This window comes from Chitinophaga sp. XS-30, from assembly GCF_008086345.1.
Lineage (GTDB): Bacteria > Bacteroidota > Bacteroidia > Chitinophagales > Chitinophagaceae > Chitinophaga.
Map to the genome: position 1 here is coordinate 3690974 of NZ_CP043006.1, position 461373 is coordinate 4152346.

366 protein-coding genes, 2 tRNA genes and 1 pseudogene (2 of these 369 only partly in view) are annotated in these 461373 nt (G+C 51.1%); 185 read left to right on the plus strand and 184 right to left on the minus strand.

The features are described from left to right. A protein-coding gene (locus tag FW415_RS15100) for a DUF6660 family protein (RefSeq protein WP_148386522.1) crosses the window boundary here: on the minus strand, positions 1–51 show its beginning. 255 nt of this gene lie to the left of the window's left edge; the window shows 51 of its 306 coding nt (coding positions 1–51); the start codon lies at positions 49–51; the stop codon falls past the left edge of the window. 313 nt (positions 52–364) lie between these two features. On the opposite strand from FW415_RS15100, the gene FW415_RS15105 reads away from it, so the two are divergent. Further along, positions 365–925 carry a hypothetical protein gene (locus FW415_RS15105; protein WP_148386525.1) on the plus strand — a complete coding sequence of 187 codons (561 nt, stop codon included), beginning with the start codon at positions 365–367 and terminating at the stop codon, positions 923–925. A 241-nt stretch (positions 926–1166) separates the two neighbouring features. Next, positions 1167–2299 (plus strand): annotated as a pseudogene (locus FW415_RS25780) (ATP-binding protein). Here FW415_RS25780 and FW415_RS15115 read toward each other — a convergent pair. Further along, positions 2248–3555 (minus strand): DEAD/DEAH box helicase, encoded by a 1308-nt coding sequence (locus tag FW415_RS15115; protein WP_148386527.1) that lies wholly within the window; start codon positions 3553–3555, stop codon positions 2248–2250. The pseudogene FW415_RS25780 and the gene FW415_RS15115 sit on opposite strands and share 52 nt — an antisense overlap. Before the next feature lie 232 nt (positions 3556–3787). On the opposite strand from FW415_RS15115, the gene FW415_RS15120 reads away from it, so the two are divergent. From FW415_RS15120 to FW415_RS15130, 3 genes are all read left to right on the plus strand, one after another. Continuing rightward, the gene (locus FW415_RS15120; RefSeq protein ID WP_148386530.1) at positions 3788–4537 is read left to right on the plus strand and encodes an acyl-CoA desaturase; all 750 of its coding nucleotides are present in this window, start codon (positions 3788–3790) and stop codon (positions 4535–4537) included. Between the two features lie 25 nt (positions 4538–4562). Then, positions 4563–4838, plus strand: a complete 276-nt coding sequence (locus tag FW415_RS15125; RefSeq protein ID WP_148386532.1) for an RNA-binding protein — start codon at positions 4563–4565, stop codon at positions 4836–4838. 173 nt (positions 4839–5011) lie between these two features. After that, complete coding sequence (locus FW415_RS15130) at positions 5012–5197, plus strand: hypothetical protein (RefSeq protein WP_148386535.1); 186 nt, start codon at positions 5012–5014, stop codon at positions 5195–5197. 8 nt (positions 5198–5205) lie between these two features. On the opposite strand, the gene FW415_RS15135 is transcribed toward FW415_RS15130, so the two are convergent. After that, complete coding sequence (locus FW415_RS15135; protein ID WP_371416987.1) at positions 5206–5550, minus strand: ArsR/SmtB family transcription factor; 345 nt, start codon at positions 5548–5550, stop codon at positions 5206–5208. Between the two features lie 134 nt (positions 5551–5684). Between FW415_RS15135 and FW415_RS15140 the strand changes: the two genes are divergently transcribed. Beyond that, positions 5685–8018, plus strand: coding sequence for a family 10 glycosylhydrolase (locus FW415_RS15140; protein ID WP_148386537.1), 2334 nt, complete (start codon positions 5685–5687; stop codon positions 8016–8018). Between the two features lie 13 nt (positions 8019–8031). Then, complete coding sequence (locus FW415_RS15145; protein WP_246858754.1) at positions 8032–9381, plus strand: DUF5690 family protein; 1350 nt, start codon at positions 8032–8034, stop codon at positions 9379–9381. On the opposite strand, the gene FW415_RS15150 is transcribed toward FW415_RS15145, so the two are convergent. The 9 genes from FW415_RS15150 to FW415_RS15190 all read right to left on the minus strand — a co-directional run bounded on the left by FW415_RS15150 (position 9353) and on the right by FW415_RS15190 (position 21612). Continuing rightward, the gene (locus tag FW415_RS15150) at positions 9353–9715 is read right to left on the minus strand and encodes a DUF1304 domain-containing protein (protein WP_148386539.1); all 363 of its coding nucleotides are present in this window, start codon (positions 9713–9715) and stop codon (positions 9353–9355) included. The two genes, FW415_RS15145 and FW415_RS15150, sit on opposite strands and share 29 nt — an antisense overlap. 83 nt (positions 9716–9798) lie before the next feature. After that, positions 9799–10740: a glycerophosphodiester phosphodiesterase family protein gene (locus tag FW415_RS15155; protein ID WP_148386541.1), complete on the minus strand. Its 942-nt coding sequence runs from the start codon at positions 10738–10740 to the stop codon at positions 9799–9801. Positions 10741–10742: 2 nt separating this feature from the next. Beyond that, complete coding sequence (locus tag FW415_RS15160) at positions 10743–11345, minus strand: histidine phosphatase family protein (RefSeq protein ID WP_148386544.1); 603 nt, start codon at positions 11343–11345, stop codon at positions 10743–10745. Beyond that, the gene (locus tag FW415_RS15165) at positions 11332–12753 is read right to left on the minus strand and encodes an FGGY-family carbohydrate kinase (protein ID WP_148386546.1); all 1422 of its coding nucleotides are present in this window, start codon (positions 12751–12753) and stop codon (positions 11332–11334) included. The genes FW415_RS15160 and FW415_RS15165 overlap by 14 nt, the downstream gene beginning before the upstream one ends. A gap of 68 nt (positions 12754–12821) precedes the next feature. Next, positions 12822–14261, minus strand: coding sequence for an FGGY-family carbohydrate kinase (locus tag FW415_RS15170; protein ID WP_246858755.1), 1440 nt, complete (start codon positions 14259–14261; stop codon positions 12822–12824). Between the two features lie 2 nt (positions 14262–14263). Beyond that, positions 14264–15268 carry an NAD(P)-dependent oxidoreductase gene (locus FW415_RS15175; RefSeq protein WP_148386550.1) on the minus strand — a complete coding sequence of 335 codons (1005 nt, stop codon included), beginning with the start codon at positions 15266–15268 and terminating at the stop codon, positions 14264–14266. 14 nt (positions 15269–15282) lie between these two features. Further along, complete coding sequence (locus FW415_RS15180) at positions 15283–16554, minus strand: MFS transporter (protein ID WP_148386552.1); 1272 nt, start codon at positions 16552–16554, stop codon at positions 15283–15285. Positions 16555–16588: 34 nt separating this feature from the next. After that, positions 16589–18328, minus strand: coding sequence for a RagB/SusD family nutrient uptake outer membrane protein (locus FW415_RS15185; RefSeq protein WP_148386555.1), 1740 nt, complete (start codon positions 18326–18328; stop codon positions 16589–16591). A 53-nt stretch (positions 18329–18381) separates the two neighbouring features. Continuing rightward, on the minus strand, positions 18382–21612 hold the full coding sequence (locus tag FW415_RS15190; protein ID WP_210420703.1) for a TonB-dependent receptor: 3231 nt from the start codon (positions 21610–21612) through the stop codon (positions 18382–18384). Between the two features lie 347 nt (positions 21613–21959). On the opposite strand from FW415_RS15190, the gene FW415_RS15195 reads away from it, so the two are divergent. The 6 genes from FW415_RS15195 (at position 21960) to FW415_RS15220 (ending at position 31035) form a co-directional block, all read left to right on the plus strand. Continuing rightward, complete coding sequence (locus FW415_RS15195) at positions 21960–22724, plus strand: DeoR/GlpR family DNA-binding transcription regulator (RefSeq protein ID WP_148386560.1); 765 nt, start codon at positions 21960–21962, stop codon at positions 22722–22724. A gap of 117 nt (positions 22725–22841) precedes the next feature. Continuing rightward, positions 22842–23402 (plus strand): RNA polymerase sigma-70 factor, encoded by a 561-nt coding sequence (locus FW415_RS15200; RefSeq protein ID WP_246858756.1) that lies wholly within the window; start codon positions 22842–22844, stop codon positions 23400–23402. A gap of 78 nt (positions 23403–23480) precedes the next feature. Beyond that, positions 23481–24593 (plus strand): FecR family protein, encoded by a 1113-nt coding sequence (locus tag FW415_RS15205; RefSeq protein ID WP_148386565.1) that lies wholly within the window; start codon positions 23481–23483, stop codon positions 24591–24593. Positions 24594–24853: 260 nt separating this feature from the next. Continuing rightward, complete coding sequence (locus FW415_RS15210; RefSeq protein ID WP_210420704.1) at positions 24854–28087, plus strand: TonB-dependent receptor; 3234 nt, start codon at positions 24854–24856, stop codon at positions 28085–28087. Between the two features lie 12 nt (positions 28088–28099). Then, on the plus strand, positions 28100–29608 hold the full coding sequence (locus FW415_RS15215; RefSeq protein WP_148386568.1) for a RagB/SusD family nutrient uptake outer membrane protein: 1509 nt from the start codon (positions 28100–28102) through the stop codon (positions 29606–29608). 68 nt (positions 29609–29676) lie between these two features. Continuing rightward, the gene (locus FW415_RS15220) at positions 29677–31035 is read left to right on the plus strand and encodes a glucoamylase family protein (protein WP_246858757.1); all 1359 of its coding nucleotides are present in this window, start codon (positions 29677–29679) and stop codon (positions 31033–31035) included. A gap of 77 nt (positions 31036–31112) precedes the next feature. Here the strand turns inward: FW415_RS15220 and FW415_RS15225 are convergent, their stop codons facing one another. After that, positions 31113–31535: a hypothetical protein gene (locus FW415_RS15225; RefSeq protein WP_148386573.1), complete on the minus strand. Its 423-nt coding sequence runs from the start codon at positions 31533–31535 to the stop codon at positions 31113–31115. 100 nt (positions 31536–31635) lie between these two features. Here FW415_RS15225 and FW415_RS15230 point away from each other — a divergent pair, with 100 nt between their 5' ends. The 4 genes from FW415_RS15230 to FW415_RS15245 all read left to right on the plus strand — a co-directional run bounded on the left by FW415_RS15230 (position 31636) and on the right by FW415_RS15245 (position 34717). Continuing rightward, on the plus strand, positions 31636–33471 hold the full coding sequence (locus tag FW415_RS15230; protein WP_148386575.1) for an ABC transporter ATP-binding protein: 1836 nt from the start codon (positions 31636–31638) through the stop codon (positions 33469–33471). A 187-nt stretch (positions 33472–33658) separates the two neighbouring features. Continuing rightward, positions 33659–33955 carry a hypothetical protein gene (locus tag FW415_RS15235; RefSeq protein WP_148386577.1) on the plus strand — a complete coding sequence of 99 codons (297 nt, stop codon included), beginning with the start codon at positions 33659–33661 and terminating at the stop codon, positions 33953–33955. Between the two features lie 54 nt (positions 33956–34009). After that, positions 34010–34348, plus strand: a complete 339-nt coding sequence (locus FW415_RS15240; protein WP_148386580.1) for a hypothetical protein — start codon at positions 34010–34012, stop codon at positions 34346–34348. 69 nt (positions 34349–34417) lie between these two features. Beyond that, complete coding sequence (locus FW415_RS15245) at positions 34418–34717, plus strand: DUF3817 domain-containing protein (protein ID WP_148386583.1); 300 nt, start codon at positions 34418–34420, stop codon at positions 34715–34717. A gap of 74 nt (positions 34718–34791) precedes the next feature. Here the strand turns inward: FW415_RS15245 and FW415_RS15250 are convergent, their stop codons facing one another. Further along, a complete protein-coding gene (locus tag FW415_RS15250) occupies positions 34792–35283 on the minus strand; it encodes a DinB family protein (RefSeq protein ID WP_148386585.1) in 492 nt (163 codons plus the stop codon). Positions 35284–35407: 124 nt separating this feature from the next. Here FW415_RS15250 and FW415_RS15255 point away from each other — a divergent pair, with 124 nt between their 5' ends. From FW415_RS15255 to FW415_RS15265, 3 genes are read left to right on the plus strand one after another with little or no spacing between them, the layout of a single operon-like run. After that, positions 35408–35872, plus strand: a complete 465-nt coding sequence (locus FW415_RS15255; protein ID WP_148386588.1) for a hypothetical protein — start codon at positions 35408–35410, stop codon at positions 35870–35872. 1 nt (position 35873) lies between these two features. Beyond that, positions 35874–36725 (plus strand): helix-turn-helix domain-containing protein, encoded by an 852-nt coding sequence (locus FW415_RS15260; protein ID WP_148386591.1) that lies wholly within the window; start codon positions 35874–35876, stop codon positions 36723–36725. A 50-nt stretch (positions 36726–36775) separates the two neighbouring features. Then, a complete protein-coding gene (locus tag FW415_RS15265) occupies positions 36776–37183 on the plus strand; it encodes a DinB family protein (RefSeq protein ID WP_148386593.1) in 408 nt (135 codons plus the stop codon). 5 nt (positions 37184–37188) lie between these two features. Here the strand turns inward: FW415_RS15265 and dusB are convergent, their stop codons facing one another. The 12 genes from dusB to FW415_RS15325 form a co-directional block, all read right to left on the minus strand. Further along, positions 37189–38226, minus strand: coding sequence for a tRNA dihydrouridine synthase DusB (gene dusB / locus FW415_RS15270; protein ID WP_148386595.1), 1038 nt, complete (start codon positions 38224–38226; stop codon positions 37189–37191). Between the two features lie 175 nt (positions 38227–38401). Continuing rightward, positions 38402–39988, minus strand: a complete 1587-nt coding sequence (locus FW415_RS15275; RefSeq protein WP_148386598.1) for a family 43 glycosylhydrolase — start codon at positions 39986–39988, stop codon at positions 38402–38404. A 41-nt stretch (positions 39989–40029) separates the two neighbouring features. Further along, positions 40030–41037: an alkaline phosphatase D family protein gene (locus FW415_RS15280; protein ID WP_148386600.1), complete on the minus strand. Its 1008-nt coding sequence runs from the start codon at positions 41035–41037 to the stop codon at positions 40030–40032. Positions 41038–41043: 6 nt separating this feature from the next. Then, entirely contained in the window at positions 41044–42462 is a 1419-nt protein-coding gene (locus tag FW415_RS15285) for a metallophosphoesterase (protein ID WP_148386602.1), read from the minus strand. A gap of 31 nt (positions 42463–42493) precedes the next feature. Continuing rightward, on the minus strand, positions 42494–44176 hold the full coding sequence (locus FW415_RS15290; protein ID WP_148386604.1) for a RagB/SusD family nutrient uptake outer membrane protein: 1683 nt from the start codon (positions 44174–44176) through the stop codon (positions 42494–42496). Positions 44177–44206: 30 nt separating this feature from the next. Next, on the minus strand, positions 44207–47008 hold the full coding sequence (locus FW415_RS15295; RefSeq protein ID WP_148386607.1) for a SusC/RagA family TonB-linked outer membrane protein: 2802 nt from the start codon (positions 47006–47008) through the stop codon (positions 44207–44209). Positions 47009–47027: 19 nt separating this feature from the next. Beyond that, positions 47028–48743 (minus strand): RagB/SusD family nutrient uptake outer membrane protein, encoded by a 1716-nt coding sequence (locus FW415_RS15300; protein WP_148386610.1) that lies wholly within the window; start codon positions 48741–48743, stop codon positions 47028–47030. Between the two features lie 6 nt (positions 48744–48749). Further along, on the minus strand, positions 48750–52190 hold the full coding sequence (locus FW415_RS15305) for a TonB-dependent receptor (protein ID WP_210420705.1): 3441 nt from the start codon (positions 52188–52190) through the stop codon (positions 48750–48752). A 125-nt stretch (positions 52191–52315) separates the two neighbouring features. Beyond that, complete coding sequence (locus FW415_RS15310; RefSeq protein ID WP_148386612.1) at positions 52316–53491, minus strand: FecR family protein; 1176 nt, start codon at positions 53489–53491, stop codon at positions 52316–52318. Positions 53492–53564: 73 nt separating this feature from the next. Continuing rightward, complete coding sequence (locus FW415_RS15315) at positions 53565–54137, minus strand: RNA polymerase sigma factor (RefSeq protein ID WP_148386614.1); 573 nt, start codon at positions 54135–54137, stop codon at positions 53565–53567. A gap of 273 nt (positions 54138–54410) precedes the next feature. Continuing rightward, entirely contained in the window at positions 54411–56189 is a 1779-nt protein-coding gene (locus FW415_RS15320) for a peptidoglycan DD-metalloendopeptidase family protein (protein ID WP_148386617.1), read from the minus strand. A 147-nt stretch (positions 56190–56336) separates the two neighbouring features. Then, positions 56337–57071 carry a metallophosphoesterase family protein gene (locus FW415_RS15325; RefSeq protein ID WP_148386619.1) on the minus strand — a complete coding sequence of 245 codons (735 nt, stop codon included), beginning with the start codon at positions 57069–57071 and terminating at the stop codon, positions 56337–56339. Positions 57072–57211: 140 nt separating this feature from the next. On the opposite strand from FW415_RS15325, the gene FW415_RS15330 reads away from it, so the two are divergent. The 6 genes from FW415_RS15330 to FW415_RS15355 all read left to right on the plus strand — a co-directional run bounded on the left by FW415_RS15330 (position 57212) and on the right by FW415_RS15355 (position 67972). Next, complete coding sequence (locus tag FW415_RS15330) at positions 57212–58849, plus strand: FAD-dependent oxidoreductase (RefSeq protein WP_148386621.1); 1638 nt, start codon at positions 57212–57214, stop codon at positions 58847–58849. Between the two features lie 131 nt (positions 58850–58980). Next, a complete protein-coding gene (locus FW415_RS15335; protein ID WP_148386623.1) occupies positions 58981–61659 on the plus strand; it encodes a sugar-binding domain-containing protein in 2679 nt (892 codons plus the stop codon). 177 nt (positions 61660–61836) lie between these two features. Further along, positions 61837–62193 carry a hypothetical protein gene (locus FW415_RS15340; protein WP_148386625.1) on the plus strand — a complete coding sequence of 119 codons (357 nt, stop codon included), beginning with the start codon at positions 61837–61839 and terminating at the stop codon, positions 62191–62193. 92 nt (positions 62194–62285) lie between these two features. Beyond that, the gene (locus FW415_RS15345; protein WP_148386628.1) at positions 62286–63404 is read left to right on the plus strand and encodes an efflux RND transporter periplasmic adaptor subunit; all 1119 of its coding nucleotides are present in this window, start codon (positions 62286–62288) and stop codon (positions 63402–63404) included. 31 nt (positions 63405–63435) lie between these two features. Further along, a complete protein-coding gene (locus tag FW415_RS15350; RefSeq protein WP_148386631.1) occupies positions 63436–66573 on the plus strand; it encodes an efflux RND transporter permease subunit in 3138 nt (1045 codons plus the stop codon). Further along, positions 66566–67972, plus strand: coding sequence for an efflux transporter outer membrane subunit (locus FW415_RS15355; RefSeq protein ID WP_148386634.1), 1407 nt, complete (start codon positions 66566–66568; stop codon positions 67970–67972). Before FW415_RS15350 ends, FW415_RS15355 begins: the two co-directional genes overlap by 8 nt. A gap of 108 nt (positions 67973–68080) precedes the next feature. On the opposite strand, the gene FW415_RS15360 is transcribed toward FW415_RS15355, so the two are convergent. Beyond that, positions 68081–68794 carry a Crp/Fnr family transcriptional regulator gene (locus FW415_RS15360; RefSeq protein ID WP_148386639.1) on the minus strand — a complete coding sequence of 238 codons (714 nt, stop codon included), beginning with the start codon at positions 68792–68794 and terminating at the stop codon, positions 68081–68083. Between the two features lie 67 nt (positions 68795–68861). Between FW415_RS15360 and FW415_RS15365 the strand changes: the two genes are divergently transcribed. Further along, the gene (locus tag FW415_RS15365; RefSeq protein WP_148386643.1) at positions 68862–69269 is read left to right on the plus strand and encodes a hypothetical protein; all 408 of its coding nucleotides are present in this window, start codon (positions 68862–68864) and stop codon (positions 69267–69269) included. Next, the gene (locus tag FW415_RS15370) at positions 69262–69849 is read left to right on the plus strand and encodes a methyltransferase domain-containing protein (RefSeq protein WP_148386646.1); all 588 of its coding nucleotides are present in this window, start codon (positions 69262–69264) and stop codon (positions 69847–69849) included. The genes FW415_RS15365 and FW415_RS15370 overlap by 8 nt, the downstream gene beginning before the upstream one ends. A gap of 5 nt (positions 69850–69854) precedes the next feature. On the opposite strand, the gene FW415_RS15375 is transcribed toward FW415_RS15370, so the two are convergent. Further along, a complete protein-coding gene (locus tag FW415_RS15375; protein ID WP_148386649.1) occupies positions 69855–71198 on the minus strand; it encodes a sensor histidine kinase KdpD in 1344 nt (447 codons plus the stop codon). A 174-nt stretch (positions 71199–71372) separates the two neighbouring features. Between FW415_RS15375 and FW415_RS15380 the strand changes: the two genes are divergently transcribed. Together FW415_RS15380 and FW415_RS15385 are read left to right on the plus strand one after the other, a co-directional pair. Next, on the plus strand, positions 71373–72950 hold the full coding sequence (locus FW415_RS15380; protein WP_148386653.1) for a calcineurin-like phosphoesterase family protein: 1578 nt from the start codon (positions 71373–71375) through the stop codon (positions 72948–72950). Between the two features lie 300 nt (positions 72951–73250). Next, positions 73251–75890 (plus strand): alpha-L-rhamnosidase, encoded by a 2640-nt coding sequence (locus tag FW415_RS15385; RefSeq protein ID WP_148386656.1) that lies wholly within the window; start codon positions 73251–73253, stop codon positions 75888–75890. Here the strand turns inward: FW415_RS15385 and FW415_RS15390 are convergent. Next, complete coding sequence (locus tag FW415_RS15390) at positions 75883–77430, minus strand: hypothetical protein (RefSeq protein ID WP_148386659.1); 1548 nt, start codon at positions 77428–77430, stop codon at positions 75883–75885. The genes FW415_RS15385 and FW415_RS15390 overlap by 8 nt on opposite strands. A 553-nt stretch (positions 77431–77983) precedes the next feature. Between FW415_RS15390 and FW415_RS15395 the strand changes: the two genes are divergently transcribed. Genes FW415_RS15395 through rbsK form a run of 11 tightly spaced genes read left to right on the plus strand, consistent with a single transcriptional unit; the run spans position 77984 to position 96270 of the window. After that, entirely contained in the window at positions 77984–80911 is a 2928-nt protein-coding gene (locus tag FW415_RS15395; RefSeq protein WP_148386663.1) for a SusC/RagA family TonB-linked outer membrane protein, read from the plus strand. 1 nt (position 80912) lies between these two features. Continuing rightward, positions 80913–82427, plus strand: coding sequence for a RagB/SusD family nutrient uptake outer membrane protein (locus FW415_RS15400; RefSeq protein WP_148386668.1), 1515 nt, complete (start codon positions 80913–80915; stop codon positions 82425–82427). 17 nt (positions 82428–82444) lie between these two features. Next, positions 82445–84034: a carbohydrate-binding protein gene (locus FW415_RS15405; protein ID WP_168208834.1), complete on the plus strand. Its 1590-nt coding sequence runs from the start codon at positions 82445–82447 to the stop codon at positions 84032–84034. Positions 84035–84056: 22 nt separating this feature from the next. Further along, positions 84057–85100, plus strand: coding sequence for a DUF5007 domain-containing protein (locus tag FW415_RS15410; protein WP_148386674.1), 1044 nt, complete (start codon positions 84057–84059; stop codon positions 85098–85100). Positions 85101–85132: 32 nt separating this feature from the next. After that, entirely contained in the window at positions 85133–88267 is a 3135-nt protein-coding gene (locus tag FW415_RS15415; RefSeq protein WP_246858758.1) for a SusC/RagA family TonB-linked outer membrane protein, read from the plus strand. A 17-nt stretch (positions 88268–88284) separates the two neighbouring features. Continuing rightward, positions 88285–89814 (plus strand): RagB/SusD family nutrient uptake outer membrane protein, encoded by a 1530-nt coding sequence (locus FW415_RS15420; RefSeq protein WP_148386680.1) that lies wholly within the window; start codon positions 88285–88287, stop codon positions 89812–89814. 10 nt (positions 89815–89824) lie between these two features. Next, the gene (locus FW415_RS15425) at positions 89825–90541 is read left to right on the plus strand and encodes a hypothetical protein (RefSeq protein WP_148386683.1); all 717 of its coding nucleotides are present in this window, start codon (positions 89825–89827) and stop codon (positions 90539–90541) included. A gap of 17 nt (positions 90542–90558) precedes the next feature. Then, positions 90559–92145, plus strand: coding sequence for a DUF5008 domain-containing protein (locus FW415_RS15430; protein ID WP_148386687.1), 1587 nt, complete (start codon positions 90559–90561; stop codon positions 92143–92145). An 11-nt stretch (positions 92146–92156) separates the two neighbouring features. Continuing rightward, a complete protein-coding gene (locus FW415_RS15435) occupies positions 92157–93887 on the plus strand; it encodes an alkaline phosphatase family protein (protein ID WP_148386690.1) in 1731 nt (576 codons plus the stop codon). Between the two features lie 13 nt (positions 93888–93900). Beyond that, the gene (locus FW415_RS15440) at positions 93901–95292 is read left to right on the plus strand and encodes a DUF1735 domain-containing protein (RefSeq protein ID WP_168208835.1); all 1392 of its coding nucleotides are present in this window, start codon (positions 93901–93903) and stop codon (positions 95290–95292) included. A gap of 9 nt (positions 95293–95301) precedes the next feature. After that, on the plus strand, positions 95302–96270 hold the full coding sequence (gene rbsK, locus FW415_RS15445) for a ribokinase (RefSeq protein ID WP_148386696.1): 969 nt from the start codon (positions 95302–95304) through the stop codon (positions 96268–96270). A 98-nt stretch (positions 96271–96368) separates the two neighbouring features. Here the strand turns inward: rbsK and FW415_RS15450 are convergent, their stop codons facing one another. Beyond that, positions 96369–97448 carry a Gfo/Idh/MocA family protein gene (locus tag FW415_RS15450; RefSeq protein ID WP_148386700.1) on the minus strand — a complete coding sequence of 360 codons (1080 nt, stop codon included), beginning with the start codon at positions 97446–97448 and terminating at the stop codon, positions 96369–96371. 35 nt (positions 97449–97483) lie between these two features. Here FW415_RS15450 and FW415_RS15455 point away from each other — a divergent pair, with 35 nt between their 5' ends. Then, positions 97484–98137: a class I SAM-dependent methyltransferase gene (locus tag FW415_RS15455; RefSeq protein ID WP_168208836.1), complete on the plus strand. Its 654-nt coding sequence runs from the start codon at positions 97484–97486 to the stop codon at positions 98135–98137. Positions 98138–98141: 4 nt separating this feature from the next. Here FW415_RS15455 and FW415_RS15460 read toward each other — a convergent pair whose 3' ends face one another. Beyond that, positions 98142–98534 carry a VOC family protein gene (locus tag FW415_RS15460; protein WP_148386707.1) on the minus strand — a complete coding sequence of 131 codons (393 nt, stop codon included), beginning with the start codon at positions 98532–98534 and terminating at the stop codon, positions 98142–98144. Positions 98535–98590: 56 nt separating this feature from the next. Further along, positions 98591–99436 carry an AraC family transcriptional regulator gene (locus FW415_RS15465; RefSeq protein ID WP_148386710.1) on the minus strand — a complete coding sequence of 282 codons (846 nt, stop codon included), beginning with the start codon at positions 99434–99436 and terminating at the stop codon, positions 98591–98593. 101 nt (positions 99437–99537) lie between these two features. Between FW415_RS15465 and FW415_RS15470 the strand changes: the two genes are divergently transcribed. Continuing rightward, the gene (locus tag FW415_RS15470) at positions 99538–100698 is read left to right on the plus strand and encodes an MFS transporter (RefSeq protein ID WP_148386712.1); all 1161 of its coding nucleotides are present in this window, start codon (positions 99538–99540) and stop codon (positions 100696–100698) included. Continuing rightward, positions 100682–101893, plus strand: a complete 1212-nt coding sequence (locus tag FW415_RS15475) for an MFS transporter (RefSeq protein ID WP_246858759.1) — start codon at positions 100682–100684, stop codon at positions 101891–101893. Before FW415_RS15470 ends, FW415_RS15475 begins: the two co-directional genes overlap by 17 nt. Here FW415_RS15475 and FW415_RS15480 read toward each other — a convergent pair. Next, entirely contained in the window at positions 101835–102662 is an 828-nt protein-coding gene (locus FW415_RS15480; RefSeq protein WP_148386721.1) for a hypothetical protein, read from the minus strand. The genes FW415_RS15475 and FW415_RS15480 overlap by 59 nt on opposite strands. Before the next feature lie 195 nt (positions 102663–102857). Between FW415_RS15480 and FW415_RS15485 the strand changes: the two genes are divergently transcribed. The 3 genes from FW415_RS15485 to FW415_RS15495 all read left to right on the plus strand — a co-directional run bounded on the left by FW415_RS15485 (position 102858) and on the right by FW415_RS15495 (position 106479). Next, the gene (locus FW415_RS15485) at positions 102858–103871 is read left to right on the plus strand and encodes an AraC family transcriptional regulator (protein WP_148386725.1); all 1014 of its coding nucleotides are present in this window, start codon (positions 102858–102860) and stop codon (positions 103869–103871) included. 176 nt (positions 103872–104047) lie between these two features. After that, complete coding sequence (locus tag FW415_RS15490; protein WP_148386729.1) at positions 104048–104329, plus strand: HTH domain-containing protein; 282 nt, start codon at positions 104048–104050, stop codon at positions 104327–104329. Positions 104330–104340: 11 nt separating this feature from the next. Beyond that, complete coding sequence (locus FW415_RS15495; protein ID WP_148386733.1) at positions 104341–106479, plus strand: lanthionine synthetase LanC family protein; 2139 nt, start codon at positions 104341–104343, stop codon at positions 106477–106479. On the opposite strand, the gene FW415_RS15500 is transcribed toward FW415_RS15495, so the two are convergent. The 7 genes from FW415_RS15500 to FW415_RS15530 all read right to left on the minus strand — a co-directional run bounded on the left by FW415_RS15500 (position 106474) and on the right by FW415_RS15530 (position 116941). Next, a complete protein-coding gene (locus FW415_RS15500) occupies positions 106474–107313 on the minus strand; it encodes a hypothetical protein (RefSeq protein WP_148386738.1) in 840 nt (279 codons plus the stop codon). The two genes, FW415_RS15495 and FW415_RS15500, sit on opposite strands and share 6 nt — an antisense overlap. Before the next feature lie 13 nt (positions 107314–107326). Then, a complete protein-coding gene (locus FW415_RS15505) occupies positions 107327–107863 on the minus strand; it encodes a hypothetical protein (protein ID WP_148386740.1) in 537 nt (178 codons plus the stop codon). Positions 107864–107865: 2 nt separating this feature from the next. After that, positions 107866–109074 carry a DUF4221 family protein gene (locus FW415_RS15510; RefSeq protein ID WP_148386744.1) on the minus strand — a complete coding sequence of 403 codons (1209 nt, stop codon included), beginning with the start codon at positions 109072–109074 and terminating at the stop codon, positions 107866–107868. A 71-nt stretch (positions 109075–109145) separates the two neighbouring features. Beyond that, positions 109146–109466 (minus strand): hypothetical protein, encoded by a 321-nt coding sequence (locus FW415_RS15515; RefSeq protein WP_148386747.1) that lies wholly within the window; start codon positions 109464–109466, stop codon positions 109146–109148. A gap of 197 nt (positions 109467–109663) precedes the next feature. Next, the gene (locus FW415_RS15520; protein WP_168208838.1) at positions 109664–112042 is read right to left on the minus strand and encodes a metallophosphoesterase; all 2379 of its coding nucleotides are present in this window, start codon (positions 112040–112042) and stop codon (positions 109664–109666) included. 93 nt (positions 112043–112135) lie between these two features. Further along, a complete protein-coding gene (locus tag FW415_RS15525; RefSeq protein WP_148386755.1) occupies positions 112136–113554 on the minus strand; it encodes a RagB/SusD family nutrient uptake outer membrane protein in 1419 nt (472 codons plus the stop codon). 27 nt (positions 113555–113581) lie between these two features. Then, entirely contained in the window at positions 113582–116941 is a 3360-nt protein-coding gene (locus FW415_RS15530) for a TonB-dependent receptor (RefSeq protein WP_148386759.1), read from the minus strand. 309 nt (positions 116942–117250) lie between these two features. Between FW415_RS15530 and FW415_RS15535 the strand changes: the two genes are divergently transcribed. From FW415_RS15535 to FW415_RS15555, 4 genes are all read left to right on the plus strand, one after another. Then, on the plus strand, positions 117251–117805 hold the full coding sequence (locus FW415_RS15535) for an RNA polymerase sigma-70 factor (protein ID WP_148386763.1): 555 nt from the start codon (positions 117251–117253) through the stop codon (positions 117803–117805). Positions 117806–117838: 33 nt separating this feature from the next. Next, complete coding sequence (locus tag FW415_RS15540) at positions 117839–118927, plus strand: FecR family protein (RefSeq protein WP_148386767.1); 1089 nt, start codon at positions 117839–117841, stop codon at positions 118925–118927. A 546-nt stretch (positions 118928–119473) separates the two neighbouring features. Continuing rightward, positions 119474–121306: a family 16 glycoside hydrolase gene (locus tag FW415_RS25415; RefSeq protein WP_246858760.1), complete on the plus strand. Its 1833-nt coding sequence runs from the start codon at positions 119474–119476 to the stop codon at positions 121304–121306. Between the two features lie 75 nt (positions 121307–121381). Then, positions 121382–123313 (plus strand): hypothetical protein, encoded by a 1932-nt coding sequence (locus FW415_RS15555; RefSeq protein ID WP_246858761.1) that lies wholly within the window; start codon positions 121382–121384, stop codon positions 123311–123313. Positions 123314–123451: 138 nt separating this feature from the next. On the opposite strand, the gene FW415_RS15560 is transcribed toward FW415_RS15555, so the two are convergent. Together FW415_RS15560 and FW415_RS15565 are read right to left on the minus strand one after the other, a co-directional pair. Then, on the minus strand, positions 123452–124465 hold the full coding sequence (locus tag FW415_RS15560) for an LLM class flavin-dependent oxidoreductase (protein ID WP_148386774.1): 1014 nt from the start codon (positions 124463–124465) through the stop codon (positions 123452–123454). Between the two features lie 137 nt (positions 124466–124602). Then, complete coding sequence (locus FW415_RS15565) at positions 124603–125268, minus strand: MCP four helix bundle domain-containing protein (protein ID WP_148386778.1); 666 nt, start codon at positions 125266–125268, stop codon at positions 124603–124605. 152 nt (positions 125269–125420) lie between these two features. Here FW415_RS15565 and FW415_RS15570 point away from each other — a divergent pair, with 152 nt between their 5' ends. The 8 genes from FW415_RS15570 to FW415_RS15605 all read left to right on the plus strand — a co-directional run bounded on the left by FW415_RS15570 (position 125421) and on the right by FW415_RS15605 (position 136728). Beyond that, the gene (locus FW415_RS15570; RefSeq protein ID WP_168208839.1) at positions 125421–126011 is read left to right on the plus strand and encodes an RNA polymerase sigma factor; all 591 of its coding nucleotides are present in this window, start codon (positions 125421–125423) and stop codon (positions 126009–126011) included. 95 nt (positions 126012–126106) lie between these two features. Beyond that, positions 126107–127276 (plus strand): FecR family protein, encoded by a 1170-nt coding sequence (locus tag FW415_RS15575; RefSeq protein ID WP_148386785.1) that lies wholly within the window; start codon positions 126107–126109, stop codon positions 127274–127276. A gap of 302 nt (positions 127277–127578) precedes the next feature. Next, positions 127579–130935 carry a TonB-dependent receptor gene (locus FW415_RS15580; RefSeq protein WP_148386789.1) on the plus strand — a complete coding sequence of 1119 codons (3357 nt, stop codon included), beginning with the start codon at positions 127579–127581 and terminating at the stop codon, positions 130933–130935. A 20-nt stretch (positions 130936–130955) separates the two neighbouring features. Continuing rightward, entirely contained in the window at positions 130956–132509 is a 1554-nt protein-coding gene (locus tag FW415_RS15585) for a RagB/SusD family nutrient uptake outer membrane protein (protein ID WP_148386794.1), read from the plus strand. Positions 132510–132536: 27 nt separating this feature from the next. Next, on the plus strand, positions 132537–133370 hold the full coding sequence (locus FW415_RS15590; protein ID WP_148386799.1) for a PKD domain-containing protein: 834 nt from the start codon (positions 132537–132539) through the stop codon (positions 133368–133370). 95 nt (positions 133371–133465) lie between these two features. Further along, positions 133466–134323, plus strand: coding sequence for a family 16 glycosylhydrolase (locus tag FW415_RS15595; RefSeq protein WP_148386803.1), 858 nt, complete (start codon positions 133466–133468; stop codon positions 134321–134323). Further along, complete coding sequence (locus FW415_RS15600; protein ID WP_148386807.1) at positions 134320–135771, plus strand: glycoside hydrolase family 30 beta sandwich domain-containing protein; 1452 nt, start codon at positions 134320–134322, stop codon at positions 135769–135771. Before FW415_RS15595 ends, FW415_RS15600 begins: the two co-directional genes overlap by 4 nt. Before the next feature lie 276 nt (positions 135772–136047). Then, complete coding sequence (locus tag FW415_RS15605; protein ID WP_148386811.1) at positions 136048–136728, plus strand: DUF1080 domain-containing protein; 681 nt, start codon at positions 136048–136050, stop codon at positions 136726–136728. A gap of 107 nt (positions 136729–136835) precedes the next feature. Here FW415_RS15605 and FW415_RS15610 read toward each other — a convergent pair whose 3' ends face one another. The 4 genes from FW415_RS15610 to FW415_RS15625 form a co-directional block, all read right to left on the minus strand. Then, a complete protein-coding gene (locus FW415_RS15610; RefSeq protein ID WP_148386815.1) occupies positions 136836–137774 on the minus strand; it encodes an AraC family transcriptional regulator in 939 nt (312 codons plus the stop codon). 172 nt (positions 137775–137946) lie between these two features. After that, positions 137947–139800: a PQQ-binding-like beta-propeller repeat protein gene (locus FW415_RS15615; RefSeq protein WP_148386819.1), complete on the minus strand. Its 1854-nt coding sequence runs from the start codon at positions 139798–139800 to the stop codon at positions 137947–137949. A gap of 54 nt (positions 139801–139854) precedes the next feature. Then, positions 139855–140175: a cupin domain-containing protein gene (locus tag FW415_RS15620; protein WP_148386822.1), complete on the minus strand. Its 321-nt coding sequence runs from the start codon at positions 140173–140175 to the stop codon at positions 139855–139857. Positions 140176–140383: 208 nt separating this feature from the next. Continuing rightward, the gene (locus FW415_RS15625) at positions 140384–141562 is read right to left on the minus strand and encodes a glycoside hydrolase family 130 protein (RefSeq protein ID WP_148386825.1); all 1179 of its coding nucleotides are present in this window, start codon (positions 141560–141562) and stop codon (positions 140384–140386) included. A 151-nt stretch (positions 141563–141713) separates the two neighbouring features. Between FW415_RS15625 and FW415_RS15630 the strand changes: the two genes are divergently transcribed. Continuing rightward, on the plus strand, positions 141714–142409 hold the full coding sequence (locus tag FW415_RS15630; RefSeq protein WP_148386828.1) for an SDR family NAD(P)-dependent oxidoreductase: 696 nt from the start codon (positions 141714–141716) through the stop codon (positions 142407–142409). A 9-nt stretch (positions 142410–142418) separates the two neighbouring features. On the opposite strand, the gene FW415_RS15635 is transcribed toward FW415_RS15630, so the two are convergent. Beyond that, positions 142419–143567, minus strand: a complete 1149-nt coding sequence (locus FW415_RS15635) for a putative sensor domain DACNV-containing protein (protein WP_210420707.1) — start codon at positions 143565–143567, stop codon at positions 142419–142421. A 280-nt stretch (positions 143568–143847) separates the two neighbouring features. Beyond that, positions 143848–145212, minus strand: coding sequence for a Gfo/Idh/MocA family protein (locus tag FW415_RS15640; protein WP_148386832.1), 1365 nt, complete (start codon positions 145210–145212; stop codon positions 143848–143850). Positions 145213–145266: 54 nt separating this feature from the next. Between FW415_RS15640 and FW415_RS15645 the strand changes: the two genes are divergently transcribed. The 3 genes from FW415_RS15645 to FW415_RS25010 all read left to right on the plus strand — a co-directional run bounded on the left by FW415_RS15645 (position 145267) and on the right by FW415_RS25010 (position 149088). Further along, entirely contained in the window at positions 145267–145656 is a 390-nt protein-coding gene (locus tag FW415_RS15645) for a VOC family protein (protein WP_148386836.1), read from the plus strand. Positions 145657–145891: 235 nt separating this feature from the next. Continuing rightward, positions 145892–146611, plus strand: a complete 720-nt coding sequence (locus tag FW415_RS15650) for a rhamnogalacturonan acetylesterase (RefSeq protein WP_148389960.1) — start codon at positions 145892–145894, stop codon at positions 146609–146611. A 152-nt stretch (positions 146612–146763) separates the two neighbouring features. Further along, positions 146764–149088, plus strand: a complete 2325-nt coding sequence (locus FW415_RS25010) for a glycosyl hydrolase family 28 protein (protein WP_210420709.1) — start codon at positions 146764–146766, stop codon at positions 149086–149088. Positions 149089–149283: 195 nt separating this feature from the next. Here the strand turns inward: FW415_RS25010 and FW415_RS15660 are convergent, their stop codons facing one another. Further along, the gene (locus FW415_RS15660) at positions 149284–150057 is read right to left on the minus strand and encodes an MBL fold metallo-hydrolase (protein ID WP_148386838.1); all 774 of its coding nucleotides are present in this window, start codon (positions 150055–150057) and stop codon (positions 149284–149286) included. A gap of 54 nt (positions 150058–150111) precedes the next feature. On the opposite strand from FW415_RS15660, the gene FW415_RS25545 reads away from it, so the two are divergent. The 5 genes from FW415_RS25545 to FW415_RS15680 all read left to right on the plus strand — a co-directional run bounded on the left by FW415_RS25545 (position 150112) and on the right by FW415_RS15680 (position 158276). Next, positions 150112–151236 (plus strand): DNA topoisomerase, encoded by a 1125-nt coding sequence (locus FW415_RS25545; protein WP_256378869.1) that lies wholly within the window; start codon positions 150112–150114, stop codon positions 151234–151236. Beyond that, positions 151163–152218: a type IA DNA topoisomerase gene (locus FW415_RS25550; protein ID WP_256378870.1), complete on the plus strand. Its 1056-nt coding sequence runs from the start codon at positions 151163–151165 to the stop codon at positions 152216–152218. Before FW415_RS25545 ends, FW415_RS25550 begins: the two co-directional genes overlap by 74 nt. A 340-nt stretch (positions 152219–152558) precedes the next feature. Then, complete coding sequence (locus FW415_RS15670) at positions 152559–155537, plus strand: TonB-dependent receptor (protein WP_148386841.1); 2979 nt, start codon at positions 152559–152561, stop codon at positions 155535–155537. Positions 155538–155554: 17 nt separating this feature from the next. Further along, a complete protein-coding gene (locus FW415_RS15675) occupies positions 155555–157135 on the plus strand; it encodes a RagB/SusD family nutrient uptake outer membrane protein (protein WP_148386845.1) in 1581 nt (526 codons plus the stop codon). A gap of 157 nt (positions 157136–157292) precedes the next feature. Beyond that, entirely contained in the window at positions 157293–158276 is a 984-nt protein-coding gene (locus tag FW415_RS15680) for a hypothetical protein (RefSeq protein WP_148386848.1), read from the plus strand. Positions 158277–158324: 48 nt separating this feature from the next. Here the strand turns inward: FW415_RS15680 and FW415_RS15685 are convergent, their stop codons facing one another. Further along, positions 158325–159395, minus strand: a complete 1071-nt coding sequence (locus FW415_RS15685; protein WP_148386851.1) for a hypothetical protein — start codon at positions 159393–159395, stop codon at positions 158325–158327. A gap of 277 nt (positions 159396–159672) precedes the next feature. Here FW415_RS15685 and FW415_RS15690 point away from each other — a divergent pair, with 277 nt between their 5' ends. From FW415_RS15690 to FW415_RS15715, 6 genes are all read left to right on the plus strand, one after another. Then, a complete protein-coding gene (locus FW415_RS15690) occupies positions 159673–160686 on the plus strand; it encodes a hypothetical protein (RefSeq protein ID WP_148386855.1) in 1014 nt (337 codons plus the stop codon). Between the two features lie 101 nt (positions 160687–160787). Then, the gene (locus FW415_RS15695; protein WP_148386858.1) at positions 160788–161591 is read left to right on the plus strand and encodes an SDR family oxidoreductase; all 804 of its coding nucleotides are present in this window, start codon (positions 160788–160790) and stop codon (positions 161589–161591) included. Further along, positions 161584–162570: an NAD-dependent epimerase/dehydratase family protein gene (locus FW415_RS15700; RefSeq protein WP_148386861.1), complete on the plus strand. Its 987-nt coding sequence runs from the start codon at positions 161584–161586 to the stop codon at positions 162568–162570. The genes FW415_RS15695 and FW415_RS15700 overlap by 8 nt, the downstream gene beginning before the upstream one ends. Further along, the gene (locus tag FW415_RS15705) at positions 162543–163670 is read left to right on the plus strand and encodes a sensor histidine kinase (RefSeq protein ID WP_210420710.1); all 1128 of its coding nucleotides are present in this window, start codon (positions 162543–162545) and stop codon (positions 163668–163670) included. The genes FW415_RS15700 and FW415_RS15705 overlap by 28 nt, the downstream gene beginning before the upstream one ends. Next, complete coding sequence (locus tag FW415_RS15710; protein WP_148386864.1) at positions 163667–164425, plus strand: LytTR family DNA-binding domain-containing protein; 759 nt, start codon at positions 163667–163669, stop codon at positions 164423–164425. Before FW415_RS15705 ends, FW415_RS15710 begins: the two co-directional genes overlap by 4 nt. A 127-nt stretch (positions 164426–164552) precedes the next feature. Then, positions 164553–167891: a ThuA domain-containing protein gene (locus FW415_RS15715; RefSeq protein WP_148386867.1), complete on the plus strand. Its 3339-nt coding sequence runs from the start codon at positions 164553–164555 to the stop codon at positions 167889–167891. A 146-nt stretch (positions 167892–168037) separates the two neighbouring features. Here the strand turns inward: FW415_RS15715 and FW415_RS15720 are convergent, their stop codons facing one another. Beyond that, on the minus strand, positions 168038–168997 hold the full coding sequence (locus FW415_RS15720; protein ID WP_148386871.1) for a phosphatidylinositol-specific phospholipase C: 960 nt from the start codon (positions 168995–168997) through the stop codon (positions 168038–168040). A gap of 125 nt (positions 168998–169122) precedes the next feature. On the opposite strand from FW415_RS15720, the gene FW415_RS15725 reads away from it, so the two are divergent. Next, on the plus strand, positions 169123–169590 hold the full coding sequence (locus tag FW415_RS15725) for a YhcH/YjgK/YiaL family protein (protein ID WP_148386875.1): 468 nt from the start codon (positions 169123–169125) through the stop codon (positions 169588–169590). Here the strand turns inward: FW415_RS15725 and FW415_RS15730 are convergent. Continuing rightward, on the minus strand, positions 169581–170150 hold the full coding sequence (locus tag FW415_RS15730) for a hypothetical protein (RefSeq protein WP_148386879.1): 570 nt from the start codon (positions 170148–170150) through the stop codon (positions 169581–169583). The two genes, FW415_RS15725 and FW415_RS15730, sit on opposite strands and share 10 nt — an antisense overlap. A gap of 55 nt (positions 170151–170205) precedes the next feature. On the opposite strand from FW415_RS15730, the gene FW415_RS15735 reads away from it, so the two are divergent. The 4 genes from FW415_RS15735 (at position 170206) to FW415_RS15750 (ending at position 179004) form a co-directional block, all read left to right on the plus strand. Further along, positions 170206–170700 carry a hypothetical protein gene (locus FW415_RS15735; RefSeq protein WP_148386883.1) on the plus strand — a complete coding sequence of 165 codons (495 nt, stop codon included), beginning with the start codon at positions 170206–170208 and terminating at the stop codon, positions 170698–170700. A gap of 480 nt (positions 170701–171180) precedes the next feature. Beyond that, positions 171181–174159: a hypothetical protein gene (locus FW415_RS15740; RefSeq protein ID WP_148386887.1), complete on the plus strand. Its 2979-nt coding sequence runs from the start codon at positions 171181–171183 to the stop codon at positions 174157–174159. Between the two features lie 35 nt (positions 174160–174194). After that, positions 174195–178754, plus strand: a complete 4560-nt coding sequence (locus FW415_RS25165) for a DUF6443 domain-containing protein (RefSeq protein ID WP_210420711.1) — start codon at positions 174195–174197, stop codon at positions 178752–178754. 1 nt (position 178755) lies between these two features. Continuing rightward, positions 178756–179004: a hypothetical protein gene (locus FW415_RS15750; protein WP_148386891.1), complete on the plus strand. Its 249-nt coding sequence runs from the start codon at positions 178756–178758 to the stop codon at positions 179002–179004. 76 nt (positions 179005–179080) lie between these two features. Here FW415_RS15750 and FW415_RS15755 read toward each other — a convergent pair whose 3' ends face one another. Continuing rightward, on the minus strand, positions 179081–179605 hold the full coding sequence (locus FW415_RS15755) for an N-acetyltransferase (protein ID WP_148386894.1): 525 nt from the start codon (positions 179603–179605) through the stop codon (positions 179081–179083). Between the two features lie 268 nt (positions 179606–179873). Between FW415_RS15755 and FW415_RS15760 the strand changes: the two genes are divergently transcribed. Then, the gene (locus FW415_RS15760; protein WP_148386898.1) at positions 179874–180176 is read left to right on the plus strand and encodes a hypothetical protein; all 303 of its coding nucleotides are present in this window, start codon (positions 179874–179876) and stop codon (positions 180174–180176) included. A gap of 3 nt (positions 180177–180179) precedes the next feature. Here the strand turns inward: FW415_RS15760 and FW415_RS15765 are convergent, their stop codons facing one another. From FW415_RS15765 to FW415_RS15780, 4 genes are all read right to left on the minus strand, one after another. Next, complete coding sequence (locus FW415_RS15765) at positions 180180–180944, minus strand: hypothetical protein (protein WP_148386901.1); 765 nt, start codon at positions 180942–180944, stop codon at positions 180180–180182. A gap of 25 nt (positions 180945–180969) precedes the next feature. Beyond that, positions 180970–181773 carry a DUF4249 domain-containing protein gene (locus tag FW415_RS15770; RefSeq protein WP_148386904.1) on the minus strand — a complete coding sequence of 268 codons (804 nt, stop codon included), beginning with the start codon at positions 181771–181773 and terminating at the stop codon, positions 180970–180972. A gap of 6 nt (positions 181774–181779) precedes the next feature. Beyond that, on the minus strand, positions 181780–183864 hold the full coding sequence (locus tag FW415_RS15775) for a TonB-dependent siderophore receptor (RefSeq protein WP_148386908.1): 2085 nt from the start codon (positions 183862–183864) through the stop codon (positions 181780–181782). Positions 183865–183930: 66 nt separating this feature from the next. Further along, entirely contained in the window at positions 183931–185868 is a 1938-nt protein-coding gene (locus tag FW415_RS15780) for an ABC-F family ATP-binding cassette domain-containing protein (protein ID WP_148386911.1), read from the minus strand. A gap of 70 nt (positions 185869–185938) precedes the next feature. Between FW415_RS15780 and FW415_RS15785 the strand changes: the two genes are divergently transcribed. Further along, complete coding sequence (locus FW415_RS15785; RefSeq protein ID WP_148386915.1) at positions 185939–186526, plus strand: DUF3347 domain-containing protein; 588 nt, start codon at positions 185939–185941, stop codon at positions 186524–186526. A gap of 113 nt (positions 186527–186639) precedes the next feature. Here FW415_RS15785 and FW415_RS15790 read toward each other — a convergent pair whose 3' ends face one another. Then, a complete protein-coding gene (locus FW415_RS15790) occupies positions 186640–187413 on the minus strand; it encodes a uracil-DNA glycosylase family protein (protein WP_246858762.1) in 774 nt (257 codons plus the stop codon). Positions 187414–187526: 113 nt separating this feature from the next. Between FW415_RS15790 and thrS the strand changes: the two genes are divergently transcribed. Further along, on the plus strand, positions 187527–189470 hold the full coding sequence (gene thrS, locus FW415_RS15795; protein ID WP_148386920.1) for a threonine--tRNA ligase: 1944 nt from the start codon (positions 187527–187529) through the stop codon (positions 189468–189470). A gap of 105 nt (positions 189471–189575) precedes the next feature. Beyond that, a complete protein-coding gene (infC, locus tag FW415_RS15800) occupies positions 189576–190376 on the plus strand; it encodes a translation initiation factor IF-3 (protein WP_148386924.1) in 801 nt (266 codons plus the stop codon). Between the two features lie 194 nt (positions 190377–190570). On the opposite strand, the gene FW415_RS15805 is transcribed toward infC, so the two are convergent. Continuing rightward, positions 190571–191098: a hypothetical protein gene (locus FW415_RS15805; protein ID WP_148386928.1), complete on the minus strand. Its 528-nt coding sequence runs from the start codon at positions 191096–191098 to the stop codon at positions 190571–190573. Between the two features lie 93 nt (positions 191099–191191). On the opposite strand from FW415_RS15805, the gene FW415_RS15810 reads away from it, so the two are divergent. The 3 genes from FW415_RS15810 to FW415_RS15820 are packed head-to-tail and all read left to right on the plus strand — an operon-like array spanning position 191192 to position 194250. Continuing rightward, positions 191192–192172, plus strand: a complete 981-nt coding sequence (locus FW415_RS15810; RefSeq protein WP_148386931.1) for a cation diffusion facilitator family transporter — start codon at positions 191192–191194, stop codon at positions 192170–192172. Positions 192173–192196: 24 nt separating this feature from the next. Further along, the gene (locus tag FW415_RS15815) at positions 192197–192883 is read left to right on the plus strand and encodes a response regulator transcription factor (protein WP_246858764.1); all 687 of its coding nucleotides are present in this window, start codon (positions 192197–192199) and stop codon (positions 192881–192883) included. Further along, the gene (locus FW415_RS15820) at positions 192880–194250 is read left to right on the plus strand and encodes a HAMP domain-containing sensor histidine kinase (RefSeq protein ID WP_148386935.1); all 1371 of its coding nucleotides are present in this window, start codon (positions 192880–192882) and stop codon (positions 194248–194250) included. The genes FW415_RS15815 and FW415_RS15820 overlap by 4 nt, the downstream gene beginning before the upstream one ends. Before the next feature lie 14 nt (positions 194251–194264). Here the strand turns inward: FW415_RS15820 and FW415_RS15825 are convergent, their stop codons facing one another. Next, positions 194265–196667, minus strand: coding sequence for an ABC transporter permease (locus FW415_RS15825; protein ID WP_148386939.1), 2403 nt, complete (start codon positions 196665–196667; stop codon positions 194265–194267). Between the two features lie 221 nt (positions 196668–196888). Further along, complete coding sequence (locus FW415_RS15830) at positions 196889–197962, minus strand: serine hydrolase (RefSeq protein ID WP_246858765.1); 1074 nt, start codon at positions 197960–197962, stop codon at positions 196889–196891. 383 nt (positions 197963–198345) lie between these two features. Between FW415_RS15830 and serA the strand changes: the two genes are divergently transcribed. Together serA and FW415_RS15840 are read left to right on the plus strand one after the other, a co-directional pair. After that, positions 198346–199584 carry a phosphoglycerate dehydrogenase gene (gene serA, locus FW415_RS15835; protein ID WP_148386946.1) on the plus strand — a complete coding sequence of 413 codons (1239 nt, stop codon included), beginning with the start codon at positions 198346–198348 and terminating at the stop codon, positions 199582–199584. A gap of 91 nt (positions 199585–199675) precedes the next feature. After that, entirely contained in the window at positions 199676–200032 is a 357-nt protein-coding gene (locus FW415_RS15840; protein ID WP_148386949.1) for a DUF4260 domain-containing protein, read from the plus strand. 292 nt (positions 200033–200324) lie between these two features. Here FW415_RS15840 and FW415_RS15845 read toward each other — a convergent pair whose 3' ends face one another. Both FW415_RS15845 and FW415_RS15850 read right to left on the minus strand, forming a co-directional pair. Continuing rightward, entirely contained in the window at positions 200325–214586 is a 14262-nt protein-coding gene (locus tag FW415_RS15845; protein ID WP_148386951.1) for a gliding motility-associated C-terminal domain-containing protein, read from the minus strand. Between the two features lie 14 nt (positions 214587–214600). After that, positions 214601–215359 carry a hypothetical protein gene (locus tag FW415_RS15850; protein ID WP_148386954.1) on the minus strand — a complete coding sequence of 253 codons (759 nt, stop codon included), beginning with the start codon at positions 215357–215359 and terminating at the stop codon, positions 214601–214603. A gap of 441 nt (positions 215360–215800) precedes the next feature. On the opposite strand from FW415_RS15850, the gene rpmI reads away from it, so the two are divergent. Both rpmI and rplT read left to right on the plus strand, forming a co-directional pair. After that, complete coding sequence (gene rpmI, locus FW415_RS15855) at positions 215801–215998, plus strand: 50S ribosomal protein L35 (RefSeq protein ID WP_109700507.1); 198 nt, start codon at positions 215801–215803, stop codon at positions 215996–215998. A gap of 39 nt (positions 215999–216037) precedes the next feature. Further along, the gene (gene rplT / locus FW415_RS15860; RefSeq protein WP_146867376.1) at positions 216038–216382 is read left to right on the plus strand and encodes a 50S ribosomal protein L20; all 345 of its coding nucleotides are present in this window, start codon (positions 216038–216040) and stop codon (positions 216380–216382) included. 81 nt (positions 216383–216463) lie between these two features. Here rplT and ispE read toward each other — a convergent pair whose 3' ends face one another. The 4 genes from ispE to FW415_RS15880 all read right to left on the minus strand — a co-directional run bounded on the left by ispE (position 216464) and on the right by FW415_RS15880 (position 219933). Continuing rightward, positions 216464–217273, minus strand: coding sequence for a 4-(cytidine 5'-diphospho)-2-C-methyl-D-erythritol kinase (gene ispE / locus FW415_RS15865; protein ID WP_148386956.1), 810 nt, complete (start codon positions 217271–217273; stop codon positions 216464–216466). 5 nt (positions 217274–217278) lie between these two features. Continuing rightward, positions 217279–217881, minus strand: a complete 603-nt coding sequence (locus tag FW415_RS15870; RefSeq protein ID WP_148386958.1) for a bifunctional nuclease family protein — start codon at positions 217879–217881, stop codon at positions 217279–217281. A 192-nt stretch (positions 217882–218073) separates the two neighbouring features. Further along, on the minus strand, positions 218074–219048 hold the full coding sequence (locus tag FW415_RS15875) for an electron transfer flavoprotein subunit alpha/FixB family protein (protein WP_148386960.1): 975 nt from the start codon (positions 219046–219048) through the stop codon (positions 218074–218076). Between the two features lie 141 nt (positions 219049–219189). Further along, on the minus strand, positions 219190–219933 hold the full coding sequence (locus FW415_RS15880) for an electron transfer flavoprotein subunit beta/FixA family protein (RefSeq protein ID WP_148386963.1): 744 nt from the start codon (positions 219931–219933) through the stop codon (positions 219190–219192). Positions 219934–220038: 105 nt separating this feature from the next. Here FW415_RS15880 and FW415_RS15885 point away from each other — a divergent pair, with 105 nt between their 5' ends. Together FW415_RS15885 and tilS are read left to right on the plus strand one after the other, a co-directional pair. Next, on the plus strand, positions 220039–220353 hold the full coding sequence (locus FW415_RS15885; RefSeq protein WP_148386965.1) for a hypothetical protein: 315 nt from the start codon (positions 220039–220041) through the stop codon (positions 220351–220353). 28 nt (positions 220354–220381) lie between these two features. Further along, positions 220382–221707 carry a tRNA lysidine(34) synthetase TilS gene (gene tilS / locus FW415_RS15890; protein WP_148386967.1) on the plus strand — a complete coding sequence of 442 codons (1326 nt, stop codon included), beginning with the start codon at positions 220382–220384 and terminating at the stop codon, positions 221705–221707. Here tilS and FW415_RS15895 read toward each other — a convergent pair. After that, positions 221693–222298, minus strand: a complete 606-nt coding sequence (locus FW415_RS15895; RefSeq protein ID WP_148386970.1) for a rhomboid family intramembrane serine protease — start codon at positions 222296–222298, stop codon at positions 221693–221695. The two genes, tilS and FW415_RS15895, sit on opposite strands and share 15 nt — an antisense overlap. Before the next feature lie 29 nt (positions 222299–222327). Then, entirely contained in the window at positions 222328–222801 is a 474-nt protein-coding gene (locus tag FW415_RS15900; protein ID WP_148386972.1) for a 23S rRNA (pseudouridine(1915)-N(3))-methyltransferase RlmH, read from the minus strand. Between the two features lie 127 nt (positions 222802–222928). On the opposite strand from FW415_RS15900, the gene FW415_RS15905 reads away from it, so the two are divergent. Then, positions 222929–223002 (plus strand) — tRNA-Arg (locus FW415_RS15905). 225 nt (positions 223003–223227) lie between these two features. Here the strand turns inward: FW415_RS15905 and FW415_RS15910 are convergent. Further along, a complete protein-coding gene (locus tag FW415_RS15910) occupies positions 223228–224304 on the minus strand; it encodes a hypothetical protein (RefSeq protein WP_148386975.1) in 1077 nt (358 codons plus the stop codon). Between the two features lie 64 nt (positions 224305–224368). Next, the gene (locus FW415_RS15915; protein ID WP_148386977.1) at positions 224369–225214 is read right to left on the minus strand and encodes a universal stress protein; all 846 of its coding nucleotides are present in this window, start codon (positions 225212–225214) and stop codon (positions 224369–224371) included. Between the two features lie 247 nt (positions 225215–225461). Between FW415_RS15915 and FW415_RS15920 the strand changes: the two genes are divergently transcribed. Further along, a complete protein-coding gene (locus FW415_RS15920) occupies positions 225462–226370 on the plus strand; it encodes a DNA-3-methyladenine glycosylase (protein ID WP_148386979.1) in 909 nt (302 codons plus the stop codon). Here FW415_RS15920 and FW415_RS15925 read toward each other — a convergent pair. The 5 genes from FW415_RS15925 to FW415_RS15945 form a co-directional block, all read right to left on the minus strand. Then, positions 226328–226588: an Ada metal-binding domain-containing protein gene (locus FW415_RS15925; RefSeq protein WP_148386981.1), complete on the minus strand. Its 261-nt coding sequence runs from the start codon at positions 226586–226588 to the stop codon at positions 226328–226330. The two genes, FW415_RS15920 and FW415_RS15925, sit on opposite strands and share 43 nt — an antisense overlap. After that, positions 226585–227430, minus strand: a complete 846-nt coding sequence (locus tag FW415_RS15930) for a methylated-DNA--[protein]-cysteine S-methyltransferase (protein ID WP_148386983.1) — start codon at positions 227428–227430, stop codon at positions 226585–226587. The genes FW415_RS15925 and FW415_RS15930 overlap by 4 nt, the downstream gene beginning before the upstream one ends. A 54-nt stretch (positions 227431–227484) precedes the next feature. Beyond that, complete coding sequence (locus FW415_RS15935; RefSeq protein ID WP_148386986.1) at positions 227485–228207, minus strand: 2OG-Fe(II) oxygenase; 723 nt, start codon at positions 228205–228207, stop codon at positions 227485–227487. A 68-nt stretch (positions 228208–228275) separates the two neighbouring features. Beyond that, complete coding sequence (locus tag FW415_RS15940) at positions 228276–230036, minus strand: hypothetical protein (protein ID WP_148386989.1); 1761 nt, start codon at positions 230034–230036, stop codon at positions 228276–228278. Between the two features lie 12 nt (positions 230037–230048). Continuing rightward, the gene (locus FW415_RS15945; RefSeq protein ID WP_148386990.1) at positions 230049–230534 is read right to left on the minus strand and encodes a hemerythrin domain-containing protein; all 486 of its coding nucleotides are present in this window, start codon (positions 230532–230534) and stop codon (positions 230049–230051) included. A 96-nt stretch (positions 230535–230630) separates the two neighbouring features. On the opposite strand from FW415_RS15945, the gene FW415_RS15950 reads away from it, so the two are divergent. Further along, complete coding sequence (locus tag FW415_RS15950; RefSeq protein ID WP_168208840.1) at positions 230631–231047, plus strand: 6-carboxytetrahydropterin synthase; 417 nt, start codon at positions 230631–230633, stop codon at positions 231045–231047. A gap of 28 nt (positions 231048–231075) precedes the next feature. Then, a complete protein-coding gene (locus FW415_RS15955; RefSeq protein WP_148386994.1) occupies positions 231076–231528 on the plus strand; it encodes an Rrf2 family transcriptional regulator in 453 nt (150 codons plus the stop codon). Positions 231529–231531: 3 nt separating this feature from the next. On the opposite strand, the gene FW415_RS15960 is transcribed toward FW415_RS15955, so the two are convergent. From FW415_RS15960 to FW415_RS16000, 9 genes are all read right to left on the minus strand, one after another. Further along, positions 231532–232299, minus strand: coding sequence for an ABC transporter permease subunit (locus tag FW415_RS15960; protein WP_148386996.1), 768 nt, complete (start codon positions 232297–232299; stop codon positions 231532–231534). After that, positions 232293–233012, minus strand: a complete 720-nt coding sequence (locus FW415_RS15965; RefSeq protein ID WP_148386999.1) for an ABC transporter ATP-binding protein — start codon at positions 233010–233012, stop codon at positions 232293–232295. Before FW415_RS15965 ends, FW415_RS15960 begins: the two co-directional genes overlap by 7 nt. Further along, entirely contained in the window at positions 233009–234232 is a 1224-nt protein-coding gene (locus FW415_RS15970) for a nitrous oxide reductase family maturation protein NosD (RefSeq protein ID WP_148387001.1), read from the minus strand. The genes FW415_RS15965 and FW415_RS15970 overlap by 4 nt, the downstream gene beginning before the upstream one ends. Continuing rightward, entirely contained in the window at positions 234232–234645 is a 414-nt protein-coding gene (locus tag FW415_RS15975) for a nitrous oxide reductase accessory protein NosL (RefSeq protein ID WP_168208841.1), read from the minus strand. Before FW415_RS15975 ends, FW415_RS15970 begins: the two co-directional genes overlap by 1 nt. Beyond that, positions 234578–235228 carry a hypothetical protein gene (locus FW415_RS15980; RefSeq protein WP_148387005.1) on the minus strand — a complete coding sequence of 217 codons (651 nt, stop codon included), beginning with the start codon at positions 235226–235228 and terminating at the stop codon, positions 234578–234580. The genes FW415_RS15975 and FW415_RS15980 overlap by 68 nt, the downstream gene beginning before the upstream one ends. Before the next feature lie 54 nt (positions 235229–235282). Continuing rightward, a complete protein-coding gene (nosZ, locus tag FW415_RS15985) occupies positions 235283–237202 on the minus strand; it encodes a Sec-dependent nitrous-oxide reductase (protein ID WP_246858766.1) in 1920 nt (639 codons plus the stop codon). 90 nt (positions 237203–237292) lie between these two features. After that, entirely contained in the window at positions 237293–237787 is a 495-nt protein-coding gene (locus FW415_RS15990; RefSeq protein ID WP_148387009.1) for a cytochrome c, read from the minus strand. A 93-nt stretch (positions 237788–237880) separates the two neighbouring features. Next, positions 237881–238633, minus strand: coding sequence for an iron-sulfur cluster repair di-iron protein (gene ric, locus FW415_RS15995; RefSeq protein ID WP_148387011.1), 753 nt, complete (start codon positions 238631–238633; stop codon positions 237881–237883). Positions 238634–238768: 135 nt separating this feature from the next. After that, entirely contained in the window at positions 238769–239497 is a 729-nt protein-coding gene (locus FW415_RS16000) for a TIGR00730 family Rossman fold protein (RefSeq protein WP_148387013.1), read from the minus strand. Between the two features lie 129 nt (positions 239498–239626). On the opposite strand from FW415_RS16000, the gene FW415_RS16005 reads away from it, so the two are divergent. Continuing rightward, complete coding sequence (locus tag FW415_RS16005; protein ID WP_148387016.1) at positions 239627–240001, plus strand: hypothetical protein; 375 nt, start codon at positions 239627–239629, stop codon at positions 239999–240001. A gap of 81 nt (positions 240002–240082) precedes the next feature. Further along, a complete protein-coding gene (locus tag FW415_RS16010; RefSeq protein WP_148387018.1) occupies positions 240083–241819 on the plus strand; it encodes an alpha-L-rhamnosidase C-terminal domain-containing protein in 1737 nt (578 codons plus the stop codon). Here the strand turns inward: FW415_RS16010 and FW415_RS16015 are convergent. Then, complete coding sequence (locus FW415_RS16015) at positions 241803–242927, minus strand: cellulase family glycosylhydrolase (protein WP_148387020.1); 1125 nt, start codon at positions 242925–242927, stop codon at positions 241803–241805. The two genes, FW415_RS16010 and FW415_RS16015, sit on opposite strands and share 17 nt — an antisense overlap. A gap of 295 nt (positions 242928–243222) precedes the next feature. Here FW415_RS16015 and FW415_RS16020 point away from each other — a divergent pair, with 295 nt between their 5' ends. From FW415_RS16020 to FW415_RS16075, 12 genes are all read left to right on the plus strand, one after another. Further along, complete coding sequence (locus FW415_RS16020; RefSeq protein WP_148387023.1) at positions 243223–244629, plus strand: alkaline phosphatase; 1407 nt, start codon at positions 243223–243225, stop codon at positions 244627–244629. A 182-nt stretch (positions 244630–244811) separates the two neighbouring features. Continuing rightward, a complete protein-coding gene (locus FW415_RS16025; protein WP_148387025.1) occupies positions 244812–246092 on the plus strand; it encodes an acetyl-CoA hydrolase/transferase family protein in 1281 nt (426 codons plus the stop codon). Between the two features lie 221 nt (positions 246093–246313). After that, complete coding sequence (locus tag FW415_RS16030; protein WP_148387027.1) at positions 246314–246856, plus strand: RNA polymerase sigma factor; 543 nt, start codon at positions 246314–246316, stop codon at positions 246854–246856. 75 nt (positions 246857–246931) lie between these two features. Then, entirely contained in the window at positions 246932–248050 is a 1119-nt protein-coding gene (locus FW415_RS16035) for a FecR family protein (RefSeq protein ID WP_148387030.1), read from the plus strand. Between the two features lie 160 nt (positions 248051–248210). Beyond that, the gene (locus tag FW415_RS16040; RefSeq protein WP_148387032.1) at positions 248211–251639 is read left to right on the plus strand and encodes a SusC/RagA family TonB-linked outer membrane protein; all 3429 of its coding nucleotides are present in this window, start codon (positions 248211–248213) and stop codon (positions 251637–251639) included. 45 nt (positions 251640–251684) lie between these two features. Beyond that, complete coding sequence (locus FW415_RS16045) at positions 251685–253139, plus strand: RagB/SusD family nutrient uptake outer membrane protein (RefSeq protein ID WP_168208842.1); 1455 nt, start codon at positions 251685–251687, stop codon at positions 253137–253139. 13 nt (positions 253140–253152) lie between these two features. Beyond that, entirely contained in the window at positions 253153–253875 is a 723-nt protein-coding gene (locus FW415_RS16050) for a DUF4843 domain-containing protein (protein ID WP_168208843.1), read from the plus strand. 66 nt (positions 253876–253941) lie between these two features. Continuing rightward, positions 253942–255438, plus strand: a complete 1497-nt coding sequence (locus FW415_RS16055) for a PKD-like family lipoprotein (protein ID WP_148387040.1) — start codon at positions 253942–253944, stop codon at positions 255436–255438. An 18-nt stretch (positions 255439–255456) separates the two neighbouring features. Further along, complete coding sequence (locus FW415_RS16060; protein ID WP_148387043.1) at positions 255457–256545, plus strand: TlpA disulfide reductase family protein; 1089 nt, start codon at positions 255457–255459, stop codon at positions 256543–256545. Between the two features lie 165 nt (positions 256546–256710). After that, on the plus strand, positions 256711–257616 hold the full coding sequence (locus FW415_RS16065) for a mechanosensitive ion channel family protein (protein WP_148387046.1): 906 nt from the start codon (positions 256711–256713) through the stop codon (positions 257614–257616). Positions 257617–257640: 24 nt separating this feature from the next. After that, positions 257641–258186 (plus strand): hypothetical protein, encoded by a 546-nt coding sequence (locus FW415_RS16070; protein ID WP_148387048.1) that lies wholly within the window; start codon positions 257641–257643, stop codon positions 258184–258186. 56 nt (positions 258187–258242) lie between these two features. After that, entirely contained in the window at positions 258243–258983 is a 741-nt protein-coding gene (locus tag FW415_RS16075; protein WP_148387050.1) for a Bax inhibitor-1/YccA family protein, read from the plus strand. Positions 258984–259034: 51 nt separating this feature from the next. On the opposite strand, the gene FW415_RS16080 is transcribed toward FW415_RS16075, so the two are convergent. The 4 genes from FW415_RS16080 to FW415_RS16090 all read right to left on the minus strand — a co-directional run bounded on the left by FW415_RS16080 (position 259035) and on the right by FW415_RS16090 (position 260701). Continuing rightward, a complete protein-coding gene (locus FW415_RS16080; RefSeq protein WP_148387052.1) occupies positions 259035–259589 on the minus strand; it encodes a hypothetical protein in 555 nt (184 codons plus the stop codon). A gap of 28 nt (positions 259590–259617) precedes the next feature. Then, complete coding sequence (locus FW415_RS25020; RefSeq protein ID WP_168208844.1) at positions 259618–259791, minus strand: hypothetical protein; 174 nt, start codon at positions 259789–259791, stop codon at positions 259618–259620. Between the two features lie 54 nt (positions 259792–259845). Next, entirely contained in the window at positions 259846–260343 is a 498-nt protein-coding gene (locus FW415_RS16085) for a hypothetical protein (protein ID WP_148387055.1), read from the minus strand. 103 nt (positions 260344–260446) lie between these two features. Further along, positions 260447–260701, minus strand: a complete 255-nt coding sequence (locus FW415_RS16090) for a hypothetical protein (protein WP_148387057.1) — start codon at positions 260699–260701, stop codon at positions 260447–260449. Positions 260702–260997: 296 nt separating this feature from the next. Here FW415_RS16090 and FW415_RS16095 point away from each other — a divergent pair, with 296 nt between their 5' ends. The 4 genes from FW415_RS16095 to FW415_RS16110 all read left to right on the plus strand — a co-directional run bounded on the left by FW415_RS16095 (position 260998) and on the right by FW415_RS16110 (position 265922). Beyond that, a complete protein-coding gene (locus FW415_RS16095) occupies positions 260998–263139 on the plus strand; it encodes a S9 family peptidase (RefSeq protein WP_246858767.1) in 2142 nt (713 codons plus the stop codon). A gap of 95 nt (positions 263140–263234) precedes the next feature. Then, positions 263235–263909: a metalloregulator ArsR/SmtB family transcription factor gene (locus FW415_RS16100; protein ID WP_148387062.1), complete on the plus strand. Its 675-nt coding sequence runs from the start codon at positions 263235–263237 to the stop codon at positions 263907–263909. Positions 263910–264146: 237 nt separating this feature from the next. Next, positions 264147–265397: an MFS transporter gene (locus FW415_RS16105; protein WP_148387065.1), complete on the plus strand. Its 1251-nt coding sequence runs from the start codon at positions 264147–264149 to the stop codon at positions 265395–265397. 126 nt (positions 265398–265523) lie between these two features. Then, positions 265524–265922: a hypothetical protein gene (locus tag FW415_RS16110; protein WP_148387067.1), complete on the plus strand. Its 399-nt coding sequence runs from the start codon at positions 265524–265526 to the stop codon at positions 265920–265922. 471 nt (positions 265923–266393) lie between these two features. Here the strand turns inward: FW415_RS16110 and FW415_RS16115 are convergent, their stop codons facing one another. Genes FW415_RS16115 through FW415_RS16125 form a run of 3 tightly spaced genes read right to left on the minus strand, consistent with a single transcriptional unit; the run spans position 266394 to position 268547 of the window. Further along, positions 266394–267029, minus strand: coding sequence for a VIT1/CCC1 transporter family protein (locus tag FW415_RS16115; protein ID WP_148387070.1), 636 nt, complete (start codon positions 267027–267029; stop codon positions 266394–266396). Then, complete coding sequence (gene rocD / locus FW415_RS16120) at positions 267016–268263, minus strand: ornithine--oxo-acid transaminase (RefSeq protein WP_305764221.1); 1248 nt, start codon at positions 268261–268263, stop codon at positions 267016–267018. Before rocD ends, FW415_RS16115 begins: the two co-directional genes overlap by 14 nt. Before the next feature lie 26 nt (positions 268264–268289). Beyond that, complete coding sequence (locus tag FW415_RS16125) at positions 268290–268547, minus strand: acyl-CoA-binding protein (protein ID WP_148387072.1); 258 nt, start codon at positions 268545–268547, stop codon at positions 268290–268292. Positions 268548–268775: 228 nt separating this feature from the next. Between FW415_RS16125 and lepA the strand changes: the two genes are divergently transcribed. Together lepA and FW415_RS16135 are read left to right on the plus strand one after the other, a co-directional pair. After that, positions 268776–270572, plus strand: coding sequence for a translation elongation factor 4 (lepA, locus tag FW415_RS16130; protein WP_148387074.1), 1797 nt, complete (start codon positions 268776–268778; stop codon positions 270570–270572). Continuing rightward, positions 270565–271218 (plus strand): diphthine--ammonia ligase, encoded by a 654-nt coding sequence (locus FW415_RS16135; RefSeq protein ID WP_148387076.1) that lies wholly within the window; start codon positions 270565–270567, stop codon positions 271216–271218. Before lepA ends, FW415_RS16135 begins: the two co-directional genes overlap by 8 nt. Positions 271219–271279: 61 nt before the next feature. On the opposite strand, the gene FW415_RS16140 is transcribed toward FW415_RS16135, so the two are convergent. Further along, entirely contained in the window at positions 271280–271873 is a 594-nt protein-coding gene (locus FW415_RS16140; RefSeq protein WP_148387078.1) for a DUF6580 family putative transport protein, read from the minus strand. 37 nt (positions 271874–271910) lie between these two features. Then, positions 271911–273107 carry a mannose-6-phosphate isomerase, class I gene (gene manA / locus FW415_RS16145; RefSeq protein ID WP_148387080.1) on the minus strand — a complete coding sequence of 399 codons (1197 nt, stop codon included), beginning with the start codon at positions 273105–273107 and terminating at the stop codon, positions 271911–271913. Positions 273108–273143: 36 nt separating this feature from the next. Here manA and FW415_RS16150 point away from each other — a divergent pair, with 36 nt between their 5' ends. Together FW415_RS16150 and FW415_RS16155 are read left to right on the plus strand one after the other, a co-directional pair. Beyond that, positions 273144–273500, plus strand: coding sequence for a YraN family protein (locus FW415_RS16150; protein ID WP_148387083.1), 357 nt, complete (start codon positions 273144–273146; stop codon positions 273498–273500). A gap of 125 nt (positions 273501–273625) precedes the next feature. Then, complete coding sequence (locus tag FW415_RS16155) at positions 273626–273907, plus strand: hypothetical protein (protein WP_148387085.1); 282 nt, start codon at positions 273626–273628, stop codon at positions 273905–273907. Between the two features lie 86 nt (positions 273908–273993). Here FW415_RS16155 and FW415_RS16160 read toward each other — a convergent pair whose 3' ends face one another. Together FW415_RS16160 and folP are read right to left on the minus strand one after the other, a co-directional pair. After that, positions 273994–274803: a diadenylate cyclase gene (locus tag FW415_RS16160; protein WP_148387088.1), complete on the minus strand. Its 810-nt coding sequence runs from the start codon at positions 274801–274803 to the stop codon at positions 273994–273996. Between the two features lie 27 nt (positions 274804–274830). Beyond that, positions 274831–275691, minus strand: a complete 861-nt coding sequence (gene folP / locus FW415_RS16165) for a dihydropteroate synthase (protein ID WP_148387091.1) — start codon at positions 275689–275691, stop codon at positions 274831–274833. Between the two features lie 42 nt (positions 275692–275733). Here folP and FW415_RS16170 point away from each other — a divergent pair, with 42 nt between their 5' ends. From FW415_RS16170 to FW415_RS16200, 7 genes are all read left to right on the plus strand, one after another. Continuing rightward, on the plus strand, positions 275734–276285 hold the full coding sequence (locus tag FW415_RS16170) for a DUF1599 domain-containing protein (RefSeq protein WP_148387093.1): 552 nt from the start codon (positions 275734–275736) through the stop codon (positions 276283–276285). 129 nt (positions 276286–276414) lie between these two features. After that, a complete protein-coding gene (locus tag FW415_RS16175; protein ID WP_246858768.1) occupies positions 276415–277497 on the plus strand; it encodes a BT_3928 family protein in 1083 nt (360 codons plus the stop codon). 9 nt (positions 277498–277506) lie between these two features. Further along, positions 277507–278565, plus strand: a complete 1059-nt coding sequence (locus tag FW415_RS16180; protein ID WP_148387097.1) for an ABC transporter permease — start codon at positions 277507–277509, stop codon at positions 278563–278565. 144 nt (positions 278566–278709) lie between these two features. Further along, on the plus strand, positions 278710–279198 hold the full coding sequence (locus FW415_RS16185) for an RNA polymerase sigma factor (protein WP_246858769.1): 489 nt from the start codon (positions 278710–278712) through the stop codon (positions 279196–279198). Continuing rightward, a complete protein-coding gene (locus tag FW415_RS16190; RefSeq protein WP_148387102.1) occupies positions 279185–279685 on the plus strand; it encodes a hypothetical protein in 501 nt (166 codons plus the stop codon). The genes FW415_RS16185 and FW415_RS16190 overlap by 14 nt, the downstream gene beginning before the upstream one ends. A gap of 54 nt (positions 279686–279739) precedes the next feature. Next, a complete protein-coding gene (locus FW415_RS16195; RefSeq protein WP_148387104.1) occupies positions 279740–280261 on the plus strand; it encodes a DUF4252 domain-containing protein in 522 nt (173 codons plus the stop codon). 73 nt (positions 280262–280334) lie between these two features. Beyond that, a complete protein-coding gene (locus FW415_RS16200) occupies positions 280335–280904 on the plus strand; it encodes a DUF4252 domain-containing protein (protein WP_148387107.1) in 570 nt (189 codons plus the stop codon). Here the strand turns inward: FW415_RS16200 and FW415_RS16205 are convergent. Together FW415_RS16205 and FW415_RS16210 are read right to left on the minus strand one after the other, a co-directional pair. After that, a complete protein-coding gene (locus FW415_RS16205; RefSeq protein ID WP_148387109.1) occupies positions 280843–281130 on the minus strand; it encodes a DUF721 domain-containing protein in 288 nt (95 codons plus the stop codon). The genes FW415_RS16200 and FW415_RS16205 overlap by 62 nt on opposite strands. 30 nt (positions 281131–281160) lie before the next feature. Continuing rightward, the gene (locus tag FW415_RS16210; protein ID WP_148387111.1) at positions 281161–282771 is read right to left on the minus strand and encodes a M1 family metallopeptidase; all 1611 of its coding nucleotides are present in this window, start codon (positions 282769–282771) and stop codon (positions 281161–281163) included. Positions 282772–282860: 89 nt separating this feature from the next. Here FW415_RS16210 and FW415_RS16215 point away from each other — a divergent pair, with 89 nt between their 5' ends. Then, positions 282861–284471: an ABC transporter substrate-binding protein gene (locus tag FW415_RS16215; protein WP_148387113.1), complete on the plus strand. Its 1611-nt coding sequence runs from the start codon at positions 282861–282863 to the stop codon at positions 284469–284471. Positions 284472–284587: 116 nt separating this feature from the next. Continuing rightward, complete coding sequence (locus tag FW415_RS16220; protein ID WP_148387116.1) at positions 284588–285367, plus strand: acyl-CoA desaturase; 780 nt, start codon at positions 284588–284590, stop codon at positions 285365–285367. 603 nt (positions 285368–285970) lie between these two features. On the opposite strand, the gene FW415_RS16225 is transcribed toward FW415_RS16220, so the two are convergent. Together FW415_RS16225 and FW415_RS16230 are read right to left on the minus strand one after the other, a co-directional pair. Next, positions 285971–287512: a glycoside hydrolase 43 family protein gene (locus FW415_RS16225; protein WP_148387119.1), complete on the minus strand. Its 1542-nt coding sequence runs from the start codon at positions 287510–287512 to the stop codon at positions 285971–285973. Positions 287513–287523: 11 nt separating this feature from the next. Then, positions 287524–288420, minus strand: coding sequence for an esterase family protein (locus FW415_RS16230; RefSeq protein WP_148387121.1), 897 nt, complete (start codon positions 288418–288420; stop codon positions 287524–287526). A gap of 350 nt (positions 288421–288770) precedes the next feature. Here FW415_RS16230 and FW415_RS16235 point away from each other — a divergent pair, with 350 nt between their 5' ends. After that, positions 288771–292937 carry a two-component regulator propeller domain-containing protein gene (locus FW415_RS16235; protein ID WP_168208845.1) on the plus strand — a complete coding sequence of 1389 codons (4167 nt, stop codon included), beginning with the start codon at positions 288771–288773 and terminating at the stop codon, positions 292935–292937. 64 nt (positions 292938–293001) lie between these two features. Here the strand turns inward: FW415_RS16235 and FW415_RS16240 are convergent, their stop codons facing one another. The 11 genes from FW415_RS16240 to FW415_RS16285 form a co-directional block, all read right to left on the minus strand. After that, on the minus strand, positions 293002–294690 hold the full coding sequence (locus FW415_RS16240) for a glycoside hydrolase family 43 protein (RefSeq protein ID WP_210420712.1): 1689 nt from the start codon (positions 294688–294690) through the stop codon (positions 293002–293004). A gap of 119 nt (positions 294691–294809) precedes the next feature. Further along, entirely contained in the window at positions 294810–295175 is a 366-nt protein-coding gene (locus FW415_RS16245) for a hypothetical protein (RefSeq protein ID WP_148387125.1), read from the minus strand. 59 nt (positions 295176–295234) lie between these two features. Next, positions 295235–296818, minus strand: a complete 1584-nt coding sequence (locus FW415_RS16250; protein ID WP_148387128.1) for a peptidylprolyl isomerase — start codon at positions 296816–296818, stop codon at positions 295235–295237. A gap of 3 nt (positions 296819–296821) precedes the next feature. Then, positions 296822–298981, minus strand: coding sequence for an endo-1,4-beta-xylanase (locus FW415_RS16255; RefSeq protein ID WP_148387130.1), 2160 nt, complete (start codon positions 298979–298981; stop codon positions 296822–296824). Positions 298982–299012: 31 nt separating this feature from the next. Further along, positions 299013–299966 (minus strand): DUF5627 domain-containing protein, encoded by a 954-nt coding sequence (locus FW415_RS16260; protein WP_148387133.1) that lies wholly within the window; start codon positions 299964–299966, stop codon positions 299013–299015. Positions 299967–299989: 23 nt separating this feature from the next. Beyond that, a complete protein-coding gene (locus tag FW415_RS16265) occupies positions 299990–301756 on the minus strand; it encodes a RagB/SusD family nutrient uptake outer membrane protein (protein ID WP_148387135.1) in 1767 nt (588 codons plus the stop codon). A gap of 165 nt (positions 301757–301921) precedes the next feature. Further along, positions 301922–303046 (minus strand): hypothetical protein, encoded by a 1125-nt coding sequence (locus FW415_RS25170; RefSeq protein ID WP_210420714.1) that lies wholly within the window; start codon positions 303044–303046, stop codon positions 301922–301924. 28 nt (positions 303047–303074) lie between these two features. Then, on the minus strand, positions 303075–304736 hold the full coding sequence (locus FW415_RS25175) for a hypothetical protein (protein WP_210420715.1): 1662 nt from the start codon (positions 304734–304736) through the stop codon (positions 303075–303077). A gap of 46 nt (positions 304737–304782) precedes the next feature. Continuing rightward, positions 304783–306663, minus strand: coding sequence for a RagB/SusD family nutrient uptake outer membrane protein (locus tag FW415_RS16275; protein WP_148387137.1), 1881 nt, complete (start codon positions 306661–306663; stop codon positions 304783–304785). Between the two features lie 11 nt (positions 306664–306674). Beyond that, positions 306675–309809 carry a TonB-dependent receptor gene (locus tag FW415_RS16280; RefSeq protein ID WP_148387139.1) on the minus strand — a complete coding sequence of 1045 codons (3135 nt, stop codon included), beginning with the start codon at positions 309807–309809 and terminating at the stop codon, positions 306675–306677. A 639-nt stretch (positions 309810–310448) separates the two neighbouring features. Continuing rightward, positions 310449–311894, minus strand: coding sequence for a carbon starvation protein A (locus tag FW415_RS16285; protein WP_148387141.1), 1446 nt, complete (start codon positions 311892–311894; stop codon positions 310449–310451). A 75-nt stretch (positions 311895–311969) separates the two neighbouring features. On the opposite strand from FW415_RS16285, the gene FW415_RS16290 reads away from it, so the two are divergent. After that, entirely contained in the window at positions 311970–312317 is a 348-nt protein-coding gene (locus FW415_RS16290; protein ID WP_148387143.1) for an MmcQ/YjbR family DNA-binding protein, read from the plus strand. Here the strand turns inward: FW415_RS16290 and FW415_RS16295 are convergent. The 4 genes from FW415_RS16295 to gyrA all read right to left on the minus strand — a co-directional run bounded on the left by FW415_RS16295 (position 312309) and on the right by gyrA (position 317997). Further along, complete coding sequence (locus FW415_RS16295) at positions 312309–313268, minus strand: NADP-dependent oxidoreductase (protein ID WP_148387146.1); 960 nt, start codon at positions 313266–313268, stop codon at positions 312309–312311. The two genes, FW415_RS16290 and FW415_RS16295, sit on opposite strands and share 9 nt — an antisense overlap. A 155-nt stretch (positions 313269–313423) precedes the next feature. Continuing rightward, positions 313424–313804 (minus strand): KGG domain-containing protein, encoded by a 381-nt coding sequence (locus tag FW415_RS25180; protein ID WP_210420716.1) that lies wholly within the window; start codon positions 313802–313804, stop codon positions 313424–313426. 303 nt (positions 313805–314107) lie between these two features. After that, positions 314108–315355, minus strand: a complete 1248-nt coding sequence (locus FW415_RS16305; RefSeq protein WP_148387148.1) for a hypothetical protein — start codon at positions 315353–315355, stop codon at positions 314108–314110. Between the two features lie 50 nt (positions 315356–315405). Beyond that, positions 315406–317997, minus strand: a complete 2592-nt coding sequence (gene gyrA / locus FW415_RS16310) for a DNA gyrase subunit A (protein ID WP_148387150.1) — start codon at positions 317995–317997, stop codon at positions 315406–315408. Positions 317998–318368: 371 nt separating this feature from the next. On the opposite strand from gyrA, the gene FW415_RS16315 reads away from it, so the two are divergent. Then, a complete protein-coding gene (locus tag FW415_RS16315) occupies positions 318369–319694 on the plus strand; it encodes a saccharopine dehydrogenase C-terminal domain-containing protein (RefSeq protein ID WP_148387153.1) in 1326 nt (441 codons plus the stop codon). 124 nt (positions 319695–319818) lie between these two features. Here FW415_RS16315 and FW415_RS16320 read toward each other — a convergent pair whose 3' ends face one another. The 6 genes from FW415_RS16320 to pdhA all read right to left on the minus strand — a co-directional run bounded on the left by FW415_RS16320 (position 319819) and on the right by pdhA (position 324107). Next, positions 319819–320496, minus strand: a complete 678-nt coding sequence (locus FW415_RS16320) for a Sir2 family NAD-dependent protein deacetylase (protein ID WP_148387155.1) — start codon at positions 320494–320496, stop codon at positions 319819–319821. 171 nt (positions 320497–320667) lie between these two features. Then, positions 320668–321075 carry an EVE domain-containing protein gene (locus tag FW415_RS16325; protein WP_148387157.1) on the minus strand — a complete coding sequence of 136 codons (408 nt, stop codon included), beginning with the start codon at positions 321073–321075 and terminating at the stop codon, positions 320668–320670. 31 nt (positions 321076–321106) lie between these two features. Beyond that, positions 321107–321826 (minus strand): (Fe-S)-binding protein, encoded by a 720-nt coding sequence (locus FW415_RS16330; protein WP_148387159.1) that lies wholly within the window; start codon positions 321824–321826, stop codon positions 321107–321109. A 47-nt stretch (positions 321827–321873) separates the two neighbouring features. Then, a complete protein-coding gene (gene ribH, locus FW415_RS16335) occupies positions 321874–322368 on the minus strand; it encodes a 6,7-dimethyl-8-ribityllumazine synthase (RefSeq protein WP_148387161.1) in 495 nt (164 codons plus the stop codon). A 9-nt stretch (positions 322369–322377) separates the two neighbouring features. Then, a complete protein-coding gene (locus tag FW415_RS16340; RefSeq protein ID WP_148387164.1) occupies positions 322378–323070 on the minus strand; it encodes a tol-pal system YbgF family protein in 693 nt (230 codons plus the stop codon). 44 nt (positions 323071–323114) lie between these two features. Beyond that, positions 323115–324107 carry a pyruvate dehydrogenase (acetyl-transferring) E1 component subunit alpha gene (gene pdhA, locus FW415_RS16345; RefSeq protein ID WP_148389968.1) on the minus strand — a complete coding sequence of 331 codons (993 nt, stop codon included), beginning with the start codon at positions 324105–324107 and terminating at the stop codon, positions 323115–323117. A gap of 170 nt (positions 324108–324277) precedes the next feature. Here pdhA and FW415_RS16350 point away from each other — a divergent pair, with 170 nt between their 5' ends. Further along, positions 324278–325354, plus strand: a complete 1077-nt coding sequence (locus FW415_RS16350) for a DNA replication/repair protein RecF (RefSeq protein ID WP_148387166.1) — start codon at positions 324278–324280, stop codon at positions 325352–325354. Between the two features lie 46 nt (positions 325355–325400). Here FW415_RS16350 and FW415_RS16355 read toward each other — a convergent pair whose 3' ends face one another. From FW415_RS16355 to FW415_RS16365, 3 genes are all read right to left on the minus strand, one after another. Beyond that, positions 325401–325562 carry a DUF1328 domain-containing protein gene (locus FW415_RS16355; RefSeq protein WP_148387169.1) on the minus strand — a complete coding sequence of 54 codons (162 nt, stop codon included), beginning with the start codon at positions 325560–325562 and terminating at the stop codon, positions 325401–325403. A gap of 74 nt (positions 325563–325636) precedes the next feature. Then, positions 325637–326293: an NADPH-dependent F420 reductase gene (locus tag FW415_RS16360; RefSeq protein WP_148387171.1), complete on the minus strand. Its 657-nt coding sequence runs from the start codon at positions 326291–326293 to the stop codon at positions 325637–325639. A gap of 50 nt (positions 326294–326343) precedes the next feature. Continuing rightward, a complete protein-coding gene (locus FW415_RS16365) occupies positions 326344–327081 on the minus strand; it encodes a menaquinone biosynthetic enzyme MqnA/MqnD family protein (RefSeq protein WP_148387173.1) in 738 nt (245 codons plus the stop codon). A 104-nt stretch (positions 327082–327185) separates the two neighbouring features. Here FW415_RS16365 and purB point away from each other — a divergent pair, with 104 nt between their 5' ends. Then, on the plus strand, positions 327186–328526 hold the full coding sequence (gene purB / locus FW415_RS16370; protein ID WP_246858771.1) for an adenylosuccinate lyase: 1341 nt from the start codon (positions 327186–327188) through the stop codon (positions 328524–328526). Between the two features lie 77 nt (positions 328527–328603). Here the strand turns inward: purB and FW415_RS16375 are convergent, their stop codons facing one another. From FW415_RS16375 to FW415_RS16385, 4 genes are all read right to left on the minus strand, one after another. Then, positions 328604–330964, minus strand: a complete 2361-nt coding sequence (locus tag FW415_RS16375) for a TonB-dependent siderophore receptor (protein ID WP_148387175.1) — start codon at positions 330962–330964, stop codon at positions 328604–328606. A 213-nt stretch (positions 330965–331177) separates the two neighbouring features. Continuing rightward, positions 331178–332026, minus strand: a complete 849-nt coding sequence (locus FW415_RS16380; RefSeq protein WP_148387178.1) for an FKBP-type peptidyl-prolyl cis-trans isomerase — start codon at positions 332024–332026, stop codon at positions 331178–331180. 171 nt (positions 332027–332197) lie between these two features. Continuing rightward, complete coding sequence (locus FW415_RS25420) at positions 332198–332335, minus strand: hypothetical protein (protein ID WP_246858772.1); 138 nt, start codon at positions 332333–332335, stop codon at positions 332198–332200. Beyond that, on the minus strand, positions 332332–333204 hold the full coding sequence (locus FW415_RS16385; protein ID WP_246858773.1) for a bifunctional oligoribonuclease/PAP phosphatase NrnA: 873 nt from the start codon (positions 333202–333204) through the stop codon (positions 332332–332334). The genes FW415_RS25420 and FW415_RS16385 overlap by 4 nt, the downstream gene beginning before the upstream one ends. A 199-nt stretch (positions 333205–333403) precedes the next feature. Here FW415_RS16385 and FW415_RS16390 point away from each other — a divergent pair, with 199 nt between their 5' ends. Then, a complete protein-coding gene (locus FW415_RS16390) occupies positions 333404–333820 on the plus strand; it encodes a nucleoside-diphosphate kinase (RefSeq protein WP_148387180.1) in 417 nt (138 codons plus the stop codon). Positions 333821–333997: 177 nt separating this feature from the next. Here FW415_RS16390 and FW415_RS16395 read toward each other — a convergent pair whose 3' ends face one another. Further along, positions 333998–337450 (minus strand): pyruvate carboxylase, encoded by a 3453-nt coding sequence (locus FW415_RS16395; protein WP_148387183.1) that lies wholly within the window; start codon positions 337448–337450, stop codon positions 333998–334000. Between the two features lie 274 nt (positions 337451–337724). Between FW415_RS16395 and FW415_RS16400 the strand changes: the two genes are divergently transcribed. Together FW415_RS16400 and FW415_RS16405 are read left to right on the plus strand one after the other, a co-directional pair. Further along, positions 337725–338351 (plus strand): hypothetical protein, encoded by a 627-nt coding sequence (locus tag FW415_RS16400; RefSeq protein ID WP_148387185.1) that lies wholly within the window; start codon positions 337725–337727, stop codon positions 338349–338351. Between the two features lie 118 nt (positions 338352–338469). Further along, positions 338470–339531: a helix-turn-helix transcriptional regulator gene (locus FW415_RS16405; RefSeq protein ID WP_148387187.1), complete on the plus strand. Its 1062-nt coding sequence runs from the start codon at positions 338470–338472 to the stop codon at positions 339529–339531. A gap of 155 nt (positions 339532–339686) precedes the next feature. Here FW415_RS16405 and FW415_RS16410 read toward each other — a convergent pair whose 3' ends face one another. Continuing rightward, positions 339687–340358: a tyrosine-protein phosphatase gene (locus FW415_RS16410; RefSeq protein ID WP_148387190.1), complete on the minus strand. Its 672-nt coding sequence runs from the start codon at positions 340356–340358 to the stop codon at positions 339687–339689. A gap of 70 nt (positions 340359–340428) precedes the next feature. On the opposite strand from FW415_RS16410, the gene xerD reads away from it, so the two are divergent. Continuing rightward, positions 340429–341325: a site-specific tyrosine recombinase XerD gene (xerD, locus tag FW415_RS16415; protein WP_148387192.1), complete on the plus strand. Its 897-nt coding sequence runs from the start codon at positions 340429–340431 to the stop codon at positions 341323–341325. A gap of 143 nt (positions 341326–341468) precedes the next feature. On the opposite strand, the gene FW415_RS16420 is transcribed toward xerD, so the two are convergent. Continuing rightward, positions 341469–342350 (minus strand): hypothetical protein, encoded by an 882-nt coding sequence (locus FW415_RS16420; protein ID WP_148387194.1) that lies wholly within the window; start codon positions 342348–342350, stop codon positions 341469–341471. Between the two features lie 451 nt (positions 342351–342801). Here FW415_RS16420 and FW415_RS16425 point away from each other — a divergent pair, with 451 nt between their 5' ends. The 5 genes from FW415_RS16425 (at position 342802) to FW415_RS16445 (ending at position 346227) form a co-directional block, all read left to right on the plus strand. After that, entirely contained in the window at positions 342802–343191 is a 390-nt protein-coding gene (locus FW415_RS16425; protein WP_148387196.1) for a hypothetical protein, read from the plus strand. 115 nt (positions 343192–343306) lie between these two features. Then, entirely contained in the window at positions 343307–343882 is a 576-nt protein-coding gene (locus FW415_RS16430) for a hypothetical protein (protein WP_148387199.1), read from the plus strand. Then, a complete protein-coding gene (locus tag FW415_RS16435) occupies positions 343879–344673 on the plus strand; it encodes a sensor histidine kinase (RefSeq protein ID WP_148387202.1) in 795 nt (264 codons plus the stop codon). The genes FW415_RS16430 and FW415_RS16435 overlap by 4 nt, the downstream gene beginning before the upstream one ends. Before the next feature lie 17 nt (positions 344674–344690). Further along, a complete protein-coding gene (locus tag FW415_RS16440; protein ID WP_148387204.1) occupies positions 344691–345350 on the plus strand; it encodes a response regulator transcription factor in 660 nt (219 codons plus the stop codon). Between the two features lie 34 nt (positions 345351–345384). Beyond that, complete coding sequence (locus tag FW415_RS16445) at positions 345385–346227, plus strand: DUF2911 domain-containing protein (RefSeq protein WP_148387207.1); 843 nt, start codon at positions 345385–345387, stop codon at positions 346225–346227. Between the two features lie 106 nt (positions 346228–346333). On the opposite strand, the gene FW415_RS16450 is transcribed toward FW415_RS16445, so the two are convergent. The 5 genes from FW415_RS16450 to FW415_RS16460 all read right to left on the minus strand — a co-directional run bounded on the left by FW415_RS16450 (position 346334) and on the right by FW415_RS16460 (position 351265). Then, entirely contained in the window at positions 346334–347995 is a 1662-nt protein-coding gene (locus FW415_RS16450) for a sodium:solute symporter (protein ID WP_246858774.1), read from the minus strand. Between the two features lie 51 nt (positions 347996–348046). Continuing rightward, positions 348047–348169, minus strand: coding sequence for a hypothetical protein (locus FW415_RS25555; RefSeq protein WP_256378877.1), 123 nt, complete (start codon positions 348167–348169; stop codon positions 348047–348049). Between the two features lie 34 nt (positions 348170–348203). Continuing rightward, complete coding sequence (locus FW415_RS25025) at positions 348204–348365, minus strand: hypothetical protein (protein ID WP_168208846.1); 162 nt, start codon at positions 348363–348365, stop codon at positions 348204–348206. A gap of 1 nt (position 348366) precedes the next feature. After that, entirely contained in the window at positions 348367–350841 is a 2475-nt protein-coding gene (locus tag FW415_RS16455) for a PIG-L family deacetylase (RefSeq protein WP_148387209.1), read from the minus strand. A gap of 94 nt (positions 350842–350935) precedes the next feature. Further along, positions 350936–351265, minus strand: a complete 330-nt coding sequence (locus FW415_RS16460) for a DMT family protein (protein WP_148387211.1) — start codon at positions 351263–351265, stop codon at positions 350936–350938. A 158-nt stretch (positions 351266–351423) separates the two neighbouring features. Here FW415_RS16460 and FW415_RS16465 point away from each other — a divergent pair, with 158 nt between their 5' ends. Continuing rightward, positions 351424–353784 (plus strand): ABC transporter permease, encoded by a 2361-nt coding sequence (locus tag FW415_RS16465; protein ID WP_148387213.1) that lies wholly within the window; start codon positions 351424–351426, stop codon positions 353782–353784. A 58-nt stretch (positions 353785–353842) separates the two neighbouring features. Here the strand turns inward: FW415_RS16465 and FW415_RS16470 are convergent, their stop codons facing one another. Together FW415_RS16470 and pyrR are read right to left on the minus strand one after the other, a co-directional pair. Next, a complete protein-coding gene (locus tag FW415_RS16470) occupies positions 353843–354769 on the minus strand; it encodes an aspartate carbamoyltransferase catalytic subunit (protein WP_148387215.1) in 927 nt (308 codons plus the stop codon). A gap of 23 nt (positions 354770–354792) precedes the next feature. Further along, complete coding sequence (gene pyrR / locus FW415_RS16475) at positions 354793–355323, minus strand: bifunctional pyr operon transcriptional regulator/uracil phosphoribosyltransferase PyrR (RefSeq protein WP_148387217.1); 531 nt, start codon at positions 355321–355323, stop codon at positions 354793–354795. Between the two features lie 180 nt (positions 355324–355503). Here pyrR and FW415_RS16480 point away from each other — a divergent pair, with 180 nt between their 5' ends. Further along, positions 355504–355998, plus strand: coding sequence for a peroxiredoxin (locus tag FW415_RS16480; protein ID WP_148387220.1), 495 nt, complete (start codon positions 355504–355506; stop codon positions 355996–355998). 80 nt (positions 355999–356078) lie between these two features. Here FW415_RS16480 and FW415_RS16485 read toward each other — a convergent pair whose 3' ends face one another. The 7 genes from FW415_RS16485 to prfB all read right to left on the minus strand — a co-directional run bounded on the left by FW415_RS16485 (position 356079) and on the right by prfB (position 369071). Beyond that, complete coding sequence (locus FW415_RS16485) at positions 356079–357710, minus strand: SusD/RagB family nutrient-binding outer membrane lipoprotein (RefSeq protein ID WP_148387222.1); 1632 nt, start codon at positions 357708–357710, stop codon at positions 356079–356081. A gap of 33 nt (positions 357711–357743) precedes the next feature. After that, the gene (locus FW415_RS16490; protein ID WP_148387224.1) at positions 357744–360860 is read right to left on the minus strand and encodes a SusC/RagA family TonB-linked outer membrane protein; all 3117 of its coding nucleotides are present in this window, start codon (positions 360858–360860) and stop codon (positions 357744–357746) included. A 128-nt stretch (positions 360861–360988) separates the two neighbouring features. Further along, positions 360989–364360 carry a SusC/RagA family TonB-linked outer membrane protein gene (locus FW415_RS16495; protein WP_148387226.1) on the minus strand — a complete coding sequence of 1124 codons (3372 nt, stop codon included), beginning with the start codon at positions 364358–364360 and terminating at the stop codon, positions 360989–360991. A gap of 77 nt (positions 364361–364437) precedes the next feature. After that, complete coding sequence (locus FW415_RS16500; RefSeq protein ID WP_148387228.1) at positions 364438–365667, minus strand: FecR family protein; 1230 nt, start codon at positions 365665–365667, stop codon at positions 364438–364440. 43 nt (positions 365668–365710) lie between these two features. Continuing rightward, a complete protein-coding gene (locus FW415_RS16505) occupies positions 365711–366298 on the minus strand; it encodes an RNA polymerase sigma factor (RefSeq protein ID WP_148387231.1) in 588 nt (195 codons plus the stop codon). Positions 366299–366321: 23 nt separating this feature from the next. Further along, on the minus strand, positions 366322–367953 hold the full coding sequence (gene pruA / locus FW415_RS16510) for an L-glutamate gamma-semialdehyde dehydrogenase (RefSeq protein WP_148387233.1): 1632 nt from the start codon (positions 367951–367953) through the stop codon (positions 366322–366324). A 19-nt stretch (positions 367954–367972) separates the two neighbouring features. After that, positions 367973–369071, minus strand: a protein-coding gene (gene prfB, locus FW415_RS16515) for a peptide chain release factor 2 (protein ID WP_148387235.1) whose coding sequence is annotated in 2 segments (ribosomal slippage) — positions 367973–369010 and positions 369012–369071 — 1098 coding nt in all. Because the reading frame shifts where the segments join, the coding sequence is not laid out codon by codon here. 114 nt (positions 369072–369185) lie between these two features. Here prfB and FW415_RS16520 point away from each other — a divergent pair. Continuing rightward, positions 369186–369995: a tryptophan-rich sensory protein gene (locus tag FW415_RS16520; protein ID WP_148387237.1), complete on the plus strand. Its 810-nt coding sequence runs from the start codon at positions 369186–369188 to the stop codon at positions 369993–369995. Between the two features lie 90 nt (positions 369996–370085). After that, on the plus strand, positions 370086–371711 hold the full coding sequence (pgi, locus tag FW415_RS16525; RefSeq protein ID WP_148387239.1) for a glucose-6-phosphate isomerase: 1626 nt from the start codon (positions 370086–370088) through the stop codon (positions 371709–371711). Between the two features lie 282 nt (positions 371712–371993). Here pgi and FW415_RS16530 read toward each other — a convergent pair whose 3' ends face one another. From FW415_RS16530 to FW415_RS16540, 3 genes are all read right to left on the minus strand, one after another. Next, entirely contained in the window at positions 371994–372446 is a 453-nt protein-coding gene (locus FW415_RS16530; protein WP_246858775.1) for a DUF3276 family protein, read from the minus strand. 164 nt (positions 372447–372610) lie between these two features. Next, positions 372611–374407: an ABC transporter ATP-binding protein gene (locus tag FW415_RS16535; RefSeq protein WP_148387242.1), complete on the minus strand. Its 1797-nt coding sequence runs from the start codon at positions 374405–374407 to the stop codon at positions 372611–372613. A 201-nt stretch (positions 374408–374608) separates the two neighbouring features. Further along, the gene (locus tag FW415_RS16540; RefSeq protein ID WP_148387244.1) at positions 374609–375541 is read right to left on the minus strand and encodes a phosphoribosylaminoimidazolesuccinocarboxamide synthase; all 933 of its coding nucleotides are present in this window, start codon (positions 375539–375541) and stop codon (positions 374609–374611) included. Positions 375542–375628: 87 nt separating this feature from the next. Between FW415_RS16540 and FW415_RS16545 the strand changes: the two genes are divergently transcribed. Continuing rightward, the gene (locus FW415_RS16545; protein ID WP_246858776.1) at positions 375629–375877 is read left to right on the plus strand and encodes a hypothetical protein; all 249 of its coding nucleotides are present in this window, start codon (positions 375629–375631) and stop codon (positions 375875–375877) included. Positions 375878–375904: 27 nt separating this feature from the next. Beyond that, entirely contained in the window at positions 375905–376579 is a 675-nt protein-coding gene (locus FW415_RS16550; protein ID WP_148387249.1) for an MgtC/SapB family protein, read from the plus strand. A 97-nt stretch (positions 376580–376676) separates the two neighbouring features. Here the strand turns inward: FW415_RS16550 and FW415_RS16555 are convergent, their stop codons facing one another. Together FW415_RS16555 and FW415_RS16560 are read right to left on the minus strand one after the other, a co-directional pair. Further along, the gene (locus tag FW415_RS16555) at positions 376677–377576 is read right to left on the minus strand and encodes an EamA family transporter (protein WP_148387251.1); all 900 of its coding nucleotides are present in this window, start codon (positions 377574–377576) and stop codon (positions 376677–376679) included. A gap of 192 nt (positions 377577–377768) precedes the next feature. Next, positions 377769–379388, minus strand: a complete 1620-nt coding sequence (locus tag FW415_RS16560; protein ID WP_148387253.1) for a hypothetical protein — start codon at positions 379386–379388, stop codon at positions 377769–377771. Between the two features lie 105 nt (positions 379389–379493). Here FW415_RS16560 and FW415_RS16565 point away from each other — a divergent pair, with 105 nt between their 5' ends. From FW415_RS16565 to FW415_RS16605, 9 genes are all read left to right on the plus strand, one after another. Then, a complete protein-coding gene (locus FW415_RS16565) occupies positions 379494–380396 on the plus strand; it encodes a decaprenyl-phosphate phosphoribosyltransferase (RefSeq protein ID WP_148387255.1) in 903 nt (300 codons plus the stop codon). A gap of 1 nt (position 380397) precedes the next feature. Further along, positions 380398–381729, plus strand: coding sequence for an FAD-binding oxidoreductase (locus FW415_RS16570; protein ID WP_148387258.1), 1332 nt, complete (start codon positions 380398–380400; stop codon positions 381727–381729). A 6-nt stretch (positions 381730–381735) separates the two neighbouring features. Then, positions 381736–382470, plus strand: a complete 735-nt coding sequence (locus tag FW415_RS16575; protein ID WP_148387260.1) for an SDR family oxidoreductase — start codon at positions 381736–381738, stop codon at positions 382468–382470. Positions 382471–382534: 64 nt separating this feature from the next. Continuing rightward, positions 382535–383128, plus strand: coding sequence for an HAD-IB family hydrolase (locus FW415_RS16580; protein WP_210420717.1), 594 nt, complete (start codon positions 382535–382537; stop codon positions 383126–383128). A gap of 99 nt (positions 383129–383227) precedes the next feature. Beyond that, the gene (locus FW415_RS16585; protein WP_148387263.1) at positions 383228–385003 is read left to right on the plus strand and encodes an ABC transporter ATP-binding protein; all 1776 of its coding nucleotides are present in this window, start codon (positions 383228–383230) and stop codon (positions 385001–385003) included. Positions 385004–385212: 209 nt separating this feature from the next. Further along, positions 385213–385653: a MarR family winged helix-turn-helix transcriptional regulator gene (locus FW415_RS16590; RefSeq protein WP_148387265.1), complete on the plus strand. Its 441-nt coding sequence runs from the start codon at positions 385213–385215 to the stop codon at positions 385651–385653. After that, positions 385650–386153 carry a GNAT family N-acetyltransferase gene (locus tag FW415_RS16595; RefSeq protein ID WP_148387267.1) on the plus strand — a complete coding sequence of 168 codons (504 nt, stop codon included), beginning with the start codon at positions 385650–385652 and terminating at the stop codon, positions 386151–386153. The genes FW415_RS16590 and FW415_RS16595 overlap by 4 nt, the downstream gene beginning before the upstream one ends. 4 nt (positions 386154–386157) lie before the next feature. Then, positions 386158–386457, plus strand: a complete 300-nt coding sequence (locus tag FW415_RS16600) for a hypothetical protein (protein WP_148387270.1) — start codon at positions 386158–386160, stop codon at positions 386455–386457. Between the two features lie 259 nt (positions 386458–386716). Continuing rightward, positions 386717–391891 carry an AAA domain-containing protein gene (locus tag FW415_RS16605; protein ID WP_148387273.1) on the plus strand — a complete coding sequence of 1725 codons (5175 nt, stop codon included), beginning with the start codon at positions 386717–386719 and terminating at the stop codon, positions 391889–391891. On the opposite strand, the gene FW415_RS16610 is transcribed toward FW415_RS16605, so the two are convergent. The 4 genes from FW415_RS16610 to FW415_RS16625 all read right to left on the minus strand — a co-directional run bounded on the left by FW415_RS16610 (position 391871) and on the right by FW415_RS16625 (position 397086). Next, positions 391871–393238, minus strand: a complete 1368-nt coding sequence (locus FW415_RS16610; protein ID WP_148387275.1) for an exonuclease domain-containing protein — start codon at positions 393236–393238, stop codon at positions 391871–391873. The two genes, FW415_RS16605 and FW415_RS16610, sit on opposite strands and share 21 nt — an antisense overlap. 100 nt (positions 393239–393338) lie before the next feature. Continuing rightward, on the minus strand, positions 393339–395228 hold the full coding sequence (locus FW415_RS16615; RefSeq protein ID WP_148387277.1) for a heme ABC transporter ATP-binding protein: 1890 nt from the start codon (positions 395226–395228) through the stop codon (positions 393339–393341). Further along, on the minus strand, positions 395228–396259 hold the full coding sequence (locus FW415_RS16620; RefSeq protein WP_148387279.1) for an iron ABC transporter permease: 1032 nt from the start codon (positions 396257–396259) through the stop codon (positions 395228–395230). Before FW415_RS16620 ends, FW415_RS16615 begins: the two co-directional genes overlap by 1 nt. Further along, the gene (locus tag FW415_RS16625) at positions 396259–397086 is read right to left on the minus strand and encodes a hemin ABC transporter substrate-binding protein (RefSeq protein ID WP_148387282.1); all 828 of its coding nucleotides are present in this window, start codon (positions 397084–397086) and stop codon (positions 396259–396261) included. Before FW415_RS16625 ends, FW415_RS16620 begins: the two co-directional genes overlap by 1 nt. A gap of 134 nt (positions 397087–397220) precedes the next feature. On the opposite strand from FW415_RS16625, the gene FW415_RS25030 reads away from it, so the two are divergent. From FW415_RS25030 to FW415_RS16635, 3 genes are all read left to right on the plus strand, one after another. Next, the gene (locus tag FW415_RS25030) at positions 397221–397370 is read left to right on the plus strand and encodes a hypothetical protein (RefSeq protein WP_168208600.1); all 150 of its coding nucleotides are present in this window, start codon (positions 397221–397223) and stop codon (positions 397368–397370) included. Positions 397371–397392: 22 nt separating this feature from the next. Next, complete coding sequence (locus FW415_RS16630; RefSeq protein ID WP_246858777.1) at positions 397393–398193, plus strand: mechanosensitive ion channel family protein; 801 nt, start codon at positions 397393–397395, stop codon at positions 398191–398193. A 170-nt stretch (positions 398194–398363) separates the two neighbouring features. Beyond that, entirely contained in the window at positions 398364–398624 is a 261-nt protein-coding gene (locus FW415_RS16635; RefSeq protein WP_148387286.1) for a hypothetical protein, read from the plus strand. 88 nt (positions 398625–398712) lie between these two features. On the opposite strand, the gene FW415_RS16640 is transcribed toward FW415_RS16635, so the two are convergent. From FW415_RS16640 to FW415_RS16650, 3 genes are all read right to left on the minus strand, one after another. Then, positions 398713–399426, minus strand: coding sequence for an SRPBCC family protein (locus tag FW415_RS16640; protein ID WP_148387289.1), 714 nt, complete (start codon positions 399424–399426; stop codon positions 398713–398715). A 167-nt stretch (positions 399427–399593) separates the two neighbouring features. After that, the gene (locus FW415_RS16645; RefSeq protein WP_148387292.1) at positions 399594–400184 is read right to left on the minus strand and encodes a type 1 glutamine amidotransferase domain-containing protein; all 591 of its coding nucleotides are present in this window, start codon (positions 400182–400184) and stop codon (positions 399594–399596) included. A 128-nt stretch (positions 400185–400312) separates the two neighbouring features. Then, positions 400313–402730: an AsmA-like C-terminal region-containing protein gene (locus tag FW415_RS16650; protein ID WP_148387294.1), complete on the minus strand. Its 2418-nt coding sequence runs from the start codon at positions 402728–402730 to the stop codon at positions 400313–400315. Between the two features lie 62 nt (positions 402731–402792). On the opposite strand from FW415_RS16650, the gene FW415_RS16655 reads away from it, so the two are divergent. Next, positions 402793–403599 carry a zinc-dependent peptidase gene (locus FW415_RS16655; RefSeq protein WP_148387295.1) on the plus strand — a complete coding sequence of 269 codons (807 nt, stop codon included), beginning with the start codon at positions 402793–402795 and terminating at the stop codon, positions 403597–403599. 116 nt (positions 403600–403715) lie between these two features. On the opposite strand, the gene xrtN is transcribed toward FW415_RS16655, so the two are convergent. The 3 genes from xrtN to FW415_RS16675 all read right to left on the minus strand — a co-directional run bounded on the left by xrtN (position 403716) and on the right by FW415_RS16675 (position 408146). Further along, positions 403716–404888, minus strand: a complete 1173-nt coding sequence (gene xrtN / locus FW415_RS16665) for an exosortase N (RefSeq protein WP_168208847.1) — start codon at positions 404886–404888, stop codon at positions 403716–403718. After that, positions 404867–407353: an XrtN system VIT domain-containing protein gene (locus FW415_RS16670; RefSeq protein ID WP_148387302.1), complete on the minus strand. Its 2487-nt coding sequence runs from the start codon at positions 407351–407353 to the stop codon at positions 404867–404869. Before FW415_RS16670 ends, xrtN begins: the two co-directional genes overlap by 22 nt. A 268-nt stretch (positions 407354–407621) precedes the next feature. Next, positions 407622–408146, minus strand: a complete 525-nt coding sequence (locus FW415_RS16675) for a GNAT family N-acetyltransferase (protein WP_148387305.1) — start codon at positions 408144–408146, stop codon at positions 407622–407624. A 64-nt stretch (positions 408147–408210) separates the two neighbouring features. Here FW415_RS16675 and FW415_RS16680 point away from each other — a divergent pair, with 64 nt between their 5' ends. Both FW415_RS16680 and FW415_RS16685 read left to right on the plus strand, forming a co-directional pair. Continuing rightward, complete coding sequence (locus FW415_RS16680; protein ID WP_168208848.1) at positions 408211–409242, plus strand: alpha/beta hydrolase; 1032 nt, start codon at positions 408211–408213, stop codon at positions 409240–409242. A 108-nt stretch (positions 409243–409350) separates the two neighbouring features. Further along, positions 409351–409423: transfer RNA gene (locus FW415_RS16685), tRNA-Lys, on the plus strand. A gap of 73 nt (positions 409424–409496) precedes the next feature. Here FW415_RS16685 and FW415_RS16690 read toward each other — a convergent pair. From FW415_RS16690 to FW415_RS16735, 10 genes are all read right to left on the minus strand, one after another. Further along, positions 409497–410411, minus strand: coding sequence for an AraC family transcriptional regulator (locus FW415_RS16690; RefSeq protein WP_148387309.1), 915 nt, complete (start codon positions 410409–410411; stop codon positions 409497–409499). Between the two features lie 34 nt (positions 410412–410445). After that, on the minus strand, positions 410446–411222 hold the full coding sequence (locus FW415_RS16695; protein ID WP_148387312.1) for an alpha/beta fold hydrolase: 777 nt from the start codon (positions 411220–411222) through the stop codon (positions 410446–410448). A gap of 48 nt (positions 411223–411270) precedes the next feature. After that, the gene (locus FW415_RS16700) at positions 411271–412077 is read right to left on the minus strand and encodes an SDR family oxidoreductase (protein ID WP_148387314.1); all 807 of its coding nucleotides are present in this window, start codon (positions 412075–412077) and stop codon (positions 411271–411273) included. Positions 412078–412099: 22 nt separating this feature from the next. Then, a complete protein-coding gene (locus FW415_RS16705) occupies positions 412100–412936 on the minus strand; it encodes an SDR family oxidoreductase (RefSeq protein ID WP_148387316.1) in 837 nt (278 codons plus the stop codon). A gap of 128 nt (positions 412937–413064) precedes the next feature. Continuing rightward, entirely contained in the window at positions 413065–413787 is a 723-nt protein-coding gene (locus tag FW415_RS16710) for an SDR family oxidoreductase (protein WP_246858778.1), read from the minus strand. A 36-nt stretch (positions 413788–413823) separates the two neighbouring features. Next, positions 413824–414246, minus strand: a complete 423-nt coding sequence (locus FW415_RS16715) for a nuclear transport factor 2 family protein (protein WP_210420718.1) — start codon at positions 414244–414246, stop codon at positions 413824–413826. Positions 414247–414253: 7 nt separating this feature from the next. Continuing rightward, positions 414254–415006, minus strand: a complete 753-nt coding sequence (locus FW415_RS16720; RefSeq protein ID WP_148387320.1) for an SDR family oxidoreductase — start codon at positions 415004–415006, stop codon at positions 414254–414256. 43 nt (positions 415007–415049) lie between these two features. Further along, on the minus strand, positions 415050–415790 hold the full coding sequence (locus FW415_RS16725) for an SDR family oxidoreductase (RefSeq protein ID WP_148387322.1): 741 nt from the start codon (positions 415788–415790) through the stop codon (positions 415050–415052). A gap of 124 nt (positions 415791–415914) precedes the next feature. Beyond that, positions 415915–416688 carry an SDR family NAD(P)-dependent oxidoreductase gene (locus tag FW415_RS16730; RefSeq protein WP_148387325.1) on the minus strand — a complete coding sequence of 258 codons (774 nt, stop codon included), beginning with the start codon at positions 416686–416688 and terminating at the stop codon, positions 415915–415917. 98 nt (positions 416689–416786) lie between these two features. Continuing rightward, positions 416787–417713 carry an AraC family transcriptional regulator gene (locus tag FW415_RS16735; RefSeq protein WP_148387327.1) on the minus strand — a complete coding sequence of 309 codons (927 nt, stop codon included), beginning with the start codon at positions 417711–417713 and terminating at the stop codon, positions 416787–416789. Between the two features lie 601 nt (positions 417714–418314). Here FW415_RS16735 and FW415_RS16740 point away from each other — a divergent pair. The 5 genes from FW415_RS16740 (at position 418315) to FW415_RS16760 (ending at position 422300) form a co-directional block, all read left to right on the plus strand. Further along, on the plus strand, positions 418315–419166 hold the full coding sequence (locus tag FW415_RS16740) for a hypothetical protein (RefSeq protein ID WP_148387330.1): 852 nt from the start codon (positions 418315–418317) through the stop codon (positions 419164–419166). Positions 419167–419486: 320 nt separating this feature from the next. Further along, positions 419487–420380, plus strand: a complete 894-nt coding sequence (locus FW415_RS16745; RefSeq protein ID WP_148387332.1) for an SDR family NAD(P)-dependent oxidoreductase — start codon at positions 419487–419489, stop codon at positions 420378–420380. Between the two features lie 17 nt (positions 420381–420397). After that, positions 420398–421234: an AraC family transcriptional regulator gene (locus tag FW415_RS16750; RefSeq protein WP_148387334.1), complete on the plus strand. Its 837-nt coding sequence runs from the start codon at positions 420398–420400 to the stop codon at positions 421232–421234. A gap of 248 nt (positions 421235–421482) precedes the next feature. Next, positions 421483–421803: a helix-turn-helix transcriptional regulator gene (locus FW415_RS16755; protein WP_148387336.1), complete on the plus strand. Its 321-nt coding sequence runs from the start codon at positions 421483–421485 to the stop codon at positions 421801–421803. Beyond that, positions 421800–422300 carry an SRPBCC domain-containing protein gene (locus FW415_RS16760; RefSeq protein ID WP_148387338.1) on the plus strand — a complete coding sequence of 167 codons (501 nt, stop codon included), beginning with the start codon at positions 421800–421802 and terminating at the stop codon, positions 422298–422300. Before FW415_RS16755 ends, FW415_RS16760 begins: the two co-directional genes overlap by 4 nt. Positions 422301–422388: 88 nt before the next feature. Here the strand turns inward: FW415_RS16760 and FW415_RS16765 are convergent, their stop codons facing one another. Next, a complete protein-coding gene (locus FW415_RS16765) occupies positions 422389–422823 on the minus strand; it encodes a hypothetical protein (protein ID WP_168208849.1) in 435 nt (144 codons plus the stop codon). 218 nt (positions 422824–423041) lie between these two features. Between FW415_RS16765 and FW415_RS16770 the strand changes: the two genes are divergently transcribed. The 4 genes from FW415_RS16770 (at position 423042) to FW415_RS16785 (ending at position 426603) form a co-directional block, all read left to right on the plus strand. Then, positions 423042–423374, plus strand: a complete 333-nt coding sequence (locus FW415_RS16770) for a hypothetical protein (RefSeq protein WP_148387343.1) — start codon at positions 423042–423044, stop codon at positions 423372–423374. A gap of 26 nt (positions 423375–423400) precedes the next feature. After that, positions 423401–423832: a hypothetical protein gene (locus tag FW415_RS16775; protein WP_148387345.1), complete on the plus strand. Its 432-nt coding sequence runs from the start codon at positions 423401–423403 to the stop codon at positions 423830–423832. Positions 423833–424269: 437 nt separating this feature from the next. Beyond that, positions 424270–425352, plus strand: coding sequence for a serine hydrolase (locus FW415_RS16780; RefSeq protein ID WP_148387347.1), 1083 nt, complete (start codon positions 424270–424272; stop codon positions 425350–425352). Between the two features lie 483 nt (positions 425353–425835). Next, positions 425836–426603 (plus strand): DNA-binding response regulator, encoded by a 768-nt coding sequence (locus tag FW415_RS16785; RefSeq protein WP_148387349.1) that lies wholly within the window; start codon positions 425836–425838, stop codon positions 426601–426603. A gap of 103 nt (positions 426604–426706) precedes the next feature. On the opposite strand, the gene FW415_RS16790 is transcribed toward FW415_RS16785, so the two are convergent. Continuing rightward, a complete protein-coding gene (locus tag FW415_RS16790) occupies positions 426707–429895 on the minus strand; it encodes a two-component regulator propeller domain-containing protein (RefSeq protein ID WP_148387352.1) in 3189 nt (1062 codons plus the stop codon). A 283-nt stretch (positions 429896–430178) separates the two neighbouring features. Here FW415_RS16790 and FW415_RS16795 point away from each other — a divergent pair, with 283 nt between their 5' ends. The 8 genes from FW415_RS16795 (at position 430179) to FW415_RS16830 (ending at position 442273) form a co-directional block, all read left to right on the plus strand. Then, on the plus strand, positions 430179–431399 hold the full coding sequence (locus tag FW415_RS16795; RefSeq protein ID WP_148387354.1) for a glycoside hydrolase family 105 protein: 1221 nt from the start codon (positions 430179–430181) through the stop codon (positions 431397–431399). A gap of 65 nt (positions 431400–431464) precedes the next feature. Further along, positions 431465–434662: a TonB-dependent receptor gene (locus FW415_RS16800; RefSeq protein WP_210420719.1), complete on the plus strand. Its 3198-nt coding sequence runs from the start codon at positions 431465–431467 to the stop codon at positions 434660–434662. A gap of 24 nt (positions 434663–434686) precedes the next feature. Continuing rightward, positions 434687–436522 (plus strand): RagB/SusD family nutrient uptake outer membrane protein, encoded by a 1836-nt coding sequence (locus FW415_RS16805; protein ID WP_148387356.1) that lies wholly within the window; start codon positions 434687–434689, stop codon positions 436520–436522. Between the two features lie 46 nt (positions 436523–436568). Continuing rightward, positions 436569–437723: an Ig-like domain-containing protein gene (locus FW415_RS16810; RefSeq protein WP_168208850.1), complete on the plus strand. Its 1155-nt coding sequence runs from the start codon at positions 436569–436571 to the stop codon at positions 437721–437723. A 68-nt stretch (positions 437724–437791) separates the two neighbouring features. Further along, a complete protein-coding gene (locus FW415_RS16815; RefSeq protein WP_148387361.1) occupies positions 437792–439327 on the plus strand; it encodes a family 43 glycosylhydrolase in 1536 nt (511 codons plus the stop codon). Positions 439328–439368: 41 nt separating this feature from the next. Then, positions 439369–440472 carry a glycoside hydrolase family 105 protein gene (locus tag FW415_RS16820; protein WP_148387363.1) on the plus strand — a complete coding sequence of 368 codons (1104 nt, stop codon included), beginning with the start codon at positions 439369–439371 and terminating at the stop codon, positions 440470–440472. A gap of 8 nt (positions 440473–440480) precedes the next feature. Beyond that, positions 440481–441698, plus strand: coding sequence for a glycoside hydrolase family 105 protein (locus tag FW415_RS16825; RefSeq protein ID WP_246858779.1), 1218 nt, complete (start codon positions 440481–440483; stop codon positions 441696–441698). 32 nt (positions 441699–441730) lie between these two features. Further along, positions 441731–442273, plus strand: a complete 543-nt coding sequence (locus FW415_RS16830) for a GNAT family N-acetyltransferase (protein WP_148387365.1) — start codon at positions 441731–441733, stop codon at positions 442271–442273. Between the two features lie 29 nt (positions 442274–442302). On the opposite strand, the gene FW415_RS16835 is transcribed toward FW415_RS16830, so the two are convergent. The 11 genes from FW415_RS16835 to FW415_RS16885 all read right to left on the minus strand — a co-directional run bounded on the left by FW415_RS16835 (position 442303) and on the right by FW415_RS16885 (position 452197). Then, on the minus strand, positions 442303–445476 hold the full coding sequence (locus tag FW415_RS16835; protein ID WP_148387368.1) for a M1 family aminopeptidase: 3174 nt from the start codon (positions 445474–445476) through the stop codon (positions 442303–442305). Continuing rightward, entirely contained in the window at positions 445473–446351 is an 879-nt protein-coding gene (locus tag FW415_RS16840; RefSeq protein ID WP_148387370.1) for an ABC transporter ATP-binding protein, read from the minus strand. The genes FW415_RS16835 and FW415_RS16840 overlap by 4 nt, the downstream gene beginning before the upstream one ends. Next, positions 446348–446560 carry a helix-turn-helix transcriptional regulator gene (locus FW415_RS16845; RefSeq protein WP_148387372.1) on the minus strand — a complete coding sequence of 71 codons (213 nt, stop codon included), beginning with the start codon at positions 446558–446560 and terminating at the stop codon, positions 446348–446350. The genes FW415_RS16840 and FW415_RS16845 overlap by 4 nt, the downstream gene beginning before the upstream one ends. A 2-nt stretch (positions 446561–446562) precedes the next feature. Then, positions 446563–447075 (minus strand): DUF2975 domain-containing protein, encoded by a 513-nt coding sequence (locus FW415_RS16850; RefSeq protein ID WP_148387375.1) that lies wholly within the window; start codon positions 447073–447075, stop codon positions 446563–446565. A gap of 112 nt (positions 447076–447187) precedes the next feature. Continuing rightward, the gene (locus tag FW415_RS16855; protein WP_148387377.1) at positions 447188–448207 is read right to left on the minus strand and encodes a terpene synthase; all 1020 of its coding nucleotides are present in this window, start codon (positions 448205–448207) and stop codon (positions 447188–447190) included. A gap of 538 nt (positions 448208–448745) precedes the next feature. Then, entirely contained in the window at positions 448746–449063 is a 318-nt protein-coding gene (locus FW415_RS16860; RefSeq protein WP_148387379.1) for a MazG-like protein, read from the minus strand. A gap of 2 nt (positions 449064–449065) precedes the next feature. Beyond that, complete coding sequence (locus tag FW415_RS16865) at positions 449066–449413, minus strand: nuclear transport factor 2 family protein (RefSeq protein WP_148387381.1); 348 nt, start codon at positions 449411–449413, stop codon at positions 449066–449068. A gap of 124 nt (positions 449414–449537) precedes the next feature. Continuing rightward, positions 449538–450449 (minus strand): AraC family transcriptional regulator, encoded by a 912-nt coding sequence (locus tag FW415_RS16870; protein ID WP_148387384.1) that lies wholly within the window; start codon positions 450447–450449, stop codon positions 449538–449540. Between the two features lie 76 nt (positions 450450–450525). After that, a complete protein-coding gene (locus FW415_RS16875; protein WP_148387386.1) occupies positions 450526–451332 on the minus strand; it encodes an SDR family oxidoreductase in 807 nt (268 codons plus the stop codon). A gap of 97 nt (positions 451333–451429) precedes the next feature. Continuing rightward, positions 451430–451642 (minus strand): helix-turn-helix transcriptional regulator, encoded by a 213-nt coding sequence (locus FW415_RS16880; protein ID WP_148387388.1) that lies wholly within the window; start codon positions 451640–451642, stop codon positions 451430–451432. A gap of 3 nt (positions 451643–451645) precedes the next feature. Next, positions 451646–452197, minus strand: a complete 552-nt coding sequence (locus tag FW415_RS16885) for a DUF2975 domain-containing protein (protein ID WP_148387390.1) — start codon at positions 452195–452197, stop codon at positions 451646–451648. Between the two features lie 313 nt (positions 452198–452510). Between FW415_RS16885 and FW415_RS16890 the strand changes: the two genes are divergently transcribed. The 6 genes from FW415_RS16890 to FW415_RS16915 all read left to right on the plus strand — a co-directional run. Next, a complete protein-coding gene (locus tag FW415_RS16890) occupies positions 452511–453050 on the plus strand; it encodes an RNA polymerase sigma factor (RefSeq protein ID WP_148387392.1) in 540 nt (179 codons plus the stop codon). A gap of 136 nt (positions 453051–453186) precedes the next feature. Next, complete coding sequence (locus FW415_RS16895; protein WP_148387394.1) at positions 453187–454353, plus strand: FecR domain-containing protein; 1167 nt, start codon at positions 453187–453189, stop codon at positions 454351–454353. Between the two features lie 252 nt (positions 454354–454605). Continuing rightward, positions 454606–458013 carry a SusC/RagA family TonB-linked outer membrane protein gene (locus FW415_RS16900; protein WP_168208851.1) on the plus strand — a complete coding sequence of 1136 codons (3408 nt, stop codon included), beginning with the start codon at positions 454606–454608 and terminating at the stop codon, positions 458011–458013. Positions 458014–458023: 10 nt separating this feature from the next. Continuing rightward, positions 458024–459442: a RagB/SusD family nutrient uptake outer membrane protein gene (locus tag FW415_RS16905; protein ID WP_168208852.1), complete on the plus strand. Its 1419-nt coding sequence runs from the start codon at positions 458024–458026 to the stop codon at positions 459440–459442. A 10-nt stretch (positions 459443–459452) separates the two neighbouring features. Next, the gene (locus tag FW415_RS16910; RefSeq protein WP_148387400.1) at positions 459453–460157 is read left to right on the plus strand and encodes a DUF4843 domain-containing protein; all 705 of its coding nucleotides are present in this window, start codon (positions 459453–459455) and stop codon (positions 460155–460157) included. Positions 460158–460173: 16 nt separating this feature from the next. Then, positions 460174–461373 carry the 5' portion of a PKD-like family lipoprotein gene (locus tag FW415_RS16915; RefSeq protein ID WP_148387402.1) on the plus strand. The gene runs 207 nt beyond the window's last position, so only the first 1200 of its 1407 coding nucleotides appear in the window; the start codon lies at positions 460174–460176; the stop codon falls past the right edge of the window.

Below are 461373 nucleotides of genomic sequence, written 5' to 3' on the forward strand. Positions count from 1 at the left end.
ACCTGAACAGAACAGTATCCAGATACTTAAAAAGAGGCTGAGGACCTTCATCTTTCAAAGCTATTGAATTGCCGGCAAGCGGCATAAATTTTTTTTACAAGGTCGTTGCAAAATGAAGGTGATGGGAGTGACAGGATCTTACCCTCTTTCTCCCTGGGTGTTTGTTGTGTTCTCCTTGTGTTGAGGTTGAGGCAGAGCGTTTTGCGAATTTAGTATCACTGCCCTGAAAATTGTCCTCTGCGGTATATTTTTTCTCCGCTGCGATATATCCTTTCGGAGATGGCTGTACGAATTTTGTAACTGTTAACGAAAAGTACTTGACGTTGATCAAACAAATATTTTTAAACCTTAAAATCCTGAAAAAATGAAACAGATCCGTAACAGTATCATGCGTGGCGCCAGCGGCGCCTTGGGCGATGAGCTCGTATTCCGGCAGCGTGCCGGCAAAACGGTGATCAGCCTGCCGGCGGTAACAAAGGAATATACGCCTACAACGGACCAGCTGGAAGTCCGGAATAATTTCCTGGAAGCCAGCCGGTATGCCAAAACCGTGCTTGCCGATCCCGCTCTGAAGGAAGCGTATGCGGCAAAATCCCCACTCGGTACGTCAGCGTTCAACACCGCGCTCGCCGATTTCTTCAAAGCCCCGGTGATCCTTTCGGTGGATACCGGTAATTATAACGGCTCCGCAGGCGGTACAATTGCCGTACTGGCGACAGACGACTTCAAAGTGCAATCCGTCCGTATATCGATCATCGATGCGGATGGCGCCATACTGGAAGAATGGCTTGCCGTTGCCGGAGTGCCCGGCTCCGATCTGTGGACGTACACGACGCTCAACAGTGCAGACATTGCAGGGGCAAAATTGAGCGTACAGGCGTACGACCTGCCGGGCAATGCCACCATTCAGGAAACGGCTTTGTAGGCCCGGACCGGGCGACAATTTAAGTCTAAACTCCACGAATATTTGTTAATTATCTGCTATGCGATGGGTGTGGTGTCAAGAAAAGGGGAGTAGACATTCCCCTTAAAATAATGTTCGATTGCGGCCTCCCGAACACTCAGGAGAATTAACCGCATTTCTAAAGTAGAGCATATGCTACTGGATAGGTGTTAAAAATTTGTTATGCTGTGGGTGGTTTTGCAAGTTAACGGGCTTCGTTAATTTGCACAGTTCCGATCAGGCAAAGCTCAACGAACCAGAAGCCTATTTTGATCTGCATAAAGGCAAACTCATCATCCTGGACGAAATTCAACGCGTACCTGGACTATTCCAAATATTGCGAGGTGTTATCGACCGCCAGCGCAGGCAAGGCCATCGAACAGGCCAGTTCCTTATTTTAGGTTCAGCCTCCCTCTATCTTCTAAAACAATCGTCCGAATCATTAGCAGGACGTATTGCCTATAAAGAGTTGCCCGGGCTTACCGTTTTTGAAATGATAGCGGCTCAATATTCAGGCGTCGAACAGCTGTGGTTACACGGCAGCTTCCCCGACAGCTTTCTGGCAAAGACGGATGCAGCCAGCTTACGCTGGCGCATGAACTTCATCAGCACATATCTTGAAAGAGATGTACCTCAGTTCGGTTCCCGTATTCCTGCTACCAGTCTACGTCTTTTGTGGACGATGTTGGCACATAGCCAGGGCGGCCAACTCAATACTGCACAAATCGATACAAACCTCGGTGTTGCAACGTCCACTGCGAGGCGCTATATCGAATTACCGGAAGATCTTCTGCTTATACGAACACTGCGTCCCCGGGTTGGTAATATCGGTAAACGGCTGGTGAAAGCCCCGAAAGTATATATACGTGATAGTGGATTAACACCCTGCTAAACCTGCAAACACAGGATGATCTCCTTGGGCATCCAGTAGTTGGAGCTAGCTGGGAAGGGTTTGTGATTGAAAATCTTCTTTCCTGTTTGCCTGTTGGTGTTACCCCTTGGTTTTACCGCACTTCTGCTGGGGCGGAAATAGATCTTGTGATTGAGCATAGCCCAAAGAAGAAATATGCTATAGAAATAAAACGCTCCTTAGTTCCCACATTATCAAAAGGCTTTCATTCAGGATGCGAAGACGTTGGAGCCACAGAGCGTTTTATTGTTTATCCCGGCAATGATTCTTTCCCTGCTGCACATAATGTAACAGTTTTGCCGATATCAGATATGATGAAGAAATTGAAGAATAGCGTAGACTTTACCAGTCTGACAGCTGATAATGATCGATACATGCCCTGCTGTGGAAAATATCAGGGATTCTGCGGTTTGCTGTCTCTTTCGCCTTTGTTTTTTGCATGCTGATGGCCCGGGCGTTTGCCGCCATGAGGCTTGCCGCCTTTACGGTAACCACCTTTTCCCTGCCGGTTGCCGCCTCCGCCACCACCGCCGCCGGATTTGCGGCTTTTCGGCTGGTACACCGGTGCGGGGCCAAAGGCTTCGGGTACGGGGTTTTTTACGACCTCATGCCCCAGCAGTTGTTCGATGCGGGAGAAACGGCCTTGTTCCCTGGGTGTGATAAAAGTATAGGCGGTGCCGTCTGTCGCGGCCCTGGCGGTACGGCCGATGCGGTGGATGTAATCTTCCCCGTCGTTCGGCACATCATAATTGATCACGAGATCAATATCCTCGATATCGATACCGCGGCTCAGAATGTCCGTCGCCACGAGTATGTTGAGCTTTTTGTTCTTGAAGTCCAGCAGCGCCTGTTCCCTTTTATCCTGCTCCAGGTCCGAGTGGATCTCTTCCACCGAGAACCTGGCCTTTTTGAGGAGCTGGGACAGCTGTTTCACATTCTGTTTCCTGGAGCAGAAGATGATCACGCTTTCTTTGGGCCGGCCTTCCAGCACATGTTTGATCAGCGGGGCTTTTTGGTCCTCATGCACAACAAAAGCCTCCTGCACGATCTTTTCCGGCGGTTTGGAGATCGCTATGTTCACCTGTTCTGGATCTTTAAGGATCTTCAGGGCCAGTTTGCGCATCTTGTCCGGCATGGTAGCGGAGAAAAGCAGGGTTTGCCGGTCTTTCGGCAGATAGGAGATGATCTTTTCGATATCATCATGAAAACCCATATCCAGCATGCGGTCGGCTTCATCCAGCACCAGGTATTTCAGTCCCTGCAGCTTCACATAGCCCATATTGAGGTGGGCGATCATGCGGCCGGGGGTGCAGATCACGATATCCGCACCGGAAGACAGCGCTTTCTTCTCCAGCGCAAAGGAATTACCGTCACCACCGCCATATACGGCAATGGAACTGATATTCGTGAAATAAGACATTCCCTCCAGCGCCTGCGCGATCTGTACCGCCAGTTCCCTGGTGGGCACAATGATCATGGAATTGATCTGATTCGCATCGTGCGTATGGGTAAGGAGGTTCTGAATTACGGGAAGGAGGAAGGCGGCCGTTTTACCTGTGCCGGTCTGAGCCGAAGCGATCAGGTCTTTACCGGATAGAATGATGGGGATCACTTGTTCCTGAACCGGTGTGGCGGTGGTATATCCCATCGCATCTATGCCATCCAATAGATCATCGTCGAAGTCAAAATCGTAAAAATGCAAGGTAATTATACTTTTTATTTAATATATAGGTACGTAAAGATACACGAATATCGGCTATTTGAGGCATTGTGATTTGTTTAACATTATTTTAGCTACCTTTAGATAGTAATAAAAGCTACAACTACTTATTTCTGCTGCAAATCTGCGATAGCTCACACCTTTCCAGCTTACGTTCCTGGTTTCTCCTCCGGAGATTTTATTACCCGCGATTTTTCATCAATTTTTCGTTTTCATGTTTATCATTATTTTTTTTATTGCCATCTGGTATTTATCACTGTTTTCCCAGACTTTTCTGCAACACCGTTATGCTTCGCATGGTGCCTTTCAGATGAACAAGTTCTGGGAACGGGTCTTTTATATATTTGCTTATATCACCCAGGGCTCTTCCTATATGAGCCCCAGAGCTTACGCGATCATGCACCGCATGCACCATGCGTACACAGACACGGAGCTGGACCCGCATTCGCCAAGTTATTCGAAGAACGTATTTTCCATGATGTGGCGTACCAGCCGCATATACCGTCAGATCTTCCACGGAAAGATGAAGATAGAGGAACGTTTTACGAAGAACCTGCCTGACTGGCGGAAGTTCGACAAGTTTGCCAGTTCCGGCTGGAGCCGGTTGTTATGGGTGGCGGCCTATGTGTTGCTGTTCGTTTTCTTCGCCTCTTCTCCCTGGCTCTTCCTGTTGTTGCCGGTGATCATTGCCATGGGTGCTGTTCACGGAGCTATTATCAACTGGTTTGCCCATAAATTCGGGTACAAGAACTATACGCTGAAAAATACTTCTTCCAATCTGCTGCGCATGGATGTGCTGATGCTGGGAGAATCCTATCACAACAATCACCACAAACATCCGTCGTCTATCAATTTCGGTATCCGGAAATATGAACTCGACCCCGTGTACTATATCATTCTGCTGCTGAAATGGATGCGTATAGTGAAAGTACCGGTATTGGCAAGGCTGCGGGCCGATTTTTAAAAAGCACACATTTAAACACAATTATATGAACATTTACGTATCCAATCTTTTGTCTTATTTCAAGGATGAAGATTTACACAGCCTGTTTGCCCCCTTTGGGAATATCGTTTCCAGCAAGGTGATCATGGACAGGTACACCGGCACCTCCAGGGGGTTCGGATTTGTTGAAATGTCCACTGCGCCGGAAGGCCAGGAGGCGATCAAACAACTTGATGGCAAAGTGATTGACGGGAGGGCAATTGGTGTTTCCGTTGCAAAGGAGCGCTCTGAAAAGTCCGGTTCCGGCAGGAGTTTCCGCTAATATTGCCTCGCATATACAAAAACAATCTGCCGCTCCGGGTTCCGGGGCGGTTTTTTTATGGTAAGCTGGCGGCGAAACAGTCCGGTCAGTGGCGGCCCTTTAGACTTGCCTGGGCGAAAGCCCGGCCCGTTTTTCTATTGGGTTAATTCCGCAAAAAAGCGTAAAATTGAAAGATGAAATGGTGGATACTTTTATTGATCAATGTCGCCGTATTCTTTGCATTCGCCGTTTTGGGCGATCTTTGGTGGTTGGAAAAGCCCTATAGCCATAAACTTCTGCTCAACTGGGCCGTCAAAGCGCTGCTGATCGGCGGTATTTTCACGTTTTTGTTCCGGCAGCGCAAAGAACGGTCTATCTGACCGTCCGGCTATCCCTTCGTATTTTTCTTCTTCGCCGTTTTTTGCCCTTTTGCCAGGAAGCTCTCCAGGGCATCCAGTTTTCCCGTCCAGAAGGTGCGGTATTGTTCCGCCCAGGAGGCCACGGCCTTAAGCTGTTGAAGCCGGGCTTCGCAATATCGTTCCCGGCCCTGCTGCCGGATGGTGATCAGCCCGCATTCGGTGAGGATGCGGATATGCCGGGAAATAGCGGGCCTGCTGATGTCAAAATTGTCTGCTACCGCGTTCAGGTTCAGGGGTTGCCTCGCCAGCAGGTCGATGATCTTCCGTCTGGTGGGGTCCGCGATGGCCTGGAATACGTCTCTTCTCATTTCCATATAAAAACATTAATTACGAAACCTTCTGGTTACAAACCTACGGAAATTTATTTTGGGTGGCGATAACGGCGAACGTTCGTGAGTTGATCTTAGTAAGGGAAAGCTCTTATTGTTTCAACCAAAATCCCCGTTTAATGCCTGAATTTCTACGTATCCTGATCTTATGCGCTTTGTTTCCCCTTTTTACGATCGCGCAGACAGCGCCCAAGCGGGAACTGCGGGGCGCCTGGGTGGCCACTTATTTTGGCATCGACTGGCCCAACAGAACGCAGACCCCGGCCCAGCAACGCGCTGCCTTCATCACCATTGCGGACCATCACAAGGCTACCGGCCTGAATGCCTTGTACGTACAGGTGCGCAGCCAGTGCGATGCGATGTACAACAGCGCCATAGAGCCCTGGTCGTCCGACCTTACCGGTACCCAGGGCTTAGCGCCGGACCCTTTGTGGGACCCGATGGAATTTGCCATCGAAGAATGCCATAAACGCGGCATCGAGTTCCATGCCTGGGTCAATCCGTACCGCGCCGTGGGAAATTCGAACAACCTGCCAGTGTTCGCGGAAAGCCATGTGGCCAAACAACATCCGGAATGGCTGCTCAGCCAGGGTACCTTGCGGGTGCTGGACCCCGGCCTCCCGCAGGTGAGGGATTATATCACCAGTGTGATCGATGATATTGTTACCCGTTACGATGTGGATGGCATCCACTTCGATGATTACTTCTATCCCGGTTCCCCGTCTACTTTCAATGATGATGCTACTTACGCCGCGGACCCCCGCGGGTTTACAGACCGGGGCGACTGGCGCAGGGATAATATCAGCCTGCTGATCAAACGCCTCTACGACACCATTAAAGCGGTAAAGCCCTGGGTGAAATTCGGCATTTCGCCTTCCGGTATTTATCGTAACAGTACCGACCCCGCCATCGGTTCACCCACTTCCGGCCTGCAACACTATGCTACGCTGTATGCGGATACCCGCAAATGGCTGGAAGAAGGCTGGGTGGATTATATCATGCCGCAGGTGTACTGGTATATCGGCCAGCCCGGCGCCAACTACGCCGCTTTGATCCCCTGGTGGAACAGTCATGCGTATGGCCGCCACATTTACATCGGCATGGCCGGTTATAAGGTGAATGATGCCGCGCAGGCCGCGCCCTGGAAGGAGCCCACACAGATACCGGACCAGATGCGCATGAACCGGGACAGTGCTTACCCTCATATTTACGGCCAGTCGATCTACAATACCGGCAGCCTGCGGTCCACTACCCGTTTGGGCTTCCGCGACTCCCTGCGCCTGCATTTCTACAACAGGCCGGCCCTGCAACCCACCATGCCCTGGCGGGACGCGGTGTCGCCGGACGCACCTATTGCGCTGAATGCCTTCCCGCATGCGGGCGATTCCGTGACGCTCAATTGGGTGAACATGGCCAGCACCACAGATGAGATGAACCGGGCCAGACAGTTCGTGATCTACCGCTCTACGTTACCGCAGATCGATACCGCTGCCTCCGGCGATCTGCTGGCGATCACGCTGCAGGACGAAACCTCATTCACCGATACGGCCATCGAGCCGAACACAACATATTACTATGCGGTAACGGCGGTGGACCGGTTCCACAATGAAAGCAGCCCCTCCAATCTCACCGCCAGCCTGGCGCCGCAGATCATTTGTCCGGATACGACCCTGCTGATCAATGCCGATGCGGCCTGCTCCATCACGATACCGGATTACCGTTCCCTGGCGCAGGTCAGCGATCCAGCCGGTGTGAGCTATACGCAGCTGCCAACACCGGGCAGCATCGTGCAGGGGCATCAGCTGATCCGGCTGATCGCCACCAATGCCGGCGGGAAGTCGGATACCTGCGGTATCACCATGCTGGCAGGGGACAGCATCGCACCGGTGATCTCCGGCGTCAGCACAGACCCGTCTATCATCACCATAGCCAACAACCAGATGAAACCTGTAACGGTGAACTACAACGTTTCGGATTGCAGTCCGGTTTCGACTACCCTGACCGTCACCAGCAACGAGCCGATCACTGCGGCTGACTGGGAAGTGGTGAATGATCACCAGGTAAGGCTGCGCGCTATGCGTGCTATCTTTGGGAACGGGCGTATCTATACGATCACCATCACGGCAACGGATAGTGCAGGTAATGTGAGCACAGCGAATGCGGAAGTGCTTGTACCGGGCAACAAACCATGGACCTCCGGTGGCGGCCTGGCGGTTGTGGCGGTGCCGAACCCGACCCTGCATCAGTTCGTATTGCTCATGATCAGCAAAGATCCGCAACCGATCAGCATCCGTGTACTGAATAACAGCGGCCAGTTCGTTGAAAGCCGCGATAATATCGCACCGAACAGCACGCTCCGTATCGGCGCCAGCTACCCGGCCGGTATCTACTACGTAGAGATCCTGCAAGGCACGAAACGCCAGATACTGAAACTCATCAAAATAGGAAACTAAAGTCTAGCATATATTGATTCACCCCGCAGGGCTGTTCACTACGGTGGACGGCCCTTTTTTTACCTTTTATGCTTTTAACACCGTATCTTCCATGTATATGTTCACCAAACGCCAGATCTGGACCGCGATCTTTGCGGCCATCACCAGTTTCTCTGCCTACACTGCTATCTTCACGTTTCGCAAAGCCTTCAATGTGGCGGCTTACGAAGGGCACACCCTTTTCGGGATGGACTACAAGATCGTGCTGGTGATCACACAGGTATTGGGATACATGGCCGCCAAATTTTACGGCATCCGTTTTATTTCGGAAATGAAGCGGGTACGCAGGCATATGCTGATCTTTTCGCTGGTCGGCATGTCATGGCTGGCATGGCTGATGTTTGCGCTGATGCCGCCGCCGTACAATTTCTGGTGCCTGTTCCTCAATGGTTTTCCGCTGGGCATGTTATGGGGCGTGGTGTTCTCCTATGTGGAAGGGCGGCGTACGACAGACCTGATCAGCGCGGCGCTGGCCGTGAGTTTCATTTTTGCATCAGGACTGGCCAAAACAACGGCGCAATGGGTGATGGATGCCTGGACGGTCAGTGAATACTGGATGCCTTTTGTGGTAGGCTGCATCTTTATGCCGGTGCTGTTTGTATTCGTTATTCTGCTGGAAAAAATTCCGCCGCCGGACGAGGCGGACATTCAACAGCGGATGGACCGCAAACCGATGGCCAAAGCGGAGCGCAGTGCGCTGCTCCGGAGTTTTCTGCCCGGTATCTTTGCGCTGGTGGTCATTTATATACTGGTTACCATTCTCCGGGAGATACGGGACAGCTTTATGGCGGATATGTGGCGGGAATCAGGCGTGGCACTGGAAGCCGGTGTTTTTGCGAAGACGGAAACCACCATTTCCCTCATCATCCTTGTACTGATCGCCGCCATGATCTGGATGCGCAATAATTTCCGGGCGTTCATGCTGGCGCAGGGGATGATGCTGGCGGGTTTCATTATCGCCCTGGGCGCCACCATCCTTTATCAGCGTTTGCAGCTGCAGATGTATGGCTGGATGCTGATGGTGGGGCTTGGGTTGTATATGGTCTACATTCCTTTCAACAGTATTTTGTTCGACCGGTTCATTGCTACTTTCCGTTTTGCCGGGAATGTAGGGTTCCTGATATACATTGCCGATTCTTTCGGATACCTGGGAAGCGTGGGCGTGCTGCTGTCGAAAACCGTATTCAACCTGCAGGCCAACTGGCTGCAGTTCTACATGCAGCTGGTGATGGTCACCGGGCTGGCCGGTATCACCGGTACACTGGTGTCTATGCTGTATTTTTCCCGCAAATACTTTAAAGCACGAAGATCAGGAGAATTGTGACCAGTGCGGGGAGCGCCTGTATGAAGAATATCTTCCGGGAGGCGGACAAGGCGCCATAAATACCCGCCACGGCTACGCAGGATAAAAAGAAGACCGCTACATGCTGCTGCCATGCCACGTCATCGATGAACAGGCTCCATATCAATCCCGCCGCGAGGAACCCGTTATATAAACCCTGATTGGCTGCCAGTACTTTTGTGGGTTCGAAGAGTTCTTTGGGGATCTGCCGGAAGACCTTCGGGCCGCGGGTTGTCCATGCGAACATTTCGAGGTAAAGGAAATACAGGTGCAGGAAGGCGATGATGCAGATGAGGACGAGGGTGATGATGGCCATGGGGATGTGGTTTTGAATGATAAATATACAGGAAAAAGCCCTCTCTTGCGAAAGGGCTTACGTTAGCATATTTATCTGATGACTCAAATTACTTTCTTCCCAAAAAACTTCTCCTTCCTGCTCTTCCCCGGCAGCAAGGTCTTAATTGCTTCCGCAGCCTCAATTGAACGGTCTGCTTCGATCAGGCTGGCGCCGTCGCGGATGATAGCGCGGTAGGCGTTGGCACGCTCTTCCGCGGAAGTCAGCTTGTCGTACGTAGGCGCGGTGGAGATCATGCACATGACGCCGCGTTTGTTCAGGTTGGCGTAAAGGGGCTTCAGCTCCGGTTTGTTATCCGGACCAACATACGCCATGATGTGCGTCCAGGGGATGCCGAGGGCTTCGTATTCTTCGAGGGCCTTTTGTGTTTTTACGAAAGCTTCAAAAACGATCTCCTTGTTGCGGTCGTGATACCACTTTGCTTCTTTTGCGTTGTGTACGGTGACCATAACGTGAGCTTCCGCTTTATGTTTGGCGATGATGGCCGCCGTCATGTCGAAAGGCACATCTTTTTTATCCAGTATCAGCACGGTTTTTCCCTTGCTCCAGATAATCGCTTCCTCCAGGGTGGGGATGCGGAAGCTGGTGACATTGCCTTCCACATCTTTGAGGAACAGTTGTTTCAGTTCCGCCAGCGTATAGTCGCCTACTTTCCCTTTACCGGTGGTGGTGCGGTTCAGTGTGGCATCATGCATCAATACGATCACGCTGTCTTTTGTGAGGCGCGGGTCGATCTCGAAAGTGGCGGGAGTATGGCGCAGGGTGTTCTCGAATGCTTCGATGCTGTTTTCCGGGAAGCCCGCATTTACGCCGCCGCGGTGGCCGCTGATGAAGGGAATGTCTTTACCGGTGTATTTGAAGAATGCCCGCAGGTCTTTGGCTGTTTTGATGTTCAGCACATTGATCGTATGATCCTGTGCAAATGCAGCGCTGCTCAGGGCTATCGCCACACCACAGGCCGCGAGTTTTTTATACCATGCTATCATGATCAGAATTTTGAATTAAGGTGTTCTAATGTAAAGGAGCCGTCGGCAGACAGTTTGAACATGGTGATGGAGGCATTGTCCTGCACCAGCATGCGGTAATTCTTCAGCGGCATGCCCAGCTTGTAGGCGAGGTACAGCCGGTTCACGCCGTTATGCGCGGCTACGAGGATATTGCCGGATGTATGTTTCTGCACCAGTTCGGAAAAGAAGTCGTCCACGCGGGTAACGATCTCCAGGCCGGTTTCGCCGGTGCCGCCTGCGCGGTGAGTGCCGGGGTCATTCATCCAGTTGGTCCACAGCGAAGGGTTTTCGGCAATGAACTCTTCTTTGGTCTTTCGCTCCCAGTCCCCGAAATCCGCTTCAATCAGCCGCTGGTCTTTTTGTACATCCACGCCGGATGCAATAACCGCAGTCATGAAAGCGCGTTCTAACGGCGAGGAGTAAACGCCGTCGAAGGTGATGCCTTTCAGCTGGTCGCGCACCAGCTCCGCCTGTTGTATGCCTCTGGCGGTCAGTGAAATGTCCGATCTGCCGCAGTAGCGGTTATTGTCTGCATTCCAGGCGGTTTGTCCGTGCCGTAATAGAAAAATATCAAGCGTATTCATAACCTGAAATGTATCCTTTTTCTTTGAGTGCCTGTATGAATTTTATGTAATTATTTTCGTACACCGCCATGATGGCAGGAGCGGGTTTTACTTCCTTTTCGATCTGCGTCATGGCCGCAGCGGCTTCCATGATGGACGAGAAATGTGTTTTGGACGCGGCGAGGATGGCGGCGCCTGTAGCGCCCGTTACATGTTTCATCTTGTATAACGGAAGGTTCAGCACATTGCTCCTGATCGTCAGCCATACGGCGCTGTTGCTGGCGCCTCCGGCGGTGAATACGGCTTTTACTTTCTCGCCGGACAGCTGTTCGATGACTTCGTAGGCATATCTTTCGATATAGGCAACGCCCTCCATGCCTGCGGCAAAGCGTTCGGCGGCGGACAGTCCATCCGGCTCAAATCCCCTTGCCTGCGGTGCGATGAACGGGAAGCGTTCGCCCTGCTGCATCAGCGGCCAGGAGAGATGTGATGTGGGCATGATGGCTGCGGCGGCTTCGTTCAATGCGGACAGGTCGTCATTAAAATGCTTTGTTACCCAATCCGCGCCGGTATTGCTGGCGCCGCCGGGCATCCAGTAACCTTCCGGGTGGCGGTGGCAGTAGAGCCGGCCTTCGGGATCCTTGATCTGGCGGGTGGTCACGCCTTTCACTACCAGGGTAGTGCCGATGGTAGTGTTCCAGTCGCCGGGGTTCACCGCGCCGGAGGCGATCTGCGAAGCGCAGCCATCCGTCATCCCGGCTACAACAATTACCTCATTGCCCAGGCCCGGGATGTTGCGGACCTTGCCGGCCGGTGTGCCCGAGGGCACCACTTCCTGCAGCCATTCCTGCTTCAGCGGCAGTTGTCCGGTGATATAAGCCGGCCAGCACTGCTGTTCCACATCGTAGCCGGATTTCAGCGCATTGGTGTAATCCGTGATGTCAAACCGGCCGCACAGTTTGCCGATAATAAAATCGGCTGCATGGATGAATTTATACAGCTGCGGCACCTTCTCCGGAAAGTTGTTGAGGAACCACAGCATTTTGGGCAGTCCGCTGCTGGTATTGAACGCCGTGTAGCCCTGATCGTGATACTTCAGCGCTGCGGCTTTGCAGGTGTTGCCTTCTTCCACCTGCCGGCCATCGCTGTACATGATGGCGTTATGCAGCGGCTGAAGGTCTTTTCCCATAGGGATGATGGTGCCGGAGGTGGAGGTGACGGACACTGCTTTTACGGCGGAGAGGTCACTGTCAGCCGCCAGTTGTTGCAGGCAGCGCAGGCAGGCATCCCACCAGGTATCGGGGGACTGTTCTTCCCGGGAAAGGGAGAACTGTTCTTCCCGGCTGCCCAGCAGGTCCCCGGTATCGTTCATCAGCACTACGCGCGCGCCCTGGGTGCCTACATCGATCCCTATAAATTGATTGAGCATAAGTTTTGCTTGTTCTGAATTAAAAGCGGTCGTCGGAAATGTAGCGGGAGGGCCTCATTTCCTGACGATCAGCACATGTTCCTGAAATATCCCCTTGTTTTTTCCCATTCCGCATACAGTGCGGCGTAATGTTCCTGCTCCTGCGGGTACACTACTTCAATGCTGTCATCCATGGGAACGTTCAGCTGCAAGGCCTGGTTGCAGATCAATGCTCCACCGATGGCGGAGGATTGTTGGAAGGCCTGGCGTATCTGTACTTTTTTACCGGTGAGATTGGCGATCAGCTGGCGCAGCACTTTGCTTTGCAACCCGCCGCCACAGGCCCAGATGTAATCCGGGCGATGGCCGTCCACTTCCGCGAGAATGTGGTAGTTCCTGGAAATGGAACAGGCGATGTCGAAAATGGTGGCCCATACAAAGGAGCCGCGGGTAAGCAGATGAGAAACCGGCGCCGGGAAGATGAAGCCGCCGCGGGTAAGCGGCACCTCTTCGTCCGCCAGCAGAGAGCCGAGGGAAGCCATGCAGAACGTATGTTTGTTCTCCGTTAATTCCTTTTCTATAATATCGTATCCTTCATTCGGGTAGAAAATCTCTTTCAGGCGCTGGTAATTCAGTCCCGTTACGCCTGCGTTCGCTTCGAACACAAAGCGGCCGGGTTCAATATCCCTGCTGGTCCACGTACGTTCTTCCGCATCCAGTTTATACGTGCCGGTGAGTTTTACGATCGGTGTTGTAGTGCCGGATACGATCACCATATCATCCACAGCAGGCCGGGTGCTTTTAATAGCGAGCTGCGTATCCCCGCCGCCAATAACGATGCCAACGCTGTTGTTCAGTCCAAGTTGCGCGGCTACCTCCGGCAGTATGTTGCCCGGCATGGTGGCGGAATCCGCGATTTCCGGCAGCAGCGCCATGTTTAGCCCGAAAACGCCGCACAGTTCCTGCGACCATTGTTTGCGGGCCACGTCGTACAGCAGTGTTTCCGAGGCCTGGGAATGCTCGTATCGGATCAGGCCGCTCATTTTATATTCTATCCAGTTGCTGATGCTGAGGAAAGTCTGGCAGGCCTCCCATATGGCAGGTTTGCGTTCCCGGATACCCACCAGCTTCATTGCGGAAAAAAGGGAAGTGGGGTAGCGGCCGGTCAGATGGTACACGCGGCTTTTGTCTTTCATGATGGATTCCCATTCCCTTCCCCGATGGTCGATATTGGGGAGGCCGATGAGGGACGCGCCGTCCTTGCCGATCAGCACGATGCCTTCGCGCTGGCTGGTGGCGGTGATGGCTTTTACCGAAGCGGCGGGAACGGATGCCAGCACTGTTTTTGCGAGGCGCAGCACCTGTTGCCACAATTGCTCCGGCTCAAAGTACAGCGCATCCGGGTAATCATTATCCTTGATGTAAACGATATCCTCTCTGGCAACACCCAGCACCTGACCGTTCTGTGCGGCCGCAGCCACGCGTACGTTTCCCGTGCCGATGTCTACAATTATATATGAATCCTGCATCGTCATTGCATATGTGCTTTTAGTATGGCCTTGTTCGATAGTTCCGCGATCTGCCGGTTGCCCCTGGCAAACCACTGGTACAACGCCGTGTTCATGATCTCTACGTGATGGTCTTCCACTTCAAACGTGGCGCCGGCGATATGTGGTGTGGCGATCACGTTCGGATGGTCGATGATGCGGTAATCCGTTTCATCAGGCGGCTCATTGTCGAACACGTCGAGCACAGCGCCACGGATCGCCTGTTTTTCCAGCACATCCAGCAGATCCTCCCGTTTCACCACTACCGCGCGGGCGGTATTGACAAAAATGGCATCTTTTTTCATCTTATTCAACAGGCTGGCGTTGATCATGCCTTTTGTCTCCGCGGTAACGGGCAGGTGAATGGACACGATGTCGCTCGTTGCAAAGACTTCTTCAATCCCGAGTTTACGGTATGACTTATCGTATTCCGTTACATAGGGGTCGAAGAACTGGATGTTGCAGGGGTAGTTGCGCACCAGTTTGGCGATCAGTTGCCCGATGGCGCCAAAACCTATCATACCGATGGTTCTCCCGGCAAGTTCATTGCCTTTGAAGTGGAGGTACGAATCATGTGCGCCGGCCTGCCAGTTGCGGCCCTTCAGCCAGTCGATCCCCGGAATGGTCTTGCGCAGCAACATGATAACGTTGGAGATGAACATTTCCGCCACCGCCTGCGCGTTCCGTGCAGGGGTGAAGAATACGGGAATGCCCAGTTCCGATGCCTCGCTTACGGCCACGTTGGAAGGCGTGCCACGGCAAACGCCGATGAACTGCAAATGGGGATTGGCTTTGATAACGGCAGCGGTCACCAGGTCGTGCTCCGTGATCAGCGCTTCCGCTTTGGTGGAAGCCAGCAGTTCCAGCAGTTCTGTTTCGTTATATGCTCTTCCGTTGGGTTTCCAGGATCTGTAGATAATTTCGCCGAATTGCTGTTCAAGTACTTTCAATCCCTTCTCATGATAGGGAGCTGTAATCAATATTCTCATGCTGTAATAATTTGTCAGGTTGTTTGCAGTGCTGCCTTGCTGTTATGATGATGCAGGGTCTTTGCATTATCGGGCAGTGTAATGAAACGTGTCAGCACTGCACTGATCACGTAGAGCGCGGCGAGTATCCAGATCACGCCTTCTTCTCCAAGGCTGCCGATGAATATGCCCACGATAGCTGGTCCCACGAATACGGGGAGACCGGCGCCGAGGTTCAGTATGGCCATGGCAGCGCCTTTGTCTTTTTTTACCAGCGAGGGCACGAGTGCGGACAGCGGCACATATCCGGCCAGTAACGCGCCCCAGAGCACACCGGCGGCCATTACCATCCAGAAGTTGCCACCCCAGATCTGCGGCGCATAGAAGAATAATAATGTACTGATTGCGCAGCCGACGCCGCCGAACCACATGACGGTATTGCGCCATCCCACCCGGTCGCCCACGAACCCGAAGATCAGGTTGAAAATGATGTTGGCGGTGAAGATGGTGCCCCAGATCTGCAGCCATTGCGTGGTATCAAAACCATGCCTGGCCATGTACATCGGCAGGAATACCGGAAAGGCGAACTGCGCGGTGGTGTTGATGATGCGTACGATACCGCCCAGCAAAACCTTGGGTTCTTCCTTAACGATCGTCAGCCCCTTCATCAGTTCTTTGGCCTGCGAGCCGGAGGCGGCGGTCTTTTTGGCCTGCGGCTTGTTGAGCACCAATGCGAACAATGCGCCCAGCAATGCCCAGAAGAGCGAGGTCCATAAGGTGTTCAGATGCCCGAACTTCAGGATGGCCCAGCTGGAATAGTAGGCGCCGAGCACGTTCAGCCCGCCGGTGAATACGAACCAGAACCAGCCGACAGCCCGGCCAAGCTGGTTTTGCGGGCTTACATACGCGATCCACACCAGGAAAGAATAGGCAAAGAGCGGGTAACCGAAGCCCCGTAATGCATACGTCAGCAGCATTACGGGGTAATTCAGTTCCGGCATGCCATATCCCACAAAGCCGACCGTACCGAGGATGTACAGCACAAGCCCCATGAACATGGTGCGTTTGACGCCGTATCCTTCCGCGAGCACGCCGGAAAACCAGGCAGAAATGGCAATGGTGATCCCGTACACGGTGAACAGGGTGGCGGATTGCTGTACCGTCATTCCGTGATCGACCAGGTAAGGGCTCAGCCATCCCTGTTCGATTCCATCGCCCATCATGAAGATCATGATGCCGATATAGCCCCAGAGCAACTGCTTTGGTATGCCGGCTTTGTCAAATAATGTTTCGTTGTTGGTTGACATGCTTGTATCAGTTTTTGTTATTTCAAACGCGGGATCAGTTTGGCCAGCCCGGGTTCGGCCCCAGGTTGCTATTCAGGATGATCTCGTTATACGGGATCGGGTAAAAGTATTTATAGTCTTCGAATTTACGCTCCAGGTTATCGAACAGGATGAGGTTGCCGCTGGTGCCTCCCGAGAGTTTGAACTGTACGTTGTCGATCAGGAAGTAGTACACACCGGGCACTTTGTCTGCCGGAATGGTGGTGACGAAGCAGACATCCATTTTGCCGTCTTCGTTCAGGTCCATCAGGGTATTGAGGGCGGGCACATACATGCCGTCATACTGTTTTTCCAGCAGTGTTGCCGTTCTCCAGCGCAGGAGGTCATCATACCGGAAGCCTTCCAGTGCCAGCTCAATGCCGCGTTCCCGGCGGATCTCCAGCAGGGCGGCGTCGGTGATCTGCGGAAAGTAGTTTTGCTGCAGGTAGGTGTCGGCCACTGCGGGGAAGGGCGCTGCGGTAATGCCGGCACGCTGGCGCAGGAGAGCGATGGTGGCGTTCCAGTCTGCCTGGCTGAAGGTGCCGAGTTCTGCTTTGGCTTCCGCGTAGTTCAGCAGCACTTCGGCATAGCGGATGATGGGAAGAGAATTGAAGTTCTCCGCCACACCATCCGTAGCCTTGGAGTCCACAGCCACTTTGATAGGCATATAGCCTGTATAGGTATAGGTGAAATCAGGGGGTGCTGCCGCTCCGTCCCGGGTATAATCGCCGAGGCGGATGGATTGTTTGAGGCGCAGGTCACGGTCCTTTACCTCGGTGACGAAGGGGATGCTGTTATAGCCGGCCTGCGCGGTGAACGGTGTACCGTCGGTTTTCAGATAGGTATTGATGAAGGTTTTGGTAAAGCTGTACCTGCCGCCGTAGGTGGCGCTGGTCCAATACCAGTTGGCGTCATTGAATACGCGAAGGCTTTTGCTGTTCACGGCGGCGAGCATGATCTCGGTATTGTTCGGCGTTTCGTTGATGAACAGGTTCCGGTAATTCTTGTCCGCTGCCCCGCTGGTGAGCAGTCGATATTGATTGCCTGTCATCACCAGGTTTGCGGCGTCAACGGCTTCGGTCAGCCAGGCATCTGCCGTGGCGGAAAGGTTGAGCTGGGGGTGGTATTTGCGGAAGGTGCCTTCAAACAGGCATATCCTGGATTTCAGCGCCAGCGCAACCCAGCGTGTTACCTGGGAGGCGGTATTGTCTTTCGTGTTCCGGATGTTGGTGCAGGCAAAGTCGATATCGGCCAGTACGCTGTCCATGACCAGTGTACGCGGATCGCGGCCTTTGTAGAGGTCCGGATCATCTACGCCAAGTGTCTTGTTATAGTAAGGCACATCACCGAATTTCTTCACCATTTCAAAATAGAACCATGCGCGGAAGAAACGGGCGAGACCGATGTAATGGTTCCGGGCTTCATCTGTGATCTTCGCCTGCCCTACATGTTCGAGGAAGTAGTTTACCTTGCGGAGGTTTGCCCAGCTCCAGCCGGAGGCCTGCGTGGAGCTGAAAGTGCCGTAGATATAGTTGGAAATGGTACGGCCAACAAGGTAGTCGCTCAATGCATCGCTTCTGGAAATATCCGTACCGGTGGGCAGGATGAGATAAAAGGAGTTCGCGTAGAGCTGGAGATCTTTTTCCGTGTTGAATGCGTTGGCGGGAGACAGTTTGTCGAATGGCTTCAGGTCCAGGTCCTGCTTGCAGGCTGTGAGCGCCGCCATAGCTATGAGTATATGAAAAATGCGTTTCATCTCTTCGTTTTTTTAGTGAATGCCTTTCAGATCGTTAGTCTGATTGGTAAGGACTATTTGAATGTCACGTTGACGCCTACGGTGTAGGTTTTCATCATCGGGTAGGCCATCCCGTTGCCGGCGCCGCTGGCCAGCTCCGGGTCTGCCCCTTCGATCACTTCCGGATCAAGCGTTTTCACGTTCCGGTACATGGGGCTCCAGGTCCAGAGGTTTTGCCCGGTCACATAAATACGGGCATTGGCGATGCCTGCTTTTTCCACCCAGGAGCCGGGAAGGGTGTAACCGAGACTGAGGTTTTTCAGCCGGATGTATGCAACGTTCTGCAGGTATTTGCTTTGCGGCACTCTCAGCTGCGCACGGGAGTTGAGCGCCGTATAGCCGCGCAGGCGGGGGAAGTAGGTGTCCGGGTTCTCTTCCGACCAGATGTTGTTGACCACATCTTCAGGATGCCAGCTATATGGACGGTTAAAGGCGCCCCAGAAGAGCGAGTTGTCGGTTCCCGGCCAGAAATCACGCTTGCCTACACCCTGTACGAAGAGCGAGAAGAAAATGCCTTTCCATTCCATGTTGGAGGTGAAACCGTAAGTGTAGCGCGGTTGCGTATTGCCGATGATCGCCCTGTCTCCCGGATCGGAGAGCGAGCCGGCGCCTTCGTTGATCTTTTTGTCGCCGTTCAGGTCCTTGAACTTGATATCGCCGGGCAAGGGCCTGTTGGCGGCGGATACACGGATAAAGCTCTGGTCGATGCCGCGGTTATTCACCTCGTCCATATCCCGGTAATAGCCATCATTCACAAAACCCCAGACATCGCCTACCGTCATGCCTTCATAATAGGTATTGATGAGGCCGAGCGGATTGTTGAAGCGGGTGATGGTGCTTTTGTTGTCAGACAGTACGAAACGTACATCGTAGGAGAAAGGTTGTGTTCCTTTGGTACGGTCTTTCCAGCCGATGGAAAGCTCCCAGCCTTTGGTTTCCAGGTCTGCATAGTTGCCCTTAGGCTCACTCGCGCCGAATACGGAAGGGAGGGGCAAGCCGGTGGTGAACATGTCGGTCGTCTTGCGGGTGTACCAGTCGAATGTAGCATTCAGGCGATTGTTCAGGAAAGCGATATCTGTACCAAAGTTCAGTGTGGTGGCTTTTTCCCAGGTCAGCCCATCGGGTACAACGCCCGGTTGCTGCGTATAATCCGGCCGGATGCCGTTCAGCACACGCGCCAGCTGGGCTACGGACATGGTTTCAAGGAACTGGTAGGGAGAGATGTTGCCGTTCCCGAGGGTACCGTAAGAAGCGCGCAGTTTGAAATCGCTGATGGTATTCACCGGCAGCGTCCAGAATTTTTCACGGGACACGCGCCAGCCTGCTGAAGCGGAAGGGAAGAAGCCCCATTGCTGGTTTTGCGGGAACTTGGAAGTTCCGTCATACCGGCCGTTCACTTCGAACAGGTAACGTTCATCAAAGATATAGTTCAGGCGGAAGAAGCCGCCGATCGTTCTCCACTCACTGCCGCCGCCGCGCAGGATGAAGTTCATGCCGTTCATCAGCGAGAAATCCGGCAGGGCATTATTGAGCAGGCCATCTCTTTGCATATACCGGCTTTTCAATAAGGAATGCTCATAGTTGTAGCCGATCATGCCTTTGAAATAGTGCCTGTTAAAGGTCTTTTCGTAGTCGGCATAGATATTCGCAGCGATATAGCTGGTCTTGCCATCGTCTTCGTTCATTTTGCTTTCCCCGCGTTCCAGCATGACGTCCGGTCTTTTGCTGTAGGGAACCGGGGTGTACAGGCGGGTTTCCACGTTGTTCTGGCGGGATAGGGTAAGGTCGCCATTCACATGCATCTTGTTCTCGAAGAAGCTGGCGGTAAACCGGGAAGTGTTCCGGATCAGTTGCCTGGATTCTTCGGAGTAGTTGTTGCCGGAAATGAAGCTGCCGAAAACGATCGCCGCATTTTCTGTGAGGGTGCCGTCAGGATTGCGGAGCATGGCAACGGGAAATGCTTCGTCCGAAATCCTTCTCCAGACGGGCGTGTTGCCCGGGTGGTTGAGGATGGGGAAGAAGTAGTCCATTTGAGAAAAGAAGAGATCGTTCTCCACCTTCAGCCAGGGGAATGCCTGTACGGAGCCGCGGGCCCTCAGGTTGTAGGTGGAAAAGTTATCGGGATTGTAGCGGAAAACGCCTTTCTGGGCCATGTAGCGGCCGGAGAGATAATAGTTGACGTTCTTGCTGCTGCCGGATATGCTCAGGTTGTGCTCGGTAGAAGGATTGGCATCTGCATACAGCTCCTTCATCCAGTCGGTATTACCATAATATACATAGTCCCCGGTAGCCGGATTGATGTCAACCTTCGGCAGGGAAGGGTCTTCGTCCCGGCGTTTCAGTTCATCCAGGTAATCCAGTGAGAAGGGGAATACAGAATTGGCTTTCTGCGGATGGGAAGCGTAGTCGTTCCAGGAGGAGAAAGCTTCATCAAAGTGTTTGGCCCATTGGTAGCCATTGGTGACCAGTTTGGGTTTGATGGTGCGTTCGTTGAGAGATACGCTGCCGGAATAATTTACGGTGGTTTTGTCTTTTACGGGATTTTTGGTGGTGATGAGTACCACGCCGAAAGTGCCCCGGGAGCCGTAGATGGCCGCTGCTGCGGCATCTTTCAGCACGGTCACGCTTTCAATGTCGTTAGGATTGATGAGATTGGGATCTCCCGGCACGCCATCTATCAATATCAATGCGCTGCCGCCGGCGCCGATGGAAGTGGTGCCGCGAACGTTGTAGGTGGCGCCGCGAATGGGTTTGCCATCGGTCATGCGGATGTTGAGGTTAGGGATCACGCCCTGCAGGCCGCGGGTAACATTGGTCAGCGGCCTGTTCTCAAACACTTCGCTGCCCACCTGGTCTACCGCGCCGGTGAGATTGATCTTCTTCTGGGTCCCGTAACCTACTACAACCAGTCCTTCCAGGTCCTTGGCGGCAGGGGTGAGTTGCACATTAATGGTGTTGCGGTTTCCGGCAACAATTTCCTGTTCGGCAAAGCCGATGAAAGAAAATACCAGCACAGATTGTTCCCCGGGGATGGTCAGCTGATAACGGCCGTTTTCGCCGGTGGTGATGCCGGTATTACTGCCTTTGATCCGCACATTGACGCCGATAAGGACTTCGCCCTTGTCATTCGTCACCGTTCCGCGTACTGTTCGTTGCGTCTGTCCGTTCATAACTCCGGGCAGTACCAGCAGCAAAAGGCCCAGCATGTACCTGCGGCACATGGTAGTGAAGCTTTGATTGCTCATGTTTGATAGTGTTTTTTTTGGTTTTACATTCATCAGTTTGAATAAATAAGTGGTGCGATAACTGATGGTTCATATCAGTCGTGGAATCTGAGCTGCTGTGGAATCTTTAAATACTTTCTTCAATAAAAGTAGAAATTAAACTTAATTAAACAAAATTAAATTAAAGTTAAGCAATTGTTAAACCAATATTAAGCGAATGAAAAGAATCGAAAACACTTGAAAATAAAAGAAAGACAGCTGGTTAGCGGAAATTTAATATTGCGCCCAGGCTTTATTGCATGATATGTTTATATTATTTATTAAATTTGATGAAAGCTATTTTAAGTTAAATAAGATCGGTAGTTCAAATGAATATTACAGACAGACATCAGCTGATCTTGCAGAAACTGCAGGAAAACGGGCGGGTAGACATCCAGGAATTGAGTGATTCGCTGCAGGTTTCCGGGGTAACCATCAGAAAGGACCTGAAGTTGCTGGAGGAGAAAAAGCTGCTGTACCGTACCAAAGGCGGCGGCTCCACCCAGAACCCTTACACTATTGAGCGGCCTATCAACGAGAAAGAGTTTATTAAAACGGAGGAGAAAAAGAAGATTGCGAAAGCGGCCGAAACCCTGATCGGGCAGAACGATTCCATCATTATCGGGTCAGGGACCACGGTTTTTGAGCTGACGCGGTTTATTCATCCCGCCAAGCATCTCACCGTCATTACCCCGGCGTTGAAGGTGGCGATAGAGTTATGCAACCGCCCATTTGTGGATGTATTGCAGATCGGCGGCCTTATTCACCAAAGCTCTTCTTCCGCTGCGGGTTCTTTTGCCGAGCGGCTGCTGGACGACATTTCCTGTGGGGTGCTGTTTGTGGGTGTGGACGGGATAGACCCTGAATTCGGGTTGTCGATCACGAACCTGGCGGAAGCCAGCCTGAATATGAAAATGATCAGCCTGGCGCAGACGGTGGTGGTGATGGCGGACAGTTCGAAGTTTGACCGGCGGGGGATCGGACGGATCTGCAGCCTGGAACAGGTGGATTATATCATTACGGATAACCTGGTAGCCGCGGATACGGTGCGGATGTTGACCGAACGGGGGGTAAAGGTGATCGTTGCGGAGTAAGATATGCCAATGTTCATTCGGTAGTAACATCATATATTAAGTCTGTTTTAACAACATCACAACAAGTATTTTTTTACCTACCTTGTGGGGGTTCGAACAGATTATATGTCTTCGTTAATGAACGTCCAGGAACTGCAGCGCCGCATCGCGTTATATGATGATGAGCCGGCTTACCGGGAGTTGTTCGGGAAATTCTACAGACCGCTGACACAGTTTGCGTGTGCTTTTACCCGTTCTCCCGAGATGGCTGAAGAGATCGTATCTGATGTATTCATCAACATCTGGGAGCGTCGCCGCCACCTGGAAGAAATCAGCAACCTGAAGGTTTATCTCTATGTCTGCACCCGGAATACTGCCCTGAAATACCTCCTCAAACAACAAAAAAAGGTAGCCATTGCCATAGACGAGCTCAATGTGGAGCTGGAAAGTCAATATAACAACCCCGAGCAAAGCATGATAACGGCGGAACTGCAGGCCCGCCTGCAGGAGGCGATCCAGTCTTTGCCACCTCGCTGCAAACTGGTATTCAAACTGATCCGGGAAGACGGGCTTCGCTATAAGGAAGTGGCCGCTATCCTGAATATTTCTGTAAAAACCATCGATAACCAGCTGGCTATTGCCCTACAGAAAATCGGCAAGGCAGTGAATGTTGACCTGAAAAAAACGGTCCGGCCCTAAGTTTCCCAAATTTTTTTCTGCCGCTTGGTAGATTCTCCCGCAAATCATCTCCTTATAAGTATCAACTACGTACACGTTATGGCATCTGCAGCACGTATATGGGAACTAATAGCCAGAAAACTCGCCGGTGAGGCCTCTTCAGAAGAACTGAAGGAGCTGGAGCAGCTTCTGCGCGCCCATCCTGAACTTCATTTTCCTATCCAGGCACTTGATGAGTTGTGGCAGGGCGAACTGCCGGAAACAGACCCGGAGCAGATAGAGAACAGTTACAAGAAGCATATCAGGCGCATGCAGGAGCGGGGAATGCCCGAAGCGGGCTTGCCGGCTGCCGCTGTGCCGGAGGAGGAGGATTATCTGTTGAAAGGCTCCCGGAAAAGCGTTGCCCGCCGCTATATAACCTGGGCTGTAGCCGCAGGGGTGTTGCTCGTTTCTGTTACCTGGTTCTTTTTTGAGCGGCCTCAGGGTGACCGCAAAGCTGTTTTTAGTGAAGTCGCAACACAATATGGCTCAAAAACATACGTGCAGTTGCCGGACGGGACCAGTGTATGGCTGAACGCCGGCAGCAAGCTCACGTACAACAAGGAGTTTGATCTAGAGAAGCGGGAGGTAACGCTTACCGGAGAGGGTTTTTTTGATGTGGTGCGGGATGCCGAGCGGCCTTTCATTATCCATACCGCCAAAATGGACGTTAAGGTATTAGGCACGCGGTTCAACCTGAAGGCGTACCTGGATGACAGAACTTCGGAAGCCGCGCTGATACAGGGAAGTATTGAAGTGTCGCTGAAAGACCGGCCGGAAGAGCGGATCCGCCTCAAGCCAAACGAAAAGATCGTGGTAGTGCATGACCATTCTCCGTCATCAACCAATCTGCATAACAACACACAACCAACCGGCGGCGATCTGGAGCCGCTGGTTTCCATCCGCAATCTCACCTTGCAGGACAGCGCTATTCTCGAAACTTCCTGGATGAACGACGTCCTCGTTTTCCAGGACGAATCTTTTCGGGAACTGGCCTCGAAGCTGGAAAGATGGTATAACGTACGCGTCCGGTTTACTGACAGCTCCATAGCGGAATTGCGCTTTACCGGCGTCTTCCGGGGAGAGCCCATTGAACAGGTGATGCGCGCGCTCAACATCACGGCATCCTTTCAATACAGGTTTGAGGAAAGCACGATTATTATTTCACGTTAATGGTTAATTGATCTAAATCGAAATCATATGTCTCCCGTCAATAGCTCGTAGGCAAAAAATAGCGCCTTCAAAATAGTAAAAACAGGAACGGAGTCCCGTTACAGCGGGACCCCGTATGCTGAAAAAGTCTGCGGTATGCGACAACCCTTGCAAAGTTGCTCTACCAATTATTAAACCTTTTCAACGCTTAAAGTATGAAAAAAAGCAGGATTTTTTCCGGTTCCCCCGGAAAACCTTATCTATTAAAGCTAGTGCTCGTTATGAAATTGACTGGTATCCTTCTTTTGGCCGGCCTTTTACATGTTACGGCGGCAGTGCATTCCCAGTCCCGGGTAACCATGCATATAAAATCGGCAGACATCAAAAAGGTGCTGGCCGCCATTGAAAAGAAAAGCAGTTACCGCTTCCTGTACAATCAAAGCTTGCTGGAATCTTCCCCTAAAGTCAGCGTCTCGGCGGTGGATGAGGAAGTGTTGACCGTGCTGAACAGGTTGTTGGAGAATACCTCTCTTGCTTACGAAGTGGTAGAGAACAACCTGGTGGTGTTGAAACAGGCGAACAGCATTTTTCAGGACAAAAGGGTGAAAGGCCGCGTTACGGATGAATCCGGTGTACCTGTTCCCGGTGTAGCCATACGTATAAAAGGTACAACAAACGGCACCGTTACGGATGGTGATGGCAATTTTGACCTGATCGTACCGGAAGACGCGGTGCTCATGCTTTCTTCCCTGGGCTTTGCTTCGCGGGAGATCGCGGTAGGGGAGCAAACGACGATCCATGTAACGCTGACGGCTTCCAATACCCAGCTGGAGCAGGTGGTCGTAGTCGGTTACGGAACCCTGCGCAGAAGCCAGGTTGTGGGCTCCGTAGCAAAGATCGACGGGAAAGAGCTGGCCCGGCAGCCGGTATTGACGGCTGCGCAAGGTTTGCAGGGCAAGGCGTCCGGCATCCAGGTAATATCATCCGGCGCCCCGGGCAGCCAGCCCCAGGTGAGGATAAGAGGCACCAATACCGTTTCCGGTGATGCCAACCCGGTGTACGTAGTGGATGGCGTGATAACAGACAATATCACAGGGATCAATAATGCAGACATCGAGTCTATCGAAGTATTGAAAGATGCTGCGTCACAAGCCATCTATGGATCGAGAGCGGCCAACGGCGTTGTGCTGATCACCACTAAAAAGGGCCGGTTGGGTAAAATGAAAATCGATTTTAATTCTTATGTTGGATTGAAGTCAATGACCTCGAAAGTAAAGATGGCTGATGCGCAGACCTATGCGCAATATACTAATGAAGCAAGAGGATATGACAACCAGCCCCCGATGTTCGGTCTGGATACATTGCAGTATAACACCGATTGGTTTGACGAGGCCACCCGTAACGGGATGATCCAGAATTACAGTCTTTCGTTGAGCGGCGGTACGGAGAAGACCAGCTACTATTTCAGTACGGGATATTTTAACGATGAGGGGATCGTAAGGAACGAGAACTTTGAAAGAGTAAATTTCCGCCTGAACAATAGTTATAAAATAGCGCCTTTTCTTGAATTTGGCCATAATATCAATTTCAGCATTACCCGGTCTAATGACAAGCCCAACCCGTTCAATGATGCCTACCGGAATGCTCCGACCACGCCGGTGAGATTTCCGGATGGCGATTATGGGTTGCTGGTAGGCCTGAGTGTGGGAAACCCCGTCAAGGCAAATGAACTGGTTGACAATACCAACAAAGGCACCAGACTGCAGGGGGACGTGTACACGATCATCAGGCCGGTTGAGCACCTTTCCCTGAGAAGCAGCTTCAGCTTCAACAGGAATAATTACGATATACTCAATTACAGCTATGCCTATACGCCCGTCCATACAAATGATGACAGATTGTCTTCCCTGTCCGTAGAAAACGGGAACTCATTTTACTACAACCTGGATAATAATGCCACTTACAATCGCACATTCAGCAACATCCATGAAGTGATCGCCACGGCCGGATATTCTGCCGAGCGTACCAAAGGGTTTCAATTGAGAGCAACCGGTGATAATGTGCCAGCAGCTTCTAACCTCTGGTACCTGGCTTATGCTGATCCCGGCTCGCTGGAAATTCCGGTCAATCGGGGATCATTGGTAAACCGGGCCAGCTTGTACGGAAGGCTGACCTATACGTTTGACAAACGCTACAACTTCAGCGGGGTGTTGCGGCGCGATGGTTCCAGCAATTTTCCGGCGAATAACAAATGGGGGACTTTTTATTCAGCAGGCGCTTCATGGGTAATTTCGCAGGAGCGGTTCATGGCAGATCAGCGCATATTTGATGAGCTCCGGCTGAGGGTTGGTTATGGGAAACTGGGTAACGACAGGGTGCCGGGTGGTTCTCTTTCCAACGTCAATCCCGTATCGCAGGCCGGCAATTACTGGTTTGGCGGCGGCGGTTACGATATCGTTCCGGGTATTACCATCAACCAGTTGAGGGATGCCCAGGTGTCCTGGGAGGAAACAAAAGGAGTGGATGCAGGGCTGGAATTCAGCGTGCTGCGGCGAAGACTGTCAGTAGAAGCCACCTATTACAACAAGGTATCGAATGTGTACATCCCGGTGACCCTCGTGGCGCTGGCAGGTGATAATGACAACTCGGTATATTCCAGGGCTGCGGATGTAAGCAACAAGGGCGTTGAACTAAATCTGAACTGGAAGGACAAGGTGAATGGGCACTTTAGCTATTTTGCCGGTTTCAATATTACTTTCAACAGGAACAATGTGGAAAATGTAAAAGGGGCTTTGCAGTTGAGAGGAGGGAGCCTTAGCAATGGAGAAATTGTGACCTATACCGTACCCGGCCGCGAAATAGGCAGCTTCTGGGTGTATGAAGTGGCGGGCATCTTTAAAACGCAGGAGGAAGTAGACGCAACCGCAGCCAAAATAACCGGCAGTAAACCGGGCGATTTCATTTACACTGATGTAAACAAGGATGGTATGATCACTGACCTCGACCGGGTATTTGTGGGGTCTTACCAGCCGAAAACCTATTTCGGGTTGAATGCAGGCTTCACCTGGAAGAACCTGGATCTCAGCATCGATTGCTATGGTAATTACGGCAACAAAATATACAACGGCAAAAAAGCGGTCCGCATCGGTAATGACAACATAGAACTTGCCCGGGCAGAGGGGAGATGGACGCCTGATAACATCAATGCCACTGTGCCCCGTGCATCCAATACTATTCCCAAACCATCCACTTATTATGTGGAATCAGGAGATTTCTTCCGGATCAACAATATCACGACAGGGTACAATATTCCGTCCCGCAACTGGAATATCGGGATCACCTCGCTGAGGATATTCGCCTCAACACAAAACCCGGTGATATTTAAACAGTTCAGCGGGTTTACTCCCGAGCTGCCGGGCCTTTCCGGGAGCAATAACGGTATCCACTCAGGTATAGAATTGGGTATCTACCCGGTTTCCACTACGTACATGTTTGGTATCAATGCTTCATTCTAAAAACGGAACTTTATGAAAAACGGGATCAATATATCCACTATCATTATAGGCATCGCTGCTGCGCTAACGATCAGCGCATGCAGCAAAAGCTGGCTCAATCCGGCTGTACCGGGCGAGTTTACGGCAACAGACAGCACGTTCATCGATCCGGCGAACGCCGTCAAGTTCGTTAACGCCTGTTATACCCAATTGCTGACCTGGGACCAGTCTGGTTTTGCCTGGGTGGGTGTTACCAGCATCACTTCGGATGATGCGGACAAAGGCAGTGCCCCCGGCGATCTGGGAACCGATAAAGATCAGCTTGATAATCTTACCTACTCGTCCACTACACCATCTTTCCGCTCTTTATGGCGCAGTAATTCGCAGGGCATTTCCCGCTGCAACCAGGCATTGGCCAATGTGCCGAAATTCCAGATCACGGATGCCCTGAAAAGCAGGTTGAGAGGGGAGGCCTTGTTCCTGCGCGCTTTTTATTATTTCAATATGGTCCGGTCGTTCGGTGACGTGCCGATCGTAGATACGGTTGTAAATGCTGAAAACCCGGCTGACCTGGAGAAGATCAACAGCCGTCGGCCTGTGGCGGATGTGTATGCATTTATCGAGTCCGATCTTAACCTGGCATTGAGCCTGCTGCCTGGTAAAGAAGCGTATGACGCTGCGGACCTCGGGCGCGCCACAAAAGGGGCTGCCGCTGCATTATTGGCCAAGGTCAGCATGTACCAGCAGAAATGGGACCAGGTGTTGCTGCTCACGGATGATATCATCGATGGTACTTACGGCGCGTATGCGCTGGTTCCTGATTATGCGACCATATGGCGGGAGGTAGGCGAGAACAACGCCGAGTCACTATTTGAGATACAAAGCAAGGGTACTGCACCTTTTGCTGCCGTGCAGCAATATTCCCAGGTGCAGGGCATCCGGGGCGGGACTTTTAATGCAGGGGCGCAGGTGTTCACCGGCTGGGGCTTCAATTCTGTCAGTGAAGACCTCTACAACGCCTATGAAAATGGCGATGTGCGGCGAAAAGCCACCATCATGAGCATCGGGGATACCCTGTTCGATGGCGTAATCATCATCAACGCCGCCAATCCCCGTTACAACTACAAGGCATATGTCAGCAGAACGCAGGAAACCTATGGCAATACCACCAGCACCGCCAACAAGAATGTGCGGATACTGCGCATGGGCGAAGTGTACCTGATGAATGCGGAGGCTGCCAATGAACTCGGGCAGGCTTCAAAAGCACAGTTTTCTTTAAACGCAGTGCGGAACCGCGCCGGATTGGCCAATACACCGGCGGCTTCACAAACAGATCTGCGCAGCGCTATCTGGAAAGAACGCCGTGTGGAACTGGCGATGGAGCATGACCGCTTCTATGACCTCGTTCGCCAGGGACGCGCCGGAGAAGTCATGAGAGCGCATGGCAAGGCTTTTGTGGACGGCAAGCATGAGGTATTCCCGGTGCCCCAGGATGAAATTTATGCCAGCGATTACAAGCTGATGCAAAACAGCGGATATTGAAAGTATAACATCCGCAGGACCGGATGGCCCTTTGATGGCGCCCCGGTCCTGCTTAATATGAAATGATCGTGAAAAAAATATGGATAATCCTATGTGCAGGGATTGCTTTTCAAACAGGTTGTGCCAGCGCCTCGCAGCAATCCCCCGCACTCTCCCCGCCGCCGCCCGGGCAGGTCATACCTGCAGATTCACTGGACAAATTTCCGCGTATCAGCGATGAGGCATTATTGACGAAAGTGCAGCAACAGACCTTCCGTTACTTCTGGGATTTTGGACACCCCGTCAGTGGCCTGGCGCGGGAGCGGAATACATCGGGTGATGTGGTGACTTCCGGTGGTTCCGGCTTTGGCATCATGGCTATCATCACCGGCATACACCGCAATTTCATCACGCGGGCAGAAGGTCTTTCCCGCTTGCAGCGGATCACCAGCTTCCTCAGGAATGAGGCGCAGACATTCCACGGTGCTTTCCCTCATTGGCTGAACGGAGCCACTGGCGCTGCCGTTGCCTTCAGCGCAAAAGACAATGGTGCTGATCTCGTGGAAACATCATACCTGCTGCAAGGCCTGTTGTGTGCGCGCCAGTACTTCAATGGCGCGGATGAAGGGGAAACCACGCTGCGGAAAGATATTGACGCATTATGGAATGCCGTGGAATGGAGCTGGTTCCGAAAGAACGCTGAAGAAGTGCTTTACTGGCACTGGAGCCCGGATTATGGATGGGAAATGAACCATCCTGTCCGCGGCTGGAATGAATGCCTGATCACCTACGTGCTGGCCGCGTCTTCCAACACTTATCCCATACCGGCAGGCGTGTATCACAATGGCTGGGCCCGTAACGGAGCCATGCGGAACAATAACACCTATCACGGCATCCAGCTACCGCTGGGCCCTGCATACGGTGGCCCACTGTTCTTTGCGCACTACTCTTTCCTGGGCATTGATCCGAATGGTTTGAAGGATGCTTATGCTGACTACTTCAGCCAGCAAAAGAATCACGCGCTCATCAACTACCAGTATTGCAGGGCTAACCCCAAAAACAATGGCTACAGCGAGCGGTGCTGGGGGCTGACAGCGAGTGATATACCGAATGGCTACACAGCCAGTTCGCCCACGAATGATCGCGGCGTAATCGCGCCCACGGCGGCCTTGTCATCCTTCCCCTATACACCAGCCGAATCCATGCAGGCATTGCATTACTTTTATTATAAGCGGGGAGACAAACTTTGGAAGGAATACGGCTTTGTGGATGCCTTTTCACCAAAGGAGGGATGGTATGCCGGTTCTTTCCTTGCCATCGATCAGGGGCCCATCATTGTAATGATAGAGAACTATCGCAGCGGATTGTTTTGGGAACTGTTCATGAAGTGCCCGGAAGTGCAGCGGGGGTTAAAGAGCCTGGGGTTTAGCAGTCCGGGTATTCCATAAACCTTGTAGCCGTGGATGTTGACCGAATGGGGGGGCGTTGCGGGGCAAGACGCCGCAACGATCCCTTCCCCGTGGAATTAATGTTGGGCTTTTTCCATGTTGCCCAGCTTCGTCTCCATCAATTCCAGCCGCTTTTCCAGTTTCATGTATTTATCATCTTGTTCCATGATGTACAGGGTAAGCTCTTCGATCTTTTTTACCTGCTCTTTATTGACTTCCCCAAGGTCGATGCCATTTCTGCTTACTTCGTCCGCCGAAGGTATGCCCGGCAGGTGTTTGTTTTTCCGGATGAAGGCAGCCAGGTCCTTCAGGGCAGGGAGCTTGTAATCTTCATGAAATACATAATCGGGCCAGCCTGACTGGGTAACTTTGACCTTTTTTTGGCAAAGATATCGCCATTGACGGCGAGTTTGGCCTGGGGCGTGGTGGTGCCGATGCCAACGTTCCCGCCATTGAGGAAGGAGACGCCGGTGCTGGCCAGTTGCACTTCCGTCAAACATACATATAATTTGTATGATTTCGGAGGTGGGAAAAGCCTTGGCCGGAAGACGGCTTACAAATCCTTTCCCGCAATCCCGAAATTTGATTATCTTTTTAATCATGAGAAGACCTAACAGGAAACCGGGAGAACCGGATGTGAGCTTTAAAGAAAGAATGGCGGCGCTACGGAATCTGCCGGCCTTTTTCCGCCTGGTCTGGCAGACCAGTCCCTGGCTTACGGCCGGGAACGCTTTGCTTCGCGCTATCCAGTCCGCCATGCCGCTGGCGATGTTATATACCGGTAAACTGATCCTCGATGAAGTGGTGCGCATGACCCAGTTGTCCGGTGACCAGAGTTACCGGTATCTATGGGAGCTAGTCGGGCTGGAATTCGGACTGGTGGTTATCACCAGCGCACTGAGCCGTATGATCACGCTGGCTGACGGGTTGTTGGGAGAGCAGGTGGCCAACTATACTTCTGTGCGTATCATGCAGCATGCGGCGATGCTGGACCTCGACCAGTTTGAGGATTCCACTTTTTACGACAAGCTTGAACGCGCCCGCCAGCAGACCCAGGGGCGTACGGTATTATTGTCGCAAGTGCTTGGCCAGGTGCAGGACCTGATCACGATGGGTTTTCTTGCCGCGGGGTTGCTTGCTTTCAGTCCCTGGCTGATACTGCTGCTGCTGGTATCTGTTTTGCCGGCATTTTTTTCGGAGACCTGGTTTAATGACAAGTTCTACGCGCTGGCATGGGGGCAGACCTCCGACCGCCGGGAGCTGGACTACATCCGCTATATCGGCGCCAGCGATGAAACCGTGAAGGAGGTGAAGATATTCAACCTGTCGGATTACCTGGTGGGGCGGTTCAGGAAGTTGTCCGACAAATTTTACCACGACAAGAAACGTTTGTCCGTACGATACCATTCCTGGGCGGTATTTTTTGCCGTCATCGGAGGAGTAGGGTATTACACTGCCTATGTTTTTATCATTCTTGATACGGTGCGCGGGAACCTGAGCATAGGGGACCTTGCTTTCCTGGGCGGGTCTTTCCGGCAGTTGAGAGGCGTGCTGGAAGGCGTGCTGATCCGTTTCACCAGTGTAACACAGGGGGCGATCTACTTGCGGGACCTGTTCGAGTTCTTCGAGATACAACCGCGCATTGTACAGCCGGAGCAGGCAAGGCCTTTCCCACGACCAATCCGCGAAGGATTTGTATTTGAGAATGTAGGGTTTAAATATCTGAATGCAGAACGATGGGCGAACCGTCATCTGAATTTCACATTGCATGCCGGTGAAAAACTGGCGCTGGTGGGAGAGAACGGCGCCGGTAAAACGACATTGGTAAAACTGCTGGCCCGCCTGTACGATCCTGTGGAGGGCCGCATTTTACTGGACGGGCATGATCTGCGGGAATATGATCTTGCAGAACTTCGCACGCAGGTAGGCGTGATCTTCCAGGATTTTCAGCGTTACCAGATGACGGTATCGCAAAATATCGCCGTCGGCAATATCGGTGAGTTGGATAATGAAGCCATGATCGCCGGCGCTGCGCGTAAAAGCATGGCCGATGAACTGGCGCAGCGGTTGCCCGGGAAATATGGGCAGATGCTTGGCCGCCGTTTCCATCAGGGCGTGGAACTGTCCGGCGGTGAATGGCAGAAGATCGCACTGGCGAGGGCCTATATGAAAAATGCACAGTTGCTGATACTGGATGAACCTACTGCAGCGCTGGATGCGCGGGCGGAGTATGAAGTTTTCCTGCGTTTTGCCGACCTTACAAAAGGGAAATCCGCGGTGTTGATATCGCATCGTTTTTCTACGGTGAGAATGGCTGATCGTATTCTTGTGCTGGAGCAGGGCGAACTGAAAGAGATCGGCAGCCATGATGAGTTGTTGGCGCTTGGAGGCCGTTATGCTGAATTATTTCAGTTGCAGGCGCAGGGCTATCGATGATGAGAACGGGGTATGGTAGGCCGGGAGAAACCAGGCACCTTTTTGTTACATGGTGAGATCAGCTGAAAAAATTAATTGCGGCTGCGGAATGTTCGAAATAACGAGATATTTCCCGTCAAAAGCGATGTGTAAAATTTTTTGAACCAGAAAGATAGCTGTAGTTTCGATGTAAATAAATCTGTGTTGTATGTCAGATATTTCAATCGTTCAAAATGCTTCCGCAGTAAAAGTAAGGTCCGGCAAAGCAACCGGCAGCCGCGGAAAAACAGAAGAGTACAAGACCTTCTCCGTGATGTCTCTGGCTTTCTCCGCCGGCGCCGGTGCAGCCTCATTGACCGGTGGGTTCGTATTGCCGCTGATTGCAAATATGATAAGCGGTCCCATACTGGTAAAAGTTGTTGGAGAGGCTTTATGTATTGTTGCCTTTGCAGCTGGCGCATACCTCGGATATGCTACCGGAAAGGAGAAGTTTGCCGGGCGTTAACCGTATTGCAGTAATTATTTTATTCTTTTTACTAATCATCCATTTTTTGTTAACATGTATGACCTGAACAAAATTTCCGCGGTATCCGCTTTTTTCTTCACTTTGCTTTTTTTTCTGATCATCGTATTCCGGCAAAAACGATGTGATCGATCGGATCTCGGTTCGTTTGCTACAGTCTTCCTGGCTGGTTCAAATATCCCTGCGGGAATTTTTCTTTGCTGGTATGTTTTTGATCCCGATCCTGCAGCGATCATTTCCCAAACGAGACTGGCCGGCTTTGAACGGTATTTTTCCTTTGCAGGGTCTGCCTTGCTGTTTTTGAGTATTGCAGGTATCTGGACGTCCATTAAAACAGCCTTTAAAGGAGAAAATACGGCTCCTCCCGGCAAATGACAGGATTTTCTGTGTCATCTCCTGATCTGGATCATATTCCATCATCTGAATCTGCTGTAGTATTGCAAAATGGAAAAGAAAACACCGGCTGCTGTAAAACGCCTTAAATTCATAGCCTTGCTGGAAGGTATTTCCTTCCTGGTATTACTTTTTATCGCCATGCCGCTGAAATACTTCGCGGAAGAGCCCTGGTTGAACAAACAGGTGGGTATGGCTCATGGGGTGTTGTTCGTACTATATGTGATACTGGTCATCGAAGTGAAGATCGCGCTGGACTGGTCTGTGAAAAAGATGCTGATCGCCCTGGGGGCCTCCATCGTGCCGTTCGGTACATTTTATATCAACGAAAAATGGATGAACCGCAGATAGCGCACCGTGGGTTATCGCCACTATGCACCATCTACGGTCAGAATCTGCATGCATTAACCTGTCTTGACGGGGTTTTACTGTTCGTCTGCGCTCGGCCCGTAACTACCGGGGATCGGGATATCCAGCAGGCGCAGGTACACCCCCAGCTGTGCCCGGTGATGCACGATCTGGCAATAGGTGGTCCTGATCATCTCCGATTTCGGCGTAGCGGAATATATTTCGTTGCCTGAGCGAAGCGTCCAGGTGTCGCCGAATTTTGCTTCATCAGCCGTAGCCAAGCCATTAAGGCCGTCTTCCAGTGATTTTTCGAAGTATGCCAGTAACTCGCTGGAATTGTTGATCCGTACAGGCTGATATGGACTGGTTGCGAAGTCCAGCTCATCTGTATTGACCACCATCGGTACCCAGGTGGGGAGTTCCGCAACGTGCGTGGCCAGTGTACGGAGATCCATACTCCTGGGGTGCGGGCGCCAGTCGTACTTGTCTTCAGGAACGCGGGACAGCATTTTACGGGTTGTTTGTGCTTCTTGCTCCATTTCTTTCAGGAGTGCAGGAATAGTTGCCATTATCGTAATTTTTTTTGTTGATACAAAGGAACAACCGGGGTTTGACAACCTTATGTCAGTAGTGCGATCGTCCCTTGAAACTTTTTTTTGCGTAGTTTTATACATCATGTTAAAACATCGATATATGAAAAATGCAATCGCCACGATCCTGACCTTTTCCGTTATTGCGGCCGCCTGTAACGGAGGCTCCGGCAAAAAAGAGGCTGTGAATGATTCCCTGCCGGCAGAAGCGGCCCTGGCCTCAGGCACGGCCTGCTACCTCAAAGCGGTGGGGCGGGATACCTTCCGGTTGCAGCTGGTGATCAATGACGAACAGGTGGCTGGCCAGCTGGATTATGACTTTCATGAAAAGGATAAAAGCAGCGGTACCCTTACCGGTGTGCTGCAGGACAATATTCTCCGGGCCAGTTACAGCTACCAGAGCGAAGGCATGAACAGTGTGAGACCGGTGATATTCAAACTGATGGGAGATCAGGTATATGAGGCGCAGGCGGATAATTTCGATGACAAGGGCGTGCCGGTTTACCCCGAAGCAAATGAGCAGCTGAGATTCGAGCCATCTCCCTATAACCGGAAAGATTGCGAATAGTATGGACGCGGATATTCATACGCTGTACGTTTCCGACCTTTACCGCATACTGGATTTCAGGTGCCGCTGTGTGGACTGCCGCACATCCAGGCCGGAATACAGCGAAGCCTTTTCGATCAGTTTTGTGCGGAAGGGCAATTTTGTGTTCAACGTTTTCCGGAATGCGCTGGATTCCTATACCGGCTGCATTCTTATCACCAAACCGGAATATGAGCGCACGGTAACGCATGTACACGAAGTGCCTGATGAATGCACCATCTTTGAATTTTCTGACGAAATGTTGCAACAGGTCAGGGAACAGTATGGCAAAACCAGGTTTTTTTCCAGTAACGACCTGCATTCCACGCTTATCCGCACGAACGCGGAAACTGAATTCCTGCATTTTTATATCCTGGAGCTGGTGGCTTCCCGCACCGGTAGCCGTTTGCAGATCGATCAGCTGGTGCTGGATATGGTCTCCAGGGTATTGCTGGACATTACAGATTACCAGCCGGACGCCAGGATACACGCCCGGCTGAAACGGAATCACCTTGTCACCATGGAGAGGGCCAAAGCATATATGATGCAGCATTTTTCCGCTGATATTTCTCTGAAGGCCATAGCCGCGCACAGTCTTGTAAGCCCTTTTCATTTCAGCCGCATCTTCAAGACCTTTACCGGCAGCAGTCCGCATCAGTTCCTGTTATCCCTGCGGCTGCAGCACGCCGCCATGTTGCTGCAAAGCACCGCATTGCCTTTGTCGGACATTGCCTATTCCTCCGGATTCAACAGTATGGAATACTTCCATGCAGCCTTCCGCCGCCGGTATAAAATGCCGCCATTGCAGTACATCAAAATGAGCAAGATTTCTTAATCCCCTGTGCCGCCGGCAGAATAGCTTTGTTTCATAAAAATTACAGATTTATGAAACAGCAATTCATGGAACGACTGGAGCAGTCGGAACAGTACACGCTTTCCGTAGCGGAAGCAATGCCCGAAAAAGAATATGGATTCAGGCCGGCAGCCGGTGTATGGAACTTCGGTGAACTGATGCATCACATCGCTTACGGTATCGGATGGTGGGAAGCCAATTATATGCTGATGAAAGAGACGGCCTGGGCGCCGCAGCCATCTCCTGAAGACAAAAAAACGTTGACAAAGGAACTACGGAAAGCTTATGCCGCCCTTCGCCTGACGCTTGAAGGGCTGAAGATGGAAGAAAATGAAATAGCCGGGTTTTACGCCACGCTGGACCATATCACGCATCATCGCGGACAGGCTACGATGCACCTGCGTTTGAAGGGCATTGTGCCGCCGGAGTATGTGTATTGATGTGATTACAGGGGGCAGTTCTCGTGGTAATTGACCAGGTGGATAGGAGTGTGCTCCATCTCGAAACCTTCGTAGGTACGCAGCACCTCGTCCAGTACAGCTTCTATTTCCTCCGGAGTGTTGAGTGTTACCAGGCGGTTGCGGAATTCCCTGATGCCCGGGAGGCCTTTCAGGTAGGTCAGGTAATGACGGCGCATGGCGTAGATACCGGCTACCGGGCCTTTCCATTGCAGTGATTTCCGCAGCTGCCTTTTGCAGACCGTTACTCTTTCTGCTACTGTTGGCGCTGCCAGCTGTTCCCCGGTGTTGAGGAAATGGCGTATCTCGCGGAAGATCCAGGGATAACCGATGGCAGCCCGGCCGATCATGATGCCGTCCACTCCATAACGGTTCCTGTATTCGAGCGCTTTTTGCGGGCTGTCAATATCGCCGTTCCCGAAAACGGGGATGCGGATGCGGGGATTGTTCTTCACTTTAGCGATGAGGGACCAGTCCGCTTCGCCTTTGTACATCTGGCAGCGGGTGCGGCCATGGATGGTGAGGGCTTTCACGCCAACGTCCTGCAGCCGTTCGGCCACCTCTTCAATATTTTTGGTGTCATCGTCCCAACCCAGCCGGGTTTTAACGGTAACGGGAAGGGAAGTGGACCTCACACAGGCTTCCGTGAGGCGGACCATCAGCGGGATATTTTTCAATACGCCGGAACCGGCGCCTTTGGCTACGATCCCTTTAACGGGGCAGCCGAAATTGATGTCCAGCAGCTCCGGATTGGTCACATCCACGATCTTCGCGGCCATGCCCATACGTTCCTCATCACCGCCAAAGATCTGTATGCCCACCGGCCGCTCTTCATCGAAGATGTCCAGTTTCCTCCGGCATTTGATCGCATCGCGGATCAGGCCTTCGCTGGAAATGAACTCGGTGTACATAAGATCGGCACCGTTCTCTTTGCATACCACACGGAACGGCGGATCGCTGACATCCTCCATGGGCGCCAGCAACAGCGGAAAATCCGGTAGTGATATATTGTCGATCTTCACCATAAACGGATGCAAAAATACGGTAAATGAACGTATTACCGGTAATAACGGAGGAATTGCACAAAAGCGGGCCACCTCTCTTTGTCAGACCACCTGAGCAGGAATCAGGTGCCATTACTTTTGAGGGTGGCCCGCTTTACTGGAAATGTCAATCTGTTTCTCAATGGATTTCCGGCCGTTATTGTTTCACCAGCTCGAAGTCATCGAACTGCGTCCAGGCGCTTGCACCGGCGGTCAATGCAATGCCGATCTTCACGTCGGCGCCTGCGGGTACCGTTATGTTGCTGATCGAATACTGCGTCCAGTTTGTGCTGGCGGATAAGGTGGTGTCTCTTGTCAATACATTGTTGATATACACCTGCAGTTCCCGCTGGCTGAATGCTCCGCTGCCCCTGGACCATACGCTGGCAGTATAGTTGCCGGCTGCGCAATTGGTAGCCGAGGCATTCTGCAGGCTTGTTGTATAGGCGGACGCGCTCCATGATTTGACGGCCTTTGTGCCGGAGTGCACTTCTGCCGTTGCGGTGGCAATGCTGGCATTGCCGCTATAGGTCCAGTTGGAAAAATCACTTTCAAAACCAGGATTCAGCAGAAGGTTCGCGGAGGGTACGCTCCATTCTCCCGTTTCCAGGTTCAATACCCAGTCGCCGCCGTTGGCAGACAAGGATGGAGCATTGATCGTGGGCACGCCTGATCCGTCGAAGGTCAGCGGATACCAACCGTATCTTCCTGTGCCGGAGCCGGTATAGTTGCTCCAGCGGTCGCCGCAATAAATGAATGTAGTGCCTGCGGTGCCGGTAACGGGCAGGATGAAATCATGCTGTGTGTTGAAAGAATTGGAAGAAGACGGGCTGGTAGGCACGATGGCATTGGCCGTCCAGGGGCCTAGCATGCTGCTGGCAGTCCTGTAACGGGTGGCGCTGGAGTTCCAGCCATTGCAGAGAGAAGTGAAATAGTAATAAGTGCTGCCGCGCTTGAATATTGCCGCTGCTTCCTGCACGCCGGCCTGCCATCCCTGACCGGTGAATTCCGTATAGGCGCCGGTTACGGAATGGGAGAGCGGGGTCATGAAATCATCATCCAGTTTTATGACAGCCTGCGAATAGTTGGCCTGCGGTTTGTCGAAAGTGTACATGATCCAGGCATCATTTCCCTCGCTGTAAACGCCCATATCGCCAAGCGAATACAGCGTACCGTTGATATCCGCCATTTTCTGTATGCGCTTGTCAGCGTGGTAGGTCCATGGTCCGTTGATGGAGGTGGCGGTGAAGAAAATATACTGGTTGCGGACGCCGGCCACACCGCTGCTTCCCCATTCCAGCCCCATCACATAGTTGTTGTGGTTCGGGTTTTTCAGCACCCAGGGGCGGCCAACCCAGCTGTTGGCGTTCATCGGCACACCAGACATGCCGGGTGCAATGGCGGGGGACTGCTTTGTCCAGTTTTGCAGGTCATCGGATGTGTAGTGATTGATGGCGTAGAACTTGTAATCGCCTGAATTACCGAACTGCGGCCCAAACCAATGATAGGTACCGTCTTCTTCCAGTATCCAGCCGCCTTGTGCTTTTATCTCATTGCCATCCACGTCCATCCAGACGGCATCGTTGTCAATAAAAGACAGGGAATTGAGCGCGGTGTTCGTCACCAGCGTTGTTTCCGGGGTCAACAGCGCTTCCGCTTTCGGGTTTTCTGCTTTTTTGGCGCAGGAAGCGAGTGTTGCGATAATGGCAAGCATTACGCTGAAGGGGGTGATCATTTTTTTCATTTTTGATGATTTGATTTTCAGTTAAAGGATAGATTAACATTTCAATTTCTTAAGCGTATTATTTCAGTTGTGAATGTTTCGCCCTGCTCTCCCTTCAGACTGGCTTCCACTTCTAGGGTTTTTCCACGGTCACGGAACCTGAACAGGCCGTAGTGTTTTTTGGTGACAAGATTGCCGATACGACGGCTGTTGACGTTGAGCGTATCATTGACGGAGGCGTGCGTCATACCGCTGGCGGTGAATTCATATAAAGGATATTGCATGCCGGGTATTTCTTTTTTGGTAAACTCGCCAATGTGGCGGTCACCGGAGATCAGCATCACCCCTTTTGCACTGGTAGACACCAGCAGGTCATAAAATCGCTGAAGCGAAGCGGGGAAATTGGCCCACATTTCCGTCCGGTGCTCATTGGGGATGAATTGCAGGCCTGATCCGATGATATGGGCATCAGCTTTGCTGTTTTTCAACTGCGCTTCCAGCCATGCCCATTGTTGCGCGCCGAGGATATCCGCCGTGGGGTGGGGGATGTATCCTTTGCGTTCCCGCGTTATCGGGTCCTGATGATAACGCACATCCAGCAGGATCACTTTCAGCAGCTTTTTGCCGATCTTGTATTCATAGGCGGCGTAGATACCTTCCTGTTTGCGGCGCGGGCTGTGCTGCGGTTCTCCCAGGAAGTCCAGCGCCAGTTGCTGGCTTTCTTTTTTGATGGCAAAAGTCTTGTTGCCATCATTTTTACCATAATCGTGATCGTCCCATGTGCCGATGACCGGTACTTTTGATACCAGCGCTTTGTATCCTTCCTGCGTGAGTTGCGCGTTGTATTTGGCCCTCAAAACGGCGGTGTCATCCGAGTCGCCATAGATATTGTCGCCCAGCCATATCCAGAGGTCCGGTTCGTCTCCGATGATCCTTGGCCATAGCGGTTGCGGCAGCGTGGTTTTATTGCAGGAGCCGAAAGCGATCGTAAATGTGGCCTTTTTGTCCTGATACGGGCTGGCGGCAAGGAGTGCGCCGGTCAGCAAAACGATGGTGATATATTTATTCATCTGTTACTATTTGGGTTGAACGCTAACGGTTGTCCCGCTGCTGTTTTTGATATTTACTTTCACCAGCACGGCGGTATTCCTGCCGTTATTGTAATCGTATTGCGAGAGGATGGTGCCGCCGTTGACCGCGTATTCCCCGTGTTTCAGCAGGAACCTGATCCTGCCATCGTAGAAGTCGTGCGGAAGCGCATTGTTGATATTGACCGTATTGGCGGTATGCCCGCCGTTATTCGGGTTCGCGTAGCTGGCGGAAACTTTGGGCGCACCGTTATCGCCTACCAGGTGATGGGCATTGATGCCATCCGCATGTGTTTTCACCTGCGGGCAGGTCCATCCTCCGGCGTTGCGCTGAAAATTGTAGAATGCGGCCCGCTGGTGGTCCTGGGCGGTGCCAACGGACAGCACGTAATAGGGGCTTGTCTGCAAAGTTCTGGTTCGATGATTATGGCCTACAAGCACCAGGTCGTTGCTGTCGCCCACCGGTGTTACGGTTGGGGAAGCGTTTGGGCCGTCGTAGAAATGGGTCATTTGCAGGCGGAATTTAATGGCGGGATCTGATTTTGCTTTTGCATAGTCCGCTTTCGCCCAGTCCAGCCAGGTTTCCGGCACTGTCCATTCCGTATTGAGCACATAGAACGACCCCATTTTGAAGGAAAAAGCGCGCTGCCCCACCAGTTCCGAGGTGTACAGCTTACGCCATTCATCCACGAGGATGTAATTATGCCAGCCGATATCGTGGTTGCCGGTGCTGATCACCAGGGGAACGGTGAGGCCGGATAGCCCCTCGAAGAATCGTTGCACTCTGCGTTTGGCGGTATCCATCCCGCACCAGTAATCGAACTCGAAATACAGGTGCATGTTATCTCCTGTTTCCATGATAAATCTTGGGTTGATGAGATTCACCACCGGGGTCATCCATTGCAAGGCTTCCCTGCTGCCAACGCCCCATCGTTTGCTGGACTTTCCTCCCGGCTCTACTGCGTGGTCTTCCGCAATATGCTGGTCTGACTGGTGGAGGATATAAAAATCCTGCTCAAAATCCGGTACGATGTGTACGGATCTTGCTGATACGGTTTTTTTGCCGGCGCTATGGCTGATTTCCAGTGTCATTAATTCCGGCGGAATACCGGCGGGCAGGGTTACCGTCAGCAGCCAGCCGTCTTCGGTCCCGTGATGGATGCGGCCGGGTGCGGCCTTTTTTATCCTGCAGTCCCAGGTCTTTAGATCGTTCTTTACACTGGCTTTCCATCCTTTGGCGGAGAGGCCTGCCGTACCTTTCAGCTCTACGATGAATTCACCGCCCGGTTCTGCAAAAGCGGGATTATGCACCCTGGGCGTCCATATCTCCAGGTCCTGCAAAGGCAGCGAGGCCTGTGCGAACAGGGAGATCAATAAACTGATGACGAGCAATATGTTTCTTTTCATGGATCAGATTTGGTTTTCAGACCGATACTGGTTACCAGCCGGCATTTTGCTGCCAGCCGTTTGATTTGAGCAATTCCTGCCGTGGAATGGGGAAGAGGTTCATCCTGGGCGAGTACACCCTGTTTTCAACGACAACCGGGGTGTAAGTGAATGTGCCGGCATCCGTGCGGGTGATCTGCAGGCCGCGCAGGGGTGCGGCAAAGTAAGTCATGCCATCCTTCCAGCGGCGGACGTCCCAGAAGCGGTGGTCCTCGAAAGCCAGCTCAATGCGCCTTTCATTGTGGATCCTGCGGCGTATCTCGTCCTGCCCCGGCCCGGCATCGATGGGCGGCTGGCCGGACCTTTCCCGCACTTTGTTCAGATAGAGGAGAATATCGGTATGGCCGGGCTGTGATTCGTTCAGTGCTTCCGCATAGTTGAGGTATATCTCGGCGAGGCGGAATAACGGCCAGGCATGCACTTTTGTGGTATTGGTAACGAGGTTTACATCTTCCGCTACATGTTTGCGCAGGTAATGCCCGGTTTTTGTAGCGTTCTCCACACCGCGCCCGTCCCGTCCGCCTGCCCAGGCTTCAACGGGACGCCCTTTCCAGCTGGCGTTATTCAGGAGGATGGTTTGCGCCAGCCGGTTATCGCGGTTGGTAAAGGGTGCGGCGGCATGGGCGGGATTGTCCCAGTTAAATGCCGTGCCGTCTTTCATCTCGTAGGCGTCTACCAGGTTCTGGGAAGGTGTTGTGCCGCTTTGTCCCTGGTCGTATCCCACGGGATAGTTCGCCCGTTCGAAGTCATTGGCGGCGGCGTATCGCCGGGCCAGTATCAGTTCCGTGTTGGCGATGCTGTTATAAAGACTGGTATAGCTGCCCACAAGGGAATAGTAGGGTTCCAGGTCGATCACTGCTTTTGCCGCGTCCGCTGCTGCGTTCCATTTGTTTTCATCTGTTGGTTTGTTGCCGGTGAGGTCATCCGGCTGGAGGTACAGCGGGCTTGCTGCATAGAGGAGCGCACGGCTTTTCAGGGCCATTGCGGCGCCCCTGGTAGCCCTGCCGGATGCATTGGCATCGTTGGCCACCCGTCCGGGGAAAAGGTTCAGTGTTGCCGCCGCCTGGTCGCATTCCGTGGAGATGAACTGCATGCATTCGTCCAGCGTATTCCTCGGGATATCGGCCAGGTTGTCGTCCAGCGAAAGCACGCGGGTGATCAAAGGCACGCCGCCGTATCTTTTCACCAGTTCAAAGTAACAGTATGCTCTGATGAAAGCGGCTTCGGCTTTCCATCGTACGATATCGTTCAGCCTGTTCTGATATTCGGTCTGATTGGCGGGGTCCAGTCTCAGGGCATCGAGGTTCACCCGGTCGGCATTCGCTATGAAGAGATTCGCTCTGCGGATACCTTCGTAACAAAAGGCCCATTGGTCATCCGGGTTGGTAGAGGGATTCCAGCCGCCATTGTTGAAACGCTGAATGTCGGCATTCTCGGCCGTGTGTTCCGCATCGTCCGTGGCAGCATCGGGCATGGCGCCGCCTATCCGGTTGAAGCCTCCCGGCAGCCAGGCATAGCAACCGTTGATGAACCTTTCCGTGTTGGGATAGGAGGTGAACACCTGCTCTTCGGACAGCAATGTTCCCAATTGCCTGTCCAGGAATGACTTTTTACATCCATTCTGTGTGAGCAGCATGCCGGTCAGGATCAGTATTGTGGATAAATGATATTTCATCTTTCAAGTTTAAAATTCAAACATCTGTTATCAGAAACCTACCCTGATGCCTGTGCTGATGGTGCGCAGGGAGGGATAGCCGGTCAGTGCTTCCGGGTCCATATCCGGCAGGTCGTCCAGTGAAAAAAGGTTGTTGCCGGAAACGAATACCGCGGCATGCTCCAGTTTGATGCGGCTGATCAGTGAAGCCGGCAGGGTGTATTTGATCTCCAGTGCGCGGAGTTTCAAAAAGCCGCCATTGCGCTGCCAGAAATCCGACAGCCGGTAGTTATTATCATTCGCGCTGGTGGTCAGCCGGGGATAGGTGGCAGTAGCGGCGGTTTCCGGTGTCCATCTGCCGAGGGCCAGGGGCATTATGCCTGCGTTTTGCTGAAAAGCCCATACGGCGGGACCGTTCAGGTAAACGCTCCGGTTGGCTACGCCCTGGAAAAATGCTTCCAGGTCGAACTGGCGCCAGGACAAACGGGCTTTGAAACTGTAGGTCCATTCCGGCATTACAGGTTTGCCGATGGGTTTGTGATCGAACTCATCGATCATATCATCGTTGTTCTGATCTTTATACCGGATATCTCCCGGGCGTACCTGCCCGAATTGCGGGAAGGGGATGCCGGCTTTGAGCTGCCCGTTCGCATCAAAATCACCGGGCAGATAAAATCCATCTGCCTCCAGGCCGAAGGGCTGTCCCGCCGCATGGCCGGTTTGCCGCAGGTATTCATATGGCCTGGCGGCTTCGGACATTTCCAGTATTCTGTTGCGGGAGAACATCACCATTCCCTCGAAGAAATACCGGAACGTTTTGGATGGATCACTTTGATATCCCAGTACCGCATCAAATCCTGTATTCCTCACTTCGCCAATGTTCAGCAAAGGCAGGGCTGCGCCCAGAAAGGCCGGCACTGTACCATCGGGTGTAACGGGAATGCCGTACCGGTTTTCGGTGAACACATCCAGCGAAAAATTCCATTTGTTGCGGAACAGGGCATCCAGCCCGATATTGGCCGTGCGTTTCCGTTCCCAGGTGATGCCGGGATTGGCCAGGCTGCCTTCTACCATGCCACCGGCGCTGTTGTTGGCATTGCCGAAGTTGTATCCGCCCTGCATGAAGTAATACTGGTCATATATGAAGCGCTGCCCGCCTGCCTGATCGTTCCCGCTTTTCCCGTAGGATGCCCGCAGCTTCAGGAATCCGTCCCGGAAAAATGTATGCAGGAATGGCTCTTCCGAAAGTATCCATCCGAGGGACAGTGCGGGAAACAGGCCGAAGCGCTCACCCACGGGAAAATTATCGGTGCCCATGACGCTGGCGGCCAACTCCGCCGTATATTTTTTACGGTAGGTATAAGTTGCTCTGCCCGCATAGTTGAGATAGGCGAAAGGAACATTATTCCCGCCAATGACATATTTATCCTGCAGGTACATGAGCAATGCACTGATCTCATGCGGACCGGAGGAGCGGTCGTAGTTCAGGCTGAATCTCACATTGGAGCGCCTCCACTGGTCTCCGTACCCTTCCGCCGGCGTCAGCGGCGTATGCTGGCCGATGGTGGTGTACACGGTATCTCCATTGGCGTCCCTGGACATGCTTTGCATGGCATAGGTTCGGTTCTGTATGGATGTACCGGCAAAGAAGTTGCTGAATGCCACAGCGCCTTCCGCGCGCAAGCCGGGCAGCAGGAAATCCAGTTCATGACGCAGGGAGAAGATGCCCTGGAAATTGCGGTTGTTATTATTGTACATGCCGGTGCTCAGCACGGTGGCAACGGGATTCTTGTACAGTGAGGAGCCGCCGTATTCCATCTGCGGCGTGTACACCGGGAATGCGTTGGGTGGCGTTTGCATCAGCATGTCGAATAATTCCGCCGCGGTAGTGCCGTTCAGGGAGGAGCGGTCTTCGATCCTTCCGCCCATGTATAAAGCGGCGGTCAGCCTTTTGGTCACGGCAATATCCACGTTCGTGCGGAAATTATACCGGAGGAAACGGGCATTGGTATTCTCCTTCCGTTTGGGGTCCGTGTTCCTGTACATGCCGTCGTTGGTCAGTGCGTTGAGCAGTACAAAGAAACGGATGCCTTTGCCGCCGCCCCTGAAATTCAGGTTGAAGTTGCGGATGGGTGTGGTATTGCGCAGCACTTCCTTGTTCCAGTTCACATCCGGGTGAAAATAAGGATCGTTGCCGAGGCGGTATGCTTCCAGGTCGGCATCGGTATAACGCAGCGGTTTGTTGTCGTTGGCCAGCGCCTCGTTGTACAGGCGTGCGTAATCATATGCGCCAAGTGGTTGCTGCAGATCGGTGAATTGCTGCCAGCCCGTCTGTGCGCTGAAATTGATCTGTGTTTTGCCTTCGTAGCCTTTTTTGGTCGTTACCAGCAAAACGCCGTTCGCGCCACGCATGCCGTATAGTGCCACGGCAGCAGCATCTTTCAGCAGGGAGATGGATTCCACTTCTTCCGGTGCGAGTTGATCGAATGGTGATTCGAAACCATCTACAATGGTGATCAGGCTGCCATCGCGAAAGGAGCTGACGCCTCTGGCATAGAGCGATGGTGCATCGTATCCCGGTTCGCTGCTGCCCTGCATCACGATGAGGCCGGGAATTCTTCCGTACAGCGTGTTGCTTAATGATGGAGCGAACGTTTTTGAAAGCTCGTTGCCCGTAGTGGTGGCGATGGCCGCCGTTACTTTTTCCCGGGGCTGCATGCCGTATGCAACGGGAATGGAGTCGGCCGCGGCGGTTGCCTGAGAATGGCCGGCCGCCGGAAAGGCGCTCATGCTGCATATCGCGAGGACTGCGGCATTCCGTCTTATATTCATAGCGTATTTTTTGCGCTTCATGTTGTACAAGTTTTAGTGATTACCAGCCGGGATTTTGTACCAGGTAGCCTTTGAATATCTCGCCGGGTGTGAACGGGTGGAGATAAGCTTTGTCATTCCATACCCGGTTTTCGAATACTACCGGCAGATAAGCTGCTTCAGCGGGATTATCTGCTGCCGGGGTGATCTTCAGCCCGTAGAAGGACCCTTTCATCACGCCTTCATTTCCGGCAATCAGCCAGCGGCGGATATCCCAGAAGCGGTGTTCTTCAAAAGCCAGCTCCACGGCCCGTTCATTCCGTACCCTTTCCCGGAAGGCCTCTTTTGATAATCCGCGGGGCAGCGGCGGCATATCCACCCTTCGCCTGATCTCGTCCACTGCGTCATATGCTTCGGCAGGCGGTGTGTTTTCCGCTTCGTTCAGGGCTTCCGCATAGTTCAGGTATATTTCCCCGAGACGGAATACCATCCAGTTGATGACAAAGGAACTGCTGCCCGTGGGAAGGATGTCTCTCGGAATGGATTTGATCATCCAGTGGCCGCCTCTGCAATGGTTGCTATGCGGAGGGCCGGAGAGGGATATTTTGCCGACGGCGTTGTTCCAGGTATCGCCGTGGGATACGATGGTTTGCCGGAAGCGTGGGTCCAGCTCACTGTATTTCTGCAACAGATCGTTGCCGCCCGCCATGTTCCATTGTTGGGGAGTGCCATCTTTTTTCTCGTAGTGCTGCACGAAGTTGAAGGGAACGGACACGCCGCCATCCTGCCAGCTGGAACCGGCCCAGTTGGGCATGATCACCGCCATGGGTCGGCCGCCGCGGCCCCATGCGCCGTACGCCTTGCTGGCGAGTATGATCTCCCGGTTATCGGGTTGCGTCCACATCATTTCATAATTCCTGTCCGCCCCATATTCTTCCACGAGGGCGCAGCCATTGGCCATGGCCCAATCCAGCGTCGCCTTTGCGGCGTCCGCAGCTTTTTTCCACCGGTTCTGATCGTAGTTGCCATAACAGATCAACGGATTATTCGCGCCGAAGTCGATATAAGGCGTGGCCGTATTGAACAACGGGCTTGCGGCATACAGCAGGGTGCGGGATTTGAGGGCGAGCGCCGCGCCGGTGGTGGCACGGCCCTGCATTGCTGAAGGTTGTGCGGGCGGAAGCAGGCCAATGGCCGCATCGCAATCGCTGATGATAAAATCGATGCAGGTTTCCAGCGGGCTCCTGGGAATCAGTATCTCGTCTTCCGCATTAAGCCGCTTATCTACGATCGGTACGCCCCCGTACCGTTTTACGGTTTCGAAATAAAGGAGCGCACGGAGGAAATAAGCTTCCCCTTTCACCTGTTTTTTGAATGCATCCGTGGCATTGGGTATGCCATCCACCCGTTCCAGCAGGATATTGCATTTACGGATGGCCTGCCAGCGCGAGTTCACGCGTTCATCCTCATCCCACAGGATATTGTTATTGGGTATGATGCCGGAATTCCAGCCCTGGGCATTCGACCAGGTATTGGCCATTTCCCCCTCATCACAGGCTGCGGCCAGGATGCCGCCATTCAGCCGGCGTTCCAACGCGCCGCTCATCGGATATCCGTTAGGAATGGAAGACTGGTATGTGGCGGCCACAAATGTTTCCGTTTGCGTCATATCAGAAAAGATGACATCTTCCGTAATATCTACACCGGGTGGTTTTTCCAGAAAATCCCTGTTGCATGAAAAGAAGACAACAGTCAATAAAAGAACAGTCCGTTTCATCGTTGATTAAAATTTTATGTTAACACCCATGTTGAAAACCTTTTGTAACGGGTAAGCCGTGATCTCCGTATTGCCTCCGGCGGAGGGGGATTCCGGATCAAATTCCCTGGCATCGCTCCAGGTGAACAGGTTGGCGCCGTTGGCATACAGCCGTACGCCGTTGAGGCCCCATTTGCGCGTTACCGCGCCATTGATGGTGTAACCGATCTCCGCATTCTTTAACCGCACGTAACTGGCATCCCTGGTCCAGAAATCCGATTCCTGGAAGTTGTGGTCCGTATTCCGGTTGGGGTTCATGGAGAGGCGTGGGAAAGTGATGGGCAACCCCTGTTCATATCTTTCGGGCGTCCAGCGTTCGAGGATGTTGGCCTTTGCGCTTTCCTGGCCGTTGATGAAAGGCCAGAGGGCGCGACCGAAATACTGGATGGACACATTGTCCGCCCCCTGCAGCAACACGGAAAAATCGAAGCCTTTGATATTGCCGCCGAAGGAGATGCCGAAGATCTTTTCGGGGATATTGGAATAGCCGATCGGCATCCGGTCATCCACATCGATCTTTCCATCGCCGTTCACATCCACATAGCGGATATCCCCCGGCTGTATCTTGTTGTTGTTCCATTGGCTGACCGGTCTTTTAGGGTCGTTCACTTCTTCCCAGGTATTGTAGAAACCGTCGGAGAGGAGGCCCATGAACTGGCCGGCGCGGTTGCCGGTAACATTCTGGTAGGGATAGGTCTTGGGCGCTTCATCCATGAAAAGGATCTTGTTGCGCGCGAAGGTATAGTTGGCTTTCACCCAGTAGTTGAATGCCTGTACTTTCCCTTTATAGCCGATCTCCGCTTCAAACCCGCTGTTCCTCATCCGGCCAAGGTTGTATGCGGGCAGGTTGGCGCCAACGATGTTGGGAATGGTGCCGCGGTTGGCGAGAATGTTGTTGCGGTTCTCCCGGAAAACATCGCCGACGAAGGTTAGCCGGTCATTGAAGAGGTTGAGCTCCAGCCCGAGGTTGCTTTTTTGCGCACGCTCCCAGGTCAGCAGCGGGTTGCCGATCTTGTTCTCCACAGAACCCTGGTAGGACTGGTAGTTCTGCCCCACTGTACCGAAATAGTAGCTGCCGCTGTAGCCGTAGGAGGAGGGCAGGTAAAGGAACCTTTCACCGCCGATCTTGTCATTGCCCGTTTCGCCGTAGGAGCCGCGTATTTTCAGGTAACTGATGGCGCCGCCTTTGGGGAAAAATGATTCCTGCGAGGCTACCCATCCCAGCGAGAACGCGGGAAACAGGCCGAAGCGCCGTCCTTCAGCGAAATTTTCCGTGCCGTTGTATCCCATGTTCAGTTCGGCGAGATAACGGTTGTCGTAATTATAGGTAACCCTGCCCACCAGGCCCTGGTAGGCGTTTGGCACGAGCAGTACGAGATCAGGCGAAAAGTATTTGCTCTGGTTGTACAGCAGCAGGCCGGTAACGTTATGCCTGCCAAAGCTGCGGGCATAGTTGATGCCTGTTTCCGCATATATCCGCCGGTTCTTTCCCATGGTTTCCGCAAAGCCCAGCGGGCCTTCTTCTCCCTGGGGAATAAAGCGAATGCTGTCCGCAGCGCCGGGGTCCTTCATCGCAATATAGTAGGGTATTTCCTTGGAGCGGGTGATGGCCTGGCTGTAGAAGATATCGTAGGCTACCGTACCGTAAATGGACAGGCCCCTGGTGATAAAATCCAGTTCATGGTTCAGGCGCACGGAACTGTTCAGATTGTTCCTGAACTGCTGGTAATAACCGGCGCTGAGCAGGGTCCAGAAGGGATTGACAACGGATGTCTGCCCCTGCAGCCGGATCACTTTGCCATCGATCAGGCCGGGAGAGCCGAGCGGATTGGTCCAGGAAATATCGCGCCAGATAGTAGCAGCAGAGTTGCCCGGGTAATTGCGGTCTTCGATCTGCGCCGCCATCTGTACGTTGGCGGAAAAACGTTTGGTGATCGTGAAATCCAGGTTCGAACGGAAGTTATACCGGGTATTCTTTGCATTGGTGCTGAACTCCGGGTTCAGTTCCGAATAACGGTAGATACCCTGTTGCTGAAAGTATCCTGCGGAAATAAAATACCGCACCCGGTCGCCGCCACCGCTGATATTGAGATTATGTTGCGTTTGCATGGAATAGTCGCGCAGGAAGATCTCCATCCAGTCCGTATTGGGATGAAAGATCGGATCGGAGCCGGTGCGGTAGGCTTCGATATCCGCTTCGCTGAATTTCGGTGTGTAGGGAGAACCGGTGATGTAGGTGTCGTTCATCAATGCCTCATTGTACAGTCTTGCATAGTCATAACTGTTGAGATAATCGGGCAGCAATGTCGGCATCTGGAAAGCCACGTTGCCGGAATAGCTCATGGAGGGCGCCTGTCCCGCTTTTCCTCTTTTAGTGGTGATCAGTATTACGCCGTTGGCGCCCCGTACACCGTAGATGGCCGTAGCGGAGGCATCTTTCAGGATGTTCACCGATTCTATTTCATTCGGATCGATGTTATTGTATTCCGGTCTTTCTATACCATCGATCATGATCAGCGGATCTGCGTTGCCGTTGAAGGTGCCGGTGCCCCTGATCCTGATCGTGGATTGATCGCTGCCCGGCTCTCCGCTTCGTTGCACGGCGATCACGCCCGGCAGCATACCCACCAGCATATTGCTCACATTGGCCTGTGGCCTTTGCAGCAGTTCTTTTGTACCGATGGAGGAAATAGCGGCTGTTACGCTGATCTTCTTCTGTTGTCCGAAACCTACGACTACCACTTCGTTCATGGGATCTGCCGATATCTGCAACTGTATGTTGAAGTTTTTCCGGCTGCCGGTATTGATCTCCTGTGCGAGGTAACCTACATAGGAAACGATCAGTACGGATGAAGGAGGAACGGACAGGCTGAACACGCCTTTTTCATTCGTAACCGTTCCCGTAGTACCGTTCTTCAGCCGCACATTCACACCCGGAAGCGGTTCGCCGGTATCGGAAGTAACGGTGCCGGAAATCAGCGTATCGGCTGGCAGGGGTGGGGGAGATGTGACCGGAGCAGTTTCGGCGCGCGGTTTCGGCTTGATGACGATAGCATCGTCTACGATCGCGTATGTCAGCGGTTGTCCGTTTAAACAAGCGTCCATGGCCTGTTTTAACGTTACGTCGCGCAGGTTCAGGTTGACTGTTTTGGCCGTTTGCAGTGTTTCATCCGTGTACACGAAAAGAAATCCCGTTTGCCGCCGGATGTCCTTGAATACCTTTTCCAGCGGCGCATTCCTGAAAACCAGCGTTATCTTTTCCTGTGCGAAACCCAGCGCTGATGCCTGCAGGCAGAGCGTGAACAACAGAAAAGAGGTCAGCTTCACTTTTGTAAAAAAACGGGAGACCAACCGTCCGGTTATGGGCATAGGGAGGCCCGAAACTTTGTAGAAAGTTTTCAATTTCATCTGGCTTATTTGAAAAGTTTATAATTTTTTGCAGGCGGCATTGGCCTGTTGCGCATACTTCCCCCGCCAGGAGTATGCCCTTATATCAGTTTGTATATGCGATTACGTGTTCTTGATATTATCTGCTATTGCTGTACGATGATCTTCCGGCCTTCTATCCTGAAATGCGCACCGCCGGTCATTTCCAGCGTTTTCAGCACTCCTTTTACGTCTGCTTTCCGGGATATTGTTCCCGAGAAATGGACGGAAGGCATGCTTTCGTACACCACATCAACATTGTACCATCTTTCCAGTTGTTTCATGACGGCGGAGATCTGTTCGCTCCTGAAATCGAACCGGCCGTTTTTCCAGGCCACCTGTTCCTCCACATCTACTGCTTTCACGCTGATCTGCTGATCGCCGGTAACGGCAGCCTGTTGCCCGGGACGGAGTATGACCGCCTGGTCCGATGCAGCATGCCTGCTCACTTTCACGGCCCCTTCCAGCAACGTGGTGCGGATGGTGGCTTCATTCTGATAAGCTTTGATGTTGAAGTGTGTGCCCAGTACGGTAACTTCCATGCCGTTCACCGAGGCGATAAAGGGCATCGGTTGATGGCCGCCGGCTTTGGCGACTTCGAAATAGGCTTCGCCGGTGAGCTCCACGCGCCGTTCGTTCCCTTTGAACTGTGTAGGGAACCGGATGGAAGACTCCGCATTCAGCCATACAGCGCTTCCATCCGGTAACACGACCTTATACTCGCCTCCGCGCGGGGTGGAGATGGTATTAAAATATACTTTATCATCACCATTCAGGCCTTCATATCTTAACTGTCCTTCTTCTTCCTTCACGATAAGGGTCTGGCCCTGGGAGGTCAGCCTTCCCTTTGCGGCATCGTCCAGCGCAATGCGGCGGCCGTCAGCCAGGGTGAGGTAAGCTTTTTTACCGCCGGGCAGGATGCTTCCCGCTGGCGCGCCAAGGTCTGCCAGGGATTTGTGCTGCTGTTTGCGGGGAGACCATAGCAGGTACATACAGGCAGCGCTGCCCAATAGCACCAGTATGGATGCCGCCCTGAACCAGGTACGCCGAAAAAGCGGTACCGTCACAGTGGCCGGAGTGATACCGGCCTGCCGCAGGATGTGTTGTTTCATACTTTGCGCCAGGAGGTCTTTCTCCTCCCGGCTCCGGCCGTCAAGGATGTTCTCCCTATGCCCGAAAGCATCATAATACTCTTCCAGAAAGCGTTTTTCTACCCCGGTGCTTTTACCGGACAGGTACTTGCGGAGGAGTATCTTCCACGATTTTCTATGACTGGACTTCATCTTGCGGCGAAATGATTCATTAGATGTACCCGAAAAGGGTAAAACTCCCAAAAAAGAAATAAAATTTTTTGTGTCAGATACCGGAGGAGACGATAAAGAGCAGGTGGACCGCGATATGTGCCTGGAGGCTTTGCATGGCGGTTCCCAATTGATTCTGAACGGTTTTCTGGGAGATGTTCAGCTGGGCGGCGATCTCTTTTGTAGTGCGCTCCTGCTCGAAATAAAGCAGGAATATTTCACGGCGTTTACGGGGCAGTTCTTCCATCCAGGCGGTTATGATGCGGGACAGTTCCTTTTCCCGCACTTTGCCATCCGCATTCATATAGGAGATCAATACTGTTTCAAAAGGATCGAAATAGGTATTCCTGGTGCTGTGACGGTTAACGAGTTTCAATACCTGGAAGCGGACGGCGGTATGGAGATAGGCGCCAAGGTTGTCGATCTCCAGTTCCTTTCTCCTGGTCCACAGATCGGCGAATACATCCTGCACTGCATCCTTGCAATGTTCCTCATGCTGCAACCGTTTATAGGCGGTATTATAAAGCGATTCCCAGTATATGTCATAAAGGATCTCAAATGCGGTAGAATCGTTTTGAGAAAGCATTTGCAGCAGTTCCTGCTCGTTATATGTTGATGTGGCTGCCAAGGCAATTATTCAGGAAAGGTAATGGTCTGTGAAAGCTTATACCTGTAAAAGTAGTGGTAAAAACCAAAGCTGTTTTTGGATTTGCGTTTATTAACGTGGATTTAATATTCTTTCTGACGTGGCCGGAGAAGTACTTTTTGGCTGATAAATAATTGATATTTTCTCTTCCAGACGAATAAAGATAGAAAAAATAACTTACGCCGGAAAAACTTTTACAGAAAAAGGGGCGGCCATCAAGGCCACCCCTTCAGATGTGCAGGAGTAATCGGAACGCTATTTGCTCCAGACGGCGCTGAACCGTCCGTTGTTGTCATAATTCTGTACTTTGATCAGGCGCAGCCCTTCTGCGGCGAACTGGTTGAACCTGGTCTGATAACCGGCGGAGGTCATGCCGTAGTAAGCTGCGTAGTTGCTCTTTTTAGGCCGCCATACACCGCCTACGGTGTTGCCGTTGACATTGATGCTTTTCAGTTCCCATTTGCCGTACAATTCCTTGAACTTCTTGTCGAAATCCGCGCCGCTCAGGCCGTAATAGAGATAGAAACCGTTATCGTTCGGTTTATTCACGAATACGGCGGCATGATACCGTTTGCCGTTCACCATATAGGCAACATGTTCCTGTACATGCCATTTTTTGTTGGTCACATATTCCTTCCAGACATTCCCGAAATTGGCATCATCGCGGTTATGCACGGAGTGGGCGGACTGGCCGGCGGGTTTCTTTTCCCAGATGGCGGTGAAGCGGGGATTGCCGCTGCCGTCTTTCGTAACGGAAAGCTGCCGGGGCCGGAATCCCTGCTGACCGTAAGTATTGAAATAATTCTGATAAGTGGCTCCGGTCATATAAAAGCGGGTGTACCATGCCCCGGGCAGGCCCCACTGGAAAGATCCGGCGGCATAGAGGTTGCTGCCGTTCCGGTCCACACTCACGGTCTGCAGCGCCATGCCCATACCGGTGTAGTACCCCCAGAATTTGTTCACCAGGTCCAGCGGCACATTGTGGAAGTTGGGATAGAAAGGAGCGAAGAGGCGGGCAAATGGTGTGCTGGCATCCAGGTCGTAACAGTCCACACCGCCATGATTGTAAGCGCCATACGGATCTACAAGCACCCAGTCGCCACTGTGACCGCTGCGGGTGTCCTGTACGCGTACTTCAAAATGCAGATGTACATTGAATGACCGCGTATCCGCATTTTTGAGCGTACCGTCATCATTCAGGATCACGCCGATACCGCCGGAACCGGTATTGCCGGCATAAGCAATGAACTGGCCGCCTTTCACGATATCATTCACCTTCACGGCGATCTTCTGGCTGTTGGTACCCCAGCACAATTTGCTGCTGGTGCCGTTGTCTGCAAAGGATTTATATTTACCGGAAGTGGCCTGGGCCTTCGCCCGGTCATTGTCGAACCCGTTGCGGAGGTGCAGGTATTTGCTGCGGTATTTGTAGCCATTGGGCGCGGTATGCTCGATCTCCACGATATTTCCGCCGCCGTTGGACCATTTTACGTCGATCACTTTGCCTGGAGCGATGGCATATACGCCGAAGGTAGGGTCCTCATTTTCGGCTACCGAGGTTTTGCCGTAATCGATCGCACGATGCGCATCATTAGCGCCGTCGTCATTATTGTCCCAGCTGTAATAGAATCCCTGCCAGATGCCGGTTTTGCTGTTCTTGTACGGCAAATAGAGGGGCATGTGCGCTTTTACGGCGCTGTACACGGGTTCCAGGTCTTCTTCCACCACAGGGGCTGCACAAACCACTGAACTGCGCATGGCCATTGTCATGCCCGGGGCATCAGCTTCGGTGATGATGAATTGCTGGGCAGGACGGGCAACGGCGCGGCGGACAGCGGTGATCTTTTTCATTTTCCCCCGGATGGGAGCGGTGGATTCCCCGTCTCCGTCAACCCCTTGCGGGATGAACATGGTGGGCTTCTTTACTTTCATATAAAGAATAGCGGAGGCGTTTTCTTCTTCCTGCGGGATCTGCTGCGCATAAAGTTGACAAACAACAAGCAGGGCTGCTGCTGTGGAACATAGAAATTTCATGATTTTCAGTTTGGGGTGTTAACAATTTTTTATGGGCCGCAAACTAATGACATTCAACAGGGCCGCGAAACGCTATTGCGTATCTGGTATGATCGGGACAATAGCTGGTGCATTTTATGGGGTAAAAGGTCTATTTGTTGTCGCTTATCAGCGGTTCCTTCCCGCCTCACCGGGGTAAAGGTGCATGACCACATCACTTTGCCAAAAGTCTTTGGTATCAGCATCCAAGGCTGATATCCGGCCTCTGAAAGCCGCACCGGTATCCACATTCCAGACGTTGCAGGCCTGCATCGGGATATTGACGCCGTAATTGGTGGTAGGCGTATGGCCGATGTAGATCTCGTTGAACAGCAACAATCGTTTTGGATAGATGCTGGCGTCTTTGGGAATGCGCGGGTCCATCACGAGGGCCATTTCCCACAGCGTCCGGTCCCAGGAGAAATTGGTCGTATAGGGTTCGCGGGAGGGGCCGTGCATGGAGGAAAATCCTGCATGGATGAACAGGCGGTTATGCTCATCTACATAATAATTCACCAGGCGGTCAAAGAACCGCAGATGCTCCTTTCTTTTGGAGGCGCTGAGCTGCTCATAACTGTCCACGGTAGCCCGGCCACCATGGAATAGCCATACTTCGTCCTCCAGGCCGCCACGCAACCAGGCCTCGCACCAGGCATCATGATTGCCCCGGATGAAGATACAGTTGTGACGCCGGTCCAGTTCCATCAGGTAAGCAACTACCCCGGCGGATTGCGACCATCCATCCACATAATCTCCCAGAAAGATCAACCGGTCCGCCGCGGTTGGCCTGATGATACCGACAAGTTGTTCCAGCGCCCTGAGTGCACCGTGAATATCTCCAATTACAAATGTCCTGGCTGTCATTTTACACCTGCGCTTTTAAATACGGCTGCATGTTATGAAAATATATCAAAACCTGCAATACATCGCCGGAACGTTATGCGTTCTCTTTCTAAGAAAACTTTTTATATATTTATTCCCTTTTGGAACAACTATTCCACGCTATGAAGAAATTACTCTTTCCTCTATGTTTTCTGATTGCTACGCAAGTACTGGCGCAGCAAAAAATTGATGCCGATGTTGTGATCTATGGTGGTACCTCTGCGGCGGTAACCGCCGCGGTGCAGGCCAAGCAGATGGGCAAGTCTGTTGTGATCGTATCTCCTGACACCCATCTCGGCGGCTTATCCTCCGGAGGCCTCGGTTTTACCGATACAGGCGATAAATCGGTGATCGGCGGACTGGCCCGCGAATTTTACCACCGTGTGTATATGCATTACCAGCAACCCGATGCCTGGCAATGGCAAAAAAAGGAAGAATACGGCAACAAAGGGCAGGGCACTCCGGCTATGGACGGCACGGAACGTACGATGTGGATCTTCGAGCCGCATGTTGCAGAAAAGGTTTTTGAAGACTTTGTAAAGGAGCATAATATCAAAGTGTACCGGGATGAGTGGCTGGACCGGGAGAAGGGTGTTGTCAAGAAAAGAGGGAACATCGTTTCCATCAAAACGCTCAGCAACAAGATCTTTTCCGGAAAGATGTTCATCGATGCCACCTATGAAGGCGATCTGATGGCTGCAGCAGGTGTGAAATACCATGTGGGCCGCGAGGCGAACAGTGTGTACGGAGAGGAATGGAATGGTGCACAGACGGGCATTTTGCATCACGGACATCATTTTAAAACAAACATCAGCCCTTACAAGGTCCCCGGTGATCCCAAAAGCGGACTGCTGCCCAAGGTGTCTGATAAAGACCCGGGCAAACGGGGAGAAGGGGATGACAAGATACAGGCCTATTGCTTCCGCATGTGCCTCACCCGGCATCCGGATAACAGGGTGCCTTTCCCCAAACCCGAAGGGTATGATCCGGCACAGTACGAACTGCTGCTCCGGGTATTCAATTCCGGCTGGCGCGAAACCTTCAACAAGTTCGACCCCATCCCGAACAGAAAGACAGATACCAATAACCACGGCCCTTTCAGTACCGACAATATCGGCATGAACTACGATTATCCCGATGCCTCTTATGTAAGGCGGAAAGAGATCATTGCCGAGCATGAACAATACCAGAAAGGCTGGTTCTACTTCATTGCCAACGATCCCCGCGTACCCGCTGATGTGCAGAACGAGATGAAAAAATGGGGGCTGGCCAAAGATGAGTTCCGGGACAACGGCAACTGGCCTCACCAGCTGTACATCCGCGAAGCCCGTCGCATGATCGGCACGCACGTGATGACCGAGCATGAGACCCTCAGCAAACGCGAAGTACCGCAGTCCGTGGGAATGGGCTCCTACACCCTCGATTCCCACAACGCGCAACGCTACGTAAAACCCGATGGTTTTGTGCAGAATGAAGGAGACATCGGGGTAGACACCAAACAGCCTTACCGTATTTCCTACGGCTCCATCATCCCTAAAAAAGCGGAATGCAGGAACCTGCTGGTACCGGTTTGCGTATCCAGCTCCCATATCGCTTTCGGTTCCATACGGATGGAACCGGTATTCATGATCCTCGGGCAAAGCGCCGCAACCGCCGCTGCATTGGCTATTGATGGTAAAAAAGCCGTGCAGGACCTGGATTACGACATCCTGAAAGCACAACTGCTGAAGGATAAACAAAGACTGGTATCCAATAAATAATATGATGACGACACAGGCCGCCCTCGCGGCGGTCTGTGTCGTTTTATAACAACGCTGCCGAGACTTCGGCTTTTTTAAACCGTTGTATTGCAATCGATTTAAATTTGAAATCAAATTCCGCTGATATCTACATGAAACGTCTACTGGTATTATCTTTTATCGCTTTCAGCGCAGCTTCTTCCGCACAGGTCAAAACCCTGTCGCATCCTTCCGCGCCGGACGCTGTATTCCTGCATTCCTCCCTTGGTCATACCTGGCAAATGCAGCGTTTTGACAAAGTGCCGGAGAACGGCAGCAAGGTATCCACATCCGCATACGCGGCCGGGGACTGGCTCAGGGCCATCGTACCCGGAACGGTACTGAATTCCCTCGTGGCCAATAACGTGTATCCGGACCCCTACATTGGCGATATTAACCGCCGCGAGCGCAAGGTGATCCCCGATATCGCCGATGCGGGACGGGAGTTTTATCACTACTGGTTCCGCACCTCGTTCAGGATACCGGCTACGGTAAAGGGTAAACGCATCTGGCTGAAACTGCACGGCATCAACTACCGCAGCGATATCTGGCTGAACGGAAAGCAGTTGGGCAGCATGGCGGGCATGTTCAACGCCGGGGCTTTTGACATCACCAACATCGCCAAAAGAAACGGGGAGAACATCCTGGCCGTTAATGTTACACCGGTGGATACGCCCGGCCAGAGCGACTATAAGAACAAGCAACGCACCGGCGCCATCGGGGAGAACCGCAACGGCGGGGACGGCCTCATCGGCAGAAACGTGACCATGCTGATGAGTGTGGGCTGGGATTTTACCTTCCCGGACGGTGTGCGCGACAGAAATACCGGCATCTGGCGCGATGTGGAGATCTATTCTACGGACGATGTTGTGCTGGAGCATCCTTTTGTCTACTCCAAACTGCCGTTGCCGGATACCACATCCTCCACCCAGACCATTTCGGTAGAGGTCAGGAATGTATCGGACCAGCCACAGCAGGGTATTGTGAAAGGGGCCATCAAGGGCACAGCGGTATCCTTCCGGCAGCCGGTAAACCTGTCTGCCCATGAAACAAAGACGATTACATTCGAAAATATCGTCATCAAAAACCCGAAACTCTGGTGGCCGCTGAATAAAGGAGAACAACATCTATATACGATGGACCTTTCTTTCGAGCGGCAGGCAAAGGCCATTCACAGCGTTTCCACGAGATTCGGCGTGCGGGAGATCACATCCGACCAGCAGACGCCGGACAAGTCGAGGCGTTTCCTGGTGAACGGCCACCCTGTTTTCATCCGCGGCACCAACTGGATACCGGATGCCATGCTGCGCAATTCGGTAAAGCGCACCCATGCGGAACTGGAATATACCAGACAAGCGGGTCTGAACCTGATCCGTTTCTGGGGCGGTGGCATAGCCGAATCGGATTATTTCTTCGACCGTTGCGATGAACTGGGTTTCCTGGTCTGGAACGAATACTGGATGACCGGGGATACCCGTTATCCGGCGGATAAGGAGTTATACCTGGCCAATATGGCGGCCACGGTGAAGCGCATACGAAACCATGCCTCCCTGGCTTATCACGTATCCTCCAACGAATCCACTGAAATGCCCGGAGCGCCGGAGCTGATACGGTCGCTGGACCCCAGCCGCGGCTACCAGATGCAGTCGGAATGCTGCGGCGTGCACGACGGCAGTCCATATAAATATGAAAACCCCATGCAGTACTTCGAGAACACGGCTTCGCCAAGGGGCAGCCGTGTGGACGGTTTCAATCCGGAATACGGTACGCCCTGCCTGCCGACGGTGGAATCGCTCCGCGAGATGATGCCTGCTAAAGACCTCTGGCCCATCGTGGACAGCGTGTGGAATTATATGGATGGCGGCGGCTTTCACCAGATCACCACAAAATACCGACAGGCGGTGAACGAATTCGGGGAATCATCGTCCATAGAAGAGTTTGCGAAGAAAGCGCAATTCGTGGGCGCAATGAATTACCGCGCCATCTGGGAAGTGTGGAACTATAACAAGTTCGGGTATGGGGACCGTTGGGCATCCGGTTTCCTGTTCTGGTACCATAACAGTCCCGTGAGGCAGACAGGCGGACGGATGTATGACTGGAGCCTGGAGCCCACAGCGGCATTATATTACTCGCAAAACGCGCTCGAGCCGCTGCACGCGCAGTTCGATTATCTGAAGAACACCGTATCTGTGTATAACGATTTCCGGAAAGCCTTCCCGCAATACCGGCTTACCGCTACGGTTTATAATCTGCATGCGGAGATCATATCTTCGAAAGAAGTGAAAGTGGATATCCCGGCGGATGGCACCGTAAAAGATGCCATTACCCTTGATTTTCCGGATAACATTACGCCCGTGCATTTTATTTCGCTGGAACTGAGCGATGCCGGCGGCAAACCTGTAGCCCGGTCTTTCTATTGGCGCTCGAAAGACGCCTATGAAGGCAAATGGACGATGACGGGGCCTGCTACAGCGGGTTTTCAGCAGATCAACGATCTTCCGGCCATACAATTGAAAACTACCGTAAAAGTGGTGAAGGAAGGCGAACTGGAAGTAACGCTCCGCAATCCCACGAAAGTCATGGCTTTTTTCACCCGGCTGAAACTGCAGGATCAGCATGGCAAAAGCATCCGCCCGGCATTTTACACCGATAATTTCTTTTCGCTGACACCCGGGGAAACGAGGACGGTGAAGATCCGGTTCTCGAAAGAAGATGTGCCGGGCAAGGCGTACCGGCTGATAACGGAGGGGTGGAATGTGCAGCCGGAGGTCAGGGAGTTCAAACTGAAGTAGCTGTTTTACAGAACGGGGCTGTAACAGCTTTGGCTACGGTCCCGTTTTTCAGCTTTTGCATAACACTAACATGTCATTCTGTTTCAATTCATTTTGACTTCTACACGCGAAATTTTAATTTTGCGTTTCATGCGTATAAACCGGCAAATATTAAAAAGGTGGGCAATTTGTTCCATTATGCTGACAATTCAGTTGGTCAGCTTTTCCTTGCCGGTACTTTCTGCTCACCGCCAGATGGCTGCAGAGAACGGCCTGTTGTTACCCGGGCAAGAGCAACGCCATGCGGGACATCCTGAAGCGGATGAGAAAGCGGGGCATGAAATACATAAAACCTTCAAGAACCGCCGCAAACAACGGCTGTATATCCCTGCCAATGTACGGCAGTACAGTTTTGAGAACCACGCGGTTTTCCAGTTCTCACAGAATCCCGCGCTAAGCATCTTCATCGCGGAGAACAAGACCGGTGAATACCGCTTCCAGTACGCTTTTTTACCGGCCTATTACTATTTCCTGTTCAGGCTCACACCGTTCTGAGCAAAATTCCCCTTTTTATATGTGACTAGTGTCGGCCGTAAACTACGGCCGCGGAAATTGTTTTGTTGTATTTAAAGACAAATAATATTGTTATGCGCCTGATCAAGTGGATGTATATGACGCTGCCGGCCTTTGTTGTTGCCGGATGTGCTGTTAAAGGAGAGAAGAAGAACGAGAATGAAATCAAGGTCCTGCCGGTTACCCGGCTGATCGAAAAAGATACAATGTTGTACCGGTCGTATGTAGCCAATATACAGGCGGTGCAGAATGTGGAGATCCGGGCGAGAGTGACCGGCTTCCTCGAAAAAATATATGTGGATGAAGGGCAGGAAGTCAGGAAAGGGCAGTTGCTTTTCACGATCAGCGATGCCGAATACAATGCTGAACTGGCGAAGGCCCGGGCCGTGCTGAGCAATGTGATCGCAGAGGCGAAGGCCGCAGAGCTGGAAACCGAACGGGTGAAGTTACTGGTAGACAAAAAAGTGGTGGCGGACTCCGAACTGGATGTAGCAAAGGCAAGGCTGCTGGCGGCACAGGCCAGGATAGACGAAGCCCGCTCTGCGGAAACGAACGCTGCCATGCGTTTGAGCTATACAAAGGTCCGCGCCCCCTTTGACGGGTTTATTGACCGCATACCGCTAAAAAAAGGCAGCCTGATCAATGAAGGCTCGCTCTTCACTACGGTATCGGATACACGCGAGGTATATGCCTATTTCAACGTTTCTGAAACCGAATACCTGCGGTACACCAAATCTCTTGCAAAAGGAGCTGATCATTACAAAAAGGTATTGCTGGAACTGGCGGATGGCACCCGGTACCTTCACACCGGGGAAATAGAGACCATCGAAGGAGAGTTCGAATCCAATACCGGCTCCATTGCCTTCCGGGCCCGTTTCCCCAATCCCGGGAAGCTGCTCAAGCATGGCGCCAGCGGTAAGGTGAAGCTGGCCAGCGAGCTGGATGGCGTAGTCATCATCCCGCAAAAAGCCGTATTTGAAATGCAGGACAAGAATTATGTATTCGTAGTGGATGAGGACAATGCGGTGAAGATGAGGAGCTTCTCCCCGCAAACGCGTTTTGCGCACTTCTACATTGTGGCCTCCGGCCTTAAGCCCGGCGAGCGGGTAGTCTGCGAGGGCGTCCGCAATATCCGCGACGGCATGAAAATAGAACCGCGCGCCATTTCCATGGATAGTTTATTGCGTAACTGATCAAAGGGCTTTACCGGAAAATCACAAGAACATGTTTGACACTTTTATAAAAAGGCCGGTGTTATCACTGGTCATATCTCTTATTATTGTATTGATAGGGCTCCTGGCATTGTTTACCCTGCCGGTGACCCAGTTCCCGGACATTGTGCCGCCATCGGTTACTGTAACGGCACGTTATACCGGCGCCAATGCGGAAGTATGCGCCAAAGCGGTAGCTACGCCACTGGAGCGGGCGATCAACGGCGTGCCGGGCATGACCTATATGTCCTCTGTATCCAGCAATGACGGTATCACCGTTATAACGGTCAATTTCAATGTGGAAACCGATCCTGATCAGGCTGCAGTCAACGTGCAGAACCGGGTGGCTACCATTATCGATGAGTTGCCCGAAGAGGTGATCAAAAGCGGGGTGACTACCGAGAAAGAAGTGAACAGCATGCTCCTTTACCTGAATATCATGAGCGAAGACACTTCGCTGGACGAGCAGTTCATTTACAATTTTGCCGATATCACGGTGTTGCAGGAATTGAAGCGGATTGACGGGGTCGGCCGTGCCGAGATCATGGGCGCCAAGGAATATGCCATGCGCATTTGGTTGAAGCCGGACCGGATGCTGGCCTACAATGTTTCCGCGGATGAGGTCATTGAAGCGATCCGCCGCCAGAACATCGAGGCCGCGCCGGGAAAGACGGGCGAAAGCTCCGGCAAGAACCCGCTGATGCTGCAGTATGTGCTGCGGTATACCGGGAAATTCTTTGAGCCGGAGCAATACCGGCAGATCGTGCTGCGTGCGGGGAACGATGGCGCTGTGCTGCATCTTCGGGATGTGGCCGATGTGGAATTCGGTTCCCTGACCTACAGCATGGTATCCAAAACGGATGGCAAACCATCAGCGTCCATCATGCTGAAACAGCGCCCTGGTTCCAATGCCCGGGATGTGATCAATGCTGTAAAAGCGAAGATGGAGGAGATGAAGGAGGTTTCCTTCCCGCCCGGCATGACCTACAATTTCAATTACGATGTATCACGTTTCCTGGATGCATCCATATCGGAAGTGATCCATACGCTTATTGAAGCCTTTCTGCTGGTGTTCATCGTGGTGTTCATCTTCCTGCAGGATTTCCGGTCCACACTGATCCCCGCGCTGGCCGTTCCGGTAGCACTGATCGGAACACTGGCATTTATGCAGGTGATGGGCTTCTCTATCAATCTGCTTACGCTCTTTGCCCTGGTACTGGCTATCGGCATTGTGGTGGATAACGCCATTGTGGTGGTGGAAGCTGTGCATGTGAAGATGACCGAGGAGCATATGCCTCCGATGCAGGCCACCCTGGCAGCGATGCGGGAGATCAGCGGCGCATTGGTGGCCATTACGCTGGTAATGTCCGCTGTGTTTGTTCCTGTTGCATTTCTATCCGGCCCTGCAGGGGTATTCTACCGTCAGTTCTCCCTCACGCTGGCTGTCGCTATTGTGATATCCGGGATCAATGCGGTTACGCTTACGCCCGCGCTTTGCGCTATCATGCTGAAACACGATGGCGGCAAAAGAAAACGCGGATTGTTACAGCGTTTCTTTAACGGCTTCAACCGCGGCTATAATGCCACGGAAAGAGGGTATGCGAAATTTGTCGGCTTGATCGCCGGCCGGCGGCTGATCACCTTAACGTGTCTCCTTTTCTTTTTCGCCGCTACCTGGGGCATCAGCGCTGTCCTGCCATCCGGTTTTATCCCGACGGAGGATCAGGGCATGATCTACGTAAACGTTACCACACCGCCGGGCGCTACACTGGAACGTACGGAGGACGTGCTGGACCAGGTGGAGGAGATCGCTTCGCAGTTCGGGGAAGTGGAATCTATTTCCACGCTTGCCGGTTACAGCCTGGTAAACGAAGTGGCCGGAGCATCATATGGTATGGCCATGGTAAATCTCAAATCCTGGGACGAACGCGAGGCGGATGTAAATACGATGATCGCCAGGCTGCAAAAGGAAACGCGGGAGATATCAGATGCTTCGATCGAGTTCTTTCCGCCGCCAACGGTACCGGGTTTCGGCAATTCCAGCGGCTTTGAGCTGCGGTTGCTGGACCGGAGCGGCAGCGGAGACCTTGTACAGACGGCCCGCATCACCAACCAGTTCATTGAAGCATTGAACGACCGCCCGGAGGTCAGCGGCGCTTTCACCAGTTTCGATGCGGAGTTCCCGCAATACCTGATCCATGTGGACCAGGCGATGGCGGCCAAGAAGGGGGTAAGCATAGAAAATGCCATGCGTAACCTGCAGACCCTGCTGGGCAGCTATTACGCTTCCAATTTTATCCGCTTCGGGCAGATGTATAAAGTCATGGTACAGGCCCTGCCGCAATACCGTACGAAACCGGAGGACTTGCTGCTGCTGCATGTGAAGAATGATCAGGGAGAGATGGTGTCTTATGCCGACTTCATCCAGCTGGAGCGGGTGTATGGTCCCGAGCAGCTCACCCGTTACAATATGTACACAGCGGCCATGATCAATGGCGATGCTTCGCCGGGCTACAGCAGCGGGGATGCGATCCGCGCGGTAGAAGAGGTGGCGGAAAAAGAGCTGCCCCGCGGCTTTTCCTATGAGTGGAGCGGGATGACGCGGGAGCAGATCGCATCAGGGAATCAGGCCATTTTCATCTTCGGTATCTGCCTGTTATTTGTTTACCTGTTGCTGGCGGCGCAGTATGAAAGCCTGCTGTTGCCCTTGCCGGTGATCCTGTCGTTGCCGGCCGGGATCTTCGGGGCTTTCCTGTCTTTGAAGCTGCTGGGACTTGAAAACAACATCTATGCGCAGGTGGCGCTGGTTATGCTGATCGGTTTGCTTGGCAAAAATGCCATCCTGATCGTGGAATTTGCGATCCTCCGGAATACGCAGGGGGCATCGGTGCTGAAGGCTGCAAGGGAAGGGGCGGTGTCCAGATTACGGCCGATCCTCATGACCTCATTTGCCTTTATTGCCGGTTTGATCCCTCTTTGCCTGGCCAGTGGAGCGGGTGCGCTGGGGAATCGTTCCATCGGTACCGCCGCCGCGGGAGGCATGTTCATCGGCACGCTTTTCGGCGTACTGGTGATCCCGGGGCTGTATGTGCTGTTTGCATCGATGACGAGGAAGAAGAATGTTGAATTTAAAGCCTACACGAATGAATAATATACGTACAGGGATATTGACCCTGATGATCGCCGGACTCAGCGCGTGCAGCCTGCCCCGGCCGCTGACACTGCCGGACACAACAGCTTTGCCGCAGCCGGAAGGAGACACATTATCGCTTTCAGGCTTTGAGCAGATATTCAGCGATCCGCACCTTCGGGCATTGATAGATACCGCTTTGCGGCGCAATAATGACCTGCTGTCGGCCGCTCAACGTATAGCCGCGGCGGAGGCGAACCTGCTGGGGGCCAAAAGCGCCTGGCAGCCTTCGGTAGATCTGGCGGTTTCAGCAGGTGTGGAGCGATATGGTGATTATACGATGAATGGGGTAGGTAATTTTGATACCAACCTTTCTCCGAATATTGACAAGGACCAGCGTATCCCGGACAAGGTGCCTGATTATTTCATCGGCCTCAGAAGCTCCTGGGAGATCGATCTGTGGGGCAAGCTGAAAAGCCGGAAAAAGGCCGCGTACAGCCGCTTTCTTGCCTCCCGTGAAGGGCAGCGCCTGCTGAGAACGCAGGTTGTGGCCGGCATTGCGGGAATGTATTACGAGCTGGTAGCGTTGGACCAGGAACTGGCCATTATCCGGCGTAACATCACGCTCCAGGAAAGTGCGGTAGCCACGGTGAATATCCAGAAAGCGGGGGGAAGGGCTACCGAGCTGGCGGTGCAGCAGTTCACCGCCCAATTGCTGAGCACACAGGGGCTGGCCTTTCATGTAAAGCAGGAGATCGCCCGGCTGGAAAACCAGCTGAATGCACTGATCGGCCGTTTGCCGGTGCCCATCACCCGCCGCGTTACAGCTGTATTGCCCGATATCGTGAACAAAGGGATACCGGCAGGCCTGCTGTTACAGCGGCCGGATGTGCTGCAGGCGGAGCTGGAGCTCCGTGCGGGGCAGGCGGATATAGACGCGGCAAGGGCTGCTTTTCTGCCCTCCCTTACGTTGACGCCATATGCTGGTTTCAACGCCTTCAAAGCAGGCCTGCTGTTCAGGACGCCGGCCTCTATGGCATGGGGCGTTGCGGGCGGCCTTACTGCTCCCGTCTTCAACAAAAGGCAACTGAAGGCACAGTTCAATATCTCTTCAGCGGCCACCATGTCCGCTTTCTATGCTTACCGGCAGGCCATTGTGAATGGGTACCAGGAGATCGCAACGGCGCTGGCAGGTGTTGAGAACCAGCAGCAGGCTTACCGGCTGAAAAGCAAGGAAGTAGCGGTTTTGCAAGGCGCTGTGTCTACCGCCAATACACTATTCTCTACCGGGTATGCATCCTATCTGGAAGTGATCACGGCGCAGAAAAGCGTGCTGGAGGCCGAGCTGGCGCTGATCACCTCCAGGAGAGAGGTGTACCAGGGGTTGGTGTCGCTGTACCGTGCACTAGGGGGAAGCTGATTCCCGAACGCAAAGGCGATTGTAACATCCGGGGCATGTGGTGGCGTGGCGCTGGTCAGCGGGCGCCGTGGCCCATCAGGCGGCTGTTGACCAGTTATCCGGCAGTTTTCACCGGTTGCCGTAATTGGAGATGCTGATCAGCTGTTTTACATCCCGGATGAAGATCTGCCGGCCGGAGGTATAGAGGATGCCGGCCAGTTTGAACTCTTTCAGGAACCGTACTACATTTTCCTTGGCGGTGCCTACAATGTTCGCCAGATCGTCCCGGGAGATATTGATGCTGGTTTCTTCCGCCGGAACGCCGGGTTCCTTGTACTTTTCCCGCAGCACGATCAGGGCAATGGCGAGGCGCTCCCTGACGGAACGGTGTGCAAATACGGAAATGCTGTTGGACAGCACGGCAAATTCATGGCTGAGGGTCTGTAACAGCCGTCTGGAAAGGAGAGCGGATTGCTGCAGGGTTAACAGGAAGTCCGCTTTAGGGATAAAAGCGATCAGGCTGTCTTCCAGCGCCACCGCAGAGTCCGGGTACCGTTCTTCGGCCAGAATGGCATGATAGCCCAGCAATTCCCCGGCATTGGCCACATAAATGATCTGTTCCCGGCCTTCGCGGTCTGCCTTGAATTTTTTGACTTTGCCTTCCCGGACAAAGTAAATGCCCTCAGGTACAGCACCCTCGCGGAAAAGCACACTGCCTTTCGTATATGGTTGTTCTGTCATGTGTTTCCGCAACTGCGCGGATTCTGCTTCCGGCAGGTTGGTGAAAATGGATTGTGATTTGAAGTTCCACTTGTCGATCGGGAACAGTCCGGCAAGGCTCATGGGCGATAGTAATGGGAAATTGATATTTTTCAATGCTTGTTAAGCAGCATAAAGTTACCTTTGCGTCATGAATATATCAACAAATATAAGACCACGCATACATTTTACGAAAGATCATGAGTGGGTAGACTTTAATGGTACCGTTGGTTTTGTTGGGGTTTCCGCTTTCAAATTATCAGGCGTACGGAAGATCGACCGGATTACCTGGGCCCGTCATAAAGGCACTTTTGAGCGTGGCGCCCTTGTGGCCAGCATCATTTCCGGCGACCGGGAGATACTGGTGCATGCTCCGGTAACCTGCAAACTCCTTGGCCCGAACGCCAAACTGCAGGAGAACCCCGACCTTGTTATCAAGAGCCCGGAAGATCAGGGATGGATATTCTTCATCACGCCGCTGAAATTCCAGGATAAAAGCATGGAAGAGCTGTTGCAGCCCGATGATTACAAAAAGATAATCCGGAAGAAAAATGTATAATCCGCGTATCAAGAGCCTGACGGATACACTATTTGACCTTTATTACCCTGAACACATCCAGCGCCTGTCCCGCCGCCACTGGTCCCCGGTGGTGATCGCGGAAAAAGCAGCCGCCTTCCTTGCGGATGGGCAGGGGAACAGGATACTGGATATCGGCAGCGGCGTCGGGAAGTTCTGCATCGCCGGGGCACAGTTGTTCCCCGAAGTGCAGTTCCACGGCGTGGAACAAAGAGAAAGCCTCTACAACTATGCCGTGAATGCGAAAAAGAGCATCGGCCTGCCAAACGTACATTTCATTCACGATAATTTTACGCATATCGATCTGGATGCGTACGATAATTTCTATTTCTACAATTCCTTTTTCGAGAACATCGATCAGCAGGATCGTATCGATCATGAGATCGCCTATTCCGCTTCACTCTATACCTATTATTCCCGGTATCTCTATATGGCGCTGGATAAAAGGCCGCGCGGCACAAGGCTGGTGACTTTTCACAGCCTGGAAGATGAGGTGCCGCCTTCTTACCGGATGGTGCATCGTTCAGATGACCTTGTACTGAAAATGTGGATCAAACAATAAACGTATTACGGGATCTGGCCCTTGTCCGGTTGCGCCGCAGGCAAGGCTATATAAAAGGTGGTGCCTGCGCCGGCAATACTGTCGAACCAGATGCGGCCCTGTTGTAATTCGATGCATTGTTTGCAGAGGAACAGCCCTACACCTGTGCCTTTTTCGTTGGCGGTACCATACCGCGCATGCTGGCTCAGGGCCTGAAACTGCCCGGCATGCAGGGATTCCGGTATCCCTATACCATTATCTCTTACCAGGATGCACCCCTCTTCATTGTTCCTGTAGGCCTTTACTTCCACCAGCCCGCCTGGCTGCGTGAATTTTATAGCATTGCCTACCAGGTTGCGCATGACCAGCTGCAACAGGTTGGTATCGGCCATTACGTATAACTCCGGGTCGATATGCTGCTCCAGCCGGATCGATTTCCTGTCCGCAATGACCATTTGTTGCATTATTTCCTTTTCCACGATCCCGCGTACCTGCACCGGGCCAAGCCGCGTCTGTTCTCCTTCCATCTGCGCTCTTGACCAGGAGAGCAGATTGGTCAGCAGGTCGCTTGTATGCCGGGAGAGGGTTAGCAGCCTTTCTTCCAGCACCCGCCTTTCCTGCTCGCCAAAACTGTATTGTTCCATCATCTGCATATAACTGATAATGGAATCCAGCGGTTTCTTCAGGTCATGCGAGATGATGGAGAATATCCTGTCCTTTTCCCGGTGCATCTCTTCCAGTTCCCTGTTCTTGATGATCAGGGCATCCGTAATACGGTTAGCCTTCGCTTTTTCCCGCTGGTAGATGTTCTGCAGGTATTTTGTGAGCAGCAGTACCAGTAAAAGACAGATAATGTATGTGGAGACGATATCCATGAACCGGTGCCGTGGCGATGTATAAGGATCATAGACAATGCCCGGGTGGAAATATTCAATATACAGCATTGCTGCGCCTGTCAAGGCATGCAGCGCCAGCCATAAAAGATGCTGCCGTTTAGGCGTAAACGTGACCAGGAGCATCAGGGTCAGAAAGAACAGGTACAATGCAGGCCCGTTGCTGCCGGAGTTGAAGAAATATGTGAAGATCAGGGTGAGGTAACTGATGGCGGCGTAGATATTCATGCCTATTGCCATCCGGCCACGGAAGCGGGAGAGATAGTACAATATAACCTGGAAGATGATCAGCAGGGTTATCAGCAGGGCCATATGATACAGGCGGAGAAAAAGATTGAACGGCAGCAGGGCTGTCAGTACGATCAGCGTAAATACACTGATGGCGTTGAATGCCCGGTGCTCTTCATCCGGAAAATCCTTTTCATTGCCGATGAGTTTGAGCCATACTGGATGTTGAAACAGTTTTTGAAAGATCATTGACAGGTATCTCTCCTTGATTTAGGTATAACGATTAATTATAAATTGTTGCAAATTTAAGCATTACGGCTTAATCTTTCCTGTAACGGTGTTTTAAACTTAATATTTTATTAATTCCATTGCTGGCCTGAACCTGCTAATTTTGGGCATCGAACTTTAAAAATTATCCGGTAAATGAAAAGACTCTCGCTGCTCGCATGCCTGCTCATCATTACGATGGCTGCTATGTCGCAAGGCATGGTAAAAGGTTATGTGTATGAAGACAGGAATGCCAATGGCAAAAAGGACAGGAAGGAAAAAGGTATCCAGGGCGTATCGGTATCCAATGGAACGGATGTGGCACAGACGGACAGCAAGGGGCAATACACCCTGCCTTTGGGGAATGACAACATCCTGTTCGTGATAAAACCCTCCGGCTACAAAACGCCGGTTGACCAGAACAATCTCCCCGCATTCTATTACATTCATAAGCCGCAAGGCTCCCCGGCGCTGGAATTCAAGGGCTCGGCCGCAACCGGTCCGCTGCCGGCTTCAGTAGATTTCGGACTGACGCCCTATCAGGAGGAAGAGAACTTCACTGCCCTGATCTTCGGTGATCCCCAGGCCTACAACCTTGCTGAAATGGATTATTTCTACCGAGGTGTGGTGAAAGAAGTAGAAGGCAAGCAGGGCGTAAGCTTCGGGCTCAGCCTGGGAGATCTCGTAGGGAATGACCTCTCACTGTTCAATCCCTATATTGACGCATTGAAAAAGATCGGTATTCCCTGGTATAACCTGATGGGCAATCATGATATGAACTTCGACGCCAAAACGGATTCCCTCTCCGATGAAACCTACGAAGCGCATTTCGGCCCCGCCAACTACGCATTCAACCAGGGCCAGGTCCATTTTATCGTGCTGGATGATATCCTTTATCCGGACCCCCGCGATGAAAAGGGTTATTGGGGTGGCCTTCGCCCGGATCAGCTGGCATTCGTAGCCAACGACCTGAAATTTGTGCCGAAAGACAAACTCATTGTACTGGCATTTCATATCCCCATCTGGGAAGAAGGCGACTCCTTCCGTGATGAGGACCGCCAGCAGTTATTTGATCTCCTGAAAGATTATCCCTATACCTTGAACCTCTCTGCCCACACGCACATCCAGAACCAGCGTTTCTTTACCGATGCGCAGGGCTGGAAAGGAGCGAAGCCGCATCATGAATACAATGCCGGCACCACCTCCGGTGACTGGTATTCCGGTGAGCTGAATGAACAGGGCGTTCCTGTTTCCACGATGCGGGACGGTACGCCGAAAGGTTACGCCTACCTCCGTTTTACCGGCAACCAGTACGTGATCGATTACAAAGTGGCCGGTAAACCGGCGGATTACCAGATAGAGATCTATGTACCGAAAGTAGTGCCCGCGCAGAAGCGCACATCCGCACTTATCTACGCCAATTTCTTCATGGGCAGTCACCATGACACACTGGAATATCGCATAGATAATGGTAAATGGAAGATGATGAATTTCCAGGAAGCTTTCGATCCTGCCTACCTGAACCTGCTGAACAAGTGGGATCAGGCGGAAGAGCTGATGCCGGGCCGCCGCCCCGGTAATCCTTCCGAAAGTACGCACCTGTGGACAGGGAATATCCCTGCCAATCTGAAAGCGGGAGAACATGTGATTGAAGTGCGTGTGAAGGATCGTTATGGCAGAACGTTTTCACAAAAGAAAACGATCCGTGCAGCAATATCTCAACAAGCCAGATAAACTTCAGAGATTTCAAGACAGCTGACGGGGCCGGTTCTTTAACCGGCCTTTTTTATGGCCCGAGGGCCGCCTGATCTGCTCCATTCCATCCAGGTAAAGGTGAAGGCGTTTTATTTTATTGCGCATCACTTATGCTTGTTTCAGATAAACGCCGCGTTCTCCTGACCCCTGATCCTCTCATCAGCTTATATCCGCTTTCATCCACATTCACCATCCTGCACCGTCCTGCCCGGCGGTGATTTTTTGCATTTCGTGTTTTTAGATTCCCTATTTTACAAGCCATAACTCAATCGATTTAGCATGAAGTTGATCAGCGCATTCCTGGTGATGTACGTATGGATATCTCTGCCTTCGGCCATCGCCGCAACACCCGGCGCTCCCGCCGGCCTGAAATGTGAATACCTCGAAAGGCCGCTGGGCATCGATGCCAGGCATCCGCGTTTTACCTGGTATATCGCGGATGATCGTCCGGGTGCAAAGCAAACCGCTTACCAGTTATTCGTTTCCGTGGATTCATCTGCGCTGGACAAGGGCTGGAAATCTCCCAGGTCCGCATCCCAAAATAACATCGCCGTGTACCAGGGACCTGCGCTCCAGCCGTTCACCAGGTATTACTGGCGGGTGGATGTATGGGACAAGGATGGAAAAAAACATTCCGCTGCGTCCAGCTTCGAGACCGGCATGATGGAAATAGACAACTGGAAAGGAGCGTGGGTAAGCGATCTGAATGATGTGCATGCGAAGCCTGCCGGGCTTTTTCGCAAAGTGTTCCGCGCCGGAAAAAAGATCAGCAGCGCGCGGGCATACATTGCCGTTGGCGGGCTGTATGAGTTGTATATCAATGGCGACAGGATAGGTAATCACCGGCTGGACCCGATGTACACCCGCTTCGATCGCCGTACGCTGTACGTGACCTATGATGTGACCAGCCAGCTCAAACAGGGCGCTAACGCCATTGGCGTGATGCTCGGCAACGGATGGTACAATCACCAGTCTACCGCCGTATGGTATTTCGATAAAGCGCCCTGGCGCGCAAGGCCCACCTTCTGCCTCGATCTCCGCGTCACTTATGCAGATGGCTCCGTGGAAACCATCACCACCGGAAAGGATTGGAAAACAGCTCTCGGGCCAGTGATCTTCAACAGCATATACACCGCGGAACATTATGATGCCCGCCTGGAGCAACCGGGATGGAACACCGTAAGGTTCGATGACGGCAAATGGAAGAATGTGCTGCTGCGCGCCGCGCCTTCCACCAACATCGTAGCGCAGGCCATGCATCCCGTGGAGAACGTGGAAGCCATCCGCGTGAAGACGGTCAATAAATTCAGCGATTCATTGTATGTATTCGACCTGGGCCGGAACATCTCCGGGGTGAGCAAACTCACCGTGCGCGGAGATTCCGGCACCGTGATCCGTCTCGTACATGCGGAACAGTTACACAAGAACGGCCGTGCCGATCTTTCCAATATCGATGTGCATTACCGCCCCACGGATGATAAAGATCCTTTTCAGACGGATATTTTCATCCTCAGCGGAAATGGTGAGGAAACGTTCATGCCCCGGTTCAACTACAAGGGCTTTCAGTATGTGGAAGTGGTCAGCAGCAAGCCTGTGCAGCTGAAGAAAGAAAGCCTGACCGGGTATTTCATGCATAGCGCGGTACCGCCGGTGGGCAGGATCAGTTCTTCCAATCCGGTGATCGACAAGATATGGACCGCCACCAATAATGCATACCTCTCTAACCTCTTCGGCTATCCGACGGATTGCCCCCAACGCGAAAAGAACGGTTGGACCGGGGATGGGCAGATTGCCGTGGAGACCGGGCTTTACAGTTTCGATGGTATTACCGTGTACGAAAAATGGCTGGCGGACCATCGTGACGAGCAACAGCCCAATGGCGTACTGCCCTCTATCATTCCCACCGGTGGCTGGGGCTACGAATGGGGCAACGGGCCGGACTGGACCAGTACCATCGCCATCATCCCCTGGAATATCTATCTTTTTTACGGAGACACCAGCCTGCTGGCTGCCTGTTATGATAACATCAAAAGGTATGTGGACCATATCGATGATCTGTATCCCTCCGGCCTCACCAGCTGGGGGCTGGGAGACTGGGTGCCGGTGAAATCCAAATCCCCTGTGGAGTTCACGTCAACCGCGTACTATTATACAGACGCCACTATCCTGGCAAAAACAGCGAAGCTGCTGGGTAAAACTGACGACTATACGAAGTATAACGCATTGGCGCAAAAGATCCGCAAGGCGTTTAACGACAAATACCTCGATCCGCAAACAGGCATCTACAGCAAGGGGCTGCAGACGGAGCTGAGCGTAGCGCTTTTCTGGGGGCTGGTGCCGGAAAACATGAAAGCCACGGTAGCCGCAAACCTGGCAAAAAGGGTAGAGCAGGACAATTTTCACCTGGATGTAGGCCTGCTGGGCACAAAGGCGATCCTGAACGCACTCAGCGAGAACGGTTATGCCGATGTAGCTTACAGGGTAGCCAGCCAGGAAGATTTCCCATCCTGGGGCTGGTGGATCGTCAACGGGGCTACAACGCTGTATGAGAACTGGGACATTACCGCTACCCGCGATATGTCCCGCAATCACATCATGTTCGGGGAGATCGGCGCCTGGCTCTACAAAGGCCTGGGTGGTATTCACCCTGACGAAGCGCAACCCGGTTTCCGCAATGTGATCCTGGAGCCGCATTTTGTTGCGGGGCTGGACCACTTTGAAGCGGAGCACACCGGTCCGAACGGCAAGATCATTACCTCCTGGAAGAAGCGGGGTAACGCTATAGACTACACGATAACGATTCCGGCCAACTCAACTGCCACCGTACGCTTCGATGTGCCGAACGCTTACCTCAAAGGAAAGCTGGCAGGGAAGGAAGTGAAAGTAGCGGCAGGGACGCATGTTTTCGAGATCAGGTAGCACCACCGCCATGGGCTTGCTGGTACTTCTCCTGGAGTATCTCCCGCAGCGGCAGTTTTTTCAGCTTCGCCTCGATCCATGCAGAGAAATCGAACAGCTTCATCAGCTGCATTTCGTAGCGTGATTCCCGGATCTTGTCGAACTCCTGGCTGATCTTTTTCCACATTGCCATACGGTTGGCCATCACGGTAGACAGCTCTCCCTGCCGCAGAAAACGGATCACCGTTTTTTCCAGCAGGTGGGAGCGTTTGCTGTCTGCCTGCAGATGCCGGCGAAAGGCCCTGGTCTCGTACCGGATGTATTCGAAGTTGCTCATTTCGTAGTGAAGCAACAGGTGAATGAGTTTGAACGTACGGAAAATGGGCAGATGGCTGTAAGTGCCGGTATGCTGCAGCACCTGCTCCAGGGCCGCATAGGCGCTGTTGGAATCTTCATTGCCCAGATGCACAAGCGCCAGGTAAAGATGTATCTCCGCCTGTTTGCCGCTGTCCAGCAAATGCATATTACCGAATAACACCTGACCGTAATCCGGCTGCAACGCCAGCGCATGCCCGAAATCCCCTCGATCGATATAACTGGCCGTTTCGTAAATGAACAACAGGCGGTGGACCATTACTTCTATGTAAAGCGCCTCGCTTTTGAAGTGGCGGATCTTATCCAGGAAAAGATGCAGTTCCTCATACCGTCCTGTGGATCGCAAGCTATCCAGTATCCCTTCTATGACATACAGATGCTCTGCCGGTGTATCGGCCCATATCTCTTCATGGGTTTCCAGCAGATGGTTCAATTCATGAAATGTTTTTAACGCCTCATGGTAGTTGCCGGTGATCAGGAAATAGTTGGCCTGGAACAGCAGGTGCGTCTTGATGCTTTCCTGTGTTTCCGGCGGCATTTTGGCGACCAGGTCCAGCTCATGCAGCAGCAGATCATTCAGCGCCTCTTTTTGCTCTGCCGTGCGTACCGTGCCTTTGTGCAGCAGGCGGTACCGGAGCAGTTCGTAGAGATTGTGATGCTGGTGATTATGCCGGATGGAACCGATCACTGCGTTGATCGCCGATTGTTTTGCCAGCAGGTCCTTTTCGCTGATCTCTGCGAAATCCAGCATGTGCAGCGCCTGCATCTCCAGTTGCATGGCGGACAGCAGGAGCAGGTGTTTTTCACTGCGCGAAGCTGCCTGACGGATGCGTTGCAGTTCATGTTGCGCTTTTTCATGCAGCGATCGTTCAAAAAGTATCTCCGTTTTGATCAGGCTTCCTGCCAGGTTTGCATGCCTGTTGCTTTGCAGGCGAAGATGAAGCAGGCAATCCATGATCACCTTGTAAAGATATTTGCTGCAGACCTCGTAGTTCGCTGCCGGATGAGCGCGGGAAAATGCCTCCCGCGCTGCCGAAGCATGAGGGAAAATATTGCTCTCCAGCAGATCGAATAATTTGACATAATCTTTGCCGCCCTGCTGCAGCGATGAAAACAGTCTGAAATATCGTTTCTCAGCTTTGCTAAGGGTGTGTACAAGCCTGATAAGCGTATCAGCTTTCGCCATAAGGGTAATCGGATGTAATTGATCAATAAAGCGTCAAATAAACGAATTATATGGCCGGTGAACGCTCGTTCCTGTTATCTGCATTTTTCTGGGATTATCCGTTTTGTCTCGATTTGCATGCATCATGATACTTGTTTTAGCGCTATTTAGGTGTTGATCTCGGTGTTGGGTTTATCTATTTACTGGTAAAAATGGTAAAAATATTACCGCCAGTCTCTCTATATTTGGTTTAATAAATGTACAAAATACGTTCAACCAAAGATCAGAAACCCAGAGTAAATGTAAAGCCGCACGCATGTAACACGTTATGTTTCTGAAATCACTTGACAAAATGATGGACTGATAAAATTCCCAAATTCTTAAAAACGATAGTATGCGAAACACTATGAAAGATCCCGCTAAACTGTAAGCTAATTGCTAAATCGATTTAGGCCTAACTAGATAGCTGAAGGTTAACGGATACTTTTCACATTATTTTATTTTTTCCACGGACTTGACAGTGTAACCATCGCTGCAGGGCAGTGTATTTCCTGCCTCTAAAAAATATATACTTATGTGTTCATTTGTACGGATCAACATCACGTGCCTGCTGATGTATTGCCTATCCCATGCCCACTCCGCCGGGGCCACCGGGCTGCATATCCTGCAGGATTCCGTTCCGCCATTGAAAGCGGAAACGGTTTTCAGAAAAGCGGATACGCTGATACTGGAAAGGGAAAACATTTATCCATACACATCATTACAGCAACTGGTGAAAGGCAACGCCGCCGGTGTATATGTACAGGAGCCGAGCGGCGAACCCGGCAGTAATATGAGCATGTTCATCAGGGGCACCGCCATCCCGATGATCAGCAGCCGGGATATCTATGAAGCGCAGCCCACAGTAATACTCGATGGCATCCCGATGATCATGGATCACCCCTTTGCATTTGATATCCAGCTGTATGATTACAACAGGATCGGGCCGGCTACCAATATTCTTTCATCGATCGATCCGGACAATATCTCGTCCATCGAAGTGGTAAAGGATTTCGGCAGGGCCGCGCTGTATGGTCCACGTGCTGCGAACGGCGGTGTGATACTCATTACCACCAAAGCTCCGGTCATGGGCAAGCGGAGAATCACTTTCAATACGTATTTCGGCATGGTGCAAAGGCCGTCTACGTTTACAACCAACGCAAAATTCGAGAACGATTTCCGCCAGCCGTTCTACGATAAATATGCGAATACGGACCAGTTGCAGAATTACCCTTTGTACCTGCGCGACTCTACGAACAACGCGTATTACGGGCCCTCCAACTGGTCTGATCTTTATTTCCGGAACAGACCGGTGTACGGCGTGAATGCCAGCCTCTCCAGTGGTACGGAACGTGCGAATTTCATGTTTGCCGCCGGTAACCGCAAAACCAACAACTCCGCTGACGGCGCCCGCCTGGACCGCTATAACGCCCTGTTCAAGATCAATATGGTGCCTGTCCGCGGACTTACCATATCGGCCCTGATCAACGGCACCCGCCTGGAGCGAACACGCAATACCTCGCTGCGGGACCGTTTCGCGGAAATGCAGTATATGCCTGATCTGAGCAATCCGCTGCCGCCAAACAAAGAGTATTACGGCCGTTTCCTGAACGAATACACGAAATCGTTCGACGAGAACAAGCTCAATGAAGTGAACGGATACTTCAAGATGGATGTCCGTTTTTCTGACAAGTTCCGCTTCAACTCCGCTTTCGGCTTTGATTATAACGAAGGGCTGCGCGATCTGTTCTACCCCAGCACCCTGCTGGAAACGGTGAATTATGTGTCCAATTATTTCGGTTACAATCAGCGGGTATTCTTCGACAATACCCTCACCTTCCGTCACCAGTGGAAAAAAGCGCATGACCTGACCGTTGAAGCAGGGCAGGTGTTCCAGTCGGATTACAACCGCTACAGCTACGCTTATGCTTACAAGGGGCCGAATGACCTGATCCGTGTGAACCTGTTGCATTCCGCGAACGATGACAATAAATACCGCCCGAAATCTTTCCGGCATGAATTGACCTATATGTTCATGGACCAGCATCGTCACCGCCTGTTGTCCTTCTACGGGCGAGGTGTTTATAAATATAGGGACCTGCTGGACTTTTCCCTGTTATTGAGGGCTGACGGATCTTCCAGCGCACAGCCGGACAACTGGTGGATGTTTGCGCCGACCTTTGCCGCCGGCCTGAATGCGAAACAGCTTTGGCTGGAAGATCATCCGGGCATCAGTCATCTCCGGCTCGGCGCCAGCTGGGGAAGAGTAGGGAGGCTGCTGCCGGACGACCGTTTCGGAGAAGGCCCGCAATATACTTCGGACCTTTCCTTCAGCAATAACCCTGTCCGTTTTTCCTACAACGGCTTCCCGGGCATGAGCCGGGCATATACCTCGGGCTATATTGGCTATGGTATCAAATGGCCTTATACAGATCAGCTTGAAATCGGCGCTGATGCAGGTTTCCTGCAGAACAGGCTCAGCATTTCCCTTGCTGCTTATGACCGGGTGGACAAGAATATGCTGCTGGGCATTCCCTTCTCAGCGGAATATGGCTACAGCCTGCAATACAAGAACGGCATGAAAGTGCGCAACAGGGGCATTGACCTCTCCGCACAGCTGTCCGTTTTGCCGGATAATTACAAGGTACGGTGGGTGGCAGGTGTGAACGCGAATTACAATCGCAACACCCTGCTTGCCTTGCCGGATGGATTGCAGGAACTGGCTGTCGCCAACGGCACCAGGCTGCTGAAAGTGGGCTATTCCATCGATCAGTACTGGCTATTGCAGAACAACGGCATTTATAACCGCGATGCGGATGTGCCGGTGGACCCGGTTACACAAAAGCCCCTGAACTATAAAGGTATCCCGGTGATCGCCGGAGATCCGAAGTGGGAAGACCTGAATGGCGATTACATGATCGACGACCAGGATAAGCGGCTCATGGGGCATGCATTGCCGGTTTTCGCAGGCGGCTTTAACAGCGACGTGAGCTGGCGCGGCTTCACCCTCGGATTTGCTTTTTATTATACACTCGGCCGCAAGATCATGAATCATGAAATGGCCAACCGGCTGGATTTCGTGAACAGGGAAGGGATGATAGACATGAATGCGGTAAAGGAGATCACGTTCTGGACAAAAGCGGGCAATTACGACCAATACCCCCTGTATAATCCCTGGAGCACCGTAGTGCCGTACCGTACGGACCAGGACCTGTTCCTGGAGAACGGCTCCTTTCTCAAACTGCGCAACCTTTCCCTGCAGTATGATATGACACAGGCAAAATGGTGGAAGAAGAACGGCACCCTGAACCGCCTCACCCTTTACGGCACCGCCAGCAACCTGTTCACCCTCACGCCTTATACCGGCGGTGATCCGGAACTGGTGGATTACAACGGTTTTGACAATGGTTATGGCCTGCCCATTCCCAAGACATATACCATCGGTTTAAAAATGGAACTCTGACATGAAGCAACTATTCATATATACGATCCTGTTAGGCTGTCTGCTCCAGACAAGCTGCGAAAAATTGCTGGATATTGATTCCAGTCATGCCGTATCCGAAAAGAATTTCTGGAACTCGCATGAAGATACCCGTACGGCGCTGATCAGCGTGTACGGCCTGATGCGGGCTGCCCTGGCAGATAACAATGCTTTCTGGATGTACGGGGAACTGCGGCAGGGCGACTTTACCGCCATTCAGCGGCAGGACCTGAAGGCCATCATCCGCGGGGATCTCAGGGCACAATACCCCCTGCTGCAATCACTCTCCAACTGGCGCCGTTTTTATGCGGTGATCAATGCCGCGAATATGTTCCTCGAACATGTTGGCGAGGTGAAAGCGCGTGATCCCAAATATACCGATCAGAATATGCGGGTGGACATCGCGCAGATGCGGTTCATGCGCGCTTATACCTATTTCTGCCTGGTGACGGTTTGGGGAGATGTTCCCCTGATCACCGCTTCGCATGACGGGGTATTCACGAACAAACCGCGGGAAAAGCAGGAAACGGTACTGGCATTCATCGAAAAAGAAATGCTCCAGTCCGCCGAAGACCTACCTTACCGCTACAGTGCAGATGATCCTCAGCAGCTGGGCAACTACTACAATGAAAGCAATGCCCGCTGGATGGGAACACTGGCCCGCAAACTCACGGCATATGCCATGCTGGCCCACGTAGCGGCCTGGCAGGGCAAATATGTGGATGCCTCCGTGTACGGGCGTTTTGTGCTGGACAATTACGGCAAGGCCGGCAGCTTTTATCTCAGCACGGAGGACCTGACGCGCAGAGGCGGATATTTTCACTGGAAACAGCATAATCACATCCTCGGGTTCAATTTCGACTGGGGACATGTGGATGCCTCTTTCTCCGGGCACCTCGAAGAACTGAGCCTTGCCCGCCCCGTGATCAACAAAGCGTTACCGGACATTTACATCCCCAAGGACACCATCCTCTCCGTATTTGACCAGCCGCTGGACGAGCGTTTCAGTCTGGATACCCTCACCGGCGCGCCCACATCCCAGCGGTATTTCACCAGCTTTTCCAGCCAGGTGCCCATTTTCAGCAAGGTCAAGGAGATACAGGACGGCGGCACCACTGATCCATCCTTCCGCATCTATTCCAGTTCCATCCTCGTTACCCGTCTGGAGAATATCACGCTCCTGCAGGCAGAAGCGCTGGCGGTGATCGGCCAGCGGCAGGGGGCTATTGACCTCCTGAACACGATCCGGGACCTCCGCAGGATCAAAAAGTATGATGCGGCCACAGAGGGCGACCTGATCGACGCTATTTTCCGTGAACGCCGCAAAGAGCTGATGGGAGAGGGCTGGCGCTGGTTCGACCTGATCAGGCTGCAGAAGATCAAGCAGGACGACCCTGCATTCCTGGAGCTGATCCGCAATGGCGGCATCTACTGGCCGGTTGCCAATGAAGTGCTGACGCAGAATCCTCTCATCAAACAGAATCCCTACTGGCAATGATAAAAACTGATAAAGTTATGCGCAACATAAAAATGCTCACCGGCCTGTTCATTACCTGTTCTTTAACGGGACTGTTGTACACCGGATGCAAAAAAGACAAGGGTTTTTATGCGTATGAAAACCAGTTGAAAACCTTTGACGGCAATATTTATGAATTCCTCGAATCCCAGCACCAGTACGATTCCTTCCTGCTGGCGGTAAACCGGGTAGCACTGGATGACAGCCTGCGTACCGGCGCCTATACGGTATTTGCACCGGCGGATGTGAGTTTCAACCAGGCGATAGAAAGCATGAATACGCTTCGCAACATGCAGGACCGCCCGCAAATGCACATTGGTACCGTGCCGCTGGAGCAGCTGGATTCGCTGGTTTGCCGGTACATCGTCAGAGGCGTGGTCCGGGCGGACAGTATGCTGTTCCAGGACGGGCTGACATTGCCGGCGGTACGGTATGCCTACCCCATGCATGGCAAGCTCACCTATACGGATGCTGAAGGCCATGTAAAGGGCGGTCCCGGCGTCATCCGCTTCAGCGATACCAAAGGGGTGATCTATACCAACCGCTGGAGCACCGCTACGACCATGGCCATAGATATCAGTACCACTAACGGCATAGTGAACATCCTCGAAAAGGATCACATGTTCGGCTTCGATGAATTCATCCGCAGGATGAACCCCACCAACTCCAGCCCATGGGGTGAATATCCGTTCTTTATCCCCGGTGTCATCGGCTTTGAACAGTTCGACCGCGGCGGTGCGAGAGTGGCGTACCACGACTTTTCGCTGGACAACAAAGGCGGTCAATTCCGCCCCGCGGAGTATGTAGACATTACGAACTCCGAGGAAGGCGGCATGAAAGTAGGCTGGACGGAAACGGATGAATGGATGAAATACACCGTTCAGGTAACGGAAACCGGTGCTTACACCTTTATTCTCCGGTACGGCAGTCCAAATAACGACGGCCGCATTCACCTTGAGCTGGATGACAAACTGGTGATCGGCAGTCATATTATGATGACCTCATCCGGTGGGTACAACCAGTTCAAAGACATCTCCACAACCGTTAACCTGACCGAAGGAAGGCATGTGCTGAAGATATATTACGACTTCGCCAATTTCGATCTCCGCTTTATGAAATTCCTTCCGGTGGGCCGTCCGCTGCCCATTCCCGGGCTGATCACGCTGGAAGACTTCATGCCCGGCGGTGAAGGCGTGGGATACCATGACAATAATTCCGGCAATAACGGGAATCATTACAGAAGGGATGAAGGCGTGGATATTGACGTCACGAAAAATGACGGCGGCGGTTATCACATTGGCTGGACGGAAGGGGGAGAATGGATGAAATACAGTGTGGATGTGAAAACAACCGGTTTCTACAATATCTATACCCTTGCAGGCACGCCTAACAACAACCGGAGGTTCCGCATAGAATTCAACGGCGAGAATGTGACCGGTACAGTGGTGGTGCCCAATACAGGGGATTACAACAGACGGGTCAACATTGTTAACACGGTGCACCTGGAAAAAGGCCCGCAGGAAATGCTTTTTTATATAGAAGACGGAGGCTTTGATGTGAAGCATATCACCATCCGGCCATTGAATTAACAGCCCATCTTAAAATACGATCATGCAAAGGAAAACAGTAACGGTATTAATAGTGGTATTGGCATTGGCCGCCTGCAGGAAGTGGGCGCCGGATGACCTAGACTACCTGAGCCCCCGTGCGGTGTACAACCAGAAAGTGTTCAGTCCGGTTATGGGCCGTACAACGTTGTACGCGCAGATCTTCAATACAGATAATTCCAGCACACCCATTCAGTTCAAAATGACGAATGTGCGGTACAAGACAACCGGCGAGCCAACGACAGACCTTGCAACGCCGGTAGAGGTCCTGGTCTGGAAGCAGGCTTATAACGGGGAAGAAAAATCCATTGCGGAGATAGATGCGAAAAGGGTAGTGGAAACGCATCCCGCCTGGGAGATCCGCCCCAATTCCGGCGAGTTCATCCTTTGGGCGGCAGCGGACAATTCCGTGCTGCGGGAGCAGCCGGATTCCGGTTACCTGTTCGATGTGGAAGCATCCAATTCAGGCGGGAAGAATGTTTATACAGATCTGGCGGTGATGCCTTACCGGGAGCAGCCGTATTCTCCCTATGAATACGATCCCGTCACCGGGCTTCAGCGCGCGAATTACCCTAACCCTTCCGACTCTTCCGTGTACAAACTGATCTACAACAACCCGGGCGTGCAGAACGTCACCGACGACGAAACGAACCTGGCCCTGCGTAATGACAGCATCCGTGTCTTATTCCGCAGGAAAGGCGATGGCAGCTCGCTCACCTTCAAGTTCATGGACAAGGATTCCATGGCCATCGATCCGGCCAAATTCAACAGGACGGCCTGGGATACGCTGGTGCACGGCTTCAACCGGGTGACCACCAAAACGGAAGTACGTTACGATGTGGCTTACCCCATCCCGTTGGTCCGTTACCGGACGCGGTACACGAACGGGGACGGATCACAGGCATATGTGAAGTTCATCTGGGACCGCATCGGTTTCGGGAATATCCGGGAAACCTGTTCCATCGATCTCAACTTTTCCATTTTCCGGAAAGGCGACTGGGAGGTCATATTCTTTTTCCAGCATAACCCGAGGTTCCGCGACGAATAAATACAATCACTGTAATGATAAACTCTACACTCATGAAATTTCCAGGTATTGCCGGCTTGATGCTATGTATGCTGTTTTGCACCATGTTGCAGGCCCAGACGCCGGCCAGGATCCAGGTAAAAGGTGTGATCAGGGATGCCGAAACCAACGAGCCGCTCGTGGGCGTGAGCATCCAGGAAGGAACGCCGCCCAAACCGGTTGGCGTAACGAACGAGAACGGCGTTTTCTCTGTGACGGTACCTGCGAACGGTATTCTGCTGTTCCGCTACATCGGCTTTTCCGACTATAAGGTCAAGGTCAACAATAAAAGAGAGATCAACATCCGGCTGACCGTGAATGAGAACAAGCTCAGTGAAACGGTGATCATCGGTTATCAGCGCAAAACGCGCGAGACCACTACCGGCTCTGCCGTGAAGATCAGCGGGAAGGACCTGCAGGATATCCCCGTTTCCAATGTGGAGCAGCTGCTGCAGGGCCGTGTGCCGGGCCTCAACATCCAGAATAATACGGGTACTCCCGGCGGGCGCGGAATGATACAGATCCGCGGCCTGTCCAATATCGATGTAAAAGGGAATGGTAATGATGCATTTTTATCGCCTACTTCTCCTTTGTACGTGATAGATGGTGTGCCGATAGAAGCGGATGCCAATTTTGAATACGGCTATCAGTCGGTAGGCCCCGGTGTAAGCCCGCTGTCGCTCATTCCGCAGGAAGACATCGAAAGCATGGAGATATTGAAAGATGCCCAGGCTACGGCGCTGTACGGCTCCAGGGCCGCCTACGGCGTGATCCTCATCACTACCCGCCGCGGCAGCTCACAGGTGCCCCGTGTGCGCTATACCGGCAACTTCTTCGTGAACACACCGCCAAAGCTCCGCGAAACCATCGGCGGTGTGGAGGAAAGACGCCTGCGGATCAACCAGATCTACAACAGCAAGAATATGGATGATATCTACCGCATCTCTACCACCCCTTTTCTTGCTGACAGCCTGAACCCTTATTACAACAACTCCACCAACTGGCAGGATATTTTTTACCAGACCACCTTCAACCAGTCCCACAACGCGAATATCAGCGGCGGTGATCCCAAATTCAATTACAAGGTAGACCTTGGTTATTATCATGAAGAAGGCGTGATCCGCAACACGGGTTTCGACCGGTATTCCATCAACACCAATATGCTGTACCAGCCTACGCCGAAGCTCCGGGTGCTGACCACGCTTTCCACCCAGGTGGGCAAACGGAACAAGGGGGATGGCAACGGGCTTATACAGAACGGCGTGTCCAGCAATGCCAATGCGTCCTCGCTGCTGCCTGGCCCTTCGTTTTACCAAAGCACATCTTCCGTTTTGTCCGCGTTAGGCACCGAGAATGACAATAAAACGGCGAATTTACGGACGAGCATAGACATCAACTACCAGTTCGTTCCCGGTTTGAATGCCGCTACTTTCCTGAGTTACGACTATTCCTCCAATACGGAAGACCGGTTTACGCCTGCCGCGGCGCGTAACGATTTTTCCCAGGTGTATGCGTATAACGACCGGAAATTCACGCTCAGCAACCGTAACATGCTGTCTTATTTTCATTCGCTGAAAGAGAAGCACAACTTTTATGTGGCGGTATTCAACGAGATACAGAACCGTGGCTTCCAGGGGCAGCTGATACAGCAGGAGAAAACACCGAACGATCAGTACCGTGGCCCGCTGGGGTTTGACGGTTGGGCATCACGCGGCGGCGGGTTGCTGGATAATTACAGCAAAGGGCATATTGCTTCATTTGCCGGTACTTTCAGCTACAACTACAAGCAGAAATATGTGCTGGATGCCAGCTACCGGCTGGATGGCTCTTCCGGCAGCGGTTTCGAAGACCCCTATTCCAAAAATCCCTCCATCGGCCTGCGCTGGAATTACAACAAGGAAAAACTCTTTGAGAACAGCTCCTGGCTTACCTATGGCTCTATCCGCGGCAGCTGGGGGCAGAACATCGTGCCCTCCGGCGATATCTTCGCCATCTATGGTACGTACGACCCGCGGGGAACGTACAACGCTAATCCCCGCCTGGGCATCAACTTCGGGCAGCTGCCCAATACCTATCTGAAACCTACCACCACCACGCAGTATAACTTCGGGCTGGAAACCGGTTTGTTCAACAGCCGCATCGAGGTACTGTTCGATGCTTACTACAAGACCGTAAAGAACCTGCTTCGCAATAAATCCGTATCCAATATGACCGGTTTTGATTTCATCACTACGAATGAAACATCGCTGATCAATTACGGGTATGAGCTGATGCTGACCTTTCGTCCCCTGCCGCCTACTGCTGCCGTGAACTGGACGGTCTCTGTCAATGGCGCCATCAACAAGGACATCCTCACCAGCCTGCCTGACGGTGCAAGACAGCTGGTACAGTTTGATAATAACAATTCCCAGCACATCCTGTACCGCGTGGGCCGTAATTCGCTCACCAATTACCTCTTCAAAACGAATGGCGTGTACGGATCGGACAAGGATGTTCCGGTAGATCCGGCAACCGGCCTGCCTTACCGGAATGGCGGCGGCACCAACTACTTCCGCGCGGGAGATCCCATCTGGCTGGATGTGGATGGCGATTATATCCTTACTAATAACGACTATATCGCGGCGGGCAATTCCCAGCCGGTGATCACCGGCGGGTTGCAGTCCAACCTCAACTGGAAGAGTTTTTCCTTCAATCTCAGCGCTTCCTACACGGCCATCAGGGATATCCTGAACAATGCGCTGGCCGAAAGGATGCAGTTCCTCGGTGATCCCTACAATCCCAGGGCTGTAGTGGATTTCAGCACCGTGGATTACTGGAAAGGGGCAGGCAGCAATGCCGCATATCCCAATCCCTTTGACTATGTGCGCTATTCCCAGATCAGGCCTTACCGTTATGATCAGACGCTGATACAGGAAGACGGTTCCTATTTCAAGATCAATACCATTTCAGTGGCTTACCTGGTGGACAGGACATTCACGCAACGTTATGGCCTGAACTCGGTGCGTCTCTATCTGTCCAGCAACAACGTGGCGACCTTTTCCAGCTACAGCGGTCCCAATCCGGAGAATGTTTCCGCGCTGGGGCGCGACCAGTCCGGCGGATACCCGATACCGCGTTCCTATAACATTGGCCTGAACGTAGAATTTTAATCATTAAAGCATTGCATATGTTTCGCAGGATACTATATATCACGGCATTACTCACGCTCCCGGCATTGCACGGGTGCAAGAAATTCCTGGATGTAAAACCGCTGGACCGTTTGTCCGGCAACGCATTCTTTCAGACGCCGGAGGATGTGGAGCAGAACGCCTGGGATATCTACGGCCTGTTCCGCGATGCTACCGGCTCCTGCCCGTTGTTTGCCGCTGCCGGTGAGCTGAGGGCCGGTATGCTCGGAGAGTCCCCGCAGAAGAATGACGGGAACGACCGTACGTTCATCGGTGTGATTGCCCAGAACGATCTGATGAATGTGGTGTACACGCCATCCGGGAAAGGATTCTGGGATATTTTCAGATTCAACCGGATGATGGACTGGAAGCCTTATTACCGCATCATCCAGGCCAGCAATATCCTGCACTATGAATTGACCCGCCGTGAAATACCGGGCCTTTCGCCCGATGATGTGCGCAAATACCAGGCGGAGGCAGTGTTCATGCGTTGCCTGACCTACTTCATCATGGTAAGGATCTGGGGCGATGTGCCGTACTTCACCACGGCCTATCATGAAACGCCGCTGCCGCGTGAAAAGATGACGGTGGTAGTGAATAAATGCATCGAAGAGCTGAACGCTGTGAAAGACGATCTGCCCTGGACCTTTACGGACCCGGCTTTCCGCGGCGCCCGTGCCAGCAGGGGAGCGGCGCTGGCGCTTATCATGGAGCTGAGTATGTGGAACGCGGGATTCGACAAGGCGAACGCCCGGAAATATTATGAAGGCACCGCCGCCGCCGGAAAAGAACTGGAGGAAAGCGATGCCTACCGGTTGCTGCCCATTGAGGAATCCTTCACCATCTTTAAAGGCCGCTCCGAAGAAAGCCTTTTCGATATCGTGATCAATTCCAACTACGGGGAAACCCTGGGCGAGAAATGGAATGATCTCTCCGAGTTCGTTACGCACTGGCCTTATAAACGCCCTGCTGCCACACACCAGTACAGCTTCGCTTTCATCCGCGCAGAGCATTTGCGCCGCCTGTATCCCGCAGGCGTGCCGGATGCCCGCACGGAAATGTGGTTCGATGCGCAGATGTACGCCAACGATGGCACATTCCTTTTCCTCAAGTACAGCAGTGTGCACGAACAGGGTAATGCCGATGTGAATGTGGACAATGATCTGATCATCCTGCGGTACGCCGGAGCTATCCTCATCTATGCCGAGGCATTGGCGGAGATCGGGGAGGACGATGAAGCGATCCGCCTGCTGAACCTCATCCGCGCACGCGCACGTACAGCGCTCTACCAGGGCGGTGGAGGGCCGCAGCTCAAGGAAGCCGTTTTTGCCGAAAGAGTGAAAGAGCTGATGATGGAAGGGCATTATTACTTCGATCTGGTGCGCACCGGCAGGGTAATGAGCTCACAGTGGTGTTTCTATCCGCTTACGCAGGCGCAATTCGAGAACGGTGGATGGACCTGGCCGCTAAGCCCCGCCGCACTCGATAATAATCCTTATATGCAATTGAATAATTATTGGTTACGATAAAACATATTTTATGCAGCAGATCAACAGGCTACATGTGTTAACGGTTTTACTGGGCATCCTCGTCTGGATGAGCGCCTGTAAGAAAGATGAGTATTACCGGGACTCGGGTGTGCATGATCCGAATTTCAAAGGCACCACCATGGATTATCTCGATGCCGTTCCTTTTCATTTTGACAGTGTGGCGGCAATCGCCAGGCTTGCCGGAATGGAAGACGTTTTCGGCAATGATACGCTCACCTTCTTTTCCCCGACCGACCGTTGTATCGGCCGGCTGGTGAAGCGGATGAATATCGATCTGTATGCATTGGGATACGATACGGTAGTGAACCTGGAGGATGTGCCATCCGCTATCTGGAGCCAGTACCTGCAGCGCTATATGTTCCATGGCGCCAATCAGCTGAAGGACTATCCGCAGATCGATTATAACCTGCGCTCCATATATCCCGGCCAGGGTTACCTCTCCTGGAACAAAACAGCGATGAACATCGGGGTGATCTATAATGATGACAATGGTGTGAAGTACGTAGGCTACCGCCAGCTATCCATCGCCTATATTCCCAATCCGGCGCGGCCGCTGGATAACTGGAACCGTACGGACGTAGCGTCCAGCAATATCCTCACCTACAACGGTGCGGTGCATGTGCTGCGGGATGACCATAACTATTTCGGATGGGACTACGGCAAGTTTCTGGCCGATATGAAAGCAGCCCTGGATACTGAAGACTGATAAAACTGAAAATACGCATGAAAGCAATACAATATACCGGTATGGCCTGGATCGTCCTCTGGATGTGCATGGCCTGCAAGAAAGAGAATAAATCATTTCCCGATCCATATGCGGGCGGGCGGCAGCCACTTGGGGTAAGCCTCAGCACCGATCCGCCGACACCCGGGGATGGCGCGCCGGGCACCGTGATCCGCTTCAAAGCCAGCGGCCTCATTCCGCATCAGGATTCCATCAGCTTCAACTTTAACAGCGAAGCGGGAGAGATCGTATCCGTAGATTCCACCGGCATACAGGTGAGGGTACCGGAAACAGCCAGCACCGGCGTTTCTTCCATCACCATCGGAGACCAGATATTTTTCGGCCCCGTATTCTCCGTTAAGGGGAAACTGGAAGTTGATCCTAATTTTAAAGTCGTTACCGGCTCTAACAACCGGATCACTGATGTGTACCAGTATGCTGACGGGCGCCTGCTGTTCACCGGCCATTTCTCTGATTTCGACCGTAAAGGCGTGGTAAAGCCGCTGAACCGCATCGTGCTTACCTCGCGGGACGGGGAAGTGGACCGTACACTCTTGTCCGGCAGGGGTGCGGATGGCGGGATCTCCGCCATCACCGTGCTGCCGAATGGCAAACTGGTGATCGCTGGCGGTTTTTCCTCTTACGATATCCACCAGGCGGAAATGCGGAACATTACCGTGCTCAACAACAACGGCTCGCTGGATAGCGCTATCGTCAATACCTTTTCGAAGAAAGATACGGTACCGGCCTTCAATGGCGGAACGGACGGCGGCATCAACAAAGTGTTCGTGCACAATAACATGATCACGGCTATCGGCAATTTCAATTACTATCTGCAATATATCTATGACCAGTCGGACTACCTGATGGAGCGGGATTCGCTGATCACGGACAGTACGATGGTGCGCCAGCTGATCCGTTTTTATCCTGATGGCGCGCTGGATTCCACATTCAATTATGATCTCACCCGGCACCGCAGTTTTGACGGCGCCAATGGTCCCATCTCGGACGCCATCATGCAGGAAGACGGCAAGCTGATCATTGTGGGGCGTTTTACGCGGTACAATGGGGAGGATGCTCCTTTCATCGCGCGGATCAATACCGATGGCAGCCTGGACCCCGGCTTTGGTGGCGAAGGCGCGGATAACGGGATCAGCAGCATCCGGTACAACGCGGTTACGCAGAAATATATGCTGGCCGGCTCTTTCCGCAAGTTTGGCGGGCAGCCTTACAGCGGCCTGGTGATGCTGAACAGGGATGGTACGCCGGACCCTTCGTTCCAGCCGTTGCCGATGGGGAACAACGATAATTATTATCACGCCCAGCAACTGGATAACGGTCTTATCGTCGTCAACGGGTCTTTCCGGAACTATGGCGCTGTACACCGTACCGGGCTGATGATATTGCGGCCGGACGGTTCCCTGGCTACAGGTTATAATAACGCAGGTGACTTCGACGGGCACCTGTCCAAAGTATTTGAAACAAAGAATTCTTCCGGTCAGACGCAGGCATTGCTGCTCGGTTCCTTTTCCAGGTTCAACGAAAAAGATGCAGGCAATATCATCCGGTTGTTATTAAAAGAATAAATATCATACTTATGAACAGCAGCAAGTTATGGATAGCGCTGATACTGGCAGTTTTTACGGTCATCGCCTGCAACAAGGGCTTTGACAGGCTGATCGAAGCAAGGGAATACGAAGATACCACGGGCATTGTCACCAGAACACCGAAAGTGTTGCTGCTGGTGGTAGATGGCGCACGAGGCGAGTCGGTACGCGATGCCAGGGCGCCGAATCTGCAGGTTATGCAGGAACATGCCATCTATTCCTGGCACAGCATCAGCGATACCCTGAGCATCCGTCCTACAGCCTGGGCCGACCTGCTGACGGGCGTTCGTAAAGAAAAACATCGTGTGCTGGACAAAGCATTCTCGGATAATCATCTGCAGGAATTCCCGGTATTTTTCAACTATATACGGCAGCGCAACCCTTCATTCCGTATTGCGGCGTATAGTGCTGCGGATTCGCTCGGTTCCATGCTGATCACCGGTGCGGATGTCAACCGCACATTCGGGAATGATGATGAAGCGATGGTGAACGGTTTGCTGGATGAGCTGAAGATCGATACCGCAGGATTGGTGTTCGGCCAGTTCAGCGGCGTAGCCGAAGCCGGCGACACTTATGGGTATGACATCAATTTTCCGGAATACAAGGCGGCTATCCTGAAAGCCGATGAGCAGATCGGCAGGATCATGGCCGCGCTGCAGCAGCGGGAAACCTGGTCGCAGGAGGACTGGCTGGTGGTGATCACCTCAGGTAACGGAGGCCCTTTCTCCATAGATCCCGGAGACGATGACGGCACGATCCTGGCCAATCCGAAAGTGAATACCTTCACCTTCTTTTATTCCCCGCGTTATGCGCCGAACTTTATCGACAGGCCGTACACCGGTAACCGTTATTCCGGCAAAGCCGTGCGCCTGTACGGTGATGATCCTTCCAATGCGGTGTTCGCCACGATTGAGGACGGCCGTGCAGACTATAACCTGAGCGATACCAATGAAGTGACCATATCGCTGAAGATCAAAAAGAACCGCACGCCGTACGGAGATTATTCCTACACTTATCCCTCCGTGATCGGCAATAATATGTCCCTCGACTGGTGGAACAATACCGGGTGGAACATTTCCCTGGAAGGCAATGGATGGGGTGTGCATTTCGGGCAGAACGGACGAGGGTTCAACATGGCTACCGCCACCAATATTGCCGACGGCCGCTGGCATGACCTGACCGCCGTATTCCTGAACCGTGACGATAAACGTTTTCTTCGCCTGTACACGGATGGCGGCTTTAACCGCGAAATGGACATCACCCAGTACGGCAGTTTCGATACCGATGCGCCGCTCACACTGGGTTATATGCCCGGAAATGTGACGGACAACCAGCGATGGCTGAACGCCTACATCACGGAAGTCAAATTCTGGGGCGCAGCCTTGCCGGACAGTGTGGTGGCCAACTACGTATGCAGCCCGGAGTTGCCTTCCTCGCATCCGTATAAAGATTACCTGATCGGCTACTGGAGCTGCAAGGATGGGTTCGGCGGCGTTTTCAAAGATCAGAGCGATCTGCATAACGATTTCGAGATCAAAGGCGCTTATGTCTGGGACGATTTCAGCGATCTGATGTGCCCCACTTCCGCTACCAACCTGGCGCAGCTGGTGCCGCAACCCGCGGATGTTGCCCGGCAGGTGCTCAACTGGCTGCAGATACCCGCAGACACAAAATGGGGATTGGATGGAAGAGTGTGGGTGACCTCCTATACCGGAATATAAAAAAATGATTGCGATGACCTACAAACAATTCCATATGAAAATGAGGCTGATGCTGCTGCTGGCCGCCAGTTTCCTTGCCTGTAAGAAAGACGGTAAATTCCAGGATGAAGACATGGGCCCGGTAACGGTGTCCATCGCCAGTACAGCCGGTACCATCAACATTCCTGACGGGAATAACTACATCCTGAATACAGATCAGCTCAGCATTCCACTGAATATTGTGATGTCCGCCTCGGCGCCCAAATATTTCACCCTGGGCATCCGCCCGGACGAGGATACGGCCCGGAAGCTGATCGAAGCGCAGGTACTGCCGGACGCCGTATTGCTGGATGAATCGTACTATGAGCTGCCCAAGTCAGCGGACATCCGTTTCGGGCTGGATTCCATACCGGTAATGCTGGAAGTGAACATGCAGGCGGTGGAAAAACACTACGGCAAAAACCTGGTGCTGGCCGTGCGGCTGGAGAATCCCGGCAAGCAGAATGCCCTGTCGCCTTCCGGCAGCATGGCCATTGTCGTGATCAATACAGCGGGGCTGATCCGGGAAGATGAGCTGCATTACCTGTCTTTCACCAATGCCGGTACGCTGCTGTCCATGCCTTCATCCGATGATCATACCCTGGGTGAAACCGAAGTAATATTACCGGTAAGCCTTACCCTCGGCGGCGCCGCGGGCGGTGCTTTTACGCTGTCCGTGAATGAAGTGACAGATACGGCACAGGCATTGATCGATGACGGCACGATCACAGACGGCGTATTATTCAGAAAGGATGATGATTACATTTTGCCGCTGAATGCCTCGTTCGATGCTTTTACGAACACGGCCAAATTCGATCTGCGCGTCAAAACAGCTTCGCTGAAGAACAATGCGAACCGTAAACCCGTACTGGCGCTGACCATCAGCGACCCCACAAAGCACCTGATCGATGAAACAAAAAAGACGCTGGTAATGGTGCTGGACCCTGCCAGGCTGATAGAGACCGATATCACGGGTACGAATATACGGTACACCACGCAGTATGAGAACACCAGCAATGCCAATGAAACATCCGGCAAACTGATCGATAATAATATCAATACCAAGTTTCTGCTGTTCAACTTCACTTCCGCCTGGATGAAGCTGGAGTTTGATACGCCGCAAACTTCCGGCGCTTACACCCTGACTTCCGCGAATGACGCTCCGGACCGGGACCCGAAGAACTGGACGCTGGAGGGATCGAATAACGATGTGGATTGGGTAGTGCTGGACCAGCGGACGGACCAGAGCTTCGGATCGCGTTTCCAGACGGTCAAATATACTTTCCCCGACAGGACGCCATACAAGTACTACCGGCTGAACATCACGTCCGTCAGAGGCGGCACGTTGTTCCAGATGGCGGAATGGCGCCTGATCAAAAGACCTTAAAATCTGTTTATGAAGAGCACTATCATCCAGACAACCCAAAACCCCAGGCCCCGGATCGTTGTTGCGGGGAGTTCTGCCACCAACATGGTCATCCGGGCGCACAACCATCCTGTGCCAGGCGAAATGGTCATGGGAGAGCAATTTTTCACAACACCGGGCGGCAAGGGCGCGAACCAGGCAGTGACCGCTGCCCGTTTAGGCGCTGCCGTTACCTTCCTGTCAAAGATCGGCAACGATCTTTTCGGTCGGCAGGCCATTCAGCAACTGATGGAGGAAGGCATCAATACCAATCACATCCTGTCCGATCAGCGCCTTCCGTCCGGTGTGGCATTCATTACCGTTGATGCGGACGCCCGGAGCAGTATGACCATCGCTCCGGGTGCCAACAGCGCTTTTCTTGCCCATGAATTGCCGGCCGCCACGGAAGCGGTCCGGCAGGCGGATTACCTGTTGCTGCAGCTGGACATCCCGGAGGAGACCGTATTACAGGCAGCCCGTATGGCCGTTGCTGCCGGCGTGCCCGTAATGCTGGACCCTTCACCGGCCTACGCCTGCAGTGATGAACTGTTGCAGCAGGTCACCATCCTGACCCCCAACCGCATCGGCGCCTCCCGGCTGTCCGGCATCCAGGTAACGGGAATGGACTCGGCAGTTGAAGCCGCAGGCATCCTTTACCGGAAAGGCGTCAAGGCTGTTGTAATGACATTGGGGGCGGAGGGAGCGCTGGTGTTGCAGGGAGATCAGTTGTCCGTCATTCCCGCAGTTGCCGTGAGCGCAGTGGACACTACCGCTGCCGGGGATGTATTCAACGGGGCCCTGGCCGTAGCGCTGGCCGAGCACCGAAGCCTGCAGGAAGCCGCCACATTTGCCTGCCGCGCCGCTGCCATCGCCATCACCCGTTGGGGCGCGCAAACGGCAGCACCTTACAGAAGAGAAATGGAAAAGAAAATTTTCCATACATCAAGCGCATCCGTTTAAACTGGCACCGGATGTCGTCTGCAGTATAGTCAAGTCCAGTTGTCTAGTCTATCATCATATCATGCGGCCGGATGTTTCTCACATCCGGCGCTTGTATGTCAGAGCTTTACCTGTTTGCCTGTTCGCACGGATTCCCTGGCGGCTTCAAGGATTTTTACCACCAGGAGGTTATTGGCCAGGGCATACAGTCCGTATGCTTCCGGCCGTATTTTGCCGTTCACCACATCGGCCAGGTAGAGGAACGGGTCCTCATAAACCGGTATATCCGTTGCCGTTACCTTCCCGGCTACGGTGCCGAATGCGTTGCGTTGCACCAGGTTGTACCGGTCCGGCGCCATGATATACCCTTTGTCGCCGTATATCTCCATATCTTTCCGGTTAAAAGGCCAGTTCCACGAAGCCTGGATGATGCATTGCGCATCAGCATAATCCACAATGATGGTGGCATCATCGTCAACTTTCGGATATACAGCAGGTTTGAAATGCCTGGTTACCGCTGTTACGGCCAGCGGTTTTTCTCCTTTCATGAGAAAGGTCATCAGGTTGGCGCCATAACAGCCGAAATCCGTCAGCGCCCCGCCGCCATTCAGCACCGGATCTGTCAGCCAGGCCAGGAATTCGGGACTGCAGCCGATCTCTTTCGGACCCTGGTGGCCATCGTGGATCACCACTTTCCGTACCTGCCCCACGTAATTGCTATCCTGCACCAATTGGAAAGATTTTGCCACGGAAGGATACCAGCTTGTTTCGTAGTTGGTGAGCAGGTGAATGCTGTGTTTCTTCGCCAGCGCCTCCATTTTTTGTGCGTGCTCCTGGCTCACGGCCAGCGGTTTTTCCACCATCACATGAATACCGCGCGGGGCACAGGCTTCAACCACGGAAAGATGACTGTAAACGGAGCCGAATGCCAGCACAGCCTGCGGCTTTACCGCATCCAGCATTTTGCCCAGATCGGCATAAATAAGGTCTTCGGAAAAACCGTAACGTTTGGCATATCGTTTTGCCAGGCCGGTATCGGCCGAATAAACGCCAGCCAGCTGAATGTCTGTTTTGTCCTTACGGCCGAGTATCCAGCCCACATGACCGTGGTCTATGCCGGCAACGGCTACACGAAGCTGTTGTGCGGCCGTATCTGAAAATGTCTGCAATATCAGCAGGATGATGAGTAATGTACGCATACATAAATATACTCGTTTTGTGTACCTTTAGTATCATGGAAAATAAAGATCAGCGATATATTGCGGCGCAGCTGAAATGCCCTTCCGGCGAGGATGGCATCAAAGCCGCCGAAAAGATGAACGATAACAATGCCGGCGTGATCGGAAAAACGATGGCACTGGCAGCGCCGGCGGATGGAGCGTATATCCTGGAGCTTGGTCCGGGTAACGCCTATCATGTCAGGGAGCTGTTGTCTATGGCAAGGGGGCTTCGTTATGCGGGCGTGGATATTTCCGATACGATGCTGGCCGAAGCCGGTCTGATGAACCGGGAGCAGGTGGCCGCCGGAACCGCATCGTTCCGCAAGGGCGATGGCCGCAGTTTGCCTTTTCCGGACAATACTTTCGACAAATTCCTGACGGTGAATACGCTGTATTTCTGGGAGGATGCGCCGGGTATGCTGAAGGAGATCCGGCGGGTGCTGAAGCCCGGTGGCAGCATGGTATTGTCCTTCGGCAGCCAGCGCTTCATGCAGCATCTGCCTTTCGTGCAGTACGCATTCCGGCTGTACAATGAGCCGGAAGTGACTGCTATGCTGGAAGCAGAGGGCTTCAGGGTGCGCGGCACCGATTTTTATTTTGAGGACGCGAAAGGGATGAACGGCGAAACGCTCACGAAAGAATTTATCCTGATCAGCGCGGAGAAATAAGCCATTATTTAGCGGCCGGTGCGATCAGGTCCCACAAATTGCCGTACAGATCGGCAAACACCAGTACTTTGCCCCATGTTTCCACTACAGGCTCCCGTACGATGTGGATGCCCTGTTCAATCAGGTTCCGGTGGTCCCGGTCAAAATCATCCGTATGGAGGAAGAGAAAAACCCGCCCGCCCGTCTGGTTACCTACCCGGCTGCTTTGCTCCTCATTGGCCGCTTTGGCCAGCAATAACCCGCATTCGGATCCCGGCGGCGCTACGCGCACCCATCGCTTGGTTTCACTCAATACCGTATCTTCCAGCAGTTGAAAACGCAGTTTTTCCGTATAGAATGCGATAGCTTCATCATAATCACTTACTACAATAGCGATATGGGCCAGTTGTTGCTTCATGGGCGTTGATGTAATGTCTTTTGATCCTGATCACTGCAATTTGCTGCAGGCGGGCGCTAATGTAAATATCGTTTTTTGAAATCCCGCGGGTTTTCCCCGTTGATCTTCCGGAATACTTTATTGAAATAGGAGAGTTGCTCAAAGCCCGTGGCAAAACAGGTTTCGGTCACCGATCTGTCCTGCAGCAGCAGGTTTTTTGCCTGGTTGATGCGGCAATGGTTCACAAAATCCGTGAACGTCATACCGGTCTGTTTCTTGAAATAGCGGCAGAAAGCGGCCGTGGTCATATGCACCTGTTGTGCAATATGGTTCACATCCGGCCGGAGGTGGTAACTGGCATCCACATAACGGTAGATCGCGGACATGCGTTCCTTGTCTTTCTGCAGCTGATTGTGGCTGTTGGTCTGATCGTTCAGCTGCACGACTTCTTTGCTGGTGGCCATGATCTGGAAGACCTCCAGCAGGCTGATGAGCTGCCGGAAATGATCCAGTGAAGGCATCTGCTTCAGTTTTTCCGCCAGCTGCAATTTGGTTTCGCCGGTGAAGGAAAGGCCGTATTTCGCTTTTTCAAACAGCACTTTGATCGCGGAAAGCTCCGGCGCCTGGAGGAAACGCTCTCCCAGAAAATCTTCTTTCAGCTGTACCACGATCTGGTTGATCTCCGTTTTCAGGCCGTAGTCGAAATTCAGGTGCGGTACATCCGGGCCGATGAAGATCAGGTCACTGTCGGTATAACTGGAAAGGTGCTGCCCTACATGGCGGGTGCCGGAGCCGCCCTCTACGTAAACGATCTCATATTCCGGGTGGAAATGCCAGTAGAAGGACTTTTTGAAGCAATCCGTCTTCAGGCGGAAGGACTTTCCCGCGTCCGGCCTGATCTCTTCCAGTTCGATCTTCTTCATGATAAGGCAAAATTAACACTTAAATCAATATCAATACAGTACAAATAATGGTCATTATAGGAGAAAACAGGTACAGGGGGTTGCAATAATTTTGCATCATCATGCAATTGGCTTATTCGATATCATTACGCGCGCCCAGGGCATACCGGCTGGCGCTTTCTGTATTTTTCTTCATCCAGGGCCTGGTTTTCGCCAGTTGGGCGAGCCGGATACCGGATATCAAGGAGAGTTTGCGTTTGAGTGATGCCGCGTTGGGCGGCCTTTTGCTGGCATTGCCTGCGGGGCAGATGGCGGGGATGGGGCTTTCGGGTTACCTCGTGTCCCGTTTCGGCAGCCGACTGATCATGCTGATTGCGGCGTTTCTGTATCCCGGAGCGCTGCTGTTGCTGGGAGCGGCCAATAACCTGGTATTGCTGGCCGGTTCGCTGGTATTGTTCGGTCTTTGCGGCAACATGATCAACATTGCGGCCAACACGCAGGCCGTGGGAGTGGAAGCCCTCTACCGCCGCAGCATCCTGGCGAGCTTTCACGGGTTGTGGAGCCTGGCCGGCTTTACAGGTGGTTTGCTTGGTGCGCTGATGGTAGCGCAGCACCAGACGCCGCTGGTGCATTATGCTATTGTTTTTGTGCTGACGATGCTGCTGATCGCCACTTCTGCCGCCTACGTGCTGCCGAGGGACGCGCCGAAGAAAAGCGGCAGCAATTCCATTTTTGTGAAACCCGACAGGAACATTATGCTGCTCGGCCTGATTACCTTTGCCTGCATGATCTGCGAAGGCACGATGTTCGACTGGAGCGGCGTTTATTTCGACCAGGTGGTGCATGCTCCGGTGGAATGGAGCAGGCTCGGTTTTATAGGGTTCATGAGCGCCATGGCAGGCGGTCGCTTTGCGGCGGACCATTTTATTACCCGCTTCGGCGCCAAGGCCATGCTGCAATTCAGCGGGTTGACGATACTCAGCGGGTTGCTCTTGTCTGTCGTGCTGCCCACGATCGTTCCGGCCACTATCGGGTTTCTGCTGGTGGGGCTAGGTGTGGCTTCCGTGGTGCCGCTGTCTTACAGCATAGCCGGGCGGTCGAAAACAATAGCTCCCGGTGTGGCGCTGGCCATGGTATCGTCCATCGGTTTTCTGGGTTTCCTGCTCGGACCTCCGCTGATCGGTTTTGTAGCAGAAGGATTTGGTCTCCGCTGGTCTTTTGCCCTGATCGCCGTTTTGGGATTGGGAACAACGCTGCTGGCCGGCAGTGTCAAAACAAAGTAACAGGATGATGGATGACAGGAGAAGGGCGAGGATAGCGATAGCACTATTCTTTTTTATATCAGGTTTCGGGTTTTCCACATGGGCATCGCGGATACCTGATCTGCAGCAAAGGCTTCAGCTGAATGAAGCGCAACTGGGCAGCGTATTATTTGCGCTGCCTTTCGGCCTTATGCTCACGATGCCGGTAACGGGTGCGCTGTTGCAGCGTTTCAGCAGCAATACCATTATGTTCGCGGGTGCGCTGGCCTTCAACGCGATGCTCAGTGTGCTGGGCTTTGTAACGGAAGTCTGGCAGCTGGTGATTGCGCTGTTCTGTTTCGGCGCTTCGCGCAACCTCCTCAATATTTCCATGAATGCGCAGTCCGTTGGCGTACAATCATTATACGAAAAATCCATCATCACCACATTTCACGGCATCTGGAGCGTGGCGGGTTTCAGCGGCGCTGCACTGGGCGGGCTGATGGTGTTCTGGCAGATATCGCCGGGCATCCATTTCATGATCGTGGGCATACTGATGGTGATCATGGGATTTTTTGCCTACCCCGGCAGCCTCCATCAGCCGCCGTCTCCGGTGGGCAGAAGGAGGTTTTCGTGGCCGGATAAAAGCCTGTTGAAATACGGGCTGATATCTTTTGCCGTGATGTCCTGCGAAGGTACGATGTACGACTGGAGCGGCATTTATTTCCAGAAGGCCGTGCAGGCGTCGCGGGAGGTGGTGACCGCGGGGTTTGTGGTGTATATGGTGGCCATGGCCGTTGGCCGTTTCAGCGGGGACAGGATCGTGAACCGTTTGGGTGTGGTAACGATGATCAAGTGGAGCGGCATCCTGATGTTTTGTGGGCTGTTGCTTTCCGCGCTTCTACCGCAGCCGCTTACGGCCGGTTTCGGCTTCATGCTGATCGGCCTTGGTGTGTCCTGCGTTGTTCCGCTGGTGTTCAGCATGGCGGGGAAATCCACTACCATGGCCAATGGTCCGGCTATTGCGGCAGTCTCCACAGTAGGTTACCTGGGTTTTCTGCTGGTGCCGCCGGTGATCGGATTCATTGCGGAGGCGCTCAGCCTGCGCTGGGCCTTCGGGTTAATGTCCGGCTTCGGCATTGTGGTGACCGCACTGATCCTTATCCTGCACCGGCGCACTATTGCTCCCGCACGATCCTCGTCAGTTGCGCAGGCTCGCCCTGCGGGTCATACGTGATCCTTTCAATGATCAGGTCATGCTGGTCGTACACCAGCGTGGTATTGTGCATGGAACTGTCTGTCATGTCCATATATCCCTGTCTGGTGACATATCTCTTTTCGTTGATGGTATTGAAAAATTTGTGCGTCAACTCATTCCTGCCGTTATAAACATCGTAGTGAAGCGAAGTGTCTGTGTCATTGACCAGTTCTGATTTCATCACCAGCTTGCCGTCTTTGTCAAATTCACTGGTGAGGGCTTCATCCCCATGTTCATTATAAGTATAGTGGAAGGCATAGATCACTTTGCCGGCCGCATCCCGGGATGTCAGTTCCTTTACCTGTTCATTTTTATCATAGGCATAGATGATCTTCCTGTCCAGCTGCCCTTCGGAATTATAGAATAATCGCGCAGTATTGCGGTGGTTATCATCATATTCGTTTCTCACCACTGCGGTAATATTGCCTTCGTGGTCTTTAGACACGGTGGCAGAGTCGTTTCCGTGAATATCATAATAGTATTCTTCGCGGGTATTCAGCGTAGAGTCGTTCCGGTGATAGATGTTGCTGTAGATGGCGTTGCCGGAAGCATCATATTCCGTCAGTTGAAAAAGGAAGCCGTTGGCGGTGTCCGGCTGGCCGAAACGGTATTCATATTGGTAAACCTTTTCCAGCCGGATCTTGTTGGCGGCGATCTTTTCTTTCAGGATGTCTTTTTTGCTTTTTCGATCCGCCTGGCAGGAGAGGAGGAAGAGCGGGAGGATAAGGTATGTCAGCGTACGGTTCATAGGTTAATATTAATTAATTGTCAACAAATTAGTTAAAAAAAATGCATGAATGAGGAAGTATTTGCTTCCATTGACAGGGAAATTAATGAAATGATAATATCGCCGTATGCACTTATTAGCTTACTTGCAGTTCATGAAGGTCGCTTTTATCCGTTAATCCTTATAAGACACCAATTAGCTTAAGTTGTCCACTCTATGCATCACAGTTCCCCTGTTTTCCCGAAACTCCGTATGCGGTTTATCGCCCGGCAGCATTCCGTTTTGCGTCATGACATCCCATATCAGTACCGTTCCCGTCTTCATCCTTTTGCCGGGGCCATACTGGAGGAATCCGCAACTGTTGATATCGTGCACCAGGTGGTACAGATCAAGGGGTTTACGATCTGCAACCATGTTTTCTTTGCGAAGGAGGATGCAGAGATCGCTCCATATGCAGAAGAGCCTGTTTCTTCTTTGCATTGCATGATAAAGGGGAGTTTACGGTGCGAACTGGCTGGTGTGGGGCAACTGTGGCTCCGGGCAGGTCAGTTCGGTTTCTTTCAACTGGGCAATGAACTGAACCGGGCGTGGCTGAAGAAGGGAGAGATATACGAATCTTTTCATATCGACTTTACAAGGGAACAGTTATTGATGCTGGCGCCCTATTCAGATATCGTCCGGGAGCTGCTCAGCAAAGCGGAAGATAATATGCAGGCATATGCCATACCCGGGGCGGGCATTATGTCGCCCCGCTTTTACGAGTTGATCGGTGAGATACGGGATAAGCATCCTGATCATAAAATGAAAGAGATAGCAGTGCCGGCCAATATTTCGCTTTTGCTGGCAATAGCATTGATGGATGCGGAAACGGCCAGTGATGCAGGAGATACGGAGGAAGTGCTGTTTGCCACGATACAGGCATATATTCTGAATAATCTTTCCGGGGAGTTGGGGAACAGGGAGATCGCCAGGGAATACAGCATGAGCGTATCCCGGCTGAAGTACGGTTACAAGCGGATATACCAGGAGCCGGTGCAGGCGTTCGTGAGACGGGTAAGGCTGGAGAGGGCGAGGGACCTCATTTCGTCAACAAACTATCCGCTGAGGCAGATTGCGGAGATGGTGGGGTATATGGATTATGGGAGTTTCAGCAGGATATACCGGAGGTTTTACGGGCACCCGCCGAGTGATGTGAGGCGTCCGGCGGGAAATGTCCAAAATGACAAATGATATGTCCGATCTGCTATTTTATTTTTGTGTTAAATATGTCAATTTTATAGAAAGACACAGTAGGAATTAACCCGATAATCCGCATGAAGTATTGGTTACAGTGATATTTAACAGTTGGTTAGATACGAGTTCCTATTACCTGAACCGTTGACTTAAACCTAAAAGCGTATTCTCCAATGACAACAGACACTTTACAGCGTTTGCAACGCATTGATCACCTTATTCAGACAAAAGCGACAGGGACCCCATCCAATCTTGCCGATAAGATCGGTATTTCAGAACGATGTGTGTACAAATACCTCAACCTTATGAAAGATTTTGGTGCGCCGATCAAGTTTTCGAATGCCCGGCAGAGTTATTATTATGATGAAGAAGGATACTTCAAGATTTCTTTCCGGTTCAAACGGCGGATCATGGAGATGATGATTGCCGGGATGGGATATTTTCTGGGCGTTTAAAAATATTTGAGATGAGTATTGTTGCAAAAACGATTATCGATCAGGTAGATGAAGAGCCTGTAAAATATCAGAAATCCGAAAAGAAGAGCGGCAACCGGATAGGGTACAATTATATCATCCTGAAAAGCCTGAAAGAAAGTAAGAAGAATGATGTGGTGAAATGCCTTTACATCAAAAGTCTTACGCGGTTCGGGTTCTGCGTGATCAAGGAGGGGACCTCGGGAGATTCGAAGGATAAACACGGCAGGGATATCCGGGACCGTCTGATGTGGCAGGAGCAACTGCATGCGATGTTGCAGGACAAGATCAGGATGCCGAGGTTGCTCGGAAGCTTTGAGGAAAACGGGAATTATTACCTGGTAATTGAGAGGATCAGGGGAAAATCACTGCATACGGTTTTTAAGGAGGGAGGCAACGCCGTGCAGGAGGGCTTGCTGAGTGGAAACAAGACTGGCATGAAATTCCTGGACTACCTGGTCCGGATCGTGGAAATACTGGAGGTGATGCATCAGCACCAGGTAGTACACAGGGATGTGACATTGAATAATTTCATGATCATGCCGGGAGGGAAGGTGGCAATTATTGATATGGAGCTAAGTTATTCACTGGCTGCAGGCTATCCGAGCCCCCCGTTTCAATTGGGGACGATCGGGTATATGTCTCCGGAGCAGGAGCTGATTGCCGTGCCCACAGTGAAGGAGGATATATTTTCCATTGGCGCGATCATGCTGCAGTTGTGGACGGGGATATCGCCGTATAAGTTGACGACGGTGTCACGGGAGGAGCTGCAGCGCAAGGTGGAGTTCCTGATGCCCGACAAGCTGCTTGCTGACCTTGTGGCGCGTTGTATGGATCCGGAGCCGGAACGGCGGCCGCTGGCGGGGGAGATCAAGAATTTTCTCTTGCAGTATGAACGGGATAAGATAGGAAGATCACCTAGAGCGACTGTCCCCAGGATATTATTCTCGCAAAATGAGATACTCGATACTATTCAAAAGGGAATATTTGCCTTGAGCACTTCATTGATGGCAGATAGCGAAAAGGGATGGTTTTCGGAGGATATGAAAAATATGTCGGAAGAAAAGAGTAAGATCAATAAAGCCTGGTATGCGAGCTTTAATCGCGGCGCCAGCGGAATTATTTATTTTTTAGCGAACGCAAAGAGGATGGGATTTGATGTATCACTAGCACAAAGTCAGATCAAAATGGGAATCGAACTGATTAAGAATAAGTATATCGACAGGGCTGATCGTCATACTCCTGGACTGCACTTTGGATCAGACGGCATAGCAGTAGCATTAGTTGCAGCTATGAATAGCGGGTTGATCGAGAATAAGGAAGAGTATCGCAATTGGATAAATCAACTATTAACTGATTCGTCGGACCATGAAGATGTTGTACGGGGGATGGCGGGGCAGGGAATCGCTAATTTGCTTTGCGCTGCTTTTCTGAAGCAAGAAACATTGGATGAAAGACTAATTCAATATGCTACGCTTCTTGTTGCAAAACAAGACGCCGAGGGCTATTGGATGAGGAGCTTCAACGAATCCGGAAGAAGAAGGATCATACCGGGTTTCGGATCCGGCATGTCCGGCATTATATATTATTTACTGCTGTTTGGACAGAAGTTTAATCATGGTGACTCTTTAGAAGCAGCGGAAAGAGGACTTTCCTGGCTAATCAGAAAAGCAGTCCGGGGAAACGGAACAATGGATTGGAAATCCTCCTCCGGTAAGCAGCTGTCTTTTTCTCTTCTGGAAGGAAGCCCGGGTATTTCACTGTCTTTTTTAAAGGCGTTCGACTTTTTTCAAAAAGAATCTTATCGTAATACTGTTGGCCAAATACTTGTTACTCCCAACCCGGGTTTATCTTTCAATAATTTGAGTCAGAGCTTTGGTTTAAGTGGAGTAGCAAGTGTTTACCTTCAGGCAGCGAATGTTCTGGACGATAAATACTATGTGGAGCAAGCTGGGAGTATAGTCCAATTCCTTTGCCATGTTAAAAAAATAAAGGAGGAGAAATTTGTTCACTGGTTTGTTGAGCATGAGCGGCAACCGGTAGCTAATTTTATGATGGGGAATACCGGTATCTTGCATGCTCTCCTGCAGTATTGTTTTCGTGACAAAATATCCATACCATTCTTACTATAATGTCAGTTCGACTTTTTCTTTGTCGCTAAACACCCGGTAAAAGCTTTCGTTCTGAATGAGAAGTGCCTCTTTCTTGCTGGCTGGTACGTCTATTATTGTTCCGTTAGAGTATGAAACTGTTTCAGCTATATGATAATTTCCTGTTACAATTGTTTGTACATCATATTTTTCGACAATGTTTTGTATTGAGCAAAGATCCAGAGAAAATGCAAGCCCCTTATAGCGATCTTCGAAACTACTTTTGTTGATCTCGGTAATAGGAAGTCCGGACATCAGTATTTCAGCAGCGATTTCTTTGTTCAGGAAAAGGGATGATCCGATTTTTTCTACGATATTTTTAGTGCGAAGCCATCTCAACAGTTCATTATTCCCATCATAAAGTATGGAGTATGACTGACCGGAAGAGCGTTTTCTGCTAAATGCATAGTCGGGATGCTGATCTATCCATTTTTTTTCATTAAGCAACATTAGTTCATCCATTCCCAGAATAAAATGGACATGTCCCCCACGTCTAAAGGCCCGCTCTTCCAGACCATAAATGTACCACAAACATTCGGCTTTTTTCGTTTGCTTCGAGAGGTAGTTGCCATTGAGTATGATATGCCCATCCTCATATATCCATTGGTGCTTTCGGTCTATTACCTGAAATTTAAGTAGGGTTTCCAGGAAATCTTGAAAGTCTCCAGCAATCGAAGGAATAACTAAAGCTTTGCTGGGTGGTCTGAAAACAGATCTTTCCTTCCCAACGAAGGTCTTCAGGCGGAGGGTAAAGTATCTGCCTTTCTTTCCTTCATTTCCAGGTTCATAAATAGCCAGTTTAACATGATTGGACATAGACAACATCATTTTATTTACTCCGAAACCCGGAAAAGAATTCCTGCAAATCCTGCTTTATTGATTCGGGGAGTGCATAGACTGACTTATATACTTTTCCTCCTGCAGTATAGAACATGGACGGGTTGGATGCGTATAGATCGAACTTATATGCGAGGTCCATACTGTCCAGAAATACTCTACCCGGTGCGGAAGGTATTTTCCTGTCATTCTTAGTAAATGTAGCTCGCATGTTTTTAATGCCATCATTAGCAGAAATGATTATATAATGTTTGCTCTTTAATGATGAAATGTGTCTGGAAATGCTATCAATTGTTTTGTCACGGCAGGAAGGGCAACTGTTGTTTAAAGGAAGGATAAGGAACGCCAATGAATCGTTTTGCTTTTCCGATGGAATTTTACTATTCGTCAAGATCATAAGCTGCTTAAAGAGCGAATCATTTTCTACTTTGTTCATAACAGGTTGTTTCTTATCTCCTTTTTCGCCCATGGATGTGCAGCCAGAGGTAAATATTGCAGCGACGATAAATAACTTAGCTAAATGATACATCGTTAATACTTTTTTGTTAAATGAGTGGTGTTTCGTACACTTTCTTCACTGTATTCTAGCCTGACAAAATTCACAGCATACTCATCTTGCCTATTTACTCTGGCATATATTTCCCCGTTCATTGTTATAACAATGCTGCTAAGAGAAACATTTTGATCTATTGCGGACTCGCCGATAATAGTTAGATACTCATCCAGTATGATAAGCCGTTGCTTTTTTGACCTGATTTTCTCACTATATTCAGACTCGGTCAGACCGGATTTTGCTACCCGCAGATATCTTTTTTTTATGGGATCAAAGTAGATTTCCCCGTATGAGTCTCTTACAAGGTAGCTTTTGAGGCGCACTTCCATGTTGGTTAGTAACTCTTTTTTGGGAACCGGAGGGATGGGCGATGTTTGGTATCGGCTCTGGCCGTAGAATGCCACATGATATTTCTTCAGATCGGTTTCATAGATGTTGGTATCTGCCGGAAAACTTAGGACGAATCGTTTTTTGTCATTGTAACAGAAGCTATAGTCAAGAAAGTTGTAACCGAACAAGTTATTCAGGTAGGTATCAGGAAGACTGTAGAACTCCTCCATTTTACCGGTTTTAAGATCAAAGGAATAAATCATTTTCCACATTTGCAGGGTTCCCAGGTACGCACCGAGGCTTCTGGCATGTCTTCCGGTAATTATTTTACTCCCCTGGAATGCTGGCAACAGACTATTCTCAAAAAGGATCATTGCATGAGCGTCCAATTCTTGCAACGTGAAAGAATGTTTTATGTTGCAAGACGTGTCAATTATGTATATATTATTGTTGTTTACAATAAAGATACTATCCATCGTTTTCGTGAATACGGAGGTCTTACTAAACTTTTTTTCGGGAATAGTGCTTTTAATATGGATTTGCTTCGTCAAGCGGCCGGAATCAAAGTGATAGATATTTATCGTCTCGGAAGTACCCTCATAGAACGAGATATACCTTTTATCATTCTGAGAGAAGATATTGAACGATTCGATCGTATTGAATATATCTTCACCCAATGGAAATCTCAAAGTATCCGCTGTACATTCAATATTCAAACGATATGAAGCATCCTTATGATAATAACGCGCGGGTATATTCGAGGACTTATTATGATTGCAACACTGAATAAACGGAATGATCAACAATACGGTTAACTGGACTTTTGTTGCCATATCAAGATTGTTTTTGTGAATCATGAAGCGAATAACTGTTTACCCAATTAACGGGTAAACAGTTATTTTCGCTGTTTTGTCGATACAAAATTTTTCTATTCGATGGGGTCCACGCCAAGTGTTGTGTTGTTAGTCGTGTTTGTGAGAACGCCATTCCTGAGGGTTGTTATCGTGGTTACATTCAATTCAGGAATAGTAGTAGTTCCTGAATTGGCGGTGATGTTACATTCTACTACGCCGCCTACATCAGTACAGGTGTCCACACCACCCCCACTGGTAGATGGCAGTAGTTGACCACCGGATCTGGTATTAGCCTCCTTTTGTTCTTTAGATGGGATAAACGCTGCTGTTACTGCGGAAGCTCCCATCAGGATCAAGCCAATTATAGACAACTTTCTAAATGATTGCTTTTTCATGATTTGCTTTTTTAAGGATTTAAGAATATGTATATGGCGGCCGCTTTATATACAGCACTAAGTTAGACATCCGTACTGTATCTTTTGTTCAGTAGAAGAATGGTTTGTGGGCAAAAAAGGGCTTTATCATCAAAGCTGCCCTTGATGATAAAGCCCTTTAGGGTGTATTGTGGAGGAGAAAAACCTGGTATTGGCAGTTATAGTGGATATTGTTTGCCGGTTGTATCTATTCTGTACAGCTTATAATTCTTTATTAATAGTGCTTCAGATTTCCCTTTGGAATGGCGCGTGTCTGTATTAATTACTTTTCCGTCATAGTGTTGTGTAATATGGTCGGCAACGATAGTGTGACCTGTAACGATCTTTTTGACATCAAATTTATGAAGGGTGTTATGGATGATTACATCCATGTTTTTTTCCTTTTCGCGGTAGTATTTCCTGAACCAAAACGGAGAGGTGCTATAATTGAAAATGGTCTTCAGATTTCGATCTGAAGATGCTATTGCAGTTGAGTCTTCTGAATAATATTTTCTGGCAAGGTTATTTATTTCGTGGATGGGAAGGTCGACAGTGTTCATTTCTGGACTGATACCTCCATGGACAAAGAGATAGTTCCCGATCTTTTCCATGATGTTTTTTGTCCGGAGCCATTTTCCGATTTCAGTTCGTTCACTATACAATTCTGCGTAAGGTATTTTGATAAGTGAAGCGTTTCGTATATATTTTGAATTGGCATAAATATTCCTTTTGTTTAAGTTCAGAATTTCATGATTTCCGAGAATGAAATGTACATGCCCTCCGGATTTTTTTGCCTTTTGCTCCAATGCATATATCAACCATAAGCATTCTGTCACCTGATTTCCCCGGTCAACTATATCCCCGTTCAATATCAGATGATTCTTGCCAAAAGTCCAGTTCATATTTTTATCTATTATGCGATTCGCTTCCAACAACTTTCTGAGTGCCGAGAAATTTCCTTCAATATCCGAGAGTACAACTAGTTCCTCAGGCATTTCGAAGACGGAAGGAGGGGGCTGGTGTTTGTATTCGAGGTGTATATCGAACAGCTCCTCATATTTATCAGTTCTGGCCTTAAAGGATACTTTTTCGCCGAAGGCGTATTTTTGGCTGGTTGCCTTTTTGGTGTCAATGGAGATTACTTCGATTGAGTCCTTTCGTAGCAAAATATATGGACCGTCATGAAGAATGGGGGTCAATTCCGCACCGACATTGTGTTTAATAGTGTAGAGGTACGATGAGTCTTCTCCAGAAGGATAAACAGTGGAGTTAGTTTTGCCATTTTGATTGATAATATGGACAGCCGGCACAGATGTGATATTAAATATTCTTTTTATCGTCTCATAGTTTTCTCCAGCAAATAGTATTTCTGTACTGTCCTGGTCTGTTGTTGGAAAGTCAAGGATGCTCCATATTTTTACTAGATCGTTTTGCTTGAATTGCTCTTTTATTTTATTAATGTAGGCCGTATTTTCTTTGCCCTCACTACCGGGAAACATCATAATCGTGATCTTTCCCAGCAGATTGACTTTTGATACTTTCATGCCCCAGGCATCGGTTAGTTCAAAGTTAGGGGAACTATTTCCTTTAATTAATGAGGTCGAGATCAGATCATTTTCCGCTTTTCTAACGTATTTAACGTATTTCATGCTTGTATTCCCGTTCCCACTATAGAAATCTTTTAACAGCTTTATATTCGAAGAAGTATATCCTTCCTCTTTCAATACTTCTTTTGGAATTAAGAATGCATAATATTGATCGAGTAACTCACCTTGATAGACCTTTTTTGCCAGTTCATAATAGGAGAGTTTTCTTTTGGGGCTTATCTTGACTTCTTTGTCGCTTGTAAAGCCATGTTGCCGATTGTACAAAGTTCTTACATACTGATAGTAGTATACATCGAAATTTACCTGTTCCCGGATTGATCGAAGCCATGTGGCAACTTCGTTGTTAAGGGTCGAATCGAAAATATTGCACAGACTACTTCCTTTAATGCCAAAAACTTCAGCCTTTTCACGTAGGTGATCGAATTTAAATATACGCCTGTGTTCAATTTTTGCCAATAGTATCTGTTTAAGAAACTGATAGCTATCAACTGTGAGGTTTGGTTTTGCTTCATCCAGAAGAGATGTCGTAATGTTGCTTTCGATGTTTAAATAGCTATTCCATTCGAGATAGTCTTGTAAAGATTTTGTGGTATAGTAATTCGGATTAGAGGGTTTTTGGAGTTTTGTCAGCTTGTCTGATATTTTCTGTATCAGCGTCAGCTTCTCGGATCCACGTCCGGTATACTTGGTTGTCCCGTTTTTGTTTTCAACATGAATGCTGTCTCCTGGTTCCAGGTATATATTATGAGAGATACTCTCAAATAACAGTTCTGATGAAACCAAAATCGGTTCTTTTGAGGCTATTTCCCATCGTGCTAACCCATTATGACTTGTTTGATAAATAGTGTCTTCATATCGCTGGCCAGATATATAGTATACAGGAGAGGCGTTGATAGTAACAGTTTGCCCACTCAGGTTAGCGGTGTCTGTTTCTATTAGTATCGTGTTCATTCTTCCTGGGTTATCAGTTTTTACAGAATGCCAGAATGTATTTATCCAAAAGAGAACAGTCAGAATAGTCATCGAGTACATATTATTCCAATTTTAGTATCCAGGATTTTGTTTCAGCCCACTGATCAACACATCTCGTTGAGGAATAGGTGAAATCATTTTGTCGCTTGGGTAAGAAAGATGAGAAGCTGAACTGGCTGGCGCATCACTTCTTTTAATATCCTGTTTCCATCTCATGATATCGAAAAGCCTTGTTCCTTCAAATGCTAGTTCTTTTCTTCGCTCTTTATATATGGAATCAAGCAGTGCCTCTCCTGATGTTTGTATGAGTTCCTTTTCCGGGTTAGACCTCAGGCGAATTGCATTTATAAAGAATCTGGCACTATCGTTCATGTTGAGTCTTGCATATGCCTCTGCAGCAATCAGATAGACTTCAGAAACCCTTAGCAGAGAGGGGTAGTAGGATCCGCCAGGAGTAGGATGCGTACTGATTTGCCCCGAAGGGAATTTATTTATAAGCCAGTTTTCGTCACTTTTGACGACCCAGTTTTTTCTACAGTCAATGCTGTCTTCCTGTACCAATTCAGCTACGTCGTTTGTAGCAATGAATGATAGAGACTGACCTTTCGGACTTGGGGAAAAGTATGCTCCCGGATAGGTTGTCCTGTATGTATTGATTTCGGGAGGCAGCAGAAAGAATGACTCTGAATCCTCCAGTGTAAAGAGGTTATCAGGATAGTCGGGCATTGTCATTAGTGGGGTTGCACGGCAAATTGCGCCGGCTATCCTTTTGGCATTCTCAAAATCTTCTGCAAAAAGATAGACTTTTGAAAGCAGTCCTTTTGCCATATTTTTGTTCATATACAAGGAATTCATCTCCTTCTCCTCAAGGAAAGCCGCTGCGCTTTCCAGATCTTCAATGAGATATTTGTAAATCTCTATAACACTTGCTCTATGGTTATCAAGACTCCAATCGGGAGATACGGTATAAGGAACGCCTGCGTGACCCGCCTGTAAACTATAATTATATGATTGTGCGTAAGTGTTCACCAACTCAAAATACAGCATAGCCCTAATGCCCAATGCTTGTCCGATCAATAGATCCGACTTCTGCTGATTTTCAGACTTGAACTCATTGGCCTTTTGAACAACTAGATTGCACGAACGTATTATAGAATAATAAGATCTGTAAAATGAATTGGTGTTGTACGTGGCATTGTAATCGTCATCTGCTTGCTGTTCCCATAGATAGTGATGTAACAGACCGCTTGAACCAGATACCGGTTTAATATTATCTGCAGCCACCTCGGGATATACCATTTTATATCCCGAGTTCAGATTGGCCAGGGTTGTATAAATGCCATTGAGGTATTGTGCAGTGGCATCCAGATCGCGAATGTAGTTCTCACTCTCAATAATTGTTTTATTCTCCGTATTCAGGAAGTCTTTTCCGCAGGAAGAAAAGGCAACTATTGAAAATATTGATACTAAAATCAGTATGACATTTTTCATAAATGTTCTATTTGGGTGGTCTTGAATTCAGAAGCTGGCATTAAGGCCGAAAGCATAAGATTTTTGATTTGGATAGCTGAAGCCAACTGTACCCCCGACACTTGCATTGTCAGGGTCAACTCCGGGGAACTTGGACCATAAGGCCAGATTATTTCCCTGAATGAATACTTTAAGACTGTTCAGGCTTATTTTTTCCAGTACCCGTTTGGGAAAGTTATACGAAATGACAATATTTTTTAACCTGATATAATCTCCGTCAAACAAATATCTGGTAGATGCTCTTGTTCCTCCGTCAGTGTTATTCAGTTTTCTAACCGGGTTTGCTGCTTTGTCGCCTGGTTTTTGCCAGCGGTCAAGAGATTCTCTTACCTGATGAATGTATGGGTATTCTCCGTCATTCAAGTAGGTCTGGGAAAATGCCCAGTCATATAATTTAAATCCGTATTGATAATAGAGATGTGCGGAGATGGAAAAGCCCATGTATGAAATCGTATTTATAACGGAACCGAATGCATCCGGAGAAGGCTTTCCAACAAATGAGCTTATGGCCTGATTATAGTTTCCGGTGGTTTTTCCAGTGGAGTCAATCCATTGCGGTTTTCCGTCTTCCGAATTGACGCCGGCCCATTCTTTTAAATAGAATGAGTTAAAACTGCGACCTTCTTCGTTGCTTAGAAGCCCTCCTGTTAAAGTCGTTAGCGGCACATCCGCTTTTATCAGTTTATTTTGATTTGAACTCCAGTCTGCACGTAGGTTCCATGTCAGATGTTTCCGTCTGATCAGGTCGGCGGATATAGCTATCTCGGTACCACTGTTGCGAAGATCTCCTATGTTGTTTAATAATGAAAGATTGCCGGTAGTTAGCGGCAGGTTCATTTTGTATATCAGATTGGATGTTTTTTTGTTATAGATATCAAAGGTTAAGTTGATCCTCCCGCTGAATAGCTTTGCTTCTAATCCTGCGTCCCATGTGAATGTTTTTTCCCACTTGATATTTGGATTTCCACCGGAGAGCTGGCTCCCGAATGAAACAGGGGTGAGCGCAACCTGACCTTGATAGCTCCTTAGTTCAAGCAAGTCATATCTTGTAGAATTGCCGATAGGAGCGGAACTGCCTGCTACACCAATACTTCCTCTAAGCTTCAGGGAGCTGATAATTTTGTCATGCTGTTTGAGAAAGTTTTCTTCCGACAAAATCCACCCGGAACCCACTGACCAATAGGTGCCCCATCTTTCTTTGCTGCCAAAAACGGAGGAGGCATCCCGTCTGAGGCTGGCGGATAGCATGTATTTGCCTGCATAGGCGTAGTTGACCTGGCCGAACTGAGAGAGCAATGTCTGCCGTGTCGTAAGCCCTGTTGCGCTATTGGTAGGGTATCCAGGGCTGCTTATTTCATCGTAGTAGGGAAGCGTTGCTGCATTGCCTTGAGCAGAACCTCCCAGTTTTTTTTGTTCCAGGATTTGAGCTTCGTGGCCAAAGAATGCATTTACACTATGTACGTTCTTAAACGTTCTATTATACCGCAATGTATTGGTATTGATAACAGTTGTCCTTCTGATGTCGGCCTCCTGAATTGATCCTCCCAGTGCCCGGCGGGTGGACAGAAAGCGGGGGTCAATTTTCTCCTTGGTTTCGGCAAGCATGAAATCAAACCCGATGCTGCTTGCAAGCGTGAAATACTTCAGGAAATTAATATCTCCATAGAACTTGGTGAGACCCCGAAAGGATACATTGCGATTTATATTGTGTTCTGCCGCTGCCACAGGATTTGCTGAAAAGATAGACGAAGAACGTGGCAGTCCCCATTGATAATTGAATATATAGGTCCCGTCATCAAGCCGTATAGGGTTAAGAGGAGACATTATATCACTGAGCGAAGCCGAAACGAAGCTTTCTAACGGATTGGCATAGTCCTGTTTGGTATGGGACAAGGAAGTGTTCAAGCCGATTTTAAGAAAATCAACGGGATTGCTTTCGAAATTAATCCGTATCGATTTTCTGTCAAACCCGGTTTTTTTGACTATCCCGTTCTGCTTGGTGTATTCAGCGTTTACATAGAATTTGGTTTTGTCAGTTCCGCCACTCATCGAGATGTCGTTGGAGGTCGTAATGGCATTTGATACATATAATTCCTCTAACCAGTTGGGTGAGGGGTAGAAGCTTGTGTCATTTCCAGATATCCGGTATGGGAATTTAGAAAGGAGATCTTTTTTGATGGCGGCATCGGTCCACAATGTTGGATTCGTATTCCGGTAGGCTTCATAAAGCAATTCCAGATACTCGTCCGTGCTGACCATTTCAGCATTGTTTTTGAGTTTTGAGGAGATGTCTGTTTGATGCCTGAAGCTGAACATTGTCTTTCCCTTTTGACCTGTTTTGGTGGTAATCAGAATTACGCCGTTGCTTGCTTTTGACCCGTACAGTGCGATGGCTGCTGCATCTTTTAAAACTGTAATTGATTCAATGTCGGTTGGGTTTAACTGCGAAAGGGGATTGCTGATAGGTGTTACCAATGCGCTTATGGCAAGCTGAAAGTGGTCCTGCGTCACAGGGATCCCGTCTATCACTATCAGCGGATTCCTTACTGTTGATCCGAAGAATGCATCCGTCCCCGTCGTAATCCCCCGCAGCACAAAATTACTCACACCGCCCCCCGGCTGCCCCGTTCCATTGGTCACCAGCAATCCCGGCACAAGTCCCTGCAGACTTTTGTCGAATGACCGGTTCGGCAGTGATTGTATCTGCTCCCCACGTACCACAGTGATTGCACCGGTGTTTGAGCGCTGTGTAGTTGTGCCGTACGCAACCACCACTGTTTCATCCAGCCCGTTCACACTCGCCTTCAGTTTTACCGCGAATGCGCGTTGGCCGCTCACTTTTATTTCTGTGGTTTCATATCCCGTGTATCGTATCAGCAGTGTCGCACCGTCTGAAACATTGCGTATCTGGAAGTTGCCGTTGGCATCTGTTACCGTTCCCGACTTTGAGCCTTTGACAAGTACGGAAGCGCCGGGCAAAGCAACGCCCTCTTCATTTGTAACAATGCCGGTCAATAATGATATATGATCGCCTGCCGCATCATTTTTTTTATCCGCCGTCCGTAGCACGATCGCTTTGTCCTTTAACTCCCACTTCATGCCCCGCGCATCCAGTAAAGTATGCAAAACCTCTTCCAGCTTCGCTTCCGTCACATGAATACTTACCTTTTCCGTTCCCTTGAACTGCGATGTGCTGTACATGAAGTACAAACCCGTTTGTTTCTCTATGTCAGCAAGAACCTGTTTAAGCGGCACCTGTTCTGCTTTCAGTGTTACCTTGTAATCCGGTAATGAAAAACCGTCCGTAGACAGCAGCATGAGGAATAGAATAGATAAAAATGATCGCATAATCTGATGGTGTTAAAAATTGGTTAAGGAAGAATGATTCTCTGAACAGTCACGTTTATATCGATATATCAGTATGACAGCATTTATATTTTCACGGGGTAAGCTGCATGTGTAAACTTTGTGTTAAGGCGCTTGCGGATTTGATCAGAATAATATTATCTTAGCGTTGCATATTGTTCGATCCAAAACAATATCATCATTCCTCCATTTAGCTGTTCTAATCCGTACATTAATTTATTCTTACTTTTTCTACCGGCGCATACACCGGTTTGAGTGATTCGCATATTTTCGCCGCTGAAACGCATCTTAATGCCTTTTTTTAACAACGATAGTGAATTGCTGAAATGCTTGAAAGCAGGGGAGGAAACTGCTTTTGACCATATTTATACTACATACAGGAAATGGTTGTGGATTGCTGCCCTGGGAATACTGCAGAACGAAGCGGAAGCCGAAGATATCGTGCAGGAGTTTTTTATTGACTTCTGGCAGATATACTCCTCCAAAGATTTTACGGATATCAACCATCTGAAAAAATATCTGTTCGTCAGCATCCGCAATCGCTGCATTAACAAACTGGAGTCGAACAAAGTAAACCGGAAACGGTACGATGCTATCTCGTTGCCGCATGACTTCGTTCTGCCGAACAACCGCCTGGAACGGGATGATCTCCAGCGTCAACTGAATAATGCGATGGACAAACTTCCACCGGTACGGATGAAAGTCTTTAAAAGGGGATATCTCCTGCAACAATCCCGCAAAGAGATCGCCGCTGCATTGAATATCAGCGAGGAGAGCGTAAAAAAGCACATGACGCTTGCATTGAAAGACCTGCGCCTTTCCCTGAAAAATCAAAACAATCATTAACCCGTGCACCGGGAAAAACTGTTTATATCTAAAATGGTCACGAACGAGGAATATATTGAGCAACTGATGAGCGAGAAGGTCGCAGGCATCATCAGCAGGGAGGATGAGGATTACCTCGACCGGCTCATGGAAGAATATCCACAGATCGCGGAAGGATGGGAGATATACCTGGCACGGTTCTCCGGAGTGGAGATCGGGAAGGCGGATAATATTCGCTGGAAACCGATAAAGAAGACTTCTGTCCTGAAAAAATACATTTATTATATCGCCGCCGCTGTTATCGCAGGCATTTGCATGATACTCTCCACCCTGTTTACCGCCGATACCCCTCATTATACAATAACGGCAGACAACAATATCAAACTCCGGCTTGCCACGGGCGAAACGGTGAACCTTTCAAATACTGACAGCGCTATCCAGGTTCCCGCCGTAAAGCTTACCAACCAGCATAAGGGGCTCACATACACTGCTGATGCCAGCGCTCCCGAAGGCCTTAACGTGCTGACCGTGCCGGTGGGCCTGGATTACAAAATTACGCTGGGCGATGGTACCATCGTCTGGATGAATGCCGCTACCAAACTGGAGTTTCCGTTCCGGTTCAAAGGAGGTACAAGGGAAATCCGTCTGGAAGGTGAGGCATACCTGGATGTGGCAAAAGATGCGTCCCGTCCTTTTTTGGTACATACGCCGCAGGGTACCGTGAAAGTGCTGGGTACCGCATTTAACGTGAACAGCTACGATAGCGGCCGTGTGGTGGTTTCCCTGGTAGAAGGCGCGGTAGTGATGTTGTCGGGAGAAAATGCAGTGCCGCTGAAACCGGGCAGGCAACTGATCTGCACCAGCCGCGCCCGACCGGAAATGCGGGCTTTCGATGAAGAAAGGGAACTGAGCTGGAGGCGGGGCATCTTTTATTTTGATGATGCCGACCTGCAATACATCTGCACCGTTTTGCCAAGATGGTATGGCATAAAGGTCAGGATGGACAGCAAACTGGTTGCCCGGGAACGCTTTACCGGTAGGATTGACAGGAACCTGCCGGTCGAAACCTTTTTAGAACAACTGAAACTCACCACCGCCGTAGATTACTATTTTGATAAAGACGGCATACTCCACTTGAAATAAAATAACGCGGCTTCATCGCATCCCCCAATATGAAGCCGGTAAATCTCTGCCCAAACAGCCCGGTACTGCTGAAAAGAGGAACACCGGAAATGGTGAAGCTTGTCCATTTCTTCGTCCATCGTTCGTCCGGCCAATCAATTTTACTATCCCGGTATAGCCGATCATGTTACCGGCCTTTCCCGTAAACGTGAACAAAGATGTTTGTGTTACCATCGTAGTTGTATTTTGGTGATGGATAAATATATAACACAATCCCGGCAGGAAGGTTTGGCCGGGATTCGTCGTTATCTAAAGCTGGTAAACCCGGCATTGGAAAATATTCAAAATAGGTCATCATCCCCGCAACCATAGAATTTGAAAGCATCAAATAGCAAACGTTTGAAATGGGCTTTTATGAGAGAAAATACAACCTGTAATCCGCTGCATTTCGTTTTTATTTAAAATCCGTTCACAATCCGTTTACAATTCGTGGAATTTCATCCGACTTTTTGTCCATTCTTCAATTAAATATTCCATCCGTAAGAAACTATTCATATTTTAGCAACCATGGTACTAAGATCAACAAACAGTCTTTTAAGCCGGTCGGGGATCGGCTTTTTAATTATGTGCAGTGCCGGCCTGGCATTGAATCAGAAGGCCGTCGGCCAGTCTTCGCAAATATCCCTGCAGGACCTCTCTGCATTTAAGGATCCCGGCAGCAGCTGGCAGATCGCCGGGGATGTGAATGCCAACCTGGAAAAACAGAACGTACTGCGTACCGGAAAAGGTACCGGTATCCTGGTCAATCTCCCTGGTAAAAGAAATCACGGGCAGGACCTGTTTTCAGGTTTTGAACATGGTGATATTGACCTGGAGCTGGATTACATGATGGCCGCGGGTGCCAACTCCGGCATCTACCTGCAGGGCCGCTATGAACTGCAGTTGCTGGACAGCTGGGGCGTTAAAACACCGCGCCCGGGTGACAACGGCGGTATTTACGAACGCTGGGACGACAGCCGTGGAAAAGGTAACGAAGGGTTTGAAGGGTATGCTCCCCGCCAGAACGTGAGCAAAGCCCCCGGTCTCTGGCAGCACCTGAAGGTAGCTTTCCAGGCCCCGCGTTTCGATGCTTCCGGCAAAAAAACCGCAAACGCGAGGATACTGCGTGTGGAACTGAATGGTGTGATGATCCACGAGAACATCGAGCTGAACGGGCCTACCCGCGGCGCGATAGGCGGGGGGGATGAAAAAGCCGCCGGCCCGTTGCGCATCCAGGGAGATCATGGCGCCGTTGCATTCAGGAACATCAGCATCAGACAATACAATACGCCTCTGCCTGAACTGACCGGCCTTCAATATATCGCTTATGCCGGTCCGGTGGCCCGGGATGCGGATTTCAGCAAACTGAAGGAACTGGCAAAAGGAAACGCCGATGCGCTTACCGCCAACTCTCCTGTACTGGCCAACGAATATGCATTGGTTTATAAAGGAACATTGCATGTGAAAGAAGCGGGCGAATACAATTTTTCGCTGAATACTTCCGGCGGCGGTGGCATGATCAGGGTAAATAATAAAGATGGCAGAGGCAACCGTGCAAAGGAAAACCTTCCCGCAGGCAATGTACCGGTAGAGATCTGGTACGCAAGGTCCAATCAATGGGACTCCCCATCACTGGGCCTGAGCGTATCCGGACCGGGCCTCAGGGAAGTGTACTTCGGTGATGCCATTACACCGGACCAGACAGATCCCATTCTGCTGGACGCTCCTTCCAATACCATCCTGCGCAGCTTCATGGATGTGCCGGACCAGCCGAAGGTAGTGCATGCCGTTTCCGTGGGCAGCCCGGAAAAAGTGCATTATACTTATGATATGGACAGGGGGATGATCGTTCAGGTATGGAGAGGTGATTTCCTCGAAACAACGCCGATGTGGCATGAACGCGGTAATGGTACTTCCCGCCCGCAAGGCGCTGTACAACGCTTTGGTATCCCTTACTTCACGCTCGGCCGCCTAGCCGGTCAGCAGGATGCCTGGATAGCGGACACCACCGGCAGCGGATACCGCCCGAAAGGATATGTACTGGATGAAGAGGACCGCCCTACATTCCGTTACCAGATCTTCGGTTCTGCCGTAACGGACCAGATCCGCGTATCGGCAGACGGACATGGCATTCAGCGTGAGCTGACCGTGGCCTCACCCGCTGCTGATCTGTATGCGAAACTCGCAGAAGGCGCACAGATCGAAGTGCTGGACAAAGACATGTATGTGGTCGATGGCCGTTCCTATTACCTGCAGCTGCAGGACGCCGGCGGGGCAAAACCCTTCGTGCGCGACGCCAACGGCCGCAAAGAGCTGATCATTCCCGTACGCGGCAGGTTAAGCTATTCCATCCTTTTCTAAAAACTTTGACTGTAGTTAGTAATGAAAAATATTTCACAGAAGCTTTTTAAGAAAGCAGCATTATACTTACTGCCCTTGTCCGCAGCCGTTACGCAGTTAACGCCGGTACATGCGCAGGAGACGCCGAAGGAAGAAGATTATTTCCGGATCATGAAGATGAGTGCACCCGAAGGCACCTTGCTGGAAGTTGGGGGTTTAACGGTATTGCCGAATGGCGATCTTGGCGTAGCTACCCGCCGCGGCGATATTTTTATCGTGGAAAATCCCACCAGCAGGCGTCCGTTCTTCCGCAAGTTCGCTTCCGGTCTCCATGAAGTATTGGGCCTGGCCTATAAGGACGGAGCACTGTACTGCGCGCAGCGTGGTGAGCTGACCAAACTGACCGATACCAATATGGACGGTAAAGCAGATGTATATGAAACCGTATATGCATGGCCGATATCCGGTCACTATCATGAATACAGCTTCGGTCCTAAGCTGGCGCCTGACGGATCCTTTTTCGTATCCGGCAACGTAGCCTTCGGCAACGAGGAATGGTGGCGTGGTGAAAGCCGTGTTCCCTGGCGCGGATGGATGATGCATATCAGCGCCGATGGCAGCACCCTGGAGCCCTGGGCTACAGGTATGCGCTCTCCATGCGGACTGGGCATGATCAACGGTGAACTGTTCTACACAGAGAACCAGGGCGACTGGATGGGGTCCGGTGGTGTGTGGCATGTAAGGAAAGGCGATTTCGTGGGCCATCCCGCAGGTCTTCGCTGGACCGATCAGCCGAATTCCCCGCTGAAACTCAAAGCGGAACAGATCTATGCACAGGTGGATGAACGCCGGATCAAGAATGAGCAGGGCCGTTATATCAAGCCGGAGAACAGGGTGAATGAGGAATTCAAGACCATGTTCGATGTGAAAAAAGCGATCCCTGAGTTGCGCCTGCCTGCCGTATGGCTGCCGCACGGCGTGCTGGGTATCTCCAATTCCGAAATGCTGGCCATCCCCGATAACTATTTCGGGCCATTCGGAGGCCAGGTGCTTGTTGGCGATCAGGGGCAGAGCAAGATCATGCGCGTAGTGCTGGAAAAAGTAAAAGGTGAGTACCAGGGCGTAGCTTTTGATTTCCGCAGTAATTTCCAGTCCGGCGTACTGCGCATGGCCTGGGCAAAAGACGGTTCCCTGTTCGTGGGTGAGACCAACCGCGGTTGGGGCTCCGCCGGTGATGCCAACGAAGGCCTGCAACGCCTGGTGTGGAACAACCGCGTGCCTTTTGAAATGCGTACCGTAAAAGCGATGCCTGATGGCTTTGAAATAGAATTCACCTTGCCGGTAGACAAGAAATCCGCGGCAGACCTTGCGTCCTATTCCGTGGAAAGCTTCATCTACAAATACCATTCAGTGTACGGCAGTCCCGTTGTAAACAACGAAACCTGCGAAGTAAAAGGTGTAAAAGTATCCGATGACGGCTATAAAGTGCGCATCATCGTTGATAACATGCGCCAGTACTACATCCATAATATTACGCTGAACGGTGTGCGGGAACGCGATAACTTCTATTCACTGGTGCATCCCACCGGTTATTATACGCTGAATAACTTCCCGGATGGCGCAAAGTTATCCATGAGCGGGGTAAGCACTTATAATTCCGAAAAGGAAGCTAAAGCAAAAGCTGAGGCGGAGGCCAAAGCAGCAGCGGCAAAAACAAAGGTAGCTGCAAAGCCGAAAGCCCCTGCCGCTCCGGTAAAAACCGTAGCTAAAGTGCCTACTTACGAGGAAGTAAAACCGCTCCTGGCAAAATTCACCTGCAGCGCCTGCCATAATGCCGACAAAAAGCAGGTAGGCCCCGCATTCCGGGATATTGCCAAACGTAACTATTCCAACGAAATGATGGTGAAGCTGATCTACAATCCGAACCCGGAGAACTGGCCCGGCTACGCCACAGAAATGCCGCCCATGCCGCAGGTCCCCAGAGCAGACGCTTTGAAGATCGCCGGCTGGATCAATTCTTTGAAGTGATCCGATCTTTGAAATAATCCGATCGCGGAAATAAACAGGAGCCTGTATCAGATTGGTGATACAGGCTCTTTTTATTGGGTCGCAGGCGTGGCCGCAGCCTTGAAACCGTGCATTTTACTCCCCGTATAGCCCGGCACGTCAGGCCTCTCTCAAGGCAAACGCTTTCGCCAGCAACCGGAAAGATTCCGTCTTCGCCGCAGCATTTTCGGAGATCGTACAAAGCACCACCTCATCCACACCATACTGCGCGCATAACATTTCTATCTGCCGGCGCATGCTTTCGGGGTTGCCACAGATCATCCGGCCGCGGTTGTAGTTGATGCGGAGCTGTTCTTCCGGCATATATTCTATCTGCTCGATCTCTTCATACGGTGGGATAGGGGTGTCCCTTCCTCTTTCGATATGGAGGAGGCGATAGTCGAATTCCGTTTGCCACCGCTCCACGGCCCTTTCATCTTCCGAACAGAACGCAAAAATAGAAAAGTTGGCTTCCGGCGCTTTCAGTTCAGCGGAAGGCTTGAATTTTGCGCGGTACTGCGCTACCGCTTCCGGCCCGCCGTTGGGGTTGATGAACTGGGCAAAGGAAAGTGCGGCGCCGAAATAAGCGGCCAACTGGCTGCTTCCGCCGCTGGAAGTCAGCAGCCAGAGGGGCGGAACGGTTTCTGCCTGGGGCATGGCCTTTACTTTCTCGTGTACGGAACCTGGTTCGGCGTGATCCGAAATGAAATTTTTTAGATCGATGATCTGCTGCACGAACTCGTTTTCGGAGAAAGTGTTCTGCGGGTTGAGCAGGCGGGCCGTTAACCGGTCGCCCCCCGGCGCCCGGCCGATACCGAGGTCTATGCGCCCTGGAAACAGGGCTTCCAGCATGCGGAAGTTTTCCGCAACTTTCAACGCACTGTGGTTAGGGAGCATGATGCCGGCAGCGCCTAAGCGGATCCGCCTGGTTTGCCCCGCCAGGTATGCGATCAATACCTCCGGTGTGGAGCCCGCAATGTTGGGAATATTATGATGTTCTGAAACCCAGAATCTTTCAAAGCCCAGGCTGTCCGCCAACTCTGCCAGTGCCTTCGTTTCCTGCAGGGCTTCCCGTGTTGTACTGCCCTGCCGTACATGCGACTGGTCCAGAATACTTAATCTGATCTTTGTCATCCGCTGCTATGCTGTCTTTAATGAGATATAAAATTAAGGGGTCCTGTCCGGGTCAGCAAGTATGCACTTTTTGGTAACCAGGTCACCAAAAGGATACTAATACAGAAAATCAACTTCTTATGATTGTGTCCGGTACGCTAATTCAACCCGGCTTTCTGGTCTGTGTTCAGCACATGTTTATCGGACATGCTGAGCAGAATGAGCGCCATCAATCCTAAAATGATCAGCAGTACCATTTCCAGGTGGGAACCAAGCACTGATCCGCTGGCGATATCATGGGAGCCGGTCTGCAGGTTCTTGCCTTCCCCGGCCTGTATAACGGCAAGATTGTTCAGCAACGCCACGCTCTGCCGGAAATGCTCGTCCAGGGAACCTTCACGGGTGGCTGAAAGATGCATGGAGTCGGACATCTCGGTGAAGCCGGCATTCTCCATTTCCGTATAGCGTTTCAACTGTTGTTTGAACCGGGTCCACTGTTCCTTTTCTTCTTTCGTCAGATAAGTGTTGTCATAGATCTTCACGAGACTGTCTATCTCCTTGTCCTTTTCCTCCTTCCATGAAGCCCAGCCTGCCTGCAGGCCGCTTTTTTCCTCCAGCATCAGCCGTTTCTGATACAGCCGGTTGGATATCTCATAGAGATAAGTGGCCGGCAGCAGACGGTCCTGGTAAATGGAAGAAACAGATTTGTCCAGCCTGGAAATATGCTTCCTCGACCGGAGGTTGTTCAATAGCACCAGTACGATGATCACAATCAAAACACAACAAATCTTGAATTTATTCCTGACCTGGAAGAATCTCTTCATAACGCAGCGTTTAAATTTAAATATAAGCAATAATATGGCAGTCTGCTGAGGAGGTGTATGTTAAACGCTTCCGGCTTGCCGGTGGGATGATGATGATAATGATTTTTTTCTTTAGATTTACGCAAAGGCAACATACCAAATTACGGAACGTTATGGATCGGATGTTATCCGGAAAAGACTGGCTGGTAAGGATGAAAGAAGGTGATGAGTCTGCATTCACCAGCATTTACCGCCATTATCATCCTCCGCTGTATTATTATATTCTGCGTTTCTGCAAGATACCTTCGCTTGCGGAGGACCTGGTGCATGACGTATTTATGAAAGTATGGGAGATCCGGGAGCGCATCGATCCGGAATTGCCGTTCTCCGGATATATCTACCGCATCGCCCGCAATCATGTATTCAAAACGCTGCAAAAGATCGCCACAGACCGGTCATTAAGGGAGCAGCTGTTGCAGCAGCTGGAGGAAAGGGGAGTTGCCCGGCCGGAAGAAGTGGCACAGTCCCGGGAGTACGACCGCCTGTTCCATGAGGCGCTGGACAGGATGCCGCGTCAGCGGCTGAATGTTTTCAGGTTATGCCGGCAGGAAGGCCGCAGTTATGATGAGGCCGCCGCTATCCTGGGTATTTCCCGTAATGCCGTGAAGAAACATATGGTGCTGGGCATGCGTTTCATCCATGACTATGTTTTCCGCTACGGCGATGTTTTCTGCGCTTTATATATCAGTTTGAGGATAATGTAGCCCTTCTCCTGAATTTTTTTGTAACCCGGGGTACCCTCATTCCTCAAAAACGGATATTCATATCAGGTACCCGTCAAAAAGGGCCGCCTGATCATATGGCTCCACACGAAGAACTGTTACAGAAATACCTGGATGGCCAATGCACCCGTGAAGAAGCGGAAGCGCTCATGCAATGGCTGCAAACCACAGGTTCCCACCGTACCCTGCTTGCCAGCATGCAGGAGGAGTTTGAACGTTCCATGGATACGCAGGTGGAAATTCCCGCAGCGATCAGCGACCGGATAGAGAACCGTCTCCTGCAGGAGATCAGCGCCTCCGGGAAAGTGGTGGACATGCGGCCCCGCAACCGGCGCTACTGGTTTGCGGCCGCGGCCGTGGCGTTGCTCCTGGCCGCAGGCATCTATCGCTATAATACGGACCGGCCGGCCCCCATGCCGCTGGCCCGGGCTGAGCAAACGACGGAAGACATTGCCCCCGGCAGTGACAAGGCTGTGCTTACGCTCGCCAATGGTACTACCGTAACCCTGGATAGCGCGGGCAACCAGGTGATCCGCCAGGGTGGCACCACCGTACTGCAGCAAAAAGGACAATTACAATACGAAAGTGAACCCGATGAAGGGACTGTAGGTTACAACACACTCACGGTGCCGCGGGGTGGGCAGTTTCACGTAGTGTTGCCGGACGGGAGCAAAGTTTGGCTCAATTCCGCATCCAGCCTGAAATACCCCACCGCGTTCACCGGAAACGAAAGACTGGTGGAGCTGCAGGGGCAAGGGTATTTTGAGGTATCGCGCAATGCGCAACAGCCGTTCCTGGTGAAAGTGGGACATATGGAAGTGCAGGTGCTGGGCACCAGCTTTGATGTAATGGCCTACAGCGATGAAAGCAGCGTGAACACCACATTGCTCGAAGGAGCCGTAAAAGTGAAACAGGGAAGCACCGGGCAGGTACTGAAACCCGGTCAGCAGGCACGGTATGACCGGCAAACCTGCAAGGTTACGGTACATCCCGCCGATGTACAGCAGGTGGTCGCCTGGAAAACGGGATTCTTCGAGTTCGATAACGCAAAACTGTCCGATATCATGCGCCAGGTAGCCCGCTGGTACGATATAGACATCACGTATATGAATGAACAGACATCCGCCGTATATGGAGGCCGCATCAGCAGAAGCCTGCCATTGTCTGAAATACTGCATATGCTGGAACCCAACGGAGCGAGGTTTACCCTCGACGGCAGAAAACTGAAGGTATCATCAACCGAATAAAAGAATCAATACCCTCGCCTGTAGCTGTTTTTCCACGTGCAGCCAGGCTGGACTCATGAACACTAAACAAACTTTAAATTGACCGTTATGAAAACGACTGAAACAAGTTAATGGTAGCGGTATGCCCAAAAAAAACCGGAAGCGCTTGCAACACTTCCGGATAATAGCCTGGGTATCCTGCCAATAGTCCCTCTCAGAACTATTATTTCGTAATTCCCAAACATCACAAAAGTATGAAATTAAACTTTAGTGGCGGAGCTTTCCAAACGCGAAGGCACTCATCAACCAAATTGTTCCAAGTTATGAAACTGACCACCGTTTTGCTGTTCGCTGCCTGCATGCAGATCAGCGCAAAAGGAGTTTCGCAGCAAATCTCCATTTCGGAACGGAACGCCCCGTTAAAAAAGGTCTTGAAGGAAGTTGCCCGTCAGGCGGGTATTTCCATGGTATATGATGAAACACTGTTATCCCGTCTGAAGCCGGTAACTATCGAGCTGAAGAACGTCTCGGTACAGGAAGCCATGCGCTCCCTGCTCAAAGGGCAGCCGGTGGCTTACACCATTGAGGGAAAGCGCATCATTATCAGGCAACCGGAACCGGAAGAGCTGCAGGCGCTGGATACGGCCATCACGGTATCCGGGCGTATCTCCAACGATGCCGGTGAAGCCATTCCAGGCGCCACTGTACGCGTGGCAGGCACTTCTACCGGCACTGCTTCAGATGCCAACGGACGTTATACCATTCGTGTGCCGGATGCCAATGCCTCCCTGATCTTCAGTGTGCTCGGGTACAATACCCGTACCCTGAAAGTCAGCGGCAGCAGCATGGATATCAAATTACAGCTGTCGGAGACAGCTTTGACGGAAACCGTAGTGGTAGGTTATGGCGTGCAGAAGAAAAGTGTGGTTACCGGCGCCATTTCCAGCGTAAGGGCCAAAGACCTGGAGGATATGCCCATTACCCGGCTGGAACAGGCATTGCAGGGCCGTACCTCCGGCGTTACCATTGCCCAAAGTTCCGGTCAGCCCGGCTCCGGCGCTGCGGTGAGGGTAAGAGGTATTACCACCTTCGGCAACAATGATCCGCTGTGGGTGGTAGATGGCGTGGTGGTGGACAACGGCGGCATCGGTTATCTGAACCAGTATGATATTGAATCCATTGAAGTATTGAAAGATGCGGCTTCCCAGGCCATATACGGCGCGCGTGCCGCGGCAGGCGTGATCCTGGTCACCACAAAGAAAGGGAAGGCCGGCAAGCTTACGGTCAATTATAACGGTTATTACGGCATTTCCGCACCTGCACGTAAACTGAAGCTGCTGAATGCAACAGAATATGCCACGCTGCGCAACGAAGCTTCCGTAGCCAACGGCAATGGTATCGTATATGCCGATCCGGAATCCCTGGGCAAGGGAACCGATTGGCAATCGCATATCTTCAACAGCAGCGCACAAAGACAGAATCACGAGATCAGCGTAAGCGGCGGCAGCGACCGTTCCACTTTCTATACTTCCTTCGGTTACCTGCAGCAGGAGGGTATCGTGGCATCCGATATCTCAAAGTACCAGCGTTTTAACGTGCGGCTGAATTCCATCCACAAGCTCACACCCTGGCTGACCTTCGGTGAGAATGTGGGATATGCGTATGACAAGAATGTTGGTCTGGGCAATACCAACAGCGAATTCGGCGGGCCCCTCAGTTCCGCCATCAATCTTGACCCCATCACTCCCGTGGTGATCACCGATCCGGCCATTGCCGGCGCGGCCCCCTATACGAATGTGGGCATCCGGAGGGACGCACTGGGCCGTCCATATGGTATTTCGAGCGCCGTTGGCCAGGAAATGACCAATCCGCTGGCCTATATCTCTACCCGCATCGGCAATTACGGCTGGTCCCATAATGTTGTTGGCAATACCTACCTGGAGGCCGAACCGCTCAAAGGCCTGAAACTCCGCTCCACACTGGGCGCGAAGATCGCCTTCTGGGGCTCGGAATCCTTTACGCCCTTATCCTGGCTTAATTCCTCCAATATCTCTTCCCGCACCTCCTTTAACCGCTCTTCGAATAGCGGGTATAACTGGAACGTGGAGAACACCATTGCTTACTCCCGCTCTATTGGCGACCACAACTTTACGGTGCTGGCTGGCCAGGGGGCGTATATGGATAACCGTACCCGCAGCATTAACGTTACTTTCAACGACGTGCCGGCGGATAATTTTAACGATGCCTCCCTCAATTTCAAGGTGCCGGCGGACAAACGTTTATCTGACGGCAGCGAGGGGGCTGACCACCGCATTGCATCCCTGTTTGCCAGGGTGAACTACAACTACGATGAAAAATACCTGCTGGAAGCCATCATCCGCAGAGACGGCTCCTCCCGCTTCGGCTCCAATAACAAATACGGCGTGTTCCCGTCCTTTTCCCTAGGCTGGGTAGCATCGCGTGAAAGCTTCTGGCCGGAAAACCAGGTGATAAGTTTCCTGAAGCTGCGCGGCGGCTACGGTGTGGTAGGTAACGATAATATCGGGAACTTCGCTTTCCTGTCCACCATCGGCAGCGGCAGAAACTATGCGATCGGCAATTCCGGCAGCTACCTCATCGGTTACAGCCCCAATGCGCCATCCAACCCCGATCTGAAATGGGAGGAAACCAGCCAGGCCAATATCGGTTTTGAAGCGACCCTGTTCAGGAATGTTACCCTGGCATTCGACTGGTTCAAAAAAGCCACGAAAGACATCCTGCAGAATCCCCGTATCCCGTCCTACGTTGGCGCTATTTCCAATCCTGCCGCCAATGTTGCGGATATGGAGAACACCGGCGTGGAACTGGAACTGGGGTATCGCCAAACGATCGGTGAATTCGACTTCTCGCTCAACGGCAATGTTTCCTATCTCAAAAACAAGGTGACCGACCTGGGCACCGGGATAGCATATCTTTCCGGCGGGCAAAGCTTCCAGACGATGGGCACCATCACCCGTACCGCTATAGGCCAGCCGATCAACTCTTTCTTCGGTTACCGGACGCTGGGCATCTTCCAGACGCAGGACGAAGTAAATGCGTATGTCGGTAAAGATGGCGCTATGATCCAGCCCAACGCGAAGCCCGGCGATTTCCGCTGGTGGGACAAAAATGGCGATGGCATGATCACCGAGGATGACCGCGATTTCATCGGTAATCCTACGCCTGCATGGACTTACGGCTTCACCGCCAACGCCGCCTGGAAGGGCTTCGATATCGTATTGTTCGGCCAGGGTGCCGGAGGCAACAAGATCTTCCAGGGGCTTCGCCGGCTGGACATTGCCAACGCCAACTGGCAAACGAAAGCGCTGGACCGCTGGACCGGCCCCGGTACTTCCAATGAGCATCCCAGGTTGATCACCGGCGATCCGAACAAGAACTTCACCAATTCCTCCGAGTTCTACCTGGAAGACGGCAGCTACCTGCGGATCAAAACCCTGCAGCTGGGATATACACTGCCCAATTCACTGACCGGCAGGATCGGCTTGCAACGGTTGAGAGTGCATGTGATGAGCGAAAACCTCGTTACGTTCACGAAATACACCGGTTATGATCCGGAGATCGGCGGCGGGGTGTTCAGCATAGACCGTGGTATCTATCCGCAGGCCCGCTCTTTCATGTTCGGATTGAACGCTACTTTCTAATCACCTAAAGCAGATCAAAAATGAAGAAGAAATATATTCCATTCGTCGTGATGCTGGCAGCAGGGCTGCAATTGATCAGTGCATGCAGCACCGGCTTCCTGGATGTGAAACCAAGAGGCCTGGACCTTGAATCGAACTATTACCGTAATGAAGAAGAAGCCTTTAAGGGGCTGATCGCCGCATATGATGTGGTGGGATGGCAGGGAGGCGGCTATGTGACCCGTGTGGGCGCATTCAATGCCGCATCGGACGATCATGTTGCCGGGGGAGGCAATTCAACGGACATCAACTCCTTCCAGGTATTTTCCAACTATACCCTTACCTCGGAAGTTGGTCCCCATAACGAATTATGGCGGAAAGGCTTTTCCGGTGTATTCCGCTCCAATGTGATCCTTGCCAAATTGCCGGATGTGCCGATGGATGAGAACCGCAAGAAACGCTTCATCGCAGAAGCCCGGTTCCTGCGCGCCTATTTTTATTTCGACCTGGTGCGGATGTTCAAAAATGTGCCGTTATTCTCCCTGCCGGTATCCACCAGTGAAATGTACGACGTATTGCAGGCCCCGCCCGCGGATGTGTACAAACAGATAGAAGATGACCTGAAAGCGGCCATCGAAGAGCCGAACCTGCCGGACCAGGTGCCCATCGCTTCAGAAGGCGGCAGGGCTACAAAAGGCGCTGTGCATGCATTGCTCGGCAAGGTGTACCTCTACCAGGAGAAATGGGCGCTTGCTGCAGCCGAGTTCGCGGAAGTGAACGGCGCTACGCCGGGACAGGTGAACGCCAAATATGGCTACCGCCTGCTGGCGGATTTCGGGGATCTCTGGAAATCGGATAACGCCAGCAAATTCAACAGCGAATCCATTTTCGAGATCGCATTTACCTCTACATCGGCGGGCACCTGGGATTGCGTGGCCTGCACGGAAGGGAATGTGCTCAACATTATGGTAGGGCCGCGCGGTTACAAAGCCCTGACCGCCGATGCGCCGGATTATGTGTCCGGCTGGAGCTTCCTGCCTGTGACCCAGAGCCTCTTCGACGCTATTCATTTCGACCCGCGCTACCGGTACACTGTGGCGAACCTCGACAGCCTGGAAGAGAACGGTATTGCCGAATACGAAAAAGGATATATGAACACCGGTTATTTCCTCGAAAAACTTGCCGGCCGCGTATCCAACAGGACCACCGGCGGCGGTTCCCAGGAGCTGAATTATCCGCAGAACCTTTACGAGATCCGCCTGGCCGATACCTATCTGATGGAGGCCGAAGCGCTGGTGCGCAACGGTGAGAGCGGCGGCACCGGCACCCGTTCCTACAACCTGCTGAATGCCGTGCGGGCGCGTGTGGGGCTTACCCCTGTTCCAGCTACGATAGACAATATTTTCAGGGAAAGAAGACTGGAACTGGCCGGTGAAGGCCATCGCTGGTTCGACCTGGTGCGCTCCGGTCAGGCTGCCGCCATTCTGGGCCCCCGCGGATTCGTACCCGGCAGGCACGAGATACTGCCTATTCCGCTGCTGGAACTGGAAAATACAAAGCTCGAACAGAGCAAGGAATGGGGAGGAACGAAATAAACAGGCTATCACCATCAAACTAACATCATGCGAGCATTATATATCACCGGATGCATGCTGCTGCTGGCGGCCTGCACGCCGGAATCATCAACAATATCATTGCAACCTTTGCCCACAGCGGCTTTTACAGCAACGCCGCTCTCCGGTAATCCGAATAAGGTAGCCGTGCAAAGCACGACGCCTGGTGGATTCATCTGGCTGTGGAACTACGGAACGAACGGCATTTCCCGTAAGGCATCCGACACGCTCAGCTTTTCGAAGAAAGGAGAATATACCATTCAGCTGACGGTTTTCACCCACGGCGGCTATGCCACCACCGCGCAGAAAGTGAACATTGCCAATGATCTCCCGGCGGTAGATATCCTGAAAGGCGGGGATATGTCCCCGGGCAGCGAAGCCTTCTGGACGGTGCTGAATACCGGTGGTACACAAACGGCTATCGCCATTGCCAATGGCATGATGACGTTTTCCAATACCGGCAATTCCAACGGCGCCATCTATCAGGCAGTAACGGTGAAAAAAGACCGGGAATATACCTTTTCGGCCCATATCAAAGGCGGCGGGGCCGCGGATACCTGGTTTGAGGTGGTCTTCGGTACCGCCGCGCCGGAACAGGGGAAGGACTATTCCGGCACCAAATTCATTGCCATGAACACCTGGTCCGGATGCGGGAATGCACCGTTCGACGGCGAGTTTGCCGTGATCGCCTGTGATGGCGATGGCAAAGGGAAGGACGGCAAGATAAAGTTCGATAAGGACGGTACCGTGTATATGGTCATCAAAGGGGGCAGCACGAACAACGGCACCCTTGGTCCGGATGGCATTACGCTGGACAATATCAGGTTCCTCGAAGAACAGTAACTTTACATTGCGGCCGGCGGTGGGGTTTCCATGCAGCCATGATTTGATCTTAAGCGTGGGAATGTTCCGCTGCCGGCCGCAATAAAACATATGTTATGAAAACAGTACAATATGGATTGATCCTGTTGATCGGGTTGCATGCGATGGCATGCTCCGGCCAGGAAAAAGACGGCCCCGGCCCGGTTACTCCGCCGTCACAGGGACCGCAGGATAAAGGCTGGACCTTTGAGACCACGCCCGTCTGGCAGGATGAATTTGACTACAACGGTCTGCCCGATGCTGCCAAATGGGGATACGACATCGGCGGCCACGGATGGGGCAATAACGAGCTGCAATACTATACCAACAGGATTGAGAATGCTTTCGTCGGGAATGGCGTGCTCACCATCTCCGCGAAAAAGGAAGCCATGAGCGGCCGCAATTATACCTCCACCCGCCTGATCTCGAAAGGCAAAGGGGATTTCCTGTACGGCCGCTTCGAGATCAAAGCGAAACTGCCGGCAGGTAAAGGCACATGGCCGGCTATCTGGATGCTGCCGACCGACTGGGCGTATGGCGACTGGCCCAAGTCCGGCGAGATCGACATCATGGAGCATGTCGGCTACGATCCCAACAAGATCCACATCAGCGTACATACCGAAGCCTACTATTTCAAGATCGGCACCCATAAGACCAGCACAAAGGTGATCGAGAATGCCATGACGGAATTTCATCTTTACCGTGTGGACTGGACGCCTTACGCTATCCGCGGATATATCGATGATGTACTGATCTACCAGTTCATCAACGAAGGCAAGGGTTATACGGTATGGCCGTTCGACAAACGTTTCCACCTGTTGCTGAACATCGCTGTGGGCGGCGACTGGGGAGGACAGCAGGGTGTGGATGACAATATCTTTCCCACCAACATGGAAATAGATTATGTAAGAGTGTATAAAATGATCGATAAATGAGTAAAAAGTTATGGCTGGCGATTGCGCCGCTGCTCTTGTCGGTCAGCCTATCCTCCGCCGGTTGCAAAAGCGGAGGTGGTACCCCTGATCCTATAGACCCGCCCGGTCCCGGCCCTGTAACCTCGGATGTGGCCATGTGGCTCACGAAGCCGGACCGGTCTGTGCTGTTTGCCCCGCAGCAGGTGAGTCTGGTATTCCGGGATACATTCAACGTTTATCCCACCATTACCGTGGATGAATCGCAGACCTTCCAGGAGATCGACGGTTTCGGTTATACGCTTACCGGCGGCAGCGCCAGCCTGATCAATGCATTGCCGGCCACCGCGCAGGAGGCTTTGCTGAAGGAACTGTTTCATTGGGACAGTACATTCATCGGCGTCAGTTACCTGCGGGTGAGCATCGGCGCTTCCGATCTCAGCGCGCATACATTCACCTACAATGATCTTCCGGAGGGGCAAACCGATGAGAACATGGCGCATTTCTCCATCGCTGAAGAGCAGAAAGACCTGATCCCCGTGTTGAAAAAGATCGTAGCGCTGTTCCCGCAGATAAAGATACTGGGCTCTCCGTGGACGGCGCCGGTATGGATGAAGACGAATAAAGCATTTGTCGGCGGCAGCCTCAAACCAGAGTATTATGCCGCATACGCCGGATATTTTGTTAGATACATCCAGGCGATGGAGTCGGAAGGCATTACCATCGATGCTATCACACCGCAGAATGAGCCGCTGCATGGCGGCAACAATCCAAGTATGGTGATGCAGGCGGCGGAGCAGGCAGACTTTATCAAGCATCACTTAGGCCCTGCGTTTCAGGCTGCCGGTATAACCACAAAGATCATCGTTTACGATCATAATGCAGACCGGCCGGATTACCCGGTGGATATTCTGAAAGACCCGCAGGCCAGTGCATTTGTGGATGGTTCGGCCTTTCATCTTTATGGCGGCCAGATCTCCGCGTTATCCCAGGTGCATGATGCGTACCCGGAGAAACACATCTATTTCACGGAACAATGGGTGGGCGGTCCCGGTAATTTCGCGGGCGACCTGCAATGGCATGTGAGCAACCTGATCATCGGGGCTACCCGTAACTGGAGCCGGAATGTGCTGGAATGGAACCTGGCGGCCGATCCTGCCTATGATCCGCATACACCCGGAGGATGCAGTACTTGTCTTGGTGCGCTGACGATATCCGGGGCGAATGTATCCCGGAATGTGGCGTATTACATCATTGCGCATGCATCCAAATTTGTTCGGCCCGGATCTGTGCGGATCGCTTCGGATGTTGCGGGTTCGCTGGAGAACGTAGCGTTCAAAACGCCGGAGGGGAAGAAGGTGTTGATCGTGTTGAATAGTGGCAGTATTCCTCAGCGGTTCAATATCAGGTATAATGGTAAACTAGTCACGAGTGAACTAGTCAACGGAGGAGTTGCAACGTATGTTTGGTAATCGTTAGGTTGATGAATGGATAGGGCTTCCGGTTCTCCGGAGGCCTTTGTATGAGGATTTCTTCTTTCTCATTAATTATTCATATATAACATGAGGACAAGTGGTTTGCTTCATTATTGCCTCAATCGAGCGAATTGGTAAAAGCCAATAAATCTTGTCGTAATTGGTTAGGTAATCCGCCTGTTCACGCTATAAATGATGGTTTGTCTTCATTACCCTGAATTGAAAATCCCTATATTGCGTGAGTTTCAAACACCCTTAACCACGTTGTACCACATGCAAAACTTCCTCGTTATCATCGCCAGCTTTCTTACCATCACCGCTTCGGCCCAAACCCGCAGCCTCTTTAACGGAAAAGATCATCAAGGCTGGCATATCGATGTGCCTGCCATGGACAAAGACGCGCAGGCGCCTAGCCCTTTTATCATCCGTGACGGCATGATGGTCAGTCTTGCCAATCCGCAGGGGCATATCATTACCGATTCCAGCTACAAAAATTACCGTCTGCAGGTGGAATACCGTTTCCCCGGAAAGCCGGGCAACTGCGGGGTGCTGGTGCATGCCTCTACGCCCAGGGTGTTGTACGGGATGTTCCCGAAATCTGTGGAAGTGCAGCTGATGCATCGCAATGCCGGTGATTTCTGGTGCATCGGGGAGGATATTGCCGTGCCGGAGATGGAAAAACGCCGTGGCCCGAAAGAGAACTGGGGCGCAGTGGACGGCAAGGAGCGCCGCATCATCAATTTAACCGATAATTCCGAACGTCCGCTGGGAGAGTGGAATACCATGATCGTAGAATGCCTTGGCCGTGAGGTGAAAGTGTGGGTGAATGGCGATCTGGTAAACCATGGCCACGATTGTACCGTCAGCGAAGGGCAGATCGCCTTGCAGGCGGAAGGGTCTGAAGTAGAGTTCCGCAAGGTAATGCTGACGCCTATACGTAAATTGACAAAATAGGCGGATATTGCAATTGCATCTGTTTACGCCTGTCTGTACGCGAATGACTGACGTTTCCCAGTACGCGGGTCTTCATCTTTAGTATCATGCAATTAGCGGGTAGCCCGCTAATCGCGGAGAAAGACCTTTTGCCGGTATTGTTCCGGGCTGCTTCCCGTATGCCTGCGGAAGAACCTGCAGAAGTAGGAGGTGTCCGAGAAGGAGAGGTTCAGTGATATCTGGCTAACGGTCTGCTCCGTTTGTACCAGCTGTGCTTTGGCTTCGAGTATTACCTGTTCCTGTATGTAGTAGCTGGCGGGTTTGCCGGTTTGCTCCCTGATGGTATCGTTCAGATAACCGGGGGAGACGTATAACATTCCCGCGTAGTCCGATACCTGGCGTTTTTCTGTATAATATTCCGATATCAGTTTTTTGAACTGTGCAACCAGCAATTGCTGCTTGGGCAGCGCGGTTTCCTTTACCTGCTGTTGACGGAGATAAAGTCGTTCCAGTTCTATCAGCAGCACATTCAGGTAGAGACGTACGAGCAGGTCATCGTTCAGGGTTTTCCTGCGGCAATGCTCCATGTTCAGCTTGCTGAAAAGTTCCGTTACCGGTTTGGCTGAGGAGGGAGAAAGTTTGAGGAAGGGTTGTTTCTCCGGCTGAAAGAAAGGATATAGCTGCAACTTCACCTGGTTGCGCAGGCAAAGCAGGAAATAGTCGGTATCAAAAATGCAATGAAATCCTTTGATGTCCGCGCTCCAGTGTTCTGTGGAATGCAGCACATTCTCGGGAATAAAATAGATCGTGCCCGCATCGAACGACCAGGTCCGGTGCCCGATGGTTTCCCTTGCGGAGCCGGCCGTGATCACGACCATCGTATAAAAGTTCCGGCGGGTAGCCGCTGTGCCGGTTTTCATCGAGGGACGCAGCTTTTCCAGCGGGACTACCTCCATAAAAGCAGGCCCGGTGTTGGTCTGGCCTGCCTCGCACCAGGAGGACGGCGGATCAAGCAGGTAATGCGTTTTGAATTCCTGCGGGTTCTTTATGTTGATGGGTTTTTGCATTTTCGTATTATCCTGCGAAGATACTTAAATGCATCAATGTTGCAAAATATGAATCCAACATCGTTTCCTGCCGGATATTTCTACCGCTTCAGTGCTGTTTTTCAGTGCATTTGCATCACGTAATTTCGGAATCTCCCGGGCTGTTTTTTCCCGCCAATATTTTGCATGGGGGCTACTCCGTAATCTCCAGGCAAAGCAGTTTCCCGTCCATAGAAGACGTAATGAGCTTGTTGCCGTCCACCGGCTGAGCCGTGTTCACCAGGCAGTTCGAGAACTTGTGTTTCCAGCGCAGCGAGCCATCAGCGGCGGAGAGGGCATACACTACGCCTGAACCGGTGGGAACGTACAATATACCATTGCTTTCATTGAGCGGGGAGGGGCATATCTCGTAGCCCATTTCCACCGGTGATTTCCATAGCATTTCCCTTTCCTGGCTGCGGGCGTTGAAGGCCAATACATGGCCCTGCATGGTCTTGGCATACACCCGGTTGCTGTCCCGCGAAATGCCCATGGATTCCCGCACCCAGTTAGCGGTGTCGCGGAAGCGCCAGATTTCTTTACCGGTATCGGTATCCAGTACGGTCATATACCGGTCCGGCGAAACGAGCCAGGCTTTGTTGGCGACGGCCACCGGCCAGCAGGCGGCGGGGGAGAACATGCGGTTGTTGGCGCCATTGGTCCAATCCCACAGCGGGCTTCCGGTAGCGGCATCCAGCGCATAGAAATGATTGCCCCAGGAACCGAACAGCACTTTGTCTTTATAAATAAATGGTTTTGTCTCCACGAAACCTTTCACGCCATCATAGTTCCAGCGCAGTTTGCCCGTAGCGATCTCCCAGGCCCGGCAATGCCCGTCTGAACCGGCAATGATAGCTAGACCGTCATACGCGGCGGCAGAGGATACGATGGCCTTGCCGGTTGACTTTTTCCAGGCCGGTTTACCATTTTTTAGTTGCAGGCAATACACGAAACCATCTGTGCAGGGAACGATCACCATGCCGTTCTCTACTAACGGTGTTGCATATATTTTACCGCCTGTCCTGAATTTCCAGCGTTGTTTGCCGGTTTCGAGGTCCAGGGCTTTGATCTCGCCGTTGGTGTTGGTGTACACTACTTTGTCTTCCGTGATGGCCACGGCGCTTCCCATATCGCCGGCTTCCTGTACCTGCCATTTTACTTTCACCTGCGGGTAGGCGTTATTCATGGCATAGGAGGGGCGTGGAGGGTCAGGGACCCAGGCGGGTTTACCGGTGGTGGGGACCTTGTGCCATGCTTTCAAAGTGGTGATGCCGGGCGTCCGCTCGTTAAACACCAGCTCCCCGGAGGTTACGGCAACGATGTTGTATCCGCCGAAAGGTTTTTTTGCGCGAAGGTTGGACCGGCACATGATGCCCGGCACGCCTTCCCAGTCATAGGCCTTGTTCGCATGCCCATGACCGCAGATCATGGCTTTTACGTTACGACCGCGAAGCCGGTCCAGCACATCGTACCAGTTGTTCAGGCCACTGTCCTGCGGGTAATGGTTGATATAGATCAGGGGGACGTTTTTGTCCTTTTGCTTTTTCAGCTGCCGGTCGAGCCAGACGATATTTTCCCGCGGCACCTGGCCCGGCCCCATGCGCATATTGGGCCCGCAATTGGTGCCGATGAACCAGTAGCCTTTATGCTCAAAGCTGAAGGTTTCGTTACCGAATACCGTCCTGAAGGAATTGCAGCCGCTTTCGGACCATTTGGTGTCGTGGTTGCCGGGAATGACATGCCAGGGTTTGTTCAGCCCGCTGATGATCGTTTTGGACAGGCGCAGTTCTTCATCCGAACCGAACTCGGTGATATCGCCGGAGAAGATCACGAAATCGATCTGTGGTTGCCGGTTGATATCCGCGATGGTACGTTCCAGGTCTTCCTGCCCGGTTTCAGTACCCACATGGGTGTCCGTAACAAGCGCAAAACGGAAAAGGGTATCCTGCGATGCCGCAGTGAGCGCTGCACAGCACAGCGCGAGGCAAATGAAGAGTAGCTTTCTCATGATGTGAGAAAAGTACAAATTTCTGCCAATATTTAATAGATGACAGCGGACGTTCTATTTATAATCTTCCCGTACCGGGCTGAAGGAGTCGATCAGCCTGCAATCGGTGATCACCTTTCCGCCATGCGGGGTATGCGGTGGTATCAGCAGTACGTCATGCGCGTTGAGGACATGTTTTACGCCATCCAGCTCCATTTCCAGCGTGCCGGAGAGGATGTAGGTCATTTGTTCATGCATATGCTGATGCACCGGCAGCAGGGTACCGGCCTTTCCTTCCCAGTAAGCCAGGGAATGATGTTCTCCATGCAGGAAGCGGCCGGTCATGCCGGGTAATGTTTCCCGGGAGGGTTTATTCTGGAACGATTCAGGATTCATGCCGCAAAATTAGGTATTCCGGCCGTAATCCGGGTATGCCGATTACGGAAGCAGCGCAAGCATGCGATAAGACCGGAAACCGGGATTAACCGGGCTTCACCACTGTCCCTGCACAAAACGGTGGCAGGAGCATGCGAACCGGTTATTGTTTCGCTTCGTCAATGGGAAGCGCTTCACGGCGGAGCAACCTGCAACGTATGGGAACCGGTTATTGTTTCGCTTCGTCCCCGGCAGTTCCTGCACGGGCGGGGATCTCGTCACCAGGCCGGGTTTTGCGGGGATTATAAACGGCTACGGCTACACGGGAATCGGCGCAGCCGTAATACAGGTACCATTTCTTCCGGTGGTACACCAGCCCTTCGATGAATACGGTGCCGTCTTTATACTGACCGCTTTTTTCAAACGGCTCCATGGGACGGAGGAACGGCACATCCAGCCGGGCGATGGGGCGGCTCGGGTCCTGCAGGTCGAACAGCACCTGGCCGGCGCAATAGGCGTTGGCGTTGAAGCGCTGATCGCCACTGGCGCCGCTTCTATTCTTGCCGTTGTATAACAGCAGGATGCCTTTTTCGGTGATCACCGCCGGAGGCCCGCACTCGGTCAGGCCACTGTCGAAATACCCCTTCCGTGGCCGGATGAAGGCTTTCAGACTGTCCTTTTCGTCCAGCACGGGAGACCAGTTGAGCAGATCGTCGGAAGTGGCGCCAAATACGGCTTCTTCGCCCCAGTACATGAAATATTTCCCGTTCACTTTTGTGATCAGCTGCCTGCCATCGGTCACCTTGGTGACAAGGGAAGCGGATTTGCTCCATTTGTCCCGGAACCTTCCGTTATAGGCCTTTTCAAATGCGGGGCCATGTTTCTGCCAATGTACAAGATCGCGGGAGGTGGCCACGCCCAGCCTGGCCGTCTGGCGGTTCCATTGGGTATAGAGCATGACGTACAACCCGTCGGCCGTTACGGCTACCCGCGGGTCTTCGCAGCCGCCCGGATGCTCATTCCCCCGCTGGCTGTCTTCTGCCGGATACAGCACAGGCGTGGGCAGGCGTTTGAAGGAGCGGCCGTTGCGGCTTTCCGCGTAACCGATGCGGGAGGTCCTTTTACCAATGCCTTCGCCGGACTTGTCTTCCGCGCGGTACAGCACCACGATCTTCTTCTTTTTCAATGCTGCGGCTGGATTGAATGTATCATTGGATTCCCAGGCCACCATCTCTTTTTTCATCGGGCAGCTGAAATAGGTATTTTCCCGCGGGGAGATGACGGGGTTGGCATCCACAGGGCGCACAAATCCACCGAAAGCCCAGTCAGGCAGCACGTTTTTTTCCTGCGCAAGGAGTGCGGAAACGAGGAACAGGGAGGTGGTCAGCGAAAGGAACAGCTTTTTCATAACAAAGGGCTTTTATCACCGTAAATATAACCGCATTGTGGTCAAATAACATTCCATTTCTTCGTGATGTTGCTTTTTTTTGACGCATAGCAGGTGAAACAAGCGCATGAAGGCGCTGGAAAATTCAGGCTGCCGCGCTTATCTTTACGTCATGCAGAAAGTTGTACTGGTGCTTGGCGCCAATTCGGACGTGGCAAAGGCGGCTATCGGGTTGTATGTGGATAAAGGTTACAAGGTGATCGCAGCCTCCCGGAGCCTGGACGATCTCCGGGCTTTGCCGGTTGAAACCCTTTATTTCGATGCTGCGGATTTTGACAGCCACCGGTCTTTCTACGAAAGCCTGCCGCAGAAACCGCATATCGTGCTGTATGCCGCTGGTTATCTGAAGCACAATGAAGAAGCGTTGCTGGACTGGGAAGGCAGCTTCAGGATGATGAAAGTGCATTATTGCGGAGCCGTGTCCATCCTCAATATCATTGCGACGGACACTGCGAATCCCCACCTGGAAAGGATCATCGGGTTATCATCGCTTTCCGGCGTACGGGGACGGAAGAGCAACTTCATTTACGGCAGTACGAAATCCGCCTTTACCCAATACCTCGCCGGCCTGCGGCAATATCTTTTCCCCCGGGGTGTGACGGTGAACGTTATCGTGGCGGGATATATCCGCAGCAAGATGACGGCCGGGCTGGACCTGCCGGAATCCCTCATGCTGGAACCCGCTTTTATCGCTAAAGCCATAACGGGCGCCGGTAAAGGATTCACCATTGTACCGGGCCTGAAATGGAAATTCATCTACCAGGTGCTGCGGCTGATGCCGGAGCGGCTGGTGGCGAAGCTGCCGTAAGTTGCTGTTTTATATCAGCAGTATGTCTATCCGGTGCGCCTGCACCATTTGTGTGGCCTCGGACCAGGAGAATACCGTGAAATACCCGTCCTGCGAGGCTACCAGCGCCAGCGAATCGCGCTGGTCATGTATGAACTGGGCCGCGGAAAGATGCCGGGTGCCGCCGATCTTCGAAGGATGTATCTGCAAGGGAATGCCGCCAACGATGGGTTCAGAAAACAATACTTCGTCTACGGGAGTGGACCAGCTGGCACGGGCGATCTTTACGCCGAAGGCCAGCAGCTCATGCTGGTCGTTCACCACGGTAGCGCCATCCACGGCGGTCAGTCCCGTTACATTTTCCACTTCCCGGCGCAGGGCGGTTTGCCAGTAGATCTCGCTCACTTTATCGCTATCCTGCCGGATAAGATCGGCCACGCCGCAGAAAGCCGGTGATACCGGGTATTGCATCGGATGTACGATCGATTCTTTCCATCCCTCGTGATTGGAGGGCGTAACGAGCAGTATGCCGCCACGCCGGTGCGCGCGCATCGATACGGCAATTTGTATCAGCACATTTACCGGGTTATTCCAGACGGCCGAGGTATCGATGCCCAGGAGGGAATTGAGTATCGGCGGGCTGTCAGGCAGCAGGCCGCTGTCTTCGTTCACGATCTTGATCTGGTCTCCCCGCAGCACAGCCACATTGGTGAATTTACCCAGACCGGTGATGCGGCGGTGTTTAACGACCAGCAGGCCCGGCTCTGATACATCCACCACGAAACAGTAATTCGGCAGCTGGATGGTAGTGCCCCAGATATATAATTCGCCACCCTCATGCCATACGCCTACGTGCACACCGGCCCTTTCCACACCGGGCGCAAGTTTGGTGAGCATTTTCACGCCGAAAGGAAGCCGGTGCCCGAAAAGCAGCGGTTTCCCCACTTCATCGGGATTCATGAAAGCGATGGATATACGGGTAGTGATGCCTTCTTCTTTGCGCAGGCTTGCCCAGAAAGCCACGTCGATGATCTTTTGCACGATCATCTCGGATGGGGCGCTGGCAAGGTCTTCCTCGCCGTTCTTTTCCGCACAGGCAAGGTGTTTCGCGAAATGTTCAGCTATTGGTGCGGCTACTTTGGAAGCAGCCTGATATGTTGATCCGCTCGTCAATTCCATAAAATGATCTCGTTTACGGCTCAAATTTAGCCCTTTTCCGCATGCTTTAAACAGTCCCGTTACCCGGTGTTTGAATTATGCAGGATATGGTATGATGGATGTAATTCCCCGGCCGGTACAGCCGCCGCGCCGGCCGCGGAAATTTTCCCGGCTAGCTGCGCATTTTGGAAGGGATGTGTTTTTCACAGGATACCCGGAAAAGAAGAGCCTGTATCCTTCTTTAGCATACAGGCTCGTTTTAACGTGGTTTATCAAGGCATGGGTTAGTAATGTCATCGTTTTACAGCATCGCCGCCGGGTGCTCCCAGGGGTTGCGGTAGGGCCGCTGCAGCAGGGCTGTCGCTTCCCGGTCACCGGTGATGATGCGTTTTTCCGGATCATATACCAGCGGCCGCCCGGTGTGCATGGAAAGGTTGGCGAGTATGCAGCTGGCCGTGGAAATATGTCCTTCTTCTATATCCGCAACAGGACGGCTGCCGGTTTCAATCGCTTTCAGGAAGTCGAGCATATGCAAACGTGTAGCAGGTGCTGCATTCAGCTCAATGCCAGGTTCGGTCACATCTTCAGGATATTTTTCCTTTTCGTACACCACATCCTTGTGGATAGGCTCGCCTTTGCCCTGCGGGATAAAATCGTACGCCATCGTACTGGCTTTCAGTGTGCCTTTCTCGCCATAGAGCGTAAATGCCCAGGGGTACTTCGGGTCAGCCGGTGTGCCCCAGGTCCGGTGTTGCCATACGCAATTCAGGTTGTCGTATTCAAAAACGGCTGTTTGCGTATCCGCGATGTTGGATTTTCCTGTTTTTTGCACGTAAATGCCGCCGGTGGCGGTGATGCGTTTGGGCCAGCCGAGCTGCAACATCCAGCGGACGGTATCGAACATATGCACGCACATGTCTCCGGTGATGCCATTGCCATATTCCATGAATGCGCGCCACCAGCGCTGATGGGGCATGCCGTCGAACGGCCGCAGGGGGGCGGGGCCCGTCCACATATCATAATCAAAGAAATCAGGAACTTCCTGCACCGGTGGATTGCCGTTGTTGCGCATGTGGTAGTAGCAGCACATTTCCACATGAGAGATCCTGCCGAGCAGCCCGGCATCCACAATATTCTTTTTGGCTTCGATAAGGTGCGGTGTGCTTTTCCGCTGGGTACCTACCTGCACCACACGATTGTATTTCCGGGCTGTGGCCACCATGGCTTCCCCTTCCAGCACGTCCACACTGATGGGCTTTTGCACGTACACATGCGCGCCGGATTTTATGGCATCAATGGCATTGAGCGCATGCCAGTGGTCAGGCGTACCGATCAGCACAATATCCAGCTTGTGATCTTCCAGCATTTTCCGGTAATCCGTGTACAACTTCGGTCTGGCGCCGGATTTTTGCCTTTGGGCGACCATCTCCGCCGCACCTGCCAGCATGTTCTTATCCACATCGCAAAGCGCCACTACGTTTACCGGTGATACCTGTATCAGCCTGAACAGATCGCTTTTGCCGTACCAGCCGGTACCGATCAGGCCTACACGATATGATTTTGCGGGATCGATGAAATCAAGCGCCTGCGCTCCGAGTGAGGACAGCAGGAGGGAAGCGGTAGCTCCTTTCAAAAAGTGGCGTCTGTTGAGATGAAAGGTGTGCATAAGTGGAATTTTCGTTAAACGCTCTTTAAGATACAATATTATTAGATTTGTGCCATGCTGAAATTGAATAAAGTACATCACATCGCCATGATCTGTTCAGATTATGAGCGCTCCAAAAGATTTTACACGGAGGTGCTGGGCTTTGAGATCGAGCGGGAGACCTACCGTGCAGCGCGTGGTTCCTGGAAACTGGACCTGTCGCTGCAGGGAAATTATATCATTGAACTGTTTTCTTTCCCCGATCCTCCGCCACGGCCATCCCGGCCCGAGGCGCAGGGCTTGCGGCACCTGGCTTTTGAAGTGGATGATGTGGATGCTGCTGTAAATGCCCTGCAGGCAAAGCAGGTGAACACCGAACCGGTGAGAGTGGATGAGTTGACCGGCAAGCGATTTACCTTTTTCTCCGACCCTGACGGATTGCCGCTGGAGATCTACGAACGCTGAGCCGGTCTGCTGATGAGGCATGCCATCGTTGCCGGGAACGATTGCGTAGAAAAAGAGCCCCGGACGCTTCATTTAACAGAAAGTTCTGTATAAAATTGCTGATCGTTATCCGCCGGTTGCGGGGTTCAGCCGGACCGTTGCATCCACGGTTGAATTGAATGCCATCGTTTCACGTTAAATTTTGCGTTATGATCCTTTCCCATTTGAATCTGTCACTTCAAAAAGGCGGGCAGTGATGAAAAGCCTTGCCGTATGCCTGCTGTTATCCCTGCTGCTGCCGGCAAAAGAACGAATGACGATCTGGATGATCGGTGATTCCACCATGTCCGTCAAGAAACCGGCGTTTTACCCGGAAACGGGCTGGGGAATGGCATTGGGCGCTTTCTTCCGGGATGATGTGCGGATAGAGAACAGGGCAATGAACGGCCGGAGCACATTGTCCTTCATCCGTGAAGGACGCTGGCAGGCTGTTGTGGAAGGCTTGCAGGAAGGGGACTACGTATTGATACAATTCGGCCATAACGATGAAAAGACCGATAAACCCGGCACCGGTACTTCCCATGAAGCGTATAAAGCCAATCTTGCCCGTTTCGTACGGGAAGCCAGCGCGAAAAAGGCAGTGCCGGTACTGCTGACTTCCATTGCCCGGCGGCATTTTGAACATGGCGTACTGCTGGATACCCACAAAGGTTACCCCGGCGCCATGCGGGAACTGGCGGACAGCCTGCAGGTGCCGCTGATAGACCTGGAGCAGGAGACCTCGCGGTTGTTGCGGGAATTGGGGGAGGATGGTTCCATCCGCCTGTTTTTACATGTTCCCGCAGGGCATATGAACTACCCCTCCGGGAAACAGGATAACACACATCTCAGTCCCGATGGCGCCAAAGCTGTTGCAGCGCTGGCGGTGGAAGGAATGAAAGCGCGCGGGCTGGACCTGGAACAATATCTCCGCTGACGGCTAAACGAACTATGAGGATTGTCTGATAGCAGGCACGACCGATTCATTTTTGAGCCGGCTATAGCCCTGTTCCACTGCTGCTGGATCAGGAGCCTGTCCGATTCCATGAGATATCTGGCGGCTGGATCCCCGGGCAAAAAAAACTGACAATGATGAATAAACGAAAAACAGGTAAAATATTTCTCCTGCTGGCCGCTGCAATGAGCATGGCGGCAAGCGGTTTCTCCCAGTACAGCTGGGAGCGGCTACCGGAGATCAGGCAACCGGTTTTCAGGAAGGATACATTCAACATCAAGGCATTCGGTGCAGTGGGAGATGGCATTGCCCTGAATTCCGCAGCGATTAACAATGCGATTAAAGAATGCAGCCGGAAAGGTGGCGGCGTTGTACTGGTGCCGGAGGGGATTTGGCTCACAGGCCCGGTGGAGATGAAAAGCAATGTGAATCTGCATCTGAAAAGCGCTGCTACGTTGTTGTTCACAGCCGACAAAGCACAGTATCCCCTGGTGGAAGGCGTTTATGAAGGACGTTCCGCTGCCAGGAACCAGTCGCCCATCTGGGGGAAAGACCAGGAAAATGTGGCCATCACCGGAAAAGGGGTGATCGACGGGAATGGTGATGTATGGCGGGCTGTGGGAAAGGGAGAGCTGACGGAAAGCGAATGGAAAAAGAAAGTGGCTTCCGGAGGTGTTGTTCGCAAAGACGGTAAAGAATGGTATCCCAGCGAGCAATACCGGGCCGCGAAGGAAGGAAACCGGAGCATGCTGCTGGCGCCGGAAAAAACGTTGGCCGATTATGCGGATATGAAGGATTTCCTCCGCCCTAATCTTGTTGTACTGAATAATTGCCGGAAAGTATTGCTGGAGGGCATCACCTTTCAGAATTCGGCTGCCTGGTGCCTGCATCCTTTGTTATGCGAAGACCTGACATTGCGTGATCTGACCGTAAAGAACCCGGCCTATGCGCAGAATGGCGATGGCGCAGATATCGAGTCCTGCCGCAATTTCCTGATAGAAGGCTGCACATTTGATGTGGGTGATGATGCCATCTGCATCAAATCCGGTAAGGACGAAGAAGGGCGGAAACGCGGAAAGCCCACGGAGAACGGTATTATCAGGAATAATCTTGTTTACAAAGGGCATGGCGGTTTTGTAGTGGGCAGTGAAATGAGCGGCGGCGCGAGGAACATTTTTGTGGAGAACTGTACCTTCATGGGTACCGACAAGGGGCTGCGCTTCAAGTCCACCCGCGGCCGCGGCGGTGTGGTGGAGAAGATCTATGCCAGGAACATTTTCATGAAAGATATTGTGCATGAAGCGGTATTCTTTGATCTGTACTACTTCGTGAAATTCGCGACGGACAGTGAGCGGGACGAAAGGCCCATAGTGAATGAGGGAACACCGGTGTTCCGGGATATGGTGTTCGAGCGCATCGTCTGCCGCGGAGCGAAAAGAGCGGTCTTTATCCGCGGGCTTCCCGAAATGCCCGTCAGGAACATCAGCATCAGGAACAGTGTTTTTCAGGCGGAAACAGGGAAGGAACTGATCGATGCCGACAACATTCTGCTGGAGAACGTGCGGATGGATATTCCGGTGCCACGGGACACTTCTTTTGCCGTCAACAGCACATTTGAAAAGGAACGGAAGAAATATCCTTTTATCCGGATAGCGGCGCCCGGGCCTGCGAAAAATATGCTGCATGCTGCGGATGTGCCTTACCGGGAAGCCGGTGGCCGCAGCCTGTTGCTGGATGTTTATTACCAGGATGACAAAAAGCCCCGGCCGGCAGTGCTGCTCATTTTCGGCGGGGGCTGGCGTTCCGGGGACAAATCGCATAATCATGCCATGGCGGTAGAGCTGGTGAAACGGGGATTCGTTGCGGTTTCCGCGGAATACCGTCTGTCACCGGAAGCGCGGTACCCGGCGGCGGTGCAGGACCTGAAGGCCGCGGTGAAATGGATGCGCGCCAATGCGGCTGCTTATGGTATTGATACCGCAAAGATCGCTGCAATGGGTTGCTCGGCAGGCGGGCAACTGGCGGCGTTGCTTGGCGCGACAAATGGTGTGGCGGAATATGACACGGGAAATGGTTATGCTGATGCCGCCGCTTATTCCTCCTATATACAGGCGGCTATAGATATTGACGGCATCCTGGCTTTCCGGCACCCGGAATCTGCGGAAGGTGCAGCGGCTGCGCAATGGCTTGGCGGCACTTGGGAGGAAAGGCCGGAGCAATGGCAGGCGGCCTCCGCGTTAACGCATGTAAGCAAAAATACCGTGCCAATGCTTTTTATCAACAGCGCGTTGCCCCGCTTCCATGCCGGCAGGGATGATATGATGCGCGCAATGAAAGCCCTGAATATTTACAGCGAAGCGCATGAGCTGCCCGATACGCCCCATCCGTTCTGGTTCTTCGATCCCTGGTTTGCAAAAACAATGGACCTTGCAACAACCTTCCTGCAAAAAGTGCTTTGATAAGGCAATTATGGGCGAGATATGAAAATTACAGCATAAGTCGATAGCGAACCCACCGTACAAGTGTGCGACGCAACGGCTGCCGAACAGATGGACCGGCAGCTGGCTTCCCCCAAATAATTTTATCAGGTTTGTAAGCCCGCTGCATGCCGCGAATGGGTGAGCACAGGACAGTATTTGCAGCGACCGGCTGTTTTATTTCAGCGTAGAGACCTTGTACACGGGTGTTTCCGCAAAGCGCGATGCTACCACGATCTCCGTACCGTTTGCATGCTGAGCGAACATTTCATGCACCAGCTCGGGCGAATTATTGTCTTTCGACAAATGGGAGAGCAGCAGATGGCTCATGAACGGCGGTCGGTGGGCTTTGAAAAGCTCCAGCGCCTGGGTATTGGAAAGATGTCCCTTGCCGCCGCGGATGCGGTTCTTCAGAAAATAAGGGTAGCGGCCCTGTTCCAGCATCGTTTCGTCATAATTGGTTTCGAGGAATGCGGCATGGCATTGCCGGAAATGGCTGGTGAGCTGATCGCAGGGAATGCCGATATCGGTGAACACGCCTATCCGCGTATCGGTGTGATTGCAGGTGACCAGGAAGCTATGCGGGTCCGAGGCATCATGATGTTTCGGGAAAGCGGTGATCTTCAGCTGCCCGATAACCACCGGCTCAAATGCCCGGAAAGCCAGGGTTTGCTGCAGCTGCATCCGGCTGTAGCTGAGCGTGCCATCGGTAATGTACACCGGCAGGCGGTATTTCTTTGATAAAACGGGAATGCCGCGGATGTGATCAATATGTTCGTGTGAAACGAATATCGCTTTTACTTTTTGCATCGTCAGCCCCAGCCTCGCCATACGCCGTTCCGTTTCCCGGCAGGAAATGCCGGCATCCACCAGAATGGCTTCTTCCTGGTTGCCGATATAATAACAGTTTCCGTTACTGCCCGAATTGAGAGAGGTAATGAATAGCGACATCGATCTGCAAAGTAAAGGGATTTCACGCAAATTATCCGACATTTGCTATCCGGTATGAAAGTCTGTATAGCTGAAAAACCCAGTGTGGCAAAGGATATTGCTGAAGTGATCGGCGCGCGGCAGCGCAAGGATGGCTATTGGGAAGGGAATGGTTACCAGGTAACCTGGACCTTCGGGCATTTCTGTACCCTCAAAGAACCGCATGACTATACGGAGCAGTGGCGTTTCTGGCGCCTGGAAGACCTGCCCATGATCCCGCCCAGCTTCGGCATCAAGCTGATTGAGAATAACGGGGTGCAAAAGCAGTTCGCCATTATCGAAAACCTGGTACAGCAAAGCGAGGAAGTGATCAACTGCGGGGATGCCGGGCAGGAGGGGGAGCTGATCCAGCGTTGGGTGCTGCTGAAAGCGAAATGCGCCGCGCCGGTGAAAAGGCTCTGGATATCCTCGCTGACGGAACAGGCCATCCGCGAAGGATTCGAAAAACTGAAAGATGCCGCACAATACGATAATCTCTACGCCGCTGGCAGCGCCCGGGCTATCGGGGACTGGCTCCTGGGTATGAATGCCACCCGGCTCTTTACAAAGAAATTCGCGCAGGGAAAGACCGTTTTGTCCATCGGCCGCGTGCAGACGCCCACATTGGCCATGATCGTACAGCGGCAGAAGGAGATCAATGCCTTTGTGATGGAAGAATACTGGGAGCTGAAAACGATCTACCGCGAGGTGGAATTTACGGCGGCGATAGACCGCATCAAAGTATTGGACCGCGCCACCAAAGGCCTGGCCTATCTGAAAGAACATCCGTTCGAGATCACATCCTTCGAAAGAAAAGAAGGCAAAGAAGGCAATCCCCGCCTGTTCGACCTTACGGCCCTGCAGGTAGAAGCGAACAAAAAATATGCATACACCGCTGATGAAACGCTGCGGCACATTCAGAACCTTTACGAGAAAAAACTGGTCACTTACCCGAGAGTAGATACCACTTACCTGTCGGAAGACCTGCACCCGAAAGTAGCCGGCATCCTGCGGGACCTTACGCCTTATGCGGCATTGACCGCGCCTGTGCTGGAAAAGCCCATTCCTAAACTGAAGTCCGTGTTTGATGACAAGAAAGGTAACGGATCACCATGCCATCATACCCACCGGTATGTATCCGGAAAACCTGCACCTCGATGAAAAACGGATATACGACCTGGTAGCCCGCCGCTTCATTGCCGCTTTCTATCCCGAATGCCGCGTCGCCAATACCACCGTGCTGGGCAAAGTGGGCCAGGTACCATTTAAAGCAACGGGCAAGCAGATACTGGAACCAGGCTGGAAACTGGTCTATGTGAACGACAGCAGCGCAAAGAAAGAAGGGGAGGAAGAAGAAAAAATACTGCCGGTATTTGAAGAAGGAGAGACTGGTCCGCATGAACCGCGGGTGCATCAGGGCAAAACCACACCCCCGAAACCTTTTACGGAAGCTACTTTGCTGAGGGCGATGGAAACCGCGGGCAAACAGGTGGAAGATGAAGAGATGCGGGAACTGCTCAAAGATAATGGCATCGGCCGGCCTTCCACCCGGGCCAATATTATTGAAACCCTCTTCCGAAGGAAATACATCGAAAAAAAGAAAAAGAACATTTTTGCTACGCAGACGGGTATGGACCTGATCGATACCATACAATCGGAATTGCTGAAAAGTCCCGAACTCACCGGGCAATGGGAACGCAAGCTGCGTTTGATAGAGAAAGGCGAGTATGCCATGGAAACCTTCAAGCAGGAACTGGTGCAGATGGTGGTGGACCTCACCCGCGAAGTAAAGACGGCTGTCTATAAAACGATCGCCATCGCTCCCGAAACACCGCCTCCCGCCGCAACCGGCAAAAAAACAGACAGTGAAAAGAAAGAGAAAGCCCCCAAACCGCCCGCCAGCCCCGAATCCCTCACCTGCCCCAAATGCAAGGCCCATCCGCTGAAGAAAGGTAACACCGCCTGGGGATGCGCCAACTTCAATGCCTGCGGCTTTAAAATACCCTTTGAAGCAGCCGGAAAGAAACTGACGGACAAACAATGCGCAGATCTGGTGAATAAAGGGAAAACCGCTAAGATAAAAGGACTGCAGACCGGTACTATGCTGGTATTGACTGACGCATTCCAGGTAATTGCGGAATGACCAGGCCCACTGCAAACCAAATGCGGATAGGGCTAAAATACGATCAATAACCGTTAAAATCCGTTGCTACACAGGCAATCATCCTGCTAAAATCCGATCAATATTCATCAAAAACGGCAACTACATCCCTGTGATATCCGAGTAATTTTAAGTGTTAATTTGATAGTTATTATAGTATGTGAACAATGACGAAAGGGTCGATGCAGGAGATTATTGCCTGAAGTCGCGATCCGGTGTAACCATTGGCCATTGGGCCAATGCAGGAGATTATTGTCTGGACGTAATACTTAGTCTTTAAACCGCGGATATCCCATTTTATAACCAAAAAAACTACTCGCTTATGAAACCTTTCATAAGGCAGATGGGCATACTATGCCTGTTATTGATTTCCACATGCATTTATGGCGGCATCCCCGCCATCCCCGTTTCCGGCACTGTCACCGATAAAGAAAGCGGTGACCCTATACCTGGCGTATCCGTTCGTATAAAAGGCGGATCTGCGGGAACGGTAACTGATAACAAAGGTCGTTTTTCGCTGGAAGTCCCGGACAGCGAAAGCATACTGGTGATCACCTTTACCGGTTATGCCACAAGAGAGCTGGCGGTGGGCAATCAGACCAGTTTGCTGATCACCCTGGAAGCCGAAACCAAGGGGCTGGACGAAGTGGTGGTAATAGGCTACGGCAAGCAGCGCAAAGGCGATGTGACCAGCGCTGTGGCCAGCGTAAAACAGGAGGATTTTGTAAAAGGCTTCGCGCGTGATGCGGGGCAGCTGATACAGGGCAAAGTGGCGGGGCTGGCAGTGGTCACCAGCAGTGGCGATCCCAATAGCCAGACGCAGATCTCCCTGCGGGGAAACAGCACGCTGCTGTCTTCCACACAACCGCTTGTATTGATAGATGGTATCCCGGGCGCACTGAATACTGTGGCGCCGGAAGATATTGAGTCGATAGACGTGCTGAAAGACGGCTCCGCTGCCGCGATCTACGGCACAAGAGGCACGAACGGCGTTGTGCTCATCACTACGAAGAAGAAGGGCGCACAGGCGGCGACCATTACCTATGATGGCTATGTGAGCGTACAAAGTATTGCCCGTAAAATGGAGTTCCTGGATGCGGATGACTACCGCCGCCTGATCCAGGAAGGATTTTTTGTACCAACAGCCAGCGAGAAATATGACTACGGTACCTCCACGGACTGGCTGAAAGAGATCACCCGCACACCCGTCAGCCATACGCATAACCTTTCCCTGCAGGGTGGTAACGGGCAGACCAACTATGTGGCCACGATCAATTACCGGGAATGGGAAGGCCTCTTCAAACGTTCCAATAACGAACAGCTCACCGGCCGGGCAGACATCAATCATACCATGCTCGATGGCAGGCTGAAGTTCAATCTCGGCGTGATCGGCCGCAACCGAAAATATTTTGCGGCTCCGAACTATGCGTACATCTACCGGCAGGCGATCATCCGCAATCCGACGGACAGCGTGTACACTTTCGATGGCAAATGGCGGGAAGATCTCAATGCCTATAATTACGACAACCCCGTGCGCCCGATCGAGGAAGTGGAAGGAGAGGACCGTGTGACGGAAATGCGCTATAATGCCAATGTGATCTTTTCCCCCATCCGTGATTTCAATATCAAATTACTATTGTCCAGCGTGAAGACCTCCTCGGTTTCAGGGTATTTTGAATCCTTCGATCACAAGGCTTCCGAACTGAGCCGGCGCAGGGGCTATGCTTCCCGCGGTACATGGCTTTTCCGCGACAACCTGCTGGAATTGACGGGCGATTATTCCAGAACGATACAACGGCACAAGTTCACCGTGCTCGGCGGTTACAGCTGGCAGGACGTGACGAATGAGGGCTTTTCGATGTACAATTCCGACTTTCCTACGGAACTGTACACCTACAACCGGCTGCAATCCGGTGACCAGCTGAGATTGCAGACGGCCGGCGCACAGGGATCGGGCATGTCCAGCTACAAGAACAATCACAAGCTGATCGGCTTTTTCGGCCGGTTGAATTATTCCTGGGATGACCGTTACCTGCTGATGCTTACCATGCGTCATGAAGGCTCTTCCAAGTTCGGGCGTAACTATAAATGGGGCACTTTCCCCGCTATCTCCGCAGGCTGGCGCATCAGCAAGGAATCTTTCCTGGCCGGCAGCAGCTTTGTGGATGATCTGAAGGTCCGGGCCGGCTTCGGTGTTACCGGTACAGTACCGGGTGATCCCTATCTGTCGCTCATCAGCCTGAACTACGACGGTGCCAGCCGTTTCCTGTACAACGGCAACTGGATACAGCCGCTGGTGCCCGTGCGGAACCCCAATCCGGACCTGCGCTGGGAGAAAAAGGAAGAATACAATTTCGGGCTGGACTTTGCGGTGTGGCGCCGGATAAACGGCAGCATCGATCTCTATCAGCGCGATACCAGGGACATGCTGTACAACTTCCCCGTGCCGGTTCCGCCCAACCTTTTCGGGTCCACCATCGCCAACGCAGGCAGAATGAGGAACCGGGGGATAGAGATATTGCTGAATTATGATATCATCCGGACGAAGGACTTCAACCTGAGCAGCAACATTACCTGGGCCTACAACAAGAACACCCTGTTGTCCATTTCCAATGATCTGTACAAGACCACCAATAATTTCTTCTTTACCGGCCATACCGGTGAACCCATCCAGGTGACCACCCACAAAGTGGAAGTAGGGCAACCGGTCGGTGATTTTTACGGTTACAAATCCATCGATATCGATGATGACGGCAAATGGATCATTGAAGGGGAAGACGGCAAGCCGAAACCGATAGATGACGCGCAACCGGATGACCGGAAGGTGCTGGGCAACGGTATTCCCAAACATACCGCAGGCTGGAACCTGGCGGTACGGTATAAGAAACTGGACCTGTCCATCAACATGCGCGGGCAGTTCGGCTACCAGATACTGAATTATCAGCGGATGTATTACGAAAACCCCACCATCAAGCAATACAATATGCTGAAATCCGCGTTCGACAATGTGTATGGCAAACGGCAGCTGAATAACCCGCTGGCTTATGTTTCCTACTACATCGAGGACGGTGATCACTGGAAAGTAGATAATGTGACTTTGGGGTATAACCTGAATGTGGGCGGCTCGAAATACTTCCGGCAGGCCAGAGTGTATGCGTCGGCGTTAAACCTGCTGGTACTGACCGGTTACAAAGGCATCGATCCGGAAGTAAGCCGGCTGGGCCTCGAACCCGGCAACGATTCCCGGGATAAATACCCCACCACGCGTACGTTCACATTAGGTGTCAATTTTACTCTTTAACCTGAAAAGCTATTATTATGAGGATAACATATTTTATGACAGCGCTGTTGCTGGTGTTCGGCAGCTGCACCAATCTGGATGAGGAAGTGTACGATCAGGTGCTGGAGACATCCTTCAATCCATCTGAAAGCGACCTGCCCGCGATCCTGGCGCCTGCATATACAGTTATGCGCGGTATGTATGCGGGGTGGCAGGGGAACTTTGACCTGCAGGAAGAACCGGCAGATGTGATCGTAACACCTAATCGTCCGAATGGCTGGTACGATGCCGGTACATATCACCGCATGCACAAACACGAATGGCCGGCGAACCAGTGGCAGCCGCAGAACGTGTGGAATCACTGTTTCTCGGGCATCAACAATGCCAACCGGATCATTTACCAGATAGAGTCCGGCTCCATTCCTATCGCCAACGGCAAGGAAAATGTGATTGCCGAGCTGAAAGCGGTGCGGGCGTTCTATTATTCGATATTGGTGGATACGCATGGCAATGTGCCTATCGTTACGGATTTCACCAATGTGGAACTGCCCTCGCAAAGCACCCGTCAGCAGGTATTCGATTTTGTGGAACAGGAGCTGCTGGATAATATGGACCTGTTGAGCACAGATGTAAGCAAAGCTACCTACGGGCGCCTGAACAGGTGGGTGGCCAAAGCGATCCTGGCGCGGCATTACCTCAACGCGGAGGTTTATACCGGCACACCGCAGTGGGACAAATGCATCGCGCAATGCGATGATATTGCCGCCAGCGGGAAATACATCCTGGAACCAGCCTATAAAACGAGTTTCCTGACCAATAACGAAAACTCGAAGGAGCTCATTTTTGCGGTGCCGTATGATGAGATCTTCGCTACGCAGAATATTATTCACTGCAAGACCCTGGCTACCGCGCACGTTAATGTGCTGAACCTCGCCGCAGCCATGTGGGGCGGTAACTGTGCCGTACCGCAGTTCATCGATACCTACGATCCCGATGATACCCGTCTGAAAGATACCTGGATCATGGGGCCGCAATATAGCGTGACTACCGGCGCATTGATACTGACCTATACGAAGAATGTACCGAGTATTGAAGGAACAGATTATTTTGATGGCTACCGTATCGGTAAATTCGAGATCAAACCTGGCGCGAGGGGAGGCCTCAGTACAGATTACCCGATCTTCCGCTTTGCGGATATAAAGATGATGAAAGCGGAATGCCTGCTGCGCAAAGGTCTTGCTAATGATGCCGCGCTGCTGGTGTCTGAAGTAAGGCAGCGCGCGTTTGCTGCTACCGAGCCCGACAAGGCCACCGTTACCGGCGCGCAGCTGTTGCAGGGGAGTGTTTATCAATACGGTTACTGGCAGCCCAATGGTACGGTGGCGAGTCCGGAAGGTGGTGCGGACATCCAGTACGGCCGCTTTTATGATGAGCTGGGATGGGAGTTTGCCGCGGAAGGGCATCGCCGGATGGATATGATCCGGTTCGGGGTATTTTCCCGGAAGACCTGGTACAATCACCGGCCGAAGAACGATGGTAAAACCCGGACGCTGTTCCCTATCCCGCAGGCGGAACTGGATAAGAACCCGAACCTTGATCAGAACGATGATTATAAATAGTTGAGCGTGTAGCTGTACCGAAGTTAATTGGCTTCAGTACAGCTACATATTTCAATCTGTATTAAATTATTTTTGATCGTTATAATATAGAAAATTTTAACTATATCTTTTTCGGGTTTTGCTATCTTGCGGCAGAATTAATCAAACCCGTTGCCTGATGAGATCAACATTGCTGCTGCTGACCCTTTCCTTCACGTTAGCTATTTCATGTAATAAAAAGGATAAAGAAACCCCTGATCCTCTGGAGCCGCCGGCTTCCGGAGAAACGGTGCGTACGCGGTTGCGGTTGACGGGGGATATTCTGGCAACAGAATCGCCATTGCCGAATGGGCGGTTGGTGAATGATGTGGAAGGGTATGCGAGAGAGTTGAGGGATAGTACGTTGTATAGCGTGTTATTGCAAGAGCATACGTCATGGGGATACTGGCAGACAACCTCCTGTGGCTTATTCAATAACCGGGATTCGCTTGCTATAGATCTCCCGGTTGAAGGTGAATTCAGGATCATTGTTCAGGTTTATAAACGGGGGACAGGTCCGGGCTTATATTATACCTGGAAGAACGGAGCGCAGTATTTTGATGAACCTATAAACAATACGCTTGACAACCGGATGAATAATGGCAATAAGACGAGGGATACCATGTGGGGTTTCCGCTTGTTTGATCCCCTTGATTCAGCCAATTATCTGGGTCTCGTAGGCTACGGTGAGGCGGATGGTTATCGGGGAGAAACAACAGTGACCGCCACCGGTACACCTTCGATCATTTCGCTGGATATGAAAAGAATGTCGTTCGGGGTTCAGTTCAGCGCCGCTAATTTCACTTCCGGTAAGCTGCATGCGAGTTCCGGGAATGGCGGAATACATCCTAAAAGTGTAACACCGGAGAATATTGATGATCAGCATTTCATTTTTTTGGCAAATGAGTTCGCAACGCAGGATTCTACTTACGGGCCGCTTAATGTAAAAATAACTTGGGAAAAGCCGGACGGCAGCATGGTGCCTATAGGCGAGAAATCGATCACATTCAAAAGGAACGTCCTCACAAAGATACAGGTGACGATCCCCAATACCGGCAGATCAATCATTGATCCCGTGATCACGGAAACGGAATGGTCCGGTACGGAGACGGTGGAATTTTAGTTTGAGGGAATACAGGATGCCGTTTAGTTCCGACATCCTGTACGGATGCTATTTGATCTGATTTTCAAGATCCTGTATTTTTTGTTTCATCAGTTTCATGTCTTCATTCATCTTGATGATGTAGAGTGTCTGCTCTTCTATTTTTTGCAGCAATTTCCTGTTCATTTCTCCGAGGTCTATACCCTCTTCGTTTACTTCTGCAGCAGAAGGCATATCCGGCAGATGCTTATGAAGTTTGATGAAAGTATTCACCTCGTCCAGCGACGGTAGTTGAAAACCGTCTTCAAATACATAGTCCGGCCAGGCGCCAAATGTTTTTACTTTTACTTTGGTGAATATACCGCTGCCGTTGACTGCCAATTTATAACCCTTTGTATCCGTTGTGCCGATACCAACGGAGCCATTGCCCTTCACCATCAGATAATTCTGTCCATACGAATTGATGGCAAGCAGGTTGTTATTGACCAGTTTTGCACCGGCTTTATTTCTTCCATCAATGATCACTGCTGCCACAGCAGTATCAGCCGTAATGGGCACAATATCCTCAGCCTCTCCGATCAGGTAGAGACCAAAGGGCCTTCCTGGCGCATGAGAACGGGAAATTAACCCTGGTATAAAAAGACCCGTTGAAGCCGTGATGTTCCGGATGTCTACATACCCGTTTGCAGGGAGAACATTGGATTGTGTAAACCTGGCTATAGGGATTCCCTGCGGAGCATTCACATGAAATTTTGCTTCAGGTGCGGCAGTGCCAATGCCAAGGTATCCGTTGGAACGTTGGATCGTCAGCGCTGTATAAAGATAACTCCCTGTATCCCCATACCCCCAGATGGAAAAGTTCGAACCGGCATTACCGGAACTTTCAACGCCGGAAAGGCCAATATTCCATCGCCTTGCTGTAATCTCAAAATCAGTTGTGTGCAGACTGATGTGACCCACACCGGAAGCATGTGTACCGGCAGCAGTAAAAAACCGTGAGGCGCGTCCGTCCCCGGATATCGTGAAATTGGCGCTTCCCTGTACCGGGGTCAGTTGGTTATTGATGTAGGATTGCGCATTCACGGTATTCATATTCAGCAGGAATGTGGCAGTAAGCGGGAAAAGGGATAAGATCTTCATGTTTGTGATTTGTTAGACTAGTGTCTGGGTTAGATATTCTCTGTTTTGGGCATTCTTCAAAATACATATTTGTTGATAAACCATATCATTTCTTTCAAATATTTAAAACGTTTTGCCCTCTGTTGAAAATGCTGAACCATAAGGTTTAGACTAACAGCATTGCTACATATCCTAATGAATTTTAAATTGTTTTTTATTGATATAATATAGATTTTTTCTGCCATATCTTTTTTTTGTTTTGCTATCTTGCGGCGGAATTAATCAAACCCGTTGCCTGATGAGATCAACATTGCTGCTGCTGACCCTTTCCTTCACGTTAGCTATTTCATGTAATAAAAAGGATAAAGAGACCCCTGATCCTGTGGAGCCGCCGGCTTCCGGAGAAACGGTGCGTACGCGGTTACGGTTGACGGGGGATATTCTGGCAACAGAATCGCCGTTGCCGAATGGGCGGTTGGTGAATGATGTGGAGGGGTATGCGAGAGAGTTGAGGGATAGTACGTTGTATGGGGTGATATTGAAAGGGCATGTCAATACCGAATATGGTGTGCGAATGGTTACGATTTCCAGAGGGCTGTTTAATAACGCAGATTCTCTGGTTATAGATTTGCCAGTTGAAGGGGACTTTACAATTATTACGTATGTCTATAAGCGGGGTACAGGTACGGGGCTTTATTATACCTGGCAAAATGGTGAGCAATATTTTGACTGGCCGATCTATACAACGCTCCGCAACCGTATGGATAGCAGTGGGCCGATCATAGAACACTACAATACGATCATGGATACGTTATCCCATTTCTACCTGTTTGACCCGCTTGATTCTACCAAGCAACTGGCATACCAGGATTGTAGTGAAATAGATGCTTATCGCGGGCAGACTACTATTTCGGCTACAGGGGCTCCTGCTATCATCTCGCTGAATATGAAAAGAATGTCCTTCGGCCTTCAGTTCAGCGCATCTAACTTTACTTCGGGTAAGCTGCATGCTGAGTTTCCGGCCGGTGTCATGTACCCGGAAAGTGTAACGCCAGCGGATATTAATAATCAATACTTCATTTATACAACGGAAGAATTCAAAACGCGGGACTCAATCTATTGGCCGCTTAATGTAAAAATGACCTGGGAAAAGCCGGACGGCAGCATGGTGCCTATAGGCGAGAAATCCATCACATTCAAAAGGAACGTTCTCACAAAAATACACGTAACGATCCCCAATACAGGCAGATCAATCATTGATCCGGTGATCACGGAAACGGAATGGTCCGGTACGGAGACGGTGGAGTTTTAGGCAACTACTGCCGGTAATTATCCCAACAACTCAACCCCCAAATCCGCCAATTCACCAGAAATTCGGCGGTAATCCCGGCCATATGTAGCAATATTGCAGGTATGAAACCGGGAACCAAAAATACCTGCACGCTCATCACCGGCGCCAGCTCCGGCCTTGGAAGGGAATTTGCCATCCAGTGTGCCAGACTGGGCCACAATCTGCTGCTCATCGCCCTGCCGGGCGGGAATGCAACCTCCATCGCCCGTCATCTGGCTTCGGCCTTCGGCATCAGGGCGGAAGTGTTCGAGTTCGATCTGACGGATAATGCGGCGCTGCAATCGCATATCGATCATATCACCGCACATTTTGAAGTAGATTTCCTGATCAATAACGCGGGCATGGGCGGCACTTCCGCCATGATGAGCACCACCGTGGAGAAGATCGACCAGATCATTCAGCTGAATGTAAGAAGCACAGCATTGATCACCCGCCTGCTGATCCCGCATCTGCTGCGGAACCCGCGGAGTTATATCATGAACATTTCCAGCATGGCGGCTTTTACGCCCATTGCCTATAAAACGGTATATCCTGCCTCCAAAGCATTCATTTCCTCTTTTTCCCTCGGCCTGCGGGAAGAGTTTGCCGGCACCGGGCTGTCCGTCAGTGTAGTGTATCCCGGTCCCATTATGACCAATTCCAATGCTACAAGGCGCATCATCAGCCAGGGGTTGAAAGGAAAGATGGGCCTGCTGTCCACCCCAGCGATTGCGGAAATTGCGTTGCGCAGAACATTGCAAGGGCAGCCGGTGATCATTCCGGGGTGGATGAACCGGATCAGCCACTTCTGCATGCATCTGCTGCCAATGGAAATGAAACTGAGGATCGTATCCCGCGAAGTAAAAAAGGAGATACGGTATGCATAAGGTACTGGTGACAGGCGGCAACGGCTTTCTAGGCTCCAATCTCACCCGCGAGCTTTACCGTCTGGGTTACGACGTGCGGGTACTGGTACGTCCGAATGCGGACCTGAAGGGGATAGCGGATATCCCCTGCGAGATCTTCCGCGGGCATATCGACTGCGAAGCGGATGTGTTTCAGGCCGTGGAGGGGTGTGACCTGGTGATCCATGCTGCCTCTGTAACGGAACAATGGTCGGTGGCCTACGGGGAATATGAAAGGATCAATTTCACCGGTACGCAACACATTGTACACGCCTGCCTGGCCTGCAAGGTTACCCGGCTGGTGCATGTGAGTACGGCCAACACTATCGGTCCGGGCACTAAATTAAACCCCGGTACGGAACTGAACGGGTTCACGCTGTTCCATGCCAATTCCGGTTACATCAATACCAAATACCTTGCACAGCAATATGTGCTGGAGCAGGTGGAGCGGAGAGGGCTGCCCGCGGTGGTGGTCAATCCCACATTCATGATCGGTCCCAATGACGTGAAACCCAGCTCAGGCAAGCTGCTGTTGCATGGGCTGAAGAGAAAAATTGTCTTTTACCCACCCGGCGGAAAAAATTTCGTTTATATTCATGATGTTTGCCAGGGGATCATCAATGCCCTGCATAAAGGGGAGACTGGTAATTGTTACCTGCTGGCAGGCCAGAACCTCAGTTATCGCGAATTTTTTGCACTGGTCAACCGGCTGGAGAACCGTTCCGCATGGCTGATCGGGGTCCCGGGTTTCGTGCTGAGCGCGGCTGGCCTGGCCGGCGCACTCGGAAAACTCCTGACGGGGAAAGGCGGAAAACTGAATCCATCCACTGCCTATATGCTGTGCCTGGACAATTACTACTCCGGCAGGAAAGCAGCGGCTGAACTGTCCCTCCAATATACGCCGGTGGAGGAGGCCGTCCGTAAAGCATTGTCATGGTTCAAAGAACACAACTATTACTGATGAACGAAGAACAGTCTGACAACCCACGCAACGAATTCCTGATAAGGTTGCCCGAGAGCCGCTGGTTCCGCTACCTGTCCAGGATCGTTATTCTGTATATATTCAGTTTGATCTTCAAATCCTTCGACCTTACGTTCATCAACAGGGTAGGGGAATCTGCATTTCGTTCGCATGTATTCAGCCTTTATTATGTGTTGCTGGGCCTGCTGGTATGGGAAGGAGCTGCCTGGCTGACCCGTACGGTGGAGAAAAAGGCTGCAAAAAGCACGATATTCATTCGCCTGCTGTTCATCTGCTCCTCGCTGGTCGTGTATGGTCTGATGGCATCTTTCCTTTTCGGTTTCGTATATGCGGTAACGGATATCTGGTTGTATAAGGAGTACGATGCCTGGATAAGTTTCACCTCCCTGAGTTATGATCTGATCTTCGGCACCTTCCTGTTCTATGTGATCGCCGTTTGTTTTAACGGCATTATATTGTATTACAAGCGATGGAAGGAATACCAGGTGCAGACGGAAAGGCTCATGCGGGAGAACATCCAGGCGAAGTACGATGCCCTGCGCAACCAGATAGAGCCGCATTTTTTCTTCAATTCGCTCAGTGTGCTCACCAACCTTGTTTATAAAAGCGCGGACCTTTCGGCGGAATATATTACCCAGCTTGCCAAGATCTACCGCTACATTCTGGACAAGAAATTCGAGAACCTGGTGAGTATCAGAACAGAGCTGGATTTCCTGGAATCCTACCTGTTCCTGATCAGCATCCGGCATCAGCAAAGTATCGTATTCTCGGAGGAGATCAGCCCGCAGGTGAAGGAGAAGGGGATGATCCCGCCCGCCACCCTGCAAATGCTGGTGGAGAACGCCATCAAGCATAACCGTTTTTCTTCCAACGATCCTTTACACATCACCCTGAAAAGCGAAGGCGATTTTCTGCTCATCAGCAATCCGCTGAGAAGGAAAACCGTCAGGGAAGTATCTCCGGGCATAGGGTTGGACAATATCCGCAAACGTTATGAGCTGGCCAGCAGCCGCTCCATAGCGGTCGAAGAATCGCCGGATCATTTTATTGTAAAGATCCCAATCATTCCTGCATCATGAGAATAGCAATATTTGAAGACGAGGTACACAACAGCGAAAGGCTGATCCGTTTACTGAAGCAATGTGATGTAGCGGTTGACGTGACCGCTGTTATCAGTTCCGTGGCCGAAGGTGTAAAATGGCTGGAGGAACGGCATCCGGTGGACCTGATCCTCATGGATATCCAGCTGTCGGATGGCAATTGTTTCGAGTTGTTCGACCAGGCGGAGGTCAAAATACCGGTGATCTTTACCACCGCCTATGACAACTTTGCCCTGCAGGCATTCAAGGTCAACAGCATCGACTATCTGCTGAAGCCCATAGAGCTGAAAGAGCTGCGCCGGGCGCTCAGCAAATACGAAACGTTCCGGCCGTCCACCGCGCCGGGCATCGATATTGCAAAGATCGCGGATGAATTCCTGCGCCGGAACAGCACCCGTTTTATCGGCAAGATCAACAACCAGCTGGTATATGTTAAAGCGCAGGATATTGCCTACCTGCAGTTCGTAAAAGGTATCACCTATGCCACTACTACTGCCGGTCAGCGTATCCCCCTGGATTACTCGCTGGACCAGATAGAGCGGTTGCTGGACAAAAACCTGTTCTTCCGCATCAACCGCCAGTTCATCATCCAGCTGGATACTATCCGCAAGATCACTACTTATTACAACAGCCGCCTCATCCTGCAGCTTCAGCCCGCTGTAGAGATGGACGTGATCATCAGCCGGGAAAGGGTGGCGGACTTCAAAAGCTGGCTGGAAGGGAAGGGGCTTTGATGATGGTATATTCACTAAGATGATGGAATATTCACGGGTAGTAAAAAAAAATGATGAAATAGGCTATAAAAACCCCCGGTTATTCTATTATTTTTGATGCCTTCAATCAAAAATACCAGTGGACCTTATGCTCAAGCGCTTCAAGTTTCTCACCGTACTGGCCGTATTGTCAGTTTTCATTTTGCAGGCCTGCTCAGACAGCACACCCCGCATCCTTGTTTTTACCAAAACCAAAGGCTGGCATCACAGCTCTATCCGGGCCGGCGCAGCAGCCCTCTCCGAACTGGGGAAAGCCAACGGCTTCCGGGTAGATACCACAGATGATGCATCTGTATTTACCGAAAGCAAACTCAAAAGATACCGGGCCGTAGTATTCCTGAACACCACCGGCAATGTGCTTAACGGCGACCAGCAGGTGGCCTTTGAACGGTACATCCAGGCCGGCGGCGGTTTTGTGGGCATTCACGCCGCAGCGGACACGGAGTATGGCTGGCCCTGGTACAATAAACTGGTCGGCGCCTATTTCAAAAGCCATCCGCAGGACCCGAATGTGCGCAAGGCCACCATCATGGTAAAAGACACTTCATTTATCGCCATGAAAGGCCTGCCGGAGCGCTGGGAACGTACCGATGAATGGTATAATTACCGCAGTATTCACGGCGGCATCAAGGTACTGGCTACGCTGGATGAAAATACCTATGATGGCGGGGATAACGGTGATAACCACCCGATTGCCTGGTATCACGAATACGATGGCGGAAGGGCTTTTTATACCGGCGGTGGCCACACCGATGAGAGTTATGCCGAACCGCTTTTCCTGCAGCATATTCTCGGCGGCATCCAATATGCCATGGGAGACGGCCAGCCGCTGGACTACACAAAGGCATACGCGGTGAAAACACCGGAGGATAACCGTTTTACCAAAACGATCCTCTCCAACGACCTGAACGAACCGATGGAACTGGCCGTGGCGCCGGACGGGAGCGTGTATTTTATTGAGCGCAGCGGCAAATTCTTCCGGTACGATCCGGCAAGCGGCGAGACTAAAGTCGTATATACGTTCCCGGTAATGCCGGATACGAAAGAAGGGTTCGGTAACGGCCTGCTGGGTCTCACTATCGATCCGCAGTTCGAAAAGAACAACTACGTCTATGTCTTTTATACACCGGCGAAACAGCCGGCGGAGCAGTACGTGTCCCGCTTCAGACTGGCGGGGAAAGACTCTCTTGACCTCAGCTCCGAAAAGGTGCTGATCAAAATCCCCATCGAGCTGGAAGTCAGCGCCCACACCGGCGGTTCGCTGGAATGGGATGCGAACGGCAACCTGTTCATTTCTACCGGGGATAATACAGTGCCCTTTGCCTCCAACGGTTATGCGCCCATCGATACGATTCCCGGCCGCATTACTTTCGATGGGCAAAGGTCCGCCGGCAACACGAACGACCTTCGCGGCAAAGTGCTGCGCATTCACCCGGAGGCAGACGGCAGCTATACCATTCCGGCCGGCAACCTCTTCCCGGAAGGTACCACCGGCACCCGCCCGGAGATCTATGCCATGGGCTGCCGCAATCCTTATCGCATTTCGGTGGACCAGGCTACGGGTATCCTGTACTGGGGGGAGATTGGTCCGGATGCCGGAGAGGATGGAGACCAGGGGCCGCGTGGGTATGACGAGATCAACCAGGCGCGCAAACCCGGCAATTATGGCTGGCCTTACCTCGTTGGGGACAACAAGGCGTACCATGCATATGATTTTGCCACCAAAAAGCTGGGACCGCTTTTCGATCCGGCCGCATTGAAAAACCCTTCGCCCTATAATACCGGCCTGAAGGATCTGCCCCCGGCGCAAAAAGCGATGATCTGGTACCCTTACGACCTGTCCGCCGAGTTTCCCGAAATAGGCGCGGGCGGCCGCTCTGCCATGGCCGGGCCTGTTTATCATTTCAACAAGTCCCTGCAATCTGACACCAAATTGCCGGAATACTACGACAATGCCCTGTTCATCTACGACTGGATGCGCAACTGGGTGTTTGCCGTGCGGCTGGATGAACAGTACAACTACCGCCGGATGGAGCCCTTCATGTCTTCCAACGGTGATTTCCGCCGGCCGATAGACATGGCCATCGGTCCGGATGGCGATATGTATATGCTGGAATACGGCTCCGTTTACGGTATTGATAATGTGGATGCCCGCCTGGTGAAGATCACCTATAACGGCGGCAACCGCGTGCCGGTAGCAAAGATCACCAGCAGCGATACCGTTGGCACCGCTCCGCTGAAGGTCAGCCTGAGCAGCAGCGCCAGTTATGATTTTGATGAAGACGATCAATTGACATACGAATGGTATTTTGAGGGTGATAAAGTTTCATCCCGCGAAGCCAGTCCTGTTCATACTTTCTCCGCCAACGGTCTGCATAAGGTGGTGCTGAAAGTAACCGATCCTGCAGGAGCTTCCGATATGGATACCATCACCATCAATGTTGGCAATACGCTTCCGCAGGTGAAGATCAGCACGCCGGGCAACAGCACTTTCTTCTCCGACCGGTCTCCGCTGCAGTACAGCGTTGCGGTGACAGACAAGGAAGACGGGGAGATCAGCAAAGACCGCCTGATGGTTGCCTTGCAATACGTGCCGGAAGTAAAAGGCCAGTCGCAGTTGGGGCATCAGCAGGTCACCGTAGTGCCGCAAAGCGCAGGCAAACTGATGATGGAAGCCAGCGATTGCAAGGCTTGTCATCAGCTGGACAAACCCTCCGTAGGCCCTGCTTTCGTGGAAGTGGCCAAACGGTATAAAGGTGATAAGAATGCCGTGGCTTACCTGGCGGACAAGATCATCAAAGGTGGCGGCGGCGTATGGGGAGAGCATTCCATGGCCGCCCATCCGCAAATGCCGAAGGAAGATGCCGCGGAAATAGCCAGATATATCCTCTCCACCGGTGAACAGCAGGCCTCTGCAAGCCTGCCGCAGGAGGGAAGCCTTACGCTGAAAGATCATCTGTCCAAAGGCGCCAACGGCCGCTATGTGCTTTCCGCAACATACACCGATGGCGGCGGCAGCACTGTTCCGCTCAGCGCTGGCGATGTGCTGGTATTACGTGCTCAGCGCGTACAGGCAGAAGATGCGGATTCCATCCGTAACATCGGGCGCGCATCGCAACACCTCGGCTCCATTCACAACAAATCATTCTTCATGTTCCGGCAGATAGACCTGAAAGGCATCAGCAGCATTACCTACCGGTATTCTTCCCTGAACCGGGATGCGGTGCTGGAAGTGCATGCGGACCGTAAAGACGGCCCGGTGATCAGTACCCTGGAATACAAGGCTACAGGGGACTGGAACAGCTGGAAGGAAGTGACTGTCCCGGTGAAAGACCCCGGTGGCAAGCACGATCTTTACTTTGTGTTCCGGAAAGACCAGCAGCCTGATCAGCATATTTTTACGCTGGACTGGCTGGAGTTCAAATAAATAACGCAGATCATCCCGATAGGCAAAGAGCCTGTATCGCCTTGTTGATACAGGCTCTTTGTGTGAGGGTGCAATCCGTCTCCGGTCTGGCTATGTTCAGGCAGTGCATTCCTCTTTATCCGGCCGGAACGTTTGCGCGCCGGGCCCTAAAAATTCGTATCCACGATCAGCTGTGCCTTCCCGGCATCCGCAAAATCCATGGGAATAATGCCGTAGTGGCCGGAAGTATTGCTGGTAAAGTAAGTGGTAATACGCGGGTTGATGTTATTGGACACCGTTGTAATGCTCGGAATACCGAAGATCAGCGAACGGTAACCGCTGGTGAAATTGATATACAATGTGTTGCTGGAGCTGCCGTTGGCTTCGGTGAAAAGGTCGGTGATGCGGTTCCACTTCGCGTTATTGTCCGGCACAACATACTGGTCCTGCACGCGGAGGTTGGCATCCGGAGTGTTGATGCTGAACGTGGTATTGTCCGCCCAGCTGGTGGCAGCAATACCTTTGGGAGTGGAAGAAGCACCGAACCTTCTGAGGAGCACGATCTTGCCCCGTGCATCGCCGAGGGTTGGCACGGAAGCGGCGAGGCGCCATCTGCCCGGGTTCTGCTGCACATAACTGTCGAACGTCTGTTCAAAAGTTCTGCTGACATTTTCCGGATTGTGCTCTTCCTTTACGCACATCACGATGGTTTCGCCCGGGTGGGCGTTGAGGAAAGCAGTGCAGGCATTCAGCACATCCTGGAAGTTGAGGTTCTGGTAAATGGCGCCGTGATGGATGGTAAAGGCATTGTCGATGTGGCGGCAGCGGACATCCAGGAAGCGGATGCCGGCATCCAGTTGCTGGGCGATGGTAAGGTTCTGGCATTTGGCAGTGCCGGATATCGGCTCAAAACGCGCGCCTGCATCGTGGGTACCCGGAATAGAAAGCTGCGCGAGGCTAACGTTGTCCGGCAGGTCCGTCATCCAGCTGTTCAGCGCGGCGCTGGCCATCATTTCCGGGGCGGATTGTTTTTCATCGATTAAAACCGGTGCATTTTCCTGCACATTCTTGCGGCATGCAGCCAATAATGCGATGGCCGCAAAACAAAGAAGGGTTGTTCTTTTCATAGTGTTTTATTTGTTTAGAGATGTGGAAAACGGGTTCGGATATACGGGTTAAATTGTGTTCATGAAAATAAGACAGAATTTCGTGCTAATTCGATTTTCTCATTATCTTGTTGTTAAATTCATGTATGATCATCGATACACTTGCTAACGCGAACCGCTACCATTGCCTGGGACCCGCATTCATCAAAGCCTTCGGCTATCTACGCCAAACCGATTTCTCCGCACTGGAAAAAGGAAAGTATGCAATTGACGGGACAGATATTTTTGCTATTGTGAATGAATACGATACGGTGGACCCTTCCGGCGAACAGATGGAATCGCACAAAAAATACATCGACGTGCAATATATCGTAAAAGGGAAAGAACAGATGGGGCATGCCATCCTGAACGGCCAAACGCCATCCAGACCATATGACGAAGCCGCCGATTATATGCTCTTCGGTGAAAGGCCGTCGTTCTTCACAGCTTTTGAGGAAGGGATGTTTGCGATCTTTTTTCCTTCAGACCTGCATATGCCCAATCTCCATCCCGTCGCGCCGGACCGGGTCAGGAAGGTGGTGATCAAGATAGGGGTGCACCTGGCTCACCAGTAAAAATATATCCTCCCGATATCGATCAGTTTGAACAGGATGAACCAGATGATGAGGAACCCGTGAAAGGCCCGGCTGCTGCTGCGCATGCCTGCAATGCACAAGGCAATGTCTATCCCGTTTACAGCCAGATAATAAGGATAGCTTAAGGAATAGAAATACTCCAGTCCTTTCAGCAGGGTGTCCGCCACGTCCAGTAAATTGGTGATGGCCAGCAGCCCGAAGAACCATTTGCGGCGGGAGAAGAAATAGTCTTCATAACCCTTGTAATCCTTGATATCATCCGGGAAGAGCAGGGAGGCGAGGCCGTAGAAGGTGAGGATATAGCAGACGGTGAAGAAATATGCCGGAAAGGTCCAGTGCAGAATGCCCGCAAGTTTCCGTTCCCACCACCAGAAGAGCAGCAGTTCCAGGAAGATGAAGAAAGCGTACAGGAGATGTATCCAGTATGGTTTTACACGATGCGGATGCTGTATGAATTTTACAGCGGCTTTCAACAGGGTGGCAAGACTGAGGCTGAGGATCATGCCGAGGATGATCCGTATATGCGGAAATGCTTCCATAGCGATTTGGACTGGTTCCTATAAAGTTATCAGTTTTTTGTATTTTTTCACTTCAATGAGCACAACAACGTCACGGCACAGCGAATTGCTGTACGCCATAGAATTTCTCCGGCAAAACAGTGCCAATGCCAATATAAAACTGGATTACAGTCCAGCCAGCGTCAGGCAGCTGGACCGGATGTTTGATGAAGCGTTTGCGGAAGGGAAGCTCCGCAATCCGGAAAGCAGTTTTGCGAAGCAGCAGGGATTGATCCTGACAGGTGTAGCGGGATATCTGGCGGAGGTGGTGCTGCGGGCCACGGAGGCATCGGAATTGGTGATAGATCCGGAAGGCCGGGACTGGTATATGCGTTTCCGGGTGGTGGCCCGCAACGGTTGGCAGCTGCAGCCCGGGATGCGGGTGATCCGGCGGGTGCAGGAAGGGCGGGAGAAGGATCTTTATCATTATATCCTGACAGCGATCGACTATGCGCGGCGGCCGGAAGGAGGCCCCGGAGAGATAGAATCGCTGACATTGCGCGGGAACCGGTCCTGGTGGAAATTCTGGTAAATTGGCTTGCAATCAGTTTATTATCAATATCTTGTATATAAAATCGGAAATAACTATAAAAAAGGGATAATCGTGCTACTTTTATAGGCAAAGGGAAGTTATTTTTGCGCGACATCTGAACCCACGGCGTTATGAGAATACCGCTTCACTATCTCCAGTTAGCATCATAGAAACAAAAACTTACTGCGTTGAATATATTTCCCGGCGGCGCGCTGTCGAACCTGCCAAAGGGAAAGAATATCAGCGCATCATGTGTCACCGGCGACACGCGGGAGAGCGTTGTGGGGATTGGCAGGAGCTGCGCGGGCTATGGCAGCACTGGATGGAGGACGTGGGAGGCCCTTCATCCTTCCGGTTTCAGCCCAATGAAAAATAGAAGCCGTCCGGTTGGACGGCTTCTTTGCTTGGGGGGATTTGGAACGAAATTTCCTTGCCCCCTTGACTTTTTATTTTATATTGCGAACTGTTTAAAGTTAGCCTATGTACATTAATGCTCTCTATGCCTATAGTTCCTCAAACTCTACAAAGGAATTAATCATTTTTAGCACCTTGAAGCGATGCTCAGGAATTTTGCTGCTGGTAATTTTGGCTTTTACGCCGGTGTTTGGACAGCATGAAGATAAAGTAATGGTGTCGTTGCCATCACCAAATAATCTGGCCAATGCCCTTAATCAAAATGTCAATGTTGATTTTTATAAAGGCCAGCCGCAGGTTAATCTCCCACTCTATACGCTGGAATCTGCGGGTTTGTCTGTTCCTGTCAGCTTATCTTACAAAGCCTCGGGAATAAAGCTGCATGACTACGCATCTTTTGTTGGCATGAATTGGAGCTTACAGGCGGGTGGGTCCATTATCAGGATTGTAAGAGGTATACCAGATGAATTTGCCAATGGATATATCGGGAAAAACAATACTGGCGCAGAGATCAATTCGGAAGCCCATACACCCGCAACAAGAGCAACAAAGATCGCAAACGGAGAGTGGGACGGAGAACCAGACCTTTTCATACTTACCACTCCATACGAATCTGCTTCATTTGTTTTCGATGAAAATAAGATACCTGTATTCACGCAACCAACAAAGATGACCGTAACGATGCTGCGACCAAATGGGCCTGATGATTTTGTGAATATACATTGGCAGGTCGTAGATGAAAGAGGAACTACGTTCATATTTGGAAATAGCACCGGTTCCAGAGAGACCGTGGATGGAGCTACTCCCTATATCTCTGCTTGGTATCTTAACTCTATGCAAAGCTTCAATAAGACTGACGAGATAACTTTCCTTTATATCGCTGGTTCGGATATTACGACTTACAGGTACGCAAAAGTCAAGATTAACTATACAAACTCCTGTGGATCTGCGCCACCTCCTACGATTGTGGAAAATAGTAATCCGGTTACTTACAAGGCCCCTAAATATCTGTATCAGGTCATTGGCAAACAAGGTAAAATTATCTTTAATTACACTGCTGACAGGCTCGACCTAACCAGTGCTTACAGATTGGTAAGTATGGATCTCTATGGAGGAAATTCGCTTTTGAAGCGAATTCTACTAAGACATGACTATATACGAACACCCAGTTCAAATAGTGATCTTAACAGGTTGTCGTTGAAAGATATATATATAATAGGGTATGATTTGAGTGCATCAATGAAATTGTATGGATTCAAGTACTACAATAACCCGCTTATCACGTTTCCTGCAAGAAACAGCGGGTCTTTTGATCACTGGGGGTATCATAACAATAATACTGCCGCCACGCCATATCCACCAGAAGCTAACAAAGAGCCTGACTTGGAAAAGACCAAACAATTTTCCCTGTCAGAAATAGAGTATGGTATTGGAGGGAAGACTTTATTTGAATATGAATTAAACATGTACTTTGACGATGCCCTTCAGATGAATCGTTACGCTGGCGGACTGAGAGTGAAGTCTATCAGCGAGATCGATAATGAAGGAAAGGCTTTTCTTAAACAATTTCAATATACAACGGAGGACGGAAAGTCTTCCGGGCAGCATTTCCTGAGGAACTTCAAATATAGCAAGGTAACGACAAATTTTATATTCCCCAGTAATTGCACGGTTTCAGGAGAAGGTGTTTACAACACTGTTTTATTTAATCAGTTTGACCTTACCGGTGTTGCTTTGGGGTATTCAAGGGTTAAAGTTATCAATCCCGATGGAGGCTCGGAAATCTATCGTTATCACAATTTTTCAGATTACCCTGATGATTTTTCTATAAGTAATGCTTCTTTGGGAACTACTTATTCAATTGATAATTTCAGGCAGTTTGGTTATCCAACATCCTATGCGTATAAAAGAGGATTATTGTATAATAAGTCTCTTGTTAATGCAGCAGGAAATACGGTGCAGGAAACAATTTACGAATACCAGTCGTTAGCTGCGGAACAACGCAAGGCCCGTGGCGTAAGTATAACCTTGGAGTTTACCTGGGTTGGCGGTCAACGCTGGTATCAGACAGTTTATTATCACGTTAGGGATATCTTCAGGATGGTTAAAGAAACCGAACGGACGTATAGTATGGAGAATCCATCAGCCTTTTTGACTGCAGAAAAGAGTTATTCATACAGCCCTGATGGGACACTTTTAAGAGAAGTTATCCATAATACATCAAAGGGCTTGAATTATTCACAGAAATATTACTATCCGGCAAACAGAGATGAAATTAACGAACTTGCTTCCGGAGAATATGCTGCTTGTGGAAACATGTTAAATCAGGTCATCCCGATAAGAGAGGAGAAAATCTCATATGGTGGAAACAAAGAAATCCATCACTATAGCTATGGAATTATAACAGGGGTACAGCAGGAACCCAAAACGCTTCTTACCGGAAAACAATTCTCCCTGAATGGTTCACCATTCCGACAGGAAATGCTGTATGCCTATGATTTATCTACCGGTTTTGTAGAGTCTGAGCGATCAAATGATGGGGTGGTGAAAACCTATATCTACGGTCCATATAGCTTATTGAAAGCAGAGATTACGAATGCCGTAAAATCTGAAGTATTTTATGAGAACTTTGAAAGCCATCATCAAAGTGCAGGTGCCGGGGGAGCTCATACAGGAGCCTTTTATTATCCCGTACTTTCCTACCAGATTAATTTTGTGCGCCCCAATCAACGCAGCTATAAGCTATCCTACAACCGTCGGGTAAATAATAAATGGGAATACATTGAGACAAATTATACGACCGATAACTTGGTGCTAACAGAGTCATATCCAATTGATGATGTTCGGGTTTTTCCTGCAGATGCAGCTATGACTACTTATACGCACTATCCCTTGGTGGGGTTATCTTCAAAATGTGGCCCCAATAACGAATTAATGTATTACGACTACGATGTGTTCAGACGGTTGAAAGTTGTAAGAGACAGGTACAGGAATGTATTGACCCGATATGATTATAAGGATGCCTGCAATTGTCCCCTTCCATAATAAAAGCTTTACTGAACTGGTAAAAAACATTATATATGTCCAGATTTCTTGCATTCTTGTTTTCTCTTGTGATCGGAAATGTTGTTCATGCGCAAATCAAGCCATACAATATAAACGTTGTTCCTCAACCAACACGAACACTGGAGCCTACTCCCGGAGCCTATACGAACATTAATCTTAACTATGTTAGAACCTGGAGTCCGCTGGTGCCTTTTACAGACACTAGCGAAGCATCCATGGAAGCTAAGACGAATGCTCAGATCAGGCAGGAGACATCCTATTATGATAGAATGGGTAGAGAGGTTCAGCTTGTCAAAAGAGGAATTACTCCAGGGGGGAATGATATTGTACATGCAAAGAAGTTTGAAACGGATGGAAAGGAGCATTATATGTATCTTCCTTATCCCTCAACCCAATATACTGGAGCTTTCAGAACTGCACCATTTACTGAGCAGTATGCCTTTTATAATACACCTTCTTTGAACGACAACCGGTTTACGGGAGAAAAAGTCTATTATGCCGAGAATGTTTATGAACAGTCTCCGTTGAACAGAGCTATAAAGGAGATGCCCGTTGGTAATAGCTGGACAGGCAGCAATAGAGGGACTTCGACAACGTATACACTGAATACAGCCGAGGAAGATATCGTAAAATGGGGTATGAATGACAATGGCGAGGTCGGTGTGCCAAATGCGGGAGGGTTTTATCCCGCAAATACTCTAACGAAAACATATGCAACGGATGCACATGGGAAGAAAAGTGTCGTGTACAGGGATTTGGAAGGGAAACTCATACTCGAAAAGGAAGAGTTGACTACCGGCGGAGTTGATTACAATGGTTGGTTGTCTACTTATTATGTGTACGATGATTTCGGACTTTTACGTTTTATATTCCCGCCCCAAGCTGTTTCCATTTTGGGAGTTGTTCCTCAATTTTGGAATAAGGCCATATTGGCCAACCCTGATGTGCTGTACAATCTATGCTTTAACTTTAAGTATGACAAACTGGGGAGGCGGATTTGGGAGAAAGCGCCAGGAACGCAGGCGGTAGAAATGGTATATGATAACCGTGACCGGATTGTATTTAAGCGTAACGGGAGAGATAAGGTTGCTGGTCGCTGGAGAGTGACCAATTACGACCAGTTGAACCGGGTTGTAATGGAAGGTTTGTATAACTCAATAAAGACGAGAGAGCAGTTGCAGAACGAAATAGATTTGCTGCCCGCTGCGGGTCAGATGACTTTTAATTATGGGCCTCCATTACCGGTCGACCTTGTTTTACCTCTCCGGAATGCAAGTATTCCATTGTATAAAGCCACGGGAAGTATCGTTTTCGAAGATGGGTTTACCTCTGTGGATGGGGACGAGTTTGAAGCAATTGTGGATCCCGGCGCGGTAGGTACTGTTCAGACAACAATTTATAACCCTGTACCTACTTTACCATCAGCAGATGTTACTCCATTGACGTATTACTACTACGATCACTATTCATGGGGAGGAAATAAGCCTTATCAGGCTGGTGATATTTCAAAACCCCAACAAGGGGATAATATTCATAAAGATGATATTGTCAAGACGAGCGCGGTTTCCGGGTATTTGACCGGAACAGGTGTAAGGGTGTTGGGAACCAACCAATGGTTATATACAACTAACTACTATGATGAAAAAGGGAGGATCATTCAGGCAGTTAGTGATAACGCAGCAGGGGGAGTTGAAACAGTGACAAATCTCTATGATTTTAATAATAAGTTGATAAGTTCTTACCAGCGTCATACGAAACCAGGTAACGCTGCAACCCCGGAGACAAGGGTTTTAAATATCTATAACTATGATCATGCGGGCCGGTTGATGACTTCTATTATGAAGTTGAATGACGATAATGCTCTTGAGCGCATTCTTGCTAGCAACACATATTATGAGACCGGTGAGTTGAAGACTAAAAATTTGGGAGGCTTAAGGGATATGACTTATGATTATAGTATTGGTGGTCAGTTAAAGAGCATTAACAAGGATTACATATACGGAGCAGGCACGGGATCATTTGGGGAAGAGTTATTTTATGATTATGGCTACACGGAGAACCAGTTTACCGGTGAAATTGCCGGAGTTATTTGGAGAGGAGATGGCCCAGCCAGATCTTACGGATATGAATATGACCCAACGGGCCGCTTGACCAAAGCGGATTTTACACAAAAGGATGGGGGTAGTAACTGGCTTCAAACAACAATGAACTATTCAGTTTTGGGCCCAGTCAGTAACAATGGAAGAATTAAGTATAATCTGAATGGCAACTTGTTGGAGATCGTTCGTAAAGGGATGAAGGGGGGAGTTTCAACCGATATTGATGTATTGTCATACCGGTATTATACCAATTCTAATCAATTGCTGTATGTTACCGATGCCAGCAATGATCCGAATTCAACCTTGGGAGATTTCAAAGAGACTACGACTGGTCAGCCTGTAGACTATATTTACGATGAAAACGGGAACCTTAAGATTGATGAGAATAAGGGGATCACATCAATAGTATATAATGAACTGGACTTACCCATATCAATTTCTGTTGCAGGAAAGGGGATGATCTACTATAAATATGATGCAGCCGGCACTAAAATAGAGAAACGGGTTATTGATAGTACTGGCACGGCTCCGGTGGAGCGAAAGTTTGACTACATAGGAGGATTGGTTTACGAAGATAATGTGCTGAAGTATATATCACATAGCGAAGGACGGATAAGGGTTATTCAGAAGCCTGCGTTGCCGATTGCCTACTATTATGACTACTTCATCAAAGACCACCTGGGCAATGTCAGGATCGTTTATTCGGAGCAGACCGACATCAGTACCTACAACGCATCCATGGAGCCTCCTTCAGCTGAACTCGAGAATAGATTGTTCCGCAATATTGAGGCTTCGAGGGTTGTCCGGCCTTCTGGCTACCCTGCTCTAGATTCCAGTAATCAACATGTAGCCAGATTGAATGCCAAATATCCGGATAAACGGATTGGCCCTTCCCTGGTGCTGAAAGTAATGTGTGGAGACACTGTTAGTGTAAAGGTGAACGCTTTTTTCAAATCGGAAGAGCCGGTTCGGAAGCGAACTCCGGATCCGGCAGTGGATATGTTAAGCCCATTGTTGCAGGCTTTTGGAAGGATCGAATCCGGTGGTGCAAAGATAGGCGGTGCAAGGGTCAGCACACCATTTAATCAAAGTTTCACCTCTGGTTCCTATCAGCGTTTGAAGGAGGATCGATCTGATAACGGTCTTTCTGACAAGCCCAAGGCTTATCTGAATTATATTCTGTTTGATGAGCAGATGAATCTGGTGGAAGAAAACAGTGGTGTGAAGCAAATACAATCTGCTCCTGACGAATTGCAATACCTTGTTAAGAATAAAATGCCAGTTACGCGCAACGGCTATTTGTATGTTTATACAAGCAATGAAAGTCAGCAAGATGTTTATTTTGACGACTTGACTGTTGTCATGAGCACAGGGGGGGTAAATGAAGAGACGCATTATTATCCGTTCGGGCTAACAATGAAGGAAATCAGTTCGAAGGCCATTACAGCTCCTACATATCCCGAGAATAATATAAAGTACAATGGGAAGGAATTACAGGCTAGAGAGTTTATGGACGGTTCGGGCTTGGAGTGGTATGATTATGGAGCAAGAATGTATGACCCGCAAGTCGCCCGCTGGCATGTTGTAGACGCAAAGAACGGAAATTATCCAAATTTATCTCCCTATTTATACTGTGGTAATAATCCAGTTGCAAATGTAGATGTGGACGGAAACACACACTATCCGGCGTTAAATGTATTGAAAGTAACCATGCAAGGTTGGGGGCAACGAGCGGAATTCAGGCAATGGCAGCTAAGTACACCCGCGGGATTATCTTATATGTTGAGTCGGCAACGGGAAGATGCGATGAGGAAAGATGTGATGACGGGAATTGCACCTTATATTTCAGATAAAACAAGTGGGAACTCCGTTGCCAAGGCAATGGCAGAAAAAGGAGTGGGGACGAAGCTCTTTCTCGGGATGTCTGAAATGATGATCGGGATGACACCGGTATTGGGCTCAACAGTAAGAGCCTTGGCGGCAACGAAGTATGGAGACAAGAAAGGAGCGGTGTTAAATGCTACATTTGCATTTATTGAAGGGGCTGCGATATTTGGAGGGCTTTCTACGGTGTCCAATATGGGGGGGGGAGCAGGTGCTTACGATGGTGTGCGGGCTGCCTCTAATTACCTTCAAGCACAAGGAGTGCCAAGAGCTTATCGGAAACAAATTCTGGAAAGTTTTGAAGTAGGTACAATCTCTTTACGTACTGCTGATAATGCAACGTTTGGATTGAGGTTTTATGGTGGCGCTGCAAATCAAAGTGGAAGGTATCTATTTCCTACTTTTACAAACTATACCAATAGAGCAGGCTTAGCACTTCCGCCAAGTTGGAATAGTATGTCTGGAATATCTCAATTTCAGATTGCACCAGGGAGTACTTACATCTTTGGTCGAGCGGCTTCTCAAGGAGGAATATATGGTGGAGGGAGCTACCAGATGTACATTAATAATTTGAATAACCTAATTAAGTAAAATGAATAGAGAAATATTTGATGAAAGAAAAGCTGATTTAATAAATCTAATAAAAGTTAGTTTAGCGACAACATACACTTCTGAACAAGATAGAACATCTTTAATGAGACTTTTAGAGTTGCTCAATCAGTATTCATTTGAAAATAGATTGTATCAAAAAGGATTACTGTCTCATACGATTATTGACAGTTTGGAGTTAGATTATTCAATAGGAGAAAAATTTATAAAATTTGACAATGATATAAAATAAAATTGCCACCATATAATTGTTAGTTATTGTTAGAGCGTTATCCTCTTTGGTGAAGCTCGTAATGGCTGCCGGAGATTCACTTTTCAATCCGCTTCCAGTAAATGATCGTCCCGGTAAGCCCGCCCCGTGGCTTCAGCGCGAAATCCGGGATAACCCCGGCCTTCTGAAATCCCAATTCTTCATACAGCCCGGCAGCCCCATCTTCCTCCGCGGTATCAAGCGTCAGGAGTGTACGGCAGCAGTCAATCGCTAGGCGCTCGGCTGCCTGCATCAAGGCTCGGCCAACGCCTTGTCTTCTATGACTGGTACGCGTCATCAGCTTGGCGATCTCGGCGCGGTGCGGCTGATTGGGAGGGCTGTCCAGCAGCAGGGTAACTGTTCCGATCAGCAGGTTCTCATCAAACACACCCAATATGACACGTTTGCCGCAATCGGCCGCCGCTAATGAGGACTCCCAGAAAGCGGTCGCCATTTCAACGCTGAGCGGATGCATGAAACTCACGGAGCCGCCATTTGCCACTGTTTCGATCAGGAGATCTGCCAGGGACGTAACGATCCGGGGTTCAGTCGTCAATCTGGCCATACTGAATTTTGAATTCATAAACTTTTAAATTAGCTTACAAATATGGTGTTCATACTGTGAAAATAAAGCTTATTTCGTTGCTGATCGCGTTGGGGATATTGGTGTTGTTTCTGAGCTTGGTGTTGTTCCATCCTGTTATTTTCAACCTGATCCCGTATTCCCTACATCGGGTACTTACTCCTGACGGGGCGGGAGAAAGGGTGTTTATAGTGCTGTTTGATCTGGTTGCAGGGGTATTATTTTGTTATGTATTGTATAAAATAGTACTGAAATTATTAAGTAAGGTATGAATTATATGCGCCCGGCGTTGCTAGGGCTGTTTAACGTCATTCTTTTTATTGCAATACAGTATTTTTCCCTTTTGTCTGCTTTTTTATTTGGCATGGGGGCTGCCGATTATTATCGTTATGAGCGCTTGGTTTATATTCCCGGAATACTACTGCACCTGATTGTTCTCATAGTCCTTTTCATAAAGCATAATCGGAAAACGGAATGGAGTTTAGGATATCTGATCAGTATGTTGATTGTCCTGATACTTGTTATCATGACGAGAACCGGCATTATTCCCTACCATCTGATCCCTTCCTGATATTTATTTCAACAGGATTTTATCTTTATTACCAGAAATATATGCCATCGCCTTCCTGAAATCCGACCTGATATTCGGCACCAGATAATCCGCCCACTCCGGTTTCTCTCCTTCATTCCGGAAGTAGGCGAACAGCGCCAGCGCATATCCCCATTCCTGCTGGCTGAGATAGCCCTGCTTGCTGTATCCCCAGCTATCGTGGCCGGCATAAAAGTTAAAAGAAGAATTGGCATTGAATATTCCCAATCCAAAGATTACCGGAACAAGATCTGTAAGATGTTCATCGTTTTCTTTTATCCTGTCTTCCCCTAACAGTTTGATATGCGCAATTTCATGCGCCAGCGTGGCGACAAGGTTTTCTGCCGATTTTAACTGCGCGGCTTCTATCGATATCAGGTATTTTCCATTTTTTTTACCTGCCTGGAAAGTTCCTGCTGAATATTGTTCTCCGGGTGTTTGCTGCGAAAACATCCTGCCGTTGCCTGTGGGAAACTCTACCAGCGTTTGATCATAGAAACCAAGACTGATGCCGCCCGGTTCCGTTTCCATTTGCGCGGCAATCACCGGCAGCAGGGCATAGGCGTCTTTTTCAGATTGATCGAACTGCATAGGGAAATCCTCCGGCACCGGGCGCAAAACTTTCCTGCTCCTGATCTTTTCTGCACCGAACTCCGCTAGCAGCCAGACAAAAGCTTCTTCCACCCACAGCCTGTTCTCTTCGGGGATAGGACATTTGACGGCTCCTGATTTACGGAAGAATCGAAACATTGAGTTATGATTTGGTTTGTATAAATCACTCCACCCTCATCCCCAGATACTGCACCGCATGCGCGCTGAAATACCCCAGCGCCCCTCCCGCAATGTTGCTCACCGGGTTCGATGGGGTGGCCAGCACATCGGAGCCGCTGGCGCCCGCATTCAGACTGTACCAGAACTTGTACACATTAGCATCGACGCATTGCATCTCCACCCGCAGGCTGTCTCCCGGCCTGATGTCGCCTTCTTCCTGTAATTCGGTGGGGGAGTACAACGCGAAGTTCACATCGCGGCCATTGGACAGATTGTCGCTGTTCACATAGATATCCGGCCTTTGCGCACCATTGATATACTGCACGAAATTATAGTAGTTGCCGACGGATGAAGGGTCTTTATAACCTGCATTGGCCACAATCCGGTTTCGGCCGGCCAAGTTAATGCGACTGACGAACAGGGTATCGAAATTCACGGGCGAAGGCATGGTACTTGTAGCGGTGAATACGGCTCCTGCTACCGTCACTTTCAGCTGGTAGGTATGGCCGGGGACGCCGTTCACCAGCAGGCTTTCGTACACGCCAGGCCTTGTTTCCGGAATGGTGATGGACCCACTGCCGTTATCGGATATTTGCACCAGCGCACCGCTTACACCACGAAAACTGTTGTCGTCCGTAAAATTGCTAGTCATGGACAGCAGTATCCTGCAGGTATCTTCATTCGTCACAATGCCTTCGATCACATATTTCTTCTCCGCCGGATGCAATCCTGCATTGATCACTTTCTCACAGCTGGCAGCCAGTCCTGCCGCGGCGATGATGCATATGAGTTGAAAGGTCTTTTTCATAAGCCGTTAAAAATTGAAATTGTAGGTGACCGATGGCACGAAACGGAACAAGGTAAGCTGCACCGCTTCCGTGTAATCCGGATTTTCGCGGGATTCGCGGAAATAAATGGAATAGGCGTTCTCGCGGCCGTAGGCGTTATATACCCCGAAGTGGAGGGCGGAGCGGTTCAACTGCACGGTAGCGGCCACGTCCAGGCGGTGGTAGGCAGGCATGCGGTAGCCATTGCGTTCCGTATAGTAATACACCAGCCGGTCATCCATCACAATATACTTGCCTGCCGGGAAGGTTACGGCATTGCCGGTATGATACACCCAGTTGGCGGAAAGTACCCAGTTCTTCGAGAGCTGCAGCGAGGTTACCACGGAGAACTCATGTGTTCTGTCCTGTTTTGCATTATACCATTCATTATTGTTGATGCCTTCGATCTTCCGTTCGGAGCGCGACAAGGTATAGCCGATCCAGCCGGTCAGCCTGCCGGTCTTCTTTTTCAGCAGCCATTCCATGCCATAAGCCCTGCCTTTGCCGAACAGGAGCATGGTCTCTGTCGGCTCGGTGGAGAACACCTCCGCGCCGTTCCGGTAATCGATCTGGTTCCGCAGGGCCTTGTAATAGGTTTCCACACTCAGTTCAAAAACATCGTTCGCAATGCTTTCCGAATAACCGGCGCTCACCTGGTCGGCTATTTCCGGTTTGATGAGGTTGGAGCTGGCCACCCATTTGTCGGTAGGATTGGCGGACGTGGCATTGGATACCAGGTGCAGATGCTGCACGTTCCGGGTGAAAGCGAAGCTGAGCGATCCGGTTTTATGCAGCGTATATTGCGCGGCGATGCGGGGCTCCAGATTAAAATAGGTCTTTACGATCTGTCCGGCACTACTGCGCAGTGTATCCGTGATCTTGCCATCGCTGTCGATATCATAAAAATCGCCGTTCCCTAATACAAGAAATGCCGTGGCGCGGAGGCCGTAAGAGAGTTTCAGATTTTCGGTGGCTTTCCAGGTATTGTTGATGTACAATGTATTGTCCAGCGAGTATCTTTTGGATAGCTGCTGCTGGTTGATCCCGGAACCTTCACCGCCTTCCAGCAGAAGGGGGAACATAATATGATATGTGCTTTGCCATCCGATGCGGGTTTCCCTCCGCGCATCAGGTGTGTATAGTAACTCGGCTTTCGCGCTGTAGTCCCTTATCCGGGAGTGGAGCGAGGCCGTTTGGTCGGACAGAAGGGCGGAAGTGGTGTTTTCATAGCTGCTGTAATGCAGGGATGCGTATGATATCAGCTTGTTGCTGAAGATATGCCGCCAGCGAAGGGATGCCACGCTGTTGCCCCATTCCAGCCCGAAAGTATTGCTGATGCGCATTATATCATGCCCGGTGTAGGCGGAAAGATCAAGCTCGTCCCGCTCGTTCACCCTGAAATTGACTTTGAGATTCAGATCGTAAAAATTCAGGTTGCTGTTCCGGATCGCGGAATCGTTTGATAGTTGTGTAAACAGGTCTGCATACGTTCTGCGGCCGGAAAGCAGGAAGGACGATTTATTTTTGACGATCGGTCCTTCCACGTTCAAACGGGCTGCGATCAGTCCCGCGCCGCCGCTGACATGGTATTCCTGGTCATCACCGTTATTGGTGCTGGCGTCTACAACGGCGGACAAGCGGCCGCCGTACTGTGCGGGCATAGCATTTTTATAAAAAGCCAGGTCTTTGATGGCATCGCCGTTGAATGTGGAGAAGAACCCCATGAGGTGAGAGGCGTTGTACACCGGTGTGCCGTCCAGCAAAATGAGGTTCTGGTCTGCGCTGCCACCCCTCACGTAAAAGCCGCTGTTGCCGTCCCCGGCGGATTTGATGCCGGGGAGCAGCTGTATCGTTTTCAGAATGTCCCGCTCGCCCATGAATACGGGAATATGCTCCATTTCCTTGAGGGAAAAATGTTCCATCCCCAGGGTCCGGGGTACTTTATGGGTAATGGTAATTCCTTTCAGGGTATCATTGGCGATGATGACGCTGGCAGTATCATTCGGCTGCTTTTCCTGCCCGTACAGGGCTGTAAAAAAAAGACAGGCCAATGTAACCAAAAGTGTTTTCATACAGGAGGGTTGCTGTAAAATGCCTTCAAAGCCGGGTTTTGCGGCGTGCGCTGTTGTTTCCGGGGGTTATCCCTGTACTTTTGCTTCCAGCTCCATCACTTTCTCGAACACTGCTTCATATTCCTCGTTCGCTTTTGCCAATGTGGCACCGGCCTGCTGATAGGCTTCCTCGGCGGTACGGAACCGGTCCCGGTCGCCATAGATCTCCGGATTGCCCAGTTGTGCCTCCAGTTGCTGCACATCTGTTTTCAGCTTCGCGATCTTCTCTTCCAGTTGCTGGAATTGCCTTTGCTGCTTTTGCAGTTCCTTTTTCAGGTCTTTATCTATCGGGTTGTTGTTTTTAACGGGCGCCGGCCGGGCTGCTGCTGCGCTTTTTTTTTCCGCTTTCGGGGGTTGCGACTGGGCGGCCATGCGTTTTTTCCATTCTTCCCATTCTGTGTAGGTGCCTTTGAACTCCTTGATCTCGCCGTCTACGATCTCCCATATCTTGTTAGCGGTGCGGCTCACGAAGTAACGGTCGTGGGACACCAGCACCAGGCTGCCTTCGTATTTACCCAGCGCATCGATGAGCATTTCCACGGAGTTCATATCCAGGTGGTTCGTCGGTTCGTCCAGCAGCAGGAAGTTAGCCTGGCTGATGATCACTTTCGCCAGGGCTACACGGGCTTTCTCCCCACCGGAGAGTATCCTGATCTTTTTGAACACGTCATCGCCCTGAAAGAGGAAACACCCGAGCAGGGAACGCAGTTCCATCTCGGTTTTACCGCTGCCGCAGCTTTTCAGCTCTTCCAGTATCTCATTATCCATATGCAGCGCTTCCAGCTGGTGCTGGGCGTAAAAGCTCATGACCACATTATGGCCGGGGACCCGGTTGCCTTCAACTGGCTCGGTGCCGGCAATGACACGCAGGAGCGTGGATTTCCCCTTGCCGTTCGCGCCGATCAGCGCTATTTTGTCACCACGGTTGATCTCCGCGCTGGCGTTTTTAAGAATATGAAGATTGCCGAAAGATTTGCTGACGCCTTCCAGGGCGCTGAGTATCTTGCCGGGCATCCGGTCTACCGAGAAGTTCATGCGGATCTTAGAAGGGCCGCCATCTACCTGCTCCACGCGCTCCAGCTTGTCCAGCCGCTTGGCGATACTCTGCGCCTGCGCGGCCTTGGAGGCTTTCGCCTTGAAACGTTCAATGAACTTTTCCTGCTGGCGGATATAATCCTGCTGGTTCTCGTAAGCGCGTTGCTGCAACTCGCGGCGTTGCACTTTTTCTTCTTCGAAATCAGAGTAGTTGCCGGCATAGTGGTGCAGCTGCTGCTGATAGAGCTCCACTACCTTGTTGACCATCCTGTCCAGGAAAAAACGGTCATGCGATACGATGATCACGGCGCCGTTGTAGTTGGACAGGTATTTTTCCAGCCATTCGATGGATGGGAGGTCGAGGTGGTTCGTCGGTTCGTCAAGCATCAGCACATCCGGTTGCTGCAGGATGATCCTGGCCAGCAATACGCGCATGCGCCATCCCCCGGAGAACTGGTTGTACGGCCGGTCCAGGTCTGCTGTGCTGAAGCCGAGGCCTTCCAGGACGGTTGCGGTCTTGTGACGGATGTTATAGCCGTCCAGCGTATCGAATTCGTGCAATTTATCGCTGTACTCATGCAGCAGGGCTTCGTCCTGGGAATGTTCGAGTTTTTCGGTGAGGATCTCCAGTTCTTTTTCCACTTTGAGCGCCTGTTCAAATGCCGTCATCCCCACGTTCAGAATGGAATCATCTGTCTCGAAACTCAGGAGGTCCTGGTTGAAGAAGCCGATACTGAGGTTCCGGATCTTGTTCAGGCTGCCTTTGGAAATAGAATATTCGCCATTGATGATACGGAGCAGGGTGGACTTCCCGGTGCCGTTCAGGCCAACCAGGCCTACGCGGTCGCCGGGTACGATGTGCCAGGACGAATCTTCCACGATCGTCCTTGCGCCAAATTCAAATGTGATGTCCTGCAGTGCGATGAGCATACTAAAATTGCTGTTAAACGCGCAAAGATAGTATATTTTTTGGTGGTATATTTGCCCAAAAACCAATCGTATGCGTTTGAAACAATGTTTATGGATACTGGCAGCCGGCGCCGTTTTCAGCGCTTGTCAGCAGCAGGGTAACAAGACCGCGACAGCAGAAGGGGAACAGGGAGCGTCTGTTTTACAGGCAGATCTTTCCGGTGAATTCTATGATTCCCTCCGGCAGGCGATGAACGCATATTATCAATTATCCGGCGCTTTGGTGAAAGCGGACACACTGGCGGCGGATATGGCCGCTGCGGCGCTGAAATATCATCTGGACAGCCTGCCGGTAGCCGGGCTGGAGGTGGATTCCACCCGCCAGGGCATTATTCGGGGAAGCGCGGGTGATATTGCCGCCGAACTGGATGGTATGCTGATGGAAAAAGGTGGTCTCGAAGCCAGGCGCGCCTCTTTCCAGATGGTGTCTGATCAGTTGTATGACCTCCTGCACAATACCGGTCTGAAAGGCAGCACCGTGTACCGCCAGCACTGCCCGATGGCTTTCGGGGACCGGGGCGCATACTGGCTGAGCGATAAAACCGAAGTGCTGAATCCTTATTTCGGGGACGAAATGCTGCATTGCGGGAGCGTAACAGATACTTTGCATTATCAATAACCCCTCCGGGGAAGCGGGTACTGATCCGGTCGCGGTTATCATTGCGGGAGCGTAACAGATGCCTTGCATTATCAATACCCCCCCTGGGAAAGCAAGGTACTGACTGTTCGCGGTTACCGTTCAACCGGGTGGTCGCTGAATGCTGTCAGGTATTTATCGATATATTCCTGCTTTCTTTTATTGCGGTACTGCATGATAAAACGCGGGTGTTCCAGCGGCACGACCCTGTCAAAGAATTTTTCCTTTTCATTCAGCCGGATAAGAAAATCCGCGTTTTTACCGGTGCCGAGGCAATACCCCACACTCCGGTCGATCCCGAACTGCAATTGCTTGCGCAGGCTGGATACCATGAAATCATAGACGGCTTCGGTCAGCGCTTTGCTGTCGTAATAGTTGTAGTTGACCTCTTTGCCGCCGGGTTTGAGCGCGGTAAAACCGAGGGGAGACATGGCTGCGATGTAAAAATCCCCGTAAAATCGTTCCGGCCCGCCATACGCAGCAATAACATCGTAAACATATACAGAAGAAGGCTCATAGGTCCGGATACCGGGGATCACAATGCCGCAGGGGTCTGCCAGCCGCTGGGAGTCCGTGAACGGGATGCCGGTGACGCCGCCGCCGAACCTGCCGGGGTTGATGCCCACGATCATCTGCCGGCGGCGCTGATCGCTGTAGAATTTGCGGTAGAACTGTTGCATGATGGCCGATACGCCGTCCTGTTCCCGGAAAGGGTTCATGATGCGGATCCCGGGAGGGAGTTGGCCGGTAAATTCTAGGTGGTCATTGAAATGAATGATCTTGTCTGCCGTTGTTTGCATGGCGCAAAAATAATGGATGCAGGCGAAACCGGCAGCTTTTTGCCCCACTGCGGCGGGATTACAATCCATTAATTATTAATTTGTAAAGTTCCTGAGGATTATTTTTTAATGCAGGCAGGGAATGCTGGCATTTACTGATTGATTTCGTAATTTCGCATGCTATTTATTTGAGAAAAGGATTTATGATCAATATTACATTCCCGGATGGCGCAGTCAGGCAGTATGAACAAGGCGTATCAGCACTCGACATTGCAAAATCCATCAGCGAAGGATTAGCCCGCAAGGTTTTGGCGGCAAAAGTAAACGGACAGGTGGTAGATGCTTCCCGCCCCATTACAACGGACGGAACGTTGCAGCTATTGACGTGGACGGATGCTGACGGCAAGGCTACCATGTGGCACTCTTCGGCGCACCTGATGGCAGAAGCGCTCGAAGCACTGTACCCGGGAGTGAAATTCGGCTACGGCCCCTCGCTGGAGAACGGCGGGTTTTTCTATGATGTGGACCTGGACGGCCGCCAGATCTCCGACGAGGAGCTGCGGAAGCTGGAAGTGAAGATGGCCGAACTTGCCAAACAGAACAATGCATACCTTCGCCGGGAGATATCCAAGGCGGATGCCATTCAATATTTCACGGACAAGAAGGACCCGTATAAGCTGGACCTCCTGCAAAAACTGGAGGACGGCAGCATTACCTTCTACACCCAGGGCAATTTCACCGATCTCTGCCGCGGCCCGCATATTCCCAGCACAGGGTTCATTAAGGCAATCAGGCTGACCAATATTGCCGGGGCTTACTGGCTGGGGAACGAGAACAACAAGATGCTGACCCGCATCTACGGTATCACTTTCCCCTCGCAGAAGGAACTGGACGAATACCTGACCCTGATCGAGGAAGCGAAAAAACGTGATCACCGTAAACTGGGCAAGGAACTGGAACTTTTCGCCTTTTCCGAGAAAGTGGGGCTGGGCCTTCCGCTCTGGCTGCCCAAAGGCGCCATGCTGCGGGAACGCCTCCAGGCTTTTCTGCAGAAAGCACAGCTCGAAAGTGGCTATCTGCCCGTGATCACCCCGCACATCGGGAACAAGAACCTGTATATCACCTCAGGCCACTACGAGAAATACGGGAAAGACAGCTTTCAGCCGATCCATACGCCGGAGGAAGGAGAGGAGTTCATGCTCAAGCCCATGAACTGCCCCCATCACTGCGAGATCTATAAAACATCGCCCAAATCGTATAAAGACCTGCCGGTGCGTTTCGCGGAATTCGGCACCGTGTACCGCTATGAGCAACACGGAGAGCTGCACGGCCTGACCCGTGTGCGCGGCTTTACGCAGGACGATGCACACCTTTTCTGCCGGCCTGACCAGGTGAAGGAAGAATTCTGTAAAGTGATAGACCTGGTGCTGTATGTATTCAACAGTCTCAGCTTTACGGATTTTACGGCACAGATTTCGCTGCGGGATCAGGAAGACCGCACGAAATATATCGGATCGGACGAGAACTGGAACCTGGCGGAACAGGCCATTATTGAATCAGCAGCGGAAAAAGGCCTGCGTACGGTCATCGAATATGGCGAAGCCGCCTTCTATGGCCCGAAACTTGACTTCATGGTGAAAGACGCGCTGGGCCGGAAGTGGCAACTGGGCACCATCCAGGTGGACTATAACCTGCCGGAGCGTTTCGAGCTGGAATATATCGGGGCCGATAACAAACCGCACCGCCCGGTAATGATCCACCGTGCGCCATTCGGCTCTTTGGAAAGATTCATTGCCGTATTGATAGAGCATTGTGCAGGGAAATTCCCGTTGTGGCTGACCCCCACACAGGTAAAAATCCTGCCAATCAGTGACAAGTTCCTGCCATATTCAGAAAAAGTGGCAGAATTGCTAAAAAAAGCGGAAATTCGCGCTGAAATTGATGACAGAAGCGAAAAGATCGGAAAAAAGATCCGCGAGGCGGAAATGGCAAAAGTGCCTTATATGCTCGTAGTCGGAGAAAAAGAGGAAGCAGACGGTAAAGTAGCCGTACGCAGGCAAGCGAAGGGAGACCTTGGCGCCATGAGTACGGACGAATTCATGAAACTGGTACAGGACGAAGTGGTCAACCGAAAACCTTTTGAGTGATCCGTTTGTTTCTATAAAGAATTTTAACCAGCAAGATGAAATTGCCGGAATAAAACACAGATCAGCGGCAAAGTCATCAAATTATTTTAACAATTTATCATTTTAATGCAACAAGGACCAAGACCAAACTTTAACCGGGGTAGAAACCCTAATTTCAGAAGAGAACAGCAACAGGAGCATCGCACAAACAGAATGATCCGCGTGCCGGAAGTCAGACTGGTTGGCGATAATGTGGAGCCAGGAGTGTACCGGACGGAGGAGGCTTTGCGCATGGCGGAAGATCTGGCTCTGGACCTGGTGGAAATATCCCCGAATGCAGCCCCCCCCGTATGCCGTATCATCGATTATAATAAATTCCTTTACGAAAAGAAGAAGAAAGAGAAGGAGATGAAAGCCAACGCTCACAAGAGCGAGGTAAAGGAGATCCGTTTTACACCGAATACGGATGATCACGATTTTGATTTCAAAGCCAAGCATGCCGAGAAATTCCTGAAGGAAGGCAACAAGGTAAAAACATATGTGCAGTTCAAGGGCCGTGCTATCATGTTCAAGGAACGTGGTGAGCTGATACTCCTGAAATTTGCGGAACGCCTCTCTGAAGTAGGCGCCCTGGAAGGGATGCCCACCATGGAAGGCAAACGGATGATCGCCATTTTTGCGCCGAAATCGGCCAAGAAGAAACCCGCGAAAGAGCCTAAAGAGCCAAGAGATCCTGCCGCAGCAGGAGCAGCTGACCAGGCGCCGCGTGAACCGCGTGAGCCACGTGAACCACGTCCGCAGCCACCTGCAGGCGCACCGCCTGTACGCCGGCCCATTGAGATCAAATATGCCAACAGGCCCCCGGCCGCTCCCGCAACGCAGGATAAACCGGCAGACAAACCCGCTGATAATAATAGCGGCAACTAAGCGTAGTATAATTTTACGGATACAAGCCCGGGGTGAATGCTCCGGGCTTTTTGATGCAGGTATGCTGCATTGGAGACACGCCGCGTCACCTGCTGCTTTCGGGATTAACGCCCCTCAATATCTTATCCGGCACCGACGTAGTCAACGCCGTTCAGCATCTCATCGTGCCAAGCTCCCGCCTCCTCCGGTAATTATCACCCCTTGATCTTCCCCAACTCCTTCAGCGTTCTTTTCCCACGGCTGATAAACCCCGCCGTTGCACCTTCCCGCAGCTGATCCTCGATCAGCAGTACGATCTCCTGTTTAATATCCGGATATTGCTTCGCCAGCCGGGCCAGCACGGTCATGGAGAAAGCCCGCACGGCCACCGTTTCCGCCGGGTCTTCCAGGAAACGGAAACAGTAGTTCATCACCGGTCCCTGAAGGTCCTCCGGAATATCCATATGCTGCAGCACGCGCACAACATTTCGTTTAACCGCCACCGGTATATTGTCATCGCCCATACGGTCAACCATAGCCGGCAAATGCGGTTTCAACAATAAAGGATGCGCTTCCGCCACAAGGCTCATGATCCACGCGGCACGCTGCACCACCCGGTATTCATCAAAAAGAAAAAGCTGCACCAGCTGATCAAGCCGCGCGGGATTATTGCCTATCCAGCGGGCAATGGACAGGGAGTGGGCTTTGGAATGTTCTTTCAGTATTTCTTCTCGCAGTTGCATAGCAGTGATTCCTAAATTACAGCATTGACCGGTTATAAAAAAATCACCGTTTTTCTGTGACTTTCCTTTTTCTTTGTCTAAAATCACGCGCTTTTGGTTAGAAAGGAATTCCGGATCATCCTGCTTTCACTTGGTATCAGCCTTTTGCTTACCGCCGCCAAGTTCACCGCTTACTTTGTAACGAACTCCGTAGCCATACTTTCAGATGCACTGGAGTCCATCATCAACGTAGTGGCGGGAGGGTTTGCGTGCTACAGCATCTACCTTTCCGGTAAACCCAAAGATGCCAACCACCCTTACGGCCACGGCAAAGTGGAATTCTTTTCCATCGGTTTTGAAGGGGCCATGATATTCATTGCCGGTTGCCTCATCCTGTTCAAGGCGGTACAGTATTTTATTCACCAGCCCGCGCTGGAGGAAGTGGATCAGGGCATCTGGATAACCGTTGCCACGTCCGCGGCCAATTTCCTGCTCGGGCTCTACCTCGTCCGTTCCGGAAAGAAACTGCCGTCCATTACCATCACCGGCAACGGCCAGCATATTCTGACGGATGCCTATACGTCGGTCGGCCTGATCGTGGCGCTGGTGCTGATCCGGCTGACGGGGAAAACCTGGATAGATCCGGCCGCGTCCGTGATCATGGGAATATTGATATTGCGGAAAGGCTATCAGCTGATGCGGCAATCCATTTCCGGTCTTATGGATGAAACGGACATGCAGGTGATGGACCGGGTGATAGGGATACTGAACGAGCACCGCCATCCCGCCTGGATCGATGTGCATAACATGCGGGTACAGCAGTATGGGATCGACTATCATATCGATTGCCATGTGACCATGCCTTATTACCTGGAACTCAGCCGGGCGCATGAAGAAATGAAGGAACTGGAGCAACTGGTAGACCGCGAGCTGAAGGGGCATGAAGTGGAATTTTTCATTCATATAGACCCCTGCATTCCCGAAAGCTGCCAGCACTGCCAGTTATCAGCATGTCCGGTGAGAAGTTATCCATTCCGGCAGCGCATCAGCTGGTCAAGAGAAAATGTGCTGCCCAACCGGAAACATACCGATTAGGGATCAAATACTAAATCTACATCCGTGCAAAGGATATTGATCGTTGAAGACGAAATGAAAGTGGCCAATGCCGTTAAAATGGGACTGGAAGAGAACGGCTTTTCCGTAGCGCTGGCGTATGACGGGCGCAGGGGAAAGGAACTGGCCGCTTCCGGGGACTACGACCTCGTGATACTTGATCTTAACCTCCCCGGCCACACCGGGTACGAGATATGTGAAGTGATCCGGCAAAGGAATGCACGGGTGCCGGTGATCATGCTTACCGCCCGGGTGGGTATGGACGACAAAATGCGGGCCTTCGAACTGGGAGCAGACGATTACCTCGTTAAACCTTTCGATTTCCGGGAACTGCTGGCCCGCATCCGGGTGTTCCTCAAGCGCGCCGGAGCGGAAACCATCCCTGACAACCGTTACAGGATCATGATTGCGGACCTGGAGATCAACCGGGAGCGAAAGGAAGTGCTGCGCAGCGGAAAAAAGATACCCCTTACGGCCAAAGAATATCAACTGCTGGAACTGCTCGCCCTGCACAGCGGCAAGGTGATCTCCAAGGCGGTTATCGCGGAGAAAGTATGGAATATCGATTTCGATACCGGTACCAATGTGATCGAAGTGTACATGAATTTCCTCCGTAAAAAGATCGACAAGGATTTTGACCATAAGCTGCTGCATACCAAAACCGGTATGGGATATTACCTGTCTGGGGAATGAAGATCAAATATAAAATAGCGCTCTATTATACTTTGTCCGCCGCTTTCCTGCTCGTGGCCTTTGCGGTGCTGGCCTACTATTTCTCCGGCCGGACGCGGCATGAGGAATATCTCGGCCGGCTGGAATACCGAGCCATGTCCATCGGCGCCGTGATCATTGAAAATGATGAGGTGCAGATAGGGCTGCTGCGGAAACTGGACAAGACCACCTTTCAGGACCTGTATGAAGAAACCATACAGGTGTATGACGACCATTACAACCTTTTGTATTCCAATATGAAGGATGCCGCGCTCCATGCCCCGCGGGCGCTGCTGGAACGCATCAAAACCAGCAAACGTTATGTGCGCCGGGATGATAGCGGGGAAACGGCGGGTGTGTATTACACGGAGGATAATATGTCCGTGCTGGTGATCGTATCATCTTTTGATAAATACGGCTTCCAGAATCTCCGCAATCTGCAGCGTATTCTTGTTATAGAGTTGCTGGTGGCGGTAGTGCTGCTGGTGGTCATCGGTTATTTTTTCGCCAGAAAGATGGTGGAGCCGGTGGAGCGCCTCGTGGAGCAGGCGGACAAGATCAATGCGAGCAATCTGCAGGATGAGCGGGTAGCCATAAAAGGGAAAGATGAGATCGCGCAGTTGGGCGCAAACTTCAATACGATGCTGCAGCGCCTCAGCCATTCTTTCGATCAGCAGAAGAGCTTCGTCGGCAATGCGTCCCATGAGCTGCGAACGCCTCTGGCGGCTATTATCAGCCAGCTGCAGGTAACGCTGGCCAAACGCAGGAGCGGAGAGGAGTACGAAGCAGTACTGCAATCCGTACTGGAAGATGCCGAAGGGCTGTCTGAATTAACGAACGGCCTGCTGCAACTGGCGCAACCGGATATGAACAGCCGTGAGCTTACCTTCTCCCCGATACGGGTGGATGAAATGCTGCTGGAGGCCGGCGACTTCATCCGGCTGAAACGCAAGACCGGCAGTAAAGTGGATATTCAGTTCGTCAGGGAACCTGAGCAGGATACCAGCATTATCTGTCAAGGTAATGAAAGCCTGCTGAAAGTATTATTCATCAACCTGGTGGACAATGCCTGCAAATTTTCCGAAGACAACGCCGCGCAGGTGAGCATCGATTTCGACAGCCGGCATATACTGGTACATATTCGCAATAACGGCCCAGCCATTCCGGAAGATGAACTGAACAGGATATTCGAGCCATTTTACCGGGGCCGGAACAGTCGACACCAGCGCGGGCATGGCCTGGGTCTGTCGATCTGCAGAAAGATCGTGCAATGGCATGGCGGGGAGTTGCGGGTACAGGCTACCGGGGTGGCCGGAACCATTTTCACGGTGCAACTGCCGCATGTTTGAGCCGGTACCGGAAATTAATCCGCTTTCAGGCTTTTTACGGGATTTGTCATGGCCGCTTTTACCGCCTGAAAGCTGACCGTGACCAGCGCAACCGCCATTGATGCGATGCCCCCGGCCAGGAAAACACCCCAGCCAATGTCGATCCGGTACACGTAATGTTGCAGCCATTGCCGCATGAAATACCATACCAGGGGAGTAGCCAGCACGAAAGCGATGCCGATGAGCACCATGAACTCCTTTGAAAAGAGCAGCACGATATTGGATGCGGTGGCGCCAAGCACTTTTCGTACACCCACTTCCCGCAAACGCTGTACGGCCATGAAAGATGCCAGCCCGTACAGGCCCAGGCAGCTAAGGAAAATGGCTATACCTGCAAATATCTTGTAGAGTTGCGCCAGCTGCTGTTCTTCCTTGTAAAAGCTGCTGATCTTATCGTCCAGGAACTGGTATTCGAATATCTGCTCCGGAAAATTTTCTGTCCATAATTTCTCTATCGCCTTTATGGAAGCCTGCAGGTCGCTGCCGGAGAGCCTTACGCCTGCCGAGTTCAGCCGCTGCCTGACATTGCACATGAACACCGGCCCGATGGCATCTTTCAGCGGTCCGGTATGGAAATCCCTTACCACACCCACCACCGGCCCCTTGGCAAAACCATTCCAGACATCGATCTCTTTATAAAGGATGTCCTCCGGCCTGGCGAGACCGAGTTTCTTCACGAGCGTTTCGTTGACAATGAATTCCCGGACGGAATCCGTCCGGGTAAGGCTTCTGCCCGCCAGCAGCTGCAGCCCGTAGGTATCTACGAAATCCGCATCTACCCATTTGGAGATGGCGGCGAAATCGGTATGTTTTTCCGCATGGTCGAAATTGAACGGGGTCCACCAGCTACCCGCTTCGGAGGGGGTGGAATTGGAGAAGCTCACCTGTTCCACCCCTTTGATCATCTTCAGCTGGTCGCGCAGGTAGCCTATCTTGCTGTTGCCGGCGCTGTCGTTGCGGAACGGGACGTTCACCATGGCATTGGGAGAAAAGCCCAGGGGTTGGTTCCTGAAGTAATTGAGCTGTTGAAGAATGATGAGTGTGCCGATGATGAGCGCCTGCGCAATGATGAACTGGAACACCACCAATCCGCGGCGCAGGGAAATACCTGCCTTGCTGCGGGATGCCGCTACCTTGCTTTTTAATGCGTTGACCGGATTGAAACCGGCTAATACCATGGAAGGATAGCCTCCCGCCAGAAAAGTGACCATCACCAAAATGGCTGCCAGTAAAAGGAACACCGGGATATTCAGCAGCATTTGGGGGTGCAGCGGAAGTTCCATGACAAGGCCGATGAACCGGAGGATGAATGAGGCGATGGTTACCGCAAGCAACAGCGATGTAAATACGAGTATGCATGTTTCCGTCAGGAACTGCAGTTGCAATTGCCACCGCCTGCTGCCCAGTACCTTGCGTACGCCGATCTCCCTTGCCCTGTTCACCGCCTGTGCGGTGGACAGGTTGATGAAATTCATACAGGCAATGAGCAGAATGAATACCGCGATCAGCCACAGCGCCCGGATGCGCTCAACGGATACTACCCGCCCCATAAAATTGCTGGTGGCGGTATCTGTATGCACCCGGGCAAGCGGTTGCAGCTTGTGCGTACTTTCATTGTCGGCCGCTTTGTATTTCTTCGAGAAGGATACGAGCCGCCGGTCGATCTGTGCCGCGGTCTGGCCGGGACGAAGCAGCACATAACAATGATGGATATCGTCCAGGCTCACCCAATCCTTTGACTGTCCGAACTTTGGATGGCTGTAAGGTACGACCACCTGCAGCTGGAACTCCGAATTCGATGGCGGATCATCCAGCACGCCGGTGACCGTAAGGGAAAACAACTGGTCCAGCCGCAGGGTTTTCCCCATGGCCTTTCTCCAGTCCCCGAAATACTTTTCGGCTACCGAACGGCTGAGCACTATGGAATTGGGGTCATTCAGGGCTGTGGATTTATCGCCTGCAAGCCAGGTAAAATCAAATATCCGGAAGAAAGATGGCTCCAGGAAGAATATACGCGGCTTGAATTTTTTGTAAGTATTCCCCTTGCTGTCAGCTACCGAAACAAGCCTTTCCCCGAAAGATGCTACTCCTGATATCTCTTCCATATCCGGAAAATCATTGTGGAGCGCAGTTGGCAGGGGGAAAGGCACTGCTTCTGTATAGGAGTAGTCTCCGCCAGGCTTGTTGCTGACGGTTAGCACCCGGAAAATGCGGTCCTTCTTTGCGTGAAAACCATCAAAGCTTTTTTCGTACCGGATGATCACGAAGATCACGAGGCAAACGGCGATACCCAGCGTAAGGCCGGTAATATTGATGATGGAATAACGTTTGTTGCGCCAGAGGCTTCGGGATGCGGTTTTCAGATAATTGCTGAACATAGCGGAACTGATTTTGACGGCATGCCGCAAAAACAATACAGGAAAATCAATCCATTCATTTTTAATGCATTGTAAAAATGAAGTAACGGAAAATTGTCCGATTTTGGTAATTACCATGTCCGGAACCGGACATGACGGCGGTGGTCATGTAAATAGCCGGGCGTTCAGGCCCGGCTATTTGTGTTGGATGGATCTATCTATGGGTTTCAAGGCTTTCAGCGTTATTCCTCTCCGGCTTCTTCGCTGTCCCCATGCCCGAGGATGGCGCGGAGCGGCCGCACGGCCTGGTAGATGCCGCGGTTATAGCGGTTGCCGAGGATGATGAGGGTAGTGGAGTCCTCCACAAAGCGGTAAAAGACGGTATTGTTGCCGTGCCACCATCCGTTATGGTACACAATGTTCTTCGTGCTGTCCGGGTAAGCCATGAGGCGCCAGCCGAAACCGTAGTTGCGGATACCCGGTTTTTCATGGCTGTATGGGGTGAATGCGGCTTTGAGGGTTTCCGGCTTGAAGAGGTTGCCGGAATAAATGGCCTGGTCCCACTTCAGCATATCCCGCGCGGTGCTGTAAATGCCCTTGTCTCCTGTCACGCCGTCAAATGCATTGTCAGGCTCCGCTTTCCAGCTGAACAGATGGCTGATGGTCTGATGCGGGCGGGGCGCCTGGGCAGGGTCCATCACAAAAGTGCCGGTCATTTCAAGCGGTGTAAAGAATGTTTGCTGCAGATAGTCCGCGTATTTTTGCCCGCTGGCCTTTTCTATAATGGTAGCCAGCAGGAGATAATTGGTATTGCAGTAATTGAAATGCCTGTCCGGCTGATACTGTGCCGGTGGTTTATGTTCCGTCATCAGGCGGATGACTTCTTCATTCGTCAGGAAGATGGACCTGTCTTTGATGAGGCTGTCGCAAAAGTAGAGGTAGTTGGGCAATCCGCTGCGGTGGTTGAGGAGCATGCTGACCGTGATGCCGAGATACGGAAAATCAGGAAAGAATTTTTGCAGGGGATCATCCAGGCCCAGTTTGCCCTTTTCCACGAGGGAAAGCACCGCCATGCCCGTAAAGGTCTTGGAAATGGAAGCCAGCTGAAAGGAGGAACTGTCCGTCACCGGAGTTTTGGTAGCGTGATTTTCCTCGCCCTGGTATTTTTCATACAGTATCACGCCTTTTTTCGCAATGAGGAGGGCGCCGCTGAAAGTCCGCGGGGACAAGCGGTGGCGCATCATCTCCGCTACTTCCTGCCGGACGCGTTCAGCATAAGCGCTGCCGGAAATAGCTTTCTCTTCCTCTTCGCTCAATCCCAATGTATATGGAGATACTGGCTTTGGTGCCTTTTTTTCAGTGTTCCGGTGGGCGGAACTGCTGTTGCATCCGGTATGAACAACGGCACTTGCAGAGATAATAAACGCGGTACAGACAACTGCCTTCAGACGATTCATTCGGTGTTCGTGATAATAGATTAAAAATCACGATATTCAGCAATATTCATGCCCATTGATGGGATTCCACTAGAAAATATTCAAAAAAAGTTAACATGCAGGCGGCTTTTTTAAGCAATCTCTAATATGTAGCCCCGGCTGTTTGATTATTGCTGAAACTCTGGTAGGTTTGTGCCACTTTTTGGTGACAAAAGCATGGGTGCTATTGTCACTTTTATGTCACAGAAGAACTAATGATCATCATGAGCCAGAAGAAATTAACCAGTTATCCGAAAGAGAAGATCAACATCCTTTTATTGGAAAACATCAGTGATGCCGCTGTTGCAGAGTTCAAAGATGCCGGTTATGCCAACACACGTAAAGTTACCGGGGCGCTCAGCGAGCAGGATCTTATTAAAGAAGTGAAGGACGCGCATCTGCTGGGCATCCGCTCGAAAACACAGATCACCCCGGCCGTACTGGCTGCGGCGAAGAAATTGCAGGCCATTGGTTGTTTTTGTATCGGCACCAACCAGGTAGACCTGAAAACGGCCACCGAACTGGGGGTAGCGGTATTCAATGCACCATATTCCAATACCCGCTCAGTTGCCGAACTGGTGATCGGGTTATCGATCATGCTGATCCGCCGTATTCCGGACAAAAATACTGCCGCCCACAAGGGTGTATGGATGAAAGAGGCCACCGGCAGCTATGAATTGCGCGGCAAAACACTGGCAATCGTCGGTTATGGTAATATCGGCAGCCAGGTGAGCGTGCTGGCAGAGGCGATGGGAATGAACGTGATCTACTACGATGTGGAGACCAAGCTGCCCCTCGGCAATGCCACCCAGATCCGCACAATAAAGGACCTTTTTTCACAGGCAGATATCATTTCGCTTCATGTGCCGTCCAACAAGAGCACGGTGAACATGATCAACAAGGAAACGCTCAAACATGTGAAAGAAGGTGCTATTTTCATCAACTACGCCAGGGGCGAAGTGGTGGAGCTGGACGACCTGAAGGAAGCGCTGCAAAGCGGCAGGCTCTCCGGTGCGGCAATAGACGTATTTCCGGTAGAACCCGAAAAGAACGGGGCCGCTTTCTCCACGCCTTTGCAGAACCTCCCCAATGTTATCCTGACCCCGCATATCGGGGGCAGCACAGAGGAAGCGCAGCATAACATCGGGCTGGATGTGAGCGAGAAAATGCTGAATTACCTGGAGAAAGGCGCCAGCTTCGGTTCCCATACGATCCCCGCGCTCAGTTTGCCGGCAGTGGAGAATACGCATCGCATCCTGCATATTCACAGGAATGTGCCGGGGGTGCTGTCCGAGATCAACAGCACTTTATCTTCCAAGAACATCAACATCCTGGGCCAGTACCTGAAAACCAACGACCAGATTGGCTACGTGGTGCTGGATGTGGACTCAAAGCTTTCCCAGGAAGCATTTGCCCTACTGAAGGAAGTCAATCATACGATCAAGACACGAATGTTATACTGATACGCATCAAAATCCCGGTCATTTGCACCGGGATTTTTTTTATGCCGGATTTTAATCTGACATTTGTAGCTTCCCAAATCCTCTGCTGCTTATGTCTAAATTGCTAAAACTGGAAGAACTGGCGATGTTCCTGCTGGCTGTGCTGATGTTCCAGCAACAGTGCACCTTGTCATTCTGGTGGTTCTTTGGTTGCCTTTTGTTGCCCGATGTGAGCATGATCGGGTATGTTGCCGGCCCGAAAACGGGGGCGTATATCTATAATTTCTTTCACCACAAGGCTATGGCCCTGCTGGTCTATTTTGCAGGAACCTGGTTCGCCAGCGAGATCGTGACGTTCGCCGGCATCATTCTTTTTGCGCATTCGTGCATGGACCGGTTGTTCGGATATGGCCTGAAATTCATAACAGATTTCAAGGATACGCATCTGGGCAGAATAGGGAAGGAGTGAGTTGCTACAACGCATCAATTTCATTGCAAACTTTCGTCACATGGCCTACACCGTATAACAAGGCCGGTACGTCAATGCCCATCCAGTACAGTAGCTGGAGGATGTTTGCATATTATTGCCGGATGCCGGAGGTGTCTCTCACCGGCTGCCTGTCCAGAAAACATATTGGCTCATGATGTGCAATACGGTTCCTGATCTTTGCTGGTTGCCATCAACATACTACGAACACAAAAAGGCCAGGCCTCCCGTTACAGGAGGCCTGGCCTTTTTTAGCGTTATGTAATATTGTTTGTTATCTGATCACGGTCACATCTCCTTTGATGATGAAGGCCGGTCCATTGGCCACTTTCTTATAGGTCAGCCACCATACGAAGGTGCCGATATCTACAGGGCGGCCTTTGTACCATCCGTCCCAGCCTTTTTCCATATCCCTGCTGAGGAATACCAGTTCGCCCCAGCGGTTGAAGATGCGTAATTCATAATCATACATCGGGCCTCTGATCACGGGGCGGAACACATCGTTGTTGCCGTCTCCGTTCGGAGAGAAGGCATTTGGGAAGTCCGGACGGCTGTCGCAATCCTTCACATCGATGGTGATCTCGTCCGTAGTGCTGCCGCAATCGTTGAAGGCGGTCACGCTGTAGGTGCCAGGCTCGGTGATCTCAATGGAACTGGTGGTCTGACCGTTGCTCCAGAGATAAGAGGTGGCATTCACGGCGTTTGACCTCAGCATGAAGCGGCGGCCGCGGCAGATAACTGTGTCGTTACCCAGGTTCACTACAGGCGGTCCGGCTACGATAACGTTGAAGCTGTCTTCCGAGTACCTGTCGCAATACCTGTCCAGCACGCCGAGGATATACCTGCCCCCCTGGGAGATGGACTTCACAGGGTTGAGGTCCCCGTCATTCCAGCGGTAGGTCGCTGCATCCGGATGACGGGCATCCACCAGTATGCTGCCGCCTGGACAAATGATCCTGTCCGGCCCCAGATCGAATTCCATATCCGGGCGCTGGCTTACGCGCACTGTTTCGCGGACCACGCAATTATCTCTGTACACGGATACGGAGTAGTTGCCGGCCCTGCTTACGAGGATAGCGTTGCCGACCTCTCCGGTACCCCACTGGATCCGGCCTGCGTTGGTGTTTACCGTCAGCATTACGGTCTGGCCCGGGCAGATGGTGGTATCCCTGCTGAGGCTGATATCCGGTGGCGGGTTTACGGTTACATTAATGGTATCGATGGTGATACATCCGTTCTTCGCCACGCGTACCCAGAATTGTTCCTGTGTGCTCACGTTGATCGAAGGCGTGGTAGCCCCGGTGCTCCAGAGGTAGGAGGCACCCGGAACGGACGCGTCGAGGATGACGTTCTGGCCGCGGCAGATGGTCGTATCCGGCAGATCAACGAGCGGCATTGGAATAACGCCTACATTGATCGCATCAGTGGCCGTACACATGCCATTGCTCACGGTTACCCGGTAGGTACCTGGTTGCGTTACCCTGATGCGCTGGGTGGTTTCGCCGGTAGACCATTGGATCTGGTATCCGAAGTTGGCAGCGCCAGCGTCCAGTACCATACCGTTACCGCCGCAAAGGCTGGTATCGTTGCCCAGGTTGACCACCGGCATTTGCAGATAGGAGATGTTATAGGTCACGGTATCGGAAGCGCAGCCGGTGATGCCGTCCCTTACGATGAAGGAGGCCGTAGTGGCGCCGTTCACATTGAAGCGGGGGTTGGATGAGGTTGCCGGAACCCTTACTGCATTGGCAGGTGTGACGCCGGTCAGCGTGTACACCGGCCTGTTCACATTGCCCCTTGTTCTCAGTGTGATGAAAGGATCGGTAGAGCAATTCACCACAACATCTGCTTCCAGTTCGGGTTTCGGACAGGGCAGCACATTGATGCGCTGTGTCACTTCCTGCGCAGCGTTGCCGCACTCGTCCGCAACGCTCCATCTGCGGGTGATCGTGTAGCCGTTACAGATATCCCTCACATACGGATCTACGGTATAGCTGACCAGTTTCGGGAAGGACGGATCGCAGTTGTCCGTCGCCATCAGCGTAATGTTCGCTGTTGGTACCGGCGCACCGCATGGTACGGTGAGATCGGCTGGCGGAGCTGCGATAACCGGCGCTACGGTATCTACTACGGTGATCACCTGGCGGAGTACGGAAGTGTTGCCGCATTCGTCTCTGGCCGTCCAGATATTGATCAGGCGATAGTTGCCGCTGCAGGATCCGGGATCGGTTTCTTTCCGCTGCTCGTGCGTGATTCTCACGCCGCCCGGGCGGGTGCAGTTGTCAGATGCGGTGACGGTCACCGGTGCGGGGATCGCATCGCAGGTTACCGTCATATCTGTCGGCGCCGGAGCATTGAACACCGGTGCGATGGTATCGATCACTGTCACTATCTGCGTGGCTACTGCACTGTTGCCGCATTCGTCGGTTGCCGTCCAGGTGCGTGTCAACCTGTAGTTATTGATACAGGTTGCGGAGAGCAGCTGTTTCCTGAAGGTGTACACTACGGTGACGTTGTTGCCGGAACAGTTGTCTGTTGCCGTCAATACCGGAGCAGCAGGCACCTCGTGGCAATTTACCGTCATATTGGCCGGCGGCAGTATGGTGAATACCGGCGCTGTTCTGTCCACCACGGTCACTACCTGTCTTACCGTAGTGCTGTTGTTGCACTCATCGGTGGCCGTCCATGTGCGGATGAGGCGGTAGTTGTTCATGCAGGCCCCGGGGATATTCTCCCTGGTCTCGTTCCTCACGATGGTGATGTTGTTGCTGAAGCTGCAGTTGTCGGCAGCGGTCAGGTCCGGTTGTACCGGGATGGCATCGCATTCTACGGTTACATCTGCCGGTGTTGGCATGGTGAATACCGGTGCGGTTCTGTCCACCACTGTCAGCACCTGTGTAACAGTTGCGGCATTACCGCATTCGTCCGTCGCTGTCCATGTGCGGATGAGGCGATAGTTGTTCGCGCAGGCGCCGGGGATATCTTCGCGGCGTTCGTTTCGCACGATGCTGATAGGGCTGGTGGTGCAATTGTCTCTTGCGGCCAGGTCGATCATTGCCGGGATGGCACTGCATTCCACAGTGGCGTTCGCCGGTGTGGCTACGGTGAATGCAGGCGGCGTGTTATCTACCACGGTGAGTATCTGTTGTACCGTTCTGCTGTTGCCGCATTCGTCAGTGGCCGTCCATGTGCGGATGAGGCGGTAGTTGTTCACGCAGGCGCCGGGGATGTCTTCGCGGCGTTCGTTCCTCACTACCGTTACCTGGTTGGACGGTGTGCAGTTGTCTGTCACCTGCAGGTTTGGCATAACCGGGATGGCGCTGCATTCTACAGTGGCATCTGCCGGAACGGACTGGGTGAACGTCGGAGCAGTAATGTCCTGTACGGTGATCACCTGTTGTACCGTGTTCTCATTACCGCAGAGGTCGGTGGCCGTCCATGTGCGGATGAGGCGGTAGTTGTTCACGCAGGCGCCGGGGATGTTCTCACGGCGTTCGTTCCTGACGATCGTGATATTGTTGGAAGGCGTACAGTTATCGGTGGCCGTCAGCATCGGTTGCGCAGGGATGGCGTTACATTCCACTGTGACGTCCGCCGGCGTTGACATGGTGAAGGTCGGTGCCGTGGTGTCTACAACGGTGATGATCTGTGTTACAGTGGTGGCGTTGCCACACTGATCAGTAGCCGTCCATGTGCGGATGAGGCGGTAGTTGCTGGTGCACACGGCGCCAGGGATCTGTTCCATTCTTTCTGCGCGTGTTACCGTTACGGCAGTTCCTGTGCTGCAATTATCGGCGGCGGTCAGCACCGGCTGTGCAGGGATGGCATTACATTCCACGGTCACATTGGCCGGTGTTGGCATCGTGAATACAGGGGCGGTAGTATCCTGTACAGTGATCACCTGACGAAGTACAGTGGTGTTGTTGCACTCATCTGTAGCCGTCCATGTGCGGATGAGGCGGTAGTTATTGACGCAGGCGCCGGGGATGTTCTCCCTGGTTTCTGCCCTGGTCACCTGGATATCGGCGTTTACGGAGCAGTTATCCATCACCTCGATGACCGGCTGAACAGGGATCGCATCACAATTCACTGTGGTGTCCGCCGGAGCGGCAGCCACGAATTGCGGCCTGGTGGTGTCTCTTACATCTATCACCTGGATGACGGTGGTGGCGTTGCCGCATTCGTCCGTAGCCCTCCATCTGCGCAGCAGTCTGTAGTTGTTGGCGCATGCACCGGTGATGTCGATATGTTCTTCCGTGAACTGCACATTGACGTTCAGGGTATCGGTACAGTTATCGCTGGCCATCATTACCGGCGGTACCGGTATGGCGTCGCAATTAACGGTGGTATCGCGCGGAGTGGGGGTGAAGAATACCGGTCTGATACGGTCTTCCACATGTACCGTTTGCGTCCATTGGGTGCTGTTGCCGCATTCATCGGTAGCCGTCCATGTGCGGACCAGCTGATAGCTGTTGGCGCAGCTGCCGTTCACGCGGGTTTCTGCCGGTGTGATCACGATGTTGGCGGAAACGGAGCAGTTGTCCGTTGCCATGAGCAACTGTTGTGCCGGCACTGCATCGCAGGCAACTGTGGTATCGGCCGCGGGAAGCGTTGTAAATACCGGCGCTACGCGGTCTTCCACATTCACTGTCTGGGTGAGGGTAGTGGTATTGCCGCATTCGTCCGTAGCGGTCCATGTACGGATCAGCTGGTAGCTGTTCGCGCAGGCGCCATCTACACGGGTCTGTGACCTGGTGACGGTAACCCCGTTGCCGGCAGAACAGTTGTCTGTTGCGCTGATATCAGGCTGGGCCGGTACGGCATCGCAGGCCACAGTGATGTTCGCCGGCGGTATCATGGCGAATACCGGAGCTGTGGTATCGATCACCGTAATGGTCTGTGTATGGGTGATGGTGTTGTTGCAGTCATCAATCGCCGTCCATGTACGGATAAGGAGGTAATTATTGACGCAACGGCCGGGTATCGGCTGGCGGATCTCGTTTTTCACAACGGTGACATTGGCAGAGCAATTGTCGGTTGCTGTGAGATCCGGTTGCGGCGTGATGTTGTCACATTCCACCGTCATGTTAGCAGGCAGCGGCAGAACGAACACAGGGTTGCTGGTATCCACCACGTTGATCCGTTGAATGACGATGGTGTCATTGCCGCATTCATCGCTGATGGTCCATTGTCTTACCAGCTGATAAGTATTGGTGCAGCTGCCATTGATGCGGGTCTGGTTGTACACGATGTCGATGTCCGGTACGGCGGAGCAGTTGTCGGTAGCCTGCAGTACTGCCGGTACAGGTATGGCGTCACAGGAGACTGTGGTATCTGCCGGGAGGGGGCTGGTAACCCTTGGCCTGGTGGTATCTACCACATTGATGATCTGGCGGATGAGGGTATCATTGCCGCATTCGTCTTCTATCCTCCATTCCCTGATGAGCTGGTAGGTATTGGCACATGCACCGCTTACGCGCGTTTCCGTAAATGTAGTATCGATATTGGCACTGGAAGTACAGTTGTCACCCACCAGGAATGTGGCAGGGAGGGGTACTGCGTCGCAGGACACCGTAGTGTCACCAGGAGCGATGCCTACCACGTATGGGTTGGTGGTGTCGATGACGTTGATGATCTGGCGGATGAGGGTGTCATTGCCGCATTCGTCTTCGATCCTCCATTCCCTGATGAGTTGGTAGGTATTGGCACAGTTACCGTTTACCCGCGTTTCTGTGAACGTAGTATCGATGTTGGCACTGGAAGTACAGTTGTCACCTACCTGGAATGTAGCCGGGAGCGGTACCGCGTCACAGGATACGGTGGTGTCACCTGGCGCGATGCCTACCACGTACGGGTTGGTGGTATCGATGACGTTGATGATCTGGCGGATGAGGGTATCATTGCCGCATTCATCTTCGATGGTCCATTCCCTGATGAGTTGGTAAGTATTGGTACAGCTGCCGTTTACGCGTGTTTCTGTGAAGGTAGTATCGATGTTGGCACTGGAAGTACAGTTGTCACCTACCTGGAATGTAGCGGGGAGGGGCACAGCGTCGCAGGACACCGTAGTGTCACCCGGAGCGATGCCTACCACGTACGGATTGGTGGTATCGATGACGTTGATGGTCTGGCGGATGAGGGTATCATTGCCGCATTCATCTTCGATCCTCCATTCCCTGATGAGTTGGTAAGTATTAGTACAGCTACCGTTTATGCGGGTTTCTGTGAAGGTAGTATCGATATTGGCACTGGAAGTACAGTTGTCACCTACCTGGAATGTAGCAGGCAGCGGCACGGCGTCGCAGGATACTGTGGTATCGCCCGGAGCGATGCCTACCACGTACGGATTGGTGGTGTCGATGACATTGATGATCTGGCGGATGAGGGTATCATTGCCGCATTCGTCCTCGATCCTCCATTCCCTGATGAGTTGGTAGGTATTGGCACAACCGCCGTCGATGCGAGTTTCGGTAAATGTAGTATCTACGTCCGCACTGGCCGAGCAATTGTCTCCCACTTGGAATGTCGCTGGTAGCGGTACTGCGTCACAGGATACGGTAGTATCACCAGGAGCGATACCTACTACGTACGGATTGGTGGTGTCGATAACGTTGATGGTCTGGCGGATAATGGTGTCATTTCCGCATTCATCTTCCAGCAACCATTCTCTTACAAGTTGGTAAGTATTGGCACAGCCGCCATCGATGCGCGTTTCTGTGAATGTAGTGTCCACGTCTGCACTAGCCGAGCAGTTATCACCCACCTGGAATGTAGCCGGCAGCGGCACCGCGTCGCAGGATACGGTGGTATCACCCGGAGCCAGGCCTACCACGTATGGATTGGTGGTGTCGATGACGTTGATGATCTGACGGATAATGGTGTCATTATCGCATTCATCGGTAAGCGTCCACTCCCTGATGAGCTGGTAGGAGTTGGCACATGTACCGTTTACACGGGTTTCGGCAAATGTTGTGTCTACGTTTGCACTGGCCGAGCAGTTATCACCTACCTGGAATGTAGCCGGCAGCGGTACTGCGTCACAGGATACGGTGGTGTCGCCCGGAGCGATGCCTACCACGTATGGATTGGTGGTGTCGATGACGTTGATGATCTGGCGGATGAGGGTATCATTGCCACATTCGTCTTCTAAAGTCCATTCCCTGATGAGCTGGTAGGTATTGGCACAGCTACCGTTTACCCGCGTTTCTGTGAAGGTGGTGTCGATGTTGGCGCTTGATGTACAATTGTCACCTACCTGGAATGTCGCTGGTAGCGGCACAGCGTCACAGGACACTGTAGTGTCACCCGGAGCGATGCCTACCACGTATGGATTGGTGGTGTCGATGACGTTGATGATCTGACGGATGAGGGTATCATTGCCGCATTCGTCTTCGATAGTCCATTCCCTGATGAGTTGGTAAGTATTGGCACATGCACCATTTATGCGTGTTTCTGTGAATGTAGTATCGATGTTGGCGCTTGATGTACAATTGTCACCTACCTGGAACGTAGCCGGGAGTGGTACCGCGTCACAGGATACGGTGGTGTCGCCCGGAGCGATGCCTACTACGTAAGGGTTGGTGGTGTCGATAACATTGATGGTCTGGCGGATGACGGTGTCGTTTCCGCATTCATCTTCCAGTAACCATTCTCTTACAAGCTGGTAAGTATTTGCACAGCCGCCATCGATGCGTGTTTCGGTAAACGTAGTATCGATGTTGGCGCTTGATGTACAGTTATCAGCCACCTGGAACGTAGCGGGGAGTGGCACAGCGTCGCAGGATACGGTGGTGTCGCCCGGTGCGATGCCTACCACGTATGGGTTGGTGGTGTCGATAACATTGATGGTCTGGCGGATGAGGGTGTCGTTTCCGCATTCATCTTCCAGTAACCATTCTCTTACAAGCTGGTAAGTATTTGCACAGCCGCCATCGATGCGTGTTTCGGTAAACGTAGTATCGATGTTGGCGCTGGCAGAGCAGTTATCACCTACCTGGAACGTAGCCGGGAGCGGCACAGCGTCACAGGATACGGTGGTGTCGCCCGGAGCGATGCCTACTACGTATGGGTTGGTAGTGTCGATGACGTTGATGATCTGGCGGATGAGGGTATCATTGCCGCATTCATCTTCTATCCTCCACTCCCTGATGAGTTGGTAGGTATTTGCACAGCCGCCATCGATGCGTGTTTCGGTAAACGTAGTATCGATGTTGGCGCTTGATGTACAGTTATCAGCCACCTGGAACGTAGCGGGGAGTGGCACAGCGTCGCAGGACACCGTAGTGTCACCCGGAGCGATGCCTACCACGTATGGATTGGTGGTGTCGATGACGTTGATCGTCTGGCGGATAATAGTGTCATTTCCGCATTCGTCTTCTAAAGTCCATTCCCGGATGAGTTGATAAGTATTGGCACAGCCGCCATCGATGCGTGTTTCCGTAAATGTAGTATCTACGTCTGCACTGGCAGAACAGTTGTCACCTACCTGGAATGTAGCCGGAAGTGGCACAGCGTCACAGGACACCGTAGTGTCACCCGGAGCGATGCCTACCACGTATGGATTGGTGGTATCGATGACGTTGATGATCTGGCGGATGAGAGTGTCATTTCCGCATTCATCTTCCAGCGTCCACTCCCTGATAAGCTGGTAGGAGTTGACGCAGCTGCCGTTTATACGGGTTTCGGTAAATGTGGTATCTACGTCCGCACTGGCCGAGCAGTTGTCACCCACCTGGAACGTAGCCGGGAGCGGTACAGCGTCACAGGACACCGTAGTGTCACCCGGAGCGATGCCTACCACAAACGGATTGGTGGTGTCGATAACATTGATGATCTGGCGGATGAGGGTATCATTGCCGCATTCATCTTCCAGCGTCCACTCCCTGATGAGTTGGTAGGAGTTGGCACAGCTGCCGTTTATACGGGTTTCGGTAAATGTGGTATCTACGTCCGCACTGGCCGAGCAGTTGTCACCCACCTGGAACGTAGCTGGGAGCGGTACAGCGTCGCAGGACACCGTAGTGTCACCTGGAGCAATGCCTACCACAAACGGATTGGTGGTGTCGATAACATTGATGATCTGGCGGATGAGGGTATCATTGCCGCATTCATCTTCCAGCGTCCACTCCCTGATGAGTTGGTAGGAGTTGGCACAGCTGCCGTTTATACGGGTTTCGGTAAATGTAGTATCTACGTCCGCACTAGCCGAGCAGTTGTCACCCACCTGGAATGTAGCAGGCAGTGGCACAGCGTCACAGGATACGGTGGTGTCGCCCGGAGCCAGGCCTACTACGTATGGATTGGTGGTGTCGATGACGTTGATAGTCTGGCGGATGAGGGTGTCGTTACCGCATTCATCTTCCAGTAACCATTCTCTTACAAGCTGGTAAGTATTAGCACAACCGCCATCGATACGGGTTTCAGTAAATGTCGTATCTACATCTGCACTGGCCGAGCAATTATCACCTACCTGGAATGTAGCGGGCAGTGGTACAGCGTCACAGGATACGGTGGTATCACCCGGCGCCAGGCCTACTACGTATGGCTTGGTGGTGTCGATGACGTTGATGGTCTGGCGGATGAGGGTATCATTTCCGCATTCGTCCTCGATCCTCCATTCCCTGATGAGTTGGTAGGTATTGGCACAACCGCCATCGATGCGAGTTTCCGTAAATGTGGTATCTACGTCTGCACTAGCCGAGCAGTTATCACCCACCTGGAATGTTGCAGGCAGCGGTACCGCGTCGCAGGATACGGTAGTGTCACCCGGAGCGATGCCTACTACGTACGGATTGGTGGTGTCAATGACGTTGATGATCTGGCGGATGAGGGTATCATTGCCGCATTCGTCTTCGATGGTCCATTCCCTGATGAGTTGGTAAGTATTGGCACATGCACCGTTTACACGTGTTTCGGTAAATGTCGTGTCCACGTCCGCACTGGCCGAGCAATTGTCTCCCACCTGGAATGTCGCCGGGAGGGGTACCGCATCACACGAAACAGTGGTGTCACCCGGAGCGATGCCTACCACGTATGGATTGGTGGTGTCGATAACGTTGATGATCTGGCGGATGAGGGTATCATTGCCACATTCGTCTTCGATGGTCCATTCCCTGATAAGCTGGTAGGAGTTGACGCAGCTGCCGTTTACACGGGTTTCTGTGAAGGTAGTATCAATATTGGCACTGGAAGTACAGTTGTCGCCCACCTGGAATGTAGCCGGGAGCGGTACTGCGTCGCAGGACACGGTGGTGTCGCCCGGTGCGATACCTACAACGTACGGGTTTGTAGTGTCGATGACGTTGATGGTCTGGCGGATAATGGTGTCATTTCCGCATTCGTCTTCTAAAGTCCACTCCCTGATGAGTTGGTAGGTATTGGCACAGCCGCCATCGATACGTGTTTCGGTAAAGGTGGTATCTACGTCCGCACTGGCCGAGCAGTTGTCACCCACCTGGAACGTAGCCGGGAGTGGCACAGCGTCACAGGATACGGTGGTGTCACCCGGAGCGATGCCTACTACGTATGGATTGGTGGTGTCAATGACGTTGATCGTCTGACGGATGAGGGTATCATTGCCGCATTCATCTTCTAAAGTCCATTCCCTGATGAGTTGGTAAGTATTGGCACAACCGCCATCGATGCGGGTTTCGGTAAATGTCGTATCCACGTCTGCGCTGGCAGAGCAGTTGTCACCTACCTGGAATGTCGCAGGCAGCGGCACAGCGTCACAGGATACGGTAGTGTCGCCCGGAGCGATGCCTACCACGTATGGATTGGTGGTGTCGATGACGTTGATAGTCTGGCGGATGAGGGTGTCGTTACCGCATTCATCTTCCAGCAACCATTCTCTCACAAGTTGGTAAGTATTTGCACAACCGCCGTCGATGCGAGTTTCGGTAAATGTAGTATCTACGTCCGCACTGGCCGAGCAATTGTCTCCCACCTGGAATGTCGCTGGTAGCGGCACAGCGTCACAGGACACTGTAGTGTCACCCGGAGCGATGCCTACCACGTATGGGTTGGTGGTGTCGATGACGTTGATAGTCTGGCGGATGAGGGTATCATTGCCGCATTCATCTTCTATCCTCCATTCCCTGATGAGCTGATAGGTATTGGCACAGCCGCCATCGATACGTGTTTCGGTAAATGTAGTATCTACGTCCGCGCTGGCCGAGCAGTTATCACCCACCTGGAATGTAGCCGGCAGCGGCACCGCGTCGCAGGACACGGTGGTATCCCCGGGAGCGAGACCTATTAAATACGGTTTGGTAGTGTCAATAACATTGATAACCTGGCGGATAATGGTATCATTACCGCAGTCATCAGTAAGCGTCCACTCTCTGATGAGCTCATAAGTATTGGGACAACCACCATCAACGCGCGTTTCAGCAAATGTGGTATCAATATCGGCATCATTGGTACATTCATCAGTTACAAGGAAAGTAACCGGCAACGGTACCGCATCGCAGGATACCGTGGTATCTGCCGGTGCATCTCCCACCAGTCTCGGTGGAATCGTATCGATCACTGTAATGCTCTGCGAAGCTGTCGTTACCTTATTGCAAATGTCCGTCGCAGTCCAGGTGCGCGTAATAATCTCGCCACAGGCTGCAGGCGTAGTAACATCAGCTGATGTCACGGTGAATGACAGGCCTTCAGGATGGCTGAATACCGGGATGCCAAAATAAGTGGTGTAATCGGTCCCTTTCACACATTGTACAGATACGGAAGGCGGTACGAAGTCTGCATCAGGCGGCAGTGTTGAAACGGTTATTTCCACCACATTGCTATTGGCAATACATGCGCCGCTTGTAACTACCCTCCGGTACCATACTGTCTGGGTTTGCGCCGGTGGCTGATAATTCACATCCGTGGCGCCGCTGATATCCGTAAAGCCTGCTGAGGCACTGGTTGTGCTTTGCTGCCACTGGTAGGTGTAGGTACCGTTGCCGCCGGTGGGGGTGCCGACCGTGGTGATTTCCTCCGGTGTTTCGCCGGAACAGATCAGCTGATCTTCTTCTATCACATTATTCGTGACAGGGGCAAGGTTGGTAAGCACCACTTCATCCGGACCAACAGTACATTGACCAAGCGTCACGCTCCACTGGAGGGTAACAGATTGGCCGGCTGGTACCAGTACGGTGGATTTCGGGTTATTGAGACCACCGGAAATGATGATCACTCCCGGAGGCAGTGTCCAGGAGCCTGTTCCGACATTCGGGGTCAGGGCATCCAGTACAAATAACGGGTTGTTACACTGTTCCTGGTCCACTCCGGCATCCGGAACGGCAGGCCTTTGGTTGACAGTCACCGAAACGGAAGCGCAGTTTGTGCTTGCGCAAGGTGCACCACCTTCTGCTCTTACATAATAAGTTGTGGATGATGTGGGTGACACGGAGATGGACTGGCCAGTACCTATCGGGGAACCGACACCGCATCCTCCTTCGTACCATACCCAGGTTGCATTGGAACCAAGCGTGCCGTTCACCGTCAGGGTGGCGGAGTTGCCGATACAGATCGTTTGTGAGCTGCTGCTTGCCGAGCTGATCGTTGACGGTGTTTCTATCCTTACAGAGAAGAATACTTCGGTTTCACAAACGGCAGGTGTTGTTCTCCTGGCTACCATGCGGAACGTGTAGGTGCCGGCCGGTGTAGCGGCCGGGTAGTTGATCCGCAACGGTGTCACGAAGGATGCGTTGGTGATATTGCTGAACCCTGGCAGCGGATTGGGCGCAACGGCCTGCAGGCTGTAGGTGTTCGCATTGGTTTGCGTGTAAGGTATTTCAAACCGGTTCACGCCACCTGCGCCGCGGCAGCTGGCAATATCCGTGCTGTTGATCGTGAGGGTAGGTGGTTCCACATAACGGATGGTCATGCTTCTGCTCTCAGGGGGACAGGCGGAGGGGCTGTTCAGCTTGGCCATCGTCCATACCAGTGTAAGTGTACCCGGACCGCTGGTGATCGTAGCGGTAGTAGCAGGATCATGGATATCGCCGAAAGTCACCGTACCGCCGCCGGATACGCTCCAGGTACCTTCCATGGTGGCATTTGCAGGAGCATTTGCCGCCAGTGTGAACACATTGGTGCATAACACCTGGTTCGGGCCGGGTGTGGACACAGGCCTGGATTCCCTGATAACATCCTGCTCCGCAAAATCGGAACAATCGGCCGCAGTAGAGGTTACCGTCCACCTTACGGTGACGGGCTGATCAAACGGCATGTTCTGCAGCAGAGCGCCGGATGCAGAGGTCGGATTATCGATGGTTGCACCATAATCGTTGCCAACAATGCTCCATTCGCCGGAATAACCCGGATCCGGGTCTACCGCAACAAGCGGAATGATGGCGGTATTACAGAAGGAGGTTCCGCTGAGGATAGTGGCTACCGGATAGGGGACGGCAGTGATCATCACCGTGTCCCTTACGGTACATTCACCGTTGGTCACGGCTACACGATAGGATTGTGCGGAAGCAACGGCCGGTGCATTGACAGTAATGGTCTGGGTGGTCTGGCTGGTTGGCTGCCACAGTATCGGGTACACCGCATTATCATCCCCGGCATCCAGCGTTACCGCTTCATTGACGCATACGGTCTGGTCCGGACCAAGATTCACCACCGGAGGCTGATCTACTTCAATCGTAATACTGGCTTCTTTATGGCAGACGCGAGGCTGGCCATTGCCATATTGCCCATACTGGATGCTGCCCTTTACTTCGTAAGTACTGTTTGCCACGGGCGCTACCATTACCTTGTCCTTCGGGGCGGGAAGGGTAGGCCATGCGAGGATATTCGGGCCTACGAATTCAAATGTCTCATACCCGGTAATGCCAGGCCCTTCGAGTGGGCTGGCTGTCAGCGTGGTGGTATCTCCCCGGCATATCCGCGGCCGGGATGCGAGGATCGTTGGCAATCTTGGTACGCTCAGCGTTACCATGTTGCCAGGTGTGTAACACCCTCGTGTATTGACGTTATTTCGTTCAAAAACGTAAAGGCGGTATTGTATATAATCATCTTCCTCAAGCACGCCGGGGCCAATAATCAAAACGGAGGTGTCTCCGTTTTCATAAGTATATCCCGGTTCGTTCACAGGTCCCCATCCGCCACCGTTCTTATTCATTTCCCATACATACACCGGATCAATAAAGTAATCGCTCGGCTCGATCACGGACGTAATGGTCATTTCAGCGCCCGGGCAAACCATGTCGTTATCTACACCCAGACCATCTATATATGAGTAGATCCTCGGTGCGCAGAATACGAATTCGATATCATCCACCGCAATGTCGTTACCGCAACCGCCGGGGTTGTTGTTCATGATCTCCACGATCACGTTCTCTTCACCCGGCGCCAGGGTAACCGTGCCGCCAAATCTCTGCCAGCCGGTTAAACGCTGATCTCCCGGTAAATTGCGGGAGAGGTCCATTGATACATCGTAGGTATTAAATTGTTTGATGATACTGTTATCCGAGGCATTCCTCACAATGAACGTCACCCCTGCATAGCGGTAATCTTCCTGCTGGCAGGTGCTGTTCAATACCTGTAGCGAGTTCAGGTTGATGACCAGGCAGAGAAGTTATATTTCGCGCCCGGGCACAGGTTGTTCACGGGTCTTCTGTAGAAGAGTTTCGGTTCATCGGAGGAGTTGGCGATCAACATACCGCCGTTCCCGTTATCCGTGTGGTCTCCCACGTTATCCCATTCAGGGCGTCCGCCAAGGCGGGAGTTATAATAAATGCTGTAGTCGTTGTCCGCCAGGTTGCCGGAGGAAAGGAAATTATACTCCACAGTTGCCGGCGCTGCCACCTGTCTTCTTGGCCCGCCGGCCACGAAAGTGCCGAATGTTTCCTTGAAGTTGGTGGAAGGGGTAAAGGTACCTTCACATTCATCCATGGAACAATCGTATGCCGTGAATTGCTTTGTTCGGGAATTACTGGTGCGCAGCGTACCGCTCTGCATGTATTCAATGGTCACAGTCACGGTATATTGGCCTTCCTGCAGAACCTCAAAGGTTACCGACTGGCCGTGCGTGGGGCTCATATACCTGAAATCCGGATGGTGCCCACCCGGATAACCCGCCTCCTGGTCATAACGGTGATTGATAATGGTCCCGTCTGGTCTCACAATAGTCCAGTTGACCATTACTTCTCCGGGGGGAGCAGGGTTTGTTTCCTCAAGGAAAGCATGCATGCTGGCGTAGCCGTTCACGCAAACGTCTTTAGGAGCGGTCAGCCTGGCATTTCGTTGCGCCTGTACCGTGGAAATGAGTACAGTGCATAATATGGTTAATAGGAGTAGAAATCTTCTCATTGTCGCAAACATTAGGTGAAACATAGGCAGGGTAACGCGGGGCGTTACACACCTGATGCCTGTGGCATTGTGTAACACATATATATAGGTGTTTGTGAAGATGAGAAGCCTTTCTTATGGCTTGTCAGATTGCAGGTGTAGAGAAACGTTTTCATAGGCTTCGGTTAATTCGGTTCGGTAGATATGGAATAAATCTTCAATAAATCTAAATTAAAATTAATGATAATATGGTTAATCGCAAAAATAGAAAATTTCCCTAAATAGATAAATTGAGCTAATTTGATGTTTATAAAGTATGGGCAATTTGACATTCAAGGAATTAACCGGGTGGAAAAAATGTTAACTTTTTTTTGTTGAGGTTGAAAACAGGGAGATTTTTTTGATACACTTGTGTTATTTATAAAATAATTACCTACCTTTGCAGACCAAATTTGATGTAAGATGCCTAAAGTAAAGACTCATAGCCGTGCGAAGAAGACGTTTACGGTGACCGGAAGCGGAGCCATTAAGCGCCCGAAGGCTTATAAAAGTCACCTGTTGACGAAGAAGTCTAACAAAAGAAAGCGTTCACTGAGAGGAAGTAGCCTGGTAGCTGATGCGAATCTGAACCTGGTGAAGCGTATGCTCGTACTGCGCTGATTATAATCAATTTATTAAACAAGTTTTAAAAAGCATAACATGCCTCGTTCAGTAAACGCAGTTGCGTCAAGAGCCAGAAGAAAAAAGATCTTAAAACAAGCGAAAGGCTTCTACGGTAAACGTAAGAACGTTTATACCGTAGCCAAAAACGTTCTGGAGAAAGGCTTAACCTATAGCTATGTAGGTCGCAAACTGAAGAAAAGGAATTACCGTCAGTTGTGGATCGCCCGTATCAATGCTGCGGCCAGAGCGGAAGGTTTAACTTACTCCGAGTTCATTCACAAGCTGTCAGAAAAGCAGGTTGGCCTTAACAGGAAAGTACTGGCTGATCTGGCCATGAATGAACCTGAAACTTTCAAGAGCCTTGTTGCTTCCGTGAAATAAGAGATGTTCATTTTTAGATAAGTATTAGCCGGTTTCTGTAAGAGGCCGGCTAATTTTTTTTGGTAAAGCAGCTAACCCCGTTCAGGGGATCCGGAAAGCCAGATGCCCTTCACTCCAGGGGATATCAGGGATCTCGTTCTTCGGGTAAATTCCCACCACTGCAGAACCGCTCCCGCTCATGGTGGCATAAACCGCCCCGGCAACATACATTTTTTCCTTTATTTCACTGATGATAGGGTATGCCGCCAGCACCACTTCCTCAAAGTCATTTGTAAGCAGGTCCCGCCAGGAAGCAACATCCTGCCAGTTGATGCTCCGCAGCGGAATATCGGGCCTGCCCGGTGTCAGCTGTCCGAAAGCCCAACCGGTATTGACGTGTATGCCCGGATGCACCAGGAGGAACGAGTATCCTCCCAGGTCCAGCTCCAGCGGTTCCATGATCTCCCCGCGACCGCTGGCGAAGCAGGGCACGTTACGGATAAAGAAGGGGCAATCGCTGCCCAGCCGGGCGGCGTATCGTTCCAGCTGTTCTTCCGTAAGCTGCAGATTGTATTTGCTGTTGAGGAGTTTCAGGGTAAAGGCGCCATCGGCGGAACCACCGCCAAGCCCCGCGCCCGCAGGTATCTGTTTGTGCAGGTGCATGTGGATGGCCGGAATATGAGGGAAATCGGCCTTCAGCAACTGATAGGCTTTTGTACAAAGGTTATCGCCGGCATCGCCGGGTATCTCCATACCGCTTTGGCTGAAGATCATTTCATCGGCGGTGACTACTTCGACCGCATCCTGAAGGGGCAGGGGGTAGAATACCGTTTCCAGGTCATGAAAACCATCCTCCCGCTTGCGCAGAATATGTAAACCGAGGTTGATCTTGCAATTGGGGAAGAGGATCACAAGCGTTATTTACTTTTACGGCTATTGATCTCATCGCGTATGGCGATGGCCCGGATGTAGTCTTCCTGCTCCAGGACTTCCTGCAGCAGCGTGTTCAGCTCATCCAGGTTGAGCGCTTTCAGGTCGTCTTCCACACCCTTTTCATGCTCGGATATGGATGGCGTGCCTGCAGGCTTGCCGACCTTTTTTCCGGCCGGATCGTCCAGCAGAATACCGGCACTGTTCAGAATGTTCTCATAAGTGTAAATAGGGCATCCAAAACGTACAGCCAGCGCCAAGGCGTCTGATGTACGGGAATCTATTTCGATGGTATCTTCGCTGTTTGAACAGATCAGCTTGGAGTAAAAAATCCCTTCCTGTAAATTGCTGATTACGACTTCATGTAAATCAATGCTAAATGCATTCATGAAATTTTTCATGAGATCGTGGGTGAGAGGTCTGCTGGGTTGCATCTTTTCCAGTGCTACTGCTATGGCCTGTGCTTCAAACCCGCCGATTACTATGGGCAAACGCCTTAATCCGTTCACTTCTCCCAACACCACGGCATATGAGTGGGTCTGCGTAATACTGTGCGACAAAGCAACTATTTCCAATTCTATTTTTCTCATACTGTCAATACGCGTTAGCGCTCACGTTTTAATCGGTATAAGATGTGAAGTTAGAAAAATATCCGATATCTAAAAAGCGCTAACAATAGTGAATTACGAATTATTAATTACGAATTACGGATATATTTTTTGCGTATGTATAAATGCTATCCGTAATTCGTAATTACCTGCATGCACTGGCCATTTGTGCGGTCAGGAGATTCCTTTATATTTCTTCACGGCTTCGGTCAGCTTCGGCACTACTTCAAATGCATCGCCAACGATCCCGTAATCCGCTGCCTTGAAAAATGGTGCTTCGGGGTCTTTGTTGATCACTACGATCACCTTGCTGCCGTTTACACCGGCCAGGTGCTGTATGGCTCCCGAGATGCCGATGGCTACGTAGAGATTCGGGCGAACGGTAAAGCCGGTCTGCCCCACATGCTCATGATGCGGCCGCCAGTCGGCATCCGCAACGGGACGGCTGCAGGCGGTTGCCGCTCCGAGGGCATGCGCCAGGTCTTCCACCATGCCCCAGTTCTCCGGGCCTTTCAGGCCACGTCCTCCACTCACCACGATCTCCGCTTCGGTTAACGGTACTTCCCCGCTGACGGTTTCAATTTTGACGGGCTTCACTTTGAAATCGCTGTCGCTGATACTCGCGGAAAAGGCTTCTACCGTAGCGGTACCGCCGGTGTTTTCAAGACTGAAGGTATTGGGAAGAACAGATACGATCTTCTTCGGTGAGGTGATATTCACATTCGCAAAGGCCTTGCCGGAAAAGACGTTCTTTTTCACTACAAAGCCGTTGGCGGTATCCGGCAGCGCGATGGCGCCGGCAACGAGACCGGCTTTCAGCTGTGCGGACAGTTGAGGGGCGATGGCTTTGCCGGAAAAGTTGTGGGAGAAGATGATCACATCAGCATTCTCCGCGGCAGCGGCTTCCGCCACGATCTTCGCGGCAACGCCGGCTTCCAGCTCATTCAGACGGGGATCGGCGGTATGCAGCACTTTCGTTGCGCCATATTGACTAGGGGAGGCCAGCTCATCGGCCGGCACTTCTCCCAGTACCAGCGCGGTGGCGGTGGTGCCCAGTTGTTGCGCTACTTTTGCACCGTATTGTACGGCTTCCAATGCGGATTTCTTTATTTTTCCCTGGAACTGATCGGCAAATATTAAAACAGACATTTTTTTAATTTTTTGAGTTGAGATAAAGGAACCTCAGTTGTTTTGGTTTTAAAGAGCAGGCTCCGTTTTCCGTAAAAGTGACCGGTTTCGATAACCTGGCTGTGGATGATCGCAAAGCATCAGCGCCTGCATCATACCGGCTCAGATCACTTTTGCTTCTTCATGCAGCAGCTTCACCAGCTCTTCCATGTTATCGGCGGGGATCATTTTCACGCCGGCCTTCGCTGGCGGCAGTTCAAAAGAAACAATGCTGGTCAGTGTTTCCGTTTGCACCGGCTCTGTGACTTTCAGGGGTTTTGTACGGGCGGCCATGATGCCGCGCATGTTGGGTATCCGCGCCTCGGCCATTCCTTTCTGGCAGGAGATCACCACCGGCAGGTTAACCTCGCATATCTCCTCGCCGCCTTCGATCTCGCGTTTCAGCGTGGCAGCGCTGCCATTCAGCTCCAGGCTGGAGGCAATGGAAACATAGGGCAGCTCAAGCAATCCCGCTACCATGCCGCCGATGGACGATCCGTTGTAGTCAATTGTTTCTTTACCGGTAAAAATGATATCATAATTTTCCTGCCTGGCATGTGCCGCGATCTGCGATGCAATGAAAAAGCTGTCCTGGCTGTCTGCATTCACCCGAAAAGCTTCATCACCGCCAAGGGCAAGGGCTTTCCTGATCACAGGCTCGGTATCCGCACCGCCTACGGTGATAAGGTGAACAGCCGTGGCACTGCCGCTTTCTTTCAGTTCCAGGGCCTTAACCAGTGCATACCATTCGTCATACGGGTTAATGATAAACTGTACGCCCGCTTCACTGAATTTCGTGTTGTTGTCTGTGAAAGCTATTTTTGCAGTTGTGTCGGGCGTTTTACTGATACATACTAAGATCTTCATATCCGTTAACTGGTTTAATTGAATAATGCAGTATTGGCAAATATATGGGATTTAGCTTTTGCAGCCTCAACCACCGGGCAGGCTTTTAAATTAGAAATAAGTATTATGGATAGAATTGCGCAAATTAAAGCGTTCCTGGAAAACAGTCCGAATGACAGCTTCCTGAAACACGCGCTGGCATTGGAATACATCAAGCAAAAGAATGATATGGCCGCAAAAGAGGTGTTCGAGGACCTGCTCGCTGCAGAGCCGGGATATGTAGGGTCTTACTACCATCTCGGCAAACTGCTGGAACGCAGCGGCGCTACGGCGGAGGCAGTGGCTATCTACGAGAAGGGCATGCTGGTGGCCAGGGAGGCGAAGGACATGCATGCACACAGCGAATTGCAGGCCGCTTTCGAAGACCTGGTTGATGAATAATGGCCGGACAACCAAAACAACAGCTTTAATGATGCATAATCAGCTTCAGTCATATATCAGGCGTGAACAGCTTTTCGACCCTTCCCGGCGTTTATTGCTGGCGGTCAGCGGTGGCCGCGATTCCGTGGTGCTCGCGCATCTCTGTGTTCACGCCGGCCTCAGCATCGGCATTGCGCATTGCAATTTCAGGCTGCGGGGCGTGGAATCCGAAAGGGATGAACAATTTGTGCGGCAGCTCGCCGCCAAATATGACGTGCCGTTCTATACCATGCAATTCGATACTGCTGCGCATGCTGAAACACACCGGCAATCCATCCAGGTAGCTGCGCGTGAACTGCGTTATATGTGGCTGGAGAAGGTGCGGCAGGAGGAGGGATATGATCTCATCGCTACCGCGCATCATATGCAGGACAATGTGGAAACGCTCTGGATGAATATCAGCAAAGGCACCGGGATGGCCGGTCTGCATGGCATATTGCCCAAACAGGGCATGCTGGTGAGACCGCTCCTGTTCGCCACCCGGGAAGATATATCGGCCTATGCGGAGGAACATCGGCTGGAACATGTGGAAGACAGCTCCAATGCAACGGACAAGTACACACGCAATTTTTTTCGGCATCGTGTATTGCCGGTATTGGAAGAGGCCTATCCGCAGGTGGTTAAAAATACCGGCGCATCGATACAGCGCTTCCGCGAAGCGGAGATGCTCTACCGCCAGGCCCTTTCCTTTCACCGGCGCAACCTGCTGGAACAACGGAAGCAGGAATATTTCATTCCGGTGAACAAGCTGAAGAAGGTACAGCCATTACATACGATCGTTTATGAATTGCTGAAACCCTTTCACTGCAGCCCCGCCCAGGCGGCCCAGGTTGTGGAGCTGCTGGACAGTGAGCCGGGCAAATGGGTGGCTACACCGGCCTACCGCATTGTGCGGGACAGGAAATGGCTGATCATCACACCGCTCGAAGCCACAGCATCCACCTTCTTTGTAATCGAAGAAGGGCAGGAGACGGTACAGCTGCCCGGCAAGCAACTGCACATCAAAACCACGACCGGCATTCAGATATCCGATGACTCCTGCATGGCGTATATCGATAAACAGCAGCTGCACTTTCCGCTAATATTGCGCAGATGGAAACAGGGTGATTATTTCTATCCGCTGGGCATGACCAAAAAGAAGAAGCTCAGCCGCTTTTTCATCGACCAGAAATTGTCCCTGCCGGAAAAAGAGAAGGTCTGGGTGCTGGAATCGCAGAAAAAGATCGTCTGGATAGCGGGAATGCGCATAGACAACCGTTTCAGGATCACGCCCGGAACAAAAGAAGTGTTGAAGATCGAATTAAAAGATGCTTAAAAGCTGATTCAGGAACAGTTTACCGAGTTCCGGCTTGAATATCAGCGGATACACCAGTCCAAGTACAGCTCCCCAGAAATGCGCATCGTGATTGATGCCGTCTCCACCGCGCCTGGACATGTACACGGAGTAGGCCAGGAAAAGCACGCCGTAGATGATAGCGGGCAACGGTATGAAAAATACCAGCAAAGTAGACCATGGAGAGAGCAGAATAGCCGAGAATAGTATGGCAGAAACCGCTCCGGAGGCGCCAATGGCCCGGTAGCCGTAAGTGTCTTTATATTTAAAATAGGTGGATATGTCCGGTAGTATCAACCCGAGCAGATATAACAGCACAAAATGCAATTTCCCGCCGAAAATGATGACGAAAGCGGATTCTATCGTTCTGCCAAAGAACCAGAGCGTGAGCATATTAAAAAACAGGTGCATGTAATCCGCATGCACAAACCCCGAGGTCACGAAACGGTAATATTGCTTGCGTTCCCTCACGTAATAAGGCCAGAAGCTCAGTTTGTCGATCTGCTCAGGGCGGTTGAAGGAAGTAACGGATATAAGGCTGGTGATGATGATGATGGCTAAGGTAATGGTCATGCGTTGGTGCTGTTAGTTTGTAAAAATAGTCATTGATGATGATATTTCTCATTGTTCAGTATGGTGTACGCCCGGTACACCTGTTCTGTGACGATGAGCCGCACGAGTTGATGCGGGAAGGTGAGGGCGGAGAGGGACAATTGCAGCTGTGCCCGTTGCAGCACGGCGGCATCGATGCCGAACGCACCGCCGATCAGTATGATCAGCTGGCGTGTGCCGGCATTGGTGCGCTGTTGCAGAAAATCGGCCAGTTGCGGTGTGGTCATCGTTTTCCCTCTTTCGTCGAGCGCCAGCAGATAGTCCTGCGGCTGCAGCATATCCAGTACGATCTTCCCTTCCTGCTTTTTCAGTTCCGGAATGGAAAGACTGGCCGCCTGCTTTACGGTGGGGATCAGCTTTATATTAAAATCGGTGTAGTGCTGTAATCGTTTCTGAAAAATTTGAATACCTTCGTTGATGTAGGCATCATTCTCCTTTCCAATGCTCCAAAGCTGTATTTTCACGGGTCCCGACGGGTTTGATGATCCTTCAAATGTAAATGGAAAAATAAATTTGAGGAAAAAAAAGGGGAAAGATTTGTAGAAATAAAAATTCTCCCTACATTTGCATCCCGTTCAACACAATACCAACGGCTCTGTAGCTCAACTGAATAGAGCATCTGACTACGGATCAGAAGGTTTCAGGTTTGAATCCTGACAGAGTCACAAAAAAACAAAAAGGTCTGGCATCCGCCGGACCTTTTTGTTTTAAAGGAATTCATTCGCATGCGGACAGCTTCGGTGCCGCAAATTTTGTGATGGTGTGCCAGGCAGAACACTATTGCTGACAGAATTTTGGGATCAAGTTAAATCGGGATGCCATACAAATAATTTCCAGCCTATCCCCGCAACTTTTCACCTTGATCCGTTTTTCGACGGACCGCCGGCCGTCTAATATCTCGTCTTCAATACAATATCCCCCAACTCCTTTATTTCCTCCTGGTCCGTGAACACAACCCTTCCGTTACGGGAAGTCACTTCCCAGGCCACATCACTGGCGATATCGTCAACAGCACTTTCTGCAGACGGGTCGCTGATGATATCGAAGGTACGTTCGCCGGTCATTTTTACCGGCTGGGAAAATTCATTGCGGACGATCAGCAGGTCTCCCCGGCCATCTTTTGCGGCACGGTATATTTCCTGCAGATCGGTCAGCACCAGGCCGCCGGATACGGCTTCTTTCATTTCGCTGATCGCAGCTGCCCTTTGTTCTTTCTGTCGGGTCCTGACGATCTCCCAGGCCTGTGATACAATATGGTGAGGGGTGGTATTGTTATAGTTAATGTTCGCATGGCCCTCATAAATACCAGGTTTGTCCGCCACCATCATCAGGTGGCTGTAGTTATTGCCGGTACATATCACAATGCATTTCAGCTGCGTTTCGTGGTGCACTTTTACTACAGCCTTGTCTACCTTGTTGAAATACTGGCGGACGGCATTGTCCACCTGCCTGGCATCGCTTTGTTCATCGTGATGAGTGAGGTAGTACGGACTTGAAGGGAAGGGGAAGTCGTCATTCCTGATCTCTCCGGTAATGGCATCATTCATCGCTTCGTAGAGTGATACGCCGGACTGGGAAAGCAGCAGCACGAGATATTCCGCTACACGGTTAGCCGCTTTTATCAGCGGCCTGACCGCAAATCCCTGCCCGATGTGAACAGCATCTTCATTTACCGGCCATGGGGACCTGATGATCTCCCTGGTGCTTTCTGAAATAAACACATGCAGACTGTCCAGATTGTAATTCACATCTATTTCCGATGGAATGGTTTCGAGCGCCTCCCTGATCTTTTTGATGTCCCGTTTGCCGTATTCCTTCAACAACCTGTTATCCGCTTCCCGGCATAACTGCTGTATCCTGATGGCATCCTGCAAACTGTCGGGATGCGTTCTGTGCGTATTCAGCGAAATGGTGACGCAGGGGTCGCCCTGTATTTGTCCTAATTGCAGTAATTGTTCCCTTATCATGTCCGGTTCGTGATTTTGTATATTTAATTAACAAATATTGAAGCGAATGGTTGCTTTGCGGTATCTATTTCGCGGGAATGGCCAAGAGAGGCACTTTGGTCTGATAGCTCATCCTTTTGGTCTTGCTGGGATGAAATATCCTGTCCCAGAAACTACGCTGGTAGGTGATCATCACCAGCATATCAATTCCATTTTCATCGATATACCGCTGTATCCCTTCCTCAAACTCGGGGCCATAAAGGTTAACAGCAGTGATCTGCTGCGCTTCATATGTCTCGCTCAGCATACTGCCGTAATGTTCCATGTTAAAGCGATGTTCCAGGAATGTGCCGGCTTTGTCATCGTCCTCATCTGTAAATACGGCCACGCGTACACCGGCTTTGTACTGATCCGCCAGTTCAAAAAGAAAATCGAGGACCGCCGGTTCCCTTTCAAACCTGGTGGTGGCCATCATGATGTTTTCCGGTTTTTTCCATTCGTAGCCAAACGGGACCACCATTACGGGTATCTTGCTTTTACCGATGATCGCAGCGGTTTTGCTGCCCCATAGTTTGTCCCCGAAACTGCTGGTGCCGTATGTGCCCATTATAGTGATATCGGCATCAATATCAGCTGCTGTCTTAAGAATGGCTTCATGTACAGAACCTCTGAACAAGGTTGTTTTAACAGCAATACCTTCTGTTTCCAGGATGGCTTTTTTAACCTGTGACAGATGCTCGCCGGCTTCTTCCATGAGCGATTCGCTGAATTCCCGGTTTACGCCCATGTAATCGGTGTATAACCCGCCATCAGCATCGATGGCATGCAACAGAACGATCTCTGCCGGGAAATATTTGGCGGACTGTACGGCAAAATTGGTGGCATTGTTTGCGCAGGTAGAAAAGTCGGTGGGTACTAAAATCGTTTTCATCAGGTTAGATTTTTATGTGATCTTTTGCCCTGACAGCAGGGTGATGTAAAACTGCATTTTTGTGCGCCCGGAAGCGATGACGGTGATCATGACGGCGGATGATTGGCATTCTGCCTGCCACAAAGGTACGATACAACAGGAAAATAGCAGGATCGTCATTCGTACCGGTTCGGGAAAATATGCATTCAGCGCTCCATTTCCGCAATAACCGGGTTGTGCAGTACTATTCAGGCCCTACATTTGCAGGATGAATGCTGTTTTTGATATCCCCGTACAAGCGCCTTTCAGCTTTGCGGAATGCCACTGGTTCCTCAACCGGAATTTTGATGAATGCCTGCACCGTCTTGGCCCGGATCATGTTGTCAAGGCAATTAAGATAGACGGCACTCCTGTGCTGATGGAGGTTTCCGGGGGTGTGGATTGTTTGCGGGTGAAAGTCCTGCAGCCGGCGTGCACACCGGAAATAAAGGAAGCTATTACCAGTTACCTCTGCGTGTGGTTTGACCTGGACAGGGATATCCGGCCTTTTTACGGGCAGTTGAAAAAATATCCGGCGCTGGCTTATATGACAGCAGATTTCAGAGGATTGCGGCTCGTGGGCATACCCGATCTGTTTGAAGCCATCGCCTGGAGCATTATCGGGCAGCAGATCAACCTTAAATTCGCCTACCGGCTTAAACGGCGGATCGTGGAGGCTTACGGGGAGACCGTTGAGCACGATGGCGTCCCGCATTACATCTTTCCTGAAGCGTCCCGCCTCGCGGCTGTACAGCCCGATGATCTCCGGGCGATGCAGTTTTCCGCCAGCAAAGCGCAGTATCTGGTTACCGCGGCCAGGGCTTTTGCCGATGGGCTGGTGAGTAAGGAAATACTATTGCTGCTGCCGGACCATGCCTCCCGGCAGAAAGCGCTCACGGCCATCAAGGGCATTGGTATATGGACGGCCAACTATGCGTTGATGAAAAGCCTCGGTGAACAAAGCAGCATCCCTTTCGGAGATGCCGGCCTGCTGAACGCGCTCCTGCGGCATAACGTGATCGATGATAAAACGGATCAGGCAAAAATGGCGGCATTCTTTCAGCAGTTCCCGGGATGGGAAAGCTACGTGGTATTCTACTGCTGGCGGAGCCTGTCGCGCTCCGATTTCCAGCGTTGATACTGTTCCGGCAGGCAACGGCCGCAGGGGCGGTACCCGGCGTGTATGGCCGCTGCCTCGCTTTCAAAGAACACCCTGTTCTCCTTTTTCATTTTTTTACCGGAGGCACAACGGAGCGTACCATAGATCTTTCCGGGCCGGTGGCCGCCGAAGCGTACTTTTCCGGTGCGGATAAGGTGATGAAGATGATGGGAGGATAGATCATGATGACGGATCATGGCCTTTGTATTCTGCTGGCTTCCCAGCCAATGATCGCCGCTTTGCGGGTTTCTCCCCAATGGTACCCGCCCAGTTCGCCGGATGCCCTGATCACGCGATGGCAGGGGATCAGAAATGCCACCGGGTTGTGGCCCACTGCGGTGCCTACGGCGCGGGAGGCGGCGGGACTGTTGATCTCTCCGGCGATGCCTGCGTACGTGGAAAGACTGCCGGGAGGAATGGCCAGCAGGGTTTCCCAGACCTTCAGCTGAAAGGGAGTGCCTTTCAGATGGAGTTTGATCTCGTGCAGGCGGTCCCAGTCCTGCGTAAAAATGAACAGCGCGTTTTGCTGTATCGTATCCAGCAACTGGGTGTATTGCGCATGGGGAAAACTGGCCTGCAGTTCCCGGAATGCCGCTTCCGGCCCATCATCGGCAAAGGCCATATGGCAGATGCCCTTATATGTGGAGGCAACGATCACGGTGCCGAACGGGCTTTCCGCAAAGCTGTAATTGATGTGCAGCTGCTCGCCGCCGTTCTTGTATTCTCCGGGTGTCATCCCTTCCATCCTGATAAAAAGGTCGTGCAGGCGGCCGGTGCCGGACAGGCCGGTTTCGTGGGCGGTATCAAACAGCGTGGCGGAGGATTTCAGCATTCCCTTTGCATGTTCGAGGCTCAGATATTGCAGGAACTGCTTTGGCGTAACGCCTGCCCATTCCCTGAACATCCGCTGAAAATGAAAGACGCTCAGGTGCACATGTTCGGCCGCTTCCTCCAGGCTTGGCTGAAGTTTGAAATGCGCCCGGTAATAGGCAATTGCGTCTGCTATGCGTTTATAGTTGATGGCTTGTTGTGTTTCCATGATGGTTAAAGTTAAGAAGGTTCTGTTTGCCGGAAAACCCGGTTCTTGCTGTCATTATCCGGCGTCGTGGAAGATCACGCCCAGGGTATAGCGATTGCCGCTATGCAAGGGGCTTACACCGTGTTTCATGTTCACCCTGTAGTATCCTCTGCTGCCTTTTACCGGCCGGAAACTGGTGGTGAACAGCAGCATGCTCCCGCGCGGGGGCTGCAGCACATTGGCTTTGGATTGTGCCCGCGGGATGTTCTCCGTCAGCACGAACTCCCCGCCGGTATAATCTTCTCCCGGCTGGTTCAGGAACAGCACCAGCTGCAGCGGAAAGAAAATATCGCCGTACAGGTCCTGATGCAGGGTATTGAAACCACCCTCGCCATATTGCAGGATCAGTACCGTTGGTTTCGTTTGCCCGTTGGCGTGGCACAGGGCCTTCAGCTCCGCGTGCGTGGCCGGGAAGTGTTTGCCGGTATTTAATACTTCCATCCATTTGTTGGCAACGGGAGCGAGGTGCGGGTACACGGTTTCGCGGATGGCGGTAATCATATCCGGCAGCGGGTACTGAAAGTATTTGTATTCCCCCAGGCCGAAACGGTACCGTTCCATCACAATGGTTTTCCGGTAGGTATCGTCTGCCTGGTAGGCTGCGATCAGCGATGCACATTCATCGGGACTGAGTACATCTGTTACGGTCGCATAACCTCTGGCATGCAGATCTTCCGATACGGCTGACCAGTTTTTGCTATTCAGCCGGTCTGTAATGCCTGTTAGTAGTGTTGTCATGATCAGATCATTTTACAACACAAAACTAACAGGCTGTGTGACGTTAGAAAACCCGGTTCTTGCGCTTTTCAGCACATGGCCCTGATCTGTGCTTCCGCTTCATCCAGCATATCCGGGAAACGCTTGTCCGGGATGATGCCTTCCTGGTGCAAACCGCGGTAGTAGGATATGCCTTCCAGCAGATTTGTGCAGAAGGCGGTATGGGATTTTTGTGTTTGAGCAGTGGGAACGGCTGCCTGTCGCTGTTCATTCAGGTATTGAATATATAACCGCAGCTCTGCAATGAACATATGCGGCCGCTGCGTATCTGTAATGACGCTGGCCCTGCCGTATATGTGGTCGGTCATCTGTTGCAGGGATACGGCTTTGTTGAAATACGCAATGTTGGGCCCCGGGCAAATGGTGACTGCCCGCTGGTTTTTCACCATTGTTGTGTTGTACGCTATTGCGGCGGAATTGCTGAGCCCGGTGCAGAGGCATTCCTTATCCAGGACAGTATTCATCTGCTTCCGGTATTCCGGTTCCGGCAGGTTGCTGCTTTTGAGTTGCGCGATCTTCAGGCGCTGATATTGTATGGATGCGGTGCAGATGGGTTGCGCTGTGAATTCGGTGTTGAACGACAGGTGTTTTTCCGTGCAGGGGCTGCCGGGTTTCCCGCTCCGGATGCGCTGCAGGCGCTCCGCTTCTCCGCTAAGCCCTTTCAGGTAATGGAACCTTACGCCCATAGGAGATTGGTGGCTGAGCACAACATCATCCTTTTGCGCGGCGCAGAGATGTTGCAGTGTTTCCGCATCCACAGTGGTGGCTTCCGGTACCAGCAGGAACGGTGTGCCCCAGCCGGTGCTGTCCAGCTCATAATAGGTATGCAGTAAGCGATCTTCCGCCGCCGTGCCGATCCCGCCTTGAGCGGAAATTTTCAATGGGGGAGGCGTTGCGGGAACGGTAGCGCCCCTTTTGGCGAGAGCGCCGCTGTAAAGTTCAAACAGGGTGTTGATCAGTTCCTGTTTCATGATCCTGAATTCCTCCAGTATCGGCCCCATCAGGTAACCATCAGTGGCAAATGCATGCCCGCCGCAATTCAATCCGGATTCTACACGGAATTCACTCACCCAGATGCCTTTCTTCGCCAGGTATTTGCCTTGTATGAGCGCGGAGCGGTAATCGCTTACTTTGATAACGATCTTTTTGTTGAACTGTCCCTGTTCATCTGCATCGAACTGCCGGCATTTTTCCAGGTAGTTGTAGAGGCGCGGGTTCATTCCGGCAGAGAAAATGATGGACGAACCGGTGAGATCGCTGTTGGCATATCCCCGCAAAGCCGCTACGGCATCCGAGCCATCTTCCAGTACGGCGCCATCCTTTCCGTAATGCTGCCTGTCCGTCTTGGTCATAATATTCACGTCAATGCTACCGGCTTGTATGCTTTCGCGCAATTTCTTTTCGATGGAAGCCCGGTTGGTGTTATCCTCCGATCCCACCAGCTGCAGATACAGTTGTTTTGCCAGGTTGTCCTCCGGCAGCATCTCGAAATATTTTACGATCTCCGAACCTGCTTCAAATGCCGCATGCCGCAGCTTTTCCATTTGCTCCTGTACGATCCTGTTCACCAGGTTCAGGTAATCTGTGATCCTTTTTGCGCGGTAATCGTCCTCTTTGGACGAAATGGGTAAATAAGGTTCATTGCGCTGGCGGTAATAATGACTTCGCATCATCTCTATCAACCGGTCCTCGATAATTGAAATAACAGATGAAATGCCGAAACGCGCCACCTTGATGGGGCTGTCGATCGTGTAAGCCAGTCCCATGACCGGGATATGAAATGTGTGCATCGTATAAAACGTTTATTTCTTTTTCCAGAAAACATCCTCCCACTGCCCATCCAGTTCCGGCCCGCGGTTCCGCGCCCTGGCGGCTGCCAGTTCCAGGTCTGAAGCGGACAGGGTTTGCTGGAGGTGATGGAACAAGGTCCTTTCCTCGAACCGGATATGCTCCCGCAGCGTATCCGCGAACGCCTTGAGCATAGCAGTATCATCCGGGTGTTTCCGGATGCCCGCAGCCAGCTCCCGGAGCGTATGATGATCGGCTTCGGCTGATTTCCGCAGCGCATCGTCCGCCGGAAGTTTGCCAAAAAGCAGTTCTTCCTCTTCCCGGAAATGCGGCTCCAGGTCCCGTTCAAAAAAGAAAAGCACATACCTGCTGATACGCCCGGGGGCAACGTTGTACCGCAGGCCTTCACCGATCTTCCAGACCAGTAAAAGACCGAAGTGATGGTCTCCGGAAATGGCCTGTAGAGAAGGATGCCGTTTGATGGGTGTATGTTGTTCCATGACAAGTGAGTGTTAAAGATGTAAAATTAGGATAAAAGGATGTATTTATCTTTATTTATATTAGCTTTGTTATAAATCGCAAATAGAATGCTTCAGGTGACAAAGATCTTTCGCTTTGAAACGGCGCACGCCCTTTATGGATATGCAGGCAGCTGTCGTTTTATACACGGTCATTCCTATGTATTGCACGTCACGGTCAGGTCCACGCAGCAGGAGGATGTTTACCTTCCTGCCCCGGGCATACTGCTGGATTTCAAGGAGCTCAAAAAGCTGGTGCAGGAAACGGTGATCACGCATCTGGACCATCAGCTTGTGCTTTCCAGCGCTTATGTGGATGCAAATCCGGGCATGGCGCAGGAAGATAATCTGCTGGTGATGGAAGCGGAGCCATCCGCCGAAAATCTCCTCCTCTTTATCCGGAACGCCATCCGCGGAAAGCTGCCTGCGGGTACTGAACTGGCCGGATTGAAGCTGTTCGAGACACAGGACTCCTTTGCGGAATGGGTTTTATGATTATTTTGCAGGCAAATCAACGATACATATGCTTTCGAAATCTGCGGAATATGCGCTTCGGGCCACCATTTACATTGCATTGAAAGGCTCGGTGGACAACAAGCTGGGAATTGACGAGATCTCCTCGGCCATTGACTCACCGCAGTACTTCACCGCCAAGATCATGCAATTGCTCACGAAGAACAACCGTGTGGTAAGCTCCGTACGCGGCCCCAACGGCGGCTTTTACCTGACGGATGCTGCCCGTAAACTGCCGGTGCGCGTTGTGCTGGAAGCTGTGGGAGAAGACGGCATCATCACCAAATGCGTGCTCGGCCTGAAGGAGTGCTCTGAAAGCAGACCCTGCCCCATGCATGAACAGTATCGCTCCATCAAGGTACAGCTGCGGCAGATGTTTGACAAAACAACCATACAGGACCTGGCGAATGAAACCGGCAAAGGCAAGCTGGTGATCAATAACCAGCTCGTCAAAAAGAAATGACTGTCAAAGATCTTTTCTCCTGAAAATCCGGACGGACAGCAACAAAGGCACCGCCACCCAGCTGATCATGCAGATGATGGCATAAATGCTGCCGCTGGCAGATCCGAGGAATTGCTTGAACAAAGCCCCTGAATACCCCATCAATACCGCCACATCAAGCTGCAACAGCATCAACACCCGCCCGAGATCTACCGGGTTGAAGCTCATGATGCCTACCAGCGCCTTGTCTATCGGATATTCACTGAAAGCATAGATGAAGGTCATCATCAGGCCATCAAATAACAGCGTGAAAAACAGCGAAACAATGATGGCTGCGCCGATGCCTCTCGTCTTGTCTTTGGACAGCACAAATATCAGCAAGGCTATCGCTGTAAAAATGAAGGTGAGCAATACGCCCGTCAGTATCAGCATCAGGGAGGCTGCGCCCGGCACCATGATCAGCAAAGGCATGCCAACACCTCCGGCAAACGCAGCGGCAAGCGAAAGCGCCATGCCGGCGTATTCCGAGAGGAGGATGCTGGCCCGCTTCACCGGTTGGGACAACAGGAGCTCAATGAACTCCAGCGAATTGAAAAAATAGATCGTGGCAAAGAGGGTAGTGATGATCGGCACAAACAGCAATGTGATATTCAACAGGCTCAGCAGCCCTTTTGTACTGTTGCCGTCAAGGCTCAGGAGGCTGAACGACAGGATGGCCAGCACCACCGAGTATATCAAAACAGACCTGTTTTTCAGCAGGTCAAGCAGCACGTATTTACTTAAGGTCAGCATATCACGGGTTTTTGTTCCTGCAGGATGTTGGCAATTACTTTGTTCAGTTTTCTTTCCCCGGTCCATTCCTGCAGGCGTTCCACAGATTCATGGAAAAGCAGCCTGCCATCCTGCAGGTAAATGATATGGCTGATCAGCCCGTCGAGGTCGCTCAGCACATGGGAGGTGATCAGCACCAGTTTCCCGTTGGCACATTCGGCAGCGATCTTGTCTTTCAGCAGCTCATTGGCCACAGGGTCAAGCCCGGCGGTGGGTTCGTCCAGTATGTAGATATCCGGTGAGAACAGGAAGGCCAGGCAGGCGCTGACCTTTTGCCGGGTGCCGCCGGAGAGGGTACGCATTTTCTTGTGTTTGATCCGGTTGAGCCCGAAACTGAAATACAGTTCTTCATCGCAGGCGGCTGGCGCTTTACGGATATCGCGGATCATGTGGATCACCTGTTCGATGGTCATATTGTCCGGATACCGGCCTATTTGCGGCATATACCCGATATTGGCGCGATAATGCTCGTCCTCCCGGATGATCTGCCCGTTGATGGCGATGCTGCCTTTTTCCGGCACAACCAGGCCAAGGATGGATTTGATCAGCGTTGTTTTCCCGGAGCCGTTGGGGCCCAGCAACGATACGGCCTGCCCCTTTTCCAGGCGGAGATCGATATTGTCCAGCGCCTTGAACCGGCCGAATGACTTGGTAAGTTTTTCTATACGGATCATAAGTTCCATTTTCTTGTTCTTGGACGATCATCCCTGAGCTGGTCCGGGATGATGGTAGGCATCATTTTTTCCGCCTGGTCCATAATATTGGTCAGAAAGCTCCGGTACAGGATCATGGCCGCCGGTACCCGCTCGGAGAGGACGGAATAGAGGCTGACCGGGTAATAGGGCACATCGCCTGTTCCGTCCCGGTCCAGATCATATCCATCGTATTTGTCCCAGTAGTTTCCTTTGTAAGTGTTCAGCATCATGGTGCCATTGGTAGCCACATCAAACGAGTTGTCAAGAAAATTGTTCCCTTCGATCACATTGGCTTCGCAGCTGGCTTGTACGCGCATGGCCCATCCGTTCGACGAAAATTCGTTTCCGCTGATGTGTATCCGGTTGCTGCCTTCCATGAAGATCCCGATAGTGTTTTTGACAAAGCGGTTGGAATCGATACGGCTGTCCGATATCTCTTTCAGGAGAATGCCGTAGGAGGCATCTCCCCAGTTATGATAAAAGGTATTCCTGTGCATGGTCACGCCTTTGGTGTACATCACGGCAACGCCCGCACCGTTGTTGCGAAAGGTATTATAGCTGTAGGTATCGTTATGGGAAAACATGAAATGGAGGCCGTACCGGATATTGTTATGAGAGATGTTCCGGAGGATGGAGGAGCCGGTAACGAACTCGAAATAGATGCCATCCCGGTGGCCGGAGATCGTATTGCCGGCGATCAGGAGGCTGTCGCATTTCCAGGCATGGACGCCGTTGCCGGATTGCAGTTCATCGGTTGTCACGGCTTTGATGTAGTTGCCGGTGATGATGCAGTGCCTGCTGTTCTCCAGGTACACGGCGTAGGTGGTGTACAGGAACCGGCAATCGCGGATGACGGACCCGCGGCTGTTCTGCAGCCTGATCCCCGCCATGTCCACCATACTGCTGCGCCCGGTGTGCTGCACGGTGATGCCCTGTATGCGGACGTTTGAAGCGGTGATGATGAATACCTGGTGGCGTTTTTCCCCGTCGAATACCGGGTATTGAAGCCCGATGATGGTGAGGGGTTTGCGGACGATGATGTCATGCTGCCGGTAAAGCCCCGGCGCGAGCAGGATGGTATCACCGGGCCGTGCGCTGTCAAGGACGCCTTGCAGCGGTCTTGATGGCCCCGTTGTTACAACGGTAGCGCCGGCAGCTGCGGGGAGCAATAAACTTAGCAGGATGGCTCTGAACAGCATTACGGTAAAGTTTCCCAGGTGAGCAATTCGAGTTGCAGGCTGTCCTGCAGTCCCTTCGCATCGTCTTTCCCGGCGAAAGCGGTGATATTTCCGCTCATCGGGCTTTTAAAGGAAGGATGATGAAGATACACGGCCGTGGCGGCGTTGAGCGGTTGCTCCCCTTTCTCCCGGTAGGCATTGACGAATATCATACTGCCGGGTATTTCCGCGGTGAATGCACGGAGGCAGCTGATATCATCGAATTTGAACACCTTGCCCTTCGGGTTGACGATCTCGGCGGCGAACCGTTTGTCTATGATGGTCATCTTGCAATGTGCGCAGGCATCTTTGCCATAAACGATCGGCTCAAACGCCCTGTTGCATGCGCTTGTCATGCCGGCGAGAAGCAGGAGACTGCCCAAAAGGATTTTCATGAAGCTGTTTTTTTGCGCGCCTCCATTCATAAATGGATACGCTGGTGAGTAATATGGCTGCGGTGATAAAAAGCCAGCCGCCGATATCCGGCTGGGAGAGGGCCTCAAAATTCAGCATCTTCTTGTAACCGATGAACGGCGGCTGATAGGCCATGCCCGGCACCTTGATCGGTGCGGTGGGATCGAGGTTATGCCCGTAATCATACTCCCATTTCCAGAAGTCGTACATGGACAGGGTGGCGATGGCCAGCAAAGCACCCGTCCAGATATAGTATGCCCGGCGGCGCCCTTTGATGAGCACAACGAGGCCAAAGATGCAGAATGCAGCCAGAACGATGGGCAGGTACACGAATTCCCGGAAGTCCTCTTTGTGAATGGTCTTCATACCGATGTAGTGGTTCAGGCCATTGATGACATCCACATCGCCCTTTACGTCATTTATCCATATTTGCATGAAGATGCCTTCCGGGTATTGCGGAGCTGCCAGGTCTATCCGCCACATGGGCACGAACCAGAGGGCGGCAATGCAGCCTATGGCAATGAAAACGCTGATCCTGGCAAACTTGCTTAATTTGTTATTCATGACAGATGCAAAAAATGAGGCAGTACATCGCGGAGGTACTGCCCCGGTGTAAAATCATCTTGCTGCTACGGGAGCTGCCGCTTCCTCTTCGCCCGTGCCCCATTTCAGGGGAACGTTGCTGCCTTTGGGAGATACTCTCAGGTAACCCTGCATCTCCTGGTGAAGCGCGGAACAGAAGTCCGTGCAGTAGAAGGGATATATTCCCGGTTTTACCGGAACGAACTTCAGGGTATTTGTTTCCCCGGGCATGATCAGCAACTCCGCATTCGGCGCATGTTTGATGGCGAACCCGTGCGGTATGTCCCAGTCCTGCTCCAGGTTGGTCACATGGAAGTACACTTCGTCACCCACCTGGATGCCTTCTATATTATCCGGTGTAAGGTGTGATCTGATGGCTGTCATATACACATGCACAACATTTCCTTCGCGTACTACCTTTGTGGCTTTTTCTCCAAGTGAAACGTAAGGATGTTTGTTCTTGTTGATGTCGAAGAACTTGACGCTTTGCTCCCTGATCTTTTCCGCCGGAATGGCCTGGGCGTAGTGTGGTTCGCCGATGGTGGGGAAATCCAGCAGTAGTTGCATCTTGTCCCCGTCGATGGAATAGAGCTGCGCGCTTTGTGCCAGTTCCGGTCCTGTTGGCAGATAGCGGTCTTTGGTGATCTTGTTGTAAGCCACTACATATTTTCCGTAGGGCTTTTTTGTGTCGCCGCCCGGCACCATGAGGTGGCCGATAGAGTAGTAGGTGGGAACGCGATCCAGCACTTTCAGGTCTTTCACGCTCCATTTCACGATCTCGGACGATACGAAGAAGGAGGTGTAGGCGTTGCCCTTTCCGTCAAATTCCGTATGCAAAGGCCCAAGCCCCGGCTTCTGGACTTCACCATGCAGCGCTGCTTCGTATTTGACAACGGGGATGCCGTTGTATTCGCCTTCGAACGCTTTATCGTCAATGGCTTTGATCAGTTTCTGGTAAGAGAACACGGGGATCAGGGCGGCCAGTTTCCCGCTGCCTACGATGAACTCGCCGGAGGGATCTACGTCACAGCCGTGGGGAGATTTCGGGCAGGGGATGAGGTACACCATGTCTTTCAGCTCTTCGGGGTCCAGCGTCAGCACTTCTTTGATGATACGGGAAGTGGCGCTGTGCGTTTCTTCATCATATACATTGTGGTAATATTCCACAGGCATTTTTTTGCCTTTTCCGGCCTTGATGTATTCCTCCGCTTTTTTCCAGTTAACGGCAACGATGAAGTCTTTGTCCTTTTGGGAGGCATTCACTTCCAGCAGCGTGCTGGCCTGTTCCGTATTATAGGTGGAGAAGAAGAACCAGCCGTGGGAAGGCCCTTTTCCCGCGCGGCTCAGATCGAGGTCCATGCCCGGCAGGATGATCTGGAAGCTGACGCTCATATGCCCGGTATTTTTATCCACGCTGATGAACGAAGCGGTACTTTTGAAGTTCTTTTTAAAGGAGGCATTGTCCAGCGGTGATTCCTGGTTGCCTACCGGTATGGCGAAGCGTGTGCCGGCGATCACATATTCCGTGTTCTCCGTAATAAAAGGGGAGGAGTGGTTGCCGCCGCTGTTGGGCAGCTCTATGATCTCCGCGGTTTTGAATGTTTTCAGGTCGATGCGGCCAACGCGGGGCGTATTGTTGGCATTGGCGAAGAGCCAGCGGCCGTCATGCTCGCCATTGGTCTGCGAGAGGGCGAGGTGGTGCTGATCGTCCCAGGGCACAAAACCGTAGGAGGTCTGCAACATCGGTTTGGTCTCTTCGTTGAAACCATACCCGTTTTCAGGATGCACGGAGAATACCGGGATGAGTTTCAGAAGCCGCCCGGACGGAAGGCCATATACGGATACCTGTCCGTTAAAGCCGCCGGAAACAAAGTTGTACAGTTCGTCATACTTGCCCGGGGCAACGTACGTCTTCGCTGCGGCGTCTCCGCTGACAGCAGATTCCGTACTTTTCATTTTGCAGCTTTGTATGGCAAGAGCACTGGTTACTGCCAGTAAAAGGATCGAGATTTTCATTTGAGTGAAGATTAAGAGAGATAAATATGATTAGTTCTTTCCATCATTTTTGCGCATAAATTCCAGTACGGCCCTTGCTTCCTCATCGGTCAGGTTCTGGTTAGGCATCCTTACCATACATAGCTCCAGCATGGCTTGCGCTTCGGAGTCCTTTTCCAGCATCTCGTCCACATTGGTGATAAAATTCATGATCCATTCCGGTGTTCTCCGGTCTGTTACGCCCTTCCAGCCCGGGCCAACCAGTTTCTGGTCTGTCAGCTTGTGGCAGGACATACATTTGACATCGGAGATCTCACGGCCTTTGACGACCATGGCTTCATCCAGCGGATGGGTAAGCGGAACGTCCCTGAACTTGCCGATGCCTTTGGGATCAGCATTGTCGGTTTTGCCGGCAACAAGACTGTTGTCTGCCGGGGCCTCTGCCGAGGATGTTTCCTGGCCCGATCCTTCCTGGTTGCCGCCGCAGCCTGCCAGTGCCAGCAGCGCTGCAAGGGAAAAAATGAGGAGATATCTGAGATTCATCATAAAAGATTTGACAAGTGAATTATTGGTTCAAAGTTCGCCGGTGTGTTACAGCATTGCAATGACCGGCATCAGCGCAGGCATTGATCTGTAACGCTACCGCTGAATGCTGCAACTGTTTCCCGTCATGCTCATGCTTTCTTCCATACGGCCGGCCTTCGGGAAAAGAATGTTATTCTCCAGGTGAATGTGCAGGTGCAGATCGTCCTGGAACTCTTTCAGGAGCGCATAGGTCACCCGATAGGTATTGCAGCCGTCCGGTGGTACGGAAAAATCATTGCTCAGCTCCTGTATTTTCCGGAAGCGTTCTCCTTCCTGATCATGTTCCTGCATCATCATGGCAATGGGATTGGAGACACTGCCGAAAGCAGGAGGGGGAAGGGGCGCCTGCTCTGATACCGATTGAACCATTCTTTCGATATAGGGAAACAGCATCAATTCCTCCTTTTTCATATGCATGATCAATTCTCCGGCGCTGGCGCGGAAAAGATCGAATATCAGCGCAAGCTCAGGATGATCGTTGCCGTGCACACTGCATAGCTTATGCAGATAGGCCTCCAGCACCGGTATCTGCTCTTCCACATACCGGTGGTGTTTCTGCCGGATATGCCCGGTAAGGGCGTCGAGCGGCCAGCTGTTGTAATCCGCTGCGCTGTCCTGCTGCTGCGTGAGTACCGCCGCCAGCTGGGCCGTTACCGTTGCGGGATCGATGTTCTTTTGCCGGCAGGCGTCGGCAATGCTGCGGTTGCCATTGCAGCAGAAGTCAATGTTGAATTTCCTGAAGATGGCGGCTGTACGGTAGTTTTCAGCAACAAGCTGTCCGATAATAGCCTGATCGAGATCTTGCATGATGGGATGTTTTTAAGCGTTAATGATCATGGTATATAATTAAACACCTTTTTGTCCTTAATATAAGATGTTCAAACGGCTCAAAGTTACGGCATATTCTGATAATAAAGGATAAAAATGTATTTAATTATAAGGTTACTCCGCAAACATTTTCCATCGCCTGAATTTTCCTTTCCGCTGGATGTTATATTTCTCCGTTGCATAGCGGTTGATATGTTCCATGGCTTCGTCAACGGAATCGGTGAAGAGGAGATATTTCAGATCGTGTATGCCGATGGTGCCGGCTTCTATCATGCTGTGAAAGAGGGGCATGACCGGTTCCCAGTAGGTTTTTCCGATCAGTACGATGGGGAAATCGATGATCTTGCGGGTCTGGATCAGGGTGAGCGCTTCGAAAAACTCGTCCAGCGTGCCGATGCCCCCGGGCATGATCACGAAGGCGCAGGAGTATTTAAACATCAGTACTTTCCGCACGAAGAAGAACTTGCAGCTGACGGTTTTGTCCATATACGGATTAGGGGTCTGTTCCCTCGGCAGGATGATATTGCAACCGACGGAAGGGCCACCTGCTTCTTTAGCGCCCCGGTTGGCGGCCTCCATGATGCCCGGGCCGCCGCCGGTCATTACCGTAAAACCTGCTTTGGCGATACCGGCGCCCATTTGCCGGGCTTGTTCATAATGATCTTCGCCTTCCCGGATGCGTGCGGAACCGAATACAGCCACACAAGGCCCTACGAAGTGCAGTACCCGGAAACCTTTAATGAATTCCAGCAATACCTGGAACGCAAAGGACAGCTCCAGCAGGCGGGACCGCGGCCCTTCAAGGAAATATCTTTCTTCCAGTTTGACGCGTTGATCGCTCATTTCTTTTTTTAAACAATATTCCGGCTTTCCCGCTTCCAAAGCAGTGACGGATATCAATGCGGGGATTAACAGCCGTCATCGCCCGGCTCTCCCGCGAGAAGTAGATTTGTAATATAAAAACTGGCTATCATGGAAATATTTATCACAGAAGAATCCATTATCCGGTCCATTCAGCAGGATTTCAGGAAAGCCTGGCCCAACCTGAAGATCGAATTCTACAAGAACCCTCATGCAAGCTTTGAAGCAAGCCCTCTTGCAGACCAGCTGCCTCCGGATACGCCGATCGAAGAGGTGCGTAATATTCATACATCCGCCTGGATCGATGTCAGCGGGGATGTAACGGTAAAGGCGCTGGAGGAACAATTCTTCAGGTTACTTGGCCTCAACGTGCAGGTGTTCCGCAAATCAGGGAAGATATGGCTGGCCACTACAACTACGGACCAGTGGACGCTGGCAGAGCAGGAGAACGCGGCGAGGAGCAGGGCGCATAATTTGAAAAGTTAAGCTGTTTAACGTACCCCCTTTTTTTGCCGCGCCGGGTAGGTGCAGGATACCAATCCGCGTTTTTCATCCTATTTTGACGGCATGAAACAATCGCTTCTTTTCCCTTTGCTGCTTATTGCCACTGGCTTGTCCGCACAAAAGCTGCCGCCTGTTTTCAGCGCCGGAACCCAGGCTTACACCCCGGAGTTGACGCGTACCTGGCTCAGCCCGGTAAGGATCGTTATGGAAAGCGGCATGGCCAACGCCCGCAACCTGCTGGTAAAACGGAATGGTCAGGCGGACCTTTCCAATCGTGATATCTGCACCCTGGAAAAAGCCGGTGCATACATTATGCTCGACTTTGGCCGGGAGATCCACGGCGGTATCCAGATCGTTACAGGCGTTTATAAAGGCAACAAACCCGCGAAGGTAAGGGTGCGTTTCGGCGAATCTGTCAGTGAAGCGATGAGCGATATCGGCGGGGAGAAGAACGCTACAAACGATCATGCCATGCGGGATATGATCGTTGAAGTGCCCTGGCTCGGCAGCCTGGAGCTTGGCAATACCGGGTTCCGTTTTGTCCGGATCGACTTGGTGGAAGAGAATATGGCGCTTCAGCTGAAGGAAATTAATGCCGTATTGATATACCGTGACCTGCCCTACAAAGGGTCTTTCCGCTGCAGTGATACTTTGCTGAACACAATATGGCTTACCGGGGCATACACCGTACAGCTCAATATGCAGGATTATCTGTGGGATGGCATCAAGCGCGACCGTCTGGTGTGGGTGGGAGACCTTCACCCCGAAGTGTCCACCATCTGCGCGGTGTTCGGGGAGCAGAACGTTGTGCCGAAAAGCCTGGACCTCGCCCGCGACATTACCCCCTTGCCTCAATATATGAACGGTATCGGTGCATACTCCATGTGGTGGGTATTGCTGCATCGCGACTGGTACCTGCACACCGGCAACATCCAGTATCTCCGCGAACAATCATCCTACCTGAAAGGCCTGCTGAATATGCTGATCACAAAGATCGGCCCGGATAACCGGGAAAAGCTGGACGGCGGAATGCGGTTCCTGGACTGGCCTTCCAGCGGCAATGAACCCGCCATTCACGCGGGGTTGCAGGCTATGATGGTGATGACGCTCCATGCAGGCGCGGAACTGAGCAAAGTATTGGGAGATGCCGAAACGGCAACACAATGTACCGAAGCAGCGACCCGTCTTCAGCAGCATGTCCCTGACCCCAACGGCTCCAAACAGGCTGCGGCGATGCTGGCGTTATCCGGCCTCGCATCCGCGGAAAAAATGAATAACGAAGTGATCGGGAAAGACAGTACGAAACACTATTCCACCTTCTTCGGTTATTATATGCTGCAGGCAAAGGCCAAAGCTGGTGATTATGCCGGTGCATTAAGGGATATCCGGCAATACTGGGGCGCTATGCTGGCCCTGGGCGCTACGACCTTCTGGGAAGATTTCAATATGGACTGGATACCCGATGCTTCGCGCATTGATGAAGTGGTGCCGGAGGGGATGAAAGATATTCACGGGGACTATGGTGCGCATTGCTATATCGGGTTGCGGCACAGCCTCTGCCATGGATGGGCATCGGGACCTACGGCCTGGCTGACGGAGCATGTGCTGGGCATCAAAGTAACGGCGCCGGGTTGCAGGACCATTGAAATAGAACCGCACCTGGGCGACCTTGATTTTGCTGAAGGGACCTTCCCCACACCATATGGCATTGTTTCTGTAAAACATACCAGGATGGCGAACGGGAAGGTCCGGTCAACTGTTAAAGGCCCGAAGGAGGTAAAGATTATTCTTTCGAAGTGAGCTGTTTGATGAAGTCCACTTCCTCCTGGATATAAGGGGTACCGTCTTTCCGGAAAATGTCATGGAACCAAAGCTCCGGCTCGGCGGTATATGTTTTCTTCCAGCTGTCCCAGGGATAATTCGTTTGCGATTTCCCTTCCGCAAAACCCCAGTTATAGGCTGCTATCTTGTGCTTCCGGAATATCGGCAGAATGCTCTGGAAAGTGCTTTGCCGCGGCCGGGCCATATATTCCGTACAAAGCAAAGGCCGCTGATAACGCTGCAACTGCTGTACTTTTTGTTCCACGGACAGGCTGTCGTCATAAGTATGGAAAGAGATCACATCAGACTCTTCGATCATCAGCCTGGCGATGGGGCTGAGCGTGGAGTCGCTCGTCCAGTCCCCGGTCCAGATCCCGGTGGTCAGCGGTTGCTCCGGTTGTACGGCCCTGGCCCATTCGAAAGTCTTTCGCAGCAACGGCAACACATAATCGCTTTTGTTTTCCAGTTCCACATGCCCGTAAGCGCTGACATTGGGATTGTCCGGCTCGTTCCAGACGTCCCAGCAGATGATCCGGTCGTCCTGCGCAAAACGTTTCACGGTGTTTTTTACATAGGCTTCCAGGCGGGGATACTGTGTGGAATCCGTCAGCACCTTGATGCCGGGGCTTTGCACCCATCCTGAATTATGTACATGCGGCTTCGGATCGCGCTGTTTTCCGAGGGCAGGGAAGGGATCCCATACGGAGTCGAACAGCACGAACATAATGCTGATGTTATGCCGTGAGGCGATCTGCAGGAAAGTTTCCATCCGGTTGAAGAGGCCCGCAGAATCCTGCTCATAAAGCAGGTCGTGCAGGAAAACGCGCATGGTGTTCATGCCAATAGAGGCTGCATGCCCAAGCTCGGTATTGATGGCAGCGGTGTCGAAGGTTTCCGCCTGCCACATTTCCAGCTGGTTGATGGCGGAACTGGTAATGTAGTTTGCGCCCACCGGCCAGTCCTGCCGCGCATACCACTCATTGGCTTTTTCCGCGCTCCATTTTTCCGGAGCGGTGGTTTTCTGTTCTGTTGTGCCGCAGCTGCCCAAAGCGGCCGCAAGCAGGATCAGTAACAATGATCTTTGCATAATCTGTATCAGTTTAAGCGGATAAAATACAAAAAACTTCCATTTTGATGCGAACAAAAATGTAATCTGTTCGGCATTAATTCTGTGTTAATTAGTGGCATCGCATTGGATGCATATCGGTTTCGGCCCATCTTTGTACATTCCATTCAGGGCCGGGAAAGCATACCTGTGCGCTGCTCAAAAGACAAAACATACAGATGCAGCCGGCATGTATAAAGCAATGTTTAATCCCGCAGGGGATTGATGATTTATATATCGAAGGCTCATCCCGCCCGAAAAAAGTAAAAACGAACGGATGAAAAGAAGAGATTTTTTCCGCAATACCTCACTGGCCGTATTCGGCAGTGCAATTGCAGCACCGGTTAGCGCCCTGGCATCTTCCGCCGCTACCGGAAGGAAAGGCGACCACGCCAGGAACATCATTTTTCTGGTGAGCGACGGCATGAGCGTTGGAACGCTCGGCATGGCCGATTTGCTGTTACAGCGGAAGGAAGGCCGGAGCAGCGAGTGGATGCGCCTGTACACGGAAGGGCTGGTGAAACGTGCGCTGATGGATACCGCTTCCGCCAGCTCGCTGGTAACTGATTCCGCCGCGGCCAGTTCTTCCTGGGGCGGTGGCATGCGGGTAAATAACGGCTCCCTGAACGTTGGTCCCAACGGAGAGGAATACAAGCCCATTCTGCAGAAATTCAAATCGGCCGGCAAGTCCGTAGGATGTGTGACCACTGTGCCGATAACCCACGCCACACCCGCGGGATTTTGCGTGAACAGCAAAAGCCGTGGCGATCAGGCGGACATCGCCCTGCAATACCTCGATCTTCAGTTCGATATCATGATGGGCGGCGGTGCGGAGTTCTTCAGCAAAGACAAAAGAAAGGACAAGGCCGATGTATTCGGTCAGTTCAAACAGAAAGGATATCATGTGCTGCAGAACAGGGAAGCTATGCTGACTTTGCAGCGCGGTACAGGAAAACCGGTACTTGGCGTATTTCATGAAGACGGATTGCCCTACACGCTCGATGCCATGCAGGATGCGGCGATCACAAAGGCAATACCTACGCTGGCAGAAATGACGAAAACAGCGATCGATCATATGAACACCAACAGTAAGGGTTTTGTACTGCAGGTGGAAGGCGGTAAAGTGGACTGGGCAGCGCATGCCAATGATGCAGCAGGTTTGCTGTATGACCAGATCGCTTTCGATGATGCCATAAAAGTAGCTGTGGATTTTGCGATGAAAGACAAGCATACCCTCGTCATCATCACTACCGATCACGGCAATGCCAACCCCGGTCTGTTCTCCGGCTCAAAAGCCAATGCAAACTTCGACAGGATACAAAAATACCGGCATACGAATGACTGGATACTGCACGGCATTCGCAAGGATTTTTCAGCGGCGCAGGTGATAGAGCGTATCGAAGCCGCACAGGGGTATGCCATCAAAAAAGAAGAAGCTGCGCAGTTGCTTTCTCACTACGCCAAAATGGATGGTGACGGCCTTTATAATCCCTATAAACTGCCTTTTAAAGAGCTGGCGGTCATGCAACGGCAGTACAATTCCATCGGCTGGGGCGCAATGGACCATTCCGGCGATTATGTTGAACTGGCAATGATGGGCCCTGGTAGCGAAAACCTCAAACAATTCGTCAAAAATACAGACCTGCACTACCTGATGCTGGAAGCGGCGGGAGTAACGGAATAAGAGGGCCGGCTATGGTCCGCATGGATGGGGTTGTACGGGTAACGGAATGCCGTATCCTCCCATTGGAAAAGTCCCGGCAGGCTGAAAAATGGCTGCCGGGATTTTTATGAAGAATACCCGTCATCCGTCCCAATGATGCTTGTCATTCCCTATATGGCCGGAATATCGCACTTTTGTATCCTATGAAAGGTAATTATATTGATGCGGCTACCGCCGTTCAGGCCATACAGTCAGGACACCGTGTATTCATTCACGGTAGCGCCGCTAGTCCTGTTCATATTATCAAAGCCATGCAGGCCCGGCATGCGGAACTGAAGAACGTAGAACTGGTCAGCATCACCACATTGGGCGACCTGGATTTTGACCAGCCTTCATTCCGGGAAAGCTTCTTCTTCAATTCACTTTTTGTTTCGGCAGCCACCCGCAAAGTCGTGAACAGTGCTTCCGGCGATTACGTGCCTATTTTCCTCAGTGAGATACCGCAATTGTTCTATCGTGGTATCCTTCCGCTGGATGTAGCCATTATACAGGTGTCCCCACCGGATGTACATGGATACTGCTCTCTCGGCACTTCTGTTGATATTGCGCGTGCCGCTGTAGATACTGCGAAACATGTGATCGCCCAGGTAAATCCCCGCATGCCGCGTACGCATGGGGACGGTTTCATTCATATGGACAAGATCAATGCTATGGTTATTCACGAGGCGGAACTTCCTGTTGTGGACTATTCCAGCGCGGTTTCCCCGGCTATAGAGCAGATCGGGAAGAATATAGCGGCGCTTGTGGAAGATGGCGCCACCTTGCAGTTGGGCATCGGGAGCATTCCGGACCAGGTATTGAAGAACCTGGTTCATCATAAAGACCTTGGTCTGCATACAGAAATGATGTCCGACGGTGTGATACCGCTGATCAAAAGCGGTGTGATCAATAACCGGTGCAAGAAGCTGAATCCCGGCCGTTCCGTTACCTCCTTTATGACCGGCACGCAAAAGTTGTATGATTTTGTACATGACAATCCCGCTATCCGGGTGATGGATATCAGTTATGTGAACGATACCAGTGTCATCCGCCAGAACCCTAAAGCCGCCGCTATCAACAGCGCCATTGAGATTGACCTCACCGGCCAGGTATGCGCGGATTCCATCGGTACCTGGCAATATTCCGGGATCGGCGGTCAGATGGATTTCATCCGCGGCGCATCGCTTTCGCCGGGGGGCAAACCCATCATTGCGTTACCATCCGTTACGAATAAAGGCATTTCCCGCATCACGCCGTTCCTGAAAGAAGGGGCAGGTGTGGTGACCACGCGCGGGCATATTCATTGGGTGGTTACGGAATATGGCGTTACCGACCTGTTTGGCAAAAATCTGAAACAACGGGCCAAAGCGCTTACGGCTATTGCGCATCCTGATCATCGGGAGACACTGGAGAGGGCGTTTCGGGAGCGGTTTGGAGGAGGTTGAGCGGGGGGAAGGGGGCTGCCCACACCGAAGACGGCGGTGCCGCGGTACGCAATTGCATTCTTCAGGTTAAAACATTAGCAATGTTTGTCATTATACAAGCATGACGTCTATTTTAGATTTTTTTCCGACAATATCCCCATTATTATGTATTTTGTGCAACAAACCAACCAATTTCATTGATAAGATCAATTTAGAACTGTGCTGTATTAGTATTATTGTATATGCATCTTTTGGAGGACACTGCATTATTGGACATGATCAGGGAGGATGACCGGAAAGCGTTCACAACAATTTATGACCGCTACTGGGATCGCTTATACGCCTCCGCATTTTACCATCTGAAAAGTACCGCCGCCGCTGAAGAAATTGTACAGGATGTCTTTGTCACGCTCTGGCAGAAAAGGCACGAGCTGCAGATCGGGGAACTGTCCAAATATCTTTCCGCCATGGTGCGTTATGCCGTTTACCGTTACATGGCCAGGGAAAATCAGCGCAGGGAGCTGCATCTTTCAGCCGGAACGCCTGTTATTGCACCTGCCAGCACCCTTGAGCACAAGCTCATGCTGGAGATCGTGGACAGGCTCAGTTGCGAATTGCCCGAAAAATGCCGTATCGTATTCCGGGCCACCAAATTATATGACCAGTCCATCAGAGAGGTTGCCCAAAATCTCAATATCTCCCATAAAACAGCGGAAGCCCATCTCACAAAGGCTTTACGCATTATCCGAATGAACCTCGGCAAAGCCTTTCACTTCTTTTTCTAGATTTTTTTTCAAAACACTAAGGGTAACCTTCCCCGGGAAGACTCTATACTTGTAAACGCCCTTCCAATACCAACCATGGACCAAGATCATTTACATAAACTGGCACAGAAGTTCCTGGAGGGGACGGCTACCGACGTTGAAAAAGCACAACTGCACGAATGGTACGATCAAAACGGAACATTCCCGGAAATACCTGAAGATGCTGACATATTGCGGCTGCGGATGTTGCAGGCGATCGACCGGCGGACTGCCGGCAGAAGCAGGTGGTATCGCCGGATGGCGGCCGCTGCTGCAGTATTGTTGCTGATCACCGCAGGCGGATATTTCTTTTTTGCGGATCAACCGGCACAAACGGCTGAAAACACGGGTCATTACAAACACGATGTGGCGCCGGGTGGCAACAAGGCAACACTTACACTTGGCGATGGCAGCATTATCGAGCTGGATAGCGCACAGAACGGAGCACTGGGCAGCCAGGGCAATACGCAGGTCATCAAGCTTGCCGGTGCGCAACTGGCCTACGACAACGGAAATGCCGGGAACCAGGCTGTATTCTATTACAATACGGTCAACACCCCACGGGGAGGCCAGTACCAGATCATTTTACCGGATGGCAGCAAGGTATGGCTGAATGCGGTTTCGTCCCTGCGCTTCCCGACGGCGTTTTCCGGAAAGGAGAGAAAAGTGGAACTGACGGGTGAGGCATTTTTTGATATTGCGCATAATGAAAATCAACCCTTCATCGTAGCAGTGGATAAAATGGAAGTGGAGGTGTTAGGTACCCAGTTCAACATCATGGCCTACGCTAATGAATCTTCCATGAAAACTTCCCTGCTGCGTGGCGCGGTAAAGGTAAGGAGCGAAGGGGCCAGCAGTTTGCTCAAACCGGGGCAACAGGCCCGGCTGCATAAGAACGGAGATCTGAAAGTAATAGATCTGCCTTATGCAGAAGAAACGGCAGCCTGGAAAGATGGCTTGTTCCTGTTCAATAACGAGGACCTGGATGCCATCATGCGCCGTATCAGCCGCTGGTACAATGTAGATGTCGCATTTACAACTGAAAATATAAAAACACAGACATTCACCGGGCAGATTTCCAGGCAGGAGAAGCTTTCCGAAGTGCTCAAAATGCTTGAGCTGACGGAAGCAGTACATTTCGGTATCGAGAACAGAACGGTTACGGTAAAACCCTGACCGGCAAAATACAAGTGAACAAAACAGCGAATAAAGATCAACCATTATTATAATAGAGGGGAAAAATTTCAACATTCAGAATCAAACGAGTACTGCGTAATTATCCCGCGCATGAAGCGCCGTTGTTGCATTTAATGATTAATTAAAAAGGACTGCTAGTATGAAACTAACTGACTATCTGAAGTCACCTCCCGGGGTGACCTGGCATCGCTATGCGATAAAGATGAGATTATTCGCACTGTTCACTGTACTGTTTTTCCTGCAGGCGTTTTCATATGCGCAGGCGCAGGAGGTGACAATGAACGTCAAAAATGCACCATTGAGCACGGTTTTCCGTGAGATCAGGCAACAGACAGGTTATGCTTTCCTGTACAATAACGCATCGCTGAACGGCACAAAAAATGTGACGATCAATGTAACAAAAGCGCCATTGGCAGAGGTCTTACAAATGGCGCTGGCCGATCAGCCCATCACGTTTACCATTTCCAACAAAACGATTATCCTGAAACCGGCAGCCACTTATCCGAAAGATCCGGAGCCTGCTCCCGGAGAACTGCTGGAGGTGCATTCAAGAGTGATCGACGCCAGAACGAAGGAACCGATCCCGGGCGCTTCCGTAGCCGTGCTGGGTACAAAATCCGGCGTGATCTCCGGTCCGGATGGCCGCTACGTTATCCGTGTACCCAAAGGAACGAAGCTGCAGATCAGTTTCATGGGATATGAAACCCTGGTGGTGACTATCCAGCAATCGGGTGAACATGTGCATTCGCTGTCTGTTTCACAGCAATCGATCAAGGATGTGGTGGTAACAGGCGTATTCAGCCGTCCCAAACAGAACTTTACCGGTGCGGCAACTTCCTTCACACAGGAAGACCTCAGCCGGGTGACCAATAACAATGTGTTGTCCGCTTTAAAGGCGCTGGACCCCTCTTTCCAGATGCCGGAGAACATCAACCTGGGTTCCAACCCCAATGCCCTGCCGGAAGTGGTGTTGCGCGGCGGCAATAGCCTGGTGGATATCAGCCAGACAAACAATGATGCCATATTCAACTACAACAATTCTCCCAACGTTCCGCTCTTTATCCTGGATGGCTTTGAAACCTCGCTGCAAAGGATCAATGATCTGGACATGAACCGCATCGCCAAAGTGGACATCCTCAAGGATGCGGCCGCTACGGCCATTTACGGTTCCCGCGCCGCCAATGGTGTGATCGTGATCGAAACCATCCGCCCCCAGAGCGGCAAACTCAGGGTAACCTACAATGCCAGCATGTTCGTGGAAGCGCCGGACCTCACCGGCTACGATCTGCTGGATGCAAAAGAAAAGCTGGACCTGGAATATAAGGCCGGCGTGTACAATAATTCCTGGAACTCAACAAACGAACAACTGCAATATTTCTACAATCACAGGCTCTCTGAAATACAACGCGGCGTGAATACGGACTGGATGGCCCAGCCCCTGCGCACCGGCATCGGCCAGAAACACAATATCTATGTGGAAGGCGGCGCCGATGATGCGCTTTATGGTGTAAGCCTTACCTATGACAATCAGCAGGGTGTCATGAAAGGCTCCGACCGCCGAAATATGATGGGTAATACCTACCTGAGCTACCGGATCAAAAACTTCCAGTTCCGGAACGACCTGACCATCAGCGCCAACCGGGGCAATGAATCGCCATACGGCAGTTTCCGGGAATATACCAGACTGAATCCTTACTGGACGCCGTATGATGAAGACGGGAACATGAAGGTGTACCTGGAAGAAGTGCGTACCATAGACGGTACTTACCTGCGGAACTTCGATAATTATGACAACCTGGATAGCCGTGGGCCCGGCAGGGCGGTGAATCCGCTGTACAACGCCACGCTGAATACAGTGCATCGCAGTACTTACCTGAACCTGACCAATAACTTTTCCGCACAATGGCAGGCAACGCCCTGGCTGCGCTTGTCCTCCCGCCTGGCCATAACCCAGCAGAAAGATGAGCTGGATGTGTTCAGGCCCGCACAGCATACCTCTTTTGTGGCCACGCCAACCTTTGAGAAAGGCACCTACCAGAAAGGATATGGCAGAAGGAACACTTCGGAAGGGATGCTGATGGCCGATGCGAACAAACGGTTCGGGGACCACATGTTCTTCGGGACCATTGGCTGGAACTTCCAGGATATAGCGCATAGCGGGGAACATTTTACTGTTCAGGGATTCCCGAATCCCAGCATGGACCAGCTGACCCTGGGCAACCAGTTCCCTGTGGGCAGCAAGCCCTTCGGCTCCGAGTACCGTTCCCGCCTGCTGGGCTACCTCAGCAACCTGAGCTACGCCTATGACAACCGTTATCTGCTGGACCTGTCTTACCGCCTGGACGGATCTTCCCAGTTCGGATCGGAAAAACGGTTCGCTCCCTTCTGGTCCGTTGGCGCCGGATGGAACCTGCATAACGAGAAGATGTTGAGGGATCTGTCCTTCATCAATCGTTTCAAACTGCGTTACTCCCTTGGGTACACCGGTTCGCAGAATTTCCCCAGCTACCTGGGCCTGAATACGAGCAATTACTACACCGGGATGGAATACCGCGGCATTATCGGAACACAGCTCATCGGTTTCGGCAATCCCGCCCTCGCCTGGCAGCAAACGCTAAAAAGCAATTTTGGCGCGGACATTACACTTTTCAACCGGCTGGATGTTGTGGCCAACTATTTCGTGGAAACAACACAAGGCAGCATCGCCAACATCTCCTTACCGCCATCATCAGGATTCGGGACCTATGCTGAAAACATGGGCGATGTGCTGAGCAAAGGCTGGGAAGTGAATGCCCGTGTCAACCTGATCAATAACCCGGGTTCCCGCAACAACCTGTCCGTTTTCGTGAATGCCTTCCATGTGAAGAGCACGATCGAAAAGGTTTCCAACACGCTGAAACAGATGAACAAACGGGCGGATACAACCTACTCGTCCACGCCGCTCATCCGGTATGCTGAAGGCCAGTCCACCACCGCCATCTGGGCCGTGGAATCCCTGGGCATAGATCCCTCCACCGGGAACGAGATCTTCCGCACCCGGGACGGGAAGCTTACCAATACCTATAGCCCGCTGGACCAGATCATTGTGGGAGACAGCCGCCCCAAAGTGGAAGGGACCTTCGGCACCAACCTGGAGATCAACGGCATCGGTATGAACCTGTTCTTCCGTTTCCGCTATGGCGGCCAGGCATATAACCAGACGCTGATAGACCGGGTGGAGAACGTGGCGTATGCTTATTATAATGTGGACAGAAGGGTAGCAGAGGATCGCTGGATGAAACCCGGCGACCAGACCTTTTTCAAGGCGCTGGTGCCGGCGGACGGTGTAACAGGTTCCATTACCAGGGCTTCCTCCCGTTTTGTGCAGGACAATAATGAGCTGATCTGCGAAAGCCTTTCTGCCTACTACCGCTTTTCAGATGAACTGAACAAGCAGCTGCGCCTGCAGAACACAAGGATCACCTTCTTTACGGGCGACCTGTTCCGGTTCACCAGCATCAAGCGCGAACGCGGTCTGGCATATCCGTTCAGCCGTACATTCACGCTTCAGTTACAAACCTCATTCTAGTCCTTTAAATAGATGAATATGAAATTCAGCAGAAAATATCGGATCATGCTTGTTTTGGGAACTGCCATTTCACTCTCGTCATGTTCCAAATGGCTGGATGTGTCTCCTAAAACGCAAACCCGGGAGGAAGAACAGTTTTCCAGCAAACAGGGATTCATTGATGCCCTGTTCGGCGTGTATCAGCAGGCAGCAGGGGACTCGCTTTATGGCAGGAACCTCAGCTTCGGTTTGCTCGATGTGCTGGCCGGAAGGTATGAGAACAAGACCACGGGCAGCTACTACGGCTATATCGCCCGGTACACTTACACCAACACAGCCGCAAACTACCTCCTGGATGTGGAGCAGCTGCTCGCCGGCTTATGGGGAGGTGCATATGCCGCCATCGCCCAGTGCAACTATATCCTGAAGAACATCGAAAGCCGGAAGGGCATGCTCGGCAATACCGATTACAACATCATAAAAGGGGAGGCCCTGGCCATGCGCGCCTTTCTGCACTTTGAACTGCTGAAACTTTATGCGCCTGCGTATCTGGACGGCGCCAATGCAGCCCTGCCGGCCATTCCGTACCTGGAACAGTTTACCGTTGTGCCGCAGGAAAAAGGCACGGTGGGCGCTATTGTTGATAAATGCGAGGCGGAATTGCTGGCCGCGGAGGAACTGCTGTCCGTTCACACGGATATCGACCAGATTGCGGGCAATCAGGGTTCGGTATCACTCGACCTCTTCCTGATGTATCGCCAGAACCACCTGAACTATTGGGCGGTAAAAGGCGCACTGGCCCGCCTGTACCTTTACAAAGGCAACAAGCCCAAGGCGCTGCAGTACGCGAAGGAAGTGATAGAGAGCGGCAAATTCAGTTTCATGACCGCTTTGCGGCTGAATGTGGACGTCTCCACCACCGCTTCGGATGTCACCTTCAGTCCGGAACACATCTTCTCCGTATATGTTTCCGGCCTCAGAAGGAATGCCGAAAACCTTTTCAAACCCGCTGCGGATCCCAGGGATGATAACCGCGACCTCTGGTCCACCCTCACGAAAGTGAACAATATGTTCGAAGTATCCCAGCCAGGATATGGTACGGACATGCGGATACCGGCGGCATCAAAATCCATCTGGTCCGCCACCACCGCAGGAGGTAACGTGTACACAAAAAAGTACTATGTGGAAAATACCGCCAATGTAAAACAGCGGCTTGTTCCCGTCATGCGCCTGCCGGAAATGTACTACATCGCCGCGGAAGCTTCCGCTACGCCGACGGATGGACTGGCTTTCCTCAATGAGGTAAGAGAAGTGCGCGGCCTGCCTTTGCTGACCGATGCCGCTACGCTGGATGCCGAGATACAAAAGGAGTACCGCAAGGAATTTTACGGCGAAGGCCAGTTCTGGTACTACCTGAAACGCAGGAATATCGCCACCATCCCTGACGGCGTTGGCAACCCTATGACGGAAGCCAAGTACACCTTCCCGCTGCCGCAGGCCGAAATTGAATTTGGTAAATAATAAATGGATGAACATGAACAAAATCGTCATATACGCCGCCCTGTTCCTCTCAACGCTCTTTGTAGCCTGCACGAAGGATGAAAGGCTGATGTACCAGGAAGATCCGAGGGTCTATTTTACAAAGTTCGTTACCAATGCGGACAGCATTGTGTATTCCTTCGCAACGGGACCGGAAGACCTGACCGTGGATACCGCCTGGCTGAATTTCCGGATCATGGGCACCGCCGCTGACCGCGACAGGGAGATCAATCTGAAAACAGTGGATACCTCCACCGCCATAGCCGGATATCATTATGCCGTGCAACCGCTGATCATACCAGCCGGGGAATACACGGCCAGGATACCGGTACTGCTTTACCGCAGACCGGGATTGAAGGACAGTGTTGTGGACGTAGTGTTCGAGGTGGCTGAATCCGCGGATTTCAAGCCGGGATATGAGGACCGGACAAGCACTATCTCGCAAAGGTACGACCGGCTGCACTACAAGATCAGCATCAACGATCAGCTGCTGAAGCCGGCCAACTGGGATAACAGCCTGGTTTGGAGCTTCGGGGCCTATTCAACCACCAAATTCAAATTCATGATAGATGTCACCGGCCGTACGATATGGACAGGCGCCATTTACCCGGGCGACCAGTATTTCTACATCCAGGCGCTGAAGCTCGCGCTCTACAATTATGAACAGGCCAACGGGCCGATGCTGGACGAGAACGGAGAGCGCGTTGTGTTTCCTTAACTGTTAAAAAGTATGATGATGAAACCGAGGTTCCATCTGACCCGTAAAAAAATAAAATATTAACGGATGAAATTCAATCTGACGATATCAAGTTTACTATGCACCATACTGGTAGCCGGTTGTTATAAGGATAAAGGCAATTACGATTATGTCGCCATCAATCAGCTTTCCATATCCGATGACAGCACGCCGGCCAGCCTTTCCATTACGTTGGGCGACTCCCTGAAGATCACACCGGTGATTCAGCAAACACTGGCGGGGAACGAGGACAGTCTCGCTTATGAATGGATGGTGTTCGACAATTCACCGGCCAGCGATTATACTTTGCCGAGGACGGTGATCTCCACTGAACGTAACCTGGCCGTGAAGATCGCTGCCCCGGTTTTTACCCTTGGCCAGAACTACCGCCTGACCTACAGGGTTACGGACAAGAACACCGGGATAAGCACCGCGATCTTTTACAATATGATCATCACCAACAAGTATGCTTCCGGCTGGCTGATACTGGAAGAAAAAGGGACGGGCGGCGATCTGTCCATGATCCTGCCGGATGGTACGCTGGAATTGGGCGTGTACAGCAGTCTTAATGCGGACCATCCCATGGGAAAACCGGTAAAGCTTGAAACAACGCCTTACCAGGTGACCGACGGCTTTTCCAACGTTTCCCGCAAGATCTATCTGCTGACCGAGAATAACGGTATGGAACTGAGCTATCAGACGATGCTGCGGCAATGGGATTATGCTTACCTGTTCTACGCTGCGCCGGCAGTATCCAAACCTACGCGGCTGATGTGGATGATGAATAATACTTACAACAGCCCATCCCAGGGGGTGATCATCAACAACGGCAAAGTGCATTCCAACCTGGTAGGCGGTTTCCCCGGCACCAAGAAATGGGGGGAAGCGCTGGCCACACCGGCCGGGAACTACAGTTATGACATGGCGCCGTACATTGCCGGAGGCACCACGTACACCACCGTGGCGTTTGACAAGCTGGCGAAGCGTTTTTATGTGGTGGGCCTGCAGGGGCTTTCTGATTTTCCCGCGGCGGCAAGCACACTGTTCGATCTGAATGATGTAGGCATGGATATCCTCTACATGGATACCGCGAATGTAACGCGCGAGTATAACGCTGTGATGAAAGACGCTTCCAATGCGCCCTGGCTGCTCCGCTTCAAACTGGCGGTGGCTAATAACGATCCTCCGAACCTTACCCTGCAGAAAACGCAGATGGATGCACCGGGATTGCTGAATATGACGGCCATAGCATCTTCCACGCTCACGCCGCATATCTATTATGCCACGGGCAATGTGATGTACCGTTACGAGACCACTTCCAATACTACCGTACAGCAATATGCTTTCCCGGCAGGGGAGAGCATCGTGAAAATGCAGTTCCAGCGCGATCCGGGCGGCGCCTCACGGCTGGTTGCCGCAACCTGGGACGGAACGCAGGGAAAGCTGTATTTCTTCGAAGTATCATCTGTCGGCCATTTTACCACGTACGAAACAATGTATGAAGGCTTCGGCAGGATCGTGGATATCGGGTTCAAAGTACCATAACCTTTAAAATAAAGTTGAATGAAAAGATTGTTAGCCTTTGTGCTGTTATGTTCTTCCGCTGCCTATGCGCAGGAGAAGGCCGCATTTACCCTGAACGGGAACATCAGGGACCGCTCCGAAGGGAAAGTGTACCTCGGCCACTCGGAAGACGGGAAGCAGGTGCTGGACTCCGTTATGCTGAAAGAGGGAAAATTCTCCTTTCGCGGGAAAACCAGCAGCGGGGAATTTTACTTTCTGCGGATCGACGGATTGCGGAACGGCTTCGGTTTCTTTGCCAATAAAGGAACGATGAACGTTACCGCGGACAGCACCTTCAGCGAAGTGAGCATTACGGGCGCCGAACACCAGCCGGCATACGATGAATGGAAGAATATCTGGGGCGCCACGCATACAAGAGCGGGCTCACTATATCAAAAGCTCGACGCTGCTGAAAAAGCAAAAGACACCATAGCCCGTGCAGCGGTCAGGAAAGGTTTTGATGAGCTTGGTAGGGACCTGGACAGCGGAGTGTTCCGTTTTGTGCGCAAATATCCGGCGTCCCCGGTAACGCCGTGGGTCATCATCGACCGGTATATCAATTATCCCGCGCCGGCGAAAGTAGCTCAACTGATGCCATTGCTGAAGCCGGCCGCGCTCAATTCTGTCTATGGCCGTGAGCTGAAAACAACGCTGGACATTGCTGCCAAAACCGATATAGGCGCCAAACCGGATTTTGCCCTGGCGGATACCTCCGGCAACATCGTGAAACTCTCCAGCTACAAAGGCAAATATGTGCTGGTGGATTTCTGGGCCAGCTGGTGCGGGCCGTGCCGCAAGGAGAACCCCAACGTGGTGGCCGCCTATAACAAATACCACGCAAAAGGCTTCGAAGTGCTCGGCGTAACGCTGGACACCAAACGCGATGCATGGATCGCCGCTATTGAAAAAGACGGTCTCACCTGGGCGCATGTGGGCGATCTGAAAGGATGGAAAAGCGATATCGTGGAAGAATACGGCATCCGTGCGGTGCCCACCAACTTCCTGCTGGACCCCGGAGGAAAGGTGATCGCCAAAGACCTGCGGGAAGAAGCGCTGCAGGAAAAACTCGCGGAGCTGTTCGCTGAATAGACCATAGAAAACCGGTACCATATGAAGGGTTGTCTCGCCAGAGGCAGCCCTTTTTTGAAGTCCCCCGCGCGGCAGCCCCACATCCGCGAATAATTCATTCATTCCGCAAGAGCAAAACGGCAGGCGGCATTTTTGTTGCCGGCCTTTTTTGTAATTTTGCTGGCAATGTTAACAGACCAGGCTACATATAACCGCAAGAAATTCAGGAACCAGATACTCATTTTCATCATCAAGCTGCTCGTGTACCTTGGCCTGATGTATTTCAACTTCACCCAGCAGGCGCTTTTTGCAAAATATGCCTGGCTGGGCCGGATGGCTGATGCTTTGTCCCTTTTCCTCGGCGCCAACCTGCTGATCTCCGTCGGCTGGATCGTGATGATCTTCTGGTACCTCCAGAAGCACCGGCTGCAAAAGCTGACCCGGGACAACTTTGTGCTGGGCATCAACCGCATTTCCTCCGTGCTGAATACCGTTTTTTTCCTCGTGGCGCTGCTCATGTTCTTCGGTTCGGACCTGTCGCAGCTGTTCTTCAGCCTCAGCATCGCCGCTGCCGCATTCGCGCTGCTGTCGAAAGACTATGTGACGAATATGATCAATGGCCTGATCATCATGTTCTCTGACCAGTTGTCCCTCGGTGACCAGATCAGGGTGAACGAATACCGGGGAAAGGTGCTGGATATCACGCTGATCAACGTAGTGCTGCAGAATGATGATGATGATATTGTGCTGATCCCCAACTCGGTGATCTTTTCCTCCATGGTGCTGAACCAGAGCAAGCAGAACATTAAGAAGCTGACCATAGAATTTGAGCTGGACCTGAAGCATCATGCCTCGCCGGATGTGGTGGAAAAGGAGTTGAAGAGCGTACTGCGCCCGTTTTCCAATAATATCACCGATAACAGCTTTTCCCTGAAGATACTGGAGATCAAAAAAGACGCAGTGCATTACAAAGTGCAGTTCCTGATCCCCCGGCCGGATAAAGAAACCGAACGCCGGATGCGCCGCCTGCTCAACAGTACCATCCTTTCCTTTTCCGGCCGCGAGGTGAACACGCAGGAAACATCCGGGTAATTGTTATATTGCCAAAAAAACAGCATGGAAGAACTCACAGCAGGCATCGGCTCGCGTGTACAGCACGCACGATTTGGGCCGGGTGTGATCATTGGCGTGAAATACGCCCAGTTCGTGGTCACCTTCATCAATCATGGCATAGAAGAGATCGACAAAACAGATCCCCTGTTCGAGGTCCTGTATATGGAGAACCAGACGGTGGAAGTGGAAACCGTTTCACAGGTGGAAACCTCCCTATTGAAAATACTGCGCCTCTGGGGCGGGTTTTCAGAGATCGTGCCGCTTGGGGACAGGTGGGTTGGCGGAACAATGCTGCTGCAGCCGAAAGACCCAGCCCTGAAGCCCAAGGAAGTGCCCATTGAGGCGTTTTTTCACAAGATCGTTATGGTGCGGGACAGGTTGCGGGTGCTGGAACAGCAGATCAACAGCCATAAACTGCTCAGTGATGAGGACAAAGTGAACATGCAGCAGTACATCACCCGCATTTATGGCTCCCTGACCACTTTTAATGTGCTGTTCCGTGACAAGGAGCATTGGTTTACAGGGGAAAAAGGAGGGAAGGAGGACTAAGCTGCCAACTCCTGAAAACATTGTATATTTACCATTATCAAAAATATTTACTGAACATGGCATTATTTGAATCCAACAACCCTGTACTGAAGGAAAAAACATTCGAGCAGGCATCCCGCCTGGAGTACTCCGAGTCGATGACGCTCGGTGGTACGATCGGTAAAATGGCGTTCCTGCTGGCCATGGTGCTGGCCGCCGCTGTTTATTCCTGGGGTGCGTTCTCCAAGGGTGAGAACATTATGCCGCTGGTATTGGGCGGTGTTATCGGAGGCCTTGTGCTGGCGATCATTATCATTGTGAAGAAGGAGTGGAGCCCTTACCTGGCGCCGGCATACGCGCTGGCCAAAGGTCTGGCGCTCGGCGCAATATCCGCAATGTACAGCAGCCTGTACGATGGTATTGTATTGCAGGCCGTGGGGCTGACCATCGCCACTTTTATCTCCATGCTGGTATTGTACCGCGCCAGGATCATCCGGGCTACAGAACGGTTTAAAGCGATCGTGGTGACCGCAACCATGGGGATCGGTGTATTCTACCTGATCGCCTTTGTACTCGGCTTTTTCAATATCAATATTCCCTTCCTGCACGAAGGCAGCCTGCTTGGCATCGGCTTTTCCCTGGTGGTGGTGGCTGTGGCCGCATTGAACCTGATCCTGGATTTCGATCTGATCGAGAACGGGGTAGCGCAGGGCGCACCGAAATACTTTGAATGGTTCGGGTCTTTTGCCCTGCTGGTAACACTGGTATGGCTCTACCTGGAAATACTGCGTTTGCTTTCCAAGATCAATAGCAGATAAGATATTTCATTGTATGATATTTTGGAAAGGGCCGGGGTTTCCGGCCTTTTTCTATACTCGGCTTGTTTGAATGACCTTGCCTTGCGTAATTTCCCGGGTGATGAAATTCTCAAAACATTGCGAAAAAGTACCGGCATTCGGATGATCCTCGTGGATCAGCAAGCCAAGGAACCATGGGGACGGGTCTGCCTGATCTTCTTTCAGTTCAAAATTATAAAGTATCCAGCCCTCCAGCGTGGATTGCAAATACCAGCGTTCCGCAAATAGGCGGCTACGCGCATTTTCTTTTTCATCGCCATTTTCACAGACATAAAAATATACCGGCAGAATACCTCCCGCCTGTATAAAATTATTCAGTATCTCCCGGATGGTGGGCTCTACCAGATTGTCAAATTTTCGCTCACCTTTATTCGGAGGACGTTCCAGATAACTCCTTGTAATATTGATCTCATAAATTAATCCGTCATTGTGCAGGATGGGATCGTCAGAAAAACGACCGATTGAACTGTAAAATTCAATAATATACAGACAGCCCAAATCTGTCGGGAAAACAAAACTTTGCGTTGGAGGCACAGAAGGCCCTGAGGCATAGGGGTACAATGGCATAAATCAACAATCGTTCTGGTCAGTTTTTTTATTTCGCTTTTGCCTTTTCGCGAATTTCAACAAGCTTACCGACAATGCCACTTTCCTTCGATTTTCGGGAAAGATGCTCAACTCGTCCGGCCTGCTGCTCCCGAGGCTGCAACAACGCCTCTTTTAAAGCGGCTTTGTTGACGGTGATGGATTTGCTTATTATCTTTTTCATAGCCTTGCAAATATACGGAAAAGACGACAATTCAGTTCCGGGATCAGCATTGGGTCACACTCCCCCCAACGCCTCCCTGCTCACATTCCTCGCAATCACATCCCAGGCCTCCCGGTTCCAGCGGAAATGGATATCCCGGCGGTTGATGAACCGGTCTTCCCGGCTGGGAAAATAGTTAGAGCGGGTGGACACAAAGATCGTCAGCGGCCAGCCCTCACGGTGGGTTATATCGGCATGTTCCGCCTGCTCCAGGTAAACCTCCCGGTTCCTGACGTAATAGATCCCGCAGGATTGCACCTCGTTCCACAAAAAATGAAGGTCCCAGAAAGGGCTTTTGTAACGGATGCCCTTCTCATCCAGCGTTACCACCGTCCGGCGGCGTACAAGTGACAGCGTGGCCAGCAAAACCAGTATCACAACTGCCGTCCATATCAAACCCCTGGCATCTTTCAGCCAGCCGATGATCAGCAGGGATATTGCAGTAAAAAAAAATATAAAGCCAGTCGTTAGTTTACTTCCCCGGACACGGATAGTCCTGGTGATCTTTGCCATAGCGTAATCCGTTTATCCCACAGGTATAAAAAAGGCGGTGCATCGGATGCACCGCCATTATCAGTAGGTGTTGTAAAAAAGCGGTTAAATGGAGCGTATCAGGTTAGCAATCATGATCTTCGCCACGCAAGGTGCGCTCGATCCTGGTTTTCACCGGTGCACTGAAGCCTTCCAGCTCAATGTTCGGGTGCTCGTCAAGACAAATCCTGATCTTGCCGTTCTCCTGCATTAATACGTCGTGAATTGGTTCCAAAAGGGCGAAAAGCATACGTTTACCGCTTTCCGCGATCTGGTTCATGATGGAATCCTCTAAATGAACGAATTCCCGGTTTTTGTAAGAATAGGATACCTGTACCATTTGTGTTTAGTTTTTCAATAGGATTGCTTAATTAACGTAAAAGTAATGAAAAATATAAATCAACAAAATTTTTTATAGATAACTTATCCACATTCTAACTTTATACATTATCAATATTTTAATTGCAATCGTTTCCATGTTATCCACATCCTTATATCCATCATCCCGCCCTTTTGTTACCCCTTTTGCCATTTAACATTTTCCCCGCCTGCCATTGCAGATAATTCCATTATTTTTACCCATTATCCAATTTTTCAGTCTATATGCATGTAATCCGTAAAATCCAGGTGCTTTGTATGCTCCTGGTCATCACAGCACCCGTATTCGCACAGGAATTGAAATGGACCCGGAACGGGGAGGGGATCTGGAGGGAAGAAGACGGCGCCATTGTTGCCTACCAGGCAAATGACAATCAGCGCATGATCAAAGTGCCCGCAGCTGCATTGACCCCCGAAGGCCGCAACACTCCGCTGGATATCAGCAACTTCAGCTTTACGCCGGATGAAAAACAACTGCTTGTCTTTACCAACACCCGCCGCGTCTGGCGCTATCACACCCGTGGAGACTACTGGATCTATGATACCGGCACAGGCAGGTTGCGCCAACTGGGCAAATCCCTGCCGGAATCTTCGCTGATGTTTACCAAAATATCTCCGGACGGCACTAAGGCCGCCTATGTCAGCGGCCATAATCTCTATGTGGAAGATCTTGCCAGCGGCAAAACAGAGCAGCTGACCAAAGACGGGTCCCGCAGGCTTATCAATGGCACGTTCGATTGGGCCTATGAAGAGGAGTTCAGCTGCCGCGACGGCTTCCGCTGGAGCCCGGATGGCAAAAATATTGCCTACTGGCAGATCGATGCCGGCAAGATCCGGGATTTCCTGATGATCGATAATACGGACTCTGTCTATTCCTACACCATCCCGGTGGAATACCCCAAGGCAGGGGAAAGCCCCTCCGCCTGCAAAGTGGGCGTTGTTAACCTGCAAAGTAAAAAGACCACCTGGATGCAGGTGCCGGGCGATCCGCAGCAGCATTATATTCCCCGCATGGAATGGCTACCCGGTAAAAACGAACTGATCATCCAGCAACTCAACCGCAAGCAAAATACCTCCCGCCTGATGCGCTGCCAGGCAGACGGGAAGGTGCAAACGATTTATACGGAAAAGGACGAGGCCTGGATAGATGTGAAATCCCGCTGGGACAATGATGATATCACCGGCTGGGACTGGGTGCAGGATGGCAAAGCCTTCATCTGGGTCAGCGAGAAGGATGGCTGGAGGCACCTCTACAGCATTTCGGCGGACGGTAAAAAAGAACAGCTGCTCACACCCGGCAATTACGATGTGATCAACATCAGTCTTATTGACGAAAAGAACAAGGTCATCTACATACACGCTTCCCCGGAAAATGCCACGCAGCAGTATCTCTACCGCGTACCGCTGTCCGGCGGCCCGGCGGAAAAGGTAACACCGGCCGACCAGCCGGGCACGCACAAATATGATATTTCGCCTAACGGGCGGTTTGCTACCCACGTTTTCGAGAACCATGCCATGCCTCCGGTCAGCGAACGTATTTCCCTGCCGGACCATAAAAGCCTGACTGGCAAGAACTTTGGTGCTGATGCTGCAAGAACTGCTGCAAAGCAAAGTCCCGTCAGCTTCTTCCAGGTAACTACGGAAGACGGGGTTACGATGGACGGCTGGATCGCCAAACCAGCCAACTTTGATTCCACGAAGAAATACCCCGTGGTCTTCTATGTATATGGAGAGCCTGCCGGCTGTACTGTGGAAGACGGTTTTGGCGCCGGGCGCAATTTCCTGTATGCGGGAGATATGTCAGGCGACGGCTATATCTACATCTCGCTGGATAACCGCGGTACCCCGGCCCCGAAAGGCCGTACCTGGCGCAAAAGCATCTATCGCAAGATCGGCCGCCTCAATGCGCGGGACCAGGCAATGGCCGCGAAAGAAATTCTGAAATGGCCTTATGTGGATAAAGACCGGATCGCGGTATGGGGATGGAGCGGAGGAGGCTCCATGACCCTGAACCTGCTTTTCCAGTACCCCGAGATCTATAAAGCCGGCATCGCTATTGCTGCCGTGGCTTCCCAGCTGACGTACGACAATATTTACCAGGAGCGCTATATGGGCCTGCCGCAGGAGAACAGGGAAGATTTCACCGACGGCTCGCCGATCACTTACGCCAGCCGTCTGCAGGGCAAACTGCTGTACATCCACGGTACCGGGGATGACAACGTACATTATCAGAACGCGGAATTGCTGGTGAACGAGCTGATCCGGCATAGGAAGATATTCCAGTTCATGCCCTATCCCAACCGCACCCACAGCATCAGCGAAGGAGAGGGGACGTTTGAGCATCTTTCTACACTGTACACCCACTTCCTGCGGGAAAACTGCCCACCCGGAGGCCGGTAACAGGCAGGAGTGGGGTTAATGTCGTTGCTCAATAAAGCTATTGAATAGCTGAGCTCTTTTCGATAGCTTTGTGCTAAAGCAAAAGCGAACAGGGGATGAACAAAAGAGAATTTAAGGATAATGTCTACACCGAGTTGTCGAAAGTAGCCAAAGCGATGGCCAATCCTCATCGGCTGGAAATCATAGATCTGCTGGCACAGGGGCCATTTTCGGTAGAGCAGATCGCTGGTTATGCCGGCATGTCTGTTGCCAATGCATCACAACATCTGCAAACATTAAAAAATGCCAAGCTTGTTAAAGTATCAAGAAATGGCAACTTTATTCATTATACATTGACGGGTGCAAATGTCTTCGATGCCTGGGCAGGGCTGCGCGAACTTGGTTTTGCGTACAACGCGCAGGTGGAAAAGGTAATTCATGATTTCAGAAAAGGCCATAACAGCGGGATGGATGCTGTAGACGCAGCGTCATTGCAAAAACTGCTGGATCAGGATGAGATCATACTGTTAGATGTCAGGCCGGAAGAAGAATACAACCGCGGGCATATTCATAAGGCAATATCCGCTCCCGTTGAAAAGCTGGAATCCTTCCTCAGAAAGCTGCCCAGGGGGAAAATGATCGTAGCCTACTGCCGTGGCCCGTTCTGTGTGTATGCCGATGAAGCCGTTGCGCTACTTAAAGGCAAAGGCTACAAGGCCAAAAGAATGGATCAGGGCTACCCGGAATGGCAATTGAAAGGCTACCCGATTGAAATTTCAGCAGAGCAATAGCGTGTAGTGAGGCATATACATTAGTTGAAAGTGGTAGAAGTTCTGCCACTTTTTTTTATGCGCATAACTGCAATTGCAGTGTCAAACTTGTCCCATCTATTCAATAATTACATTGAATAGATGGGGCTTTCCATTACCTTTACGACGAACTTAAAACAGTGCTTTAATGAGAACACCTGCAATTGCCGTTGTTCAGTGTCAGAGGTGTGCTGTTTCCTGAATGCATAAAAACTGATTATGGAGGAGATCAGATTAGGATTAAAAGAAAACTGGAAACAGTTCGCCCTGCTGGTGCTGGTGAATATGCTGGTAGGTGGAATGGTCGGTCTGGAAAGAACGGTCGTACCACTGGTAGGCACCGATGAATTCAAGATCGGTGCTGAAATTGTTATTTTCTCTTTCATCATAGCCTTTGGCGTAGTGAAAGCCTTTACCAATCTTATATCGGGCGTACTGGCCGACAAATACACCCGGAAGCGGATTTTAATTACCGGTTGGTTGGTTGGCCTGCCGGTACCCTTCCTGCTTGCCTGGGGTCCGGCCTGGAACTGGATCATCGCAGCCAATATACTGCTGGGCATCAGCCAGGGACTTACATGGTCCATGACCGTAAACATGAAAATTGACCTGGTTGGCCCTAAGAAGAGGGGCTTTGCGATGGGGCTTAATGAAGCCGCCGGATACGGCGCAGTTGGCCTCACAGCCTTGCTTACCGGGTATCTGGCTGCCAGATACGGCTTGCGGCCAGCGCCATTCTACATCGGCATCCTGTATAGCATCGCAGGGCTGGCCTTGTCCATATGGCTTGTACGGGATACGCGCGCCCATGCCCGCCTTGAGTCAGTGCAGGTTGCACAGCAACAGGCTCCCGGCGAAAAGTTTCATAAGCCCAACCTGTTGTGGGTATTCCGCGAAACGTCGTTCAGGAACAGGAACCTGTTTGCCATTTCCCAGGCCGGCCTGATCAACAATCTGAACGATGGAATGTCCTGGGGCGTCTTTCCCTTGCTGTTCATATCAGCGGGCGTAAGCCTGGAAGGCGTTGGCTGGATTAAAGCGGTATATCCTGTGGTATGGGGTTTCGGTCAGATCGTCACCGGGCCCCTTGCGGACAAAATCGGCAGAAAGCCGCTGATCGTATGGGGCATGTTCGTACAGGCATTCGGGCATATGGTGATCGGGAGTACATTCCTGCCCGCGCTTGCAGCGGGACTGACCGGCTCTGTGTTGCTGGGCATTGGCACAGCAATGGTCTACCCCGCACTGCTGGCAGCAGTCAGTGATACCGCACATCCATCCTGGCGGGCTTCCTCTCTTGGGGTTTACCGGTTCTGGAGAGACATCGGCTATGCAGCAGGGGCGTTAATGGCAGGGGGCGTAGCAAGCCTGTTCGGCCTTGTATGGGCCGTACATATTGCCGGGATCATTACTTTCCTGTCCGGCCTTGTGGTGATGGTGAAAATGAAAGAAAGCAAAGCGTATCAGTAACATACCCACCAACGGGGGCAAAGCTATCCGCTTATCCTTATTCAGGTACTTTATCAGGCTGTATCTTCCGCTCACATTTTTCTTTTCCGTTTTTTCCCTTTTACTTTGCCTGTTCAATTAAAAACAATGTCCAGAACCACTATCATCGGCATCGCAGCCATCATCCTTGTGATCATCAGCGCTTTTCTTCCGTGGATATCCATCCATGCGGACGGGCAGCATATGGTATTCACGGGCCTGAATACCGAAGGGTCCAGCTTCGGGGAGCCGGGTAAATTAAGTATAGGTGTGTCTGTATTGATACTGGTATTGTTTCTTCTTCAAAAACAATGGGCGCTGCGCGTGAATCTTTTTACCACCGCTTTTCTGGCGGCATGGACTTTCCGGAATATGCTGATCTTTTCCCGTTGCGAGATGGGCATCTGCCCGGAGCAGAAAGCCGGCCTTTACCTTTCCATGCTGGGCGCTTTCGTGGCCTTTGGCTGTGTGGTCTTCCACCGGAACCGGCGGGCACGGCGGCAGTGAACCGGTGTTCAGTACCCGTAAACCCGTAGCAGGATTTTCTTCTGTACCCCAAAAGCCTGTAAAGCAAACCCTGTATTTACATCACCGTACCCTGTGAAGCTTTTCCAGTATAGGACAAAAGCTCCACCATCCGCTCGTGTCAGGTAGATAAAGTACCTATAAGGTACTGTTAAAGTACTGTTAAAGTACTGTTATAGTACCCATAAGGTACCTTTATAAAGAGGTGCTTTATCAATGCTTTGATAGCGGTATGATAGTATGATGGATATTCCTCAAACTGCTCACTTCTCCCCATTGCCAACGGGCTATCAATGCATCATTCATGGCGATCCGCCTCAATAGCCCAAAGGCACGGGCTGACCCGGTGGGACGGGATCAAATAAAAGCGGGTGGCTCCGATCAGGGCCGCCCGCTTTTATTGAAAATACCCGTTTAATTTTATGAAGAAGGGAATCACCCGGCGCCCGCCCGCTATATCGCGGAAGTGATCAGGTATGATGCCAGCAGCACCAATGATCCGGTGATCAGGTAACGGAAGGCAAGCCGCACAGGGCGTTGCCCGGTAATGCGGGATTTCAGCATGGCAAATACCAGGAGAAAAACAAGACTGAGTGTGAGGCTCACCTTGGCGGCGGCGTTGAAATCCTCCTGCATCAAAAACGGCAGAAAGGCCACCAGTCCACCCAGCAGGAAAAATATGCCGGTAGCCAGCATGCTCCTGACCGCGGGCAGCCAGCTGTAGCCGCGGAGCTGCACCTGTTCCTGCCGCAGGGTCTGTTCCCACTGCTGCTGGTCCTGCTGCATTTCATCCGCAATATGGGAGATGGTGTCCTGCGTGAGGTCCAGCCCCTGCAATTTCCGGTGCTCTTCGGGGCTCATCCTGCCTTCATCGTCATGTTCCCCGCGGTTGGCACGGAATACAGCGATCATCATCAGCAATGTGGACGCGCCGAGCAACAGCAGGTGAATGGTATAGAAAGCCTGCACGGTGAGGGCTTTGGTATAGAGTATCTGTGTGGAGAACAGCAATAGCAACAGCCCGTCGGGGAAGCCGATCATCATATCTGTTTTCCATCCGGAGCTGCGTATGGCCTTATGTTGCGTCATTGGTAAGTGTTTCAAGGCTTTTTTGAATAATGCCCACACATTCGTCTACCTGCTGCGCATTGATCAGCAGGGGCGGGGCGAAGCGGATCTTGTCCCCATGCGTTGGCTTGGCCAGCAGGCCGTTTTCTTTGAGGGCCAGGCACAGCTCCCAGGCTGCGTCTTCATGCGGGTGGTTGATCACAATGGCGTTGAGCAACCCTTTCCCTCTAACGAGACTGATGAAGGGGGAACGGATGGCTGTTATGCCTTTCCGGAGGCGTTCGCCCATCACAACAGCATTTTCCGCCATGCCTTCGTCCCGCAGCACTTCCAGCGCGGCCATGGCGACTTTACAGGCGAGGGGATTGCCGCCATAAGTGGAGCCGTGTTCGCCGGGCCGGATGGTCAGCATCACTTCATCGTCCGCCAGCACGGCGGATACCGGCAGCATGCCGCCGGAAAGGGCTTTACCGAGGATCAGGACGTCCGGGCGCACATTTTCATGGTCACAGGCCAGCAGTTTGCCGGTACGGGCCAGGCCGGTCTGTATCTCATCAGCCATGAACAGCACTCCGGCATCGCTGCAGTATTGCCTGGCTTTGGATAAATAGCCTTCATGCGGCACCATCACACCGGCTTCACCCTGGATGGGCTCTACCAGGAATCCGGCAACATCTTTATCCTGCAGCGCCTGTTCCAGCGCGGGCAGGTCATTAAAGGGAATCACTTCGTAACCGGGCATATAAGGCCCGAAGTCTTTCCTGGCCTGGGGGTCTGTACTGAAAGACACCACATTCAGTGTACGGCCGTGAAAGTTGTTGGCGCATACGATGATCTTCGCTTTGTTCTCCGGAATGCCTTTTACGGCATATCCCCATTTGCGGCACAGCTTGAGGGCCGTCTCCACCGCTTCCACCCCCGTATTCATCGGTAAAACCTTGTCGTACCCGAAATATCGGGTAATATAGGCGGAGTACTCACCCAGCAGATCGCTGTAAAAGGCGCGGGAGGTAAGGGTGAGCCGTGATGCCTGTTCTACCAGCGCCGCCACTATCTTCGGATGGCAATGCCCCTGGTTAACGGCGGAGTAACCGGACAGAAAATCATAATATCGCCTGCCGTCCACATCCCACACAAAAACACCTTCACCTTTGGTCAATACCACCGGCAGGGGATGATAATTATGCGCGCCGAACTGTTCTTCAAGGCCGAGGAAATGCTGTGTTTGCTCACTGATCATGTAATCTGGTACCATACCTTCAAAGTTACGCCATTCGGTTTTTATCCTTTTAATTTATTCACCAGGTCCACATACGCCTGCATCGCCTCATCTTTCGTTTTTCCTTTCAGGGAGGTCCATGCATCGAATTTCGCTTTGCCGACGAAGTCGAACGGATTGGCAGGCGGCTCTATATTGATATCGCCTTCTGTAGCCTGTTTGTACAGCGAATAAAGTTGCAGCAGCACATCATTATCAGGCTTGGATGCGAGTGTTTTGCTGGCCGCTACGGCCTCTTCGAATTGTTGTTGCAGCGCCATGTTCTGGTTTTTCCTTTAAAAGTAAAGAAATAGGGGCAGAAACGGCCACGGAAAAGTGTTTATTCATGCATAAAATGAATGTTTCATGTGACGCCCGAAAAGAGCGGCACGATCGCATAAAAGAAGCATAAAATTTAATACCTTTGCGCCTCGAACTTTGCCTGAGCTGCGATGGAAGCGGAAAAACAGTCACCGTGGCCTTAGAACGCAGCGCACATTGGAATATATATGAAGAATATCCGGAATTTCTGCATCATTGCACATATCGACCATGGTAAAAGCACCCTGGCGGACCGTTTACTGGAATTTACACACACCATTTCCGACCGCGATATGCAGGCGCAGGTGCTGGATGATATGGACTTGGAGCGCGAGAAGGGCATCACCATCAAGAGCCACGCCATCCAGATGAACTATACCGCAAAGAACGGGGAGGTATATGTCTTCAACCTGATCGATACCCCCGGCCACGTAGACTTCTCCTACGAGGTTTCCCGCGCGCTCGCCGCCTGTGAAGGCGCCTTGCTGCTGGTGGACGCGGCCCAGGGCATTCAGGCCCAGACCATTTCCAATCTCTACCTGGCACTGGATAACGACCTGGAGATCATCCCGGTTATCAATAAAATTGATATGGACGGCGCCATGATCGAGGAGGTAAAAGACCAGATCATCGAACTGATCGGCGTGAAAAGCGAAGAAATACTGCTGGCCTCCGGCAAAACCGGCATCGGCATCGAGGATATACTGGAAGCTATCGTGACCCGCATTCCGGCGCCGAAGGGTAGTCCTGACAGCCCGTTGCAAGCCCTGATCTTCGACAGCATGTTCAACTCCTTCCGGGGTATTATCGCCTATTTCCGGGTGTATAACGGCAGCATAAAGAAAGGCGACAAGATCAAATTCATCAATACCGGCGAAGAATACTTTGCGGATGAAGTAGGCATCCTCAAACTCGGCCTGCAGCCTGAAAAAGAAGTGAAGACCGGCGATGTGGGCTATATCATCACCGGCATCAAGAATGCGCGGGAAGTGAAAGTGGGGGATACCATCACCCTCGCCAACAATCCTTATAAAGAAGCGATCAAGGGTTTTGAAGAAGTGAAACCGATGGTATTTGCCGGTATTTTCCCGGTAGTGACGGAAGATTTCGAGGAGTTGCGGGATTGTATGGACAAGCTGCAGCTGAATGACGCTTCCCTCACTTACGAGCTGGAAACTTCCCAGGCCCTGGGCTTTGGCTTCCGTTGCGGGTTCCTGGGCATGCTGCATATGGAGATCATCCAGGAGCGGCTGGAGCGGGAATTCAACCAGACGGTGATCACCACCGTGCCGAACGTAGGCTTCATTGCCTATGACACCCGTGACGAAAAGCCCATCATTGTGAACAACCCGGCCGAGATGCCCGATCCTACCAAGATGTCCCGCATCGAAGAGCCGTTTATCCGCGCGCAGATCATCTCCAAGCCGGAATATATCGGGAATATCATGACCTTATGCCTTGGCAAACGGGGTATCCTGATCAACCAGAGTTATCTTACCACCACCCGTGTGGAACTGATATTCGAGCTGCCGCTGACGGAGATCGTATTTGACTTTTATGACAAGCTGAAGAGCCAGACCCGCGGGTATGCCTCTTTTGACTATACACCCATCGGGTTCCGCGACAGCGATATCGTAAAAATGGACATCCTGCTGAATGGCGAGAAAGTGGATGCGCTCAGCGCCCTGATCCACCGCAGCAGGGCCAATGATTTCGGCCGCAAGCTCTGCGAAAAGCTGAAAGAGCTGCTGCCGCGCCAGCAATTCCTCATCGCCATCCAGGCGGCCATCGGCGCCAAGATCGTGGCGCGCGAGAACATCAGCGCCATGCGGAAGGACGTAACGGCCAAATGTTACGGCGGCGATATCTCCCGGAAACGTAAACTCCTCGAAAAACAGAAGGAAGGTAAAAAGCGGATGCGCCAGATCGGCAATGTGGAAGTGCCGCAGGAAGCCTTCCTGGCCGTACTCAAACTGGATGACTGATCACCGATTTATCTGTTCCTGGAGTGGCGGGAAAGACAGCTGTTTCGCTTTCATGGAAGCTGTGCGGCAGGGGCATCACCCCCTCGCGCTGCTGAATATGATGAACGAGAACGGCCGCATATCCCGCTCTCACGCCCTCCCGGCCTCCCTGCTGCAACAGCAGGCAGCTGCACTCGCCCTGCCGCTCACCACCATTGCCAGTACCTGGCAGGAGTATGAAACGAATTTTACCGGCACATTGACCGGTCTCGCAAACGAATACGGGGCCACCGCCGCCGTTTTCGGGGATATAGACCTGCAGCCGCACCGGGAATGGGAAGAAAAGGTCTGCTCCGCCGCGGGTATCGAAGCCCTGCTTCCCTTATGGCAGGAAGACCGGAAAACATTGGTGTACCGTATGCTGCAATCCGGCATCCGCTGCCTGATCGTTTCCTGTAATGCTCATTTGGGCGAAACCTTCCTCGGAAGGATACTGGACGATGTGCTGATTGCAGACCTGGAGGCAAAGGGAGTGGACGTGTGCGGAGAGAACGGGGAGTTCCATACCCTGGTTGTCGATTGCCCGCTGTTTGCCGTGCCGGTGGTTTTACCGGCTTGCCGGAAAGTGGAGCATGAGGGGTATTGGTTCCTGCAATGGGATGCCTGAACCGCGCATAAAAAAGGCGACAGGGTGCCTGTCGCCTCTCAAATAAGATATTTAAATAATTCTACGCAAATAACTCATTATCAGATTCTTCCCGCACAATAACGGGTTTCAGTAAAGCATAAGCCCCAAAGAGCAATCCGGTGTAAAATATATTGCCCATGATGGTATTCAGGAAGAAGCTGCCGAACATTTCTGCTTTGTAAAACGGAATGGCGCTGTAATAGCAGGCCAGCAATCCGCTCAGTGTATGCGGGTACATATCCCGGAACAGCCAGGTGCCGAAGTTGGACATCAGGAAGAACATCAGCCCGGAGCCGATGGCGGCCAGCAGGATGTTGCCGGCGTTCGCTTTGCGGATGCGGGTACCGATATAGGTGGTGAGCACAAAGGCAATGTACACGAACAGCATTTCGCCGCCGTAGAAACCCTGAATGCTGGTAAAAAGCTCAAAGAACAGGTCGCTCAGGAAGAGCGCGGCCAATGGAACGATGTAAGCATACCGTTTATTTTTCAGCACCACGCCAGCAAACAATGCACCGGCGCCTATGGCGGTGAAGTTATAAATGCCCATATGGTTGGTCACCAGCCGGCCGAGAATGGTCAGGAAAATCAGTCCTGCGATGAGGGAAACTTTGGATATTGTCTCTTTCTTCATATTGCGCTTTTGCTTTAAACGATGTAAAGGTAATGAATTATGGTATAGATGCCTTGAAGATCACCGTTTGCACTTCCGCGGCGATGCGGTATTGCTCCCCGAAGGCGGCGAAAACGGACCGGCCCTTTTGCAGCGGCAGCTCCGCGGAGCCGCTGGCCACAGCTTTTCCATCCATAACGATCCATATTTCCGGTGAGGTGGCAGTATGTTCGTACACATCCCCGGGTTTCAGGACGATGGTGCTGATGGCAAAATCCGGCGCGGGGGTAGGGTAGCGCTGTTCCTGGCCATTGTGTACGGCTTCCCCTTTCAGGATGTGCGGATATACGGCTTCGAAGCGGGTATGTTTCAGCAGTTCTTCCACATCAATATGCTTCGGCGTAAGGCCGCCCCGCAATACGTTGTCGGAATTGGCCATCAGTTCGGCATTCTGCCCTTCGAGGTAGGCGTGGGGGATACCGGCATCCTGGAAAACGGCTTCTCCCGGTGCCGCATATACGATATTGAAGAAATAGATGGAGAAGATCCCCCTGTCCAGCCGCCCCATACCTTCCGGGTCGTTCGCAATGGCCCGGCCGGCCCAGAAAGCGGGGTCTTTCTTATCCAGCTGATGCTGCTGATAAGCCGGCAATACCCGTTCCGCCAGGGGGCGAAGCATGCTGTTCACCTCATCCTGCGGCATTTCCATGACCTTTTTATACAGGCCGAAATAACCTTCCTGGTCAAATACCGGCCGCCAGCGGGGAAATTCCGGTACTTCGCGAAGCACGGCCTTCAGTTTATTTTCCGGAAGAAAACCATGCAGCAGCCAGAATTCGCTGAGCGCCACCATGATCTCGGGTTTGTGGTTATCGTCCTTATAATTCCGGTTCGGTGCATTGAGCGGGATGCCGGCTGCATTTTCGCGGGCAAATCCTTTTTCCGCTTCCGCTTTGGTGGGATGTACCTGTATGGACAGCATATCTTTTACATCCAGTATCTTGAAGAGGTAGGGCAGTTGTCCGAAACGGTCCGCCGCCGCCTGACCAAGTATTTCCGCCGGCCGCGCCGCTATATATTCGTTCAGGGGCTGTTCATCTACCAGTGAAGGTGCGCTCTGATGCGCGCCCATCCAGTATTCCGCCGCAGGCTGGTCCGTTACGGGCAAGCCCAGCAGGGTGGGGATGTAAGAATAGCCACCCCAGGCATAATGTTGTACCTTTCCGTTCAGGTAAAATAATTTCCGGTTGCTCATGATTCCATTGTTAGGTTGTAAAAATATATAAATCGAATGGCTTCTCATCACGAGTTGGGGAAAAAGGGCGAGCAGCTGGCTGTGGCGTTTCTCCGGCAAAAGCAGTATGATATCCTGCATTGCAACTGGACCAGTGGCCGGAAGGAGATCGACATCATTGCCCGGCAGGGCGGGACTATTGTTTTCATAGAAGTAAAAACGCGCAGCACCCAGTATTTCGGCATGCCCGAGGAAGCCGTGCATTACCGCAAGGAAGCATCGCTGCAACAGGTGGCTGACCGCTACCTGGAACAGCACGGTCTGCAACCCGAGGCCATACGTTTCGATATCATCTCCATTACCTTTACTGCGGCAGGGTTGCAGGAGATATTACACCTGGAAGACGCCTTCTGACCGGCTTAACATCGCCTTAACAAAATCGGTCATATAAGGATAAAAAATGTTGTATCTTTGGCTTCCGATCGATATGATCATCTCCTGTAAAGAACCGTTTGAAATTATCCCTTAAAGCGGTTCATATGTATATCTGGAGTTTGATTCTGTTTACGTTCACTCATACGGCTACCATGCGGCAACTGCCTTCAGCGCCCGGCGTTCTTTGTATAGCGATGCCTGTACTGGAATGGCAGGAGGGTACGGTGCCATGCACGATCTACAATGAACGGCTGGAGCCGGAGAGGATGGTGCCGCTGGCGGGAGGACATAAAAAGGGCGTGTACACGTTACAGTTAAAGACGCTGCCGGCAGGAAGATATGTGGTGGCCGTACAGCAACAAATGACAACAGTTATCATCAACTAACATATTATTCTCAGAGTCATCCCCCCAAACATAGATCCTCCGGTGTAATAGCCGGAGGACTTTGTATTTTAAGACGTGGCTGTGGTTCAGTACCCATCCACCAGTACTTCATACAGTTTCACTTTCAGTTCTTCGAGCGATACGTTTTGCGTCAGCTGCCCGTCCTGCGCATAGGAAACGGTGCCTCTTTCCTCGGAGACCACAATGGCCAGATTATCGCTATGCTCCGTGATACCCACGGCAGAGCGGTGCCGCATGCCGATGCGGGTAGGCAGGTCAGGATTTTCGGATACCGGCAGGATCACCTTGGCCGCGAGTATCTTGTTGCCGACTATGATAAGTGCGCCATCATGCAGCGGGCTGTTCTTCTCAAATATGCTTTCCAGCAACTTTGCGCTCACATTTCCCTCTATGGCTATGCTGGAAGCGGTATCGAACTTTACGCGGTAGGTAGTGGCAATCACGATGAGCGCGCCTGTTCTGGCTGCCGCCATATGGCTTACGGCCACAATGATCTCGTTGATGATATGCTCTTCTTCCTTGTAGCTTTTGAACCGGTCCGGCAGGAACAGCTTGGTCAGGAAGCTGTCTTTACTCAAAGGGGTTTTCTTGCCCAGCACCAGCAGGAATTTTCGTATCTCCGGCTGGAAGATGATGATAATGGCGATCAGGCCCACATTGATAAAGTTCTCCAGGATATTCGTGAGGATGGGCATTTGCATGGAGCGTACGAGAAAATACGCGGCATAGACCATCAGCAAACCGATGAATATATTGAAGGCCAGGCTCCCTTTCAGCAGCCGGTACAACTGGATGACGAGGAAAATGACAATCAGCAGGTCCACCACATTCAGCCAACGGAACTCAAATCCATAAAATTTATATACGTCCTTCATGCAGTAAAAATAGAAATATTTAGTTAGCTATAATGTGTTGAGAAACGAAACAATCTTTACCGCTTCCATGGCCTCTTTTACATCATGCACCCGCAGGATAACAGCGCCCTGCTGCAGGGCGAGGGTATGCACGACCGTTGTGCCATTGAGGGCTTCGGCGGCATTGGTATGCAGCAGCCGGTGTATCATGGACTTCCGGGAAACGCCTGCCAGTATGGGCACTTCCAGTATTTGGAGGGTATGGAGGTTTTTCAGGAGCCGGTAATTATGTTCCAGTGTTTTGCCGAAGCCGAAACCGGGATCGATGATCACGTCCCGGATGCCGAGCTGCCGGCATTGATGGACCTTGTGGATAAAGAAGTCAAGCACTTCGCGGGCAACATCTTCATACTGCGGGTTCAGCTGCATGCTGGCGGGCGTGCCCTGCATATGCATGGCAATGTAGGGAACATCGAGATGGGCGACGGTGCTGAGCATCCGGTCATCCATTCCGCCGGCGCTGATGTCGTTCACAATGGCTGCGCCGGCCAGGATGCATTTCTCCGCCACGCTGGCATGGTAGGTGTCTACAGATAGCAGCGCCTCAGGATAATGGTGCAGGATGGCGTGAATGGCGGGTAACAGGCGTTCCGTTTCTTCGGCGGCGCCGATCTCCGGGGCGCCCGGGCGGGTGCTTTGGGCCCCGATATCCAGTATCGCCGCACCCGCTGCCAGCATAGCGCCGGCCCGTTCTGTAATATGATGCAGTTCACGGGTACGGCTGCCGGCATAAAAGGAATCATCCGTAACATTAATAATGCCCATCACCACAGGTCTGGAAAGATCTGTCAATTTTCCCCGGCACCTGATGGTAAATTCTTTATGTAAAACTGTATTTTTGAAACTCATTGAGTTGGCAATTTAATATATCTGCCGCTAAATGAGACCATTATGAGCAGAACATCGGAACAATATCAACGTATCATCAACAGCAGCAAGGAGATATTCATTAAAAAGACGAAAGACTACGGCACATCCTGGAGGGTATTGCGGCCGATATCGATCGTGGACCAGATCTTTATCAAGGCGCAGCGCATCCGGAACATACAGGAGATGGGCAAACAGAAGGTAGACGATGATATCAGCAACGAGTTCAGGGGTATCATCAACTATGGCGTGATCGCCCTGATGCAGATGGAATTGCCCGATGAGCCTTATAATGACCTTCCCCTGGATACCGTTTCCAGCCTGTATGACGCGAAGATCGGCCTTATCCGCCAGGTGATGGAGGACAAGAATCACGACTACGGAGAGGCCTGGAGGGATATGAGCCAGGAATCCTTTACGGACCTCATCCTGACCAAGCTGTTGCGGGTAAAGCAGATCCTGCGGAATGACGGCAAAACGCTGATCTCCGAAGGAATGGACGCCAACTATACTGATATCGTCAATTATGCCGTTTTTGCCTTGATAAAACTGGAAGAAGCGAAACATCAACTATGAAACGCCCATATCCAATGCATGCCGGGCGTTCCATCCGGCCATTCATAAACAACAAATTCTGAGCGATGAAGCCGGCATTGTCACGGCTCCATCGGACCTGTAAATAGTAAAAATTATATTCGGATGAAAATGATCCTTATCCTATTTCGCATCCTGGTGGGGGTGCTGTTCATTTTCTCTGGCCTCATCAAAGCGAATGATCCGCTGGGCCTGAGTTATAAAATGGATGAATTTTTCGAGGTGTTGCACCTGCACGCCCTGATACCCTTTTCCCTGATCTTCTCCCTGATCATGAACGCTTTCGAGATCATTGCAGGCGTTGCCGTGCTGCTGGGGTACCGCATGCGTATTTTCTCGTTCCTGCTGCTGCTGCTCATCATATTCTTTACGTTTTTGACGGGCTTTGCCCTGTACAGCGGTCTAATCAGGGAATGCGGATGCTTTGGCGACTGCATTAAACTGACGGCGGAACAGTCATTCTGGAAAGACGTGATCCTGCTGGTGATGATCGTGGTCATATTCATTTACAGAAAACAGATCAATCCGTTCCTCTCCGCCCGGGCAACCGGACTGCTGATGATCCTGGCAGTATTATTCCCCGTGGCCTTGCAATGGTACACGCTGGCGCACCTGCCCATCGTGGATTGCCTGCCTTATAAACCCGGCAACAACATCCCGGAGAAAATGAAAGCGCCCCCCGGCTCAACGCCTGATGTATATAAGACCGTACTGATCTATGAAAAGGACGGCAAACAGGAAAAGTTCACGGAAGAGAACTTCCCCTGGCAGGATACAACCTGGAAGTATGTGGACCGGCAGGACGAACTGGTGAAGAAAGGGAATGCGGAACCGGCTATCAAGGATTTCATCCTGACAGATTTTGACGGCAATAACCAGACCGAGGCCGTACTGACCGAAACACGGCCGATGTACCTCTTCCTGGTGCGGGATGTGAAAGAAGCCGGCAGGGGATGGGAAAACAAAATGAAAGCCCTGCAGGAGCAATGGAAGGCGGGAAAGATCATGATCTATGGGGTGACCAGTTCCAACCGTGCTGCCGTTGAGCTGTTCAGCGAAGAGCGGGGAACGGAATTTCCCTTTCTGCAGATGGACGGCACGGCTATCAAGACCGCCGGGCGCAGCACGCCCTGCCTGATTCTGCTGGACCAGGGCACTATCCGCGGCAAGTGGCATTATAACGACATTCCGTAACAACCATATATGTTCCGTTTTTTCCTTCGCAAGCTGGGATATGGCATCCTCGTTCTCCTGGGCGTGGTGATCATTATCTTCCTCCTGTTCAATGTGCTGCCGGCAGACCCTGCCCGGCTGACGCTTGGTCAGCGGGCTGACGTGACCTCGCTGGAGAACGTGCGGAAGGAGTTGCACCTGGATAAACCGATGGGCGTACAGTTCCTGCTGTACCTGAACGATCTGTCGCCCATCGGTATCCACAGCAAAGCAGAGCAGCAAGCCTCTCTGAACAGCTTTCCCCTGATCAGCCTGGGAGGGGAGCGGGACCTGGTGATCAAAACCCCGTACCTGAGAAGGAGTTACCAGGGGAAGAAAGACGTCTGGGAGATACTCACCGAAGCATTGCCCGGCACCCTGGTGCTGGCGTTGGCGGCGATGATCTTTGCCACCATTGCCGGTATCGCCCTTGGCATTTTGTCAGCCGTCAAACAAAATACCTGGATGGATACGAGCGCTGTTTTTGCCAGCGTGATCGGCATTTCTGCCCCATCTTTCTTTACCGGGATCATCCTGGCCTACCTTTTTGGTTTTGTGTTAAGCGATTACACCGGTCTGCATATGACCGGCAGCCTCTTCGATATCGACCCCTTCGAAGGGCGCATCCTCAATTTGCGCAATCTGGTGCTTCCGGCTATAACATTGGGGATCAGACCATTAGCTATTATTGTACAATTAACACGAAGTGCCATGCTGGACGTGCTGGGGCAGGATTACATCCGCACAGCCTATGCAAAGGGGCTGAGCGGCAGGACCATCCTGTACAAACATGCCCTGCGCAACGCACTCAACCCCGTGATCACGGCAATCACCGGCTGGTTTGCTGAACTTTTGGCAGGCGCCTTCTTTGTGGAGTATATTTTCGGATGGAAAGGCATCGGCAAGGTTACGGTGGACGCGCTGGAGAAATTCGATTTCCCCGTAGTGATGGGCGCAGTACTGTTTACTGCCGGGATCTTTGTGATCATCAACCTGCTGGCCGATGTATTATACAGCCTCGTAGATCCGAGGATCAGGTTAACCAATTGATTGCCAGTCTTCCCGAAATATTTCCGGAAATTTTGTAACAAAGTATTTTACCGGTCGTCTTCTTAATGTAACACATTTGAAAGGGCATCTCCTTCCGCCAAACTAAACATCTGTATGTCGTCTGAAGTATTTATGACTCAAATCATGCCTATCAAGCAGAAGCTCTATCGCTTTGCGCTTCGTTTGCTGGGTAATGAGGAGGATGCGAAGGACATCATTCAGGACGCCCTGATCAAAGTGTGGCACAACAAGGAAAAAATGGGAGAATTGCAGAACCTGGAAGCATGGTGTATGCGCATTACCCGCAACCTGGCGCTGGACAAGATCAAAAGCCGGAAATACCGGATGACCGATGATCTTGGCCGGGCGCAGGAAGTTCCGGCAAGCCCGCAGCACAACCCGCATCAGACCGCAGAAAAGAGCGATCTGATGCGCCGGGTGCACGGGCTGATCAATAAACTGCCGGAGAAATTCCGCACGATCCTGCAATTGAGGGATATGGATGGGTTGAGTTACCAGGAGATCGCAGAAGTGCTCGAAATAGAAATGAGTGAAGTGAAAGTAAACCTGCACCGCGCGAGAAAGCAGGTACGTGAACAATTACAAAATTTGCATGTGTATGGAACACAGTAACATCCGGGAATTACTTGAAAAGTATTGGGCCTGCGAAACCTCCCTGGCCGAGGAAGCCGAACTGCGCCGGTTTTATACGGAGTATTCCGGCGAATTGCCGCCCGATCTCCGTGAAGCAGCGCCCCTCTTTCAATATTACCAGGAGGGGGAGGAGATGACCATGCCGGAACTGTTCACTGACCGGCCGGCGCCTTGGGAATCCGGCACAGTCATCCGCCCGTTCTGGCACAGCTGGATGAAATATGCCGCCGTGCTGCTGATGGCCGCCGGTTTTGGTTACGGCATATTTTCCTTCGAACAGCGCCGCAATGCGCCGGAAGAAACTTATGCCATGCGCGATACTTATTCCGACCCGAAGCTGGCTTACCAGGAAACACAACGCGCTTTACAGATACTTTCCCGGAACCTGAACAAAGGCAAGGAACAAATGGAAAAGCTCAGCTATTTCCATGACGCCACCGAAATGATCCGGGGAAATAACAACTAACGGCTATTCTGGAACTGCATATCAACAACTTACCGTAACACAAATCAAAGCATCATGAAACGTATCCTTTTCATCATAGTCGTCGGTCTCTGCTGCAGCCAGTATGCTTCAGCGCAGGTCATCGACAAATTTTTCAGGAAGTACCAGGATGATCCTTCCTTCACCGTGATCAATATTACGCCGAAGATGTTCTCCATGTTCTCCAAGTTGTCTGTGGACGACCCTGACGTGCAGAAGCTGTCCAATGTGGTCGGCAAACTGAAAGGGCTGCGCATCCTCGTCAAGGAAAATACGAAGGACGGCAAGAAGCTCTACACAGAAGCCGCCCAGTTCCTGACCGCAGACCTGGAAGAACTGATGACGCTCCGCAACGAAGGCGCTGACGTGAAATTCATGATCAAAGAGAATGCGAAAGGCAATATCGCGGAACTGATCATGCTGGTGGGAAGCCCGAGTGAATTTGTGGCGCTGTCGCTCTTCGGGGATATCAGCCTGAACGAGATCGCCGAAATTGCCGGGGATATCAAGATCGACGGTTTCGAGAACCTGTCCAAACTACCGAAGAAGAAAAAATAAGCAAGCAAGAAAACGCCGTCCTCCATCCGCGGCGTCTTCCTGTATAGTATATCACCTGTAAACATGACCCTTTATGTACCGTACTTTACTTATACTCGCTGTTTGTTTCGCCTTATCCGCAACTACCGCCTCCGCACAGCGCAAAGAGCTGCGCCGTTTCACGAATGAATACAGCAGCGATGCCCATACTTTCAGCATCGGCCTGAGCTTTCTGCCATTACGGGTGGTGAGCTGGTTCATTCCCGCCAGGGCTTTCGACGGTGATGCCCGTGATATCAAATGGGCGCTGAAAAAGGTCAGGAGCCTCCGCGTTTATACCATAGCAGGCGAGGAAGTGACCCGCGAATCCATTGATCTGCTGAAAGAAGACCTGTACCGGTCAAAACAATTCGAGCCGCTGGTGGAGTTGAAAAGAAAAGGGGCTAATGTGCAGGTATTGAGCCAGGGAAAGGATGAGGACCGGCTGGACCATCTGGTGGTGCTGGTGCAGGAGGAAGAAGCGACCGTAATGATGCACCTGCGCACGAAGATCACGATGAAAGACCTGAGCCGCCTCGTGAACAGGCTACAGGATGAAGATGCTATCGTATCATTACCTCTTTCACGATCTCCTCGCCAAGCATCTCATTCACAAGGCGAATGATCCTGTCCTTCGAATAATTCAGTTCCTGTTTGAGCGGCGCTACGGTAGTGGTGATCACCAGTTTATTGTCAAACAGCTGAACGCTCTCTGTATAACGTGCAATGGTTTTCCCCACCACCTGTTCCCAGTTTTCCTGTATGCGCACTTCCATCAGCCGCGGTTTGAAACGGCTTTTGTTCAGAAATTCCTTCAGTGCATCGCCCATGCTGACAACCTTGTAACGCATGCGGCAAAGATAGGGAATTAAACGGGTGTATTAACTGCGCAGAATTTTGATGTAGAAATTCTTGTCCACCTGCAATTCCTTTTCATCATCCAGTTGCAGCGTTTGCATATCCGTGCTGGGGTTGATGAAACGCCATTTGCCGTTAGCCAGTACCTTTACCGGCATGTTGAAACCCGGAACGTCGGAAAGCCAGCGGTATTTGACCACGCTGCCCTGCTGTTTAAGCTCCAGCCGGGGAATATTCCGGTGACGCAGATACTGATCGAATACTTTTGAGAAGTTGCGCCCCGCCTGACGGCTGATATATTGTTCCACCTGCCTGGAGGTCACGGTCTGGTGATAGAAGGTTTTGTTAAGCCCCCGCAGGATCTGCCGGAATTTCTCATCATTATCGATGATCTGGCGGATAGTATGCAGCATATTGGAGCCTTTGTAATACATATCGCCGGAGCCTTCCTGGTTTACGCCATAGGGACCGATGATCGGGATATCGTTCTGGATGTTCTGGCGGATACCCTGTACATACTGTTCCGCTGCCTTTTTCCCGTACACGCATTCGGTGAAAATGGTTTCGGAATAGTTGGTAAAGGATTCATGCACCCACATATCCGCGATGTCTTTTGTAGTGATGTTATTGCCGAACCACTCATGACCGCTTTCATGAATGATGATGAAATCCCATTTTGTGCCCCATCCGGAGCCGGAGAGGTCTTTGCCCCGGTAGCCCATTTTATATTGATTGCCGTAAGCTACCGCGCTCTGATGCTCCATGCCCAGATGCGGTGTTTCCACCAGTTTATAGCCGTCTGCATAAAAAGGGTAGGGGCCGAACCAGTGCTCGAAGCATTGCATCATGGGTTTTACCACTTCAAAATGCGTTTTTGCGCGGGCGAGGTTGTAATCCAGCACCCAGTAGCTCAGATCAAGGTTACCGGCCTCGCCTTTGAACTGATCGGTAAAATTGCTGTAGTGGCCGATGTTAAGCGCTATGTCATAGTTGTTGATAGGATTGCTGACGAACCATACGAAAGTATTGCCTGATCTGCTGCGGAGGCGGCCGTTGGATACGTTGATGAGGCCTTGCGGCACGGTTACGCTGATCTGCATGCTGTCCGGCTCCTCTGTTTGATGGTCCTTATTCGGCCACCATACGCTGGCGCCCAGTCCCTGGCAGGCCGTAGCGATCCAGGGGCGGGAAAGGGAGTCTTTTCCCCAGACCACACCGCCGTCCCAGGGGGCGCGGACGGCTTCTCTGGGTTTGCCGTGATAGTACACTGCCAGCTGCATGATCTTCCCTTTCGGCTGCGGGGCTTTCAGGTTGACGAACCAGGCGTTGCCTTCCTGTTGAAAGGCGAGCGCCGTGCCGTTCTGTATGATACTGTCGATCTGCAGGGGCTGCTGCAGGTCGATCTGCATTTTTTTTGCCGGCTGCAGCACGCGGTAATGAATGGTATTGCTGCCCCGCAGGGATTTTTCAGATGGAAAAACCTCCACAGAGAGGTCGTAATACGTAACATCCCACCAGCTGCGTGCAGGTGTGAGCGTTCCGCGGAGGGTATCCGCGCGGGAGAATGAAGTTTGCTGTGCAGTGGCGTCCGCCAGCATGCAACAGGTAAATAACACAAGGAAAAGCCTTCTCATTACGAAATCCGGTTTGAAGCGGAAAGATATTTGAAATAGGGGATTTTGCGTACGATAATTTGATCATCGGCAGTTATCTTTACTTTTTTATGAGGTATCTGATCTGCATATTTTCCATCTGCTGTTTATCCTGCGGGCAGGCCGAGCGGGGGCAGAAAATGGTTTTCCGCTATAATCAGCCCGAAGGCATTCCCACGCTGGACCCCGCATTCGCGAAGAACCAGGCCATCCTCTGGGCGGTGCGCCAGATCTATAATACATTGGTGGAGCCGGACAGCCTCCTGAATATCCGGCCTTCACTGGCTACGCGCTGGGAGGTTTCCGATGACAGGAAGACCTATACCTTTCACCTGCGCAACGACGTATATTTTCACAACAGCGATATCTTCCCCGGCGGCAAAGGCCGGAAAATGACAGCGGCCGATGTGGTGTACAGCCTGAAAAGGGTGATGGACCCGGCCACGGCATCGCCCGGCGCATGGATATTCAATGGGAAACTGGATCCCGGGACAGGTTTCCGCGCACCGGATGACAGCACTTTCCAGCTCACGCTCTTCCAGCCTTTTCACCCGATACTCGGTATTCTCAGCATGCAATATTGCTCCATTGTGCCGCATGAGGCGGTGGAGAAGTATGGAAAGGACTTCCGCAAACACCCCTGCGGCACCGGTCCCTTCATTTTTCACTACTGGGATGAAGGCCAGGCCCTCATCCTGCACAGGAATACGCATTATTTCGAAAAAGATGCGGCCGGGCAGCAGTTGCCTTATCTCGATGCCGTGAAAGTGTCTTTTGTAGACAGCAAAGGCACGGAATTCCTGTTGTTCCGGCAGGGGCAGCTGGATTTCATCAACGATATTGAAACCTCGTTCAAAGACGAAGTGCTCACCAAGCAAGGCCAGCTGAAAAAGGAGTGGGAGGGGAAGATCATGCTGGATAAAACGCCTTATCTGAATACGGAATATTTCGGTATCGTGATGGACCCCGCCATGCCCGGCGTGAAAGACTCCCCGCTGCGCGATCTGAAAGTCCGGCAGGCCATCAACTACGGTTTCGACCGTACGAAAATGATGACCTATCTGCGGAACAGCATCGGGATAGCGGCAACATCAGGATTTGTGCCGGCCGGTTTGCCGTCTTTTGATACCACCCAGGTGAAAGGGTATCATTATGATCCCGTGCTGGCCAGGAGATTGTTGCGGGAAGCCGGGTATCCGGACGGGAGGGGGCTGCCGGAGATAAAGCTGGTATCTATTCCCATTTATGCAGACCTGGCGAATTATGTAGCGCATCAGCTGCAGGGTATCGGCATGCAGATACAGGTAGAAGTGATACAAAAAGGCACGTTGATGGACCAGGTGGCCAAATCAGCCGTGCCGTTCTTCCGGGGCAGCTGGATCGCCGACTATCCCGATGCGGAAAGCTATCTGGCCATGTTCTACAGCAAAAATCCCGCGCCGCCCAACTATACCCGGTACAACAATCCGCAGTTCGACAGGTTATATGAACTGGCGCTGCAGGAAACGCAGGATTCCTTACGATATCGTTATTACCAGCAAATGGACCAGATGGTCATCCGTGATGCGCCGGTAGTGCCGTTATTCTATGATATGGCGGTACGTTTTCGTCAGCCTAATGTCACAGGCCTTACCAGTAACGGGTTGAACCTGCTGGAGCTGCGAAGGGTCCGGATAGACTAGGCCAGTCCTTCATATGATACATTAATATATTCTTTAACAGCAAGTTAAATTCTTCCTGATTACCCTATTTTTAGGTTAACTTTGGGCCTTATTTTTTTATTCTTTTAATGAGCGACATGGTAGCGATACTGACTTTCTTTTTTGCACACTGGTTCCTTTCCCTGTTTTTCCATACATTTTTCCTGCATAGATATGCTTCCCACCAGATGTATGACACCAGCAAAGGATGGGAGCGTGTGTTTTATTTCTGCACCTGGTTTTTCCAGGGTTCTTCTTATCTGATCCCGAGAGCTTATGGCGTTATGCACCGCATGCACCATGAGTATAGCGATACTGAACACGATCCGCATTCACCGCATTTCTTTAAGGATGTATGGCATATGATGATCCATACCCGCGCGATTTACGCAGATTTTGTAAACAATACGAAGCTGCCGGATGCGCAATTCACCAAAGATCCGCTGCCCACCTGGGAAGCGATGGACCGTATAGGTGACCACCGCGCAACACGCCTGACGTGGATAGCGCTGTATATTGCATTTTACGCCGTTTTTGCGCCCAGCTTCTGGTGGTTCCTGCTGTTGCCGATACATTTCCTGATGGGCCCGATCCAGGGTGCAGTGGTGAACTGGTGCGGCCACAAATACGGTTACAGCAACTTTGATAATGGCGACCATTCCAGGAACTCCGAGCCCTGGGGCATCTTCCTGCTGGGTGAACTGTTCCAGAACAATCACCACAAGCATAAGGACAGCGCCAACTTCGCTAAAAAATGGTATGAATTCGATCCCACTTATCCGGTGATGAAAGCCATGCACTGGGTAGGCATCATCAAACTGCGGCAGTCCGCCACAGCGAAGATCAAAGTAGGTAAGAAAGAAAAAGCAGCGGCGTAGCAAAACGCGTTGTGGAACATAATGCTTGAAGCAGCAGGCCCTTGGGTTCTGCTGCTTTTTTTATCCCGGTCATTTCATTTCTTTTATCGCCTTCCTGAGCTTTTTGAGGACGTGGATCATCCCGTAGCGCTGCACGGTTTGCTGCTGTTATGAGGTACAAAATACCACTGTGAATACGGTTGCTGAACCGCCACAGCGAAGATCAAAGTAGGTAAGAAAGAAAAAGCAGCGGCGTAGCAAAACGCGTTGTGGAACATAATGCTTGAAGCAGCAGGCCCTTGGGTTCTGCTGCTTTTTTTATCCCGGTCATTTCATTTCTTTTATCGCCTTCCTGAGCTTTTTGAGGACGTGGATCATCCCGTAGCGCTGCACGGTTTGCTGCTGTTATGAGGTACAAAATACCACTGTGAATACGGTTGCTGAAATACTGATAAAGCCTCTAAAGTCGCCGCAGCATTGGGTTTTCCCAATCTTTATTTGTTCTATAATTTATATTATGTTAAATATAAAAACACCGGATTCTCCCCCTCAATAGCCCAATTAAATGACGGCATTTGCCGCATATGATTTACGATAGACGGAAGATCCGCGAGCCCGTGATGCCTACTCCACCCTGAACCAATCCACATCCACAAATCCCCGGGTCTCCTTCGTCGCATAATTGAATAAGCAGAATTTGTTCCCGGTAAATATTTTGAGGTTGAATTTCATCGCCAGTTCGTCACCCAAAGGCAGGAATCGGCTGTTGTCAAAACTATATTCGAATGATGCTTTTGCGGTGCTGTTCGAGGCGATGGCCCGCAAATAAACTGTCCGTCCGGTCATTCGTACAGAATCGATCACCTGGCCATTGTTGACCATAATGACGTATTTCGCACGATCTGTCTGCCTGACGCCAATATAGGCATACGGGTCCTGGAACACGGCCAGTCCGGCTATATCCCCATCTTTCATTGCTCCGGTTTCAATCTTTGTAACAGCAACGGTCGGGATCTGCGGATCGTAATGGGCAAATGGGCGCTGCGTCAGCGTATTCCGTGCTTCCCGCAGATTGGTCACCACTTTTGCTGTGGTCAGCCTCAGATATCCCGGCCTCCGGGTAAGCGACCATGCCGCCGGATCCGGGTTGTGATTCCAGCCCCATTGCATACCAAGGGCCTTTTCATTGAATTCATCAGATGTGGGCAACGCCTTCACTGGCCGGACCTTGCCAACATCCGGCTTTCTATGCCGCACCACTGCTTTTCCGTCAACGCCTACCATCGGCCAGCCATTCTCCCAGGCTACGGGTTGCAAAGACGGAAACCGGCCGAATGGCCCGCTGTCTACAAAAAGCATCGTCCACCACTCGCCGGACGGCGTCTGGATCAATGCTCCCTGGTGAATACCGAAATTCACGCCCGGCGTCGTATCCCGTATCACTACTTTCTGCTCATACGGCCCATAGATATGCTTTGAGCGGAGCGCCACCTGTATGCCGTCCCTGCCCCCGTAAGTGCCATACAGATAGTAATACCCATTGAGCTTATATACATGCATGCCTTCCAGTCCCCCACGGATATCGCCGGTGAATACCAGCGAATCCCGGCTCTTGGGCGCAAAATGTTGATCCAGCTCGGTTACGGAGATCTTGCCGTAACCATGCACCACGTAAATGCGGCCGTCCTCGTCAAAGAACAAGCCCGGATCATAAAATGCTTTCGGCAGCTTCCTGACTTCCCAGGGACCTTCCGGATCGGTGGCTGTGCATAAGAACCCGCCTTCATCCAACGTAATAAAAAGCAAATGGAATTTTCCGTTATGGTACTTCAAACTGGTGGCCCATTGGCCGTGCGCATACCGGTTGCACCCGTCAAGATCGTAACACTTGCTGAAATCAAAGCGCTGAACGGCGTTGGCGCAATATTCCCAGTTAACCAGGTCTTGCGACTTCAGCAGCGTTACCCCGGGAAAAACAAACATGGTGGTGCTGACCATGTAGTAGGTGTCCCCTACGCGGATCACATCCGGGTCCGGGTAATCGGCCGGGATAACAGGATTGGTGTAAGTGCCGTCTCCATTGTCGCTTTTCCATTGCTGGGCGTTTATCGTAACAGGCAGCAGCAGGAAGAGGATCATGCTGATCCCCGAAAAAATGATGTTCATTGGCGGTATGTTTATCGAACCGGCCCTCCCTGAGCGGAGGCTGCCGAAGGATAAGCAGAAAAAACGGAAGGGTCTACCGGTTTGAAGAGGAATTGGGAGAACATGTACAGCCCGTTTTTCCAGACCTTGAAATCATGCCCGCCCGGCTCGATATAATACACATGCGGCACTTTTTTCTCCTGCAGATAGTCGTGCGTCCGCTTGCTGAAAGTGATCAGATTATCGTTATCACCACAGGATATCCACAACAACTTCAATTGCTTCCGGGCGGCCTCCGGATCAGGCACCAGTTGGTCCGGTGGCCTGGTATTCGGCGCGGAAGAAAAACCGCCGACCCAGGCAAATCTGTCCAGGTTCCCCAATCCGAAATTCAGCGATTGCCCCCCTCCCATGGATAATCCGGCAATGGCGCGATGTTCGCGATCTCCATACACAGGGTATTTCTTTTCAATGAAAGGGATCAGGTCATTCAACAGGTCCTGCTCAAACACCGCGAATGCCCTTACCCTGGCGCTGTCGAAAATATTCCCGGTAGCCCGGTCATCTTTCATGGCTCTTCCGTTGGGCATCACCACGATCATCGGTACTGCTTTCCCGTCAGCATAAAGATTGTCCAGTATCTGCTGCGGTTTGCCATGCAGCCACTCCCTTTCATCTCCTCCAATGCCATGAAGCAGATACAGCACCGGGTATTTTTTGTCTGATGAATAGCCGGGTGGCGTGTACAGCAAAGCCTTTCGTGTGGTACCCACCGTTCGCGAGGGATAGGATATGGTATCTATCCTGCCCTGCGCTATGCCGGAGCGTTCAACATCAAAACCCGGCGGCGCCTGTGCGGGCAGGTCTTGGGAAATAACTGGCTGGGTGATGCCGGCCAGTACGGCTAAAAGTACGATCAGTTGTTTCATATAGCTGTGGAAAATTAATCATGATCAAGATATCCCTGCCGGGCATTTGCATTGCGCATTGAAAATAAAAAATAAATGTTAAATTCACACTAAAACAAAGGTAATAGTCGGAGCAGTAAGGAAATAGTTCATTTGTTGAAATCCGTAGCAAAAATGTTTGCCCCGCAACAATCATTGATCTGCGGCCAGTTACCATGATCCGTAAATTCACACGTAATGATGTACTTTGCCTGTACCCAGCAGGAATCGCCAACCCGGGCTTTTTATGATGATATGACAACCACGATCTGCTTTCTCCCTTAACGACAGCACTATTTATGCCTAAATATATCTATACGTCAATCTTCCTTTTGCTGATTTTTGCGCATGCGGGGTCAGCACAATCACCACATATAAATTTCACGGCGCTTTCTTCAAAAGATGGCCTGCTATCCAATACTGTCAATGCGATCATTAAAGACCGGTATGGCCTGATGTGGTTTGCCACAGATGATGGCCTGAATAAATTTGACGGCGCGAATTTTATCGTGTACCGGCATATTCCGGGGGATACAACAAGCCTGCGGGCCAATGAGGTGCTGGCATTGCATGAAGACAAAGCAGGCAATCTCTGGATCGGCACCAGTGGCGGAAGTCTGAGCCGGTATGATCGGGAAAAGGATTTGTTCATCCATTATCCCGGGAAAGACAGCATTCCCGGTCTGCCGTCAAATGCAGTGGTACGTGGTATTCACAGCGACCATGCCGGTAACGTATGGATAGCCCAATTTGAACATCTGTTTATGCTTGACCCCGTTTCCGGCGGCATTACCGGTATCGATCTGGCTGCGGCAGACGATGGCATGCAGGTCCCTAAAGTGCTGATGTGCGTTTTTGTGGACAGCAAACAACGGGTCTGGACCGGGACCAGTAACGGCCTTTATTTATATGACAAGGCATCCCGCACCATAAAGAGATTTCAGCATGCCAGCAACCAGCCGCTAAGCCTGATCAACAATGATATCAAGGCAATTGCTGAAGACAGGAATGGCGATATCTGGATCGGCACTATGCAGGGACTATGCACTTACAGGAGGGATGGCGCCGGATTCAATGCTTTTCACGGCCTCGGGGACGAGCGTATGACGCCCGGCAGTAATGAGATCGCCTGCATCGCCGCGGATGATGAAGGGAATTTATGGGTCGGCACCGCAGAAGGGTTGCATGTCATCAATATCAAATCCCAAACGGTGGCTACCCATGTGCCAAGGGGAAAACATACCTATAGCCTGACCAGCAAATCGATCAGATGCGTGTATATCGACAAGCAGGGCATCTATTGGCTGGGCACTTTCCGGGGCGGTATCAACAAGTACGACAGGAACCTGAATCTTTTTGATGTGAAATTGAGCAGTGCGATATTCGGCAACAGCCACCCCCCTCCCATTATCAGCGCCTTTGTGGAAGACAGGCAGGGGAACATATTCATGGGAACAGACGGTGGCGGGCTGTTCCGGTTCAATCGCAAAACTGAACAGGTCAGTCCGGCGGATCTGGAACTGCCGGTGCCGAACGACAAGCCCCTGTCCATCCTGGCATTGCATCAGAGTCGTGATGACAAATTATACATAGCCACGTATGCCCAGGGGCTTGTGATATTGGACCGCGCTACCGGAAAATACCGTCATTTGAAACATGGTGCCGGTCCGGATGGGCTCAGCTCAAACGATATCTTCTGCATCAAAGAAGACAGTAAAGGCAACATCTGGATCGGCACGAATGGCGAAGGCGTAAACTTGTTGAAAGATGGTAAAGTTGTGGCCCGCTTTACTCCCCGGCCCCGGCCAGATGCGGCAAATGAGACATTTCTGCCGGGTAATCCTTACATCAGGGCTATTGAGGAAGACGGAGCGGGCAATATCTGGATCGGGTCACACGGCGGAGGAATAGTGGTTTACGCCCCCCGCAGTGGTCAATGGACAACATACACCCAGAACAACAGTCAACTGCCCGGAGACAAGATACAGGTGCTGCTGTGCGACAGCCGTGGCAATATGTGGGTGGGGACCTACGGGGAAGGACTCAGCCTGTTTGACAAAAAACAACGTCAATTCATTAATTTTTCCGAAAAGGATGGCCTGCAAAATGCCACTGTCTACCATATTATCGAGGATTTGAACGGCCTGCTCTGGCTCAGTACCAACACCGGCATCAGCAGTTTCGATATGGCGGAAAAGAGATTCCGGAATTATACCCACCACAATGGTATCCAGAATAATAATTTCGTGCACACCTCCGGTATCCGGCTGTCCGGCGGGGAGCTGATGTTCGGAGGGCTTGATGGATTCAATTATTTCAATCCGGACCAGCTTGCTGTCAACCGTAACGTACCGGCAGTATTGCTGACCGATCTGAAAGTATCCAATAAAACAGTTGTCCCGGGAGATGGCGCTCCCATCAAAGCGCATATTTCCGTTGCGCACGAAATACGGCTGGAATATAAACAGAATTTCACACTGGGTTTTGTGGCGCTGAACTATACTATCCCGAAACAGAACCGATACGCTTATATGCTGGAGGGGTTCGACAAGGATTGGAACTACACCGGTACCGCTAATACGGCCTCTTATACCAATCTCGATCCGGGTGAGTACACCTTTCATGTAAAGGCAGGTAATAACGACGGGATATGGAGCACAAAAGATACGGTCATCAAGATCTATGTACGCCCCCCTTTTTGGCGGACGACCTATGCTTACCTTTTTTATCTCGCCGTTATCGGCGGTCTGTTGCTCTATAGCCGGCACAGGGGCATCACCAGGCTCAGGAAAAAATTCCTGCTGGAGCAGGAAAGAGAGGAAACCAGGCGGCTGCAGGAGCTTGACCGGCTGAAGATAAAATTCCTGACCAACCTGAGCCATGATTTCAGGACACCGATATCACTGATCATGGGACCTGTGGATCAGTTGATTGCCGGTGAACCGGCTGGCAGCAGGCTGGAAAAGCTGAACATGATCAAACGAAATGCGAGGCGGTTGCTGAACCTTGTGAGCCAGCTGCTTGATTTCAGGAAGATGGAAGAGCATGAGCTCAGGCTGCAGTTGTCCGAAGGTGAATTTGTTTCATTCGTAAAAGAAGTGACGGGTTCCTTCAGGGATTTTGCTGAAAAGAAACATATAGATCTGGTATTCAGGTCCAGCCTGCCTAAGCTGGATGCGCTTTTTGACCATGATAAAATAGAGCGAATTCTCTTCAATCTCCTGTCCAATGCCTTTAAATTCACACTGGAGGAAGGCTCCGTTATCGTTGAGTTGGAGGAGATAGACAGTCCGGCTGAACCGGGGCAGACATGGGTATCCATTAAAGTGACAGATACGGGGGTCGGTATTCCCGGTGAGAAAAAAGACCAGATATTCGAACGCTTCTTTCAAACCAGCACTACTGCTGCAATACTTAACCAGGGCACCGGTATAGGCCTGTCCATTACCAAAGAATTCATCAAAATGCATGGCGGAACCATCAGCGTGGAAAGCGAAGCAGGGAAAGGTGCGGCATTTATTATCCGGATTCCCTTGAAGTCTGCAGCCGGTCAGGCACCGGCGCTGCAGGTTGAGCCGGCCGGGGAGCTCTCCTGCGAAGAGGAAGCCCTGCCGCCGGCGCTGCAAGTTGAGCAGGCCGTGGAGCTCTCTTTTGCAGAGGATGCCCCGCTGCCGGCAATCACAACTGCAGCCAGCGAAGCGCAACCCTCAACGGCGGATATGCCCCTCGTACTGTTAGTGGAGGATAATGAAGATTTCAGGTTCTATCTCAAAGACAATCTCCGCAGTAGCTGCAAAGTGATCGAGGCCGCTGACGGGAAGGAAGGATGGCAAAAAGCGCTGGCGCTTCATCCCGAACTCATCGTGAGCGACATCAGCATGCCGCAGATGGATGGCATAAGCCTCCTGCAAAAATTGAAGGCGGATAAAAGGACCAGCCATATTCCCGTTATTCTGCTGACAGCCCTTGCGAATGAAGATCAACAGATCGCGGGATTGGAAACCGGCGCCAATGACTACATCACCAAACCATTCAATTCGGAGATGCTGCATGCCAGGATACGGAACCTGCTGCAACTCAATTATACCCTGAAGAACACGTATTCCAGGCATATAAAGGTGCTAACACCGGAAGTGGATGTAGCATCGTCCGGAGAAAAACTCATGAACAGAATTGTCAGCTATCTGGAAGAGCATCTTAACAGTTCGCAACTTTCTGTTGAAAGCCTGAGCCGGGAAGTTGGCATGAGCCGCAGTTCCCTGTACAGCAGGTTGCTGGAGCTTACCGGCCAGACGCCCGTGGAATACATCCGTTCCTACCGGCTGGAAAAGGCCGCGGCATTAATGGAAAAAAGTGATATGACCATTGCGGAGATCGCCTACCAAGTCGGATTTTCCACACCCAACTATTTTGCCAAATCTTTCAAAGCCAAATTCAATATGCTGCCATCCGAGTTTATTGCCCATAACCGGAAGGGCGACCGGGATGGCAGCAATTAATCAGTATCTCCCCCGGCGTGGATTGCTGATCCCTGCCGCCAGCTGGTTTTTCCGCGCCAGCGCCCTATTTATACATCGGATCGTTGCCACTGTATTTCAGGTATTGAAAGCTGGCAGCTTTGCCGGAGACTTTGCCGGATGAAGTAGCGTACATGGCGAAGAAACACCCGGTAAATCCACCTGCATGCTTCGTGCTGACGTACTTTGCATCCAGCCCGCCTTTCAAGATGTTCCATTTACCCGGGTTCACGGCATAATAGAAATTGTAGTGATCGCCATTGGCCTCGATCTTCAGTTCCACTTTGTCCGATTGGCCTTCATATGGCGCCGCAGTGATCAATTCCATTTCATCGGAACGTTCCCTGCCTTTGAATAACTGCAGCACAGGCTTGCCATTAGCGACGGATTTACACAGATAGTAAAAATGGTTTTCATCATAATACACCATGAAACCCGCTTTTTCGTTTTCGGAAGAAGCCGCAAAGGTCATCGCTGTTTCGGCGCTGCAAAACAGATGTTGCTGCCGCTTTCCGATGAATGAAGGAGAGCCGGTACCCATGCAGGTTTCCGGCTTCAGCTTCAGGGTAAGTCCGGTTCGTTTGCCCAGGGAAAAGGAACTGCTGTCGCAGGTGCGGAGAAATAACAGCGAAGGATCGAGCGTTTTCTCAAACTTCATAGTGTAGGAAAAATTCCCGCTTTGCGGCAGTGCACCGGGTTGTGCGGATTCCCGGTAAGCTGCCTGGTAGTAGTATTGCACTTCCTGTTGACCGGGATTGATCACCGGCCAGTCGTTCTTCCATTCCACAGGCGCAATGAATGTTTCTCTCCCGGTATTGTAATAGTCGCCGGTATATGGCCGGCAGGCCAGGAATATGGCGTAGGTATTGCCATCAGGACCATCTACCAGCTGGGCATGGCCGGTGGAGGTGACGGGATGTTTCCTGTCTTCCGGCAGGTATCTTTGTGTAAGGATGGGGTTCTGTGCATAAGGCTCGTAAGGCCCCCAGACAGATCTGCTGCGAAGCACTACTTCGGAGTGGTTGACGGATGTACCGCCTTCCGCCGCATAAAGATAATACCAGCCATTTCTTTTCAGCAGGTGCGGCGCTTCGATCCAGACAGGCTTTTTGGAGATGTCAACCCCTCCGTTCACCAGTATTTTTTCCTCTCCGGTCACCTTCATGGCTACCGGATCAAATTCGTACATCCGTATGGTGCGATGCCCCGGATAAAGCGCTTTGTGCTCCGGTGGATCGCTGTTGTAGATGATATACGCTTTGTCATCAACAAAGTGAACGGATGGGTCTATGCCTCTCACCGCGGGCAGCCATACGGGGTCGCTCCAGGGACCGGCGGGATCTTTTGCCGTGATCACAAAGTTGCCGCCATCATCGATATTGGTGCAGGCAATGTAAAAAATACCGTTATGATGGCTGATGCCAGGCGCAAACAAGCCCCTGGTGGTACGTTGTTTCATGAACTGCATCTGCGTGGTACGGTCTATCGCGTTGCCGATCTGTTTCCAGTTTTTCAGGTCCCTGCTATGAAATATGGGCAACCCGGGGAAATAGGAAAAGGTGGAGTTGACCAGGTAATAATCCGGCCCTGCCTTTACCACGCTGGGATCAGGATAGAACCCGCTGAGCACGGGATTTACCAGGGTAATGGATTGCGCTGCGCCGATCCGGCACAAAAGCAATAAGCCGGCAAGCAGGCTGAGTACACGGCTTTGAACAACACACATTTTGATCATAAATACTTCTTTTGTTGTAAACAGGAAAGGTAAGCCCGGCCGGAAGTTCCTGAGAACCTGGCCGGGCTTTGCAATCAATGATGGCAACCAGGTCAAACGATTCAGACGAATAAGGGGTATCAGGGCATCCACTCAAGCAATGCCTGCGCGGTACAGTTGAAGGCGCTTAAATACACCTGAACGGATCCCCAATAGCGGTAGCTGAACACACCACGGCTATAACCTTGGGAATTGTATCCTTCACTATAATTATATTCCCCGATCAATGTGGCATCGTCACTATAGGCAACGGTGGAGCCGTTGCCGTTCCCGCTAGCGGAATTAGACCAGGTACACTGAAAATATACATAACTGCAATTCATGTTGATGCTCACGTTCATCCCGGCATAGTTAATGGGAGGACCAGCTGTGAGCGCTTGCTGGTAGGCAAAACTGCTGGAGATCGATATAAAGAACAAGGCGAATGCTAAAAAGAACTTCTTCATAATGTTAGAATTTTACTGGTTTAACGATGGAGCATAAAGTTTGACTGTACCATTGATTGTTATTTTGATTTCGCGAGATATGCCGCGATGTGATTTACCTTAACCGGATATTCCGTTTCAAGCTCGGCGATCAGCGTTTTTTCCTTTTGCGAGAAAAGCAGTTCGCGGATGCTTTTTCGCGCGTATTTGTATGGCATTGGCATTACGCCACTTTTTGATACGAGGGATATGATCCAGTAGTACCCATTTTCCGGTACAGGCACCGACACTGCTCCCGGCTCCAGTTTTGATACGGCCGCAATAACAGCCTCGCTGCAGGTGGTGTCTTTTACCCGTACTTCTACCCTGCCGGCCTCCGTGGGTGGCTTTTCCATTAACAGCCTCCTGCCTTCAAAAGCACTTTGTATATCCGGATATCGGCTGACGAGAATCGTGGCCGTTGCGAAGCATGTAAAGTCGCTGCTATGCCCACGATAATAACTTTCCATTTCCCCCTCTCTGATGGATATATTCGGATAGATATGCTGCCGTTTGTAATGGGTGATGAAAATACCCTGCTGGTAACGCTTCCTGAACTGCTGGTAAGCAGTATCCTGTTCGATGCCCAACTGCTGCGCCCTGGCAAACAAACTGATACTGATCAGGTAGGCATGCAGCATTTTCTTTATGTCTTGCGGTTCGGAGAGCGATCCGGTAAACATCGGCTGGCATTGTACAAATTCCATAAAATCCGCTGCTGTATAGTGGTGCTGTTTCCCGCGGAAATGGTATTCCATCAGCACTAGTCCCGAATCTACGCCTGGCCACTTCCTTTCCATGGTATTCACTTTGGCCGCTATCCCGGCAAGCGCCTCCCGGTGTATATGCGGGCGGGTTTCCTGTAATATCTGCCGCTGGCTTTCCAGGATATATTTTTCCCTGAGCGCATTCAACAGCTCTTCCCGGATGAGACCCTGCTCCTGTTCGAATGGCCGTTGGGTCACTTTTCTTTCCTCCGCTACATGCATGACGTAGTACCCCGAGGGAGTTTCAAAAGGGCCCCAGGCATCCCCCGCCCGGGGCCGGGCCATTTTACCTGAATAGACCCCTGATGGATAAAAAGGGTAACGGTGAAAAACACTGTAGTATTGAATAACAGGATCCGCTTTCGTTTTTCTCCGCAAAGCATGAAATTCCTTCGCCGTATTCACCAGCGGTGTTGAGGCAAAATATCTCTTCAACTGTTCTTCGTTGGAGAAACGGATAAATTCCAGAAGATATTCGGTGGACCGCCTGGCATATGCTTCCCGGATCTCATCTGCTGTTACTTTCAGCAAAGGCTTCACTTCCCTGTTCCAGACATACCCATCCACGGAAGACGCATAATAGCGCATTGCATATTCCAGTTGCCGTTGCAGCAGGCTGATGGTATCATACCGGTGGTCCATTGCAAAGGCCAGTATCCTCCCCTCCTCCACCAACCTGTCTTCCAGCTGCCTGGCGGTCATTGATCTGTATTGGGCGTTGCTGCCGGCAAATTCGTAATCAGCAGGGCTCAGCGTATATGCGCCGGTTTGAAGCAGGACGGCTTCACTGCCGGGATTGTTGCATCCTGCAATAACACTTGTTACAATGCATATGATCGCGCTAAAAACCTTTGCCATCCGTTATTTGGTATTTGCCTCCAGCGATCTGGCTACCCAGGCATAAGCCAGCTTGCGCACATATTCTTCCGTCCAGATGCCAATCGGTTCACCGGCTCTCCAACTGGAGCTGGCGGGACTGTCCAGCGGGCTCCAGAGCGTAATGCCGTACCGTTGACCGGCAGGTACAAGCTCGAAATATTTGTCGATGACATACTTGTACATCTCGGCCTGTGCCTGGTAATGTTCGGCGGTAGCCTCGGTGGTTTTCACGCCTACGCCTATATCCAGTTCTGATATTTTTATCAGTTTGCCGGTAGCGGCCAGCAGCCTGAACATTTCAGCAATATTCTCCTTGTCCGAAGTAATGCTGATGTGCATCTGTGTGCCGATGCCGTCTACCTTTGCGCCTTTGCTTTCGATATAATTGACATAGGCGATCAGTCCGCGGCATTTATCGAGGTTGTATTCAAGGTTATAATCGTTGATAAAATGAATGTCGCCGGCATTGCCGTATTGCCGGGCCATTTTGAATGCGGTCACACCATATTCCCTGCCTTCCATATAATCCTGCCAGTAAAATTCGTCCGCGGCCATGTCCGGTCTGCCTGCGCCTGTTTTCAACTCGTAAGGATTGCCGTCATCCATCGGCTCGTTCACCACATCCCATGCCTTTACATGGTCCTTGCTGACACCCAGCATACCGGCCATCCACCTGTCCAGCGCTTCGGTGATGATGGCTGTTTTCTCCGGTGCTGTCTTTTCCACCACGGTTGTACTGCCACCGGATGCCGTAGCGGTTTTCAGCACCACATCATCGATATACACCGTTCCGGCAAACTCGCCATAACTGAAGATCAGCCTTATCCTGTCCGCCGTAGTAACCGTTGTGGAGATGTCTACCAGTTTCCATTCGGTGGTGACGGGAACTTGCCCGAACCCGTTGGATGAATAGTTGGCGCTTTGCACTTCCGGCCTGATGATACCTTCCGCTGTACCTTTCACCCAGAAGCTCAGATTGTACGTTTCTCCGTTGCTCAGTGGGGCTTCAAAGGGATAGCTAGTCTGCACATCCCAAAAATTGGCTGTTTTTGAAGGGTTGGTGACATACAAGGCTTTCCCTTTGTTGCCAACACCCATGCCATCCGCGGTGACACCCCGTATAGAATTGTTGCCCCATCCTCCCCAGCTATCGCCGGATTCAAAATCGCCGTTCGCAACAAGATTGTTGATGGCGGGAGTGCCCTGGGTATCGTACACATAAAGATTGTTCACATCGATATAATACGTCACTCCCGGTTTGTAGCCGAGATCGAAGTGAAGCGAAAAATTGTCTCCCGAAAAATCGTTCACCTGGAACCTGATCTCCTTCCAGGAGATGCCGGTAGTGAACGTCTCGGAAGGCGTGCCGGATTTCGTCCAGTCTATCTCCGGCGTGTTATTGTTCAGCCCTTCAAAAGCGATGCGGCCTTCGCCCGGAATATCCGATTTGATATAAATGATCACTTCATATTTATGGGAGTTATCTACAGGGATAGCCGGACTGATCAGCTGTAAAGCGCCGGCAGAGGATGATCCGGCGGCGGATACCAGCTTTATGGCTTTATTGCCGGTTCCCATGCCTTCGCCGTCGGCTACGGAGATGCCCGCGCCGGGGCTGGAGCGGTTCCAGCCGGAGAACGAATGATCGAGCAGCCCGGCAGTATTCAGGTCATTCGCATAGGCGGGAGCCGTTACCACCATTGGCGCGATCAGCCCTTTCAGATAAGTTGCGTTCTGATTCGCATGCCAGACCAGTGTATGCCCGTAAACGGTCATACCCGCCTGGCCGGCCGTTTCCAGCAGGCTTGTGACCCTGTCCAGGCTCAGGCTGCCATCGGCCTGTACTACTGCGCCATGCTTCATTTCGTAGCCCAGTGCAATCTCATCGAAGTTTTTATTGGCCAGCCGGTATTTCACGCCTTTATCCAGATATTCCTGTAATCCGAGCGCCGTTCCCCAGATGAAATCAGGGTGTGCGGCCCGGTTGATATAGGTTTTGAGTGCCGGATATGCATCTATTTCCTCCTGGAGCGCTACGCTTTCCGGTTTCTCTACATCGAATTCAGGCGTTTTATGCTTGTGGCAGGCAGCCATCACTACCAATGCAGTGATACCTGCTGCTATTTTGTGTAGTTTATTCATATCAGTTACGTGATTAAAGATGGCCAATAGATTATTTGACAACCGGGGTAAACGTTTCCATGGCTACGGCACGGTCCCGCATCACCAGCGTGTCGGTAGCGCTTACCTGCATATCCGGTAAGGCCACCTGGTAGCTGAGGTACAACGCATCGCGGTCCTTGCCGCCCCAACTGTTCTTTTCCCCTCTTTTCACGAACCGGCCATTACCCGTTGCGGTGTAATCTCCACCCGCAGCGGCAACGGTGCATTCGCCCGCTTCATTGAACGTGAGGAGCAGCGTGCAATTGATGTTCACGCCATCCTTGTCCTTGAATACCACCGGGAATTCGGTTTCGTTCAGCGAGCGGGTGTACAGTTTGTTCACCTCATCTTCTTCTACGTATTGCCGGTGCCGCACGATGGTCTGGTTCACGCTTCCGGTGACAACGTCTTTTCCGCGGCGCAGGTAATTGCCATGCCAGGTATTCACATATTTGATGGCATAAAGAATGAAGTTCTTCCCGTCAAGAATGGAATCCGCGGCACCTTTTTCTGTCATGCGCAGCGGAATGACATAAGTATTCTTAACGGCATCAGGGTCATTGAAAAATGCATCGGTAAGCTGCACTTCCACCCCGCCGGTGAGGCCGCCCTCCGGGATAACGATGCTGTTGGCTGCCAGCGAATAGTAGTTATCCGGCATTTGCAGTATTTCATCCCTGCCCACGCCAAACAAAAGGCCGGTGCCCAGGAGGGAATTGTCTACCGTGATCCCGATATGGATATCTTTTTTACTGAAATAAACACCGCCCGTTGTGGCCATGATCCTGCACTTGCCCTGGTTATCCAGTTCCGTGCTGAAGATATCCTCGCCAAAGGTGATCGTCCGTACCGGGTACTGGTAGGCGAAGTACACCGTCTGGTAGTCGTAGTCGGGAAATACTACATCTTTGTTGCAGGATGCCAGTACAAAGAAGAGTAAGATTGATATCAGAAACTTTTTCATCCGTATATTTTTTAAGATGTCTTTTATTGCCATCCCTGATTTTGTACCAGGGAACCGAACTTCAGTATCTCGCCATAGGGAATGGGGCCGTAAATCATAAAGGGCTGAAACCTTCTTTCCTCTACATTGATCACCGAATGCACATTATTCTGAATGCTCACGCCTTTGGCGGTTTCTGTCAGGCTCACTTTCCAGCGGCGGAGGTCCCAGAAGCGGAAGCCTTCGAAGCACAGTTCCAGTCTCCGTTCATTTCTTATCAGTTCTCTCATTTGCTCTTTGTTCCCGCTGGCGGTTTCCAGGTAGGGATCGCCGTTGGTGGCGCCTACTCCGGCCCTTGCGCGGATAGCTTTGATGACATCGTAGGCTGAAAAGCTGTTGCCGCCCGTACCTGTTGGCCCCCAGGCTTCGTTTGCCGCTTCGGCGTAAATGAGGAATATTTCCGTGTACCGGATATGAGGCCTGTAATGTCGCTGGTTATTGGCTGAATTGGGATTGAGGTTAACGTCCTGGCGCAGCAGTTTACGGAGATAATATCCTGTTCTGGTAGATGTTTCCACCCTGTTCAGCGCATCGTTGGTATTGCCGTCCGCGGCGGTTGTGATGACGGTGTTGTTAGGCCCTGCCGTGCCGCCGTTAAGGAGGATGAAATGTTTTAGCCGGGGATCGCGGCCGGCATATGGGTCAGCCGGATCGTAGCCGGCGGCGGGATCTGAAATGGGATATCCGTTGGCCATGGGAAATGCGTCCACCAGGTTCTGCGTCGGGTTGACGCGCCCGTTGCCGAAAAGACTGGGCGGGAAGTTGGCCTGCTCCAGGTCCCTGTTTTCACCATAATTGTTCCTCCAGAGTATTTCAGGCGGATTGGCGCCGTCAGCCAGACCGGCGATCTCCGAGACATTGGCGTACCAGGTGAGGCCGTTGGAAGCCAGCCCGCTGATGCCGCCTTTGAGATTGATCACTTCCGCAGCGTAATTGGCCGCGTCTGCCCAGGTTGTTGTATTGCCTTCACTGAAAGCAGGGCTGGCAGCCAGCAAAGCGGTCTTTGCCCTGAGCGCTTTGGCAATGCGTGCAGAGAACAGGCCACGGAAGTTGTTGCCCATAGCGCGATCGTATTGTTCCTTGGTCACCGCGCCGTATTTTGCAGGGATCTGTGAGGCATCAGGAATGTTTTCGTAATCCAGCGGAAGCATTTCCTCCGCCTCGTCCAGGTCGCTGTAGATCTGCTTCACGCATTCATCAAAGGTGGCCCTGGGCTTGTTGAAGTCCGTGCCAACGCCCTGCACTTCCGTATTGATCGGCACGCCAAGTATTGCCGCGCCACTTGTTCCCGCGTGTGTCTGCAACAGATGGTACATGAACAGGGCACGCAGGCCATAGGCTTCCCCGGTGATACGCATGGCAAACAGGTCACTGACTTTTTCGTCCGCGGCCCACTTCACTTTGCTGATCTCTCCCAGCGTAATATTGATGTATTGTATGGCGGCATAGGCGTTCGTCCACTGGTTCAGCGGATTGTTGGCGGCGGTCCATTGCCCGTTGGCCATTTTCAGAAAGGCGTTGGCCTGATCGTTGGACACTGCATCGTCCGTAGCCACATCGTTGAATGACCAGGAATTGGTGGGAATACGGTTGTACCCGTTAAGCAGGATGCCATAGGGGAACCGTGCGTCATTCGGAAGATAGGCGTTCGGGTCAAGCTCGCGGTTGTTCTCAATCGCAGGCTCAAGCAGATCTTTACAGCTGGTCAGTATAAAGATGGCCGCCAACAGCATAATTATGCTTCTGTTCATCTGTTAATATTTTTATTTTTTACGGGCCAGATGACATCGAAGATGCATCGAGGCCAATAAGATGTAAACATGCTTGAGATAAACCTCACATTAACATGACCTTGTGTGGTAAAATGTATCATGTTCGGTTTCATATGCTTTTACTTGATCGGTGATAACAATTGTTCAGAATTGCGCTTTAACCCCCAGGTTATACAAGCGGGTTTGCGGTGCGCTGCCAACATTCAGTTCCATTACTTCACGCTCCTTTGATACGGTCAGCAGGTTGAACCCGCTGACATATACATCCAGTCCGCGTACAACCGATTTTTCCCCGAGCACGCGGTTCAGATCATAAGATATCTGCACTTTGGCCAGATCAAAACGGTTGGTTTTGTATATCCAGAAATCGGAGGAACGGAAGTTGTTATCGCTGTTAAACGTTGTCAGCCTCGGGTATTTTGCGGTGGCATGTGTTTCGGGTGTCCAGCGGTCGCGTGCAACGATGGAGTATTTGTCTTCCCCATCCATCCAGAAATAAGTGCTGTTCTTCATGCCCATGGCTCCGAAGCGGCCTGTTCCCAGCGCAAGGAAGCTGAGGTGCTTCCATTTTGCCGCCAGGTTTATGCCCAATGTCAGCGGTGCTCCAAACCAGCCTCCCCTGCCGAGAAATACTTCATCCCTGCCGTCAACGATCCCGTCGCCATTCTGGTCCCTGTACTTGATGTCACCTGGTTTTACCTGACCAAAGGCCGGTGCGGGAGAATTGTCGATATCATCCTGGTCCCTGTAGAATCCAAGGTGCTGAAGCCCCCAGATGGCATCCAGCGGTTTGCCCTGGCGGTACTGGTAGTCGTCTTCATACACTTCCGCGCGTTTGGACGCGGTGGTCTTGTACCAGGTCCCCAACACGCCGAGGGTCCAGTTCACTTCGCCCAGTTTTTTGTTCAGGTTCACATTGAAATCTAAGCCTATCCTTTTATCATCGTTGTAGTTCACATAGGGAATGAAAGAAGAAACGGGCCAGCCGGTTGTAAAGTAGGACGGGAACAGTACAGAAGCCTGGATGATGTTGCCGGTGATCCTGTTCACGAAGAAATTGCCATCCACTTTCACCAGTCCTTTGAAGAAAGAGCCTTCCAGCCCGGCGCTGATCTCATCGCGCCGCGGGAATTTCATTTCCGGGTTATTGCCTCTTCTCGATTCAGTCGCCGGGCCGCCGGTACCGTCTTTCCATCCATACCAGCTGCCGGCCACTGTATAAACCCCCTGGTACATGTAATAGGAAGTAATATCCAGGTCAGTATGCAATATGCCGGCAGTTGCGGTCAGGCGGAGGTCATCCACCACTCCCGAACCGCGCAGGAAGGGTTCGTTGCTGATGCGCCAGCCCAGGGAGACTGTGGGGTGAAAAGGCCTGCCTGTTCCCTTCGGGCAGCTTCGCCGAATGGATCAGGGCGCTGCTGAAATCAGCATAATAAGTATGCCTGAAATTATAGCCCAGTTGCAAGCCGAGGTTGGCATTGCTTGTACGGTGATATAGAGCGGATTCCGATTGCTGGAACCCGTTCACCAGCAGCGTGGCGGAAAGATGGTGCCTGTTCCGGATAGCGTTCACATAGTTAAACTGCCCACTTGCCGAGATCGTCTGCCGGTACCAGCTGCTGCTTACATTCTGCACACCGGACGTAGCGTCCTGGCCATACTGCGTCAGGCTGGTGATCAGGTCCACTCCTGAATAGCTGTTCCAGACAGGGGCATACACGGCATAACTGTTATTGAAAGACAGGTTGTAGGAGGCGTTATAATCCACGGCAAAAGCACCCCGGAAAGAAAGCCCTTTCAGCACATTCCGCAGGTCTGCATTCACACCGGTATTGAACTGGTACTGCCGGCTGTTGTATTTGTTATTGCCTCCGGCGTAGATCGCAGCAAAGGGGTTCGTCTGGTCCAGCTGTGTTCCGCCCAGCAGGTATTTGCCGTCGATGATATGATTGCTGTTGCTCACGAACACTTGTGTAGCTTCATCTTCCGGCTCTATCATGGCCAGCGGAATGAGCGGGGTGAAACGGTGCGGGCGCAGTGTGGAAGCGCTGCTCCAGTAATTGGTGTTCACTCCCCTGCCGGTATAGAAAATAGCTGCGGCATCTACATTGCAGGTGATATAATCGTTCAGGTTAATGTCGATATTACCGCGTACATTCATACGATCGGCCCGGTCGTTTTTAACAGCCTCGCCGAAATTGAGCAGTGAGCCGGTGGTATTGTAACCGATGTTGGCATAGTACCGGGCTTTGTCGCTTCCTCCTGAGATCTCCGCTGTTACATCATGCCGGCCATATACTTTTTTCAGGTATTCATCCGAATAATAGTCCACATCGGGATAGCGGTATATATTCTTGTCGGAAGCGTAGTTATAGATCGTTTCGGAGGTGTAGAGCGGGGTCAGCCCATCGTTGCTTCTGGCCTCATTGTACAGGGTCATGTATTCGGCGGACCCAAGGTATTGCGGATAGGCTTTCGGTGCATGCGTGCCGCTATTCACCCTTACATCGATCCGTTGCGTGCCTGCGTGCCCTCTTTTGGTGGTAATGTACACAACGCCTTTGGCGGCCCGGCTTCCGTAGAGCGCTACGGCATTTACACCTTTCAGAAACGAGATCTGTTCTATTTCCGTTGGCAATACATTGCCGGCGTCACGCGGTACGCCATCTATCAGCAGCAGGTAGCTGCCCATGCCCCACATGCTGTTGCCATTATATCCATTGGCCCAGGCCTCCATATTCTCAAGGCTATAGGTCATATAGTTCTGCTTCATCAGCGAGGATACGTCAACCACGGATACGCCACCGGGCAGGTCGCGTTTGGCAAGCTTCCGGAAAGCCACCTGCACCGCTTCCTCCCCGGGGTTTATAACATTTGCCGCGGTATCCTGTGCATGTGCAGACGGTGTGCCTGCCGCCAGGATACAGATCGCCATCAGTAATTTTATATGCTTCATGAATTTCAATATTAACGGTACACGATACATGAATGGGTGGTGTGATTTACCAGCCGGGGTTCTGCGGAAATTCCAGGTACATGCTGGCGTCCGAATTTTTTAGCGGAAGCCAGTAATGTTTTTCAGAAAAGCGGCGTTCAAGGATCACTACTTCCCGGAGATTGAGCACGCGGTTGCTCTTCGGATCGGTAGTGCTGAATCCCGGCGCGCGGTCGAATTCTACAGATTTCTTCAGTGTATAAGGACTATGGATCAGTAACATCCAGCGGCGCAGGTCATTGAAACGATGCCCTTCGAAGGACAGTTCCACCGCGCGTTCGCGCCGCAGTTCGGGCATGAAGGCTTCCAGTGAGCCCAGGAACTGTGCCGCTACATGTCCCACCCCGGCCCGGTCGCGGATGAAGTTCACCGCGTCCACCGCTGTTTTGCTATAGTTGGCGTCTTTTCCCGAGGGCGAACCGTATCCCTGGGCAGCAGCTTCGGCATACATCAGGTACACATCTGCCAGGCGCATGTATGGCACATGGATATTCAACGCCTTGTCGTAGGTGGAGCCGTTGTCATATTTATTTACGGTAATGGGGATGAACTTGTACAGCAGGTACCCGGTACGGCTGCCGGTGCTGATGTCGCGATAGCTGCCACCTGTGTACAGATTGGCGTAACGGTTCGGCTCATCGGTAGTGGCGCCCTGAATGCACTTTACACCATCATATACAATGTCGTTATAAAAACGGGGGTCCCTTCCCATCCAGGGATACGAAGGGTCGTACCCTGATTCCGGGTCCGCTTTGGTGATATCCTTGATCGGCAGTCCGTTCGCCATGCCGTAATAATCCACATAATTAGCTGTGGGCAGGAACTTGACCGCCTCATCAACCAGTATGCCATTGGGCTGATATTGTCTGCTGGTATTATAGTTGGAGCTGTTGCCGCCGAAGTAGGACGAGCGGAAGATGGCCTCTGTGCTGCCTGCCAGCAGCCAATTCTGGCCGGTAGAATAAAAGTTGGTGTAGTACTTTGAAAACTCTACGAGCTTGTGGGGCGCATCGCCTGCTTCGCACAGGGTCAGCAACTCGCCGAATGCAGCGGCAGCTTTTTTGCAATACTCCGCATGATAACCATGGTTGCCGGTTGAAACATAGTTCATCAATGGGCTGCCGGCCCAGAGATAGTTCTTGCCCAGGTATCCAAGTGCCATGACCTTGTTGATGCGCAGCTGGTTCTTGCCCAACGTTCTTTTTCCGGCAGTGGTATTGTCCCAGTTGACAGGCAGCAGGTTGGCCGCCTCCCTGAAATCAGCGGCGGCTTTATCAGCACATTCGCTGTACGTCAAACGCGGGAGGGTCAGCTTCTCATCACCCGGAAGCACCCTGTCGATATACGGTAATCCGCCAAAATACTGGATGAACATGAAATGGAACCAACCCCGGAAGAATAGCAACTGGCCTTTTATCAGGTCTTTCTCTTCTTGTGTGGCATCGGTCAGCTTGTCCATATTCTCCAGCCCCATATTGGCTTTTCGGATACCGTACCAGCCAAGCTTCCAGAGCGATTTGGTAAAGCGGTCGTCATTGGTGCTGGTATTGTTACGGTCCATCCATCCGGCTTGCCAGCCATCGAATTGGGCCTGCCAGCCCCAGAAATCGCCGTTGTCGATCTTCACCACAAAGTGAAAATCGCGGGAAGTAGACTGGATTTCGTCTTCTCCCCAGTTCCAGCAATTGGTCCAGTATGCGTTGGTAAAATCGGGGATGCAATGGTAAAGCTCTTCTGTAAAGCCCTGGAAATTGGTGAAATTCTTGAAAGCATCTTCTGCGGATACGATGGATTGCGGCTCCCTGTCAAGGAACTTTTTGCATGCCACCTGGCCAATAAGCGTGGCGGCGATGATGGCAGCAAGCAACAGTTTATTATACTTCTTCATAGCAAACTTGTTTAGAAAATGATGTTGGCGCCCAGGTTGTAGCGTTTTACGGTAGGATAAGCGCCCTGTGATGCCCAGCCCGTACCTGCGAAGTTCGATTCGCGGTCGTCCGGCATCTTGCTCCAGACTGCGAGGTTGTTACCGTTGATATAGATCCGGAGCGACTCCAGCCCTGCGTATTTCACTAACTTTTTATGGAAAGTATAGCCGATCTCCGCATTTTTCAACCGCAGGTATGAACCATCGAACATGTATTGCGTGCCGCGGTAATAACCTGCGGGGGTAGACAGCCAGCGGGGCATCGGCACATCCGCATTCGGATTGTCCTTCGACCAATAAGTGCCTTCGTCATATACCAGATGGTTTTGGGAGCTGAGGCTATTGAATACCACCTGGCGGGTCACATTGTTCACACCATAAAACTGCACAAAGACGGCTAATCCCTTCCAGTCCATTCCAAAAGTGGCATTGTACGTGTTCTGCGGCCAGCCGGAGTGGCCGTAGGGAATATTGTCCTGCGCATCGATCACCCCGTCCCCATTGTAGTCAACCAGATAGTAGTTGCCGGGCAACTTCTGGTTGTCATTGGCGTTATGAATAGTGCTGCCGTACAGTTCATCCCAGGTATTATAATATCCGTTACTCACATAAGAATAGGCCTGCCCTATCTGCATTCCTTCTGATTTCTGGTAAGCAGGCAGCAGAGCAGGGTTATCCGCTTCGATCACCTTGTTTTTGGTATGGGTCATGTTGAGATCGGCCCAAAGACGGAGGTTGCGTTTTGTCTGATAATTGATATGCAGTTCCAGTTCGTAGCCGTGAGCGTTCACGCGGCCCAGGTTGGCCACCGGAGGCGTTGCGCCGTAATAGGACGGAACAGAGGTGCGGTTGGCCAGCAGGATTTTCGATCTTTTGTCCATGAAGAAATCGGCCTTGCCTTTGATGAAGCCCCTGAACAGTTCAAAGTCGGCGCCGGCGTTGAATTTTTCCGCCTGCTCCCATTGTACATTCGGATTACCAACGGTTAACTCACGATACCAGTTGTACGGGCTTTGCTCCGCCGCTTCGCCGGTCATGCCCAGTCTCGCCTGGCCGCCATAGCCCCATTCCGTGAGGTACAGGAACCGGCCGACAACATCGTCGAAACCTGTCTGGCCATAGGAAGCGCGGAGCTTCAGTTGATCTATGAAACTTACCGTTTTCATGAAGTTTTCCTGCGAAACGATCCAGTTCACACCACCGGAAGAAAAGAAGGCAAAGCGGTTTTCCGGGGCAAATTTTTCCGAGCCATTGTATGCACCATTATATTCAAAGGTGTATTTATTATTATAGGTGTAGGTAGTGCGGAATACCCAGTCTTCCCGGTAAGAGGGGATCATGCTGCCGCTGGCGGTAATATTGCGGTTCAGCAGTCCCATTGCCGTTACGTAGTGTTTACGGGCAATATTCCTGGCATAATTGAGCTGCAGCTGGTAGAACAGCCTGCGTTGATTACCCGTTACATCACCGGCTGCGGGAGACCATTTGATGCCTTCCTGGAAATCGAAATTGGTGGCGCCGTCAAAAACTTCCTTGTATGTTGCGATCCCGGTTTCCGGGTCAACCCATTTGCGCTGCACATTGTTGTAGAGGTCATTGATGCCCCGGTTACTTTCGATGAAAGTATTGTCCAGGGAAACCGTACCGCTGAACCGCAACCCCTTCAATATCTTGTCCAGGTTTTGCTCCAGTGTGAAATCGGTGGTGATACGCGTGGTGGTCTGATATTGAATGCCGCTGGTGGCGAGGCTGCGGGCCGAGTTTTCCGCGCGGCCTTCATTAGGTGCATAGTAGCCCCATGAACCGTCCGCATACACCGGCAGGAAGACATCGGGGGCAGTCGTATATGCGTCGATCCAGCTGCCATATTGGTTGCCTGAAAATCCCCATGGGCTTTTCCTGACACCATAGGAGCCCGCGAGATTTACTTTAAAGAGCGTGGACGGCGTCAGCTGGAAATCCAGGTTGCTGCGTGCATTAAGCCTGTTGAAGCCAAAACCGGGATTGTATCCCCTGCTATTGTCATATACTTTGAAAAGGTCTCCCTCATGCAGGAAATCGGCGCTGGTAAAATATTTTACAAATTGCGTTCCTCCGCTGATATTCAGGTTGACGTTCTGGGACATCGCATAATCTTTGAACAGGACGTCCGCCCAGTCCACATCGGGATAACGCTCCGCCTCTTCCAGGTTTGCCGGGTAACGGTATTTGTTGATGATATCCATGGGGCGATAATCATTCCAGCCCTCAGGCCTCATCGCCAGCTCGTATTCGATCACGTCATTGATCGTACGTAATGCATCGTATGAATCAGCTTTCCCCGGTAACCTGGAAGGTACTTTCATGACAGTATTGACCGTGCCTCTGATAGATGCTTTGCCCAGCTTGCCTCTTTTTGTCGTGATCAGGATTACGCCGTTCGCTCCCCTTGAGCCGAATACCGCGGTGGCGGATGCATCTTTCAATACGGTAACGGTTTCCACAGAACCGATATCCACACTGGTCATGGGGCGTTCCACGCCATCCACCAGCACCAGCGGGTTGGAGTTGTTCCAGGTACTGCGGCCGCGGATAATGATCTGGGGATCTTCTTCACCCGGCAAGCCCGTGCTTTGGGCGGTAATAAGTCCAGGTACATTCCCCGTGAGCGCAGCGCCGATATTCGATACGCCGCCTGCTCTCTCCAGCACCTGCCCGGTAGTTTGGGAAACCGCGGCAACAACGCTTTCTTTCTTTTGCTTGCCATAACCGATCACGATCAGTTCATCCAGTCCAACAGTGCTTTCCGTTAAGGTTACAGTAATATTATTCCTGTTGGCGATGTTGATTTCCTGCGATACCATTCCAATGAAACTGAAAATCAGGATATGCTTGCCCGCCGGAACGGATAGGGAGAATTTTCCGTTTGGGTCGGTAGCGGCACTGACATTCGTTCCTTTTACCTGGATGGTTGTGCCGGGGATGGGGGTTTTCTGCTGGTCAAGGACCACTCCCTGTACCAGACGGAAATCCTGTGCAGGCAACCGGGAAAAAACAGCAGCCGTCAATAACACTGCCGCTGTTATAAAGAGCCTTTTCCATGATCGTGTAGAAATCATTTTCAACATGGTGAGTAATTTAGTATGAGGACAATAAAAGCCCGGGACGGTACTGAACCGACCGTCCTGCAGAAAAACAAACGAGGTTTTGTGGCAACGCTTTAAATGATGTCAGGCAAGCGCCCTGAAACAGTAAGCTGCCTACACTATTTAAATGTTAAATTGACACTAATAATAATGGGAATGTGTATTCGCTGATAGGGATCGTTCAATTTTCATAACGTAATAATTTTGGTTAAAAAAATGGGTAATGAACTAAATAATGCATCAGGTCCCTGTATTGACCCGTCAACCTGTTAATCATGGAATTCCTGACAAATATATACTTGTCTATTTGACACTAATGGCACGAATCTCCAAAATGATGGAAATTATGTTTGAATATGGGGAAGCAGGCGGGCTATTCTTGTAATAAGACTTTGATTTTCAATATAAATAAACCGGCATGTTGCCATACAGGATGATTGGCTTCATAAATGGGGAACGGATAGAACGCTTCGGATGGCGGGATGTATGGCAGGCAATGGTATTGACGTGCGGGGCTGGAACCAGGCCGGGCAGTAGGTATGTTTACAGCAAACCGGTGGTTGCCATGCGCTTGTATGCATGGCAACCGGGAATATCAGGCGGGCCGGATTATCTTGTTCGTTAACCGCTGGTCTTCAGCCTGTGGCTGGCCTGCCGGTTCACCGTCCGGACCACCGGCACGAGCAATGCCAGCGCGCAGATCAGACCTGCCGCATAGGACAGGTTCACCGGTAATGAAAACCCTTCCGGCGCCACCAGGATGTAAGAAACTGTTGCTACCGTCATCACAAAGGCGGGAACCAGTGATATCCAGTAAAACTTCCTTTCGCGGATCAGGAATGCCGTGATCGTCCATAATACCACCGTTGCCAGCGTCTGGTTCGTCCACGCGAAGTACCGCCAAACGATGGCGAAATCGACCTGTGTGAGCAGGAAGCCGACCACGAATAAGGGGATGGTGATCCACAGGCGGTTCAATACAGGGCCCTGGTTCAGTTTGAGGAAATCTGCGATGATGAGCCTGGAGCTGCGGAACGCAGTGTCTCCCGAGGTAATCGGGGCAGCGATGACGCCGAGAATGGCCAGGGCGCCGCCTATTTTTCCGAGCAGGGAATTCGATATCAGGTTAACCGCCCAGGCGGCATTTCCGGCATGGGCATCCATGGCATCGTTCAGTTCCCGGACGCCGCCGAAAAAGCTCATGCTGATGGCTGCCCAGATCAGGGCTACGACCCCTTCGGTGACCATAGCGCCGAAGAAGATGCTCCTGCCCTGTTTTTCATTGCGTATGCAACGTGCCATGAGTGGCGATTGCGTGGCATGAAAACCGGATACGGCCCCGCAGGCTATCGTGATCAGCAACATCGGGAAAACCGGGAACTTCTCCGGCCGTACATGCTGATTGCCAAAACTGGTCAGCGTCAGCTCGGGTACATGCAGCCCGTTATAGATCATCATCACCATGATCCCTATCGCCATGAACAGGAGCGCGATACCGAATACCGGGTATATTTTCCCGATCAGTTTATCTATCGGCAAAATGGTGGACAAGATGTAATACACAAAGATGAGGGTTGCCCAGAATACGGTGCCGCCGAAGCCATCGGTCAGGTCCGTCAGGATGCGGGCTGGCCCCATGATGAAAACGGTGCCTACCATGATGAGCAGCACAACGGAGAACCCACGCATGAACTGGCGGATACCGTTGCCGAGGTAAATGCCGGATACCTCCGAGAAGCTTTGCCCGTTGTGGCGGAGGGACAGCATTCCCGAAAAATAGTCATGTACCCCGCCTGCAAAAATGCAGCCCAGCACGATCCATAAAAAGGCCACTGGTCCCCACATGGCACCCGCTACCGCGCCAAAAATGGGCCCAAGCCCTGCAATATTCAAAAACTGGATCAGGAAAATCTTCCAGCGGGGCATCGGTATGAAATCTACCCCGTCGGCCATGGTTTCTGCCGGTGTTTTTCTCTGTGGATCAATGACAAAAATCTTTTCACAAACGCGGGAATAAATAAAGTAGCCCGATACTAAAAGGATAATCGAAGCAAAAAACGTGATCATCCGATAAATATAAGGTTTATATTTTCCGGTACATAGCCTGCGCACAAATTTCCGGAAATCTTTACATTCGTGGTTATGAACCTTGAAAAATACCGCGACTTTTGCCTGTCCCTTCCCGGTACGGATGAGGCATTCCCGTTCGGGGAAACAACATTAGTATTTAACGTGATGGGAAAGATGTTCGCTTTGCTGGATATAGATGGATTTGAAAGTGTTAACCTGAAATGCGATCCCGAGGAAGCGATCGAATTGCGGGAACGTTATGAAGGTGTGATCCCGGGGTATCATATGAACAAAAAGCACTGGAACACCGTGTCGTTCGACGGCTCTATTCCGGACAAGCTGTTGCTGGAATGGACGAAGAACTCCTATGATCTGGTGGTGGCCGGTCTTCCCAAAAAAGTCCGCGAAGCTTTACAGTGAATCATCGATCACAATGATCGTTTTGCCTTTGCTTTTCTTCTCCCGGCTTGCGGCGATGGCTGCAGCCGCCTGTCCCATGGATATTTTACGGTCTACCGGCACCTTCAGCGTCCCGGCGTCTATCATTTTGGCCAGGGCATCGAGGGATGCCGGTGTGCCTTTCGTTTCAAAGTTTCCTCCCTGCAGATGACGGGCCTCCAGTTCCTTCTTATCCGCCACAAACATGGTGGTTAGCGCTATGCCCTGCTCTTTCACGAGGGGCAGCAACCGGGAAAACCCTGCGCGGTCGCTTACAAGATCGATCAATCCGTCAACACCGCCCGGATACATTTTTTTCACCTGCTCCTCCGGCGGCGCGGATGTATGATCGACCACTGCGGAGGCGCCTAGCCCGAGCACTTGCGTTGCCTTTTCCGCAGACGATGCGGTGGCAATAACATGGATGCCTTTTGCCGCGGCCATTTGTATGAGGAATGAGCCCACACCGCCTGTGGCGCCGGTAAGCAGCAGCGTCTGGCCTTCCTGTAATCCTGATCTGTGAAGCAATTGCTGTGCGGTCATTCCCGCGGTGGGCAAGGCTGCTGCATCCGCCAGGGGGATAGTCTCCGGTGCCGGGGTGATCGCCGCGTCTTCGGGAACTACCACAAATTCCGCATAGGAGCCTTCTCCCACCGGTGTGTGCAGCATCTGGCCAAATACCCGGTCGCCCTTGCGGAAACGGGTTACGCCCTCCCCTGTTTCGGTCACTATGCCGGCGCCGTCTACACCGAGGATCAGGGGGAAAACATGCTGCATATGATCTTTCAGTATGCCGTCCACCATCTTCCAGTCAAACGGGTTTAAACCGGCTGCGGCCAGCCGGATCTTTACCGTACCGGGTTTCACCCCTGGCTCCGGCAGATCGGTCAATTCGGGAATGGCATGGAATGCGGGTACTGTTATCGCTTTCATCTGGAATGTTTTTTCATCTGTGCACAAAGCCGGCTTCACAACGACAATTTAAACAATTTTCAGCCAGATATGCGGGTTTCATTGAAGCAACAATGGTTGGATAATGAACATGCTATTCATCATCCAACCATTGAAAAACAGAGATCGGATTTCCGTTAACGATTTTTACCTGGCTTGCGACCACCTCCGTGAGATGCTTTGCCTCCCTTGCTGGCGATCATTCTTTGTTTTTCTTTATCCATGGCAGCAAAACCGCGGCGACTGGGCGTACGGGCCGGCTTGGCGGATTCATGCGCTGCGGCATCTCCATCGGCCATTTGGGCTTCATGGCGTTTACGCCGGTCGTCCGCATCATATTCATTTTCGTCATAGCCTTCCAGCTGCTGATTCTTGTCATCATCATATTCGTCCTGCACATCGTCTATTTCATCCAGTTCGTCTTCCCGTCTGTGGTCCGGCCGGCCGGGTGCAGGTGCTGCATACATTTTTCGCTGTTGCGTTTCCTGGGTTCCGTTAGTGTTTGTTCTTGTGACCATAATTTTAAGGATTTTTGATATGGTGAAATGAAGTTTTCATTGATAATCCTGCTGTTATGGTGTAATTACCATGCCAACGGAGCTGCCTACGGTTATAGATTGGGGCTGCATATTTAATTGAATGATTAACAATGGATAAGGAAAAATGAAACAACTATTGGCTGCGGTCTTTTAATAATTCCTTCCGGAGCAGTGTAGAATTTTATGCACTAAATAAGGCAGTTGTTTCCTTGGATGCATAAAAAAGCGCCCCGGGATCTGTGGTCCCGGGGCGCTTTTTGTATAGATTGTCAGAACGACGGTTTACAATGCTTCCAGTTTTTTCTTGACAGCATCCACCTTGTCATTCATGCCTTTGATAGCGTATATCTTCTGGAGTGCGTAGAGGCAGCTTTCGTAAGTGCGTTTGTCACTGGCTTCCAGTTCGCTTTCTGCGGAGAATCCTGCATCTGCTTTTTCGAAGAACGGGAGGGACTGGTCCATCAGCTGCTCTACTTTTGTTTGCAGTTCTTTGGCCTTGGCAGAGCTTTGCTGTTTGCTGTCCATACTGTTCAACTCTTTGTTGTGCGCTACCGCACGGTTGAAATAGAGGGCGCCCAGCTGGAAATTGGCGGTGGCATCATCTGCTTTCAATTCCAGCGATTTCTTATAGGCTGTTTCCGCTTTATTCATCAGCTCATCGTAGTTATCTGGCTTCGGCATATCGGCGCCATTTTCGTCACGGGGATTCGCCAGGTTATCCAGACGGATGGCATAGTCCAGCTGAAGGCCGAAGTCATCCGGATTTTCCTGTACTTTCTTTTCCATCATGCTCATCAATTCATTGGTTTTACCGGTCTTTGAATAGTAGAGCATTTCCATTTCGTTAAAACGCTTGTCTGCCGGGAAAAATACCTTGGCGGAATCGATGGTGGCGATCCAGTTGGCGTTATCACCGCGTTCTTCGTACAGCTGTGCAAGCACTACGTATAATGCCGGTTCAGCCTTGAATTTCAGCTCGGCAGCTTTCTTCAGCTGTTCAAATGCAGCATCCTTGTTGCCGGCCTGGTTGGCGGCATAGCCTGCGTAGAATACCATAGCGGTATCGCGGGGAATGCTTCCGCCGAGGTCTTTACCATTATAGAAGTCCTGTATCTCGAACGCTTTTTTGAAATAGGCGTAGGAAGAGTCCCATTTCTGCTCATTCAGCTGGCCATAGCCTGCGTTGCCTACGGTGGCATATACATTGAACATCCTGTTTTGCAGTTCCAGGATGGCTTCTTTCAGCTTGGGATCTATTTCCAATGCTTTTTTGAAGGATTCGTATGCGGTGATGGCGTCTGCGGCGCTTTTCTCCTTGGTAGCAAGGGCTTCGTAGATCTTGCCTTTGACATACCAGGTTTTGGCGTCGTTCATGGTTTTTTCATGTTGCAGTGCTGCCTCTATATCTGCTTTTGCTTCATCGAGCTTGTTGCTTGACAGTTTTTCATCCGCACTATTCACTTTTGCACGCTGCGCCACCGCCGCAAAGCCGACGCTGCAAAAGAGAAGAGATACAAATAGTTTTTTCATGTAACTCAGGTTTTTTAATTATCGTTAATTGTTTATGGTTCGCAAGAAGTTTAAGCTTCTGTGTCTGTTTCCGGCGTTTCTGCCGCCGGTGCGTCGCCGCTATCGTCCCCGGTTCCTTCTCCTTCATTTTCAGTGGCTTCGCCTTCTGCCAGCAGTTCCACTTCTTCTTCCTGTTCATCGAGGCGGGCGACGGCAGCAATTTCGTCGGAATCATCCATCCGGATGAGCCGTACGCCCTGAGTTGCACGGCCGGCTTCGCGGATGTCCGCTATGGCCATTCTGATAGTGATGCCGGATTTACAGGTGATCATCAGGTCGTTCGTTTCCGTAACGTCCAGGATGGCGATCAATGGCCCTGTTTTTTCTGTAACACTGATGGTTTTCACCCCTTTTCCCCCTCTGTTGGTGATGCGGTATTCTTCAATATCTGTACGTTTACCAAATCCTTTTTCCGATACTACGAGTACGGTACGGGTTTTATCCTCCTTATCAACACAAATCATACCAACTACCTCATCCTTTTCATTGTCCACCTCGATGCCTCTCACGCCAATAGCCCCGCGGCCGGTATCGCGTACGGTCTTTTCCGGGAAACGGATGGCGCGGCCGCTGCGGATGGCCATCATGATCTCGCTGTTACCGTTGGTGAGCTTGGCTTCCAGCAATTGGTCGCCTTCATTCACGGTGATAGCGTTAACTCCGTTCTGACGCGGACGGCTGAACTCTTCCAGCAGTGTTTTCTTGATGATGCCGTTGCGGGTGCAGAGCACGATATAATGATTATTGATAAAGTCCTTGTCGCCCAGGTCCTTGATATCGATGATCGCCCGGATCTTGTCGTCAGACGGAATGGTGATCAGGTTCTGGATGGCGCGGCCTTTGCTTTGCTTCTCTCCTTCCGGTATCTCATACACTTTCAGCCAGTAACAGCGGCCTTTTTCCGTGAAGAACAGCATGGTATGGTGGGTGGAGGCTACGAACAGATGTTCGATATAATCCGTATCCCTTGTTTTTCCGCCGATGGCTCCGCGGCCGCCGCGCTTCTGCTGCCGGTAATCATATGCTGATGTGCGTTTGATATAACCGAGATGAGAAATGGTGATCACCACATCTTCTTCCGCGATGATATCCTCGATGCGCATTTCCGCAGCGAGATATTGTATTTCCGTTCTGCGTTCGTCGCCGAATTTTTTCTTTACTTCCGCCAGTTCGTCTTTGATGATCTGCATACGCAGGCCTTCATCGCCGAGGATCTCTTTCAGTCTGCCGATGAGTTTCATGATATCTTCATATTCTTCACGGATCTTGTCGCGCTCCATGCCGGTGAGCCTTTGCAGGCGCAACTCCAGAATAGCTTTGGCCTGTATTTCGCTCAGCCCGAAGCTGGTCATCAGTCCTTCGCGCGCAATTTCCGGTGTGGAAGAGTTGCGGATCAGGGCGATCACTTCATCCAGATGATCGAGCGCGATGAGGTAACCTGCGAGAATATGCGCTTTTTTCTCCGCTTCGCGCAATTCATACTGCGTTCTGCGGGTCACTACTTCGTGCCGGAACTCTACGAATTCAGCCAGCAGCTCCTTCAGGTTCATCACGCGCGGACGGCCTTTCACCAGCACAACGTTGTTGATGCCGTAGGAGGTTTGCAGTTCGGAATATTTATAAAGCTGGTTGATAATGACGTTGGGAATGGCTTCACGTTTCAGGTCTATCACGAGGCGCATGCCATCGCGATCCGATTCGTCGCGCACATCGGAAATACCTTCGATCACCTTGTCATTCACCAGTTGTGCTATCTTCTGATGCAGTACGGCCTTGTTGATCTGATAAGGCAGTTCATATATGATGAGCTTTTCCTTGCCGGCTTTGGTCGTTTCCGAATTGATCTTGCCGCGTACCACTACCCTTCCGCGGCCGGTCTCGAATCCCTGCTTCACTCCCTCGAAGCCGTAAATGATACCGCCGGTAGGAAAGTCGGGCGCCTTTACATGCTTGATCAGTTCATCGATGGTAATGTCTTTGTTATCGATCATGGCATGCAGGCCGTCCACCAGTTCAGAGAGATTATGGGGCATGATATTGGTGGCCATACCTACGGCAATACCGGAGGCGCCGTTGGCCAGCAGGTTGGGAATACGGGTGGGCAATACTACGGGCTCTTCCAGCGTATCGTCAAAGTTCAGGGTGAAATCCACCGTTTCCTTATCCAGATCGTCCAGCATGGCTTCCGCGATCTTCTGCAGGCGGACCTCCGTATAACGCATGGCAGCGGGCATATCACCGTCAATCGAACCGAAGTTTCCCTGTCCGTCGATCAGCAGGTAGCGCAAAGACCAGGGCTGCGCCATACGCACCATCGTGTCGTAAACGGAAGCATCCCCATGCGGGTGATACTTACCCATCACATCCCCTACCACACGGGCGGACTTTTTGTAAGGTTTGTTATGGGTGTTCCCCAACTCATTCATCCCGAACAGTACCCGGCGATGCACCGGTTTGAACCCATCCCGCGCATCCGGAAGCGCACGTCCCACGATCACCGACATGGAATAGTCGATGTACGCGGTTTTCATCTGCTCCTCGATGTTGACCTGAACAATTCTACCTTCCTTTTGATTGTCTTGATTGTCCGTATTCTCTATCATTATGTTATTGGTTTACAGGTTTTTCAGTCCCATTAAATGAAGAGCAAATATAACGCTTTCGCCGCGAATTCAGAGGGTTTGGGGGCTTAATGTTAATAAATAAGAAGGGTCTCCGGTAATGGGGGCAGATTGGTGCTTAAAACAAATTATACTACTTTCGCGTCATCTCCGGCAAATGTTCTATATATGCAAATTTTGCTATATACCAGCTTGCTTCAGATTGGCAAGCTATTTGTTTATAACCCTGTGAAAATCAAAGCCTAATTGGGAGAGAGAATGGATTCAGGCCAGGCCGGAACGCCCGTTTATACGAACATTGGCCCGAATTTTATTGTTACTCCCTGATAGTTTTAACCAGTTCTATAAAAATTATGAAGAACATTCTATTGTTTGGTGCCGGCAAATCTGCTACGTGTCTGATAGATTATTTGCTGGCAAATGCTCCACGGCAAAAATGGCATATTACGGTGGCGGATAATGACCTCATGCTCATCAAATCAAAGATCGGCAAGTCATATTACGCCACACCGGCTGCTATCGATATCAAAGACCAGGCGGTGCGGCAGCAGCTGATACAGGAAACCGACCTGGTGATCTCCCTGTTACCGCCGGCGCTGCACATTATCATCGCGAAAGACTGTCTGCGGTCCTCCAAAAACCTGCTGACCGCTTCTTATATCGATCCGGAGATCCGGAAACTGGAGAAAGATATAGAGAAAGCCGGCCTCCTCTTTATGTACGAAATGGGACTGGACCCGGGGATCGACCATATGTCCGCCATGAAACTGATCCATTCCATTGAAAAAAAAGGCGGGCAGATATTTTCCTTCAAATCTTACTGCGGCGGACTGGTTTCCCCCGAGAGCAACGATAATCCCTGGCAGTACAAAATATCCTGGAATTCCCGCAATATCGTATTGGCAGGCACCTCCGGCGCCATCTACCGCGAAAAGGGCAAAGTGAAGGAAGTCGGGTACGCTCAGCTGTTCGATCAGTCCAAAACCGTGCAGGTCCCCGGCCTCGGCAAACTGGCCTATTACCCCAACCGGGATTCGCTGAGTTATGTGGATGTGTATTCACTGGGCAATATTCCCACTTTCATGCGGGCGACCCTGCGGTATCCGGATTTTTGCGAGGGCTGGAACGCGCTCGTCAAACTGGGACTGACGGACGATGCGCAGAAGATGGACACGACCAATATGCCTTATTTCAAATGGGCGGCGCAGCACGTCAAAGTGGACAAGCAGCTGAGCCATGAAGAGAATATTGCGAAGTTCCTCGGCGTCAGCAGCAAAAGCAAGCTGATCCGTCAGCTGAAATTCCTCGGTATCCTTAACGGAGACCTGATCAATCAGGGCGAACAGACCAGTGCCGGTGTACTGCAGCATGTGCTGGATGTACGGCTGAAAATGGAGCCTTCGGACAAGGATATGATCGTGATGCTGCACGAGATAGAGTTTGAGCGCCGGAATATGGCCACGAAACTGCACAGCTATATGATCGTGCAGGGGGAGGATAATCTCCGTACTGCCATGGCCAAAACGGTTGGGCTGCCATTGGGGATCATGGCCAAACTGCTGCTTTCCGGCAATCTCCAGCTGAAAGGCCTGCATGTTCCCGTGATGCCCGAGGTATATAACCCGGTGCTGCGGGAACTGGAAGAGCACGACATCCGGTTTGAGGAGAGTTTTGAATAGATTTTAATGCAGCGGCAGTCAAAAGCAGGCCACGCCCGGGTATCCGGCAACGAAATGCTTTCGTTGATGTGATCGCCCGCCCGTTACATTGCTGCGGACAGCCTCGTTTTCTGTATGCTGATCATTAAATGAGGATATTCAGCAGTTCCTCCATGCCCGCCACGGCGGGTTTTTCTATAAGATGGTACCCGCTATCCCTGACCGGCGGTATCTTTTTGTCAATGATATATTTCGGTATCTCCCCGCGCAGATAATCCACCAGTCCCGCTGCGGGATATACATTCAGCGAAGTGCCGATCAGCACGAACACATCTGCCTGCACAATTTCCAGCACGGCGGGCTCGATCATGGTCACGGCTTCCCCGAACCAGACCACATGCGGCCGGAATTGTCCGCCATCGGGTGCCAGGTCCCCTATCTTGATGTCATCCATGTAAGGGTATAGTGTGCGCTCATCGATATCGCTTCTCATTTTCATGATCTCACCGTGGAGATGGAGCACTTTGGTGGAACCGGCACGTTCATGGAGATCGTCAATATTCTGGGTGATGATGCGTACGTCAAAATGCTCTTCCAGCGTGGCGAGGCCGGTATGCGCGGCATTGGGTTGCGCGTTCATGACATCGCGGCGGCGCAGGTTGTAGAAGTCCAGCACCAGCGCCGGGTTCTTTTCCCAGCCTGCCGGCGATGCTACTTCGTAAATGTCGTATCCTTCCCAGAGGCCGTCGCTGTCGCGGAAAGTACGAAGTCCGCTTTCTGCGCTGATGCCGGCGCCGGTGAGCACTACAAGTTTCGGTTTCATCGGTTTATATTTAATGTTCAGCACCTTTTCTCAGATCTTGTGCGGCTCCGGAACAGGAGAAACAAACAAAAAACCCGGAATATGATTCCGGGCAATATCTGTAAATGATCGCAAATTCTGCTGTGCTGCGGGTTACAAATTACGCAAAAAAAATTACCGGCAAAGGGGACCTTACATGCCGGCCATTTCCATGATCTTTTCATATTCCGCTTCCTTCACAGCACCCACAGATAATCTGCCAAGGCGGATCAGGTCCATATTGGCGAGACTTTTCTCTGCTTTCATCTGGGCAAGGGTAACGGGTTTTTTCAGTTTTTTGAAGGGTTTGAGATCCACCGCTACCCAGGCGGGGTCTGGTGTGGTAGGGTCCTGGTAATGTTCTTTCACCACTTTGGCAATACCCACGATCTCCAGCCCTTCATTGCTGTGATACCAGAACACGATATCTCCTTTTTTCATGGCTTTGAGATTGTTGCGCGCGGCATAATTCCGCACGCCGTCCCAGAAGGTCTGCCCATCTTTAACAAATTGATCCCAGGAGTACTTGAAGGGTTCGGATTTAACTAACCAGTATTGCATGATGAACTGAATTGGGTTGAGTTGATACGATTTACCAGCCGCTGGCCAGTACGTCCGCAATATGCATGATCCTGATATTGTGCCCGTGTTTGCGGATATAGCCATCCAGGTGCATCAGGCAGCTCAGATCTGTAGAAATGAGATAATCGGCGCCGCTGTCGATCGCATTGAGCACTTTCTGCTCTCCCATGCCCATGGATATCGGCTCGAATTTCACGGAGAAGGTGCCGCCGAATCCGCAGCAGACTTCGCAATCGGTCATTTCTTTGAGTTCCAGGCCTTTTACTTTGGACAGCAGTTTGCGCGGCCCTTCCTTGATGCCGCATTCGCGGAGGGCGCCGCAGGCATCGTGATAGGTACCGGTACCTTCGAGGGTAGCGCCGAGGTCGCTGACATGCAGCACGTCTGTCAGGAATTCCGTGAATTCGTAGAGGTTCTTCCTGAGCAGCTTTACATCGTTATGTGCGGCGGAATTATCGAACAGCTTGCCATAATAATTGCGGACAAACCCGGAACAGGAGCCGCTTGGCGAAACAATGTAATCATACGTCCGGAAGTCTTTCAGGAATTTGGTGGCCACGGAGCGGCACTCGTCCTGATAACCGGCGTTGAACGCGGGCTGGCCGCAACAGGTTTGCTCTGTATTGTAACTCACGTTGCATCCCAGCTTCTCCAGCACCTTTACCATATTAAAAGCGGTTTCAGGAAAGAGCTGGTCTACGAAGCATGGTATAAAAAGCTGTACGTTCATGCAGTATCAGTATCAGATGATGGTCATAAAGATAATTAACCGCTGCTTTATCGCGCCATTTGCCGCTGGAAAGCGATCATTTTTAGCGCGGTAAGCGCGCCCTCCTCCCCTTTGTGCCCGTGAGCGCCGCCAAGGCGGTCGGTCGCCTGTTCCACATTATCCACGGTGAGCACGCCAAAGATAACAGGTATGGGCAATTCCAGGTTCAGCTGCAGCACGCCTTCCGTTACGGCTTTGCAAACGTAATCGAAATGCGGGGTCTCTCCGCGGATGATGCAGCCAAAAGCCACGATGGCGGAGGGTTGTGAACCGGTGCCTTTGGTCTGTTCCCATATCTGTTTGCAGGCAAAGGGCAGTTCAAAAGAACCGGGCACCAGCATCTTGCGGTGGCTGACCTTGTATTCGTCCAGCACACGTTCGCAGCCTGCTGTCAGCTCATTCGTAATGAAGTCGTTCCACTCCGTATAAACAATAACAACACTGGCACCCTCCAGGTGAAGAATGCCAGCGTTGTTGAGTAAGGTCTGATTGTGTATAGACATTTCCCGAAATTATTTCACCACTCCAAGCCTGGCCAGGTACTTGTCCATTTCGCGGCCTTCGTTCGTTTGTGGGTATTTTTGTCTGATCTCCTGGTACACGGCAATGGCGTCCTGCGGTTTGTTGGCTTTTTCCAGCGCCAGCCCTGCACGGAGCAGGTAGATGGGTGAAATCAGCTCATTATCTGCAGCACCTGCTTTCTTGTAATAGCTTACGGCATCATCTGCTTTGTTCAGCTCCATATAGGCGTCGCCAATGAGGCCATTCGCCAGCGGTTGCAGCACCAGGTCATCGCTGGAGAATGCTTTCAGCTGCTCGATGCCTTTCTGGTAGTCGCCCAGTTTCACGTAGCATACGCCAGCACTGTACCTGGCGAGATTGCCGGCTTTTGTGCTGCCATATTTGTCGATCACCTGGAGGAAACCGTAGGTATTGCCGTCCCCGCTCAGTGCGAGACGGAAAGAATCCACGGCCAGATAGTTCTGTGCTGCAAAGATCGCTTCCTGCGCTTTTTTCTCGTTCGGCTCCTTGAAAAAGCGGTTGTAACCGATGAAGCCGCCGATAACCACCACTACAGCCACCAGGGCAACGAGAATGAAGTTCTTGTTTTTGCTATAAAAATCCTGCGCCCTGTCTACAGATTGCTGCAGGTCGAATTCCTGGGTAGATGCAGGTTTGCTTGTCTGAGTTTTGTTTTCTGCCATTTTTGTTTTGCTGTATGTTCAAAAGTAAGCGGGTTACTTTTTGTTTAGTCCATAATAAAAGGATAGTCCTCCTGCGTGTACACGTCTTTCAGCAGTTCGTCATCGGAAGGCCAGGGGCTTTCTTCTGCGAATTTCACGGATTCTTCCACTTCTGCCTTTACGCGTTCGTTGATCGCTTCGATTTCGGCGTCAGTGATCCATTTATTATCTACCAAAGTTTTCAGCACAACTGTGATCGGATCTTTTTCTTTATACTCCTCTACTTCTTCTTTTGTACGGTATTTGGCGGGATCGCTCATGGAGTGGCCGCGGTAGCGGTAGGTCTTGATCTCCAGCAGGGTGGGCCCGCCGCCTTCGCGTGCGCGGCTTACTGCTCTCTGAATACCTTCATGCACAGCTTCGCAGCTCATACCATCGATGGAGTCGGCCGGCATTTCATAAGCGTCGGCCAGTTTATAGATGTCCAGTACATTGGAGGTACGCTCTACCGAGGTACCCATGGCGTAATGGTTGTTCTCACAAATGAAGATCACCGGCAGTTTCCACAGCATGGCCATATTGAAGGTCTCATGCAGCATACCCTGACGGGCGGCGCCGTCTCCGAAGAAACAAAGCACTGTATTATCAGTTCCGAGATATTGCTCTGCAAATGCCAGGCCTGCACCGGTACCGATCTGCGCGCCTACGATACCGTGGCCGCCGAAGAACCCGTGCTCCTTGGAGAAAAAGTGCATGGAGCCGCCTTTACCTTTGGAACAGCCGGTTGCCTTACCAAACAACTCTGCCATACAAGCCTTGGCGGAAATGCCTTTGGCAACGGCCAGCGCGTGATCACGATAAGCAGTGATGAACTTGTCACCAGGTTTTGTAGCGGTCATAGCCCCTGCTGCGATGGCCTCCTGGCCGATGTAAAGGTGACAGAACCCGCGGATCTTTTGCATCCCGTACAGTTGACCGGCCTTTTCCTCGAAGCGGCGCAGTAACAGCATTAATTCATACCAGTACAGATAGGTCTCTTTGGTGAATTTCGTCTTCACGTCTGTTAAAGTTTGCACTATTTCTAAATTTGTTCGCAAATATAACAGGAAAATCTGCAAATTCAAGCAATTTTGCAGAAGGATGTACGGACATCTACAGCAATACGCAATGGATTGCGGCACTATCTGTTAAAAATATTACTTCATTATATTAATTATATCCTGCAAGCTTGTTATCAGTTTCAAAAATATCGCTCACCCAATTCAAGAATTACTCCCACCGTGTTTTCCATTTTTCCAAAAGGATCGTAGGCATTACAGGCCGGAACGGCTCGGGGAAAACGAATCTGCTGGACGCTATTTATTATCTCTGCTTTTCCAAGAGTTATTTCAGCACGGCCGAGCATCAGAATGTGCAGTACGAAACGAACGGCTTCCGGTTGGAAGCCCTGCTGCAAAGGCATGCGAAGGGCGAAAAGGTCGTTTGCACCATGAAAGAAGGGAAAAAGGAGATCGCATTGAATGATGAGGCCTATGAACGGTTTTCCCGGCATATCGGGCAGTTCCCGGCCGTTATGATCGCGCCTGACGATGCCGAGATCATCCTCGGCGGCAGTGAAGGGCGGCGGAAATGGCTGGACAGCCTCCTCTCCCAGTTGCAGCCGGGGTACCTGGATCACCTCATTGCCTATCACAAAGTGCTGCAGCAACGGAACAGCCTGCTGAAAACCATGCAGCCCACCGATGCCCTGCTCGATGTGTTCGATGAGCAGCTGGTGCAGCATGGCATTCCTGTGTACGAAGCGCGCAAGGCCTTCCTGGAGACCTTCATCGGGCAGGTACAGGACCGGTACGATTACCTCGCCGGAAAGCATGAGACCGTTGCTTTTCGCTATCAGAGCCAATTGCAGGAACAGGGCCTCGCTTCCCTCCTGGCCGGTAGCCGCCTGCGGGACAAGCAAATGCAACGCACCACGCAGGGTATTCACCGGGATGATCTCCTTTTTCTGCTGGATGAGCATCTCATGAAGAACAGCGCCTCCCAGGGGCAGCGCAAAAGCTTCCTGTTCGCCCTGAAACTGGCGCAATATGAAGCCATCCGCGCGCACAAACAATTCCCACCCATCCTTTTACTGGACGATGTGTTCGAAAAGCTGGACCAGGAACGGGTATCCCGCCTGATCAGCCTGGTGCTGAGACCGGACTACGGCCAGGTATTCATTACGGATACCCATGGCGACCGGCTGTTGCAGGCGTTCTCGGACAACCCGGACGCGATCCAGCTGATCTCCATGCAGGACCTTTGAGGCCGTTGCGGCGAAAATTACCCCATCAAGGGAAAAACAGCAACAACTATCTTCTCATCAGCCCCGCGATCAGGGATATCAGGAAGATCACCACAAAAATGTAGAAAAGGATCTTTGCAATGCCAGCAGCACCGGCGGCAATACCGCCAAAACCGAAAATAGCCGCTACAATTGCGATAATGAAGAAAATAAGCGCCCAGCGTAACATAGTGACAGATTTTAAGGTTAGACAATCTTTCCGGTAATTTGGCAATTATCGTTCCAGCCTGAAAAAAGGGCCGGTTAGTGACGAAGCAACCGAAAGGCATGATGCCATTTCCCCGTTCTGAAACCTACAGCCCACCATATCATGAAGAGGGATTCCAGGTGACGGCTCATGTCGATGCCGCCGGTATCTTCCACATCCCGCCAGCCCAGATGATGCAGCAGATCGGTAACAGCCTTTTTGGCCAGATCATCGTTGCCGGCAATGAACATGGTAGGTAGCCCTTCCTCCAGATGCGGATCAGTTATCAACTGCTGGCCGGTGCAGTTCAGCGCTTTCACAACATGGGCATCCTGAAGCCAGGCCTGTACCCTTTCCCCGCCTGAACCGGCATTGCCCGGGGAGAAATGGAGCCTTCCCATGTTATCCGGACCTTTGCCATCCAGGGGATTGGTGACATCCACAACTACTTTTTTTCTGAAATTCCAGACCCCGGCCGTTTCTATCGCAGCCTGCGTACCGGTCCACCTTGTACAAAGAAACAAAAGGGCGCCGAAGGCAGCCGCTTCGGCAAAGGTGCCGAGTTGCGCGGTATGAGGGTTTTCGTGTATCCATTGCTGCAACTTTTCCTTATAGCGGTTCCTTGTACCGATCATAACGTTGTAGCCTGCACGAACAAGGCCCCGCCCAAGGGTCAGCCCGGTTTCCCCGGAGCCAAGGATGCCTACTTTCATACTACCTGGAATTTAGTATGGTAAGTTAAGCATAAAAGCGGTAACAACGGCTATTGAAGCCAGGTCAGGAACTTCTGCATCCCCTGCCTTTTCGAAGGGGTCAGCCGGTAACTGATGTTGCGGGTATAATAGGTGGTCAGGTCCAGTCCGGGGCTGACGTTCTCCGCCACCACAGCAGGAATATTATTCAAACCGATGCTGTTGGCATCGTTAAAAAGCTGGATGAATTCCACGGGCAGCGGGCGGTTGCTGATCCATGCCGCGAATACGAAGGGAAGGCTGGTAAACCGGATCCAGGCCTCGGCAAGATCATAAATATAGGGGGATACATGCCTTTGCGCAAGGGCACGGTCGCCGATCACGAGGCCCGCATCCGTACCGGTAATTTTATCCTGGTAATCCTCAGCCGTCTCTATCAGTTCCACGTTCAGCTTCCAGTGGTCGCGCACCAGCAGCTTCAGCAGGGCTACAGAGGTGCGGCTCTGGTAATCGAGGTATATCCGTTTGATGTCCTGCAGCGGCACCTCGCTGAAGAGGCAAACGGAGGCTACAGGCCCTTCGGCCCCAATACAGAAGTCGGCTATGATATGATGCTCCTTCAGTCTGGGTATGATGGCTACCGGCACGAGGGCCACATCTACCTCCCCGTCTATCAGCTGGCGGGCTATCCTGGCGGGATAATCCATGCTCAGTTCCATCATGTTCATCACCTTATGTTCCCTGAAACCATATAATAATGGTTTCGTATTCAGATAACTAACCGCAGCTACTTTTACTTTCCGTTCCAATTTCTGTAATTTTGAGCCTGCAAAAATAAAGTAATTCCTGCATACCAACGCCGGTAATACACGCTGAAGGTCACCAGGGGCAATTTTGAATGGTTAATAAAAACATGATGCAACTACAAGCTTTAACTGCTATTTCCCCGGTGGACGGGCGTTACAGGGGACAACTGGAAGAACTTGCCCCTTATTTTTCGGAATATGCACTGATCCGTTACCGTGTACAGGTGGAGATAGAATATTTCATTGCCCTGGCTGAACAGAAGCTGTTTACCCTGCCCAAAGCCAAAATTCCCGCCCTGCGCAACATTTACCAGTCATTTTCCCTGGAGAACGCACAACTGGTAAAGGATACCGAAAAGATCACCAATCACGATGTAAAGGCGGTAGAATATTTCCTGAAGAATGAACTGAAAGCCCTGGGGCTGGAAGATAAACTGGAATGGGTGCATTTCGGGCTGACCTCCCAGGATGTGAACAATACGGCCACTCCCCTGCTCTGGAAAGATGCGGTTGAGCAGGTGTACCTGCCGGCCATTGCCAACCTGGTACTGCATCTGAAAAAACTGGCGAAGGAATGGAAAGCGGTGCCGATGCTGGCCAGAACACATGGTCAGCCGGCTTCCCCCACCCGCCTGGGTAAGGAGATACTGGTGTTCGTGGAAAGGCTGGAAGGGCAGATAAAGCTGCTGGGGCAGGTGCCTTTTGCAGCCAAGTTCGGCGGTGCTACCGGGAACTTCAACGCCCATCATGTGGCATTTCCCACCATCAACTGGGAAAAGTTCGGCAACAAGTTCGTGAACAATACGTTGGGCCTGCAGCGGATGCAATACACTACGCAGATAGAGCATTACGACAACCTGGCGGCACACTTCGATACGCTCAAAAGAGTGAATAATATACTGGTGGACCTTTGCCGGGATATCTGGACGTATATTTCCATGGATTACTTCAAGCAGAAGATCAAAAAGGATGAGGTGGGCTCTTCCGCCATGCCGCATAAGGTCAACCCGATAGATTTTGAGAATGCCGAAGGCAATCTTGGTCTGGCCAATGCGCTGTTTGAACACCTGAGCGCCAAGCTGCCCATTTCGCGCCTGCAGCGGGATTTGACGGATTCCACTGTGCTAAGGAACGTGGGTGTGCCCATGGCCCATACCCTGCTCGCCACGAAATCCATCGGGAAAGGGCTGGGTAAACTGATCCTGAATGCTGCAAAACTGGAAGAAGACCTGAACAATAACTGGGCTGTGGTGGCTGAAGCTATTCAGACGGTGCTGCGCCGGGAGAATTACCCCCAGCCTTATGAAGCGCTGAAGGCGCTTACCCGCGGCGGGGAACAGATCACGCAGAAGACCATGCAAAAGTTCATAGACGGTCTGAAGATCAGCGCCGCCCTGAAAAAGGAGCTGAAAGCGATCACTCCGCATAATTATACCGGCATACACTGATCATATCTCATATAAAAAACGGGCAGCATCATATTTTTTGACGCTGCCCGTTTTTTGTTTTGCGGTATTGCCCGCTCCTAGAATTTGTAAGCCATGCTGAACCGGATATCTCTCGGAGGCTCGGCCTGCCAGTAATAATAGGCACCGTAGTCCGCGCCGGTATAAAGATATTCATCCAGGATATTGAAGACGTTGGCCGTGAGCCTGATCTTCTTCTTTTCCCAGAACAGCCCGCCATCCAGCCGGAAATAGTTGGGGAGGGACATTCTGCTTGGTTCGGTGGTCCATGCCCATGAGCTTCTCTCTGCCTGCCAGCTGAAGCCGCCGGCAATACCCGCGCCTTTCAGCGCACCGCTTTGCAGGGTGTAGGTCAGCCAGGTATTCAGGTTATGCTTGGCAAAACCGGCAATGCGTGTGCCTTTCGTGATAATGTTGCCGTTGGATCCTCCCTCTTTGCTCACGTAGGAATCGGTAAATGCATAGTTGGCCACCACACTTAAACCGGTTACCACTTCTCCCATCACATCCACTTCAACGCCTTCCGCCCGGCTTTGGCCCAGCTGGAGCACATAAGGATTTGCGGGTGTGCCGGAGGGGTCGGCAGACAGTTCGTTATTCTTGATGATGCGATAGGCGGCCAGCGTAGTGCTCAGCTTGCCGTCAAACCAGTTTTTCTTCACACCGAACTCGATATTGTTCCCGGTGATGGGTTTGGGAGGATTGCCGCTTCTGAGGTTGCCCGTTTGCGGGATGAAAGACTGGTCGTAGAGCGCATAAACAGAAGTGCTGCGATCGACAGAAAAGCTGATGCCTGCTCTTGGGGTGAATTGCTTTTCTTCCATTTCACCTTCTTTTACATAGGTGTAACGGCCGGCCAGTGTGAGGCGCAGCTTGTTATCGAAAAATCCGAGCTCATCCTGGAAGTACAGGCCGGTATAAGACTGGTTTACCCTGGAAACGGCCCGTTGTGACAAGCTGGTAGTGCGGTCGAAAACGGGGATACCGCCAATGGGCATGCCATAACTGGGATCATGCGCGTTGAAATAACCATTCGCAGAGTCAAGCTGATGTGATTGTCCCCAATCGTAGAGGGCTTCCTTCGTACCTACGTCCAGGCCGGCCAGAATGCGGTGGTGAACGCCGCCGGTGGTCACATCGCCATTCACGAAAGCCTGTCCATATGTATTCCTGATATCTCCGTCAAATGCGTACAGCCTGCGGATGATGTTGCCATCGGGCAGCACGGCATCAGGCCATATATCGCTGGATACCTGTTTGAAGTTGAAATGCGCGATCTGGGCGGTCAGTTTCCACTGGTCGTCCAGCTGATGCTGCAGGTTCACGAATGCGCTGTGCTCATTGATCTTGCTTGGCACAATAGCGGGATTGGACATGCTGAAGTTGCGCGGGTACACCGCAAAACCTTCTGTGGAGAAGACGTATGCGGAGCCGAGGTCAGACATGGTAACATGCTGAAAGGTGTATTCTGCGGTCAGCAGTGTCTTCTCATCCAGCTGATAGCTGATCACCGGGGCGATGCTGAAGCGGTCGTTGAATTCATAATCGCGGAAGGAGTTTTTGGTTTGTCCCATCAGGTTGAAGCGGTAAAGCACTTTCCCGGGTTTATCCAGCTTCCCGTCCAGGTCCAGCGTAGCACGCATGAGATCAAAGCTGCCGTAGGTCAGGGTAGCTTCGCCTTTGCTGATGCCGGTAGGCTTTTTGGTCACCACATTATAGATACCTGCCGGTTCACCGTTGGACATCATGAATCCAGCCGGCCCTTTCACGAATTCGATATGGTCTACAAAGCTCATATCTTCCGTGAGCGGACCCCAACTGGAGGTTACGTTCACGCCGTTGCGGAAAGCTGCCAGGCGCCCGCCGCGTGCATTGATGCGGGTGTAAATATCGCCCCAGTGCTCCAGGCGGGTGACGCCGCTGATATTTTTGGCTACGCCATCGCTCATGGAAATGATGTTCTGGGTGGCCATCAGCTTGCCGGTCACCACCTGAATATTCTGCGGCGCTTCCAGCAAGGGTGTGGCAATGCGGAGCGATTGGGAAGTACGGTCTGCCTTGAAGCTGTTGCGGTTGCCGGTTACGATGATGCCCTGCAACTCGCCTACCTGCAGGCCTATCCGGAGGTCCGCCGTAACGGTGCTGTTATTTTCCACAGTAACCGTCCGGCGCACTTCTTCGTGGTTGCGGAGGTTGATGAGCAAGGTATAGTTCCCGGGTTTTATGTTCCTGAAACTGAAAACGCCTTCCTGGTTGGAGATAGCATGGGCACCGGTCTCTGTCAGTTCAACCGTAATGCCGGCAACGGGACTGTCGTCCGCTGAGGTGACTTTACCTGTAATATGCCCGCCGGACCGCTGTGCAAAGGATGTTGCAGCTGCAAACAGGCATAACAGGATTAGTAGGATCCTTCTTTTCATCTTTTATAGTTTAGGATTCCGGTTTTTATTCAGGACAGCCGGAATTTGCGCAAAGGTCGGGTGCCATTACGCGGGGCGTTTACGCGATCGGGTAATTCATTTACGATATCCGGAATTTTTTTGGAGGGCGGGGAACAGGGGGCGAAATAACAAGAGGCTGTATCAACGTTCTGATACAGCCTCTATGTAATAATATAACAAGGTACTAGCGGACTAGTTAGCCGGTGTTTCAGCGGGTTTAACGTCCAGCAGTTCCACGGTGAATACCAGTACGCTGTTCGGCTGGATCATCGGGGGGCTGCCGTCAACGCCGTAAGCGAGTGAAGAAGGGATCACCAGCGTGGCTTTGGAGCCTTTTTTCAGCTGGGCGATACCTTCGTCCCATCCCGGGATCACGCGGCCCTGGCCAACGGGGAAAGTCAGCGGCTGCAGGGGCATGCCGGGGCGCAGGGTGGTATCCTGGTTGGAATCGAACATGGTGCCATCCAGCAGTTTACCGGTGTAGTTCACGGAAACGATATCACCGTTCTTGGGCTGTTCGCCGGTACCTTCCTCGGTCACGGCGATGTAAACGCCAGAGGGAGTGGTGGTAGTGGTCAGGTTGTTCTTGGAGATATATTCCTTGATCTCTTTTTCTTCCTTGGCGTTTTGTTTGGCTTTGGAATATTTGCTTTCCACGCGGAAAGCGATCCGCATGTTATCACCTTTCTTGGCGAACATCGGCATTTGCGGCAGTGAGTCAACAGGGAGCACAAATGTGGCGCTGTCCCCTTCAGACAATTCAACGAAGCCGTCCATCAGGTCCAGTTTGTCTTCGGATTTTTTGATCACAACGGTAATGGGCGTACCAGCTCTTTCTTTCCTGGAGTCCATCAGCAATGAATCGTTCAGATAGGTGGTAAAGTGCATGAGCACGGTGTCGCCCACTTTCAGCTTTTCTCCCTTGCCATTCACATCGATGGTATAATCAATGCCACCGGGAGTTTTCCTCGGGCCGCCGGTACCGCAGCTTGCCGCAAGCAAGCCCAGTGATGCAACAAGTAACAGGTTGTTCTTTTTCATCAGTGAATTTTAGATTTTTTTTCGGGCCTAATGGAACCTTGCGGTTTCACCAGTTAGTTTCAGATTTTTTTCGGGCCTGATGAAACCTTATCGGCGCCACCAGCTTATTTAGACTTTTTTAGCCTGATGGAACCCTGAAGGCTCCATCAGGCCGTATTGGTATGAACGGATCTATTGCAAAAGGTCTTCATTCTCGTGCATGGCATTCAGAAAGCGCTGAACGGTCCTTTCCAGGGAATCCGGGCTTCTGCCGCCGGAAGCATTGAAATGGCCGCCGCCTTCAAAATATTTGCGTGCGAATGTATTCACATCAAAAAATTGCCCTTGGAGCGGAAAGACAGCTTTACCTCCGAATTCCGGTCGATGATCAGCGCTGCTAATTTAATGCCTTGAATGGACAAAAGGAAATTTACCAATCCTTCCGTATCCCCCGTCTGCAGATCGAACCTTTTCAGGTCGCTGTAAGGGATGGCCATCATGGCAGTATTGGTTTCGTAGAACACTTCCATGCGGTTCAGCAGGCTGTGCCCGATAAAACGCAGGCGGTTCTCCAGGAAATTGTCATAGATCGCCTGGTGGATGTATTCATGTTCCAGTCCCCTTTCCAGCAGATCCGCCACCATCCGGTGCACCCGGGCGGAAGTGGAGGCAAAACGGAAGGAACCGGTATCGGTCATCGTACCGGCATAGATACATTGTGCAATATCGTTATCTATATAATGTTCATCCCCGAGGCGGTAGATGATCTCGTAGATCAGCTGGGCGGTGGACGCGGCGGTGGTATCGCTGATGCCGTAGTCGAAATCGGGCTGCGGCTCCAGGTGATGGTCCACCAATATCTTGATGCAACTCAGCTTTTCCAGGTAAGGTTCCATGTTCTTCGTCCTGCCCAGGTGGTTGAAATCCAGGCAGAAGAGCAATTCCACTCCGTCCAGCGCTTTAAGGGATTTATCCAGGGCGGATTCAAAATCCAGTACATTATCGCTCCCCGGCATCCATTTCAGGAAATCCGGAAAATTGGTGGGCGAGATGGCGGTAACATCGTGGCCTTTACGCCTGAGATAGTGGTACAGGGCAAGTGACGAACCCATTGCGTCCGCATCAGGCTTCTGATGCATGGTGATCACCACTTTTTTGGGGCTATCCAGTAATGGCTTAATTTCCTCAATTGGCTTCATTCCAAAAACTATAATTTAATAAGATACAAGCGGTTAAAGCACTGCCTGGATTCGTTTATGCAAACGAAGTGCGAAGTTCTTTATTTGAGGCAGAATTTCAAAATTTTTTACTGCTAATCAAAAACTGTTTACTTTTGCGCGCAAAACCGGTTAATAGCCGGTCATTGTTGTTCCACCTGATAAACGACTAATCTTCAATATGACTAACAGAACATTTACCATGATCAAGCCCGATGCCGTTGAAAACGGACATATCGGGGGCATCCTGGACAAGATCTGCGCAGCAGGTTTCCGGATCGTAGCCATGAAACTGACAAAATTGTCCGCCGGGAAAGCGGGTGAATTCTATGCTGTACACAAGGAAAGGCCTTTTTACGGTGAACTGGTGGAGTTTATGAGCAGCGGGCACATTGTTGCGGCTATCCTGGAAAAGGACAATGCCGTGGAAGATTTCCGCAAGCTGATCGGTGCTACCAATCCTGCCCAGGCTGAGGAAGGTACTATCCGCAAGATCTACGCAGAGTCCATCGGCCGTAACGCCGTGCACGGATCTGATTCCAATGAGAACGCCGAAATTGAAGGCAACTTCTTTTTCAGCGGGCTGGAGAAGTTCTAGCAGCTGATATCTTTCAAGATAGCGGGGCTGACCAAACTTTTGGTCAGCCCCTGATTTTTTTCGGGTACTGATGCAGACCTGTCATCACTCCAGCAATCCCCTTCATTTTTCTTTTGTCGCCTCCTCTTTTTTACCGGAAAGGCAAAGGCTCCGCGAACCCGGGGCAGCCTTTGTATATCATTCCACTTCCACGACCAGGTCATCCTGTTGCACCATCGTACCTTCTCTCAGGTGAATGGCCTTTACTTTGCTTTCACGGGTAGCGGTCACGGTTGTTTCCATTTTCATCGCCTCAATGATGAACAGCGGGGCATTGGCGCTGATAACGTCGCCGGCTTTTACCAGGAGTTTTGACAGCTTTCCCTGCAACGGGGCGCCGACTTCATTGAGCGGGTCGCTGACCTTTTTATTGACGGGCACTTCGCTTTTTACGGCTTTATCCCTTATCTGTACGCGGCGGGTATATCCGTTCAGTTCAAATACCACGGTACGCATGCCGCTTTCATCCGGCGGCAGGATGTACATGAGTTTTACAATGATGGTCTTTCCTTTGCCCAGGGTGATCAGTATCTCTTCGCCGAGGCGCAGCCCGTAAAAGAAAGCTGGTGTGGGAATAGCTTCCACATTGCCGTACACCTGGGCATGCTGGTAGTATTCGTCAAATACCTTGGGGAACATATGATAGCTCAGGTAGTCCAGGAACTCCGCCATGGGATACTTCAGCTGGAAGGCCGCAAAATCGCTATCGAAGTCCACCGCCGGGAGCAGTGCATTGGGTTTTCCGCTGAGCGGCTGATGGCCTTTCAGCACGATGCGCTGCAGCTTTTCGGGAAAACCGCCGTATGGCGAGCCGATCTCTCCCCGGAAGAAGCCCTGCACGGATGAGGGGAAGGCCAGGTTGCGGGTTTCGTCCATCACATCGGCGGCTGTAAGGTTATTGGCGGTCATGAACAAAGCCATATCCCCTACTACCTTTGAACTGGGCGTTACTTTCACGATATCGCCGAAGAGCTGGTTCACTACGGCATAATTATGCTTGATGGTCTCCAGTTTGTCTCCCAGCCCCAGGGATTCCGCCTGCTGGCGCAGATTGGAGTACTGGCCGCCGGGTATCTCGTTCTCATACACCTGGGCGGTACCGGCTTTCATATCCGATTCAAAAGGATAATAATATTCCCGCACATCTTCCCAGTAATTGCTGTAGGCATTCAGTGAAGCCAGGTTCATGGGCTGGCTGCGCTCATGGTTCTCCAGTATGGCGGCCATTGCGTTCAGGTTGGGCTGGGAAGTAAGGCCGCTGAGGGAAGCGATGGCGCAGTCCACCACATTCACGCCGGCTTCTATGGCTTTCAGGTAGGTGGCGGCCTGTACGGAAGCTGTATCATGCGTATGCAGCACAACAGGGAGCTTTACCGTATCCCTCAGGGATGTTACCAGTACGGTGGCGGCCTGCGGTTTGAGCAGCCCGGCCATATCCTTGATGCAGAGCATGTGTGCGCCGGCATCTTCAAGGCGTTTGGCGAGGTCGAGGTAGTAACCGAGGGTGTATTTGCGATTGTCTTTATTCAGGATATCCCCGGTATAGCTGATCGCGGCCTGCGCGAGGGAACTGGTATTGTTGCGCACGAAACCGATGCTTGGTGTCATGGCTTCGATGTCATTCAGGGAATCGAAAATGCGGAAGATGTCGATACCGTTTTCCGCGGCTTTTTCGATGAACCGGGCAATGAGGTTTTCCGGGTAAGCGGAATAACCCACTGCGTTGGAGCCGCGGAAAAGCATCTGCAGCAGTACATTGGGCATGGCTTCCCGCAATTGCTGCAGCCTGCGCCAGGGGCATTCGTGCAGGAAGCGCATGGCAACATCGAAGGTAGCGCCGCCCCATACTTCCATGGAGAAGATCTGGGGGTTGTTGCGGGCATAGCCTTCAGCTACGGCCAGGATATCTTTCGAGCGCACCCGGGTGGCCAGCAGGCTCTGGTGGGCATCGCGGTAGGTGGTATCGGTAAAGTACACCGGTTTTTCGTTCCGCAGCCATTGGGCAAATCCTTCCCTTCCCATCTCTTCCAGCCGGTTGCGGGTGCCGTACGGCAGGGGCGCCAGCGGATCGAAGGAAGGTACATGCGGCGCACGGAAACGTTTGCTGTCATGCTTGCCTTTTACGTCCACATGCCCGTTCACGGTAACGTCCGCCAGGTACATGAGCGTCTTGGTGGCGCGGTCGCGGATCGGTGAGAGTTTGAACAGTTCCGGATGTTTGTCGATGAACCCTACCGTGCAGTTGCCTTTGCGGAAAGTATCGTGCGTGATCACATTTTCCAGGAAGCGGATATTGGTCTTCACCCCCCTGATCCTGAACTCTTTCAGGGTGCGGTGCAGGCGGCCCGCGGCGCCGGACAGCGTACGGCCGGAAGCGGTGACCTTTACCAGCATGGAATCGAAGAAGGGCGATATCTTCACGCCCGAATAGGCACTGCCCTCGTCCAGCCGGATGCCGAAACCGCCGGCATTGCGGTAGGCGATCACCGTACCGTAGTCCGGCGTGAAATTGTTCTCGGGGTCTTCCGTGGTCACACGGCACTGAATGGCAAAACCGTTCAGCTTCACATCTTCCTGGCTTTTAAGGAATATCTCCGGGTCGGACAGGTGATGCCCCTTGGCAATGAGTATCTGGGAACGCACGATATCTATGCCGGTAACTTCTTCCGTTACCGTATGCTCCACCTGTATACGCGGGTTCACTTCTATGAAATACACCTTGTTCTGCCGGTCCACCAAAAATTCCACGGTGCCCACATTGTTGTATCTCACTTCACGCGCTAACGCCAGCGCATATCCGTAGATCTCGTTCCTGGTTTCAACGGGCAGGTTCGGTGAGGGCGCTATTTCCACCACTTTCTGGAAGCGGCGTTGCACGGAGCAGTCCCGTTCATAGAGATGCACGATGTTGCCGTGGTTATCTCCCATCAGCTGTACTTCTATATGCTTGGGCTCTTCGATGAATTTTTCGATGAAGATGGTATCGTCTCCGAAGGCTTTGCCGGCCTCGCTGCGGGCTTCGATGAAGGCTTTTTCCAGCTGTCCTTCCTGCTGCACCACGCGCATGCCGCGTCCGCCACCGCCGGCCGCCGCTTTCAATATCACGGGAAAACCGATGCGGGTGGCTTCCTTTATAACGGTCTGTATATCTTCAAGCTTTGCCTGGCTGTCTTCGATCAATGGCACCCCTACCCTCCTGGCGAGGGTTTTGGCGGCTACCTTGTCGCCCAGCTGGGCCATCACCTCATGGTCCGGCCCTACAAAAATGATCCCTTCTTCCTTGCAGCGGCGGGCGAACTGCACACTTTCGCTCAGGAAGCCGTAGCCGGGGTGAATGGCATCTACCTGCTGCGATTTGGCCAGGTGGATGATAGCCTCCACATCGAGATAGGGTTTCAGGGGGTCATCGTCTTTTCCGATCTGGTAAGCTTCGTCCGCCTTGTAACGATGTAGTGAATATCGGTCCTCATAGGTGAAGACCGCTACGGTCCTGATCCGTAATTCTGCTGCAGCTCTCAATACCCTTACGGCAATTTCCCCGCGGTTCGCCACCAGCAGCTTTTGTATCCTTTTTAACGATGAATCCGTCATAACAGTGGTTGTAAATTCCGGCCAATATAGCATTATTGCTAAAAACCGGCAGCCGTAAAAGTAGCAAAAGAATCAGGTTTTTTATTCGTTCAATTCTAAAATTTGCGCCGTTATTATAGTAATTATTCAACCTGAATCGATTGTTAACTGATTTTATACAAAAAAATGCCCCTGTTAACACTTTATGTTTATTTATAATAAGCTAACGATTGCTGTTACATAGTTATATTTAAATATTATTTAATAATATGAGATTCCGAGCGTTATTGTAAACATGAACAAGATCATCCTTGACATTGACCCGGGAGGGGAATGGTTGCACCGCCTGGCCCTGCAGGTCAACGATACGGCCGGGGCCGGGAAAGCGGTAAAGAAAGGACGATTCCATTTCCCTTCCACCTTTGGCAAAGGCTTTGCCGCAGCCATTCCCGTGGAGCCTGGACTTTCCTTGTCGGCCATCAGGCTGCGGAGGAAACAGCCTTTTTCGCTCTGTTATGAAAAACTGCCCGGCAGCGAACTGTTCCATTGCAGATACGATGTGCATGACGGGGAAACCGGCGCTTTTGTGACCCATTCCGCAAACCTGTCCTTTACCCGGACCTTCGAAAGCACTCTCTTCTGCCACCAGCTTACCATTACGATGACCCCGGGCTGGATGGCCGATAACCTGGGCTTGCTGGCTACGCCTGGCGGCCGGATCATGGAGGCCTATGGCGCCGGCACAACCTGGTTCTCGTATCTCGATCAGGACCGCCGTGCCCGGGACCTGCTGAACCGGCTGACGGCGCCATCCCTCAAAAGTGTCATTTATAAAGGAATGGTGCTGGAATTGCTGTCTTTTTCGTGGAGTCGTTTAACTTTACAGAAAAGACCAAATACCTATGCCGACAAAATTGCCTGATACCTGTTAGCAGCCTGCAGTACCAATATTTGACACTATTCGAGTAAAAGAAAAATCTGCAGGAGCATAACCCTTGCCCTCTTCTATTTTTCTTTGACGGAGTTTTTTAACCAAGCCCATGAAGCCTATTAGTCTAAAAATTGATCTGGACGGATCATGGCTCTCTGATTTAGCGGAAGATGTCAATGAAATAGCAGGGGCTCATCATCGGGTAAAGGACGGCCGGTTCGTATTTCCGGCCGCAGTGGCAGAGGGATTTGCGGAAGTGATCCATGTAGAGCCCGGACTATCCCTATGTACGCTGGACCTTATGATGCAAACCGACCTGGTATTGATGATCACGAGCAGAAGCCCTCATACCGTGAATTTTCGTTACAACATCGGGAGTTTCAACAGTGATGAGATCGTTGGGCCGGAATTTTACGGCACCACCGGCAGCAACCTGCGCTCCCTCCTGGTGTACAAGTCCGGCGTGGTTACCTGGCTCTGTGCGCGGAAAGGCTCCTATTTTAATTACCTCCTGGTGGTCATGACCGAAGAATGGATGCGGGCCAATATCGGCGAAATGGTGATGCCGGACAGCAAACATTTCATGCAGCGGAACATACAGGAACAGTTTTACCTGTACCAGGATATCGACATGCCCATTTACACCGCGGCGAGACAGATACCCGAGGTCAGGTCTATTTCATATGACTGCCGGGCCATCGCCTACAAAGGCATTATCCTTCAGTTGATATCCCTTTCCTGGGACCGGATCATTTCCCAGTTCAGGGAAACCGGGCGGATCAATATCGCGGACAAGGAAAAGATGGTGGCCTATATGGAACGTATTTTCGCCGACCTGTCCAAACCCCTCCCGGCCGTGGAAAAACTGGCGGCGGAGATTTTCATGAGCAAATCGAAATTCAACCAGTTGTTCAAGAAAATCTACCAGAAGAATGTATATGAATATTATTCGCAGATCAGGATGCACAAGGCCATGGCATTGCTGAAAAGCGGAAGGTTCTCCGTTGCCGAGGTGGCGCATGAGATCAGCTATATGAACCATGGTCATTTTTCAAAAGCATTCAGCAAGTACTATGGCATGTTGCCGAAGGACTGCATCCCGCGGACGAGGAACTTCCGCATTCGCCGCAATTCAGCATCAGGCGGCATATTGCGGATGCCGGAAGGATGAAAGATCGCTTCGGTTAAAACGTAATGCCCTTTGAGTTTTTTCTTCCTGCCTTAAACCTGAACTTCGCAGCACCATATCAAAGTTTTCATAGGATTTAAAATCATAGGATGAATAAACAGAGAGATTTAGGTCTCTATGGCTCTCTTTTTTTTATTTTAAAGATCGTTATTCCTGAATGGGTATTCCATTAAAAACTTTACCAGCTTTTTATCGTCTCCGATAGCCGTGATGGCCCGGAGATGCCGGTGATGATGCAGGTCTGTTCCGATGAGGTCCACCAGTTGCTGTTCCGCCAGCCACCAGGCAGCTTGTTGTACCTGCCGGCCGTAGTAGCCGGTGAAGGAAAGGAGGTTCACCTGCAGGTCTACCCCGCGGCTGCGGATATCCCGGTAGGTCTCCGGACGGTGATGGAAGTAACCGTACCGCTCCGGATGGGCAAGTACGGGGCGGTAACCCTTTGTCTGCAGGTCAAACAGCCAGCTATGCAGCTGGAACGGTTCACTGGTAAACGATATTTCCACCAACACCCTTTCGCCGCCGAGGGTGAGCAGCGGTTTTTCCATCCGTGCGGGAAATTGCTCATCCATATAATATTCCGCTGCCAGGTGTACGGGCAGCGCGGCATTTTTCAGCTGCTCAAATGGTACGGCAAGCGTTTGGGGTGAATTGGGATACAGTTCCGTCATGATATGCGGCGTGGTGATGAGCCTGCGCAGCCCCAGTTCCTGCAGCTGTTCGATGAAAGACAGCGAGGTCTGCAGGTCGGGCGAACCGTCATCCACGCCGGGAACGAGATGGGAATGCATGTCTGTGCCGATGGCCTTCAAGAAGTCTGTTACGCGTTTTTTCCTGAAAAAGAACATCCTGCAAAGCTATGTTAATTTGTAATTTTATCGCATGTGGGATTCAAATATCGAAGGGTTCAAGATATATCTCAAGCTGGAGAAGTCGCTGGCGGCCAATTCCATAGAGGCGTACGTGCGGGATGTACGGCTGCTGACGCAGTATCTGCAGGCCGTGAACAAGCCTTTGTCCCCGCAGGAGATCACGCTGGACGATCTGCAGGCCGGTGTGCAATGGATCGCTTCCCTGGGCATGAGCGCTACTTCGCAGGCCAGGATCGTTTCGGGGATCAAGGGGTTTTTCCGCTTCCTGCTGATGCAGGATATGATCCCGGCTGACCCCACACAACTGCTGGAAGCGCCCAAGACCAGCCGCAAGCTGCCGGATTTCCTCAGCTTTGAGGAAATAGAACTGCTGATCGGGCAGATCGATCTCAGCAAAGCGGAAGGGCACCGGAACAAAGCTATCCTGGAAACGATGTACAGCTGCGGGCTGCGGGTGAGCGAGGTCATTTCCCTGCAGATATCCCAACTGTATCTTGATGATGGTTTTATCCGGGTGATCGGGAAAGGGAACAAGGAAAGGCTGATCCCCATCGGTGCGGCTGCCGTCCGCTACATCCTGATCTATTACAATGAAACAAGAAAGGGCATGGCGGCAAAAAAGGGCCAGGAGGATATCCTGTTCCTGAACCGCCGGGGAAGCGGCCTGAGCAGGGTGATGATCTTTCTGATGATCAGGGACCTGGCGGTAAGGGCCGGCATCAGAAAGACCATTTCCCCGCATACGTTCCGTCATTCCTTTGCCACACACCTTGTTGAAGGCGGGGCGGACCTCAGGGCCGTACAAGAGATGCTGGGGCATGAAAGCATTACTACCACCGAAATCTACACGCATTTAGACCGGGAGTACCTCCGCGACACGCTCCAGCAATTTCATCCAAGATTTTGACAGCTAAACAGGAGAAGATAACTACAGCCTCCCAAAAAGCCTCCGGGTAAACAGAAAAAGAAAAAAACAGCTACCTGTGGGAGGCTTGGCTGAGGGAGGTAGCTGTTTGTAGAATTGGGGCTTTCCAACATTGGGTGAGACCGCTACACTAAATAGTGGTCTTTATAATTCACTTGTGTCTTACTCGCATGTATAAGATCATTCAGCCATCCTGTAAGCCTTGTCTGCCGTTTGACAGTTTCCGGCCGGATCAGGATGTTCAGTTTTGAACAGGGGGAGAGTTGCCTCCGCTCCGGCATCAATGCGGCATCTTTGTTCTCGCACCAGATCAGCTGGTTACCGGCGTACACTTTAAAGTACACGTCCGGCCCGTGCCCGGTAACTCCTTCTTCCCTGCCCTTCTGCAGCGTTTTGCTGCTATTCACCGCTTTTCCTGAAAAATATAATTTATAACGTCCGTTCTTGTTGGTCCTTGCCCAGCCCAGCAGGCGGTTATTCCATGCATTGTATGCCTCCACCCTTACCGTTCCGATGCCCAGGAAGCTGCTGGCGTCCTTTACGGCGCCGGTGATCACCCATGCGCTGAATTCGCCACGGATGGCATTCCACTTATCGGACGGCACAACGTAGGCAAAAGCCCCCATATGCCTGTCCTTATTCCTTTTCCAGTGCGGCACGAACGTGCTCAGGTGGTATTGCACCCAAACGTTCTGCGTGTGCTGCCGGCCCTGGATGCTGCTGAGGCAGATATCCATTTCCAGCGGTTCTGTGAACAGATGGAGGTCTTCCCAGGTCACCGAGAAGTTTCCCCGTTCGTCCAGCACCGATTCTGCGAGCAGCCGCTCGGATTTGGCATCTACGTCCCTTTCAGACAGCTGCCGGAGGTCTTTGAATATTCCGCGTGCCAGTTGCTCGGTATTATATTGCTCACCGGGCAGATATATCCTGATACGCGCATTGGCCAGGGGTTCAATACACTCTTCACAGATCATTGCAGAGATGTTCCCAATCAACATGTAACTCATAGCGATCTCTTTTTGGTTTTCAAATTTTGGGGGTTAACCCGCTTGTTACTTCCGGACTCCGGGCTCCGGCAAACCCTCTGCATACTAACGAACAAACTATGGTAGAAAGGCCTGAATGCGTGAAAATCTGTTCTGGAATTAACACGGATGCCATCAACCACCGTTCTTCAAATCATCGCTACAAAGTTTAGGAAGAATAAACTGCCAGTCAAGCGTTATACCACGCTTTTTGCCGAATGCGTATTTCTACGCATTTTATGCGGGAAACTACGCAAGAGCCCCGGGGAACGGGCGGTTTCACTGCGATATAAATGCAGGACCAACAAGGGATAACATGATTTGCGGGGTGTACGGTCGACCGGGGGTGTTATAAAGACTAAACTTTGAAAAGTAATTATTTATAATAATTTTACCGGCGATAATTATTTATTCCTATTAAAATCTACACGCAATGTCAAAATTTTCAAGAGACTCGGGAGAATTCATCTCCCTGCTAAAAGGCGCTAAGCTGACACAGGCTTTCCGCATCGATCAGATCGATCGCAAAAAACACAAGAACTTTACGATTTCGGCTTTTTTTGGTGAGAAGAAACTGCATAAACTGTTGGACAATCCCGATGCAATAGGCTTACGGATCTACTACGGACTGGATATAGACGGCGATGGCAAACGCGACAAGCGATTTGTGATCGTGGCGGTTGACAAAGAAGGGAACGACATCCTTCCTTCTTCAGCACCCGGCTTTAACAAAGACGCCGCCGGTGAAGATATCCTGGATGATGGCGTTTCTTGTCCATATGACTGCCCGAAGGGGAATGCGCTGAACTCTGATAACGGATAAAGACTATTAAGTGCCGAACATTTTTCTAATTTCTTTCTTTGTAATGCTGGGGATCGAATGTTTACTTTTGATCCCCTTTTTTCAACAATACAGGCATCTGCAAAAGCCGGGCAAGGTGATCTTTACTTATCTGATCACCAGTATCATTTTTGCGGGAGGGTCTTACCTGCAGGGTTTTATCTTCAGGATGAACAATATGCTTTTTGTAGCCGTGATGACCCTGGTACAGTATTATGTGCTCTCCTGGTTCTACTTCCTGGTGATCAAAGGCGCTGGTGCAAAAAAATTGATCATCTTTCTTACCCTGGCCGGTACCGTTATTTTTTTCATGGATATTTTATATTGGGAAGGCCCTAAACGATTCAACTCTATTTTTGCCAGCTACCGGACCCTGGTGCTGATCAGCTGCGGTATCGCTGTTTTCCTCCAATTGCTGAAAGACGAAGATCTTATCGAACGTTCGATCTATATGAACAGTCTTCCCCTTTTCTGGTTCAACTCCGGGCTGTTCGTATATCTTTGCTGTCACTTCCTCAAGGCGCTGACCTATAACTTCCTCCAGAACAGTATTTACGTGGAAACTTTCCGAGACCTTCAGCAGATCACCTGGTCCCTTAACTTTATAGCAGGCACAATTCAGCTGATTCTTTTTTATATTGGGCTGACTAAAATTAAACGCGCGAGAACATGAACCTCGTAGAAATGATACTGGTTGGCACGCTGGTTATGCTCCTGCTGGGCATTTTTGTGATAATACTGGTGGTTTTGCAGCAGAAGCAGGTGGTACAGTATAAGCTCAGGCTGAAAGACAAAGATCTCCAGATCCAGAAGGAACGGCTGGTAGCCGTATTACAGGGGCAGGAAACCGAACGCAAGCGCATTGCGGAGGACCTTCATGATGAGGTGGGCGCACAGCTTTCGGTGCTCAAGCTCAGTCTTAATCACCTCCTGCAACTGGCCGGCAACGGCGAAAAGGAACGGATCAGGGAGACCAAGGATTTTACGGATACGATCATCCAGCAATTGCGGTTCATTTCCCAAAGCCTGCATCCCACCACCCTGGAGAACCTCGGGCTCAGTCATGCGCTGGATTCGTTCTCCAGCCTGATGAACAAGAACAGGCAGATCGCCATTCAGTTCCGTACGGATGGCTCCGAATATAAAGTAGACCGGGAAAAAGCCCTGAATGTGTACCGCGTGGTACAGGAGGTGATCAATAACATCCTCAAACATGCCGGGGCCACCAAAGTGGTGATCAGTTACCGCAGCACGCCGGGCCTGCTGACCATTCGCGTGGAAGATGACGGAAACGGCATGCTGGTTGACAGTCTGGAGGCCTCCCGCCGGAAAACGGGGCACCTTGGGCTAAAAAATATCGAGAGCCGTTTGAATATTATCGGCGGAAACATCACCTTTGTGAAAAATTCACCCGCCGGTACCATCGCCGAGATCACGGTGGAGAATTTTCAGCCTGTAATCTAAGCAAAAACCTGTCTTGTATGCTTCCGCCTATTCAAGTCGCTATCGCTGACGACCATAAGATATTCCGCAGCGGTGTGATCAATACGCTCACGCCCTACGCCAATATAAACGTCATGTTTGAAGCCGAAGACGGCGAGCACCTCCTCCAGATCATGGAAAATGACGTGCCCGACGTTATTCTGATGGACCTGAAAATGCCGAAGATGGATGGCATACAGGCTACTATCAAGGTAAAGGAGAGATTCCCCGATGTCAAGATCATCATTCTTACCATGTATGAGGATGACAACTTTATCGTGCATCTTGTGGAGAACGGCGCCAATGCCTACCTGTTGAAGAACAGCGAGCCGGAGGAGATCTATGAGGCCATCTGCACCACTTTCGAAAAAGGATTTTACTTTAATGAGAACGTAAACCTCGCCCTGCTCAAGAAAGTGCTGCACAAGAACAAGCAGCAGTTCAAACCTGATTTCAAGCATAAGGTACAGCTGACAGAGCGTGAAATGGAAGTGCTGCAGATGATCTGTGACGAGCTGACCACCCAGGAAATATCGGAAAGGATCTTCCTGAGCCCCCGTACTGTGGAAGGATTGCGGCAGAAGCTGCTGGAGAAGATGGAAGTGAAGAACACCGTGGGCCTCGTGGTATATGCATTCCGTAACGGGCTGATCGAATAAGTATTCAATTATTATTACCACCAAATAATCTGACATGAAACAGCTTTCCATGATCTTATCCGCAGTGGCCTTATGTATGGCAACAGGGCTCACTGCAACGGCACAGGGCATCAAAATGCCTGCGCCCAGTCCCACCCAGACGCTCAAGCAGCAATTTGCGCTTTCCGCTGTGGAGGTTACCTATTCCCGTCCGGCAAAGAAGGACCGTACCATTATGGGCGACCTGGTGCCTTACGGCAAATTATGGCGTACCGGCGCCAATAGCGCTACCCGTATCAAATTCGGGGAAGATGTGAAACTGAACGGCCAGCCTGTTGCTGCCGGCGAGTATGCATTGTACACCGTACCGTCTCAGAACGGCTGGGAGATCGTGCTCAACAAAGGCCTGAAGAACTGGGGCGTTGACGGGTACAAAAAGGAAGACGATGTACTGCGTTTTGAAACAGAGATACAGGAGCTGCCTTTTGCCATTGAATCCTTCATCATCCTGTTCGAAAATGTGATGCCCACTTCCATGACCATGATGATGGCCTGGGATAAAACCCTGGTGCCCATCCAGATCACGGCGGACATTGACGGCAAGGTAATGGCGCAGCTGGATTCCGCCATGCAAACCGCAAAGAAACCTTACTTCCAGGCCGCCAACTATTATTATGAGACCGGCCGCGATCTGAAAAAGGCGCTGGAGTATGCGGATGCCGCTACCAAAGAAAGCCCCGAAGCTTTCTGGGTAATGCACCTCAAAGCCAAGATCCAGGCAAGGATCGGTGACAAACCGGGCGCGAAAGCAACCGCGGAGCAATCCATCGCTTTGGCGAAAAAGGCCAATAACGCGGATTATGTGGCGCTGAATGAGAAACTGATCGCTAACCTGTAAAGGAGATCAAATAGCTGAACGGGCTGTTCCAACCGGGGCAGCCCGTTTTTTATGCGGGTCTGTTCCAGGTTGATGTAAATCAGCGGATAAAAAGCGATGGCAGTCCTTAAGCCTGTTCCGGCAGATCCCCGCTGCCGCGTTTCGCGTTATCGAACAGTTGCCAGATGGCCGCCACCAGCATCACCAGCAGGCAGCCGATCACGTTCAGCCAGAGAAAAGACACGATATCCGACATGTACACCGTGATCACCAGCAGCTCCGCTACCAGCGCACCCCAGAAGGCCGCATTCCCCTTCACCCACTTCATCATGAATGCCACCACAAAAATGCCGAGAATGGTGCCATAGAAAAGGGAGCCGAGGATGTTCACCGCTTCAATGAGACTGCCTAGCCCGGTTGCGAATTGCGCTACCGCAATGCTGAATACGCCCCATATGAGCGTCCATATTTTGGACATGCGCAGGTACTCCCCGTCCGTGGCGGTCTGGTTGATCATCCGCTGGTACACGTCCACCATTGTTGTGGAGGCCAGGGAGTTGAGGGCTGCGGCGATACTGCCCCAGGAGGCCAGGAAGATGATGGCGATCAGCAGCCCCACCAGTCCTTTCGGCAGGTTATGCACTACAAAATGCAGGAATATATAGTTGGTATCGTTCGCTTCCGCGGTGGGATCGGCCTTTTTGATCAGCACCCTGGCGGAATCGCGCACGAGCATGGAGGCGTCTTCCACGGCTTTCAGTTCGGCCTGCGCAACACGGATATCCTTTTCATCCTCTGTTTTCAATGCATCCGCCAGCTTGTGCACATGCGCCTGCTTGCGGTCGGACAGCTCGTTGTATTCCTGTTCCAGCAGTTGCATCTGCGGGGCATAAGCGGAATTGTACACTTTCCTCACCTGTCCTTCATTAAAGCTGATGGGGGCGCGGAAATAGAGATAGAACACAAATACCAGCGCACCGATCAGCATGATCAGGAACTGCATCGGTACTTTCACGAGGCCATTCATCAACAGCCCCATCCGGCTCTCCGTGAGCGTGCGCGCGGTGAGGTACCGCCCCACCTGGCTTTGATCGGTACCGAAATACGAGAGGGCCAGGAAGAAACCGCCGATCACCCCGCTCCAGATATTATAACGGTCTTTTACATCAAAATCCGTAACGATCACATTCAGCTTGCCCATTTTGCCGGAAACATGCAACGCTTCCCGGAAACCGATCTCCTGCGGTAAAAGATGCATGACCATATATCCCGCCATGAACATCCCCGCAAAGATGATCCCCAGTTGCAGGGACTGGGTGTAGGAAACGGCTTTTGTGCCGCCGTACATGGTATAGATAATGAGCAGGCCGCCCATGAAAATGTTGGTATAGTAGATGTTCCAGCCCATCAATGACGACAGGATAATGGAAGGGGCATAGATGCTGATGCCGGTAGACAGGCCGCGCTGGATCAGGAACAGGAAGGAGGTCAGCGTCCGGGTTTTGAGATCGAAGCGCTGTTCCAGGTATTCATAGGCGGTGTAGACCTTCAGCCGGTGGAAGATCGGCACAAAGAACATGCAGATCACGATCATCGCCAGCGGCAGCCCGAAATAATACTGCACGAAGCGCATCCCGTCCGTATAAGCCTGACCGGGGGCGGACAGGAATGTTATGGCACTGGCCTGGGTGCCCATGATAGACAGCAGCACGATGTACCAGGGCATGGTGCGGTTGCCGAGAAAAATAGCTGTCCATATCCTTCTGGCCGCGGCTTTTCCAGACACCATACAGTATGATAGCCACCAGCGTGAGGGATAGCACGATCCAATCAGGATAACTCATGCGAACGTTTTGGTGAAGAAGTAAAAAAAGATGACCAGCGCAATCAGCCAGGCCGCTACGACAATGTACCAGATGGACCAGCGCGGGAACAGCGGTGGTTTTTCTTCCTGTTTATTCATCAGCGTGGTTTTATTTTTTCAGCCGCAACCTGCTTCAGTTTCTTCTTGATAAAAAAGCACCGCTCAGCAGGCCAAGTACAAGACCTATCAGCAGGCCGATATGCACCCTTTTGATCAGGAAACCGATGACCAGTCCGATCACGATGCATAGGCCGGCGGACATCCGCATGCGGGTATTTGCTTGTCGATTGCTCATCTTATTTCGATATCATGTTCACAAACAGCCGGTATGCTCCCGGAACGCCGGCGGGTAGCTGGCGGAAGAAAGCAAGGCCGGTGTAAATATATTTTCCCTTACCGTAATTCGCGATGATGGTGGAGCCGTCCAGCGGGCGTTCTCCGGGATCGTTCATTTCAAACGGTTTGCGGTAGCTTTTATCTGCCTGGGAAGGGAAATACAATCCCCGTTCCTGAATCCATCCCGCGAAATCCTTTTGCGTGATGGTATTAGGATAGCTGAACAGGGAATCCTTTGGCAGCAGGAATTTCACGGGTGCAAACTCGTTCGTTACCCGGTCCCGGGAGAGGCTGAAGGGGAAAGGGCCCATCTGGTCAGTGACCAGCCCGCCGCTGGTGTTGTACTGTATCAGCAGCACTCCGCCGTTCTTCACATACTCCAGCAACCGCGGCTGCCAGTAACGCAGCCGTGGCTGGGTATTGTAGGCGCGGACGCCGGTAATGATCGCATCATATTGGGAAAGGTCGCCGCTCATGATCTCTTTCTCTCCCAGCCAGGTGACCATGTAGCCCACCTGCCGCAGCGATTCCGCCACCTTGTCCCCTGCCCCGGAAATATAGCCGATGCGGCGGCCGTTGTGTTTCAGGTCCACCGTTACCAGCCTTGCGCTGGCGGAGGGGAAAATGGTAATGGACGGAATATGGTCGTATTGAATGGTGGTGATGCTGTTCGTATATTCTCTGCCGTTAGCTGTGGTCACAACGGTTAACGTATCCACGATGTTCTGCCCGTTTATCTTCACCGGCGACACCTGGAATACAACTTCCGTTTCATCTCCCTTGCCTTCCAGGGCATAGGGGATCGATGCTTTGTCCGCCCGGAACCCTGCGGGCAACTGCAGGCGCACGGCGCCGCTGACATTGCCTTTCATGGAACGTATTTTTACCGGCACGGCCTGCGGTGCGGCCTGTGTGAAGATGAACACCTGGTTATCCAGCGAGGCCACAACAGGCGGCGCTATCACCAGGGAACGATATACCTCGCCCTTGACGGGATCGGTGAATTTGTAAATGAGCGGTCTTGTCACGGAAATGGTTTCTCCACCTGTTTCCAGGAAGAAAGTAGCCCTGAGCGAAGGAATATTCTCCGGGTTGCCGGTCAGCTGCGGATCATTGATGATGTAAGTGCCGGGCGGATGCGGATGCTGCAGCCAGTAAGGCTGTGAAATAGCGGTGCGCTGCGGCACGGTCACCGTTTTCCGGATGGATTCAAAACGGTTGAACGGCAGCAGGTGTTCCTCCCCCACATCTTCGCCATTGATGCTGATCTTTTTCAGGGTAACGGGCACCCTGCTGCGGTTGATGAACTGAAGGTCCGTTTCCACAGATTCGCCCGGAACGATCTCGCCCTGGCGGGTAAATGCTTCCATCCAGATGCCGGCGCAGGCCAGGATCAGTTTATCGGTTTCCTGCAGTTTGACCGTTTTCCAGTAGCCGTCCGGCAATGCGCGGATCTTTTTGCGGATATCGACAAGGGCTGGCACACTGGCCGCCGGATCATCCATATTGTATGCGATCAGGGCGTTCTGTATCAACCGGCCGATCTCATCACCGCCGTCAACGCGTGCCCAGCTGGTATTCACGCCGTCCAGCAGGCTGTGGACCGGGGCATCGCCTTTGATGGTGGAGAAATATTCGAGGGAAGAGCCACGGGAGGATGCCACGCCGAAGCCCTGGCTTTTATGCTGGGAACGGCTTTCTGCGGCTATTTCACCAAAACCTTTACCCAGCAAAGCGTTATAGGCGCCTACATCCAGCTTGAACTGGTCGTTGGAAGTGGTGTTATTGCCGCCGAAATTATAGGTATTCCATAAGAGGCGCTTTACCTGCCAGGGTTCTACTTTATCCAGCTGTTCGGGAAACTGGGCAGGGTCTGCCGCTGCCGCAAAGGCTTCCGCCGCCAGCATGGCGGATGCGGTATGGTGACCATGCCCCGCGCGGCTATCCGCCGGGAAACGGCAAATGATCACATCCGGCCGGAACTTGCGGATCACCCATACGGCATCACCCAGTACTTTTTTACGGTCCCAGATGGTAAAGGTCTCCTCCGGGTTCTTGGAGAAACCGAAGTCATTGGCGCGGGTAAAGAACTGTTCCGCGCCATCAATGCGGCGGGCGGCCAGCAGTTCCTGCGTGCGGATCAGTCCCAATAACTCCGCCTGCTCGTTGCCGATCAGGTTTTGCCCGCCATCGCCGCGGGTAAGGGAAAGATAGCCGGTGCGGTACAGGCTTTCCTGCGCGAGATAACCCAGCAGCCGGGTATTTTCATCATCCGGATGTGCGGCCATATATAATACACTTCCAAGCGTATTCAGTTTTTTCATCTGCAGCCGGATCTCGGCGGCATTCAAGGGAGGAGCTGTCTGTGCCTGCAGGGCGGTAAAGCCACATAACAGCATGGCGGCCAGGCAGCAAAGGGTGCGGTATCTTAACATGAAATAGTAACCGGTTTAGTCAAGTTGTCAAAAATAGGAATTAATCAGCGGATAAGGTTACCGCTGGTGGAATAGCAACGAAAAGTTAAAGGGATTACTTTTTGAACATGAAATATACGGCTCCCAACAGCAGGGCAAAAGATATGAGGTAGTTCCAGCGCAACGGCTCCTTCAGGAACAGCACGGCAAAAACGCAGAAAACGGTCAATGTGATCACTTCCTGCACCATTTTTAGCTGGAAGCCGTTGAACCCGTCCGTATATCCGTAACGGTTAGCCGGCACCATAAAGCAGTATTCGAAGAAGGCGATCCCCCAGCTGATCAGTACCACTTTCCATAGCGGAACATTGGTATGTTTGAGATGCCCATACCAGGCAAACGTCATAAAAACGTTGGAGACCAGTAACAACAGAATGGTGCGCATGAAGGTTAAGCTATTGAATTTCAGGAATTGTTACTATAATGAACGGTATGCGACCGTTAATGAACAAATATACTATGTTTACCCTTTGTAATTAATTATTTTTCAGTACATAGCTCTATGGCACAGGCTTTGAAAAATGGAATGCCTAAATTTCAGGCATGTTTCGTAATTATCTGCTGATTGCGTACCGCAATATCGTCCGGCACAAGCTTTTTACCGTTATCAATATTTTTGGCCTGTCATTAAGCATGAGCCTCTGCCTGCTGGTCATTATGCAGATCAGTAAGGACATCGGTTACGATCATTTCCATCCGCAACCGGAACGCACTTATCGTGTAATTACGGAACTGAGCGATCCGCAGGGTAATGCCTGGAAGCTGGCCAGTTCTCCTCTGCCGTTGCGTGATGCGCTGACCAGGGATAAAGTGGAGGTGGTTCAGTTGTATCCCGTACTGAAAGGCAGGGCAACGGAAGGCAAAAAAACACTGCCGGTGAACGGGTGTTATACTGACCCCGCATTTTTCCGTGTATTCGGGTTCAGGCTCGCAAAAGGGAATCCGGCCATGGCGCTGCAGTTGCCAAACAGTATTGTGCTCAGTCACGAAACGGCCCGAAGGTTCTTTGGGAATGCGGATGCTATGGGCAGGATCATTTCAATGGGAAGCCTCGGTGACTACCTGGTTACCGGGGTGTTTGAGCCACAGACGGCCGACACGCACATCCGGTTTGATGCCTATGCGTCTGCCAGCACAATACCGCGACTGGAAAAAGAGGGTGCCCTGCCGGAAAAACTGCAGAACTGGAATGCTTACAGTGATGCCTATACTTATCTGATACTGCCGGACGGTGTTCAGAAAAAGCAGATGAGCGGCAATCTGGAACGCCTGGCGGCTTCACTGGTTGATGATCCCTCCCGGGGAAGCATTCAGTTCCACTTGCAGCCGCTTGACGGGATCACGCCTTCCTGGGATGATATTTATAACGACTTTCACAGTGGCGCCACCTGGGGCAAGATAATGGCCGCGGCAGGAATCGCTTTTATCATACTGCTGTCTGCCTGCTTCAATTACACGAATCTCTCCATCGCCAGATCGCTTACACGCGCAAAGGAAGTTGGTATCCGAAAGGTTTCCGGAGCCACCCGGTTGCAAATATTCGGACAATATATCATGGAGGCGGTGCTGATATCACTTTTTTCTCTTATGCTGGCCTGGTTGCTGCTGATGCTTAATATCCGGCACCGGGTATTTGACATCATACCCGAGACGATAGTCACCTGGCAGATATTCCTGGCATTCCTTGGATTCAGTCTTTTCACCGGTCTGCTTGCGGGATCGCTGCCAGCCTGGATATTATCAGCTTTCAATCCGGCCCAGGTATTGAAAAGCATGCCTTCTTTCCATCTTCTGGGCAGGATGAATTTGCGTAAAGGGCTGCTGATCTTCCAGTTGTCAGTTTCCCTGGTGATCACTGTTTTCCTGTTTGCATTCTACCGGCAGTTTACTTATATGGCGGATGCGGATCCCGGTTTTGACGCAACGCAGATTCTGAGCCTGCAGCTGCAGGGAAATCCCCCGGATTTGCTGATGCATGAAATTTCGGCGCTAAGCGGTGTGGAGAACGTAGCAGCTACCTCCGGGAACTTTGGGCGCTTCCATGGTGAACGCGTTCCGCTTAAAGCCGGCAAAGAGGATGATCCGGTGAAAACGAGCCTCTTTTATGTAGACAGGCAGTTTATCCCCATGATGGGGCTCCAGTTTCTGGCTGGCAATAATTTCCTTCCGCAGCGCGACCGCTCACTACTGATCATCAACGAAAAGGCTGCCGCAACGTTCGGTTTTAAAACGCCTTTCGATGCTGTTGGACAAAGGGTGTGGCTGAACGATTCTTCCGTGATGCAAATAAGCGGGGTCCTGAAGAATTTCCATTTCGAGAACATGGGAGTGGCGATAGCCCCCCTGGCATTCAGGATAGACAGCGCGAATTTCCAGTTGCTGAACATTAAAGTGAATACGGGCGATAAGGCACATACAATGAATATGGTAGCTGCGGCCTGGCAGCACGTATATCCTGGTCAACCTCTCCAGGCCTATTGGCTTTCAGAGAAAATTCATGAAGATAATGCCCAGAAACGCAGTATTACTACATTGGGGGTCCTGGCGCTGATGGCCATTGTAATTGCCCTGATGGGATTGCTCGCGATGGTGATCTATACTACCGAGCTACGCCGAAAGGAAATTGGCATACGGAAGGTAATGGGAGCCGGTAGCGGCAGCCTTATGATGCTGCTATCCCGGGGTTTTATCAAGCTACTGTTGATTGCCGGGGGGATTGCGCTGCCTGCGGGATATTTGTTGAGCCATCTTTTTCTGCAAAATTTTGCGCTGCGTACTCCCTATGGCTTGGGAAGTGTGATGCTCTGCTTTTTTATAATGCTGTTCATTACCCTGCTTACAATTATCTCCCAGACCTGGAAAGCTGCCAGGGTAAATCCTGCCGACAGCCTCAGGAGCGAATGATAACCGGTAATAAGCTGATCGTTGAAGAAGATCAGCCATCAAAAGAAGAAGAAAAATATCAGGATTCTTTCCTCGCCAGCAGGTACAGCACGGCCATGCGGGTGGCGACGCCGTTCTCCACCTGGTCCAGGATAATGGACTGGCCGGAGTCCGCCACATCGGAACTCAGCTCCACTCCCCTGTTGATGGGGCCGGGATGCATGATCACAATGTCTTTTTGCAGGCTGTCCAGCAGTTTCCGGTTGACGCCGTATGCCAGGGAATACTCCCGGAGGGAAGAGAACAGCGGCATGTTCTGGCGTTCGAGCTGAATGCGCAGTACGTTGGCAACGTCCGCCCAGGCGAGGGCCTCGCGCATATTGTAGCTGACGTTCACGCCCAATGCCTGCCCGATATGCTTGGGGATCAGCGTGGGCGGGCCTACCACCGTTACTTCAGCGCCGAGTTTTTTCAGGCAGTAAATATTGGACAGGGCTACACGGGAATGCATAATATCGCCGCAAATGGCGATTTTCTTGCCTTCTACGCTGCCCAGCCGTTCCCGGATGGAGAAAGCGTCCAGCAGGGCTTGTGTGGGATGCTCATTGATACCGTCCCCTGCATTCACGATCGGCACGTTGATGTGCCTGGCCAGGAAATGTGGGGCGCCGGTGGCGGAATGCCGCATGACCACCATATCCACTTTCATGGACAGGATGTTGTTGACCGTGTCGATCAGTGTTTCGCCTTTTGATACGGAAGACCCCGAGGCCGAGAAATTCACCACATCCGCCCCAAGCCGCTTTTCCGCCAGCTCAAACGAGATGCGGGTGCGCGTGGAGTTTTCGAAAAATACATTAACGATAGTGGTATCTCTTAAAGTAGGGACCTTCTTAATAGGCCGTTGCAGAACTTCCTTTAATTGGTCGGCAGTTTGAAAGATGAGCTCTATATCCTGACGCGTCAGATCGCGAATACCTAATAGATGTTTAACAGAGAGTGACATTCTAAGGTGCAAATATAAGCGGTTTATGCTATCAACACAACTTCATCTTTTCCATCTCTTTCTTTCCACAATACTTTCACCCGTTCCGTAATGATCGCATCGATCGTTCTGCCGGTATAATCGGGTTGTATGGGCAGCTCCCGGCTGAAACGCCGGTCTATCAGCACCAGCAGCTCTATGGCGGCCGGGCGGCCGAAGTCCAGCATGGCATCCATCGCGGAACGGATCGTTCTGCCGGTGTACAGCACATCATCGATCAATACCACACGTTTGTTCTCCAGGGAAAACTCGATATCGGTCTCGTCAGGCGCCTGAAGCCCTTTGCCGCTTTTGTAATCGTCCCGGTAAAAGGTAATATCCAGCCGGCCGTAAGGGATCTGTACCCCCGGCAGGAGCCGCTGCAGGTTATGATATATCCTGTCAGACAGGTAGATGCCACGCGGCTGCAGGCCTATCAGCACAGTATCCGAAAAATTCAGATGGTTTTCTATCAGTTGGTGACTAAGCCTGTCGATAGTGATCGCGAGTTGCCGGTCCGTCAAAATAGATTTCAAAACAAACGGGATTTAGAGATCAAAAATAAGGATTAATGGCACAGATCAAAAATAAACAAACGTCAAGCATGTATTATTTATATAATACCAGTGGCGTCTGCTGTTTTAACATTTTGATGTGGCCTGCCTTTTGTAGCTTTATTGGAGAAAATATTCATCATTATGAAAATCATACCTGCCATGCTTTTGACACTAGCCATATTCGGTTTCGGCTCTACCGCAAAATCACAGATCGCCAACGGCTCCAAAGTGCCGGATTTTGAACTGAAAGACCAGGACGGTAAAAACTTCAAACTATCTGACGCACTGGCCAAAGGCCCTGTTGTTGTTTATTTTTATCCGAAAGATGATACCCCGGGCTGCACAAAGGAAGCCTGCTCATTTCGTGATTCCTTCGAGCAATTCAAGGACGAAGGTGTACAGGTAGTAGGGATCAGCGCGGACGATGTAGCCTCCCACAAAAAATTTGCGGAGAAATACAAACTGCCTTTCACTTTGCTGAGTGATGAGGGTAACGAGGTGCGCAAACTGTTTGGCGTACCCAAAACCATGATGCTGCCCGGCAGGGTGACCTATGTGCTGGACAAGAACGGCGTAGTGGTGCATCAGTTCAATTCCATGACCAAAGCGGAACAGCATGTGGAAGAAGCGATTGCTGCTGTTAAAAAGATGTAAACATATCTATTTTTAAAGAGAGCGGGTGCATCAAAAGTATGATGCACCCGCTTTTTGTTGTAACACTTCAGTGAAAGAGATTATTTTTTATCCCACCAGACCTTTGTTCCACCGTTATCCGGACCATCCAGCATGGTGAGCGCCCTCGTATAGCCGCCCTGGTTGCTGTTCCTGAATTTGGAAGGAATGGGCAAACGTTTGATGAACCCGGAAATGCTGCCGTTGCTGTTGTTCACGATCACGGGGAACAGTTTCGGATAACCGGTGCGCCTGAATTCGGTCCAGGCTTCCTGGCCGTCAGGGTATAGCGCGATCCATTTCTGGGTGATGATCCTTTCGAGGTTGCGTTCATCCGTATCACCGGCATTCCATTGAATGGTAACGGTGCTGAGGTTGGGATTGCCAGCCGGTACGTTGTTCGCATTGGCGACCATAGATTTTGGATCGATATAGGGGCTGGCGGTGGCGGTGTTGTTCTGAAGGTAGGCAGTGGCCGGCCCTGCGCCCCATTCTTCAAAAGACCGTTCCACGGCGGTCTCGTAATTGGTTTCGGCGTTTCCTGCATTGCTCCAGTTCCGCAGGGCAGCTTCGGCTTTCAGGAACCAGGCTTCTGCCGCGGTCATGATCTTGGCTTTGGCCTTCAGCCTGTCGAAATAGTTGGCGGAAGCAGCGGAGGCGATGGGTTTGGAGTATCCGGAGTATCTCGACTTGTCATCTATAGCTACGCCGTTGCGGATGCCGATGAACTGGCCGCTGACCGCTGCATCGGACGCCGGGGTCATATACCGGGTGATGCGCGGATCGCTGTATCCCTGCAATAAAGAAGCCAGCGGCGCGCCGGTGCGGATATCGCTCCAGTCCTCAATGATCACCACTATCGGGCTTTCCGATCCGTAATCAACGAGCGCGTTATCGCTGTTGCCGTCCAGCAGTCCCCCGCTGGCGGGGTCCAGTGCTTTTTCCCCTTCTGTTTTTGCCAGCGTGGCATCAGCATACACGATCCTCAATGCCAGCCGCAGGCGAAGGGTATTCGCCAGTTTCAGCCATTTCTGAGGATCTCCGCCATAGATAAGGTCGGCGTTCTTGAATGCGGTGGTCACTGTTTTGGTGCCGGCGGCATAAGGTTTCAGCTTTTCCACCGCCACGTCCAGGTCGGCGAAAAACGCCTTGTAACCATTTTCCTGGGAATCGAAATCGATGGACAGGTCGGCATTCGGCTTGCTGTACTTCGTGTAAATAAGCGGTCCGAAGATGTCTGCTACTTTATGCATTTCCATCACTTTCAGGATCAGCCCCAGTGCATCGGTATCATTGAAATCCACCCCGGTGTATTCGGGCTTGAATTTCTCATAGTCCGCCACACCCTGCATCACGCCGTCGTATGCAATATTCAGTATCCACTCGTTCCATCCATCCATCATGAAATAGTTGCTGTTGTTGTTGCCGCCGTTGAACGGGGTCGGCGTCATCATATAACCGCTGTAGATATCGGAGTTAAGATTGCGCTGCAATTGATATTGCCAGTTGATATAATGATGAAGGCTGCGCTGCGCATTCTGCAGCGGAAGGGCCAGCGCCTTGAAATCAGCAAGGAATACATCCGGTTTAACGCCTGCCGGATTGGTATTGATATCCTTGAAGTCTTTTGTACAGGCCGTTATCATCAGCGAGCAGGCCAGCGTCAATAACGGGAGTTTTTTATGTTTGTTCATATACATTCAATTGGTCGTGAAAGAAGTGGTGTCTCAGAAGGAACATTTCAGGTTAACCCCTATGCTCCTGGTAGAAGGCAGGCCAAAGGCATCGATCCCTACGCCACCGGCGCTTACCCCGGCTACCTGCTCGGGGTCGAACGGCGCATCCCGTTTAAAGAAGAACAGGTTGTTGCCGATCAGGCCCAGCCGGAGGTCTTTCACCGCATTCCCTTTCAGCGGCAGCTTCCAGGCTATGGACAGTTCCCTGAGCCGGATAGCGGTGGCATCAAAGATATACGCGCTGCCGGAAGGCGTTTTGCCGCCGATATGCTTGTAATAGGTTTGCGCATCCACCGTACCGCTCCAGGCATGGCCATTTTCGTCCACCGCATTTGAAATGTTCACGGTGCCGCCATTATCACGGGCATCTCCTGTTCTTTTGCTCACGCCAAGCTGGTCCATATACCCTTCCGTGATGCTGAACACCTTTCCGCCAAATTTACCATCTATCAGCATACCAATATACACATTACCAATGGAGAAGGTATTATTCCAGCCGAGGATGAATTTGGGATTGGGGTTGCCGAACAGGCTGTCTATCAGTATGGGCAGGTGTGTTGTGCTGTTGACCACTACCCTTCCCTGCGGGTCCTGCTGAAATGTGCGGCCATAGAAATCACCGAAAGAACCATCCAGTCTCAGCGCGGTATATCCGCCGCTGCTGGGCAGCTTGTAAATGGATGCGGGATTTGCGCCCTGCACTATGTTGGGATCAAAAAGCTCCACGATCCTGTTCCTGTTCCGGGAGAAATTCACGGTGGTAGTCCAGTTGAATTTGCTGTTATTGAATACCTGGTACGATGCGGATGCTTCAATACCGGTATTCTGGATATTGCCGGCATTGATATCCCCTTTGGTGCCGGTGCCGATGAGCAGGTCTATTCCGCTGAAGTACTGGTGAATGATGTTGGATTTATACCAGGTAATATCGACAGACAGGCGATTGTTAAGGAGGCTCCACTGCGTACCGATCTCCAGCGATTTGTTGCGTTCCGGTTTCAGGCCAAGGCCCAGCGAATCCGGGGCCGGCTGGCTGGTGGGCGGATTGGATACCCCACCGGTGGAAAATGTGTATAAAGGATAAGTGCTGTTGGCGGCTACGTCGTTCCCTACCACGGCATAGGATGCCCGCAACTTCGCCAGGTTCACCACGGCCGGCAGGCGGAAAAGATCATTCAGTACAGCGCTCAGGCCAACGGAATAGTAATTGTAACCGCGTTTCTCCGTGGGGGTGAACGAGAGTGTGGATGACCAGTCATTCCGGTCCGCCAGGTCGAGGTACAGCATCTCTTTGTAGTTGAGCTGCAGGCTGCCGAATACGGACTGCAACTGGCGGTTGGCGGTGGGACTTCCTTCCGTGGTATTGCGGATGTCTATGTTCGATTTATCCAGCGCTGATTCCAGGAAAACATTGGGAACAGTTGGAGAACCGGCTACCGTGATGATCTTTGCCCGCTGGTCCTGTATGGACGTACCGGCGGTGAAACCGATGCCCCAGTCATTGCCCAGTTGACGTTCGCCGGTCAGCAACAGGTCGCCATACAAAGAGCGGCTGGTGCTGCGGCTGGAGAAAAGGTTGCCATTGGCGCGGGCGAGAGTGGACTGCGTGGTGGCGTACATCCTGCGCTCGTATTCATTGGTGAAATGGCTGATGTTGCCGCGGGTCTGCAATACCAGCCAGTCATTCAGCAGGTACTTCAGGGACACGGCGCCGTACACATTCTGATTGCGGTTGTCGGCAGGATTACGGTACAGCGTCCAGTATGGATTCTGCTGGTAATCCTGGCCGCCCCAACCGCCACCGTTTGCCAGGTCTTTATCGTAATTGATGTTCCACCAGTTCTGCGCATTCAGGTAACGGGCGGAGGAAAAATATTCGTATTGTTCATAATCGGAGAAGTTCAGCCCCCTCGGGAACAGGTACAAGCCGGTAAGCGGATTGAAGTAAACGCCCGGTGTAAGCCGGTTGTGCGCTTTCTGCATCGATCCCATAAATGTACCGTCAAATATCAGGCGGTCGTTCAGCAGCTTGCTGCTCTGCCGGAAATTGAGCGTATGCTGTTTGTAAGTGCTGGTGGGCAGTACGCCTTTGTTATCGGTTTTGGAATAAGAGAGATAGTTGGATGATCTTTCATTGCCGGTCTGCAGGCTGAGGCTGTTGATAAAGGTCAGGCCTGTTTGAAAGAAATCCTTCACGTAATCCTTATCCGGCTGGGTTGCGCCGCTTGCGCCCCAGCTGTCGTCACTGCCGGGAGATGTGGCGGTACCGGGAGTCGTCTGTGAATATTTGTATTGCAGTTCCGGTAGTATGTTCACCCGGTCAACCGTCATGCTGCTGGAAAAATCGATCTTGCTGATGCCGTTTTTCCCTTTTTTCGTGGTGATGAGCACTACGCCGTTGCTGCCCTGGCTGCCATACAATGCGGAGGCAGAAGCGCCTTTCAGGAGGTTGATGCTTTCGATATCATCAGGGTTGAGGGTGCTCATGATATCTCCCGCGTCCGGTGCATTATTATACAGGCCGGCATCCGGACCGCCGATCTGGTTGATGACAGGGAGACCGTCGATCACATAGAGCGGCTGGCTGTTGCGGGTGGACTTGTCGCCGCGCAGCACTATTCTCACAGAGCCGCCCGCGCCGCCGGAGGTACGGTTTACCTGTACGCCGGCCACTTTACCGTTCAGGCTGTTCATGACGTTCGTATTCTTTACGGTGGAGAGGTCAGCGCCGGAAACGGACTGCATGGAATAGGTCAGGCTTCGCGCCTTGCGCGTGATGCCCAGGGCCGTTACCACAACGCCTTCCAGTTGCTGCACATCCGGCTCCATGATCACGGAGACTTCCGTATCGGAGGCGCCGATGCTTACGCGCCTGGTGGCAAATCCCGCCGAAGTTATCTCCAGGGTGGCAGCCCCCGGCGGAACGCTTAGCATGAACCGGCCTTCCTGATCAGCGATGCTGCCGGTAGCCGTGCCCTGCAGGCGTATGGTGGCCCCGATCAGCGGAGCGCCGGTGCTGTCTTTCACCACTCCCCTGACCTGGCGTGTCTGGGCCATCATGGGGTGGAACAGGAAGAGTAAAATAACAGAGAACAATAAACGCATCATACGTCAGATTTTAGTTGAGTTATCATAAATACGTGGACCTTCTATCTAACAAAGACGCACTCTTGAAATAGTGGTACCTATTGTGGCGGAAAAAATGCATTGCCGGCCCGGGGATGCCGGCAAGCGGGTCAGTAAGTGTACTTCAGGGTAAGGCCCAGGCTGCTGCTCATGGGCAGGCCGAACACATCTACCCCTACGCCTACGGGGTTAACACCGGCTACCTGCTCGGGGTCGAAAGGAGCGTTCAATAAAAAGAAGAAAAGATTATTACCGGTGAGGCCAACATGGAGGTGTTGCAATGCGGCCAGCCGGGAAGGGACCTTGTACGAAAGGGATATCTCCCGCAGCCTGATGGCGGTGGCGCTGTACATGTATTGTTCCATTACGGGCGTTTTGCCGCTGGTTTGCTTGAAATATTCACGGGCGGGTGATTGTCCCTGCCAGGGGTGGCCGTTCTCGTCCACTGCATTTCCGATGATCATATAACCGCCTTCATCACGCAACCGCCCGCTTTCTGCGCTGACGCCCATTTGATCGAGGAAGGCATTGGTGAAGCTCAGTACCTTGCCGCCGAATTTTCCGTCTATCAGGCAGCTGAAACTGAAATTACGGAAACCGACGTCCTGCTTCAGGCCTACGGAAACACGCGGATTGGGATTCCCGAGGTATTGCCCGTCTTCATAGTAAGGTATGCCGGTAGCGGAATTGATGACGATCCTTCCCTGATCGTCCCGGCGGAACCCTCTGCCGTAGATATCCCCATAGGCGCCGCCTTTCTTCAGGATGCCATCTTCGGCCCCTGATCCGCCGGTTAAACGGTATTGCTGGTTGGATGCAAAGTCCACCACACCGTAATCGAACAGCTCGATCACGCGGTTGCTGTTATGATAGAAATTCAGCGTACTGGTCCAGTTCAGCAACGGGCGATCTATCAGTTTTCCGCTTACCGTAACCTCCAGCCCCTTGTTCTGGATATTGCCTGCATTGATATCCGCCAGCGTACCCGGACCGGCCAGCAGGCTTACGCCGCTGAAATACTGGTGAATGATATTGGATTTGTACCAGGTAACATCCATCGAAAGCCTGTTATCGAACAGTTTCCAGTGCGTGCCTATTTCCAGCGATTTGTTCAGCTCCGGGCGCAGCTCGATACCCGGCACTCCCGCTACCGGCCTGCTCACGGGAGGATTGGAAACGCCGCCGCCCATGAATGTGTACAGCGGATACGTGCTGAAAGGCGCGATATCATTTCCGACAATGGCGTAAGAAACGCGCACTTTCGCCATATTGATGAAAGACGGGAGGCGCACCCATTCGCGCAGCATGGCGCTCAGGCCGGCCGAATAATAATTGTACCCGCGGGCTTCCGTAGTGGTGAAGGCCAGTGTGGAAGACCAGTCGTGCCGGTCAGACAGATCGATGAACAGCTTGTTCCGGTAACTGAGCTGCAGGCTGCCGAATACGGACTGCAGCTGGCGGTTGGTGGCGGTATTCCGGATATCTATCGTGGTGCGTTCCAGCGCTGATTCCAGGAAAACATTTGGCACGGAGGGCGACCCTTCGATCGTGATCACCTTTCCCTGCTGGTCCTGTATGGAGGTACCGGCGGTGAACTCCATATTCCAGTCGCTGCCCAGCCTTTGTTCGCCGGTCAGCAGCAGGTCGCCGTACAGGGCGCGGTTATTCGTGCGGCCGGAGAAGTAATTGCCGTTGGCGCGGGCGAGCGTGGCCTGTGTGGTGGCATAGATCCGGCGTTCATAGTCATTCTGGAAATGGCTGATGTTGCCGCGTGCCTGCAGGGAAAGCCAGCTGTTCAGCAGATATTTCAGGGACACTGCCGCATATACGTTCTGGTTGCGGTTATCCGATGCATTGCGTTGCAATGTCCAGTAAGGGTTCTGTTGATAGTCCTGCCCTCCCCAGCCGCCACCGTTCGCCAGGTCTTTATCGTGGTTGATGTTCCACCAGTTCTGCGCATACAGGTAACGGGAGGGCGAAAAATACTCGAACTGTTTGTAGTCATCGAAATTCAGCCCGCGCGGGAACATATATAAACCGGGCAAAGGATTGAAATATATGCCTGGCGTAACGCGGTTATGGGCATGCTGTACCGCGCCCATGAAAGTTCCTTCAAAGATCAGGCGTTCGTTCAGCAGCTTGCTGCTCTGCCGGAAGCTGAGCGTATGCTGTTTATAACGGCTGGTGGGCAGTATACCTTTATTATCGGTATTGGACCAGGAAAGGTAGTTGGATGATCGTTCGTTGCCGGTTTGCAGCCCCAGGCTGTTGATGAAGGTCAGCCCGGTCTGAAAGAAGTCCTTCATATAATCTTTTGCGGATTGGGCAGCGCCTTTTGCGCCCCAGCTGTCGTCACTGCCGGGCGACGTGGCTGTCTGAGGGGTTGTCTGCAGATAATCGTACTGCAATTCAGGCAGTATGCTGGCCTTTTCTATCGTCATACTGCTGGAAAAATCGATCCGGCTGGTGCCGTTCTTTCCTTTTTTCGTGGTGATCAGCACTACGCCATTGCTGCCCTGGCTGCCATACAATGCGGAGGCAGAAGCGCCTTTGAGCAGGGTGATGCTTTCAATGTCATCCGGGTTGAGGGTGCTGATGATGTCACCGGCATCGGGTATTTCATTATACAGTCCCGCACTTGGCCCGCCTACCTGGTTATACACCGGAAGGCCGTCGATGACATAGAGCGGCTGGCTGTTGCGGGTGGATTTGTCGCCGCGCAGCACCATCCTTACGGAGCCGCCCGCGCCGCCGGAGGTCCGGTTCACCTGCAGGCCGGCCACTTTGCCATTGAGACTGTTCAGCACATTGGTATTCTTGACGGTGGTAAGGTCGCTGCCCGCCACTACTTCGGTGGCATAGGTGAGGCTTCGGGATTTGCGGGCGATGCCCAGTGCGGTGACGGTGAACTCGGCCAGGTTGCTTTCGTCCCGTTCCAGCGGCAGCCAGACAGTCAAAAGGCTGTCGCTGATCAGAAGTTTCTTGTAGAGGGTGCGGAAGCCGATAAACGAGACCTCGATGGAGACGGGGCCGCGGAGCACATTCTCCAGCAGGAAATTGCCGTTTTCATCCGCAAGGGTGCCGGTGTTGAGCTCCCTGAGCTTTATGCTGGCGCCGGGCAATGGCGTGCCCGTATCGTCCACTACTTTTCCGCTCAGCCTGGAAAGCGCCGAAAGCAATTCGCTGCTGCTTTTTCTGCGGATAACGATGATCCCGTCCGTGATCACCCAGGTGAGTGTAGTATGGTGCAGGCAGGCTGCCAGTGCGTCTTCCAGGCCAACGTTCCTCACATCGATCGTAACCGGCCTTTCTCTTTTCAGGAGCTTGTTATTATACAACAGGGAATAACCGCTTTGCTGCTGGATGGCAGCGAATATATCACACAGGGGAGCGTTTTCGTAGGTTAATGTTACACGCTGCGAATGAACATCAGTGGAGAAGCAAAGTAAACAAAAAAGTAAAAGTGTAAAGTTCCGCCTCATGTGCAGGTAATTTTCCAATACTCCTACATGTCAGCAGCAATATCCTCATTTTTTAAGGAATTTACGAGGATAATTAATTATTTGTTAACGATCAGCCGGTTGTCTTCGAGCGTGCAGTGAACGCCGCCCTCGCGCAGTGCGGTAACGATGCTGGATAGCCGGATGCTCCGGTCTATTTTCCCGCTCAGCTCATATCCTGCGGGGATGCCATTGAACACCACTTCAATATTGTACCAGCGGGATATCTCGCGCAGCAGCACGGTGGCATCGGCGCCGCTGAACTGAAAGTAGCCGTTCTTCCAGGCAACGGCTTCTTCCGTATTGGCCTGCGGCACCAGCTTTGAGCCGGCGCGGATTTTATCGAATACCACTTGCTGGCCGGGTTGGAGCTGATAGCCGGTATTCCCTGCCAGCACCTTTATTTTGCCCTCCAGCAGCGTGGTTTTCTGTAATGTTTCGTCGCTGTAAGCGGATACGGAAAAGTGCGTTCCGAGTACCTGTACGGTTGTTTGTCCGGCTTTCACCATAAAGGGCCGGCTGTTGTCCGGCGCTACTTCAAAATAGGCTTCGCCGTCCAGTTCAACTACTCTTTCATGGCCGCTGAAATCCACCGGGAAAAGCAGGGACGAAGCGGCATTCAGCCATACCCTGCTGCCGTCTGCCAGATCAACCTGGTATTGGCCTCCGCGGGGGGTGGACACTTTATTGCGCAACGCAAGGCCGGTTGCGGCTGCATTGCCCGGCTGGTATGCGAGCCGGCCATCTTCCTTTTTCACGATGCTGGTATTCCCCTGCCGGGTAATGGTATCGTTATGCTGTTCATCCAGCATTACAGTGGCGCCGTTAGCCAGGGTCAGTACGGCCTTTTTACCTGCCGGAAGCCCTTCTGCAGCCGGCGCAAGCGGGTTTGTGCCGGCAACCGGCGCTTCTTCCGGCCGGGGAGACTGCCGCAACAGGAAATAAGTGGCCCCTGCCAGCAGCAATATTGCGGCTGCGGCGGCTACTGCTCTTCCGTAGCGTTTCCACCCGGGTTTCAGCGGTGCTATGACTGCCGGCGTTTCGGCTTCCTCACCCGGGTCTTCCAGCACCTGGCCGGTTTCCAGGATATCCGCCAGCATGCGGTCGGCTTTTTCCCGGCCGGGCAAAGCGATCTGCTGCCGGCCTTGTTGCAGCGATTCTTCCATAGCGGAAGTCACCGAACCGTCGGCGTCCCGGTCCAATGCATCAGCCAGCTCCTGCAGCTCCTCATCGGTAGCCTGCCCGGCGCGTGCCTGCGCTACGATCGCTATAATCCGTTCTCTATTCATTCATTACGTTCATACTAAAGACTGACAAACGTTAGTATAGTACCTATCGGTAGTTCAAAAATAATACTGTGGCTATAAATAATGGTGAATAACCTGCTTTTTCGAGCGCGGCCCGGATAAATTTCAGGGCGCGCACCATCGTATTCTTCACGGATTGTTCGGAAAGCTTCATCAATCCCGCTATTTCCCGGATGTTGTATCCTTTTTCCCGGCTCAGCAGGTACACTTTCTGCTGTTGCGGGGGCAATTGTTCCACGGCCTGGCGAACGAGCCGGATGATGCTCTTGCAGGTGATGGATTCTTCGGATGTGCTGGCGGCAAACGGACTGCGCAGTTCCGCAGAGATGGCTTCGGCGGCTTTCCGGTGCGTTTTCCGGTTCCGTAAGGCCGTCAGGGATTTGTAGTAGGCAATGCGAAGCAGCCAGGCACGGGGATTTACAATGCCTGGCAGCTTGCCGCGATGCGTCCAGACACTCAGAAAGGTATCCTGCAGAATATCTTCTGACATATCCGCATCTTCCACCATGCGGAAGATCATCGGATATACCTGGGGCATGTACAGCGTAAACAACTCCCGGAAGGCCTCTTCGCTGCCGTCTGCTATTTGCTGGAAAAGTGCTTTTTCATTCAACGTTACCGGAGCGGTTTATGTATTCACGCTTCCTGCAGGAAGGGATACCTGTAATCTGTTGGCGGCACCAGTGTTTCTTTCACGGTTCTGGCGCTGAGCCAGCGGTAAAGGTTCAGCTGGGAACCGGCCTTGTCGTTTGTGCCGGATGCACGCGCTCCGCCGAAGGGCTGCTGCCCTACCACGGCGCCGGTGGGCTTGTCATTGATATAAAAATTGCCTGCGGCATTGCGGAGCTTTGCGGTAGCGAACTCCAGCGCATAGCGGTCCTGCCCCAATACTGCGCCGGTGAGGGCGTAGCTGCTGGTATTGTCTACCAGCTCAAGCGTTTCTTCGAATTTTTCCGCATCGTACACATAGACGGTGAGCACGGGGCCGAAGATCTCCTCGCACATGGTGATGTACTTCGGGTCAGTGGCCTCAATAACAGTCGGTTCAATGAAGTAGCCTTCGGTTTTGCTGTAATTGCCGCCGGCAATGATCTTCGCTGCGGGGTCTTTCTTCGCATTGTCGATATAGCTGGTGATCTTGTCGAAAGAGCGTTCGTCGATCACGGCGTTGATGAAGTTGGAAAAATCTTCCGTGGTGCCCATCTTCATCGTTTTCAGCTCGGCAGCGAGTTTTGATTTGATCTCCTCCGCGATATTGGAAGGCAGGTAAGCGCGTGAAGCGGCGGAGCATTTCTGCCCCTGGAATTCAAAGGCGCCGCGTGCCAGCGCGGTTACCACGGCGTCTACATTGGCCGACTTATGCGCGATCACAAAATCCTTTCCGCCGGTTTCCCCAACGATGCGCGGGTAGGTCTTGTATTTGGCGATGTTGTTGCCGATGGTCTTCCACATGGTCTGGAACACGCCGGTGGAGCCGGTGAAGTGAATACCGGCGAAGTCCGGATGCGCGAAACATACCTCCCCGATGGTGGGGCCGTCTGCATACACGAGGTTGATCACCCCGTCCGGCAGGCCGGCTTCGATGAGCACTTTCATGAAGAAGCTGGCGTGGTACACTTGTGTATTGGCCGGTTTCCATACCACTACGTTGCCGCACATGGCGGCTGAGGTGGGCAGGTTACCGCCGATGGCGGAGAAGTTGAATGGTGTTACGGCCAGCACGAAGCCTTCGAGCGGGCGATATTCCAGGCGGTTGTGCACGCCGGGGGAGCTGATGGGCTGCTGCCGGTAAATTTCGGTGAGATAATGCACATTGAAACGGAGGAAGTCGATCAGTTCGCATGCGCTGTCAATCTCCGCCTGGTAGGCATTTTTGCTCTGCCCGAGCATGGTAGCGGCATTGGTATGCGCGCGGTATTTGGTGGCCAGCAGATCGGCTGCTTTCAGGAAAATGGCGGCGCGGTGCTCCCAGGGAGTGTCCGCCCATTGCTGACGCGCGGCGAGTGCGGCGTTGATGGCGTCTGTAACGTGACTGGCATTTCCGGCATGGAAGTGGCCAAGTTTATGTTTGATCTCGTGCGGAGGGCGGATGTCTACCGTTTTGCCGGTACGTACTTCCTTGCCGCCGATGTACATGGGGATGTCCTGTTCCGTGGATTTGAATGCTGCCAGCTGCTTTTTCAGGGCGGCCCTTTCCAGGGAGCCCGGAGCAAAGCTCATGACAGGTTCGTTTGCAGGTGCTGCAAAGTCAAAATAAGCGTTGTGCATGGCCTAGATCTTGTTGTTGTTATTGAATTTTCTCATCTTCTTTCTGCATCATCAGGTACGCTTTGATGAATCCGTCCAGTTCCCCGTCCATGACCGGTTGTACGTTGCCTACTTCAAATTCGGTACGGTGGTCTTTGATCATTTTGTAAGGATGGAAAACATAGGAGCGGATCTGGGAGCCCCACTCGATCTTGCGTTTGTTCGCATTGGTGGCGTTCTTCAGCGCTTCCCGCCTGCGGATCTCCTCTTCGTACAGCCGGGATTTCAGCATGGTGAGGGCCTTGGTACGGTTCTCTCCCTGTGTTCTCGCCTGCTGGCATTCGATGATGATGCCGGAAGGGATGTGCTTGAGGCGAACGGCCGTTTCCACTTTGTTCACGTTCTGCCCGCCCTTGCCGCCGGAGCGGTAGAATTCCCATTCCAGGTCCGCCGGGTTTACCGCCACCTCAATGGTATCGTCCACCAGCGGATATACGAATACGGAGGCGAATGATGTATGCCGGCGGGCATTGGAGTCGAACGGCGAAATGCGCACAAGGCGGTGTACCCCGCTTTCTGCTTTCAGCAATCCGTAGGCAAATTCCCCGTCAAATTCCAGTGTAGCGGATTTGATGCCGGCGCCATCGCCGTATTGCACATCTATCTCGCTCACTTTCCAGCCCTGTTTTTCCCCGTACATGCGGTACATGCGCAGGAGCATTTCTGCCCAGTCCTGGCTTTCGGTACCACCTGCACCGGAGTTGATGGTCAAAACAGCGGGCATCTCATCTTCCGGCTGGTTGAGGGTGCTTTTGAATTCCAGCTCGTCCAGTGCATTCAGCGCAGCGGCATAAGCGGCATTCACATCCTCTTCGGTCGCTTCTCCCTCCTTTTGAAAGTCAAGCAGCACTGCACTATCTTCAATAGCGGTACTTACCTGCTCGTAGAGGTCAACCCAGAATTTGTTTACCTTGATCTCTTTCAGGATGGCAGTGGCCCTGTCGTTATCATCCCAGAAACCGGGCGCCAGCGTCATCTGCTTATCGTTCTCTATTTTGTCTATGCGGTCCTGTACGTTAAAGAAAACCTCCCAGGACGTACAGACGGTCCCTCATAGCCTTCAATTGTTCTATTGTCATAAGGCGCGAAGTTAAATAAACCATTACGAATTATCAATTTGGAATTTATAGCAGGCTGTCAGGGTTGATTTTGGATGAGTTTTTGCGGGGAGAAAACCGTAAATTACTATCGCTATGGAAATGCTGATCAACATATCCCGCCACCGGCAGCGGGTCATCTTTAACGTACTGGCTTTGCTGATAGTGATCGCGGTGAATGCGCTGGCCGGTGCGGGGCGGCTGAACTACAAATCCACGGGCGAACTGTCCGAAAAGTACCCCAATCTCTTTGTTCCTGCCGGTATTACCTTTTCTGTATGGGGACTGATCTACCTGGCGCTTCTGGGGTTTGCGGCGTACCAGTTATGGCTGGCCTTCAGCAAAGGGCATCACCTGGAGCTGGAAGCTTTCATCAGCCGTATGCGGGGCTGGTTCCTGCTGAATTGCCTGGGTAACGCTTCCTGGCTTTTTGCCTGGCATTATGAAATGTTGCCCTTGTCCCTCCTCTTCATGCTGGTGATATTGTTCAGCCTGATCATGATACACCGCAATTTCCGGATCGCACATTCCGGCGCTTCCACCCGGGAAAAGCTGTTCATACACTTCCCGTTCGGTATTTACCTGGGCTGGATCAGCATTGCCACCATTGCCAATATCACCGCCTTCCTGGTGTCCGTGCAGTGGCAGGGTTTCGGCATCTCCGAACTGACGTGGACGGTGACCATGATGTGCGTGGGCACATTGCTGGCGTTATGGATGATCCTGCGGTTCAACAATATTTATTACGGCCTGGTGTGCATCTGGGCTTTTTACGGGATCGTGCTGAAAAGAGAGGCCGCCGCCGGAGCCGATTCCGCTATAGTGGTATCTACCGGCACCATTATCATTGCCGTGCTTGCGCTTGCGGTGCTGCTGCAGCTGCTGCGCAGGAAAACGATCCTGTAAGCCATCCGCCCATCCACGCAAAAAAGTTGTTCCGGGCATTTCATCTCTCGATTCCCCTGCGTACTTTTGAAAGAATTTTAATCAGACTATATGTTCCCATCCGTACAACCGACTGCTACAAATGCCTGGCAGCAACTGCAGGCACATGCAGCAGACATGCAAAACACACAGATGCGTACCCTTTTCGCGGAAGACCCTGACCGTTTCCGGTCATGCTCGCTGCAATTCGAAGATATCCTGTTCGATTACTCCAAGAATATCATCACGCCCCGGACGCTCAGCTTCCTGCAGGAACTGGCCCGGGAATGCAAGCTGGATGAGGCGGTAAAGGCCATGTTCGGCGCGGAAAAGATCAACGTGACGGAAGACCGGGCCGTGCTGCACACCGCACTGCGCAATCTTTCCGGCCAGCCGGTCATGCTGGACGGAAAAGATGTGATGCCCGAAGTGAACGAGGTGCTCCGTCAGATGGAAGACTGCTGCAAACGCATCCACTCCGGGGCCTGGAAAGGTTTTTCGGGTAAGCGTATCCGTTATATCGTGAATATCGGCATCGGCGGTTCCGATCTTGGCCCGGTGATGGTCACGGAAGCATTGCGGCCATACTGGGTAGAGGGCATGCAAACCTACTTCGTATCCAATGTGGATGGAACGCATATTGCTGAAACGCTGAAGAAAGTAAAGGCGGATGAAACCCTCTTCCTGATCGCCTCCAAAACTTTCACCACACAGGAAACCATGACCAATGCGCATTCCGCGCGCAACTGGTTCCTCTCCCAGGGCGGTTCCGAAGAAGATATCGCGCTGCACTTCGCGGCATTGTCCACCAATGAAAAAGCGGTGAAGGCATTCGGCATCGATCCGAAGAACATGTTTGCCTTCTGGGACTGGGTAGGCGGCCGTTATTCCCTCTGGTCCGCCATCGGCCTGTCCATTGCCCTCACTACGGGTTTCGATAATTTCAAAACGCTGCTGGCCGGTGCGCATGCAGCGGACAACCATTTCAAGGATACGCCTTTTGAACGGAATATTCCGGTGATCATGGCGTTGATCGGGTTATGGTACGGCAATTTCTTCGGCGCAGATTCCGAAGCGATATTGCCTTACGATCAGTATATGCACCGCTTTGCAGCCTATTTCCAGCAGGGCAATATGGAGAGCAACGGCAAGTATGTGGACCGTACAGGCGCGGCGGTATCTTACCAGACCGGCCCCATCGTATGGGGAGAGCCGGGCACAAACGGTCAGCATGCCTTTTATCAGCTCATTCACCAGGGTACCAAAATGATTCCGTGCGACTTCATTGCGCCGGCCATCAGCCATAATCCGCTCAGCGATCACCATCCCAAACTGCTGTCTAACTTCTTCGCACAAACGGAGGCGCTGATGAACGGAAAAACAGCGGATGAAGTGAGGGCTGAAGGTGTTCCGGAAGAACTGGTGCCTTACAAGGTATTTACCGGCAACCGGCCTACCAATTCCTTTTTGCTGAAACAGGTAACGCCACGGTCGCTCGGTATGCTCATTGCGTTATACGAGCATAAGATCTTTGTGCAGGGCGTGATCTGGAATATCTATACTTTCGATCAATGGGGTGTGGAACTTGGCAAGCAACTGGCGAACAAGATACTGCCGGAGCTGAGCGGGGACACGGCCGTAACGTCTCATGATTCCTCTACCAACGGGCTGATCAATGCATATAAAAGCATGCGGTAACCTGATGCTATTTTAGCCGATTGCAAGGCATGCATCGGCCTTACACTATTTTAACAAAAAGTCCCTGATCTATTCTTAAAACGATTAAAAGAAGATCAGGGACTTTTCGCATCTATGGGTATGCTATGGATATGCTATGGATCATCCATGGATAATCCCCCGGTAAACTATGGATAACCCCCGGTTCATACCCGGTTTTCAGGCGGGATGAGGGCATAAAAAAAGACCTCAGGCATTACCGGAGGTCTTAAATATCATATCGTAAAGCTGGCAGGGAGAAAATTACCATTTGTCCACTTCCTCACCGGCGGAAGAAGCCGGAGTTTCTGCTTCAACGGTCACTTCGGTTTCGGTCACAGTCTCAGTCTCTGCTTCAGCACGGGGAGCAACAACTTCTACACTTTCACCATCCTGCTCATCTTCACGGCTTTCTGAGTAGTCGTGATTGTAAGCATCGAAGTCGAAATCGGGCATCAATTCTGTTTTCACATAATTGATAGTTTCGGTTAATGCATTCAGGAACTTGTTGAAGTCTTCCTTGTACAGGAATACTTTGTGCCTGTCATAACCGTTGTCGTTGAAACGTTTTTTACTTTCTGTGATAGTAAGAAAGTAGTCGTTCCCCCGGGTTGTTTTTACATCAAAGAAATAAGTTCTTCTTTTGCCCGCTTTCAATCTCTTGGAAAAGATGCTGTCGTTGTTTCTTTCCTGTTGATTGTTGTTTTCGTACGCCACAGTTGATAGATTTAAGTGTTAACGAATCAAATCCTGTTTGAATGATCAATAATCAACAAATATACTATTGTTTTACAAATATCAAAATAATTTTAAATGATTTTGAAAAAACATCTTATATTTCGCGCAAAGCTTGACAGGAGCGCAATACAAACGGATGAAAGCTATTCGTTTACGCTCTCTTCTTCCCCTGTTTGCTGACGTGCATACAGCTCCGCATAGTATCCGTTCTTCGCTAAAAGTTCCTCATGGGTTCCGCTCTCTACCATCCTTCCTTCGTCGAGCATAATAATGCGGTCGAACGTAAAAAGTGTGAAGATGCGGTGCGTGATGATAATGGCTGTTTTGTCCTGCAGATACGCATAAAGGTTACCGATGATCTCTTTTTCCGTGCGGGCGTCCACGGCTGAGAGGCAGTCGTCAAACACCATGATATGCGGGTCCCGCACCAGTGCGCGGGCGATGGATATACGTTGTTTCTGGCCGCCGCTGAGGGTAACGCCGCGCTCTCCTACCATGGTGTTGAAGCCCTCGGGGAACTGGAGGATATCCTTTTCCACGGCCGCTTGCGCGGCTGCTTTCCGTACGGCTTCTTCGGATGCGGCGGGTTCTCCGAAGCGGATATTGTTGCTGATGGTATCAGAGAAAAGGAATACATCCTGCGGCACGTAGCTGATCTGGTTGCGGAGCGCTGTGATCTTCAGCGTCCGGATATCCGTTCCATCCATTTTCACCTGTCCTTCCTGCGGATCGTACATGCGGATGAGCAGCTGTGCCAGCGTAGATTTCCCCGAGCCGGTCCGCCCGATCACGGCTACTTTCTGACCGGGAAGTATCTTCAGCTCAAAGTCTTTCAGCGCCTGGATGCCGGTATGCGGATAAGTAAAGGATACATGGGAAAAATGGATCTCCCCTTTCAGCGGCATGTCTTTGGCATCAGGCTGGTCGCGGATCTGGGGCTGTTCATCCAGGAACTCGTTGATCCGCTGCTGTGAAGCCGCAGCGCGCTGTATCATGGAAGCTACCCATCCGATGGAAAAGAACGGGAAGGTGAGCATATTCACATACAGCACAAATTCCGCGAGATTACCTATCGTAATATTGCCTTCGATCACCTGCAGGCCGCCGATAAATATGGTAAAGATCACGCTCAGCCCTATCATCAGCACCATGGCCGGTTGATAGAGCGCATCGGTCCTGGCAAGACTGATAGAGCTTTTTTTATAGGCCTCGCTCGCCTGTTCGAAATGCAATGCACTGGGTTCCTCCTGTACGTAAGATTTGATCACCCGTATGCCGGAATAGGATTCCTGCGCTACGGAGGTGATATTGGACAGCTGTGCCTGTATGCGTTCGCTTTTTTTATGGATCACCCGGTTGACCAAATAGATGGTCAGCGCCAGCAAAGGCAGCGGAGATAACGTGTAAAGGGTCAGCAGGGGATTTACGGCCCACATCAGCCAGATGATCATGACCATCATAATAACGGTGCGGGTGGCGTACATCAGGGCCGGCCCTACGTACATGCGCACACGGGAAACATCTTCCGTGATGCGGCTCATCATGTCGCCCGTGCGGTTCATCTTGAAGAAATTCAGGTCCAGCCGCTGATATTGCTGGAATATCTCGTTCTTGAGATCGTATTCGATATGGCGGCTCATGACGATGAGGGTCTGCCGTTGCAGGAACATGAAAAACCCGCTCAGCAGCGCCAGGCCCAGGATGGACACGCCGTAAAAGGTGAGTGTTTTGGAGAAACCGGAACGGAAAGCGCTGTTCAGTCCCGTATCTTCTATCATCCGGTAATTGCGGATATTCTGGTCCAGCAGGTCGAATATCTGGCGGACGAGGATGGGCTGAAACACGGTGAACACGATGGAGACCGCGGTAAAGAGCATCCCCAGTAAAAAGCGCCATTTATATTTTACGAAGTATTTGTTTAAAGCTGCAAGGTGTTTCATCCGTTAGTCGTTTGTCTTTTACTGGTCTGATGGCACCTTGGTGTTTACTTGTTACAGGATACCCTCATCATGCCTGGTTTCGTAATATGCTTTACAAATGTAGGGATTGTTGGAGATTTCGGGGAACGGGTTTACGGATGGCAGGTGCAGGCTCCTGCCAGGGAAAACAAAAAGGGCAGCTTTACGCCGCCCTTTCCGTGATTACAAGCTTTTCAGCGTTTCTACGATCTTCTTTTCCGCCTCTTCCGCGCTCACCGCTTCTTTTTTGAACGGTTGCCCGGTGATCTTTTCGAACAGTTCAATGTAGCGGTTGGTCACGCTTTCCACGAAGGCATCGGGCATTTCGGGGACCTGCTGGCCTTCCTTGCCCTGGAAGCCGTTCTCCATCAGCCACTCCCGCACAAATTCCTTGCTCAGCTGCTTTTGCGGCTCACCGGCTTTCTGCCTGTCCTCATACCCTTCCGAGTAAAAGAAACGGGAAGAATCCGGGGTATGTATCTCGTCGATCAGGTAAATGGTATCACCGATCTTGCCGAATTCATATTTGGTGTCCACCAGGATGAGGCCGCGTTGGGCTGCCAGTTCCCGTCCGCGCTGGAACAGGGCGAGGGTGTACTTTTCCAGCAACTCGTATTCCGCTTTGCTCACCAGGCCGCTGGAAATGATCTCGTCACGGGAGATATCCTCATCGTGCCCCTCATGCGCTTTGGTGGTGGGGGTGATGATGGGGCCGCCGGGGAAATAATCGTTCTCTTTCAGCCCTTCGGGCAGCGCTACGCCGCAGAGCTCCCGCTTGCCGCTTTTGTAGGTACGCCAGGCGTGACCGGTGAGGTTCCCGCGCACCACCATTTCCACGGGAAAGGTCTCGCACTTCAGGCCAACTGTGGCATTAGGCAATGGCACGGATCTCACCCAGTTGGGCACAATATCCTTTGTGGCATCGAGCATAATTGCTGCGATCTGGTTCAGCACCTGCCCCTTGTAAGGGATGGGGCGGGGCAATACCACGTCAAACGCAGAAATACGGTCGCTCACAAACATCACCATCCATTTGTCTTCAATGGTGTAAACATCCCGTACCTTTCCTTTATAAAAGGCCGTCTGATTCGGGAACTTAAAGGTAGACTCTAACATGCCGGATTATTTTTTCAGGTTACTTTTTTTTCAGTGCTGCAAAAATAGGGCACGCGGCGCGAACTTTGCAAAGCAAATTTTATGAAGATGAATGAAAAATCATATCAGCCGATCAACTGCGACTATTACGACCGCCTGGAGGCCTGGGCTACCATGCGTACCCCCTCCCTGCTGGTATTCCTGGATGACAATGGTGACAGGCAGGAGGTCTCCGCAATTATTGCCGATCTCTATACGGTGAACAAGGCAGAGTATTTGCGTATGGACAACGGGCTTACCGTGCGGCTGGACCGGCTGCTGTCTGTCAACGGCGTGCCGTTGCCTGACCGGTACTGAGGCTTTAATTCATTAAACTATTCAATAATGTTACCAGAAGAAGCGATCAATATCACCTGTTCCCGTGTTGCGCTGGCGCTGCTGGCCGGATGTCTGCTGGGGCTGGAGCGGGAATGGCGCCGGAAGGCAGCAGGTATCCGGACCATTGCCCTGATCTGTATGAGCTCCACCTTGTTCACCATCCTCAGTGTGCAGATCGGTGGGGTGATGAGCAGTGACCGTATTGCGTCCAATATTCTCACCGGTGTGGGCTTCATCGGCGCCGGGGTGATCTTTCGCGGGGGATTTACGATAGATGGCATCACCACCGCTGCCACCATCTGGATCTCCGCCGCCATCGGCATGTCCATCGGTGTGGGAGACTATATGCTGGCGCTGTTTACGCTGATCGCTACCATCGTGGTGCTGGCGGGGCTCTCTTTTGCCGAAGAGCTCATCGTCTGGGGAAAGGAAAAAAAGTACTATGCTATCCGTTACCGGCAACATGCCTTGCAGACGGAAGCTTTGGAACAGCTATTTAAAGACAATCACCTGCAGATCAAAAAGATCGCAACGGCAAAAACTACAGAAAACAGTTCGGGCGATGTGATACTTGAAGGAAAATATGAACTGGTGGGAACGCTCAGGAATATGTCGCAAATTAATGACCTACTGGTCGCTAATGAGCATATACTTCATTTTGAAGTTGAACTGACGAAATGATCAGTGCCTGCAAATTCAGCCCTGGCTGCGCCCGGCCAAATGATCAGTGCCGGTTACGTCATCAGTACCACGCCTGCGATTGCAAAGGCTGAACCTGTCAGTGCCCGTTGCTCTTCTTCGTCAACGTCATCAGCACCACCCCTGCGATTACAATAGCGGAACCGGTCAGCGCCCGGCCGGAAAGGGTCTCATTCGCAACGAGCCATCCCAGCAGAATGGCTACCACCGGGTTCACGTACGCGTAGGTAGATGCCAGCCGCGCAGGTGCATTATTCACCAGCCAGCTATAGGCCGTATAGCCGATGAGCGAACCAAATATCACGAGGTAAAGCACGGCGGACCAGGTCCTGATAGTGGCAGCCTGCAGCGCCCCCCACTCATGTCTTTCCAGCAGGCTGCTCAATATAACGGAAGATACCACGCCTGCCAGCATCTGGATGCCGGAGGAAGTCAGCTGTTTCGGTGTGTTCAGGCGCGGGGACAATAAAGACCCTAAAGCCCAGGCCAGCGAGCCGAGGGTAAGGATGGGAATGGGCCAGAGCGGGTAATCCCGGTGCGAGGTGTCCAGCGGGTTAAAAATGTAGCACAACCCGGCAAAACCGAGGAATAATCCCCACAGCGTAAGCGCCTTCGGGCGTTCCTTGCTGAAAAAGGCCCAGTCCAGCGCAATGATCCATGCGGGTAAAGCCGCTATGAACAGGGCTACCAGTCCTGTTGGCATATACCGCACTGCCAGGGCTACACTGGAATTACCGATGCCGATCAGCATCACGCCCACAACAGCGGCATTCAGCCATTGCTTCGGGGTCGTTTTCTCCTTTTCCACTGTTAAACCGATCACCAGCATGATGCCTCCGGCAATAACGAAACGGATGGCGGACAGCAGGAATGGCGGCAGCACCTCCGTGGCGATCTTCATGCCCAGGTACGTAGAGCCCCAAAGGATATACACCAGCCCGAGAGCGGTAATGAGTTTTGTTTTGCGGGACATGTTCATGGTTTCCGTTTGATGGGCGCCTATCCGCCCCTGTTCTTTATCTGCCAGCAGCAGATCATCCCTGTATCAAGTCCACCTTCTCCCCGGAGATCACCCGGTGACCACCCGCTGTTCCTCCACTGCCCACCGTTCCACCCGCTTTCTACGGAAAGTTGATAGTTGTAAAAGTGTGCATGACTGTAAACGTTCCGGCTAAGGCACGTACACCTCAATCGTGGCATTGGTCGGGCGGCGTGGAGCCAGGAAAGTATCCACCTGCCGGTAATGCTGTTTCAATTCGTCGCGCAGCGCAAAAGGGAAAAAATTGTTCAGCGTCGGCGCATATTCGAAGATCACCACATCGTAGTAATGGTTCCTCACTTTCTCCGAATAATCCTTCAACTGGCTGTTGAACATCCCCACGCCGAGGTGATGCCATAGCGGAATGTTGCGCCCGGTTTCCAGCTGATAGCCTATTGCATGATCTAATGGGGTTAATTCACTGAGGTTCAATACCTTCACCCCTCTTCCTTTGGATTTTATTTCCGGCATATTCATCAGCCGCTCCATTCCTTCTACAGTAGAGGGCGGCATGTACACATTTTTGAACTCCGGCAATGCGGAAAATATCCACAAAGAAGTGGAGACATCCGTTGTATCTGTATTGACCATGAAGTTGTTGCGTGACACCACATTTTCCTCGCTTTCCACCGTTTCCACTTTGGGCGGAAGCACTCTGGCGAGCATTCTGTCAACATATTTGTAGAAAGTTCCGGACCACCACAGCAGTACCAGCAGCCCGGATACCAGGAAATACCGCAGTTGCTCCAGTTTTATTTGCAGTATTTGCGACAACTGGGTGATAATGAAAGCAAAAGCGAAGCTATGAAAGAAGATGTTGTTGTCCGGCGGCGTATAACTCGTCACCTGGAACAAGGCCGCTTCCACCAGTATGCCGATGGTCAGCAGCAGGAAGGTCATCTGCCGTTTATCTGCCCACAACGCCTTCCAGTTCCGCAGTGCCGGGAGGGTCACCAATACGATCAGCAGGAAATAGAACTTCAGCCATTGGGAGTAGTTCATGATCTCATCCGCGAAATCCGATATGGCCAGCCTGGAATTATGGGGCGGCTGACCGTGGTTGAACCAGTACCCGAAGCCATGCGGTACGAACGGAAGGATGAACAGGCAGGCCGTGAGGAGGTAAAAACCAATGAACCCCAGCAGTTCCGTCCACCGTTTTTCATGCAGACTGTGATATCCGAGGAGCGCCAGACAAAGCAGCAAAGCCAGCCCGCCGCCGTCCTGTTTCGTAAAAAAGCTGAGAAAAGTGAAAAAAGCCGCCGCAAAAAGGGTGAGCCAGCGCCATTTCCCGCCTTTCAGCGAACATAACAGAAAGGCCAGGCCGATCAGCTGGTAAATGATCACCGTATGATTATACCAGGGCCAGAAATTGGAAAAGGAATAGGACAGCACGAACAGCAATACGGACAATACCCGCGCCCCCAAAGTCAGCTGCATGCTCCTCATGATGGATCGGAACGCAAAGCCGCCCGCGATATTGATCAATACCTGCGCTTTCACCAGCGAGATCAGTTGCGGACCGAAGAGCTTGAAGAACATAGCCGGGATCAGCCAGTAGCCAAAACCCAGCGGCGTTCCGAAGTCACGGTAAGGCATCTGCCCGAGAGACAGGCGATATGCCCCCTCCCATGACAAAAAGATATTCACACGGTAAGGGAATGTTACAAATAGCGGTACAAGGGCAAGACCAATAATGATGATACTCTCCATTATCGTCGCGTTGCGCCGCGTCAGCAAAAAACGGTCCATCAGGGGCTAGATTTACAAATAATGTTATTTCGTTATTAATGGGGCGAAATTAAACACAATTCTTTAGATTCGTTGTATCTTGCGACGCATTAATGCTTAATCCCTTTGCAGTATCTGAAACTATTAAGACCAAAACACTGGGCAAAAAATGCTTTCCTCTTCATTCCGCTCTTCTTTGCCGGTGAAATATTCAATGTAGATAAAATATTGTTGTTATTGCTGGGTTTTGCCTGTTTTTCCATGCTGGCCAGCAGTATCTATATTATTAATGATTACCGGGATATAGAGGCCGACAGGGCGCATCCTACCAAATGCAAGCGCCCGCTGGCCTCAGGGGCCGTTTCAAAGAACGCCGCCCTGGGCATCTTTTTTGCCCTGGTAGTGGCCGGCCTTGGCGGGGCTTACCTGCTGGGCCTGAAGTTCATGTTCGTGCTGAGCATCTACTTCGTGCTGAACCTGGCCTATTCTTTCGGCCTGAAGAACATTTCCATCGTTGACATTTTCATCGTATCCGCCGGCTTTGTGCTGCGGGTGAAAGCCGGTGGTGTACTGGCGGTGATCGCTGTATCGGAATGGCTGATGCTGATGGTCTTTCTCCTGGCCCTTTTTATGGCCATCGCCAAGCGGCGGGACGATATTGTCATCAAGATAGCCTCCGGCAAGGACGTCCGGTTAGCCTCCAAGGGGTATAATATGGACTTTCTCAATGTATCCCTCGCACTGGTATCCGCCGTCATCATCGTCACTTACCTGATGTACACGATGGACCCGGATACGATGGCGCATTTCCATACCTACCGGCTCTACTATACCACCATTTTTGTTATTGCAGGATTAATGCGATATTTGCAGATCACTTATGTAGAGAACGATACGGGTTCTCCCACCAAAATCCTGTACAAAGACCGCTTTATTCAAATAACCATTTTCCTCTGGATACTGAGCTTTTATGTGATCATTTATTTACTGCCGGCCATTTTACCGGCCAATAAAAGTTTTTTTGAGTAAAATGCGCAAACAACTATCAAACTGGGGAAACTACCCCGTGCTGACATGTGAAGAAAGCTCCTTCTCCCAGGAGGAGCAGCTGAAACAGTATGTAGATACCCATGATCATATTATTGCCCGGGGGAATGGCCGTTGTTATGGCGATGCCTCCCTGGGAGAGCATAGCGTCTCCACCCTGCGGTACGATAAAGCCCTGCTTTTTGATGTGGAAACCGGGGATTTTGAATGCCAGGCCGGCATGACGCTGGACCAGGTGCTGGAGATCACCGTGCCGAAAGGATGGTTCCTGCCGGTTACCCCCGGCACCAAATTCATCACCGTCGGCGGCGCCGTGGCATCGGACGTGCATGGCAAGAACCATCACGCCGAAGGCAGCTTCTCCAATCATATTATCCGGATGGATGTGCTGACCGGCAAAGGTCTCATTACCTGCTCCCGGGATAACAATTCCGACCTGTACTGGGCCACCTGCGGCGGGATGGGCCTCACCGGCATCATCACCAGCGTAAGGTTCCGCCTCAAAAAGATAGCAACGGCCTACATCCGCCAGAAACAGATCAAGGCGGAAAACCTGGACGAGATACTGCGCCTTTTCGATGAACATGCGCATTACACTTATTCCATGGCCTGGATCGACTGCCTGCAGAAGGGAAAGGCCTTTGGCAGGAGCATCCTCATCGTAGGCGAGCACGCCACCCCCGGGGAGCTGAATCATAAGCAGGGCCGCGATCCGCTGGTACTGCCGCCCAAAATGAAACTCACCGTTCCTTTCAACCTTCCCTCTTTTGCACTGAACAATTTTTCCGTGAAGGCCTTCAATGCCCTTTATTACGGGAAGAACTACAAAAAGGTGATGGAAGGCGTAGTGCCATATGAGCCATTCTTTTACCCGCTGGATGCGATCCATCACTGGAACCGCGGCTACGGCAGGGATGGTTTCGTGCAATACCAGTTCGTGCTGCCGATAGACCGGAAAGAAGGCCTGACCGCTATCCTGCGCGCGATCAGTGACAAAGGATGGGGCTCCTTCCTTGCGGTGCTGAAGGTTTTCGGCAAGCAGGACGATCTGATCTCCTTCCCGATGGAAGGTTATACGCTGGCGCTGGACTTTCCCGTGCGCAAAGGGCTGTTCCCTTTTCTGGATGAGCTGGATGCCCTCGTACTGCAATACGGCGGCCGCCTTTACCTCACGAAAGATGCCCGCATGCAGCAGGAAGTGTTCTGGAAGAGCTATCCCAACGCCGCAAAGTTCATGGACATCGTCCGCACCTATAATCCCGGCGGTAAATTCCGTTCCGTACAATCCGACCGCCTTCTGTTAACACCCCAATAGATCCCGATGACACCTACCGTATTGATATTAGGCGCTACTTCAGACATGGCTGTAGCCATTGCCCGGAGATATGCCGCCGGAAACTATGCCATTCAGCTCGCTGCCCGCAAACCGGAGCAGCTGTACGCTTTGCAGCAGGACCTGCACATCCGCTCCGGTGCTGCAGTGACCACGCATGCTTTTGACGCCCTGGATTTTGACAGTCACCATACCTTTTATCACCAGCTGCCGGTAAAACCGGATGTGGTGATCTGCGTATTCGGCTACCTCGGCAGCCAGGAAACCGGGCAGCAAAACTGGCAGGAAGCCTCGCGCATCCTGCATACGAACTACACCGGCGCGGTATCCGTGCTGAATGTAGTGGCGGAGGATATGGCCGCGCGCCGTTCCGGCGCCATTGTGGGCATCAGCTCCGTGGCCGGGGAAAGAGGCAGGATGAGCAACTACCTGTATGGCAGCGCCAAGGCCGGTTTTACCGCCTATCTTTCCGGTTTGCGCAACCGGCTGTTCCACGCTGGTGTACATGTGATGAGCGTACAACCCGGGTTTGTGTACACCCGCATGACGGAAGACCTCACGCTCCCGCCCCTGCTCACCGCCCGTCCGGAAGATGTGGCCAAAGATATTTTCAAGGCCGTCATCGCAAAAAAGAACGTTATTTACACCAAATGGTTCTGGCGGTACATCATGTTCATCATCAGGAGCATTCCCGAGTTCATCTTCAAAAAAATGAAACTCTGAACAGGCATTCCGGTTTGGTATATTTATCTGCCGGGCGTTTCCGGTTAAACTAAAAAATGAGATCTTGACGAACGTTATCGCTTTCTTTGACTTCGATGGTACCATTACAACAAAGGATACATTGTTTGAGATCATCCGGTTTCAGAAAGGTAGCGCGGCTTTCTATGCCGGGATGCTGGTGCTTTCGCCCCTGCTGGTCATGTTCAAAATGAAGCTGATCTCCAATCAGCGGATGAAAGAGATCGTATTGCGGTTCTTTTTCCGGAACGACAGCTTTCCGGTATTCCAGCAGCTTTGCGACGACTTCTGCCGGCACCGGCTGCCCTCCCTCCTGCGCCCCAAAGCGCTCAATGCCATTGCCTGGCACCAGTCGGAAGGGCATGCCGTATATATTGTTACCGCTTCTGCCGAGAACTGGGTAGCACCCTGGAGCCAGACGCTCGGCATTCCCTGCCTGGGCACCCGGCTGGCAGTGAAAGACGACCAGATCACCGGCCTCCTGGAAGGAAAGAACTGCAACGGGGACGAAAAGGTCTGCCGCATCCGCGAAGCCGTTCCGCTCACCGCTTTCGAGACCATCTATGCTTACGGGGACAGCAGCGGGGACAAGGAAATGCTGGCACTCGCGCAGCATAAGGGTTTCCGGGCATTTGAGTAAGCGGCTTATTACGGCATCTCCAGCAGGAATACGGCGGTAAAAACAATATTTCGGCTGCCGGATCGTCTACTCCATAGCCGAATGTCTTAATTTCGATCTATGGAACAACAGCACAAACGCGCAAAGGTTAGCTTTTCGAGCATCAGGAAGGCACTGCGATTATATGAGTATGCGAAACCCTACCGCTGGCAATTCGGCCTTGGATTGCTGATGCTGCTATTGTCCACCTCGGCAAGCCTGGCCTTTCCGAAATTGCTTGGAGAGCTGGTGGACGCGGGGCATCAGGGCGTATTGTTGCAGCAGCTGGACCGCATCGGCCTGATACTCGCCGCCGTGCTGATACTCCAGTCCGTTTTCTCCTATTTCCGCATCCGCATATTTGTGACCGTAACGGAAAAAACACTCGCTGCACTGAGACAGGCCACGTATAGTCACCTGATCCGCCTGCCCATGAAATTCTTTGCAGAGCGGCGTGTAGGGGAACTGAACAGCCGCATTTCTTCGGATATCTCGCAGCTGCAGGACATGTTCACCACCACGCTTGCCGAGTTTCTCCGCCAGGTGATCATCATCACCGGCGGCATTGTGCTGCTGGCGCTCACTTCCGCGAAACTCACACTGTTCATGCTGGCCGTTCTCCCCGTGATATGCGTATTGGCAGTGGTATTCGGCCGCTTCATCCGGAAATTCTCCAAACAGGTGCAGGCCCAGGTGGCCGAATCCAATACCATCGTGGAAGAGACCCTGCAGGGCATCTTCAATGTGAAAGCATTTGCCAACGAATTTTTCGAGATCGGGCGTTACCGCAATAAAACCAATGAGGCCGCCAAAACCGGGATGAAAGCAGGCTCCTACCAGGGCGCTTTTGTGTCGTTCCTGATCCTGGGGCTGTTCGGCGCCATGGTGGCCGTGATCTGGAAAGGCGCCATGCTGATGGCGGAAGGGCAACTGGACGTGGGACAGCTTTTCTCCTTCATCCTCTATTCCGGTTTCATCGGCGGCTCCATCAGCGGGCTGGCGGAAATATATACCCGTATCCAGCGCGCCATCGGCGCATCCGAGAACCTGCTGGAGATACTGGATGAGCCGGTAGAGGAAATTCACCCCCTTCCCCCGGCGGAGCGCACCCGCAGCATTGCCGGCGCCATCCGTTTCGAAGATGTCAGCTTTCAATATCCCAGCCGGAAAGATATCGCTGTGCTGCATCATGTAAGCTTCTCCGTGCAGCCCGGTGAACAGGTGGCGCTTGTTGGCCCCAGCGGCGCCGGAAAATCCACTATCGTTTCCCTGCTGCTCCGTTTCTATGACCCGGTGCAGGGTGGCATTTACTTCGACGGGAAAGATGCGCGGTCATTCGACCTGTCCGCCCTCCGCAACCAGATGGCCGTAGTGCCGCAGGATGTGTTCCTCTTTGGCGGCACCATCCGGGAAAATATTGCGTATGGAAACCCCGACGCCACGGAAGAAGCGATCATCGATGCCGCGCAGCAGGCCAATGCGCTGGATTTCATCCGCAACTTCCCCGAAGGGCTGGATACCGTGGTGGGCGAACGCGGCATACAACTGTCCGGCGGGCAGCGCCAGCGGATCGCCATTGCCCGTGCCGTGCTGAAAGACCCGGGTATCCTGATACTAGATGAAGCCACTTCCGCACTGGATTCCGAATCCGAACGCCTCGTGCAGGATGCGCTGGACAAACTGATGCGCGGAAGAACGTCCATCGTCATCGCCCACCGCCTCTCCACCGTCCGCCGCGCGGATATGATACTGGTGCTGGATAAAGGGATGATCGTGGAGGAAGGTACCCATGAGGAGTTGATGGTGAAGGATGAAGGGCTGTACCGCGGGCTGAGCGAGTTGCAGTTTACGGCGTAGGGAGAGGGCCTTACTGCGGTCTGATGATCAGGCAAACGAAAGCCGAACGGCATCGTAACCCTCCTTTTTTCCCGCCTCCATTGAAGCGGCAATTCAAAGCGTTCAAACCAGGGACAAGATTGGAAAAATTCCCGGGATCGAATTTCTTCGATCGGGATATTCAATCCATAATAGTTGACAACGTCAACTATTATGGATATCTTTGATCTATGAAACAGGCATTCATAAACGAGATCAGAGCTTTCAACCGGTTTTATACCAATATTATTGGCCTGCTTGACAGACATATCCTGGATAGCAGCTATTCCCTGCCTGAGGTAAGGGTTCTGTATGAGCTATATCACAGTCCCATGCTAACCGCCTCGGACATCATTGCTTTGCTGGATATCGACAAAGGATACCTGAGCCGCATCCTGAAGCACTTCGAAAAGAACAAACTCATCACCAAAGCTGGCTCTCCCACCGATAAACGTGCGGCTATGTTGCAATTGACCAATAAAGGAAAAGCAGTGTTTGAAACCCTGAATGAAGCCTCTGATAAACAGGTGGGGACGACTTTCAAAGATCTTACAGAAAAAGAATGTCAGGAGCTCGTACAAAAAATGAAGGAGATACAATTGCTCATCAACAGGAAAAATCTGAAAAAATGAAACAAACGATTGATCTGGATAGTATTCAGATAAGAACAGCGCTGAAGCCCGGGGATCTCGGATATATCATTTACAGGCATGGCAAGCTGTATAGTACGGAGTATGACTACGGTATATCTTTTGAAACCTATGTGGGGGCCGGCCTGCATGAGTTCTATCAAAACTATGATGATCAGCTGGACCGGGTGTGGATATGCGAACACAACAATAATATCATCGGTTTTGTGTTGCTGATGCACCGGGGCAATGACACCGCGCAACTTCGTTATTTCTACCTCGAGCCGGAATACAGAGGTATTGGTTTGGGGAAAAAGCTCATGCAGCTTTACATGGATTTCCTCAAAGAAAAAGGATACCGGCACGCTTACCTGTGGACCACGCACGAATTACATGCTGCGTCTTCCCTTTATCAGCGGCACGGATTCAGATTAACGGAAGAAAAAAAGTCCACCGCATTCGGCAAACCATTGCGGGAACAGCGGTATGATCTTTCAATATAACACTATGATAGAAAGGCATTGGAAAGGCATTGCAAAAAAGGAACGGGCCAGGGACTACATTGATCATCTTGAAAAAGACACCTTTAAACAGCTGGTATTGATAGATGGTTTTGTTTCTGCTAAAATTTTGACCAGAAATGTGTATGAGGGAATGGAGTTTTTAATCGTAACGGAGTGGCAAAGTATTCAGGACATTAAACAGTTTACCGGGCCGGACATAGAAATTGCTATAGTTCCGGATGAGGTCCGCTCCATGATGCTAACTTATGATAAAAAAGTAACACACTACACGGTTTGTCTGTAAACCACTGTAAAACAAGGTATGCCATAGCCATGAAATAATAATTTTTGCTCCCGGCAATTTAAAGCAAAAAGTAATTCGTCCCCGACTGAAATTTTTCCCTGTTATCCAGCGTTTATAAAAACTGTTTCCTCCCGGTAAAAAGCACAAAAACCTGGTAACCAGCATCCTTCGAAAAACCCCTGGCAAATCCCGGGAAATGGTAACTTTGGAGAGTTTGCCTGCTCATCCCGGTGATAACTGTCCAGCATAAACGAATACTTTGAGAACAACAGATCTTTCGCAGTTCCTGCAGACTGCTTTTCAGCACGGAGCCTATACAACAGACGATATTATCGCTACCGTATTGCCCTTGTTCAACACGGTGCAGTCCATTCACGATGCCGGTATGGTCGCGCCGTTTGACCATGACGATATTATTCAGGCTCAAGGCCGTACGCTCACCATCGATACCGCTATTGCGCATCCCGGGCAGGAGGCGCAGGACAAACTGGATGCCCTCACCGGCAGCCAGCATCCGCATTTCCGGGTGGTGGACAAAGTAAAGGTACTGGCGGACGACAACGGTTCCTTCAGCCTGCTGGTGCATAAAGACCTGCAGCAACCCCTGCGGCATGCGGCGTACATTCCGGGATATAGAAGTTATGAAATGCTGCTCGGCCATCATGATGAGCAGACGGATATTTTCTGCCTCGGTCTCGTGCTGGCCAGCGTGGCGTTCGGCCTCGATCTGCGGACACCGGAGGGACTGGATGCATTTGTCGCGCAACGCGCCCATCCCCTGCGTTTTGCCCGTATCCATCCTGCCGTAGGTACGCTCATCACGGAAATGACGGCATTACATCGCGCGGAACGCACGCAGGACTTGCAGGAGGCCATACGGCGACTGGAACATTACCGTGATTTCGATCCGGAGAAACAGATCGATCTGGCACAGGTGGCCGGCTGGGTCCATCATGAGCGCAAAGAGCGGCAGGCCTTCATCCTCAACAAGCTCCGCAACCGCCTGTTCGATGTCAGCCGCAGGAACCGCCTGCTTTACTACAAACCCAATGCTCGCTTCGTGAACCTTACGCTGGGGAGTGTGCCCATGGTGCTGCATCACCAGAGCATCCGCCCGGACCTGCTTTTTACCTGGAATGAAGGGATCGCGGGGCATGTCATTGGCATGAAAGACCTGGTGCTGAACAAATATCTCCGCTTCGAAGATCATATCTACCTGCCTTCCGTATTGAACAAAGTGCGGCTGGAAGCGCAGCGTGACGTGCAGGAATACGGGTTCAGCCAGCTAAAGCTCGTAGTGGCCTTCCTGCGCTGGCACAACCTCAGCGAAGAGGGAGAAAAAGAAGAAAGCATCTTCAGCCCCCTCCTGCTCATTCCGGTATCATTGAAAAAGAGAAAACAGGTTGGCGGCGATCAGTATGTACTGAGCATTACGGACAACAATGCCGAGGTCAATCCCGTGCTGGCCAACCAGCTGCGCGAGTTGTACGGCATCACGCTGCCGGATATGGTTGACCTCGAAGAGATGAGCGTGACGCAATTCTACCAGCTGTTGCAGTTGCAGATCGAAGGGGCCAACCGCGGCATTGTGCTGCAGTACACGGACAAGCCGGGCATCCGGCTGATATACAAGGAAGCGCGGGATACCGTGAATCAATATCATCAGAAACTGCAAAAAGCGCCGTTGCCGGCGCCGGAAGACCAGGAGCTGTTCCAGATCGCCGCGGAAACGGAGAACCCCTACCGCTGGGATTTCGACACCTGTCACATTGTGCTGGGCAATTTCAACTACAAGAAGATGAGCCTGGTGCGCGATTACAATGCCGTGATCGATCAGCCGCAACAGCATGCCGTATTTGAGCAGCTCTTCAGCGCACAGCCAAAGCCGGTGGAAGAAACCGCAACGCCATCCCCGGCGCTGCCGGAAGAATGGTTCCATGTGATACAGGCAGATCCCACACAGGCCAGGGCCATTCTGCAAGCCAGAAAAGGGGAAAGCTACATCATCCAGGGCCCTCCCGGCACCGGGAAAAGCCAGACCATCACCAATCTCATTGCGGATTTCGTGGCCCGAGGCAAACAGGTGCTGTTCATCTGTGAGAAAAGGGCTGCGCTGGATGTGGTATATCACCGCCTGAAACAACAGGGACTGGATGAGCTGTGCTGCTATATTCACGACAGCCAGGCGGATAAACGCGCCTTTATTAAAGACCTGAAGCTGACTTACGAAGCGTTCCTGCAAAAGGGGCCGGACCTTCACAGTATCAGCGTGAAGCGGAACGCGCTGCTGCATACCCTTCAGCAACAACTTCAATTGCTGCAGGAATTTCACGATACGCATGCGCAGGAACAGGAACATGCCGGTATTGCCGTGCGTGCCCTTATGGAGCGATTGCTGGCCCTGAAGCCGCTGCTGCGCCCGCTGGACCCTGTGGAGGAAGAAAAAGTACCGCATTACCGGCAATGGATCGCGCACGGGCATGTTGTGGAACTGCTGGGCGAAGCGCTGGAAGAAAGCGGCGCGGACCCGGTATTCGCCGCACACCCGCTTAGCAGGGTGCATGAACAGGTGTTTGCGGCGGAACATCCGCATACGTTGCTGGACAAACTCGTCAGCGGCTGTCAATCATTATTATCGGTTGTGGAAGAAGTGATCAAGGCGAACGATCTGGAAGTGCAAACCCTGGATACGCTGAAACAGCTGGCCGTGCAGGCCACGCTCCTGCTGCCATTGGCGGAAAGCAACAACCTGCAGCTGGTTGATCCTGAACACCCGGAAGCACAAGCCTTCGAGCGGGAAGTGAAACTTTGCCGGTCCATGCAGCGGATGCTTGACGAAGCCATGCAGCAGAACATACATTGGACACAAAAAACCGGTGAGCAGGATACCTTGCAGGCCATAGCCATTGCCGCAAAACACGAGAACAGTTTCTGGCGGTTCCTTTCCGGCGACTGGCGCAGGCTGCAAAAACAATTGACAACGCGGTACGACTGGTCGCAACACACGGTAAAACCGCCGCTGAGCAGCATACTGGCGTTGCTGAAAGCGGAACATGATGCCGCCGGACAACTGGCCGGAAAACGCCGCAGCATACAACTTGAACGCGGGATCGACAATATCGATCTCACCTGGCTGTCCATCGAAAGGCTACGCACACGCCTGGCTGATCCCTCCCTGCAATACCTGTTGCAGCATCCGCAGGCAAAGCAGGCGGTGGTGGCGCTTGCCAGGTTGCAGGACACCCTGTACCGGCTGGAGCAGCAGCTGCAGCAGACCTTTCAGGACCCGCCCCTACAACACCTCCTCTCCTTGCGGGACGAACTGGAAAGCATCCGCCTGAACGCGCCGGCACTGGAAGACCTGCTGCCCGCGCTGGGCAATTACACCGGCATGCCGGATGCGCTGAAACAGGCGCTCCGCAGCCTTCCCTGGACGCCGGGAGAACTGGAAGCCGGCATGGCGCACCACACCCTCAAACAACTCTACCAGTTCAACAAACCATTCGCCAACACCGGCAGCCAGGTGATCGGGCAGGCCGTGGAAAAAGTAAAACATTGTTACGGTCAGTTGCTGGACCTGAATGCCGCATTCATCCGTGCGGATATCCGCCGCCGTTTCCTGCAGCATGTGCAACCCGGCCATGCAGCAGATGAAGAAGCCCGCCTGTATGCGGAAGGCAGGAAAATACTGGAAAACGAATTTGCCAAAAGCATGCGGCACAAAAGCATCCGGGAACTGACTTCCCGCAGCAGCGGCCTGGTACTGAAAGACCTGAAGCCCGTGTGGCTGATGAGCCCGCTGAGCGTGAGCGACAGCCTGCCGCTGGACCAGCCGTTCTTTGATGCCGTGATCTTTGACGAAGCCAGCCAGATCACCCTGGAAGAAGGCGTGCCATCCCTCTACCGCGCACCGCAAACGATCATTGTGGGAGACGACCGGCAGATGCCGCCAACCGATTTCTTCACCGCCAAAGCCGGTGACCCGGATGACCTGGAAAGGGATGAGGAAGAGGACGAGCTGCTGAGCGCCGATGCGGACAGCCTCCTTACACAAGGCGCCCGCAAAATGAGCAGTGTTATGCTGGGATGGCATTACCGCAGCCATTCGGAAACCCTCATCAGCTACAGCAACCACGCTTTCTACGGCGCCAGCCTGCTCACGATACCGGACAGAAGCATCCACAGCAGCGAAAAACCGCCGATCAGCATTACTGCGCCTTCCGATGCCCTGTTCACCCATAAAGCATTGTTCGACCGCAGCATCAGCTTTCATCATCTGCCCGGCGGCACTTACGCCAAAAGAGGGAACAGCGCCGAAGCCGCTTATATCGCCCATCTTGTGCGGGAGCTGTTGCTGAAACAAACGGCGGAAAGCATTGGTATTGTGGCCTTCAGCCAGGAGCAGCAGCATGCCATCACTACCGCGTTGGAAACAGTGGCTGCGGGCGACCGGAAATTTGAGGCGCTGCTGGACGAGGCCATGGAACGTACTGAAAACGGCCAGTTCACCGGGCTTTTCGTCAAGAACCTCGAAAACGTCCAGGGCGATGAACGGGATATCATCATCATGAGCGTATGTTATGCACCCGACCCCCGGGGCAAAATGGCCATGCACTTCGGCCCCATCAACAAAAAAGGCGGCGAAAAAAGGCTGAACGTGATCTTCAGCAGAGCCAAAAAACACATGGCCGTAGTGAGCAGCATCCGGCATCAGCAGATCACGAACGTATATAATGCGGGAGCTGGTTATCTGCGGCGTTTCCTTCACTACGCCGAAGCGGTCAGCACCGGCAATATGGAGCAGGCGCGCCACATCCTGGAGGGACTGGCTACGGAAAAACCTTCCGGTTATGGCGCTGTTGACACGGTTATCCTTCGGGAGATCCGGGAACAGCTGGAAGCGCGGGGCTTTACAGTGTCTGAACAGGTAGGCCAGTCCGGTTTCCGTTGTTCGCTGGCTGTAAAAGCGAAACCGGATGACGGGATATTTGCCCTGAGCATTTTGGTGGATGACGACAATTACTACCGCCACAGCAATGTGCTGGAGCAATACTACCAGCGCCCCGCCATGCTCGAAAGTTTCGGCTGGAAGACCATGACGGTTTATGCGAAAGACTGGCTGCAGCAGCCGCAGCGCGTTATGGAGGATATCCTGCGGCGGTTGGGACAGGCGCCGGAAACCGTACCGTTAACAGAGATCGTTGCGGCCCCCGCAGGCACTACCCGGATGACGCTTGGAGAGAAATTCTGGGAAGTGGTGGTCAATGGCCCAAAGCTGTTCATCCGGCAGGGGAAGAACGGCACGAAGGGGCAGATACAGGTGAAAAGCTGCATCGATGAGGCGGATGCGGAGAAGGAAAAGGATAAACTGGTGAAGGAAAAGAGAGATGCGGGATGGAATATCCCCGCTCCGCTACAGGCTGATCAGCCTTGATGAATTTGTGCCGGCATACTGGCGGAGCAGGTTGAGGATGAACTCATTTTCCGGGTATTGCGTCAGCCAGTCTTTGAGCGTTTCCGCTTCGGATACCGGCACATCGCGCGGTACATATCCCATGCCATAGAACCGCCCTTTCTCCATCAGGATACAGCTTTGTTCGGTGGCTTCCCGCCCGCTGTCCACGATCATGAATGAGGGTTGCTCCGCTAACAGATGCGCCACGGCCTTTTGTACGCGGAGATTGTATTTTTTCGGCGTTTCCTTTTTCTCGCAGGCGCCTTTGCATGTTTTTTCTTCAACGCCGGTGCAGGTATCCTGGCTGGTTTGCAAAAAACACAGCTTGGGGCATAACTTGAAATCCCGCACCAGTGTACGCAGCCGCTGATGCCCTTCCGTCAGCATATTGAAGGCAAACACCGGAGTGGTGTATTTGCGGCGTTTTTCAATGGCCAGCCGCATATATCCCTGCTGGTCCTCAAACACATAAAAACCGTATCTGGATTCGATCCGTTTCTGCGCATTGTTGTAGATCGGCCATAACCGCCGTATCTCGATGGATTCGAGGATGAACGCCATCAGTTCCGTACCGGTTTTCTCGAAGGAGATGCTGTGTATGTTCCGCACGAATTCCTGCCGCTGGCGGTTGGCGTTGTTGCCGGTAAAGTGGCTGGTCACCCGTTTTCTGATATTCTTAGCCTTGCCAACGTACACCACTTTCCCTTTCTGATCATGAAAATAGTACACCCCCGGGGTGGATGGCAGATCGGCCACCTGTTCCTGCGGGAGATGCAGCGGTAGCCATCTTTCCTTTGACCGTGTTGTTAGTGCAGCCGCAATGGTCCCGTTGTTGTCGGCCGACAACAGTCTTTCAAACAGCTGTACGGTAGCCAGTGCATCACCGGCGGCGCGGTGACGGTTCACCAGGTTGATGTGCAGGGAACGGCAGATATTGCCAAGGCTGTAGGACGGGAATCCCGGGAAGATCTTGCGGCTGAGGCGCACGGTGCAGAGCTTCTTGCTTTGCAGGCGGTAACCGCAGGCATCCAGCTGATGACGCAGGAAAGAATAATCGAAATTGACGTTATGCGCGATGAAAATATTGTCTTTCAGCAGGTTGAACACTTCTTCCGCAACATCTTCAAAGGGAGGAGCTTGCTCCACCATGTCGTCCGTTATGCCCGTCAGCGCCTGGATGTAACGCGGGATGGGTTGATGGGGATTCACCAGCGTTTCGAATTGCTGTACGATCTGGTGGCCATCATGAATATAGATGGCGATTTCGGTAATGCTGCCGGCGCTGGCATACCCCCCTGTTGTTTCAATATCTACGATCGCGTACATACCTGCAAATATACGGCTTGGTACGCAACAGATATGCGTGAAGCTCCGGGGAAGCAGCGTAGCGGCTCAGATCAGGCCAACCGCTTCCCCGGAGAGATCATTATGCCTGCAGTACCTCCGGATAGGCCCGGAATTTCGCCACAAGGTCACGCCAGGCCTGCAGCTCGGGATTTCCGGGCTTGCGTTTGCCGAAGAACTGTACGATCATTTCGCCGCCGGCATCGAACACTTCAATGGAGGTAACGGTACCATCCACGGAGGGTTTTTCCACCACCCAGCACCGGGCCACATCGTCCAGCCGCAGATGCAGGTTGAAATCCGGGTCCATCACATTGATCCATCCCGGAATTTCAAGGATCTTTTTAACGGGACCGGTATGTATTTCAATATTGCCGTGATTGCCTACGAAAACCATGATCTCCAGTCCGCTTTCGGCAGCATCTTCCAGCATTGCTTTGATCACGCCATTATCTACCCGGCGGGTAAACCTGCCTTCCCCTATCTCCAGCGCCTGCTGGCGGCCGGCTTTATATTTCGCCAGCATGGGGAAGAAATCATGCGTATCCTTCAGCGCAGCCCAGTCTTCCAGGAAGGCCGCTTTGTCGATTTCCGCGGCATCAGGCCGTGGTGCCGGGGCCGGGGTAATGGCGATGGAGGTTGACTGTTCCGCCGCGGTAAAATCCTTTACCAGCTGTTCCCATGCGGCCATATCCGTTTCCGGCTGGGCGAATATCTTGATCACGGCTTCGCCCTGGGCATCAAACACCTGTACCGACCGTTTGAAACCTGCGGTTTCATCATCCGTCAGTGCAAAACCATATGCCCAATGGCTAAGGAACATGCGCAGGTCAATATCTTTTCCCAGCACAAGGCCAACGTGTTTGTTCTCTACATTGACTTCCTCAAAAATACCCTTCCGCTCGATCACACAACTTTCATTGCGGGTCAGCACCATGACGCGGCCCAGCCGGGGCATGCGCGGCAGTATATTCCGGAAATCATTTTGCAATGCCGTTACGCAGTCGCCGGTGAAAGCGGCTACCAGCTGGCCCTCTGTGGCATTCAATTTACGGGCAGCATCGCGGATACGGTTTTTGGGGTTTTGTTCCCGGAACTGTATCCATTGTTCTTTCAGGGAGTTATTGGTCGTTGTTTCCATAATATGATGATTGTATGAATGGCTGTTTTGATCCGGCATACCGGCCACTATCAGGGGATAAGGATATTGCGGATGTGACAGTACCTGCACCGGCACACCGAAGCAATGCTGTATGACCGGTTCTGTCAACACCGTTTCCGGCCTGCCCTGTTTGTACACCGTTCCCCGGTGCAGCAGCACGATGTTTTGCGCATATGCCGCCGCCAGCTGGAAGTCGTGCAGCACGGCTACCACCAGCACGCCTTTTTGGGCCAGCCGGGCGGCCAGTTGCAGGGACAGCTGCTGATGACGTATATCCATGCCCGTAACCGGCTCATCCAGCAGCAGCATTTTCCTTCCCTTGTAATCCGCCCCTTCCAGGTCCGGCACTTCCAGCAATTGCGCCAGTACGCGCGCCATCTGCACCCGCTGTTGCTGACCGCCGGACAGGGTGAGATAATTCCTGTCCTTCAGGTCTGCTACCTGCAACAATTCCAGCGCGTACAGCATAATGGCTTTATCCAGCGCGGCATTCTCCTGCCCATATACGAACCGGCCCATCATCACCACCTGCATAACGGTAAAGGGAAGCTGCAGGCTGATCTGCTGGCTTAATACCGCTCTGCCCGTGGCCTGATCTTTAATGGACCGCTGCCGCAGCTCCTGCCCGTGCAGGCGGATATTGCCCTCGTAATGCGGGTACTCTCCCGCGATGGCTTTGAGCAGGGTGCTTTTTCCGGCGCCATTGGCGCCCATCAGCACGCAGAGCTCACCGTCATTCGCCCGGAACTGAACATTATCCAGTATCGGCCTTCCGCCCAGGCGTAGTGATATGTGATCGATCTCCAGCATTATGCCAAGGATAATTTCTTTTGTTTGATGATCAGCCAGATGAATACCGGTGTGCCTACCAGTGCCGTAACGATACCTACCGGCACTTCCGCCGGTGCGGCTACGGTACGGCTGATCAGGTCCGCCAGCGTCAGCAGGATGGCGCCTGTCAACGCCGAGCAGGGCACTACGATCCGGTGGTCCGGCCCGGCGATCTGCCGGATGATATGCGGCACCACCAATCCCACGAAGCCGATGATCCCGGCTACGGCAACACCTGCCGCAACGGCCATGGTGGCATAAATGATCAGCTGTGTTTTCAGCGCCGCCGTTTTCACGCCGCTGTGCATCGCTTCTCGCTCTCCCAGTGCAAAAACGTTCAGGGCCTGCGCGGTGCGCGGCAACAGCAGCACCGGTATCAATATAAAAGGCAATACCCCGGAAACGGTCTGCCAGCTGGCGCCGCCAAGACTGCCCAGCGTCCAGAACGTAATGCTGCGCAGCTGTTCTTCATTGGCGTTATAGGTGAGAAACCCCGTCATGGCGTTGCACAGCGCGTTGATGGCCACACCGGCCAGCAGCATGGTGGTCATCACCGCCTGACCGGCCGTTCGGGATATCCTGAATACGATCAATGCGGTTACAAAAGCACCGGCGAAGGTGGCGAGGTTCATGAGGTACATGTTTCGCAATAATGGCACGGATGCCTGCAACAGGATCATCAGCACGGCGGTAAAAGAAGCGCCCGCGCTGACGCCTATCAGCGTCGGGTCAGCCAGCGGGTTGCGGAACAATCCCTGTAAGGCCGCTCCCGCCACGGCAAGCCCCGCCCCTATCAGCACGGCCAGGATCACACGCGGCAAACGGATCATCCACAGAATGGCCGGCATGTTATCATCATAAGCTACCGGTATGCGCAGCCCCAGTTTTTCGAGCAGGATGGCGACCACCTGCAGCGGTTTGATGGACAAGGCGCCGGTGCCCGTAGCCATAACGATGACCAGTAGCAATGATATGCTCATGAGGACGATCAGTCCTGTTCTTTTCTCCATCAACCGTTGATCTTTACCGCCAGTTCCTTCACGGCGCCGATCACCCGCGGCCCGAAACCGGTGAGATACTGCCCGTCCATCACGATCACTTTCCTGTTTTTCCCGGCATTGGTCTGCGCCACGCCCTGCACTTTCAGCAGCCCGTCCACACCGCCCATGCTTTCCAGGCCGGTGTCGAACATGAGGATCACGTCAGGGTTTGCCCCGATCAATGCCTCGGCGCTCAGCGGTTTATATTCTGAAAAACCGGTGATGGCATTCTCCGCTCCGGCCATATTGATCATTTCCTTAACAGCAGTACCATCGCCGGCCACCATCATATTACCGGCGCCGCGGGCATAGATGAACAGCACTTTCTTTTTGGCGGGTGTTACTTTGAGCGCCAGCTGTTCCTGATCGATCTTTTTGATCAGCTCCGCTCCTTTTTCGGGTACCCCCAATGCCGCGGCGATCTGCGAAATGAGCGACCTGGTGCCGCTGACGGAGTACTCCTGCTTCAGCAGCAGGGTTTTTACGCCTACACTTTTGATCTGGTCCAGCACGGCCTGCGAAATATAATTGGAGGTGGAGATCACGATACCGGGTTTTAACGCCAGCACTGGCTCCGCGGAAATATTGCGGTTATGCCCTACTTTGGGCAATGCTTTTACGGAAGCGGGATAAGTACTGGTTACATCCACGCCCGCCAGGGCCTTTTCAAAACCAAGGGCACACACGATCTCTGTAACCGTACCGTTCAGGGAAACGATGCGCGGCGGCGCCTGGGCAAATCCCTGTGAGGCGATCAGTACACCGGCCAGCAACGCTAATCTTAATTTGTTGAGCATAGTATGGTATTTTAAAAACATGAAAATTCCGTTAACGCTTTTTTGCAAAGCATTTCCTGTAGCGGGTCTCCCGGCAAATGACAGTTGGAATTGATAGAACAAAACTAAGTCACGGAAATGTAAAAGATGGAACGATGACGGAATTTCTTGTTACCATTTACGCAAAAAATCATGACCCGCAGCGGAAGCTGCGCAGTTTCATGCCAGGTAACGATATTGTGCTTTATCTGCGCAGTACGCGACCATTGCAGGGATGGCGTACCGGCGGAACAGTATTTGCTTGATCTCTGTATGGGCAATCAATACATGGAATGGACAAACCTCATCTGGGCGAAGCTGGACCGATGGCTGCAGGCGGCGATCAAGATGCTGCCCAACCTGGCCGTGGCGGTGATCGTATTCGTGTGTTTCTACCTGCTGGCCAGGTTTGCCCGGCGAACGATGTACAGGTTATCCTGCCGGTTATCCCATCAGCCTGCCATCAGCAATTTGCTGTCATCATTGGCCTATGCCGTCATTTTCGCGATCGGACTGTTCACGGCGCTGGAGGTGCTGAAGCTGGACAAAGCGGTGTCGTCCCTGCTGGCCGGTGCGGGGATCTTGGGGCTGGCGCTGGGTTTTGCGTTCCAGGACCTTACGGCCAACTTTATCTCGGGTATCTATATCACGTTCAACAAACCATTCAATGTGGGGGATGTCATCGAAACCAATGGCTTCACCGGCAATGTGGAAAAGATACAGTTCCGTTCCACCATCATGCGCACACATGACGGATTGCACATCATCATTCCGAATAAAGACATTTTTCAGAAGTCCATTATCAACCATTCCCTCTCTACGGAGCGAAAGGTACAGCTCACCCTGCTCATTCCTTTCAATAAGGAACCGGCGCTGGCCCTGAAAGAGCTGACGGCAACGCTTGCCGAAAGCATCCGGGATCTCAGCCAGGAACCGGACATCTACTTCGAGAATATCGAAGGCACGAACCTGCGGGTGACCATCACTCTCTGGATCAGTAACGGCAGTATTGACGCCTACAACAAAGCCCGGCACGAAATGATCAGCCAGGTGCTCGAAACCCTGCGGGAAAGGCAGATACTGCCCTGACCTTCTGCCCGATGAGTAGCTGAATACACAGTCTGCACGTTTTCTGTTCAGAAATTTCCCCTACAGCAGTACAACAACAATTGATTTTAAATGGTGCAGTATTTGTTTTCCAGTCTGATGATGATCAAACCGTGCAACCACATTACATAACAATAAAAAAGCCATTAATTATGAAAAAGCCTATCACACCAATTGCTATCATCGCAGTATTCATTGCGTTCATTGTCACACAAAGCAGTGTCAGCTATTCAGGCATTCCCGCGCCTTCGGCCAGTGAAACGGCCGCGGTAAGGGATACGGTGCCGGAGCAGGAGAAGCCGGACAAAAAGAAGAAAAAAGACCGTAAGGATAAGGATACTTCAAACTGGCCGCAGCGGGATACTACGCCCACACCGATGCCTGACACTTTTCCATCAGCATACAGACCGTAATAAAGAATGGGTCGTATTACAAGAAGGCTCCGTCGTTCGATGGAGCCTTCTTTTTTTGTGCCACCGCCGGAATGCCGCGGCGCTGGTTTTATATCAGGTTGGGACTTTTCTCTATATGCTGTTTGAAATTCCGGACATCGTTCCGCACCAGCCTTTCAAATGCCGGGTTGAGCAGTCTCGCTATGCCTGCGCCGGCAAAGCCTGCAGGTGGCCGGTAGCTGATCACTACATGCAGTTCCGTTCCGCCATCTTCCAGTTCTTTAAATGTAATTTTTCCTGAATTGGCCACAGCCGCACCTTCCAGGGACCGCCAGCTGATAACTTCATTCTCCCGGTCTTCCACGATCTCCGCATCCCACTCCAGTGTGAGGTCGCCGGCCAGTTTTACCGTCCAGTGAGAATAACGCTCGTCCTGTACTTCCACATGATGCAGGTGCGCCATGAACATGGGCAGGTTATCCAGCTTGCGCCAGTACTCATACACGTCCACCGGCGAGCGGTCCACCCGGAATGTGCTGCGGATGTTGACGGCGCGGGCATGTCTGGCCCTGACGTTGTTCTCTATTACGGCGGACAGCGGGCAATTGCCGGACAGGCCCCGGTACAACAGATAACCGCCCACCAGCATTCGTCCAAGGGCTTTCAGCGGGGATTTTGAAATGTCCGCCAGGCCAATGTACATGAGTGAGGAACCTGCCGCGGCAGAAACGATCCTGCCGGTTTTTGAAACATTGATGACCGTGGTGTTTTCGTAGAGGCTTCCGGCGCGCGGGCTATCCTCCTTGCCTTCGTAATTTGCCATATCGTCTGTTTTCCATCATCACCGCCAAAACCTTGCTGAAGTGCAAGGTGGTGATTTACAGCTGATTGCAATAGATCTCATGGGTAGAAAAATACACATGTTGTTGTCCGGAAATAAAAAAGCCATCTTATAGACATAAGACAGCTCTTCAATTTGATTTTATTTATTCAGCCTAATTGATTTACGCCGGTGGTCTGCCCGCTGCTGACGTGGCGGCCTTCGGCAATCTCTTCGATCATCTTTTTACAGAAAGCCGGCAGGTCCCCGGGATTACGGCTGGTCACAAGACCGTTGTCCACATGCACTTCCTCGTCCACCCAGGTTGCTCCTGCATTGATCAGGTCTGTTTTCAGCGATGGCCAGGAGGTTACGGTGCGGCCTTCCAGCGCGCCTGTTTCGATCAGTATCCAGGGGCCGTGGCAGATAGCGGCAATCGGTTTGTTCTTGTCGGTAAATGCGGTCACAAAACTGACTGCACCCGGGTCCATACGAAGCTTGTCCGGGTTCATCACGCCTCCGGGCAATACCAATGCATCATAGTCATCGGCATTCACTTTGTCTACCGTATTATCCACCCGGTATTCATCGCCCCATTCCTTGTCCGCCCAGGCTTTCACTTTTCCGGGTTTCAGCGAGATCACCTCCACTGACGCGCCGGCATGCTGCAATGCAGCTACCGGTTCTGTAAATTCAGATTCTTCAAAGCCATCTGTTACCAGCACGGCTACTTTTTTGTTTTCCAGGTTTTGCTGTGCCATAAGTTGATTGTTTTGGTGTACAATGTGGTTGCCGGGGATATGACATCAAAAAAGGTTCCTGTCCGCAGAATGCAGCGCAGCGGGGCTCACAGCTTTATGACATGGGGATTTCCTTACTCAATACGGGGTTATTCATCATCTTTGCCCTTCCCGAGCTTCAGCTTCACTTTGCCATCCTCCCCATCCACTGCATGCAGATTGATGACGATACCGCGTTTCCGCCTTTTCTGCAGTTCGGCTATGTCAGTGATCAGTTCATCGCCTTTGGGATTGCGGAGGGGGATCTTCATTTTGATATCGGTGCCTTTTGTCAGGCCGTACACGCCTTCCAGCTCAATGTTCAGTACACTGGAAGAAATGATCATGGGGTAAATGATCACTTTGTCGCCTTTTATTTCGAGGGTATTGCTGATGTTATCGAAGGTGATGTTGGACATATCCCGCTTGCGGAAGATAAAGCGCCCGATCTTTTCGAGCGGCTCAAAGTTCAGCAATGCTCCTTTTTTGAGATCGAAGCGTACGGTGCCGAACATGGAATTGGGGCGCAGCGAAACATTTTCTGTGATACCGCCGCTTAAGCTCACGTTAGCGGAGAAAGTGCCTTTCAGGTTCTTCCCTTCGATACCATCCTGTCCGAAGTTATCGAATGCATTAAAAAGCTGGTCTACCTGTACCTGGTTGATACGGGCATCGAGATTGAACCGGTCGTTCGTACCCGCCTGGGTGATGCTGCCGTTCAGTTGCATGGAACCTCCGGCGGTTTGCAAAGCTGCTTTGCTCAACTGCACTTTTTCCCTGTCCAGGAACACCGTGGCTTTCACATTCCGGGCAATGAACTTCTGATACTGCACTTTGTGGAGGTCTACCTGCATATTCACACGGCTGGCATCGAGCACGATATCCAGCTGGCGGAGCATGCTGACCCTTTGCCGCCGTGAGTTTTTTTGCCGGTGTTGCTTTCGCCGCGCAAAGAATCCCTGGAACTCGTTCAGGTTGATGAGAGGACTGCTGACAGACCAGTCCAGCAATATCTTCTCCGGTGCATCGAAATAGAAATTGAGCATATTGCGGACGCTTCCGTTCATCAGCAGGATGCTTTTGCCGCTTTGCACTTTCACATCCCGGATAAACAGGTCTTCCCCCGTGAATTCGAGGGTGGCATTGCATTGCCCGAATGACTGGTTACGCGGTATATAAGTGAATGCGCCGTCGGTGACCCGCACAATGCCTTTCAGGTAACCGGCTACTGTGTCTTTGGCATCCCATCCGCCCGCGTATTCGAGGTCTACGGTGGCATTGCCTTTGGAGAACAGGAACAGGTGGGCGCCCATGGGCCGTGTGAGGCTGACCAGGGGAAAGCTGGATTTGAAGCGGCCTGTCAGCACCGGATGTTTGAGGTTCAGTACACGGATGGTATCCGCGGTAATGGGGATGCTGTCGAACAGCCCTCTAAAATCGTACAGGCTTACCCGTGAGTTTTTGTCGCCATGCCCCATTCCGGGTTCCACTTCATTCAGGAAGCCACCGCTGAAGCTGCATTCCTCCAGCTGGATGCCTTTGACGGTGAGGGTATTGCCTTTTGTGTTCCAGGTCACATTCACATAGGGCGTATCCCTGAACTGCATGCGTCCCCTGATGTCGGCCAGCACATTCAGCGGAGCGGATATCCCTATGCTGTCCAGCTTCTGCGATGCGGATACCGGGAGCATGGTAGCGGCCATTCTGAAACCGATATCGTCTGCTTTGATCTTCAGCGTAAATACGGCTGGTTTTTGAGAGAAGTTGAATATCCCGTCGAATACAATTCCCTGGCCGTCGAAGCGCAGGGTCTGGGAAGGGAAGCGCAGCGTTTTTGTTTTTTTATCATATTCCAGGTGCAGGTCTGCTTTCAATACCTTTTGCCTGGCGTAGCTCCCTTTTGCGGTATTGAAAGCCATGTCCCTGATCAGTGTTTCCGTATTCAGGTCGCAGGTCCACTTTGCCGCGCTGTTATGCATGCGGCCGCGCAGATTGCGGATATCAAAACGGAAAAGCTTTGATTTGACCAGGTCTTCGATCTCCAGCTGCACATTTTCCAACCGGAAGTTGGCAATAGTGGGTTGTTTTGACGATTTTTCCGCCGATGAGTCAGTTTTGAAAAGATGGGTATTCGAATAACCGGTACTGTCTGTAAACAGGCGGATACCTCCGTTTCTCAGGAAAACCTGACGGATGTCCACCTTTCCCCGAAGGATGGCGAAGGTATTCACTTTGACGAATACTTCCCGGAAAGTCAGCAGCGGGCGTTGATGAACGCTGTAAAGACTGTCTTTCACGGTCACGTCCATCAGGTTTACGGAAACATTGGGAAAGCTGCGGATCAGCGAAGGCTCCATGTCCCTTATTTCCAGCGTGCCATTGATGCGGCTGCCGAACTGGGCGGTGATCTCCTCCAGGATCGCCTGTTTGTTGCTGCGGATGACCAGCGCAAGCACCAGCCACAGTATGATGACCAGCGCGATCAGGCTAACACATGAAATAAGGGAAATACGTATCCAGCGAGGCATAAGTTCACATTGATGTTCAGTAATTTAAACAATAATTCAGGGAAAAAGTTGAAATTTGGCGTATGGAATTTGCTATACCCGTCATCGTAGTGGCGCTGCTCTTCTGGTGGTTCACCCGTAAACCCAAACGTAAAGGCCCTTCTCCCGTTCCGGCCAATGTTAACCGGCTGCTGGGCAACCAGGTCCGTTATTACCGGCAGCTGGACAAAAAGGAGCAAACCAGGTTTGCCTCGGAAGTAAAGCTGTTCCTGGAGCAGGTGACGATAGAAGGCGTAGGCATTGAAGTGGAAGATCTTGATAAAGTACTGATCGCGGCAAGCGCCGTGATCCCTATTTTCTATTTTCCGGGCTGGCGTTACCGCAATCTTACCAATGTTATCGTGTACCCGGATACCTTCGACGAGCAATACCAGTTTGAAGGCGACCGGCGGCATATCATGGGAATGGTAGGCAGCGGCGCCCTGAACGGACAAATGCTGCTGTCCCGCTCCGCACTCAGGGCCGGCTTTGCGGACAACGGCGGCAAAAGCAATACCGCCATCCATGAGTTCGTGCATCTGGTGGATAAATCAGACGGTTCAGTGGACGGATTTCCCGAAAGCCTGCTGCGCAACAGTTACAGCCTGCCCTGGTTGAAAGTGATGCATGAAGAGATCCGGCGCATAGAAACCGGTCAGTCAGACATCAATCCCTATGCCGCGATGAACCAGGCGGAATTTCTGGCCGTGGTTGCCGAATATTTCTTTGAGCGGCCGGACCTGATGGAGGCGCATCATCCGGAGCTTTTTCACCTGCTGACGGAGATGTTCAACCAGCCCGCGCGCTCAGACTCCGCAGCAGCCCCCCGCTCTGCCGCATCAAACGGCTGACCTCCTGTTGAAGGCTGACCGCATCCGCCGCGCTCACATTCACCAGGGAAAAGCGCCCGCTGTTACGGAAAGCCAGCCAGCGCCATTCCAGCTGTGATATCGTTTGTACATCCCCGTTATCGTACCACCAGGCCGTAAACAGCCTGTCCGTTCCCTTTTGCAGCAAAGCCGTGTACACCGTTTTTCCGGCCATCCGGGTTTCGCGGATATTGCTGAACGCATACCCGCTGCCGCGCCAGCAGATGGAAGGATGATGGTCCGTATAGTAAAATCCCGGAACAGGTTTTACATAAACAAGCGAAGCGGGGCTTTCCAGTTTGATGACGGCCATTGTCCATCACGGTAGTCTGATATCCCGTCACATCGGGAACGGATACGGACGGCCGCGCATCCGGCAGCATGATCTTGTATGCGACCAGGAAAACGCAGCCGGCGAGGCAGATATGCGCCATCGTGATCATATGCGGATCGGTTTCCGCTCCCGGCTTTACTATGTGTGGTTTCCCCAGCCGTTTGACCAGGAATGGCACCAGGATCAGCAACGGCAGTATCACATAAACAGCCAGGCAAATGATACCGGTCACGTCATGCATCGGGTGATCCGGCAGGATGGCGAACTGCACCAGCAGGATGATCCGGAAGAGGTTGCTGAAGATGTTCAGCGCAGCGGTAAAGGCCAGCAACACGGCCACCAGCGGGAAGGACAGCCGGAGGTCCAGCCGTTTCTGATAAAATCCCAGCAGCATGATGCAGCAGAGCATGGAGGCCACCATCATGTTCAGTCCCATGCAGGCCGCGTCCACAGCAAATTCATTTCCCCGGTGAAAAATGGTATTGCCTTCAACGGTTACGCCTGTACTCACTATTTGCAACAGGCTTCCCGCCCATTCCGTCAGCTGCAGGCGGATAGGGAACGTGAATATCTGCGTGATATAATCGCATACCGGCGCCATCAGCAGCATAGCCAGCAGCGGCAGGAAGTTGATGCGCCCGACAGCGCTGTCTGCCAGGAAACAAAGCGCCATAACGAGCGAGAGGTACAGCAGGGTTTTGGCCGGTACGATCCAGGCCAGTACACAGCAGGCCAGTGCTGCGTAATAGAAGCGCAGGCTTTTTTTGCTGCCGGCATCGCGTATCATCACCATGGGAATAGCAGCGATGCCGAGCAGGAATCCCGGAGAGCGCCAGGCGATGTAGTCTCCCAGCGCATAACACACAATGAAGACGTACACGCCGGCGATCAGGCCCGGGAACAGGATATGGGGAATTATACGTTTGCTTTGCGCCATGACGGACGGAATTTTGTATAGATGAGCGTTAACAGCACCAGGATGATCAGTGCCCATTCATGCGGCTCCGGAACGGCGCCGGTAGATTTGAGGGAAGCGTTCTTCAGGCTGCTGCCTTCGTCTTTGATGCCGAACCTGTCGTAATCCCGCTGTGTTTCCAATACAATGAGGCTGGATAACGGGGATACCACATAGGCCTCCTTTGCGGCAGCCACCAGCTGCTCCTGCCCTGCTGAGCCGGTGATCAGGCCTTTGCCCGTCTGCTGCATGATGTGATTATAAGCGAACAGGCGCATCAGGTGATCCGGTGCTCCGGACGGAATACCGGCCGTGTCCGCCGGTTGCCTGGTGATCGCCACATTGGCGTGATCGATCACTACCTTGTCCGCCGTTTCCGCATCGGCCGCAAAAGTGCCGGCGTCCAGGAGTATTTTCAGGAGCAGGATGCCGCCCTTTTCGTAGCGGAATACCCGGTGTTCCTTCAGGGATTTCAGGTAAGGCGACAGTTCGCCGCCGATATTGAGCAAACGTACCTTCGGCAGATCAGGCGCCGCGAGGAAAGCAGCCAGATCGCTCCGGAACCTGCTGTCCCGGAGGTCCGCAAGCGATGGTGATGCCGCGGTGCTTTTGGTGATCAGCAGGGAAGCCGCGGGAGCCTTGATCCTGTGCAGGGGAAACAGGCTGAAACGATTTGCCAGCAATAATTCCACGCATTCCTCCCGGTTTTCTTCCGATACCTGCACCATCTGATCGTTCAGCCAGACGAATACCGGTCTTGGCGCCGACAGCCGCAGCACTTCGTTGAATTCGCCGGGCGTCCAGGCTGCATTCGCATCTACATACACCACATCCGTGCTAACCCTTTCCCGCTGCAGCTGGTAAGGTTGCAGCGTGTAGGCCATGCCGTTAAAGGAGAAAGCATGCGGTGTGATGCCTTCATCCAACATGGTGATCTTCCAGTCCGCCCGGTAACGCCCGTTCCGGCGCGTGCCGGTGCCGTTCAGTCCTGCCGGTTTCCCATCAAAGGATACCGTGGCATCTTCCAGGGCGCTGGTTGCGGAGGGGCCATCAAAATAAATGTTATCGTACTGCAGCGTTTTGCCATCGGATGCCAGCGGCGCGGTAAAACCTATCCTGAATTTTCTGGATTCGCCGGGCATCACGGGGAATACCCGTACGGAGACCGTGTTGCCCTCCTGCCAGCGCACGAGCGAAGGATCGCGGGATTCCACCCCCACGATCGTGCGGTATGCCGTGTCTGCTTTCTCTTTTGTGGTCAGGATGGCTTTTTCTTCTTTACCCGCCACCCATAGGGAAAGGGATGTGACCACACCGCCTTCCGGCAAATGAAAGGTATAGATGGCTTCCTTTCCCCTGAAACCCTTGATATCCGGATTGGTGACGGAGAGCATTTTTTCCGTATAGGCGAGGTGCAGCTTCGGCCAGATCTTTACCTTGCTGTTCACATACCCGGTGTAAAGGTCGTCTCCCGACCAGAGGCGTTCCTGCGCTTCGTGCCGGGCATCGTACATCGATTCCAGTATTTTGATGCGGTCATCCACCGGTATTTCCAGCGGCGGCGCAAACGCCGTTGCCGCCACGATCAGCGGGTCATGTTGTATGCGCTCGCCGAAATTGCGGCCGGGGAAGTTGCCCAGGTTGAATATTTCCCATTTGGGGCGGAGATACAGCAGGTCCGTACACAGTACTTTATGTTCCATGATCCCGCCCGTCGCCTGCCGGGAAGCCTCCACCCATGCGGGCAGATCGCCATTGCTTTCCACGATGGTGCGGTTGTAAGCGAGATTGAGCTTTCGTACTTCAGCATTGTAAAGAAAACCATACACTACGGCAAAGATCAGCGCCGCCAGCCCGCCTGCCCACAAGGCCGTAACGCCGGAGCGTATCCTGCATGCCGTATCCCGCATCACAACGAAAGCCTGTATCAGCAGGAAGATTGGCACGAAGGTATGGAGGGAGATCCCCAGGGCGATGAGGGCCATTACGCTCAGCGGGTATAGCGGAAGCAAATAGACCGCGAAGTAAGCAAACAAGGCCATGCCCACGCCCATGATGAACAACTGCATGTACCGGAACCACGCGGGCAGGGCCTCCCAGAAATGGAAAAGCAGGAAATTGACGCCCGTAATGACCAGTACGGCGGACAACCAGGTAACCGAAGGCCTGAAGACCGGGATGTGCCTGTTCAGGGCGTATGCGCTGATCAACAACAGCAGCAGCATGATCGTCCACACACTCCTTCTCTTCCCCCGCGCGGTAAAGAAGATACCGATGAATGCCGCTATCGCACTGAAAAAATGAAAGAAGAAAAAACCGGAGAGCATCCCGTCGTTTACAGTATCCGGCATGGCGCCGAGACAAAAAACGATGCAGTTGACCTGGAGTAACAGTATTCCCCTGGCATAGGCCCTGTTTGAAAGGAAGAGCGACACGATCTGTTTCATAGAAAGTACTTTGCATTTCAAAGTTAAGATGTAAAAAAGAAGGGATGTAACTCCCTTTACTTTGCAACACAAAGTAAAATCAAATTTTTAATATGAAGAGGATTTTTTTCTGATATTACGCTCCAAAGTCGCAGAATGCCGGCCGGTTCGGCCCTTTACGACTGTGGCCCCCGGATCTGGCATGACAGTTGGATGCGCTATTCATCTAAGTGCTGGCAAAAAAGAGCGGGTACGATCTCCTTATTTTTCGCTATTTGTTATAGTTTTTTCACAGGGGCTTTTGCAGGAGCAGGTCCCGGTCGGCCTGTCGCCCGACTGCAAAAATATGTTCGCCGAATTGCGTGTATCCTTCTTTCGCGTAGAATTTCCGCGCGGATAGATTGTGTTCCCATACACCTAACCATATCGTGCGTACGAAATGTTCCCGGCCCATGGCATAAGCGTGATCCATGAGTGCCTTGCCCAGCTTTTTCCCCTGAAAGGCTTTCAGCACGTAGATCTTTTCCAGTTCCATAACCGGTTCCGGCAGCGGACCGCCATTGTCAGGCTGACGAAAGAGGTTTATCTTCAGGAAACCTGCAGGCGTATTGTTGAAGTAGATGAAATAATAACGGGAGTTCGCTGACGCCCACTCTTTCCGGATAACGGCATCACTCTTCCGTTCATCAAGGAAGCTCTGCAGGTCCGCCGCACTGTAGACAGACTGGAACGTTTCCGAAAATGTAGATCGCTCCAGTTGAGCCAGCAGCGGCAGGCTGGTTTCCGTAACAGGCCTGATATCATATGGTTTCATGCGCGACTTGATAACTATTACTGCAATTTATAGTATTTTTGCCTATTCATCCAGCTATCTAACTATGTGGAAAGTCCTGTTACTCCTTCCTTTTCTGATCAGCACCGAAACCACTGCGCAAAAGATCACGCGGGAAGATTTTATGATCAGCAGTGATCCCGGTGTGCAGATCTTCATCAGGGAAATATCTGGCCGCAAACGTAGCAGGAAACCTCCTATTTTGCTGGTGCACGGCGGCGGTGCCGGCTCACTTGCGCTTTATGATCTCCCTGTGCCCGGCGGTTCCCTCGCGGAAGACCTGGCTAAGCATGGCCTGAAAGTGTACATCATGGATGTTCGCGGATGGGAGAAGTCCACCCGCCCGGACTACGATACCAACAAGCGTTATGTCATCAATGGCTCTTCCGCCGAAGCATCGCGGGATATTGATGCCGCGGTGAATTTCATCATCGAGCGGACCGGCCAGCGGCAGGTGACGCTTTTCGGCACAGCCACCGGCGGGCACTGGATGGGCTATTACGCCTGCATCTATCCCTATAAAGTGAATGCGCTCATCATGCTGAATAGTTTGTATAACGTGAAAGCCCCCTGGCGGTTCACCGAACGTTACCGCAATCCACTCGATACATCGCAGTTCTACTATGCCGCCACTCCCCCGCTGCGCCGTGCAGATGCAGCCACACTGTTGCAGCTGTGGAATAACAGCATTCCCGTAGCGGATAAAACCGAATGGTATGATCCCGCTGTGGCGCAGGCTTATGTAAAAACCGCGGTAAGTTTTGATGAAGATTCCGTACTGGTGGTGCCGGGCGGATACCGGGCGGAGAGTTTCTATACCGCGCAGGGAAAGGGATTGTGGCATGCGAAGGATATTACGGTGCCGATCCTCGTGGTACGGGGGGCACTGGATACCTGGAGCCGTCCGGAGGATATGAAAGCGCTGGAGGAAAAACTGGTGAATGCGCCGAAGAAGCAGTTTCTGACATTGGCTGAAGGCACGCATATATTGTTCCTGGACAGGCCGGAGAAAGGACGGGCGCAGCTGATATCTGCGATGCTGGAGTTTAATCAGAAGCGGCCGAAGAAGCGGCGGTGATGATATAACGTTGGTGTATATACGTTGCGGGAAGTTTGAAAAAATTATTGAAAAATTTGGAAGGAATAAAAATATTCCTATTTTTGCACCCGCTTTAATGGTGAAAATGATTCTGTAGCTCAGTTGGTAGAGCAATACACTTTTAATGTATGGGTCCTGGGTTCGAGTCCCAGCGGAATCACTGAAAAAAGTCGCCTCTTGATTATCAGGGGGCGACTTTTTTCATTACTTATAAATTGTAAAGGGAAAATGAGCTAATTAAGCTGTTCTCTAAACGCCAGCGGTGTCATACCGGTCTTGTTTTTAAACAGTTTATTGAAAGACTGCGGATATTCAAAGCCCAGCTCATAGGCGATTTCTGCTGCGGTGAGGTCTGAATTAGAGAGTTTCTGTTTGGCCACTTCTATTAATTTCCCATGAATGTGCTGCTGTGTATTAAGGCCGGTAAGGCTGCGCAACAAATCACTTAAATATCCGGGGGAAACGTTAAGTTGGTCAGAGAAGAACTTTACGGACGGCATTCCGTTTTCCAAAGCCAGCCCAGTGGCATAGTAACTATTCAATAGGGTTTCAAATCGCTCTATAACCGGACTGTTAACGGCCTTTCTTGTTATAAACTGTCGTTTGTAATATCGGTTGCTGTAATTTAAGAGGACTTCTATATAAGAAATCACCAGTTCCTGGCTGGTATCATCAATGGAGGTCTCTAATTCGTCATTAATATCCCCAAACACATGCAGAATTTTGTCTCTTTCTCTTTCAGAAAGATGCAGGGCTTCATTGATATTGTAACCAAAAAATCCGAATTTAGTTATTGATTTAAACAAGGGGTGGCCCGCAAAAAAGTCGGGATGAACAAATAAGCTTCGCCCCTGACATTTATCCTCATCAATAACGGACAATGCCTGGTTGGGAGCGACAAAGATCAGCCCACCTTCGTCAAAATCGTAATAGCCTTGGCCGTACTTTAGCTTGCCGTGCAAATTACTTTTATACGAAATCATGTAGAAGTCATGAACCAGGTAACGCACTTCATTTGAAGATATTTCATCGTGATTAATCAGTACAATCAAAGGGTGGGCAGGCTTGGGAACGCCGAGTGCTTTGCATAAATCCGAAATGGATTTATAATATCGTAATTCTTTTTTGGGAACTGACTGATCTATCATAATTCTTTTTTGTGAACCGATAAACGGTTATTAGTTATTTAGATAAAGCCTTTGCTGCTGCATCTATCAGATGGGCTACCTCTTCCGGGCGGGAAGCATATATAGAATGACTTCCGCCTTCGATCTCTACGATCTTTTTTGCTTTCATTCTTCGCGCATAAAAAAGTTCCAGCTCAGGGTTGATGATTCTATCCGATTTAGCGATCATATACCAGGAGGGCTTTAGCTTCCATGCCGGATTATCAATCAATCCCTGAAAGCAGATATCCGCTGTAGGCATTTGAGCGTGGGCCATAAATTTTGCTTTAGGCGCTGGCAAATCAGCAGCAAAGTCTTCGGGAAAGCCTTCCGGATCGATATAGTCATAGCCATCCTCGCCTTTGATCAATGAAGTGTAGGCCGGAGGATATTTCCGGAAAAGCTCACTTCTTTTTTCGTTGGCTTCGGGAGCATGAGCTGCGATGTACACCAGTCCCGAAACTTTGCTGTTATTACCTGCCTGTGATATAATAACACCTCCATAGCTGTGACCCACCAATACACAAGGGCCGGCCTGCTGATCAATAATCCTGTTTACCTCCGCAATATCCGTTTCTAAACTTTGTAATTTATGTTGCGTTACCGATACATGGTATCCTTTCTTTGTAAGGATGTTATACACAGGTTCCCACCCGGAACCATCTAAAAAGGCCCCGTGCACAAGTACGATGTTTTTGACGGATACATCAGGATCGGTTTTCCCCGGTGTCAGGGAAAGCAGTATCATCGCGACCGCGATCAGCACAATAGTTGTGGTTATGCTCTTCATCATGATAACGTTATTTTCAATGATAAATTTAAAAAAATTACGCCGAACGGATTAGCTAACCAGTCCTTTTGCCACACCTTTTCTGAACGCTTCGGCACCTACCTTCAACCTATGTTCGTAGATAGCTCTGGCGTCATTTCCCGCAAGATACCTGAGCTGGTCTTTGCCATCGGTGGCAGCTTCATAAACTACTGTGGCAATGGATTCGGCAGATGAGAATTGCAGCGGACTATCAGGATTGCTGAAACCTGCTAAAAACCGGTCAAAATGCTCAGCGTAGGCCTCATGTTTCCTCATATCCAGGGATCTGGTCATGAAATCCGTCGCAATCCCTCCCGGAGCAATCGTTTTCATTTGGATGTTATGTATTGCCAGCTCATACGACATGCTTTCGCTCCAGCCCTCAACCGCCCATTTGGTAGCATGGTAAATTGAGCTAAAAGGGAAAGTCACCAATCCACCTATAGATGTGGTATTTATAACTAGCCCGCTTTTCCTTTCCCGCAGATGTGGAAGAAACACCTGTGTTACTCTGATTACCCCCAATACATTGGTATTGAACTGTCGGGCTATCTGTTCATCCACATACCCCTCTAATGGCCCGGTTAAGCCGTAACCGGCATTATTGAATACAACATCGACGGGGCTGATGGCAATGGCGGCTTCAACTGTCTTCTGAACGGATTCCCCGTCCGTCACGTCTAATGGCAAAAGGTGCATATTTGCAAGGGCCACCAGCTCTGTTTCTTTTTCAGGCTGACGCATTGTTGCAATTACCTTCCAGCCTTTCTGGGCAAACAATTTTGCTGTAGCTTTTCCCAGGCCGGAAGATGCGCCGGTTATAAAGATGGTTTTCATTTGAATGTTTTATAAAGTGATCTTAAGCATTGGCTGGTGTAAAAATGCTGGTGGTAAACTGCTGATAGGCTTCCTCAGAGGAAGAGCGACGGGCATGTAAGATGGGCTGGATATCCTGAGTTGGGGAGTACCGAAGACGGGTACTGTTGTCGGTAGCAGATTCGTAAATGGCGGCCACAACTTTTTCCACGGCATCGGTGTCGGAACCTGACGCCATCGATTGGAACATTTTCCCGGTTTGCTCCAGAAAAGGAAGGTAATCATTGATCGGTTGCAATCCTGCGCTTTCGCCGCCTACACGGTTAAGGAAACCTGTTTGCGGGGCCCCGCCCGGTTCAATCACTTTTACTTTGATTCCTACAGAAGCCAGTTCATAACGAAGTCCTTCTGACCAACCCTCCAAGGCAAATTTGGAGGCGCTGTAAATGGATGCCATTGGAAAGCCAATGGCCCCTGCACCCGAGCTCACATTGATGATGACCCCGGATTTGTTTCCACGAAAATGAGGGAGTATAGCCCTGGTTACGTCCATAGCCCCGAATACATTTACCGCAAACTGGTTTTGAATAGCTTCGCGGCCGGCACTCTCAAAAATGCCGAAGAGCCCGTATCCCGCGTTATTTACCAATACATCAATCTTTCCGAAGCGCTTAATACCGGCGTCAATGGCTGATTGTATGGAGGCTGTATCTTCTACATCCAGCCGGGCCACAAAAATGTTTTCCGAATTGCTTAAACCTGAAGCTTTGCCGGTATCACGCATCGTGGCGATAACATTCCAGCCATTTTCTGCAAAGAAGTTGGCCGCAGAAGCACCGAACCCCGATGATGTTCCCGTAATCAATACTGTTTTGTTCATGATCTTGATATTTTTTTGTTGGACCTTTATTTATAAGGCAAATGTCCTATGGATACCAAAGCTTCGATGAACCAAAATGCGATAATGATTATCCAAAATGAGGATTATGGTTTTTCCCGGCTTATAAATTAGACCAATACAGCCCCACCATCAATAACCAAAGACTGCCCTGTGGCATAAGTTTGTTTCATCAGATAAACAAATGCCTGTGCGATGTCTTCCGGTTTACCCACTCTTTTTAACAGCAGGGTATTTTCCAGGTGCTTGAAAAAACCTTCGCGGTCGGCATAGTTCATATTGCCCCACAGATTGGTATCGATAATTCCTGCCGCAATATTGTTTACCCGTATCGGAGCCAGCTCTACTGCCATCGCTTTAGTAAAAGCATCCATTGCACCGCAAATCGTGGCCCCCAAGCTATAACCGGCGGCCGGACGTTGCCCGAAATTGCCGCTCATTAAATTTATGCTTCCGCCTTCGTTGATATGCTGCTTTCCATATTTAATGGCCGCAAAGGCGCCCCAAAAGCGAATGGTAAAAAAATCCTTTCCTTTTTCTATCTCCGTATCGTCTACCATACTCATGGATATGTTTTCACCTGCCGTATAAACCAGGTGGTCGAAGTTGCCCGTACCGGCAAAGAACGCTTTTATGTTTTCTTCCTTTTCAAGGCTAACCGCAAATCCTTTACTGTTATTGGGCAAAGTTTCCAATGCTTTGTCGATCCTTTGCTGGTTGCTCGATACAATAATCACTTCCGCGCCGTCTGCTGCTGCTGCCTGGGCGGTAGCTAACCCTAATCCTGAACTCCCGCCCAATACAATCACTTTCTTATTTGCTAATGTTTTCATTTCAATGTTGCTTTTAATTGTTTTTGAATTAAAATCTCAATATTTAGCCTGTCCTATTTCCAGCCGGTGAAATTTCCCATCTTCGTTCAAACGGAATTTGAAATAGGTTTTAAAATCCCCCCAGGTGTCGCTGTGAAAGCTACCGTAAATATCCAATCCGTTATTTTCCACCCTGTCGATACTGGTAAAGCGTTCATGCCCTATTGCTTCGGTAGAGAATTTCTTAAAATCTCTTGGATGTCCATCGTCCAGGAGCCTGGCGTCAGCAGTAAAAAAGGAAAGCCACATCGCCGTGTCCCCTTTTTGCCAGGCTTCAATGGCGGCCTGTACTTTTGGGTTGCTCATTTTTGTAAATTCCATTTCTGTAACAGTTTGATGGTTATGGTTACCGGTCTGCCCGCAGGCTTGTAAAGCACACAAGAGCAGCACCGGTAAGATAAATTTTAAATTATTCCTCATGTGCAGCTTATTGGGTAGCCCCTCCGTTTACCAACAAGTGCTGGCCGCTCACAAAAGAAGAAAGGTCAGTGGCAAAAAATTCTGCAGCATTAGCCACATCTTCCACTTCCGCCAATCGTCCCATCGGGCAACTTTCTAATAAGGATTTACGTAGTTCCGGATAACTGCCTTCTTCTGCAAAAATGCCGGAATGGTCTACCGCAAAAGGGATGATGGAATTAACGGTAACACCCCGATGGCCTATTTCTTTTGACAATACGTCTACCAGGTATCTTGGCGTAATTTTGCTACCACCATATACCGCCATACCCGGAACAGGAAATGCAGTAGTACTGGAAGCAATGTAGATAATACGTCCTTTATCTTCCACATGCAGAGCGGCCTGTTGCATGGTAAAATAAGCACCTTTGGTATTGATGGAAAATAAGCGGTCGAATTGCTCTTCTGTAAAGCGGGTGACGGGCGTTTCTACCATTTCAATACCGGCATTGGCTACAACAATATCTATTTTACCAAAAGCATTTTTCGCTTCTCCAAAAAGACGTTTGATATCGGCTACTTTACTTACGTCGGCCTGCACGGAGATAACTTTTACGCCCATCGCTTTGATGGTACTTTCCACCTGGTCGGTAGCCGCTTTATCTTTGGAGTAATTCAGTACAATGTTAGCGCCCAATGCAGCGTAACGTTCCGCTATGGCTTTTCCCAAGCCCCTTCCTGAGCCTGTGATCAAGGCTACTTTGTTATTAAGCGTGTTCATTTTTATAGAAATTTAATTGTTGACATTATTTGTTTGTATTTCGCTAAGCCATTCCTCCGCTGGCACCGATGCTTTGTCCGGAAATCCATTTAGCTTCGTCCGTAGCCAGGAACGCAACTATTTTGGCGATATCTTCGGGGGTGCCCAGGCGTTTGAAAGCGTTGGTAGCAGCGAGCTGTGCGATCTGTTCTTCCGACTTGCCATTGAGGAACAGACCGGTACCTGTAGGGCCAGGCAATACACAGTTGACGTTGATACCCCTTGCACCGATCTCTTTGGCAAATACACGACTCATTTGTTCCACCGCTGCTTTGGTGGCGGCATAAACACCATAGGTGGGGAAAATGGTACGAGTAACTGTAGACGAAAGATTGATAATGCTTCCGTTATCTGCAAGCTTAGTAGCGGCCTGCTGAAGCGAATAAAAAACGCCTTTGAAGTTAATGCCCAATTGCTTTTCCAATTGCTCTTCGGTGAGGTCCCGGATGAAATTGTTCAGCATCACACCGGCGTTATTGACCCAAATGTCCACTTTGCCAAAATGGGTAATGCTTTCGTCGAACAGGCGGATGATCTCTTCTTTGCTGCTAACATTTGCCTTTATCGCATACGCCGCTCCGCCATTGGATTCGATCTGAGCAACAACCTCATCGGCGGCACCTTGATCACCACTATAGTTTATAATTACTTTAGCGCCGGCTTCGGCTAGTTTTAAGGCGATAGCTGCGCCAATTCCTTTTGATGAGCCGGTGACCACGGCTACTTTTCCTGATAAATTTTTCATTTTGATCTGTTTTTAAATTTGTTGATGCAAAGCTGGCAGGGGGAGGGAGGCTCATTGTTGCGCAGGGTAAAGCAGGAGTTGCAAATTTTAAAGTGCGGGCAACAACGATAAGCCAGCCAGTGTCCTAAGACGGAAGCTTAACTCCGGAAATCTCCGCGCACTTTTCAATAAAACGTTCTTGTATCTCCCGATCTCTGCAATCAGGATGCACTTCCCGTGGCTGTTTGTGGTAGTAGTAGCCTCCGGACTGCAATACTTGCGGATCTCTTGATGTGGCTAACCATACCTGTGTCAGCGGAGCATCAGCAAGACTGTCGGGAGCACCTGGGCCGCCCATCTTCGTGGCTACCCATCCCGGCTCCAAAGCATTTGACGCTGTCCCCGCCCATCGGGCTGCCACCGCAAAAGCTAACAGGACGTTATGCAGTTTGGAATCGGCGTAGGCCTGAAATCCATTCCATGTTTTATGTTCCCACAAAAGGTCGCTGAGACTGCTATCCCCGTCACGGTGAAGCCCGCTGCTCATATAAATCAGCCTTTTCGGTTTTTCTATAAGGGCAGTAAGGATGTACGGCGACAGGCTGTTTATGGCGAAAACATGCGGCAGGCCGTCTTCGGTTATTATTTTTCGGGATTCTCTGTATCCGACAGCCGCATTGTGGATAACGGCGTCGAACCGGCCTGTTGCGTTTGCTTTCTCTGCCAGAGCTATTGTTTCGGCTATGCTGGAAAGGTCTGCAGTAAGTACAGCTTCGGCATTGGGGTTGGCTTTAAGTGCATCTTCAGCTCTCTGTTCGTTTCTGGCATGCAACACTACCTGATGACCATCATTTATCAATAGGCTTGCGGCCATCATACCGAGCCCGTCCGACGAGCCTGTAATGAATATTCGTCCCATTTTGTTTGTATTTATCTTGTTTAACAATTTTTACAAGACAAAGGTATTTTGGGTGAATTATTCTATTCTTGCGCCAGTTAAAGGAAGAGTTGCGAATTTTAAAGATGATGGGATTTACGGTATTGGATCGGGGAAATGCCTTCATGTTTTTTGAAGAAGTTACTGAAATGGGCGGTTTCTGTAAATCCCAGTTTATAAGTAATTTCCTTAACCGGTATGGATGCATTTTGCAACAGTGACTTTGCCTCTGTAAGTGTTTTTTCAGCGATCCATGCCATTATGTTTTTTCCGGTCTTGCTTTTAATCACGCTGCTCAGGTAATTGGGGTGCAGATTTTGAGCATTGGCATAATCCTGTACTCTGAAAGCCATATCAATTTTACCTGAATTCAGATCACGGTAATGCTGTTCCAATAATCTTTTAAATGAAATGACGATCTGGGAGCTCCTGTTACCCTCATAGATAGGATTGTAATCTGTCCATATATGCTCCTTTATTTTAAAAAGCAGCACTGCCAGCAAATGACCGATAATTTTGTACCTTGAAGGTGTATTTTTTCTATACTCCTTCAATATTTGCCGGTTAATGCTATCGGTCTCCAGAAAAAAATTGTCCGTAACAACTTTTGGGCGAACGACTTCTGAGAGCAAAAAAGGAAAATCAGTATAAACGTCTTCACCGATATATTTTTTCAGGAAGGTTTCGTCAAAAGTAATTAATACTATATCCTGAATTTCCCGCCAGCTAAACGTTCGGTAATTGCTTGGATTGGTGAAATAGATAGAATGGGGCTCTACTTCAAAACTGTGTTCATCAATACGATATTGCCCTTTCCCTTCTTTTACAAATAAAAAGGAAAAGAAATTAGGTCGAAAAGATGCCGATTTGTAAGGTAGTTCGAAGCCAACTTCGTTCAGGTTGAAAATGGTAAACCCTTCTGTAAGGTCAAAGAGACTTACCGATAGATTTAAAGCCTTGTAAAGTTCAAATAATGAGTTTGATTCGATTTGGTCTGTTAGTTCCATGTTTATTAAAAGACTTAAGTCTGATTTGCCCAAATTTACCGATTTGAAATTTACTTTGATGTGCTGTTTTTTTGCAGACGCTTCAATTTAGGATAAATCTTGGTTCGATCCCTTTCGCGTTCAACTATATCCAGGATCCGGTCCACTCATTTAACGGCTATCGGGACTTTACAGCAAAACCGGGGGGCTGAGTTCTCCTAGGTATTTGTGAACATGTAAATGTTCGCTTCTCGTGACGAAAACCCTTTGTTCCAAAACCTAAGTAAGTAAGGGATCACAAAGTATTATTCGTAACTTTGCACAAGAGTGAGTATTTGCCCAAAACGACTCAATGTAAATCATTCTGTCTGTTAACCGATTCGTTAACCTAGGTTGAAGAGCGATAGAAAATAGCGCCTAAGAACATATAAGCACCATATACAGGATCCCAGCGGAATCACGAATGTGGCGTCTTTTAGACGCCATTCTTGTTTAAAGCCCTCACTGGTATCAGCTTTCAACAAATAAGTAGTCTGAACGGATTTCAATCAATTCCGTTAAAAAAGCTATCAGTATATTATTTTTCAAACCATCTGGCGAATAATACCATAATTTTTATCTCATGAACCGATTTGTTAATTTCATCGCGATTATTCTTATGCTGCAATCTTGTAGTCAGGTTGCTATTGTAGAGCAACCTGAGGTTCTTGAAAAAAACAGCAAATTTGATCTGGAAATGATAAGTTTTCAGGAAGACGTACCTGGACTTTATGCTAAACATGTTTTAGTAGATGACTTTGAACATGATAGTTTACATGATGGTGCATTAACGGATGAAATGTTGCGCTATAAGATCAACAACACTATTTCCGATGCCTTTGACCTGGAAGTGCCGCAAAAGAATTTCGGGTTCGTGTATAGAAGTCCCACCCTGGACAGCGTTGCTCAATTTCAAAATATATACTTTAAAAACCTCTCCACGCTGGCCGATAGTACAAAAAAACCTGTCGCATTTTTTTCCGAAACCGAGGTAAAAACGGAAAAAGAGCAGCAGGATTTTCTGGCAACGATAAAAAGCAAGTACGGGGAGCCGAAATATGCTTTTTTCATAGATCATAGTTATAAGCTCTGCTCTTATGAATGGATCTTAACAGACAGAACTTTGGAAATCCAAACCTCATTTGGTGTCCGTTTTTCTACCAGTTATAGTTCGGCTGAAGGGTTAAAAGAAACCTATTACCGGATAGAAGTGCTTATTATGGATAACCATCAGAAGGAAAATATCTATAAGGCACACCTTTATGAATTTCCGGATAAAATATTGTATCACGGTAAATACCACAGTTATAAAGATTTCCAATTTGAGAAGTTATCGGTTTTCAGAGATGAGTTTCTTTTGAATTCTACCAATGAAACTTTAGTTAAAAATGAGCATGGTATTTACGACATCAGCAGGGTAGAAAATGAGCAATAAGCTTATGGTGAACAAATGAAAGAAACACGTATTGTTTGGAGTGACGGGTAAATTCCAAAGAACCTCAAAAAATAATTGCTATCCTTGCCCCTAAAGGGTTATTACGTATATTTGTGAGCGATCGGCAATGGCAGGACGACCCCAGCCGACAGGACGATACCCGACACAAAGAAAAGCCGACCGCACAAGAAAGAATTTACCAAGCCACTCACCACCCAATTTTTCCAAGTGAGCCATACAAGAAAGAAAATTGAGCCATACAGGAAAGTTTGTTAAGTTTTTTACTCCCACCTTTGCACCTGAACATAAACTCAATCACAATGATAATTGTAATGACAGGGGCAACATCAGGTATTGGTGCAGAAGCCTTAAAACATTTTGTAGAATTGCCCGACACGAAAGTATATGCTGGTGTACGGGGAAGCGGACGTATTGTGCCTGAAGGAACAGCAATTCTTCCGCTTGACCTTTCTTCTTTAAAAAGCGTTAGTTCTTTTGCTGACAACATAAAACAACGTTTGGGAAATACTAAAATTGACATTTTGGTATTAAATGCCGGTATTCAAGCGACCGATAACAAACAACGAAGTGAAGAGGGTTTTGAACTGACATTTGCCACTAACCATCTTGCCCATTATTTGCTGGCAAGGTTACTCTTGCCGAATTTGGCAAAAGGCGGTAAAATTGTTATCACGACAAGTGATTCGCACGACCCCGAAATCATTTTTTTTGGTCCGAAGACATTAGACCTAGAGGAATTGGCTTATCCTGATGAAAATAGTCCGAAAGGCATGCGTTTCTATGCAACAACAAAACTCTGCAATCTTCTTACCGCACGCTCCCTTTCAGCCATAAGTTTGAAAGACGACAGCGGTATCAGTGTGATTGCATACAATCCCGGGTTGACCGGAGATACATCCCTAATGGGCAAACAATCGGCATTTATAAAAATATTGCTGCCCGTTTTCATTCGACCGTTATTCTATGTGGTCAGTATGTTTAAACCTGCTTTCTTTATGGGGACAGCAAAACGTTCGGGCGAAGCGTTGGCAGAGCTTGCATTGGGTAAAGTTACGCTACCAACGGACAAAATTTATGCATCACTTGTAAGGGGAAAGCTTACCTTTCCCAATCCTTCCCAACTTGCACAAGACAATAACACAAGAGATCTGTTATGGAAAGAGAGTGCTAAAATGGCAGGATTGCCTGAGTAGAAATAACTGATAAAAGGATGAAAAAGCATACGAAGAACTTATTTTCAGATGCCATAGTCTATTCTCTGGATACAGAAAAGGAAACAGAATATGATAATCTGCTGGTCGAAAGTGTTCTATTATTGCAGCTTTCGGGTGAAATGACTTTTGAGACCTCCACCGATAGAATTACAGCAAGGTCTGGCGAAGTATATCTGGTAAGAAAGCACCAATTCGTGAAGACCACCAAAACTCCAAAAAATAACGAATATTATAAGGCTTTGATGTTTATTCTGAAAGAAGATATTCTGGGACAATATGCCCTGGAAAAGCAGTTGGAAACAACGGTGAAATATCACGGCAAATCAAATATCCTTCTGCCCGAAAGTACCTATTTGAAAGGGTTTTTCAACTCGTTGATTCCTTATACAGTCAATCCGAAAAGTATCGACCATCCGCTAAGTGAATTAAAGGTAAAAGAAGCGGTTGAACTTTTGTTGCTTGCAAAACCTGAACTTGAAAATTTTCTTTTTGACTTTTCCGAACCACATAAAATTGATTTGGAAAAGTTTATGATATCTAACTTCCAGTTCAATGTTCCGATTGACAGCTTTGCAAAATTGACAGGACGAAGTCTCGCAGGTTTCAAACGTGATTTTCAAAAGGTATTTAGTATGTCGCCCCGGCAATGGTTGCAGAACAAACGACTTACAGAGGCTCACTATCAAATAGAAAAGAACGATAAAAAGCCGTCTTCAATCTATGTGGAACTTGGCTTTGAGAGTTTATCTCATTTTTCTTACGCTTTTAAAAAGCAATTTGGTTATGCCCCAACGGAACTAACAAAGATGAGAAAGAACAAAATATCGACTTGAAAACAGTTTCGATTACCGATTTACTTGTCTTACAGATAGCTTCAATTTAACTTTCTTCTATCCCGTTTAATAGTTCTTCGTTCATCAGTGATAATAATTACCCGGTAAGCGTCACTGTAACAATCCCTCCGACAACAACTAAAACTTCCCAACTTTTACCCCGACAAAATAATTGCATTTAAATTTGCGCAACTCGAAAGTTGCACATATATTTGCAACCTGAGGGTTGCGCAATTAAATATTGAAAAATGAAACAAGACTTATTCCAGGCCATAGCAGACCCAACACGCAGGGCCATTTTAACTTTAATTGCTGCTCAAGCGTTAACACCAAATGCAATGGCGGAAAAATTTGATATGAGCCGACAAGCCGTATCAAAGCATATTAAAGTATTGCAGGAATGCGAGTTAATCAAACCCGAACATTCCGGCAGAGAAATTTATTATCACTTTAATCCAAAAAAAATGCAAGAATTTGACAATTGGCTAGCCAAGCTCAGGAAAATTTGGGAAATGCAATTCAATCAACTCGACAACGTATTACTGACGCTAAAAAAACAGAGAAAATGAACAACAATTTGCTATTTGATTTTACCGTTGACAAAGCAGCGAAAACGGTATTCATAACAAGAGAATTTGATGCTGACCTTTCGCTGGTATGGGACGCATTTACCAAAGCAGAAATCCTTGACCAATGGGTGGCGCCTAAACCCTGGACATCAAAAACAAAATTCATGGATTTTAAAGTTGGCAGACGAAGATTTTATGCAATGGTAAGTCCGGAAGGACAAAAGCATTGGGCTATTCAAAAATACACGTCCATTAACCCCAAAACCAACTTCAAACTATTCAATGCTTTTGCAGACAAAGATGAAAACCCTCAATTGCCGGGTTCTGATTGGGATTATACGTTCAACGAACAAAACGGAAAAACAAAGGTCAGTATTACTATTTATAACGAATCCCTTGCCCGCATGGAGAAGATGATTGAAATGGGCTTCACAGAAGGATTCAAGATGTCAATGAACAATTTGGAAAATCTACTGGCAACTTTATCCGGCAAATGATTTCCGTTGAAAATATTCTGAACGAACTTCTAATAGAACAACCAGTTTAACGATCTGGAAAAATACTAACTATAGCTATGACGACACTTTATTTCCCCAGCAACTCTAAGATCAGGTTGGCGACGGCCTCCTTATTGAGCTCGGGAATATCAGCTGACAAAGCCTTGCTCACCGTTACTTCAGCACCTATTCCAGGGGCGGTAAAAAATACGGCATTGCTGGTCCCGAACGGAGTTTTTGTAGTCATCTGATATAGGTATCCTTTCTGTTTTTCGGCACGGGCGTCTTTAATTTCCGTTGCACCCAATCCTTTCAATACTGCGGACTTACTGGACAATACCTCGTCATCCTCATTAAGATAAAAGGATATCGTGAATGCATGCAATTTCGCTGAGTTCAGGGATTGTGATTTGGGTACCCTCCATTCGCAGCGGACGCTCTCTTCATCCACCATGTTATCTGTCTGCTCAAGGCCGCTGATATAAGCTTGTACGCGTTTTGTAATAGCTGCTTCAGTGGGCAACTCATACTCCTGGGCCAATACGGAAAAGGAAGAAAAAACAAATGAACGTAAATAATAATAAGTGTTTAATCATCTTGTCATAATTGGTTTAATCAAAAATAAGGATTGAAAAACGTTTTCCTCCAAAAAAAGAAAGGATAAATGATTAATCATCAACTCCCTTGCCAATTTTATCCGGAAGAAGTGTTATATTCATATGTTAACAAATACCGTATCCAATGGCAAAACAAACCTCCTTCTTTACCTTCACGGGTAAGGCCGGCAATATGATCGGCTATTACCGGGACGGTAAACACTACTTCCGCGGCATGCCGGAAACCGTCCGGCAGACGACTGCCACCCGCCGTGCCGCACAGCGCTTCGGCGCCGCCAGCAGCAAAGGCCGTCTTATCCGCAGCGCATTCGCCGGTGTGAACTGGATGTTCGTTGCGATGGCAGCCATATCAACCGCCTCAACAAAACGATCATCAAAGGCGGTATCGGCAATACCGGGGCCATCGCAGGCTTCCGCTTCAACCAGCACACGGGAACAGACCGCTTCTTTACCGTAGCGCCAACACTCGCTGAGGACGGTATTTTGCATATTCCCCCGCAGGTACTGCCGCAGTTCAGGGGTATCACCATGCTGGAAGTAAAAGTGATCGCCACCCGCATTCATTTCGGGGAACGCCGGGTAACGGGCACGGAAACCGCTATGATCGAGCTGGATACCCGCGAGGCATTTGCGGGCGCGGCGCTGCATGTGGATGTGCCCGGCAAGGGAACGTTGATCGTAACCCTGCAGGTAAGAGGTATGTGCAGCAGCAGCGCATCTTTTAACCGGAAATACCTCGCCGCTGATATCATTGCCGTACAGGAGCCGCAGACAAAGCTGGTCTACCACAAACCCGGATACCAGCAAGCTGCGATGTTGCAGCAGCGGTGGCCATCACTGGCAGGCATTGCACATCAGCAGAAAATAGCCTCCGCATACACCTCCCCAACCCCGCCAGTCATCCAGCGGGAATAGGCCACTCCCCGCCTGAGGATACATTTTGTTAAGTAACCCATCCATTGAACGCAGACCCTCCCACACCATATTTCCAGTCAGTTTCCCGCAAGCGCCAGTCCTTATGGAGGGCTTGCTATTGGCGGTATCTTCCCCTCGCCAGATCTTTCAAACCCGCACGAACTTCAGACCATTTCCGCATTAAGTCCACGTGCCCCGGCGTGATCCTTCGGTTATCCTTCGTTCATCACAAGGTAGCGGCCCGGCATTGATCATAGTATGAACAGCCGCTACCCGGAATAAGGTGCTATAACAAACCGATGAGCCCCCACAGGAATTTTACTTGATCCTCAAAGACGGCAGCATGGCGTTCAAAGGGTTATTGCGTATATTTGGGAGTTACCTCCTATTAACGTTAAACTGAAATTAACACGACAATATTAAACTCCATCCAAGCTATGAAGCAAAAATCCCTGATCTTTTTCCTTTTGTTCCTATCGCACTCCACATATGCACAAATGAAAGCCATCCCGAATATTCCCGCTATTAGCCCGGAAGATGCTGGTTTCAATAAAGACTCCATTAATGCGCTTAATGATACTATGGCCAAATTCAAGCAGAGAGATTATAGAGGACTGATTGTAATTAAAGACAACAAAATTGTACTGGAGAATTACTACAATACATTTTGGCGTAATCACATACATGACATTCGGTCTGCGGGAAAGAGTATTACTGCTTTGCTTTTGGGCGTAGCCATCAAAGACGGATTGGTAAAAAATTTAGAGCAGGACGTTTACTCATTCTTTCCTAAGGAAAAATACCCTTCAATTCATGATGATTATAAGAAGGTCAGGCTAGTTCATCTGCTGAACATGGTTTCTGGTTTAGATGCCGATTCCGACAACCCTGAAACAATGGGCAGCGCAGGGAAATGGATGTCAAAGGACGAATGGGTGAAGTATTTGTTAAGCGTTCCATTATCAAGCGAGCCTGGGAAAAAATGGGTTTATGCTGATATCAACGCTGTTCTGATCGGGGCGCTCATCGAAGAAAAGTCTGGTATGAGTCTAAGGGATTATGCCAGACAAAAGGTTTTTGACCCATTGGAGATTAAAGAGTTTTACTGGTACACTAATGCAGCAAATCAAACCGGCGCCGCTGGTAATCTTTACATTTCAACGCTGGACTTTGCAAAATTGGGTTTATTGGTTGCTAACAAAGGAAAATGGGGAAATGAACAGTTAGCCGATTATGATTATATGAATCGGCTATTGAACGAATACTCCACTGCAATAGGGGACTATAATCCTTTGGCTGACGGATATGGTATGCTTTGGTACAGAACAAGAAGAAAGTTTGGCAGAAGAGAAGTTAACTATCTATGGGCATCAGGAAATGGCGGAAATCATTTGGTAGTTGTTCCCGAGGAAAATATGGTAATTGCCATGACCTCCGGTGCATACGGAAATTGGTATCCCCATACAAGAGCGTATTTTATCCTCAGTAAGATATTTCAAGCATTAGAAAAAAATGATTAGAAAACCAGCAGGTAACAGGGTATTGCCCAAAGCGCGGCTGCAAGACGGCATCCCTCCTCTAAACAAGCTATTCGGCTTCTTAATGGAAATTGTCCGGATCCAGGCCTGGCAATCACCTAATACATTGATTTTTAGTGTATTTGTTTACTAATGCCACCACGTCAACAGGCAACCGTCATCCCAGTAACGGCCAACCCAGGATTTCCCAAAATCACATTTTCCCGGAAATTTGAGCATACTCCAATACAAACAATTATGTATATTTAACGCAGCGATTATGTGCCGGTTCTATGACTATTTACCCGGAAGCTTGGTACAGGAGACATTCCCCTCCCCACGTTATGGGCAATGCCACTTCAAGCACCAGGTAAATGGTGTATTAGCACGCAATTCCTATACATCACTAATACAAGACCCAATGGGCATAATCTGCACCGGAACTCCCGGAAGCCTGAATGGGACTATGGAAAAAGATAGCATAACATGACTGACAGCATTCTTATTATTGACGACAACGAGGATATCCTGGATTTTTTATCTATCGTTCTAGGCGAGAACTATAAGATCCTGCTGGCCCCTAATGGGGAAGTTGCACAGGGCATACTGGACACCGAAGTGGTAAATCTTATCATATCAGACATTATGATGCCCGGTATCGACGGCTTTGAACTATGCCGGCTGATCAAGTCTAACGTAGAATACTGCCATATTCCTATCATCCTGTTAACTTCCAAAAATACTTATCAGGCCCACATTGAAGGATTGGAAGTAGGTGCGGATGCGTATGTCCAGAAACCTTTCTCACAAGAGCTATTGCTGGTGCAGATCTCTAATCTGCTTAAAAACCGGCTGAAAATAAAAGAGCATTTTGCCTGCTCCCCTTTTGAAGATGTAAGAGTAATGGCGCATTCGAAAACAGACGAAGCATTCCTTAAAAAGCTGGATGAATATATTCGTGATAATATTAAAGATCCCAATATTGATGTTGACAAGCTGGCGGAGCACATGTTTATGAGCCGCACTACTTTCTACCGAAAAATAAAATCCCTTTCATCATTATCGCCCAAAGAATTAATTGACATTACACGCCTGAAAAAAGCGGCCGGTTTAATTGCGGAGAATGAATTTTCTTTATATGAAATTTCAAAAATGGTGGGATATAGTTCGCAAAGTCTTTTTACCCGGAACTTTCAAAAGTATTTTAAGGTTAACCCTTTGGAATATTCCAATTCGCTCCTGAAAGAGCGATAAATCAACAGTAAATGCAGGCTTTGTACGACTGCCCCAGGTTACCAGCTCCCGCAGCCACTATACAAAGGCTATTTGGTTTGTAACAAGCGTGGCTTCCCTCCTGTCATTCTATCTTTTTCCAGCTGCTCAATTGAAATTCAAACTTCTGATGCACGGGCAATTGCAGCTCAAAAATTATTGAATTTTGCTTACCGGAAAGCAACTGCAGCGATCCGTTGTGCAGCTCAGTAAGCGACTTTGCAAGCGACAGACCAATACCGGTTCCCGGTTTATTGTTTCCCCTCAACCTGACAAAGGGCTCGAATATCTGCTGTCTGAATTCTTCCGGTATGCCTTTGCCATCATTCATAAAAAGAATAGTAAAGCGTTTGTCGGAATCTTTTATGGTATGGATAGTTACTGTTGCCTTCTCAGCCGCATATTTGACAGCGTTCGAGATCATATTGGTGCATATTTTGATAAAGGCTTCTCTATCGACAAACGCCATAAAGTGGCGTTCCGGTAATTCCAGGTTTAAATCAACATTATTGCTGTTGGCTTGCTGTTTGAATACATTGACAAGATCGGCAACCAGCGCAATAATATCTGTTTTAACAAAGCTCAGGCTGAACTGGTTGGCCTCGGTTTTCCTGAAGTCAAGTAGCTGACTGGACAACTCTACCAGTCTTTTGGTATTCTTTTCGGCTATTGCAAGGCTTTTCTTGATGTCAGTATCTTCACCAAATTTTTTCTTCAGCCACTCAATAGGTCCGGCGATGAGTGTAAGCGGTGTTTGAATTTCGTGAGTGATATTGGTAAAGAACTCGATCTTTGCCTTGTAAATTTCTTTTTCCTTTTCGTGCTCAAAAAGTTGCAGTTTTCGGAGATTCTTTCTTTCGAGATGCCGGTGATAGAACCGCACCAGGAAATATAAGCAGGCAGCAAGCGCCAATGTATATAATATATACGCTGTATTGCTTTTCCAAAAAGGTGGCAGTATCCTGATAGTCAAATGACGTTCCTTACCTACCCAGCTTTTGGTATTGCTTTCAGCCTGTACGATGAATTCATATTTCCCCGGCGCCAGGTCTGTAAAATAGGCGTTGCGGTTGGTGCTGAGATAGGTCCAGGATTCATCGAGACCTTTCATCCGGTATTTATATCTTGTTACTTCCGGTGCAGAAAAATTTAATGCCGCAAATTCAATACTGAAGCTATTCTCGTTGTATTGAAGTACTACGGTGTCGGTATATAAAATAGATTGGGAAAGTGGGCTGTTTGTCGTATCGGGTGTTACTTCTTTATTGTTGATCTGGAATCCGGTAATGTAGATTGGAGGGCTTGTTTTTTTTGGGTCAAATGACGAGGGATGGAAAGCGATCATCCCTTTAACCGAACCAAAGTACATTTTCCCATCGGTATGTTTATAAGCAGAGTTATAGTTGAACTGGTCGGTTATCAATCCATTGGCCTGTGTATAAACCCTTACTTCTTCAGTTGCGATATTGAAACGGATGATACCTTTGAGCGAGCTGATCCATAGATGTTTGGAATGATCTTCCAGGATGGCATATAATACATTCGTGGGCAGCCCGTCTTTCGTAGTGTACTTTTTGATCGTTTTCCGGTCGGGACTCAATTTTATCAACCCGCCGCCGGTTGTAGCAAACCATAAAGCATGATTGCTGTCTTCAAAAATATCAAATACTGCAAATTCATCTATAATTTTGTTATTCAAAGTGTCACCGAATCGTATGTTGCCATGCCGGCCTGTTTCAGGATTGAAGTAAAATGCGCCGTCTGATACGCTTCCTGTCCAGATATTACCCTGACTGTCTTCCGTTATATCGAATGTATAAACATTGTGCGGAATTTGCGGGACATTTTTGAAAGTCTTGTGCCGGGGATTATAGACATACAGGCTCGGGCCATGATAGGCTGTACCAATAAGTATAGTGCTATCCCTTGTGAGGTAAACACAGGTTACAAAATCACTGGTTTCATCACCGTTGTTCTTGATGAGCTTGAACCGGTCCGTAATTTTACCGCTGCGGGTATCCATGATATCAAGACCGTTATAAAACATCCCGATGAAAAGCTGGTTGCCTATAGCCAGCAATCCGTGTACATTGTAGTAGGAGATGCTTTCTTTGTTCCCGGGTGCAGTGTAATTGGTAAACTGTCCTGTTTTCAGATCCAGTTTATTAATGCCCGCATCTTCAGTGCCGATCCATAGATTATCCTTTTCACCAGGAACTATTTTTCTTACAGCGTTCCCTGATATTGAATTAGTCCCGGGAAGAGGATAGTATTTTTCAAACTTTGCATTTTCTTTTGAATAATAATTGATGCCGCCAAAATAGGTGCCCACCCACATGCTGCCCTCCCGGTCTCTGAAAATGGTATATACGGCATTATCTGATATCGAGTATGGGTCCCCGGTTCTTTTCACCAGGTGTTGCACAACACCAGTGGCGAGGTTGTAAATATATACCCCGGACTCTGTCGCTATCCAGTATTGCTGCTCCTCTCCCTTTACAATATCCCGCACGTATATTGATGCCCGGTTGTTGTGCGATAACGCTAAAGGCCTGCAGGTTCTGGTCTTATGATTGTAAATTTTAAGCCCCTGGGTGAAACACCCGATCAGCAGTTCATCTTCATTAATGGGATATATCCTGCTGATAGACCTTAAGTGCAAGGGAATGCTTTGGTCAATTATAGGGATATTTTCAATTGATCGGTTTTCAAAATTATATTTACCAATTGTGCCATCTTCTCTTCCTATCCAGAGTTCATTGTTGATGCCACGCGCAATGCACGACCCTCTGATTTCCAGGTCTTCCACCGTCTGGCTGTCGCTATTGTACCGGTATAAACGGTTGCCGGTCAATAACAGGAGATGATTATGATCATCCAATGCCAGGTGACTGATATAAGTTGCGGGTACAGCTGCTACTTTTGTAGAAACTTCTTTGTATGGATCATATTTAAATAAACCCTTCCCTGTCCCTACCCATAACGCGCTGTTAGCATCTTCCAGGAGAACCGTTATTATATTATTGCCGATGTTGTTGACCGGGTGATTTTTGTTTTCATAGGATTTGAATGTATAGCCATCAAAGCTATTCAGGCCACCTCTTGTTCCTATCCAGATCAAACCTTTGCTGTCCTGTATGATGGAAGAAACGGCATTATGGGCCAATCCATTTTCAACCTGGTAATGTCTGAAGTAATATTGGCCATGACATGGGGAAGCGGCAATTGGCAATATCAGATGCAGCAAGGCAATATAGCAGAGAAATTTCGTCATTTTTTTATCAAGCCGAATAAGCCAACGATGCATAGTACGTCCTGTTAAACTCAAATATAAATAATGGCATTAGAATATGATTGCCTTATACCGGAATTATGTCAATATAGCAGGAAGCGCCAGCTATTTGATACGATTCGTCAAAAAGTTGAACAGAATTCATGAATGGCATCTGTTTACTTTGTACAGCAATATATTCCACAATGTACTGAAAGATGCGTCTGGCCAGAGACTGAATTTTCTATTCATTCCATAGCAGACGAGATAACGATAAAATCCACGTATGAAAATATCTGTATTGCCAGCTGTATTTTTTTTCACTGCGGTTTTCTTATTCAGTTGCAGCAAAGGGAGTGCTGAACCCGAGCCGGAACCCGGTCCGGATGTGGAAAAAGACTCCACAGCGTATGACCTGGCAAACTTTCCGGAAGGGTCTCAGCCTGAAAAAATCGGCATAAAACTGACCGAACGCTTTCTGCAGACAAAGCCCTCCTTTTGGGGGAACGTAAACTCCCAGTACACAGCCGATCATATTACCTATCCCGACGTATGTGCATGGCTGGGTGCATTCTGGTTTACAAAAGCCACCAAAAATGATGCGCTGTACAATGCACTGGTGGACAAATTCGAGCCTTTATTTACGACCGAAAAGCATTTGCAGCCGGACCTGAATACTACCGCGGGTAATAAAGTGGATTATTATGTTTTTGGAGCGGTTCCGCTTGAAATATATACCCGGAAAGAAGAAAGCAGGTACAAGGAACTTGGGATGAAGTATGCCGACGGGCAGTGGACGCTGCCCTCCACAGCAACGCAATCGCAAAAAGACTGGTACGCAGATGGTTATTCCTGGCAGACGCGCCTGTGGATCGATGACATGTTCATGATTACGGCATTACAGGCCCAGGCATACCTGGCTACAGGAGATGAAAGGTACATCGAGCGTACCGCAAGGGAAATGGTGCTATACCTTGACCGGCTGCAACGCAGCAACGGCCTGTTTTTTCATGCTCCTGACGCACCGTTTTTCTGGGCCCGTGGCGATGGCTGGATGGCTGTTGGAATGACGGAAGTGCTGCGTATTCTACCCGAAGAGGCCCGTTATAATGTTTACCGGGAAAGAATTATGAAGGGTTATCAGCAGATGATGGAGACTTTACTGAAATACCAGATGTCTGACGGGATGTGGGGCCAGTTGATCGATAATATGTCATCATGGAAAGAAACATCCGGGAGTGCCATGTTCACATACGCTATGATCACAGGTGTAAAGAACGGTTGGCTCGATAAGGAAAAATATGGCACTGCCGCCCGCAAAGCGTGGCTTGCGCTGCTGACTTATCTGGATGCCAACTACGATATCAGGAATGTGTGCGAAGGGACCGGGGCGAAGAACGATTATCAATACTATCTGGACAGAAGACGGTGGACAGGAGACCTGCACGGTCAGGCAGCCCTTTTATGGTGCGCCTATGCGTTGTCTGGCCCCGCTAAAACAAACTGACATATAAAACCTGACATAGAAATACTGATACAGAAATACCAACGGGAATATCAAAGTTCATAGTTATGAGAAAACTTTTAAAGAAAGTAAAAAACGCACAGTCTGTTTCAGGACTGTGCAGGATACTATCTGTTGGAGCGCTTGCCATGCTCTTCCAACTGATCAGTACAGGCATCGCCTATTCACAAAATAATGGCACTGTGCCAAAGGAGGCGCAACAAGGCAGAAAGCGTATTACAGGCAAGGTAACCAGTTCGGATGGAGATCCGCTGGTAGGCGCTTCCGTCAGGATCCGGAACACCTCGATTGGTACAGCCACGAATAATGAGGGGCTCTATGTCATTGACGCGCTGGCTACAGATGTCCTTTCGTTCAGCTATACGGGTTTCCTGACCAAAGACACGACATTGAATGGCCGTACTGTTTTGAATGTTGTACTTCAACCGGATGTGCTGTTGACCGACGAGGTGGTAATAGTAGGTTATGGCAAGCAGAAGAGGCAAGCCATGGTCAGTTCCATAAGCACTATCGGTTCGCGCGAATTGATGTCCCCCACCGGCAATATTACAGGTAACCTTGCCGGTCAGCTTTCAGGGCTGATAAGCATCCAGCGTACGGCAGAGCCGGGCAGGGATGATGCGGAGTTCTGGATCCGGGGCATCAGTACCTTTAGAGGAGGCTCCCGCCCTTTGATCCTGGTAGACGGTATCCCGCGTGAGATAAATGATATTGAACCGGACGAGATTGAAACCTTTTCCGTGCTGAAGGATGCAGCGGCAACGGCGGTTTATGGTGCTGAAGGCGCAAACGGCGTTATTCTTGTAACCACCAAGCGGGGGATTGTATCCAAACCCAGGATATCTTTCCGTGCCGAACACTCAACGGCCAGTCCGCAAAGACTGCCCGAGTTCGTAGATTCGTGGGAGTACCTTGAACTGGCCAATGAAGCGTTGGCTAACGATGGTTTTGATCCCTATAAGACCTCGGAACAGATTGAAAGGTACCGCAGCGGGGAGGATAACGATCTGTATCCGAATACCAACTGGATGAAGGAGTTGCTGGCGAAAAGTGTGCAGAACCAGCGCTACACGTTAAATTTCAGGGGCGGAGCGGAAAATGCCAAATACTTCGTATCGATGGCCTATTTCAACCAGGAAGGGGTGTTCAAGAAAAACCCCATGGGCAAATATGACAGCGACTTCGACTTTCAGCGGTATAACCTCCGGAGCAATATTGATCTGAAAGTAAGCAAGACCACTCAACTGAATATAGACCTCGCCGGCCAGTATGTTAACAGGCTCACTGCTAACCGGTCACCCGATGATATTTTCGGCTTTATGCTCAATACGCCGCCACACCTGTTCCCTACCATTTACAGTGACGGGACCCTGGCCACATACCAGATACAGAGTGACGGCAACAATCGCAGCCCCTACAATATGCTGTATAACCAGGGGTACCGGAAGGAATTCAGCACACAGATACAATCCAACGTGGGGGTAACCCAGGATCTGAAGATCGTTACAACCGGCCTGAGTGCCAGTGCCAGGGTCAGCCTGGACTATGAAGGCAATGCCTCTACCCTGCGCAACTACTGGCCCAGCCTGTATAACGCCACCGGGCGCGATGCGGACGGCAAGCTGGTATATATTACATCTGTTTCCGGCAGCCCCCAGCTGACAGATCCAGAATTTACCGGTACCAGTTCCTATCGCAATATATATGTGGAAGGATCGCTCAACTATGCGCGTACTTTCGGAAAGCATACTGTAGGCGGCATGGTACTCTACATGCAGAAAGAGAACCAGCGGAGCGATGCGGTGCTTCCCTACCGGAAACAGGGCCTCGTGGGACGTGCCACCTATTCTTTCGCCAATCGCTACTTTATTGAGGGAAATTTCGGTTATACGGGCAGCGAAGCATTTGCGGAAGGAAACCGGTTCGGGTTTTTCCCTGCCGTGGGCGTAAGCTATTTTGTTTCCAACGAGCCTTTCTATCCCGAAGCACTGCGGAATGTGTTGAGCAGCGCCAAGATCAGGTTGTCTTACGGCCGTACCGGCAATGATAATACAGGCGGCTCCCGTTTCCTTTACCGGGCCACCTTCAATACGAGCGGTCATACCTTCAATCAGGGCATTGGTTCTACCGGCGGCACCAATGGCATGGGAGCCGGTATATACGACCTGCTGTTTGTCAACAATACCATTGCCTGGGAAATCGAGAAAAAGCGCAATGTGGGGGTCGATCTGGGATTTTTCGACAATACGATCGAGCTGACGGCAGACTACTTCAACAATCGCCGTTCGGGTATCCTGATACAGCGCAATACGATCAATGCCGCAACGGGGTTCCATGCCAATCCCTGGGAAAATTATGGTATTGTGGATAATCATGGTGTGGACGCAAGCCTGAAAAGCAGCCATAATATCGGCCAGTTCAGGGTATCTGCCAGGGGGACCTTCACCTTTGCCCGCAACAAAATTGTAGAATACGATGAGCTGCCGCAAAACCATCCCTGGATGGCAGTTACCGGTACGCGGGTGGGCGATCAGTCCCTCTATATTGCCGAGAGACTCTATACAGATGACGATTTCGTCAGAACAGAAAATGCCAACGGCACCTACTCCTACCAGCTGAAGCCAGGCCTGCCTGTGGTATCCATGCAGGGCACACTGGGACCGGGCGATATTAAATTTGCTGACCTGAATAATGACAATATCATTGACAACAATGACCGTAAAAGAGGGATAGGCAATCCCGAAAACCCCGAGATCAATTTTGGTTTTGGGTTAAATGTTGAGTATAAAGGAATCTATATGAGCGTCTTCCTCCAGGGAACCGGCAATTCATCTACCCTGCTGGGTCAGGGCAACAGTAATTTCTGGCCTTTCAACTGGGGCGTGGAGAAAGCGAATTACCGGACGGCCTTCCTGGACCGCTGGACGGCAGACAATCCCCGTCAGGATGTTGTGATGCCGAGAATCCACAGTCATTATGCCTACAACGTCAACAAAGAGCCCAATACCTGGTGGTTGCGGAACAGCAGCTTTCTTCGTTTGAAAAATGTTGAAATAGGCTATACGCTTCCAAAAGAGCTGACCAAAAAACTGAGGATGGGCGGCGCCAGGGTGTACCTGATGGGGTACAACCTTTACGTCTGGGATGATGTAAAATACTGGGACCCGGAAATGGGCAACCGCAACAAGGGTATGAGCTACCCCATGTCCCGCAGTTTTACATTCGGTCTTGAGGTAAACTTATAAAATCCGGCCAAAAAAATTTTAAGCATGAAAACAAGAATTATACATACGCTTTTGATAGCACTTACCCTGGGATATTTTACGTCCTGCAGCAAGTTCCTGGATGTGTCCGATGAAGTGGCAGGTGGTATCAGCGATATTTCCCAGGTATTTGATAACGTGGACCGTACAAGAAAATGGTACTCCCAGGTGTTTAATAACCGCCCCGATTATTCTATGGTATGGGTAGAAACAGACGGTATGGGCAACCCATGGACAGCCTATGCCGATGAGATCTTTACAAGGCTGGCCAACAACGCTGGAAAATATAACGAGTGGAATTCCTCAAACTCCGCTGCGCAAAGATGGAAAACGCTGTACGAAAGTATCCGCCAGGCCAATATATTCCTGGAAGAAGCGAAGCCCATTGTAGAGGAGGGCGGCCCCGGCGCTGCCGTGCTCACCGAACCTGAAGTAGAGCGATACAAAGCCAATGTGCGGTTTATGAGGGCGCTGTACCACTATTACCTGATGGAGCTTTACGGACCCATAACTATTGTGGACCACTCCATGACTTTGGAAGACGAGCTGGATCTGCCCCGTAATTCTCTCGATGAAGTGATAAACTTTATTGACACGGAGCTGCTGGCAGCTATGCAAGGCATGGAACAGGAGCCCTACCACAACAATGAATCTTTTCGTGCCGTTCCCACCAAGGGCGTAGCATTAGCCGTTCGGGCAAAGTTATGGGCATATGCCGCCAGCCCGCTCTTCAACGGAGGGTTTGCCGAGGGGTTGCAATTGACGAACAAGGACGGCAAACGCCTGTTCCCGGATCGCGACGACAGCAAACTGCAGAAAGCTGTGCAGGCCTGTAAAGAATTCATCGAATATGCCGAACAGGGCGGACGGTATCAGCTTTACAAAAACGCCGGCACTTTCGATCCCGAAAAGTCTGTATATGAACTGTTCCAGGTGTACAATACGGAAATTATCTGGGCCAATTCGGCCACATCCTGGAAAGCTTACAACGGCGGTGGTTTTGACCAGTACGCCACTCCCAGGAGCGAGCCTTCCGGCCTGGGCGCCTTTCACGTACTGCAGGAGCTCGTTGATGATTTTTACATGTCGGATGGTTATCCTGTCAAAAGCACTTCTTTCCTTCCGGCATCCCCTGCATACAGCGAAACCGGTTTTTCCACGCTCGATGAAGTAGAAGTTTCCAACATGTATATCGGGCGTGAACCCCGTTTTTATAACACGATCACTTTTTCCGGCAAAAAATGGCATATCAGCAACAATGAAACGCAGTTTTACAAAGGTGGCAATTCGGATAACTCTGTAGGAGATGGCGCCCCCTTTACGGGATATCTTTTATACAAGCGGATGAACCGTACGGTGTATGGCCGTACCCCGGGAGTAACCTCCATGTACAGGCCTTCCATTATATTCCGCCTGGCAGAGTTTTACCTGCTTTATGCCGAACTGCTCAATGAAATGTCGCCTGCGGACCCGGATGTGCTGAGATACGTTAACCTGATACGGGAGCGTGCCGGCATCCCGAAGCTGGAAGACCTGAACCCTGCCATCATGGGCAACCAGGATTTACAGCGCGAAGCCATACGCCGCGAAAGGCGTATAGAGCTGGCTACGGAAGGACAGCGGTATTTCGATGTACGCCGGTGGATGATAGCCGAAAATGCACCCGGACAGGGTGGTCAGGGCGGTGACTTTACCGGTATGAATCCGGATGGGAACAAGGTGGCATATCATGTGCGCAGAAAGGTGCAGACCCGTAGCTTCAAGCGTAAGAACTACCTGTACCCTATACCACTGGCCGAAATGCAAAGAAGTGAAAATCTTGTACAGAACCCTGGCTGGTAAACAAAACCTGCAGACATAAAAAACTATGTATTTTAAATTGAATTACATGATGAACAATTATAAAGTGTTCGCATTTGCAGCCAAGACCTTGCTGTTCGGCCTGTTATTCGCAGGCTGCGGCAAAAATCTCCCGGAGGTGAAAGAAGTAGGCGTGGAAAGCATCAGTTTAAGTGAAGAGCTTAGCAGCGGCGTTACGCTGCTGAAAGGCACTACGCTCAATATTGGCTGGAAAGTGACCGTACTGCCCGAAAATGCAACGGACAGGGCGGAGAATTTTTCTTCATCCAACCCGGATGTGGTCTCGGTAAACGGTAATGGCATGCTGACGGCGAAAACCGAAGGTGTTGCCACGATTACCATATCAGTAGGTGGAAAGAACGTTGAATTTACCGTAACATCGGTAGATAAAATAATTGTACCGGCGACAGCTATACAGATCCTGGCATCCGAACTGCAACTGAAGAAGGGAGAACAGCATAACCTGCTTAGCCTGATCATGCTTACACCACTTGAGGCAAATGATGGATTGAATTATGCTTCTTCTGATCCGGAGGTGGTTTCAATAACCCAGGAAGGCTTGCTGGAAGGCATTTCCAAGGGAACGGCTACCATCACTGTATCCTCCAGACAAAATCCTTCCGTTAATGCTACGATAACGGTAGAGATAGTGCCCTTTAGCGGCGATTACCCAAGGGAAGGCTGGACAATGACCGCCTCTCATGAGTTGATGATCGCAACCGGTGATCCGGAAGGCAACTCATTGTCGGCTGCCATCGACGGTGATCTCGCCACCAATTTCTGCCTCGTAAGGCCGGGCAAAACATCCGGTACGACCACTAAGGTAACGGTGCCTTCCGGAGCGGCTATTTATTTTACCGTAGATATGAAGACGGCCCAGGATGTGAATTACTTCAGAATACGTCACAGGAACATTACACAGGCCTTTATAAGATGGTACGGATTTGATGAGATATCCGGCAGCAACGATGGTATAAACTTCGAAGTGATTGCAACAGATGTGGTTATTCCCGATGCCGCAACAGCATCCCTGCAGGAAACCGTTGATATCCCCCTGCCAAAATCCAACTATCGTTACCTGAAATTCTATGCACAGAAAGCACAATGTTTTAACCAGGGATCGTACACATCACAGGGCAATACCGTACAAATACAGGAGTTATATCTTGGTATAACACCCTGAACCCTGTAGAAGACAATAAAACATTATTATTCGCTAACGCTGGTCAAGTGAAAATAAAAATGCATTATATGAAACGATTAATAGTTGCAGTATGTATGCTCAGCGGTACCTTACTGTACAATGCCTGCCATAAATCATCGGGCACTACCGGTGAGCCGCCGCCGGTAAACCCTCCCCCACCATCCGGTGAGGATGATCTGTCCGCATTCACCGTAGACAGTACGTTCACGAACCCGATCATGCCCGGCGGTGCTGATCCCTGGGTGGTCCAGAAAAACGGGACGTATTACTATACTTTTACCCAGGGCAGCAAACTGGTTATCCTGGAAACCAGAAACATGTCATCGCTGGCATCGGCACGCAGGTATGAAGTCTGGACGCCCCCCTCCGGTCAGTCTTATTCAAAAAACCTGTGGGCGCCCGAGCTGCATGAGATTGATGGGAAATGGTATTTTTATTTTGCAGCCGATGACGGCGCGAATGCCAATCATCGCATGTATGTGCTCGAGAATTCTTCGCCTACTCCTGTAGAAGGGAACTGGGTGATAAAGGGGAAAATATCCGACCCTTCGGACCAATGGGCGATAGATGGTACAGTATTGCGGCATGGCGGCCAGCTATATATGATGTGGTCGGGAGGCAATGCCGGGGCGCCGCCGCAGCATATTTACATCGCAAAGATGAGCAATCCCTGGACCATCTCAGGCGAAAAAGTGATCATATCGTCGCCTGTCTATGATTGGGAAAAGAAGGGTAATCCTATCAATGAAGGACCGCAGGTGCTGACCAATCCCCAGGGCCGGGTATTTGTGGTGTATTCAGGCAGCGGTTACTGGGTAGATGGCTATTGCCTGGGGCTGCTCACACTGAAAGAAAACGGGGATCCGATGAATCCTGCTGACTGGACGAAGAAGGACCAACCGGTTTTTTCCATGAGAGCAGAAAGCAGCGCCTATGGCCCCGGACATAATGGTTTTTTTAAATCCCCCGACGGAAAAGAAGACTGGCTCATTTACCACGCACGTACACGCGCGGGCGGCGGCGATAATAACGGCCGCAACCCACGGATCCAGCGCTTTACCTGGAACGCTGACGGGGCACCCAACTTTGGCGCCCCGGTGAATATTGCCATACCGCAAAACCGCCCCTCCGGTGAGAAATGGCGATACATATACCCCAAGACCGAATGGGCTATTGCAGCATTCAGCTCGGAGGAAACTGTCAACAGTCGTCTGGCATCCCGCCTGATAGATAATAATACCGCTACCTTCTGGATTGCGCGGTACTCTTCTGATCCAACGGATTACCCCGGACATTGGGTGACCGTAGACATGGGAGAAATATCCGGCGTTGACGGCTTTATCATCAACCAGAAAGAAGGTGATCGCAAAATAAAGGAACTGCAGCTACTGATCAGTAATGACAATAGTTCCTGGGAAAACCTTGGGGTATTTACCCTCAATAATATCGATCTGTTGAAACAATACATAGATCTGCCTCAACGCAAGCAGTTCCGCTATTTCAGGCTGGCTCCCAAGTCCGGCTACGATGCCCAGCGTCAACCCGGCCTGGCAGAAGTATCTGCATTCAGGTTTAAAGATTAATAATGGAGGATAAAATGATGTTTAATAGAAAAATAAGTATAATGTATAAGCAGATCTTTACGTTGCTGTTGCTATTGCCTTTTCAGCTTTTAGTGGCGCAAAAAAGCAGCCTGAATAAATTTCCCGAAGGTTATACGCCCGAAGAGGTAGGTAAACTGATAGCATACCGATTTATAGATGCGAAACATGCGTTACATGCGGGTAAATGGATCAGCTATCCGGAAACATTCTATTGGAACGGCTCGCTTAAATATGCATCGTTGGTAAACGATAAAGCGCTGCTTGATCTTTTGGAGAAAAAATTCCAACCGCTTTTTACAACAGAAAAAGCTTTTTTGCCCATTAAAAATCATGTTGATCTGAATATGTTTGGCAGCCTGCCGCTGGAGCTTTATCAGATAACAAAAAACGAAAAGTATCTGGAGCTGGGATTGCCCTATGCCAATACGCAGTGGGAAGTTCCTGCAACGGCCAATGCTGGGCAAAAATCATGGGCAGAAGAGGGATTCTCCTGGCAGACACGGCTTTGGATCGATGATATGTATATGATCACCATCATACAATCCCAGGCATATAAAGTAACCAAAGATGTAAATTATATTGATCGTGCAGCCAGAGAAATGGTGCTGTACCTGGATACGCTGCAACGGCCGAATGGCTTGTTCTATCATGCCCCGGATGTGCCGTTTTACTGGGGGCGCGGTAATGGATGGATGGCTGCAGGCATGGCGGAGCTGCTGCGTTCCTTACCAGAGGATAACCAATACCGTCCGCGTATTATGCAGGGCTACCGGGCAATGATGGAGAGTTTAAAAGCACATCAAACGCCTGAAGGCATGTGGAATCAGTTAATTGATGAAAAAGACAGCTGGGCGGAAACATCAGGATCAGCAATGTTTACCTATGCATTAATTACAGGCGTAAAACAAAAATGGCTGAATGCTAAAGAATATGCTCCTGTGGCCCGGAAAGCCTGGATGGCTTTAGTGCCGTATGTTGATGAAAAAGGAGCGGTTGCCGGAGTTTGTGTGGGGACCAATAAAAAGAACGACAAACAGTATTATTACGACCGTCCGCGCAGAACAGGAGATTATCACGGGCAGGCTCCCTACCTTTGGTGTGTTGCAGCGCTGCTTGAAAAATAAGCATCATCGTGACAAGTGATACTACTTTATCTCTACCCTCCTTCCGCAAAAGTGAGCTTCAAAGAGCTATTCAATTTACGGACGTAAAAAATAGCGTCAAGTCAGTCAGTCAAAAAAACAGCCTTATGTTCAAAAATTTGTTGCTATCGCTACTAACCGTTCTTTCCATTCAGGGTTTATCCGCGCAAAATCCCCTGTCGGGTTTTCCGAAGGGGTTTACGCCGATGGAGGTTGGGAAGGATCTGGCCTATCATTTCGTTGATTGCAAGCATGATCTGTATGCTGAGAGATGGATCCATTATGCCGAAGTATGTACATGGAACGGCGCGCTGGATTATGCCCTGAAAACAAAGGATCAGCAGCTAATCAAACGGTTGCAGCTTAAATTCGAACCCTTCTTTGGCCGGGAAAAGGCGCTGCTGCCGCCCATGAACCATGTGGATTACAATATGTTCGGAAGCATTGCCCTCAAACTCTACCAGGTAACAAAAGATACCCGGTACCGGGATATGGGATTGGCTTATGCTGATGCCCAGTGGAACGTGCCGGAGCATGCAAAACCGGATGAAAAAGCATGGGGTGAAAAGGGGTATTCCTGGCAAACACGGCTGTGGATTGACGATATGTACATGATTACCGTTGTACAAAACGAGGCATACAAGGTTACCGGAGATACAAAATATATCGATCGCGCAGCAAAGGAAATGGTGCTGTATCTGGATGAATTGCAACGTCCAAACGGCCTTTTCTATCATGCACCGGATGTCCCTTTATACTGGGCAAGAGGAGATGGCTGGATGGCTGTAGGCATGGCCAACTTACTTGGTGATCTGCCCAAAGACCATAAAGACAGGTCGCGTATTATGACAGGCTATCTGGCTATGATGAAAAGCCTGAAAGATTACCAGAGACCAAATGGCATGTGGAATCAATTGATTGATGAGCCGGACTTTTGGGCAGAGACATCCGGAACGGCTATGTTCACCTACGCGTTTATCCGGGGTATTCAACATGGTTGGCTGGATGCCGCAGCATACGGCCCCGCCGCACGGAAAGCCTGGATGGCTATGGTTCCGTATATCGACGAACGCAAAAACGTGACCGAAGTTTGTATTGGTACGGGCAAGAAGAATGATAAACAGCACTACGCCAACCGTCCGCGAAATGCCGGTGATTTTCATGGGCAGGCGCCATATCTGTGGTGTTCGGTGGCGCTGATGGAATAGTTCGGTAACTTTGACAAGTTAAATATAACCGAATGACAAACAGCAGTTTTACACCTTTCCCGGTTTTGACAACCAAAAGGCTGACGCTCAGGCAATTGTCAGTTGATGACGGGCAGGATATCTTTGCTTTGCGTGCTGACGCAGCAATAAACAAATATCTTGACAGGCAAGCCAGCAAGACGATTGAAGACGCCATAAACTTTATCAATAGGATCAATGATAACATTAAAAAGAATGACTCCGTTTATTGGGCCATAACTTTGACAAATAGCAAAACCTTTGTGGGCACTATTTGTCTTTTTGACTTTTCAAATGACAAAAACAGGTGCGAAATCGGCTATGAGCTTTTGAGCAACTTTCAAAAGCAGGGAATAATGAAAGAAGCGGCTGGAAAAGTTATTGACTATGCCTTTCAGACAATCCGACTTAAAAAGATAGCAGCATTTACGCATAAGGACAATCAGCGTTCAACCAACCTTCTAACGAAATTTGACTTTAAAAAATCAGCGGAAACCGACAAAGAAAACCCGGAGTATAATATTTTCACGCTAACAAATTCAGCTGAAAGTATTTGAATATGGCTGAACGCAATAGTTCGTTTATTTCAATCCGTAAATAATCGAATAATTTTCCTGTACTCCTCCCGGCTCAAGTTTTTCTTCAGTTCATCTAAAAAATCTAAAGTGATAGCCCGTTGTGGGTATTTGTATTTCGCAAGAAAAGTTTTGAGGATTTGGTTTAACCTTCGCTCGCCTATTTCTTCAGAAAGTTTTACCATTGCTATTGTCCCTTGGGAATATGAAATATGGGTATTTTCAGGCGTCACCTTATATAGTGGTTGCGGTTTGGCAAATCCTTTTTCGGATTGGTAAATTTGCTCGTGGATTTTCACCTGCTCTTTCATCGCTTTTTCCCCATACATGCTTTTGTACAGCATCATCTCCGTGTACATTGCAAAAGACTCGGTCAGCATTACTGCACCTTCCCTGTCATCAGGCGAAATCTGGTTGTTTCCCCACCAGAAATGGGAAAGTTCGTGGGCTGCCAGTTCGTTGATAACGTCCTGGCCTTTGTCAGCTTCTACATTGGTGTGAAAAGCCATATTTTCTGTCATAAAAATAACCGATGGATATGCTGTAGCGTTAAACCCGGCGGTAAAAGACGAAACTTCCGCAAAGGATACCGATTTAAACGGATAGGCCCCAAAATTTTCAATGCAGTAGTCCAGTGCTTGTTTGGCGTTGTCAATCAGCCGGTCTACGTTCTGAAAATGAGAGGAATGATAAAAAACACTGATCTTTATGCCCTTATGAAAGGCGTCTTTCACCGTGTACTCCGCTGACGAGACCGCAAACCGAAAGGGAATATCTTCAGCTTTGTATTGAAAATAATGTCGATCATGCTGTTTCCATTGCCTGACCAATTCTCCTGTCCCAATGGCTGTTTGACCGGACGTTGTGGAAACTGTCATGTCCAGATCAATAAAGTTCAGTGGGTTGGTTTTCGGAGCTTCCAGTTGCTTAACACCGGTTGCCCCATCAAGTCCAAATTCAGCCCTTCTGCCTTTCTCGGTACCTGGAATTTCATATCCTGACTGATAACCAATTAAAGGATAGTAACGGCTTATACGCATGAAAGAACCATTTTCGATAATGGCATTCATTGGGGCGTGGCCATTAACCGGATACCATTGGTAACGTAGGGAAAAGTCTAATTTTGCTTCATTTCCGGGAGTTAATGGCTGGGAGAGCGTTAAAACCTGTATATTCTCTTTGAGTTCGGATGATCGGGTGTTGCATGTAAAAATCGCTTTTTCGAGTTGAAGGGCTTCGTCAAAGTTGAATAAGATACTGTCAACAGGTTGTCCGGTTAGGTTTTTCAGTGTGTATGTTCCGTGAATGACATAAGCATTTTTGGACGGGTGTAAATCTATACGGGTTTTAAGTGCTACCACCGTGGGCTGCGGAAGATCCTGATACTTACGATACTTCTTTTCGTAGTTGGCGGATCTCAGGAATTGAGCATTTTCACTTTCGGCAAAATGGCCTTTCCAGAAGCTGCTTCCGGCATAGAAAATAAGTCCGAAAGCAATTATGCTTACTACAATTTTAGTTAGGTTTAATTTTTTACTTTTCAGATAATCAAAAATCAACCAGCAGATCATCAGTACACCCAAACCGAATAAAAGCCGATAAATAAAGCTATTCAGATAAACGCCGTACCCAAAAAAATCGCTGTACGCACCACGATAACCCGACAAAAACCGGAGTAGTGAAACTTCAAAAAGTGCTTTGGAAAGAGGTGTGGCGAAAATGCCGGCAAAAACAACAGCAACTGCCAATGCGGGATATTTTTTCTTTATCGATGCGTTCAACAAAACAAGGAAACCCGACAAGAGGACCAGTGGGAAAGTATTAAAAACCAATACGCCCCAGTAGGCCGTTCCGTCAAGACGCGGATAATCGAATATCCATTGAAAAACGACCCCTTCCAAAATCAATAAAAACGAAAAAACAAAGAGCACGGCGGAAATACTCAACCAATTCCCTCCAGCTTTCACAAAGGAAAAATAGGTTGCATTTTCCACCAGTGAAAAATTGGAGATACGGCTACGCCAGTAAAATTCATTGACAAGGTAAACTGACAGGAATACACAAGGCAGGTAAAAAGTCCCGTTGATAGTTTCTGCCATTAATCCGGAACTTGCATAGTGTTGAGGAATACGGATTCCCTGGTCGATGGCCGCATAGATTTCCATTCCCGCATAAAACAGCAAAAGCAGGCAAATGACGTAAAAAACAATGCTCTTAAAAGTACACATCAAATCGACATTCACAAAAGAAAGGATACTTTTTATGCTGTTGGCCTGTTGGTGGTTTTGCCGGACGGTTACGGAGCCGGCAGTCAGGAAATTATTATCTGCTTTCTGAAGGATCTGAAGTCTTTTACCTCCTCCCAATCCTCTATTTCCCGCCCCGAATGAAAAGGATTTTACTGCAATGGCGATTAAAAAAAGCGAAAAACAGCAGACCAGCAGTCGATTTAATAAAAACATACCCGACAGGGGAACCAGCTTCTGATTACGCGCTGCCAGGGAGAAATCCCTGGCTTGAAAAAAATAGGCCGACAGTCCAAAAGGGTCCGTTATTGCCGAGATCCTTTGGGCAGCTTCGGATTGGGGCAAGGCACCTGCCATAAAAGGCGAACCTGAATAGATCAGCCCGACCATATACAGAACGTACAACATTAACCCTCCGATAACAACAGCCATTTTATTTAGGGTGAAAACACTCAAAAAGAACAAGACACCACATACCATGAGACAATTGACAATACCCAAAACTATAAGCGGATAAAGATAATAGGATAAATGAAAAACGGGATTCATCCCGATTCCGGTTCGCAGGTTTTGGCCGGTAGTAAACCCGATAGCTATAAGCAAAAAACATAGAAAGGTCAATACGAAAAACGAAAGGAACCTGCCTAGAATAAAACGGGGCGCTTTGATGGGCGTGGAAAAGATAATTAGATCGAAACGGGCATCCCTTTCCCGAAACATCAATTGCCCGGCAAAAATGGTGCCTGTAAAAACAAGGGACAAGGTCAAAAATCCCATCATAAACCCTACAGTATAGGCACTATTCAAAAAAACACCTTCCCCAACAGTAATATTGAACTGATATCCTGCAAATAAACCGAATCCTGTCAAAAGAACGATTGCAATATACCCGGCTGGTTTTCCGAAAGACCTGATATCGAAAAGCAAAACCGGATTCATCGGGTGGGATTTATTTTAAGTTGATGAAAATAAACGTGCTCCAGTGTTGCCAATGCCTTGTCAAAACCTTCAGGCTGGTGTTCGGAAAAAATGTTAATACAAATTTCCCCTTGTTTAAGTTCATAATTGATAAATGCCTCCCCGGCCTTATATTCTTGAAATTCGGCCTGTGTCACTGCTTTTCGCCAGATTTTATTTTCAATCCCCGCCATTAGCTCCGAAGGAGCGCCAACACACAACAATGTTCCGTTTTTAATAATCGCCATATGCGAACAAAGGTTCTTCACGTCCTCCACCAAATGGGTTGAAAGCATTACAATCTTGTTTTTACTAATATCATTCAGCAGCAGGTTTAAGCGGTTTCGTTCTTCGGGGTCGAGCCCCGCAGTCGGTTCATCTACGATAATGATTTTAGGGTTACCCAAAAGCGCCTGTGCTACCCCGAAACGTTGTTTCATCCCGCCCGAAAAGGTATGGACTTCCCGGTTTCGTTCCTCATATAGATTGACCTTATTGAGCAGTTCATTGATTTGCGCCCTCCTCTCCTTTTTTTTTGTGATGCCTTTCAGGACCGCCAAATGATTGAGCAAATCATAGGCTGAAACTTTAGGATATACTCCAAAATCCTGCGGAAGAAACCCCAGGTGTTTTTTTATCAATAAGGGGTTTATCAGAATATCTTCGCCGTTAAACAGAATTTTGCCGCTATCTGCTTTTTGCAGGCCGGCAATGGTTTTCATTAATGATGATTTTCCTGCGCCGTTCGGCCCCAGCAGCCCAAACATTCCGTTCCCGATTTCCAGTGAAATATTATGAATGGCCTTCACGCAGTTTGGATAGGTCTTGTGGAGGTTGGAAATGCTAAGCGTGTTCATTTCTCGTCGTCTTTATATTCCAGAATATCGCCGGGTTGACATTCCAGCACCTTACAGATGGCTTCGAGCGTTTCAAAACGGATGCCTTTGGCCTTTCCGGTTTTCAATATGGAAAGGTTCACGGTGCTAATCCCGATTTTTTCTGCCAGCTCCCTGCTTTGCATTTTACGCCTGGCCAGCATCACATCTAAATTTATTACTATCGCCATAATCAAATAAATAAGTCCCGTTCGTTCTGCAATCCGATGCCTTGATTAAAAATCGCCGCAAGGAAATAGGTGAACACTCCAAGGAAAGAATGCACTACGATCAATGCAATAATAAAATCTTCAACAGGAACAAAGCAACTGCCGACTGCGGTCGCCAGAGCAGGTGTTATCAGGTTAAACCTATAGAACCGCCTTAGATGAACTATATTTTGGGGCGTAAACAATGTAGGTTCCCGGAAAACCCGGAACACATTTGATGCCAGCCAGAAAAACATGCTGTATAACAACAAAGGAAGCAGAAATGAGAATATAAGGTATAGCATGTTGTTTTCCGCCATGAGGAATGGCTCCGTAGTAAACGGATAGAAAATATGCAGCTTTTTTTCATCAGGCAAGCCTGTCCATATTCCCGTCAGGATGCAGAACAGCGCATAAAATGTGGTTATTGCATACCCGATAGCCAATACCCTGCTGCCGGTGTAAAGTATTTTGGCTATGATTTTTGTTTGTTTCATCTTACTCCTCAAAGATTAATGAAACAAATATACTAATTAATGTAAAACAATAATAAATTAATTTAAATTAGTTCCTCATCCGACAATGTGAGGCTCATTGTCAAGTATCATTTTATTGATCTCTACTGCTGACAAATTCTCCATCAACATAGCCCCCACTTACATAGCGGGATACATCATTGGTATGCCACGCATAAACGCCTGCTACCATAATACCTAGATCCTGCACATAGTTATATACCATATTTTGCAGCACGCCAAACGGAGGCAGGTGTTCATGTAAAAGCACAAATTCGCCAAGGCAGCTGTCATGGAGTTTCAATGCTTCCATATAGGCTTCATCAACTGATAACTTCTGTTCGTGCTGGATTACTTTTACGATATTCATTGTATCCCCTTCCCTATGCAGCTCTTTCGGAAGGGAAATAAAATCATTATGCATACCAATCAGCAGTGAGCAGAGGTCGTGAATACGCAGTATATGCGGGTGCTCCAGTATATCATCCGGTAATTCCCGATAATCTTTTTGCATCGCCACATATTTGCAAAATGGAAGGACTCCACTGGTATGCAGTCTGATGATCAGGTAAATAGGGAGCGGTGGAGGCGTATTGGTCCTGTAGTATACTCTTTCGTCAGCGTAGCCAACAAGTACATTGCGTATAGCGGCAATATATTTCGCATACAAGCGCTCCGGCATTCCGCATTTGACAGCATCTTGCCGCAACATCCAGAACTGATGCAATATTCCATTGTCAGCAGGCTCTTTAATGTCCTCCCCGGTTAAAAGATCCATTATACGATTCTTCACAACATTCATTTCATCGTGTGAGCAGCGATCAAAGTAATCGTCCATCATGGCCCCGTTGGCGGCATAATTGGCGAGGGGGCGAAGCTCCCGGATATCTTTTAAAAACGGGCATCCCCGTGCTGCAATATCGGTGAGATGATGCTGCTTATGTTTCTCCCGGGCAGCTTTGCTATGAAAGGTGTACTCCTGGTCGATCCAGGCATAATATTCTTCCCGCTGCTGCTGAAAATCAGGGTGTATAAAATCGGGGAACGGGTATTGGGGCCTGGGCAAATGTTGCAACCCTGCATAAAACTGTTCTTCTGAAAGTGCTTGTGACATAATAATGGGATTATGGTTACAATTGAATAATGCAGCTGATAAACGGGCATCAAAGTTAAAGTGTAAGCCCGTCGGGTTTTGCTGTTTGCGCCGGACGGTCAATTGCCGGCCATTCCCCAAACTCCGATTTCTTTCCTGTACCGCGCATTGGTTAACGGATATGCTGGTAATTGAGATAAATATGTCCGCTTCGGGTTATTGAGCACGTGGTCTTCTGTCAAAGGACACTTGATCTCAATGGGTTCTTTCATGATGGGGCCGGGTTATTTACACATTTAATTTAGTGTAAATTTCGGTTTTGTGAAATTATTTTTTCGGGAGGATGCTATACACGGTCATTTTCCATTTTCAGGAAGGGAGACAACCATCGCTTTAAAGCATTCAACGTTATGTGCCGGCTTTTATAAACAGGGTATTGTCGGCGGAGCTAAATTGCAGGGACGGAACAAGCTGATCATTAGTAAAGTATATGATGATACGCCGTATATAAAAAGCTTCCCCTTCCCTGATGATGATAACGCTTCGCAAAAAGCGTACTTTAAAACAATTCTTCGGTCTTGTCGAGGAATTTGCTTGCGGCCTCCTTTATGTCAATCCCTGACCTATTTGCCAGTACAATCAGCCACCAGATATTCTCGCCCAGTTTATGCTCCAGTTCGGATTGAGAATCCGCTTTGGGCCAGCGTTCCTGGTGCGCCATAATATTACGTCCCACCAACCCGGCATCCGTCAGATAGGCCAATGCATCTTCCTCCACGGTCCATTCGCTGCCGTGATGCAGCATTTCCAGATCGTGGTATTTTTTTCTGATTTCCAGAGAACGATGAATGATATCGTCAAAATTATTGTTACTCATTATCATTTATTTTTGTGAAGCAGATCTGCCTTGACAAAGGCTATTTTTCCGTTCTTAAACTTGAAATCAAAAGTTCCGCCAATCTTCCCTTCAGGGAAGGTACCTGCAAATTCTACTTCGAGGAGCGCACTTTCCCCGCCAGTTATAGTCAGATCCACTTGTTCAGTATGCGTATTGTAGCCAACAAAGTAGCTGTCAAAGTATTCTCTGATCCCCCAATGCCCGGTGAATTTTTTCCCTACTGACGGATCGTCCAGAATAGCATCGGGTAAATAAAACTCCAGATATTTTTGGGTATCGAACGCATTGCTGGCTGCGATCCAATGTTTGATAAAGATTTGTATATTCATGCGCTTCATTTTTTCACCATATGGGCTTTATTTTCGACAAAGGTGCGGCAGATTATTCTCCTGCATTTCAATCGCTTTCTTAAACCGGATAGTGCGCCGGGGCTCAGGAAAGGGCTTGCGGGAGTCAATTCAGCAAACTTTTTTTATAATCTGAAGGAGACAGCGATGTTTTGCTTTTGAATAGCTTATTGAATGATTGCGGATGTTCGAAACCCAAATGGTAGGCGATCTCCGCGACCGTCAGTTCATCTTTTGCCAGGAATTCCCTGGCCTTTTCAACGACTTTTTCATGGATGAACTGCTGGGTGTTCATCCCGATAAGGTTCCGCAACAGATCGCTCAGGTATCGTGGCGTTACATTCAGGTTTTTCGCTACAAAATTAACCGAAGGCAGTCCCTTCATTAACGAATTATGCGCATTGAAGTAGTCATCCAATTGTTGTTCCAGTCTCGCAAGAAGATCGTTGTTTACCGCTTTCCTGGTAAGGAACTGGCGATCATAAAAACGATTGGCATAGTTGAGCAGCAATTCAATCTGTGCAATAATAACATCCTGGCTGAATTTATCGATCCGCTCGTTCAGCTCATCCTGGATAAACCGGTAAATGCTAAGGATCGTTGCCTTTTCCTTTTCAGATAGGTACAGGGCCTCTGCGGCGGAATAGCTGAAGTAGCCGTATTGCCTGATGGTTGCATTCAACGGATAAGGACGGAGGAAGTCCGGGTGGATATGGAGTGTCATGCCGTCATAATCGGCTTCCTCGTCCTGCATCTTCAACAGTTGCCCCGGGGCTATGAACGACATTCCTCCTTCCTCAAAATCATAGTGCCCCTGGCCGTATTTGAGTTTCCCGGAAAAACTGGTTTTGAACGAGATTTTGTAAAACTTCAGCATAATGCCCTGTTCGAAATCCTTAGGGTCAAAATGCGCGTCCCCGTAGTTCATTATACTGATAAGCGGATGCAATGGAGCCGGCTGTCCCATCGCTTTATGCAACTGGGATAACGAATGGAATATAACCGGTTGTTTCTTCATTGTCAACAAATTTAGTCAATTATAAGAAAGCACCTCCTGTCAGCGCCCATTAGCCTCACAGCAGCCACTGTGAGCACTAGAACAGAAACTGGGAACGTATTTTCTTAAACTGTCCTTCCGGTGTCAGTTCAAGGCGGTCTTCATATAAAGCGATGGCATCACTACCGGCAATATACCTTAATTGGTCGCGCTCGTCCGTAGCCGCATCATAGATAACCCGGGCTATGTCTTCTGCTTTTGTGTAGCGGGAAATTTGTTCAGCACTGTACCCCTCTCCCACTTTCGCTACCAATTGCTGATACGCCTCATGCATTCCTGTCTGTATGGATCTTCCGGCAAAATCAGTCTGCATACCACCGGGTGCTACTACCTTCACTTTGATCCCGAACCGGGCCAGCTCGGAAGCCAGGCCTTCAGAGAATCCGTCAACGCCGAACTTGGCTGCATTGTAAATAGAGCAGGTTGGATACCCCAATAATCCGAAAGAGGATGTTATATTGATGAAAGTCCCGCTTCCTCTTTCCCTGAAGCCGGGGAGAAATGCTCTCGTAATATTTATGACACCGAACAGGTTGGTTTGCATCTGCGCCTGGATCTGCTCATCGCTAAATGCTTCCAGCGGCCCAATCAAACCGTATCCTGCATTGTTCAATACCACATCAACTGACCGGGTTGCGAGAATGTCTCCTGCGGTTTTTCTAATTTGTGCGGCATCTGTTACATCGAGCGGCAATACGGTTACGTTGGCGAGTGCGGTCAGCTCAGTTTCCTTAGCCGGGTTTCGCATGGTCGCAATTACGTTCCAGTCCTTGCTTTGAAACAGTCCGGCGGCAGCCTTTCCCAGTCCGGATGAAGCTCCTGTAATGAAAATTGTCTTTTGCATATCAACTTTGTTTTAATTGTACTATGCAAAAGTCCGTACTTCTTCACTCCCTGTATTAATCAAAATGGCGGAAACATTAGCCTGAATGACATTCAAGCTATGATAGTTCTTCTCTATACTCCAGGATATCGGCGGGCTGGCAATCCAGCACCTTGCAAATAGCATCAAGTGTACTGAAACGTATGGCTTTCGCTTTACCGGTTTTAAGGATCGAAAGATTGGACAATGTTAAGCCGACCTTCTCTGAAAGTTCATTCAGCGACATTTTCCGTTTAGCCATCATGACATCAAGATTTACGATAATCGGCATGCCCTATATTGTTAATTCGTTCTCTGATTGAATTTCAATTCCCCTTTTAAAGATCTGTACGATTATAAATAATACAACCGCCATAAACAACCACACGTCAGCCCCGCCTAATCGCAGGTATAACGTATCGGGCATGCTGACCCCCTGCTCAACCATCCACCGGGTGTACTTAACACCATACCAGGAGAACAAACCGATCACTAACGTCACATATGATAGCTGAAAAATAAAGATCCGCACTTTCTTGTTGAAAGGCTGGGACATATCCAGGTCCTTTTTATGCAGGATCCTGATGATCAGAAAAAATAACCAGGCCTTCATTACCGCAACAATGCTCATGATCAAGGTCACCGCAAAAAAATGCCCGTGGTCGTAAGCAAATAGTGCCGACAGATCAATTTGCTGCCAAAGACGCGTAACGACAGCCGGGTTAGCAATTGCAAAAATGGCGTTCGCAATAAAGCCGCCAGCTTCTATGCACAGACCTGCGAATATTATCCATGAAAGGATAAGCAATACATTCAATGTCTGCCTGCTGGTAATTTTGATTTCCATGTGGCTCAGTTTTAAAGTTGAAGTAAAAATAGTAAATATTTATTGATAAACAATAAAAATAGATCAATAATTGATAAACGCATGATGACGGTCGCTATCCTGCAAAACCGTTTAATCCGCATAGCCCGGCGAGAAGATGCAGTGATACTTCCAGGAGACGATAAGCGGCCTGCCGTTGCGTGTATTTTTAAATCGACTATATTTACACCTGCTGAAGGATTCAGGGCTGAACTTTCCTTACCTTTTTTATCTAAACGCTTTTAAATTATTGTCAATCACGCCGGGAAATAGTGAGTTGGATCTGCTTTTGCAGATGAGCAAAGGTGATGAACAAGCTTTTACGCAATTGTTTGAGTATCACAAGGACAATATTTATTACTATGCTCTCGCCGTTACCAGGTCCGAATTCCTCGCCGAAGAGATCACCCAGAACGTATTCATTAAAATCTGGCAGCACCGGCTAACCCTTCCTACTGTAGATTCTTTTCCCGCATGGATGAAAACCGTAGCCAGGAACGAAGCCTACAACTATCTCAAGCGGCTCGCCATGGAAAAGGTAATTGTTAACCGGATAGCGGAAAATATACAGGATGGCGATGATTCCACCTCAGCAACCCTGGAATGGAAGGAGTTTCACGCGCTCGTTGCAAAAGCGATCGCGCAATTGCCGGAGCAGCAGCGCGCCGTTTATAAACTGTCCCGCGGCCAGGACATGAGTTATCAGCAGATCGCCAATGCACTCGGGATTTCCATCAATACCGTAAAATATCACATGAAGCAGGCCCTGCAAGGTATCCGTATTTACCTGGACGCACACCTGCTGACCCTGGCCATTACCATTTATTGCATGTAGCCCTCCGGGATATATATACTGAAATTCAGCTGGATAGGATTGACAAATAAACATATGTAAGATCCGCGATTTTTTTTTTGATTCGGCCTACCCGCAGGGGAAGGCCAATTGTCTTTTTAATATAGGGGGGAATTTTATGACACCAGCACATCTGCACATTTTATGGGACAAATATGTCGCCAACGCCTGCACTCCGGAAGAGGAGAATGAGCTTATGCTGTGGCTCAGTGATCCTGCCAACGAAGAAGAGGCCAAGATGCTCCTCACTGCGTTGTACGAGCAGGTAAGCACCCGCGAAGTACCAGCGGCTCCGCTGCAACCTGCGGCAGTATTGCAGGCGATCCGCGCCGGCCGGGAGCCCGTTGTTCGCCGGATTCCTTTCCTTCGCCGCTGGGGCTGGGCTGCAGCCATTGCGGCCGTGCTCGTTTCCCTGGGCGGATATTTCCTCCTGAGCACACCTGCCGGGAACTCCACAGATCTGGCTTCCGCTGATTCCGTCAATATTATGCCTGCCCGGGGTGTGACAATGCTCACCCTTGCAGATGGCACCCAGGTTCCGCTTGACAGCTTCCATAATGGTATGGTGGCGCAGCAGAACGGCACAAGCGTTGTGCTGTCCAACGGACAGCTCCGCTACGAGGAAGGCGCCGAAGGGCAGCAGGCCAACAGTTTCAATACGATCACTACACCCAAAGGCCAGCAGTTTCAGATCGCTTTGCCCGACGGATCTGCAGTGTGGCTGAATGCAGGCAGCTCCATCCGCTTCCCGACCGTATTTTCCGGCAATGAGCGCCGGGTGGCAGTTACCGGCGAAGCGTACTTCGAGATCCGCCAGGATGCGCAACATCCCTTCATTGCCACGCTCAGGAACGGGGATGAAGTGGTGGTGCTGGGCACAAAATTCAACATCAATGCTTACGATAACGAATCGCATGTGTACACGACGCTGCTGGAAGGCTCCGTGCGCGTGCAGGCAGGCAACGACCGGAAGGTATTGCAACCGGGGCAGCAAGCGCGATCCGGAAGCGGAGACCTGAAAGTGCTGAACGTGGACGCGGAAAAAGCACTGGCATGGAAGGACGGGGCGTTCGATTTTGAGGATGTACCCCTCGCAGAAGCCATGCGCCAGATCGAGCGCTGGTACGACATCGATGTGGTGATCGAAGACGGCGTTCCGGTAGATGCACCGTTCTATGGACAGGTAAGCCGCAAAATGAGCCTGAACAATCTCATCCGGCTGTTCGAAAAAACGGACCTGACATTCAGGATCGAAAATGGAAATAAACTGATCATCTCTAAATAGCAGGCCACTTCAGATACGGGCGTAAGAGAATATGCCCGGATTCTTCGCATGTAAAATGCAAAAAAAACCGGAAGTGTTGAGACCACTCCCGGATGTTACAGCTGATTTTTTTAGCGATTTCGACCACTAATTATTTATCAACCAAACTTGATGCAAGTTATGCAAAAAACCGCTTCGGAGTACGGTTTGGGGAAGCTATGGCCACGACGGCAGCCTGTCCCAAACCGGCGATTAACCAAAATCATATTAGTGATGAAGCTATCAGTAGTCCTGCTACTAGCCGCGCTTTTCCAGGTAAGGGCAGCAGTTGTCGCGCAAAACGTCACGTTCAACGGACAGAAAGTTACCATCAGGAAGGTATTACGGGATGTGCAACGGCAAACCGGTTACTTCGTTTTCTTCAGCTCAAAAAACATCGTTCAGGTCGCAGAAACGCGCGAAGTGTCGATACAGGCGAAAGACATGCCGCTGCATGATTTCCTGGACAAGCTGCTCCAGGGGCAGGGAATGAACTTCGGGATCAGCGACAACACCATCAATATCACGCCGGCCAAACTCCGGCAGCCCGCCGCGCAAAACGCTGATGCGCCCAGCCTGGCGATATCCGGGCGGGTGACAGATATGGAGGGCAATCCTCTTGACGGCGTTTCTGTTTCTATCATGGGCAAACCCTCCGGCCAAATGGCCGACAGGCAGGGCCGTTTTAAAATGGACAACCTGCAGGACGGGGACCTGGTGGTATTTTCGTCGGTAGGTTATTCACCCGCCGGTATCAGGATGCGCGGAACAACACCGGTTTTCGAACAAATGTCGGTGCAGGTAAACGGGCGGCCGGAAGAAACGGAAGGCAACGGCAAAAGCAGTTTTGCTGTCAATTCCGACGGGACCATTACCGTGAGGCTGGCCCGTCTGATCCAGAATATCGAGACGGTAGTTGTTACCGGGATGTTCCAGCGTTCTGTCAAAAATTTCACCGGCGCGTCCAAAACCATCTCGGGCGCAGAGGCGAAGAAAGTGAGCGCCAATAATATATTTGCGGCGATCTCCGCGCTGGACCCGTCTTTCCGCATCGTTCCAAATAATGTGATGGGCGGCAGCATCAACCAGTTGCCCGAGATCCAGATGCGTGGCCAGAACTCGTTCCCGAACCTGAGCGGCGAGCTTTCCAACAACCCGAATGCGCCGCTCTTCATTCTCGATGGATTCGAAGTGAGCCTCCAGCGTATCGTAGACCTCGATATGAACCTGATCAACAGCATCACCCTGCTGAAAGATGCTTCCGCAACGGCGATCTACGGTTCCCGCGGTGCCAACGGTGTGATGGTGGTTACTACCATCACGCCCAAACCGGGAAAGATCCAGGTTACCTTCAATAACGACTTCCGCTTTACCACACCCGACCTTTCCGTGTACAACCTTCTGAACGCGCAAGAGAAGCTCGATTTCGAGAAACGGGCGGGTGTTTATACTTCCGAAAGCGCACAAACGCAACATGCAAGAGACGTGCTGTACAACGAGCGGTACAAGGCCACGAAAAGCGGCGTCAATACCGACTGGCTGTCTATCCCCGTACAGAATGGCTACAGCAACCGCAGCTCGCTGTACCTGCAGGGCGGCGACCAATCGATCCGCTACGGTATTCAGGTAATGGCAGACCTGCAGAACGGCGTCATGAAAGGCCAGGACCGGAGGAATTACTCCGGCCAGTTCGACCTGAGTTACCTCATGAAAAAGGTGCAATTCAAAAATTCCATCCGCCTGTTCCAGAACAAGGCCAATGAATCGCCTTACGGCGAATTCAGCGAGTACGTGCGGCTGAACCCTTACTGGGCGCCTTATGATGAAAAAGGGAATCCCCAAAAGCTGCTGGAAGATGTGCTGATCCACCGGCTGAACAATACCTACAGCAGGATACCCAGCCCCCTGTACGATGCCAGCCTCAATTCGGTGAACAGTTCCGAATATTTCGGGATATCCAACAACTTCCAGGTGCGTTATACGCCAGCATCGAATTTCTATATCGAGTCCAGCTTCAGCCTCAACAAACAGAGCGCCGGGGCCGACCAGTTTTTCAGTGCCCAGGATAGCCGCTTCGATGCCATTACTGATCTGAACCAGAAAGGCTCGTACACTGTCCGAGATGAGGATAGTCATAGTTACGAAAGTCTTACCACAGCCAACTATAATCTTACTACGGACAAGCATCAGCTGTTCTCCACTCTGGGCTTCAATTTTTCCAGTTCTACCAACAAGTACTATTCCATGGTCACCCAGGGCTTCCCGTATGACCGGCTCGATAACCTGCTGTTTGCCGCGCAATACGAAGCCAACGGCCGGCCCGCGGGCGATGAAAGCACTGTGCGGCGGCTGGGTGTAGTGTTCAGCGGCAGCTACAGTTACGATAACCGCTTTTTGCTGGACGTCTCCGCACGCCGCGACGGTTCTTCCCAATACGGGGCCGACAAGCGGTACGGCACATTCTGGTCTACAGGCGTGGGCTGGAATCTGCATAATGAAGACTGGTTCAGTACCAGCGATGTCGTGAACAGGTTGAAAGTGCGCGCCAGCTACGGTACCACCGGCTCGCTGAACATACCGGCGTACAGCGCCAGGTCGAGATACAGCTTTGGTGTGGGCACCAGCTACTATGGCGAGCTGGGCGCCACGCTCATCGGGCTCGGCAACGATTTCCTGAGCTGGCAGAACGTGTACAAGGCCAACGTGGGGTTTGATGCGGTGCTGTTCGGGGATCGGCTCGACCTCCGGGTGGACCTCTACAGGGAAAACACGAAAAATGCCCTGACGCAGATCACGCTTGCTCCGTCGACCGGCTTTTCCAGCTTCAGTGAAAACCTGGGCGAGATCGAGAACACCGGCATCGAGTTTTCCGCACGCATGAAACTGATAGAAGACAGATCGAAAGGACTGCTGTGGTCGGTGAATGTGAACGGGTTTTCGAACAGGAACATCCTGAAGAAACTCTCCAACAAACTGAAGGCGTCCAATGACAAGCTGAACGCCGGCAACGAAGCGCAACTGGTGCCGAATGTACTGTTCGAGGAAGGACAGTCCATCAATGCCATTTATGTGGTCCCTTCGCTTGGTGTGGACCCCGCTACAGGTTCCGAAGTGTTCCTGAAACGGAACGGGGAAAAGACTTATCAATGGGATGCGGCTGATAAAGTGGCTTACGGCGTGAGCATTCCGAAATGGAACGGCAACTTCGGCACGAACCTGCTTTACAAAGGCTTCGAGATGAACCTGATCTTCAACTATCAGTTCGACGGGCAATTGTACAACCAGACGCTGATTGACCGGGTGGAATCCGTGGACCCCAGCTGGAATGTGGACAGGCGGGCGTACGACCTCGGTTGGTCCGGCCCGGGTGATCACAGCAAATACACCCGGATCGGGGTATCTACCGTACCGACTAAACTTACCTCACGTTTTGTGCAGGATGATAATAATCTGACGCTGACATCCGCATCGTTCGGCTATAATTTTTACCGGAGCGCTTTCATCAGGCGGCTCGGGTTCAGGAGCCTGCAGGTTACGGCCATTACGAACGATCTTTTCCGGCTGAGCTCGATCGAGATCGAGCGGGGCACCAGCAACCCCTTTTCCCGGACGTATTCGCTTTCCTTAAGAGTTGGTTTATAAAATGAATGACATGCGAAATCTATTCAGATATATCTCTTTTATGTTGCTTGCCGCCGCACTTGCGAGCTGCAACAAATACCTGGACGTTGCGCCCAAATCCACTTTGTCGGAGGAGGAATTGTTCCTGTCGGAAGTCGGATTCCAGCAAGCGCTCACGGGCGTGTATTCCCAGCTCGCCAGCCGGGCACTGTACGGCGATAACCTCACTATGGGCTTTATGTCGGCGCTGGCGCAGAACTATTCCGTTTCCGGTGCGGGTGCGCCTTTCCTCGAAACGCGTGCGTTGAATTATGCATCGGGAGAAGTGATCGGGTACACCAATGCAATCTGGAGCGCCGCCTATTCTGCTATTGCCGGCGCCAACAAGGTGATTTTGAATACGGAATCGAAGCGGAATGTGCTCAGTGACGCCGGTTACGCCACGATACGGGCCGAGGCCCTGGGCCTGAGGGCCCTGCTGCATTTCGACATGCTTCGGATATTCGGCCAGGAATATACCGCCGGTGCCGGGAAGAAGGCCGTGCCATACAAAAAGACGGTGGACCAGAATCCCGTGGTGCCTTCCGTTACGGAAGAAGTGGTGAGCCTGGCGCTGCAGGACCTGGCCGAAGCGCAGGACCTGCTGAAAGACTACGATCCGATATTGACCGGTGCTGTGAACAGGCGCATCAAAATGAATTACTACGCACTGAAAGCACTGGAAGCCCGCATCCGGCTGTACGCGGGAGATATGCAAAGTGCTTTCAATGCCGCGGAGGAAGTGGTGAGCCCTGCAGTATTTCCTCTCATTACCTTCTCCCGTGCTTCGGCAGCCCCGGCTTTCCGGGACCGGTTGTACCTTACCGAGCAGGTCTTCTGCATCCGTGTGCGCGATATGCTGAACTGGGTCAATAACGAGTATTTCCGGTTCTACGGAAACGCCAACATGCGCCTCACCCGCTCCAACAGCAACTTCCAGACGCTTTACGAAACATCCACCGGCGGCGGCACAGACTTCCGGTACTTGTACCGCATCGAGCAGGACGGCGGATCGCCCTTTCCCTCGAAGTACTGGCAAACCTACACCGCTTCCAATACACTGGATTCCAACCGGCTCGACCAATATGTGCCGGCTATCCGGTTGTCCGAAATGTACTATATCATGGCGGAATCCGCGGCTACCCCCGCGGAGGGCGCTGCTTACCTGAACGTGGTCAGGAAAGGCAGGGGCATTGCCGAACTGGCGCCCGGTTCCATCACAGCTGCCGCATTGCAAAACGAGATCACCAAGGAATACCAGAAAGAATTTTATGCCGAAGGACAGCTGTTCTTCTACTACAAACGCAGGAAAATAGCCAGGATGCAGTTCATGAACACCAACGTTGCGCTGAGCAAATACGTGCTGCCTATCCCCGATTCGGAACTGGAATTCAATCCCAATTACAATTAAAAAAACAAGCATGAGATACTTTATCATAGCATGCCTCGCAGCGTTCTGCTGTTCGTGCCAGAAGGATGGGCTGATCGATTACAGCGGGGGCGACGGTATTGCGTTCTACGTGGGCGAATATGAGATCGACAGCGTAAGCTACTCGTTCGCTTTCTCTCCTGCCCCCATCGACAAGGATACCATCTACCTGAAGATGCGCGTGGTGGGCGGAGCGACAGACTATCCCAGGACCATCGCGGTGAAAGCCGGGCCAGGTACTACGGCGCGCCCGGATGTGGACTTCATCCTCCCGCAACACACGCTCCCCGCCGGCGCCCTGACGGTGGACTATCCCGTTATCGTAATGAATACGCCAGAAATGGCGGACAACGAGTTCAGGCTTGTGGCCGAGGTGACCGAAAGCAAGGACTTCAGCCCGGGAGCCGTGGGACAGGAAATAGGCGGCAGCTACAACCTGTCGAAAATACTGGTGAAGATCACCAACAAGCTCGTGGAACCCACCTACTGGCCCGATGTGGAAAGCGCGTTCGGACCATTCAGCGCGGCGAAGTTCAGGTTTATGATCCAGGTAACGGGGTTCACCGATTTTTCATACGAGGCGCTGGGCACCAGCGGCATTTACAACCTGCCCGTCCGTTTGCGGAACGCGTTGCAGGAATACGAAGCCGCCAATGGCCCGCTGATAGACGAAAATGGTAACCACGTAACATTTTAACTGAAAAACGGCAGACATGTTAAGACACATTTTTTTATGCATAGGTTTCGTCATGCTATTCACCGCCTGCCAGAAAGACAAGCAGGATTATCGGTTTGAAAAGCAGAACACGGTATCCGTCAAAACCGCGGATTCAATCTTTACCGTAACCCAGTTCGAAACCTTGAAGGTGGAAACGATATTGACGGAATCCGTTCCTTCCCAGGACAGCTATTCCTATCAATGGAAAGCCTGGCAGGTAGGAGGCGATACCGTTATCCTCTCCCGTGACAAGGACCTGGACATAAATATCATACTCCAGCCGGGCAGGTACGAACTGGAATATAAAGTGACCAATAACCGAACAGGCATCGCTTCCTTTATGATTTACCGGCTGACGGTAAATGGTGGTTTCTACGAAGGATGGCTGGTTTCCAACAGCAAGAACGGTAAAGCCCAGCTGTCGTTTATCCGGGAAGACGGCGAACTGTTCCTGAACCCCGCCGAGCTTATCAATAATACTACCTATCCCGGCAAGGCACTTGGAGCTTTCGCGGCAATTGACCCCTACGGCAGTATGGCACTGATCAATTTCTTTACCGACCAGGGCGTTTATCGTTTCAATGCCAACGATCTCGTACAGAATGGTATTACGACCGATATTTTCCCCGAAGGCAAGCAGTTCTCTTCCCTACCCTGTTATGCGATCAGTAAAGCAGCGATCGACCAGTATATCATCGCCGATGGAGGACTCCATGCGGGGCTTGGACCTCTATTCTTTCCCGCGGAGGTATTGAAGCCCTTTTCAGACCGTTTCCCCGGCGATTACACGCTGTTCCCTGCCATCATCACTTCTTCCCAGACGGCTACATTATTTTACGACAACAAGCACAAACGCTTCATGCAGGCAAGCTACCTGGATCGCGAACTCACGGTCGCATCCGGGAGCGATGCAGCGGCTTTCAATATGGGGAACGTTGGCATGACTATGCTGGCCTCCGATTACGGCGTGAGGGGCGCCTACAGCGACGAGTATTACTTCGTCATGCAAGGTGCCGACGGCCGGTATATCCTGTCCTTGTCCAGCACTACGCCCGGTATGAACCAAAAGATCGGGAACAGTCCGGATATTGAACAGGCCACTTCGTTTACCACGTCCAGCGTGGCCAAACACCTGTATTACGCCGCAAACAACAAGATCTACCTGTACGATATGCTTGCAAACAGTTCCAGGCCG

Coding starts and splice junctions, on each gene's coding strand:
- FW415_RS15105 (WP_148386525.1), top strand. CDS start 365: ATGAAACAGATCCGTAACAGTATCATGCGTGGCGCCAGCGGCGCCTTG.
- FW415_RS15120 (WP_148386530.1), top strand. CDS start 3,788: ATGTTTATCATTATTTTTTTTATTGCCATCTGGTATTTATCACTGTTT.
- FW415_RS15125 (WP_148386532.1), top strand. CDS start 4,563: ATGAACATTTACGTATCCAATCTTTTGTCTTATTTCAAGGATGAAGAT.
- FW415_RS15130 (WP_148386535.1), top strand. CDS start 5,012: ATGAAATGGTGGATACTTTTATTGATCAATGTCGCCGTATTCTTTGCA.
- FW415_RS15135 (WP_371416987.1), bottom strand. CDS start 5,550: ATGGAAATGAGAAGAGACGTATTCCAGGCCATCGCGGACCCCACCAGA.
- FW415_RS15140 (WP_148386537.1), top strand. CDS start 5,685: ATGCCTGAATTTCTACGTATCCTGATCTTATGCGCTTTGTTTCCCCTT.
- FW415_RS15150 (WP_148386539.1), bottom strand. CDS start 9,715: ATGGCCATCATCACCCTCGTCCTCATCTGCATCATCGCCTTCCTGCAC.
- FW415_RS15155 (WP_148386541.1), bottom strand. CDS start 10,740: ATGATAGCATGGTATAAAAAACTCGCGGCCTGTGGTGTGGCGATAGCC.
- FW415_RS15160 (WP_148386544.1), bottom strand. CDS start 11,345: ATGAATACGCTTGATATTTTTCTATTACGGCACGGACAAACCGCCTGG.
- FW415_RS15165 (WP_148386546.1), bottom strand. CDS start 12,753: ATGCTCAATCAATTTATAGGGATCGATGTAGGCACCCAGGGCGCGCGC.
- FW415_RS15170 (WP_246858755.1), bottom strand. CDS start 14,261: ATGCAGGATTCATATATAATTGTAGACATCGGCACGGGAAACGTACGC.
- FW415_RS15175 (WP_148386550.1), bottom strand. CDS start 15,268: ATGAGAATATTGATTACAGCTCCCTATCATGAGAAGGGATTGAAAGTA.
- FW415_RS15180 (WP_148386552.1), bottom strand. CDS start 16,554: ATGTCAACCAACAACGAAACATTATTTGACAAAGCCGGCATACCAAAG.
- FW415_RS15185 (WP_148386555.1), bottom strand. CDS start 18,328: ATGAAACGCATTTTTCATATACTCATAGCTATGGCGGCGCTCACAGCC.
- FW415_RS15190 (WP_210420703.1), bottom strand. CDS start 21,612: ATGAGCAATCAAAGCTTCACTACCATGTGCCGCAGGTACATGCTGGGC.
- FW415_RS15195 (WP_148386560.1), top strand. CDS start 21,960: ATGAATATTACAGACAGACATCAGCTGATCTTGCAGAAACTGCAGGAA.
- FW415_RS15200 (WP_246858756.1), top strand. CDS start 22,842: ATGAACGTCCAGGAACTGCAGCGCCGCATCGCGTTATATGATGATGAG.
- FW415_RS15205 (WP_148386565.1), top strand. CDS start 23,481: ATGGCATCTGCAGCACGTATATGGGAACTAATAGCCAGAAAACTCGCC.
- FW415_RS15210 (WP_210420704.1), top strand. CDS start 24,854: ATGAAATTGACTGGTATCCTTCTTTTGGCCGGCCTTTTACATGTTACG.
- FW415_RS15215 (WP_148386568.1), top strand. CDS start 28,100: ATGAAAAACGGGATCAATATATCCACTATCATTATAGGCATCGCTGCT.
- FW415_RS15225 (WP_148386573.1), bottom strand. CDS start 31,535: ATGTTTGACGGAAGTGCAACTGGCCAGCACCGGCGTCTCCTTCCTCAA.
- FW415_RS15230 (WP_148386575.1), top strand. CDS start 31,636: ATGAGAAGACCTAACAGGAAACCGGGAGAACCGGATGTGAGCTTTAAA.
- FW415_RS15235 (WP_148386577.1), top strand. CDS start 33,659: ATGTCAGATATTTCAATCGTTCAAAATGCTTCCGCAGTAAAAGTAAGG.
- FW415_RS15240 (WP_148386580.1), top strand. CDS start 34,010: ATGTATGACCTGAACAAAATTTCCGCGGTATCCGCTTTTTTCTTCACT.
- FW415_RS15245 (WP_148386583.1), top strand. CDS start 34,418: ATGGAAAAGAAAACACCGGCTGCTGTAAAACGCCTTAAATTCATAGCC.
- FW415_RS15250 (WP_148386585.1), bottom strand. CDS start 35,283: ATGGCAACTATTCCTGCACTCCTGAAAGAAATGGAGCAAGAAGCACAA.
- FW415_RS15255 (WP_148386588.1), top strand. CDS start 35,408: ATGAAAAATGCAATCGCCACGATCCTGACCTTTTCCGTTATTGCGGCC.
- FW415_RS15260 (WP_148386591.1), top strand. CDS start 35,874: ATGGACGCGGATATTCATACGCTGTACGTTTCCGACCTTTACCGCATA.
- FW415_RS15265 (WP_148386593.1), top strand. CDS start 36,776: ATGAAACAGCAATTCATGGAACGACTGGAGCAGTCGGAACAGTACACG.
- dusB (WP_148386595.1), bottom strand. CDS start 38,226: ATGGTGAAGATCGACAATATATCACTACCGGATTTTCCGCTGTTGCTG.
- FW415_RS15275 (WP_148386598.1), bottom strand. CDS start 39,988: ATGAAAAAAATGATCACCCCCTTCAGCGTAATGCTTGCCATTATCGCA.
- FW415_RS15280 (WP_148386600.1), bottom strand. CDS start 41,037: ATGAATAAATATATCACCATCGTTTTGCTGACCGGCGCACTCCTTGCC.
- FW415_RS15285 (WP_148386602.1), bottom strand. CDS start 42,462: ATGAAAAGAAACATATTGCTCGTCATCAGTTTATTGATCTCCCTGTTC.
- FW415_RS15290 (WP_148386604.1), bottom strand. CDS start 44,176: ATGAAATATCATTTATCCACAATACTGATCCTGACCGGCATGCTGCTC.
- FW415_RS15295 (WP_148386607.1), bottom strand. CDS start 47,008: ATGAAGCGCAAAAAATACGCTATGAATATAAGACGGAATGCCGCAGTC.
- FW415_RS15300 (WP_148386610.1), bottom strand. CDS start 48,743: ATGAAACGGACTGTTCTTTTATTGACTGTTGTCTTCTTTTCATGCAAC.
- FW415_RS15305 (WP_210420705.1), bottom strand. CDS start 52,190: ATGAAATTGAAAACTTTCTACAAAGTTTCGGGCCTCCCTATGCCCATA.
- FW415_RS15310 (WP_148386612.1), bottom strand. CDS start 53,491: ATGAAGTCCAGTCATAGAAAATCGTGGAAGATACTCCTCCGCAAGTAC.
- FW415_RS15320 (WP_148386617.1), bottom strand. CDS start 56,189: ATGAAATTTCTATGTTCCACAGCAGCAGCCCTGCTTGTTGTTTGTCAA.
- FW415_RS15325 (WP_148386619.1), bottom strand. CDS start 57,071: ATGACAGCCAGGACATTTGTAATTGGAGATATTCACGGTGCACTCAGG.
- FW415_RS15330 (WP_148386621.1), top strand. CDS start 57,212: ATGAAGAAATTACTCTTTCCTCTATGTTTTCTGATTGCTACGCAAGTA.
- FW415_RS15335 (WP_148386623.1), top strand. CDS start 58,981: ATGAAACGTCTACTGGTATTATCTTTTATCGCTTTCAGCGCAGCTTCT.
- FW415_RS15340 (WP_148386625.1), top strand. CDS start 61,837: ATGCTGACAATTCAGTTGGTCAGCTTTTCCTTGCCGGTACTTTCTGCT.
- FW415_RS15345 (WP_148386628.1), top strand. CDS start 62,286: ATGCGCCTGATCAAGTGGATGTATATGACGCTGCCGGCCTTTGTTGTT.
- FW415_RS15350 (WP_148386631.1), top strand. CDS start 63,436: ATGTTTGACACTTTTATAAAAAGGCCGGTGTTATCACTGGTCATATCT.
- FW415_RS15355 (WP_148386634.1), top strand. CDS start 66,566: ATGAATAATATACGTACAGGGATATTGACCCTGATGATCGCCGGACTC.
- FW415_RS15360 (WP_148386639.1), bottom strand. CDS start 68,794: ATGAGCCTTGCCGGACTGTTCCCGATCGACAAGTGGAACTTCAAATCA.
- FW415_RS15365 (WP_148386643.1), top strand. CDS start 68,862: ATGAATATATCAACAAATATAAGACCACGCATACATTTTACGAAAGAT.
- FW415_RS15370 (WP_148386646.1), top strand. CDS start 69,262: ATGTATAATCCGCGTATCAAGAGCCTGACGGATACACTATTTGACCTT.
- FW415_RS15375 (WP_148386649.1), bottom strand. CDS start 71,198: ATGATCTTTCAAAAACTGTTTCAACATCCAGTATGGCTCAAACTCATC.
- FW415_RS15380 (WP_148386653.1), top strand. CDS start 71,373: ATGAAAAGACTCTCGCTGCTCGCATGCCTGCTCATCATTACGATGGCT.
- FW415_RS15385 (WP_148386656.1), top strand. CDS start 73,251: ATGAAGTTGATCAGCGCATTCCTGGTGATGTACGTATGGATATCTCTG.
- FW415_RS15390 (WP_148386659.1), bottom strand. CDS start 77,430: ATGGCGAAAGCTGATACGCTTATCAGGCTTGTACACACCCTTAGCAAA.
- FW415_RS15395 (WP_148386663.1), top strand. CDS start 77,984: ATGTGTTCATTTGTACGGATCAACATCACGTGCCTGCTGATGTATTGC.
- FW415_RS15400 (WP_148386668.1), top strand. CDS start 80,913: ATGAAGCAACTATTCATATATACGATCCTGTTAGGCTGTCTGCTCCAG.
- FW415_RS15405 (WP_168208834.1), top strand. CDS start 82,445: ATGCGCAACATAAAAATGCTCACCGGCCTGTTCATTACCTGTTCTTTA.
- FW415_RS15410 (WP_148386674.1), top strand. CDS start 84,057: ATGCAAAGGAAAACAGTAACGGTATTAATAGTGGTATTGGCATTGGCC.
- FW415_RS15415 (WP_246858758.1), top strand. CDS start 85,133: ATGAAATTTCCAGGTATTGCCGGCTTGATGCTATGTATGCTGTTTTGC.
- FW415_RS15420 (WP_148386680.1), top strand. CDS start 88,285: ATGTTTCGCAGGATACTATATATCACGGCATTACTCACGCTCCCGGCA.
- FW415_RS15425 (WP_148386683.1), top strand. CDS start 89,825: ATGCAGCAGATCAACAGGCTACATGTGTTAACGGTTTTACTGGGCATC.
- FW415_RS15430 (WP_148386687.1), top strand. CDS start 90,559: ATGAAAGCAATACAATATACCGGTATGGCCTGGATCGTCCTCTGGATG.
- FW415_RS15435 (WP_148386690.1), top strand. CDS start 92,157: ATGAACAGCAGCAAGTTATGGATAGCGCTGATACTGGCAGTTTTTACG.
- FW415_RS15440 (WP_168208835.1), top strand. CDS start 93,901: ATGACCTACAAACAATTCCATATGAAAATGAGGCTGATGCTGCTGCTG.
- rbsK (WP_148386696.1), top strand. CDS start 95,302: ATGAAGAGCACTATCATCCAGACAACCCAAAACCCCAGGCCCCGGATC.
- FW415_RS15450 (WP_148386700.1), bottom strand. CDS start 97,448: ATGCGTACATTACTCATCATCCTGCTGATATTGCAGACATTTTCAGAT.
- FW415_RS15455 (WP_168208836.1), top strand. CDS start 97,484: ATGGAAAATAAAGATCAGCGATATATTGCGGCGCAGCTGAAATGCCCT.
- FW415_RS15460 (WP_148386707.1), bottom strand. CDS start 98,534: ATGAAGCAACAACTGGCCCATATCGCTATTGTAGTAAGTGATTATGAT.
- FW415_RS15465 (WP_148386710.1), bottom strand. CDS start 99,436: ATGAAGAAGATCGAACTGGAAGAGATCAGGCCGGACGCGGGAAAGTCC.
- FW415_RS15470 (WP_148386712.1), top strand. CDS start 99,538: ATGCAATTGGCTTATTCGATATCATTACGCGCGCCCAGGGCATACCGG.
- FW415_RS15480 (WP_148386721.1), bottom strand. CDS start 102,662: ATGAACCGTACGCTGACATACCTTATCCTCCCGCTCTTCCTCCTCTCC.
- FW415_RS15485 (WP_148386725.1), top strand. CDS start 102,858: ATGCATCACAGTTCCCCTGTTTTCCCGAAACTCCGTATGCGGTTTATC.
- FW415_RS15490 (WP_148386729.1), top strand. CDS start 104,048: ATGACAACAGACACTTTACAGCGTTTGCAACGCATTGATCACCTTATT.
- FW415_RS15495 (WP_148386733.1), top strand. CDS start 104,341: ATGAGTATTGTTGCAAAAACGATTATCGATCAGGTAGATGAAGAGCCT.
- FW415_RS15500 (WP_148386738.1), bottom strand. CDS start 107,313: ATGTCCAATCATGTTAAACTGGCTATTTATGAACCTGGAAATGAAGGA.
- FW415_RS15505 (WP_148386740.1), bottom strand. CDS start 107,863: ATGTATCATTTAGCTAAGTTATTTATCGTCGCTGCAATATTTACCTCT.
- FW415_RS15510 (WP_148386744.1), bottom strand. CDS start 109,074: ATGATTCACAAAAACAATCTTGATATGGCAACAAAAGTCCAGTTAACC.
- FW415_RS15515 (WP_148386747.1), bottom strand. CDS start 109,466: ATGAAAAAGCAATCATTTAGAAAGTTGTCTATAATTGGCTTGATCCTG.
- FW415_RS15520 (WP_168208838.1), bottom strand. CDS start 112,042: ATGAACACGATACTAATAGAAACAGACACCGCTAACCTGAGTGGGCAA.
- FW415_RS15525 (WP_148386755.1), bottom strand. CDS start 113,554: ATGAAAAATGTCATACTGATTTTAGTATCAATATTTTCAATAGTTGCC.
- FW415_RS15530 (WP_148386759.1), bottom strand. CDS start 116,941: ATGCGATCATTTTTATCTATTCTATTCCTCATGCTGCTGTCTACGGAC.
- FW415_RS15535 (WP_148386763.1), top strand. CDS start 117,251: ATGCCTTTTTTTAACAACGATAGTGAATTGCTGAAATGCTTGAAAGCA.
- FW415_RS15540 (WP_148386767.1), top strand. CDS start 117,839: ATGGTCACGAACGAGGAATATATTGAGCAACTGATGAGCGAGAAGGTC.
- FW415_RS25415 (WP_246858760.1), top strand. CDS start 119,474: ATGGTACTAAGATCAACAAACAGTCTTTTAAGCCGGTCGGGGATCGGC.
- FW415_RS15560 (WP_148386774.1), bottom strand. CDS start 124,465: ATGACAAAGATCAGATTAAGTATTCTGGACCAGTCGCATGTACGGCAG.
- FW415_RS15565 (WP_148386778.1), bottom strand. CDS start 125,268: ATGAAGAGATTCTTCCAGGTCAGGAATAAATTCAAGATTTGTTGTGTT.
- FW415_RS15570 (WP_168208839.1), top strand. CDS start 125,421: ATGGATCGGATGTTATCCGGAAAAGACTGGCTGGTAAGGATGAAAGAA.
- FW415_RS15575 (WP_148386785.1), top strand. CDS start 126,107: ATGGCTCCACACGAAGAACTGTTACAGAAATACCTGGATGGCCAATGC.
- FW415_RS15580 (WP_148386789.1), top strand. CDS start 127,579: ATGAAACTGACCACCGTTTTGCTGTTCGCTGCCTGCATGCAGATCAGC.
- FW415_RS15585 (WP_148386794.1), top strand. CDS start 130,956: ATGAAGAAGAAATATATTCCATTCGTCGTGATGCTGGCAGCAGGGCTG.
- FW415_RS15590 (WP_148386799.1), top strand. CDS start 132,537: ATGCGAGCATTATATATCACCGGATGCATGCTGCTGCTGGCGGCCTGC.
- FW415_RS15595 (WP_148386803.1), top strand. CDS start 133,466: ATGAAAACAGTACAATATGGATTGATCCTGTTGATCGGGTTGCATGCG.
- FW415_RS15600 (WP_148386807.1), top strand. CDS start 134,320: ATGAGTAAAAAGTTATGGCTGGCGATTGCGCCGCTGCTCTTGTCGGTC.
- FW415_RS15605 (WP_148386811.1), top strand. CDS start 136,048: ATGCAAAACTTCCTCGTTATCATCGCCAGCTTTCTTACCATCACCGCT.
- FW415_RS15610 (WP_148386815.1), bottom strand. CDS start 137,774: ATGCAAAAACCCATCAACATAAAGAACCCGCAGGAATTCAAAACGCAT.
- FW415_RS15615 (WP_148386819.1), bottom strand. CDS start 139,800: ATGAGAAAGCTACTCTTCATTTGCCTCGCGCTGTGCTGTGCAGCGCTC.
- FW415_RS15620 (WP_148386822.1), bottom strand. CDS start 140,175: ATGAATCCTGAATCGTTCCAGAATAAACCCTCCCGGGAAACATTACCC.
- FW415_RS15625 (WP_148386825.1), bottom strand. CDS start 141,562: ATGAAAAAGCTGTTCCTTTCGCTGACCACCTCCCTGTTCCTCGTTTCC.
- FW415_RS15630 (WP_148386828.1), top strand. CDS start 141,714: ATGCAGAAAGTTGTACTGGTGCTTGGCGCCAATTCGGACGTGGCAAAG.
- FW415_RS15635 (WP_210420707.1), bottom strand. CDS start 143,567: ATGGAATTGACGAGCGGATCAACATATCAGGCTGCTTCCAAAGTAGCC.
- FW415_RS15640 (WP_148386832.1), bottom strand. CDS start 145,212: ATGCACACCTTTCATCTCAACAGACGCCACTTTTTGAAAGGAGCTACC.
- FW415_RS15645 (WP_148386836.1), top strand. CDS start 145,267: ATGCTGAAATTGAATAAAGTACATCACATCGCCATGATCTGTTCAGAT.
- FW415_RS15650 (WP_148389960.1), top strand. CDS start 145,892: ATGAAAAGCCTTGCCGTATGCCTGCTGTTATCCCTGCTGCTGCCGGCA.
- FW415_RS25010 (WP_210420709.1), top strand. CDS start 146,764: ATGATGAATAAACGAAAAACAGGTAAAATATTTCTCCTGCTGGCCGCT.
- FW415_RS15660 (WP_148386838.1), bottom strand. CDS start 150,057: ATGTCGCTATTCATTACCTCTCTCAATTCGGGCAGTAACGGAAACTGT.
- FW415_RS25545 (WP_256378869.1), top strand. CDS start 150,112: ATGAAAGTCTGTATAGCTGAAAAACCCAGTGTGGCAAAGGATATTGCT.
- FW415_RS25550 (WP_256378870.1), top strand. CDS start 151,163: ATGACAAGAAAGGTAACGGATCACCATGCCATCATACCCACCGGTATG.
- FW415_RS15670 (WP_148386841.1), top strand. CDS start 152,559: ATGAAACCTTTCATAAGGCAGATGGGCATACTATGCCTGTTATTGATT.
- FW415_RS15675 (WP_148386845.1), top strand. CDS start 155,555: ATGAGGATAACATATTTTATGACAGCGCTGTTGCTGGTGTTCGGCAGC.
- FW415_RS15680 (WP_148386848.1), top strand. CDS start 157,293: ATGAGATCAACATTGCTGCTGCTGACCCTTTCCTTCACGTTAGCTATT.
- FW415_RS15685 (WP_148386851.1), bottom strand. CDS start 159,395: ATGAAGATCTTATCCCTTTTCCCGCTTACTGCCACATTCCTGCTGAAT.
- FW415_RS15690 (WP_148386855.1), top strand. CDS start 159,673: ATGAGATCAACATTGCTGCTGCTGACCCTTTCCTTCACGTTAGCTATT.
- FW415_RS15695 (WP_148386858.1), top strand. CDS start 160,788: ATGAAACCGGGAACCAAAAATACCTGCACGCTCATCACCGGCGCCAGC.
- FW415_RS15700 (WP_148386861.1), top strand. CDS start 161,584: ATGCATAAGGTACTGGTGACAGGCGGCAACGGCTTTCTAGGCTCCAAT.
- FW415_RS15705 (WP_210420710.1), top strand. CDS start 162,543: ATGGTTCAAAGAACACAACTATTACTGATGAACGAAGAACAGTCTGAC.
- FW415_RS15710 (WP_148386864.1), top strand. CDS start 163,667: ATGAGAATAGCAATATTTGAAGACGAGGTACACAACAGCGAAAGGCTG.
- FW415_RS15715 (WP_148386867.1), top strand. CDS start 164,553: ATGCTCAAGCGCTTCAAGTTTCTCACCGTACTGGCCGTATTGTCAGTT.
- FW415_RS15720 (WP_148386871.1), bottom strand. CDS start 168,997: ATGAAAAGAACAACCCTTCTTTGTTTTGCGGCCATCGCATTATTGGCT.
- FW415_RS15725 (WP_148386875.1), top strand. CDS start 169,123: ATGATCATCGATACACTTGCTAACGCGAACCGCTACCATTGCCTGGGA.
- FW415_RS15730 (WP_148386879.1), bottom strand. CDS start 170,150: ATGGAAGCATTTCCGCATATACGGATCATCCTCGGCATGATCCTCAGC.
- FW415_RS15735 (WP_148386883.1), top strand. CDS start 170,206: ATGAGCACAACAACGTCACGGCACAGCGAATTGCTGTACGCCATAGAA.
- FW415_RS15740 (WP_148386887.1), top strand. CDS start 171,181: ATGTACATTAATGCTCTCTATGCCTATAGTTCCTCAAACTCTACAAAG.
- FW415_RS25165 (WP_210420711.1), top strand. CDS start 174,195: ATGTCCAGATTTCTTGCATTCTTGTTTTCTCTTGTGATCGGAAATGTT.
- FW415_RS15750 (WP_148386891.1), top strand. CDS start 178,756: ATGAATAGAGAAATATTTGATGAAAGAAAAGCTGATTTAATAAATCTA.
- FW415_RS15755 (WP_148386894.1), bottom strand. CDS start 179,605: ATGAATTCAAAATTCAGTATGGCCAGATTGACGACTGAACCCCGGATC.
- FW415_RS15760 (WP_148386898.1), top strand. CDS start 179,874: ATGAATTATATGCGCCCGGCGTTGCTAGGGCTGTTTAACGTCATTCTT.
- FW415_RS15765 (WP_148386901.1), bottom strand. CDS start 180,944: ATGTTTCGATTCTTCCGTAAATCAGGAGCCGTCAAATGTCCTATCCCC.
- FW415_RS15770 (WP_148386904.1), bottom strand. CDS start 181,773: ATGAAAAAGACCTTTCAACTCATATGCATCATCGCCGCGGCAGGACTG.
- FW415_RS15775 (WP_148386908.1), bottom strand. CDS start 183,864: ATGAAAACACTTTTGGTTACATTGGCCTGTCTTTTTTTTACAGCCCTG.
- FW415_RS15780 (WP_148386911.1), bottom strand. CDS start 185,868: ATGCTCATCGCACTGCAGGACATCACATTTGAATTTGGCGCAAGGACG.
- FW415_RS15785 (WP_148386915.1), top strand. CDS start 185,939: ATGCGTTTGAAACAATGTTTATGGATACTGGCAGCCGGCGCCGTTTTC.
- FW415_RS15790 (WP_246858762.1), bottom strand. CDS start 187,413: ATGGATTGTAATCCCGCCGCAGTGGGGCAAAAAGCTGCCGGTTTCGCC.
- thrS (WP_148386920.1), top strand. CDS start 187,527: ATGATCAATATTACATTCCCGGATGGCGCAGTCAGGCAGTATGAACAA.
- infC (WP_148386924.1), top strand. CDS start 189,576: ATGCAACAAGGACCAAGACCAAACTTTAACCGGGGTAGAAACCCTAAT.
- FW415_RS15805 (WP_148386928.1), bottom strand. CDS start 191,098: ATGCAACTGCGAGAAGAAATACTGAAAGAACATTCCAAAGCCCACTCC.
- FW415_RS15820 (WP_148386935.1), top strand. CDS start 192,880: ATGAAGATCAAATATAAAATAGCGCTCTATTATACTTTGTCCGCCGCT.
- FW415_RS15825 (WP_148386939.1), bottom strand. CDS start 196,667: ATGTTCAGCAATTATCTGAAAACCGCATCCCGAAGCCTCTGGCGCAAC.
- serA (WP_148386946.1), top strand. CDS start 198,346: ATGAGCCAGAAGAAATTAACCAGTTATCCGAAAGAGAAGATCAACATC.
- FW415_RS15840 (WP_148386949.1), top strand. CDS start 199,676: ATGTCTAAATTGCTAAAACTGGAAGAACTGGCGATGTTCCTGCTGGCT.
- FW415_RS15850 (WP_148386954.1), bottom strand. CDS start 215,359: ATGAGAAGATTTCTACTCCTATTAACCATATTATGCACTGTACTCATT.
- rpmI (WP_109700507.1), top strand. CDS start 215,801: ATGCCTAAAGTAAAGACTCATAGCCGTGCGAAGAAGACGTTTACGGTG.
- rplT (WP_146867376.1), top strand. CDS start 216,038: ATGCCTCGTTCAGTAAACGCAGTTGCGTCAAGAGCCAGAAGAAAAAAG.
- FW415_RS15870 (WP_148386958.1), bottom strand. CDS start 217,881: ATGAGAAAAATAGAATTGGAAATAGTTGCTTTGTCGCACAGTATTACG.
- FW415_RS15875 (WP_148386960.1), bottom strand. CDS start 219,048: ATGTCTGTTTTAATATTTGCCGATCAGTTCCAGGGAAAAATAAAGAAA.
- FW415_RS15880 (WP_148386963.1), bottom strand. CDS start 219,933: ATGAAGATCTTAGTATGTATCAGTAAAACGCCCGACACAACTGCAAAA.
- FW415_RS15885 (WP_148386965.1), top strand. CDS start 220,039: ATGGATAGAATTGCGCAAATTAAAGCGTTCCTGGAAAACAGTCCGAAT.
- tilS (WP_148386967.1), top strand. CDS start 220,382: ATGATGCATAATCAGCTTCAGTCATATATCAGGCGTGAACAGCTTTTC.
- FW415_RS15895 (WP_148386970.1), bottom strand. CDS start 222,298: ATGACCATTACCTTAGCCATCATCATCATCACCAGCCTTATATCCGTT.
- FW415_RS15910 (WP_148386975.1), bottom strand. CDS start 224,304: ATGATAAGGGAACAATTACTGCAATTAGGACAAATACAGGGCGACCCC.
- FW415_RS15915 (WP_148386977.1), bottom strand. CDS start 225,214: ATGAAAACGATTTTAGTACCCACCGACTTTTCTACCTGCGCAAACAAT.
- FW415_RS15920 (WP_148386979.1), top strand. CDS start 225,462: ATGAATGCTGTTTTTGATATCCCCGTACAAGCGCCTTTCAGCTTTGCG.
- FW415_RS15925 (WP_148386981.1), bottom strand. CDS start 226,588: ATGATCCGTCATCATGATCTATCCTCCCATCATCTTCATCACCTTATC.
- FW415_RS15930 (WP_148386983.1), bottom strand. CDS start 227,430: ATGGAAACACAACAAGCCATCAACTATAAACGCATAGCAGACGCAATT.
- FW415_RS15935 (WP_148386986.1), bottom strand. CDS start 228,207: ATGACAACACTACTAACAGGCATTACAGACCGGCTGAATAGCAAAAAC.
- FW415_RS15940 (WP_148386989.1), bottom strand. CDS start 230,036: ATGCACACATTTCATATCCCGGTCATGGGACTGGCTTACACGATCGAC.
- FW415_RS15945 (WP_148386990.1), bottom strand. CDS start 230,534: ATGGAACAACATACACCCATCAAACGGCATCCTTCTCTACAGGCCATT.
- FW415_RS15955 (WP_148386994.1), top strand. CDS start 231,076: ATGCTTTCGAAATCTGCGGAATATGCGCTTCGGGCCACCATTTACATT.
- FW415_RS15960 (WP_148386996.1), bottom strand. CDS start 232,299: ATGCTGACCTTAAGTAAATACGTGCTGCTTGACCTGCTGAAAAACAGG.
- FW415_RS15965 (WP_148386999.1), bottom strand. CDS start 233,012: ATGATCCGTATAGAAAAACTTACCAAGTCATTCGGCCGGTTCAAGGCG.
- FW415_RS15970 (WP_148387001.1), bottom strand. CDS start 234,232: ATGCTGTTCAGAGCCATCCTGCTAAGTTTATTGCTCCCCGCAGCTGCC.
- FW415_RS15975 (WP_168208841.1), bottom strand. CDS start 234,645: ATGAAAATCCTTTTGGGCAGTCTCCTGCTTCTCGCCGGCATGACAAGC.
- FW415_RS15980 (WP_148387005.1), bottom strand. CDS start 235,228: ATGAATAACAAATTAAGCAAGTTTGCCAGGATCAGCGTTTTCATTGCC.
- nosZ (WP_246858766.1), bottom strand. CDS start 237,202: ATGAAAAGTACGGAATCTGCTGTCAGCGGAGACGCCGCAGCGAAGACG.
- FW415_RS15990 (WP_148387009.1), bottom strand. CDS start 237,787: ATGATGAATCTCAGATATCTCCTCATTTTTTCCCTTGCAGCGCTGCTG.
- ric (WP_148387011.1), bottom strand. CDS start 238,633: ATGCAAGATCTCGATCAGGCTATTATCGGACAGCTTGTTGCTGAAAAC.
- FW415_RS16000 (WP_148387013.1), bottom strand. CDS start 239,497: ATGAGCGATCAACGCGTCAAACTGGAAGAAAGATATTTCCTTGAAGGG.
- FW415_RS16005 (WP_148387016.1), top strand. CDS start 239,627: ATGGAAATATTTATCACAGAAGAATCCATTATCCGGTCCATTCAGCAG.
- FW415_RS16010 (WP_148387018.1), top strand. CDS start 240,083: ATGAAACAATCGCTTCTTTTCCCTTTGCTGCTTATTGCCACTGGCTTG.
- FW415_RS16015 (WP_148387020.1), bottom strand. CDS start 242,927: ATGCAAAGATCATTGTTACTGATCCTGCTTGCGGCCGCTTTGGGCAGC.
- FW415_RS16020 (WP_148387023.1), top strand. CDS start 243,223: ATGAAAAGAAGAGATTTTTTCCGCAATACCTCACTGGCCGTATTCGGC.
- FW415_RS16025 (WP_148387025.1), top strand. CDS start 244,812: ATGAAAGGTAATTATATTGATGCGGCTACCGCCGTTCAGGCCATACAG.
- FW415_RS16030 (WP_148387027.1), top strand. CDS start 246,314: ATGCATCTTTTGGAGGACACTGCATTATTGGACATGATCAGGGAGGAT.
- FW415_RS16035 (WP_148387030.1), top strand. CDS start 246,932: ATGGACCAAGATCATTTACATAAACTGGCACAGAAGTTCCTGGAGGGG.
- FW415_RS16040 (WP_148387032.1), top strand. CDS start 248,211: ATGAAACTAACTGACTATCTGAAGTCACCTCCCGGGGTGACCTGGCAT.
- FW415_RS16045 (WP_168208842.1), top strand. CDS start 251,685: ATGCTTGTTTTGGGAACTGCCATTTCACTCTCGTCATGTTCCAAATGG.
- FW415_RS16050 (WP_168208843.1), top strand. CDS start 253,153: ATGAACAAAATCGTCATATACGCCGCCCTGTTCCTCTCAACGCTCTTT.
- FW415_RS16055 (WP_148387040.1), top strand. CDS start 253,942: ATGAAATTCAATCTGACGATATCAAGTTTACTATGCACCATACTGGTA.
- FW415_RS16060 (WP_148387043.1), top strand. CDS start 255,457: ATGAAAAGATTGTTAGCCTTTGTGCTGTTATGTTCTTCCGCTGCCTAT.
- FW415_RS16065 (WP_148387046.1), top strand. CDS start 256,711: ATGTTAACAGACCAGGCTACATATAACCGCAAGAAATTCAGGAACCAG.
- FW415_RS16070 (WP_148387048.1), top strand. CDS start 257,641: ATGGAAGAACTCACAGCAGGCATCGGCTCGCGTGTACAGCACGCACGA.
- FW415_RS16075 (WP_148387050.1), top strand. CDS start 258,243: ATGGCATTATTTGAATCCAACAACCCTGTACTGAAGGAAAAAACATTC.
- FW415_RS16080 (WP_148387052.1), bottom strand. CDS start 259,589: ATGCCATTGTACCCCTATGCCTCAGGGCCTTCTGTGCCTCCAACGCAA.
- FW415_RS25020 (WP_168208844.1), bottom strand. CDS start 259,791: ATGAAAAAGATAATAAGCAAATCCATCACCGTCAACAAAGCCGCTTTA.
- FW415_RS16085 (WP_148387055.1), bottom strand. CDS start 260,343: ATGGCAAAGATCACCAGGACTATCCGTGTCCGGGGAAGTAAACTAACG.
- FW415_RS16090 (WP_148387057.1), bottom strand. CDS start 260,701: ATGGTACAGGTATCCTATTCTTACAAAAACCGGGAATTCGTTCATTTA.
- FW415_RS16095 (WP_246858767.1), top strand. CDS start 260,998: ATGCTCCTGGTCATCACAGCACCCGTATTCGCACAGGAATTGAAATGG.
- FW415_RS16100 (WP_148387062.1), top strand. CDS start 263,235: ATGAACAAAAGAGAATTTAAGGATAATGTCTACACCGAGTTGTCGAAA.
- FW415_RS16105 (WP_148387065.1), top strand. CDS start 264,147: ATGGAGGAGATCAGATTAGGATTAAAAGAAAACTGGAAACAGTTCGCC.
- FW415_RS16110 (WP_148387067.1), top strand. CDS start 265,524: ATGTCCAGAACCACTATCATCGGCATCGCAGCCATCATCCTTGTGATC.
- FW415_RS16115 (WP_148387070.1), bottom strand. CDS start 267,029: ATGACGCAACATAAGGCCATACGCAGCTCCGGATGGAAAACAGATATG.
- rocD (WP_305764221.1), bottom strand. CDS start 268,263: ATGGTACCAGATTACATGATCAGTGAGCAAACACAGCATTTCCTCGGC.
- FW415_RS16125 (WP_148387072.1), bottom strand. CDS start 268,547: ATGGCGCTGCAACAACAATTCGAAGAGGCCGTAGCGGCCAGCAAAACA.
- lepA (WP_148387074.1), top strand. CDS start 268,776: ATGAAGAATATCCGGAATTTCTGCATCATTGCACATATCGACCATGGT.
- FW415_RS16135 (WP_148387076.1), top strand. CDS start 270,565: ATGACTGATCACCGATTTATCTGTTCCTGGAGTGGCGGGAAAGACAGC.
- FW415_RS16140 (WP_148387078.1), bottom strand. CDS start 271,873: ATGAAGAAAGAGACAATATCCAAAGTTTCCCTCATCGCAGGACTGATT.
- manA (WP_148387080.1), bottom strand. CDS start 273,107: ATGAGCAACCGGAAATTATTTTACCTGAACGGAAAGGTACAACATTAT.
- FW415_RS16150 (WP_148387083.1), top strand. CDS start 273,144: ATGGCTTCTCATCACGAGTTGGGGAAAAAGGGCGAGCAGCTGGCTGTG.
- FW415_RS16155 (WP_148387085.1), top strand. CDS start 273,626: ATGTATATCTGGAGTTTGATTCTGTTTACGTTCACTCATACGGCTACC.
- FW415_RS16160 (WP_148387088.1), bottom strand. CDS start 274,803: ATGAAGGACGTATATAAATTTTATGGATTTGAGTTCCGTTGGCTGAAT.
- folP (WP_148387091.1), bottom strand. CDS start 275,691: ATGAGTTTCAAAAATACAGTTTTACATAAAGAATTTACCATCAGGTGC.
- FW415_RS16170 (WP_148387093.1), top strand. CDS start 275,734: ATGAGCAGAACATCGGAACAATATCAACGTATCATCAACAGCAGCAAG.
- FW415_RS16175 (WP_246858768.1), top strand. CDS start 276,415: ATGATCCTTATCCTATTTCGCATCCTGGTGGGGGTGCTGTTCATTTTC.
- FW415_RS16180 (WP_148387097.1), top strand. CDS start 277,507: ATGTTCCGTTTTTTCCTTCGCAAGCTGGGATATGGCATCCTCGTTCTC.
- FW415_RS16185 (WP_246858769.1), top strand. CDS start 278,710: ATGCCTATCAAGCAGAAGCTCTATCGCTTTGCGCTTCGTTTGCTGGGT.
- FW415_RS16190 (WP_148387102.1), top strand. CDS start 279,185: ATGGAACACAGTAACATCCGGGAATTACTTGAAAAGTATTGGGCCTGC.
- FW415_RS16195 (WP_148387104.1), top strand. CDS start 279,740: ATGAAACGTATCCTTTTCATCATAGTCGTCGGTCTCTGCTGCAGCCAG.
- FW415_RS16200 (WP_148387107.1), top strand. CDS start 280,335: ATGTACCGTACTTTACTTATACTCGCTGTTTGTTTCGCCTTATCCGCA.
- FW415_RS16205 (WP_148387109.1), bottom strand. CDS start 281,130: ATGCGTTACAAGGTTGTCAGCATGGGCGATGCACTGAAGGAATTTCTG.
- FW415_RS16210 (WP_148387111.1), bottom strand. CDS start 282,771: ATGAGAAGGCTTTTCCTTGTGTTATTTACCTGTTGCATGCTGGCGGAC.
- FW415_RS16215 (WP_148387113.1), top strand. CDS start 282,861: ATGAGGTATCTGATCTGCATATTTTCCATCTGCTGTTTATCCTGCGGG.
- FW415_RS16220 (WP_148387116.1), top strand. CDS start 284,588: ATGGTAGCGATACTGACTTTCTTTTTTGCACACTGGTTCCTTTCCCTG.
- FW415_RS16225 (WP_148387119.1), bottom strand. CDS start 287,512: ATGAACATCATTTTTTCGGGGATCAGCATGATCCTCTTCCTGCTGCTG.
- FW415_RS16230 (WP_148387121.1), bottom strand. CDS start 288,420: ATGAAACAACTGATCGTACTTTTAGCCGTACTGGCCGGCATCACCCAG.
- FW415_RS16240 (WP_210420712.1), bottom strand. CDS start 294,690: ATGATCAAAATGTGTGTTGTTCAAAGCCGTGTACTCAGCCTGCTTGCC.
- FW415_RS16245 (WP_148387125.1), bottom strand. CDS start 295,175: ATGAAGAAGTTCTTTTTAGCATTCGCCTTGTTCTTTATATCGATCTCC.
- FW415_RS16250 (WP_148387128.1), bottom strand. CDS start 296,818: ATGGCAAAGGTTTTTAGCGCGATCATATGCATTGTAACAAGTGTTATT.
- FW415_RS16255 (WP_148387130.1), bottom strand. CDS start 298,981: ATGAATAAACTACACAAAATAGCAGCAGGTATCACTGCATTGGTAGTG.
- FW415_RS16260 (WP_148387133.1), bottom strand. CDS start 299,966: ATGAAAAAGTTTCTGATATCAATCTTACTCTTCTTTGTACTGGCATCC.
- FW415_RS16265 (WP_148387135.1), bottom strand. CDS start 301,756: ATGAACAGAAGCATAATTATGCTGTTGGCGGCCATCTTTATACTGACC.
- FW415_RS25175 (WP_210420715.1), bottom strand. CDS start 304,736: ATGAAGCATATAAAATTACTGATGGCGATCTGTATCCTGGCGGCAGGC.
- FW415_RS16275 (WP_148387137.1), bottom strand. CDS start 306,663: ATGAAGAAGTATAATAAACTGTTGCTTGCTGCCATCATCGCCGCCACG.
- FW415_RS16280 (WP_148387139.1), bottom strand. CDS start 309,809: ATGTTGAAAATGATTTCTACACGATCATGGAAAAGGCTCTTTATAACA.
- FW415_RS16285 (WP_148387141.1), bottom strand. CDS start 311,894: ATGATCACGTTTTTTGCTTCGATTATCCTTTTAGTATCGGGCTACTTT.
- FW415_RS16290 (WP_148387143.1), top strand. CDS start 311,970: ATGAACCTTGAAAAATACCGCGACTTTTGCCTGTCCCTTCCCGGTACG.
- FW415_RS16295 (WP_148387146.1), bottom strand. CDS start 313,268: ATGAAAGCGATAACAGTACCCGCATTCCATGCCATTCCCGAATTGACC.
- FW415_RS25180 (WP_210420716.1), bottom strand. CDS start 313,804: ATGGTCACAAGAACAAACACTAACGGAACCCAGGAAACGCAACAGCGA.
- FW415_RS16305 (WP_148387148.1), bottom strand. CDS start 315,355: ATGAAAAAACTATTTGTATCTCTTCTCTTTTGCAGCGTCGGCTTTGCG.
- gyrA (WP_148387150.1), bottom strand. CDS start 317,997: ATGATAGAGAATACGGACAATCAAGACAATCAAAAGGAAGGTAGAATT.
- FW415_RS16315 (WP_148387153.1), top strand. CDS start 318,369: ATGAAGAACATTCTATTGTTTGGTGCCGGCAAATCTGCTACGTGTCTG.
- FW415_RS16320 (WP_148387155.1), bottom strand. CDS start 320,496: ATGAAACCGAAACTTGTAGTGCTCACCGGCGCCGGCATCAGCGCAGAA.
- FW415_RS16325 (WP_148387157.1), bottom strand. CDS start 321,075: ATGCAATACTGGTTAGTTAAATCCGAACCCTTCAAGTACTCCTGGGAT.
- FW415_RS16330 (WP_148387159.1), bottom strand. CDS start 321,826: ATGAACGTACAGCTTTTTATACCATGCTTCGTAGACCAGCTCTTTCCT.
- ribH (WP_148387161.1), bottom strand. CDS start 322,368: ATGTCTATACACAATCAGACCTTACTCAACAACGCTGGCATTCTTCAC.
- FW415_RS16340 (WP_148387164.1), bottom strand. CDS start 323,070: ATGGCAGAAAACAAAACTCAGACAAGCAAACCTGCATCTACCCAGGAA.
- FW415_RS16355 (WP_148387169.1), bottom strand. CDS start 325,562: ATGTTACGCTGGGCGCTTATTTTCTTCATTATCGCAATTGTAGCGGCT.
- FW415_RS16360 (WP_148387171.1), bottom strand. CDS start 326,293: ATGAAAGTAGGCATCCTTGGCTCCGGGGAAACCGGGCTGACCCTTGGG.
- purB (WP_246858771.1), top strand. CDS start 327,186: ATGATGCAACTACAAGCTTTAACTGCTATTTCCCCGGTGGACGGGCGT.
- FW415_RS16375 (WP_148387175.1), bottom strand. CDS start 330,964: ATGAAAAGAAGGATCCTACTAATCCTGTTATGCCTGTTTGCAGCTGCA.
- FW415_RS16380 (WP_148387178.1), bottom strand. CDS start 332,026: ATGAAAAAGAACAACCTGTTACTTGTTGCATCACTGGGCTTGCTTGCG.
- FW415_RS16385 (WP_246858773.1), bottom strand. CDS start 333,204: ATGAAGCCAATTGAGGAAATTAAGCCATTACTGGATAGCCCCAAAAAA.
- FW415_RS16390 (WP_148387180.1), top strand. CDS start 333,404: ATGACTAACAGAACATTTACCATGATCAAGCCCGATGCCGTTGAAAAC.
- FW415_RS16395 (WP_148387183.1), bottom strand. CDS start 337,450: ATGACGGATTCATCGTTAAAAAGGATACAAAAGCTGCTGGTGGCGAAC.
- FW415_RS16400 (WP_148387185.1), top strand. CDS start 337,725: ATGAACAAGATCATCCTTGACATTGACCCGGGAGGGGAATGGTTGCAC.
- FW415_RS16405 (WP_148387187.1), top strand. CDS start 338,470: ATGAAGCCTATTAGTCTAAAAATTGATCTGGACGGATCATGGCTCTCT.
- xerD (WP_148387192.1), top strand. CDS start 340,429: ATGTGGGATTCAAATATCGAAGGGTTCAAGATATATCTCAAGCTGGAG.
- FW415_RS16420 (WP_148387194.1), bottom strand. CDS start 342,350: ATGAGTTACATGTTGATTGGGAACATCTCTGCAATGATCTGTGAAGAG.
- FW415_RS16425 (WP_148387196.1), top strand. CDS start 342,802: ATGTCAAAATTTTCAAGAGACTCGGGAGAATTCATCTCCCTGCTAAAA.
- FW415_RS16435 (WP_148387202.1), top strand. CDS start 343,879: ATGAACCTCGTAGAAATGATACTGGTTGGCACGCTGGTTATGCTCCTG.
- FW415_RS16440 (WP_148387204.1), top strand. CDS start 344,691: ATGCTTCCGCCTATTCAAGTCGCTATCGCTGACGACCATAAGATATTC.
- FW415_RS16445 (WP_148387207.1), top strand. CDS start 345,385: ATGAAACAGCTTTCCATGATCTTATCCGCAGTGGCCTTATGTATGGCA.
- FW415_RS16450 (WP_246858774.1), bottom strand. CDS start 347,995: ATGGTGTCTGGAAAAGCCGCGGCCAGAAGGATATGGACAGCTATTTTT.
- FW415_RS25555 (WP_256378877.1), bottom strand. CDS start 348,169: ATGAATAAACAGGAAGAAAAACCACCGCTGTTCCCGCGCTGGTCCATC.
- FW415_RS25025 (WP_168208846.1), bottom strand. CDS start 348,365: ATGAGCAATCGACAAGCAAATACCCGCATGCGGATGTCCGCCGGCCTA.
- FW415_RS16455 (WP_148387209.1), bottom strand. CDS start 350,841: ATGTTAAGATACCGCACCCTTTGCTGCCTGGCCGCCATGCTGTTATGT.
- FW415_RS16460 (WP_148387211.1), bottom strand. CDS start 351,265: ATGCGCACCATTCTGTTGTTACTGGTCTCCAACGTTTTTATGACGTTT.
- FW415_RS16465 (WP_148387213.1), top strand. CDS start 351,424: ATGTTTCGTAATTATCTGCTGATTGCGTACCGCAATATCGTCCGGCAC.
- FW415_RS16470 (WP_148387215.1), bottom strand. CDS start 354,769: ATGTCACTCTCTGTTAAACATCTATTAGGTATTCGCGATCTGACGCGT.
- FW415_RS16480 (WP_148387220.1), top strand. CDS start 355,504: ATGCTTTTGACACTAGCCATATTCGGTTTCGGCTCTACCGCAAAATCA.
- FW415_RS16485 (WP_148387222.1), bottom strand. CDS start 357,710: ATGAACAAACATAAAAAACTCCCGTTATTGACGCTGGCCTGCTCGCTG.
- FW415_RS16490 (WP_148387224.1), bottom strand. CDS start 360,860: ATGATGCGTTTATTGTTCTCTGTTATTTTACTCTTCCTGTTCCACCCC.
- FW415_RS16495 (WP_148387226.1), bottom strand. CDS start 364,360: ATGAGGCGGAACTTTACACTTTTACTTTTTTGTTTACTTTGCTTCTCC.
- FW415_RS16500 (WP_148387228.1), bottom strand. CDS start 365,667: ATGAATAGAGAACGGATTATAGCGATCGTAGCGCAGGCACGCGCCGGG.
- pruA (WP_148387233.1), bottom strand. CDS start 367,953: ATGCACAACGCTTATTTTGACTTTGCAGCACCTGCAAACGAACCTGTC.
- FW415_RS16520 (WP_148387237.1), top strand. CDS start 369,186: ATGGAAATGCTGATCAACATATCCCGCCACCGGCAGCGGGTCATCTTT.
- pgi (WP_148387239.1), top strand. CDS start 370,086: ATGTTCCCATCCGTACAACCGACTGCTACAAATGCCTGGCAGCAACTG.
- FW415_RS16535 (WP_148387242.1), bottom strand. CDS start 374,407: ATGAAACACCTTGCAGCTTTAAACAAATACTTCGTAAAATATAAATGG.
- FW415_RS16540 (WP_148387244.1), bottom strand. CDS start 375,541: ATGTTAGAGTCTACCTTTAAGTTCCCGAATCAGACGGCCTTTTATAAA.
- FW415_RS16545 (WP_246858776.1), top strand. CDS start 375,629: ATGAATGAAAAATCATATCAGCCGATCAACTGCGACTATTACGACCGC.
- FW415_RS16550 (WP_148387249.1), top strand. CDS start 375,905: ATGTTACCAGAAGAAGCGATCAATATCACCTGTTCCCGTGTTGCGCTG.
- FW415_RS16555 (WP_148387251.1), bottom strand. CDS start 377,576: ATGAACATGTCCCGCAAAACAAAACTCATTACCGCTCTCGGGCTGGTG.
- FW415_RS16560 (WP_148387253.1), bottom strand. CDS start 379,388: ATGGACCGTTTTTTGCTGACGCGGCGCAACGCGACGATAATGGAGAGT.
- FW415_RS16570 (WP_148387258.1), top strand. CDS start 380,398: ATGCGCAAACAACTATCAAACTGGGGAAACTACCCCGTGCTGACATGT.
- FW415_RS16575 (WP_148387260.1), top strand. CDS start 381,736: ATGACACCTACCGTATTGATATTAGGCGCTACTTCAGACATGGCTGTA.
- FW415_RS16585 (WP_148387263.1), top strand. CDS start 383,228: ATGGAACAACAGCACAAACGCGCAAAGGTTAGCTTTTCGAGCATCAGG.
- FW415_RS16590 (WP_148387265.1), top strand. CDS start 385,213: ATGAAACAGGCATTCATAAACGAGATCAGAGCTTTCAACCGGTTTTAT.
- FW415_RS16595 (WP_148387267.1), top strand. CDS start 385,650: ATGAAACAAACGATTGATCTGGATAGTATTCAGATAAGAACAGCGCTG.
- FW415_RS16600 (WP_148387270.1), top strand. CDS start 386,158: ATGATAGAAAGGCATTGGAAAGGCATTGCAAAAAAGGAACGGGCCAGG.
- FW415_RS16610 (WP_148387275.1), bottom strand. CDS start 393,238: ATGTACGCGATCGTAGATATTGAAACAACAGGGGGGTATGCCAGCGCC.
- FW415_RS16615 (WP_148387277.1), bottom strand. CDS start 395,228: ATGCTGGAGATCGATCACATATCACTACGCCTGGGCGGAAGGCCGATA.
- FW415_RS16620 (WP_148387279.1), bottom strand. CDS start 396,259: ATGGAGAAAAGAACAGGACTGATCGTCCTCATGAGCATATCATTGCTA.
- FW415_RS16625 (WP_148387282.1), bottom strand. CDS start 397,086: ATGCTCAACAAATTAAGATTAGCGTTGCTGGCCGGTGTACTGATCGCC.
- FW415_RS25030 (WP_168208600.1), top strand. CDS start 397,221: ATGACGGAATTTCTTGTTACCATTTACGCAAAAAATCATGACCCGCAG.
- FW415_RS16630 (WP_246858777.1), top strand. CDS start 397,393: ATGGAATGGACAAACCTCATCTGGGCGAAGCTGGACCGATGGCTGCAG.
- FW415_RS16635 (WP_148387286.1), top strand. CDS start 398,364: ATGAAAAAGCCTATCACACCAATTGCTATCATCGCAGTATTCATTGCG.
- FW415_RS16640 (WP_148387289.1), bottom strand. CDS start 399,426: ATGGCAAATTACGAAGGCAAGGAGGATAGCCCGCGCGCCGGAAGCCTC.
- FW415_RS16645 (WP_148387292.1), bottom strand. CDS start 400,184: ATGGCACAGCAAAACCTGGAAAACAAAAAAGTAGCCGTGCTGGTAACA.
- FW415_RS16650 (WP_148387294.1), bottom strand. CDS start 402,730: ATGCCTCGCTGGATACGTATTTCCCTTATTTCATGTGTTAGCCTGATC.
- FW415_RS16655 (WP_148387295.1), top strand. CDS start 402,793: ATGGAATTTGCTATACCCGTCATCGTAGTGGCGCTGCTCTTCTGGTGG.
- xrtN (WP_168208847.1), bottom strand. CDS start 404,888: ATGGCGCAAAGCAAACGTATAATTCCCCATATCCTGTTCCCGGGCCTG.
- FW415_RS16670 (WP_148387302.1), bottom strand. CDS start 407,353: ATGAAACAGATCGTGTCGCTCTTCCTTTCAAACAGGGCCTATGCCAGG.
- FW415_RS16675 (WP_148387305.1), bottom strand. CDS start 408,146: ATGAAACCATATGATATCAGGCCTGTTACGGAAACCAGCCTGCCGCTG.
- FW415_RS16680 (WP_168208848.1), top strand. CDS start 408,211: ATGTGGAAAGTCCTGTTACTCCTTCCTTTTCTGATCAGCACCGAAACC.
- FW415_RS16690 (WP_148387309.1), bottom strand. CDS start 410,411: ATGATAGATCAGTCAGTTCCCAAAAAAGAATTACGATATTATAAATCC.
- FW415_RS16695 (WP_148387312.1), bottom strand. CDS start 411,222: ATGATGAAGAGCATAACCACAACTATTGTGCTGATCGCGGTCGCGATG.
- FW415_RS16700 (WP_148387314.1), bottom strand. CDS start 412,077: ATGAAAACCATCTTTATAACCGGCGCATCTTCCGGCCTGGGAAAAGCT.
- FW415_RS16705 (WP_148387316.1), bottom strand. CDS start 412,936: ATGAACAAAACAGTATTGATTACGGGAACATCATCGGGGTTCGGTGCT.
- FW415_RS16710 (WP_246858778.1), bottom strand. CDS start 413,787: ATGAAAACATTAGCAAATAAGAAAGTGATTGTATTGGGCGGGAGTTCA.
- FW415_RS16715 (WP_210420718.1), bottom strand. CDS start 414,246: ATGAGGAATAATTTAAAATTTATCTTACCGGTGCTGCTCTTGTGTGCT.
- FW415_RS16720 (WP_148387320.1), bottom strand. CDS start 415,006: ATGAACACGCTTAATAACAAAGTAGCCTTGATCACAGGCTCAGGAAGG.
- FW415_RS16725 (WP_148387322.1), bottom strand. CDS start 415,790: ATGAAAAATTTATCAGGAAAAGTAGCCGTGGTCACCGGCTCATCAAAA.
- FW415_RS16730 (WP_148387325.1), bottom strand. CDS start 416,688: ATGGGACGAATATTCATTACAGGCTCGTCGGACGGGCTCGGTATGATG.
- FW415_RS16735 (WP_148387327.1), bottom strand. CDS start 417,713: ATGGAACTAACAGACCAAATCGAATCAAACTCATTATTTGAACTTTAC.
- FW415_RS16740 (WP_148387330.1), top strand. CDS start 418,315: ATGAACCGATTTGTTAATTTCATCGCGATTATTCTTATGCTGCAATCT.
- FW415_RS16745 (WP_148387332.1), top strand. CDS start 419,487: ATGATAATTGTAATGACAGGGGCAACATCAGGTATTGGTGCAGAAGCC.
- FW415_RS16750 (WP_148387334.1), top strand. CDS start 420,398: ATGAAAAAGCATACGAAGAACTTATTTTCAGATGCCATAGTCTATTCT.
- FW415_RS16755 (WP_148387336.1), top strand. CDS start 421,483: ATGAAACAAGACTTATTCCAGGCCATAGCAGACCCAACACGCAGGGCC.
- FW415_RS16760 (WP_148387338.1), top strand. CDS start 421,800: ATGAACAACAATTTGCTATTTGATTTTACCGTTGACAAAGCAGCGAAA.
- FW415_RS16770 (WP_148387343.1), top strand. CDS start 423,042: ATGGCAAAACAAACCTCCTTCTTTACCTTCACGGGTAAGGCCGGCAAT.
- FW415_RS16780 (WP_148387347.1), top strand. CDS start 424,270: ATGAAGCAAAAATCCCTGATCTTTTTCCTTTTGTTCCTATCGCACTCC.
- FW415_RS16785 (WP_148387349.1), top strand. CDS start 425,836: ATGACTGACAGCATTCTTATTATTGACGACAACGAGGATATCCTGGAT.
- FW415_RS16790 (WP_148387352.1), bottom strand. CDS start 429,895: ATGACGAAATTTCTCTGCTATATTGCCTTGCTGCATCTGATATTGCCA.
- FW415_RS16795 (WP_148387354.1), top strand. CDS start 430,179: ATGAAAATATCTGTATTGCCAGCTGTATTTTTTTTCACTGCGGTTTTC.
- FW415_RS16800 (WP_210420719.1), top strand. CDS start 431,465: ATGAGAAAACTTTTAAAGAAAGTAAAAAACGCACAGTCTGTTTCAGGA.
- FW415_RS16805 (WP_148387356.1), top strand. CDS start 434,687: ATGAAAACAAGAATTATACATACGCTTTTGATAGCACTTACCCTGGGA.
- FW415_RS16810 (WP_168208850.1), top strand. CDS start 436,569: ATGATGAACAATTATAAAGTGTTCGCATTTGCAGCCAAGACCTTGCTG.
- FW415_RS16815 (WP_148387361.1), top strand. CDS start 437,792: ATGAAACGATTAATAGTTGCAGTATGTATGCTCAGCGGTACCTTACTG.
- FW415_RS16820 (WP_148387363.1), top strand. CDS start 439,369: ATGTATAAGCAGATCTTTACGTTGCTGTTGCTATTGCCTTTTCAGCTT.
- FW415_RS16830 (WP_148387365.1), top strand. CDS start 441,731: ATGACAAACAGCAGTTTTACACCTTTCCCGGTTTTGACAACCAAAAGG.
- FW415_RS16835 (WP_148387368.1), bottom strand. CDS start 445,476: ATGAATCCGGTTTTGCTTTTCGATATCAGGTCTTTCGGAAAACCAGCC.
- FW415_RS16840 (WP_148387370.1), bottom strand. CDS start 446,351: ATGAACACGCTTAGCATTTCCAACCTCCACAAGACCTATCCAAACTGC.
- FW415_RS16845 (WP_148387372.1), bottom strand. CDS start 446,560: ATGGCGATAGTAATAAATTTAGATGTGATGCTGGCCAGGCGTAAAATG.
- FW415_RS16850 (WP_148387375.1), bottom strand. CDS start 447,075: ATGAAACAAACAAAAATCATAGCCAAAATACTTTACACCGGCAGCAGG.
- FW415_RS16855 (WP_148387377.1), bottom strand. CDS start 448,207: ATGTCACAAGCACTTTCAGAAGAACAGTTTTATGCAGGGTTGCAACAT.
- FW415_RS16860 (WP_148387379.1), bottom strand. CDS start 449,063: ATGAGTAACAATAATTTTGACGATATCATTCATCGTTCTCTGGAAATC.
- FW415_RS16865 (WP_148387381.1), bottom strand. CDS start 449,413: ATGAATATACAAATCTTTATCAAACATTGGATCGCAGCCAGCAATGCG.
- FW415_RS16870 (WP_148387384.1), bottom strand. CDS start 450,449: ATGAAGAAACAACCGGTTATATTCCATTCGTTATCCCAGTTGCATAAA.
- FW415_RS16875 (WP_148387386.1), bottom strand. CDS start 451,332: ATGCAAAAGACAATTTTCATTACAGGAGCTTCATCCGGACTGGGAAAG.
- FW415_RS16880 (WP_148387388.1), bottom strand. CDS start 451,642: ATGCCGATTATCGTAAATCTTGATGTCATGATGGCTAAACGGAAAATG.
- FW415_RS16885 (WP_148387390.1), bottom strand. CDS start 452,197: ATGGAAATCAAAATTACCAGCAGGCAGACATTGAATGTATTGCTTATC.
- FW415_RS16890 (WP_148387392.1), top strand. CDS start 452,511: ATGAGCAAAGGTGATGAACAAGCTTTTACGCAATTGTTTGAGTATCAC.
- FW415_RS16895 (WP_148387394.1), top strand. CDS start 453,187: ATGACACCAGCACATCTGCACATTTTATGGGACAAATATGTCGCCAAC.
- FW415_RS16900 (WP_168208851.1), top strand. CDS start 454,606: ATGAAGCTATCAGTAGTCCTGCTACTAGCCGCGCTTTTCCAGGTAAGG.
- FW415_RS16905 (WP_168208852.1), top strand. CDS start 458,024: ATGCGAAATCTATTCAGATATATCTCTTTTATGTTGCTTGCCGCCGCA.
- FW415_RS16910 (WP_148387400.1), top strand. CDS start 459,453: ATGAGATACTTTATCATAGCATGCCTCGCAGCGTTCTGCTGTTCGTGC.